Source organism: Bifidobacterium sp. ESL0790, from assembly GCF_029395435.1.
GTDB lineage: Bacteria > Actinomycetota > Actinomycetes > Actinomycetales > Bifidobacteriaceae > Bifidobacterium.
Genome location: NZ_CP113915.1, coordinates 519,043 through 980,415, shown reverse-complemented (window position 1 = coordinate 980,415; position 461,373 = coordinate 519,043). Strand labels below are relative to the sequence as shown.

Sequence of the window (461,373 nt, the reverse complement as noted above, 5' to 3'; positions counted from 1 at the left end):
AACTACGCCAACGACATCGACGCGAACCTCACCGCCGGCCAATCCGTGCTGCTGGGGCTGACGGGCACGAGGTTCGGCATCCATCCGGTCACGCGCAAACAGCGCGACCAGGCCCGAGAGGCGATGCGCTTCGTCGGCATCGACGACAAGGCGAACTACCGGCTTTCCGAACTTTCCGGCGGACTGCGGCAACGCGTCGCGATCGCCCAGGCGCTGGTGAGCGACCCGAAGCTCTTGATGCTCGACGAGCCGCTGGCCAACCTCGACCTGGCCTCCCAGCGCGAGACCGTGCAGGTGCTCGCCCGCCTCAACCGTGAGCTTGGGATGACGATCCAGGTGGTGGCCCACGACCTCAACATGCTGCTGCCCATCCTCGACGGCGCGGTCTACCTGCTCGACGGACACCCCCATTACGCGAGGATGAACGAGGTGCTCGACGCCGACCTGCTCACCCACCTCTATGGCACGACGGTGCAGGTGGTCACCACCCCGCAGGGCGACATGTTCGTCACGCCGAGCGCCGACGAGCCGGAGGAGGTGGAACCGGACACGCACCGGCCCGACGAGGTGGCCGAGTTCCACCACCATCACCATTCCCATGCCGGACCCGCCAGCGATGCCAAGCACGATATGGCAACCACCGTAGACGCGAAAGAGAATCAGGAGGCCCGCCGATGAACGCCTGGAACACCTTGTTCGATCCGGAATGGCAGTCGATCCTGACCGCGCCCTTCATGCGCAACGCCTTCATCGCGGGCCTGTGCATCGCGCTGGCCGCCGGGGTGATGGGCTACTTCACCATCGCCCGCCACTCCACCTTCGCCGCCCATGCCCTGGCCCACATCGGCCTGCCGGGCGCCACGGGGGCCGTACTGCTCGGACTGCCGGTCTCGCTGGGGCTCGGCGTCTTCGCCCTCGGCGGCGCGCTGGTCATCGGGGCGCTGGGCAAGAAGGCCTCGCAGCGCGAGATCGCCACGGGCACCGTGCTCGCCTTCGCCACCGGCCTCGGCCTCTTCTTCGCCCGCATGTCAAGCTCGGCGGCCCAACAAATGCAGTCCATCCTCTTCGGCTCGATCCTCACCATCACCGGCGACCAGGTGATCGGCTTCGCCATCTTCGACGTGCTGCTGCTGGCGGTGCTGGCGGTGGTCTACCGGCCGATGCTCTTCAGCTCGCTCGACGAGCAGGTGGCGCAGGCCAAGGGTGTGCCGATTGGGCTGATGAACGTGCTCTTCATGGCGATCATGGCCGGCGTCATCACCATCGCCGTGCCCGCAGTGGGCACGCTGCTCATCTTCGCGCTGGTAGTCACCCCGGCGGCCACGGCCAACATCCTCGCCAGCTCGCCCTTCGCCTCGATGGTGCTGGCGAGCGTCATCGGCCTGGTGTCAATCTGGGGCGGCCTGGTGCTTTCGGCGATGTTCGCCGCTCCCCCGAGCTTCATCATCGTCACCATCTCCACGCTCTTCTGGGCCATCGCCAAGGGCGTCGAGGCGGTTCGCTCGCGCTAAAACCGAAATCGAATACACGACGAATATATAACCATGTCGTATAGCAATGCGGCCCCACCGGTGAAAGGCGGGGCCGCATTCTTAACGATATGAAAGGACGAATCTACTTCTTCTTTTTCTTCTTGTCGTCCTTGTTCTCGGCGTCGAGACGGGCCAGCGTCTGGCTGGCGGGCTCCTCGGGCGCCTTGGTATGGTGCTTGGCGTCCTCAGGGGTCGCGTCCGCATAGCCAAGGTTCACGTCGAGCAGGTGCTGCGCCTCCTCTTCCTCGATCTTCTCCGACAAGGAGATCTCCGAGGTGAGGATGTTGCGAGCGCGGATGAGCATGCGCTTCTCACCGGCGGAAAGACCGTGCTCGTCGACGTCGCGCTGCGCCAGGTCGCGCACCACCTCGGCGATCTTGTTGACCTCGCCGGTGGCGATCTTCTCGACGTTGAGCTTGTAGCGCCGCGACCAGTTCATCTTCTCGTTGTCGACGATCGGGGTGCGCAGGATCTCGAAGACCTTGGCGACCTCCTTGCCGTCGACGATGTTGCGGATGCCGACCTTCTTGGCGTTCTCCACCGGCACGTCGATGACCAGGCCGTCGCTGGAAAGCACGGAAAGCTGCAGGTAGTCGCGGGTGACGCCCTTGACGGTACGTTTCGTGTATGCCACCACCCTCGCAGCACCGTGACGCGGATAGACGACAACATCGCCGACTTTATACCCCATGAAACCTCCGAGAACAGGCGAACTCTCACAATTGACTAGGCATAGTCTCCCATGCGGCGCGGACGTTTCGCCGACCGTCAAAAGCCGAAAAGCCCACCAATATATGCCCCCTCGCGGCCCATTGGGTGCGCCACCACCTATAATTGGTGTTTTGCTGCAAAGTTTTCAAGAGGTGGAGGACACATGCTCAACGCTTCGGCACATCAGAAGACGCCACGCACCATTTTGGTGGTCGAGGACGAACCCGACCTGGCGACGGCCATCGCCCAGCGTATCACAGCCAACGGCTGGAGCGCGCGCGTGGCATCAGATGGCGCCAGTGCCGTGCGGGCCGCCAACCAGCTCAAGCCCGACCTGGTGATCATGGACATCATGCTGCCGGTGATGGATGGCATCGAGGCCACCAAGCGCATCATCGCCGAGCGCCCCGTGCCCGTCCTTATGCTCACCGCCCGCGATTCCGAGGCCGACAAGGTGATGGGCCTCTCGGCCGGCGCCGACGACTACATGACCAAGCCCTTCTCCCCCCGCGAGCTCATTGCCCGCTGCGAGGCCCTGCTGCGCCGTGTGGAGCGCGCCGCGATCATCGCCAAGAACAACGAGAACGAGAAGGTGCTCGACTTCGGCTCGCTCATCATCGACCCGCGCCAGCGCATCGTCACCCAGAACGGCAAGCAGGTGCACCTGACCCCCACCGAGTTCGATCTGCTGGCCACCTTGGCCCGCAAGCCCAAGTCCGTCTTCAAGCGCGAGAAGCTGCTCGAGGAGGTGTGGGATTGGCCCGACGCCTCGGGCACCCGCACCGTCGACTCCCACGTCAAGGCGCTGCGCCACAAGCTGGGCAGCGACATGATCCGCACCGCCCATGGCGTCGGCTACGCCTTCGAGCCGCCGGAGGAGCCCGGCGCGCCCGCCCAGGCGTGACGATGCAGCCATGACAATTCAAGCGTAAGAAGGATCCGGGCCTGGTGAGACCAGGCGTGGGTCCTTTTTGCATACCAATCCGAACGCTGGTCGATAGCGCCAGCCAATCCGCGCCGACATCGGCATCAGCGCCAGTACCGGCAACAGGGCCATGAAGAAGGAAGCATCTTGGACAACTCGAAGAAAGATCCGAAGAAACTGCTGAAAAGCGAGCGGCCGATAGGGCTGTTCTCCTCGTTGAAGATGGAGCTGAGCGTCATCATCGTGGTGGCCACCGCCATCGCCTTCGTCATGGCGTGGTTCCTGCTCAAGGTGGGCCTGAGCGGATGGATCGCGATGCCGCTGACCCTGGTGGTGGCGCTCGGCATCACCTACTTCTTCTCCCGCGGGCTGACCACCCCCCTGCGCCAGATGCGCGACGCCGCCGAGGCGATGGCCGAGGGCGACTACACGGTGCGCGTCAAAACCGACGACACCAGCAACGACGAGGTGGGCCAGCTGGCGCTCTCGTTCAACGAGATGGCCGAGGAGCTGCAGCACGCCGACCAGATGCGCCGCGACATGGTGGCCAACGTCAGCCATGAGCTGCGCACCCCCGTCTCGGCCCTGCAGGCCATGCTCGAGAACCTCGCCGACGGTGTGGTGGAGCCCACCCCCGCCAACCTCGAGAGCATTCTGAACCAGACGCACCGGCTCTCCGACCTCATCGCCTTCCTGCTCGACCTCTCGCGCATGGAGGCGGGCGCGGCGAGCCTCGACATCGAGCAGTTCAACTTCGCCGAGTTCATCGACGAAACGCTGGAGCCGTTGGAGATCGCGGACGCGGGCCACGCCCACGACGTGGAGGTGCGCGTGCCGAAATCCATCACCTTGGAGGGCGACCAGGACCGTCTGCGCCAGCTGTTCACCAACATCATCTCCAACGCGTTCAAGCATTCGGCCGACAACACCACCGTGCTCATTGAGGCACACGAGGACAAGCAGCACGGCACCGTGGTGACCAACGTGGTCAACTTCGGCTCGCAGATCCCGCGCGAGAAGCGCGCCGACATCTTCCGCCGCTTCGTCAAGGGCAAGACGGGGCCGGGCACCGAGTCGGGCGGCACCGGGCTCGGGCTGTCGATCGCCCGCTGGGCCGCGCAGCTGCACGGGGGCAACGTGAAGGTGGTCGACGACAGCCGTGGCGCCAATTTCGAGATCTCGCTGCCCAAATACCATATCGCCACGCCGTCCGAGGCCGACGAGGCCGCGCGATACGCCGACGAGTCGTCCGAGCCTTCGGAATCTGCCGAGTCCTCCAAATCTTCCGAGACCGCCGAAGCCTGATATTCCAACGGTTCTCCGTCTTGTCGTGAGCCTCCTTCATACTGGAAATCGAACAAATGTTCGAATAGATGGGAGGCAGACGATGCAGCAGACTCAGATGGCCGCCATGGCCGAAGACGACGCGCGGGATTGCACGGTGACGCGAATCTTCCGCTCGACGCTGGCGCCGATACCCGTGCCCGCCGCGCTGGAGTCGGTGCACGCCGGCTTCCCGTCGGTCGCCCAGGATTATTTCGCCGGCGATTTCAGCTTCGACGAGCATGTCATCCAGCATCCCGACACCACCTTCATCATCACCGTGGCCGGCGATTCCATGGAGGGCGCGGGCATCTGGGACGGCGACCTGCTGGTGGTCGACCGCTCGCTGGAGCCTCAGGCCGGCGACGTGGTGGTGGCCATCCTCGACGACGAGCTGACCGTCAAGCGCCTGATTATGCGCGGCTCCACGCCGGTGCTGCACGCCGAGAACCCGCGCTACCCCGATTTCATGTCGTCCGACGCCGCCGAACTGGTGGTCTGGGGCGTGGTGGTGGGCAACTTCCACCCGCAGAGCCGGCCGCACCGCTTCAGCGAGCCGATGGACGGCGTCACCCGCCCGGGCATGCAGGCCCCACGCGGCGGCCAAGCCACCAGCCATGCCCCACAGGGATCGGCGGCCTCCCCCGGCGCGCCACGAGGGGCCGCACCCGGGCGGCAGAGGGCCACGGTCTACCACTTCCCCGACCGCCACGCCCAACAGGGCTGAGGCCAGCCATGGCGAAGCGACTCATGGTGCTGGCCGACGCCAACAACTTCTTCGCCTCCTGCGAGCGCGTCTTCGACCCGAGGCTCGAGGGCAGGCCCGTGGTCGTCCTGTCGAACAACGACGGCTGCGTGGTGGCCCGCAGCGCCGAGGCGAAAGCGCTGGGCATCAAGGAGGGCACACCCTGGTTCTCCATACGCGAGCAGGCCAAGCGCGAGGGCGTGGTGGCCCGCAGCTCCAACTACGAGCTCTACGCCAGCCTTTCCACACGTATGATGTCGCTGATGAGCACGTTCCTGCCCGGCCAGGAGGTCTACTCGATCGACGAGTGCTTCTTCTCCCCCGCCGACGACGGGCAAAGACTGGCCGCCACCGCCAAACGCATGCGCAGGGCGGTGCTCGCCGGCGTGGGCATCCCCGTGAGCGTGGGCATCGCGCCCACCAAGACACTGGCCAAGGTGACCAACCATTGGGCCAAGCGCCACCCGGAGTCGGGAGGCGTGGCCGTGTGGAGCGAGATCGAGGGCCAGTATGGCGACAGGATTCTCGCCGAAGTGCCTGTGGGCGACGTGTGGGGCGTGGGCCGCAGGATGACGCGCAAGTTGCAGGGCCTTGGCATCACCACCGCCCTCGACCTGAAGAACCACGACCATGTCGACATCCGCCACCGGTTCTCCATCCTCATGGAGCGCACGGTGCTCGAGCTCAACGGCGTGCCCTGCGTGCCCGACGACGCCAGCGCCAACGACGGTAGGCGCAAGGGCGAGATCCTCTGCTCGCGCATGTTCTCCTCGCCCATCACCAATTTCGCCGAGATGAGCCAGGCGTTGAGCGTCTATTCGCAAAAAGCGTGCCGTAGGCTACGCAAGCAGGGCAGCCTATGCTCGCTGGTCTCGGTCTTCTGCTCGACCAGCCCCTTCGGCCCCTCGGGCAGCTACCAGACGATCCGTGGAGCCACCACGCTCGACGACCCGAGCGACGACCCGCTGGTGATCAGCAAGGCCGCCTGCCAGGCCGTGCGCGGACGCTTCGACCCGCATGCCCGCTACATCCGCGCCGGGGTGCTGCTTCTGGGGCTGCGCGACGCTGGGCGGTTCACCACGTTGTCGGGTCTGGAGGCCAGGCAGGACACACATCATCTGGGCTCGGTGCTCGACGAGGCCGCCAGGAAATTCGGCCCGGCGCGCGTCGGCATCGGCTATGGCGGCATACGCGGTGCGGGGCGGGGCGATGAGGACACCGGGGCCTCGTGGACGATGAGACGGGAGATGCTCTCGCCGCGCGCGACCACACGGTGGAGCGAGATGGCCGTGGCGCACGCGGACTGAACCTTGAATCGCTCGCCGCAACCGCAACCCACGTCATCAGGTTCTCAGCGCCGCACCGGCGTGCACGCCAAGGCCAGGCCGACCACATGCCGCGCACCGGCCGCGCGCAAGGCGGTGACGCACTGACCCATCGTCGTGCCCGTGGTGACGATGTCGTCCATGATGACCACCAGCGCGGATTCGTCGTCGATGGCGCCCACGGCCCTCACATGCCCTTGGATCCTCTTCGAACGGGCGAGCGAGCCGCTGGTCTGCACCGACCTACCCCGCACACCTTCGAGTCGCAAGATGGGACATACCCGGGTACGCACGCCGGAATCGTTGAGCATCCTGGCCGTCCTTTTGGCCAGAGGGGCCATCTGCCAGCGCCCACGCCTACGCATCGAGGCCGGTGACGATGGCGCGGGCACCAGCAACACATCGCGCATGCCGCGTATATCGGGCATACCGGCAATTTGCGGCATGGCTTGAACGTCGTCAATTGCCGTCTGATTCGTATCAATAACTTTGATGACCTTCAGGGCCAAGCGCGCCAAGCAGCAGGCGAACGCGCCATCGCATTCCTCGTCGCCGTGGTCCTTCCACGCGAGGATGGCCCGGCGCGACGCGCCCTCATAGCGCGCGCAGGCATAGCAACACGTCTTGCCTTTGACCGGCAGGCTGCGTATATGCGCTCCGTCGAAACGCGCCACGCATCGCGGGCACAGCACCTCGTCCGGAGCGTCGCACCCGGCGCAGCCCCGTGGCAATAGCAAATCCCGGAAGCCCAGCGCCAGTGTTCGCAGCGTCCGGGCCATCGTCGGGATAATCCCCATATCAAACATGTTCATGCCACAACACCGTACCGGCCGACGACGGTCCGGCGCGGGAAAACAGGCCACTGTGGACGAATACTCGGGGCCTATTCACACGTCCGGGAGTGTCGCGCGAATAACCGCAGATAGATAGTCGTGACTAGCTACAGAAAATCACGTATAACCTCAAAAACTCAAGCTAGGCAAACCTCAGGCCAACCCCTCGATAAGCCTGTCGCACACCTCAAGGGTCTCGTCGGGCCCGCTGACGCGAATCGGGAACGTGCCCATCACCGCGGCGGGGTAATCGTTGCCGTCCGAGTCCATCCGGTCGCCCACGAAGATCACCTGGCCGACCTCGATGTCGAGCGCCTCGCACAGGCGTCGCACGGCGTAGGCCTTGTCGATGCCGCGCGCGGAGACGTCGACGCTGGTCGCGCCGCCGGAACGCACGACGAGACTGGGCAGGTCGGCGGCCACGGCGTCGGCGAGCCGGTTCTTCTTCTCGTTGGTCGGGTCCCACGCCTCCTTGGCCTCCACCGGAGCCTGCTGGCCCAGGGCGGAGAAGGTGACCTGGCTGCCACGGTCCTCGATGCGCGGCCCCCATGCGCGCCCGGTCCACAGGCCCTGCAGCCTGGCGTGCCGCTCAAGCGAGGCCATCGCGCGGTCGCGGTCATCGGCGGGCAGATCCATCGTGTAGATGCAATCCCAGCCGTCATGCCCCCACCGGTAATAGCGTGTGCCGCTGGTCGGCATCACATGGATTCCGGCGCGGCGCGCGTCGTCCGGCAACACGTCGAGCACCTGCGTGCGCACCAGGGAGAACCTGCCGCCGGTGATGATGGCCACGTCGATCAGCTGGCTCAGCCGCGCCAGGCGGGCGGCCATGTCGGCGTGCATCGGCTTCTTGGAGCGCGCCAGGGTGTTGTCGAGGTCGAAGGCGACCAGCCTCGCCTTGCGGGCCACGTCGGCGAAATCGAGGCCACGCCAGGCCCCCAGAACCCCTTGATCTTCAGCCATCACCACTCCATTTCTCGCCAGTCGGGCCGCGCTCCCGCCTTCCGGCCGCGCGGGCCCGGGATGCCCGTGCCTAGTCTTAAAGTAAAGGCATGTTGAGACCACCTTGGCAAGCCCATATCTACCGCAACCGTCACGGGCGCGGCGTGCGCACGCCCACGTTCGGGCGCAGGCTGCCGCGATACCGCACCAACGGGGGCATGTTCGACGACATGGTGGTCTCCCAGCTGCGCCGGCTCTCGCAGGCGTGGCCGAACCTCGTGGGCCCGGTGCAGTTCGCCGTCGAGGATGTGCCGCCCTCCGACCCGGTGCCGTGGCAGGCGCACGCCCGCGTCACCTCGCAGTGCTTCCCCGCGGCCCATGGCATTCCGGCTCGTATCGTGCTCTACCGCATGCCGATGCAGATGCACCATCCCGACAGGCTGAGCCTGCAATGGGCCATCCGCGACGCGCTGGCCGCCCGCCTGGGCGACCTCTATGGACGTCGTCCCGAGGAAATCGACCCGGACTGGACCGGCACCGAGTTCTGAGCTTGGAATACCAAATCCCGAAATCTCGAAAACCCAGAATCTCAAAGTTTTAAAAGCCTGAAACCAAACTTTCGAATACTTAAATATCCGAATCCCCGTAACTCCACAAAAAGGCGAAATCACGGGGATTCGCATTCAATCAGCGCACGATCGACCTGTCGGCCTTCGCCCACACCTGCGCGCTCTGCGGCTCGAGCGACGACGGCGAGATGTAGGCCACGCCCGCCAGCCCGGCACCCGAAACGTCAGATTGGGTCACACGCATGCCCCAGGCGATGTGCTGGGCATGGTCGAGGGTGATCAGCGCGGCCTTGTCGCTCACGTCGCCGACCGCCACACGGATGCCGCCACGCGCCGGCACGCTGATCTGCTTGCTGCCGGCCTCACTGCCCTCGCCATCGTAGGCGCGAATGGTGGTGGTGGCCGCCTCGTCGGAATCGTTGAGCAATGTCAGCTCACCACTGGTCTTGTCGGGCAGGGCGATGGCCGAATGCGCGGCGGGCTTCACCGGCGAGACGAAGGCGAAATCGACGTGGCCGCCGTCGCTGGACTGGGTCACGTTGGCCTCGGCGTTGAGCTTCGCGCTGCCTGACACGCGTATTCCCGCGATGTCCTGCGGGGCGGCGCCCAGGTCGACCACCGCCACCTTGCCGGCCTCGACGTGCTGCTGCTTGGCCTGGTCGGCCGAGCCCTTGGAATTGACCCACGAGATGGTGGCGTCGCTGGCCGTCTCGGCGTGCAGCAGCAGCCTGACCTGGTCACCCTCGTTGATGCCCGGCAGATAGACGTCATTGGACGGCTCGCCCACCGGTGTGACAAAATCGGAGCCCTTGGCGTCCAGGCCGTCCATGCTCACGCTGCGCACCACGGCCGAGACGGGCGTCTCGCCGCTGTCGATCGACACGAACAACCCGTCGGCGCCCGGCACGGCGGAGGAAAGCTCCATGGTGGACTCGCCGTTGGCCCCCACATTGAGCGTGCTGCCCGTGGAGAGCTGGAGCTGCTGGTTGTGCTTGGTGTCCCAGACCTTCACCTGCAGCGAGGTGGCCTTGGACGAGGGGTTGGCGACGACGAGCTGCTGGGTGGAGCCCGTCTTGGTGCCGGTGAGCAGGAAGTCCTGACGCAGCGCGGGCACCTGGCAGGCAGTGGCGGCCACACCCTGCAGGTCTCCCGTGGTGGCCCACGAGGCGATGGAGGCGGTGGCCCCCGTGCCAGATTTCGCGGCCAGAAGATGCGTGTCGAAGGCGCGCGAGCCCTGGTCGAGCGAGCCGCCCAGCGTCTTGACGGACGCGCCGTCGATGCTGTTCGGCCCCTTCAGGATCTCGTCGCTGGCCTCGCTGCCGTTGGTCAGCGGCCCCACGGTGGCGCGGTAGACCGATCCGAAGGCGCCGTAGCGGGCCGATGAGGCCATGTCGCCGTCATTGGCCTGGAATTGGCTGTCACCGTATTTGCCGGTGTCGGAAAGCGCCATCTTCGAGGGGCAATAATAGGTCAGCTGGGTCTGGTGGACCTGGCGGGAGCCGCCGGAGCCGTTGCCGCCGGGCTGGTCGACGAGCCAGCCGGGCCATGGGGCGAAGAGCAGGGCGACGACCACCAGGGCCAGCACCACGAACGTCAGCACGGCCAGCAGGGCGCGATAGACACGGTTTCCGGATTTCGGCCGCGAGGCACCGCTCCCCTGGTTGCCGTTGTCGCTCACATTGTCGCTCATGCCTGCTCCTTACCATACCTGCGGCCCTTGGGCAAGGCCACCAACACGTAGATGACCAGCACCAACGCGGAGGCGATCATCCACACATACCGCCACGCGCTCGAGGTGACGCCACGCTGCCGGTCCAGCGAAATGCCATGGCCGGCCTGCTCGGCCCCGGTGAGCCGATAATACGTGCCGTTCTGCCCGCTGACCAATGATTGCGCGCCGTCGCTGGCGTTGATGTTGCCGATGAGCCGGTGCGAGGCGGCCTTGGCCGTGGATTTGTTGTCGTCGACCACGTAGATGCCGCCGAAGCCGAGCTTGGTGATCTGCTCGATGGCGTGGGTGTCCTCGTTGGCGATCAGGCTCGCGCTCGAGTTGGCGAGCACGTCCTGGGCCGAGTCCACGCTGCCGGAGACCTCCTGGGCCCGCCACGAGGGCGAGGCATCCATCAGGTCGCCCCTTCTGGAGCGCATGACGGTGAAGTCGATCACGTTCTCGCTTTCCGCCTTCAACGCGAGCACACGATGGCTCGGGTCACGTGCGAGGTAATCGACGGCCACCATCGGCAGCCCGGCGTCGGACGATTCAACGGTGTTGGCGCGGCGCAGGGTCCCGAAGGCCGACCACAGGCAGGTGACGGCCACCAGGACGATGACCAGGATTACGCGGCCGGTGCGGCTGGCGACGCGTTTGGCCTTCTCCCCACGCTGGGAGTCGTCGGCCTGTTCCGCGGCGCTGGCGGAGGTGCGCAGAGGCTCATAGTGTTTGACGGCGTTGCCCGCCACCATGCACACGCACGAGAGGAAGGCGAGCATCGCCAGCACGACGCCCGGCAACACCGATGCGCCGACCGCGTGCTCCAGGCCCGGGGCGACGGCGATGCGTACGGCGACCATCGAAAGCGCCAGGCCCGCGATGGCCACGCCCCACATCATCCTGGAGGCGCGCAAGATGAACGGAATGAACAAGGCTGCCACGGCCAAGACGAGCACGACCACGAGCACCGCGGCCACACCGATGAACTCGGGTGTGTAGGTGGCGCGATCGAGCAGGCCCGCGTTGAGCCGCAGGCCGAAGGCGTCGGCCAGTATCTGCACCAGATTGGCGGAGGACGGGGCCGCACCGCCATCGACGGGCACCGAGACGTCGGCGAATATCTGCCGCCACGCACCATCCATCAGATGCCGCACCACGTTGACCAGCGTCGGCGCGAGCGCGAACAGCGAGGGTATGGGGATGAGCAGCAGCATGGTGCGGTGCGAGCGCACGGTGGCGAAGAAAAAGATGAAGACCAGCACCAGCGGCAGGATCAGCTGCGGTTCGGCGCAGACCACGGCGATGAAGCACAGGGACGCGCACGCCGCCGCCTGCACGGAGGAATGCGGCCTGACCGGCTCCTCGGTGTGGTACATGCCCACGGCCCGGAAGACGAACGCGAACGCGGCGGGCAGGAAGACCATCACGGTGAGCATCGGCAGGTTGGCCGAGCCGAAAAGCCCGAACGCCAGGCCGAGCGCGACCCAGAGCAACCCGGAGACCACGCGCACGGAGTCGGAGCGGGTGAAGATGCCGGCCAGGGCCCAGAACGAGAGGGCGGCCAGAGGCGCGGCGAGGAAGAAGATGAGCGACAGCGCCACGGCCGGATGGCCCAACGTGACCACCGAGGCGAGCAGCCACACCAGGAGCCACGGCGCGGGCGGGGCGGCCACGCCAACGCCCACACCGAAGGCCCACGAGGAGGTAGCGGCCGAAAAGAGCTGACCAAAGCTGGCGCCGCTCGGCAACAGCGCGGAGGAGTAGGGGCTCGCCCCGGAGAACATGGCGCGGAAGACGCTCCAGTCCATCCACACCACGACGGCGAAGGCGAGCAGGGCCATCAGGACGGCTCCACTCCAGCGACGAATGCGACGTCGGCGCAGATGGGCCTGGGCCAGGGGGCTCAGCAGCACGGTGCCACGCTGGTTGGCGAACGCCTCGCTGCGACGTCTCCAGAGCCGCACCTGCCCGCGGTCGGCCGAAAGCAGGGAGAGCTGGGCGGCGCTGATACGGCGATGCCGGGCGGCCCGGTGGCGTGCGCCAATCATCGAGGGCAGCGCGCCCAAAGCTTTCCACGGCATGCACAGCTCGCACCACGCGTGGTACGGCTGTTTGGCCAGAAGCTGACGGCAGGCCAGCCCGAGCGCGCGGAACAGTCCGAGGATCCACAGCACCGGCCAGAGCAGGGGCCGCACGTCGGTCCAGTAGTAACGTTGCCCGGCGTCGAGCCTGGCCATGGTGGTGTCGATGGGCGGCTGCTCGTCGTCGACGGGCTCCCCGCCCCTGGTGCGCACACCCTCCATCCTGGCCTTGCGATGGGCCATGCGGGCCTGCGGCACGACAATCACACGTCCGCCCTGCAGGCAGATGCGACGGCAGAAGTCGGCCGACTCCATATAAGAGGTGAACCACGGGTCGGGCTCGCCGATGTCGTGCAACGTCTGCAACGGCAACAGCGCCCCAGCCAGCGAGACGGCGAAGACATCATTTCTGGCGTCGTATTGCTCCTGGTCCGGCTCGCCCTCCACGACGAGGCTTTCCAGGCGGTGACGGCCGGCGTAGCTGCCCACGTCATGCAGGTTCTTACCGCTCCAGTCGAGCTGCTTGGCACCCAGAAGCGAGACGGTGGGAGTGTTGTGCCATGCTTCGACGAGCCGTTCGAGGCACTTGTCGTCGGCCGGGCGCGAGTCGTCGTGCAACAGCCACAGCGCCTTGACCGTGCCGGGCAGCTTGGCGTAGCGCATGGCCTCGCGCACCGCCCCGTAGAACGACCTGGCCCCGGTGGCGCGCGCCAGCCGCACCTCCACATGCTGCGGCGGCTCGGGCACCGCGACCTCGGCCAAGCGACTCGAGGTTTTGCCGGAATCGATGGAGAAGCCGGTTTTCATCGGCTGGGTGGTGGCCCCGGTGCAGTCGGCGACCACGATCACGCCAGGCAATACGCGCTGCGCCAAAACGGCCCTCAACGTCGTGGGGAAAAAGCGGGCGTCATGCTCAACGGTGATCACCGCCGCCACGCTCCGGTCGACACTTTGGCCGGCCACCGGGGAGCGTTGCCCCATTGCCTCCGCAACAATCCGTTGGACATCGACACTCGCGTTGGAACTCATGACTCCCCAGTGTACGCGAGGGTCTCTCTTGGGGCCGTTGCGTTTTCAGGAATCTTTGTGGTTGGTGCTGTATTGATGGTGTATCGCCGGGCGAGCACGCGCCATGCGTCGGTTTCCGTAGGGCATGATGGTCGTCATCAAGACGAAAATCCTACCGTTCGGCTTACAATTGTCGGCAGACTGCACCAAAGACTCCTCAATCAGCCCACGGCATGCCGTGCGGCGAGAAAGAAGGCGGAAACGTGGCATCCCACCGTTTGGACGAGAAGAGCGTTCCCAACATCAATGGCTGGCACCAGGTCAAACCACGCCATGGCACCATGTATATGGTCCGCCATCGCCTTCGCCGCGCCATCGCCATGGTGGTCGTCGCCGCCCTTGGTTTCGTGGGCAGCGCCGCCGGCGCCATGGCCGTGAACCTGCTGCTCGCCCCGAACGACGTCAAGTTCATCGCCCAGAAGAAGGTGCGCGACGAGGGGCCGATCGACCCCAACGCGCACAAGCCCATCGACCTGCTCCTGCTCGGGCAAGACACGAGGGACGGCGGCGACAACTCCGCGCTCGGCGGCTCCGATTCCGCCTACGACGATGACGCCGACGAGCACAACGCCGACACCGCGATGGTCATGCAAATCAGCGCCGACCGCTCCTACATCAACATGGTCTCGATTCCGCGCGACTCGCTGGTCGACGTGCCCAGCTGCAACACCTCGCGGGGCACCATGCCCGCCCAATACGGCGTGATGTTCAATTCCATATTCGCCAACGCCTACCAGACCGGCGGCGACCTGGCCAGCGCCGCGAGCTGCACGGTCAACGCCGTCAACTCGCTGACCGGCCTCAACATCCAGAACTTCATCGTCGTCGACTTCCAGGGTCTCAAGAACATGATCGACGCGATCGGCGGGGTCAACATCTGCATCCCCACCGACATGCGCGACGACTACACCGACCTCGATGTCAAGCGTGGCCTGCAGCACCTCGACGGCACCCAGGCCACGCAATACGCCCGCATGCGCCACGGCACGGGCACCGACGGCTCCGACATCATGCGCACCACGCGCCAGCAATACCTCATCAAGGAGCTGGTGAACCAGGCCCTATCGAAGAACTTCATGACCCACAGCAACGAGCTCTACAAGCTCTCCCAGGCGGCGTTGCAGTCACTGAGCGTCTCCTCCGGACTCGACAAACCCACCATCCTGGCGGGCCTGGCATACAGCCTGAGGAACTTCAAGGTCGACCACCTCTATTCGCAGACCATCTCGGTGGTGCCCGCGCCCAACGACTCGAACCGCGTGGTGTGGAGCGACAACGCCGACTCCATCTGGCAGAAGCTGCGCGACAACCAGCCGCTCACCGAGGCCGGCGACACCTCCAGCGACGCCTCGCAGCAGCAGTCGCAATCCGGCTCCGACCAGAGCGGCGCGGCCCAGCAGGGCACCGACCAGAGCGCCCAGGGCCAGCCCTCCACCACCAGCCAGGGCACGCTCGACCCCAAGACCGGTCTGATCACCAGGCCCGACGGCACGCTCGTCGACCCGGCCACCGGCGGCATCGTCGACCCGGACGACGGCTCGATCCGCGACCCGCAGACCAACCAGTACATCGGCATCGCCTACCAGTATCTGAACGTGACAGTATGTGCGGTTCCTGCGCAGAAGTGAGCGGTGAAGCACCCCAAACGAAGGTATGACGAGTAATAGTAGAACAGTTGTATTTTCGGGGAGGGACCATGGTCAGAGAAACAGGCGGATCTGGAGCAGCGGGGAATCCACCGAGTTTCATACCGACCGGCAGCCGCAAGCACACCCCCACGCCTAAGAACCCGGCCGCACAGAGCCCGGTTCCGCCCACGTTCTCGCCGCCTTCGGCACGCAGGCGCGGCAATGGAAGGTCCTCCGCGGCCCCCGCTTCCCCGAGCCCCGCAAGATCATCGGCACGGCAATCGGCGGGAGCGCAGCCGGCCTCCATCGCGCCGGCCGGCCAGCGCCGCCGTTCCGCCGGTTCCTCGCGCAACGCGACCGTCAGGCGCGCCTCGGCCCGCCAGGCCATGCCCGCGGCCATGCCTCCCGCCTCCTCCGGTGGGTTCGGCTCCGGCAACATCCCCGGCGGCCCTGGCAGCCCCATCGCCGCTGCCGTCAAGCCGCCGCGCAAGCACCATCACCGCATCCTCATCACCTTCATCATCCTCATCCTCGCCATCGCGCTGACCATCTTCGGCTGCTGGAACTGGGTCAACGGCCAGCTCGACAAGTCCAACTGGCTCACTGACAAAGGCGACACCGCCGGCACCTCATGGCTCATCCTGGGCTCCGACGAGCGCGACGCCTCGGGCATCGGCGGCAGCGAGAGCGACGCCCCCGGCTTCCGCACCGACACCATCCTCGTGCTCACCAAACCCGCCCACGGCAACTCCTCGCTCGTCTCCATCCCGAGGGATTCGCTGGTCAAGCGCGACGGCGACTACATGAAGATCAACGCGGTCTCCGAGCTCTACAGCAAGCAGGCCATGGTCGGCGAGGTGGAGGACATCACCGGCCAGAAAATTGACCATGTCGCGCAGATCAAGTTCGAGGGCCTCACCAACGTGGTCAACGCGCTTGGCGGCGTGAACCTGTGCTACAACGAGGACGTGGACGACCCCTACTCCGGCATGAAATGGCAGTCCGGCTGCCACACCGTCGACGGCCCCTCCGCGCTGGCCTTCTCCCGCATGCGCTATTCGGACCCGCAGGGCGATTTCGGCCGCGCCACACGTCAGCGCCAGGTCATCAGCGCGATCATGTCGAAGGCGTTAGCCTCATCCACACTCACCAGCCCAAGCAAGGTGCAGGGCCTGGCGAAGGCCGCCCTCTCGGCGGTGCAGGTGGACCAGAAGACCAACCCCGCCACGCTCGTCAGCATGGCCATGGCGTTCAAGTCGGCCACAGGCAAGCAGGGCATCACCGGCTCCGTCTATTGGACCGACCCCGAATACTACGTCGACGGCGTCGGCTCCACCGTGCTGCTTGACGACGCGCGCAACCAGGCGCTGTTCGACGACCTCGCCAACGGCACCCACAAGCCCGGCACGGTCGGCACGGCGGCCGAGGACGTGACGCAGTAAGGCGGTAGCAAGCCGTTAATAAGTTCGGCAATAAGTTCAGTAGCGAGCCGGCAATATATTCAAGACATGTCCAGCGGGACTTGCGAGCTTCGTAAGTTGCGTTGGACATTTTTTTATTGGAATTCATTATTACTATGCTGTATACGAAAGTCTTCGAAACCCAACCGGCACAAGGCTTCTGACGCTGTTGCGACACGGTTATCCACATCGGCCAACCGTTCGACCACAGTGGTCCGTTTGGCTTGCCACCGCCACCTGAGCCCGCGAACAATGGAGGTATGAGCAGAAGGAAACGCGACGCGACCACCGAAGAGGCGGATGGTTCGGATAAGGCGAACGGGGCCAAGAAGTCAGGCAAAGCCGCCAAGGCGCGCAAACGCAAGCGTCGCCGCCTGACACCCAGGGCGATGACGCGCATACGGACGATGGCCTACGCCTCGCCGTTCATCTCGCAGGCCGTCATGCTCGCGGTCATGCTCATCAGCCGCCAGTGGCTCTTCGTCGCGATCCTGCTGCCGAACCTGCTGGCCACCTTCGCCTCATTCCTGCTCTTCACCACCGAAAGCGCCGGAGTTCAGGACGATGACGATCAGACAACGCGATCCGAGTCGAATTCGACCGGCGACGAGGAAGGACGGGATGACTTCGAGGCGTTGCCCTGCGTGACCTTCGAAGCGTTGCAGATGTTGAAAAACAGTGGTCAAGATGAACATCCGAACGACACAGAAACGTCGTCACAATCACCAGATCGCGGCGTATCAACCGCATCAACACCGTCTCCCTTATCATGGCGCCATATCGTCCGGCGCTGGCTCGGCCCACCCACGCTGAAATCACGAATCGGCGTGGGCAAAAACGGCGTCTTCACCATCGACCTCAAGCGCCAGGGGCCGCACGCGCTCGTGGCCGGCACCACCGGCTCGGGCAAATCCGTGTTCCTGCAAAGCTGGTGCATGGCGATGGCGCTGAGCAACCCGCCCAGCCGCCTCAATTTCGTGTTCATGGACTTCAAGGGCGGTTCGGCGTTCAGCCGGCTCGAGGCCCTGCCCCACACCGTCGGCAACGTCTGTGATCTGAACCTCAAGCATGCCGTACGGGCGCTGCTGGCGCTGGAGGCCGAGCTCAAACGCCGCGAGCAGATGGTCGCCGACGCCTCCACGGCCGACATCGCGGGCTTGGCCGAGCCTCCCCCGCTGCTAGTCATCGTCATCGACGAGTTCCACGCTTTGAAGGACCAGCTGCCCGACTACATGGACCGGCTTATGTCCATCGCCTCGCTGGGCCGGTCGCTCGGCATGCACTTGGTCGCCTGCACGCAGAACCCGCTGGGGCAGGTCACCGACGGCATGAAGGCCAACATGAGCCTCGACATCTGTCTGAGGGTGCGCGACAGCATGCAGTCCCATGAGCTGCTGGGCGGCCCGCAGGCCTCGCGGATCAGCCCGAAGGCGCCCGGCTGCGCCTACCGCAACGACGGTGAGAGCGTCGAGCCGTTCCGTTGCGCTCCGATCGCCGGCATCGACGCGCTGGTGGCGCAGATACGCCTCGCCTCGAGGTTCATGGAGGAGCCCGACGCCGCCACGCTCTTCACCTCTCCCCTGCCTAAGCTGGCCTTGGGTAAAAGCGCCACGTCCGATTCCGAATCACCATCCGGTTCAAATCCAAATCATCATCCGGATTATGATCCCAACCTCGATCCCGATTCCATTCCGTTCGGTCTGGCCGACGACGGGTTCACGCTCTCCACGGGCTTCCTGCCCCTCAATCACGGCAACATCGCCGTCATCGGCGGCCCAGGCAACGGCAAGACCACCCTGCTCAGCCTGCTCGCCAAGCGTCTGTGCCACGTCCCTGGCATCATGCTCCGGAGAACCCACAAAGAGGCCACGGGCTTCAAGACCCGCACGATCCACACGCACACGCGCACGCGTCATGGGCCAGGCGACCGAAACCTCAAGGAGAACAAACCTCCGCTCGAGCGCGCCTATCGCCCACGCCACAAATCCTCGAAACCAGCGCTTCCGGAAACCAGCCACACCGCACCAACGCGCATCCGTCACGCCGCTCCTCCCCGCTTTCCGCGCCTGGTGTGGCTTGTCGACGACGCCGACGCGCTCATCGACCCGCTGGCGATGGATGCCGAGGCGCAGGCGTTTCGTGAGGCCCTGTCGGACGCCAACAGCGTCGTGGTCTTCGCCGTGGAGACCTCGCGGCATGTGCGCGTGCCCGAGCAGTGCGTCACGCGTCTCGTCTTCCCCACCGGCGAGCGCTCGGCCGACCTCATGGACGGTGTGCCATCCGCGCTCCTATCCACCCTCGACCACGATGATTTCAGCACCCCGGGCAGGGCCGTGCTCATCGAGGGCGCCAAGGTCCGCCTCGTCCAGTGTTTTCAGGACTAACGAATTAGCTTGTGTCGCAAAAATAAATTACTTTATATTTTCCGACGAAAACCCTTGAAAATCGGATGGTTTCGTGCTTATCTAATAAAGGAACATACAGATGACGGCATCGTGGGCAACACCGAAATCCTCGGATCACGGCGCAAACCACCAACGGAAACGCCGCGAAAGCCACTTGGGCCGGGCCGCTTCACCTGCAAAGGTATAGGAAGGTATTTGATCTATGAGCAATGCGTTTGATTGGCGTGCGAAGGCCGCCTGCCGCGACAAGGATCCCGAGCTCTTCTTCCCGGTGGGCAACACCGGCGCCGCCTACCAGCAGATCGAGGAGGCCAAGGCCATCTGCCGCACCTGCAAGGTGATCGACGCGTGCCTCAAGTGCGCGCTCGACACCAACCAGGATTACGGCGTCTGGGGCGGCCTGAGCGAGGACGAGCGCCGCGCCCTCAAGCGCCGAGCCATGCGTGCCCGCCGTTCGCAGAACATGCAGATGCAGGTCTGAGCCAAGTCCCACCAGCATCGCGACATAGTTGGAAGACAACCGCGATATAACGCTTATATAGGAAACACCTTGCGATTCCGATTGCTTGTCAATCAGGTCGCGAGGCGTTTTTGTATTTTCACACACGCTCGCATACGCACATACCCGTATACGTCCGCATAAGCACACGCACACATACGCATCCCCATATACGCATTTACAAACGAATCCACACGTACGCCCACATCCAAACACGCATCCACGCATATAAAAACATCGCCGCCACCCCAGCCGTTGAAAACGTCAAGGTGACGGCGACATCGTTTCATATCAGTACGATCGACAAATCAGCAAACCGCCCGCATGCCGCACGCCCGACTCAGTATTCGTCGTCATCGTCCTGTGCCGCGCGCAGCTTCATGTCGAGCACCACGCGCGTGCCGCCGCCACGCCGGTCCTCCCAGCGCACGGTGCCGCCGAAGTCGTTGGTGACGAACGTGTTGATGATCTGCGTGCCCAGCCCTGAGCCGGACGAGCGCGCCATGCCGTTGTTCTCCTCGGTGGCCAGCCCCGAGCCGTCGTCCTCCACCACCACGTTGAGGTTGTTGCCGCTGCGCCCCACGGAGATGGTGATGTTGCCCTCCATGCGCCCCTCGAAGCCGTGCTCGACGGCGTTGGTGATGAGCTCGGTCAGGACCAGCGAGAGCGGCGTGGCGTCCTGCGCGGGCATCATGCCGAACTTGCCGACGTAGCGGATGTGGATGTGCTGGTCCTTCATGGTCGCCAGGTCCACGCTCATCTTCAGGAGGTTGGAGATCACGGCGTCGTAGTCCACGATCTCGTCGACGGTCTGGCTCAGGCCCTCGTGCACGGTAGCGATGGTCTGCACGCGCCGCTGCGCCTCCTTGAGCTCCTGCTTGACCTCCTCGTTCTTGGTCTTGCGCGCCTGGAGGCGGAGCAGGGCCGAGACGGTCTGCAGGTTGTTCTTCACGCGGTGGTGGATCTCGGAGATCGTGGCGTCCTTGGTCTGCAGCTCCTGCTCCCGACGCCGCAGCTCGGTGACGTCGCGGCAGAGCACGATGGCGCCAACGCGCTTGTTGGTGTCGTAAAGCGGCAGCGAGCGCATGGAGACGATGGAGTTGTTGGCCGCCAGCTCGCAGTCCACGGCCGCCTTGCCGCTCAAAACCAGCGGCAGGGTTTCGGGCACTGGGTCGCTCGGGTGCAGCAGCTGGGTGCCGATCTCGCTCAAGTAATGCCCTTCCATCTGGGCGAGCGTGCCGAGGCGGCGGAAGCAGCTGATGGCGTTGGGGGCCGCGTAGCGCACGATGCCGTCGGCGTTCAGGACGATGAAGCCATCGGAGACGCGGGCGTTGTGCCGCTGGCTCATCATCGCGTCGTGGTAAGGGAACTGGCCCTGCGTAATCATCGAATAGAGCTGCTTGCCGGCGTTGATGCTCTCGGACTCGTAGCGGCCGTTGGATTCGCGCGTCGACATGTTGGTCTCGCGCACCACCAGGCCGAGCACCTTGTTGCCGCAGCGCACGGGCGCGTAGACGTTGCACACCGTGGCCTTGTCGACCTTGCGCAGCGTGGTGGAGTGGAAGACGCTGTTGGAGGCCATCGCGGTCTTGATCTCGGAGACCACGTCGTCGGGCACCTCCTTGCCCACGGCGTCGTCGCTGCGCAGCGTCATGACCGTGGAGGGCCTGCACTGCTCGGCAATCACGTATTTGCCGTCGTCGCGCTGGATGACCAGCAGCAGGTCGGCGAAACTCAGGTCCGCCACCACCTGCCAGTCGGCCACGAGCAGGTGGAGCCATTCGCGGTCGCCCGCGTCGAAATCGGATTGGGTCTCGAGTATCTCATCAAAATCTGCCATGTCCTCCATTCTAGCTTGCGCTCGGGAATCACGCTGTGGACGGATGATGGCTTTTGTCACAAACAGAGGTTACGATAGCGTAAGTTACGTTCCCGTAGTCAATAATGCGGATATTACCGATATTGCCGATAATCCCATCACCGCTTGGAGGCTCGATGCCAGACGAAGACGAAGCCCGTCGCACGCGGGAGGCCATGACCCAGGCCCGCAAGCAGGCGCTCGACGCCAAGGCCGACAAGATTCGCGCCACCGCTCACGATCGCGCCGACGCCATCCGCCGCCGCGCCGAATGGAGGGCCTCGTCGATCATCGCCAAGGGTGAGGTGCGCGCCGCCAAGGTGGAGGGCATCGTCCCGGCGGAGATCGAGCGCAAGACCCGCCTCGACGTGCATGGCCGCCCCAAGCCGCTGCTGCGCGGTTGGATCCACGCCGTGGCCGCCCCGCTCGCCCTGGCCGCAGGCATCGTGCTCATCTGTCTGGCCCACGGCGCCGCGCTGAAATGGGCCTGCGCCGTGTTCATGACCTGCTCGCTGGTGCTCTTCACCAATTCCGCCTGCTATCATCTGGGCGACTGGTCGCCGCGCGTCACCGACATCCTGCGCCGCATCGACCACATGAACATCTTCCTGTTAATTGCGGGCACCTACACCCCCGTCTCGTTCGCCCTCGAGCCGCGCTGGCGCGACATCATCATCGCGAGCATGTGGGTGTGTACCCTGGCGGCGCTGGTCATCCACGTCATCTGGATCAACGCCCCGCGCTGGCTCTACACGGTGGTCTACATCATCTTCGGCGTCTCCGGCATCGCCTACATGGGCCTCTTCTGGGTCTCCCCCGTGGCCGGCCCCGTGGTGGTGGCCCTGCTCATCGCAGGCGGCGCGTGCTATATCGCCGGCGCGATCGTCTACGCGCTGCGCAAGCCCGACCCGTGGCCGCGCGTCTTCGGCTTCCACGAGATCTTCCACCTGGGCACCGTCGCCGGCTACGCCTGCCACGTGGTCGCCATCTACATGGTCGTCATCAACCTCTGGTGAGTCAACCTGGACAATTACCAGAGAAAATACGACAAAGGTCCGGCCTCGTCATCAGACGAAACCGAACCTTTAGAAACCGAACCTTTAACGATGAAAACTCAGCGCCAACGCCTCACTTCAGCGGCTTGGAGTCCTTGATGGTCACCGAGATGTCGCGGCCGTTGGGGGCCTTGTAACTCACCTTGTCGCCGGTCTTGGCGCCCATGATGGCCGCGCCGATGGGCGATTCGGGGCTGATGACGTCGTAGTCGGTGGCCACGGCGATGTCGCGCGAGCCGAGCACATAGGTCATCTCACGCCCCGCCAGCTCGACGGTGACCAGCGAGCCGTTGCCCACGGTGCCGGCCGGCGGCGCCTTCAGGATCTTGGTGTTGCGCAGCTTGACGATGAGCTCGTTGATGCGCCCCTCGTTCTTGCCCTGCTCCTCGCGCGCGGCCTGGTAGCCGCCGTTCTCGGAAAGGTCGCCCTCGGCGCGCGCGGTGGCGATGCGCTTCGTGATCTCGTCACGATAGTCGCCCTGGCGCCACGCGAGCTCCTTCTGGAGCTTGTCGAAGGCCTCCTGCGTGAGCAATACGGTCTTTTCTTCCTCTGCCATGGATACCCCTTACCCTTCGTTGATGTATGGGTTTGCCTCGATGTTACGTGAAATATTACGCTTATTACGCCGAAATTCAGCGCTTCGAGATGATGTCGATGACGAAGACGAGCGTGTCGTCGCCACCGATGCCCGCCTGCGGCACGCCGGCACGGCCATAACCGTATTCCGGCGGAATGGAGACCATGAGGCGCGAGCCGACGTTGTGGCCGGGCACGGTGCGGTCCCAACCCTGAATGACCTGCCCCACGCCGATGCCGAAGCTGGCCGGCTGGTGGCGGTCGAAGCTCGAGTCGAACGGATCGCTCTGGCCCCACACCACGCCGTGGTAGTTGACGGTCACCGTGTCTCCGGCGCGCACCATCGGGCCGTCGCCCTCCACGAGCTCGACGGACTTGAGCCCCGCTGGAGCCGGCCCCTCCGGGAAATCGATCTTCGGGGCGGCGCCGAACTCGGCGTTCACTTCGGGCATGTTGGTAGCCATCTGGGCCTCCTTCTCACGTTTACAATGACATTCAGGTTAGCACCACCACCAACTTGACGGCGTTCCGAAACCAAAATGTACGCACAACCGTGACACCACTTCGTGCGTTTCACTGCGATTACACCACGATTCTCTCACACGCGCATACGCGGCGAAAACCGCCTCAGCACTCCACGACGTTGACCGCGAGCCCGCCCTTGGAAGTCTCCTTGTATTCGCTCATCATGTCGGCGCCAGTGTCCTTCATCGTCTTGATGGCCTGGTCGAGGCTGACCATGTGCGAGCCGTCACCCAGAAGCGAGACACGCACGGCGTTGACGGCGGTGTTGGCGGCCATCGCGTTGCGCTCGATGCAGGGGATCTGCACCAGCCCGCCCACCGGGTCGCAAGTGAGGCCCAGATGGTGCTCGATGCCGATCTCGGCGGCGTTCTCCACCTGCGCCGGCGTGCCGCCCATCACCTCGCACAGCCCCGCGGCGGCCATGGAGCAGGCCGAGCCGACCTCGCCCTGGCAGCCCACCTCGGCCCCGGAAATCGAGGCGTTGCGCTTGAAGAGATAGCCCACGGCGCCGGCGGCGAGCAGGAAACGGATGACGCCGTCCTCGTCGGCCGAGCCGGCGAAATGCCAGTAATACTCGAGCACGGCGGGGATGATGCCCGCGGAGCCGTTGGTGGGGGCGGTGACGATGCGCCCTCCCCCGGCGTTCTCCTCGTTGACGGCCATCGCGAACAAGTCGACCCACGTGCATTCGGAGGATTCCATCGCCACGTCGGGCCTGCGCACATCGCGCTTGAGGATGTCGGCGTTGCCCGCCAGTCGCTGATATATCTTGGGGGCGCGTCTGGGCACGTCGAGGCCGCCGGGCAGCGTCTTCTGCGCGCTCGTGCACCCGGCGTAGACGCAGTCGCTCATGCTCTGCCAGACGTGCAGCAGGTCGGCGCGCACGTCCTCAGCCGGCCGCACCGCCGTCTCGTTGGCCCACACGATCTCGGAGACGCTTTTGCCCTCGCGCTCGCACAGCGCCACGAGCTCGTCGCCGGAATGGAAGTGGTAGGGCGCCTCGGGCGCGAAGTCATCGTCGGAGTCCGCGGCCTCGTCGGAGAAGGTGGAACCTTCCGGAGGCGTGTCGTGGATGCCGATGAGCAGGTCGTCGGGGTGGCCCTGGCGCACGAACCCGCCGCCGATGGAATACCACACCTGTTCGTCGAGCTTGCCGCCCTGGGCGTCGAAGACCTCGAAACGCATGCCGTTGGGGTGGGGCGCCAGGCGCTCCCATTTCTCGAAGATGACGTCCCTGTCGTAGTCGAAGGCGATCTCGTGCTTGCCGGCGAGCAGCAGCGTGCCGGCTTGGTCGCAGTCGTTCTTGATGTTGAGCAGGTGCTCGGTGTCGACGGTGGCGGGCAGGCTGCCCTCGAGCCCGGCCACCACGGCGCGGTCGGTGCCGTGCCCCAGGCCGGTCAACGAGAGCGATCCGTAGAGGGTGACGTGCACGCGGGCGACCTGTTCGAGCAGTTTCGTCCGCTCCAGCGACGTGACGAAATGCGAGGCCGCGATCATGGGCCCGACGGTGTGCGAGGAACTCGGCCCCACGCCGATCTTGAACATATCGAGAATACTGAACATCCTGCCTATTCTAGTCAGTCCTCACCCCACCGTGCGCCCACAGCCCAACGTGTCGCAGGAAGCCTGGCGACGCGCGGCAAGACGATGGTTCAGTAACGATTATCGAAGGCTATTCAAACGGCATTATCACAAGCACGCAAAAGGCACGGCCCCGCTGGAATACCAACGAAACCGCGCCTTTGAATTTGGTATGCACACATTCATTCAGCGGTTAGGTTTATCAAGTATCAATCCGCTGCTACCAAAACGCGAATCTCATTACCTGTGATCTGGCCTAACCGCCAAACCTCACGCCTTCTTGGGCACCTTGACCAGCAGCACCACCAGCGCGCAGGCCACGCCCGCCGCCGCGAGGAAGAGGAACGCGGTGGTGAAGGAGCCACCGGAGGCCTTGATGAGCTGGCCGATGATCATCGGCGAGAGGAAGCCGCCGAGGGTGCCGCCGGTGTTGATCACGCCGATGGACGAGCCGATGATCTCGGCCCTCATGATCTTATGCGGCCAGGTGAAGATGCCCGTGAACGCCAGCGTGGAGACCATGCTGATGAGGATGAGCAGGATCAGGGAAAGCACGAGGTTGTGCGACATCACGAACGCGACGATCAGCACGGCCACCACGACGCAGGAGCCGCCGACGGCCAGCTTCTCACGCCCCAGGAAGAGCTTGGAGAGCAGGGAGCCCGCGAAAATGGTGGCCACGGTGCCGAACACGGAGTTGAGCGCGAGCAGCCAGCTGGCCTGGTTGATGGTCAGCCCGAAGGTCTTGGTGATGTAGGAGGGCAGCCACGACATGTTGCCGTAGAGCACCAGGTTCAGGAGCAGCATGGCCACGAAGAGCACGAGCACGTTGGGGTTGGTGATGACGTCCTTGAAGCCGACCTTGGGCGCGTCGGCCTCGGCGGCCGTCGTGTTGCCAGCTTTTGCCTCAGCCTTGGCCTTGGCGGCACGCGCGGCCTCGCCCTTGTGGGAGGGCACGAAGATGGCGATCAACACGAAGGCGATCAGGTAGAAGACACCGAGCACGTCGTAGGCCATCCTCCAGTTGGCGGTGACCATGTGCGCGCCGAGCGTGTAGGCTAGGATGCCGCCGATGCCGGAGGTCGAGAGGATGAGCGACTGCACGAAGGTGCGCCGCTTCTGCGGGAAGTTCTCGGCCACGGACTTGGTGCAGCTCGGGGGGTAGCCGCCATGGCCCATGCCCGCGAAGAAGCGCATCACCATGAAGAGGATGAGCCCACTCATCGCCCCGAAGAGGAAGGCGAAGGCCGCGATGACGAGCACGGAGACCATGAGCACCCGCTTGGCCCCGAACTTGTCGGCCAGCCAGCCGCCGGGAATCTGCATAAGCGAGTAGCCGAGGAAGAAGGCCGACATGATCAGGCCCGTCTGCCCCGAGTCAAGGTGGAAATGCTGCGAGATGGGGATGATGGCCGTCGAGATCATGCTCTTGTCCATGTAGACCACCGAATAGCCGGCCATGAGCGCGACGATGAGCATCACGCCGCCTTGTTTGGCCGTTTTGCCGCCTGTGGTTGCCGTTGTTGCCTCGGCCATATCTGTCCACCTTTGCTGGGAATTGATAGGTTGGGCAAAGTATACGGCGGCAAATGTTACCGGGGTCACAGACTGACCAGTTAGTGAGATATCAAGCGAATCGAAAGTGAGACTTATTACCGCCTTGTCATTGCTTTTTGTTGCCTTGTTATCATCATGTATCGTTGCGTACGTCAACGATTGACGTCGACTTTCAAAGGCTTGATGACCATCGACACGCCGTAATGCATTTCTGTCACGATGGTATTTAGACAGACGCAATCCCCTTAAATCCGATGTTTCTCAGGATTTCGCAGTAAAAAAACATACGATTTGACGCCTTATGTCGTCAAAAGTCATATAATATTGTTTTGTACTGATTTTGCGGTGGCGGCCCATTCAAACGGCCCCACGGGAAGGAAAAACAGGTCATGAAGGCACGGAACAGGCTCGCCGCAACTGTGGCGACCCTCCTGGCAAGCTCCCTTCTCGTGGCCCTCCCTGTGACGTCAGAGGCATCGAAAATCACCCCCCCCCGCAAAAACAGATAACTTCCAGCACAACAGGTAAATCCCCGCTCTCATCCAGTTCCAGCGCAACATCCAGCAAATCCGAACCACATTCCTCGACCTCCACTTCACAGGCAACCTCACGAAAAAGCCGCACATCGCAACCCCAAGTGGGCCCACAATCCGCATCCTGCAACAATCCGGGTGAACACACATGGGGATCTCTGAACTGGAACGAGCACGTCGACGGTGACGACTGCGTCCTCGAACTCGAAAACGGGACGATACCCAATATTACTGGCTACACAATGCCATGGTACAGGGATTCCAGTGTGACTAAAATCGTCGTTAGTGGGTTGGTCTCCACTTCATCATTACTCAAGCACGCATTTGAACAGTTGAATAATCTAAAAACAGCGGATGTAGATAATATAAAGATGTCTAACGCGACCAATATTAGGGACATGTTCTATGGCGATTCTGCATTGGAATCAATAACGGGTTTGGATAGTTGGGATGTCTCCCATGTCACTACGGCGTCTGACTTTTTCTGCCAGGATAGTTCCTTGACCGATGTCGGAGATATTTCACAATGGAACGTTTCTAATTTTTTGGATACTGGCGCAATGTTTTGGGGAACAGCACTAACCTCCATAGACCTCTCAGGATGGCATTTACCGGCATCGAACGAATATAGCGACATGTTCTATGGCACTAGTCAATTGCAGTTCATTCGTTTAGCAGACGGAGAGCACATTCCGGGAGGCGCGTTTACGAATGCCCCATGGAACAGCAATGCGTCTTGGACTTCTGAAGACGGCAATTGGGCCGGTAACCCAAATTCACAAGGTCTGGGTTCAGGACATACCACAGTTCCGATGTGGTATGCGAAGGCAGATGCTTCTATAGCTTTTGACAGCAATGGTGGATCAGGTGATTTGCCCGACTCGTTGGGTGTTCACATCGGTCTTTGGCCGGACGGGTATCAGGAGCCGGCACCATACAACCGCACGATTCCCAGCACTCCGAATCTCAAGCGCAATCATTACCGTCTGCTCGGCTGGGCCAAAACCAGCAACGCCACCACACCCGACTATTCTGCGGGCGATACCGTTAGCCTCCCGTTAGACGGCGTAGCGCAGGCCAAGCTCTACGCCGTATGGGGTGCGGTTCCTCCACCCACTTTTACCGCGGCCACGCCCAAGTCCGACGGCACGCACATCAAGGGAACCATACTCGGCGGCGGCATGGCCGGAGACCTGGTCACCATCACCGACGGGACCAACACCGCCACCGCCACACCAACAGTCGACGCCACCGGTAGTTGGGAGGTCATACTTCCCACGCCTACCGACCTCGTTGGCAACGGCGGCGCCAACAGCTACACGGGAACCTTGAAACAGGCCGACGGCATCACCTCCGAGGACTCCGACCCATACGGTCCCGTCGGCATCGACGTCGTCGCACCCGGACTCGAACACATCATCCCCAGCGGACGCACCATTCACGGCATCGCCTACACCAGCGGCAATGAGACCACCCAACCGAACCGCACCACCGAGCAGGGCGACACCATCACCGTCACCTGGCCCGACAATTCCACCACCACAGCCACCAGCGACGCCGACGGCAAATTCACCATCGCCATCCCCTCCAGCGTCAGCCTCAGCTCCACCGTCCACCTCAAGGTCGCCGACACGGCCGGCGCCCACGGCTACGACGGCCACAACAACGAGTCCACCACCTACGAAGTCCGCCTCACGCCCCCAGTCACCGCACTCCCCCTCACCGGCGGCACACCCAGGAAGCTCGCCCTCCTGCTCCTCGCCGCAGGTGCCGCCCTCATCACCGCCACCGCCCGCCGCCACCTGGTCGGCGTCCACATCAACTAACCCCGCCACCTCCACAAGCCACACCACCACCGGCCGCCTCCCACACCTTGGGCGGCCAACCCCACCACCACAGCAAACGCCACACCACCCCGTCCGACTCCCACACCCCAGACGACCGACGATGCGAACATGAAGCCCCCATCCAACACCGCGCCATCGGACGGGCGAAAGCCTTAGCGCGACATGCAGCTAATTGAAAATTTCCTGGCCATTAAAGCCGGCCTTTTTAATTTCTTGAATCTACTTTATCTGGGATCGAAAGGTTTGGGATGCCTGCAACACGCCGTAATACGGTTTTGATTTGATGTGTTTAGATACCGTGGATTGGCTTAAATCCGATGTTTCGCACGATTTTGGAGAGAAAAACATACGTTTTGACGTTTAATGTCGTCAAAAGTCATATAATATTGTTTTGTATTGATTTTGCTGTGGCGGCCCATGCAGAGGGGCTCCACAAGGAAGGAAACGCTGTCATGAAGGCACGTAACAGGCTCGCCGCGGCAACGGCGACCCTTCTGGCAAGCTCGCTTCTCACGGCCCTTCCCGTGACGTCAGAGGCATCGAAAGCCACCCCCCCCCGCAGGATTCGCTAACTTCTAGCACATCTCACCAATCTACCTTCTCCTCCAGTTCCAGCACAACAGGACCATCGTCCACGCCATCCAGTCCCACTCCCCAAGAAACGCAGAGCTCTGCCCCTCCGGTGAGGGGATTTGTGGGCCCGCAATCAACGTGCACCCCGGCGTCCGGCCATTGGTTGGGCTCGGACCACGGCGGTCCGGCAGGCGACTACATCGACTGGACGTTCGACGCGACTTGCCATTTTAAAGTCACCAACGCCTATATCAACCACAATTACAGCGATGCCGCTACCCCCAGCGAAGCCGCCCTTCCATGGCGACAACACGATGAGAAGGAGCACGCCAATTGGGTCACATTCGAAAACTGGAACAATGGCCCCAATCTGACCAGCTTGGAAGGCTGGTTCGGCCAGATGCACGCCAAAAGGCTCGACGGCCTTGAGCATATCGACACCAGCCACGTCACCAGTGTGAAAAACACGTTCAACGCCGACTACCCCAGAGGTTCGAGTTATCAGGTCATTTCCGGCGTCGGGAGCTGGCACATATCACCAACTGACATGAATTCGGCGTTTGCTTGGAATTCGGATTTGCTCGCGCTGGACCTGTCCGGCTGGGACTTTTCACATACCACGGATACGGGCTACTGGGGTTTGGAAGCGGCGAGAATGCTCAGGCTCGGCAGCGGCCAACGGTTGTCCAACAGCGGTCAAGCCTCCAATAACGGTAAAAGCGAGGACGGGGATTCTAGCGATGATAATTGCACGGGCTCCTCGTCATCGACGAAGACGATGTGGTGGGGAAAGCCTGGAGCGGTTGTCAACTTTAACCGAAACGGTGGAGACGGATCGCCTGCCGCATTGTCCGCTCCCGATGAGTGGCCCGATACCATACCTCTGCCGCAGAAGTCACTGCCTGACGGGACGAGCGTGAGCCGCACGGGCTACAGATTTGCAGGCTGGAATACGGAATCGGACGGCAACGGCATCGCGTACGAGCCGAACCAATCGGTCACCCTGCCTCTTGATGGGGTCTACTGGAACGCGACCTTGTATGCGCAGTGGCGGTCGGTTCCGACTCCCACCATCACGAATGTCGAGGCGAAAACCGATGGCATCCATGTCAAGGGCACGGTCGACGGCGGCACACGGACCGGAGACAAGATTACCGTGACAGCTTCGGACGGCTCTCATCAGACAATCGAGCCCGCGGTCTCGACCACGGGCGCCTGGGAGACCACGTTCCCCTCGTCGCTGTATCAGGACCTGGTCGGCGATGGCGCGACACGTTCGTTCACCACGAAACTAAAACAGGCGGACAATGTGGAGTCGGCGACATCCGATCCTCCTTTCGAGCAGAAGCTCGACGTGGTCGCGCCCGGCCTCGAACACATCATCCCCAGCGGACACACACTCCACGGGGTCGCCTACACCAGCGGCGACGCCAGCACCCAACCCAACCGCACCACCGAGGAAGGCGACACCATCACGGTCACCTGGCCCGACAACTCCACCACCACTGCCACCAGCGACGCCAACGGCAAATTCACCATCGCCATCCCACCCAGCGTCAGCCTCAGCTCCGTCGTCCACCTCAAGGTCAGCGACACCGCAGGAACAAACGGCTACAACGACCACAACAACGAATCTGACACCTACCACGTCAGACTCACACCACCCGTCAGTGCTCTACCCTTCACCGGTGGCACACCACGGCTCATCGCCACCCTACTGGCCGTCGCCATCACCACCCTGGGCGCCGACCTCACCCGCCGCCACCTCCTCACCCGCCACACCCACTGACCGGCAAACCATTGTGGGCCACCCTCCACACCTTGAGTGACCCACAATACAGTCGTACATAATAACTACGAACCATCCATCCACCATTCCACAGGATGGTCGAAAACCTCTGGCAAGACATCACACCTTAAACAACCTACTTACACACATCAGTAGAACTCTTCGTTTTTCACGCCTCAGGCGAACCCCGCATCAAACGCTTCGCAGCACGAGAAGATGATTGGATGACGTCTTTACTCACCGCATCATTAACAGCTAACAGCGCGAAACTAACACAGCTTATCGCCCTTCCCGGAGCAGCCAGCCGACAATACAAGTCATTTCATCCCAGAAATAATCGGCAAATTCAACAGCTAGCACAATAAACATTAATTATCTCCACAATCACCTACCCCCCCCAATAGACGTCTTTCTATCAAATTCTAAAAGAAGACACTGGCAATTATGAAACATATAAGAGAACGCACCATAGATAACACTTCGATTTAATTCTCGTTTCTAAAGAATCAGTATTGCAGCTCAAGTCCTTAGCTATCGCAATAAAACACAATTACACCACTTTCTTTGCGGATTTATCGCACTTTTTACCCTCATCAGCTCCACCCGTTTTTTGATCAGATTCGACTTTGTCTTCCTCTTTGATTTCTCCCAGCTCATTTTCTTTCACAGATACAGATAAAAAGCTATCGAGAATCAAAAAAATAAGCGATAGAAATATCCCGAAAACAACCACGTAGGAACCCAAAATTGAACATGTATGAAGAATTGCATTATTCTTCCACATAGCAGAAAGAGCCGCAGCCAAAAATACCAGAGGAAATGAAATACCTACCATAAAAGCATTAACCGAAATTGCCCGATTCGTTTTTAAATGCGTATAGTTTTCCTCAGTATCCTTCAGTTCTTGAAAGGCGGCAGACTTGTAATCATCCTGCAATTTCGCCGCTAAAAGTGATTTCGGAAAATCATTTTCGACAATGCTTTTTATCCATAATTTGCGTAAAGCCAAACAAATACATATTCCCACTCCGAAGAATATCAAAAACATCAGCAAAAGAAACGGGGCTGCCTGCTGATTATAAGATTGTCCGGGTGCACTCTTTGTATATACCACAACATAATAAAGAAAAATAAACGCAAAGGAAATTCCTCCTGTGAAACCTACCGACAACCAATTCAGAAAGCGTATGGGACCGCGCTCTCTTAACTTAAGTTGGTTATCACAACCTTCTTTGTCGGATAGTTTAGGCGGTAAATGATCGTAAATATACTTAGTAAATTGTCTGTGTAACGCCTTACCTCGTATACGATTCGCAACTTCCTGTTGCTCATTTTTTAAAACCTGATCTTGACCAGGGCTGTTATCCAACAAAGTATTCCAGGTATTTAACTCATTTATATCTGCACGTTCGGTTTTATCTTTATAAACAGTCCATCCGAAAGAAGCAAAAGATACCAAAAAAGCTAAAACAGACACAATGACCGAGATATCAGCAACTGACATACTATCATCTCCTATATTGAACAATATTATATTGTTTGTATAGATACAATATTTTATCGCATATGATAGTATCCGATAGTTTGTATAAATTGAGTTTAAGATTTTTTTTGGGGGGGGGTAGGGCCATGCCTTTCCAACTCAAAGCCCACGACCTGAAATGCGCAAACTACCTGACACCACCAAATACCTAATAATGCTGCCCTTTGCCCAAATTGCCGATAAAACAGGATAGTAGTTCCCTGCGGTTTCTCAACATCGAGTTCATCAATTGGGGCTTCATGACCCATATCCGGACAGATCAGTCATCCGACGATTTTCCACGTTAAAAACAGCGATATAAAACACTTATACCCGTAAGACCAAACCAGTATTATAACCAACTTTTTGGACTATAGACCGACTATTTGAGTCCATTTCATAGCCCCCGCCGGATTGACTCTCGGCGAGGGCATTTCTCAGTTAACGCAGAAATATTATGCAGCAGACAACAATGACCACAATGATCAACACAGCAACTGCAATGATAACGTTACGACGCACCTTCTTGCCATGCTCATAATTAGTCAGCTCATCAGCAGGCACTAAAGCTTTAGCTTGTTCGAAAGTTTGCAGCGCCATATCCATTGCAGCCGTATCATTTTTAACGGCCTCAGATTCGGCTGCGGCCTCATCAATATCGGCTGTGTCATTTCGGACGGCGGCAATTTGCTGTTGTAAGGTTTCAAGCTTCCGTGTGTGGTCTTCAAAAACACCAGACATGTTCGCCGCGGCACGAACGATCGCATCGGCAAAATCGCGAGCTTGTTTCTCTTTATCGGGATTGCACTGAATCGTCAAAGCGTTCGAGGACGTTCGTAAGGTAATGAAAAGGTTTCTACTATCATGCACGGAGTTTTTCGTGTCGACCTTATTCTTCTTTCCCGCAGCAACAGCGCCAATAGGCCCCGCAATCAGTCCTCCGACAACCGCACCAGTCACGCTGACGCCAACCTTGCCTTTTGTGGCGGCAGTGGAATAGACATTACCGGAAGAATTAACTTCCACTGTCATCCCATCTTCCAACGCAAGAGAGGATTTCCCTTCTTGAACATGATCCCAATATAATTTCGCGCTGCCAATTGTCTCTATCGGTTTGTCCAGACGCGTTTTCTCCGTATTCAGCAACGATTCAGCGGAACTGACTGCCTTGTCGTGAGCACGTTGGGCTTTTGACACCGCACGATCAGCCAAGGCAACCGCTTGCTCATATTCGTTTTTCACCTGCTTATGAGCTTTCTTCGCCTCTTCCATCGCTAACAGCGCCTGGGACTTCTCCTTTGACATTACCTTCCCTTTTCTATCTCAACCACACATTATCGTGCAGCCACACTTTATAATTCGACCAAGTACCGCCGCTGAAATGGCAACAACTCAGCGAGCAACGACGGTAATACTGGACAATCTGGGCCGTCACGTCCAGCTCATTAGCAATTTTATACACGTCTTCGCCGTATATGCTCTCAAAGTTCTTGTATTCAACCGAATCGATGAGATGCAAAGCGGTTTCGCGACAGGTGTACCTCTCGACGTCCTTGTCCACGATTTCGCATCCACTGTCGTGATGCTCAGCATGGACAAGCTCATGGACGAGTAGGCAGTGTTTTGCAGACAAATCTAGTCAGTCGTTCAAGTCTTCTTTCCTGTCACCAATTCGCTTATCAGACTTTTCAGAATCATCGATGATTCTCTGAATCTTCTCGATTGACGGCATATCCGGCTTAAGGACCTCGCGCTGCCGCTGAGCTTCCATAAGGAGAATGCGGAAACGCTCTTCCTTACTCTTGCCCTCACGGATAAGCACACTGCTCAACGCCTCGATATTCTGCAGGATGACCAATTCGGAAGCAGGCGCATAGTCACGCATGTTCCCCTTCCATCCCTCATGATCCTTCCTCCACGAGGACGCCTTCTGCCCGAACACGGCAAGATTAATGACATCAGCTTCAGAAGCATACGCAAGGCGCTCACGGAAGCCAGACATACCGCTTTCTTCGATCATGCCCTTCACCGAATCGGTATGAAGCCGGTAGTTGGTCTTGGCCAGCTCGCGCCGCGCATGCCATTCAACCCCCAGACGTTCCTTCTCAGCGGTCTTGAGACGCTCGTAGTCCTTGATGACGAAGAGATGGAATTCAGGACTTATCCATGAGGCGAACGCGAACGCGATATCTGTATGAGCGTAGGTTCCACCGTTTCTTCCTTTTGAAGAACGAATTCCTATTGCGTTCGTCTTGCTGATCCACTCTCCGGCAGAAAGACTGAATACGTTCTTCCCGGCCTGTCCTCTAATGCTTTCTGCCGCATCTTTATCAAACAACGGGTTTGCAAGACTCTCCCAAGCTGAAAGGAAGTCTATGGTGTCCGCCAATCGCAGCCAGCGACGAATTACGTCACCCGGCGACGCACCAAGGTGACGGGCCATGTCAGTAAGAGAGATGAAATCCTGACCAGACACGGTATGAATTGTAATGTCCACATCTTCGGCGTGAATTCTAGAAGACTTATCCACCGTCATTCCCCTTCTCCTAACTCAAAACTGACTTATACACATCTAAATATGTACGAATTCGGTTATTTTTATTTTTCAAAAAAAGGTGTATAATATGCACTTTGATCGCGAGGAATCTCGCTTTCATCTTCCTTAGCATGATTATTATCCATAATTGTCAAGATACCGACCTTTTTTATAAGTTGCAATGTTCATTGTGGACGCGTCGTCCTGGATATTTCCAATTTATGCAGTTTACGAACCGTATGAAGACAATCCAGCGCTCAACATGTCCCGCGAACTCAAGCGGAATGCCTATCGAAAAGTCAAAGCTACCGAGACCTCAGGTAGCCAAGACCCGAGCAACATTCGGATACAGACTGAAACATCAGAGGTGGGAAAACCGTTAGGTTCCAACGGATTAATAAATTCATGAAAAAGTACCCCCGGTGGGACTCGAACCCACAAGCCAATGGCGGCTGATTTTAAGTCAGCTGCGTCTACCAATTCCGCCACGGGGGCACATCGGCCTAAAACCGACAAGTATCAATTATGCCATATCCTCTCTACTGTCTAGCGGCAGCCGAGCCGCGAGACGAGAGCTGGTATAGCCCGCATTTCAGCCTTTTAGCGACGATCTAACGACAGTCCAAGTGCAAAGTGAGACTGGACATGACGCACGCGTTTCAGCCTTTCAGCAACGCAATAAACGTGCCCTTCGGCACCCTTCAGCGCCGATCCAGCAGCCTCATGCCGTAGTCGAGCACAATGCCATCAAGCAGACCGTGGTCGCTGGAGACGAACGAGTCGATGCCCTCGCCATGGTCGGCGAGCGCGGCCTCGGAAATGCGGGCGAGCACGCGGTTCCAGATCAGCGCTCCCCCGCCCACCACGTCGATGCGGCCGGGGTGGATGGTCTTGTAGGTGGAGCGCTCGGCGCGGGTCATGTTGAGGAACTTGTCGTCGATGGCGAAGACGTCCTGGTCGCGCACACGCACGCCGTCGACCATGCTGTGGTCGTATTCCTTCAGGCCCAGCACAAGCGCGGTCATGGTGGTCACCGTGCCCGACACTCCGATGATGGTGCGCGCCTTGCCCGCCGGCACATGCTCGAACGTCTCGTCGATGTGCTCGTCGATGTCGGCGGTGGCCTCGGCGATCTCCTCGGCGGTGGGCGGGTCGTGGCGCAGGTGGCGCTCGGTCATGCGCACCGAGCCGATGTTCATCGAGAAGGCCTGCTGCACCTTCGTGGCGGGCGCGGACTTGCCGTCGCCGCCCAGCACCATCTCGGTGGAGCCGCCGCCCAGGTCGACTACCAGATAGGGCGCGGTGAGCCCGTCGCGCGGCACGACGCTGGTGGCGCCAAGGAAGCTCAGGGCGGCCTCCTCCGTGCCCGGGATGACCTCGGGGCGCACGCCGAGAATGGACTCGATGCCATCCTCGAACTCCTTGCGGTTGGCGGCGTCGCGCGTGGCGGATGTGGCCACGAAGCGCAGGCCATCCACGGGGTGGCGGCCCAGCACCTCGGCGAACTCGTGGGCGGCGGTGTAGGCGCGCTGCAGGGCGGCCTCGGAGAAGCGGTGGTTCTTGTCGACGTCCTCGCCCAGGCGGATGACGCGCAGGAGCCTCGGCACGATGTCCTTGGTGGTGCCGTCGGGGCGCACCTCGGAGATCTTGAGCCTGATCGAGTTGGTGCCGCAGTCGATGCCCGCCACCGTCACCGGGGCCTCCGCAGAAATATCCGCGCCGTTATCCATCCTTGGTTCCTCCGCATTTCTAGCGCCGTGACGCGCTGTGACCTCGCGTGTTGACTCCACCCAGCTTATCTGGTGGCCGTCACCGTCGTTTGATGATTTGGTTTGCTGATTTGGTTGTGGCTACTTGCCCGCGGGCTCGTCGAGCGTCGTGGTGCACCGGCAGACCTTGGGGTCGAAATCCGCAGCTATGCGCTCCATGACGATGTCGCCGATGGGATTGGCCCCCTCGCCCATCACCAGCGTCTGGGCCAGCAGGGCGTGCAGGCATTTGACGCGCACCGGCATGCCACCGGCGCTCGTGCCGGCGATGTGCTCCTCGCTGTCGCCCAGGCGCACGGCCAGCTCGTGGCGGAAGACGAGGTAGAGCTGGTGGGCCCGCTCATAGCGCTCGTGGATCGCCTCGTCGTGCTGCACCAAGTCGGTGTAGTGCTGCATCGACCCGTCGGCCTCGACGTGCGAGGCGGCCTTCACGGCCTCGGGGCTGGTGAGGTAGCAGGTGGTCGGGAACGGCGTGCCGTCGGGCAGCTGCGGGCGGGTGATCACGGCCAGGGGTCTGCCGCACACGCATCGGGCGCCCACGGCCACCATGCCGCGCGGGAAACGCCCGAGCTGCTTGGTCACCAGGGCGATGTCGTCCTCCGTGGCCGGGTCGGCCATCACCCGGTCGACCAGCGCCTTGGCCTCTTGCTCAATGGCCTGCTGGTCGGCGAGGACGCGCTGAGCGTCCGCTTCCGGTGTCTGACGCTCCACGTTCCGCTGACCCTGGGCGTCGGGAGCCTGTTGCGCGATCGAAGCCCGCTGGACGTCCGAATCGCCAGATGCTGGTTGCGCTTGTGCTTGCCGCTGTTCCAAAACCGTTGTGTCCTCCTCGTGCCACGCATCCGGCGATCGCCGAATCCGTTGGCCGCGTTTGTCTATCTGGTTAGTCTGTCTGGTTTTTCGTATTGTCTGTTTCGTCTGGCCATCTAACATCCATAGCGTATATGACGCCGAATGTCACTGCGCTGTTCCAAGACCATTGCTTATGGAATCAGTAAAGCCCGAAGCCATCCATTATCGCACCGGCCCCGAAATCAGTGCCCTGGGCCCGACGTGGTCTTCTGCGAACCCGACTTGGATTGCCCGTTACCGGAATCCGGCTGGTCCTTCGCGTCCTGCTTCTGGCCGCTTTTCGCCTTGTCGCCCTGCTGGTCCGGCGCCGTCACCGTGCCCTTCTGCTGGCTCGGCAGCGGCTCGTCTGCCTTCTTGAAGCCATACGCCAGCTCGCTGTACCACGGCAGGGTGCGCGAGCTCTGGTCGGTGCTGGTCGTCTTGGTGTCGTTCTTGGGCTTCACGCCGGTGACCGCCTCGGGGTGCTCCACGTGAATCGACTGCTCGCCGGGGAAGACGAAGCCGAGCCGCTGCCTGGCCTGGGCGGTGACGTAGGCCTTGTCGTTCCAGCGCGAGATGTCGTTCTCCAGGTTCGCCTTCTTGGCGATGAGCTGCGATTCCTGGCGTTTGAGCCCGTTGAGTTCGGTGAGGCTCTGGCTGTAGCTATAGATCGTGGTGGCCAGCTGGATGACGCCCAGCACCACGACGATCACGACAACGAACAGCGCCAAGGGCCCGAAGTCGCGCTTGGAGGACGCCGACTTCGACTTCGATTTGGTCTTCGTCTTGGCGGTCCCGCGCCCGGTGGCGCGCTTGCGACTCGATGTGCTCATATTACAAAAAATTACCCGTCGCATTCGACTTGCTGCGGATGCGACGGGCAACGTCACGAAAAGCCGTGGCCGGGCGTGCGCCTTGTGCGCCAACCCGGCCGAAAAGGCTACTTCACGTACTTCTTGCAGGCCTTGAAGGCGGAATAGCCGGCGTACTCGGCGGTGGAGCCAAGCTCCTCCTCGATCTCGAGCAGGCGGTTGTACTTCGCGATGCGCTCGCCACGGGCCGGGGCGCCGGTCTTGATCTGGCGGGTGTTCTTCGCGACGGCCAGGTCGGCGATCGTGGTGTCGGAGGTCTCGCCGGAACGGTGGGAGACCATGGAGGTGAAGCCGTTGGCAGTGGCGAGCTCGATGGCGTCGAGCGTCTCGGTGACGGTGCCGATCTGGTTAAGCTTGACCAGCAGGCTGTTGGCGGCCTTGAGGTCGATGCCCTTCTGCAGACGCTTCGGGTTGGTCACGAGCAGGTCGTCGCCGACGAACTGGAGCTCATCGCCCATGGCGGCGGTGATCTTCTGCCAGGCGCCCCAATCCTCCTCGGCGAATGGATCCTCGATGGAGACCAGCGGGTACTTGGAGACGAGCTCCTTGTAGTAATCCAGCATGTAGTCGGCATCGCGGTCGGCGCCGTCGAAGTGGTACTTGTCGATGTCCTTCTTGTAGAACTCGGAGGACGCGACGTCGAGGCACAGACCAATCTGCTTGCCGGGCTCATAGCCGGCGGCCTCGATGGCCTTCACGATGTACTTGAGGGAGTCCTCGTTGGTCTTCATCTTCGGGGCGAAGCCGCCCTCGTCGCCGAGACCGGTCTCGTGGCCGTCCTTCTTGAGGATGCCCTTGAGGGTGTGGTAGACCTCGACGCCGGCACGCAGCGCGTCGCTGTATGTGTCGAAGCCGTAGGGGGAGATCATGTACTCCTGGATGTCGGTGGCGAAGTCGGCGTGCGCCCCGCCGTTCATGATGTTCATGTTCGGCACCGGCAGGATGTGGCCGTTGGTGCCGCCGATGTAGCGGTAGAGCGGCAGGTCGGCGGAGTCGGCGGCGGCGTACATCGCGGCCAGGGAGACGCCGAGGATGGCGTTGGCGCCCAGCTTGCCCTTGTTGGGGGTGCCGTCGAGCTCGATCATGGTCTCGTCGAGGGCGCGCTGGTCGGTGGCGTCCATGCCGATGACCTTGGGGGCGATGACCTCGTTGACGGCCTTCACCGCGTCGAGGACACCCTTGCCCTGGTAACGGGACTTGTCGCCATCGCGACGCTCCCAAGCCTCAGCCTCGCCGGTCGAAGCGCCGGAGGGAACCAGGCCCAAGCCTTGAGAGCCATCGACGCAGTCGAGAACGACCTCGACGGTCGGGTTTCCGCGGGAATCAAGAATTTCGCGTGCATAAACGCTTTCAATAGCTGCCACAACTGCTCCTTACAGTTTGACTTACATTAACAGTTCCAAGATTAGTGCGTTTGTTGGACGTAGACCGCCAAAATCCGCCAATAATTGTGAACGCTCACATTGCTATAATCCCTGTAATATCAATGCAAAGCAGCGGTGGGCCAGCAAGCACTATTGTTACGAAATATAAAAACGCACGCCAACGGAACAGCAGGCCAACGCAGGTGCCGAAATGGCAAAAACGCTCGTGAACCGAACAGGCACGAGGCATGGCTGTTCAGGTTCACGAGCGTGACGGTGCCGCTTGAAGGCGAGCATGAGCGATTGCCTTGCAACCGACTGCTTGGCGATCTACCTACTTCGGGACCCACTTCCCCACTTTCTTGGGACCTTTCCTACTTCGCGGTTCCGGGCTTCCAGGCGAGGTCGTCGAGCAGCTGGTCGGCCCAGCCCATCACCTCGGGGCTGGTCATCGGCTTGCCGCCGAGCGAGCCGCCGAACGGGGCGGGAATGAGCAAGGTGTGGGTCACGGGGCGGTATTGCGAGCCCTTGTAGATCCGCGAGAGGCGCATCTGCATCGACTCCGGCGGGTCTATCTTGGCCACCCGGACGCGGCTGCCTTGGGTGACGATCTCGGTGATGCCGAGTTCGCGGGCCTTGCGGCGCAGGCGGGCCACGTCGAAGAGGGTGTCGAATTCCTCGGGCAGCGGGCCGTAACGGTCGGTGAGCTCTTCGCGCAGCTCGGTGAGGTCCTTCTCGCTGCGGGCGCCGGCCAGCTTGCGGTAGGCCTCGAGGCGCAGCTTGTCGGAGTCGATGTAGTCGACCGGGATCGACGCCTCGATGGGCAGGTCGATGGTGACGGCGACGGACTCCTTGCGTTCCGGCTCCTTGTATTTCTCGACGGCGTCGGAGACCATGCGCACGTAGAGGTCGAAGCCGACGCCCTCGATGTGGCCGCTCTGCTCGCCGCCCAGGAGGTTGCCGGTGCCGCGCAGCTCGAGGTCCTTCATCGCCACGTCGAAGCCGGAGCCGAGGGCCGTGTTCTGGGCGATGGTGGCCAGGCGATCGTGGGATTGCTGGGTCATCGGCTTGCTCGGGTCGTAGAGGAAGTAGGCGTAGGCGCGTTCGCGGCCACGGCCCACGCGGCCTCGCAGCTGGTGCAGCTGGCTGAGGCCGAAGCGGTCGGCGTGGTCGACGATCAAAGTGTTGGCGTTGCTGATATCAAGCCCTGTCTCGATGATCGTGGTGCACACCAGCACGTCGATGTCTCGGTGCCAGAAGTCCTGGATGATGTTGTCGAGCTGTTTCTCCCCCATCTTGCCGTGCGCGATGCCGATGCGGGCCTCGGGCACCAGGTCGTGGATCTTGGCGGCGATCTTGTCGATGTCGTTGACGCGGTTGTGCACGTAGAAGACCTGGCCGCCGCGCAGCAGCTCGCGCCGGACGGCGGCGGTGACCTGCGCGTCCTCGTAGGCGCCCACATAAGTGAGCACGGGCAGGCGGTCCTCGGGAGGCGTGGCCAGCGTGGACATCTCGCGGATGCCGGTGACCGCCATCTCCAGCGTCCTCGGGATTGGCGTGGCCGAAAGCGAGAGCACGTCGATGTTGGTGCGCAGCGCCTTCAGCGTCTCCTTGTGCTCGACGCCGAAACGCTGCTCCTCGTCGATGATCAGCAGGCCCAGGTCCTTGAACTTGATCTTGGGATTGAGGAGCTTATGGGTGCCGATCACCACGTCGACCTCGCCGGATTCCAGGCCTTCGAGCGTCTTGCCGATCTCCTTCTTGGTCTGGAAGCGGCTCATGGCGGCCACGTCGACCGGGAAGCCCTCGTAGCGCTCGGTGAACGTCTCATAATGCTGCTGCACCAGAAGCGTGGTGGGCGCGAGGATGGCCACCTGCTTGCCGTCCTGCACGGCCTTGAACGCGGCGCGCACGGCGATCTCGGTCTTGCCGAAGCCCACGTCGCCGCAGATGAGGCGGTCCATGGGCACGGGGCGCTCCATGTCGGCCTTCACCTCGTCGATGGCGGTGAGCTGGTCGGCGGTCTCCTGGTAAGGGAAGGCGTCCTCGAGCTCCTTCTGCCATGGGGTGTCGGGGCTGAAGGCGAAGCCCTTGGCCTGCTGGCGGGCAGAATAGAGCTTGACCAGGTCGTCGGCGATCTCGTGGACGTGCTTGCGGGCCTTGGCCTTGGTCTGCGCCCAGTCGGAGCCGCCGAGTTTGTTGAGTTTGGGCTTGTCGGCGCCGATGTACTTGGAGACCAGGTCGAGCTGGTCGGTGGGGATGAAGAGCTTGTCGGGCGGGGCGTTGCGCTTGGAGGGCGCGTATTGGATGACCAGGTATTCGCGGGTGGCGCGGTTGGCGCCCACACCGGTGGTGCGCTGGCGCATCTCGACGAACTGGCCGATGCCGTGCTGCTCGTGCACCACGTAGTCGCCGGCCTTGAGCTCCATGAGGTCGATGGCCTTGTGGCGACGGCGCGAGGTCTTGCGTTGGGCCACGGCGCTCGTCCGGCCGGTCAGGTCACGTTCGGTCAAGATGGCGAGCTTGGCGGCCATGTCGACGAAGCCGTCGAGGGCCTGCGAGGCGATGGTGTCGAAGCGCGTGACGCCCGTCTCACCCAAGGCGCGGCGCAGGCGGGCGAGCGTGGACTGCGAGGCGGCGGTGATCTTCACCTCAAAGCCGTCGTCGATCAGGCCTTCGACGCCGGATGTGGCGCGTTTTTCGTCGCCACGGTATTCCTCGGGCACCTTGGCGTCGAGTTCGATATGGCCGGGCCTGGTGGCGTCGACGCCGAAGCTGGTGAGCTGCCAGACCTCGTGGTTCGAATATTCCAGGGACGATATGGTCTCGTCGAAATCGAGGAAGCTGGCTTGGTCGAAGCTGATGGGCGCGCCGGCGCCGTGACCGCTCGCGGCGACGTGCCAGCTGGCGGCGAGGAACTCGTTGGCGGTCTTGGCCAGATCGGCGGCCGCGCGGCGCAGTTTCTCGGGGTCGGAGAGCATCACCACGGCGTCGGCGGGCAGCATCCCGGCCACCGGCTGCATGTCGTCGATGAGCGCGGGGATGAGCGATTCCATGCCCTCCAGCGGGATGGCGTCGGCGATGGATTGCAGCATGTCGTCGGCGTTGGGAATCTTGCCAATCAGCGATTTGGCGCGAGAGCGGACCTTGTCGGTCAGCTGGAGCTCGCGGCAGGGCGTGGCCCATATGGTCTGGATGTCGTCGCCGTAGGTGCGCTGGTCGGAGGCGTGGAACTGGCGGATGGTGTCGATCTCGTCGCCGAAGAACTCGATGCGCACCGGGTGCGGCAGCGTGGGCGGGAAGACGTCGAGAATGCCGCCGCGCACCGCGAACTCGCCACGGTTGACCACCAGGTCGACGCGCGTGTAGGCGTTCTCCACCAGCCTTGAGACGGCCTCGTCCAAGGGCAGCTCGTGCCCGATGGTGAAAACCAGCGGCTCCACATCGCCCAGGCCGGCCACCACCGGCTGGATGAGCGAGCGGACCGGCATCACCAAGACTCGAATCGGGCCGAACATCTCGCTGCCGTCCTGCGGATGGCAGAGCCTGCGGAAGACGGCCATGCGGCTGGCCACGGTGTCGGCGCGGGGCGAGAGGCGCTCGTGTGGCAGGGTCTCCCACGCCTCGAGCTGGCAGACCTCGCCCGGATCGCCCCCATACCACGAGCGGATGGCGTTGACGGTCTCCTCGGCCTCGCGGCTCGACGAGACGACGAGCACGACGGGCGCGTATTGGGCCTTGGCCGCAGCGAGTGCCGGACGGATGCCATTGGGCGCGCCGACGATGATCGCCTGGTCGCCGGCGCCTTCGGGGGCCTCCACGTCGCCGGAAAGCAGGTCGCGGAAGGCCTCGTCGTCTTCCAAGCGCTCCAGGAACGCCGAAAGCGAGCCGTTCATGTTCACGGCCGCGCGTTCGCCGCCATTACTGTTTGCGGTACCTTTGGCCGTGGCCTCGGCCGTCGTTTTGCTTGCCTTGTCTGAGTCGCTTACCTTATTTGCCCTATCCGTCGTGTTGGCCTTGTCTATGTTCGTTTCCTTCGTGTCGTCTCCGTTTTCGTTTTTAGTTTTCGCCGGCCGCTTCGCCTCACCGGCCATTGAAGCGCTCCTGGGCCTGGTTCATGCCCTCGAACATGATGGTCTCGGCGGCGTCCGCGCCGTCGGCCAGGAACTCGGGCAGCTCCTTGCGCTGCTGGCCCGAGAACCCACCGAGCACCCAGTTGACGGTGTTCTCGTGGGCGTGCGGGCCACGGGCGGCGTGGCCGGTGCCCATGCGCACACGCGCGTACTGGTTGGTGCCGAGCGACTTGTCGATGGAGCGGATACCGTTGTGGCCGCCGGCTGAGCCGCCCGCCTTCACCTTGATGCGCCCGAAGTCGAGGTCCATGTCGTCGTGGATCACCACCACGTGGTCCGGCTCGATGTTGTAGTAGTTGCAGATCGACGAGACGGCGTCGCCCGAATCGTTCATGTAGGTCAGCGGTTTGGCCAGGAAGAACTTCATCGTCCGACCGTCGAGGCTCATAATGCCTTTGCCAAGGTCGGCCAACCCCTTGTGGTCGCTCAGCGTCACGGACCAGCGTTCGGCGAGCACGTCAGCGGTCATGAAGCCCATGTTGTGCCGTGTGCCCTCGTACTTCTTGCCGGGGTTGCCCAGCCCCGCGACCAGCCAAAAATCAGATGCCATTGCCTCGTGTGTTCCTTTTCGAATCCGCCGTCAGGTGGGGCGGTGACGCCATCCACCTTATTTCCGCCTGTATTCGGGCATGACAAAAGTCGCCGAATACGACGATGAACGTCTTCATACTACCGGCTGCAACCGACCCGCGCACCCGCGCTCGGCATAAGCGAACAAGCCTGCAATGGAATCGAAGGGCAAATATTTAAGGGAACTCAGCGCCATTGCCGAGTTCCCTATGCCAATCGCGCCAATCCCCTAGCGCAGGTCCTTGTACCAGTAGTTCACGTCGAGGTAGCCCTTGCCGTCCCAGCTCGCCTGCGGCAACAGGCCGAAGCGGGTGAAGCCGTATTTGCGCATGAGCGCGTTCGACCCGTCGTTGATGGCGAAGATCAACGCCACGGCCATGTGGGCGCCGAGCTGCCTGGCGCGGGAGACGAGCCACTCCACCATGGCCGAGCCGTAGCCCTGCCGCCGCACCGAGCCGGCGATGTAGTAGCTCAGCTCGAGCACACCATCGTAGCCCTCGCGGTAGTTGTAGCGCGACAACGAGCCAAAACCCACCACTTTGCCGCTCTCGTCGGTGATGACGACCACGGGGTACTCCTCGCGGGGGCTGTGGCTTTCGACCCACGCACGACGTTGCTCGGGGGTCTGCGGCTTGAGGTCGGCAGTCGAGGTGAAGGTCACCACGGCCTCGTTGTAGATGTCGGTGATGGCTTGGATGTCACCATCGTCCGCGTCCCTGATTCTCGCCTTCAACGGCTCCACGTTTTCCGCAGTCATTGCCTTGCTCGCTCCCCTATCTCCTCATATCGATATCGTTCGAACAGCTTTCGACCATCCCGCGAATGCTGTTCGACTATCTCTCAATCATTATGAACATTATGAATAATGGCATGGAATGCGAACGCATCATCATTCCATGCCATCATCCGGCCTCAGACCTTGGGGCTATGCGTGCCCTATTTCTGCCCTTCGAGCTGCATGGCGCGGTTGAGCTGGTCGTTGAGCTCCTGCTGGGCCTTGCCGTAGCCCGCCCAGTCGCCACGCTTCATCGCGGCGTCGGAGTCCTTCATGGCCTGCCCCGCCTTGCTCAGCGCGTCCTTCAGGTCGGCGTTCGAGGAGGACGAGCCGGACTGCCCGGATTTCGCCGCGTCCTTGCCCTGCTTGGAGGTGTCGGCCTGCGGGGCCGACGAGGCCGCCGAGCCGTTGGTGTTCTCCGCGTCGCCCGCGGAGGCGCCGGAGTCGCCGCCGAAGACCTGGTCGAGCGCCTCGTCAAGGGTGTCGGCGAAACCGACCTGGTCGCCGAAGGCGACCAAGACCTTCTTCAAGAGCGGGAAGCTGGTCGGGCCGTTGGACTGCACGTAGACCGGCTCAATGTAGACCAGGCCACCACCCAACGGCAGCGTCAGCAGGTTGCCGCGCCGCACCTTGGTGGAGCCCTGTTCCAGAAGGTTGAGCTCCTTGGAGACGTCGGCGTTGGAGTTGAAGTTGTTCTGCGCCTGGCCCGGGCCCGGCACGTTCGAATCCTTGGGCAGCTCCTGCAATCGTATGGTGCCGTAGTTCGGCCCGACCTTGCCTGGCGTCGACCCGGCGTCGGAGTCCACGGAAAGGAACCCGGTGAGGATCTCACGGGTGGAGGTGCCGGCGGGGATGTAGGTGGAGGTCAGCGAGAAGAGCGGTTCCTTGGACCCGCCCGTCTTGAGCGTCAGATAGTACGGCGGCTGCAGCACATGCCTTTTCTGCTCTTCCGGCAGCTGTGTGGGGTCGACTGGCGTCTGCCAGAAGTCCTCGCCGGAGAAGAACTGGCCGGCGCTGGTCACATGGTATTTGGCCAAAAGCTGGCGCTGCACCTTGAAGAGGCTTTCCGGGTAGCGCAAGTGGCTCATCAACTGGCCGGAGATCTGCGAGAGCGGATGGTATTGGCCGGGGAAGATCTTCTGCCAGGCCTTGATCACCGGGTCCTGCTGGTCCCAGACGTAGAGGTCCACCGACCCGTCGTAGGCGTCGACCGTGGCCTTGACCGAATTGCGGATGTAGTTGGCCGGCTGCGAGTTGAGCCCCTGGATGGTCTTGGAGGCCACCGTGGTGGAGTCCTGCGTGGCCACGCCGAGATCGGTGGTCTGCGAATACGGGTAGGCGTTGGAGGTCGTGTAGCCGTCGACGATCCACTTCACGCGGCCATTGACCACGGCCGGGTATACACGGCCATCAAGCGTGAGATAAGGCGCCACCTTGGCCACGCGGTCGCGCGGGCTGCGGTCGTAGAGGATCTGCGAATCGGGGGTGACGCGGTCGGAGAAGAAGATCTGGTCGCTGCCGAAGCGGATGGCGTAGAGCAGGCGCGTGAAGAGGTTGTTGACCTTCGGCCCGCCGTTGCCCTCGAACGTGTTGGAGGCGCCGGTGGAGCCCTGCGGGTAATCGAACTCCCAGGGCTTGCTGCCCTTGGGCGAGCCGACCACGGAGTAGTCGGGCGAGTTCGGCGAGAAGTAGATGCGCGGCTCGTAATGCTGGCTCTTGGTGAGCTTGCCTTGGGTGGGGATGCCGGATTCGAAGAACTCGGGGTTGCCGTCGCTGGTCACCTTGTTGCCATAGGCCGCCACGACGCCGTAGCCGTGGGTGAAAACGGTGTGGTCGTTGACCCAGTTGCGGTTGTCGTTGCCCTTGACATTGAGCTCGCGGGCGGCGATCACGGTATCCTGGCTCTTGCCGTCGATGTCGTATTTGTCGACCGCAAGGGAATCGGCGAACATGTAGTACTGCTTGGACTGCTGCAGCTGCTTGAACGTGGGCGAGATGACCTCGGGGTCGAGCAGACGGATCTGCGCGGTGGTTTCGGGGTCGCTGGCCAGAGCGCCGGAGTGGCCCTGGGTGGTGGCTTGGTACTGGTCCACCTTCACCTTGTCGAGCCCGTAGGCCTGTTGCGTGGCCTTGATGTTGCGCGAGATATAGGACGATTCCATCTCCTGCTCGTTCGGGTTGACCTGGAAGCGCTGCAAGAGCATCGGCCAGACCACGCCGAGCAGAAGCGCGACCACCACCACGACGGCGATCGAGACGACCGGCACGCGCCAGGCTCTGAGCGCCTTGCCCACCGGGGCCGAGGTGGCCGCGGGCTTGTCGAAGGCGTGCGAGGCAAAGAGCCAGACGCCGAGTATCACGCCCAGCACGGCCGTGAGGCCGGCGAGGATGAAGGTGACAGGGATGCCCACATGCACGGTGGTGTAGTCCGCGCCGGTGAACCGGGTGCCCTGTTCGGTGAGGTTGTCGAAGGCGCCCACCGCCTGGCGGACGGCCCAGACGAGCATGTTGAGCGTGAACCAGATGGAGATCTGGTGGCGTGCGTGCTTGGTCATGGAGAGGATGCCACGGCCGTTGACCGGCATGGTCACGCGGATGCCACCCATGGCGAAATGCGTGATGACGGAGAAGATGAGGCCGAAGAGCAGCAGCATCGTCAGCGCCGAGAGCACGAGCTTCAAGCCCGGCAGCACGAAGACGTAGAAGCCGTTGTCGATGCCGAACTGCGGGTCCTTCACGCCGAAGGATTGGGCGTTGAACATCAGGAGCACTTCGGACCAGTTGGAGTTGAACTGGGAGCCGAAGAGCAGGCCGACGATCAGCGAGATGACCACGGCCACGCGGCGGGCCGTCTTGGAGCTCACGGATTTGCCGATCTCGACCACGTCGCCCTTGATGCGGATGGTGGAGCCGTCGGCCGAATCGGGGCGTGTGCGGATCGCCATGGTGGCGGCCAGGTAGCTGACCAGCGCCATGAGCACGGCGTAGGCCACCCACAGGCCGATCTTGGTCCACAGCTGGGTCCAGACCACCGACTGGAAGCCGAGCTGGCCGTACCACATCAGGTCGGTGATGAAGCGGTCGAGCCCGAAGACGAGCGCCAGCACGACGACCAGCGCGATGACGACGCCGATGAAGATCTTGGTGCCCCTTGACATGCCGGGGCGTGGAGCTTTCGAGCGCGTGCGGGTCAGGCGCGGGCCACCCTGCCTCGGCGGCCAGTTGCGCCCGCCGTGGGCGTGGGACGAATGGGCGTCGTCGCCGTTGGTCTCGACGTTGAGGATCGTCGGATCGTCATCGTCGTCCGATTCGTTGTGTCGATAGCCGCCAAAACCGTTTCGCGGGTCGGGGAACCCGCCTAAGAAGTCAAAGAAGGACATGACCCCCATGGTAGCGAAAGGTGTGGCCTCACCCACAGTTTCGTCCGCTGCGAGCTCAGGCCTTCGTCAGGTAATGATATGGCGGAGATACCGGGCCGCCGAAATGGCAGGAAATCAGGCGAAGATGGTCTGTACCAGGACCATATACAGTATCGTTCCCACGAAGATGGCGAGCAGACTGTTCTTGCGCCAACGGTAGACGAGGACGAGGGCCAGCACCGCGATGGCCTCGGGGATGCCGTGGTTGCCGGAGAAGGGCGTGACGTCCTTGAGCGAATAGACCACGAGCATGCCGGTGATAGCCAGGGGCAGCACGTCGCCCAGGTAGCGGATGAACTTCGGCGGGGTCTTCGACTCGGGGAAGAGCACGAACATCGCGAATCGCGTGAAGATCGTCGTCAGGCTCACGATGGCGATGATGATGACGGATTGCTGCACGGTCATGGTCATCATCGCACCACCTCCTTCGTCGTCGCCGTTTCCGTAGTGGTTTCCTTATTATCCGGATTGGTTGAATTATCGGTATTTCCTGGATTTTTTGTACTGTCTGTATTGCCCGTTTTATCCGTACTATCCGCGCTATTCGTACTCTCGCTCATGCCGATATCCGTACTATTGCCTGTATCTGTGCCGTCAAGAGAGCCCTCATCGTGCGGCTTCTCCAGATAAGGCCGCAGCAGCTCGAAAATCACCAACATGGCCACGAGCGCCGGCAACATGAAGCGTTGCGGGCCGAAGATCGCCAGGGCGATCACGGAGGTCGCCAGGCCCACCAGCACGGGGATGTGCCCGCGGAACGTGTGCGGCGAGGCCTTCCACTGGTCGAGCAGGATCGAGACGAACATGGCGACCATGGCGAACCCGACGCCCTTGGTGCTGAAGGGTAGGATGCCGCCGATGAGCCAGCCGAGCATGGCGCCGGTGACCCAATAGGAGTAGTCGAACATCGACACCCACAGGTAGGCCCAGCCTCGGTCGATGTCTTTGGGCACCTTCATCGAGGAGTTGATGGCGAAGGTCTCGTCGCACATCCAGAAGATGAGGAACGGCTTCTTCCAGCCCATGTTGCGGTAGGGGCCGAGCATCGAAAGCCCGTAGAAGAAGTGGCGGCCGTTGACCATCAAAGTCAGGATGAAGGCCGCGAACGGGTTGAAGGCGCTGACCAAGAGGTCGACCAGCACGAACTCCATTGAGCCGGCGAAGATCGAGGCGGCCATGAGCGCCGGATAGATGAACGGGAACCCCTTGGAATACATCAGCAGGCCATAGGACATGGCGGTGAACATGAAGCTCACGCAGATCGGGAGGGTTTTGGGGAAGACGAACTTCAACGCCTTGAGCCGCATGCCCTTCCCTGCCGCCATCAGCAATACCTCCATTTACCCCAAGATTGCAATCATCACGCCATGATTGCGAACAACAGACAGTTTAGCGTATCCCCGTCTTGCGACTGACGAATATCTCACATCCGGCCGCCGCCCGGAACGTTGGCAAGGGCCGCGCCGACTGACTATAGTGGAGTGGTCATGTGACGCTATGGCCCGGGCACGCGGGCCGATACAGGAACCAAGGAACAGCGGACGAAAGGAACTCGACGATGACGGAAAGCTCGCCTTCCACACAGGCCACGCAAGACAAGCGGGCCGACGGAGTAACTATGGAACACGAGCCAGGACAGCAGGGCCCCGCCTCCACGAAGCCGACAAAATCGACACAGCCCACGACGCTGACGAAACCCGCAACGCCGACAAAGCCGGCAAAGCTGCCCACCAGCAAGCGCCTCGTCGTCGCCTTCACCTTCTTCTCGATGTTCTTCGGCGCGGGCAACCTCATCTTCCCGCCGCTGATGGGCGCGCAGGCCCAATCCGCCGCGCTGCCCGCCACCATCGGCTTCATCGTCTCGGCCGTGGGCCTGCCAATTCTCGGCGTGCTGGCGGTCGCCTCGGCGGGCGGCTTCGAGCACCTCGCCTCGCGCGTCTCCCCCAAGTTCGCCGCCATCCTGGCCTTCGTCATCATCATGGCCATCGGCCCCTGCTTCGCCATCCCCCGCACCGCGACGACTTCCTACGAGATGGCGATCACCCCGTTCGCCGGCGAGAACAACCGGATGGCGCTGCTCATCTATTCGGTGGTCTTCTTCGTCCTCTCGTTCATCCTGAGCCAGCACCCCGAGAAGCTCTCCAAATCGCTGGGCCGCTTCATGGGCCCGCTGCTGCTGGTGCTCATCGTCGTCATGTTCGTCGCCTGCATCTTCATCAGCCACGCCCCGCTGGGCAAGCCGTTCGGCGACTACGCGCACGGCTCCTTGATCTACGGGTTCATCAACGGCTACCAGACCATGGATTTGCTGGCCGCGCTCTACTTCGGCATCGTCATCTCCGCCAACATCTCGCAGATGGGCGTCACCGACGAGAAGGCGAACCGCCACGAGACCGGCATCGCGGGCACGGGCGCGGGCATCCTGCTCATCCTCATCTACGCGGCCCTCTCCTTCATCGGCGCGGTGAGCGGCTCGATCAAGCCGGCCAACGGCAAAAGCGACACCGGCGCCACCGTGCTCACCAACCTCACCACCTCGGCCTTCGGCTCCATCGGCACCGCCTTCGTCGGCCTGATCTTCGTGCTCGCCTGCTTCAACGTGTGCACCGGGCTGATCTCGACCTGCGCCACCTATTTCGAGGAGACCTTCCCCACCGTCCTCGGCCATCCGGTGAAATACCGTGCCTGGAGCGTGGTCTTCGCCGTCTTCAGCTTCATCGTCTCGAACGCCGGGCTGAGCGCGATCATCACCGTCTCGCTGCCGGTGCTCGGCGCCCTCTACCCCATCGCCATCGTGCTGGTGCTGCTGAACCTCGTCGAAAAGCCGTTCTCGTCGCGTTTCCCGCGCGTCTATTTCTGGACGGTGCTGCTGGTGGCCGTCTTCAGCATCTTCGACTGCATCGTCAACCTGCTCGACGTCTTCGGCCTGCCGATTCATTTCCTGAGCCTCGCGCTGGCGTCGTTGCCGCTCTACAGCGCGCAGCTGACGTGGCTCATCCCGGCGGCCGCGGGCCTGGTGATCGGCGTGGTCGACAGTTTGGTTCGACGTCGCCGCTGATCGGCTGCGGAAATACGGTTATATCTAAAAAATACCTGTATATAAAGTTGTGGAGTCTGACCAAATGGCCGGGCTCCACAACTTTTTCAATACTGGCAATTACTTATTACATATGTAGCTAATTACCTAACTATCTAACTTTCTGACTATCGCCGCGAAACCACTCACGCCTTGGTGACGTGGCCGCCGAACTGCTTGCGCATGGCGGTCACCGCACGCAAAATGTCGTCGGAGCCGCCGCGCGAGGCTTGGCGGGTGAACAAGCCGGCGCTGATCGCGGGAGTGGGCACGCCGAGCTCGGTGGCCGCCTCGATCGTCCACTTCGCCTCGCCGGTCTCGTCGGCCACGGGCGGCATGCTCTTGAGGTCCGGGTCCTCCTTCATCGCGCGCACCACCAGGTCGAGCAGCCACGAGGCCACCACGCTGCCGGAGCGCCATGAGGCCATCACCTTGGTGGGGTCGTCGATGTATTCGCTGCGCTCCATGATGGCGAAGCCCTCGCCGAAGGCCTGCATCATGCCGTATTCGATGCCGTTGTGCACCATCTTGGCGAAGTGGCCGCCGCCCACGGGCCCGGCGTGCACCAGGCCGTCCTTGCCCTCGGGCTTGAGCGCCTCGAAGATCGGCAGGGCGCGCTGGTATTCCTCGTCGGTGCCGCCCACCATCAGGGCGTAGCCGCGTTCCTCGCCCCATACGCCGCCGGAGACGCCGCAGTCGATGTAGCTGATGCCCTTGGCGGCGAGCTTCTTGGCGTTGAGCTGGTCGTCGGTGTAGCGGCAGTTGCCGCCGTTGATCACCATGTCGCCGGGTTCCAGCAGGCCCATGAGCCCGTCGAGCGTCTCGTCGGTCGCCTTGCCCGAAGGCACCATGATCCACACGATGCGCGTCGCGTCCAGCTTGGAGACCAGCTCCTCCAGGCTCGACACATCGCGGCCGGACTCCGGGCTCAGGTCGTAGCCGATGACCTCATGGCCCGCCTCGCGGATGCGCTTGACCATATTGCCGCCCATGCGGCCCAATCCAACCATGCCTAACTGCATAATGCCTCCTCAGTGAAAACGCTGATACCACAGAGAGCATATCATACCGATTTCATTGAATACTATTAGATTAAAAAGGATTACTTTTACGCTTAAGGTTATTATTTTAAACTTCTATGGTATTTTTTATACCGCCTTTGATACTCTTAATCGTATGAGTAAGTCATCTTCTTCCAGAACCACGACGACCAGGCGCAGGCCCAGGTCGCGAAAACTCAGGCATGTCATGCCTTCCGGCGATCGCCTGAACGCCCTCACCAACCCATTGATGCCGAACCTCAACGTCCCCATCGCGCCCTCGAGCCTGACGGAGACGAGCACCACCGTGCTCCACTCGGCCATCGCCGAGGAGCTGGCGGTCGACATCATCGAGGGGCGCTGGAAGCCCGGCGACAGCACGACGCTCAACGACATCCAGGACCGTTTCAAGATCTCGAGGACGGTGGCGCGAGAGACCGCGCATTCATTGGAGTCGGCGCACGCCATCATCATCAAGAAGCGCGTGGGCCTCATCGCCCAGCCCCTGAGCGAATGGCTTTCGCTCGACACCAAGGTGATCACTTGGAAGCTGCACTCCAACCAGCGCAAGCAGGAGCTCGTCGCGCTCACCGAGCTGAGGCTGGCCGTGGAGCCCTTCGCCGCCGCCCAGGCCGCGCTGCGCGCACCCGTCGAGACGCGCGCCCTCATGCCGGTGCTCGCCATGGAGATGCACAAGAACAGCGACGCGGGCAACCTCGACGAATTCCAGCAACTCGACCTGCGCTTCCATAACGAGATTCTGCAGCACAGCGGCAACGACCTCTTCTCCTCGCTCTCCTCGCTGGTCGACATCATCATCACTGGCAGGTCCGAGAAGGGCGGCGACCAGGTGCAGCCCACCAAGGAGCTGCTGCTGGCGCACGAGGATGTGGCCGAGGCGATCTGGGAGAGCAACCCGGATGTGGCCCGCAAGGCCATGACCGAGATCGTCACCGAGGTCAGCACCCCCACGGACGACGAGGGTGACAACGGCGACAACGCTGATGAAAACGGGAAATAAGAAACAGCAAGAATAGGAAAACAGGCCGCATTAATAAAGGCCTGAAACCCTACAACAAACCGGCCGGCCGAATAAGCGGAAGCCGTTCGACCGGCCGGTTTTATGATGCTTGAATTTTTTAAGGCATGCCGGTTAAGCCTATGAGCCCTACTCGGCCTTGCGCTCCTTGAGATAGCGTTCGACGGCCTCGATGGCCTGGCGCTCGATCTCATCGGGCGTGCCGTCGATGGATACCTCCACCCCGCACTCGCCGGGCTGGAGCGGCTGCAGGTCGGCGAACTGGCTGGGCAGCAGCGAGGTGGGCATGTAGTGGCCGGTGCGCTTGGCCATGCGCGAGCCGATCAAGTCCTCGGAGCCGACCAGATGGACGAAGAGCACGTCGAGGTTCCGGCGCAGCACGTCGCGGTAGGCTTTCTTGAGCGCGGAACACGAGATGACCGTCGACTTGCCCTGCCTGTCCTGCCCGACCATCCACTCGTTGATGGTCTTGAGCCAGGGCCAGCGGTCGTCGTCGTTGAGCGGGATGCCGTGGCTCATCTTCTCCACGTTGGCCTTGGGGTGGAAGTCGTCGCCCTCGGCCATCACGAAGCCGAGCCGCTTGGCCACCGCCTGCGCGACGGTGGTCTTGCCGCAACCCGAAACACCCATGATGACGACGTGAACACTCATTGACTTCCCCTTCGGACGCGCTGTTGGCCTGTTGACAACACAGACTATATCGCGGCGATTCCCCAGGTGTCAAAGGGATTACGACATCGCGAAAAGGTATTATTTTCTAGGATTTTAGGATTCCCTAAGTCCTACTTATCGCTTGATTGCGGGAAATTACGACCTATTGTTTTGCGGCATTTCGTCGATTTGGCCATCACGCTGTAAGATTCACCCACTCCCCTGCGCACACGCCGCCATCAATCCCTGAAACCGCAATCACGCGCAAAGCAACGATCGGCCACCCCGCGCCTGTGCTGACGCGCGTGGTGGCCGATTGCCGCCGGTGAAGGCAAAATCCGGCATCTTTGTTGCTTGGTTATCGGTTCGGGCGCCGAATGTTAGGCAACGCCCGACCTGGCTCACTTGCCTTCGGACTCGCTGGGCTCGGGCTTCTTCAGTCCGTCATCGTCCTTGGCGATGGCTCCGGTGGCGCGGCCGATGGCGCGCAGGCCATGGTACATGACCAGGACCGCGACGGTGCCGATGGCGATGCCGTTGAACTTGACGCCGCTGATGGCGAAACCGAAGTCGGCGATGCCGATGATCATGGTGACCGCGGCGGTCATGTTGTTGAGGGGCTTGCCGAAGTCGACCTGGTTGTCGACCCAGATGCGCACGCCGACCATGCCGATCATGCCGTAGAGCAGGGTAGTCACGCCGCCCAGCACGCCGGCCGGGATGGTGTTGATGACCGCGCCGAACTTCGGGCAGAGGCTGAGGATGAGGGCGAAGGCGGCCGCGCACCAGTAGGCGGCGGTGGAGTAGACGCGGGTGGCGGCCATCACGCCGATGTTCTCGCCGTAGGTGGTGGTGCCGGAGCCGCCGCCGAAGCCGGCGATCGTGGTGCCGAGGCCGTCGGCGAAGAGCGCGGTGCCGATGTGGTCGTCGTAGTTGCGGCCGGTCATCTGCGCGACCGACTTGACGTGGCCGACGTTTTCGGCGATGAGGACCATGACCACCGGGATGAACATGGGCAGCACGGAGAAGTCGACCTGGGGCAGGTGGAATTGCGGGATGCCGACCCACTGGGCCCTGCCAACGGCGGCGAAGTCGACCTGGCCGCGCAGGCAGGCGTAGGCGTAGCCGACCAGCACACCGAGCAGGATGTTGAGGCGGCCGATGAGGCCCTTGAAGAGCACGGCGATGAGCAGGACGGCGACCAGGGTGACGACGGCGGTGTCGGGCGCCTTCTGGAAATTGTTCCACACCGAGGGGGCGAGGTTGAAGCCGATGATGGCGACGATGGCGCCGTTGACCACCGGCGGCATGATGATGTCGATCCACTTGGCACCGGCGAAGTGCACCAGAAGGCCGACCAGCGCCAGGAGCATACCGGTGACCATGATGCCGAAGCTCGCCACCGCCAGGCCCTTGTGCGCGGTGCTCACCGCGACGATCGGGGCTATAAAACCAAATGAGCTACCCAGATAACTGGGTAGCTCATTTTTGTTGATCAACAGGAACAACGCCGTCGACATCGCCGTGAAGAACAATGTCGTGGACGGGTCGAACCCCGTCAGTATCGGCACCAGGAACGTCGCGCCGAACATCGCGATCACGTGTTGGGCGCCAATGCCCGCCGTTCGGCCCCACGTCATGCGCTCGTCGGGGTCGACCACCTCACCAGGATTCAGGGTCTTGCCGTCGCCATGCAGTTTCCAGGTGAATATGTTGCTCATCCTTCGCTCTCCTTTTGGGCATACTTCGTCCACTAATTGAAAATAGGGGATTCACCGCGCGGCCTTCACTTCGTCGCGCGCCTTGAATGATTTTAGCGGCGGCGTGGACAACACGGCGTGTCGGCAATGAACAAGGCGTGGCCACTTTTTTGAGGATTTTAAAAAGTGGCCACGAAACTGTGCGATTTTGTTACTTTTCGGGGTGAAAACGCCCCTTTTCGTGGACACTTTTTAAAGGCTCCCAAAAAGTGTCCACGCGAATCTCTACAGATGCGGGTCGACCGCCTGCACCACGTCGACCAAGTCGCCGTTGGAGAGGATGGGCCGCTGGAATTCGCGCCAGGGCCGGACCTCCACCTCCCACTTGCCGGTGGCCTTGTCGAGCACGGGACGGGCGGTCTGCTCCCAACGCACGCGCTCGTCGGTGCGCCCGGTGTGGGGATCGCGCCGTGAATAATGCAGGCAGGTGCAGTTGGTGATCGTCCATTCCTCGCTGTCGGAACGGCGCAGGAACTCCTCGTCGGAGAGGTCCTCGAGCGTCAGCATCAGCGAGAGCATGAAATCGCCGTGGCTCACCGCGATGACCGACTGCGCCTCGGCACGGCGGTTGAGCGAGGTGAGCAGATTGTGCGCGCGGTTCTCGGCCACGTCGGCGATGGACTCGCCGGCCGGCGGACGCCAGTAGAGCGGGTCGGTCTTCTTGAAGATCCAGTTGCGCGCGTAATTGGTCTTGAACTCCTTCTGCGTCACCGTGCTGATCTCGCCCCACGAGCGCTCGCGCAGCACGCGGGTCTCCTCCCATTTGGCCTTGGGTAGGGCCATCGTGGCGGCCGTCTCGCGCGTGCGCACATACGGCGAGACGAGGTAGCGGTCGAAGAGCTGCTGCTGCGAGACGAGCCAGCGGCCGATGCAATAGGCCTGCTTGCGGCCCGTGGCCGTCAGACGCCACGAGCGGTCGGGCACGGTCACATTGTCTTGCTTGAAGAGGGAATCGTCGCCCTTCTCCCCCGCCTTGACGATGACGTTCGCCTCAGACTCGCCATGTCGTATCACATAGAGATCCAGTGGCATTCCCATATATATCCAACCTCGTATTCCTGATATCCTCGTCGACCGCGGCCGCGCACCCGATACATCCAAAACATGCGTCAAAATCACGACGCCGGCACCGCGCACCGCCCCATATGCCCTCATCATAGCCCATAATGGCGGCATGGTGCCGATAAGACGTCATAGGCAACGTCGATAGCCCTGCGTTCACTCTTCGCTTAAGACGCTATCGGTTCGGCGTATGACAGACGTTTGTTCCGATAGTGTTGAAAGAACGCAGTAAATGGTCGCGCCAAACCCACGTGACCCAACGAGAAGAGGTCGTCGCATGTCCGCACGAAAAACCGTCAAAGCCGCCCTCGCGGGCCTGGCGCTCACACTCAGCGTCGCCTTGGTCGTCAGCGGCTGCGGAGCGTCCAACGGGAGCGGCGGATCATCCGCGTCGGGCCAATCCGACCAGCCGATCATGGTCAACAACGTGGAACCGGCCTCGGGCCTCATCCCCTCCGACACCAACGACACCGCCGGCTGGAAGGTGGTCACGCAGATCTTCGAGGGGCTGGTGACCTTCGGCAAGGGCGGCAAGGTGGTCGACGCCGGGGCGCAATCCATCACGCCGAACGACGACGCCTCGCAATACACCATCAAGCTGCGTCCGGGCCTCAAATTCTCCAACGGCGAGCGCATCACCGCCGACACCTACGCGAAATCGTGGTCGTTCGCGGCCAACGCGGCCAACGGGATGATGGGCGCCTCGATCTTCTCCACCATCGCCGGCTACGACGCGCTGCAGAACGAGAAGGGCGACCCGCACGCCCAGCTTTCGGGCCTGCACGCCCTCGACGACAACACGCTGCAGGTCGACATCAACGGCCACGACTCGTCCTTCGGCTACAAGGTGGGCGACGTGGCGTTCCTGCCCATGCCCTCGAGCGCCTATGGCGACATCAAGGCGTTCGGTGAGCACCCGGTGGGCAACGGACCCTACAAGCTGGCCGGCTGGACCCACGACCGCGAGATCAGGCTCACCCCGAACCCGAGCTACAACGGCCCGCGCAAGCCCGCGAACAAGGGCGTGACCTTCAAGCTCTACACCAACGTCGACACGGCCTACGCCGATCTGGAGGGCGGCAACCTCGACGTGCTCGACGCCATCCCCAACTCGGCGCTCACCAGCTTCCGCACCGACAACGCCATCAAGGCCTACGACGAGCCAGGCCCGGCGTTCAAGTCGTTCACAATCCCGCAGAACCTCAAGCATTTCACCGGCGAGGAGGGGCGCTTGCGCCGCGAGGCCATCTCGTTGTCGATCGACCGCAAAGACATCACCACCAAGGTGCTGCACGGCACCGCCAGCGTGGCCACCGATTTCACCGCGCCCACCATCACCGGGCACACCAAGTCGCTCAAGGGCGCCTCGGCCATCGGCTACGACCCGCAACGCGCCAAGGAACTATGGGAGCAGGCGGACGCGATCGCGCCATTCGATGGCAGCTTCCGCCTGGCCTACAGCGCCGACAGCGGGTTCAAGCCGTGGGTGGAGGCCGTGGTCAACTCGATCAAGAACACGCTTTCGATCAACGCCTCGGCCTATGCGATGCCCACGCAGAAGGAGTTCAGCGGGGCCATCCACAACCGCACCATCAACGCGGCGTTCGTCCAGGGGCTGCAATCCGACTATCCGCACCCCGAAGGCTACCTGGTGCAGGCCTACGACTCGTCGGCGGCCGACGGCAAGGGGCTCAACAACGGCGATTACAAGAGCCAGGAGTTCGACGCGCTCATCGACCAGGCCGCGGCCCAGCCCTCGCTCAAGACCTCGGTGGCCACCTACCACCAGGCCGAGGAGACGCTGCTGCGCGATCTGCCCGTGATTCCGCTGTGGTACGCCAATGTGGCGGCAGGCAGCGCCAAGGGCGTCGGGCATGTCTCGTTCAACTACATGGGTCTGCCGGAGTATGAGAAGCTCACGAAGTAAGTTTTTCTGGCGAAAGTTGGCGGAGTGCGAGCAGCTGACGGATGAAGTTCCTCTAATAGAAGTTGGCAGAGACTACTAAGGACTGAGCTGCAATGACTAAAACGCAAATCGGCACTGATGGCAAACGAAGACCACTTCGGTTCAGCGGAACTACTCTGAATCGAGGGAATCCGTAGAATCGCCCGGAATCGCCAAAAGCTGCAATGGATAGCTAGCGGCCATAGGGAGCGCTAGCTATCTGGAATCATCTCACAACCGAACTACTTAAAACGCTAGTCGCAAACTATTGAAAACTACCAGGACCGCGAAAACCCTGCCGTGCCAGACATGCCAGACGATAATGGACGACATATCTGGGTCAAACCAAATCAAAAAACGCCATCGCGTCGGTCGCTACGAATCCGGGCACTTCCCCTTTGTACCCTTGCTCGTAACGGCCGGCGCGATGGCGTTCACTCACAGCCACGTATATCGTGCGATGGCCCACCTTCAATGAATCAGAAGTTCGGTCTTGGCCGACCTAATCTGAGAGTTCGGCCTGGGTCGGGCAGTTGGATTACGGAATCACTACCCGACTCGGGTCTTTATCGAATATCAGCCTGAAATCAGACCAGCGAACCAGCCCTATCAGCCTTCGATGGCGATCTGGTGCTTGGCCTCGACCTTGGGCTGCGGCTGAACCTTGGCAATCTCCAGGCTCAGCGTGCCATCCTTATAGGCCGCGTGAATGTCGGATTCCTTGACCTCGTCGCCGACGTAGAAGCTACGCGAGCAGGTGCCGGCGTAACGTTCGCGGCGCAGCCACTTGCCCTCATCGTTCTTCTCGTCATGGTTCTCGTCGCGCTCGGCGGAGACGGTCAGATAGCCGTCGTGCAGCTCGAGGGCGATGTCGTCCTTGTTGAAACCAGGCATGTCGATGGAGACGTCGTAGGCCTTGTCGGTCTCGCGAACGTCGGTCTTCATCATGTTGGCCGAAGAGATCGGGTTGCCCATGCGGCTGCTGGAATCGCCCCAGCCCGCGAAGAACGGATCGTCGAACATATCAGAGAACGCATCATGCATCAAAGCCGGAAACATAGCCATAATCAATACTCCTTGACTAAGGAGGAAAGCCCTCGCGTTGGCGGCGGCCATCTGGTCGCCTTGACGCCCCGGGCTCGGGAACCTTGCGGCTCCAAGTCTTTATCTTGTCACTTAGTTCAACCGTTATTCCCGCCCGCGCTTCCCGAATTTTACCCACGGAGAACAAAACTTGAGTCTTCTCGACTCAACTTTTGAAGCAACAGCGACTCCATCAGACAAAATTCCGCTTACCTGAATGATTTTCAGCATCTTGATTCGCCCATGCAGAAAAACAATCACTACCGGCTGCCAAATGAACGGTCTCCAGCATCCCGAAAGCCTCGTGCCGAAAAACGGTCAATACGAGATTCTTAATGAACGCTTTCGCGCATCCCCTTTGATCCGTGCTGAAAACGGATTCCAAAGCCAACTATTCCAGACTACCCGCTACAGATAAAGAAACGAGCCCATCGTTATTGATGAACGACGACCCGTTTCTGCAACTTGCAATAAACCTGCCACTCTACTCGCCTTTGTAGGGGTAGTTGCGGCGATGCTTGGCCTCGAAATCGCGGAAGCGCTTGATCTTGTTCTGGCGATTGAATTCCACGACTGAGACCCCGTCGGCGTCGTGCGCCTCGCCGCCGTCCAGCTGGCCGCAGAACGTCCAGGAAACGGTGATCGATGGCTGGCCCTCGCGGCCGCGCGCGTGTGTGAAGTTGAGCGCCTTCCAGTTGAGCACGGAGAGGTGGTCCAGCTCGTCCTCGACCCACAGATGAATCTGGTTGCGGTTCTCGTAGATGTGGCCGGTGCACTGCTCATAGACGCAATCGGGCGCGAAATACGAGTCCAACCGGTCGAAATCGCGCGTGACCCACATGCGGAAATAATCGGAGATGGCACGCTCACGCCGCCGTGCCCGCGGGATCGATAACGTCACTGTTGCCATACGTCCATCATACTCCATCAAAAGGTATCTATGTGGCGTAACCGCCATTTTTTGACGTCAACAATCCGGTATTTTTTGACCTTTGACGGACGACCTGACTGTCGCGCGAGCGCATGGATTCAGCGACGCAGATGCCCCCGCATATAGTCGCGCAGCACCACGGCCTGGTTGTGCTCGGGGTCCTTGGCGCCATAAAGGAACGTGACGCGTGGATTGCCGAGGCAGATATCGGCGAGCTGATCGACCACCGTCTGGTTGGCCTCGAGCTCCTTGCGGTAGCGCTCGGCGAACTCATCGAATTTCGCGGGATCGTGACCGAACCACTTGCGCAGCTCCGTGCTGGGGCCGACATCCTTGAGCCACAAATCGAGCTTGGCCTTCGCCTTCGAGATGCCGCGCGGCCAGAGGCGATCGACCAGCACGCGATAGCCGTCCGAATCACTTGCCGCCTCATACACCCGTTTCAACGCGATTTCCATACGCCGCTCCTTTGAGTCCTACGGTTCAGCCTAGCGCGCCGGGCCCGGGAATGACAGGGGTGACACGAAATCAAAAATATACGAAAACGCCATAGCCAGCCAATCAATGAAAGCCATGACGTTCAAACCACGACATGCCGCCACCTCGAAGTCTGTGTCACGTCGCGTCGCGTCACTGCACCGCCGCGAAACAGCACCACTCCCCCACCGCGACACAGCGCGGCGTCAGTTCATCAGGAAATCGAGGACGTTCATGCCGGCGTCGGTCTCGGCGCGGTAGAGCTCGGTGTAGCCGCATTGTGCGCAGCTGATGGTGATGAACTTCTTGTTCTGCACGTTGAAGAGCTTGGCGAACTCGCCGCCGGTGGCCTGGAACTGGTCGGAGGTGTAGCGCTGGCAACCGCACTTCTCGCACACGTACTGTTTCTGTTGCATCACTGGCCTTTCGCGTAATTTGGGCATCTCTTGGTAATCCATCTAACCACACGGCGTTGGCAGGGCGGCGTTTGAGATTGGCTCTGAATTATCATCGAGTCGAAAGTTGACTGGCGAATTCCAATACGAATTGACCAGCAAAATCAGCGAGACAAAACCGAAGCCAAACCGGCATAAAAAATCACTGTCCCCAACGGACGATGCCATCAGGAACAGTGACATCAAAAGCTACAGTCGACGTTCACCTCAGCGAACGCACCCAGCCGACACTCACATGAGCGCCTCATCGATCGGCGTCTGGCCGTCGTAGAAGGCGATGGTCTTGCGCTTGACCACGTCGGCGCCCAACACGCGGGCGATGACGGCCGCGACGTTGCCACGCGAGGTGGCGCGCTGCTCCGCGGTGGCCGGCTTGCCGTCGATCATCGTGTGGTCGTCGCTCAACACGATCTTGTCGGTCTCAGGCTCGAGCGTGAGCAGGCCGGGGCCGAGAATCGTATAGTCCAGCGAGCTTTCGCGCAGGTGGGCGTCGGCGTCGTGCTTGGCCTGGGCGTAGGGCACGAACGACTCGGGCCAGCCCATCGACTTCGGGTCGCGGCTGGCGGTGTCGTAGGAGACCATCACGAAGCGGCGCACACCGGCCTTCTCGGCGGCGTCCATCGCGTTGACGGCGGCCTGGTAGTCCACGGCGTGGGTGCGCACAGCGTCATCGCCACCGGCCCCGGCGGAGAACACGACGGCCACGGCGCCCTCGAAAAGCCCCACGAAGGAATCGACGTTGGCGTGCTCCATGTCGAAGACGACCGGATTCGCGCCGGCCTTGCGCACATCCTCGGACTGCCCGGGATTGCGAATCACAGCGTCGACGTCGAAGCCCGCGTCCACCAGTTTCGGCTCGGCCAGCAGCGCCACCTTGCCATGCCCGCCCAGAATCACCACTCGTCGCTGATCTACCATATCGATTCCTTTCGCAAAATACTCATCGCTCCGTCCATCGTTGCTGACGAAACGTACATACTCATTATGCTGCCAAAACCGCGATTACGCGAATAGACTCAACCCCGCGAGCCTAGCTATCATTGTTTTCGGCAATTTCTCTATTGCTTCGTATCGTTTTCTATTATTCTTTATCGTTTCCACAAACGTTCCAGCTCATCCAACGTCCGCCCGAACCGCGACTCCATCACCGCGACAGAACGACTGTCGATCTGCCGGAGCCGTGCCCTAGGCGCAGCCTGCTTGACCACGGATTGCAGCGTTTTCAAATAATCGTCAGCATCCGCTTCGGCAACATCGAACAATTCCAATGATTCGGAATCCATCAACGCGGCAACGTCTACGTGGCCGTCGCCAAACAAAGCGAGTTGATGCCGATCGTCCTCCGCGTTTTGATACGGCTCAGGATTAAGATCAAAGGCCGGCGAAAGCTCCCAACCCTTGACCGAGCGCAGGAATCCATGATTGCGCAGATGATCGTCCAGATTGCCAATGGCCGCGCCGAACATGGCGCGGCGCCAAAGCTCATGAACGTTAATGCCGCATCCACGTGCGAACTCGACCAAATCCAGCCAATCCCCACCATCGCCGTCCTTCGCGTCCAACGCCGTCATGGCAGAAATATAGGGAATACGCCGTAAGATTTCGGCGGAACCGCCTTCTCCCCTGTCAAAACGCTTCGTCAGCAGTACGCTACGTTGACGGCCGTCAACATCCTTGATCTTGATGACCCGATGCTCGGGCACGTCGATTTCAGCCTGCGCGGCCAACTCCAGAGTAACCGCCTCCCAACCGATGACGTCCCAATCGTCGCCGTTCGGCTTGGGGAACTTCGCCAGCCACAACGCATTGCGATCGAACACGGACGCCTTGGGACGGGCGCCACCCAAGGAACCCGTCGCGCGGTAGAGCCTGCGCAAGGCGGTATCGTCAATCTCGCGACGCTCCTCCACGGCATCCGCGGTGTTCAGCAGCTCCGCCAAATCCGTCAGCGCCGGCACACCTTCATCGCCTGCGAGCGCCGTTCCATCGGTAAAAAACCTGACCACGCCCTGGCGTGTGACATCGTTGACGCCCAGTAGATACTCGGATTCAGGCAAATTACGTCGTTTCAGATTCCGCTCGAGCAGCTTTCGGCCCCAGCGGTCGGGCGCCGAGTCGGAAAACGGGCCAAGACCATCAAAGACGAACGGCGAAAGCGATCGGGGCAACGTGGGGGCGAGATCGAACGAGTCAGGAGCATTGACATATTCGGACGTATATCTAAAGGTGGAGCTCGGGCCGTTAAAATACAGGGTCCCGGCAATCCGCTCTTGGCCGTCGCCGACCGTGATGCGGACCTCGACCTGTTGTTGACTCATGGCTTTCACCTCCCGTTCTCGTTTTGCGTCACTTCTTTTGCGTTATTCCGTCGTCTCGCCATTCTAGCTACTTGTTTAGCTTGGCAACGAGACCACCACCAGTCTAGTAGACAAATTGCCTCGATTCGGAACATGGATTGCGGGGCTATCTCACCCGCTTGGGCAGGATCTGGGCGGCGCGAACCATGCCCAGGTCGTGCGAATACGGGTCGGCGGCCTTGACCATGTAATCGGCGAGTTGAAGCACCCGCGCCACGGTAATCAACGCATCGGAGCGCACTGGTCGGCCGTGCTCGAGATTGGTCACCGTGGTCTCGCTAATCCCCGCTCGCTTCGCCACGTCGCTGACCCTCAACCCGAGCAACTTGCGTTGCGCCGCAAAATGCTCCCCAATAATCCGCAAGTCCCGTTTCGTGGTAGTAGGGGTGTATTTCATCGTTCACCAACCAATTTAAGCATTAGTTTTCTACTGTTTAAGTCAATTATACTACAGAAAACTAATGCTTAAATCAAAAACACCTCTCCATAAAACAACACAGAGACATGTCTTACTTAGGCTGAAACCAACTCTCCGTGCGGGTCATATTCATAGGAGTGATCGTATAGGTAAATCGGAGAAATATCGACGGTGCCGTTCTGCCACATCGGGATGCCATGCACAACCTTGGCGTCTTCAAACACTTTCTCATCGCGCAACGGCTCAAAAGCGGGAACCTTATCAAACAGCTCCGTGAAATCGCATAGCCTCGTTTCCCCAGTGGAAAAGACGACGAGCATGATGTGGTCATCAGTCACGCGCACGGACTCGACCTTCAGCTCCTTGGTAGGAGCATCCGCATACACAACGCCATTTACTTCAAACATCTGGAACCTCCTTATGAGAGGGGCTTAATCCGTTCAAACGGATGCCCGGCCGCCGCTTTGTTCCACGCTTCATACAACTCATCTTCATGCAATACTAGCCAAGCTGTCACCAACTTATACTGTTTGGCGGGCAGAGAACCAGCCAAAAGCCGCCCATCGAGGGCAATAGATGCTTCAAAATCACCATAATAGACATGGACATGCGGACGATGGTGCTCTTTTTCATCCTGATACATCATTCGTATCACGATTCCGAAAAACCTACTCACCTCTGGCATCTAATCACCTCTTTTTTAGCCTTGCTCTAACTCTCATTGTAAAGGAAAGCTATAGCCTTGAAGAAATCTTTGCCTGTATTTTTCTATACTCGAAGAGTCACTATGAATCATACGGTTTCAGAATACAGTCTCGATTCGGCGCGTCAATAAGGAAAGCAAATATGGCAACTCAGCACAACGCCTCTCCCCTAATGACCATTAAGGGACGCGCCGATTTGCTCTACCGGATGGGACGCACCTTTGACGGGCTCAATACCTCGCGCATGGCGACTGAGGATTTTCTGCGTACTGGGAATCCCAAGGTTGTGGGATCACGCAACGATTATGCGCTGCTGTGTGACTTGAAAGACGCCTCGTCGTATGTCATTGAATACGATTACTCAACTCGTCCTATGAATCTTGACTGGCTCACCGGTATCAACGCGAAGATGACTCGCACGGCCGCGATAGAACCCGGGGTGCTGAGAACTGCGGAAAACGTCATTGTCTCCACTCGTCGAGGCACTTATACACCGCCTGTGCCGTCTACAGCCGCTATCGAACAAGAGCTGAATCAGGTCACGAATTTCGGCAACAAGTCTTCACAGGACGCGGCCGATTCAGCAATTTCCGCGCAATCTGTACAACCCCTTAACCGTGCTGCGCATTTGTTCTCGACCTTGGCCAAAATGCAACCATTCGGCGACGGGAACAAGCGCACCGCCCTGCTCGCCGCCAATGGCTTGTTGCTCAAACTAGGCTCATCCGACGTGCTCGCCGTTCCAGTGGAACCACCCGATCGAGAAACGTTTAACAACAAATTAAGCGCTTGGTATCTGGATAATGACCCATCTGTCATCGGCTGGCTTGCGGATTGGAATCAAAAATATCTAATCGAATAATTGATACCGATACCTTACGCTCCTCTAAACGGTTCTCAATGAAGGACAAAGATTTCCAATACTCAGTTCAACGCATTAGTTTTCAGCACCTATCAACTCTAGAAGTTAAGTAAACTTCTCTTGACATCGACTTAATTGCCGTTGTACCCAAAATCGCGGCTCGCTAATACATCTTTCCACCAATTTTCTCTTTTATAAATATTTTCATCTGGCTCGCGCTGATTAAAATTCTCCAAAAGCGTGTACTGGAAATATTGAGGTATGTAATCTTTACCTTTTTCTTTGATAAGCTTTTTGAGTCCTACGTCACCACCATGTAATGTGTCGACATAATCAGTCCACCGCTTCAACAGCATGCCTTTTTCAGATGTAGCGGAACCCACATATAATTTTCCGGTATTCAGATCAGTGATGACATAAACACCTTTTTGATTAGCTAAAGCATTAAACCAATCATCCAAATGACAATCAACAATACGTTTCAATTTTGAATACGTCAACGAAATATGGTCATAACCAGGGAAATGGTCATCTTCGAATATATCAGGAAGAATCTGCTCAACCGTAATACCATCTAGTCTATTGATTCCATTTCTAACGCCATTTAAAATCAAGTACTGATTTTTCCTATGATAATGAACAATGACACGACCATAATACTGGACGTATTTTGACCATTCTTCGCCCTCATAGCCAACACCATTCAACACACCAAGATCTTTGGTAATAGTTTTTACTGTTGTCAACAGCCATCGATCCGGATCATCAGCTAGTCTGCAAAGCCCAATGGTTATATTGCCTGGATGATACATCTCATATTTTGTAAATCGCCAAAGTACCCAACCTATCGCAACATTATCTGGATTTTCTTTGAATGCTTCTATCGGATCATTTGCTTTGTTAACAGTTGGTGGCGAACAAAGTCTAATTTTGACCTCACGAAGTTCCTCATCAGAAAACTTCAAAATATCACTCAATTTAATACTCTTGTGATTCATCGTCTCGGCAGTCACATCAAAGCCTTCCTCGAAACAATCCTAAACAACATAGACGAATAATTTTTAAAATCAGCTATAGCACTTAATAGGCAGTTAATTAAAGAACTATAAAATTGAAATCTGCGAATCTGATTTAACTTTGTCTTGTTATATCCACATTCTCAATTTAATGGACTCAATCGCTGCTCAAAAATCGTCGTCCAATCACTATTAGCTATACCTAAATCACAAAGCAGAGCCAATTCTTGCCCAGCATGAGTCATGGGAAAATCTTCAATAAATTGCATATCGGAATCACGCTTTGATCTAAAATGATTCCAACATCCATTAGCAAAATAATCTATGCCTTCTTTAGGAACTGTATATCTACTTTCAATTGACGGATAAATGATATCGGCTTCTTGCAAAATCGTTTCTGAGTATTCAGGAAGCTCTTCTACCAGATGTCCACTCAAGAAAACAACACAATCCCAATTGTCTGGAATTTGCCGAAGCCTAATGCAGTGAGAACAAAAATCTTCAAATATTTCTGCTTCCTCTACAGATAAATTATCAAGTACTGTTAAAGTTCTTTTCGAAAGAGAATTTGGAGATTCTAATTCACCATTGATTACTTTTGCCAGCAATAACTGTTTTGCCTTCGTATTAGTACGTTCAGCTATCTCTCTGAATTTGTCCAACCAATCGGGGTCTATTTCGTCAGGATCACAATAAGAAGAATCATTACTCGGGATTGTAGCAAATATTTCAAAAACAGTTTTAAGATTCTCTCCCTTATGCAATTGATTCTGATATTCTGAAAACAGTCTAGACTTTAGCGATTCCGGTAAATTACGCTTTTCAAGTTCTTCCCATGCATTAATGCTATCCTTTAAATCTCGTTTAGCTGCATGGGCTTGCCGATAATGCTCAATACCAAAGGTTTCAGCTAAACGATCAATCGCCTTGGCTCTTGATTCATCACCTCTCCCCGCAGCTTCTAGTCCTTCACCAATTCCCTTTGCAATGCCGCCGATACTATCATTAATATCCATGTCTACATGATATAAAGAACATTAGCTAAGACAAAACATTGATAACATAAATAAGCTTTCTCTTCAGTAATTCAGAAAATATTTAACCGCATAAGGAAGCTTAGAAAAAAGAAATTTTCGATCCAAAAAAATAAAACATTCATAAATTTAAAATCCTATACAAAGGCGGTTCATTGCCCGAATGCAATGAACCGCCTTGAAGATATAACTACGAACCGCAACAACCTCACACGTTGAACTTGAAGTCTACGATGTCGCCGTCCTGCATCACGTAGTCGCGGCCTTCCTGGCGGAGCTTGCCCTCCTCCTTGATCTCGTTCATGCTGCCCTTGGCGGCGACGAAATCATCGTAGGAGACGATGTCGGCCTTGATGAAGCCACGCTCGAAATCGCTGTGGATGACGCCAGCGGCCTGCGGGGCGGTCCAGCCTTGATGAATCTGCCAGGCGCGCACCTCCTTGACGCCGGCGGTGAGGAAGGTCTGCAGACCGAGCACGTCGAAACCGACGCGGGCCAGCTGGTCGAGGCCAGATTCCTTCAACCCGGCGTCGGCGAGCATCTCGCGGGCGTCATCCTCGTCGAGTTCGGTGAGGTCCGACTCGAACTGCGCGTTGAGGAAGATCGACTGTGCGGGCGCAACGGAGGCGGCGAGCCGCTTCTGCAGGTCCTTGTCGCCCAGCTCGTCGTCGTCGACGTTGAATACGTAGATGAACGGCTTGGCGGTCATCAGGTGCAGGTCGTAGACGTCGGCCTTGTCGATCTTGCCGGCGGACGCGGCGTGGTCGATGGTCTCCCCCGCCTCGAGAATCGACTGCGCCTTCTTGACCGCGTTGAGGTATTCCTGCGTGATCTTCTTGCCGCGCAGGTCCTTCTCGAGCCTCGGCAGCGCGTTCTCGATGGTCTGCAGATCGGCGAGCATGAGCTCGGTGTTGATGGTCTCGACGTCGTCGGACGGGTCGACCTTGCCGTTGACGTGGACGATGTCGTCGTCCTTGAAGGCGCGCACGACCTCGCAGATCGCGTCGGCCTCGCGGATGTTGGCCAGGAACTTGTTGCCCAGGCCCTCGCCCTCGGAGGCGCCCTTGACGATGCCGGCGATGTCGACGAAGGTGACAGTGGCGGGCACGATCTTCTCGGTGTGCACGAGGTCGGCGAGCACGGGCAGGCGCTTGTCGGGCAGCGGCACGATGCCGGTGTTGGGCTCGATGGTGGCGAACGGGTAGTTCTCCGCAAGCACGTTGTTGCGGGTAAGGGCATTGAACATGGTGGACTTGCCGACATTCGGCAGACCGACGATTCCGATAGTTAGAGACATACCTCAAGTCTAAGGGCAAGCTGGACGAAGCACGGCGCGGGATTCGGCCCGCGATTCCACCCCATTGAACAGTTATCACGGCAAGCTGGTTCATTCCTATAACATCCATTCATCGTGGTCCACCCCGACGGCTCCGCGCGCTCCGAAACATTGCATATGCGACGCTTATCTGACACGTATCGTCACATATGCAATGAGTGGCACGGCAAACGTGAGACCCATACGACAATCACCATCGCAAAAACAATATCGACATCGCCACATCCCCACGAACACAACGCCGAACCCAGCCCCGAAAACGCACATGCAAAGTATGCAACTGTGACCCGGACCACAAAACGTAAAATTTTATCCCATCGCAATTCCTATGCAATTTCTCACTGTATATGCAACAAAATACTGCATAGACAAAACGCCGCGCCCCGTCGGCGTCACATATGCAACACAGTCCCGCGACGCAACACGCGCTATACGAATATGCAGGAGTTCGTATATTTTGTCCCCAAAATCACCTATAGTGTCACGTATCCAATAATCACAGAAGAGGTCGCTGGGCCTACGAGTAGGCCGCGTGAGACGGGATTGCGTCTTTGATCGCGGAGGAAAAGATGTCCAGCCGAAATTGTTGGCGCCGTTCCGCGTTGATGGTTGGGTCCGGGCTCAATAGGCACGGAACTGTCACGGCCGCGGCCGTGAAGCGCTATTGATGAAATATCGTTGGTGGAATCTTCGCGAGGATGCGTCATCAGGCACCAGACGACTGATGTGTTCCCGCGAAAGGTTCGACCGTATACCTCTTTAAACGAGAGAGGAATGGTATGTCGGCACCAACCGCACATACGGATGAGGCCCCCTCCCCTGCAGGAGGAGCGCAAGGCGCCAAGGAAGCGCCGAAAAGAAACAAGGGCGACAACGGAGTCCAGCGCAACCTGAAGACGCGCCATGTCTCCATGATCGCCTTGGGTGGCTGCATCGGCACAGGCCTGTTCATGACCTCCGGCTCCACCATCTCCAAGGCCGGCCCCGGCGGCGGCCTCGTGGCCTACATCGCCATGGGCATCATGGTCTACTTCCTGATGACCAGCCTCGGCGAGCTGGCGACCAACCAGCCGGTCTCGGGCTCCTTCGCCACCTACAACGCCAAGTACGTCGACCCCGCGCTCGGCTTCGCGATGGGTTGGAACTACTGGCTCAACTGGGCCATCACCATCGCCGTCGACATCTCCACGGCCGCCATCCTCATGCAATACTGGCTGCCGAACGTACCCGGCTGGGTCTGGAGCGTGGCGGTCCTCGCCTTCATTCTGGTCATCAACGCGCTGACCGTCTCCGCGTTCGGCGAGACGGAATACTGGCTCTCGCTGATCAAGATCATCACCGTCGTGGTCTTCCTGATCCTCGGTTTCTGCATGATTTTCGGCATCATGTTCAAGCCCGCCGTCGGATTCAGCAACTTCACGTATAAGGACGCCCCGTTCGTCGGCGGCATCCCGGCCATCCTGAGCGTCTTCCTCATCGCCGGCTTCTCGTTCCAGGGCACCGAGCTCGTGGGCGTGACCGCGGGCGAGTCCGAGGACCCGGAGCACGCGGTGCCGAAGGCGATCAACAGCGTCTTCTGGCGAATCCTGATCTTCTACATGCTCTCGATCTTCGTCATCGCGGCGCTGATCCCCTATACCAGCCCGAACCTGCTTTCCGCGGCCGACGGCAACATCGCCATGTCGCCCTTCACCCTGGTCTTCAAGCGCGCGGGCCTCGCCTTCGCCGCCAGCCTGATGAACGCGGTGGTGCTCACCGCCGTGATCTCCTCGGCGAACTCCGGCATGTACGCCTCCACCAGGATGCTCTACTCGCTGGCCGAGGAACACTACGCGCCGAAGATCTTCTCGAGGACCACCAAGCACGGCATCCCGCTGGCTTCGCTGGCCGTCACCACGATCATCGCGCTGCTCGCCTTCTCGACCTCCATCTACGGGCAGAAGATCTACATGTGGCTGGTCGCCGCCTCCGGCCTGACCGGCTTCATCGCATGGGTCGGCATCGCGCTGAGCCACTTCCGCTTCCGCAGGGCCTTCATCAAGCAGGGCCACAAGCTCTCGGAGCTCAAGTACCACGCCAAGCTCTTCCCGCTCGGGCCGATCCTCGCGCTCGTGCTATGCATCGCCATCATCTGCGGGCAGAACATCGACGCCATCGTCCACTTCGATTGGCAGCAGATCGGCATCACCTACCTGAGCGTGCCGCTGGTGCTCATCCTCTACTTCGGCTACAAGATCAAGAACCACACCCACATCATTCCGTTGGAGGATATCGACGTGAGCCCGCACCGTCCGTGATTGCTTCGTGATTACTTCGTGGTTGCGAGGGGGGGGGAATAGTTGGTTCGGTCCCTTCGAATGGCCCGTCTGGTTGCTCAATTCAGAGCTGCCGGGCGGGCCATTTGTTTTGTCTATGTGGCTTTATGATTCTTCGAGCCAATGCCTGAATCTAGTCAGGGATATGACTTTGGCATATTGCTTATACGCTATTGCAGGTATTAGGAATTATTGGTATAAACAACTAGCGCGATATGTAAGCAAATCTATAGCTTTCAGGATTACAGAACGACGACAGAAACTGCTTGTCCCCTGTCCTAGACCTCGCTGGGAATATGAACGCCGCCGTCCTCGGTGTCGATGACGATGGCGTGGTCGTCGTCGAGCAGGTGAAGGCGCAAGGTGTCGCCGAAACGGCGGGCGATCTCCTTGGCGGCCTTGCCCATGGTCGACTCGCCGAGATGAGGAACGATATGGAAATCGACCAGATGCAAGCCCTTGGTGCTGCGCAGTTGCGAGGCGGCCGTGCGGTCGTCCATCGGCGCGATATAGCTGATGTCGGGGGCGATGACCACCGCCCCGGCGGAGACGCCGATATAGAGCTTGCCATCGTCGACCGCTTTGACGAGCAGCCTGTCGGCGCCGGTGCGTCTCAGCTCCTGCAGAAGGAAGAAACTGTTGCCGCCGCCGACGTAGATGGCGTCGCAATGGCCGAGTATCCACTCGGTCTCCCGCCGGCTGGCGCTGGAGATATCGAGCTGATGGACGCGGAAACCGGCCTGGCGCAAGAGGAAACGGACGAAGGGGCGGATGACCTTGGAATAGTGGTGGTTGTCGGCGGTGGGGATGTAGGCGAGCTTGAGGCCGGAGACATGGATGCGATTGCGCACGATCGCGGCCACCGCGCCGCTTGGGCTCGACGCCAACACCAATCTCGGCATACGCTTTCCATTCCTTTCCGTCCTCGCGCCACGACGTCCGTCGGTTCCCGCCCATCTGCTCTGACAGGCAGGAACCGGCAGACTGCCGGCAAACTTACGAACCCACGAACCTGCGAATCCACAAATATCGCGTTCACCGTTGCATACCGAAAATTATAGGCAGCCAACCTGAACGCCGGGATGGCGCGCTGAGCCTATGACCTTCAATACGTTTGAATGATATCCTCAGCCGTTCTGGATGGCGTCGACCCCGGAGATCACCGCGCCGCGGAAGCCCTGCTTCTCCAGCTCGGTGACGCCCTTGATGGTGGTGCCGCCGGGCGAGCAGACGGCGTCCTTCATCGCGCCGGGATTGGTGCCAGTGGCCATGTAAAGCGCGCCGACGCCCTCGGTCATCTTGGCGGCAAGGCGGTAGGCGGTCTCACGCTTCAGCCCGTATTTCACGCCGGCGTCGGCGAGCGCCTCGATATAGATGGCGGTGAAGGCGGGAGCACAGCCGGCCACCGACGAGCCGATATCCATCAACGGGGTGTCCACGCGCTCGATCAACGCGATCGGCGAAAACAGAGCCTCGAAAACGGCACGCTGGGTGTCGGTGAGCGTGTTGGCGTTTTCGGTGACGAGGATGCCCTGGCCCACCTCGATGGGCGTGTTGGGAATGACGCACTGCACATGGGCCTTGCCGCCAAGAAGGCTTTGGTAGTAGTCGAGATTGCGACCGGCGGCGATGGAGACGACGAGCTTGGCATCGTCGGCCAGCGCCTCGGTGACCTCGGCGAGCGCGGTCTCGATCTGGTTGGGCTTGACGGCGATGACCACCACATCGGCGGCATCGACGGTCTCTTGGGCGTCGTGGGTGGCACGGGCGCCAATCTGCCCCGCGGCTTTCTGGGCCTTGTCGAAGTGGCCGGAGTTGGCGACGATGTGCGCGCCGTCGAGCACTCCCCCGTTGACCAGGCCCTTGGCGATGCCCTGTGCCATGTTGCCGAATCCGATGAATCCGACGGTCACGTTCTTGATATCAGTGTCTTGTGTCATGAAAACTCCTTGTTGGAATCACTATCTTACGGCAAACCTCGGTTACAAAACCCGAAGATACGAAATCGAAAACGTTGGAATTGCAACAAACGCCCTCTCCTATCGTCGACTTTTGTAACTCGGGTTTTAGAACAGCCCCTCCAAATCGCCCCTGTCGAGCGCCTCGCGGTAGAGGTGGCCGAAGACCTTGTCGCCGTGCAGGCCGTCATGCTCGAACTCGTTGGTGGTCCAATAGTGCGAGTTGCCGACGCGCGAGAGGGTGTCGAGCTGCATGCCCGAGTCGACGTACATGTCGTCGAAGTAGACGCCGGCCTGGAGCGGGACCTCGTTGCGCGCCAGCTGCTCGGCGTCGTAGACCTTGTCGAATCTCGTGTCGGCCATGAGCACGTCCATGGCTGCGCGGAAGGGGCGCAAGGCCTTCTCCTGCTGGAACATCCAGGGGAACATCGCCTCGCCGGTGAACATGAGCGGGCGCTGGCCGGCACCGAACTCGGGGTGGGTGTCGCACACGCGCTGCGCCGCCCAAGCGATCGGCTTGTCGAGCTCGCCGTCGGCGTAGATGAACTCCTGGAGCGGCCAGTAGAGCGGGTTCGAGGCGGTGGCGTTCATCACCGAGGCGAGGAACGAGTCGGCGAGCGGGGACTTGGCGCTGGCCGAGCCGTCACCATCAGCGAAGGCCGAGTCCATGATCCAGTGCACGCGCTCGAAGCTGGGTTTCATGCCGAAATCGCCGCCAAGGGTCTGCAGGCGCTCGACGGTCAGCGGGTCGCCATTGGGCAGGGTGGGAATGCCGGAGGCCGCCGCGTTGCCATTCGTTGCTTTGCCACCTTCGTAATCCTGCAAATCAGCGGCTTTCGGCAGTTTGTCGGCGACCATGGCGACGCGCGCGACGTCCTGGGGATAGCGCTGGTAATACTGATCCGTCTTCTTGACCATACGCGGGAAGGTGTGCTCATAAACCTCGGTGGCATCGGCCGGAACGTGCGGGATGCCGCCGGTGGTGAAACTCGCGGCGACGCCTTCGGGGAAGATGGAAAGATAGGCCAGCGTAAGGAAGCCGCCGTAGCTCTGGCCCATGGTCACCCAGCGGCGGCCGCCGAACTCGGTGCGGCGCAGGTGCTCGAAGTCGCGCACGATCGACCCGGCGAGGAAGCGCTTGAGATAGTCGGCCTGGGCCTGCGCGCCTTCGATGCGCGCCATCGTATTGGAATCGACGCACGAGGAGCGGCCGGTGCCTCGCTGGTCGGGCAGGACGACGCGGAAATGCTTGATGGCCTCGGCGATCCAGCCGTCGCTCGACGGGTTCAACGGACGCGGGCCGGCGCCACCAGGGCCACCTTGTAGGAAGATAAGCAGCGGCAGGTCGTCGTGGACGTGTTCGGGGGCCGCGACGACGCGGTAAAAGAGGCTCAGTGACTCGCCCGCGAACCCTTCGCCCGGCTTGTGGCCGCGCCAGTCGAGCGGCACCTGGATCGAATGGTCCTCCACCGCGAGGCCCGGCACATAGTATTTCGCGAGTAACGTCATCGCTCTCCCCTTCGTATGTCTTGCTTTGCCGTATATATCGTCTAACCCACTCTAGCAACGCCGACACACTTCCCTTCATCCCGAAACACAACCGCAAGATTCATCCCCAAGCACGATGACACTTCGACCGGCTTCGCGCTAGCCTTGGGGTATGGGCAGACTCGCGCAAACGACAGCATGGCTACGGCACCATCCCGTGGTCGGCGACGCGCTGCTCGCGGCCCTCACCCTTTATTTCGCTTTTCTCTCGTGGGGTTATGAGCCAGGGCTCTTGATCGGCTACAGCCGGCAGTGGCAGTTCGCGTGGTCTTGCGCGCTGGTCATCCCGCTGATATTCCGTCGGACCTTCCCACGCGCCTCAACGCTCGGCTTCGCGGCGCTGGTGGTACTGCAACTGCTAACGGGACCGGTGTTCGCGCTGCCCGACGTGATGGCCGTGGTGATGCTCTATTCCGTCATCGTCTATGGCGAGCCGAAGCAGAGCCGCCTGTTCATCCTGCTCGCGCTGGTGATCGCCGTGGCGGCGGCGCCAATCATCGCCTGGGGGCTGGAGATCGGGCCGCTGCTCGGCTCGCATGTCAGCCTCGGCATGGACCAGGCAAGCAGCACATACCAGGCCTGCCAAGTCGTTTATAAATCCGGGATGAGCGTCAATTGCGGCTGGAAGTTCGCCGGGGCGACGATGGTCGTGATGGTTCCCATCCTCATCGCGTTGCTCGCCGCCTGCTTCATCGCCTATTGGACACGGGCGCGGCACGCCACGGCACGGCTGTTGCGCGAACGCAACCAAGCCATCGCCGCCCGCGAGGAAGAGGAACGGCGCATCGCCCGCACGGCCGAGCGCGCCCGGATCGCGCGTGACATGCACGACGTGGTGGCGCATACGCTCTCCACCGTCATCGTGCAGTCCGACGGCGGGCGCTATGCCGGGGCGCATGATCCTGAGGTCGCGCGCAAGACCATGATGACCATTCGGCACGAATCGCGGCGGGCGCTGGACGATATGAACGATCTGCTCGACGTGTTCGTCTCGGCTTCGGATGGAGGACGCCCGGGATACCGCGATATTGCCGCGCTTGTCTCACAGGCCGACACCACCGCACGGCAAGAGGGTGGAGACGTTACGAGGCAAGTGACGGGCGAGGCACGGCCGGATGGGCTCGGTGAGCAGACTGGTTTCGCGGTCTATCGCGCGGTTCAGGAGGCGTTGACCAACAGCCGCAAGTATGCGGGGCCGGGCGCGCACGTCTCGGTTGACGAACGTTGGACGGACGACGAACTTCATGTTGCTATACGCGACGACGGACGTGGGGCCACGGCCGCAGCGGATGGCCATCGCGGCAGATATGGCCTGATTGGCATGCACGAGCGGATCGAGGCGGCTGGAGGTCATCTCGCTTATGGGCCAAGGAGCTTGGGAACTGGTTTTGAGGTCGCGTTCGACGTGCCGCTGGAGATGGCACAAGACGCTGCCGCCAAATCCTCCAATACCGCGAAATCATCCAAACCTGTTTTGGATAGCGAATCAACGCGGAATGGCGAAGATTTGAATGATAGGGAGCACACAGAAGTTTCTTCATCGTCGGCGCCCGATTCTCAACCAGCGGCAGCGTCAAATCCCGATCTCACCGAACTGCCTTCGATCTCACCCATCACGCGAGTCAAAGGCCTGATGTTCTCGCTGCTCGGCAAAGCGCAACATGTCTGGAGCATCTGGCGACGGCGGAACAATGCGCTGAAACGGGACACCACAGAGAACGCCAATACCGCAAACGGGACTGGCAACTCGAACAGTGACAACGACGATGCCGGCAACTCCCCCGTCTCCGCCGTCACGTCTTCAACCACCTATCCCGCCGTCTCGGAAACGAATTGGGTGGAACGCACCTCGAACTGGTTCGAACGCCATTATCTGCTGGTCGATGTCGTCACCACGCTCATCCTGCTGCTTATCGGCAGCCCACTGGTCGCGTTCGTGGGCCACTTCAAATCCACGAACCTGGAGATCTCGGCCGAATATGTTCAGCCTACCCTTTCAGCAAGCTATATCGGCTTCGCCATCGTGACGCTGCTGTTCATCGTGCCATTGGCCTTCCGGAGAAAGTTCCCCAGAGCGAGCGCGCTGTGTGTCGCCTTTGGCGCGACCGTCAGCTGCCTGTTGCTCACCAACATCCCGCTCGCCACGCTCTTTGCGCTGATTTCCCTGTATTCTGTCTGCCTCTATGGCAAAGGCCTGGCACCGCTGTGGGCGTCGCTGCTGGCGCTCATCGACTCGTCGCTCTTTACATGGAAAGTGATTTGTCTCTTCCTGGGCTTCGAAACGCCCATCCGCTGGCTGCTTGGCATCCGCTCATTCCCCGCGACATGGGACAAGCAAATCAACTACGCGATTGTGGCGTTGATGGTGGGCGGCATGGCTTTGACTTCGTGCGTGATCGTGATCGCGGCGGCGCTGTGGACACGGGCCAACGGCACCAACGCGCTGGTGCTGCGTACCCGGCAGGAGGCGCTGCAGGCCGAAGCGGAGAAGCAGAACGTGATGGCGGCGAATCTCGAGCGCGAGCGCATCGGCTCGCAGATGCAGGGTGAGGTGAGCGCGACGCTCAACACCGTCATCGCGGAGGCCGACGCGGGGCTGGCGCTGCTGGATGAGGCAGAACGCGAGGGCGCGGAGCCGAAGCCCGAGGAAATCGTCAAGGCGTTCGAGGCAATTGGAGCGCAAGGGCGCGAGGCGCTGCACCATATGCGCCAGCTGCTGCGGGTGCTGCGCGAGACCGGCGATAGCGACGACAGGCAGGGCGTCCAACAACCGCTGCTGCATCCTGTCGGAAGCATGAACGATGATAATAGATAGTATTTTATGATTAATATCAGTATGCAACGTTATCGTCACTTGCCAGGCAAAAATCAAATCGTTAGTACTATCAAACTCACGATTGCGCCTTTGGAAACCGGCTTGCCGCCGCGTGTTGTTAGAGTGGAACCATGAGTGAAACGCAGCCGATCACAGTCCTTATCGCCGACGATCAGGAGCTGGTGAGGGCCGGGTTCGCCATGGTCATCGACTCGCAGCCCGACATGGAGGTGATTGGTCAGGCGGCCAATGGCGACCAGGCGGTGTCGCTGAGCCTCGACCTGCACCCCGACGTGGTGCTGATGGATGTGCGTATGCCCGGCATGGACGGCATCGAGGCGACCAAACGCATCACCGACGCCGAGGCCTTCCTCGAGAAAAACCGCGACGGAAACGGCTCCACAATGCACAAAACGCGCGTCATCATCCTCACGACCTTCGACCTCGACGAGTACGTGATGAGCGCCATCAACGCCGGGGCTTCCGGGTTCCTCTTGAAGGACACGGAGCCTGAGACGCTGCTCTCCTCGATTCGCACGGTGCACCAGGGCAACGCGATCATCGCGCCCACGGCCACGAAGCGACTCATCGAGAAGATGGTGGAGGACGGATTCACCAAGTCCGGGCAGGCTGCGTCTGGAAATAGTGACGGCAAAGGCAATGGCGCAAATCGCATGGGTGCCGCGAATGGCTCCGCTGGTGCCGGTTCACAACCAACTACCTCGGCGAGCGCGAACGATGGGAATGCTTCATCCGACGATTTAGCAGCGGCCAACGCCACTGTTTATCACGACCCTGAGTTGGATGAGCTGACCGACCGCGAGCGCGAGGTGCTCATCGAGGTGGCGCACGGGCTCTCTAACCAGGAAATCGCCGACAAGCTGTTCATCAGCCTGCCGACCGTCAAGACGCATGTGGCCCACATACTCGCCAAAATCCACGCCCGCGACCGCGTGCAGGCCGTCGTCTTCGCCTATGACAACCAGCTCGTGTGACCCCGCCTATCACGGATTCCACGTCGCAGAAATCGCATCGCTTTCGTCTACGACAACCAGCCCGTGTGACTCGTCTATCACGGATTCCACATCATGGAAGTCGCATCACTTCCATATACGACAACAAGCTGGTATGACTCACTTATCACGGATTCCGCATCATAATAGTCACGGCTTGTTCGTCTACGACAACCAGCCCGTGTGACTCGTCTATCACAGGTTCCACGTCGCAGAAGTCGCGTCATTTTCGTCGATGGCAACCAGCTGGCGTAACCGCTACAGCACGGAAGACATCATTCCTAGAAATAAAGTTTCCGTGCTGTTGCGATCGCAAACTCCACATTACAGAAAGCCGGAGTTCCGCCATTCCTTCTATTTGATTGGATTGAAATCGAAGCACGGAATGTCTGTTCAACCACTAAATCCGGTTCAGTGCTACGCAAACACAGCACTCACACACCAATCCGACGATATTTACCCTTTCGTGCTGCACCCGCATATTTTGGCAATATCAGTCCATAACTCTTCTCCGTGAAAAAATGGTCCGTCCGACACCGGCATTACCGGTATTGAACGGACCACAGTTGTGCCGAAGCGGATATCACTTAAATCCGCTGGATTCCTACGCCTCGGCGAGCGCCTCGACCGGCGAGGTCCGCACCGCGCGCCGGGCCGGGAAGACACTGGCGAGCAGGGCGGCCACGGCGGCGATGAGCAGCACCGCGCCGTTGAACTTCCAGTCGAACGAATAGACAGGGGTTCCGATGAGGCTGCAGTACATGTACGATCCCAACCAGCCGAACCCGGTGCCGAGCGCCACGCCGACCACACCGCTGACCAACGAGATCAGCAACGCCTCGCAGGCCAACGAGCGGCGCAGCTGCCCACGCGTCATGCCGATGGCGCGCAACGTGGCCGATTCACGGGTGCGTTCGATCACCGAGAGGCTGAGAGTGTTGGCCACGCCGATGAGCGCGATGAGCACCGCGACGGCGAGCAGACCAACCAGCAGCTTCATCAGCTGGTCGACGAGATTGTTCCACTGCACGCGCTGGGCGATCGGGCCGGTGATGGTGACGCCTTGCTCGCCGCCGAGCGCCGCTTGCACGTCGCCGAAAATCTGGCCCAGCGAGGACGAGGACGTGTCGAGCTTGACCAGCAGGATATGCCCGTTGGGCTTGACCTGGGCGCTGTCGAGCCGGGCCTGGTCGACGAAGACGACCATCGAGTACGCACCCGTGAGCTGTCGGTAATCGACCTGCGAGGTCTTGAGTGGCAGGGAGACGTGACGCTGCGAACCGTCCGCGCCGACGTTGTCGAAATCGGCTTGGTTGTTGGCGAAGTCGAGCTTCTTATTGCTGTCCTGCCCGTTGAGCTTCGGGGCCAACGCGTGGTCTCCGCTGATTGGCGCGGCAGAGATATCGGTGCGCATCACCTTCTGCAAAGCCTTTTGCGAGGGCACGCCCACCAGCAACGCGGTCAACTTCTTGCCGTCGTTTTTGGTATTGCCGTCGTTCCCGTTCGCATTGACCTCGGCGGTGGCGGTGGACAGGTAGAGCGAATCCTGCACGCCGTCAACCTTGGCGACTTTCCGCGCCTGCCGCTGCGTGAGGTCGCCGCCTTGGGCCACCAAGTCGACGCTGTAGTGCGCGTCGAGTGTGGCGCTCATGGTCTGCTTGGCGGAGGCGGCCCCGGTGGCGATGGTCGAGACGAGGGTCACGCCGATCAGGAGCGCGACGCCGGTGGCGGCCACACGACGCGGATTCTTCTGGATGTTCGCGTCGGCGATCTTGGCCGCGGGCCCGATATGCGCGACCAGCGCGCCGACACCCCGCATCAGCACCGGCATCCAGAAGACGGCGGTCAACGCCAAACCGAGGAACGCGAAGGCGCATCCGCCAACCGCGGCGAACAGCGCGAAAACGTACCTGCTGTCACTGCCATCGGTGATGTTGCGGGAGAGGACCCCGGGCATCTGGCTGGCGCCGAAGACGCACAACGCCAGACCGACGACCAACAGCAGCACACCGATCACCGCGCGCACCACGCTGGCCTTGCGGTTGTCACTGACCTCCATGGGACGCAGCGCCTCGAGCGGGGTCACCGAAGTGGCCGAACGAGCCGAGGAAATAGAGGCGAGTACCGTCATCACGATGCCGAAGGCGAGCGGGACAGCGATCACCGGCCGGGTGATGATGACGTGCATCGCCTGTCCGTTGATGCTTCCAGCCTTCGTGGCGCCCAGCAGCGCCATCAGTCCGATAGCCACGAGGATGCCGAGCAGCGAGGAGACCAGGCCCAGCACACTGGCCTCGAAAAGCACCGAACGGTAGAGCTGGCCCTTCGTGGCGCCGATGGTGCGCAGCAGGGCCAGGGTGCGGCGGCGCTGGGCGACCATGACCTGGAAGGTGTTGGCGATGACGAGGGCCGCGACGAACATCGCGAGGATGCCGAAGGCCATCAGGAAGGTCTTGACCGGCGTGGTGCCGCCAGCGCTCAGGTCTTTCATGGATTCGTCGGCGATATGCTGGCGGGTGTCGACGCTGAAGCGGTGGCCGAGGATCCGCTTGACCTGCGGCACGGCCTGGCCCGCCTTCGCCGAATCCACGTTCATCAACAGCGTGATGGCCGTCACCTGGTCGGGCGAGCTCGCGCCCACGATCTTGGCGAGCACCGGCTTGGAGACCAGCGTCATGCCGTCGTACGTCGCGTACGCACCGGTGTCGTCCTTGGTCAGGCCCACCAGTTTCGCCTTGGTCGTCAGCGTCGACCCGGAATCGGAGGACGAGACCTTGATCGTCTCCCCCACCTTCGCGTGGATCCTGGAGGCGAGCGCCTCCGGAATCGCGGTCTCCTCGCCGTTGGCCGACGGCAGGTGCCCGGAGGTCACGCGCACGCTCTGCAACTTGGTGTCGGTGGTGCCCAATCCGAAGAAAGTGGCGGCGGACTGCCCGCCCTTGCCGACGTGGCCCTCCTCGTTGACGATGACCTGGGTGCCGGTCACACCATCGACGTCGCGCACTTGGTCGAGTTTCATGTCCGCGATGGTGGTGGGCTCGCCGTTGCCGTTGTTGCTATACGCGCCCTCCATCTGGGCGACGTAGTCGGCGCTCCCGTATTCGGCCGTGAGCTGGGTGCGCAGGGCGCTGTCCATGGAGTTGCCGAAGAGGAAGGTCGCGGCGATGAAGGCCGTGCCGATAAGGATGGCGATGCCGGCGGGAATGAGCATCTTCCCGCTCTTTTTCATAAGTTTCAGTGTTATCGAGAACATCTTGGTTCCTTTTCCTATATCCTGCGGCCGGTTCAGCGCGAGGCCCGCGCGTGCTGGGGATTGGCCGCCATCAGCTGGTCCATGCTCGGCATCTGCGCCGCCTGGCGCGCGGCCCGCTCGCTCTCCCGCATCAACAGTTCGCTCATCTGCTCGGCCTTGGGCTCGCTCACGTCGGAGACGATGCGGCCATCGGCGAAGACGATGGCGCGGTCGGCGTAGGAGGCGGCAACCGCGTCGTGAGTGACCATCACCACCGTCTGCCCCAGCTCGCGCACCGAGTCACGCAGGAAGCCCAGCACCTCGGCGCTGGAGACCGAATCGAGGTTGCCGGTGGGCTCGTCGGCGAAGACGACCTGCGGCTTGGTGATGAGCGCGCGGGCGATGGCGACGCGCTGTTGCTGGCCGCCGGAGAGCTCGGTGGGCCGGTGCCTCAACCTGTCGCCGAGCCCGAGGGTGCCGACCAGCATGTCGAACCATTGCCGGTCGGCCTTCTGCCCGGCCAGCGTCAAGGGCATGAGGATGTTCTGCTCGGCGGTGAACATCGGCAGGAGGTTGAAGCTCTGGAAAATGAAGCCGATCTTGTGGCGGCGCAGCATCGTCAGCTGGTTGTCGTTCATCGCGGTGACGTCCTCGCCGCCGAGCATGATGTGGCCGCCGGTCGCCGAATCCAGGCCGGCGAGCGTGTGCATCAACGTGGATTTGCCGGAGCCGGATGGGCCCATGATGGCGGTGAAACGGCCCTGTTCGAAGCCTACGTTGACGTCGCGCAAAGCGTGCACGGCGTTCTCGCCCTTGCCATAGTCCTTGACGAGGTTGATGGCCTCGACTGCGAGGGGCTGGCGCGTCTGCTGGCCTACGACAGGTTGGGCCATGGCCGAGGCCATAGCCGGCTGTCGATTGCCGTCGGAGGGAATGAAAGCCGGCGCGCCCGGCGCAATGCCAAACCCAGTGTCGGGGCTTGTGCCCGTGCCACTTCCGGGGTTGATGATGGCGTTGAAATCATTGGGGTGGGTGAGGTTCATCTGGACTCCTTTGTTGAGGTCGGTACCCTTGGGATGCCTCTTAATATATGGCCCGGAATCACGCCTTTCCATCGTGCTTGGGGACGAATTATCACCTTCGCCGCGCGGCCTGAGCCCGCCATGTCATCCTCGGGGATGATTCACGCCATAGACATTGACAAAACGGATAGAATGGTTTGACAAACGCATACACAATGACGGTGAAAAGAGAGAAATGCCCGAGGAATACGGACTCCACATCACGACCCATCTTGGCTACGGGGTGACCGAAGAGACGTTGAAAGATTCCGAAGGCCTGGATCAGATCGACGACAGCGGACTGGGTAGGCTTCGGAATCTGCAAAAGCTCCTGCAACTCGTCTGCGACCAATATGGCGCGCGGCTGTGGGTCGACAAGGGGTGCAAGGACGTGGTCTACCTCCACGTCCCCGGCGTCGAAGACCACGAATATCCCCAAGACGCCCCATGGCTCAAAGGTATCGTATGTTGGAGGCAGCAAGATGCGCACTTCGGCTTCGTGGCTACACGCGGCGGCTATTCCGTATATTCCAACGTCCTCGACCGCAGCTATGTGCTCGAATTTAAGGCGCGCCTCTCCACCCCGCAGGAGGCGGCGCTGTGGCTCGCCCAGGAATTCGACGAGACCAGCCGGCTATTGGGTGCGCGATACCGATTCTCGTCCGAACGCAACAGGGAGCTTGATGATCTCTATGACTTCTGCACCGAGGACCCAGGCTACCGGGGATACGGCCAGCCTTGGCAACTGCCGGTAATCATCACCCGCAACGTGAGTCCCTCGCTCTATAGCGTGGGCCGGCGGGTGCGGGGCAAGGTGAGCGTCTTCCGGAAAGGCGGCGGCTACACCTTGGAATATGTCGCGCCTCACGGCAAGGCGTATCGCCGGCATGAAGACGATTACCGCAGGGCGATCTGGTGGTTCGTGCAGGGGGTATGGCGTCTGCAGGCGGCACAGAACCACATCTGGAAATTGGGACTTGATCCCGAGGCCATCGACGACCGGGTGCTGCTGGGCATCATGTTTTATCACGCCGAGCATCTCCTGCTCGAGCGCGACAAAAGACGCTGACGGGCAACCTATCCGCATACCAATGCTCGTGACCATCTTTTGCGCAACCGGAACCGTACCGCGATTGCGCCATAAACAAGCCGCTGACGCATGCCTAGTGGCCTAAATATGGCGGGAAATTTAAGTTGCACCATAAATAAGCCACTGAACAGCCGTCAACGGCTCAAAAATGGCGGGAAAATTCAATCTCGCCATAAATGGGCCTGTGAGACTTACTCAGTGGCTTATTTATAGCGCAATTACGAAGGATGGCGGCTGACGAGGCTGGTCCCCTTCAGCCGGACATGTTACTTGGCGAGGCCGGAGGCGCGCAGGGCCTCGAAACTGCCCTTCAGGTCGTCCAGGATGTCGTCGATATATTCGGTGCCGATCGACAGACGGATGGTGCCCTGGTGGATGCCCTGGCTTTCCAGCTCCTCACGGGTCTCCTGGGCGTGGGTGGTGGAGGCCGGGTGGACGACGAGGCTCTTCACGTCCGCGACATTGGCGAGCAGGCTGAAGAGGTGCAGGTTGTTGATGAACACGCGCGCCGCGTCCTTGCCGCCCTTGATGTCGAAGGTGAAGATCGAGCCGGCGCCGTTCGGGAAGTACTTCTCGTAGAGGTCATGGTCGATGCGGCCAGGAATCGAAGGGTGCGAGACGGACTCGACCTCGGGCACGGTCTGCAGGTATTCGACCACCTTGAGCGCGTTCTGGACGTGGCGCTCGACGCGCAGCGACAGGGTTTCGGTGCCTTGCAGGAGCAGCCACGCGGCGAAGGGGCTGATGCAGGCACCGGTGTCGCGCAGGAAGATGGCGCGGGCGCGGGTGACGAAGGCCGTCTCGCCCAGCGCCTCGTAGAAGTTCATGCCGTGGTAGGACGGATCCGGCTCGGTCAGGGTCGGGAACTTGCCCGGCACCGCGGCCCAGTTGAAGTGGCCACCTTCGACGATGATGCCGCCGAGCGTCGTGCCGTGGCCGCCGATGAACTTGGTGGCCGATTCCACGACAATGTCCGCACCATTTTCCAGCGGACGGAAGAGATACGGGGTGGCGAAGGTGTTGTCGACGAACACCGGCAGGTTGTGCTTGTGCGCAATCTTCGAGATGGCCTCGAAATCGGGCAGGTCGGCGTTCGGGTTGCCGAAGGTCTCGAAGTAGACGAGCTTCGTGTTCTCCTGAATCGCGTCTTCGAAGTTCTGCGGGTCAGCGGGATCGACGAACGTGGTGGTGATGCCGTCGCGCGGCAGGGTATGGCGCATCAGGTTGAAGGTGCCACCGTAGATGTGCGAGGAGGAAACGATGTGGTCGCCGGTCTGGGTGATGTTACGCAACGCTGCTTCGACCGCCGCCGCGCCGCTGGCCAGAGCGAGCGCCGCGGTGCCACCTTCGAGCGCGGCCATGCGCCTTTCGAAGACGTCCTCGGTCGAGTTGGTCAGACGGCCATAGATGTTGCCCGGATCCTGCAGGGCAAAACGCGCTTCGGCATGGTCGAAGTCATGGAAGACGTAGCTGGTGGTGGCGTAGATCGGCACGGCACGCGCGTCGGTGGCGGGGTCGGCCTCCTCCTGGCCCACATGCAGCTGCAGGGTCTCGAAATGGTATGGTTTGTGCTCGTTCTCGGTCATTGCCGGCTCCTTCGGTGGAAAATGGACGTTCGTTTTTAGCTCCCTCCGAGCTTAAATCCGCGATGAATCCACCCGCAAGCCGCACGCTATCGAGGTTAGCTATAACGGATTGCAAACCGTTGGCGCCACAAGGAATTAGACAGCTCGCGCGCTTTGCCCAAAATCCCGAAAACGCGACCACTGCGTGACGTTTCGGGCGGTTTGCCCAGCCAATGGGTCTAGAGTCGAGTCAGCGACGTCCCCGCCAGCCAGGCGGGAAGGCGGACGCGACAATATAGGATTCATAGACTTTCTGAAAGGTCATGAAATGCAAGAAGATACGACGCTCTATGAGCGCGACCCCAAATACATCCCCCGCGTTGCGGCAGTGCACGACATGTGCGGCTACGGCAAATGCTCGCTGACCGCCGCGATCCCGATTCTTTCGGCGTGCGGCTGCGACGTGTGCCCGGTGCCCACCGCGTTGTTCAGCGCGCACACGAAGTTCCCCGTCTACACCTTCCACGACACCACCGATATCCTCTCCGGCTATCTCGACGCGTGGCAGAAGATCGACGTCGACCTCGACGGCATCTATTCCGGCTTCCTTGGCTCGGCCGAGCAGGTGGACATCATCAAGCGCATGTACCGCGAATACCCGAAGGCGCTGCGGCTGGTCGACCCGGTGATGGGCGATGGCGGGCAGATGTACCCGACCTATTCCCAGGAGATGTGCGACGCGGTCAAGACACTGGTGGACGGCGCGGACGTGCTGATGCCGAACCTCACCGAGGCGAGCATCCTCACTGGGCGTGACTACCCGGGCCAGAACCTGAGCGATGAGGAAGCGACCGACTGGGTCGGCGCGCTGCTCGATCTCGGGGCCAAGAACGTCGTGTTGAAGGGCATCGACCGCAATGACGGCAAACTGCGCAACTTCGTGGGCAGCGCCTCCACCGGGGCCGCCGCGCGTCGCGAGCTGGTGCACGACAAGCTGCCCTACATGATTCATGGCACCGGCGACGCGTTCGCTTCGGCGCTGTGTGGCGCGGTGATGGCCGGCAAGACGCTCGGCGAGTCGGCGCAGGTGGCCGGCGAATTCGTGCGTCACGCGATGGAGAGCACCCGCAACCAGCCCCACTTCGAGGATCGTGGCGTGAGCTTTGAGCTCAACCTGGGCGAACTGACCGGGTTGGCCGGCTAGTTTCGGGCCTTTTGATTGATAGGCCTTTTGATTGATGGATTGTGCACGCTGGCTTGGTGATGTGTCCAGTTGGCGCGCATGATTCTTTCGCGAGGGTTAGCTGGTTGATTGAAGGTTTTATCAACCCCTCAAACCTCGGATTAAACCGTTGGGAAACGCAAATGGCAGTAGCGTTCCCCAACGGTTTTCTTTATCTGATTCGTCTTTATCCAGCATTGCTTTCCCGTTCTGCTATACAACGCTATTTTCCACAGCGTTGTTCACATTTTGTATTACTTGATATCAAGTTATCCACAGACACGCCCGAAAAACGCGTTTTGGCCAACCACTTATCCACACCACCTGAGAATCGCCTTCTGAAACAGATAATCGTGCTGTACTCGAAGCATGAGCACAAACACGACAAGCAGGGCGGCATACGCCCACACGAACTATTTCGGCGGCCATACCGACGATTCCGACGAGCCCGACGAAGCAATCGACGTCAACGAGTCGAACGAGCTTATTGACGCCGAGGAACCGCTGCGAAACGAAAGTGGCACACCTCCGGAAACGGAATACCGGAACTCCCCTGATGATTCGGATGAGAACGCCGAAGCCAACGAGGCCGAACCCTACGAGGAGGTCGGAGCCACCACCGAAACCGAGAACCGTGAGGATTTCGAACCCGATGATTCCTTCGAACCGCCGACCGACGATGATCTGGCCGAGATGGAGGCCCTGCTCACGTCCCCCGAGCTGAGTTCCAAGCAGCTGGGCGTCGCCGGCGAGTGCTACGCGGCGCTCTGGCTGGCACGCCTGGGGTGGAGGCCGTTGGCGACGAACTGGAACACCCGGTTCGGCGAGCTCGACATCATCATGTTCACTCCCGAGCGGATCGTCGTCTTCGTGGAGGTGAAGACCCGGCGCACCCAACGCTACGGGGTGCCCCAGGCGGCCATCACCCCGCACAAGCAGGCGAACCTGCACCACGCCGCCGCGCTGTGGCTGGCGGGGCCAGGCAAGTCGGTGCCGCGCACAGGCATCCGCTTCGACGCCCTCTCCATCCTCGTGCAGGGCGGAGCGCCCCACGTCAAGCACATACCGGGGGCGTTCTGATGACCATCGGCAGCGCGCTTTCCGTCGGCCTGATCGGGCTTCGAGCCTTCGCCATCCAGATGCAGGCCTTCATCTCGCCCGGCCTACCCTATTTCTCCATCATCGGTCTGCCCGACGCGTCGTTGAGCGAGGCGCGCGAGCGGGTGAAATCGGCGTGCCAGGCCAGCGGCTACAAATGGCCCGAGACACGCGTGACGGTGAACCTCTCCCCCGCCTCGATGCCCAAACGCGGCTCGTCGCACGACCTGGCCATCGCGGCGAGCGTCTTGAGCGCGGGCAACCACATACCCCACGATTGTTTGGCCGACGCCATCGTGCTTGGCGAGCTCAACCTTGACGGCTCCGTGTTGCCGGTCAACGGTGTGTTGCCCATCGGCCTCTACGCCCGCGAGCATGGCATCGAGCGGATGATCGTGCCGCAGGCCAACGTGGAGGAGGCCAAGCTCGTCGAAGGCCTGCATATCACCGGCGTGCGGCACCTGGGCGAGCTCATCGAACTGATGGGCGGCAAGGCCAAATACCATCTGAACGACACCCGCGCGCCAGCCTCCCCGAGCGAGGAAGGCGGCGAGGCTCACCTGCCCGCCATCGGCGACATGGCCGAGGTCCTGGGCCAGGAGCGCACGAAATGGGCGCTGGAAGTGGCGGCCGCCGGCGGGCACCACCTGCTGATGACCGGGCCTCCCGGATCGGGCAAGACGATGCTGGCCTCGCGCATGCCCGGCATCATGTGTCCGCTTGACGAGCGCGAGCAGCTTGAGGTGGCCTCGATCCGCTCGCTGTGCGGCACATTGCCCGCCTATGGCATCAGCGACGTGCCGCCGTTCGAGGCCCCGCACCACACCGCGTCCACGGCCTCGCTGGTCGGTGGTGGCTCCGGGGTGGCCAAGCCCGGCGCCATCACACGCGCCCACCGCGGGGTGCTTTTCATGGACGAGGCCCCTGAATTCTCGCCACGCGCCTTGCAGACCCTGCGCGAACCGTTGGAATCCGGCTATATCTCCCTCTCCCGCGCCAAGGGCACCACTTATTATCCTGCGCGCTTCCAGCTGGTGATGGCCGCCAACCCCTGCCCGTGCGGCTACGGTTACGGCGACGGCGAGCGCTGCACTTGCCGGGAGAAAGACCGAATCCGTTATTTCTCAAGGCTTTCGGGCCCCATCCTCGACCGCATCGATATCCAGGTGGAGGTGCCGCCAATCGAGCACATTATCCAAGGGCCGAGCGCCCACCAGACCACCAGCGCCGAGATGAGGGCCAAGGTCATCAACGCCCGCAAAGTGGCACGCAACCGTTACGCGGCCCAGCAGTGGACTTGCAACGCCGAGGCCAGCGGATCGTGGATGCGTGCCAACACCTCGAAATCCGCGCTTCAGCTCATCGACCTGGCGCTTGAGGACTCAAGACTGAGTTTGCGAGGCGCGGACCGGGCCATGCGACTGGCGTGGACGTTGGCCGACCTCAATGGCAAGACCTCGCCGGGCCACGACGAGATGATGCAGGGCATCGCCTTGAGAACAAGGGAGGCATGATGGATATCACCCAGAACACCATTGACGGCACTGGCAACAGCGGGACCGGCAACATGGGAATCGGCGAAACCCGCGACGTCGTAAACAACAACGGCGACATCGGAGAAACCGCGCACGACGGCACTGGGACATTCCACCCCGAATTGGATGACGAGACCCTCGCCCGCGCCATCCTCACCTTCTGCATCGATGGGGCCGACGCCCTGCTCTTCGCCACCATCAAAGGCGCGGGAAGCGCCGTCGAGGCCCTGCGGCTCATCATCGCGGGCAGCCAGACGGCCAAGGCCCGCAACCGGCTCGACGAGGCGTTCGCCACCGGCACGGCCAAATGGGGACGTTCGGTCAACGCCCGGGGCATGGACGCCTTCCACCATGCGCTCGACCGTTGGCGCAGCCGTCTCGCGCAGCTGCCCTCACGCGATCCGAACGAGTTGAGGGCGTGGATCACGATGAACGGCTCACAATGGATCATCGGTCCCACCAGCCCGTATTGGCCCAGGCAGCTCGACGACCTGTCAATCCGCAAGGATTGGGCCTCGCCGCTATGCATCTGGGGCATCGGCGAGCCGCAGGCGCTGGTCAGCTGCGAAAGCCCCATCGCGGTGGTCGGCTCGCGCGGCATCGACGAGTATGGGCGATACGTGGCCCGCACCGTCGCCAAGAAAGCCTCGGAGCAAGGGCATCTGGTGGTCTCGGGAGGCGCGTTCGGCGCGGACGCCGCGGCCCACTGGGGCGCCCTGGACACCATGTCGATGCTGGGGCCCGAGGAGAGCGGACGAACGGTGGCGGTGTTCGCGGGAGGGCTCAACCACATCGGCCCGGAGCGCAACCGCAAGCTCTTCGAACGCATCGTCGCCAACCATGGCGCGCTCATCAGCGAACTGTGCCCCGACACCATCCCCGAAGCGCGGCGCTTCCTGTTGCGCAACCGCATCATCGCGGCCTTGGCCTCCACCGTCGTGGTCGCCCAGGCCCGCAGCCGCTCCGGGGCGCTCAACACCGCCAATTGGGCCGCCGACCTCGGCCGCGAGGTCTACGCCGCACCGGGCAACATCAACCGGCCAAGCAACACCGGCTGCAACTGGCTCATCCGCGACCATCGCGCCTCCATCCTCTACTCGGTCAACGCCATCGAGGAGATCTGCCATGCCCCGCATCCACCGACCACCGAAACCACAGAAGTCGGGAAGGCCGGAACGACCAACGATGAGGCTGCCTTGGCAAACAACGCCGATAACGACGGCTCAAACAGTCAGGAGAACACAGGAAAACAAGCCACCCAGATGACCATCGCCCTGCCACGACGCCGGAATACCTATGGTTCGGCGAACGACAGTCGACAACATGCAGACCGTACTCACGACATAAGCCACGCCAGTAACCCAGACCGTGCTTACACGACGATGTGCCGAAGCAATCTGGCAACTCATAGCAAAAGCAAGGTTTTCAAGACCAGTCCGCCAACCGCCTCACCACCACAACGCGAGGTGCTCACGGCGATACGACGCTGCCGCCGACGGGGCATTCCCGCCTCGCACGACGCCATCCTCGCCATGCTCCATGAGACGGCTCCTGCTTTGTCACCAGTGTCGGCAACGACATCAGCGTCAACAGCACCTCAACCATCGGACTCTGCGCCAACATCGGGCTCGGCGTCAATGACGAACAACCATCAGCCAAGCGCGGAAGCGTGGGACATCACCAGACTGGAGGGCACGCTGGGTGAGATGGAACTCATGGGCATGGTGCGCCTGAGATCGGGGGTGGTCAGCATTGCCACTGGCAGCGCTTGAGGTCGACGACCCAGCCCTCGTCCCCGGCGTTGTCGTGGTGGGGCGCGGGCGGGATGAAACGCACACCCTCGTCCTCAAGCAAGGCACGCTGCTCATCGGGGCCACCGAAGGCGAAACCCGGGGCGAGCGAGCCGTCGCGGAAGACGACGCGATGGCAGGGAATCACGCCCGGCTCGGGGTTCACATGCAGCGCGTAGCCCACGAACCTCGCGTTGCGCGGGGCGCCGGCGAGCGCCGCCACCTGCCCGTAGGTGGCCACCTTGCCTTCGGGGATGCACTTGACGACCTCATAGACCTTCGCGTTGAATGTTCCACTCATAGCCACCATTATGGCCCGGCCGACGAACCACCTTGCGTGGAACACGGGCCATGAGCTCTTTCACCCCCTGTGCAAGAATCGGGGGTATGGGTTCTGAGTGTGAGCAAATGTACGATGCGGTCATCATCGGCGCGGGCGCGGCCGGGCTTTCGGCGGCGCTGGGAATCGTGAGAAGCGACGAGTTCAAGGCTCTGAAAGAGCAGGGGCAAGCACCCAAGCTTCTGGTGGTCTCGAAGCTGCAACCGTTGCGCAGCCACACCGGTTCGGCCGAGGGCGGCATCGCCGCGAGCCTCGGCAATGTGGAGCACGACGACTGGCATTGGCACTATTACGACACGGTCAAGGGTGGCGATTGGCTGGTCGACCAGGACGCGGCGAAGATTCTCGCCGAATACGCCCCACAGACCGTGGTGAATCTGGAACGCAGTGGCGTCGCCTTCTCGCGCACCGAGGACGGGCATATCGCCCAGCGCAAGTTCGGCGGCCACACGGCCGATTACGGCAAGGCCCCGGTGCGGCGCGCCGCCTACGCCGCCGACCGCATCGGCCATCAGATCCTCTACGCGCTCTGGCAGCAGTGCGTGGCCGAGGGCGTGAAGTTCGCGGAGGAATGGTACGTCACCGATCTGGTGGTCGCACCCTCATCCCAAGACGAATCCGACAATGGCACAAGCGACGAGACCAATGCCCCGCGCAAGGCCTATGGCATCGTGGCGTTCGACACCCACACCGGCAAGACCCACGCGATAGGGGCCCGCAACGTGCTCATCGCCACCGGTGGCGCGGGCCGTCTCTTCCACACCACCTCCAACAGCCACGACCTGACCGGCGACGGCATGGCCCTGGCGCTCAAGGCCGGCCTGCAGCTCGAGGACTGCGAGTTCGTGCAGTTCCACCCCACCGGCCTGGCCCACACCGGCATCCTGCTTTCGGAGGCCTCCCGCGGCGAGGGCGGCGTGCTGCGCAACGCGGAGGGCGAGCCCTTCATGGAGCGCTACGCCCCGGAGCACAAGGACCTGGCCGCCCGTGACGTGGTCAGTCGCTCGATCATGGCCGAAGTGGACGCGGGGCGCGGCGTCGCCGATCCGAAGGACCCGGATGGCCCCAAGGACTGCGTGTGGCTCGACATGACCGGCATCGACAAGGCACGTATGGATGAGGCGCTGCCCCAGGTGGTGGAGACCATTCGCGACTACGCGGGGCTCGACCCCTCGAAGGATTGGGTGCCCGTCAAACCCACAGCGCACTACACGATGGGCGGCATCCCCATCACCACCGATGGCCAGGTCTACCAGTGGCGCGACGGCGAGCAGGAGTTGGTCGACGGGCTTTTCGCGGCCGGTGAATGCTCGTGCGTCGGCGTGCATGGGGCCAACAGGCTCGGTGGCAACAGCCTGCTCGACGCCTGCCTCTTCGGCAATCGCGCGGGCGAGTCCATCGCAAAGCGCTTAGGCGATACAGTCTCAACGCCCAATCAAGCAGCCGATGACGCTCAACAGGATTCCGAAAGTCACGCCGACGGCCTCCCCGAAGGATATGAGCCGGTCAAGCAGGCCGCCGACGAGCGCAAGCGCAACGTCTCCGCCCTGCTTGCCGACGCTCCAGACGGCCCCGCCAATCCCGCGGAAACCAACGAAAACGACGAAGACAATCAAATCCAGCAACCCGACGACAACCCCTACCAGCTGCTCGCCGAATTGGGCGTGACCATGGAGCGCGCGGTGGCGGTGCGCTGCGATGCCGAGAGCATCGGCAAGGCGCTCAAGACCATCAAGGAGACGCTGCTTCCCCGTGCCCAGGCGCTGCGCCCACATTCCGCCACTCCGGCCTTCAACCAGGAGTTGACGGCCATCTGGGAGGTCAACAACCTGCTGGAGCTGGGCATGGCGGTGCTCGAGGCGTCCGACGCACGCCACGAGTCGCGAGGCTCCTTCGCCCGCACCGATTTCCCCAAGCGCGACGATGGGCGGTTCCTGGTCCATTCGATGAGTGACGCCGCCGGCGAGGTCTCCTGGCAGCCTGTCCATATCATGGATATGCCGCCCCAGTCCCGCGACTACTGACGGGCACGGCTGGTGGCAGACTGGCTGAGGGAAGATTTGCAAGCGCGAAGCGACAACAGAGGCGACGAGGGCGATGACCATGAGCAATCTTGACGGCAAGGCCACGACGGTGACCATACGGGTGCATAGGTTCACGGCGAAACCGGACCGCGCGCCCCGTGGCTCGTCAAGCCCATTCAAACGGCACGGTTCCAGTCCGTTCGCCGCGTCATCGTCCGCCCCCACGGCCCGTCGTCGCGCCCGCGGCAAGCGCTGGACGCAGGACTACACCGTCGCCGTGCACACCGGCGACACCGTGCTCGACTGCCTGCTGACCATCAAACGCACCATCGACCCGACGCTGGCCTTCCGCTATTCGTGCGGCCATGGCGTCTGCGGCTCCGATGCGGTGGCCATCAACGGCACCCCAACCCTGCTGTGCACGGCCAAGGTCGAGCAATACGCGAAACCCGGGCAGTCAGACGATGTCCAAGCCGAAACCAGCGCGGGATTCAGGCACACCGGTTCGCCAGACCAAGCCGCTGATGCCAACACCGATAGTGACACCAATGTCGACGCCACCATTGATTCCACAGCAACAGCTCCTCCGAACGCTTCCGAAACCGGCTCACCCAATGCAACCCCAGCGCCAACTCACCTCGGCGTCATCGAGCTGGCCCCGCTCCCCGGCTTCCCCGTCCAGCGCGACCTCATCGCCGACATCGACCAGATGATGGCCCAGATCAAAAAACTCGCGCCCTACCTCAAGGCCGACGGCAAGCTGGCCACGACCAGCGACGGCAAGATCGACATGTTCGAATACCTGCAAAGCCCGCAGCAGCTCAAACGCTATGAGCTCCTGAGCAACTGCATCTCCTGCGGGGTGTGCGAGGGCAGCTGCCCGGTCTACGCGGGCGGCGAGGCGTTCGTCGGCCCGGCCGCGCTCATCGCCCAGGCCCGGTTCATCAACGATTCGCGCGACACCGCCACCGGCGAGCGCCTGGACGCCATCGCCACGGAGGACGGCATCACCGCCTGCCAGTCGGTGCGCGCCTGCTCGCGCCAATGCCCACGCGGCATCGACGTGGGCGAGGAGATGTGGCAGCTGACCACCAAGGTCGGCGAAAAGTAACCCTTCATCACCAGGCTGCGAATATATGCCAGCAACCCCGAAAACAAGCCATTACCGCAGTGATAGTACAGTAGGGAACCATGGATAACACTACATACACCGATATGGCCAAGGCCTGGCAGCTCGCCGAGGCGCATGCCCTCGAGCTCGAAGGCGACACGCTTGCGAAGGCCCGCGATGAGGCGGAGCGTTCGGGGCTCAGGCAGGGTTCGGCGGCCCAGGCGCGTCTGTTGCGCTACCTGGTGCGCACGCAGAAGGCCGATTCGATCATCAGCATCGGCACCGGCGCGATCGTCGAGGCGCTGCAGCTGGTCTCGGGCCTCGATGGGGCTGGCCAGCTCACCGCCGTGGATTCCTCGGCTCGCGGCATCACCATCATCCGCCGCCTCTTCGCCGACATCTCCGACCAGGAAAGCTCACGCACCACGCTGCGTGCGGTCAACACCTCTCCCGCCACGTTCCTGCCGCGCCTCAACGCGGAGAGCTACGACCTCATCGTCGTCTCCGGCATCACGTCCAACTACGAGCCGACCTTCGCGCAGGCCCATCATCTGCTGAAGCAAGGCGGCCGCATCGTCATGGCCGACATGGCGGGCCTGGCGTCCGGCGAGAAGGGCAAGCCCGAGGCCATGCGGGCGCTGATCGCCGAGGTGGAGGACGACGAGCGTTTCGAGACCATCCTCACCTCCGTCGGCACCGGCCTGATGGTCGCGTGCAAACGCTGATCCTGAACCGATAATCAGGAACGGCACTAATACCAATACAACATTCAACGCGAAACGCTATCTTGGTGACAGCTTTCTTGCCATGTCACTGAGATGGCGTTTCGCGTTGAGTCGGTCTGAGCTACGTTCCCGCCCAATTTGCTTATTTGACCATTCCCTCGATGGCGATGCGCACGGCCTCGTCCGGGTCGTCGACGAAATGGATGCGGTCGATGTCGGCCTGGACGATGAGCCCACGTTCGCGCACGGTGCTGGAAAGCCAGTCGAACAGCCCCTTCCAATACGCCGTGTCGTAGAGCACGACGGGCTTGGGCGAGGTCTTGTTGGTCTGCACGAGGGTGAGGATCTCGAACATCTCGTCGAGCGTGCCGAAGCCGCCGGGGCAGATGATGACGGCCGAGGAGTATTTCACGAACATCATCTTGCGCACGAAGAAGTAGCGGAAGTTCATCCCGAGGTTGACCCACTTGTTGAGCCCCTCCTCATGCGGCAGCTCGATGCCGAGGCCCACCGAGGTGCCGCCGGCCGACGACGCACCGCGATTGGCCGCCTCCATGATGCCGGGCCCGCCGCCGGTGATGACGGTGACGCCCGCCCTCGCCGCGGCCTCGCCCATACGCATCGCCGCGTGGTACTCGGGTTCCTCGGGTTGCACACGCGCCGAGCCGAAGACGCTCAGCGCCGTGCCCAGCCCCGCCAGGGCGTCGAAGCCCTCCACGAACTCAGACTGGATGCGCAGCACGCGCCACGGGTCGCCATGCCGCCAGGCCGGGTCGCGCAGCCCGGTCCTCCCCGAGCCGCCAGCCTGGCCCTCGGTGTCGACGGTTCCATTCGCGCCACTATCGCAAGCACCCTCACCGTCACCATCGGCGGCACGGTCCATATCGGTGCCCAGCAGGTTTCTGTCGGCGGTGTGGCGTGGAATCATCGAGCCGCGCATGAGCACGGACCCGCTGCGGTGGGTCTCCCATTCCGGAGCCTCCCCATGCGTGTCCGGCCCCGAGACCATCGCCGTCTCGTCCGTTTCGGCGTCCACACTCATATTCACGTTTTCGTCCATGGTCCCATCACCATTTCCGCTCATCGTATCGCCCTCGTTTCCATTCATACCTTTCATTCTCCCTTCCCGCTCGCGTCTTCGCCATGCAACCCTCGCATCGCAAGATTATCACCCGCCGATATCCACCTTCATCGCATCGGCGAGCGCCCACATCAAACGCAAACCGACCGTCAAAAGGCCACGAACCGCCATCCGACGCCCCGTCAAAGTTTTACGCGTGATTCCGGCCACATGGTATCGTCCTAATCAGAGACATCGGCAAGGCCGTCAATGTCACCACTGTCATTGAAGCAGGGAGGGATGCCAAATTGCAGAAGAACAACGCATGGCCGCAACAGGACCCCAACATTCCGCCGATGCCTTCCGGCGCATCCGACCTGCCAATCCCCGACGCGGTGCCCCTGCCCTCGTCCAATAACGGCGGAACCCCCGGAAACCGCAAGAAGACGACCACGATCATCATCGCCGCGATCGCCGCGGTGGCCCTGGTGGCGGTCTGCGGCGGCGTCGGCTTCCACCTTTACACGCAAAACTCGCACTCATATGCCATCTCGCAATACCAGAAGGCCTCCCACCGCCTCGACGGCGCCAGGAACGACCTCGACGCGTCAATCAGCAAGGCGAAATCGGTGGCCGGCAACATCGACGAGAGCCAGGTGGAGGACGCCAGGCTCATCGACGACTACACCTCCACGCTCGCCAAGACCAAGAAACTGACGAACGCCAAGCCGTCGGTGAATGTCAAGGACACCAGCGCGGCCAGTGCCTCCGAGCTGAGGAACGCGACGCAGTCGGCGAACGACCTCGCCACGGACTGCGAGAACAGCGCGGCGAACCTCACCAAGGCCGCGCAGAACGTCGTCGACTCCAAAACCGCGGCTGACGAGGCCCTGCAGCCCACCGAGGACGCGGTCTCCGCCGCCGAGGAGCAGAAGAAGTCGAACGACCGCGAGGCCGCACGCAACGGCGTTGACGTCAGCGACATCTCCGAAAGCCGTTATTCCAGCCTCGACGGCACCTGGACCAACCCCAACGGCGCGTGGATACGCATCTCGCATGGCATCCTGACCCCGGAATACGCGGTGCAGGGCAGCACTCCCCCATACCGTCTGAGCCAGTGCTACGGCGGTCTCGACGAGGGTTGCCTCGAGGAGGGCGAACTGCCCAGCAACCAAATCCAGCTGGTGCAGACCGGCGCGGTGGAACGGCATGACGAGACCCCCGACATCCAATTCAGCATCGTCGTGGTGCCCAGGAACGTCAGCCTTTACAACGTCTCGTACTCCTCGCATGAGCTGAGCGGCGACCCCACCGACTCCTCACGCGACCGCATCATCGTCTCGGGTGGACCCGTCATCGACCAAGGCCAGGCGCCATTATGCACCGACTACACCACGGGAGACCCGAACCCGACATCCTGCGCCTACTACCGCGACGGCGGCACGGTCTCCGACGCCTCCCAGCAGCGGCTCAACGACAAGGTGGACAAAGCCAACAAGAGCATCGCCACGCTCGACAAGAAGTGGCAGCAGAAGGCCAAGGCCAACTTCCAGTGCCGCATCAGCGTGGTCACCGGCGCGCAATCCTCCTGCCCCGCCACGAGCGACGACAACTGACGCCTCGAATGGCGGTTTCTCACCAATCCTCTTACGCTACGAATGTTAGTATTACATTCGTAGCGTAGCCATTCAATGTCGAAAGAGGAAAATTGGCAGACGACGAGAGGCAAGAGAAGGCCAAAGACACGCAGACCACGGCGAAGCGGGACAATCACACCGATACGGCCAATCAGGTAGATAAAGCCAATACAGCCAAACGACCCAATAAACCCGAACAGGCTCACCAAGCCGGCAAGGCCGACAAGACCAAGCGGACAGCCAAGGCCAAGAAATCCAAGAAGGCCGATAAGTCGAAGCAAACTCGCCAAGCCGACAAGGCTAACCAGACCGAGCAAGCAGCTACAGCCAAACAGGTTGATAAGTCCGACAAGACCGATACAGCCGAAGAAACCGACAAATCTGATCAGACCAAACCGGTACCGCCGACGAAAGACGATTCCGCGCAAGACGATTCCACGCAAGACGCCGCGCCCACCATCACGGTCGCGCTGCCTCCCAGGCCAAGCGACAAGCCCGCCGATACCGCCTCGGCCACAGGCAACCAAGACAATCCGGACGACCAAGACCAGCCGGCCAAATCCAAGAAGAACATCATCCGGGCCGCCATCATCGCGGCTGTGGCCCTGATCGTCATCGCCGCCATCGGCGCGTTCGGCTACCACTACTACACCACGCATTCCCGCTCCTACGCCATCTCCCGCTACGAGAAGGCCACCCAGCGCCTCAAGGACTCGCAAAAGCAGCTCGACGCCACGATTGCCAAAACCGACAAGACGGCCGGCTCCGTCAACGAAAGCGACGTCAAACGGCCGACGGTCGTCACCACCTACACGACGACGGTGCGCGAGAGCCGGAAAACCGTCAAGGTGAGGACGCTGACCAAAACCCAACTTCAGTCCCTCGATGTGGAACAAATCAACAAGATCTGCAACGAACTCGAACAGGCGGCGGCCCACTATTCCGCCTCGAGCGGCAAGGTGAACGATTCCGCCCAGCAGGTCATGGACGCCAAGGCCGACGCGGACAAGGCGCTCTCCCCGGTGGAGCACGCGATCGCGGCGGCCGAGCAGCAGAAGAAGCAGAACGATGCGGAAGCCAAGAAGAACGGCCTCGATCTCAAGGCCATCGCCAGCGGCGACTATTCCAGCCTCAACGGCACATGGACGAATCCCGATGGCGCGTGGATGAAGATCTCCAATGGCAACCTGACCCCGCAGAATCCGGTGCAGGGCACCACACCGCCCTACCGTCTCAAGGAGCCCACCGCCAACAACACCCTCTTCAACCCCGAGCATCTCAGCGAGATTCCCAAGACCCAGCACACCCTGCTGCAGGACGGGGCGCGGGTGGATCGCCCCAGCGAGGCGCCCGACATCTACTTCCTCGTCACCGTGCAGCGCGGCGCCAAGCTCTACAACGCCTCCCCGAGCTTCTCCCCGCAGTCCTACGTCGGCGACGACCCCACCGACTCGAGCCGAGACCGCATCATCCCGGCCAACGCCTCGGCGAACCAAGGCCAGACGCCGTTCTGCGCCAGCGCCTCATGCGCCTACTATCGTGACGGCGGCAGCGTGTCAGCGGCCTCGCAGCAGAAGCTCAAAGACAAGGTGGACCAGGCCAACAAGCTCATGGCCGGGCTCGACCAGAAGTGGCAGCAAGGTGCCAAGACGAACTTCCAATGCCGCATCGACGTGGTCAACGGGGCCAACAAGACCTGCGAGAGCACCAGCGGCTCCTCGGGCCATGACGGCACCGCCAACGTCGAGCAGCTGCGGCGTGGCGATTTCTCGTCGATCTCCGGCCAGTGGTGCACATCCGGCAATGACTGCGTGACCATCGGCAAGGACGGCTCCTACAGCAACGGAGACGGCGGCGCGACGCAGGCCAAGCTCGCCATCGCCACGGAGAACAATTGGGTCACCGGCGGCGTGGGCGGCACGGGCATCGTGGAGCTGATGGACACCCGCGGGCCCATCTGCGTCGACCCGAACGTCACCTATCCCAACTGCACCATGGCCGAAGTCATGTGGCCCACCGATTTCGTCTACTATCCCAAGAACGTCCCTGTCTGCCCCAACGCCGACATCTGCACCAAGGCCTACGAGGGCACCGAGAACGACCCCGACGACATCGACATCTCCCGTCCCCACATGGAACTCATGGCACGCCACATGAACCCGCGGCCGACCATGGCGGATACTTACTACTTCGTGGGCGGCGACCAAGGCAAGAAGTCCTCGAAGAGCAGCAAAGGCATGAACATCAAGCAGATCGGCCAGAACGATTGCTCCTCGATCGCCGGCCACTGGGTCAACGCCGACGGGACGTCGATCGATCTCCATGATTCCTGCCCCTCCGGCAGCTATACCGACGGATCCGGGCACCCCACGCAATGGCAGCGCCCCGTGCTGCACGATGGCTACGCCGAGCAGGCCAACACCAGTGACACCTCGGGTGGCGCGGAAGACAGGGTGTTCGTTCCGGCCGGGCAATCCATGCCCGCCTTCGCGCTCAGGAACTTCCAAGCCTCATCGGACGACAGCGACACCAGCAAGGACAGAATATTCACCATCGCCCACGGCATCGGCGCCCAGACCCCACGCGATCCGGCCGAATGGGCCTTCTACAAGCAGTAGGCCAGCGAAGATGCACTATTGACTCTATCCAATCGCCGACACTCGATATGTTCCATACCGCAATGTCGGCGATTGGATAAAGCTCACTGTTTTACATCATTTCAGCCAAATACGATACTGGTTAAAGAAATACAAGCTGTTTTGAAGAAAATAAAAAAACCAGAATTAATTAGAAATAAAAATTAAAAGAAGAAGGAAAGTGCGCCCGGCAGGATTCGAACCTGTAACCTGCTGATCCGTAGTCAGCTGCTCTAATCCATTGGGCTACGGGCGCAATCGTCAAGAACATGCGTTCCTGACAACTCGTCTAATATAACCCAATCCGCAGGAACGCGCAACCGTGGCGTGTCGCATTAAGTTATGGCAGTCGCCAGCGGCACAAGCCCGCGCAGAGCCTAAGCGTTGGCGACCTTGCGGCGACCGAGCACGGCGCGACGACCCTCGGAAGCCACCAGCTTGGGCGTACCCTCTCCGTTGACGGCGGCCTTGTCGACGATGACCTGGTCCACGTCGTCCATCTCGGGCAGGTGGAACATGGTCTCCTCGAGGGTACGCTCGATGATGGCGCGCAGCCCCCTGGCGCCGGTCCCCTCGCTCATGGAGATGGCGGCGATGGCGGCGATGGCCTCTTCGGTGAACGAGAGCTTCACCCCGTCGACGGCGAAGAGCTTGCGGTATTGCTTGACCAGCGCGTTGGCCGGGCGCACGAGGATCTCGCGCAGGTCGGCCTCAGTGAGCTCGTCGAGCACGCTGATGACGGGCAGACGGCCGATGAACTCCGGCAGCAGCCCGAACTCCTCCAAATCATCCCCGTCAACGCGCCTCAGGACCTCCTGTGGCGCCGTTTCCCGCTCACGCTGCCAAGAGGCCGCGAATCCGCTCTCGTGGGCTCCCAGGCGCTTCTCGACGATCTTGTCGAGCCCGACGAACGCGCCGCCGCAGATGAAGAGGATGTCGCGCGTGTCCATCTTGACGGTGTTCTGGTCGCGGTGCTTGCGCGTGCCCTCGCCCTCCAGCGGCACGGAGGCGATGGTGCCCTCGAGAATCTTCAGCAGCGCCTGCTGCACACCCTCTCCGCTCACGTCGCGGGTGATGGAGGAGCTCTCGCCGCTTTTGCGCGCGATCTTGTCGATCTCGTCGATGTAGACGATGCCGTGCTGGGCGCGCGCCACATCGCCGTCGGCGGCCTGCAGGAGCCGCTGCAAAACGGATTCCACATCGTCGCCGATATAGCCAGCCTCGGTCAGCGTGGTGGCGTCGACGATGACGAACGGCACGTTCATCACTTTCGCCAGCGTCTGCGCCAGGTAGGTCTTGCCTACGCCCGTGGGACCCAAAAGCAGGATGTTCGATTTGGCCACCTGCACGTCGTCGAACGGGTCGGCGCGCCGCTTGGCCTTCGTGGTGCCCTTGGCCTTGCCTTTGGTGGTCTTCGCGGCCTGGGGTTTGAGCCCGCCGGCGGACTCGTTGAGCTCCATGTTGACGCGCTTGTAGTGGTTGTAGACGGCCACGGAGAGGGTGCGCTTGGCCCGCGCCTGCCCCACCACGTAGCGGTCGAGGTAGGTGTAGATCTCGGAGGGCTTGGGCAGCTTGAGCACGTTCGCCTCGGCGTCGTGCTCGCGCTCGTCGGAGATGATGTCGACGCACAGCTCGATGCACTCGTCGCAGATCGCGGCGGCCTGCCCGGTCACTAGTTTGTGGACCTGACGCTCCGACTTGCCGCAGAACGTGCAACGTGGGATGCCCTCACCGTAGCTGACCACGTCTGGCATACCGCCTCCTCTTCACTCGTTCGTTTCCTGTTACGACGATACCCCTCACGCGCGAACGAAAGGGGTATCTTGGCAAATCAATGTGCCTGAAGGCGACTACTTGCGGTTGGCGAGCACCTCGTCGACCATGCCGTAGTCCTTGGCCTCCTCGGCCGTCAGGAAGGTGTCGACCTCGATGTCCTTGCGGACGCGCTCGACCGACTGGCCGGTGTGCTTGGAGAGCGTCTCTTCGAGCCATTCGCGCATGCGCAGCATCTCCTTGGCCTGGATCTCGATCTCGGTGGCCTTGCCGAAGCCCTGGTCGATGGCCGGCTGATGAATCAGCACGCGGGCGTTCGGGAGCATGAGGCGCTTGCCCTTGGTGCCGGCGGCGAGGATCACCGCGGCGGCCGAGGCGGCCTGGCCGAGGCAGACGGTCTGCACGTCGGGCTTGATGTATTGCATCGTGTCGTAGATGGCGGTCATGGCGGTCATGGAGCCACCGGGCGAGTTGATGTACATCATCACGTCGCGGTTCGGATCCTGGCTTTCGAGCACGAGCAGCTGGGCCATAATGTCGTCGGCGGAGGTGTCGTCCACCTGCACGCCCATGAAGATGATGCGGTCCTCGAACAGACGGCTGTAGGCGTCCTGCGTCTTGATGCCGTAAGGCGTCTTCTCGCTAAACTGCGGCATCACGTAACGGTTCTGGGGCGCAAAACCGGCCACGCCGCGCGGACCTGCGAGACGCTCGGCGCGAGCTACAAACTTCGCTTCTTCACTTGCCATGTTCACTCCCCGTCCTTCTTGGTGCTCATAGTGCCCGGCGTGGTCACGATCTTATCGAAGAAACCGTATTCCAGCGCCTGCTGCGCGGTGAACCAATGGTCGTACTCGTTGTCGCGGTAGATCTCCTCGATCGTGTGCCCGGTCTGTTCGGCCGTGAGCTGCGAGAGGGTCTGCTTCATGTCCATGATCAGCTCGGCGTTGATGCGCACGTCGGTGGCGGTGCCGCCGATGCCTCCGGAGGGCTGGTGCATCAGGATACGCGCGTGGGAAGTGGCGAAACGCTTGCCCTTGGTGCCGCTGGAAAGCAGGAACTGGCCCATGGAGGCCGCCATGCCGACCGCGACGGTGGCCACGTCGGGCTCGATGAGCTGCATGGTGTCGTAGATCGCCATGCCCGCGGTGATGGAGCCGCCGGGCGAGTTGATGTAGAGCCAGATGTCTTTCTTCGGATCCTCGGCCGCGAGCATGAGCATCTGCGCGCAGATGACGTTCGCGTTGGCGTCCTTGACCTCGTCGCCGAGCCAGATGATGCGCTCCTTGAGGAGCCTGTTGAAAATCGGATCCGTGATGGTGGGGGCCGAATCCTCCCCCTCATCCATCGACGGCGTTGATGTCAGCAATCCTGCCACCATATCTCCTTGCATTCACGATAGTTACAGCTTGTAATTCTACCCCGTCTTATACGACAGGCCCGGCGCTTTTGCGCTCAGAACGAGAAACAAGAACGTTGAAACCGCGCGAAACCAGCGCCGACACGGCCACGCCGACGCCGACCGGCACGAAGAAGGCCATCGGGGCGCCCGTCAGCTCCATCACCAGGCACATCGCCATCAGCGGCGCCTGCTGCGAGGCGGCGAGCAGGGCGGAGGCCCCGACCAGCGCGCATGCGGTGACGGTGTCGCCGGGGCTGACGATGACCCATGCGAAGCCGAGCAGCGCGCCAACCGTCGCACCGATCGAGATGCCAGGTTGGAGCACGCCGCCGGAAGCGCCGGAACGGATGGTGCCGAGCGTCAGCACGACCTTGGCCACCAGCAGAGCCAGCAGCACCGGCACCAGGGCATGGGCCTCGCGGGCAGTGGAGGAGAAGGCGTATTGCGCCACGGAACGGCCGTTGCCCATGACCTGTGGCAGCCATATCGCCACGACGCCGGTCGCCAGCGCCGCCAGCGGCATCATCCAGAGGATGCCCGCGCCTTTGGGCTTGTTGCCTTCGGCCCATTGCGAACCTTTGCGGAACAGCGCGCCTGAGACGCCGCAGATGATGCCAGCGAGGATGGCGAACAACGTGAGGCTCAGCGTCGGAATCGCAGAGTTGCCCATGGCGGCCATGCCATAGAAGGTTCCGCGCCCGCGGATCATCGAAGCGATATACGCCGATACCGCCGAGGTGCCGAGCGCCATGGTAACGGTTTCCATGCTGATGTCGGCCAGCAGGATCTCGAGGGCGAAGAACGTGCCGGCGAGCGGGGCGTTGTAGACGCCGGCAAGACCTGCCGCCGCGGCCACGGCGACCACGGTTCTGCGGTCTTTTTCGTCGTTTAAGCGGAACAGCTGCGAGAAGCGCTGGCCCAGCATCGCGCCGAACTCGCGCGGGGCCACCTCGCGGCCGATGGACGAGCCGGAACCCACGATGAAAATCTGCAGCAGCACGTGGACGGTGGTCTGCCAGACCGGCATGCGCTCCCCCGCCACGGCAATCTTCACCGACGGCACCTTGGTGGTTTTGGTGCGAAGCAGCCACCACACGACGGCCGCGAACACGGAACCACCGACAATCGATGCGATACGCCGCCACGCCGCCACCTTATAGGGGCTCGGGTCCTGCGGATTCTCCACATAGCCCAGCATCAGCCGTTCGACACCGCTCAGCATCAGGCCGAGCAGCCCGGAGCTCACGCCGACGACCCCGCCAAGCAGGAATATGACGGCGGCGATGACGCCCCATCGCTTCCATCCGCTATCGTTCTTATCTCGCACCAGCGTTTCCGGCTTTCCATGACAATCCATGCGGTTCCAGGAACGTCCCGGCGCTCCCGACACCATCTCTGAGACCAATATAACCGCGCCGGCGAAAAACCACCTCATGTCGCCCGACGTCAGGGACGGAACGGGTCGATTCCACCGATTCGCGTGGAAACCGTCAACGCACCTGCGGCGATGCATGCCGGCGCAAACAGTAACGAGAGAACGAGACATGCGCCATGAACCCATGCCATGCAAAACAAAAGGGAGCCGAGGCGAACCCCGTGCTCCCTTTTGACGTTCAGTCAGTAATCAATTCCTGACCGGAAGATCACTTGTCCTCTTCGGACTTGGAGACCTCGTCGGCGACGGCGGCAGCGGCGGAGGCCGCCTCCACGCTCTCGCTCTCCTCGGCCTCTTCAACGGCCTCGTCATCGCCGAGGAAGGCGCTCAGGTCGAGCTCCTTGCCATCGCAGGTGAACTTGACGGCGCGCATGCCGGCGAGCAGGCCCTTGGAACGGCCCACCTCCTGCACGGCGGAGCCGAGCTGGCCGTTGTTGACGATCGCGTTGATGAAGGCGCTCGGGTCCATGCCGTACTGCTGGGCGATGGAGGCGAGGAAGTTGGTGACGTCCATCTGGGAGACCTTGACGTCGAGCTGCTCGGCCAGGGTGTCGAGCACGATCTGGTCGCGCAGTTCCTTCTCGGCGGCCTCGCCGGCTTCCTTCTTCTGGTCCTTGGTGGCCTTCTCGGGATCGGCGGTGACCTGCTTCAGGCGCTCGTTGGTCAACTCGTCCAGCACGCCCTTGGGCAGCGGGATATCGACGCCGTCCTCGAGCTTGGCGATGAACGCGTCGCGCGCGTCGTTGGCCTGGCGACCCTCGCCGTCCTTCTCGCAAGCCTTGCGGATATCGGCCTTGAGCTCGTCAAGCGTGTCGAACTCGGAGGCTTCCTGGGCGAAATCATCGTCGAGCTTCGGCAGGTCCTCGGCCTTGACGGAGTTGACCTTGACCTTGATCTGGGCCTTCTCGCCCTCGTGCTCGCCGCTCTCGAGGGTGCCCTCGAAGGTGGTCTCCTCGCCGGCGGAGAGGCTGTCGAGCGCCTCGTCGATGCCGTCGAGCAGCTTGCCGCTGCCGAGCTCGTAGCTCACGCCTTCCTGGGAATCGACGGACTCGCCGTCAATCTCGGCGTCAAGGTCGATGTTGACGAAGTCGCCCTTCTTGGCGGGGCGGTCGACGCCGACCAGGGTGCCGAAACGCTGGCGCAGGTTCTCGAGGCGCTTGTCGACGTCCTCATCGGTGACCTCGGCCTTCGGCACGTCGAGCTCCATGCCCTCCAAGGCCGGCAGCTCGATGTCGGGGCGACGCTCGACGGTGGCGATGAACTTCACCTTGGTGTCGTCCTTGGCGCTTTCCGGAAGCTCCTTGACGTCCAGCTCGGGCTGGCCCATCGGGCGGATCTTCTTCTCTTCCAAAGCCTGGGAATAGAGGGCCGGCACGCCACGGTTGGCGGCCTCGCCCGCCACGGCGCCGAAACCGACGCGCTGGTCGATGATCGGGCCGGGCACGTGGCCCTTGCGGAAGCCCGGGACGCTGATCTGCTTGGCGATATCCTTGCGGGCCTCGTCAAGATAGGGGTCGAACTCTTCCGGGTCGACAGTGACGGTGAGCTTCACCTTGGTGGGCTCGAGATTCCTCACGCTGATTTTCACGCTAGTGCTCCTGACGGTTATTTCGACTACTTCTGCCCTTAAGGCAACCGTTATATGATAACTCGACTTACGGACTCTGCGACAAGGGCTATCTGCCATTCGCGGGCCCCTTGTTCGCGCAGGAAAGCGGGTATGTCGATGGCCTCGGGGTCGTCGCGCCAGCACAGGTTGCGGATGATCTGCGGCCTGATGATGATGTCGGGAGGCGTCCTGGTGTCGGACGCGATGGAGGCGATCGCCTCACGCACGCGTTTGAGCCTGGCGAAGCGGTCGGGATGGTGCTGCACCCAGTATTTCATCGAACGCGGGGCGTTGGCGGTTGGCTCCTGCCGAGGCGCTTGGGGCTCGGGCCATTGGCTCGGCTTGAGCGCGAGGGCCCGCTGGATGGTCTCTTTCCACACCTTCGGCTTCACGCTGCGTTGGATGGGCGCGTAGCGTTCGAACATCTTGTCCTGCTCGCTGCCGGTGTGGATGCGCACACGCTCGTTGAGGCTTCGTATGGCACGGAATTCACGGGCGTTGTGCGGCTTTTTGCGCGCCGCCTCGATGATCGCGGCGTCGGAGAGCAGCAGGCTCGGGGCGATGTCATCTTTACGCGCCAGCTCGTCGCGCTTCTCCCAGAGGGCCTTGGCGACGGCCTGCCCCCGGCGGTCATGGCCCAGCACGGTGAAATGCGAGATGCGCATCCACGGGGTGGGGTGCACGGGTTGCGGGCCGGTGCCTTTGGCGAGCGCGTGGGCGAACTCCTCGTCGGCCCATGCGCTTTTACCTTGGGCTTTCAGCTCCGAGCGCATTTTCTGCTCAAGCTCAATCAGCAGCTCCACGTCGAGCGCGGCGTAGTTGCGCCAGTCGCGGGGCAAGGGACGATACGACCAATCCGCTGCGGAATGCTCCTTGGCCAGCGTGATACCCAGATAATGCGCAGTGACGGCGGCGAGGCCGAAGCGCCTCAGGCCGAGCAAACGAGCGGCGATTTCGGTGTCGAACAGGCGTTGCGGCGTCATGCCGATATCGGTGAATCCGGGCAGGTCCTGCAGCGAATCGTGGATGATCCAGGTGGCGTCGCCCACCGCCCGGTTGAACTCGCCCCAGTCGGCCCCGGCCCTGCCGAGCGCGATCGGGTCGAGCAGCACGATGCCGGAACCGGTACGCTTGAACTGCACGAGCCAGTCCTCATGACCATAGCGGTATCCGGAGGCACGCTCGGCGTCGGCGGCCAGCGAGCCCGTGCCCTGCGCGAGCCGTTCGCACGCCTCGTGGAAGCCCTCGAGCGTATCGGTGACCTCGGGGACCCCTCCCCTCGGTTCTGACTGCAACCTAGGCTCGTCGCTCAACCGCACGCTCCCGTTTCATCATGATGTTCACACACGCCGCCAGGCCGCCTCCCGATATTGGGGAATCGCGCGAACGCGCGTACGACGGCCCGCCCTGTGGCGCTCCTACAAAATACGGCGTCCACCATACTCCAAGCCTTGGGCAGGGCCAATCCCGGAATGGTGGACGCCGTTGATAAGAACTATGCAAAGACGCCGAAGACGCCTTAGCAGACCTCGCTTTAGTAGACCACGAAGCCGTGGGCCTTGAACTGGTCGCGCACGCGCTTCTTGAGCTCCTTGCTCGGCCCCTCCTTCTTCTCCAGCGGATAGGGGATGTTGAGCTCGTGCCACTTCGGGCGGCCCAGCTGGTGGAAGGGCAGCACGTCGATATGCTCCACGGCGTCGCCGAAGCTCTCGACGATCTTGGCGACGTTCTCCACGTTCTCCACGCTGTCGGTAAGCCCAGGGACGAGGACGAAACGCACCCAGATCTTCTTGCCGGCCTTGGCCAGGCGCTGGCCGAACTCGATGGTGGGGGCCAACGTGGCGCCGGTGACCTCACGGTAGGTCTTCTCGTCGCCGGATTTGACGTCGAGCAGGCACAGGTCGATGTCGTCGATCATCTCGTCGGTCCAGTCCTTGTTGAGGAACCCGGAGGTGTCGAGGCAGGTCTGGATGCCCTCCTTGCGCACGGCGTGGAAGACGCGGGAGACGAATTTGCCCTGCATCATCGACTCGCCGCCGGAGAAGGTGACTCCCCCGCCGGTGTTCTGGAAGACGTCCTTGTAACGGGTCACGCGCTCGATCATGTCGTCGAGGTAGACCGGCTGGCCGTCACGCATCTTCCAGGTGTCGGGATTCTGGCAGAACTGGCAGCGCAGGGGGCATCCACTCATGAACACGGTCATCCTGGTGCCCGGCCCGTCCACCGAGGTGTTGATGTCCCAGGAGTGCACGAAGCCGATGTCGCCGGTGCGCAGCGCGTCGATGCGGTCGTGCCGGTCGAGCCCGATTGGGGATTGGAATCCTGAAAGACCGCCCATCAGCGTGTGCTTGGCATATACCTTCGACTCCTTGAGCATGTGCTGTGTCGTGGTTCTGAATTGAGTGGTGTCGGACATCCTTGCCCTCCTTTGGATAAGCTCGTCGTGCTCTGGCTTCATTCTACCGTCTTTGGGGTCTCACCCCGTCGATCCGCTGCGACCCAGGCGCGAGCCCGTTTGATGGCCAGACTGATTTCATCAAACGGGAAACGCAATGAATCGAGGGGATGGAACTTCACGCTCCACCCCCTCGTTTTCATTCGTCTACCGCCTCACGCGGGACCGCACCTTACTCGGTGACGGCACCCTGGTGGAACGTACGCGAGATCACATCGAGCTGCTGCTCGCGGGTCAGCTTGACAAAGTTCACCGCGTAGCCCGAGACACGCACGGTGAGGTGCGGGTACTTCTCGGGATGCGCGACGGCGTCCTCAAGCTGCTCCTTGCGCAGCACGTTGATGTTGGCGTGATAGAGGCCATGGCCGTTGCCGGCGTCGAGGATGCCGACCAGGTTGCCGATACGCTCCTCCTCGTCGCGGCCGAGGCCGTCGGGGGTGATCGTGTTGGTGAGGCTGATGCCGTCGAGCGCGTCGTTGTAGTCGATCTTGCCGACCGAGAACATCGAGGGCAGCATGCCGTGCGAATCCATGCCGTTCTCCGGGTTGGCACCGGGGGCGTAAGGCTCGCCCTTCTTGTGTCCGCTCGGGAAGGAGCCGGTCGCCTTGCCATAGACCACGTTGGAGGTGATGGTCAGGATGGACTGCGTCGGAACCGCGTTGCGGTAGATCGGCAGGGCCTTGATCTGCGACATCACGGTGGAGACGGTCCACTTGGCGAGGTCGTCGGCGCGATCGTCGTCGTTGCCATAGATCGGGAAGTCGCCAACGGTGCGATAGCCGACCACCAGGTCGTCATCAGCGCCTTCGACGTACTCGTCCTCATGGCCTTCGAGGTTCTTCGCGTCCTTGTTGTAGACCGGGTAGACCTTGGCATACTTCAGCGCGCTCAGGGAGTCGGCCGCGATCGACAGGCCGGACATGCCGCAACCGAGGGTGCGGTAGACTTCCTTGTCGTGCAGGGCCATCTCGATGGACTCATACGCATACTTGTCATGCATGTAATGGATGATGTTCAGCGCTTCGACGTAGGTCTCCGAGAGCCACTCAAGGGCCTTCTCGTAGTTGTCCTTGACCTTCTGATAGTCAAGCGTGCCGTCGGCCTCGGGCTTGATCGGATCGATGACGCCCTTGTCGATGACCTGCATGCCGGTCATCTCGTCGCGGCCGCCGTTGATCGCGTAGAGCAGCGCCTTGGCGGAGTTCACACGGGCGCCGAAGAACTGCATCTGCTTGCCCACGCGCATCGGGGAGACGCAGCAGGCGATGGCGGCGTCGTCGCCCCAGTGGTTGCGGATGTCGCGATCGGACTCATACTGGATGGCCGAGGTGTCGATGGAGATGCGGGCGCAGAAGCGCTTGTAGCCCTCAGGCAGCTTGGAATCCCAGAAGATCGTGATGTTCGGCTCAGGCCCGGGCCCAAGGTGGTCAAGGGTCAGGGTGGCGAGCAGACGGAACGAGGTCTTGGTGACCATATGGCGTCCATCATCGCCGAAGCCCGCGTCGGACCAGGTGGCCCAGTACGGATCGCCGGAGAAGATGTTGTCGTAGTCCTTGGTACGCAGGAAGCGGACGATACGCAGCTTCATGACGAGCTGGTCGATGATCTCCTGGGCACCGGTCTCGTCGAGCGTGCCGTTCTTCAGATCACGCTCGAAGTAGGAGTCGAAGAACGCGGAGACACGGCCGAAGCTCATGGCGGCGCCGTCCTGGCTCTTGACGCTGGCGAGGTAGCCCATGTAGGTCCACTGCACGGCTTCCTGCGCGTTCTGCGCCGGGCGGGAGAGGTCGAGGCCGTACTCGTTGCCGAGCTGGATGAGCTCCTTCAGGGCCTTGATCTGGTCGGCGTGCTCCTCACGGAAGCGGATCCAATGCTCGATCTCGGCCTCGGTGAAGTCGTTGCGATAAGGAATCGAATCCTTGTCTTCCTTCTTCTTGGCGATCAGGTAGTTAACGCCATAAAGCGCGACACGGCGATAGTCGCCGATGATGCGGCCACGGCCGTAGGCATCGGGCAGGCCGGTGAGGATCTTGTTGTGGCGGGCGAGCTTGATCTGCTTGGTGTAGACGCCGAACACGCCATCGTTGTGGGTCTTGCGGTACTTCGTGAAGATCGTCTTGATGTTGGGGTCGACCTCTTTGCCGGCCTCCTGGATGGCCTGCTCGACCATACGCCAGCCGCCGTTCGGCATCATGGCGCGCTTGCAGGGCTCGTCGGTCTGCAGGCCGACGATCACGTTGTCATGTTCCTTGTCCATGATGTAGCCGGGGCCGAAGTTGGTGATGCCAGCGGGGGTGTGGGTGTCCACATCATAGACGCGCTGCTTGCGCTCAACGGCGAGCTGGTTCTCGTCAAGGTACTTCCACATTTCCTTGGTCTTGTCGGTGGCCTTGGCGAGGAAGGACTCATCACCATCGTAGGGGGTGTAGTTCTTCTGGATGAAATCACGGACATCAATCTCTTCTTGCCAGTTCCCACCAACGAAGCCCTTCCAGGCCTTGGCCTGAAGTTCTTCCTCGGAGAGAGCGGTCTTCTCAACTGCTGTCATATATCACTCCTTTTTGTGGAGCAACGCTTCTTCACGTTGCGTTCCCTTCCATTGTAGAGTGTGATATCTCACAAACCCGCTGAAAAAATGTGACCTACGTCACTTTTATCGCCATTCGATATCTGGCATTTGTGACATATTGTCATCATCTATGCAATATTTCCGGCAAAAAAGGCAAAATAATCTAACTTTATATAACAAAAACACGGAATCGGATACTTTTGCGCGACGACAGCGAAATGAGGGATTGGTCACTATATCGTCGTGCCGGCGAGAGGGTGGTGAAGCGTTTTATCATTACGTAAAAAAACGCGGTCGCCACATGCCTGCGTGAACACAAGGCACGTGGCGACCGCGTTTCATTTCATCGGGATATTCGGCCGGCGGATTCAACGGCCGGCCAACGCGCGATCACTTCCTGCCGGCGCCCCAGTCGTTCCACTTGCGGTTCTCCTCATCCCAGATGAGGTTGCGCTCCTTGGCGATCTTCCAGGCGTCCTCGGCCTCCTTGCGGGACTTGTAGGGGCCGCTGCGTTGGTTGACGGGCGAGAGCTTGCCCAGCTCCGGCTCGCCCGTGGAGGTGTTGAAATACCACTCGTTCTGGTTCTGGTCCTGCTCGCGCTGTTCGTTGTCGGCCATCGCACTCCCCTTTTCTGGTTCAAAACCCTTCAATCGTAACCGATATTGTCATGCGCCCGCACGCACTTGCCGTATAGCGAAGACGATCGGGCCGCGAATCAATCACGGCCCGTCATCGCTTGCATCACCGCTTTATTCGCGGAAGGCGCTGGTGACCGGCAGGCGGCGGTCGCGGCCGAAGGCCAGGGCGGTGACCTTGGGGCCGAGCGGGTATTGGCGGCGCTTCCATTCGGCGCGGTCGACCAAGCGCATCACCGTGTCCACCGTCTTCTCGTCGAAGCCATCGGCCAAGAGGTCGGCGCGGCCGTGGGCCTTCTCGATATAGGCCTCGAGGACCTTGTCGAGCAACTCATACTCGGGCAGGGAATCGGAATCCTTCTGACCGGGGCGCAGCTCGGCGCTGGGGGCCTTCTCGATGCTGGCGACGGGGATCATCACGCCGTCTTTGAGCGGCACTCCCGGTCCCCCGTTCTCGTTGCCGACGATCTTGAGACCGCCGACGCCCATGCCTTCGGCCGCGGCCTTGTTGCGCCAGCGGGACAGCTCCCAGACCCGGGTCTTGAGCAAATCCTTGATTGGCGCGTAGCCGCCCACGGCGTCGCCGTAGATGGTGGAGTAGCCGCAGGCGAGTTCGGACTTGTTGCCGGTGGCGAGCGCCAGCAGGTTCTTGGAGTTGGAGTAGGCCATGACGATGACGCCGCGGATGCGGGCCTGCAGGTTCTCGGCGGCCACACCGTCGAGGCCGAGCTGGCCCTGGAAGGCCTTGAAGAGCGGCTCGATGGGCTGGACGTCGTAGTGCGCGCCGATGTTCGCGGCCAGATCGGCCGCGTCGTCCTTGGAGCCGTCGGAGGAATACATGCTGGGCATCGAGACGCCTTGCACGTTCCCACCGCCGACCGCGTCGGCCGCCATCGCCGCCACCAGCGCGGAATCGATGCCGCCGGAGAGGCCGAGCACGACGCCGCGGAAATGGTTCTTGGCCATATAATCCTTGAGTCCCAGCACGCAGGCGGTGTAGACCTCCTCGTCCGGGTCGCGCAGGTCGGCCAGCGTGCCGACGGCCTGCTTGTCCGCTTGCGAATCGAAATCGAAATAGCTCAGGTCCTCCATGAACATCGGCGAACGCTCGATGAGGGTGCCGTCGCGGTCGACCACGAAGCTGCCGCCGTCGAAGATAAGGTCGTCCTGACCGCCGACCTGATTGACGTAAATCAGCGGGGCGTCAACCTCATGCGCGCGGCGAACGGCCAAATCAAGCCGCGTATGGGTCTTGCCTTCCTCATACGGGGAGCCGTTGATCGTCAGCAAGACGTCGATGCCTTGCGAAGCCAACTCCGCGACGGGGCCACCGTCCTGCCAGATGTCCTCGCAGATGGCCACGCCGACCTTCACGCCGTCGATGTCGAGCACCACGGCCTGCTGGCCAGGCTCGAAGATGCGGAACTCGTCGAAGACGCCATAGTTGGGCAGGAAATGCTTGTCGTAGGTGGACCACACCGCTCCGCCGTGCAGCACGACCAGGCGGTTGGTGGGCTTGGCGTCGTCGACGCCGCCGAGCGTGGAGCCGACCGTGCCGACCACCACGTAGAGCTCGCCCAGCCCTTCTTTTTCCAACGTCTGCGCCAACTGGTCGGCCTTGGCCGCGGCGGCCTTGCGGAACGTGGCGCGCAGGGCCAGGTCCTCGATGGGGTAGCCGGTGAGCGTCATCTCGGGGAAGACGACCACCTGGGCGTGGTTGAGGGCCGCCATGCGCGTGAATTGCAGGGCGGTGGCGGCGTTGCCATCCAAGTCCCCCACGCAGGTGTCGATCTGGGCCAATGCGAAACGAAGTTGAGTCATGTCTCCATCATAACCGCAGGCGGCGCGCGCGGACTCCCGAATCCACAGCGCGCCGGGCGGGTATGTCGGCTATCTCACATGCAGGTAAAAACAATCGTCCCTCGACACCGCGCGTCCGCCACATGCGGCAGGACATCACGGAATCGAAGGACGATCTTGCAAAAGGACGAAACTAACGAACTATTGCCCCAGCTCGTCGGCCACGCGCAACGCGGCGTTGACGTAGAACTCGGCGGTGGGCTCGATGGCCCCGTCCAGCGCCACGAACTCCGGGGAGTGCAGGTTGTGGTGGCCGGGCTCGCCGTTGGAGCCAATGAACGAGAAGACCATCGGGGCCAGGGTGGTGTAGTTGTAGAAGTCCTCGCCGCCCATCGACGGGTGGATCGGCTGCAAGTCGGCGTAGCCCGGCACGTCCTTGGCCACGACCTGCGCCAGATGCTTGTCGCTGACCAGCGGGCCGGCCACGGTGTCGTAGTCGATGTCGGCGGTGATGCCGTAGGCCGCGGCGGTGGATTCGACCACCTCGCGGAAGCGGCGCTTGACCAGCTTGCCGTCGTCCTCGTAGAAGTAGCGCACCGTGCCGGTGAACCCGGCGTGGGCGGGCACCACGTTCCACACGTCGCCGCCGTGGATCTCGGTGACGGAGAGCACCACCGGACGGAAGGGCGCGATGTTGCGGCTGACGATGGTCTGCAGGGAGAGAATGGAGGAGGAGAGCGCCTCGATGGGGCCGGTGCCGGCCTCGGGATAGGCGCCGTGGGTGCCATCGGCGTTGAAGGTGACGTGGAAGCGCACGCAGCCGGCCATCATGGGGGTCTCGCCGACGGCGATCTGCCCGGGCTTGTAGTCGGGGTTGTTGTGGGTGCCGATGATGGCGTCGATCTTGCCGAGCGCGCCGACGCGGATGACGTACTGGGCGCCCTCGCTGGTCTCCTCGGAAGGTTGGAAGAGGATGACCACGGAGCCGTGGATGCGGTCGCGGTGGTTGGCCAGCCAGTACGCCGCCGCCAGCAGGCCGCTGGCATGCACGTCGTGGCCGCAGCCCATCATCACGCCTTCGTTCTTGGAGGTGTAGGGCGAGCCGGTGGCCTCCACGATCGGCAGGCCGTCGATGTCGGCGCGCACCGCGACGCGCGGACCGGGATGCTCACCCTTGATCTCGGCGACCAATCCGGTCTTCAGGTCGGTGTCGAGCACCTCGATGCCATGGTCGGTCAGCAGGCCGCGCAGGTACTTTGTGGTCTCGAACTCCTTGAAACCCAGCTCCGGGTACTGGTGCAGGTGGCGGCGCACGGCGAGGATGTCGTCGCCGATCTCGATATGCACTGGTTCGATATGGTTCTCACTCATATAGATGACTCACTTTCTGCTTGCGGCTCGCGCCGCCCAAACCTATGCTCTCCTCGCGCCGAACGCCGGACACCGCGAAGGCTCCGCGATGGCGCCGTCTGCCGAACCGGTCGCCTATCCCTGGCGCTTGAGGATGTGCTTGGCGAAGGCGTTGGCGATGGCCTGCACCACCTGCACCAGCACGATCATGATGATCACGGCGGTCCAGGTGACGGTCGGATCGAACTTCTGGTAGCCGTAGGAGATGGCGAAATTACCGAGGCCGCCACCGCCGATGTAGCCGGCCATGGCCGACATGTCGAGGATCGAGATGAACAGGAACGCGTAGGCCAGGATGAGCGGGCCGAGTGCCTCGGGGATGAGCACCGTGCGGATGATGGTGAGCTTGGAGGCGCCCATCGCCCGCGCCGCCTCAATCACGCCCGAGTCGACGGGCACGAGGTTCTGCTCGACCAGGCGCGAGGTGGCGAAAGTGGCCATGATGACCATGGGGAAGATCGCGGCCATGGTGCCGATGGAGGTGCCGACCACCTTCATGGTCAGCGGCTGGATGGCCGCCAGGAAGATGATGAACGGGATGGGGCGCACGATGTTGACGATGATGTCGAGCACGCGGTAGACCACCGAGTTCTCGAAGAGGTTGCCCGGGCGCGTGCCGTAGAGCACCACGCCGAGCACGAGGCCCAGGATGCCGCCGACGACGAGGGTGACGAAGACCATCTCGAGGGTCTGGGCGATGGATTGGAAGAGCATCGGCTTCAACACCGACCAGTCCTGGTTGGACGCCAGGGTGACGACGCCGTTGCGGCCGGCCGCGGCCGCGCCTGTAATCACATCAATGCCGTTCATCGGCTCTCCCCTCGCTTCTCGTCTTCGCTCCCGCCGTTCGTGGAATCGACGCCTTCACTCGCACTCGCCTTCCCGGATCCGCCGCCCAGCGGATGGGCCACGGCGTCGCCGTATTCGCGAGGCGCCTGCGCGGTGCCGAAGTCAAATACGTCGCTGTTCAACGCGAGCTCCTTCAAAAACGCGTCAACGTCGCCCGCGCCGTCGGTCAGCTCATAGGTCATGGCCCCGATGGCCGAGCCCGCGACCGTGTCGATGCCGCCGTAGAGCAGGCTGGTGGAGACGCCGTGTTTGGCGATGAGCTCCGAGATGTTCTGCCCCGAGGACGAGGTGAGCATGCCGTTGCGCGAGTCTTTGGCGTCCTTTTGCCTGATAAGCACCGTGACCACGCGCCCGGCCCACTGACGGTGCATGTCGGCGACGCGGTCGGCGTCGGGCAGCCCCGAGATGGCCGTGGCGATGAAGCGCTTGGTGACCTCCTGGCGGGGCGCGGCGAAGACGCTGTAGGCGTCGCCGCTCTCCACCACGCGCCCCTCGCTCATCACGGCGACGCGGTTGGCGATCTGCTGGACCACGTTCATCTGGTGGGTGATCAGGACGATGGTGACGCCGAGCTGCTTGTTGACCTGCTCCAACAGGTCGAGCACCTCGCCGGTGGTCTCCGGGTCGAGCGCGCTGGTGGCCTCGTCGGCCAGCAGGATCTGCGGGTTGGTGGCCAGGGCGCGGGCGATGCCCACACGCTGCTTCTGGCCGCCGGAAAGCTGGGATGGGTATTTGCCGGCGTGCTCCTCGAGCCCCACGAATTTCAAAAGCTGGGCGACGCGCTTGTCCTGGTAGTCCTTGCGCCAATGGTCGAGCATCAACGGATAGGCGATGTTCTGGGCCACCGTCTTGGTGGAGAAGAGGTTGAACTGCTGGAAGATCATGCCGATCTTCTGGCGCACCGGGCGCAGCTTGGATTCGCTGAGGTTGGTGATGTCCTCGCCAAGCACGCGCACGGAGCCCGAGGTGGGGCGTTCCAGCGCGTTGATCATGCGCACCAACGTCGATTTGCCGGCCCCGGAGTAGCCGATGATGCCATAGATGTCGCCTTTCTCGATCGAAAGGGTCACATCGTCGACCGCGCGCACGCCCCTCCCCTCGGCTGAGCGTGACTTGAACTCCTTGACCACGTGGTCGAGTTCGATGATCGGCGTTGCCATCCGGTCACCCACCTTTCCTTGCTGTGTCTCGTTGCCTTTGCCGGCCCTACGAACGCGGGGGCCCGAAGGCCCCGTCCATTATGCGCCATGGCCTACCTATGCGCCGTGACCCGCTTTCCATCGGCGGGGCACGGCGCATAGGCGGGCCTTTTCATGCCGCCCCAAGAACGCGGGCGGCCGGGAATCTCACTTCTTCGAGGAGGCCTTCTCCTGAGCCTGCACCTGGCGCATGATCTTCTGCAGGTCGGCGGCGGTGTAGTGGTTGGCCAGCGAGGCGGAGTTGTCGGAGATCTTCATCAGCTGGTCGAAGATCGGCTGGGTCTGGTAGATCTTGACGAGCTTCTGGTAGACCGGGTTGTTGACGTCGGCCTTGCGCACCACGAAGATGTTGATGTAGGGCCTGGATTCCTTCTTGGTGGCGTCGTCCTTGTAGATGGCGTCGGAGGCCTTGAGCCCGGCGTCGCGCACATAGTGCGTGTTCATCACGCCGGCGCCCACCTGCGGGTCCTTGAGGCTGTTGGCCACCTGCTCGGCCTTCAGCGGCGTCACCTTGACCTTGGAGGTCTCGGTGTCGATGTCGCTGGGATCGGTGAACGGCGTCCAGGGGTGCTTGAGTTTGATCAGGCCGGCCTGGTCGAGCACGCCGATGGCGCGCGCCTGGTTGGTCTCGTCGTTGGGAATCGGCACCTCGGAGCCGGCGGGCACGTCCTTGACGCTCTTGGCCTTGGTGGAGTAGACGCCCAGCGGATAGAGGGCCACGCCGCCGATGGGCTGCAGGTCCTTGTGGTTCTTCAGGTTGTAGTCGGCCAGGTAGAGGATGTGCTGGAACTCGTTCATGTCGAGGTCGCCGGCGTCCAGAGCCGGGTTCTCGGAGGTGTAGTCCTGGAAATCGACCAGGTCGACATAGATGCCCTGCTTCTGCGCGGCGGCCTTGAAGATCGGCCATTCCGGGCTGGTCTTGCCGACCACGCCGATCTTGACCGAGTTCTCCTTGGACCCCTTGGCGGCGGCGGTCTGCTTGCCGGCGAAGCCACGGTAGCCGAAGAACGCGATCACCGCCACCAGGGCCACCACCACGACGGTGATGACGATGTTGCGTGCGGTGTGGTTGACCCGCACCGGCTCCTGCGGGCCGTTGAGGTCCAACGGCGCGGAGCCTTTGCCGGGGGTGCCGGGCTGCTGGTTCGATTCTGTGGATGCCATTCTTCTCCCTTTTCTCGTGACTGACGTGATCATTGACATGGTTGTCGTGCTCTGGCAACCATACCTACTTTCGGCCCCACGACACGGTGCGCGGGCCCGAAAATCCTATCGGCGTTCGTTATAGCGGGTACGAGAATGGCCAGATTCCAACGATTTGTCGCATTCTTTGGCGCGCCTCGTCCGAACAAAGTGGGAGCATATTAACCATGACCAAAGTAATCATGCACACCACAGAGGGCGACATCGCCCTGAACCTCTTCGACGACAAGACCCCGGAGACCGTCAAGAACTTCATCGGACTCGCCACCGGCGAGAAGGAGTGGACGAACCCGGAGACCGGCGAGAAATCGCACGACCCCTTCTACGACGGCCTGACCTTCCACCGCATCATCAAGGACTTCATGATCCAAGGTGGCTGCCCGCTGGGCAACGGCACCGGCGGCCCGGGCTACAACTTCGACGACGAGATCGTCTCTGGCCTGACCTTCGAGGAGCCCTTCAAGCTCGCGATGGCCAACGCCGGCGTACGCCGCGGCCCCGACGGCAAGGTCCACGGCACCAACGGCTCGCAGTTCTTCATCACCACCGTGCCCACCCCGTGGCTCAACGGCCACCACACGATCTTCGGCGAGGTGGCGGACGACGCCTCCAAGGCCGTGGTCAAGAAGCTCGAGGCCCTGCCCACCGACGGCAGCGACATGCCGCTCGAGCCCGCGGGTATCGTCTCCGTGGAGGTCGTGAAGTAAGGCTTCGATAGTCTGAATGATTTAGGAATCACAAGGGCCATCACCAACGCTGGAAAGCGAATGGTGATGGCCCTTTTGGTTTGCCTTGATGACTTATGAAGGCTTGTGACGACTTGTTCTGGCTTGTTCTAGCTCACATCTTGCGCATGCGCGGCTCGGCGGAATCCTTCGCGCCGGTGATGCGGTAGACGTCGAAGACGCCGTCGATCTTGCGCACCGCGTTGAGCAGCGTGTTCATATGCTGCGGGTCGGCCATCTCGAACTCGAACTGGCTGATCGCCACGCGGTCGGAGCCGGTGGAGACGGTGGCGTTGATGATGTTGACCCCGTGGTCGGAGAGCACCTGGGTGACGTCGCTCAGCAGGTGCGGGCGGTCGAGCGCCTCCACCTGGATCTTGACCATGAAGAGGCCCTTGGCGCTGGTCCATTCCACCTCGACGACGCGGTCGGCCTGGTGCTTCTCGAGGTCGAGCATGTTCTGGCAATCGGCGCGGTGCACGGAGACGCCCTGGTTGCGGGTGATGAAGCCGACGATCTTGTCGCCGGGCACCGGGGTGCAGCAGCGCGCGAGCTTGACCCACACGTCGCCCACGCCCTTGACGGAGACGCCGAGCTTGCTGGTCTTCTTGGTCTTGCGCTCGATGCGCTTGAGCGGCAGCTCCTCCTGCTCCACGTCGGCGGCCACCTCGTCGGTGCCGGCGTCCTTGACCAGCCGGGAGATGACGTTCTGTGTGGAGACCCTTCCGTCGCCGATGGCGGCGAACACGGCGTCGGCGTTGTCGAAGTTGAGCTCGTCGGCGATGCCGACCAGGGCCTGTGGCGTCAGGAGCGAGGCGATGGGCAGGCTGCGCTTGCGCATGGCGCGGGTGAGCTCGTCCTTGCCTTCGTCGATGGCCTCGCTGCGGCGCTCTTTGCTGAACCACTGGCGTATCTTGTTGCGCGCCTTGGGGCTTTTGACGAAGCTCAGCCAGTCGCGCGAGGGGCCGGCGGTCTCGGATTTGGAGGTGAGCACCTCCACGGTGTCGCCGCTTTCGAGCACGGTGTCGAGCGGCACAAGACGGCCGTTGACGCGCGCGCCCATGGTGCGATGGCCCACCTCGGTGTGCACCGCGTAGGCGAAGTCGATGGGCGTGGCCTTGGCCGGCAGCGAGATGATCTTGCCCTTGGGCGTGAACACATAGACCTCGGCCGAGCCCAGGTCCTCCTTGAGCGAGCCGAGGAACTCGTCGGAGTCGGGGGTCTCGCTGGTCCAGTCGGCCAGCCGCTGGATCCATTTGAGGTTGTCGGCTTCGCTGAGCTCCTTGCCCTCGTTGGCCTCGTCGGCCTCTCGCTGGCGGTCCTGCTTGTCGGGGGCGCTCAACTTGCGCCCGGCCTGGCCGTTCTCCTTGTATTTCCAGTGGGCGGCGATGCCGAACTCGCTGCGCCGGTGCATGTCCCAGGTGCGGATCTGAATCTCGACGGGCTTGCCGCCGGGACCCACCACGGTGGTGTGCAGGCTCTGGTACATGTTCATCTTCGGCATGGCGATGTAGTCCTTGAACCGCCCCGGCACCGGGCTCCAGCGGGCGTGCACGGCGCCGAGCACCGCGTAGCAGTCCTGGATGGTGTCGACGATGATGCGCACGCCGATCAGGTCGTAGATATTGGAGAAATCGTGGCCGCGCACGATCATCTTCTGGTAAATCGAGAAATAGTCCTTTGGCCTGCCGGTGACGGTGGCCTTGATGTGCTGGTCGGCGAGGTCCTCGTTGATCTCACTGACAATTTGCTTGAGATACACGTCGCGCTGGCCGGCGCGGCGGTTGACCAGGACGACGATTTCGTTATAAATCTTGGGATAGAGGACCTTGAAGCTCAGCTCCTCAAGCTCGGTCTTGATGGCGTTCATGCCCAGCCTGTTGGCCAGGGGCGCGTAGACGTCGAGGGTCTCGCGGGCCTTGCGCTGGGCGTTCGAGGGCTTGACGTAACGCCAGGTGCGAGCGTTGTGCAGACGGTCGGCCAGCTTGACGACGAGCACGCGCACGTCGCGGCTCATGGCCACCACCATCTTGCGGATGGTCTCGGCCTGCGCCGAATCGCCGACGTCCATCTTGGTGAGCTTGGTGACCCCGTCGACCAGGCCGGCCACGGTGTCGCCGAACTCCTCGCGGCACTGGTCGAGCGTGTAGTCCGTGTCCTCCACCGTGTCGTGCAAGAGGCCCGCGGCCACGACCTTCGGCCCCATGCCGAGGTCGGCCAGGATCTGGGCGACGGCCAGCGGGTGGATGATGTAGGGCTCGCCCGAGCGGCGGCGCTGGTTGCGGTGCTGGTAGACCGCGCGGCGGTAGGCTTGTTCGAGCACGTCGAGGTTGGCGTCCGGGTAATGGCCGCGGCAGACCCTCACGATCGGCTCAAGCGGGTCGAGGGCGTCGTCGCTGACCTCGCAACCCAGCACGCGAGACGAATAGTTGTCTGCTTCCTTCTCGGCCATCCCGCCCCCTCCTTGGTTCAAGCCCATTGTAACCGCTCACCGGTGCCCTTGGCCGCATGAATGTCGGCGTTTCGCCGAACATAGCGACGGGCGTGGCATGAGCGTGGCACGCGCACTTCGATTCTAACGCCGCTGGCCCACGCCGGTGGACCCGAATCCGTTCTCCGACCTGTCGGAGCCGGGCAGCGTGGCGGCCGGCACGAACCTGGCCTCGACGTAGCGCTGGATGACCAGCTGGGCGATGCGGTCGCCCGGGTGGAACATGACGCTTTGCTCGGGGTCGAGGTTGATGAGCGGCACTTTGATCTCGCCGCGATAGCCCGCGTCGATGGTCCCGGGGGCGTTCAGCACCGTGACACCTTTTTTAACCGCCAACCCGCTTCGTGGATGCACCAGGCCCACATAGCCGTTGGGCAGCGCGATCGACACCCCGGTGGGCACCAGCGCGCGCTCGAAGGGCTTGAGCGTCACCTCGACGGTGGTGCACAGGTCCGCGCCGGCGTCTCCGGCGTGGGCGTAGCGTAACTCGGGGGCCTCGCCGTCGGGACCGACCTTGACCAGCACCTCGGTGTTTTCGGGTTCGTCGTAAGACTCGTCGTAGGCCATCAGGCGGCGCACTCCTTGCAGACCGGCTGGCCATCGGCGTTGACGTGGTCGAGCTGGCTGCGGTGCTTGACGAGGAAGCATTCGGCGCAGATGAACTCGTCGCCCTGCATCGGGATGACGGTCACCGAGGCGTCCTCGTTGCTGAGGTCGGCGCCGGGCAGCTCGTAGTCCTCGGCGATGGCGTTCTCGTCATCGTCGATGTCGGCCTCGGCGTTGCGGCTGCTTTTGCTCAGTGCCTGCAGCGACTCCTCGTCCTCGTCCTTGTCTTTGCTGCGGGGCGAATCATAATCTTGAGCCATCGGGCAATTCCTTTCGACTATCAATCGGTAATACAGACAAAAATAGAATTTATCGTCTTTTACGGGCTACAGGATACACGATTTGTCGCGTTCGTAAAGTACGACACGAGGAACACCATGGAATAAGCTGGGATTCTATAGACTGTTGTGTAAGACGGAAAGTGGTGCGTATGCCGATGGATTCGTATGAGAAGGCGCAACTCGACCATGTCGACGGCGACGGCGATCTGGTGTTTCGCGCCGGTGGAATCAGGTTCAAGGTCACGCTCGACGACGCGCTCGAAAGGGCGCTGCTCGAGGCGCGCCAGATTCGCAGCGAGGCGGGCCTGGCCACGAGTCCGGGAATGGCGCAAACCCTACCAATTTCAAGCATTCAGGGACTTATCCGCGCGGGTGTGGAACCCAAAAAAGTGGCTGAGAAATACGGGCTCAACGAGGCGTTGGTGCGGCGTTTTTCCTCGGCGGTGCAGACCGAGAAGCAGTATGCCATCGAGCAGTTTCTGAGCGTGCCGGCGCCAAAGGAGAGCCAGGTGCATTCGGTGCAGGACCTCATCGCCCGCACACTGGCCGCCGCGCGCATCAGCATGGAATCCGTCGCCTGGAGCGCGACACGCCGAAGCCGCGAGCCGTGGAGGATCACCGCCACATTCCGCACCGCGCGCAATCGTGTTCGCGCCGAGTGGACGTGGAACATGCACGACAACACCGTGGAGTGCCAGAACGTGGCCGCGCAAATCCTCTTCGGCGAGGTAGGCGCGGCCCAGAGCGGCGCCGGAGCGGCCCAGACAACGGACTCGCGTTCGGGCGAGGCGAACGAACCGGCCATCGGCGCCGGCACGAATACGGCTTCGCGCGAGACCAGCGGCCAGGACGCGCCGCTGTCGCGCCGTATCGAGCAGGAGAGTTCGTCTTGGCAGGAGCGGGCCTCGTATGCCGGGCATTCGTCGCGAGATGAATCGTTCCGCTCCCCCAACCCATCCCGCTCCTCAGGCGCCTCCGCCGCCCTTGCCGACCCGCAGGCGAGCATCTTCGGCCCGCAGGACCCGGTGCCGGTCGACGCCTTGTCGGCGTTGCCGCTGCCGGATCGCGTCGAGACCCAGACCATGACCCCGGTCACGGCCATGCCGCAATCGCAGGCGGCCTCCACACCGTTGGTGCCGCAACCGCAGCCGCAACTCAACATCGGCCAAAACGACGGCGATGACGGCAACTCGGACGCTGACCAGGCGGAGGATGACGCCGAGGCCAAGGGTCAGAAACGGCCCCGCAAGGCCAAGAGCAGGAGCAAGGGCCGCGGCACCCGCAAGTCGAAGCGTTCGGCGGTGCCGAGCTGGGACGAGATTCTCTTCGGCGAATAAGGCGAATAGGGTCTAAAAATCCGGAAAAACTTGGAACACGGCCGATAATCCGATAATCAGATTGTCGCGCCCAAATCACGCCATATCGATAAGACAAGGAATGTCGGATTCCATGTGTGTCAACGAACCGTGAACGCTGGGCAAGCGCGTGGCAGGATCGCTTTGCGTGCGGGTATCGACGATGGTGACGCTCTGCGCGGCCGAGACCAGCACTTCGCCCAGCATCGGCTCGACACGGGCGTCGACGGGCCCGAACATGCCCAATTCTTCCGCCTCGTCCCGCGTGCGGACCTGCGCCCACTCCCCCAGGAAATCGCGCCAGCGCTCGGCGATGGCCTGCGGGTCCTCGTCAGGCTCGGCATAGAGCATCACCGATCGTGGCTCACCGCCCACCAACGCAACGCCTTGGCTCAGTTCCGCATGTTCGGCGATATCGATGCGCTGCTCGGGGTCGGTCTGGATCATGCCGTGGTCGGCGGTGATGACGATCAAGGTGCCTTTCGGGGCGAAACGGCGCAGCAGGGCCAGCTGCGCGTCGATGGATTCGAAGGCCGCCACCCAGCGCTCGGAATGCCAGCCGTAGTTGTGGCCGGTCTTGTCGGCGTCGCGGATGTAAAGATAAGTCAGGCCCGGTTCCTCGGCGGCCTTGCAGGCGTTGAGCACGCGCTGGCGGGGCGAGCCACCGCTGATGTAGTGCGTGCCGCGCAGTGCGGCCTGGGTCAGGGGCGAGAACGCGAATTTCGGCAGACCGGAGCTGGTGACGCGCACGCCCCGCTCGGCCAACGCTTCGAACACCGTGGGCTCGCGCTGCAGGTCAAGCGGCTCGAGCGCGTCGCGGAACTGGATGAGTTGGGAAAGCGCGCCGGTCTGCGGATTGCGCTCGGTGTAGCCTGCCATGCCGGTCATGCCGGGGCAGGTGCCGGTGCCGAACGTGGCCATCGCGGCGACCGTGGTGCTGGGGGCGCAGGTGGCGATGGGGCGCTGGTTCTCCTCGTGGCCCATCAGCGAGCGGAGATACGGCGAGTGGCCGCGGCGCAGGTTGAGGTTCCAGTAGCCCATGCCGTCCACCAGGACGACGATGGCCGAGCGTGCCTGCGGGAATCCCAAGGCCTGGCGCAACGCCTCCGGCTCACGGTGGACCCTCGTGGCAACGGGTGAGCCAATCGAAGCGCTCAACGCCGGCAGTATCGACGAAAGGTGCAGCGCTCCGCCACGTTGTGATTGCTGTCCAGCAAGAGGTTGATGTGCCTCGTCTTCGCCGTCGGAAGCCACCGAATCCACCGGCTTGGCTTTCATTCCCACGTGATCGCCATAGGTCGCGGGGACCGTCATTCCCAGCAATTCCGTCTCATCAGGCACTTCGACACTCATACGCTCATTCAATCACCGCGAGGCGAGAAACACGTGGATATCCCGGAAATTCCCCGAATACGTATATCCATCAAATGGATTATTTTAAACGCCGAAACCAAGGTTTTTCATGAACGTGAATAGCCATGAATTACCTACCAACCCACCTCCGCGCCACGGCCACTTTCCAGCTCACGCCGCCAAGCGCCACACCGACGAGACCAACCATTACACTGAAACGGATTGTCTTTTAGCAAGGGAGTTCGCAGCAGCATGGCTCAACGTCGCAAACCGACCAAACCGGCCTATGACCCGCACACGGTCAAGGAGAACATCGTCGAGACGCCGCTCGACGAGGAGATGAGCAAGTCATTCCTCGAATACGCGTATTCGGTGATCTACGCCAGGGCGTTGCCCGACGCGAGGGACGGCATGAAGCCGGTGCAGCGGCGCATCATCTACCAGATGGGCCAGATGAACCTCACCCCCGACAAGGCCTATATGAAATCCGCCCGCGCCGTCGGCGAGGTGATGGGCAAGCTGCACCCGCACGGCGACTCCTCCATCTACGAGGCCATGGTGCGCCTCGCCCAGCCCTTCGCGATGCGCCTGCCACTGGTCGACGGGCACGGCAACTTCGGTTCGCTTGACGACGGACCAGCGGCCTCGCGTTACACCGAGGCGAGGCTCGCCCCCGCGGCGCTCGGCATGAACGCGAACATCGACGAGGACACGGTCGACTTCTCCCCCAACTACGACAACAAGTTGAAGGAACCCGACGTGCTGCCGGCGGCCATCCCGAACCTGTTGGTCAACGGTGCCTCGGGCATCGCGGTGGGCATGGCCACCAACATGGCCACCCACAACCTCGGCGAGGTGATCGCGGCGGCCAAATACCTGATGAAGCACCCCGACGCCACGCTCGAGGAGCTCATGCGCTACGTGCCCGGACCGGACTGGCCGGGCGGCGGCATCATCATCGGCCGCGACGGCATCCGCGAGGCCTATGAGACCGGCCGTGGAACGCTCACCACGCGCTCGGCCACCCATATCGAGAACGTCACCGCCCGCAAGAAGGCCATCGTGGTCACCGAGCTGCCGTTCATGGTGGGCCCGGAACGCGTGCTGGAGCGCATCTCGGAGGGCGTGAAGAACCACAAGATCGAGGGCGTCTCGGGCGCGATCGACCTGACCGACCGCCACAACGGCACCCGCATCGTCATCGAGATCAAAACCGGCTTCGACCCCAACGCCGTGCTCGCCCAGCTTTTCAAGCACACCCCGCTTGAGGACAACTTCACCATGAACAACGTGGCGCTGGTGCATGGCCGGCCGCACACCATGGGCCTCAAGGAGATGCTCGAGGTGTGGGTGGAGCACCGTCGCAACGTGATCCACCGGCGCAGCGAATACCGGCTCAAGAAGGCCGAGGAGCGGCTGCATCTGGTGGAGGGCATGCTGCTGGCGATGGTCGACATCGACGAGGTGATCCAGGTCATCCGCACCTCCGACAACGCCGACGCCGCCAAGACCCGCCTGATGGCCGTCTTCGACCTCGACGAGATCCAGGCGCAGTACATCCTCGACCTGCGGCTGCGCAGGCTCACCAAGATGAGCCGCATCGAGCTCGAGGCCGAGCAGGACGATTTGAAGAGGCGCATCGAAGGGCTCAATGCCATTCTCTCATCGACGGAACGCCTCGACGAGGTCGTGGTCGCCGAGATGGACAAGGCGGTGGAGAAGTGGGGCGACCCGCGGCGCACCGTGCTGCTCGACAAGGACGAGGACGGCAGGCTTACTCCCGTCACCTCGCTGGCGTCGCAGGGCGCCGAAGGCGGTGTGGCCAACGGCAACCCCGATTCCTCCGCGATCGCGGCCATCCACGTGGCCAACACCATCTCATCCGCGGCGGCTGACGTAGCCGCGGCGACGAAGGCCAAGAAGGCCGGTAACAACGAGGAGGCCGCTAAGGCGCTGCGCTTGGACGACGAACCGTGCACGGTCGCGTTGAGCGCCACCGGACTCATCGCGCGCATGACGCCGAGCGCCATGGATGTCTGGCAGACGCGCGCCGCCGGCGACGAACGTGGAACCGACGACCAGATCGTCTCCATCTTCAGAGCGACCACGCTTTCGAAGTACGCGCTCATCACCTCCGCCGGACGACTGGTGCTGGCGCAGGTGGCTGATCTGCCTTCGCTGCCGGTGGCCGCGACGCTGAACCTCACCGGAGGCGTGCGGGCCGACGAGCTGCTTGGCATGACCGAGAGCACCGACCCGGTGCCGGGCGAGCATGTGGTGGCGGCCATCGCCATGACGAACGCGAGCGAAAGCGGAGACGGTGAGGACGGCGGAAACGACGCCTCTTCGAGCGCTCCCCTGGCTCCGCTGGCCATCGGCACACGCCACGGCATGGTGAAACGCTGGAACCGCGAGTCGCCGAGCACCATGGATTCCTGGACGGTCATCGACCTGAAGGACGGCGACGCCGTGGTGTTCGCCGCGCCCGCCGCAGACGAGGACCGCATCGTCTTCATCTCCACCGACGCCTCGCTGCTGACCTTCGAGGCCAACGCGGTGCGTCCGCAGGGGCGCTCGGCCGCCGGCATGAACGGCATCAAACTCGCCGAAGGGCAACATGTGGCCACGTTCAACGTGGTGCCCGCCGGCAAGATCGCCTGGACCTATGACGAGGGCGAGAACGGCATGTTCTCGGCCACCGGGGCCGTCATCCTCACCGTCGCGGGCGACGACACGGCGCTGCCCGGTACCGAGACCGGCGCGGCCAAGATGACGCCGCTGGAGATGTACCCCACCAAGGGTCGTGGCACGCGTGGCGTGCGCTCACAACGCTTCCTCAAAGGGCAGAACACGCTGACCTTCGCCTGCGTGGGCACCTATCCGCTGCACGCCAGCACTTCGGCCGGCTCGCCCGTCGAGCTGCCGAAGCCCGACATGCGGCGCGATGGCTCCGGCGTGGAGCTCTCCGCCCACATCGAGTTCGCCGCCTAAGGCAAAGCTTCAAGTCTGAGCTGAGCTAAGACAAGTCAGATAATCGGGGAACGCAAGGCTTTCGGGCCAGGCGTTCCCCGCTTTCGCGTCAGCGCTGTTTCGACCAGTCATGCCCAATGATATTTCCCGGTCATAAGCCGAAAGCGCCGTTCATGACTTGAATTCTGATTGCTGGAAGTAGATGTTTCGCCTCGTTATTCTTCCTTGTTCTTCCGCAGGGGTTTAGGAACTTGTAGATGATTCCGACAGATTGCAGCATTCCGGCCAACTCGTGCCGGAACACAATCACCAAGATCCTCGTAACAAATGGTTTCCGGCATTCCGAATCGTTCATGCCGAAAAACAGTTGTTAAGAACGTCTACATGAACGGTTTTCGGCATATTCTTCAGTCCATGCCGAAAAACAATCACTTACAGTTGCCAAATGAACGATTTTCGGCATTCCGAATAGTACATGCCCAAAAACGATCCTTAAACAACGCTTTTTGGCCTATAACCCGATTAGTAGAGTTTCATGCCTTGCGGGGTAGAGGTGAAACCGGCTGAGCGCAGGATGTGGGAGGCGAAGTCCAATGCCGTGAGCGGCTTGCCGTTGATCTCCTTGAATGAGACGCTGCCACGCAACTCGCCTGATCGCTGCATGTCACGCAACCGGGCGGACAACTCGCCCGCGGCCTGTTCCAATTCGAAATTGGTGCCGTCGAAGAGGATGAGACGGTGGCTTGAAAGCATGGCGTAAAGTTTGGGCTCGCCGTTGACCAGCACCACCAGCGAACCGGCTCTGCGCGTGGGTTTCAGCGATTTAGCGGCGCGCTTCCGTTTTGGCTTGATGCTTGACGGACTTGGTGTGATGCTTGATGAATGACCGGAAGCTTCGGCTGCTGAAACTGGACCTGAAGATGTCTGGGCTGCTGACAATGTGTCGTGAGCGTTTTCGCTGTCATCGAGCGACTCCGGCCAAGGAATGGCGACACCGGCGAGATTCACCGGATCGGCGGCATCCACGGCCACCGCGGCGGAACCATCACTGACACGCCATTGGCGCAACTCGTCGACGAAATCACGCGTGGCGAACTGCGTGGCCGAAAGCCCTTGCACGAACATGCCACGCACGAGGTTGCCGTTGGCCTCCATCCGTTTGAGCAACGGGTAAAGCTGGCCGAATCCGGCCTGGCCGCCCTCGTGGTCGACCATCGCCGGGGCGACGACGCCGTAGCGATTGAGCAGGGTCTCCACATACGCCACCGAACGCTGCTCCGGATGCTCGACCATGGCATGTGGAACCAGCGCCCACAGGCCGGCCAGCGACTGCGGCACACGCGGCATCCTCACGCGTGCCCTGCCGTGGCGATAGCGAGGAACGGAACGTGACGCAGACGAGCGACCATAGCGTGCATCCCCTGCTATTAAGCCACGTACGGGAGCGAATGAGGAATTGGTGACCTCGCCCCGCCATACCAGCGACCATAGGCCACGAGCGAACACGGAATTGTCAAGGGGCGCCACGGCGATCTCGCCGGTCAACGGGTTGACGACCTCCTCGCGTGACTGGTTGTGGCACTGGGCCGCCAGTTGCTCGGCGCGGTAGGACGCGCCCGAAACCGCGAGCGCCGCCATGATGCGATGTTCCATGTCCGTCGCTGGATTCCCGGCAACAGTCACGGTTTCTTTGGCGGTGTTGACGGCATGCTCCGAGGCCGTAGGAGAAGCCTGTGCCATTGTTTCCTTCGTCGCACCAGTCGCACGACCCACCTGTTCGAAATCCGCAGAAGTTGCTTTCTCCGTTGAATTCACGAGTGCAGTAGCCTCTTCCGCCGTCTGTTCGGCAGGGGTATCATCAATAACGACATGATTATCGAAACCTACATCAAAAACCAATGAACCGGAATTCTGCGGCAGCAACGGAGAATCGGCGAGATACCAAGCGATATCACCCGGCTTGGCGCTCTCATCCGCAGCGTTTCCTTCGCCCTCGTCCGTCTTGGAACCAACCCAGACCACCTCGCCTTGGGCCAGCAGCTCGTCGAGCATGGCCGGTGTGTAATCGTGCACACGCGACGGGAACACCGCCGACTCCCAAAGCCGGGCGGGCAGCGGCAGACCTTCGAGCTGCTCGATGACGCGCAAAAGTCCGTCAGCCCCCTCGAAACCGCTGTGCTCATCACCGTTGGAAATGACACCCTGATGGTGCAACAGCCAAGATTGATAGATGCTCGGCATCACCGATTTCACGGCCTTGCGCGCCTTGGCCAGCGAGCGCGAGCGGATGCGGCGGAACACCTCGCGATGCAGGTATTGCGGCTCCGGCTTGCCCTTGACGAACGTGCCCGAAAGCAGCTCGCCCTTCGCCTTCAGATTGTCGAGCCCGTGAACCACCGCCGTGGCGCTGAGGCCCAGATCGTCCATCGCCTCGTCGGCGGTGAACGGCCCGTGCGTCTTGGAGAAACGCGTGAGCCTGCCTTCCACGTCATCCGGGTCGAGCTCGTTCCAGAACTCTCGATGGCCAAGCTCCTCCGCGACCTCCTTGATGACGTCGGCATCGAGCACATCGGCAATATGGCCACTGCCCAGCAGCTGCTCCAGCACCTCGGGGTCCATAGCCAGCAGCGAGGCCTTGCGCTCGGCCTGCGGCGAATCGTACTCGTACATCACCGAGCCCACGAAACCGAAGAGCAGGCTCTGCGCGAACGGCGAAGGGCTCTCGGTCTCGACGTCCCGCAACGCCACGCGCCCCTCGTCCATGGCCGTCATGAGTCGACGCAGCGCGGGCAGGTCGTAGACGTCCTGCAGACATTCCCGCGCGGTCTCGAGCACCAGCGGGAAATTGGGTTTGGTCTTCGCGGCGGCCAGCAATTCCGAGGCGCGAAGCCGCTGCTGCCAAAGCGGCACACGCTTGCCGGGCCTCATGCGGGGCATGAAGAGCGACCGGGCCGCGCACTCCCTGAATCGTGATGCGAAGAGCACGGAGTCGCCGACCTCCTCCTCGATGTCGCGCAACAGCTCGTCGAGGTCGAAGCGGAAAAGCGAGCCGACGTCGATGCGCCGTTCCTGCTCGGGCAGGCGCACCACGATGCCGTCGTCGGTGGCGTAGGTCTGCCCGTCGAAGCCGTATTTGCGCTTGAGCCTACCGGTGATGGCGAGCGCCCAAGGCTCGTGCACACGCCGGCCGTAGGGCGAGTGGAGCATGACGCGCCAGTCGCCCTCCTCGTCCTGGCAGCGTTCGACCACCAGCGTGGTGTCGTCGGGCACAACGCCGGTCGCGGCCCGTTGTTCGGCCAGCAGCCGGGCGAGATTGGCACGGCCGTTGTCGTCCAGGCCGTCGGCTTGCAGGCGTTTGGTGGTCACATCGTCGAAGCTAGGGCCTTGATAGCCGTTGTCTTCATTCGTAACCAGCGCATCTGACGCGGCCACCAAACCATCGGATACCTCGCGCACGAAGCTGCCCAGAATAGCGCCGAAACCGGCGTCTCGGCCGGGTCCCTCGCCGTGCCAGAACGGCAGGCGCGCGGTTCGCCCAGGCGCGGGCGTGACCACCACCCTGTCCTGCGTGATCTCCTGAATCTGCCAGGTGGAGGTGCCGAGCGTGATGACGTCGCCGACGCGCGACTCGTAGACCATCTCCTCGTCAAGCTCGCCGACGCGCTTGCGCCCGGAACCGGCGTCGGCCTCGGGCAGCACGACCGTGTAGGTGCCACGGTCGGGGATGGTGCCGCCGCTGGTGACCGCGAGCCGTTGCGCGCCGGGCCGGGCAGAGATGATACCTTCTTCCGCATTCAGCTGCAGCGGCGGCCGGAACGCCGAGAACTCCTCGGAATTGTAGGCTCCGGTGAGCATGCCAACCACGGAGTCGAACATGCCACGGTCAAGATCGCGGAACGGGGCCGAGCGCCGCACGACGCCGTACCATTCGTCGACGCGCAGATCGTCCATGGCGGCGGCCGCGACGGTCTGCTGGGCCAAGATGTCGAGCGGATTGCGCAGCACACGCAACGGCTCGATGGCGCCGTCCCTCATGCTTTCGACTACCGCCGAGGTGCCGATGAGCTCCTGACGGGTCAGTGGGTAGAAGAGCGCGTGCGACACCCCGCCGACGCGATGGTCGGCCCTGCCCACCCGTTGCAGGCCCGAGGAGACGGAAAGCGGTGGCGCGACCTGGATGACCATGTCGACCGAGCCCATGTCGATGCCGAGCTCGAGGCTGCTGGTGGCGACCACGCAGCGCAACCGCCCGTGTTTGAGGTCATTTTCGATGACCTTGCGGCGCTCCTTGGAAACGGAGCCGTGGTGGGCCATGGCGATGGTCTCCGCCTTGGGATGTGAGCCGACCAGCGCGGTGGACGAGCCGACCACGGAATCGTAATGTTGGCCGTCGCCGTAGCGTTTCTCGATCTGCTCCCCCAGCTCGGTTTCGGCGTAGAGGTCGTTGAGCCTGGCGGTGAGCCGTTCCGCAAGGCCGCGGGAGTTGACGAAGACGAGCGTGGTGTGGTGGGCCAGGATCTCGTCGAGGATGCTGCGCTCCACGGCCGGCCAGATCGAATGTGACGCCGAGGACGAGGGCGAGGAATAGTCACCTTGACGGCCAACCTCGCCATCGCCTGTGGATTCGAAATTTTGATTATTCCGAGACGGCATCGCCCCGTGAGTGGCGGCACTGTTGGCCAGCGCGCGCATGGCTGGCGTCACGCCGCTGATGCGTTGATTGCCTGAATTAGTGCCGTACGGCTTCCCTGAGCGATTTTCGCCCCCGCTGGCACCTCCGATATGGAATCCACCGTCATCACCGCCAGACGAGCCCAGAGCGCCCATATCGGCCACCGGCTCGACGATGCGCAGGTCCATGTCCGGCGGCTGCCCCGCGTCGACCACGCTCACGGGCTGCTCGCTGCCGAGGAACCTGGCTGCCTCGTCCAACGGCTTGACCGTGGCGGAAAGCCCGATGCGCTGCGGCTTGCGCGCGGTCAGCAGATCGAGACGCTCCAGGCTCAACGCCAGATGCGCCCCGCGCTTGCTGCCGGCCACGGCGTGCACCTCGTCGAGAATCACCGTCTCGACGGTTTTGAGGATGCGCCGCGCCTTGGAGGTGAGCAGCAGATAGAGCGATTCCGGCGTGGTGATGAGGATGTCCGGCGGATGGGAGACGATGCGCCGGCGATCCTTGGCCGTGGTGTCACCCGAACGGATGGCGACGTCGATATCGGGCGGTTCCAACCCCTCGGCCACGCACTCGGCGGCGATGCCCTCAAGCGGCACGCGCAGGTTGCGCTCGACGTCAACGCCCAGCGCCTTCAACGGCGAGATGTAGAGCACCTTGACGCCGTCACGGCTACGTTTCAAAGGCTTCGCGCCGCCGGAACGCTTGTGTTTTAGCGAAGCCGATCCCTCCACCGTCCAGGCCTTGCCACCAGCCACTTCGAGCTTGGTATCTGCGTCTGCGGCTTTGTTGCCATCTATTGCCTTGACATCAGCATCCGCACCCGCACCGACAGCCATGTTGCCACTCGTTGCCGTCGCAGGCTTCATCAACCCGTCGATGGCCGAAAGAAACGCCGCGAGTGTCTTGCCGGAACCGGTGGGCGCGACCACCAGCACATCGCCGCCGGCCTGTATCAACGGCCAGGCCTCACGCTGGGCCTGGGTGGGCTCCCCGAACGCATGGCCGAACCACGCCCTGGTGGCGGGCGCGAAGGAGCTCATACATTCGTACATATGTTCGATTATCGCAACGCCTCAAGACGTCGACGACCGGCCACGGCGACCGACCATCAGACGCCGATCAACCCTGCCGCGCCACCTTGCGCCGCAGCGTCTCATGCATCGCCACCATGAGCCCCAGCATCACGAGGATATACCACGGAAACAGCGACATGGAGACGTGCTGGGCGACCAGGCCGAAAAGGGGCGGCATGAGCAGCGAGCCGGAGTAGGCGGAGGCCATCTGCACGCCGACGATGGCCTGCGAGCGGTCCGCGCCGAAATAGGCGGGCGTCGCGTGGATGGTGCAGGGATAGATCGGCGCGCAACCCAACCCGACCAGCACCAGCCCGACAATCGTGGCGACGTGCCCCGGCAACGGCAGCAGCATGATGACCACGCCGACGCCCAGCACCGCCTGGCCGATACGGATCATGGTGGGGTCGTCGAATTTCATGGTCATGAACCCGCTGAGCGCGCGCCCGGCCGTGATGCCCAGATAAAACAGGCTCGCGAGGCTGGCGGCCAGCACCTTGCCGATGCCGTCGTGGCCGACCATGTAGCTCGAGGCCCACAGGCCCGCGGTGGTCTCGATGCCGCAATAGCAGAAGAACATCACCAGAATCTCTTTGGCGCCGCGGATGGCGAAGACTCCACGCAGACCCAGCGGTTTGACTGGTCCCGGCTGGGAATCGGTTTGGGTTACTGTTCCGGTATCAGCGACGGTTTCGACTTTGGCTTCGACCTCGGCGACGCCTTCGGTTTTATGTACCGGAGTCTCACTTTCATCGCCATCCAAGGATTGCCCCGCCGGCACCTCTTTGCGCCCTTTCCACAACGGCAGCGAAAGCACGATGATCGCGGTGAGCACGACCTGGATGATGGAGATGTAGCGGTAGCCCCACGACCAGCCCTGCCCGTTGGAGAGCGCGAAACCCATGATGTAGGGGCCGGCGGAGGCACCGATGCCCCACATGCAGTGCAGCCAGCTCATGTGGCGGCTGGCATAATGCACGGCGACGTAGTTGTTGAGCGCAGCGTCCACTCCCCCGGCGCCGAGACCGTAAGGAATCGCAATCAACGCCAAAATCCAGTAATTGGGCGCCACGGAGAAGCCGAAGAGCGCCACCGCGGTCGTCCCCACGGAGACGGCAGTGAGCTTGCCGGTGCCGAAACGCAGCGTCAAGCGGTCGGAGAGCAGGGCGGAGACGATGGTTCCGGCGGAGATGATCATCGAGATGCCGCCGACCCACGAGATCGGCACGCCCATCTGCGGGCGCATGCTCGGCCACGCGGCGCCGAGCAGCGAGTCGGGCAGGCCCAGCGAGATGAACGCCAGATAGATGACGGCCAGCAGCAGATTGGTCACGATAGCTCCTTTTGGCCACGATGGCCGTCACACCGAAGGCCTTGGTTTGGCAACCCCGACACGTGACGAACATAAAGAAAAAACAACGTTCCGATTCTCTCATACCGTTGAGAACACGGGCCGGAAACGAAATACGCATGTCTCACGATACGGAATATTCAGACGACAATATGGACACCTGAACAAAATCGTTTCCACCATCGCATTCGTCCGCGTCACAACGAAACCCGCCCACACCCCAATCAACAAGGCATGGACGGGCAATCGCCGAAACCGAACTCAGGTGTCGATCTTGGTGCGGTCGAAGTCGTCGGCGTTCTCCACGATGAACTCGCGGCGCGGCGGCACCTCATCGCCCATCAGCAGCATGAAGATGCCGCTGGCGTCCTCGGCCTCCTCCATCGAGATGCGGCGCAGCATGCGGGTGCGCGGGTCCATGGTGGTGTCGGCCAGCTGGTCGGCGTCCATCTCGCCCAGGCCCTTGTAGCGCTGCACATCGGGGTTGTAGTCGATGCCCTTCTTGTCGAGCTCGGCCAGCTTGCCGGCCAGCTCGTCGTCGGAATACGTGTAGATGAACTCGCCCTTGTGCTTGCCCGCCAGCGCGATGCGATGCAGCGGCGGCACGGCGGCGTAGACGTGGCCGTGCGAGATGAGCGGCCGCATGAACCGGTAGAAGAGCGTCAGCAGCAGAATACGAATATGCGCGCCGTCGACATCCGCATCGGTCATCATGATGACCTTGTTGTAGCGGGTCTGGGTGACGTCGAAGTTCGCGCCGGACCCCGCGCCGATGACCTGGATGATCGCCGAGCACTCCTTGTTGGCGAGAATCTGGGTCATGCTGGCCTTCTGCACGTTCAAGATCTTGCCACGAATCGGCAGCAGGGCCTGGAAGCCGGAGTTGCGGGCGGCCTTGGCGGTGCCCAAAGCGGAATCGCCCTCGACGATGAAGAGTTCGGCCACGTCGTCGTTGCCCGGCTGGCAATCGGAGAGCTTGGCGGGCATCGAGGCGGACTCAAGCGCGTTCTTGCGGCGGGTGACCTCCTTGGTCTTGCGCGCCTGGATGCGCGCGTGCATCTCGCCGGCGATCTTCTCGAGCACCCTGCCGGACTGCTCCTTGTAGCCGCGCTTGGAGCCGGTGATCATCTCGCCGAACTGCTTGTCGGTCATGCGGGAGACGATCGGGCGCACGGGAGCGGTGCCGAGCACGTCCTTGGTCTGGCCCTGGAACTGCGGTTCGGCGATGCGTACGGTGACCACGGCGACGAGCCCGGCAAGGATGTCGTCGCGCTCGATCTTGGTCTTGGAATCCTTGAGGTTCACCTTGAGCTTGCGCGCGTTGGCCTCCACGGCCTTGCGCACCTGCTTGGTCATACCCTGCAAAAAGCCGTCGACATGCATGCCGCCGCCGGGGGTCTCCACCACGTTGACGAAGCTGCGGATGGTGGTGTCGTAGCCGTTGACCCAGCGCAGGGCGATGTTGACCTGGCAGTTACGCTTGGTCTTCTGCGCGTGCAGGTCGCCGTTCTCGTCGACGGCCTGCGTCTCCTCGACGTAGGTGTCGTCGCCGCTGATGTGCCAAATCGACGAGACGGGCTCGCCGTGGGAGAGGAAGTCGACGAAGTCCTTCACGCCGCCGGTGTGCAGGAACTCCTCGACACGCTTGTGGGTGTATTCGGACTTCGTGTCGGTGTCGACGGCGAGCGAGGCGGAATCGGAGGCGTCAGCGCCGCTTTCGGCTTGCGTATCCGAGGCATCGCTGTCGCTGTCACTGCTGGCGTCTTCGTCACCTTGCACGTCAACAGCGTTGTCCGCAACGTCACTAACCGTGTCGCTGTCCGAAGAAGTTTCGCCAGTGGTCTCTTCAGTCTCTGTGCCGAACAGCGTGCTGGGTTCCGAATCGGACGAGCTGACGTCATGATCGATTTCGGCACCATCACCATCGCCAAGGTCCGCACCATCAGCCCTCAGCACACCTTCGCCAACGGATGCGGCGTCGACGTCGGCACCCTCAGCGGCGGGCGCGGCGGGCGCGTCGACCTCAATCATGTCGTCGACGGCCGCGTCGCCGGTCTCGGGAATGTTCTCGTCGATGACCACGATCTTGAGGCCCGGCACGAGGAAGCTGGTCTGGCGCACGCGGTCGATGAGCTGCTCGTAGCTGAAACGGGCGGTATCGTTGAAGATCTCGGGGTCGGCCCAGTAGCGGATGCGGGTGCCGGTGGTCTTGCGCGAGACCTTGCCAATCACCTCGAGCTCGGTGGGCTTGTTCTTGCGGGTCTTCTTGAACTTGTTGGCCGGCGAGCGATGCTCGGCGTCCGGGTCGTCGTAGACGCCGGGATGGCCCTGGTGGAACGCCATATGGTAGGTCTTGCCGTTGCGGTCGACCTCGACGTCCAGGCGCGAGCTCAACGCGTTGACCACGGAGGAACCGACGCCGTGCAGGCCGCCGGAGGCACCGTAGGAGGAATTGCCGAATTTCGCGCCGGCGTGCAGTTTGGTCAAGACGACCTCGACGCCGGTGAGCTTGGTCTTCTTCTCGACGTCCACCGGGATACCACGGCCGTTGTCGGCCACCTCGATGGAGCCATCAGTGTGCAGGGTGACCACGATCTTGTCGCAGGCCCCGGCAAGCGCCTCGTCGACGGAGTTGTCGATGATCTCCCAGAGGCAGTGCATGAGGCCCTGGCTGTCGGTGGTGCCGATATACATGCCCGGACGCTTGCGTACCGCGTCAAGACCTTCCAACACCGACAGGTTCTTGGCGTTGTATTCCTCAACCATTGATCGCTACCTACCTCGAATTTCGTCTATCGGCCTTCAGCCACGGATTACCAGAATACCCAACAGCCTCGCCAACACCAGCCACCTCGCGAGGCGCGGGCGCGAGCATAAGGCGCGTGGCACAGGAACGGAAAACCCGCCGTGCTAGGCGGCGGGCACCAAAAGCGTCATCACTGGTCGAGGAAGTCGCGCAACGTCTGCGAGCGCGACGGGTGGCGCAGCTTCGACATGGTCTTGGACTCGATCTGGCGGATGCGCTCACGGGTCACCCCGTAGACACGGCCGATGTCGTCCAGCGTCTTGGGCTGGCCGTCCTCGAGGCCATAACGCATCTTGATAACGCCAGCCTCACGGGGCGAAAGCGTCTCGAGCACCTGCTTGAACTGCTCCTGCAAAAGGGAGAACGCGACGGCCTCGGAAGGCGCGATGGCGTCGGTGTCCTCAATCAGGTCGCCGAACTCGGAATCGCCGTCCTCGCCGAGCGGGGTGTGCAGCGAAATCGGCTCGCGGCCGTACTTCTGGACTTCCTGCACCTTCTCGACGGGCATATCGAGCTCACGTGCCAGCTCATCAGGCGTGGGTTCACGGCCCAAGTCCTGCAGCATCTGGCGCTGAACGCGAGAAAGCTTGTTGATGACCTCGACCATGTGGACGGGCACGCGAATCGTGCGGGCCTGGTCGGCCATGGCGCGGGTGATGGCCTGGCGAATCCACCAAGTGGCGTAGGTGGAGAACTTGAAGCCCTTCTTCCAGTCGAACTTCTCGACGGCGCGGATGAGGCCCAGGTTGCCTTCCTGAATCAGATCGAGGAAGAGCATGCCGCGGCCGGTGTAGCGCTTGGCCAGCGAGACGACCAGACGAAGGTTGGCCTCCAGCAGATGGTCCTTGGCCTTCTTGCCGTCGTTCGCCGCCCACTTGAGCTCGCGCTTGCGCTTGAAGTCCATGCCATCAGAGTCGGTGTCAAGCAGGTGCTGGGCGTAGAGCCCGGCCTCGATACGCTCGGAGAGGTCGACCTCCTGCTCGGCGTTCAAGAGGTTGACACGGCCAATCTGCTTGAGATAGTCCTTGACCGGATCAGCGGTGGCGCCGGCGGCCACGACCCTGCGCTTCGGGTTGCCCGAAGGGGTCAGGTTGTCGTCGTCATCATCACGGTCGTTGACCACGAACGCGCCCTTGGCCTTCGGCAGCGCAGCGGCCTTGTGATGGTCCACGGCCTCGTCGGTCGCGTCCCTGTCACGGTCATCGTCATCGTCGCTGTCGTCGTCATCATCCTCGCGGATGGACGAGGAGTCGTCCTCGAGGTCGTCGAAATCGTCGTCCTCGTCGATGGGCTCGTTGTCCTCATCGAGGTCTTCGATATCCTCATCGTCTTTGTCGGCGGTGGGCTTGATCGATTTGGCCACCTTCTTCTTCGATTCCTTCGTGGTCTTCGTGGCCTTGCGCTTGGTGGCGGCGGTGGCCTTCTTCTTGGCGGACGCGCCCTTGGCTGTCGAACCCTTGGCCGTCGTACCTGCCTTCTTGGCCGTGGTTTTGCGTTTGCGCGTCGGGTGCGAGGCCGTCTCCTCGGCCTTCACCTCACCCTTGGCATCGGTCTTTTCCTGATCGACCTTCGACGCTGTCGCCTGTTCCTTCTTGGCCAAACTTATCCTCCTGAACGAATACCGTACTGAAGCGCTCGATATAAACACGCAAGCTCACATGATGGCAATGCCCCAACATAGGAGTAAACCATCTTGTGGCGACGATTATTCCCATTTCGCACAATTTCGCATGCCACCGCCATTCCACCCGCTATTGGAGCCATGCCGGGCACAGCCCGTCGTCGACCGCCGAACAGATGATGCGCGCCAGCACGCACGACCCGTCATGCTCCAGCGCCCGCCGCGCGAAGTCGCCGGCCTCGCCGTCGCCCAGCCACCACAAGGTGTAGGCCACCACGCACAGCGGCTGCACGCAGAAGCGCCCCGGGGAGCGCGAGGCCATGTCGAGGAGCATGTCGACGCCGGTTTTGCAGCGCCCTGAGTCGGGGCGCAGCGTCGCGTCGTTGAAAGCCCGGTCAAGCCGTCGATAAAGCATCAGCACATTGCCCGGATCATGCGGATGCGTGGCGCAACGGAGCATGGTCCTCGTCGCCTTCTCGCCCCTGAGGTCGCCGACCAGCGAGAGGATCAGCGCGTCGCGGGCGGCGAGCTCGTCGGCCATCGCCACCACCAGCTTGCACGCGCAATCATGGTCCAGCCCCTCGCGGCCGTGGGCGAGGCTCTCGTTCCATTTCGAGAACGGCTCGTCAAGCCACTCGCGCTCCGCCTCGGCGATGCCCTCCTCCATGCGACGGCGATGGAACAGTTCGGCCAGCTCCTCCAAGTCCTCGATGTCGAAATCGTCGTCGCTTTCGCCATCGTCGAATTCACCGTGGCAATCGCCGACGTGACGTTCCTCATCCTCGTCGCAGCGCAACCGCTCTTCGCCGACGCAACACTCATCGTCATCAGCAGATGGGTCCACGACTCGGATATTCCGTACCTTGCATCCGACAGGCAGGCACGACAGTCTCTCTTCCAACTCATCCAACTCATCGTCCTCCAGCTCATCATGCACATAAGGAGGAACCATGCGGCCGGAAGCATGGCGCACGCGCTCCTTGCGCCGCGCCCGGTCGCCACGAGAGGGCCGGTTCCGCCCCGCGTCACCCGGGCGTGCGCTTCCACGCCGCCTCTTCTTCGGATGTGCCTGCGTCCGTTCGGCGACGCCGCCGTTCCCCGACTTCCCTCGACGCATGTCGTCCTCGTTGGCCGCCACGTCCGACGCACCCGCACCACGCATCGCCTCGTCTCGCCGATGTTGGCTGCTTCCTTGCCTCGTTTCGCTCATGGTCATCATCCCTTTCTAGTCTCACCGCCGCGCTGGTTTTCATCACGGCGAATCATTGTTTCTCACTGGTTCCGAGTCGTTTTCAATGACCCGTCCTTGAACTATGACACACTTTCCGATTTTTCCGAAGGTTTTTCGACCACTGTGGTCGAACGGTTGTTTTCGTTGCAATATCAACGATTTGGGTGCAAGTATGTCGTTGTGGATAACCTCGAGGTATGTCAACGACTGTGGATAACTCCGCCATCGACCGGCGGATCGACGAGCTGACCCGATCCTGGATGCCGAGCCCGGCGCAAAGCAATCTGGACGAGGCGCTCGAGCCGACCATCAGCGAGCTGGTCGCCCAGGCCATGGCCGCCAACGCGGGCGGTAAACGCTTGCGCGCCCGGCTCGCGCTCACCGCCTATGAAGTGGGCACGCAGGCAACGGGCCACGGTTCGCTTTTATCTGAAACGACGACACTTTCTGGCCATCACGGCGACAACGCCGGCGACAGCAATGGCGCCGATAATGACACCGATACCAACACTTCATCCAGCCCCCAAACGCTGGACCCCCACGACGCGATGCTCGACCTCGCCTGTGCCATCGAGATCCACCAGACCAGCGCCCTCATCCACGACGACATCATCGACGACTCCCCTCTGCGCCGGGGCCGCGCGAGCTCCCACACCGCCCTGACCCAGACGACAGGCAACAAGCAAATGGGCACGGGTCTGGCGCTGATGCTCGGCAACATGCTGGCCACCGCCTCGGCCAGCATCGCGGCAAACGCCCTCACCAATCACGGCCTGGCCAATCAAAACGCCGGAATCTCGGCGTTCCTCGACATGCAGCGGGCCATCGAGATCGGCCAGTCGCTCGACCTCGCCGCCGAACGCCTCCCCTTGAGCCAGCCCGAAACACTGGCCCGCGCCTCGCTCAACGTCTTCGCTTGGAAAACCGCCAGCTACACCACCATCGCCCCGCTCATGCTCGGCCTGACCTCAGCAGGCATGGAGCCCGACAAGGCCAAGCGCACCGCGCGCGAGATCGGCCTGCCGCTTGGCGTCGCCTTCCAGCTGGCCGATGACCTCATTGACGTAATCGGCACGAGCGCGAGCACCGGCAAGCCCGTGGGCGGCGACATCCGTGAAGGCAAGCGCACCGTGCTGCTCGCCGACGCGCTCACCCACGCCAACGCAAGCGACCGCCAGACCTTGATCGATATATATGAGTCCCCGAAACGCGACGAGGAGGACGTGCGCAAGGTCCTCGATCTGTTCGCCTCCACCGGCGCCATCGACGCCTCGCGCGAGCGTATAGCACAATTGTGGCGAGACTCGAGCGAGGCCATCGACAAGGCGTTCCCCGAGGCCGCGAGCCGCAACGAGCTCAAGGAGATGTGTCGGCAGTTCATTCCCGAAAGCCTGCGATAACTAGTTAATTCCCAAATCAAAAGCCAACCAATAAACAGCAGGCCAATCCCCCGATAATCCTCCATCAGCTCTTCGCCATGCTTCCAACAACCGCCCGCCAGCTAGCCGCCAGCCATCCGCCTGCAACCCAACCCACCAACAACCCGACCGAAGGCGTCCCTACATTCCACTTCCCCGCGCCTAGTACCTCTCCACATGTAAAATGTAAAGGTCATCAACCCCCAGTCAAGGAATGTCAACCTCCCCATGAGTCAGACCGACCAAGCGCCAACCATCGAAGGCCGATACCGCGTTCTCGCCAAAATCGCCGATGGCGGCATGGCCACGGTCTACAAGGCGCTTGACCTGAGGCTCGACCGCACTGTGGCGATCAAGGTGATGCACACCCAGTTGGCGCAGGGCCCCCACCGCGACCAGTTCGTCGAACGTTTCCACCGCGAGGCCCGCAGCGCCGCGGCCATCAGCAACCCACACATCGTCCAGGTCTACGACACCGGCACCTGGCAGAACCTTGATTTTCTGGTCATGGAATACGTGCACGGCGTCAACCTTCGCCACGAGATGGAGGAGCGCGGGGCGCTGAGCGTGCGCGAGACCGTGCGCATCATCTCGCAGACCCTCGATGGCCTCTCCTCGGCCCACCAGGCCGGCGTGGTCCACCGCGACATCAAGCCCGAGAACATCCTGCTGAACGACCGCGGGCGCGTGCAGATCACCGATTTCGGCCTCGCCAAGGCGGTAAGCCAGGCCACGCTCTCGACCACCGGCATGCTGCTGGGCACGGCCGCCTACCTCGCCCCCGAGATCATCGAGCGCAACGAGGCCACACCGCAGGGCGACCTGTATTCCGTGGGCATCATGGCCTGGGAGATGCTGGCCGGCGAGGTGCCGTTCGCCTCGGGCAACCCGGTGACCATGGTCTTCAAGCACGTGCACGAGGACGTGCCGGCGATCAGCACGGTGTGCCCCGGCATCAGCCCAGCCATCGACGGCTTCATCACGGAGCTCACCCGGCGCGAGATCTCCGCCCGGCCCACCGACGCGACCGCCGCGTTGAGGGAGCTGAAGGCGCTGAGCTCGCGTTTGGATGTGAAGGCCTGGTCATATCGCCGGCCCGCGAATGGCTCCGATGACGCTGCTGACGGTTCTCAAGTGGATTCGCAGCATCCCTTCGGCGCATTGATTGACGCACGCGACGAGAACAACGCGGCGGCGAATCCCCCCGGCGATGATATCGACGTGACCGCAGACAATCGTGGATATCAAGCGGAGAGCCAGAATGATGGAAATACCAGTGATATCGATAACGCTGGCACACTCAACCCCTCAAATACCAACGACACGAACGCCTCGAACGCAACCAATGCAACAAATGGCAACGGCCAGCCGGGCAATCCATACCCTTGGATGACCCAGGCCCCGGCTCCCCCGCGTCCTGCCTCGTCGTCCGCATCCACATCGATTTTCACGCCGCTCGAATCCGACACCGCTCAATCTCAGCAGACGCCAACCGCGACGTCCCAGCCGACCACAGTGCAATACCAGCGGTCCGGCCTGAGCGCCGCGGCTCCCAACGCGGCCACACAGTCCATCAACGGACGCACGCTGGCCAACGACGGCTCGAAGGCCGTCAACGACCCGACCATCGCCATCGGCTTGATGGACGCGCCCCAGCCAGACGACGACATGAATGGCGGGAACGTCGCAAACGCCGGCGAAATCGCGCTCCCCGCCTCCCCCTCCGGCACAAAGCCCGCCAAACGCAACCATCGCAAGGCCATCACCATCGCCATCATCGCCGGGCTCCTCGTCCTCGCCGCGGCGGGTGGCGCCTGGTGGTACTTCCTGGGCCCGGGCAGCTATTGGAGCGTGCCGAAGCCCGACCAGCTGAGCTGCCCCGAGAAGACCGCGTGCAAGATCACCGACGTGCGCTGGAGCCCCTATGAGAGTACCCTCAAGGTCGCCGGCGTGCCCTACGAGGTGGAGCAGAGCTATAGCGACACCGTCAAGCGCGGCGACATCATCTCCACCAACCCCGGCACGGTCGGCTCGCACGTGAGCAAACGCCGCGACGCCAAGCTCAAGGTGGTCGTCTCGCGCGGCATCCGCCAGGTCACCGTGCCCAAAGACATCCTCGACCCGCAGACCGTCGACGGCAAGAAGCCGATCGCCACGTTGAAGAAGGCCGGATTCATCAACATCGCGCACGACGAGACCAAGGACGAGTATTCCGAGACACTCCCCCAGGGCGCGGCGACCTCCATCACCCCGAAGCCGGGCACCACGGTGCCGCACAACCGCAAGGTGACCGTCGTGCTTTCCAAGGGTCCGATGCCCGTAAGCATGCCCGACATCACCGGCCGCTCGAAGGCCGAGGCGCAGACGGCGCTCGACGACGCGAAGCTCAAGGCCAACTACACCGAGCAGTTCAGCGATTCCGTGAAGGCCGGCAACATCATCTCCCAGTCGGTGAAGGCCAACACGCAGCTGCATTGGGGCGATTCGGTGGACGTCGTGGTCTCCAAGGGCCCCGAGACGGTCACCATCCCCGACGTGCGCGGCAAATCTTCTTCCGACGCGCAAAAGACGCTTGAAGCGCTAGGACTAAAAGTTAAAATATCCGCACCTCTAGGCGATGTGTGGCATGAAGTGCGCCTGCAATCGCCCGACCCCGGCCAGCAGGTCCCGGTGCGCGACGGCAACGGCAACCCCACGGTCATCACCCTGACGGTCGTCTGAGCGCGCTAATCGTTATCCAATCGTTCACCACAATGTGAACGCAGCAAACCTTCTGGTTACTTTGCAGCCTCCACGGACTTCGCGCCCGCGCCCTCACCCTGCGCCTTCATCCGCGCCTTGACCGTCTGCGCGTACTCGTCCACATATTCCTGCCCGCTCATCTCGGCGATCCGCGCCATCAGCTCGTCGGTCAACGCGCGCAGCTGCTCATGCGTCACAGTCTCCGGGTCCTGCTTGGCCACGGGAATCGGCTTGCCATAAATCACCTTGGTGTGCCCCTTGCTCGGGATGACCTGCCCGGGCATCTGCACCGTCCTGCTGCCCACCACGGCGGCGGGCACAATCGGGCAGCCGGTCTCCAGCGCCAGTTTCGCGGCGCCGGTGTGACCGCGGTAGAGCCTGCCGTCCGGGCTTCTGGTGCCCTCGACGTGGATGCCGAAAAGATGGCCGTCCTCCAAAATCTTGCGCGCGTGCGCCAAAGCTCCCAACGATTTCGAGCCGCCGGAGCGGTCCACGGGAAAGACGCCCACGGAGCTGAACCACCATTTGATGAACCGGCCCTTGATCCCCTTGCCCTCGAAATACTCGGCCTTGCCCATGAAGTGAATCATGCGCGGGCTGGTGAGCGGCAGCAGCGCGTCGTCAATAACGGCCAGATGGTTCGCCGCGATGATGGCCCCGCCCGTCTTGGGGATGTTGTCGACCCCCACCCCGACCGGGTGCATGCGCCACCTGGCGATCGGCCCCAGTCCACGGACGAAAAACCAATACAGCATCGGCCAATCCCTTTCCTTTTCACCATGCGCGGTGCGGCGGCGAGATTGGCCGACCGACCGATTAGAGTGGTTGCTATGACTAGCCCCAAGGATACCAACAACGCTGACGAGGCGGCCGATGAGTGGAAACGCTTCGAGGCCGAGCACGCCGACGACCTGAGCGACATCAGCCAGTCGCGCAACGCCAAGCGTTTCGAGAAGCGCGCCCAACGTCAGGAGAAGGAGACCTTGCTTTCGGCCGACGACCTCACCCCCGACGCGTTCGCCGACGAGGGCCCCGCCAGCGGCCGTGGTCCGAGGGATTTCGAGGGTTCCAGCTGGCTGGACGCCGACAAGGTTATGGACGAAGGCAGCGATTTCACTCCGCCGAACCCCCACCTCGGCCATCTCGACGCGGTGAAAGTCATGTTCTGGGTACTGCTTGTCGTCGGGATACTTGGCCTCATCGCCACCGTGTTGGTGCCACGGCTTGCGGCCGTATTGGCCACAGTCTTCGGACTGTGCGCGCTGGTGGGAGCCGCGGGACTGATCACCCAGCATCGCGGCCATACAGAAACTCGCTCCGGCTATTTTGACGACGGTTCCCGCGTATGAGGTCGACGGCGTTTTGCGCTTTGACGCGTTCAATTACGTGAAGTAATTGACTTACGAAGCCCCTTGAACCGTTTGCTTTGAGGGGTTTCTGTCGTTTTACAATCCGATAATCACCAAATTATTTATCGTACCTTTTGACGTTTATTGCACGTTTAGTCATACTTAATGTTACAATTTGACCTGTTGACGCTAATTTTTAGTACAAAAATTATGGAAGGGAACGGTGTTTTTCATGGCTGGACGCAATCGGGTGGTCTGCGCTTTCACGGCCGTCTCCGCCGTCCTCGCGCTGGCGATAGCGTCGCCTTTGGCGGGCGCACAGGAAAATAGCACCGGAATCTACCCCCCCCCGCGAATCTGACCCAAAAACGCGTTGTAACAGACACGTCCGAAAACCCAGCGTCGTCGCCTTCATCTGACGCAGGAGAATCCCTCTCACAGAACTCCTCGGGAACCTCCCAGCAAAACCCCGCTTTTCCACAATCCCAGTCCGGCGTTTCATCCGGATTATCACCATTGACTAGGTCGAACTCTTCGGTCGGTCCGCAGGCCGTGTGTTCCCAAGATGGCGAGCAAACCTGGGGCACGACCGATGAGCTCCATTGGAACGAGCACGTCGACGGCGATGACTGCGTCCTGGAACTCGAATATGGCACCATCCCCGACACCGGCACCACCGGCGACAGCGCCAGCAACCCCATACCTTGGAAAGATTCAAGCGTCACCAAACTGGTCGTGGACGCGGACACCGGCAACGGGCCGGTCAGACTCACCAGCGGGTGGGGCATCTTCGACACCTACTTCCTACCCAATCTGAAGACCGCAGACGTCACCCACCTGGACACCAGCGGATCCACCCTGATGGGCTGGATGTTCCACGATCAGGCCAACCTCACCACTATCACCGGTCTGGACCAGTGGGACACCAGCCTGGTCACAGACATGAGCCACATGTTCCAGAACTGCCCCAAACTCACCGAACTCGACATCGGCGGCTGGAACACCGGCAACGTCACCACCATGCTGAGCATGTTCCAAAGCGACGCAGCACTGGTCGGTAGCCCAGACCCACCCACGGAGAAGCATTCCACACCCAACGGCAGGACTTTGAACCTCTCCGCCTGGGACACCCGCCAAGTCGCCGACATGCGCAGCATGTTCCAAAACTGCACCTCACTGGAATCCCTCGACATCAGCGGATGGGACATGCGCGGGCTCGGCACCCACGACGACATCCCCGACAAGTTCGGCCGCCACTTGCCCAACCAGACCCTCATGATCAATGGCTGCCCGAAACTCTACCGCGTCAAAATGGGCCCCAACACCGACTTTCGCCCCGGTTACCAATACCACTATTGGCTTGCCCCCGGAGGGTTCGTTGGCTTGTGGGAGAAAATCTACACCTCTCCCGTACGCCATGACTACTACGAAATAGGCACCGAACATCCCGACATGGCGACGCCAGTCTACAAGAACGTGGGACAGACCGCATGGATGTACGGTGCCAGCACCGCCAGCAACACGAACAACATGACCGTAGGCCGTTTCCCCAACCCTGAATGGATATACCTGATCAACATCCACTACTCCGGTGCCTGCGGAAACGGGGAGGCCATGCCCACCACCGTCTTGTGCCCGACGGCCAGCAACCCGGGCTACCGCCTCAACGGTTGGAAGGATGGTGGCACCGGCAAGTACAAGCCAGGAGGATTCGTGCCCTACTCAGCAGCCAGCAACATTCTCACACCGATGTGGCAGTCCCTCACCCCACCAGCTGTCAGCAAAGCCACGCCGCACGCCGAGGGCAGCCTGACTATAAGCGGCAGCATGCCCGGCGGTACTATTACCGGTGACAAGTACACTGCCACGCCATACCCATCCGCAACTGGAGGCACTGCCGGCATCAGCGCTGAGAGCGCAGCAGTGACAGGCACCACCGCCAGCGCGCCCGACGACGGCACCTGGAGCGCCGACTACACGTCCATCGGCAACCCCTACCCCGCCGACACCATCGGCAACGGAACAAGCGTCTGGTTCACGTCGAAGCTGACCCAGGCCGACAACTCCACCACCGGGGAGTCCGCGCGCAAGCAGCTCGTCATCGACACCGTCGCGCCGGGCCTGCAGTCCCACATCGGCGGGCGCACCGCCAACAGCGCCGCAGGAGTCAAGGCCACCATCAAGGGTGTGGTCCGCACCAGCGGGAACAGCACCGCCCAGCCGAACAGCACCACCGAGGCGAGCGACCGGATCACCGTCACCTGGCCCGACGGCACCACCACGGGCGCCAAGCCGGACGGGTCACCGCTGCCGGCGGGCGCCTCCGGCTCGATCGTCAGCGCGGCCGACGGGTCGTTCGCCGTCGACATCCCCAGCGGGCAGGCCTTGGATGGCAGCGAGGCGACCGTGAAGGTCTGGGACAATGCCGACGGGGACGGCACCGACCCTACGCACCCCGCCGGCATCGAAAACAAGGCCAACACCACCTCAGTCACCGTCAAGCTCGTCCAGCCGACTGTCAACAAGCTGCCGCTCACCGGCCAGCGCTGGCAGGCCAGCAACCTCATCGTGCTGACTGTGGTCGCGGCCCTCGCCATCGCCACCAGCGCCTACGCCCAATACCGGAGGGCCCGCCACTGATTCTCAAACCACTACACCGCTCACCACCGTCCCATCACTGAGAAACTCACCACCAACACCACAACTGAGTAACCCACAACAAACCTCACCACCACGCCGCACATCCGGCGGCACCCGCGTCCACCACCGCGAGAGTCGCCGCCACCATTCACAACCGAATGACCCACCACAAACTCATCACCACCGAGTTCATGAGATAAAGCCAAAGTCTCCCATCCCATAAGGTAACAAAAACGGCGGCCGAACCGGTCTGGATACTGGAATATCCAAACGGTTCGGCCACCGTCTTATCTCAGCTAATTACACTGGCTATCTGGCTAATCCAAAATCAGCCAAACTCCCTCACCAGCACTCGAACGGCACATACGTCGGCTTGTCCTCGTAGAAGCGGAAGTACTGGGTTTCGCCCCACTCCTCCGGGTCGCCGAACTCGAGCAGGCGCACGGTGCGGTTGTTGTAGGTGTGGGCGTAGAGCGCCTTGTTCTTGATGTCGTAGACCGCCGAATACTGCGTCCAGGCGAAGATCGTGTCGTCGCCCTGCTTGATGCGCAGCAGCCCCTTGGGCGTGTTCTCGCAGCCGAGCAGCTGGAAGATCTGGTTGACGGCCTCGTCGTCGTTGACCTCCACCGAGAGCAGCTTGGCGTAGGCGGCGCGCAAAAAGCGCGACTCCGGCTTGTAGTCGGTGGGGATGCCGACCAGGCCGCTGGTGGGCTCGCCGAGCGGGATCGGGTCGATCGGCTCGTCGTCGCGGTAGGTGTAGGTGCGGTAGGTGGAGCGCTCCAGATGCGTCTTGACGTTGTTCAAGTGCCAGTCGAAGGTGGGCGCGTTGGTGAAGACGCCGAGCTTGTTCTCGAAGATGCGGAACCCGTTCTCCTTTGAGGGCTCCACGACGATGGACCGGCCACTCTCATCCTGGAAGACGGCATGCTGCGGCACCGACATGCCCATCATCGGGCCCTTGTCGGTGGTGATGCCGAGGTCGGCGTTGAGGTTCTCCACGATCTCGTCCAGCGAGCCATATTGCGTCAAAATCCAGGTCACCAGCTCCTCGCCGCGCAGGGCGGTCTTGCCAGACTTGCGGATCTCGTCAGTGGGCGCGTAACGGAAGAAATGGTCGAAATAGAACGACCCGCCGCACACCCCGCGGTCGTTGATGCCGTCGAGCACCACCGGGAACTTGTGGACGTCCTGCGCCCAGACGATGCCCATCACCGCGTGCTTGGTGCTGAACGGCGTGTATGTGGATTCGATCATCGTTCCGGCGGGAATCTTGATGCCCGCGTACTCGAAGTTCTGCTCGAAATCCTGGGTCCTGCCCCAATATGGGTGGCCCTGTTTGCTGATCATCTCGATGCCAGTGCACATGCCTATCACTCCTTTGCGATGACCTCGCGTATTGCCGCGAATACATTGACTTGATATACCGAATTATTCTGACGGTCGTGTTAACCGTCGCATTTGACATTTATAACAACGCTTTTAACGACGCCTAACACCCCAAGCCATGCCGCCACCGGACCGAAACCGATGGCGGCACATCACTTGGCTAACGCTTAACTGCTAGCGACTAGCGCCTAACAGCTAGCGCTCGATGGTCTCCTCTTTCTTGGCCGAGGGGACCATGGCGATGCCAGCGCCGATGAGGGCGACCAGGGCGCCGAGGACGGTGACCATGTAGACGTGGCTGCCGAGGGCCGGCACCAAGAGGTCGATGAGCACGGAGCCGATGAGCTGGCCGGCGGTGGAGGCCAGGCCGAGCAGCAGCAGGCCGAGGCCGCGCACCAGAAGCGCCATCAGCGCGATGGAGAGCAGGCCGAGCGGGCCGCCGAGGTACATCCACCAGGTGGTGGGCAGGTGGAACTTGACGCTGCCGAGCAGGATGCGCACCACGAGCACCGCGCCGAGCACGCAGAAGCCGACGATGAAGTTCCAGGTGATGGAGACGAGCATGGAGCCGGTCTCACGGGCAACGGCGTCGTTGCCGGCGGGCTGCCAGCCGGCGAGCAGGCCTGCGAGGAACGGCAGAATGACCAGCGCGATCATCGAGGGGGCATGCCAGCTGGGGAGCACGACGAGCACGGTTGCGGCGATGGCGAGCAGCGCGCCGAGGATACGGGGGATGTTGAAGGGCTGCTTGACGTCGACGCCGATGCCGAAGCGGTCGCACAGCAGGCCGGAGATGACCATGCCGGAAATCAGCGCGGTCTGGAAGGTCGCCACGCCGAGGATGGAGGCGGTGGCGCCTTCGGAGAAGACCACCATGGCGCCGCAGCAGCCGGCCAGCCAGTTCCACCAAGGAATGTCATGGGACTTGATCTTGCCGGGGATCGAGGCGAACTGGTGGCGGGTGCTGCCGCGCGCCAGGATGATGATGGCCATGACGACCAGGCCGGAGCCGAAGGAGACGACCGCGGAGGCGTTGCCGTCGCCCAGTTCCTTGCCCACCTGCCCGTTGACCGCGGACTGCATCGGCGAGAGCATGCCGGCCAGCACCGTGGCGATGAACAGAAGCGGAACCGCTATCGCCTTCCCGCCTTTGGATTTCGACTGCTGTGTATCAGCCATGATTCTTCTTCTTTCCTTGTTGTGTTCTTCTTTTTCATGTATGAACTACGTACCACACAGATATATTGTTGAGATTCGGGGATGTATAGATTCCGGAAGTTGGTGATGTCGAGGATGAGTTCGTTGCCATATGTTGCATTGAGCGCGCGGAACCCACCGTGTCAGCTGTCAGTTGTCAGGTATCAGCCGTCAGCTGTCAGTCTTTGCCGGCCAGCCAGTTGATGCACCGGGAGAAGAACTCGCCATAATTCGACCAGTCCATAAACTCCTCAGGCGCCCAATGCGGCGCGACGTCGGACATATAGGCCAGCGAGCGCCCCGAGCCGAATTCGCCGGTGATGAGCAGCGGCGCGTCGTCGACGGTCATCAGCACATCGCTGCCTTGCTTGGGCTTCGCCTTCTGGTAGCCGAGGATCTTGGGGAACTCCCCCAGCCCGTCGGCGATGGATCCGGCGGCCACGCACTTCGGGGTGACTCCCTGGGGCGACTCCACGCGGTCGTCGTAGGGCAGGATCTCGACGGGCAGCGCCTGCTCGACGGGGGTGCCGGCGTAGTGCGCCTTGCCTTCGAAACCGCCGAAGGAGAGGTAGCCGCCGGCCATCATCAGTCCGCCGCCGCCTTTCACCCAGTCGCGCAGCAGCGCCATGCGGTTGGGCATCGCTTTGCCTTGGTCGAAGACCTGGGCGGAGAGCAGCAGCGAGTTGGAGCCGATGTCGGAGAGGAGCACGACGTCGTACTGGTCGAGCTCGTCCATCGTCGTGGGGAAATAGCGCTGCACGTCGTGCGCGAGCAGATGCGTGACCTCGTGGCCACAGCCGTGCAGAGCGTCCAGCAGCTTCTCGCAGCCGATCTCAAGCCTGGTGCTGGTAAACGAATCGAACCCCTTGTATTCCGTCGTGGACGAGATCCAGGATTCTCCAGCTAGCAATACCTTAGCCATATGTTCCCCTTCAACGGTGAATTTCTGAATATCATATATTGCGTAACGTTGCGCAACATTGCTTTTATATTATCAATATGTTTCGTAATGTCAAATCATTTCGATCACTCCGTGACCACTTGATGACCACATCGTGGCGGTACCAACACGACCGACATCGGCGCAACAGGCCGTAAACAAGGCCGTTTTGGCCCTGTCTCGTATACACTATTGATAGAAGTCAACCGCGTTCGACCCGCGAGCCATTGCCGACGTATCGCCGCCCCTGGTTCGCAAACCACGCAACGTCATGCGTGGCCGGACGGGGCCGGCGCGGACGGAACGGACAAGGAAAGACATGGTTTCTCTCTCTCAAGTGGCCAAGAAGGCGGGGGTCTCCACCTCCACGGTCTCCAGGTACCTCCACGGGCAGCTCGCGATCAAGGCCGACACCGAGGAGAAGATCGTCAACGCGGCCAACGAGCTGGGCTATGTGCGCCAGCCGTCCCGCTTCGCCGCCAACTCCCACGCTTCCAACACGGAGGTGGCGCTCATCGTCCCGGAGCTCACGAATCCCTTCTATTCCGCGCTTTCCGACGCCCTCATCACGCGAGCCCAGGCCAACAACCTCGTCCTCGAGATCATGGCCTCCAACCGGCAGGCGCGCATGGAATCGAAGCTGGTCAACACGGTGATGCAGTCCGGGCGGTTCACCGGCCTGATCTACGCGGGCATGCACCGCACCAACGCGGCGCTCAACCACCTGGTCTCCACCGACATGAAGCTCGTGCTGCTCGACGAGGACATCTCCATCCCCGACAACCCCAAGCCCAACATCGTCGCCGTCGACAACTATTCGGGCGCTTACCAGGCCACCTCATACCTCATCGGCCTGGGCCACCGGCGCATCGCCCACATCTCCGGGCCCAACAAACTCAGCACCGCCGGCGAGCGCCTGCGCGGCTACAAGGCGGCGCTCAAGGACGCCGGCATCCCCTTCGACTCGCGCCTGGTCTTCTCCGGGCCCTACACCGAGGAATACGGCGCCAACGTGCTCACCTATCTCGTTCAGCTCGACGAGCGCCCCACGGCGGTCTTCGCCGGTTCCGACATCGTGGCGATCGGGCTGATCTCGGCCTGCAAGCAGTACGCCATCTCCATCCCCCACGACCTCTCCGTGGTCGGCTGTGACGGCATCCGCATCGGCAAGTGGCTGCATCCCACGCTCACCACCCTCACCCAGCCGATCGACGACATGGCCTCCGCGGCCTTCAACCTGCTGCTGCAGAGCGACGGGTCGGACGAGCACCAGCTGGAGACCAACATCCGCCTGCCGCTGACGCTGACGATTGGCGAATCCGCCGCGAGGGTGAAGCACACCGGCTGAGGCGAGACTGGCGCATCGGCCCGTCATGGAACGGCCCCGCTCGAAGCCGCCCAAGGTGACGTGCAGCCCGGCGCAGCGGCCCGTCGCGGAACCGCCCCACAGGCCAAAACGGAGCTACCCCCAAGCCCCTACACACCCGCGAACCCCGCAGGCAGACCGTCCACGAGCCAGCACCACCCCACAAGGCCGACCGTCCACGAGCCAGCACCACCCCACAAGGCCGACCGTCCACGCGAGCCAACACCACCCCACAGGGCCAAACCACCCCGGTCATAGACCAAATATCCCGGCTCGCACCCCTTCTTCCTGCCCCTAAAAGGTAGATCCTGCCCCTAACGATACATTTTCGGGCTTTAAAATGTGCTATTAGGGGCAGGAACGACCCGTTAGGGGCAGGAACGGGCCATTCCCGGCAACTCCGCCGTCCAATGCCCAAAACAGACACTCACAGCTCACCGAATGGCCCCTTCTCGACACAAGAAAAGGTGCGGGCCAGCCGGATTATTCCAGCTGGCCCACACCTTTGATTGAAACTGTTTCAGTTATACCTGCCCGGACGCCAAATTGGCGGCCGAACCTACAACCAAGCGCGCATCACTTGGCGGCGTTCGAGACCTCGATCCAACGCTCCAGCAGGGCCTCGGCCTTGCCCGAGTCCACGGTGTCCTTGGCGATTTGGTAGGCCTTGCGGAACCGGTCGCCCAGGCTCGCGCCGGCGTCGACCTGATGGCCGTCGGCGACGATGGCGGAGGCGGCGTTCAGAAGCACCGTCTCGCGCGGCGGGATGTCCTCACCCTTCATGAACCGGCGGAAGATGGCGGCGTTCTCCTTGGGCTCGCCACCGCGCAGCGCCGAGACGTCGATCTTCTTCAGGCCCAGCTCCTCGACGGGGTCGAAATCGGTTTCGGTGACCTTGCCGTCGGCGATCTCCCAGACGGAGACGGGGCCCGTGGGCGCCATCTCGTCGAGACCTTCGGCGGAGGTGTAGACCATGCCGGTCTGGCCACGGCCCGCGTAGACGCCCGCCATCAGGGGACTCAGCAAACGGTCCGCGCAGCCAATGGCCACGTGCTTCGGGTTGGCCGGGTTGGTCAGAGGCCCCAAAACGTTGAAGACGCAAGGGATGCCGAGCGCCGAACGCACCGGGCCCACGAAGCGCATCGAAGGATGGAAGGTCTTGGCGAAGGCGAAGGTAATGCCGATCTCATCGCCGATCTCGCCGACGGCCTCCGGGTCGAGGTCGAGCGGGATGCCCAGTGCCTCGATCACATCGGCCGCGCCGCACTTCGACGAGGCCGCGCGGTTGCCGTGCTTGACGATCTTGACGCCCGAAGCCGCGGCGACCACGGAGCCCATGGTCGACAGGTTGACGGTGGCCGCGCCATCGCCACCGGTGCCGACGATGTCGGTGGTCTCGCCCGAGACCTTGAGCGGGACGGCGTGCGAGACCATGGCCTCGGCCGATCCGGCGACCTCCTGCTCGGTGAGCCCCAGCTGCTGCTGCATCGAGAGCACCGCGCCGACGGCGGCCGGGTTGGCGTTGCCCTTCATGAGCTCATCGACGTACCATCGTGATTCCTCCGCGTTCAGGTGGTCTCCTCCGACCAGCTTGGTGAGTATCGACTTCCATGTGATCTCAGCCATATCGCCCTCCTGCGACGCGAATGCGGCCGAAGCCGCACATCAAATAGTTATGGAACCCCACCGCTTATGCGATGGAAGTTATCTATTATTCTAAGACACCTCTCTCGCCTTCGCCGCCATATCCCACATGCTGGCGGGCGGCGGCCAGGCTGGTGGCGGCCACCCTTCGCTTCACCGCGTATACGAAAGACGGGCGCGCCCGAAGGCAACGCCCGCCATATCGTCATGAAACCGTATCAGCCGAACTTACTTCTTCTCAGCCTTTTCGGCCTTCTCGTTCTGGCCGTGGCACATCTTGTACTTGCGACCGGAACCGCAGGGGCACGGCGCGTTCTTGGAGGTGCCGGGGAACGTGCGACCGTCGGCCCACGGGCTCTTGAGCTCGGAGGACTTCGGGCGCTTGCTCGGCGAGACCTTGCCTTCGGCGTGGCTCAGCGGCTCGGGGCCGACGATGCCGGTGGGCTCGCTCTTCGCGGAATCGCTCTTGGACTCGGCGGCGGGCTTCTTGGCAGCGTCCTTCTTCACGGTCGTCGCCTTCTTGGCAGCCGTCTTCTTGCCGGCCTTCTCGGCCTTCTCCTCGGCAACCTCATCCTCGTCGGCGTCCTCATCCTCGGCGTCCGGGTCTCCAGGGGCGGAGGTGATCGTGCCCTTCGACTCCTCGTCCTCGGCTTCCTTGGAGGCGCTGTCGACGGCGTCCGCGGCCTCGTCGACGGCCTGGGACTCATCGCTCTGGTCGTCCGCTTCGCCTTCGGCCTCGTCGCTCTTGCCCACCTGCTCGATGTCGACGTGGAAGAGCAGCTGCACGCTCTCCTCCTTGATGGCGTCGATCATCTTGTTGTACATCTGGTAGCCTTCGCGCTGGTACTCGACCAACGGATCGCGCTGGCCCATGCCACGCAGACCGATGCCGTCCTTCAAGTAGTCCATCTCGTAGAGGTGCTCACGCCACTTCTTGTCGAGCACAGCGAGCACCACGCGGCGCTCGAGCTGGCCCAGCCCGTCCTCGCCGATCTTGTCCTTGAAGCCGTCGTACTGCTTCTTGGCGTCCTCGTAGAGCAGGTCCTGCAAGGCCTTGGTGGCCTTCTCGCCCTTGAGCCCGTCGGTGGCATCCTTGGCGTCGTCCAGCTCCACACCCACGGGGTATACGGTGTTCAGGGCCTTGAAAAGACCCTTCCAATCCCAGTCCTCGGGCTTGTCGCTCTCGTTGTTGGCGCCCTTGATATAGCTGGCGATCGTCTCGGAGATGAAGCGCAGCACGTCGTCGTGGATGTCGACGCCGCGCAGCACGGCCTGGCGCTCGGCGTAGATGACCTTGCGCTGCTTGTTCATCACGTCGTCGTATTTCAAGACGTTCTTACGCATTTCGAAGTTGCGGGATTCCACGGACTTCTGCGCGGTGCGCACGCCCTTGGAGACGCTCTTCGACTCGATTGGCTCGCCCTCAGGCAGGCCCTTCGACATCACGCGCGCCACCAGCTGGGTGTTGAACAGACGCATCAGGTCGTCCTGGAGACTCAGGTAGAAGCGGGATTCGCCCGGGTCGCCCTGTCGGCCGGAACGGCCTCGCAGCTGGTTGTCGATACGTCGGGACTCGTGGCGCTCGGTGCCCAGCACGTAGAGACCACCCAGCTCGGTGACCTCGTCGTGCTCGTCCTTGGCCTGCTCCTTCATCTCGGCCAAGGTGCCGGGCCAGCGCTTCTCATATTCCTCGGGGGTGTCGTCGGCCGAATAACCCTCGTTCTTGAGCTTCTGGTCGGCCAGGAACTCCACATTGCCGCCGAGCATGATATCGGTGCCTCGACCGGCCATGTTGGTGGCCACGGTGATGGCGCCCTTGCGTCCGGCGACCGCGACGACCGCGGCCTCCTTCTCGTGGTGCTTCGCGTTCAAAACCTGGTGGGGGATCTTCGCCACGTCGAGCAGCGAAGAGACGACCTCGGAGGACTCCACGGAGGCGGTACCGAGCAACACCGGCTGGCCCTTCTTGTAGCGGCGCGCCACATCCTTGATGATGGCAGTGAGCTTCTCCTTCTTGGTGCGGTAGATCAGGTCGTCCTTGTCCTCGCGGATCATCGGCTTGTTGGTCGGGATCGGCAGCACGCCCAGCTTGTAGGTGTTCATGAACTCGGCGGCCTCGGTCTCGGCCGTACCGGTCATGCCCGCGAGCTTGTCGTACATGCGGAAGTAGTTCTGCAGGGTAATCGTCGCGAAGGTCTGGTTCTCGGCCTTGACCTCGACGCCCTCCTTGGCCTCGATCGCCTGGTGCAGGCCCTCGTTGTAGCGACGGCCGGGCAGCACACGGCCCGTGTGCTCGTCGACGATGAGCACCTCGCCGCCGGTGACGACGTAGTCCTTGTCGCGCAGGAAGAGCTCCTTGGCCTTGATGGCGTTGTTGAGGTAGCCGATCAGCGCGGTGTTGCTGGGCTCGTAGAGGTTGTCGATGCCCAGGAAGTCCTCGACCTTGGTGATGCCCGGATCGAGGATGCCGACGACCTTCTTCTTCTCGTCGACCTCGTAATCCTCGTCGCGGGTGAGCTTGGTGACCAGCTTGGCGAACTGGCGGTACCAGCGGGTGACGCCGCCTTCGGCCGGGCCGGAGATGATCAGAGGCGTACGGGCCTCATCGATCAAAATGGAGTCGACCTCATCGACGATGGCGTAGTGGTGGCCGCGCTGCACCAGCTCGTCCTTGTCCCACGCCATGTTGTCGCGCAGGTAATCGAAACCGAACTCGTTGTTGGTGCCGTAGGTGATGTCCGCCTCATACTGCTTGCGGCGTTCGGCGGGCTTCTGGTCGGTGATGATGCAGCCGACGTCCATCTTCAGGAAGCGGAAGATACGGCCCATCAGCTCGCTCTGGTAGCTGGCGAGGTAGTCGTTGACGGTGACGATGTGCACGCCCTCGCCGCTCAGGGCGTTCAGGTATGAGGGAAGGGTGGCGACCAGAGTCTTGCCTTCGCCGGTCTTCATCTCGGCGATGTTGCCCCAGTGCAGGGCCGCGCCGCCCATGAGCTGCACGTCGAAGTGGCGCTGGCCCAGCGTGCGCTTGGAGACCTCGCGCACCGTGGCGAACGCCTCGGGCATCAGCTTGTCAAGGTCCTCGCCGTTGTCGAGACGCTCCTTGAATTTCGCCGTCTGGCCGGCGAGCTCCTCGTCGCTCAGAGCCGCGATCTCATCCTCATGCGCGTTGGTCGCTTTGGCCACGTTCTCAAGCTTCTTGAGCTGGTGGCCTTCGCCCATACGCAAGGCCTTGTCGACGATATCTACCAATTTCGCTCCCTAGTTCGTTTCCCATAAACGAGCAAGACCGAGTAACTGAACTCGGCACAGACTATCAATTATCCTACGCGACGGCACAGATTTTCGGCTTGGTTCCGCGCTTTCGCCGCCAAAACGACACCTGGCGCCACAGCGCGGCCTCAGGCGACGAAACGGGATCCGCCACTGGTTGTCAGTGACGGATCCCGATGGCTTGTGCGCCGGCGACCCGTGGCTTCTTAGATTTCCCATATTCGCCACGTCACGCCGTTGGCACACAGAGCCTTATCGACTTATTAAGGCCGCGTGGTCACATCGCGTTCTCTGGCGCGGCACCGTCGGCCTTGACGTGCTCCGGGGTGTCGATCTCGAAGACGCCGTAGCTCCAGCCGTGGCGACGGTAGACGACGGAGGGGCGGTTGGTCTCCTTGTTGACGAAGAGGAAGAAGTCGTGGCCGATGAGCTCCATCTCGTAGAGCGCCTCGTCGATGGTCATCGGCTCGGCGATGTGCAGCTTGCGGCGGATGACGATGGGGGTGTCTCCCACCTGCACCTCGACGGACTCACCCGGTCCCAGATCGGAGGAGACGGCCTCCTGCGGGCTGTCGGTCTGCGGCGGCTCCGGCTCTTCCGGCTCGGAATCCTGCATCTGCGGGGGCTCCGGGCTGATCGGCTCGCCCAGCGGCAGCACACCCTTGTCGACCACCTTGCGCGAATCGCGGCGACGACGGGTCATCTTGCGGTCCTTGGCGCGGCGCAGGCGCAGCGTCAGCTTGTCGAGGGCGATATCGAGGGCGCTGAACTCATCGGAACTCGAGGCCTCCGCGCGCACCACCGTCGCACCGTCGATGACCGTGATCTCGACTCGCTTGGCGGTGTCGGCCTGCCTCGGGTTGCCTTCGCGGCTCACCACGATCTCAGCGCGCTGGGCGCTGGGCGCGATGCCGGTGACGCGGTTCATCTTGGTATCGACAACATCACGGAATTTCTGGCTTACCTGCATATGGCGACCGGTAACGATGATATCCATGGGGACCTCCTGGTCAATCAGCGACCTTGCGGCCGCTTTCCTGTCCGACGGCCTTAACGCCATCGTTGGTTCCCAGTCTAGTCGACACGCTGTGAGAAACCTGAGTCTTGGCTGAATAATACGCCATTCGCTTCGCGCTTTCCCCTAAAGCGGAACGATTTGCTATAGTTGGAACCTTGAGACCTCTTGATGACCGCGGCCACGTTTTCGTGGCTGAGGAACTTCCGGGCTCCATAGGGCACGATGGCGGATAACATCCGCCCAGGGCGACCTGAGAGCCAGCGCAGCAGAGAACAGACCGCCCGAGCAATCGGGTAAGGGTGAAACGGCGGTGTAAGAGACCACCGGGCCTCTGGCAACAGAGACCGCATGGCAAGCCTCATCGGGAGCAAGGCCAAGCAGAAGGCGCGCCGGATGCCACATCCGGCATGGGCTGCCCGCCCAGCCTTCGGGTAGGCCGCTAGAGCCTGGCGGCGACGTCAGGTCGAGATGGATGGTCATCCGTGCGGAAACGCACGACAGAACCCGGGGTATAAGAGGTCTCACCCCACTTTTCACGCCAGCTCGGCACCGTCGCCGGCTCTGGCCGTCACAGTATGGCCGTTACAGTATAGTTGTCGCGGCAAAAATCACCAATCCCACGGCATCAAACCTAGGAGGCGATGAGTCCGAGTCGGTCGAGCGTGCGTAGCAGCCTGTCCTCCATCACCGCATTGTCAATCAACGGGTCGGACTGGCTACGCACCAAATAGTCGAACTGTTCAAGATCCTTATATTCAAATGCCGTCTGCAGATGTTGTCTGGCGGACTCGTCGAGCTCATCGTAGTAATGGTCCGCAATGAATGTGATGTCGTACAGGTCACGGATTTTGTCACGATTGAGGTATGCGCCGACCTTGAGCTCGCAAAGCCTGCTGATGGTGTAGACGCGGATGCCGTTGATCATCGTGGTCTCCGTGGCCGGCACCTGTTTACGGCGGAAACTGGCCTCGATTTTCAACGGTCTTTCGGGATTCCCGTAATCGACAAACGCCCGACGCATGGCGGGTGTATCTTTGGCCTTGCGCCATGAGTAGCCGTGCTTGCGGCAAGCCGTTTCCACCGCCCCGAAGAAACGCGATGAGGGAATGTTGGCACGCTCGCCGTCGAGATCGATATCCTCGCTGAATCGATCCAACCCATAACAGGCCATCAGCGCGGTGCCACCTTTAAGAATAAAAGGATTCGACTCAGGGGCGTTCAACGAACGCAATATATTGTCTATTGCCGCTCTATGCTCATCATGATTGACGAATACGCTCATAAGGCTCACCTCCTGTGTGACCCATCACGACGCCGCAACGGTAGCGAATCAATGTCAGATTCGGCCGAGGCAACCTCGTCCGCCTGCTCGGCTCGGTCTTTGAAATCGAGCCACTGGCCGTAGTATTCATGACCCATGAACCAGTCAATCGCAGGCCACTGTCCACGGCGGCGACGCAGCTTCCACACCTGACGCATGAACGCATCGGTGGTGGCCGGATTGTCCAGGAACTGGTCACGCGTGCCCTGCGCCGCTCCGTACATCCCCTGCTCCACCAAATCCAAGCAGGCGCGCACATGCCCGGCCAAAGGCATACGACCCATACCCGGCACCTCCCCCTCATGCACGTCCCACGAACCGAACGGCGAGGTGGCGGTATCAAGAGTCATCGGGTGCCGCCAGTCCATTGAAGAATAATGCCAATCGCCGCTCGTCACCGAGCGGTCGCCAAGATTCAGGGCATGCAATCCCGTCACATATCGAGTCATCATGCCTCCCTCTGTTTCGTTGGCACCTCAGTAATAGAACACTTCACAGCCATTTCAATTGTATGCCACAACCGTATGGAACGTCCTTTTGTTCATTCACCCATTGGCCTTTCCCATACTCCGAAGCCATGAGCTTACATATTGCTCCATATTTCAAGCGAAACGCCTTGCTGCTGGCTTCAGAACACCAAGCACGTCATTCACTCCACCGGATTGTCGAAAAGGTCGTGGGAGACTCGGCGCAAGGCCTCGGGGTCGTGGCCTTTGCGGCCTCCGGCCGACCAGAAACGGCGACGGCGCACCTGGCGGTCCATGCCCTCCGTCTTGGCGGCGACCTTGCGGCCCAGCTGCCAGACGCTGTCTTCAAAAACGCCTTGTTCACGGGCCTCGCGCACCACCTGCGAGGCCAAACGATCCTCGACACCTTTGCGCTTGAGCTCCATCTGGGCGCCGCGCGAGCCAAGCATCCTCGAGGCACACGAGCGAATGACCGAACGCGCGTAATCCTCGTCGTCGATGAGATGGATCTCGACCAGACGGTCGACCACCTGCCGCGAGACCACCGGATCGTAGCCCTTGTGGACGAGCCTCTTCGTCAAAGCGCCAGATGAGCGGGCGGCCGAATCAAGCAGAGTCAATGCGGCCTCGCGGCACGCGTCCACGTCCGCGGGATCGTCGGGAACACGACGGACCGGTTTGCCGGTGCGGTATCTCGGCCGGTAATTGTTGTGCCCACGGCCACGACGACGGTATTTCCTGCGCTGGTCGGGCTGGTCATCGACGTCGAGGCTTCCCCCGAAACCACTGGTGTAGGCGCTGACCACCGGCACCGCATGGGTATGCGAGGCGTTGGGCCTGCGCTTCTTGGCATGGCTCTGCGACCCCTTGCCATCACTTCGCCCGGATGTTGCTCTTCCCAGACCAGCAACAGCGCCTGTTGCCGATGCGGTTTCGTCGACAACGTCCAAAGCCAAACTGGAATCGTCAAGAACACTCGACGCCGATCCAGCATGGTCAAAGCTTCTCGTCGCCGATGCAGAATCCGCCAACGGTCCTTCTGAGTCATCAGACAAGTTATCGCCGAAACGAGCCGACGAGAAACCTGACCTTGACGAGACATCGCTTTGGCCCCGCTTCTTGCGCCAATCGGCAGGATCCTCCGGCCCCTCAGCCGACTTCTGAGCCCGATCGGACGTCTGGAGAGTCGAATCGTCATCCTCCCGCTCGATGGTGGGAGGATGACGATCCAGAAAGTCCTCGACGCTGATCACCGGTCAGCCTTTGTTCGAACCGGCTTCGGCATCGGCCTTGCCAGTGGTGTCGGCGGCATCGCCCGCGGAGGCCGAGACATCCGTGTCGGAAGTCTCGTTCCCATCGCCGTCGGCGGCGGAATCGTCGGGAATAAGGCCGTATTTGACCTTGACCTTGCGCTCGATCTCCTCGGTGAGGGCCGGGTTGTCTTTGAGGAACTGGCGCACGTTTTCGCGCCCCTGCCCCAGCTGGTCGCCCTCGTAGGTGAACCACGAGCCCGACTTCTTGACGACGTCGCACTGCAACGCCATGTCGAGCACGGAGCCCTCCTTGGAGATGCCCTCGCCGTAGAGGATGTCGAACTCGGCGAACTTGAAGGGCGGGGCCATCTTGTTCTTGACGACCTTCACCTTGGTGCGGTTGCCCACCGCCTCGTCACCGTTCTTGATGGTCTGGATACGCCTGATGTCGAGACGCACCGAGGCGTAGAACTTCAGCGCCTTGCCGCCGGTGGTGGTCTCCGGGCTGCCGAAGAAGACGCCGATCTTCTCACGCAGTTGGTTGATGAAAATGGCCGTGGTGCCGGACTGCGAAAGCGCGCCGGTCATCTTGCGCAGCGCCTGGCTCATGAGCCTGGCCTGCAGGCCGACGTGGCTGTCGCCCATCTCGCCCTCGATCTCGGCCTTGGGCACCAAGGCGGCTACCGAATCGATGACCACGACGTCGAGCGCGCCGGAACGCACCAGCATGTCGGCGATCTCAAGCGCTTGCTCGCCGTTGTCGGGCTGGGAGATAATCAGGGAATCGGTGTCGACCCCGAGCTTCTTGGCATAGACCGGATCGAGCGCGTGCTCGGCGTCGATATAGGCCGCCACGCCGCCGGCCTTCTGCGCGTTGGCGACGGCATGCAGCGCCAACGTGGTCTTGCCCGAGGACTCCGGGCCATAGATCTCCACGATCCTGCCGCGCGGCAGCCCCCCGATACCCAGCGCCATGTCAAGGGCGAGCGAGCCGGTGGGGATGACCTCGACGTTCTGCACGGGCTTGTCGCCAAGCCGCATGGCCGAGCCCTTGCCGAAGCTCTTCTCGACCTGCTTCAACGCGGTGTCGAGCGCCGCCTGCCTGCGCGGGTCGATGCCCTGGCCCTTGCTCTCCTCGGCCTTGAGGTTCTTCACCTTGCCATCTTTCGATGTGTTCTTCTGCGCCATTCGTTCTCCTTTAGCATTTGTTTGGCCTTACGCCCTCCACCTTACGGAAGCGAACCTCGGCCACACAAGCCAAACGGGGTTATGTGGTCGAACGGTTGGCATTTCGACACGCCGTGATTTCCAAGGCTTTTCGAACCAACAGGCCACAAGACACCGAAATTGCCTCATGTTTTCTTGACTTTATTGTAGCGCCAGATACGAACATTTGTTCGAATACGGGAGTCGCGCCACAGCAAAATGTGGATAACTTTTCATGTTGTATAGCAGCAACAAACGCTCCGTCGCTCCAAGCGCACGTCTCCCCCGAAAATCGCCGCCATCTACTTCGCGGGCAGCGGCGGGGCGTTGTGGTCCTTGCCCCAGCGTTTCGAATCGGGAATCTCAAGCTGGTCGCACAGCACGTTCCACACCACGCGCGGCTCCACGCCGGCGGCGAGCGCCTCCACCACCGTCATGTCGTCGAGCTGGGTCAGCACCTGGTCGTGGGCGATCGACCGGCCGTAGGAATGGCCGAGGACCTCGTCGAGCAATTGCCAGAATTCACGTTCACGCACGCCATCAGCATACCGAACCAGCGCGAAAAGAAACCACGAGCAAGCCCACGGAAAGCGCTACCAAGCAACCAACAAAACAGCCCACAACAAGCCCGCCCGGAAGCGACCTCGAGCACGCAAAAGGCCCCTCGCCAAACGGCGGGGAGCCTTATGCCACAGGTTCGTTATCTACGAACGGAATCAGACCTCGGAGGAATCCAGGTAGTCGGCGACCATGCGCAGCATCTGCGAGGTGCTCAGGCCCAGGGATTCGGCGATGGATGCCAGAAGCTCCGAGCTCGCCTCCTTCTGCCCGCGCTCGACCTCGGAGAGGTAGCCGAGAGACACACCGGCCTTCTCGCTGACCTCGCGCAGGGTCTTGTGGTCGCGGGTGCGCAGGTCGCGCAGCACGTGGCCGATCGCCTCGCGCAACGAGATGTCGCGGCCCTCGGCGTTCTCCTCATGCTTGCGGGCCACCGCGCGCGGCTTCGACTGCTCGTTGTCCTCTTCCTGCCACATCCGATTGAGAGCGGCCTGGCGCTCGTCCTTTGCCTTCTTCGCGGCGCGCGCCTTCAGCACCTGCTGCTGCGCGAACGCCACCGCACGCTTCTGGGCCGGGGTCAAATCCTTGTTCCGCGCGTCGCCCGGGCGCTGCGCGTCAATCGAAATCGTGTTCATCCTCATCCGTTCCTGTGTACGAGTCATTGTTTCCATTACGCCACCCTCTTTCTGCCATTACGCTGTAAGTGATTCACTATGCCTAACAGCCTTGAGCGTAAATTATTCCTAATTCAACCATGTGAGCCGCCTCACATTGGCCAATACGTTGAGGACCGTCAGGTGGCGGATGCGTTCGCGGGAGCCGGAAAGCCGCAGCTCGAAGGCGTGCGCCCGGGCCTGCCCCGCCTTGAGACTGGGCGGAATGGCGACACCGATATAGACCAGGCCGGCCGGTTTGTCACCATCGGGCCCGGGGCCAGCCACCCCCGTGGTCGACAGGCCGATGACCCGTCCGTCATATTTCGGCTGGTTGTACAATTTGGCGGTTGATTGCGCCATCTGACGCGCCACCTCGGGGTGCACCGCGCCCTCGCGCTCGAGCAGGTCGGCGTCCACGCCCAGAATCGAGGCCTTGGCGGCGATGTCATAGGTGACGGCCGAGCCCAGGAAGACGTCGGAGGCTCCAGGGATGCGCACGAAGGCGTCGGCGAGCAGTCCGCCGGTCAGCGATTCGGCGGCGGCGATCTTCACGCCGGCCTTGCGGCAATCGTCGAGGATGGCCACGGCCATGGTATCGCTGCGGTCCTTGATCTCGGCGATGTCACCCTCGTCGATGACGTCGGTGGGCTCCACTTGATCGATGGCATCCATGTTGACTCCTTACCAATGATTTGGCGTTGTCAAGCCACACATTACTCTCCACCGGCCAACGCCCGCCGCCCCGCGTTGCGAATGTTGGAATCCGTTGGACGCTTTAGTGTCAAGCGTCTATTTATTCAGGCAAATCAGGATTCTGGCAGAGGCGGTAGACGGTATTCCGCGACGGAATCCACAACGTTCGTGGGGAAGATATATATGGAGATATATAAGGACGACGCGTTCAAAAACCAAATAATGCGACGAAAAATCTAGGGAATATCGTGGGATATTCGGACAATACGCCACAACCATCACGACCCGTCACCGGAATGAATAGAGCAGCCGACAAACGAATAGAGGCACCACGCATATGGCACCTCTATATTGAACAGTATAAAACCCGGGAAACCGAAACCTCGCGAAAGTTCCGCTATCAGGCCGACTTGCGCGCGCGCCACACGTTGCGCACGTAGATGTAGCCGGAGTAGAGGCACAGCGCGAGTGCGGCGAAAAGCAGGATGTAGGTGGCCCAGTAATAGATGGTCCACCACAACGGCGCTCCGGCTCCGAGCGCGGGCAACGCGGCCGGCACCATGCGCGTGGGCGTCAGGGCCCACACCGGCATCAGCAGCATGCCCAAGCCGATGCACTGGGTGAGCGTCTTGTATTTGCCGGCCTTGGCGGCGGCGATGACCTTGCCGCCCGAGTCGATGACGAAGAAGCGCATGACGGTGATGCCGACCTCGCGCACGAGGAAGAGGCCGGTGACCCACCAGCTGATCTCCTGGAAGGCGGAGGCGACCACCAGCGCCGAGCAGATGAGCAACTTGTCGGCGATCGGGTCCATGAGCTTGCCCAGCTCGGTGACCTGGTTGTAGGTGCGAGCCATCCAGCCGTCGAGCTTGTCGGTCGAGGCGGCGACGATGAACAGGATCGCGGCGGTGAAGCGCAACCACGGCTTGCCGCTGCCCCAAGGACCTGCGGAGATGTCGGCCCACAGGAAAACCAGGACCAACACGATGCGGGTATAGGTGACCAGATTCGGCGGGCTGTTCCAACCGTCCAGCAGCGACTGATGTTCATCTCGTTCTTGCATAGGATTCACCTTAGCGCGACTGGGATACCGACACACAGCGAGCCTCGTCGTAGCTAGTCTCCATCTCCCCTTTTTCGAAGGTGAAAAACGAATATATCTTCAGCTTCCTGTTGTATATCCGATTTATGTCACAAGGATGATTCGTCAGGATTAAAAACCAAACCATTAAAGTCATAGAATCAGCAAAATTTGAACCTATGCTGGTTTTAGATCGAATCTGTCTTGCCTTCAATGAAATCTAGGACCCGATTAATATCTTGTGGCTGAACCAGCACTTCACGCGATTTTGAATCTTGTCTCGGCCCCACAACGCCACACAATTCAAGCAAATCCATCATGCGACCGGCCTTAGCGAAACCGATTTGCAATTTACGCTGGACCATCGAGGTGGAACCGAACTGTGTAGTAACTACCAGCTTCGCAGCCTCCAACAATGTATCCATATCTTCACCAATTTCATCGTTAAGATGAGATGGTTTTTGCTCGATATTCTTGTGAAGGTTTTCAAGTAACGAAACATCAACAGAGTGCCTACATGCACGTAAATCCGCTATTGAAGATTCAATTTGTTTATATAGTTCATTTCGTTCCATGACGACCTCTAAATCTCACCACTATAGAGAGGTGAATCAACCCAATCATTAGGAACAACAATTTTGGCCTCAACCCCCGCATATTCCTTTAGCAAGCTGAGCAGTCCAGAGCCATCAATGAGCTCCAAAGGTTTATTTTTCGCAAACTTATCAGATGCGGAACCATAACCACTCGTGGTCACCAAAATACCTTTTGAAGCGCCTTCGTTCATCATGGTGCCGTATAAATCACGAACTGCGGCAACTCCAACGGTGTTTTTATAGCGTTTCGCTTGAATGACGACCTTGCCTCCAAGTATCGGCCTTGAATCGTATGCTATGCAATCGACTCCCCCGTCGCGCGATGGTTGAGTAAGTTTAGTGTCCAATCCCATTTTGCTAAAGAGGTTGGTGACTAGACTTTCGAACTCCGCTGGAGTTAGTTCCATAAGGTTTGGTCGTTGGTCCAAGTCAGATAGAATATTCTCCTCAGTTACAAACCGCGAATCATTCTTGTCAAACTTGATCAATGGCCTAACCGGTACAACTTCATTGGGGTCCCTTGACACCACCGCAGACAGGTGTTTAAGACATGCCACCGGGTCCACACGTTCCAAATTAAGTTCAGAGATCTCCTTGAAATTCGCTTGTACACTAATCAAACAAGGGAAAACAGTATGCCCGGTAGATGGATCTGTTGTCAGGTACATACCGTTGAAACAAACAGTGTCAACGATATTGCTGAAATCAAGACGGAACACTTCGACAATTGCAAGCAAAGCAATTTGTGCAATCACGGAAGTATAAAGTTTTTTGGTATCTTGCTTTTTAAACAAAGTTTGCGTTATTGAGTTCCGACTTTTCACATAACGATAGGTTCTGACTTCAGGAATGATATCTCTGTTTGGAAGCTGATATTGTAAAATCAAACGCCTTGAATCGGGACTATAGACAATATCAAAATCCTCATACTCAAAGATGAATCCAAAAAGTTGCAAAGCGTAATGGAAATAACGCGACACCGCATTACCATCACCGCTTGCGACATCATGCTTGAATGACATCAGAACATTGTTACGCTCCGAGACTCGTTTTTGTTCTGCTTGCTCTGCCTTCGAACGATGCTCATTCGCAAGTTTGAGTTCATCAAGATGTTGCTTCTCTTGAATCTCATAATTTGCCATTTGCTGTCTATAAGTATGGCAGCACCTTATATATTCATCATTAATCTGTTGAACTTCTTTTTGATATCGAAGTCGATATTTTTCTTGACCCTTAGCCGTCAATGACCAATGTTTTTCGGGCGAAACGGGATATGCTCTTCTGGTGGGTGGTGTAGGCGGTTTAATCGCTTTTCTCAACCGTTCCGGGACTGCCTCAATCTGCCGCGGTGGAACTTTCATACATGAGAAAAAATCTGGGCATTCTCGACTAATACCTGACTTCAGAATATTCAACAACTCTTTAATCAGATAATCAGTCAGTTCATTCAACTGGACAGCCTTGCCTTCAGAAGCCGAAAGGTGCTCAAGCTTCATAAAAGCATGATGAATTGCATCGCCATCCAAGACATTGAACGTACTTTCAGTCTTTAAATGCTGTATTTCCTCGGACTCGTTACTGCCTGGAATTGGTTGAAATTCATCCTGCCGAGCAGCGCTATTGGCCGACAAAAGACTCCAAGAATCTACTGCTGTCGGTCTTACGCTCTGTGCCACACCGCTAACAAGTGAATTTTCGGAATCAATCATGTCCTCTGTCGATTCCTCATGTATTGATGCAGCTTCATCAAAAGCGTTACCACCAGAGAAATCAGAACCTGAATAAGCTCCCAGTCCTACATGTCCGCTTCGCAAATCCAACCCATCCTTTATCGGATGTGATACATCAACATCACAAACTTAAGATTTCTTCCAACTCGTTAAGTAATTCTACTGTTCAAAATCTTTGTTTAGCAAATTCCAGTTTTAAACCGAATCTCAGGACTCAGTAGTTGAAACGTCTGGCGCAGCGGCGTTCGGAGCGGGAGCGGCGCTGGGCTCGATGGAGCCGGTTTTGCCTTGGATGAAGTCGAGGACCTGGGTGAGGTCCTGCGGCTGGACGAGCACCTCGCGGGCCTTGGAGCCCTCGGATGGGCCGACGACGCCGCGTGATTCGAGCAGGTCCATCATGCGGCCGGCCTTGGCGAAACCAATGCGCAGCTTGCGCTGGAGCATGGAGGTGGAGCCGAACTGCGTGGTGACCACGAGTTTCGCGGCCTCCAGCAACGTGTCCATGTCGTCGCCGATCTCCTCGTCGGGATGGCTCTCCTGCTCCTCGGCCTTCTTGGCCATCTGCTCGATGTCCTCGCGATAGTGCGGCTTGCGCTGGGTGCGCACGAACTGGACGGCCTGGCGAATCTCCGACTCGCCGACCCACGATCCCTGCACACGCACGGGCTTGGCGGAGCCCATCGGCAGGAAGAGCGCGTCGCCCTGGCCGATCAACGACTCGGCGCCGGTGGTGTCGAGGATGACGCGGGAATCGGTGGCCGACGAGGTGGCGAAGGCCAGACGTGAGGGGATGTTGGCCTTGATGAGGCCGGTGATGACGTCGACCGACGGGCGCTGGGTGGCGAGCACCAGATGCACACCCGCGGCACGCGCAAGCTGGGTGATGCGCTGGATGGAGCTTTCGACGTCGTTCTTGGCCAGCATCATCAAATCGGCCATCTCGTCGACGACCACGACGATATAAGGATATGGGGCGACCTTGCGCTTGGAGCCCAGCGGCGGGTGCACCTTGCCGGCACGCACGGCCTTGTTGAAGTCCTTGATATGGCGGAACCCGAAGTATTGCAGGTCGTCGTAGCGGGCGTCCATCTCCTTGACCACCCATTCCAGCGCCTGCGCGGCCTTCTTGGGGTCGGTGATGATCGGCGTCAGCAGGTGCGGAATACCTGCGTAGGCGGAGAGTTCCACACGCTTGGGGTCGACCATGATCAGGCGCACCTCTTCGGGGGTGGCGCGCATGATGATCGAGGTGAGCATGGAATTGATGAAGCTGGACTTGCCGGAACCGGTGGCGCCCGCGACCAGCAGATGCGGCATCTTGGTGAGGTCGGCGGTGACGAAATGGCCCTCGACGTCCTTGCCGACGCCAGCGAGCATCGGGTTCGGGTCGTTCATGGCCTTGTCGCTGCGCAGCACGTCGCCCAGATGCACGATCTCGCGGTCGACGTTGGGGATCTCGATGCCGATGGCGGATTTGCCCGGGATCGGCGAGAGGATACGCACGTCGCTCGACGCCACGGCGTAGGCGATGTTGCGACGCAGGTTCGTGACCTTCTCGACCTTGACGCCCGGGCCGAGCTCCACCTCGTATTGGGTGACCGACGGGCCACGCAGGAAGCCGACGACCTTGGCGTCGACGTTGAACTGCTGGAACGTGGCGGTCAGCGCGCGGATGACGTTGTCGTTGGCCTTGGTGCGGGTGGCGTGCGGCTTGCCGTGCACGAGGATGTCGAGGCTGGGCAGGTGGTAGGGCTTGTTGGACTCGTCGTCCTCGGCATCGTCATTTCGGCCAGGCGTGTTGGCGCTGACGTTACCGCCCGCCGCGCCGCTGGGGTCGAAGGCGCTGTTGGCCACGGACGGATCGAGGTTGGCCGCTCCCCCGGCGATGCCCTTGACCAACGGCTCGGAGGCCTTGCCATCCTGGCCGATGACGGACCATGGGTCGGGGCCTGTGGAAGCGATGGGCATGGTCGTGGAAATATTGTCTTGGACTTTGGTGACCTCGCCGGTCACCGGGTCGACGACCTCATCCTGAGCTCCTGCGACGATGGGCGTCTCGTCGGTTCGCCCTTGCAACACCGCGGCTTTGTCGAAGGCGTCGTCACCGGCGTAATGGTCGAGCTTGGCGTCATCGTCACCGGCGTTGCCGGAACGGGAGAATATCTTGGAGAAGAAGCCGCGGATGCCACGCTTGCTCGCCTTGGCGTCACCAGAATCGGCATCATCGATCTCATCGTTGCCGTCGTGTGTGGGCACGCCCGCCGCGAGCGGAAGCGTCGCGCCGTCGAGCTGGACCTCGTTGGGGAACTGCGCATCCAAACCGTTTCCGGCGATATCCTGAGCTTCGGCGTCATCGTGACGCGAGAAGAGGTCGTGAATCCTGCCAGGCAGCTTGGTTACATCGAGCCTGGCGATCAGCGACAGAGAATAGAGCGCGACCAACACGAAAATAATGACCGCGAACACCGGCGAAAGTCCCCAGGCCAGAGGCGAGCCGAGCACGAAACCGAAGATGCCGCCGGCCTCGCGCAGCACGGCCATGTCGAAGTGGTGGGAGGGCGAGGCGACGATGGCGTCGATGATCGAGCAGATCGAGAACAGCAGCAGCGCGGAGCCGATGACCACGCGCAGGCTGCCCTTGTGCTTCTCCGGGTCGAGCAGCAGGCCGACCGCAGCCACCACCAGGAAGACGGGGAGCAGCACGCTCATCATGCCGAGCAGGCCGGCGGCGAAGAGGTGCAGCCAGCGACCGAGGAAGCCGTCGACGCGGAACCATTCGGAGGCGCAGAACATGATGGCGACGATGAGCAGCACGAAGAAGCCTGCGATGCGGCATTGCTTCGGGTAGCGGCGCCAGATCGGGCCATCTTGCGGCGGCATCACCTTGGTGGCGTCATCGGCCTTGCGGGCGCGACTGGAAGACCCGCCGGCCTTGCCGCCACGGGCCTTTCGGGATGTACTGCTGGATTTCGCTCTACGTACCATAACATGTGCGATTCTACGTCAAGCCCCGCCCGTGGGGCGAAAAGCGGTGGACATTGCTTGTGGACATCCTCGCCGACGCGGCGACGTTCGAAAACGCGGCTGAACGGCCCAGGCCCTAAGATAGCGATATGACCCCTGCCGAACGCGCGAGTGCCGTGGCATTCACCTACAAGAACTGCGAGTTGTCGGGATTGCGACCGAGCCAAACCATGGTCGCCGCGACGAACCACTACCAGCGTGGGGAACTGGACGTCGAAACGCTGCTTGACGTGGCCGAGCTGGGTGTGCGTCAAATCTCGAAGGCCGAAGCCGAGCGAGCGGAATCGCAGACACAAGCGTCATCGTCATCCTCATTATCATCACCATCTTCATCATCGCAGCTGCTGGCGGACCGCGTCTTCGCCCGTTCGATCCGCGCGGTGGAGCTCGGCTGGCTTGAGGACGGGAGCCTCGACGAACTCAAATCAATCCATCGCAGGATATTTGTCGGCGCGATGCCGGGCGCGGGCGAGCTCAGGAGCCGTGACGAGGCTGGCACTCCTTATTTCCCGGCGGCCTTGATCGAGACGGGCGCGGCCAACATCATCACTTCCATGGCCGAGCGACGACGCCGCATCACCGCCAGCCGGACCGCGTTCATCGAGGGTCTGGCCGGTTTCGCGGACGAGCTGACAGCATTGCGTCCGTTCGATTATGGCAATGATATGGTGCTGCGCATCTTCATCTCGCGCTTCGCCCACACCAACGGCTGGGACCTCGACTGGGGCCCGGTGCGCCGAAACGACTACCTGCGGGCCAAACACCTGAGCCTGCGCGCCGACACCAGCGGCTACCACCGCCTCTTCGACACGATCGCCCGCCCCGCCAATCTGACCCGAGTCTTCCTCATCTCCGGCTGGGACCAGGGCCCCGCCCACTAAGCCACCCCAACCTGTGGGAAAAGCACCAAAAACGACCCAAAATGGCGCTTCCCCCACTGATACTGTGAAAAGCACCATTCCAGCCCCAGTTCGGTGCTTTTCTCACTGGTTTGATGATCTACTGCGGGAAAAGCACCTTTTCAGCCCCAGTTTGGCGCTTTCCCCACTGGTCCCGTGAAAAAAGCACCTTTTCATGCCATATTTGGTGCTTTTCCCATAGGTTCCGTGGAAAAAGCGCCTTTTCGGGGCGGTTTTGGCGCTTTTCTCACTGGGTGGCGATGTCGCCTAGGTGGTGGGTCGTGGGGTGGACGTCGGCTGTGGAGTCGGCGGCGTCGTAGTCGCCGGCATCGGCGCGAGTGACGATGGCCATGGCCTGCGCCACCAAATCGTCATTGAGGGCGTTGAGCCAGTGGATGCGGGGGTCGCGGCCAAACCAGCCCATCTGTTTGCGAGCCAGGCGCTTGGTCTTCTGGGCGATGTCGGCAAAAGCCTCGTCCTCGCTCATCTCGCCGTCCAGGAACCGGCCGATCTGCTGGTATCCCAAGGCGCGGGCGGCGGTGACGCTGAGATCGCCCCGGAGCCGCCTCACCTCATCGACAAACCCCTGCTCACGCATCTGCCGGGTACGGATGTCGATGCGCTCGTCAAGTGCCTCGCGCGGCAGATCCAGCCCGATCTGCACGGAGGGAATAACGTAGCGGTAGCGCGGAAGACTTGCAGAATAAGGTCTGCCGGTGACCTCGATGACCTCAAGCGCGCGGATGGTGCGGCGCGGGTTGTGCGGGTCCATGCGCGCGGCGGCCTCCGGGTCCTTCACGACAAGCTCGTCGAACAACGCGCCGGCTCCCTCGACCTGTTCGCGCCGCTCAAGCCTCGCCCGAACATCCGGATCCGTGCCCGGAAAACTGATGTCGTCAATGGCCGCGCGGGCGTAAAGGCCGGAACCGCCGACCAAAATCGGACGAACGCCCCGCGCCTGCAACTTGCGGATCTCGGTGCGCGCGAGCTCTTGGAAACGGGCCACGCTCATCGTCTCGTCTGGCCCGATGATGTCAATCAGATGGTGCGGCACGGCGGCGCGTTCGGCGGCGCTGGCCTTGGCGGTGCCCACGTCCATGCCGCGGTACATCTGGTAGGCGTCGGCGTTGATGATCTCGGCCCGCTCGCCCCAGCCCGCGAGCGCCCGCGCCAACGCGATGCCCAGCCCCGTCTTGCCCGAGGCCGTGGGCCCGATGATGGAAACGACCTTGCGCTGGCCGCCCTCATCATCCGCCAATCCGGCGTTGTCCAATTCCGTCTTGCCCATAACCAGCGATTGTAGGAGACGGCCCGCACAGTCCGTCACGTCCCTCTGTCGAGCAACCTTGCCACGCACCCTTCCAACCAACCATTCGCCAAAACTTCCGCAACCCGTACTCCGTCACCGCACTCCCCGCTCGCCCATCACATCTCACTACATTCACTCAGGAATCATCCAGTTTGACGGCACACCCATCGCTATGATGGAATCCGTGATACTTGATCGACATGAACGAATTAACACTTCCGAGATCCAGGCAAGGCTTGAGAAAGCAACGGAAAACGGCATCGACGCCGGCCCCGGCACCCTCTTCCCCCGCGACGAGATCAGCGAATTCATCGACATGATGCAGGTCTACGAGGGCGCGATGTACGAGATCAGCACGAAGCTCGAGGTGCTCGACAGCGAGTTCCACGTCCACTTCTCGCACGACCCGATCCACCATATGGAGCGCCGCCTTAAGTCCGTCAACTCCATCCTCGGCAAGCTAGAGCGCCGCAACCTGCCGCTCTCCACCGAGGCCATCCGCGACAACCTTTTCGACGTGGCCGGCATCCGCGTGATCTGCAACTACCGCGACGACGTCTACTCCGTGGCCAACTACCTCTCCAGCCAGTCCGACATCCAGGTGCTGCGCGTCAAGGACTATATCAAGAACCCGAAGCAGAACGGCTACCGCAGTCTGCACGTCATCTACGCCGTGCCGGTATTCCTCTCCACCGGCGAGCACTACACGCCCGTCGAGGTGCAGTTCCGCACCATCGCCATGGATTATTGGGCCAGCCTCGAGCACGCCCTGCGCTACAAGTCCGACCTGCCCGACGCCAAGCTCAGCGAGCACTCCCAGACGCTGCTCGACTGCGCGCGCAGCCTGCAAAACATCGAGACGCAGATGCAGAACATCCACCGCGACATCAACGGCGCGCCCCAGCAGGAGGAGGCGCCGACCTCGCAGGCGTTCGACCCAAAGCGGTAAGGCGAGTTTCGGGATTCGGTATTGCGATTCGAGGATTTGATATTTGTGATTCGGGACTCGGAATCTGCGATTCGGATTCCAGGACTCAATATTTGCGATTCAGGATTCGAGACTCGGGACTCATCTCGGTCTCAAGAATTCGCTTCCGAAACGGGATGTGTACCCGGCTTACGAAATCCCTGATACCGGATTTACTTCGACCTCATCGACCCCGCGAAACGCACGCCGCGCACCCGGTGCTCACCATGCGAACATGGAAATATGTCATATGGCGAACGTTTGACCAAAATACGACTGTTTGCGTCCATATTTCACGGATTTCAGCGTTCGCATTCAGCCAATTGCCAGTGTCTACCGATAAACTTGAGTCACACGCAAATAGCGAGAACCAATAAAAGGAGCAGGCATGGCTTTCGGGAACAGGCCTGAAAACAACAACGGCGCGCAACAGCCTTACGGGCAGCCGGCACCATACGGGCAGGGCTACGGCCAGCCCCAGTACAACCAGAACGGCTACCAGCAGAACCAGAATCCTTACGGCAACCAGCCATACGGCCAGCCTTATGGCCAGAACTACGGCCAAAATTACGGCCAGCCGCAATACAACCAATACGGCCAGAACCAGCAGGGCATGCAATATGGCCAGCCCTACTCGCAGCCGCAGTATCCGCAGACCTACGCCGGAGCGGGCGCCGGCACCGCGGCCCCGACCATGACGATGAACGGCCAGGCCGCCTACTCCTTCGAGCACGCGCGCCACACCTCCATCACCAAGGCCTACGGCGAGATGACGCTGGGCCTGCTGCTCACCGCCGTCGTCGCCGTCATCTCCGAAGCCACCGGCGCGCTCTACGGGTTCCTGATGGCCACGGGCATGCTGGGCTGGATCGGCCTGGCCGTGGTGCAGGTGGCCATTGCCATGGTGCTCAGCTGGCGCATCGACAAGCTGAGCGTGGGCGCGGCCCGCACGATGTTCTACGTCTACGCGGCGCTCACCGGATTCACGCTCGCCTCCATCTTCGAGACCTACAGCCTGCCGTCCATCGGCGTGACGCTGGGCCTGTGCGTGGCGTTCTTCTTCGTGCTCACCATGCTGTCGCTGACCACCAAGAAAGACACGCTCAAGGCCGGCCCGATCCTCATGGTCGCGCTGGTGACGCTCCTGGTCGCCGAAATCGTGCTGATGTTCCTCTCCCCCTCCAACACCGTCCTGATGGTCACCGCCGCCATCGGCCTGGTCATCTTCGCCGGCCTGACGATGTACGACGCCCAGCAGACGCGCGTGATGTTCGACGCCGTCGAGCGCACGGGCGACACGGCGATGCTCAACCGCGTCTCGATCATCTGCGCGTTGAACCTCTACCTCGACTTCGTCAACATGTTCCTCTACCTACTCGAGCTGTTCGGGAATAGCGACAACTGAGGTTTCGCCGCACAAGTCGGTAGATAGGTTTTTGAGATTGGCTTTATATGGCCGCTCCCTAAAACCTATCTACCGACTTGTGCGGTTTTCTCCTGCCATCAGAGCATTCCCACAATCCCATCGGCGTCAATTCGTCCGTCATCCCCGCGCCACGCAACCCCTCGAGAACGTTGTTGAAGAACATATCCAGCGCCATGTCGTCATTGAACATCTCTCCCCACGCCGCGAAAACCAGCCAATTGCCCGCCGCCAACCTGTTGAGCCTCACCGAATCCGCCAGATACTGGCGCAGATGGTGTTGGCCGTTGTATTCGACCGCAACGCGATATTGCGGATAGGCGATATCCAGATATTTTGTGCCCTCCACCGGATCGTCGACCTCGAAATTGACGACGGGCTTGGGGAATCCGCGCCGCAGCATCTCGAGACGAAGCCGCGTCTCCATGGAGGAATCCGTATCGGGCTCGGCAAGATTCAACGCCCTCAGGCATGTGCTCCGGCACGTGAGATATCGCCGTGTCGTGACGAAAGAACGCAGGCGTTCCGGCGTCGTACGTTTCAGCAGCCTATCGCGTCGCATCAACCCATCGGCCAAGGTGACCAGCGGCTCGAATCGCAGAACCTGCGCCAGTTGCGCGAATGTCGCTTCCGGAGTGGTGCACCGCAAACCGGCCACTGTGGTCACACAACCTTGGTATCTCAATTGGTTCCATAGATGGCAGCGCATGCCGGCGGGAAAATGGCGCGACCTTCGGCGTTGGCAGAAGTCGACATCGACCCCGCCATCCGCACAGGCCATCGCGTCGGCGTTGACGCCCAGCAGCTGCAGAGCCGTGCCGAGCGCGAAAACGTGGTTGGCGCCCGACGCCTCGGCGAACTTACGGCATCGCGCCATGGCGTCCTGTTGCGTCCGCCAGGCCTGGTGACGCATCAGCTGGCGGGGATGTGGTTCATTCCATATTTCATACATGGCCCGAACATAACAGGATTGGCCACATCACCGCGACGATTTCGATGACTGTGGTCGAATGGTCGGGGTTATCCACAAGCTCCGGGCGTGTCGCAAAAACACAAGTCGGTAGATAGGTTTTGAGAAACGGCCGAATAAAGCCAATCCCCAAAACCTATCTACCGACTTGTGCGGCGTCAGAGCCGGTAAGTATGCGTCACCTTGGCATTGCCACCCACCGAGAAGGTGTCGTCGACCTCGATCGCCACAATTCACTGATCGAGATGCTGCACGGCATAGTCCGCTTCCTGATCGGTGAACTTATCACCCGCCGGTGAGGTAAGCTGCTCCCGTATGGCCTCAGGACTCATCTGCATGGTCTCCTCATACTGCTTGGCCGAGGCCAAGGCGTTCGCATTGTAATCGGCCTGAAGATTGTCAACGGCGTATTGCGCGGCTTCCGGGCTGAACTTATCACCGGCGGGGCTCGTCAATTGATCGTAGATCCCCTGTTTGCTCATATGCATCGTGTCGCTATACGTTTTGGCCGAAGCCAGGGCATTGGTGTATTCCACCGGCACCTTCGATTTCTGCTGCTGAGACGCTTGTGGCTTAGCCTGCTGCTGCGAGGTGGAGGAGGAAGCGTTTCGCGAGGCCGAATCCATGGCCTTTCCTGTGGCCGATTGCATGCCCAGCGTGACGACGATGGCGATGACGCTCAGCACGGTGCCTGCGATGGTGAGCCCTTTGCCGCGCTTCTTGCCACGGAACACCCCGACCAGGCCGATGACGCCGAACACCACGCCGATGACGCCCAGGATGGCGGCGGCGTTGTTGACGATGGGGATGAAGCTCAGCACCGTGCCGATGATGCCGAGCACGAGCGCGGTCACGCCGCCGGCCGACAGACGCTCCGGCCTGGCGCGCCGTGAATCCAACGGACCCATATTCCCGTTCGTGGTGGGGACAACGGGGAACGGGTCCGGCGTCATCGGCATGACGGAGTTGCCCGCGGGCTGGTTGGTGGCACCACCTTGTCCGCTGGCGGCTTGGGCGTAGACGTTCGTCTGCGAGGCGGCAGCGGGAGTGGAATCTGCCGGTGACGCGACGCCCTGGTTGGCCGGGTCGTTCTCGAACTTGTTTTGCCCGTTGATGGGCTGGGGTGAGTCTGGCATTGGTCCTCTTCTCTTTCGAACTTCCGAAACGATAATGTGGGACGCGGCAAAAACCGACGGCGATTTTCGTATGACGTCCATAGCCGATTATCGCCGAACGAACCATGCCTTTCCATTGGACCAACGGGCCGATTCCATCGCCCAAAAGGGCAAATCCCCAAGCTTTTACAGCCCAAACGTCCAATGGCGTTGACGACACCCCTCCCATAGAATGGCGCTATGACCTCTTTGAAAGACCAGCTGGGGCGCCTGCTCTCACGCGTCGGCATGCAGCCGGACGACTCGCAGATCGTGAACGTGGAGACCAAATGGTGGTGCACCGTGCCCATGGTCGTCTTCGGCTGCCTGATGTGTCTGGTGGAAACGGCGTTCCTCACCGCCGACGCCGACAAACAAGGCGGATTGGGCGCCATATACGGCGTGCTGTCGATGCTGCTCGCGTTCGTCGTCGGATTCGTCTTCCTCGCGAGGTCGAAATACCCTGAATACGTCTTCGCCATCGCCTGTCTGCTGGTGCTGGTGTGCCCGTTTGACTCGATCATCTCGACCATGGCGTTGAGCTCGCTGCTGGCAAGACGGTCGGAGCGGAAGCGCTCGACAGGCGCGATCATCATCGCGGCGGCCATCGCGGTTTTCGCCCAGGCGCGCGACACGTTCCAACCGCTGAAGAACTCGGTCTGGGCCACTCTCTTCGCCAAGCCCCGCGTCGACACCAAGCATGATCCCATCGTCCTGGCCTCCAGCGTCACCACGATGCGCGTCACGGCCATCATCGCGGGGCTTGTCAGCGTGCTCATCGCCACGTTGATCGGCCTGCATATCCGCTCGCGCGCCAATCTCAAAACCGAGACGCTCAAGGCCAACGCGGCGCAGACCCAGGCCGACAATCTGCAGACCAGCCTGAGCAACCAGCAGCTCTCCGACGCGATCGCCGCCGAGGCGCACGACACCCTGGCCCACACCCTCTCGCTGATCGCGCTCAACGCCAACGCGTTGACCATACAGACCGGGAAACTGGCGAAGCTCGCGCGCTCGACGCCTCAGACGGACGGCGATAATACCCTGGACTCCCTGAGCGAATTGATCGAGCGGACGAACCGCGAATCCGAGCAGATACGAAGCCAGGCGGCGCAGGCGGTCGACGAGGCGCACACCGTCATCGACATGCTGCGCGACCCGCAGGCTGCGGTGACCGCGCTCGCCGCCAGCGACGAGACCTCGCTGAGCCGGGCCACCTTGCAGGAGCTGCTGGACTCGTCCACCGACAGTGGCACACGCCTTTCGACGTGGATCGACATCAACCAGCTCAGCGAATTGAACGAAAGCATCGGCAAGGTGGCCTACCGCGCCATTCAGGAGGGGCTGACGAACGCCCGCAAGCACGCGCCCGGAGCGCCGGTCTCCCTAGAGGTCAGCGCACGGCCGAAGGCGGGAATCCTCGTCCATCTCATCAATCCGGTGCCGGCTGGCGCACAAGGCCAGACACAGGCCAAAGCGGGGCAACCCGGACAAACTGGGCAACCTAGCCAACCTGGGCAACCCGGCCAACCAAGCCATGGCGGAGCCGGACTCACCGGGCTCACCGAACGTGTGCGGGGCGCTGGTGGCAACTGCGCCTATGGATTCGACCAACGCGGGCAGTTCAACCTTGAGGTCTCATTGCCCTGGATCGCCAAATAAGACGAACGTTCCGAACAAAATAATGCCGTAACTGGTAACGCATGCATCCGCGGGTTATAGGCCAGAATGTGGTGCTTAAAATCGGGGTTTGGCCTTGCGGGAGTAAGCGTTTTGTGCCGTTATTTTTAACGAGGAAAAATCAGCGATGATCTGGCCTTCCCAGAAAGATTCAAAAATGGGCATGGAAGCCAAAACCAGACGCGCTGAATATCGAGAGAACCGCAGAGAATCGCCATTTCTGTCTTTTTGACGATAACGACAATGAGAAGACGCTATTCAGCACCTGAAGGCCATAGGTAAAAATACCAATTCTAAAACACCACGAAATGGCCTATAACCCGCATCCGCATCTTCATGAATCATTCATTTGATGCGCCGATCTGAATATTTTTCGCGCGTCCACCAAACGCCGAAACCGATACCAAGGCTAGCTTGCCGACGTTCGTTCGCTAGAATTGCGAGTATGAGCGAGGAAACAGCCAATAGCACCAGTATGGGTACCCAAACCGGCAGCGAAACCGGCAGCGACGCCAGCGCCGGCAAGCCGATCACCGTCAGCGTCATCGACGACGATCCACTCATCTGCCAGACCCTGGCCATGATTCTCGCCGAATCCTCCGACGGCGCGATCAAGGTGCTCTCCACGGCCACCGACGGGGTCCAGGCCTTGGAACACGTTCAACAGGAGCATCCCGACGTGGTGCTGATGGATATCGACATGCCCGGGATGGACGGCATCGAGGCGACACGGCGCATGCTCGCCCTCACCCCGCGGCCGCATGTGCTGATTCTCACGGCGCTCAGCCCTTCGAGCACGGTGCAACGCGCCATCGAGGCCGGGGCCGAGGGATTCGTCTCGAAAACCGACCCCGCCGAGAACATCGTCGAACACATCAAAGACGTCTGTCTGGGCAGCCCTCAGTTCAACACCGACAGCCAGCGCCAGCTCATGAGCGACCTCGAAAAAGACCGTTTCCGCTCACGCCGCGACGAGGCGAGAAGGCTGCTCGACTCGCTCGGCGAGCGCGAGCGCAAGGCCGCGATGCTGGCCGCGGAGGGGCTTTCGAACGCCGAAATCGCCAAAAGCATGTTCATCTCCGAACGCACGGTGAAGGCGGAACTCTCGGCGGCGTGCGCCAAGCTCGACGTCAATAGGGTATTGCTTGGCAGAATTGTGGAGCGGGCGGATTTGTGAAAGCACAAGTAGGCAGATAGGTTTTTAAGATTGGCTCTATTCCGCCATTGTTGAAAACCTATCTGCCTACTTGTGCGGGGACCTACCTCATGAGGCCACGCAAGACATACTCCAAAATCCCCCCGTTACGGTAATACTCGGCCTCGCCCGGGGTGTCGATGCGGACCGTGGCGTCGAACTCGACCGGCTTGGTCGCGGGCTTGCCGTCGGCCGCCGGCTTGGTGGCGACGACGTGAACGGTCTCAGGAATCGTACCGTTGTTGAGCGCCTCGATGCCTTGGAAATCATAGATTTCCGTACCGTCGAAGCCCAGCGACTCGGCCGATTGGCCTTCGGGGAACTGCAGGGGCAGCACGCCCATGCCGATGAGGTTAGAGCGGTGGATACGCTCGAAGCTGCAGGCGATGACGACCTTGACGCCGAGCATCAGCGTACCCTTGGCCGCCCAGTCGCGCGAGGAACCGGTGCCGTATTCAGACCCTGCTAATACGACCAACGGGGTTCCAGACTTACGGTAATCAAGCGAGGCGTCAAAAATCGTTGAAGGCTTGCCAGTATCGAAATCGTAGGTGAATCCGCCGGGGCGAATTTCCTCGCCCACCGAGGCAAGCAACTGGTTGCGCAGGCGGATATTGCCGAACGTGCCACGCACCATGACCTCGTGATTGCCACGACGCGAGCCGTAGGAATTGAAGTCCTTGGGTTGGATACCATGTTCCAGAAGATACTTGCCCGCAGGGCTCGAGGCCGGGAATGCGCCGGCCGGCGAAATGTGATCGGTGGTCACCGAATCGCCCAGCAACGCCAAGACGCGAGCGCCACGCACGTCTTCGACCGGCTGCGGTTTGGCGCTCATGCCGTCGAAGAAGATCTGTTTGCACACATAGGTCGAACCCGGATCCCAGGCGAAGCGCTCGCCCTGCGGCACGTCGAGGGACTTCCAGCGTTCGTCGCCTTCGAAGACGTCGGCGTAGTCGCGCACGAACATCTCACGGTTGACCGACGCCGAGACGACCTTGTCAATCTCCTTGTTGCTCGGCCAGATATCGCGCAGGAAAATCTCGCGGCCGGTTGTGGCGTCGGTGCCAAGCGGCTGGGTCTCGAAGTCGAAATCGAGCGTGCCGGCGATGGCGTAGGCAATCACGAGCGGCGGCGAGGCCAAGTAGTTCATCTTGACGTCGGGGCTGATGCGGCCTTCGAAGTTGCGGTTGCCGGAAAGCACCGAGACCACCGTCAGGTCATTGTCATTGACGGCCTTGGAGATCTCGGGCAGTAGCGGGCCGGAGTTGCCGATGCAGGTGGTGCAACCGAAGCCAACCAGCTCGTAGCCGAGCGCGTCCAGATCCTCCTGCAGGCCGGCCTTCTTCAGGTAGTCGGCCACGACCTGCGAACCCGGTGCCAGTGAAGTCTTCACCCACGGCTTAGGCTTCAAGCCATGCTTGCGGGCGGCGCGAGCAAGCAGACCGGCGGCAATCATCACCGAGGGGTTGGAGGTGTTGGTGCAGCTGGTGATGGAGGCGATGGCGACATCGCCGTTCGTGATCTCGAAGTCGCCGCGGAAATCGGTATGCACCGGCACCGGATTTTGGTTGGTCTTTGGCGTCTCGTAGTCCGGCAACGTCTTTTCGAACGTAGCCTTGGCCTCGTCAAGCCTGATGCGGTCCTGCGGACGCTTGGGGCCGGCGATGGACGGGACGACCGTACCGAGATCCAGTTCCATATATTCGGAATATTCAGGTTCCACGTAATCGGGGTCGCTGGTGTCGCCCCAGAGACGATTGGCTTTGGCGTAGGATTCGACCAGCGCAATCTGTTCGTCACTGCGGCCGGTCAGTCGCAGATAATCCAGCGTGACCTGATCAATCGGGAAGATGCCACAGGTCGAGCCGAATTCGGGGCTCATGTTGCCGATGGTGGCGCGGTTGGCCAGCGGCACCGAGGCGACGCCATCGCCGTAGAACTCCACGAATTTGCCGACCACACCATGCTCACGCAGCATCTGGGTGATGGTGAGCACCACGTCGGTGGCGGTGACGCCTTCAGGGATGGAACCGGTCAGCTTGAAGCCGACCACGCGCGGGACCAGCATGGAGATAGGCTGGCCGAGCATGGCCGCCTCGGCCTCGATGCCGCCAACGCCCCAGCCGAGCACGCCCAAGCCTCCGACCATCGTCGTGTGTGAATCGGTGCCGACGCAGGAGTCGAGATAGGCGAGGTCACGCCCGCGCTCCCCCGGCTTGCTCATGACGACCTTGGCCAGATATTCGATGTTGACCTGATGAATAATGCCGGTCCCCGGCGGGACCACGCGGAAGTTCTTGAACGCCTGCTGGCCCCAGCGTAGGAAGCGGTAGCGCTCCCCGTTGCGCTGGTATTCGCGGTCCATGTTGCGTTCGACGGCGTCGGCGACGCCGTAATTGTCGATTTGCACGGAGTGGTCGATGACCATATCGGCCTCGACCTGCGGGTTGATGACCTCGGGGTCGCCGCCCAAGTCCGCCACGGCGTCGCGCATGGTGGCAAGGTCGACGATGCACGGCACGCCAGTGAAATCCTGCATCAGCACACGCGAGGGTCCGAATTCAATCTCATGGCTGGGTTCGGCGTTGGGGTCCCATTTGAGCAGCTCTTTGACCTGGTCCTCAGTGACGTTGACACCATCGATGCGGCGCAGCAGATTCTCGACCAAGACCTTCAGCGAATACGGCAGATGTTCGATGCCCGGCAAATCCGCGATCCGGTAATAATCGACATCCTTGTCCCCGACCCGCAACGTGCCCAGCTGCTCGTCCCGCAATGACATTCGAACCTCCGAAAACTCGACAATGCTCCTGTCTCATTATCGGTCGGAAGAACGTCGGGAACGTTACCAAGGCCGAGTAATGGCCGGTTTCGAAGGAATCACGCCCTGGAATCGTTGGAATATCAACGAAAATCGGTATTCACTATGTGAGACTTTCACAGCGCCGGATCATTTAAAGTGTCATACATATCGTGAGCCAAGACGGCGATGCAACTTTCGGAACCGCAAGAACATGAAACCGAAATCAGCATGATACTTATGAATCGCCAATCCATAAGAACTGAAACACCTTCACTTTGGGGCGTCATTCTTGCGCAAGCAGCGGGGTTATGGAATATGCCGCCCGTTTCTCCCGCGATGAAGCGCGGCATCCGCTGGCAACAGGTCACTTTGGACGCGCAAGAAGGTTTAAGTGGGTGTCTCGACCGTTAAGTGGGTGCCTGTTTTGCCGAGATACGGAGGAAAAGCCTTGTTTTTGAGGTTTTCAACTTGGCCGGGCACCCACTTAACCTCCAAAGCACCCACTTAACAGGTTTGAAGGGTTCCGGAGAGTCCAAATATGGGTTTCGCCCCCCCCCACGGAAACGAATGCCATATCAGAAAACTCCGGCGGCGAACACCATTCATGGGCACAAGCTCTTAAATGCCAAGCTCCTGCGCCATGAACCATTCCAATCAGTGCTTGATGATCATGAAAACAATCATTAGCAATCAGTCCGCGCTCACCGACTCACTTGTTCTTTCCGCGCTTGGTGAGGCTGGAGAAGAGGCGGCCGATGAGGTCGGCGATGGATTGGATGCCCGCGTAGATGACGATGGAAAGCGCCAGCACGATGATGGTGGCCACTGCCGTCCAACCCGTCGGGAACTCGAGTTCGAAGAAGTTCGAGACGATCGGGATGAACATGCCGATCAGGCCGGCCGCCGCGAACGCCGCGACCAGCACGCCGCGCCAGGATTTCAGCGGCTGCGCCACCCGCGCCATCACCAGCACTCCCAGCACGAAGACGGTCATGGCGCAGATGTCGCGCAGCTTCAGCAGGTCGTCCGAGCGCGAGAGATTCCAGCCCATGAAGCCGGGCAGGCACCAGGCGGTGAGGAGCACGGAAAGGGCCACGGATATGCCGCCGGGCAGGGCGAAACGCACCACACGCCCCAGGAAGCCGGGGATGTAGCGGCGGTTGTTGGGCGCCAGGGCCAGGATGAAGGCCGGGATGCCGATGGTCAGCGCGCCGATGTAGGTGATGTGGCGGGGCAGGTAGGGGAACGGGATGAACGTGCAGACCACTCCCAGCGAGATGAGGGCCGAGTAGACCGTCTTGACCAGGAAGAGCGAGGCGACGCGCTCCATGTTGGCCATCACCTGGCGGCCGCGGGCCACCACGTCGGGCAGGTGCGAGAACTTCGAGTCGACGAGCACCACCTGCGCCACGGCCTTGGTGGCGGGCGCGGCGTTGCCCATCGCGATGCCCAGATCGGCCTCTTTCAAGGCCAGCGCGTCATTGACGCCGTCGCCGGTCATGGCCACCACGTGCTTGGTGACGTGCAGGGCGTCGACGATGGCCTTCTTCTGCTCGGGCAGCACGCGGCCGAGCACGTCCACGTTCTCCATGACCTTGGAGAGCTCCTTGACATCGTCGGGCAGCTCGCGGGCGTCCATCGCCACGGGCTTGCGGTCGCCGGTGAGCTTGACCTTCTCGGCGATGGCGCCTACGGTGGTGGGGCTGTCGCCGGAGATGATGCGGCAGCGCACGCCCTGCTCGCGGAACCAGGCGAGCGTCTTCTCGGCGTCGTCGCGGATGTGCTCGCTGCACAGCACCAGCGCCACGGGCACGGCGGTGGGGACCAGCTTGGGCTCGTCGGCGAACGCCTGCGCGGTGCCGGCGGAGGCGGAGAGGCCGGTGCCCGCGGCCCGGGCGAGCAGCAGCACACGCATGCCTTGGCTCGCATAGCGCGCGATGGCATCCTTCGTGGCGCCGAAGTCGCCTTGGAAGCCGGAGAGCAGCATCTCGGGAGCACCCATGTACCACACGTCGCCCCCGCGCACGATGGCGCTCCATTTGCGGGCCGAGGAGAACGGCACGCGGGCGTCGACCGGGCTGGCCACCACGCCCTTGGTGCCGAGCGCCTTGAGCACGGCCGCGCCGGTGCCGTTGGGGTTCTCCTCGTTGGAAAGATCATAGAGGGCCTGCAATGCCTGGGTCTTGAACGCCGAAGGATTGGCCGCCTGGCCCACAGAAATATTGGCTTCGACGCCGCCGTTCGACGCCGGTTCAATAGTGGCACCTACGGTGGCGGTCGGCTGCGAAACTGATGCAGGAGCGGCGAGCTGAGATTGTGATGCTCCCCCAATGGCTCCCCCGGCCGCTACCTGCGCCGGCTGGTCACCCAGCATCACCATGTCGTCGAAGACGATGCCGCCATCGGTCACGGTGCCGGTCTTGTCAAGATTCAGCGCGTCCACGCGGGCCAGCGTCTCCACACTTTCAAGCTCCTGGACCAACGTGTGCTGCCGGGCCAGACGCATCGCCGCGATGGCGAAGTTCAGCGAGGTGAGCAGCACCAGCCCCTCGGGGATCATGCCGACCACGCCAGCCACCGCCGAGACCACGGCCTCACGCCACGAGCCGGTGGAGAAGGCGACGCTCCAGCCGCCCACGGTGCGGATCTGCGAGGCGATGAGCAGGATGCACAGCGGCACGACCACCACGGTCATCACCTTGAGGATGGTGTTGATGCCCTGGCTCAGGTCGGAGACGGTCTTCTTGTAGACCTTGGCCTTGGCGGTCAGCTTGGCCGCGTAGCCCTGCTCCCCCACGGCGTCCACGCGCACGAGCGCCATGCCCGAGACGGCGGTGGATCCGGAATAGACCTCGGCGCCCTCGCCCTTGCGCACGGTGCGCGACTCACCGGTCAGCATGGATTCGTCGAGCTCAAGCCCCCAGGTGCGCACGATGGTGGCGTCGGCCGGCACCTGCTCGCCGGAGCGAATCCAGAGCAGGTCGCCCAGCACAATCTGGTCATGGTCGATCTCGACATCCTGCCCTCCGCGGCGCACCAGCGATTTCGAGGCGACGAGGATGGAGAGCTTGTCGAGCGTGTGCTTGGCCCGCATCTCGGTGAACACGCCGATGCCGGAGTTGATGATGATGACCAGGCCGAAAACGGCGTCCTTCCACTGGCCGGTCAAGAGCACGAGCACCATGGCCACAAAGATGATGGCGTTGAAGAGGGTGAAGATGTTCTCGCGGATGATCTGCCAGAGTGACCGCGAGCTCTCCTCGTCGATTCGGTTGACCTTGCCCTCCTCGGTGAGCGTGCGCACTTGATCGAGGCTCAGCCCGGGCTCGTCGATCTGCGGCAGGCGCGTGGCGGGGGCCTTCACGTTGGTGGTTGTTCCGTTATTGCTGCGTCTTGCCATTGCTTTTCACTTTCAGCGTCACGGTCATGGTCTTGGGATGCGGGTTGTCGTTGACGACCAGCGCCACGGCCTCTTCGAAGGGCCTGACGGTGTTTGAGGACGGGTCGCCATCCGTGTGTGCCGTTACGGAATCGTCTTTCGCGCCATTATCGGCATCATCATTGACATTGAGTATGACAGCGTAAAGTTTGCTGTTTTTCGGCGCGCGCACCGGATCGATGAGGATGACCGGAATGCCGGCCTCCCGCGCCTCCTGCAACGGTTTGGACCATCCGAACGCGCCTGCGAATTTCGAGGCTTTCTTGGAATCCGTGGAAGTGCCGCCCTGCCCGTTCGGCTGCGTGAGGGCCTGCTCGTCGGCGTTCATGCCGTCGACGATGATGGCGCTGACCTTGCGGTGTGTGAGGCTTGTGAAGCTCTCCTGGGCGGTCTGCACCGGCGCCTCGGCCTGGCCGGCGGGCATGTAGACGGCCTTGACGCCCGAGCTCGAGAACGATTCGATGACCTGCTGGTCCAGCGTCGCGTCGCCGGCGGCCACCACGCCCATGAGCAGGTCGGTGCGGTCGATGCTGTCGTGGGTGACGTTGGTGGATTGGTTTCTCGTGTCGCCCACGGCCGAGTTCGTAGGAGTGCAGCCCCCCAGCGCGGGCATGATGCCCACGGCCAACGCCAATGCCAGGCACGAGGCACGGCGCGCGGCACGACGACCGCCTATAAGCCCAAAGACACGGCGTCGAGGGCATGGCACGGCCCCGCGCCCGCGATTCGCCTTCATGCCCCACGCCATGATGTTTCCTAACCCTCGCGGCGCACGAAGAGGGCGATCGTCTCGACGTGATGGGTCATCGGGTAGATGTCGAAGGCCTGAATGTGCCGCAGCTCGTAGCCCAGCTTGACCAGCGTCGCGGTGTCACGGGCGAGGCTGGTGGGGTCGCAGGCCACATAAATCACGCTGCGCGCCCCGGCCTCGGCGATCTGCTTGCAGACGGCGGCTTTGGCCCCGGCGCGCGGCGGGTCGAGCACCACCACATCCGGATGGGCCAGCCCCTCGGGCACGTTGCGCAGCTTGCGCAACACGTCGCCCTGCATGGTGGTGACGTTGCCGACCTTGCCGATGTGCAGGTTGCGCTCGGCGTTGCGCACCGCGATATGCCCGCCTTCGATCGAGAGCACCCCCGCGTGGTGGAAGGTCTTGGCCAGTGGCAGCGTGAAGAGGCCGGAGCCGGAATAGAGGTCCCAGATCGTGGCGGATTGGACGCCCTGCAACTGCTCGCTGACCAGCTTCATGACGTGCTTGGCCAAGGCGAGTGGCGCCATGCGGTGCATCTGCCAGAACCCGCCGGCGTCGATGCCGAACTTGTAGCGTTTGCCGTCAACGTCCACGACCTCCTTGAGTCGCTTGGAGCCAGCGCGCACATGGCCGTCGACCACGATGGCGTAGTTGTCGCCGATGGTCTCGAGCAGGGTCTTGTTGCTCACCCGGGAGACGTGGATGTCGCGCGGCTCGGGCACCGCTATGCGAATCTTGGCGCCGGGCTTGAACTCGTCATCCCACACGCCGTTGGCGCGGGCCACGGCCAGCAGCGACCTGGTGGCCAGGGGCATGGTGTCGATGCGCACCCGGGTGTGGGTGCCGCGCTTGCGCATGGAGGCGCGGCCGGCCTCGTCGGCGATCAGCTCGATGCGCGTGCGCCAGTGCAGGCCCTTCTCGTCCACGTCGCCGCTCATGCGCGCCACCGGCACGTCCTCGAGCTCGACGTGGCCCATGCGGCGCATCTGCTCGGTGATGATGGCGGACTTCCATTTGAGCTGGCCCTCGAGGCTGACGTGGATGAGATCGGCCCCGCCGACTCCCCCGCCTTGCGCGAGCGGACCCGCCAACGGCCAGGACGGCTCGACGCGGTCGGGTGACGGCTCGACGACCTCCACCACCTCGCCGGTCCAGAAGCGGTCGTCGCGGTCGTAGGGCTCGTCCAGCGCAATCTTGACCAGCTCGCCGGGCAGGGCGAAACGTACGAACACCACGCGTCCGTCGATATGGGCGACGCAACGCCCCTGGTCGGCGTAACGTTCGATGCGGACTGTGGCTTGCATAGGATATTCCTCTTCCCCGCGGGAACTTGACCGCGGATTGGTTCGTTGCTATCGATGTCTCGCCAACGCCTGGCCGGCGAAACCACGGAAATCCAAGTCTAGCGTTGCCCGTCGTCCGACGTGCTTGCGGCCGCTACAGCTTGCGCCGTGAGCGTTTCCTACTGTTCGGATTTGGCTATGGTATCGGCGTCGTCTTTGCGGGAATCGACACCATCTTCGGCACTGTCAACGGCAACCATGTCAACGGAATCTGCCTTGTCTTCAACGTCATCCGATTCATCGTCATCCTCGTCCTCAACCACGAATTTCGGATGATGGCGTATCGGGTCGGCGATCAGCAGGTACGACACCCAGATGGCCAGCGCCCAGAATGGCAGCCCCATCAAAAGGCGGGTGGTGCCGAGCCAGGTGACGTGGTTGGTGAGGTAGAGCGGCACCTGCACCGCCAGACGCAGCGCGAAAAGGCACATCCACAGGGCCGTGACGAACACGTAGGCCTTGTAGAGCTTGCGGTCGCCGCGCCAGTCGGCCAGCCAGTCGCGAAAATGCAAAGTGGGCATGGAGCGGATGAACTCGACGAGGAACCCCACGCCGGGCACGCGGATGGCGAGGGTGAACGCGAGGGCGACCAGATAGACGCTGTTGGTGATGAACCCGTAGACGTAATAATTGCGCGCCTCGTGGGTGTTCCACGCCCACACCAGGCAGATCGCCACCGCGATGAGCCCGCTCAGCGCCCCCAGGACGGTCTGGCGTTGCAGCAGGCGGACCACCACCTCCAGCACGGCCAGCACCGCGGAGACGATGATGGTGAGCTTGAGGTCACGGCTGACGACGAACATGACCACGAAGACGAAGCCCGGCAGCATGGATTCGACCACACCGCGCACCCCGCCGATCGCGTCGATGACGGAGAAATCGTCACCCGAGCCAAGGGCGGCCAGCGAGGCCAGGCCGGTCGGTTTGTCGTTCACGCTCATATTCCCAGTTTGGTTTTCCGATTGGTTCCTGTTAATGCCGATTGATTCCCGCCGTCTGGCTCAGCGCAGCTCGGAGAACATCGGACCGCGCGAGATCGTGGTCTGCACCTCGGTCTGCTGGTCGGCCACGAACGGGCCCTTGACGCGCTTGGGGATCTTGTGCCCCTCGTCATCGCCGTCCTCGGCTGCCGCGGCGGCCTCGTCGGCCTTGCGGCGCTGCTCCGGGGAGACGGGCGGATGCATCGGAATGAAGTCGCGGGGCGCGAGCGGCTCCTCGCCGCGGTCCACCACGATTTCGGAGAAGAACTTGTTGAGCGCCTTGGTCTCGGGGCTGCTCGGCTGGGTGGCGGCGCGGCCGGAGAAGATGCCACGCAGCATCCAACGCGGGCCATCGACACCGACGATGCGGGTGGTCACGCTCTTGCCGCCCTTGACCTTGACGGGCAGCTTGACCTCCATGCCGAAGACGCCGGCATGTTCGCTCGCCTTGGAGTTGGAGGCCAGCAGGTCCTCGCGCATGTCGTCCCAGAGGCCCATGGTCTTGGGCGCGGCGAACGCCTCGATCTCAAGGCTCGAGGACTTGTACGAGATCGTGCAGCCGAGCACCTGGCCGCTGGCGCGGTTGGCCTTGACCCTCAGCTCGATCTCCTTCATGAACGGCAGGTAATAGGAGCCCATGTCGAGGTACTCGTCGTAGTCGGGCGCGTCCTCCTCGTCGATGTCCCACGGGCCGTAGATCTCGCCGCGGGCGTTGTAGTCCTCCACGGGCTCGTCGGGGAATTCGGGCTCATCGTCATCGACATCCTCATCGTCAGAAGTCTCAGTGTCATCGGTCTCATCCACCTCGTCAGTGGCGTCATCGGCCTCATCGTCGACTTTATCGGCGTCATCGACGGTCTTGTCGACGTCTTTGGCCTCGTCGTCATCGTCATCGTTCTGGTGCTTCTTCTTGCCGAAACCGAACAATCCCATGGTCCCTCATTTCGTAACGGTGTGTCCGTGCCAAGCCTATCACCCGAACATGATGGACACTTTTTCAATGAATATAAAAAGTGGCCACGCAAATGAACATCGCCAACTATCAGCAACACCTCAAAACGTTGGAAAATCAACGAATTGGATATTTGGCAGATATGGCAAAATGTTCGTTTGCTGGCCACTTTTAAAAATCACGAAAAAAGTGTCCACCTAAATGTCGTAAACGACGCTCAACGGGGCGTGGTCCGACCAGCGGGTGTCGTACGACGGCGCGCGGTCGATGTCGAAGGAGACGGCCTTTTCGGCCAACCCCTTGGTGGCCAGCTGGTAGTCAATCCTCCAGCCGACGTTGTTGTCGAAGGCGCGGCCACGCTGGCTCCACCACGTATAGGGCCCCTGCACGTCGCCGGCCAAATTTCGCATCACATCGACGAATCCGTAGTCGTCGAGCCATTTGTCGACGTAGACGCGCTCCTCGGGCAGGAAGCCGGAATGCTTCTCGTTGGCCTTGGCGTTCTTGATGTCGAGCGGGGTGTGGGCGATGTTCATGTCGCCGCACAGCAGGGCCTGGCGCCCGCCGCCGTCGGCGATCTCGCGCAGCTCGGCCATGCGCTCGAGCATGCGGTCAAGGAAGCGGAACTTCTGGTGCATCTTATTCGGGTCGTCGGTGTTGCCGGCGTGCACGTAGACGCTGGCGATCGTCAGCTCCATGCCGCTGGGGGTGGTGACGTCCGCCTCGATCCAACGGCCGGAATCCACGTCATCCTTCAGGTCCATGAGCCCGTAGCGCTTGTCGGTGACGGGCAGGGCGGAAAGCAGGCCAACGCCCGCGCGGCCCTTGATGCGGCAGACCTCGTCCATGCGCTCGAGCTGAGATTGCTCGCCGACCTTGCCGGCCTTGGCGTAGCCCTCGCCGATGGAGTCGAAGATGGGGTCGATCTCCTCCTGCGGGGCGCGGACCTCCTGCATGCACCAGACGTCGGGGGTGCGCTCCTCGGCCCAGCTGAGGACGCCCTTGCGCTTGGCCGCGCGGATGCCATTGAGATTTGAAGTGGTGACAGTTATGCTCATACGCCCGACGATACACCATCACGCCGCCGACGACGCAGGATGCCCCACCACCGGTTGGGGTGATGGGGCATCCTGGCGATTGGAAATTAGAGGCCGACGGCTCAGTCGACGCCGAGCTTCAGCTTGCCGCCGGGGATCGCGTCGAGCAGATCCTTGGTGTACTGCTGCTTCGGATGGTCGAAGACCTCGTCGGTGGTCGCGTGCTCCACGAGACGGCCCTTCTGCATCACCACCACCTCGTCGGCGATCTGACGGACCACCGCCAAATCGTGGGTGATGAACAGGTAGCTGAGCCCTCGCTCGGCCTGCAGGTCGTTGAGCAGCTGCAGCACCTGGTCCTGCACGAGCACGTCGAGCGCGGAGACGGCCTCGTCGCAGACGATGACGTCGGGGTTCAGGGCCATGGCGCGCGCGACGGCGATGCGCTGGCGCTGGCCGCCGGAGAGCTCGTTCGGATAGCGCTGCATCACCGACTGCGGCATCTTCACGAGGTCGAGCAGCTCGCGCACACGCTTCTCACGGCTCTTCTTGTCGCCAATCTTGTGGATGCGCAGCGGCTCCTCGATGGAGCGGTAGATGGAATACATCGGGTCGAGCGAACCGTACGGGTTCTGGAAGACCGGCTGCACATGGCGTCGGAAGTCGAGCAGGGACTTGCCCTTGAACCCACTGATGTCCTTGCCTTCGTAGGTCACGGTGCCGCTGGTGGGCTCGAGGAGCTTCAGGACCATGTTGGCCACGGTGGACTTGCCCGAGCCGGACTCGCCCACAATCGCCAGCGTGGTGCCGCGCTTGACGGAGAACGAGACGTCGTCGACGGCCTTGAACATCTCCTTCTTGCGGGGCAGCTTGAACTCCTTGGTCAGGTGGCTCACCGTGATGATGTGCTCGCTCTTCTCGAGCGTCTCCTCGCCCTTGACATGGTGCTCCATCAGGGCCTCGGCGTTCTCGCCGTGCGCCTTGGCGGAGATGATGCGCTGCGAAGCCAGCGACGGGGCCGCGGCCACCAGGCGCTTGGTGTAGGGGTGCTGGGGGTGCTGGAGCACCTCGAGCGACGGTCCGGATTCGACGACCTGGCCCTTGTACATCACGACGATGTGCTGGGCGCGCTCGGCGGCGAGGCCCAGGTCGTGGGTGATGAAGAGCACGGCGGTGCCGAGCTCGTTGGTCAGGGACTGCAGGTGGTCGAGGATCTTCTTCTGCACCGTGACGTCGAGGGCGCTGGTAGGCTCGTCGGCGATCAGCAGGTCGGGCCGGCAGGCCAGGCCGATGGCGATCAGCGCGCGCTGGAGCATGCCGCCGGAGAACTCGTGCGGGTATTGGCGGGCGCGGGTGGCGGCGTCGGGAAGGCCCGCCTCCTGCAGAAGCCCGGCCACACGGTCGGTCATGGTGCTGCCGAGCACGTAGGTCTTGGCGATGGTCCACGCCTTCTCGTCATTGACGCCGGCCTTGATGAGGTCGTCGGCCACGCGCCAACGGGTCTCGGAGCCAGGGATCCACTCCTCGGTGAAGTAGTCCATGACGTTCTTGGCCTTCTCGCCGGTCACGCCGGCCTCGGTCAACGCCTCTTCGGCGGCCTTGAGCAGGTCGGGCAGCTCCTTGGAGCCGATGAAGGTCTCGTCGTCGTTGTTTTGGAGGCTCACGTCATCGCCGGCCAAAGCCTGGGCGAGCTTGGAGCGCTTCTCGTGCGAGACGTCCATGTGGTTGGCCTTCAGGGCCTCCTCCACCTGGGTGCCGATGCGCCAGACGGGGTTGAGGTTGCTCATCGGGTCCTGCGGCACCAGGCCCATCTTGTCGCCGAGCAGCTGCTCATACTGTTTGCGCGAGTCGCCGGAGATCTCCTCGCCCTCGAGTTTGATGGAGCCACCGACCACGTGGCCGGTGCCGGGCAGCAGGCCCAGGACGGCCATGGCGGAGGTGGACTTACCGGAGCCCGACTCCCCCACGATTGCGACCCACTGGCCCGGGTAGACGGTGAAGGAGGCGTCGCGCACGGCGTGCACGGCCTTCTTATCACCCGTGGTGAAATCGACTTTGAGGTCCTTGACCTCGAGAATCGGCCCTTGCTCGCGCTGCATGGCGAGGAGCTTCTCATTGGTGTTGTTCATTTCGCTCATTGTGTCTGTCTCCCCTGCAATCACGCGGTACGGCTCTTCGGGTCAAGCGCGTCCTTGACCGCGTCGCCCATCATGATGAAGGCGAGGACGGTGATGGCCAGCGCGGCCGATGGATAGAAGAGGACCGACGGGTCGGTGCGCAGGATGGACTGCGCGTTGGAGATGTCGCCGCCCCAGCTGACGGTGGTCGTCGGCAGGCCAATGCCAAGGAAGCTCAGCGTGGCCTCGGAGACGATGTAGGTGCCCAGTGAGGTGGTGCCCACCACGATGATGGAGGCCAGGGAGTTGGGCATGATGTGGTTCATCAGGTTGCGCAGCGGCGTGGAGCCGAGGGCGGTGGAGGCGGTGTTGAACTCGAGGTTCTTGGTCTCCATCACCGAGCCACGGGCGATGCGGGCGGTCTGCGTCCAGCCGAAGAGGGTCAGCACTAACACGATCTTCCAGATGGATCCGGAGGAGCGGAACATCTGCAGCACCACGATGGCGCCGAGCAGGAGCGGGATGGCCATGAAGATGTCGGTGCAGCGGCTCAGCACCGCGTCGACCCAGCCGCCGAAGAAGCCGCCGAGCGCACCGATCAGCGAGCCGAAGAGCACCACGAGGATAGTGGTGAGCACGCCGACGCTCAGCGAGGTGCGGGTGCCGTAGATCGTGCGGGTGAAGACGTCGCAACCCTGGGTGTCATAGCCGAAGGGATGGCCGGGGCTGCCTCCCTCAAGGGAGTGCTCCAGCTGGCAGTAGTTCGGGTCCTGGTGGGTGAAGAGGCCCGGGAAGAGGGCCACGACGACCACGCAGATGATCAGTATCGCCGAGACGATGAAGAGCGGGTTCTTGCGCAGCGTGCGCCACGCGTCGGCCCACATGCTCGTGGCGGGGGCGGACTCGTCGATGGAGTCGACGTCCTGCAGCTTGACGGCGCTGGCCGGGGCGACGTAGCGCTCCTGGCCGGGAAGGACGGGGGAAGTGTTCATGGTTTCCTGAGATTCGTTGTCACTCATTTTCTTGTCTCCTCCCTCACTCACGCGTACCGGATGCGCGGGTCGAGCGCGGCGTAGAGCATGTCGACCAGCAGGTTGCACACCACGAAGATCAGAGTGAGCAGCGTGACGATGGAGACCACCATGTTGCTTTCGCCCTTGAGGATGCTCTGATAGGTGAGGAAGCCGATGCCGTGGACGTTGAAGATGGTCTCCGAGATCATCGCGCCGCTCATCAGGGCGCCGAGGTCCTGGCCGAGGTAGGTGACCACGGGAATCAGGGAATTGCGCAGCACGTGGCGCATGATCACCGAGCTGTTGGACATGCCCTTGGCGCGCGCGGTGCGCACGTAGTCCTCGGCGATGTTGGAGGAGACCTCGGAGCGAGTCAGGCGGATGATGTAGGCCATCGACACCGAGCCGAGCACCATGGCCGGCATCAGCAGGTCGAGGAAGCCCGGGTCGCTGCCCGCGGTGACGGGGAGTATGTGCCATTTGACGCCGAGGAAGTACTGGCCGAGGAAGCCGGTGACGAAGGTCGGCACGGAGATCAGGAGCAGGGAGACGATGAGGATGACGGAGTCATACCACTTGCCCTTCTTGAGGCCCGAGATGATGCCGAAGACGACACCGAAGACGGCCTCGAAGACGAACGCCATCAACGCCAGCTTGATGGTGACCGGGAACGCGCGCCCAATCTCCGAGATGACGGGTTGGCCGGCGAACGTGTTGCCGAAGTTCAGGGTCAGCGCGTTCTTGAGGAACAGCAGGTACTGAATGATGAACGGCTTGTCAAGGTTATATTCCGCGCGAATCTGGGCAGCGACCGCCGCGTTGATCGGTTTGTCGCCGAACATCGCCTTCACCGGGTCGCCGGGAAGCGCGAAGACGAGCGCGTAGACCAAAAGCGTCGTGCCGAGAACCACGGGGATCATCTGCAGGATACGGCGCAGAAGATACTTACCCATCGGTTAACTCCTTATTTTCCTAGGCCTCAAACCGGGATCGAAACGCAGCGAAGGCGAGGGCGATCCCCATGGCCCTTAGACATATGGTGCCAGTGTAGCGCAGACACAACCCAAGGTGCCTGCGAAAACATGAAGGCGACGGCATTGGGCGCCGTCGCCTTCATATGGTGTCGATGATGTTATCTCGCCGGAATACCGGCGGACATCACTTGTGCAGTTGGCTGTAGAGCGGCAGGTTCTCCCAATCGGCGACCAGGCCCTTGACTCCCTTGGCGGTGGCGCCGTGGGCGTTGTCGTAGTAGAGCGGGATGGCCGGCAAATCGTTCAGCAGGATCTCCTGCGACTGGGCGTAGATCTTGTTGGCGGCATCCGTGGAGGGCGCCGCGTAGGCCTGGGTCATCAGCTCGTCGAACTTCGGGTTCTGGTAGTCGCCGTCGTTGGAGCCATTGCCGTGGGCCGCGGACGAGTCGAACTCCTGGAAGAGGTAGTTCTCGGGCGACGGATAGTCGGGCTGCCAGCCGGAGCGGAAGCCGCCCTTGACCTTGCGGTCGTCAACCGAGTCACGGAACTCCTGGAAGGTCGGCATCGGGTCGGTGCCCGCGTCGATGCCCAAGGTGTTGTGGATCGAGTTGACGATGGCGTCATAGATGGCCTTGTTGCCGCCGTCAGTGTTGTAGGAGATGGTGAACTTGTCGGTGTCCTTGGAGATGGCGTCGGCCTTGGCCCACAGGTCCTTGGCCTCCTTGGCGTTGTAGACGAGGTTGTCCTTGCCCTTGAGGTCCTTGGAGAATCCGGGGGTCATCGGCGAGGTGAAGTCGACGGGCTGCATGCCGGTGCCGTTGAGCACCTTCTTGATGATGGAGCCGCGGTCGATGGCCTTGGAGATGGCCTGGCGGCGCAGCGTGCCCTCCTCGGTGCCGGAGACGAAGTGCGGAAGGTCCGAGGGAATGGTGAACATCTGCATCACGGAACCGGGCTGGTTGTAGGGCTGGATGTTCGAATCGGTCGTGAAGCTCTTGGTGTCGGCCGTGGGGATGGTGTCGATGACGTCGAGGTTGCCACCCTGCACGTCGGAGTAGGCGGAGTCGACCTTGGTGTAGATCTTGAAGGTCACGCCGTCGTTCTTGGGCTTGACGTTGCCATGGTAGGCCTTGTTGCGCACCAGGCGGATCTCGGTGTTGTGGGTCCACGACTCGAGCTTGTAGGGGCCGTTGCCGACCGGCTTGTTGCCGAAGGCCTTCGGGTTCTTGTAGAAGGACTCGGGCAGCGGGGCGAAGGCGAGGTAGCCGACCTTGATCGGGAAGGTGGCGTCCGGCTTCGACATAGTGACGGTGAAGCTGTCGTCACCGGTGACCTTGAGGCCGGAGAGCTGCTCGTCGCCCTTGAGCGTCTTGGCCTGCAGGTCGTCGTAGCCCTGGATGGTGGAGAAGAAGGAGGAGCACTTCTGCGCGTTCTTCGCGTTGGCGATGTAGCTCCAGGCCTTGGTGAAGGACTTGGCGGTCACCGGGGTGCCGTCGCTGAACTTCCAGCCCGGCTTCAGCGTGATGTTGTATTCGGTGGAGTTCGCGTTGTCCTGGATGGACTTGGCCACCTCGTTGGAGGGGTTGCCCTTGGCATCGAACGAGACGAGCTCGGCGAAGAGGAGGGTGCCCGCTCGGGCGCCGCCGGATTCGTTGGTGTTGCCCGGGATCAGCAGGTTCTGCGGCTCGGAGTTGAACGCCGTGATGACGTTCTTGTCGCTGGCGTTGGACCCGGAGGATCCGCAGCCCGAAAGCAGCATGCCCATGGAGCACACCACGGCCGCCGCCGCCAATAGTTGTTTCTTCATCTATCTGCCCTTCTTGCATGTTTTCGCATGATATGCGCTTTCCAGACTACCCTGAAAGCCCGATGAGCTGATCGGGGCACCCCGCGGCCACCTGCGCACGGACCGTGAATAGTCATTGAAGCGCATAAGCGCCACCGGTGCCCGTAAATGAACACTATGTGGACTTTTCGCGTGTTAGTGCCTAAACGCAATACAGAAAAACTTGGGAAACGAAGACTCCTCGAAAATGACTTTATGAATAACTCGAAGAAGGCAAAACGGCATGAAAAAAGGAGCGCACACCGAAGCATGCACTCCCTTTTTATCTCAAAGCGAACGGCTCCAGGGCCTCATGCCGCCCCGGAGCCATCCGCCTGACGTGTCAGGCGCGAATCCGGCCGATCACTTGTGCATCTGCACGAAGGTCGGATAGGTCTGCCAGTCGATCTGGAAGCCCTTCACGCCCTTGGCCGCGACGCCGTCGTTGGCCATGTAGTAGAGCGGGATGGCCGGCAGGTCGTTCAGAAGGACCTCCTGGGCCTGCTGGTAGAGCTGGTTCGCCTCGTCGGTGGACTTGGCGGCGTAGGCCTGCTGGAGCAGGGCGTCGAACTTCGGGTTCTTGTAGTCGCCGTCGTTGGAGCCGTTGCCATTGGCCGCGCTCGACGCGAAGTTCTGGGCCAGGAAGTTCTCGGCCGAGGGATAGTCGGGCATCCAGCCGGAGCGGAAGCCGCCCTTGATCTTGCGGTCGGTGATCGCGTCACGGAACTGCTGGAAGGTGGGCATCGGGTTGGTGGCGGCCACCTTGGAGCCCAGAGCGTTGTTGATGGAGTTGACCACGGCGTCGAAGACCGGCTTGGCGTCGCCGTCGGAGTTGTAGGCGAGGGTGAGCTGGTCGGTGTCCTTGGAGATGGCGTTGGCCTTGGCCCACAGCTCCTTGGCCTTCTTCGGGTTGTAGCTGAGGTTCTCGTTGCCCTTGATGTGGTCGGAATAGCCGGGGATCACCGGGGCGGTGAAGTCCTTGGCGGGGGCGCCGACGCCGTTGAGCACCTTCTTGACGATGCTCTGACGGTCGATGGCCATGGAGATGGCCTGGCGGCGCAGCGTGCCCTCCTCGGTGCCGACCTGGTAATGCGGCAGGTCCGAGGGGATGGTGAACTGCTGGATGGAGGAGCCGGGCTCGTTGAAGGCCTGCAGGCTCGATTCCTTCTGGAAGGTCTTGGTGTCCTCCTGCGGCACGGTGTTGATCACGTCGAGGTTGCCGGCCTGCACGTCGGCGTAGGCGGCGCTGACCTTGGTGTAGATCTTGAAGTCCACGCCGTCGTTCTTCGGCTTGTCCTTGCCCGTGTAGTGCGGGTTCTTGACGACCTTGATGTCCTGGTTGTGGTTCCACGAGGACATCTTGTAGGGGCCGTTGCCCACCGGGTTATTGCCGAAGGCCTTGACGTCCTTGTAGAACGACTCGGGCAGCGGGGCGAAGGCGGAGTAGCCCACCTTGATCGGGAAGGTGGAGTCGGGGGAATTCAGGTCGACGGTGAAGGTGTTCTCGTCGACCACCTTGAGGCCGGAAAGCTGCTCGTCGCCGTTGAGCGTCTTGGCCTGCAGGTCATCGTAGCCCTTGATGGTCTTGAAGAATGAGGAGCACTTCTGCGCGTTCTTCGCGTTGGCGATATAGCTCCAGGCCTTCGTGTAGCTCTGGGCCTCGATCGGGGTGCCGTCGCTGAACTTGAGACCGGGCTTGAGCTTGATGGTGTATTGGGTGCCATTGGCGTCGGGGGTGATGGACTGGGCCTGGTCCATGACCGGATTGCCCTTGACGTCGAAGCGGACCAGCTGCGAGAACAGGGCGCGCAGGACGATGCCGCCGCCGGTCTCGTTGGTGTTGCCGGGGATCAGCGGATTCTGGGGTTCGGTGTCGAAGACCGAAATGACGTTGCCGCCGTTGGACGATGAGCTCGACGAGGAGCCGGACGCGCCGCAGGCGCTGAGAAGCATGGCCGCCGAGCAGGCGATCGCCGCCAGGGCCAGAGCTTTCTTCTTCATAAGATTTCTCCTATTCATAGGTTTACGTGGTATGAGCCGCGTCTCAAACAAAAAAAGTTGGCTGAAATGGCCAACTTCCTTGCTGATGTTCCCATTCTCGCTCAGGGGCTTTGGTTATGCAAACCTTTTCACGGAAATCGCCCGATAGGTGGACAGTTCATTATGATTTGTCTAATTTTATCGGCAGGTCTCAGAACTGTCGTGTATCTGCGACATTTGAAGGGATAAGAAGCATTATGCGAGAACAGGTTATTGTGACCGCTATTGCCTATTCAGGCGCGCGGGAAGGCCTGGCGGTAGCGCTTCTTAATCTGCTCGATGGAGACGTGCGTATAGCGCTGGGTGGTCTTGAGCGAGGAGTGGCCGAGCATCTCCTGGACCTCGCGCAGGTCGGCTCCCCCGTCGAGCAGATGGGTGGCGGCGCTGTGGCGCAAAGCGTGCGGACCGATATCGGGCACCCCGGCCTCGGCGGCCTTGCCATGGACGACCTCGCGCACGACGCGCTGGTCGACGCGCTTGCCCCGCACGCCCAGGAAGAGCGCGTCGGCGGATTTCTTGTTCTCGAACTCCGGGCGACCCTCGCCAACCCACTGCTCTAGCGCTTCGGCGGCCGGGGCGCCAAAGGGCACGACGCGCTGCTTGTCGCCCTTGCCGGTCACGCGGATGGTGCGGTTGGACGGCTCTATGTCGGCCACGTCGAGGCCCGTGAGCTCGGCGACGCGGATGCCGGTGGCGTAGAGCAGCTCCACCATGGCGGCGTCGCGCAGGGCCAGCGCGTGGGTTTGGCGGGCTTTCGCGGCCGTCTCGGAGTTTGTGGCCTTCGGAGTGGTCGTGACTGCCTCGTTTGTCGTCTTCTTGTTTGCCCCTGATTTCGACTTGACGGGCTCGCAGTCCTCGTCGACCGTCTCCATCAATTGCTCGGCCTGGCGCTCGCTGAGCACGGTCGGCAGGTTCTCGGGGATCTTCGGGGTCATGAGCGTGGCCGCCGGATTGGCGTGGATGAGGTCGTGGTCGTGGGCCCAGGCGAAGAAATTGCGCACGGCGACGGTTTTGCGCGCCATGCTGCTGCGGGCGTGGCCGGCGGACTCGTGGGCCATCCACGAGCGCAGCATCTGCAGGGTGACGGCGTCGAGGTCGGTGACGCCGCGTGAGTCGAGCAGGCCGAGGCAGGCCTCGAGGTCGGAACGGTAGGCCTTCATGGTGTTGTCGCTCAGCCCGCGGTTCGCTTTGAGATAGGCGATGAAATCATCGATCTGGCTATCGAATCGCATGGCGCCTCCCCCCGTTGCCTTGTTGATCTCGAATGTATCTATACAATATATCCGTCATTCTACGGCCGTCATGGCACCACTATCGCGACGCCGCTTTCAAACGTGAGGACGTTTAGGATTGGGGCATTCGGATTCGCGCGATTTCGGCGAGGCGGCATAGATTGGGACGTGACCACTGAGATGACCGACAAGCGAGGAGGGTCCATGCCTTTGCCAGCGACGATTCCCCAAGGCGCGCGCCTGATGGTGCGCACGCTCGACGGTGTGGACCCACGCACCGGGCGGCAACAGTACCGCGACTACATCGGGCATGTGCGCTCGTGGGACGGCGAGACACTCGCCATCACGCGCGACCCGGCGGCCAACGGCTCCAGGCCCGCGCAGGAGGTCGAGATCACCCGCGACCACATCGTGGCGTTGAAACCGATTCCCGAGCGTCGCGGCAGGGTGGCGCGCAACAGCGAAGCGCACGGCAGCGATACCAGCGATAAAACGCTTTAGCACATATAGCAAGCATACTTTCCCGACAAATGGAAGGCAGCGAAAGACACACCTATCCAGTAATCAAGCAGCAATCATCATCCGAAAGTGGCCACATGCCTGAAAGCGCCTACAACGCCGAACGAACCTCAACCAACACCTGCCTCGGCGCGGTGAAGCGGATGATGTGCTCGCCGCGACGGGCGGACTCAAGCAACTCCCCCTGCCAACCGGCCTCATCGATATCGAGCGCAAACGGCTCGGCATCGTTCACGGCGCCCCGGCTCTTATAGTCGCGGAACGGCTGGCCCTCGGCGAAGAAGCGGGTCATGGCCTCGTCGTCGCCACGGTGCAGATCGTCGGCGAAAGCGAGTAGACGGCCCGACAGCTCACGCAGCAGGCTCTCCACGTTGCTGGCATCCTCCTCGATCATCGCGCGCGTGCGCTCCGGGTCGGTCAAGGCCACGCGGGTCATGTCGCGCCAACTGCCGGCGGCGAGCGCGGCGGCGATGTTGCGGTCGGGGCTGGCGCTCAGCTCGCCAATCAGCGCGGTGGAGACGGCGTGGGGCATGTGCGAGATCATCGCGGCGGCACGGTCGTGGGTGGCGTCGTCGAGCACGATGGCGCGGTTGCCGACCTGCTCGGTAATCAGGTTCGCGACGGCGAGGAAGCGTTGGTAATTGGTGTGTTCGTCGACGGTGATGGCCCACAGCGCGCCATCGTAGAGGCCGGGGTCGCTGGCCGAGAACCCGGAGAGCTCGGTGCCTGCCATGGGGTGTGCGCCCACGTAGCAATCCGCAAGGCCGGCGTCGGCGACCTGCGAACGCACCATGGCCTTGACGCTGCCCACGTCGCTCAACGTGGTGGCGTCGCGGTCGATGACGTCTTTCAAATCGGCAAGCACCTGCGGCATGGCCCGCAGCGGGTTGCACAGCATGATGATGTCGGGACGCTCTTGGGCGAGCTGCGCCAAGGTGTCGACGCATTCGATGCCGTCGCGCCGGGCGTCGGCGTAGGGGTGCGGCCTGTGGTTCCACGCGACGACCCTGCATCCGCGACCTACCAGGCGCCGGGCGAGCGACCCGCCGATCAGCCCCAATCCGACGATGCCAATCGTGTTCACCACAGCAGTTCCCTTTCCATATGTTGCTTTCGCGACGCCTCACCATCATCGTGTGTGGTCTCTTGCGACGCCTTGGTATCGGCGCTTTCCACAGGTTCGTCATCGGGATAGATCCGCGTGGAGCAGACTCCCCCGTGCGGCAGCATCCACGTGTTGACCGGCGGATTCGGCCGTTCGACGCGTGGGTAGACGGCCAGCGTCTTCACCCAGTCGCCCCGTTCGACGATCCAGCGCAGCAGGTCGTGGAAGTTCGGCTGCCAGGGGGCGGCGTCGAGGGTGATGACGAAGCCGTAGGTGCCGGTGTGACCTTTGATCGGGCGGGAGATGAGGCTGGTCATGTTGAGCCCCTCGTCACGTACCTTGTCAAGCAGACGGGCGACGACGCCAGGGCCAGTGCTCAGTGGGATGACGGTGAGGATGGTCTCGAACTCGCCGTCGGCATGGGTCTTGTCGGCGGAGAACATCGCCTCGGCGTCGGCGCGCGGGGCGACCACGAGGAAATCGGTGCGGGCGCCCTTGAAGTCCTGCACGCCGCGCTCAAGCGTTTCCAAACCATAGATGGAGCCGCAGATGGATGGGCCAAGCGCCACCTGACCGGCCTTCACGTCACGGCACGCGGCCGCGTTCGAGGAGGCCGGCACCGCCTCCAGCCCACGACGCCTGATGAACGCCTTGCATTGCGCGAGGCCATGCGGGTGGGCGGTGACCTCACGCAACGCCCCGCTCCCCTCGCGGGTGAAGGCGTCGAAGGCCACGTCCACGCCGACCCGGCCCACGCCGGCGGCGTCATGGGCGTCGATCAGCGCGTCGAGGTTGGGCATCACATAGCCCTCGACGTTGTTCTCCCAGGCGATGACGCCCCAGCCTCGCCCGGCCTCGACGGCCTCAATGATGGACGGCACGTCGTCGCACGGCACAAGGTCCATCGTCTCGCCATGCCGCCGCTCGGCGATGGCGTTGGCCGCCAGCACCGCGGCCTGGTGGGTGAACGAGCCTATCGGCCCCAAAAAGTAGAGCGTGCTCGCTTCGCCGTCAATATCATCTTGAGATGTCTTGTTCGTGTTGGTATTCAAGCTCATCGCCCCTCATCTCCAGCCTCGGAAGCCTTGGCATCATCCTGCCGCCGCGTATCAGGTGTCCGCACGGCACCGGTCTGCGCCGAAACCAAATCGGCATCCCTAACATTCTCGTTTTGAGTCTGGGAATCCCCACGAATCACCGAATTCCATGATCGCGCGTCATTTGCATCGCCCGAATTGCCATTATTGGCGTCAAACTCGTTGTGACGACTTGAACTCTGCTCAGGCATCCTGAACCATTGGCGCGGCAAAAAGAGGAACACCAGTTGCACAATCACCATGCCGAACAGCCACATATAACCGACATGCTCGCTGAAATATGGCACCGAGGAGCCGTCGCCGAAACCGATGGGTGTGAGCACATCGCCGCTGAAGCCCATCGCGACCAGCCACGCCGTGGCCGAGGACGCAATCAAGTGCAGCGCCAAGCCGGTCACCCCGCTGCGCGCGCGGGCCGACCACGTCGAGATCGCGACGATCAGTAGCGCCAGCACCAGGCCGTAAGGGAAGTTGTACGCGGCACCCATGCGGTGCGCCAACGTGCCGATGATGCCCACAATGATTCCGGCCACGATGCACACCAGCCACCGCACCGCAAAGTGCGGGCTGAACGACCACGGCAGGTCGGCCTTCACGGCACTGGCTGCGGCGGCAGTGGCTGCGGCGTCGCCGGTTTGGGCGGGTTCGGTTTCGACAGGGCGAGGATTCATAGTGCCAGTATGCCCCACCCGCCGGTCAACCGGTGCGGCAAACGCCTGAAATCCGCCATTATTCAAACCAACGATGGCAGAAAACAGATACAACAAGATCCAAACCCTCCGATTCGTGCCACCAAAGCAAGGTAACGGCGGAAAACGGACGCTAATCCGACGTGGCTATGTCCCGAAAACCTCCCACCGGAGATACGAGAACGCCTCCCGAACCAACGGAGGATTCGGAAGGCGTTCTCATGAAACCTAGTGAAACGGCGGCTTACTTCTTCTTGTTGTTGCCGTTCTGGCGACGCTGGCGGGCGTGCCACTTGTACCACTCGTCGCGGTCGAGGATGACCTTGCGCACGCGGATGGCCTCGGGGGTCACCTCGACGCACTCGTCCTCGTTGGCGAAGTCAAGCGCCTCCTCCAGGCTCATCTTGATGGGCGGGGTGAGGGTCTCGAGCACGTCGGCGGTGGCGGAACGCATGTTGGTCATGTGTTTGGCCAAGGTGACGTTGACGTCGAGCTCGTCGGGCTTGTTGTTGATGCCGACGACCTGGCCCTCATAGACCTGGCTCTGCGGCTCGACGAAGAAGTTGCCACGGGCCTGCAGGCGCTGCATGGCGTAAGGGGTGGCCACGCCGGCGCGGTCGGAGACCATGGAGCCGTTCTGGCGCGTGGTGATCTCGCCGGCCCACGGGGCGTAGCCCGCTGAGATGGAGCTGGAGATGCCGGTGCCTCGCGTGGAGGTGAGCAGCGCGGTGCGGAAGCCAATCAGGCCACGCGAGGGGACAGTGAACTGCATGCGCACCCAGCCGGAGCCGTGGTTGGTCATGGAGTCCATGCGGCCCTTGCGGTCGGCCATGAGCTGGGTGACGGCGCCCATGTATTCCTCGGGCACGTCGATGGTGTCGGCCTCCATAGGCTCGTTGAGCTTGCCGTCGATGGTCTTGGTGACCACCTGCGGGCGGCCGACGGTGAGCTCGTAGCCCTCACGGCGCATCTGCTCGGCGAGGATAGCCAGCGCCAGCTCGCCACGGCCCTGGACCTCCCAGGCGTCGGGGCGATCGGTGGGCAGCACCTTGATGGAGACGTTGCCGATGAGCTCGCGGTCGAGGCGGTCCTTGATCATGCGGGCGGTGAGCTTGTGGTCCTTGCCCTCGCGGCCGGCCAGCGGGGAGTCGTTGACGCCGAAGGTCATGGAGATGGCCGGGTCGTCGACGTGGATGAGCGGCAGCGGCTTGGGGTCGTTGGGATCGACGATGGTCTCGCCGATCATGATGTCGCCGACGCCCGCCACAGCGACGATGTCGCCGGGGCCGGCCTCTTCGACCGGGCTGCGGTCAAGGCCCTGCGTGCGCAGGATCTCGGTGAGCTTGAAGTTCTCGATGGTGCCGTCGACGCGGGAGAGGCCGTACTGCTTGCCCTTCTGCAGCTTGCCGTTGTAGATGCGGACCAGGCCGAGGCGGCCGAGGTAGTCGGAGGCGTCGATGTTGGTGACGTGGGCCTGCAGGGGCGCGCCCTCCGTGTATTCCGGCGCGGGGATGTTGGAGATGATGGTGTCGAACAACGGCTCGAGGTTGTCGTTGTCGGGCAGGCCGCCGTCGGCGGGCTGGTTGGTGGAGGCGTAACCGGCCTTCGCCGCGCAGTAGATGACCGGCAGGTCGAGCAGGGAGTCGAGGTCGAGGTCCACGCCCTCCTCCGTGACGTCCTGCGCCAGGCCGAGCAGCAGGTCGGTGGACTCGCTGACGACCTCGGAGATACGGGCGTCGGGGCGGTCGACCTTGTTGATGCACAGGATCACGGGCAGCTTGGCCTCGAGCGCCTTGCGCAGCACGAAGCGGGTCTGCGGCAGCGGGCCCTCGGAGGCGTCGACGAGCAGCACGACGCCGTCGACCATGGAGATGCCACGCTCCACCTCGCCGCCGAAATCGGCGTGGCCGGGGGTGTCGATGACGTTGATGGTGATACCGTCGGGCTGGCCGTACTTGGCGGCGAGCGGACCGGTGTATTGCACGGCGGTGTTCTTGGCGAGGATGGTGATGCCCTTCTCGCGCTCCAGGTCGTTGGAGTCCATCACACGGTCCGGCACCTCCTCGCGTTCGCTGAAGACGTGCGACTGCTGAAGCATCGCGTTGACCAGCGTGGTCTTGCCGTGATCGACGTGAGCCACGATCGCCACATTTCGAATATCACCACGTACCGCCATAAAAAGCCTCTCCTAATTACCTGGATGTCCTATAGTCTTGCCGCTCTATCGGTTTCGATCTCTATCGAATCTCTACTTACGCGCAAACCTTCACAATAATACCGGCCAAGCACGACAGTCAAGCCGCGTTCGTCGCCAGTGATATGAGGGGTTATGGGCGGGCCGGAGCGCGAGCCATGTCGTTTTGCATTACGCGACATGCCTATCGGCGTGATTGACGATATGACCGCGAATGCAATCACCGTTCGATGACGTCAGCCGACAACATCGCATTGGACGGCACCGGACGGCATCAACTGGTGGTGAGCGCCGAAAGCACGTCCTCCAAGGACGACGTGTGGCTGGTGGACTCCCCCATCGAATTCCCGCTCTCGTCGCCCCTGATCTTGCTCGCGGCATCGGGCGCGACCCCGGCGACGTCGGACGGCTCCTCGGGCACCAGGCCGGAGGTATGGAATTTCTCGGCGTAACGATAGACGGCGGCGGGCCGCTGGCGCCCCTCGGCCACCTTCTCGCCGGTGTCCTCCAGCTGGCCGGACGCCAGTATCTTGCGGCGGAAATTGCCCAGGTCGATGGGCCGCTTGGCGATCACCTCGTAGACGTCGTGCAGCTGGCGCAGGGTGAAGCGCGGGCCGACGAACCTGGAGGCCACGTAGGGGTAGGCGAGCTTGGAGCGCAGGCGGGAGAGCGCGAAGGCGATGATGTCGGCGTGGTCGAAGGCCAGGGGCGGCAGCTGCGACTCCGGGAACCACTTGACGTTGTCGTGCTCCTTGAAACCCTGCGCCACGGTGCCGCTCACCAGGGCCCAGTAGACGATCGAGACCATGGGCAGGCCGCCGCTCGAACGCTGGGGGTCGCCGAAGGCGTAGAGCTGTTCAAGATATCCGGGGCGCAGGCTCGTCGTGGATTCCAGGGCGCTATATGCCGACCATTCCAACGAGCGTCCGGCCTTGAGGTCGCCGCCGGGCAGGGCCCACATCCCCCTGAACGGCTCCTCGGCGCGGCGGACCAGGGGAATCCACAATTCGTTGCGTTCGCTATTGTTTGAAGCCGAAGCGGCCGATGCCGTGTTCGATGTGGAACCGGAACCCGGGCTGGGCGCGAGCGCGAAAAGGATGACGGAGACCCCGACCTCGGGAGGCCCCTGCCGGCGTTCCGTCACATTGCCCTGCCTCATCGGCCCGCTCCATATCTCGAAAGTGTATCCCGACCATCGGGTTGACGTTGCCTATCGTAACCCGGGCCGCATGACGCGGCAAGTGTTATGTTGCGGATATGCGTTGGCCGCAAGCAGAAGGATGATGCCTGGTTATCGCCCGTCGGTCAGCCGCGCGTACGAGTCCTCGAGGACCATCGAGATGCGCTCGATCTGCTCGCGGGTCAGCGGGTCGCGGAAGGTCATGCGCAGCGCGGATTGCGCGACCTCGGGCGCGATGCCCATGGCCAGCAAGGTGGGCGGCAGCTCGTGGCGTCCGACCGCGCAGGCCGAGCCGGACGAGCAGGCGATGCCGTGGGCGTCGAGGTCGACCAGCAGGGCCTCCCCGGCAATGCCAGGAAAGACGAACGAAGCGTGGCCTGGGAGGCGGCGCTCGGGGTCGCCGGTGAGCTCGACCCGCGGCACCACGCGCCGCACGGCGTCGATGAGCCTGTCACGCGAGGCGGCGAGATCGTGGTATTGCCGCCGCATGCGCTCGTTGGCGTCGCCCAGCGCGATGGCCAAACCGACGGCCCCGGCCACGTTCTGGGTGCCGGAGCGCAGGCCACGTTCCTGCCCGCCGCCGGAAAGCAGCGGCTCGATGGGCACACCACTTTGGATCAGCAAGGCGCCGAGGTTCTTGGGCGTGCCGAATTTATGGCCCGAGACGGCCAGCGCGTCCACACCCCAGTCGCGCATGCGGATGGGGATGCGCCCGGCGGCCTGCACCGCGTCGACGTGCAGCGGCACATGGTGGGCGTGGACGATGCGCACGATGTCCTCCACCGGTTCGATGGTGCCGACCTCGTTGTTGGCCAGCATCACGCTGACCAGCGTGGTCCGTTCGCCCGCCTCGCCTTCCAGCGCCTGCTCAAGCGCTTTCAGATCGATATGGGCCTGGGCGTCGACGGGAATGCGCACGATCTCAAAGCCGAGCCACGTGCCCAGCCAATCGGCGGACGCCGAGACCGCCGGATGCTCCACCGACGAGATGATGACGCGGGGGCGCTTCGTCTCCTTGACTCCGTCCTCGTCGCCGTCTTTTTCACCGTCCACCACCGGTTTAAGGCCCATGGCGCGCATGCGGGCCATGGCGATGCCCTTGATGGCGAGGTTGTCGGATTCGGTGCCGCCCGAGGTGAAGATCACGTCGTCGGGTTTGGCGCCCAGTCCCGCCGCGAAGGCGGTCCGCGCCGCGTCAAGGGCCCGCGCGGCCGTCTTGCCCGGCTGGTGGACGCTGGCGGGGTTGGCGTAGGCGTCGGTGAGGAAGGGGCGCATGGCCTCGATGACGTCCTCGCTCACCGGCTCGGTGGCCGAGGCGTCCAGGTAGAGCTCGCTTTGGTCATCATTGTCGTTGACGCCTTTGCCGGCATTGCTGGCGTTATCGGCATTGACGCCAGCACCATTATTCCCAACGCTCATGGAGCCACCACACCTTCCTTATGATCGCGCCGAATCCTGGAAATCAAGCCCGAGATCGACGCTGCGCACGCTGTGGGTGAGGGCGCCGACGGATATCACGTCCACGCCGGTCGCCGCAACCTCAGGCACTCGTTCCAGGGTCATGTTGCCGCTCGCCTCCACGATGGCCGCGCCGTCGATCGCCTCCACGCCGCGCCGGGTGTCGTCAAGCGAGAAGTTGTCGAGCATGATCGTGTCGGCCCCGCCCGCCAACACGTCGGGAATCTGGCCCAGCGCATCGACCTCCACCTCGATATGGGTGGTGTGGCCAACAGACCCACGCACATGCCTGATCGCGTCCGAAAGGCCGATGCCCTGCGCCGCCAACGCGGCCAGATGGTTGTCCTTGAGCATCACCGCGTCGGAGAGGCCGTAGCGATGGTTGTGCCCGCCGCCGCAGGTCACCGCGTATTTCTCGAAAGAGCGCAGTCCTGGTGTCGTCTTGCGCGTGTCGACGATGCGGGTTTTGGCGAAACGGCGCGGCTTGGCGACGGGAAAATCAACATCGCCCTCATATATCGCATCGACCGTATCTACGAAGGCGGCGGTCATCGTCGCGATGCCGCTCATACGCTGCGTGAAATTCAACGCCACGCGTTCGGCGGTCAGGATGTCGACGGTGGGGCCGTGAACTTCGGCGAGCGCTTGCCCGGCCTCGAAACGCTCACCATCTTTGATAAGAGGAATGACCGCTATATCGTCGTTCTGCAAGGTGAACGCCCTGGCGAAGACCGCGATACCGCTCATCACACCGGCCTCGCGGGCCACCAAACGCGCGGCACTGGTGGCGTCGGCGGGAATGGCGGACTGGCTGGTCACGTCGCCGTAAGGCGCGTCCTCGTCCAACGCGCCCAAGACCGCGGCGTCCACGGCCCTGCTGGTCAGCATCATGCTCTTCTCCTACCTATTTATGTATCCACGCTGTGCCGATACTTGCGACGGGCAGCGGTGCCATACCGCGGCACCACGCTCAACACCGCGTCAATCCAACATTTCCGCGATTCCCGACATTCTCAGGCCTGAATATAGGCCACGGAATGGGCCCACTCGTCGCGCGCCTGCGGATAGTCGTTGCGGGCGTGCGCCCCTCGCGATTCGGTCCTGTTCAGCGCGGCGTTCGCGCCCACGAAGCCGACGGTGAGCATGTTGCGGTTCTCCAAGGCCGCCACGTCCACGTCCGTGTGCGAGACGATCTGCCCGTTGGCGGCCGAAAGACCGTCACGAAGCGCGTCGATCGCGGAACCCAGACCGTCGGCGTCACGCAGCACGCCCACACCCTGCCACATCGTCTGTTGGATGCGCTCACGCTTCCACACCGCCGCACCGGCCTGCCCCGCGAACGAGGTGGACAAGGAGATCGGCGCGTCATCGAACGACTTGCCGGTCACGGAATTCATGAACGGCTCGGGCCGCCACGTCGTGTCATCGCCGTCCGCGAGCGCCGCCAGACCGGCGCGACGGCCGTAGACCAGCCCTTCGAGCAGCGAGTTGGAGGCCAATCGGTTGGAGCCCATCACACCGGTGCGCGCGCACTCCCCTGCCGCGTAAAGCCCGGGAATGCTGGCCCTGCCGTCGAGGTCGGTGCGGATGCCGCCCATGTAATAGTGCGCGGCGGGCGACACCGGAATCGGCTCCTTGCTCCAGTCGAAGCCCATGGAGCGCGTGTAGGCGTCGATGGTCGGGAAACGACGGGCGAGGAACGCCTTCAGATCGGGGTTCTCCTTGGCCATCGGCGAGACGTCGAGCATCACGGGGCGGCCACCCTGCCGTTGCATCACGCGGAAGTTCTCGCGGGCCACCACGTCGCGCGGCGCGAGTTCGGCGCGCGGATCGATGTCCTTCATATAACGGTGGCCCTGCTCGTCGAGCAGCACCGCGCCCTCGCCGCGCACCGCCTCGGAGATGAGGAAATGCTCGCCGACGGCCAGCGCGGTGGGGTGGAATTGGTAGAACTCGAGGTCGGCGACCTGCGCCCCGGCCCGCCACGCGGCGGCCACACCATCGGCGGTGGCCACCTCGGGGTTGGTGGTGTAGGGGTACATACGCCCCGCGCCGCCGGTGGCGAGGATGACCCGCGTCGCCGGAACCGTGCGCTGGGTGGCGCCGTCGGCGGAGTCGTCGTCCATCAGCAGACGGACGCCAACCACGCGTCCGTCGCGCACCACGAGGTCCTCCAAGAAGGCGTGCTCGATGATATGGATATGCGGATTGTCGCGCACCATGGCCGAGACGTCGAGCTCGAGCACCTTGCCGGTGGCGTCTCCCCCGGCGTGCACCACGCGCGCCCGGGAATGCGCCGCCTCGAGCCCACGCATCATATGGCCTTCGGCGTCGCGGTCGAAATGCACACCGGCCGCCGCGAACTGCCGCACCCGGTCCGCGCCCTCTCGCGTGAGGATCTCCACGGCCTTCGGGTCGCACAACCCATGCCCGGCGGCCATGGTGTCGGCCGCGTGCAGCTTCGGGTCGTCATCGTCGAAAATGGCCGCCGCGATGCCGCCCTGGGCGTGGTAGGTGTTCGATTCCACCAGGTCCGCCTTGGTCACCAGAGTGACGTCGTGGCCGGCCTGCGCCACCGCCAGCACCGCGGAAAGCCCCGCCACGCCGGCTCCCACGACGACGATCTCGGCGCCGTCACCGTTGCCATTGTCCATATTCGTCATTGTCAGCACTTCCCTATCGATCACTACAGGCGTCACTACGCGCGCGGACGAGCATTGAGCATGCGCTCCAGCGCCACCTTGGCCTCGCTGGCCGTCTTGTCGTCGACGGTGATGCGGTTGACCACCTTGCCCGCCACCAGATTCTCCAAAACCCAAGCGAGGTAGGCCGGGTGGATGCGGTACATGGTCGAGCAGGGGCAGACCACCGGGTCGAGGCAGAAGACGGTCTTGTCGGGGTGCTCGGCGGCCAGGCGGTTGACCATGTTGATCTCGGTGCCCACCGCGATGGTGGAGCCGGCCGGAGCCTCCTCGATGGCCTTGACGATGTAGGCGGTGGACCCCACGCCGTCGGCGGCCTCCACGACGTCCATCGGGCACTCGGGGTGCACGATCACCTTGACGCCCGGGTAGGCCTTGCGGGCGCGGTCGATCTGCTCGACGGTGAAGCGCTGGTGCACGGAGCAGAAGCCCTTCCACAGGATGATCTTCGCGGCGTCATACTTGGCCGGGTCGTCGATGCCGCCCTGCGGCTTGTACGGGTCCCACATCGGCATCTTCTCGAGCGGGATGCCCATGGCGCGCCCGGTGTTGCGCCCGAGGTGCTGGTCGGGGAAGAAGAGCACGCGCTTGCCCCGTTCAAAGGCCCACTCCAGCACGGTGCGCGCGTTGGACGAGGTGCACACGATGCCGCCGTGGCGCCCGCAGAAGGCCTTGAGCGCGGCCGACGAGTTCATATAGGTCACCGGCACGATCTGCTGTTTGCCATCGGCGTCGGGATTCGCGCCGACGATCTGCTCAAGCTGGCTCCAGCAGTCCTCCACCTGGTCGATGTTGGCCATGTCGGCCATCGAGCAGCCGGCGGAGAGGTTGGGCAGCGAGACGGCCTGCTCGGGGGTAGAGAGGATGTCGGCGGTCTCGGCCATGAAGTGCACGCCGCAGAAAACGATGTAGTCCGCGTCGGGACAGGTGGTCGCGTTCTCGGAAAGCTGGAAGGAGTCGCCCACGAAGTCGGCGTGCTTGACGATCTCGTCGCGCTGGTAGTAGTGGCCGAGAATCAGCAACCGTTTGCCGAGCTTGTTTTTCGCCTCGACGATGCGCTGTTGCAGCTCCTCGTCGGAGGCGTTGCGGTATTCGGCCGGCAGCGGCTGCTGGCGGGGCGCGTCGGCGGGCAGCCGGTCGCGCATCGAGGCGCCGGGCCCATAGCTCGGCTTGGTGGATTCGAAAGCCCACGGGTCCTTCGTCAGACCCGCGTCGCACGTGCTTGTCGCTCCCAGCCTGGCGATGATCTCGTCGACCGACGGAGCCGTGAATGTTGCTGTCATATCTTCCTCCCGGAGGTTCGCCACATCCGACCTTGGAAACCCTGTGGCCTCGTGTTCAGCATAGCATTAATAGTCATTATGACTATAACTGAAACTATATGATTTAGCAGACATTTCCAGCTCTATGAATGACCTTGCACTAAGCTGCGTGGAAGTTTGGACGTTAAGTGGGTGCCTTGGAGCTTAAGTGGGTGCCGTTTTGTCAGAATATCCCCAAAAGCACTTTATTTTTCGCGGTTTGGGCTTGGTAAGGCACCCACTTAACACTCAAGGCACCCACTTAACGCCTTACTCGCCGCGGGCAATCGCCACGACGAGGCATGATTGAGATCAGATCTCCGCGCCCACTTCGCCGGACTAGTCGCGCGCCTGATTCACCACGTCGCCCTCAGGGGGCATGAACGGCGCGAGCTGGGGCAACTGGTCGATCGATTCCAAACCCATCTTCTCGAGGAAGAGGCCGGTGGTGACCAGCAGCGCGGCGTGGGAGTCCTCATCGGTGCCGTTCTCGCGGATGAGCCCGCGCACGTTGAGCGCGCGCACCACGCCGTCGGAGTTGACCCCGCGGATGGCCGCAATCTGGGCGCGGGTGACGGGCTGCTTGTAGGCCACGATCGCCAGCGCCTCCAGGGCCGCCTGCGAAAGCCGGGCCGTCTGGCCGTCGGTGACGAAGGCGGAGACGACGGGCTCGAAGACGGCGCGATTGGCGAACTGCCAGCCACGGGCGGTGTGGCGCAGCTCGAAGCCTCTGGGCGCGACTCCCCTAGCCTCGTCGCCGTCGTAATCAGCCCTCATCTCCCCCAGCGCCGTCTCCACGTCTTGCGTGTCGAGAGCCAGCACGCGGGCCAGATCCTCGCTGGTCTGCGGCTGATCGGCGACCATCAGAATCGCCTCGAGGCACGCGCGCAGCCCACCCGGGAAGTCGTCGACGCTGAAATCGACGTATTCGGGCCGTGAGCCCGCGGCCGTCTTGCCCGCAGGCCGCATATCCTCGGCGTTATCGGTCGCCTTCTGTTCCAAAGTATTCGCCGAAACGTTCATCGTCTCATCCTCCGAGACGGAATTCACCGTCTGCTCCGTCGCCTCGCTCATGCGAAATCCCCCTCGCTGATCTCCACCATGTCATCGTCGTCATCCGCACCGTCATCGCCGGCACCGTCGCCCGGCATCCAGCGCAGGTTGAGGTCCTCGAACGGGCCCGATTGCTTGTATTGCACCACGCCCTGCTTGAAGAAGAGCAGAATCGCCAAAAAGCGCGCCACTACCTCAAGCTTGCTGGAAGTATCGGCCACCAGCTCGGCGAATGTCATCGACGAACCAGGCTCGAGCCCACGCAACCGTTGGCGCACGATCCGCGACTGCTCCTTCAAATCGACTTGGGAGACGTGCAGCTGATGCAGCGAGACCTGGTCGGCCGGCGCGTTCAAGAAGACCTCGGCCGCGATCTTCGCCAGCTCCTGCGGCCCGAGCGTCCAGGCCAGCTCCGGCAGCATCGCGGCGATGGCCTCATCGGCGAAGGCCGGATGCGGGAACCGCCCGGAATTCTCGGCCAAGCGGGCTCTGAAATCATCGGCGGCCCGTTTGAAAGCCCGGTATTGCACCAGGCGCGCGAACAGCAGGTCGCGTTCGCGCAGGGCCTCCATGCTCTGCTCGTCACGCTCGCCGTTCTCGTCGCCGGGCAGCAGCGAGGCGCTTTTCGCCTCGATCAAAACAGAGGCCACATCGAGGAAAGCGCTGATCTCATCCATGTCCCGCGCCATGTCGAGACCACGCACGTAATCGATGAATTCACCGGTGATGGCGGCCAGAGAAACTTCGGTCAGCTCGAGCCGGCGGTCGGCGATCATCGAGAGCAGCGCATCGAAAGGCCCGGAATAGACGTTCAGATTAACCGAGAAAACGCGCTTCTTCGATTCGGCGACCTCAACATTTTCGGCGCTTCCGGTCGAAGCGCCGGTGGCAGTATCGGAAGCCGTGGCATCCACGGCGACCTTCGCGCTAACGCCAGCATTGGTGTCGGCAACGGCATTGGCATTAGCAACAACCCCGACAACTCCAGCGTCCTCAGCACCCGCCGCGGCTTGCGGCGACACGACCTCAGCCATGGCACCTCATCGCCCTATTCGTTTTCTGGTCATGCCCACGCAACACCACGCACACGCCCCGGCGTCACTCCACGATGCCACGCGCGATGAGCTCGCGTGCGGTCTCGCGGTATTCCTTGGCGGTCTTGTGGTTGGGCGCGTAGATGGTGATCGGCGCGGCGGCCACGTTGGAGTCGGGCAGCTTGATGGAGCGGGAGATCACGGAATGGAAGACCTTCTCCTGGAAGGCCTCGTAGATGCGCTGCAGCACCTCCTCGCAATGCAGCGTGGGGGTGTACATCGTCACCAAAACGCCGAAGACCTCGAGGTTGGGGTTGATGCGCGAGCGCACCTTCTCGATCGACTGCATGAGCAGCGCCACGCCGCGCAGCGCGAAGAACTCGGCGGCCACGGGGATGATGACGCCGTCGGCGGCGGCCAGTGCGTTGACCGTGAGCAGGCCGAGCGAGGGCTGGCAGTCGATGATGATGACGTCGTATTCGTCGCGCACGCCTTCGAGCACGCCGGCCAGGATCCGCTCGCGGCCGACCTCGGTGACCAGCTGCACTTCGGCGGCGGAGAGGTCGATGTTGGCGGGAATCACGTCGATGTCGTCGAACTCGGTGTGCTGCACCACGTCGTGCACGTCCACGGTGGAGTCGAACAGGGCGGTGTAGATGGTGTTGTCGACGGTGTTGGCGTTGATGCCCAGGCCCACGCTGGCGGCGCCCTGCGGGTCGAAGTCGACGATGAGCACGCGGCGACCGTACTGGCTCAGCGCGCCCGCGATGTTGATGGAGCTGGTGGTCTTGCCCACACCGCCCTTCTGGTTGCACATGGCGATGATGCGCGCGGGGCCATGGTGGTCGAGCGGCATTGGTGCGGGAAAAGTCTCATACTGGCGTCCAAGAAGATCGGTAGGCATGCCTTTCATTTTATCAAGGGGCCTGTTCACCGCGTCTTCGACGGGTTTGACCTTGATCGTGCCGGGAATCGAAAGCTTGCCCTGCACCACGTGCTTGGGCTGCTCCTCACCACGCCATCTGGCCTCGCTGAACCCGCCATCACGGTATTGCCCCTTCGGCTTGTCAACACCTGACTTCTGGGGATTGTTGCCTGTACCCATACTCACCACGCTCCATCGCACGAACCTTCTGGTTCCATGGTAATAGACGCGCGCGCCATTCGTTCCGAACTGCTCACCGCGCCCTTGGATGGGCGGTGAGGTAAGTCTCGATGAGGTTCTCCGGACTCACATGCGTGTAGATCTGCGTGGTGGTCACCGAAGCGTGGCCGAGCAGCTCCTGCACCGTACGCACGTCGGCCCCGCCCTGGATCAGGTGCGTGGCGAAGGAATGGCGCAGCGTGTGCGGATGCAGCGGTTTGGCGATATGGGCGCGCTCCCCCGCGTTCTTGACGACCTCCCACACCGATTGGCGCGAGATGCGCCGGCCGCGCTTGTTGAGGAAGATCGCCCGGCGCTCCCTCGAGCCTTTCGCCTTGACCTCGAGCTCCGGACGACCTTCCTTCAAGTACCGCCGCAACGCCTTGAGCGCGTATTGGCCGAGCGGCACGAGCCGCTGCTTGGAGCCCTTGCCGGTGAGCACCACCACGCGCTCGTCGAAGTCCACATCGTTGAGATTCGCGCCCACGGCCTCGGAGACGCGGCATCCCGTGGCATACATGAACTCGAGCAGCGCCTTGTCGCGCAACACCACCGGGTCGCCGGAGCCTCCCATCGCCGCCGCGTCGAGCAGGCGCGAGACCTCGTCGACGCTCAGCACATCGGGCAGGTGGCCGCCGGCCTTGGGCGCCTTCACCCGCGCGGAGACGTCGTCGGCCACCACGCCTTGGGCGAGCGCGAACTTGTGGAACTCGTGAACGCTGGCCAGTCGCCGGGCCTTGCTGCGCCCGCTTTCCCCGGCCTGGTCGAGCGAGGCGATATAGCCCTCCACATCGTCGGTGGTCACATGATCCAGATCGGCGACGCCTTGCTCATCCAGCCAGCCGAGGTATTTGCGGATATCGGCCTGATACGCCTTCACCGTGGCCTTGGCCAGCCCGCGTTCCACGTCGATATGCGCGAGGAACTGCTCCAGCAGCGCGTCAGATCCGTTCATGGCTCCATTCTCACCTCATTGCCTGACTTCGTACGGTTTCGTGCGACTTCGCCGTGGAAAAAACCAAATAATGCCGCTTCGCCACTTCACTTCCCAGCGGCCTTGCGCGTGGCATGCCGCATCGGCCACTTACGCCGGTGCGCCACCACCAGCGCGAGCACTCCCAGCGCCAGCAGCGCGAGCGCCGTCACCGACCCGCGCAGCACCCCGTCGCCCCGCGCGTCGTCCGGGTAGGGAATCGCCTTGGGGATGGGCCGACGCTCAGCGGTGAGCACCAGGCGGTGCGAGTTGACACCATAGGGGGTGCAAGTCATGAGCGTGAGCAGGTCCTTGCCGGGCACCACCTTGTAAAGGTGCGTGTCGGTGGGCTTGACCACATGGATCGCGGTGATCTGGTAGCCAAAGGTGTGGTCGAGCGCATTGATATAGACCACATCGCCCTTGTCGAGCTGGTCAAGCCTGGTGAACAACAGCGTGTTGGGCCTGCCACGGTGCCCGGTGAGCACGCTGTTAGTCGAGGCGCCACCCACGGGCAGGCTCGTGCCGTAGAGATGCCCCGCGCCTCTGTCGAGCACCTCGTCGGACGTGCCGTGGTAGATCGGCAGTTTCAGCGAGATCTTGGGGATGCGGATGACGCCCATCACCCCGCCACCCACGTTGAGCAGGCTTTGGTATCGGACGTCGCGCTCCGATTGCGTCACGACCCGCTTATGCCCTGTGGCGCCCACACCCGGTGCGAAGGGGTCGGCGAACTCCCCCATCGAATCCTGCCGGCTGGCGGCGATGTCGGCGTTGTATCGCTGAACCTCCGCGAGCTCCTCGGCGATCTTGCCACGCGGCCATTTCTGCACGCGGTTCATCGCCGCCACGGCCTCGGCCTCCTGCTGGCGCGCGTTGACGTATTGGTTGGCCGGCAGCCACAGCACCAGGGCGATGGCGGTCACCACGCACAGGGCCATCATGGCCTTGAGGAAACTGATGAAGCGGCGTTTGCTGCGAATGACGACATAGTGCCGCTTGCCCTGCTCCAAGATCTGCGCGAACGTCGGGGGAACAAGCGGAGATACAGGTTCTGCAGTGGTTGGCGCCGTTTGCGGGAAAGACGAGATGGCGGTCTGTGGCATGTCGCCTGTGGCCTGGTTCGTTTCCAGCACGGTCACCACTCCCCTCTCGCCTATATGGCCTCAAGCCGTCATCCATCCGATATTCATTATCGCTCGACCAAGATACCGGCCGAAATACCGCTAACAATACGGCCAAAGATACCGCTATAAATTCAGTGCATCCGATATCCCCGATTGTCTTCGAGAACCCGGGAAACCAAGCGAAAGGCCCGCGCCGCCCGGCGCATCATCACAACGCGTCGGAGGGACACGGGCCTTCGCCATGTATCGACCCATTTCGGTGGGTCAGCCTAGGCAGAGTCGGCTTCGGCAAGCTGACTTCACCGGACCAGCCGTCAGGCCTCCTGGCTCAGCGACTTCTCGCTGCGGCGGGTGTAGATGTAGATCGCACCCGCGCCACCAAGCAGCGCGACGACCGCGAGGGCCACCACAATCGCTCCCGCGCCACCGGTGATCGGCAGCTGCGCGAAGGAGGTGACCTCCTGCACGGGGATGAAGTGAGTGTCGGCGTCACCGTAAGGCCAGGTGGCCTCGGTGACCAAGTGCCACACATCATAGGAGTTGGAGTACTCGGGCTGTGTGAGCGAGTTCGGCGATGCCACATCGATATGCACGGTGAAGCTGGAGGCGAACGCCTGGCCGTAGCCGGTGGGCACGGTGAGCTCGTTGACCGTGTAGGTGTTGGCGCCCACGCCGTCGATCTTGATTTGGCCTTGCGCCAGGTCATTCGGCCCTCCGAGGCCTCCGGTGGCGGAGACCACGCTGGTGAAGATGTCCGGGGCCGCCGGGGTGTCAATATCGACCTTCTTATAATTGCCGTCGCCCAGCTTCCGGAACTTCATCGGGTTGCCGGTGGTGGGGTCGATGATCTCGAATACCGCTCCGGAGAGCTTGGTGCTCGAATCGATCTTGGCTTGCACTTCCATCTGGAAGTTGTAGTAGTACGTCGGAATCTGCTCGCCAGGGCTGGTCTGGTCGATGATGGTGACGGTGCCGTTACCACCAGTGTCATCGCCGTTGTCGTTGCTCGGCTGGTGGCCGGGATCGTTGGAATAGGCAAGCTTGAAGCCGTTGCCGATGTTGGTGTGCGTGGCGTTGTTGTTGAGCTTCATGTTGTACTGCACACGGATGTACTTGCCATAGTAGTTGGATCCGATCGAGACCATGGCCGGCGAAAGGTTGAAGACCACTTCTTCTCCATCGGCCGGAGGCGTCGACGGGGTTGTAACCGTGTAATTGGCGGTCGGAATCGTGGCCACCGGAGTGGTGTCGCCCTCGTTGGTGACGATTTGCACCGACACCGTGTTCGGGACGTAGGTCAGGCCCGCGCCAGGCACATCGGTGAGCTTGTAGGTGTAGTGGGTGTAGCCAGTGGTCAGCGGCACGCTGCCGATGAGCTGGTAGGTCACCTGGTCGCCGATGGAGGCCGAGCCGTTGGCCGGGGCCACGAGCTTCTTCTTGATGGTCGGCACATTGGTCTTCATGTCCACTTGGCCAAGCGGCAGCGCCTCGTCCGCATCCTCCGAGAAGTATGTGTACTCCGTCGGAGCTGTGGACCAGAGCGTGGTGCCGGCAAGCATCGGGATGGCCGCCGGGGCCGAAGTGCCGGACACCGGGTTGGTCCCGGCCGTGTCATCGACCATGAGGTAAAGGCCTATGGGCAAATTCGTGAACGTGGCTGTGGCCGGAGTGCTGTCAGGAGTTCCGCTGGTAGGCCCAGCGGCCGTGTAACTGCTCGAATTGATCTTGCTCTGGATATCCGTCTGGTTCATCAGGCTGGTGACGAAGTCACGGAGCTGACCATTCGCGCCATGCCAACCCGTGCCAGGGATGATCGACGTCTCATCCTCGTTGGACGAACTGGAAGAGGGGAAGCCAAGCCATTGCGTCGCGACCTGCGCCATCACATTGGTGCCCTTTGAGGAGTCGATATCCACGCCACCGTTGGCAACCTTATAGGCGGCCTTCAGCGCCGTCTCCAAATCTCCTGTCGAAGAGACCGAAACCGAGGTCAGTTTCCCTCCGGCATTCGCCTGGGCATTTTGGTATGCGGCCAGTTGTATGGCTTTGAAGTGATGCCCGATCATCGTCTTGTTCGTGCCGTTGATCGTCAAAGTGGACGTGGCGGACGTGTTGACGTTGACCTGGTCGGCCATGGCCGACCCCGATGGCACCATGGCCAGAGCCAGCATGACGGCCGCGGCAGCCAAGCCGCCGACCCCACGCTTCAATCCTGTTGTGACATTCATGGTTATTTCCTTTTCTTACCTGGCGCATGGCCTCTGAACCGCTACCTTGCGCGAAGTCTTTCTTTTCTTATCGCTGTGATTGATATGCGTTATCACTCATGTCTGTGTTTCCGTCTTTCCTTCACCCGTTCGCGCGACATGACATGCGGATGGATGCCGGGCGGCGCGCAGGGCCATGGACCCCAGAGCAGCGCCGCCCTCAAGACCATGGAATTAGGGATCATCCACCGCCTTTCCGTGTTCGCTGGAACGTTCGACAACCATGGACACGCCGGTCCCGATCGCCATGAGCAGCAGGACGACTCCGGCGATGATCCAGGGCAGCTTGCTCCAGTCGCCGGTCATCGGCAGATCCTTGGCCGGCGCGGGCACGGTCAGCTCGTAATAGAGCCAGCCGGACTCGTTGGTCTCGGTGTCGTCGGCGGCGATCTTGACCTGCCCGGAGGTCGTCATGCCCGGGGGCACGTTGATGGACCAGGTGCCGTCAGTCTGCACGGTGGTGGTGCCGGTGGTCCCGTCGGGCCACACCACGAGAATCGTGACGCCGGCCTCCGGATCGCTGCCGGGCGTAAGCCTATAGGCGGTGCCGCTGATCGTCTGGTTGTTGGAGCTGGGGCTGATGGCCAGCTGCGGCGGGGTCATGTCCACCGTCACGAGCGTGGTGCCCGTGGAGAGGCCGGATTCCACACCCGAGGAGTTGACGAGCTTGGCGCGGAAGAGGTAGGTCTCGCCCTCCGCGGTCTCGGAAAGGAAGAACGAGGGGCTCACGTCGCACGACCAACCCTGCGATCCGGCCGCGGTGAGCGTCTGCGTGCATTCGCCCATCAGGTCGCTCTCGTCGGGCGGGGTGCTGGCCACGGTGGCGATGTTGGCCGCGGTGGCGTGCGAGGCGTAGACCTTGAGCGTGTCGCCGGGCAGCAGCGGGTCCGCCGTGCCGGTGATGTGCACCATGGCCCCGGGCTCGAGCTGGCCGTTCTCCGCACGCTTGGTGTGCGGCACGGTCACCGCCGGGCTGACCACCGGCGCCGCGTCGACGCCGAATTTCACGGTCTGGATGTTGGAGAATATCGAGGCGATCTCGGAGCCGGTCTCCTGTTCGGTTTGCCAGGCGTGGTAACGCACCTGGCCGTCGGTCACCGCGTTGTCGTTGTCGACGATGGACCAATTGCCATTCTCGTCGACCGTGGCCTCCCCCACATAACGCCCTCGGGTGTCGGGGTCGTCCGGATTGCCGGGCAAGATCGGCTTGCTTGGATCCTCGGCGTAGAGGTAAACGATATGACCGGGCTCACCAGTGCCGGAAATGGTCGGGTGCACGGTGGGTGAATAGGAGTTGTTGGTCGGAGTGGTGATCACGGGCGGCTCAACCACGGGCAGGGTGTACTTGTAGTAGACCGTGTCGATGGTCCAGCCGGTGTCCATGATGGAGTTGATCTCCTCGCTGGTCATGCCCTCGAGGACGCCGTTTGGATAGTCGGCCAGCGGGTTGTAGACGCTCTTGTTGGCCGCCGTGGAGCAGTCAGTGCTGTAGCCGGGTTGGTTGGTGGTTACCGGCCAGGTCACGAGCTTGAAGTAGCCGTCGAGGTTCTGGGTCTCCTTGGCTTTCTTGAAGTTGATGGAGCCATCGGCCAGCTGCGCCGGGCTTGGAGAGCCAAGCGGCCCCTGCAAGGAGATGATGTGCCGGTTAGGCAGGTCAGGTGCATTGAAAGCTCCGTTCGTGTTGACTCCCAGCAGAGGCGTCGTTGGGTCACCATTGCGGGCGACCTGCGTCACCGACTGGGCATGGGGCGTCAGATCGCTGACGGGCACCCAATCCTTGCCGTTCTTGAGCCCGAACCACTGGAAGTAGTAGCTGCTGACCCTCGAGCAGCCATAGGAGCCGGATGGGTTGTACCAGTAAGTGAAGAAGGTTTTCGGCGGGGCCCACCCATCGCCGAGCGAGAAGCTGCCGATGGCCAGCCCGTTGTCGGTGACCATGCCCCAGTTCGCCTGCCCGCTGCCGGTGAGCAGTGGTGTGGTGTTGTAGCCGACGAAGGCGCGTGGGCCGTTGCACCCGCTGGAGTCGCAGGAGCCGTTGTAGAGCTTGGCCGGGTAGTTGGCCGCGATGTTGGTGACGTAGGGCGAATCCGTCTGGTCGTTGTTGAACGCCGACTGCCCCGGCTCCTTGACCTGGGCGAAGACGTACTGCGGGGTGGTGACTCCGCCGAGCACCGTCTTGCTGGGAGTGTCGGAATAGTCGATGTTGGCTTCGATGGAGATGCTCAGGTAGTCGTAGGCGCCATTGTTCATCATCGAATGAATGGTGTATTTCTCGTCCTTGTTGTTGGCCCAAAGCGCCGCGCCGACGGCCGTGGCGAGCCCGCCCGCCTGCGTGTTGAGATAGTCCAGTTTAGTTGCCGTTTCTCCGGGCAAGGCATGGTAGTTGTACTTGATTTGCAAACCGCAGCTGCGGCCGGAGCCGGAGACCCCCGAGGCGCAATTCTCCGGGCTGTCGGGGTTGATCTGGCCGTGCGCCACGCGCAGCACGAAGTCCATGCGCAGCTGGTCGTAGTCGGTGTCGATCTGCTTGTTGTAGCCCAGCATCTTGTAGAGCTTGGGCTTGTAGTCGATGGGTTCCACGGCCTGGGTGGAGGGTTCGTCGGCGTAGGCCACGGCGGTCGTGGAGGTAGACGGGTCGCCGGCGTTCATGGAGACGAGGGCTCCGAGCATGGGGGCGAGGGCGACGCACACCGTGCAGAGGGCGGCCCATGCCGCTCTCCTCAGGTGGTCAAACCTTGACGTCCGCCTCATAATGCCACTCACCTAGATCGGGTGGGGATGATTCCCACGATGCAATCATTTCTATTTCCGAGTGTAAGGCAAAATGCGGGTATTTTTATTCATCCATAATTAATATGTTTGAAATTGAGGATATCTCAGGAAAAATGTACTAGAATAAGTAATTCAATATGTCTATCCAGTGTTTGCAGTCAAATTAACGTCAAACCACACATCAAATATCCGCTTGACGCAGGCAACACTCCCGTAAAAACTTTATTTCAACTAACAGCGTAAAACTTTGACGTGACTTAGCACACACCTTTGCATGACAGCCCCTCAGCCCTACTCGGGCATAAGAAAACCCGCTTTCGCGGGTTTAAAACGTTAGCGTTCTCACTTGGGGCCTTTCAGCCCCGACACCTCGCCAACCAGGTGTCTGCGCTCCCCTCTCATCCGACATTCGCTATCATGCGCATAGCATGACGGCGAACGAATTCGGAATCAGAGAGGGAAAGCGAGCGATCGGTTTCGCGCTCTCAGGCGGCGACCGGGGCGTTCACGTCCTTGGGCAGGGCGGCCTTCGCCTGGTCGACGATGGTCTTGAACGTGTCGGGATCGCTGACAGCCAGTTCGGCCAGCGCGCGGCGGTCGAGCTCGATGCCGGCGAGGTGCAGACCCTGCATGAAGCGGTTGTAAGTGATGCCCTGGGCGCGGACGGCGGCGTTGATGCGCTGGATCCACAGCTTGCGGAAGTCACCCTTGCGGGCCTTGCGGTCGCGGTAGTTGTAGTTAAATGAATGGAGCAGCTGTTCCTTCGCACGACGGTACGAACGGGAACGCTGGCCACGGTAGCCCGAAGCCCTCTTGAGAACGACGCGACGCTTCTTGTGGGCGTTCACTGCGCGCTTGACACGTGCCATAATATTTCCTCTAGCTTTCTATTGACGTCTAAGACTGGTGTCAGCTGCGGTCAGCGGCCGAGCAGCTTCTTCATGTTCTTGCTCTGCGCCGGGGCGAGCACCTGGTCGCGCGAAAGGTTGCGGCGCTTGCGGGCGGACTTGTGTTCCAGGTTGTGGCGCATTCCGCTGCCGGCCTGCATCAGCTTGCCCGAGCCAGTGACGCGGACGCGCTTTTTCGCGGCGGAGTTTGTTTTCATCTTTGGCATTGCTGCCCTCCTTGTATTGGGGTATCAAATCCTGTTTGATGGCCCTGCGCTCCCCGGCTTGAACCGAGGCACGCAAAGTGTTGTTTGCTGGGCCTTACTTCTTGCCCTTGGGGCTCGGAGCTTTGGGTTTGCGCTGCGGCGCGGGCTTGGCCGGCTTGCTGGCTGGCTTCGCCGGTTTCGCGGGCGTTGCGGCCTTGGGCGCGGCGCTCTTGGCGGCGGGCTTGGAGGCCTTGGGTTCGGCGCTCTTCGCGGGCTTGGCCTGGGCGGGTTTGCTGGCCTTGGGAGCGGCGGGCTTCTCGGCGTCCACCGACTTGACGGCGGCCTTGGCCTCCTTCACTTCCTTGGCCTGCTCCTGCTGCTTGGCCTCGAGGCGCGCCTTCTGGCGGGCCTGGCGCTCGGCGCGGGACTCGGCGCCACGACGGCGCTGCTCGGACTGGGTGTGCACCTTCTTGCCCTTGGGAGCCAAGGTCATGAAGATGTTGCGGCCCTCATGCTTCGGGTAGAACTCGATGGTGCCATACTCGGAGACCTCATCGGCCAGCCGCTGCAAGAGCTCCACGCCACCAATCGGGCGGGACTGCTCACGGCCGCGCAGCATGATGGTGACCTTCACCTTGTCTCCATTGGAGAGGAAACGGATGACGTGGCCCTTCTTGGTCTCGAAGTCATGCTCGTCAATCTTGAGCCTGAACCGGATCTCCTTGATCTCCGCGGAGCTCTGGTTACGACGGGCCTCACGCTGCTTGATCTTCTCGTTGTACTTGTACTTGCCGTAGTCGATGAGCTTGGCGACGGGAGGCTTCGCATTCGGCGCCACCTCGACCAAATCGAGATTCGCCTCTTTCGCCAGGTTCAATGCGACCGAGGTCGCGATGACACCCACCTGCTCGCTGTTCGGGCCGATCAGGCGTACTTGGGAGACGCGTATCTCGTCGTTAATCCGTGGTTCTGCGCTGATGATGAACTCCAATCCTTGCTCCGTTGGACGCGTCATCATCCGGAAGTCTTGCGACGCTTCACGGTTTCAACAGCCATGGCGTCAATCGCAACAATGAATTCAAAACACACATGCCGAATCATTATCGGCACGGCGGAGCCGGCGCAAAGGCCAGACTTCCGATTCCCGGCAAAAGTCAAGGAATGCCTTGAACCCGAAGCTACGACAAGCTTCCAGGTGGGGCGCACCCACTTTCTTGATTTCTCAAGCCAAAACTTAATAATACCATACCTACGGACTTAAGGTTTGTGACCGAGTTCCAAATATCCTTCGACAAGTACGGAGCGAGCACAGCCGCACCGTCTAGAATCGGGGTATGACCTTTTTGAAGCCTTGCGTCATCTTTGCGGCCGGCACCTATTACGGCAACGAGCCGCGCGGTGGCGAACTGCCGGAAAACGCCTTTGTCATCGTGGCCGACGGGGGACTGAACCATGTGCGCGGGTTGGGAATCCAACCGGATTTGGTCATCGGGGACTTTGATTCCGCGAACGTGCGGGCTCCGCAAGGGGTGGAGACCATCAAGCTGCCGCCCGAGCACGATGATCCCGACATGCTTTCGGCATTGAAGGCCGGCTGGGCGCGGGGTTTCAGGAGCTTCCGCATCTACGGCGGGCTCGGCGGCCGCATCGACCACACCATCGCCAACATTCAGATGCTCGCGCTTTTGGCTCACAACGGCGGCCACGGCATGCTCTTCGGAAGGCGCAGCGTGGTCACCTCAATCTGCAACGGGTCGCTCCACTTCCCCGCCAACGCTTTGCCGGCCGATAGCGATGCCCCGAGCCCTCATTCGACGATTTCCAACAGTCAAGATGCCGAAACTCACGTTGCGACTCCCGATACGGCTTCTTCAGCGACTGCCCAAATCAACCGCGACGCTCAAAACCCACAGAAGGACAGAACAAGCGCCAACACCACAAACCGCATGGTCTCGGTGTTCTCGCATTCCGACGTCTCGCGCGGGGTCACCGAAACGGGGCTCAAATACGAGCTCGAAAACGGCACGATGCGCAGCGACACCGTGCTCGGCGTGAGCAACGAGCTGCTTGCCGGGCGGCCGGCCTCCATCAGCGTCTCGGACGGCACCCTCATCGTCACCTTCCCCATCGAGGCGATTTTCCCGGCGTTCTCCACCACAGTCTCCCCCGCCGAGACGCTGGGCCCCTTGGCCTCCGAAGTCTCCTCCCTCCTCAATCCTTCGCGCTGATCGCCCACTCGTTCGCACACCGCCACCTCATCGCACAGCTGTGTCCACTCCAAAGCTGAACTGGGCGTATCCCTACGCTCACCAATCACCAACGAATGCATATATCCAGCTCGAAACCTGACTGGAACGATCAAGACACTCACCAATTGCCAGCGGACGCATACATCCACTCCGAACCCGGACTGGAACAATCAACACACTCACGAGGCGGCAACGCTCGGATTCATCCAGTTCGGAAGTCAACTGGAATGGAAACGACGATAAGCGATAATAGATGCCCATCACGAGCGTTTTGTCGCCCATTGCACATGAGAATTCACGATTCGCGGCATTTCGCCCTTTCAAGACACTCAGGCGGAATCTAGACTCGAAGCAACGGCGCGATGAAAGGATCTACGATGACCAACGCAGAAAAACCAACGACTTCAACCCAAGTCCCAACCCCCGACCCGGCGCAATGGGACGGCAAGGCGCTCTTCGTCTGCTACAACCACTGCACCACCTGCGCCAGAGCCCGCAAGTGGCTGGGCGAGCACAACGTGGACTTCACCGAGCGCAACATCAAAACCGACAATCCCACCGTCGAGGAGCTGCGCCGCTGGTGGAAGGCGAGTGGCCTGCCCCTCAAGCGCTTCTTCAACACCTCCGGCATGCCCTACCGCGAGCTCAAGCTCAAAGACAAGCTGCCCGGGATGAGCGAGGACGAGCAGCTCGAAACGCTGGCGAGCAACGGCATGTTGGTAAAACGCCCAATCGTTGTTAGCGCTAACACCGTTTTGGTGGGTTTTCTGCCAGAAGCATGGCAAACAGCCCTTTTTAGTACAGCTGACAGATTAAAATAAGACTCGTTGGTAAATAAAGGTCATTGGCGCGACTCCGCGCCCTGGCCGATTCCACAGGGAGAATCACATGACAGTAAAGATTGGTATTAACGGTTTCGGCCGTATCGGTCGTCTTGCGTTCCGTCGCATCTTCGAGCTGCAGGCGCGCGGCGGCGAGGCCGGTGACATCGAGGTCGCAGCAATCAACGATCTGACCACGCCTTCCATGCTCGCCTATCTGCTGAAGTACGACAGCACCCACGGCACCTTCCGTCACGATGACGGCACCCCGGTCGACGTGAAGTCCACCGATGACGCGATCGTCGTTGACGGCAAGGAATACAAGGTCTACGCCGAGAAGGACGCCCGCAACATTCCGTGGGTGAAGAACGATGGCGTCGAGTTCGTGCTCGAGTGCACCGGCTTCTACACCTCCGCCGAGAAGAGCCAGGCCCACCTGGACGCCGGCGCCAAGAAGGTCCTCATCTCCGCTCCGGCGAAGGACGAGACCACCCCGACCGTCGTCTATGGCGTCAACCAGGAGATCCTGAAGCCCACCGACAACATCGTCTCCTCCGGCTCCTGCACCACGAACTCCTTCGCGGCGCTCGTCAAGCTGCTCGACGACCAGTTCGGCATCAAGGTCGGCTTCATGACCACCATCCACGCCTACACCGGCACCCAGATGCTGCTTGACGGCCCCCGTGGTTCCAAGCCGCGCAACAACCGCGCCTCCGCGGTCAACACGATCGAGCACTCCACCGGCGCCGCCAAGGCCATCGGCAAGGTCGTCCCCTCGGTCAACGGCAAGCTGCAGGGCCACGCCCAGCGCGTGCAGGTCCCGGACGGGTCCATCACCGAGCTCTTCACCGTGCTCGACAAGGAAGTCACCGCCGACGACATCAACGCCGCCGCCAAGAAGGCTTTCGAGAACAACGACACCTTCGGCTACAACGCTGATAGCATCGTGACCTCCGACATCATCGGCGACACCCACGGTGGCGTCTTCGACCCGACGCAGACCGACGTCAACACCATCGACGGCACGACGCTGGCCCGCACGGTCGCCTTCTACGACAACGAGTACGGCTTCACCTGCAACATGATCCGCACCCTGCTCTACTTCGCCGAAATCAGCAAGTGAGCTAAACCACGCGAGGCGTTTGACGCCACGACGTGATTCATACGAAAAGGTCCCCTCCATTTGGACGGGACCTTTTTGATACTCCGGTTCATAGTGCATCATGCGGTTCGCCTTTTCTCAAGACCTCGCAACGCACTTCAGACACATCAACCGGTGAAAACGAACCGATTCTCACCCGTCCACAGATTCGGCATCCTCGATTCGATTGCGAAATTCATGATTCACGATTTGTGAGGAACACAGGCCGAAAGCTGGAAATACAAGATGGTTAGACTTGCAGGTATGAGCAAGAAGCACAAGAAAGCGGCGGGCACGGCCTCCACGCCGGCGACGCGCGAGCTGACCGAGGCGGGCATACCGTTCAAGATCTACGAGTACGAGCACTCCTCCGACCACATGAGCGAGGGGTACGGGCTCGAGGGCGCGGAGAAGCTGGGCATCGACCCGCATCAGGCGTTCAAGACGCTGATGGCCGACACGGGCTCGGAGCGCGTGATCGGCGTGGTGCCGGTGAGCGGCCATCTCGATATGAAAGATCTCGCGGCCGCCGTGGGCGCGAAGAAGGCCGCCATGGCCGACCCCAAGGTGGCGCAGCGCGAAAGCGGCTACGTGGTCGGCGGCATCTCACCGCTGGGCCAGCGCACCAAACACCAGACCGTCATCGACGAGAGCGCGATGGATTTCGATGAGATTCTGGTCTCCGGCGGCAAGCGCGGCTTCAGCGTAGGAGTCAACCCACATGACCTGGTGAAAGTGCTCGGAGCGAAGGTCGCCAAAATCGGCACCTGGTGAGGCTTTCGAGGCTCCTGAAAGTGCATGTGCAAGAGCGCTTCGGAGTGTTGAGGCTTAGCGGCGAAATTACAGGCCGAAACACGCCGGCCAACGCGAAATCCCGAGTGATGTTACGCACATACTCCCGCGTAGAATAGTGAACGATAACAACAACGTTTTCATCTCAGGAGTCGATAATGGCATCTTCCCTTCTGCCCCCTCGCTCGGGCCAGCAATACACCATCACCCACGGCGACTACACTGCGGTGGTCACCGAGCTCGGCGCCACGCTGCGCAAACTCACCTACCGCGGCAAAGACATGATCGCCTCGTGGGACCCGGACAAGACCGTGCCGTGCAGCAACGGCCAGCTGCTCGTCCCCTACCCCAACCGCATCGCCGACGGCGTCTACACCTTTGAGGGCAAGACCTACGAGCTGCCCATCGACGAGCACGAGCGCCACAACGCCATCCACGGCTACGGCTACCGCGCCTTTTGGAAGCTGGAACGCCTTGAGGAGAGCGAGGTCGCGCTCACCTGGCGCACCGGCGGCATGAAGGGTTATCCGTTCGATCTCACCGTCCGCGCCACGTTCAGCCTAGGCGACGACGGCCTGAGCCTCACCCTCACCGCGCACAACAACGACACCGTGGACGCGCCCTGGGCCATGGCCATCCACCCGTGGATCGCCAACGGCTTCGACGGCTACGGCGACGAGATCGACGGCCAGAACGCCCAGTGCAAGGTCACCATCCCCGCGCGCACGCACGTCACCGTCGACGACCGCCTGCTGCCCACCGGCACCGAGCCCGTGGACGGCACCAAATACGACCTGCGCCAGCCCACCGCTCTGACCGAGCAGCCCTTCGACGACGCCTGGACCGATGTGGAGCGCGACGCCGACGGCAACACGTTCGCGCACCTCACCCGCCCTGACGGCCTGACTGTGAGCGTCGGCGGCGACAGCACCATCACCTCGTTCCAGATGTGCACCGGCACGCATTTCGCGCCCGAGTCGCACCCGGCGGGCGTGGCCATCGAGCCGCAGACCGCCTATGCCAACGCTTTCAACAGCGGCAAGGACCTCATCGTCATCAAGCCCGGCGAGACCACCTCCACCACCCTCTATTTCAAGGCCGAGCAGCGTTGAGCCACACGAATCGTTTCGACGGATAGGTGCCGCCACTTCCACACGCGCACCTGCCGCAGCTAATCGGTACGCCTGCTGGTTTTCGTACATTCCGAACACTTCAAACGTACGAAAACCAGCGGGTCGACCGACTGATAATGTCACTCTTCCTGCCCCTAAAATGCGCTTCCTGCCCTAAATACCACATTCTTGCGTTGAAAAATGTGGTATTTAGGGCAGGAACAGACTATTAAGGGCAGGAACGAACCGTTAAGGGCAGGAAGAAGATGTTAGGGACAGGAACGACCAAGAATTTAAAGGTACGACGCGAAGTCGAAAGAGCGTGCGATAATACCTAAGGCTTATTCATTGAGTGTAAAGGAGTCCATCATGGGAATGCGCGGACGCAAGCGTAAGGCCCGCCGCAAAAAGGCGGCCAACCACGGCAAAAGGCCAAATGCCTGAGTCGTTGGTTTCGGCGTGAGAAGCGCCAGAATCGCAAACAAAACGAAAATGCCTCGCAACCGTGCGGGGCATTTCTTGTATCTGAATCGTTTGCACCTGAATCGTTTGCACCTGAGGCGTTACGTGAGTATACGAGTATATCCGAAACGCCAGGCGCGCCAGTTCAGGCGCATGAGGCCTTGGCGTCGCCGGCCTGGTCCTCCAGGCAGCAGCGGTCGAGCGTGGCCTCGAGCCTCGTGATGAGGCATTGCGGTGCGCAGGTGGGGCGCAGCAGGGCGCGCAGCTCGTTGATCAGCGCCTTCTCGCGGGCGTCGCAGCAGGTCTCGGGGTTGAAACAATCGCCGTCGCGCACGTCCACCTCGGTGACGCTCACCTGCACCGAGGCGTCGCCCGACCGCTGGCTGACCGTCACGCGGCTGCCGTGCTCAATTTGCCTTTCCATCCTCAATCCTTGCCTTCCGAATGTTCAAAGCTTCCAAGTTTTCACCGTTATATAACTCAACATTCTGCCCCATAAACAACATCCCCGAGTTCGCGGACAGTGAATATGTATTACGAACTGGCCGTTTCCGTCGCATTTTCCGCACGTTGCCGGGCACTTTTCGCGGCCTTCGCGCCCTTCGGCTCCTGTGTGGCGTTGCCCACTTTGTAGCCGCGCTGCTTGGCGTATTCGGTGAGCTCCTCCTTGAGCTGGGTCCTGGCGCGGTTGAGCCGGCTCATCACCGTGCCGATCTTGATGCCCTGCTCGGCGGCGACCTGCTTGTAGGACTTGCCGTCGATGGCCGTGTCGATGAACACCTGGCGGCGTTCGGGCGAGAGCTTGGAGAGCGCCTTCATGATCTCGGCGGGCGCGAAGCCGTCCAAGTACTCCTGCTCGGCAGACTTGAGGCCCTCCGAGGAATGGTCGGAGGCGGAGTAGATGTCCCAATCGTCGTACTCCCCCGTGGAGTCGTTGGCGCGCTGGGGGCGGCGCTTGGCCTTGGCGTACTGGTTGAAGTAGGCGTTGCGCTCGATGGTGGTCATCCACGCCTCGAAGTTGCTGCCAGGGTGGAAGCTGTCGAACGCCTTAAAGGCGCGCTCGTAGGCGTCCTGCACCAGATCCTGCGCGTCCTCGGGGTTGTTGGTGAGCTTCATCGCTTGGCGGTAGAGCGAATCGACGGCCGGCATGGCGAGCTTCTCGAAACGCTCGCGCTTCTCGGCCATGGTCTCATGCTGCTCATTGTTCGCGCCATCATTCACGTCAATCATTCTAAAGGGACGGGGGTACGCGAGCGGTGCCTCACAAGACCTGTTTCGCTTGGAAATCCAGGCATGGCGAAGCCGACACGGGAATTTGAAATCGTGCGTAAGGTCGATTGCGACAGCGCTAAATCAGACAATATATAGACAATATACAAAGAAACGTCTGTTCTGTTATACAACAATAAATTCGATGTGATTTTATCATAACCGGAAATATTCGCTCCAAGTGCAATGTCGGTTTTGGAGCGCAGAATGATGATATGACCGCAACGCAAGAAACTCTTTTGACTACCATCGACGCCGCGCCCCTGCAAGAGACCACCACCTTGCTCGGCGACTCGTGGCTGCTCGGCTTCGACACCGAGACCACCGGCACGCACGCCTCCGACGCCATCGTCTCCGCCTCGCTCGTGCTGCGAGACCCCAGCAAGGGCTACGAGGGCGACACCGTGGCCGAATGGATCATCAACCCGCATCACCCCATGAATCCGGGCGCCAGCCGCGTCAACGGCTTCACCGACGAGTTCCTCGAGGCCAACGGCGCCGAGCCCACCGAGGCCATCGAGCAGATTGGCGAGCTCATCACCGTCGCCCAACGCAAGAACATTCCGCTTCTGGCCTATAACGCCCCCTTCGACGTACGCATGATCGCCGGCGATCTCAGGCGCTGGAACCTCACCCCGCTGCCCGCCGAGCTTCTGGTGGTGGACCCGCTGGTCATCGACCGCGAGGTCTCCAATCGCAAAGGCAAGCGCACCCTGAGCTACACCACCGAGTATTACGGCGTCAACCCGCATGGTGACTTCCACGACGCCACAGCCGACACCATCGCCGCCGTCGACCTCGTAGAGCCGATGACCACGCTCTACCCACAGGTCAGCTCGCTCAAGCTCAGCGACCTGATGGGCTGGCAGCGCGAGGCGCACGAGAAGTGGCGCGTCTCCTTCAACAAGTGGCTCCAGGCACGTGGCCGCAGGCCCGTCAACGACACCTGGCTCTAGGCTTTCCAACCATCTTCTCGCCCACACCATGCGGTAGCCTTACGTGTGGCAAGAAAGGTTCGGCATGGCTTTAACTCTGACTTCCGCTGCTCGTCTGCTCGAGGCGCACCATCTGCTGCGCGAGATCATCCAGGGCGACCAGTGGTCACGCGATCCGGCACGTTTCGAAGGCGCCGATGAGCCCTATTCGGCGATCACCTACAACAGCCTCGAGGTGGGGCCGGGCGCGATCCTGTGCTGCAAGGGGCGGTTCAAGGCCTCGTATCTCGACGGCTGCGACGCCAAGGGGCTCAAGGCCTACGTCTCCGAGACGCCATTCAGCGACCACACCACGGCGCCCGGCATCATCGTCAGCGACATCCGCAAGGCCATGAGCCTGCTTTCCGCCGAATTCTATGGACGCCCGCAGGACGAGCTGACGCTGGTCGGCATCACCGGCACAAAAGGCAAGACCACCACCGTCTACTTCACCCAGGCCATCCTCAACGCCGCGAGCGGCGGCAAGGCGGCCCTCTTCTCGTCGGTCGACAACTGCCTGGACGGGCACACCTACACCGAATCGAACCTGACCACCCCGGAGTCGATGGACGCCTTCCGCATGATGCGCCAGGCCGTCGATAACGGCATGAAATACCTGGTGATGGAGGTCTCCTCGCAGGCCTACAAGGTGGACCGCGTCTACGGGCTCACCTTCGACGTCGGGGCGTTCCTCAACATCTCCCCCGACCACATCAGCCCCATCGAGCACCCGACCTTCGAGGACTATCTCTACTGCAAGCGGCAGCTGGCGTCCAACAGCCGTGCCTTCGTGCTCAACGCCGACTGCGACCACGCCGACCTCATCGCCGAGGACGCGGCGGCCGCGCATGTGCCGGTGACCACGTTCGCGCTGCACACCGGCGGCGAGAGCGTCGGCACACCGGCCGACACCGTGGCCTGGCCCGCCGACAAGCACCGGACATCGTTCCATATCAGCGTCGCGAGCGTTGCGAATAACGCTGGCGCAAATAACGGAGCTACCGCAAACGATGTCTATCACCTGCGCATGGACGGCGATTTCAACTACGCCAACGCCTCCGCCGCGCTCACCATCGCCAGCCTCGCCGGCGTCGACCTCAACGCCAATCCCGAGGCCGCCCACGCCCTCGAGCAGGTGCGCATCTCCGGCCGCCTCGAGCAGTTCCGCGACAGCCACGACGAGCGCAACGCGGCCATCATCGACTTCGCCCACAACTACGCCAGCGTCACCGCCGTCATCGACTTCGCGCTGGAACGCTACGGCGAGCACAACCCCCGGCTCACCCTGGTCACCGGCACCGCCGGCGGCAAGGCCAACGACCGCAGGCGCGAGATCGTGGAGGCCGCGCAGCATCGGGTCGCCAGGCTCATCCTGACCACCGACGACCCCGACCGCGACGACCCGGCCGACATCTGCCGCGAGATGGCCGCGAGCGCCACCGACCCGAAGCTCGATGTGAACATCGTGCTCGACCGCGGGCAGGCCATCGAGACGGCCGTGCGCGAGGCCCGCGAGCATGACGGCTTCGACGTCGTCATGGTGATTGGCAAGGGCGAGGAGCAGTGGCTCAAGGTCGATGGCAAGCACGCCCCCTATGAGGGCGACGCCCAGACCGTCCGCCGCCTGTTCGGCGTTCCCGGCGAATCCACCCAATCCGGCGTTTCCGGCGAATCCCGCAAATAAGCACACCGAGGTTTGAGACATATCATGAAGCAATTCCAACCTGTATTACTTGGCAGCGATATCAACGCCTACGGCATGGCCCGCGCCTTCCACGAGGCCTACGGCATCAGGACGCAGGCGTTCGCGCATTTCCAGCTCGCGCCCACGCGCTATAGCAGCATCATCGACGTGCACATCGTGCCAGGCCTCGACCAGCCGAAGACCTTCGTGAAGGCGCTGGTGGACTACGGCAAGCGGATGAAGGCCGACCACCCCGACACCACGCTGCTGCTCATCCCCTGCGGCGACGTCTACGCCAACCTGCTGAGCCGCGCCGAAACCGAGCTCAAGCCGTATTTCGTCTTCAACACGCTCGACCCGGCGCTCAACAGGCAGCTGAGCTACAAGAACACGTTCTACGAGACCTGCGAGCGCCATGGGCTGCCCTACCCCAAGACGAAGGTGCTCACGCGCGAGGGTGTGGCGCACGGCGAATACAAGAGCCTGCCCTTCGACTTCCCCATCGCCATGAAGCCCGCCGATTCCGCCGCATGGCTCGACATCGACTTCCCGGGGCGCAAGAAGGCGTTCGTCATCGAGACGCCCGACGAGCTCGATCTCTTGATTAATCTGGCCTACGACGCCGGCTACCAGGCCGAGATGATATTGCAGGACTTCATCCCCGGCGACGACAGCCACATGCGCGTGCTCAACGCCTACGTCGACCAGCACCACCGCGTGCGCATGATGTTCCTCGGCCATCCGCTGCTCGAGGACCCGACGCCCGAGGCCGTGGGCAACTACGCGGCCATCATCCCCGACTACAACGAGGAGATCTGCCTGAAGATCAAGGACTTCCTCGAGGACATCGGCTACCAGGGCGTCGCCAATTTCGACATGAAATATGATGAGCGCGACCACACCTACAAGCTTTTCGAGATCAACCTGCGTCAGGGGCGTTCCAGCTATTTCGTGACGCTCAACGGCTACAACCTCGCGCGCTGCTTCGTCGACGACCTTGTGGAGGACACGCCCTTCGACCGCAAGACCGTGATTGGCAAGGGCGGCAAGCTGTGGATGGAGATTCCGCGTTCGATCTTCAAGCAGTATGTGGCCGACGGGCCCGACAAGGATCGCGGCCTTGAGATGATCAAGAACGGCGACTGGGGCACGACGCTTGAGTACAAGAAGGACCGGCACTTCATGCGCTGGCTGCTCATCCGCTATATGTTCTCGATCTATAAGAAGCGTTACGCGCAGTACTTCAAGCAGAAGGGGAATCTCAAATGAGAAGGCCATTCTTCGCGGTTTTGGGCGGCATGGGCACGTTGGCCACTGAGTCGTATATCAGGCTCGTCGACAAGTTGACGGGCGCGCGGGCCGACCAGGAGTTCCTGGACTACGTGGTGTTCAACGACGCCGCGATACCCGACCGCACGGCCTTCATACTGGGGCGCAGCGACGACGACCCGTTCCCCGTGCTCGCCGACGACGTGGCGAAGGCGACGGCCATCGGCGCCAGCTTCATCACCATCCCCTGCAACACCGCGCATTTCGTGCTGCCGAGGCTGCAGAAGCTCACCGACGTGCCGTTCCTCAACATGCCACACGGCGCCGTGGAACGTATGAAGGCCACCCTGCCCGTCGCCACGCACCCGCGCGTCGGGTTCATGGGCACCGAGGGCTCGCGCCACATCGGGCTCTACCAGCGCGAAATCGAAGCGGCCGGCTATACGTTCGTCGAGCCGGATGACGAGCTACAGGCGCGCATCCACTCGCTCATCTACAACGATGTGAAGGGCGGCGGACCGCTTGATCTGGGGCGCTACCGCTCGGTGATCGACACGTTCCTCGACAAGTCCGACAGCCTCGCGGCCAAATACCGTTGCGACATCGTGGTGCTCGGCTGCACGGAGCTCTCGGTGCTCAACGAGGCCTTCCCCCTCCCCGACCTCCCCATCATCGATGCCCAAGCCGTCCTGGCCGAGGACACGGTGGCCCTAGCCAAGAGCCTGCGAGAAAAGTAGATCAACTCACATCATTTATGACATCTACCGTGGGTGGTGGGGATATGCGATGTTCGACACGCTCCGGGCCGCTCGGCCAAGTCATACGGTCGAACATCGCATATCCCCACCACCCACTCTGCATGAGGCTACTAACTGAAATTTCAGTTACTCATGTTCCAACTTCTGACTAATCACCGCCGTCACTCCATCTGATCTCATGGTCACTCCATAGAGGGCATCGGCGATGGACATCGTGCGCTGCTGGTGGGTGATGATGATGAGCTGGGCGTGCTGGCGCAGGTCGTTGAACGCGTTGATGAGGCGCGTCAGATTGATGTCGTCGAGCGCGGCCTCCACCTCGTCCATCACGTAGAACGGGCTGGGGCGCGCGGTGAAGATGGCGAAGAGCAGCGCCAGGGCAGTGAGCGAGCGTTCGCCGCCGGAGAGCAGGCTGAGCTGTTTGACGCGCTTGCCCGCCGGGCTGGCCTCCACGATGACACCCGTGGTGAGCAGGTCGTCAGGGTTCTCGAGGCGCAGCTGGCCCTTGCCACCTGGGAAGAGCGTGGCGAAAACCTTTTCGAAGGCGGCGGCCGTGTCGTCGAACGCGCTCTTGAAGACCTCCACCATCGTCTGGTCGAGGTCCTTGATGAGCTTCATCAGGTCGTCACGGCTCTTGACCACGTCGTTGCGCTGATCGTTCAGGTACTTGTTGCGGGCCTCGAGCGAGTCGTACTCCTCAGTGGCCAACGGGTTGATCTTGCCGAGGGCGGCGAGGTCGCGCTGGGCCTTCTTGAGCCGTTTTTCCTGCTCGGCGCGCACGTAGGGCACGGTCTGGTAGTGTTCGGCGAAATCAGGGTCGGTGAATGATGACGGATTGACCGGGTTCATGCCTTGCGTTTGTATGTGAGCATCGTCGGAACCAGCTGAATCAGCGGAGTCTGTCATATCCTCGTTGGCATCGACAACATTCGCATTCTCAGCGTCAGAACCGGCATAGATATCACTATCTTCATCGTCGTCCGCCACACCTTCAAGCGGCACCGGCTGCCCGTTCTCGTCGAGCACCGGCACGGGCATCGCGGGCCCGTAGGCCTCGGCCAACTCGTCGAGCCCCATGCCCAGGTCGTCGGAGACCTTCTGCTGCAACTGGCCGTATTGCGCGGCCACACGCTCGCGGGTGACGTCGAGCTCATGCTCCTTGGCCTGCAACGCCGCCACTTTCGGCTCGTCCGTGTCGCGCTGGCCGCGCAACTCCTTGAGCTGGCTGTCGTGGCTGGATGCCTGCTGGGTGAGCTCGTCGCGCTTGGCGACCACCTGGCGCAGCTCGGCGTCCACCAGTTGTGCCATACCACGGGCGTCGGCGGCTATGGCCCTGCTGTGGGTGCGCTGGCGCTCACGACGGGCGTTGAGCTCCTTCATCCGGGCGCGGCGAGCGGTGGCCTCGCGGGCGTTGTCGTGCAGCAGGCCAGCCTGGCGCGTGAGCGATTCGATCTTGCGTTTGGCGTCGTTCCAGGTGATCTTGGCGGTCGTCTCCTGCTCGCGGGCCTTATCGAGCGCCTGCTCGAGGCCGCGCACGCGCTCGTCCAGGCCTTCGGGATTGCCGTGGCCGTCGTCGGCGTCGCGCGTCTGCTCCAGCGCCGCGTCCAGATCCTTGAGCTTGAGCTGGTGGTTCTGCCCGTCCTCCTGGGCGCGCTTGATCTTGGCCTCGATGTCGTCGAGCTGGCTGGCGAACCGGGTGACGCGCTCCTTGGCGGCGAGCAGGTCCTTCTGCGTCTGCTTGGCGCGGAGCTTGGCCTGCATGCGCTTCTGCGATTCCTCGTCCACCTTGAGCCGCGCCGCGTCGCGCTTCTTGGTCGTCTTTTCGATATTCGTATTGAGTTCGTCGATCTGGGCGGCGCAATCCTCGGCCTGCTGCAATGCCGCGTCACGTCTTGCCGCCAGCGAAAGGTCGCTCTGCGGGCGGGAGGAACCGCCGATTGCACCCACACGGTTGACGATCTCGCCGTTTTTGGTGACCACATGGCCGAATTGACCGTCATGGACGAGCTTCAGCGCCTCATCCATGTCGTCCGCCGAGCCGACGTCGGTGAGCAGGTCGCGCACGGCCATCACGATGCGCGAGGCCAGTTCCTTGTCTTTGGCCTTGGGATTCGCGGTGACCAGAGCGGAGACCTTGTGGCCCTTATCATTGTGGGCATTCGAAGTGGCATCAACACCGTCATCGCCATCGCCGTCATTACCGTCGCCATCCACCGGATGTAGCACGACGGCCTTGCCGAGCCCGTCGTCCGAAGCCTTGCGCAACGCCTCGAGCATATTGGCCTCGCCGGGCACCACGATGGCGCTGGCGAACTGCTCGAGCGCGTGGGCCACGGCCTCCTCCCAGCCGGGCTCGACGTGGATGAAGTCGCTTAAACGACCGAGCGCCGCCACCTTCTTGTCCTGCCGCAGGGCGCCCGAGGCGTTGCGGCTTTCCAACGTGTCGTCAATCGCATCGGCCTTGGCCTTCGCCGCGCTCACCTTGGCGTTGAGCCCTCGCAACTGCTCCTGCATGGCATCGAGCTCGTCCTGGCACTTGCTCAGCTCTTCACGGGCCTTGTCGAGCGCGTCTCCGGCACCGTCTTCGCCGTCACGCTGGGTGTCGGCATCAAGCTTGTCACGTTGCGCCACGGCCTCGTCGCGTTGCTCGGCGATGGTGACACGTTGCGCGGTGAAATCCTTCACGCGGGTGTCCGCCAGCTCGATGGCTGACTCCTCACGGGCCTTGAGCTCGCGCAGGTTGGCGATCTGGTTGTCACGCTGTTGCGCGGCCTTGCGCAATTCGATCAACGTCTGGCGGGCGGCCGCAAGCTGTTTCTCGTTGTCGGCGCGGCGTTCGGTGGACTGGTCAAAGGTGAGGCGGGCGTCGGAGACCGTCTTCTCTCCTTCCGCCACCTGCCCGTCGAGCTCCTTGGCCCGCGCCTCAAGGATGTCCGGGTCCTCACCGAAGTTGGTGATCATCTGCCCGGCGACCGAACGCGCGCGCTCGTCAGCCAGCGACGCCAACGATTCGAAGCGTTCCTTGAGCTGGGTGAGCTCGTGCCACGTCTCGTTGACCTTGGTGATGGCCGGGTTCGACTCGCTGCTCAGCGCTTCCACCTGCTCGATGCGCATCTTCACTCTGGCCAGGCCACGCTGGGCCTCCTCCAACTGACCACGCACCTGTCCCAGCTCAGTGCGTAAGCCGGCCCGCCTGGCCATGGCCTTTTGCGAGTCCTCGGCATAAATCCTGGACTGGGCGTCACGCAACGAGACCTGGATGCTCTGCGCGCGACGGGATATCTTGGCCTGGCGTCCGAGCGGGCCCAGCTGGCGGTGAATCTCGTGCAGCAGGTCGTCGGTGCGGGCGAGATTGGCCTCGGTGTGCTTGAGTTTGCGCAGCGCGCGTTCCTTGCGCTTGCGGTGCTTGAGGATGCCGGCGGCCTCCTCGATGAAGGCGCGGTGACCACTCGGGTCCGCTTTCAGGATTTCGTCGAGCCTGCCCTGCCCGACGATGACGTGCATCTGCTGACCCAAGCCAGTGTCGCTCAGCAATTCCTGGATGTCCAAAAGCCTGCATGCGGAGCCGTTGATGGCGTACTCGCTGCCGCCGTTACGGTAGATGGTGCGGCTGATGGTCACTTCGGTGTAGTCGATGTCGAGGGTGTGGTCGGTGTTGTCGATCGTCAGGCTCACCTGCGCGCGGCCCAGCGGCGGACGCGAGGAGGTGCCGGCGAAAATGACGTCCTCCATGGAGGTGCCGCGCAGGTTCTTGACGCCCTGCTCGCCCATCACCCAGGTCAGCGCGTCGACGATGTTGGATTTTCCGGAGCCGTTGGGGCCCACCACGGCGGTGATGCCCGGCTCGAAGCGCAGTGTGGTGGCGGAGGCGAAGGACTTGAATCCCCTGAGCGTCAGTTCCTTAAGATACATGGATTATTAACTTCCTCTGTTCTTCCCTCTTGCCGTTCCCCATCACCGGGCACGCATTGCTATCCATTGCAATCATACCGGCCAGCACACCTAACCGCCCTACAAACCGCAACTCCGAGCCGGAATCCATTGCTTTTCGTCACGCCGAAACCGAGAATCAGGAAGAAAAGCACTAAAACCGCCCCAAAATAGTGCTTTTCTTCCTGATTCCAGACTCCCCTGCGACAAAAAGCACCTTTTCAGGCCCGTTTTGATGCTTTTCCCACTGATGAAGTCACAAATCAGTGAGATAAGCACCTTTTCGAGCTCATTTTGGTGCTTTTCCACAGGTTGGACCTGAATCTGTGAGATAAGCACTATTCCGAGCAGGTTTGGGTGCTTTTCCCACTGGTGGGGGCTCAGTCGCTGGGGTGGCGGTCCTTGGCGGTGGAGTGGTCGTTGTCGTGGCGACGGAGCTGGTCGGCTGTGGAGCCAGGTTCCGGTTCTCCCTCGAAGGGGACCTGCTTGACGCCGAAATCGCCGAATGCGTCGCCGAAGACCTCGGAGACGACGTCCTCCTCCGGCTTCGCGTCGTTCTGGCCCTTGGCATCCTCGCCCTTGGCGCCCGCGGCACGCTGCGCCTTGGTTAACGCCAGCTCCGGGTCCTTGCGCTCCTTGAGCAGAGTGCGCGCGTCGCCGGCGGTGACGAAACTGCCGCAGATGAGCACGCCATGGCCATAGCCCACGCCCAGCTCGTCGTCCTCGTCGACCATGTCGACCGCGCGCTGGATGGCGTCCGGCAGCTCGTCGATGCGGGTGACGCGGTCGCGCCCGAAGACGCCAACTGCGATCTTCTCAAGGTCCTCGGCGGGCATCACGCGGTCTCGCCACGAGTTCTCGGTGACGATGATATGGCTCAAAATCGGCTCGAGCGTGCCAAGGTATTCCTCGACCTGCTTGTCCTTCATCATGGCGACCACGCCGACCAACTGCTCGAAGTTGTAGTTCTCCTCGAGCGCCGCACGCAGCGATTCGGCGGCGTTGACGTTGTGACCACCGTCGACGATGATGGTCGGCGAGGTGCGCACCTGCTCGATACGGCCGGGAATCTTGACCCCGCCCAGCGCCTCGGCCACGACCTCTTGGGTGAGCTGGCCGTTGACGGGAATGACCACTTCGGCTGCCGCGAGCGCCGCGAGCGCGTTGTGCGCCTGGTGCTCGCCGAACTTGGCGACCGGAATATCCTCGTAGACACCGTTGGGTGTGCGCAGCGTGACCAGCTGTCCACCCACGGCCGGGGCGCGCGAGACGACCTCCATCTCCTCGCCGTCACGGATCATGGTGGCGTGCTCGGCCACGGCGGCCTGTTCCAGAATCGGCATGACCTCGGCCTCGTGCGGCTGCGCGCCGATGATGGCGGTGGACTCGTGCTTGATGATGCCGGCCTTCTCCGTGGCGATCTTCTCCACGGTGTCGCCCAACCACTGCATGTGGTCCATGTCGACCGGTCCGATAATCGCGGCGTCGCCGTTCAAGGCGTTGGTGGCGTCCCACTTGCCGCCCATGCCGACCTCGAAAATGGCCACGTCGACGGGCGCGTCGGCGAACTTCCAGACGGCCATCGCCGTGAGGATCTCGAAATAGCTCATCGGGGCCTTGCCGTCGGCCTCCATCTTGTGGTCCACAAGCGCCACGAAGTCCTTGATCTGCGTCCATGTGTCGATGAAATCGTCATCGGAAAGTTGCTGGCCGTCCACGGCGATGCGCTCGTTGATCTTCTCCAGATGAGGCGAGGTGTAAAGGCCGGTGCGCATGCCATACGTACGGCAGATCGCCTCGGCCATGCGGGCGGTGGAGCCCTTGCCATTGGTGCCGGTGATGTGGATGATGCGGAACGTGTCCTCCGGGTGGCCCAGCAGGTCGAGCATCAGGTTCATGACCTCGAGGTCGTGCCCCAGCTCCTCATGCGTGGTGCGCCGGCCCATGATCTCGCGCTCGACCTCACGAATGGTGACCCCGCTGGTGTTCGGATGCTCAAAAGACATAAGACCTCGTTTATCGCTGAAACGCTTAAAAATAGACGTATCTATTGTATGAAACAGTCTCGCCAGCGCTAAGCTGCGCGGCGAACCCGGCGAGGCGGCGAGACGCGAGCTGAAGGGGCCTTGTGAAAAGGCGTGGGAACGGGCCCGGAACGGTCGGCGAAGACACTAGGATGGACGGTATCTATATTCACCGATCAGGAGAGGACATGGGCGAAGTCGTGACCAGCAAAGACAAGGAATACGAGGCACAGGAGATGGCGAAGGCGCCAGGGGCGGACCAACCGATGGAAGACAGGACCAACAACCGCACGTTGCGTCCGACCACGTCGAAGAAGTTCGCCGAGTTCATGAAGACCGGCTGGGACAACCAGGAGCCCGAGATCAAGCCGCTCGAGTCCAGCAAGTTCATTCCCGCGCGTCTCGAGGCGCTGGGCAAGCGCTTCCCCGGCGAGCGCATCGTCATTCCCGCCGGCACCCCCAAGGTGCGCAACAACGACGATGACTACGCCTTCCGCCCCAACACCGAGTTCTCCTATTACACCGGGCTGGGCCAGGATTACGAGGCGGGCGCCGTGCTCGTGCTGAACCCCGTCGACCCCGAAAGCCCTGAGGCCAAGGCCGGCAAGACCCACACCCCGGAGCTCTTCGTGGCTCCCCGTGCCGACAACAGCACCGAGGCCTACTATGTCGATTCGCACTATGGCGAGTACTGGGTCGGGCCGCGCGCCGGGCTCAAGGAACTGAGTGCGATGACCGGCATCGAGACCCACGACGTGGCCTCCCTGCCTGATGCGATCGGCAAGGACGTCGGCGCCGAGGCGGGCGCCGTGCGTGTGCGCGTGGTGCGTGCCGCGGACGAGCAGATGACTGCGCAGGTCGAGGACATGCGCGAGGCCAACGGCTTCCCCGATCCGGCCGCCAACGAGAAGGCCGACGACGAGCTGCAGGAGTTCGCCTCCACGGCCCGCATGGAGAAGGATTCCTACGAGGTCGGCGAGATCCGCAAGGCCGTCGCCGCCACCAAGGACGGCTTCGACCGTATTCTCACCCGCCTGCCCGAAGCCGTGGGCAAGCCGCGCAGCGAGCGCATGCTTGAGGGCGAGTTCAACGCCGTCTCCCGCGAAGAGGGCAACACCGTCGGCTATGACACCATCATCGCCTCGGGCGAGCACGCGCCGATCCTGCACTGGATGCGCAACACCGGTGTGGTCGGCCACGGCGAGATGCTGCTGATCGACGCGGGCATCGAGGTCGACAGCCTCTACACCGCCGACATCACCCGCACCTTCCCGGTGGACGGCAAGTTCACGCCGCTGCAGAAGAAGATCTACCAGGCCGTGCTTGACTCGCAGAAGGCCGGCTTCGAGGCCGCCAAGGTGGGCGCCACTTATTCCGACATCCACCACGCCTGCATGCGCGTCATCGCTCAGAAGCTACACGACTGGGGCATCCTGAAGGTCGACGTTGAGGAATCGCTCTCCCCCGAGGGCCAGCAGCACCGCCGTTGGCTCGCCTGCGGCGTGGCCCACCACCTCGGCCTCGACGTGCACGACTGCGCGCAGGCCCGTTACGAGTCCTACCAGGGCGCGAAGATCACGCCCGGCATGGTCTTCACCATCGAGCCCGGCCTCTACTTCGCCAAGAACGACCTGCTGCTGCCTCCCGAGATGCGCGGCATCGGAGTGCGTATCGAAGACGATGTGCTGATGACTGAGAATGGGCCTGAGTGGATTTCCAAGGATATTCCTAAGGAGATCGACGACGTGGAAGCGTGGATGGCGCAGCGTGCGGCTGCCAGGAAGTAGTTCTTTCTTCGCGTAACGTTGCGATCCAATTGCTTGGGAGGCTGGGATATGCAATGTTCGGGACACTCAAGGCCGTTCGGCCAAGCCTACGCCCGAACATTGCATATCCCAGCCTCCCAAACTGCATATTGATGCTTCCGGAGAGTAATTCATCGCACACGCTTCGGGGTTTGGGGAGCGGATTGGGGATGTTTTAGGGATTCATCGGCGAAGGCCCTTCTTATGTTTTGACTTTTGAGTGTGTACTTTGGTTTAACGAGCAAGGATTTAATATGACTACACCGAGGTTTGTGGTGGAGCTGCGGGAGAAGATTGGGCACCAGTTGCTTTGGCTCAGTGGGGTTACTGGGCTCGTAGAGGATGTCGAAGGGCGGATTCTGCTCGGGCAGCGGGCCGATACCGGGGAATGGGCGATGGTGTATGGAATCAACGAGCCGGGCGAGCAGCCAGCCGACACCGTGGTGCGCGAGATCAAGGAGGAAACCGGCATCGACGCCGTCGTAACCGATTTGGTGGCCGTGGTGTCGTCCTCCAAAATCGTCGCCTACGCCAATGGCGACCGCACGCAATATATGGATCATTCGTTCCTGTGCAAGCTCAAGCCAGGCGGCAACGCCGAACCCTTCGTAGGCGATGATGAGAGCCTCAAGGTCGGCTGGTTCAGCCGCGACGCGCTCCCCCAGCCACTCGCAGCCAGCACCGTCGAACGTCTGCAGCTCTTCGACCAATACCAGCGCAACAAGTCCAGCGGCGACGCCCACGCCCTCTTCGTCACGGACGGCCGAGTTCACTGACTTAAGGCGAGGCTGGACCTGACAAAACAACCTAAACAAACAAAAGAAAGGTGTAATCCGGCTAATCAATCACATTGGAACATGATGGCCAATTACGCGAAAATCCTCTTTTAAAATCTTCTACGGGAGCTTGCTTTTTCTATTAACTCAGTTAACATATGAAGTAAGTTAATGAAAACTTTTGCATCGACGAAGATTCATTTCACCGTCAGGGCCCGAGGAGGTGTCGACATGGAACATGCCACGCAACGCGTCGCCTCCGTCACTTCCACCTCTTCGGCAACCTCCATCGCCCCCGCGATCTCTCTCATCCCGGCAACTTCCCGAATCTCGCGCACCGACGTTTCGGAGGCGAACCGCTCGCGCATCCTATGGCATCTTTATCGGCATGGGGTCTCGTCGCGGGCGCAGATCGCCAAGGCGCTGCATCTGACGCCGGCCGCCATCACGAAAATCACGGCGAAACTCATTGACGCGGGCATCGTCGTCGAGACCGGTGAAATCAAAGGCAGCAAACGTCGACGCTCCATCGGCCTGGCCATCAACGCTAGCCGCTTCCACTTCATCGGCGTGAAATTCGCGCGCAGCCTCGTGCAGATCGGCGTCTTTGATTTGGCGGGCAACCGTGTCAGCCTGGTCGATTTGCCCACCGTCGATGACAGCACTGTGAACGAGGCAGTCACGGCGATTCACCAAAATGTCGACCAGCTGCTGGCCCACGACCCCAACGTCGTTTCCATCGGCATGGCCGTGCCGGGGCCATATCTGCGCGAGACCGGACGCGCGGCGCTCGTCTCGTCGATGCCCCACTGGCGCAACATCAACTTCATCGAGGAATTCGCGCAACGCTCCCCCGTCCCCCTTTTCATCGAGCAGGACGCGCGCGCCGGGGCCCTGGCGCAACGGCTTTTCGGCGAGCCCAATGGCACCGGCAGCCTGGCCTATTACCTGCTGGGCGAAGGCATCGGCCTGGGCGTGATCGACGGCGGCGAGCTCGTCTACGGCAATCTCGGCGCGGCCACCGAGCTCGGCCACGTCTCCATCGACATCAACGGACGGCCGTGCGAATGTGGCAATGTCGGCTGCCTCGAACGCTACTGCTCGGCCGGTGCGATCCACGACGAAATCGACAAGCGCGGCATCGTCGCAGGCTCGAAAACCATGACCCACCGCGAGGCCTGCGCCCGTCTTTTCCAAGCCTCGCAGCAAGGTGACAAGGCCGCCCGCGAACTGGTGCGCGAGGTCGGTCGTTACGCGGGCTACGGCTGCGTGACCGTGTGCAACACCTTCAATCCCAGCCGCATCGTCATCGGCGACATCGGCGCGATGGGCGGCGACATCCTGCTCGAAGCCATCCGCGAGGTGGTGCGCCAACGGGTCATCCCCGAAATCGCCGACACCACCGACATCTCGCTTTCCGCCCTACCCACCGACGCCACCGTGCTCGGCGCGGCCGCGGCGGCGATCACCCGATTTTTGGACCATCCCATGCGATTTTTGGGCGACACCACGAACCACGCGGACCAAAAGACGCCGAAAAGCGCCTAACCACTAGGAAAGGACCAATCATGGCCAAACCAATCGTCGTATCCCTGGGAGAGCTGCTTTGGGACATGCTGCCCACCGGCAAACGCGCGGGCGGCGCACCGGTGAACTTCGCCTACCACGCGGCCATGAACGGCGCGGAAGGCCATGCGATCAGCGCCGTGGGCGAGGACCCGCTCGGCGACGAGCTGATCGAGGCCACCAAGAAGTCCGGCGTCGACTCGATCATCCAACGCAACGCCTGGCCCACCTCCACCGTGGAGGTGACGCTCAAGAACGGCATCCCCGAATACACCATCATCAAGGGCGTGGCCTGGGACCATATTCTCTACACGCGCGAGCTCATCGAGATGGTGGAGAAGGCCGACGCGATCTGCTACGGCACACTCGCCCTGCGCAACCACGAATCGCACGACACCATCGTGGAGCTCCTGAAGCACACCAAGCCCGGCGCGATGAAGTTCTTCGACATCAACATCCGCGGCGACCACTACTCCAAGGAGCTCATCGAGGAGCTCTTGGGCTACGCGACCGTCTTCAAGATCAACGACGCCGAGCTGCTGCTGTTGCGCGACATGTTCAACATCCGCGGCACTTCCGACGACGAGGCCTGCCGCTGGTTCATGGACCAGTACGACCTCAACTACGTCATCCTCACCGGCGGCTCGACCTTCAGCACCATCACCGCCAAGAACGGCGAGAGTTCCACGCTCGACACCCCGCGCGTGGACGTGGTCGACACCGTGGGCGCCGGCGACTCGTTCTCCGGCACGTTCACCGCCAAGATTCTCACCGGCTCGCCGCTGCTCGAGGCGCACAAGGCCGCCGTCAACACCGCCGCCTTCGTCTGCACCCAGGAGGGCGCCTGGCCCGAATACCCCGAAAACGTCCCCGACTACCTGGCCGACGCCAACGCGTGATGTTGAGCCTGAACTGGAACCTGGGCTCCGATTAAACAAACCATAATCTAAACTTCTAAACGAAAACGGCGTCACCGCGCCAAAGCATGGTGACGCCGTTTTCGCGTTTTTCGTTGGGAGATTGTCGAATTATCACGCATTTCCCCTTGAATTTTGCATTACTCTTGTATTGTCAACAACGACATAAGAGGGGAAGAACCATGGGAGCGAAGAAGCCCGACAATACCAATGACGCCACAGACGCCACAACCCAAATATTCCCCGAAGCCACCGCACAAAAGACTCTGGAACCACAACCGGAACCAGAATCAGAACCACAGCAGCCAGATCACAAAGCCAAGAAGCAATCCCACGCGTGGTGGAAAAGCGTCATCGCGGTAATCCTCGCGCTCATCGTCGGCATAGCCATGGGCGCGGCCAGCGCGAATATCGACCCAAAAGAAAGCAATGAATACAAGACGCTCAACAGTGAATATTCAAAGACCCAATCGGAGCTGAAATCCACCCGCAAGCAACTCGACAAAGCGAAGCCGAAGGCGGATAAATGGGATAAGGAACAAGCCGAGAACAAGGCCAAGCAGCAGGCCGCTGACCTGCAGAAGCAACAGCAGGAGCAGGCGCAACAACAAGCCCAGCAGCAAGCCGCCGCCCAAGCACAAGCTCAGGCACAGCAACAAGCTCAAGCCCAAGCCGAAGCACAAGCACAGCAGCAAGCCGAGCAGTCCCAAAGCGGGGGCACGGGCTTGGCACATCCCGGCGCGTTTTGCTCCGGTGCCGGGTCCACGGCCCCATCCGACCACGGCGGCATTCTTACCTGCAAATTCGCCCGCGATAACCGTCTCCGCTGGATGCACTGAAATTTCGAATAGAGGTATGCGATTATCGGCTTACAGTTAGCTGTTTTGCCCACTCCTACTCAAGTTTGCACCCAACCTTGAGGCTTTCAACGTTTTGCCACTTACTTTAAAGGAGTCGAATTCGACTCCTTTAAAATTCGGGTTGTTTAGTTGCCCCCAGACTCCCAATAATTTACTCCATATGATCTCGCAATATGTCAAACGCCACCAGAATGAGATCTGGTGGCGTTTGGCATATTCATCAATTTGGTGACCGCTATCTCGGCTTTCTGGGTGCGTGGACTGCTGGCAAGGCGAGCCCAATCGCCCTTGGCGGCTAGCGGATTTGGCGACCGGCGCACCAGACTTGGGAGACCTGCCAGGTTGAGGGGTTGCTAATCAGCAGGTCGGCGGCGTAGCCCTCGGAGAGCAGGCCTAGCGGAGCCTCGGTGACGGGGTTCGGGCGGTCGAAGCCGAACGCGCGGGCGGGCGTGAGTGTGGCGGCCTCCACCGCGTCGGCCGGCGCCATCCCCAACACGTTGACGGCGCGGGCGACGGCATGCTCCAGCAACAATGTGGAACCTGCGATGGCGCCGTTCGAAAGCAGGCGCGCGTGACCGTCTTTGACGACGACGTCCAACGCGCCGAGCTTGTAGGCCCCATCGGGGCAATCGGTGGCCGACATGGCGTCGGTGACGAACACGATGCGATGCGGCGCGAAGGCCACCCCCATCCGAAGCACCGGATTCTGCACGTGGAACCCGTCGTTGATGAGCTCGATGGTGACGCGGGGATCCTCGACGGCGGCGGGAATCGGGCCGGGCTCGCGATGTTTCAGTCCGTTCATGGCGTTGAACATATGTGTCATGATGCCGGCCCCGGCCTCGAAGCCACGCTTCGCGGTCTCGTAATCAGCGTCGCAATGCCCGACCGCGGGGACCACCCCGGCGGCCGCGAACCGCTTGATGGCGCTGATGCCGTGCGGGAGTTCCGGGGCGATGGTGATCTGGCGAATCGCGCCATCGGCGGCCTCCAGAAGCCGGTCGACCAAATCGTCCGTGGGGTCTTTCAAACATTCCGGATCGTGCGCGCCCTTGCGGGAAAGCGCGAGGAACGGGCCCTCCAGATGGGCGCCGAGCACATCCGGGCGCTTGCCCATCACGGCCTTGACGTTCCTGAGATTGTCGCACATCACGTCCATGGGATTGGTGATGAGCGAGAGCACCTGCCGCGTGGTGCCGTGGACCATGTGCCCGGCGCGGGCGGTGTCGATCCCCTCGAAACCGTCGTCGAACGACTTGCCCCATGAACCGTGCGCATGGATGTCGACATAGCCTGGCGTCAGATTCCGGCCTTGCGCGTCGATGTTCACGACCCCGGGCATCAGAGTCAACGCTGAATCCGCAGAAGCCTCAGAAACCGAGTCGGCGGAAGCCGAATCGACGATGCCCAAACCACGGCACTCCGATTCCAACGTCGCCTCACCCACACCAGTAGCCACGATGACACCATCATGCGCGACAAGCCAGAAACCATCCTGGATGCCCCGGGCGTCCACCTTACGGGCGTTGCGGACGACCAACCACGGGCACGCCGCGCCTTCCACAGCCTTGGTGACCGCATCGACCGTCGACCGCCTATCCGCTTCCATCATCATTGACCCACATCCCTTCGTCATCTCAAGCTCCACTTGCAACGTACACCGCATCCGCGTCCGACACCAGATACGGATGCGGGGCTGGCACGAACCGATCAGGCCGTGCCGCCCCAACTATTCGCCAACTAGACCTAATCCAGGCCTAATCAGATCTCCTGCCATTCGGGCTTGTGCTCGTAGGCGTAACGGTAGTAATCCTTGTGCGCGAGCTTGGATGCCGCGGCCTCGTCGACGATGATGGTGGCGTGGGGATGCATCTGCAGCGCCGAGGCGGGGCAGAACGCGCTGATCCCGCCCTCGCAGGTCTCCTTGATGGCCTCCGCCTTGCCCTCGCCGAACGCCAGAAGCACGAGATGGCGGGCCTTCATGATCGTCCCGATGCCTTGGGTGATGCAGTGGGTCGGCACCTGGTTGATGTCGCCGTCGAAGAAGCGGGCGTTGTCGATGCGGGTCTGCTCGGCCAGCGTCTTAATACGCGTGCCGCTGGCGAGCGATGAACCCGGCTCGTTGAAGCCGATATGGCCGTCGGTGCCGATGCCGAGAATCTGCACATCGACGCCACCCGCGGCCTCGATCGCCTCGTCGTATTCACGGCCGGCGTCCTTGATGGTCTCCAGCTTGCCGTTGGGCACGCGAACCTTGGCCGGGTCGAGGCCCAGGGGCTCCACCACCGTGCGGGTGATGGTGCTGCGGTAGGACTGCGGATGCGCCGGGTCGAGTCCGGCGTACTCGTCAAGCGCGAAACCACGGACCTGGCTGACGTCGATCTTGCGCGCCTTGACCTGCGCGGCCAAATGCCGATAGGCGGCCAGCGGGCTGGAACCCGTCGCCAGGCCCAGCACCGCGTCGGGCTTGCGTTCGATCAGATCGGCCACGCACTTGCCGTAGATCTCCCCCGCCTCGTCCTCGTTCTTGGTGATGATTATCTCCGCCATATCTGTTTATCTCCTTATATCTGTGATTGAAAATTCATGCACTGATACGCACAACGATTCATGCGACAGGCTCAAGTTCCATACCGACCAGCGCGGCGCCCAACGCCCCCAAGGGCAGATCCCGGGGAGCAAGCTCCAGGCGGTCGCACATGTTGAGCGACGCCACGAACGCGCTTTCCTTCTCGCGCCTGCGCAGCTCGCGTTTGATCTCGTCGAGCAACGGCGAGCCGACCTTGGTCGTCCCTCCTCCGATGACGACGATCCGCGGGTCGATGGTCATCACGAGGATGTCGAGCGCGTCGGCGATCGCCGAGACGATGACGGCGAGGCATCGCACGGCCGCGTCGTGCCGGGGGCTGGATTCGTCGCGCACGCACGAGATGATGTCGGGCATCGGCGGGTCGGCGTAGGGCCACATGCGGGCGATTGAATGCCCGCCTGCCGCCGTCTCCAGGCATCCTTTCTGCCCACAGGTGCAGTTCCAGCCATGGGGCTCCACGGGGATATGCCCCACCTCGCCGACGGCGTTGCTGAATCCGTGGTCCGGCACTCCCCCGCGCAGAATCCCGGCCGCCACGCCGGTGCCAAGATTGAGGAACGCGACGACGTCCTCGCCCTCGCTTTCCGCAGGCCGGTTCGCCTCACAGAGCATATGGTAGGCGCCGACGGCCGCGGCGTTCACATCGTTTTCCACACGCACCGGCAGCGACGTGCGCCGGTGAATCTCCCCGGCAAGCTCGAGCCTGTCGATATCGAGATTGGCGACGTCCTCGACGATGCCGTCCGCCGGATTCACCCGGCCTGGAATTCCGATGCCGACACCGGCGATGGGTGCCTCATTGCGCTGGGAGAGGGTGCTGATGACCTCGACGATGTCGTCGACGACCATGTCCACACCAGGTCTGGCGGGAATCTCCAATTGGTCGGCGACCTTTATTCGCCCGCCTTGACGGGCGTCGACCAGCACGCCACAAATCTTCGAGCCACCCACATCAACTCCGATGAAAAACGACGCCCCATCGGCGTGAGCCGAGCTTGTCTCGCACTCTTCCTTCTCTTCGACAGCACAGCTCATCTATGCTCAATCCCCTTTCTTATTGGGCATATTGCGTTGACCGGCGGCATTCGCCGAACCGGTCGACGGGTTCGACATCTCGTCTCCTCCGACGTTTTTCCAGTGGATCGAATCCACCAGCCCGTTGATGACCGCGATGGCCTGGCCCAGCAGCACCAGGTCGTCACCCTGCTCGCAGCGATGGAGGGCGACCGGCGCACGGTAATCGACGACCGTGTCCGCCTCCAGCTCTTCCCTCATCGAGCCGATGAAGGCGTCGCCGACGATCTCCGCCGGGCCCGACACGGAGATGTTGCTCAGGTCCAAGAGGCTCACCGACATCGCCAGGGTCTTGCCCAAAAGCTGCCCGGCTTCGGCGAGGATGGCCGTGCGCGACTCCGGTTCCTTCGCGATCCGTTTTTTCAGCACCGGCGCGGAAAGCACGGTCTCCAGGCATCCGCGTTTCCCGCAGACGCATTTCTTCCCCTTGGGATCGACCACCACATGCCCGATCTCGCCGGAGGAATAGGCGTTGCCTTCCACGATGCGGCCGTCGACGCACACGGCGGCGCCCACACCCTGGTCAATCTTGATGAACATCGAATCCGCCGAGCACCTGCCGAACGTGCATTCGCCCAGCAGACCCATGTTCACGTCGTTGCAGATGACGGCCGGGACATGGAGACGCTTTTCGATATGCTCTTTGAGCGCGAGATTCGTCCATTTCAGGTTGACCGAGCGGATCACCGTCCCCTCGGAGTTCACGATGCCGGGTACGGCCACGCCAAGCCCCAAAATCGGCTGGTCGCTCTCGCCAAGCAACCGGTCGCACAGCTCGTCGAGCGCCTTCAGACGGACGTTGCCCATACCCTCGCAAGGAATTTCGGCCCTGGAGACGATGTGGCCGCACATGTCGACCAACGCGCCACGAATCATGTATCGTGCCGTCAGGTCGAGGGAGACCACACGCCAACCATCCGGGTCCACGGCGAGCATCACCGAGCGTTTGCCGCGCCCCGAGCGCTCGTCCATCCCCAGCTCACGCAGCAGATGGCTCTCCAACATCTCCGAGACGACTTTGCCGATCGCCATACGCGAAAGCCCCATGCGGCGCCCCATCTCGGCCCGGGACATCTGCCCCGAGGGAAACACCAACTGGAACGCCGACCGGATGTTGCTGGCCCTCGCGTCGGAGGGATCGGCCTTCAGCACCGGGTCATTGCCAAAAGTGGCCATCGGTTCCACGGAATTCGTATGGCTCAAAATCATGTTGCATCAATCCACATATTGTCAATAATCCTCATTCATCCCCTCTATTATGTCAAGATCGTTGACATAAAGCGGGGGCATAGAGCCGTCATGTGCAAGGCGATAAGCCACAACCGACATTCCCTATACCAAACAAACGCTCCAACGTATTCCGAAGCCCGAAACCCATCGCACGCTTGCTTTCGACCGCACGAAAATCGCACGAAAACCGAACGAATGAGAACGCTACCTGGCAGGCGAATCGCCGCCCGTGCTCTGGGTATCAGCCAGACACGGGCGGCAATCGTCCCACAGGCACCAGATCAGCCCAGCGCGATCTCCATGATCTCGTAGCCATTGATCTTGGGGATGGACATCGTCAGGTAGCCGTCGGCCACGCTGTAGCGCGACGGGTCAACGACTTCGCCCGAACGCACGGCGGTGACGGATTTGACCGACGCGTCGCCGACCTTGACCTTGACCTCCTGGTCGTAGAGCGGGATCTTCTCGTCGATGGTGTAGAGGTTGACCGCCTGCTTCTTGCACGGGTAATAGAGGCAATGCAGCAGCAGCGAGTTGCGCGACTCGGACTTGCGCAGCTGCAGCTCCAGGGAGCTGGGCACGCCTTCTCCCGTCTTCTTCACCAGGCAGTCGGGCAGCAGCAGGTTGAGGGCGTCGGCGAAGATGTCCTTGACCCACAGCGGCGCGTAGTCGCGATAGATGCGGAAGAGCGGATGCGAGAAGTAGATGACCCCGCCGTTCCTCGTGGCGGCCGGGAATCCCTTCACGCCCGTGGACGGCGCGTGCTGGTGGGAGCAGAACGTCTTGCCCTCGCGGTTGAAGTAGGGCTGCACCGACTCCAGGAGCACCTGCGAGCCCTCAGGCTGCACGCGGGCGCCGCGCTCGTACATGACCAGCTCTTCCTTCGGGAAGTCCTTGCCGATCGTGTCGTTGGGCATGATGAAGTCGCGGTCCCAATAGGACTCGCCCAGCATCGAGTTGCCGTAGAGCTCGTTGGTGGCGTCGCTGCCGTTGTCAAGCGACATGTAGGTACCGATGACCTTGCCGCCCGCGTGCACGTACTCCTCCAGCTTCGAGCGGAGCTGGTCGGTGCCCACGATCTCGTCGGGCAGCACGATCAGGCGGTACTTGCCGAAGTCGGCGTCCGGGTCGATGATGTCGAACTGGCAGCCGAGCTCGGTGAGCATGCGGTTGGCGCCGATCAGCGATTCGGAGAGATGGGAGTCCATGTTCCATTCGCGCTCGGGCGTCATCACCGCCACGTCGACCAGGGCCTCGGTGCCTTGCGTCACCGGCTCGAGGTCCTCGACCTGCGAGTAGACCTTGCCGATGAGGTCGTAGGCGGCGTCGGAGAGCTTGCCCTTGGGGTGCAGCTGGTCGCCGATCGAGCAGCCGGCGCCCATGGTGAGCATCTGGAAGCACTCGTATTCGAGGGCGTTGATGTTCTTGAGCGAGTGGAAATCACCCCAATAGGTGTGGAACTTGCCGGTCATGCCAATCACGTGCTTGCCGAGGTTGCGCACGTACTTCATCACGATGGGGAAATTGTCGTAGCCCCAGGTGCCGCCGGGCAGGCTCTCGATCTCCAGATGCGAGTAGTCGCCGAGCGAGGCCTTGTTGGACGGGCCGATATGCGAGCCGTTGAAGAAGATGGTCGCACCGGGCACGCGGCGGGCCAGAAGCTCCTTGACCTCGTGCTTGAACTCGTCGAGCAGGATCGAGCAGTACGCCTCGCGCTGGCGGATGTCGGTGTGGTCCATGCCGCGGCGCTTCATCTGCACCTGGCAACGCTCGCAATCGCAGGGCACCAGGAAGAAGATGTCGAGGAAGAGGCCGTCGATGCGGTCGGGGCCGAGCGTGTCGATGATGTCGTTGATATGGTCGAGCAGGTACTCGCGGTAGTTGCTGTTGAGGCACAGCGACTCGTAGAAGTTGGGCTTGGGGACCATCGGCTGGCCGTTGATCGTGTTGCCCTCGGGGTCGCGGGCGAGCCATTCGGGGTGGCGCAGCGCGCTGTATTCATCCCACTCGACGGTGCTGTAGACCGGCACGCGGATGCCGCGCTTGTGGCAGGCGTCGATCTGCTCAATCAGCAGGTTGTGGTTGGTCAGATGCGGATGGATGATCTCCGGATGGCGCTTGGACGGATAGAACAGATAGCCGTGATGGTCACGCGCGAAGAGGGTGATCGAGTTGACGTGCGCCTTGACCAGGCGGTCGGCGAACTCGTCGGCGTCGAAATCGGCTCCCACCGCGTCGATGTACGGGCTGGTGTGGAAATCGAGATGCACTTGGCGGTCATGAGACTGCAATGTCTGAACCATAGTAACTCCTTTGTATTGTTATGTTTCCAAGTAAAACCCGCCGTGGCCACACGTCGCTTCGCGCATGGCCACGGAGAATTCGATCAGATGGTCAACTGCTTGTCGACCTTGACGTTGATCAGGTCGATCACGGCCAGCACCAGGTAGAGGACGCCACCGACGATGATGGCGAACGCCGGAGAGTCATTGCCGAACAGCTTCGCGAAGAGGGCGAAGAAGTACGGGGAGATGAGGAAGCCGATGTTGATGGTGATGACGATGATCGAGGTGCTCAGGTTCATCGAGTTGGCCGGAGAGACATCGGCCAGGCGCGAGGTGAGCGCCGGGTTGATGATGCCCCAGGCGAAGCCGGAGATGAGCACGAGGGCCATGAGCACGGGGATGCTGTGCACCATGGCGATGGCCACGTAGCAGACGCCGATGATGATCTCGAAGATGAAGACGGTGAGGCGCTTGGTGACCTTGGAGATGCGCTCGAAGAGGATGCCGGAGAAGATCGCGGCGAGGACCAGGAAGCTGAAGATTCGGGTGGCGGTGCCGGCGTCGCCGATGTGCTCGTCGACCACGTAGTTGGCGAACTTCAGGGAGATGACGTTGTAGAACAGCGAGATCAGCAGGAAGACCACGGCCAGGAAGAGGACCTTCATGTTGGTGGAGGGCTTGACCGGCTTGCTGGAGACGTGGACCGTTCCGTCCTCGTCGATGGCGTTGTTGTTGATGTCGAAGTTGTCGAATTCCTTAGGCACGAACAGAATGATGAGGATGATGGGGATCAACAGCACCAGGAAGACCAGGTAGGTGGTGTTCCAGCTGAACGTGATCAGGAAGCCTGCGATGAAGAGCATGATGGTGTCGCCAAGGTTGCTCGCGGCGTTGCGGTAGCCCAAAAGCCTGCGTTGCCGGTCGCCTTCGTAGAGGTCGGTGATGTAGGAGACGCTCAGCGGGTTGAAGATGCCCATGCCGACGCCGAAGAGGAACCTGAAGACGAGGATCGGCCAGTACTGCGGGAAGAAGGTCGGCAGGATGCCGGAGATCAGGGCGATGATGAGGCCCGAGAGCACGGTCTTCTTCTTGCCGAGGAAGTTGGAGAACACGCCCGTGAGGACCGTGCCGACCATGACGCCGGCGGTCGGGATGGTGGTCAGCAGCTCGACGTTGGCCTTAGAGATGTCGGAGAACGCTTTTTCCATACCAGGGATGGTGCCGCTGATGGCATTGCTTGCCGACAAAAGAAACGACATTGACAGTACGCCGACCATCAATCGTTTCGACGACAGTGTCTTTTTGATGTCCATGATTATTTCTTTCTCCCTTTCCGACAATGCGAGACGCATTGCCTTATAACCTGCCCCGTCATCGGCGACAGGGCAAATCGGTAATTGTCAACCATACTAACATAAAAAATTCAGTAATACACCAAAACGAACCCTAATGTTAGAAAGAGGAATAAAAATCCCTTTTAAAAGCCCGGAATTGCACAAAAATAGCAAGAAAAATATCAAAAGGTTTCAGTATCGTACAGAACAAAACTTTTGTAATTCATATTTACGAAAAATAGGATCATTCGTCATGTAACTAGTTCCGCATCGAAATCATGCGAGCGATGCCCATAAACATCGACACGACGATTCAGGCAAACGGCCATCATCATAAAAACGGCGAGCGTTTGGCAGACACATCCGAACGTTGCAAAGCTCCTGATATTACCAAGCCTCAGGACCCCCGCCGCCAGGCTTTCCGCAACAACAAAAAGGGGCACTCGGAAAAATCCGAATGCCCCCTTGACTTGTGGAGATGCGGGGAATTGAACCCCGGTCCGATGACCGAACCCTCAGTCTTCTACGTGCTTAGTCCGCTGGCCGTATGGCGATTTTTCTGCCCCCATCCGTGTCGCGGACGATGGATGGCGAGCATATCTACAGTTAGAGTCCCTGAGTCACCCTGTGGTTCAATGGCTCAAGCAAGTCCTCTAATGACGCCCAACATCCTCCCGAAGACGAAAAGGAGTGGACGGAGCCGTTGCTCACTGGTTAATCCTGGCGCGAAGCTCAGGCAGCGAGAACGTACTCAGTGCGATTAGATTTAGCACTTGTTGTTTCGTGGAGGTCATCTCGAGTGGACTCCACATTCTCGGCACGCTTCCCTGCGACGAACAGGTCACCGTCGAAACCGATCATCCCCAATCTTGAATTATCAAGCCCCGGTTTGCACCGGAATACCCTATCATAACGTCTCTTGGCGACGAAGGACATCGTGCTGGCGAGAACGTGACTGAAAGCGTAATGGCAGGCTTTGATTACGGGATATCGCGGCGTTGCCCGAATCCGCTACCGTGATTCGGAATCGAGAGCCCAGACTTCATGAAAGCAGACAGCCACCACAAAACCAAGTATTCACCGCTTCCCCACCGCCCACTACACTGGGGACCATGAGAATCGTGTTGCAGAAAGTCAGCAAGGCCGGCGTCGATGTGCTAGACGAACAGACCGGCGAGCCGGATCCCACCTTCGAGCCGCAGCATATCGGCATCGGCTACATGCTGCTGGTGGGCGTCAGCGACAGTGACGGCGACGAGCAGATCAAGTGGCTGACCCACAAGATCGCCAACCTGCGGGTCTTCGAGGACGAACAAGGCAAGATGAACCTCTCGCTCAAGGACGTGGGCGGCGCCATCCTCTCGATCTCGCAGTTCACGCTCTTCGCCAACGTACGGCGCGGCAACCGGCCGAGCTTCATCGACGCGGGCGAGCCGAAGCACGCCGAGCGGGTCTGGCATGAGTTCGACGACGCCCTGCGCGCCGAGGGCATCGAAGTCAAGGAAGGGCGTTTCGGCGCCCATATGCGGGTCAGCCTGGTCAACGACGGCCCGGTGACCATCACCTTCGACACCGATGAGCTGATGGCGAAGGGCAAGAAATAAAAGCTTGAGGCCGCAGCCGCACCCAGCTATTTGATGATGGGCCGCAACGGGGCGGAGACGTCGATCTGGTGCTTGTCGCCGATCTTGGTGGGGTCGTTGCTGATCTTGTCGACCACGGCTTTCTTGAGTTTCATATCGGACGAATCGCCCCAGATGATGACGCGGTCGCCGTTGTTGATCTCGGTGGTCACCGAATCCTGCGTCTTGGCCTCCACCTTGGTGACGCTGTGGCGCATCTGCTGGGGCATCTGGTTCAACACACGTACCGCCTGCTGCACGGCGCGGTTGCTGAGGCTTGAGCCCACATTGTTGACCTCGATGACCGGGATGCCCTGCGCCGAGACGTTGCCCACGGAGTTGAGCACACGCCCGTAGCCGTCCACGGCGGCCATGTTGCCGTTGGGGGTGCGCAGCATGGCGGCCGGCTCCTGGGCCGTGACGCTGACCTTGATGCCCTGCGGATATTGCTTCTGGACCTTGGCCTGCGAAACGCCGGGTATCGATTTGAGCTGCTTGACCACGTCGTTCGACGAGACCAGGAACAGCGACTTGCCGGATTGCTTCTTGGCGATGGAGACGATCTGCTCCTTGCCGACCCACTGGTTCTGCCCGGAGACGCTAATCTGCTTGGCGTCGAGACGGAAGACCGGCGAGAAGAACATGAACCAGACGAGCGCGGCGACGGCGGCGAGCGCCACCACGGCGGCCACCGCCTTGCGCACCACGACCATCGTCTTGGCGCGCTTGCGCTCCTTCAGGCGGGCGTTGAAATCGACCACCTTGGGGCGCGCGGCCACGCCGAGCACGTTCGTGGTCTGCGAGAGGGTTTTGGAGACGAGGTCCTCGCCCTCGAGCTTTCTGGCGTCGACGAAATCACCGGGGGCGCTGCGCGAGCGCCTCGACCCGGCCGAGGAGATCGAGCGCGGCTTGCCTTTGGGCCTGGAGCTGCGGTTGGCGGTGCGGCTCACACCGCGGTTGACGGCGCAGGCACGCCCGGCGGATTTGCGCCGGGTCGTGGATTTGCCACCGCTGGACGCGAGCGAACGGCCTGTGCCGCCGGAACGCCTGGTGCGCGAGTTCGTGGATTTCGAGCCCGAACCGGCGCGGCGGGCGACGCTCTTCCTCGCCGAAGACGAACCGGCGGCATCCTTGGCCACACGCCTGGATCCGCCACGTTTCGCACTTGACGACCCGGAGCTCACCGAACGGCGAGGCTTGCGCCTTGACGCGCCGCCTTTCGAGTCCTCCGAACCGATCACACGACGTCCGCTCACGCCCGCTCCACATCGTCGCGGGCCGCGAGCGCCTTGAGGATGACGGCGTCCATGGTGGTCACGTCGCCAGCGCCGACGGTGATGATGACGTCGCCGGAATGGGCCTGGCTTGCCAACGCCTCGGCGCCCTCACACAGGTCGGCGCATGTCGAGATCCAACCGGTTTGCGGATTGTGGTCCACGGATTGCGCGGCGTCGATGATATTGGCAGAGACGACGCCCGGGAAGTCCTCCTGCTTCTCGCGTGCCGGGTAAATCGGCGCGACGATGGCCTCGTCGGCCCCGGAGAGCGCCTCGGCGAACTGCGGGGTGAAGAACTTAGTGCGGCTGAAGAGATGCGGTTGGAAGAGCACGCGGATGGTGGCCTCGGGGTAGCGCCGGCGCGCGGCGGCGAGCAGGGCCTTAATCTCGGTGGGATGGTGGGCGTAGTCGTCGACGACGGTGACCCCGTGCTCGCTGCCATTGACCTCGAAGCGGCGGGAGGCCCCCAGGAACGTGGCAGCTGCCGAGGCGGCGACATCCGGATCCATGCCCAATAGAGTGGCGGTGACGATGGCCGCGGTCGCGTTGCGGGCGTTGTGCACGCCCGGCACACGCAATCCGACCGAAACCTTGCGCGGCTGTGTGGCACCGGTCAACCCAGCCGGCAATTCGATCACGAAACGCTCAGCGCCATCTCCGACGGACTCCTGCTCGGAGAGGATGCGCACGAGCCATGGGCCATCGTTACCCTCATCGGCCTTGTTGCTGGCAGCCGGCGCCGAATCGGTCATACCGGCGATTTCGGCGATGGTTCCGGCAGATTCGGTGGTATAGCAAATCGTGCGGCTACGGACCTCGGGAGCGAGCATACGCATGATGGCGCGCGAGCCCTCATCGTCGAGCGACATCACGATATTGCGCTTGGCGTGCCCGGCGTACTCCACGAACGCCTTGCGGTAATGCTCCACGTCGCCGTAATGGTCGAGGTGGTCGGCCTCGGCGTTGACGATGAGCGCGAAGGCGGGATGGTATTTCTCGAAGCTGCCGTCGGATTCGTCGGCCTCGGCAACCAGCACCTCGCCTTTGCCCGCGTGGCCGCCGTCCAATGCCTCGCCGTGCGGGTTCTGGATGGAGCCGCCGATGGCGTAGCTGGGATCGGCCAGCTCACCCGTTCCGGCGTTGACGAGGATATGCGAGAGCAGCGAGCTGGTGGTGGTCTTGCCATGCGCCCCGGCCACGCTCACCGACTCCTTGGAGGCCATGAGCAGCGCCAGGATGTCGCTGCGGTGCACGATGCGGGCGCCCTGCGCGGCCGCGGCCACAATCTCCGGATTGTCAGGCTTGATGGCGGTGGAGAAGACGACGATTTTCGCGCCGTCGACGTTGCCGGCCTTCTGGCCGATATAGACCTTGACGCCCAACGATTCCAAGCGCTCAGTCCTGTCGTTTTCGGCACGGTCGGAGCCGGAGACCTCCACGCCCCGCTCCTCCAGCATCTCGGCGAGCACGCTCATGCCGGCCCCGCCGATGCCGATGAAATGGGTGTGGCCGAGCCCGGAGATGGTGTCGGACGGGCCGAACGCGGCGCGCTCCGGATCCAAGACGACCGGCTGGCCCTGTTCGCGGCCCTCATTGTTGGTTGGTGTGCTCTGCGACACGTCATGCTCCTTGACAAGACCCGCCAAAACGACGAGAACGGCGGGATTCCTACTCTATTATGAACGAACCCATGGCCTTCGCCCAGGCCTTGGCCGGACTCTCACCAGGCCCTTACGCGGCCTCGCCGGCGAGGCTCAGCACGACCCGCGCCATCTGGTCGGCGGCATCGCGGATGCCGTATTTCCAAGCGGCCTGGCCCATGGCCTCGAGACGCTGGGAATCCGAGAGCAGCGAGGGGACGTTGGCGCGCACCCAATCGGCGGTGAAATCGGCGTTGCCGACCATCAGGCCGCCACCGGCGTCGACCACAGGCTGGGCGTTGAAACGCTGCTCGCCATTGCCGATGGCCAGGGGCACGTAGATGGCGGGCAGACCCACGGCGGCCAGCTCCGAGACCGAACCGGCCCCGGCACGGCATATCACCAGGTCGGCGGCGGCGAAGGCCAGATCGATGCGCTCAAGATATTCGGCGATATGGTAGTCGCCCTGGCCGGCGTGCGCGGGATCGAGGTCGGTGAGCACGTCGGCTCCGACGTTCTGGCTGACGGTCTGGCGGATCTCGTCGCTTTTGCCACGGCCGGTCAGATGGATGACTTGGCAGACCGAAAGCAGGTCGGCGGCGGCTCCCGAGATGGCTCGGTTGAGGCTCACGGCGCCCAACGATCCACCGGTAACCAAGACCAACGGACGGTTGGGATCGACGCCCAACGCGCGGGCGGCCTCGGCGCGCGTGGCGGCGCGGTCCTGAGTGACCTTCTCGCACAACTCGGCGATGGCGGGGCGCAGCGGCAGCCCCACACGGCGCATCTCGGCGTCTTTCGCGGCTTTGAGTCCGGTGCCCTCGTAGGCGGTGCCGATGAACGTGGCCCAGCGGCCGCCGAGCTTGTTGGCCATGCCGGCGCGGGCGTTCTGCTCGTGGATGATGATGGGCAGCCCCATCTTGTGCGCCACCACATAGACGGGCGCGGAGGCGTAGCCGCCGAAACCGACCACCACGTCGGCCTGGCGACGCTCGAGGATGTCGCGCACGCGACGTTGCTCATGGCGCCATTTGCCCGGGAATCGCAGAGCCTGCATGTTCAGGCGTCGGGGGAAGGGAACCTTCTCGACGGTGTCGAGCTCGAACCCGGCCTGCGGCACGAGATCATGCTCCAGGCCGACCTCGGTGCCGACCACGGAGACGGCGGCCTCGGGGTCGATCCGGCGCACGGCCGAGGCGACGCTCAGCAGAGGGTTGACGTGGCCGGCGGTGCCTCCCCCGGCCAATACAATATGCTTCATGTTCCTTCCTCCATGCTCGTCCGTCGACGCGCAACGACGGTCGACGACTTCACATTCAACAAGTCCATACGCCTATATGCCACTTGCATGACCTCGCACGAACGCAAGGCCCGAAAACGGCCTTCGCGGGTCTCACAGGCTCAACGCCAGCGCGTTCGCCTCGATCTGCGGCTGCTCCTTCATCATACTGGTGGCGACGCCCGCCGCGATCAGGCACATCACCAGGCTCGACCCTCCGGCCGAGACGAACGGCAACGGCACGCCCATCACGGGCAGCAGGTCGACGACCACCATGATGTTGACGGCGGCTTGGCCCACGATCCACACGGCGACGCACACCAGCACCATCGAGGCGTAGCGGTCCGCGCTTTTCACCGCGACGACGATCATGCACCAACCCAGCGCGATGAAGAGGATGAGCACGATGACCGCGCCAACGAACCCCGTCTCCTCACCGATGATGGCGAAGATGAAATCGTTGTGGGCCTCGGGCAGGTAGTTCCATTTCTCACGGCTGTTGCCGATGCCGACGCCGAAGAGGCCGCCGGAGGCCATCGCGTACTTGGAGTGCGTGGGCTGGTAGCAGGTCGGCTGCGAGTTGGGGTCGGCGCACAGCTGGGAGAAGGTGAGCACGCGCTTCATGCGGTTGGGGCTCGAAAGCACGAAGAAGGCCACGGCCCCGGCCATCAGCGCGGCGATGGCGAACAGCCACCTCCAGGGGAATCCGCCGGTGACGAAGGCGGCGGCTCCGATGAACAGCAGGATGATGGCGGTGCCGAGGTCGCCGCCCAACATGACGGTGCCGAGGCAGACCAGGAAGACGAAGGCCACGACCAGGTAGCCCTTGAGTCGGTCCTTGGACTCGCGTTTGGCCACGTTCGCCATCGAGGCCGGCATCCAGATGCACAGCGCCAGCTTCATGAACTCCGCGGGCTGCATGGTGAAGCCGCCGATGCCGATCCAGCCCTTGTTGCCGTTGACCTCGATGCCCAGCGGGGTCAGGGTGACCAGCTGCAGCAGGATCGAGGCGCCCACCACCCACAGGGAGAACTTGCGGTAGAGGCTCACGGGGATGTGCATGGCGCCCCAGCCGAGCAGGAGGCCGATCACGCAGTAGAGGCCTTGGGTCAGCGCCTGTTTCCAAGGCGAGAGGCCGTACGAGATCATGGTGACCGACGAGGACGAGAAGACCATCACCACGCCGAAGCAGGTCAGGGCGAGCACGGCCAGGCGGAAGCCGTAATAGCACCACAGGGGGTTCATCAGGCCGCGGATGCCGGTGTAGTCGTTGAGGTCCTCACCACCGTTGGGACCGCCGTTGCGCCCGCCGGTGGGCTTTCGGGAGTTGGCCGCGCGGGTATTGGCTGAGCGGATACCGGACGAACGCGTATTGGCTGAGCGCGCGCTGGACGAACGCGACCCGCGCGTGGACTGGCGAGGCGGCTCGGCGGCACCGCCGCGTGACTGGCGCGACCTGCCCGACCTGCCGCTCGCGCGGCGCCCTCCTGATGACCGGTCAGCCATTGGCACGCACCCATTCGCGCGAGGCCTGGGCGAATTGCGCGCCACGGTCGGCATATGACTTGAACTGGTCCATCGAGGCGCAGGCCGGGGCCATGAGAACCACGTCGCCGGGGGCGACATACTCTCCCGCGGCTTGCACGGCGCGAGCCATCACGGTGGACTTGTCTTGCGGGTCGATGACGGTGACGGGAATGTCGGGCGCGCTGGCCTTGAGCGCCTCGAGCATGGGCTGCTGGTCGACGCCGATGACCACGACGGCCTTGATATTCGGGGCCTGCTTGGCCACAAGGTCCTCGAAATGACCGCCCTTCGCCAGTCCCCCGGCGATCCAGACGACGGACTTCGGCCTGTAGCTGGAAAGCGAGGCGTTGGCGGCGTGGGCGTTGGTGGCCTTGGAATCGTCGACGAAACGGATGTCGCCGTCGTCGCGATGGGCGGCGGCGACGGTCTCGATGCGGTGCCCGCCTGGCGCGAAAAGACGCAGGGCCTCAAGGCAATGACCCGGATCAGCGCCCAAGCCCATCGCCAGGGCGAGCGCGGTGAGAGCGTCGGCCAGCAGATGTGGATAGACGGTGCCGTCGGGCTCGGTGAGATGCGCGAACTCGGTGACCTTGGCCAGGGCGTTGGCAGAGCCGTATGGGGCCCCTGAAAGCCCGCTGGCGTCCACGATCCAGCCGTCCTTGACGCCGATCTGGCCGGCCTGCGGGGCATGCAGGGTGAAACCAATCCTGCGGCAGCCCTCCCCTGTTTCGGCCCGCTCGGCCAGCTTCGTGACCCGCTCGTCGTCGGCGTTGAACACCAGTGCGCGCTGGGCGCGATGGAAGACCTTGGCCTTGTCGGCGGCGTAGTTGGCCATGCCACCATGCCAGTCGAGGTGGTCGGCGGCGATGTTGGTGATGGCGGCGCAGTCGAGCGCCAGCGAGTCGGTGAAATGCATCTGGAAGCTGCTCAGCTCCACGCACAGCGCGTCGTGGGTGGGGTCGGTGGCGGCGAGGCTCACGGATTTGCCGATGTTGCCGACGGCCGGGGCGTCCATGCCGCAATGGGTGAGCATGGCCGAGATCATCTGAGTGGTCGATGTTTTGCCATTGGTGCCGGTGATGCCGATCCATGGCGCGGGGGCGCCGGCGATCCCGTTCTTGGCCGGCACGCGCAAATCCCAGGCGAGCTCGACCTCGCTGATCACGGGGATGCCACGGCGCTGCGCCTCGCGAATGAACGGAGTGCGTGGATTGAAGACGGGCGAGGCCACCACCACGTCGATGGCGCTCCAGTCGATGTCGTCGAAGGAGTGCAGGTCGGCCTCGGGCTTGCGCTCGTCGACGCTCAGCACGCGCCCGGCGCGACCTTGCAGCGCCTCCACCGCACCCTCGCCGGAGACGCCAAGGCCCGCCACCAGGACGGTCTTGCCCTCATAGCTGGCGGTTTCGGCCTGTGCGCGTTTCGTCCTCATCATCGTTCGCTTCCTTATAGCAATTCAGTGTTTGTTCGATATCGCCGGGATATTGATTTGGTATCGGATCTGTATCATCTCAATATCAATCATTTCGGTATCAGTGCAGCAGGCCCGACAGCGAGGCCCAGTTGGTGTAGAAGATCATCACGCCGACCAGCATGAAGATGAACTCGATCATCCAGAAACGCACGACGACCTTCGCCTCGCCCCATCCGCACAGCTCGAAATGGTGGTGGATCGGCGCCATCTTGAAGACGCGCTTGTGGGTGAGCTTGAAGCAGCCGACCTGGATGACGTCGCTCATCGCCTCGATGACGTAGAGCCCGCCGATGATCACGGCGAGGAACTCGGTGTGCGTGGCGATCGAGAGCGCGGCGAAGAGGCCGCCCAGGGCCAGCGAGCCGGTGTCGCCCATGAAGATGGTGGCCGGATTGGAGTTGTACCACAGGAATCCGAAGCAGGCCACGGCGGCGCACGCGGCGATGATCGTGAGGTCCAGCGGGTCGGAGACGGCGTATTGGAATCCGGGCTTGGGACCACCCTTGACGTGGTAGCTCTCCCAGAAGGCGATGACCGTGTAGCCCGCCAGCGAGATCATCGACGAGCCCGCGGCCAAGCCGTCCAGGCCGTCAGTCAAGTTGACGGCGTTGGTCCATGCGGTCATCAGGAAGTTGACCCAGATGACGAAGATGACGATGGCGATGGCGCGGCCGGCGAAATCAAAGCTGAAGAAGGGGTGCTCGATGAAGCTCATACCCGGCTGGGCGCTGGAGAAGCCGGATTTGGTGGGCATCATCAGCGCGAGCACGGCGTAGATGGTGGCGAAGACGAACTGGCCGAAGAACTTGCCGCCCACGCTCAGCCCCGTGTTCTGCTTCTTGCGCACCTTGGCGAAATCGTCGATGAACCCAAGCAGCCCCATCGACACCATCGCGAAGAGCACCAGCACGGCCGACCACGAGATATGCTCGCCGCGCGTGAGGTAGCGGTAGGCCGCGGAGACCCCCCAACCGAGGATGACGGCCAGGTTGATGACCACGCCACCCATCGTCGCCGTGCCGCGCTTGACCAAGTGCGATTGCGGGCCGTCCTGGCGGATGTACTGGCCGTAATGCAGCCGGTGCACCAGTCGGATCATCAGTGGCGTCCCCGCCATGACTACCAGCAGCGAGACCAGGATGGCGATGATGAGGGAGATCAATGTTCCAGCTCCACTTTCCTTATTTCTTGTTCTTTTGCGTGTCGGCCCAACGATCCGCCAACGAGGAGAGGCCCGAGACGTGCGACCCTTTGAGCAGCACCACCGTCTGGCGGTGCTCCCGCGCGGAACGGCAGACCTCGCGGTCCGCCTCATCGACATTATGCACCCATCGCACCACAACGTGGGTGTCGTCTTGCTTGTTGGCCTGCTCGGCGCCTTGTGCCAAGGCCTGGGCCAGCGCGTCGAAATGTCTGCCGCCCTCGCTTCCCACGGCCACGATCTCGTCGAGGCCGAGGCCCGCCGCGTACTGGCCGATCTGGGCGTGCAGGCGTTGCTCGTCGTCGCCGAGCTCGAGCATCACGCCGAGCACCGCGATGCGGTAGGGGCGCTCCTCTTTCTCATCGGCGTCGGCGCCAGCGTTGGCGTTGGCTTCGTCGTTTTCCTCGCTGTGCCAGGCGGCCAGTCCGTCGAGGCCGGCACGCGTGGAGTCGGGGTTGGCGTTGAAGGAGTCGTCGATCAGCGTGAACGTCGCGCCGTCATGATCGACCGTGGAGATGGCCATCCGGTGCGGGCTGATGCGCCGCACATCCGCCAGCCCCTCGGCGATCGCCTCGGCGCTCATGCCGAAATAGTGGGCCACGGTGGACGCGGCGAGGGCGTTGATGACGTTGTGGGCGCCGCTGATGCCAAGCGTCACGTCGGAACGTGCGCCGTCGGGCAGGACCAGCGTGAATTCGGGATGGTCCAGATCGTCGACCTTGACGTCGGCGCAGCGCACCATGCCGGAGCCGTCGACCTTATTATCATTGCCTGCATTATCGTCGCCAAGTCCGAACCACAGCACCTTGCCGGACGCCAGACTCTGCATGGCCGCCACACGCTGGTCTCCGGCGTTGAGTACAGCCACGCCATTAGGCACCAGACCCCGTACGATCTCGCTTTTGGCCTGCGCGATGCGCTCCACGGATCCGAACTCGCCCAAGTGGGCGACGCCGACCTTGAGCACCACCGCCAGATCGGGCGGCGCGATGCGGGTGAGCCCGGCGATCTCGCCGACGTGGTTGGCGCCCATCTCGGCGATGAAGAACCTGGTGCCGGCACCCACCTTGAGGGCCGTGAGGGGCAGGCCGATGTCGTTGTTGAACGAGCCGACCGGCGCGACCGTGGGCGCGAGCTTGGAGAGCAGGGAGTTGAGAAGATCCTTGGTGGTGGTCTTGCCCACCGATCCGGTGATGCCGATGATGGAGAAATCCGAGCCGAGCGCGCGGCGCTTGTCGATGTTATGGCGGGCGAGCAAACCAAGCGCCTTGACGGTGTCGCTGACCACGATCTGCGCGATGCCATCGGCCCCGGCAACCTCATGCTCCACCAGCGCCGCCACGGCACCCTTCGCCGCGGCCCCGGCCACGAAGTCATGGCCGTCCACCCGCTCGCCGGCTATCGCCACGAACACGGAGCCTCGCGTCAGCTGGCGCGAGTCGCTGAACACGGAGGTGGCCACGGCCTCGTCCGCCGCCCCACGTCCGTCCGCGCCGGCGATCGAGCCATGCACGGCCTCGGCGATCTCGGCCACCGTCATCGGCATCATAGGAATTCCTCCATCCTTGTCGTCTCCCCGATATTGCTCGGCAAGTCCTCAAATACAAAGTCCGTCAATATCATACGGGACCATCAACCAAGCGCCATATGGTGATGTCGCCAAAACCGATAGCCAACCGACACCGAAGCCAAATCCCTCACCGCAGCTCCCTCGAGACCCGCAGCGCGTTGCGGATGTTGCCGCGCTTCACCCCGGCCGAAAGCGCCATCGCGATGCACAGCGAAAGCCGCTTCTGCGACTGCCATTCGTGGCTCGGCGAACCCTGGCTGGCAAGCCAACCGGATTCCTCGCTGCAGGTGACCAGGCCCACGCCCTGCCCGGCCGTGAACCCGTAGCGATCACGGGTCTCGTCGAAGCGGGCGGTGGCCTCGGATTTGTCGAGCTTGTCGATGGTGCCCAGCACGTCCACCGTCACGCCGTTGAGGGCGCCCGGGGCCAGGGTCTGCTCGTCGACGGCGATCACCATCGCGGCCACCCCGTCCTCCGAACTGACCGCCAGCGCATGCTGCACGTCGAAGATGCCGGCCGGATAGTCCATCTGCAGGCCGCGTTCCATCGAACTCGAGCCTGACTGGCTGATCACCCCCACCGGGTTGCCGAGCATATGCAAAAAGTCCGCCAGACGCACCACGTCGGCGTGCGTCTCGTCGGGGTCGGAACCGCACACGGCGAAAATCGCCAGGGTGTTGGAGGGTGAGCCGGCGATGCGCGCGGCCATGTTCCCCAAGGTGGCCGCATCGGGCTCGCCCAGCATCAGCGGGATGCCGATGGCCGAGGCCTCGCCTCGCAAGGCGTGGGGCACCAGCGCCGCATAAGCCCCGTTTGTGGCGGCCAGCGCCAGCGCGCCCGCGTCGACGCCGTCGTCATCTGGCACGTAAAGCGCCCCGGGACGTACGGAATCGGGGATGTCGGCCAACGAGGTGACGGTCACCGATTGGGCGAAGCGCGGCTCGAGGTCGAAGCCATAATGGCTGGCCAGATGACCCAACGTCATCCGTTGTGACATTGATTCGTCAACAGCGCTCATACCTGCATGCCCTCTCGCTCGTACTCACCACTGCACCGGAATAGCACCCTTTCGCGGTGCGGAGTTGGGAACCTCATACTTCTGCATAAGGAATTCACCGATTTGCTTGAACAGCGGGCCGCTGGTCATGCCGCCCAGGCTGCCCTGCGGGTTGCTCATCACCACGGTGACCACGAAACGTGGGTTGTCGGCCGGCAGGATGCCCGACCAATCGCTGATGATGGAGGAAAGCTTGCCGTCGCCGCCGCTGACCTCGGCGGTGCCGGACTTGGCCGCCACGCGGTAGCCGTCGACGCCCGAGAACTGCTGGTAGTGCTCGGCCGAGGACTCCATCGCGTCGAGCAGCTGCGTGTTGGCCTGGTGGTCGATCACCCGCCTGCCCGGGGTCTTGGCCGGCGCGTTCTCATGGCCGTCGGGGTCGGTGACCGTCTTGATGATGGAGGGCTTCTGATAAACGCCGTCGTCGGCCACGGTGGCGATGGCGTTGGTCAGCTGCAGCACGTTGGTCGCGTAGCCCTGGCCGAAGAGGATGGTGTCGCGCGTACGCCCGTCCCAGCTCTGCGGGCCATGCAGGGTGCCCTGCGACTCACCCGGCAGGTTGAGCCCGGTGGGCTGGCCGATGCCGAACTTGGTGAGGTAGTCGTAGCGCTCGGCGCTGGTGTATTTGTCGGAGGCCATCACCATGCCCACGTTCGAGGATTCCTGCAGGATGCCGGCCATCGTCCAGTTGGAGACGGGATGCGGCAGCACGTCCTTGAAGACCTGCCCGTTCTTGTCCATGCGGTCGGGCACCTGGAACTTGTCGGACATCTGGTGCAGGCCGGTCTGCATGAGTCCGGCCATCGAGAAGACCTTGCCGATCGAGCCGGGCTCGAAGGTCTGGCTCACCGCGCGGGAGACGTTGAGCTTGGCCTGGTCGCTGCCCGCCTCGATCTCGTCGGAATCGTCCAGGGCGACGATCTGGTGGGTGCGCGTGTCCTCGACGGCCGCGATGGCCCAGTCCGCGCCATACTTCTGCTTGCCTTCGACCAGGACCTTCTTGACGTACCAATCCACGTCCGCGTCGATGGTCAGCTTCACATCGCTGCCATCACGCGCCTGCACGGACTGTGATTGCGTGCCGGGGATCTCCACCCCGCCGTTGCCCTGCTGGTAGACCTTGTAGCCGTCCTTGCCGGCCAATTCGCCGTTCTCGAGCTGCTCCAAACCGGCCACGCCGGCGCTGCTGTCGTCGACGCCGCCCAGCAGCGCCCCCATCATCGTGCCATTGGCGTAGACCCTGTTCTGGCAGAGCTGGCCCTGCACCACGTCGCCGAGGTTGAGCTTCTCGATGGCGCGCTTGACGTTGGGTTCGACGTTGCGCTTGAGCACCGCGTAATGCCCGCCGACCGAAAGCTTGGCGCCTATCTCCATGGAGCTCATGCCGAGCACCGGGGCGAGCATGCGTCCCACGGCCGCCGCGCCCTTGACGCCCACGGGCTTGCCGTCGATCTGGTGGCAGTTGCCCTGGGTCTGCGGGGTGCAGTCGATGGGCTCGAAGCTCTGGGCGGCCTCCGGGTCGCCGATGATGGTGTAGCGCTCGACGCTCTGCGAAAGCACGGCCCCGTTGGCGTCGAGGATCTTGCCGCGCCTGGCCCCCACGGGCACCTTGAGCGTGCGCCCGGCGGTGGCGGCCTCGGCCGTGGACTTGCCGTTGAGCAGCTGGATGCTCGCCAGCTGCCCGAAGCACCAGACGAACAGCATCGCCAGCACCACGCCGATGACGACGCAGCGGAAGGCGAACTGCCTGGTCCTGACGAAATTGACAAGCCGGGGAACCATCATTGGGCCCCTTGCGAGGGTTCGTAGCCCTCAAGGTCGACGGAGACGGAACCCTGCTGCGGCACCATGCCCATCTTCTGCGCCTTGTCGGGCAGGCTGGCCTGCAGGCGGTCGAGATTGGCCTGGTCGTCCTCGATGTCCTGGTTCAACCTGACGATGTTGCTCTGCACCTGCGTCTGCTCGAAGGAGTTCTGCGCCATCAGGGTGCGGAATCCGAGCGAGACGAGCACCGAGGCCAGCAGGAAGGCGACCACGAGGATGATGTGCATGGCGGGCACCGTCCTGCCCTGCACCCACTTGGAGAAGACGCCGAACTTGGAGGAGAGGCTCTCCTCGTTCTCCCTCTCCTTGTCCGCGTCGACCAACTTGAGCTTGGGGCGCGATGGAGCGGCGTATGGCTCGTGCTCGCGGCCCGCCGGGGCCACGTTGGAACGTACCGTTCTTGCTGTTGCGGCCATCATGCCCTCCCTCTCGCGTTGTTACGTGTGATTTCGAAATTGCCTTCGTGACCCGTTCCGCGCGCCTGTTCGGCGAACGTCTTGCGCCACCGGGGCGGCACCGGCCTTTTCAGGCGGACCCCCCGCAGCCTCACCGAGGCGGAACGCGGATTGCGTTCCAGCTCCTCGTCGTCGGCCTTCACCGCCCCACGCGTCAGCTCCGCGAAGAACGGCTTGGCGTCCTCGGGCACCACCGGCAGGTCGGCGGGCGCGTCGACGCGCAGGCCCTGGGCCATGAACGTCTTGACCGTCCGGTCCTCCAGAGAATGGTAGGACTCGACCACCAGCCGGCCGTCGAGCGCCAGATGGTTGGCGATCTGCGGCAAGGTGAGGGCGAGCTTGTCCAGTTCGCCGTTGACCTCGATGCGCAGCGCCTGGAAGACGCGTTTGGCCGGATTACCTTTGGCGCGGTGGGATTTCGGCACCACCTGGTCGACCAGCTCGTTGAGCTGACGAGAGGTCGTCAGGGGTTCGGCGTCGCGCCGCTCCACGATCTCGCGGGCGATGCGGCGGGCGAAGCGCTCCTGGCCGTAATCCTTGAAGATCCTCGTCAGCGCGGCCTCGGAATAGGTGGCGAGCACGTCGGCGGCGTCAAGATCCTGGGTGGTGTCCATGCGCATATCGAGCGGGGAATCGTGGGAGTAGGAGAATCCGCGGTCGGTCTCGTCGATCTGCAGGCTCGAAAGCCCCAGGTCCATGAACGCGGCGTCGATCTTGTCGAGTCCAAGCGAGGCGAGCACGTCGTCGAATTCGTCGAACGCGGCGTGCACCGGGGTGAACCTGTCGGCCAGGCCCAGCTCGGAGACGCGCTCCCCCGCCAATCTCAGGGCCTCGGCGTCACGATCGATGCCGATGAGCCTGGCGTTCGGAGCGGCCTTGAGGAAGGCGGTGGCGTGACCGGCCAGGCCGAGGGTGCAGTCGACCACGACGCTGCCCGGCTTCTCGAGCGCGGGGGCGACAAGGGCCACGCAATCCCTCAACAGGACGGGCTGGTGGATGTTGCTCAGGTCTTCTAGTTGCGCCATCACCACTCCATCGCCGGCAATACGTCATCGGCTATGTCGGAATAGCCGTCTTCTTTCTCGGCCAGGTAGGTCTCCCAGGCCTGCCTGTTCCAGATCTCGGCGCGCGTGCCCACGCCGATCACCACGATGTCGTCGCCGAGGTTGGCGTAGTCACGCAGCATCTGCGGCACCAGCACGCGCCCCTGCTTGTCGGGGTCCTGGTCGACGGCGCCGGAGAGAAAGACACGCAGGTATTCGCGGGCCGCCTTGTTGCCCATCGAGGTGCGCTGGATCTGCATGGCGATGCGGCGGAACTCGCTTTGCGGCAGAAGGTAGACGCAACGTTCCTGGCCACGGGCCATCACCATGCCCTCGCCCAGCTGGCCGCGGAACTTGGCCGGCAGGGCCATGCGTCCCTTCTTGTCCATCTTGGGCGTGTAGGTGCCGAGCAAAAGCGGTATCACGGGGGTGTTTCGCCCGGCTTCGGCAGTGGGGTCGGCGAGGCCGCCATGCAACGTCTGGTCGTCAGACTCAGCCATGCCCACCCCCTTTGTTGTGATAGATTTCGATATCTAGTTCACCACTTTACCCCACCTCTCACCATTTTCCCCCACTAAAACACCAAAAAATCATTTTTTTGAGAAAAATCGTTCTCTTCGGCGTTTTTCTTGACGTCAAATTGTGGACATACCGCCGCATCGTCAAATAAACATGGCTCGGAAAACGCCGATTGTATGACGCCGAAAGCCTTGCACCCGCTTTCTTTTCGCCGTACTACATTTTTGATGGCCGATGGCAAATCGTGGCAAATCCAATATGTTTACGCATGTTGTGATATATGCCCTACATATCGATACCAGTTTGTCCAAAACCGCGCCCCGCATGCCTGCGAATCGCCTCTTCGAACGTGTCACGGCCCAACTGCATGACACGCTGGACACCGCGCCATGCGGGCTTATCCACCAGCACAATCCCGGCTTTCCGGTAGGGCCAAAGCGGTATATTGGTATGCCTGAAGTTTGCCAATAAAAGGGAATCACGTATGTCGAGCTACTCCTCACAAATCGCCGAAGAACAGCGGGCCGTCACCCATGCCTACAACCGGCTTGACGACCTGCGCGCCCAGACGAAACAGCGCCTGGACACGGTTCGCGCGGCGGGCGCCCACGGCTCGCCGACCATGCGCACCGAACGCGACTCCTTCGCCACCCTCTACGAGGACCGTCTCACCCAGCTGCGCGCCGTGGAGGACCGGCTGGTCTTTGGCCGCATCGACGACACGACGGGCAAGAAGCGTTACATCGGACGCGTGGGGCTTTCCAGCGCGGAGCACGAGCCGATCCTCACCGACTGGAGGGCCGAGGCTGCGCGCCCGTTCTACGAGGCGACGCCCTCGCACCACGGCGACATCGTGATGCGCCGGCACCTGACGCTGAGCTTCCGCGAGGTGGTGGGCATCGAGGATGAGGTGCTCGACGTCGACTCCGAGCAGGTGGGGGCCGCCGAGGAATCCGGAACGTTGACCGGCGAGGGCGCGCTCATCGCCTCTCTCAACTCCAAGCGCACCGGCAAGATGACCGACATCGTGGCCACCATCCAGGGCGAGCAGGACCGCATCATCCGCGCCCCGCTCGACCGCGTCACCGTGGTGCAGGGCGGGCCGGGCACCGGCAAGACCGCCGTGGCGCTGCACCGCGCCGCATACCTTCTCTACACCCACCGCCGCAAGCTGGAACGTTCGGGCGTGCTCGTCGTCGGCCCCAGCTCGGCGTTCCTGCGCTACATCGACCAGGTGCTCCCCTCGCTGGGCGAGACGGGCGTGGTCTCGCGGACCATCGGCGACCTCGTCCCCGGCTTCAACGTCACCGCCACCGACAGCCCGCACACCGCGGCGCTCAAGGGCGAGCGGCGCATGGCCGAGGCGGTGGCCAACGCCGTGGCCGCCCGCGTGCGCGTGCCCGCCAACCTGCCCCAAGTCAAGATCAACGGCATCACGGTGCCGATGCGCAAGGCCGACATCCTGCAGGCCCAGGGCGACGCCCGACGCACCCGCTTCCCGCACAACAAGGCGCGCGAGACCTTCGTCAAAAGCATGCTCTCGATCATGCGCAACCGCTACGTCGAGCAGCTTGACTACACGCCCGAGCAGTCCGAGATCAGCGACGCGGCCATGCAGCTCAAGCTCAACGACGACATCCGCCGCACCCTGAACCTCGCGTGGCTGCCAATGACCGCGCCGTGGCTGATCGACCAGATGTTCGCCAAGCCCGCGCAATTGCGGCGGTTCGCGCCATGGCTCTCCGACGACGACGTGCGCGCGCTCACCCGGCCGAAGGGCTCGCCGATGACCGTCTCGGACGTGCCGCTGCTCGACGAGGCGATGGAACTGCTGGGGCCCGACCCCAAGGAGTCCGCGCGTCTGGCGGCCGCCAAGGCCAAGCGCGCCGAGGAGGAGCAGTTCGCCAAAGACACGTTGGCGCAGGCCGGCATCGGCTCGGGCATCGTCACCTCATCGATGCTGCTCGACAACATTAACGGGGTGGACGCCGAGGACATCGCGCGGCGCGCCTCCAGCGACAGGGAGTGGACCTACGGCCATATCGTGGTCGACGAGGCGCAGGAGCTCACCGCCATGGACTGGCGCATGCTGATGCGGCGCTGCCCCTCGCGCTCCTTCACCATCGTCGGCGACGTGGCCCAGACCTCGGCTTTGGGCGGCACGCATCGTTGGGACAAGACGATGGACAGACTGTTCGGCCCCGACGGCTGGGACCTCAACGAGCTGACCATCAACTACCGCAACCCGCGCGAGGTCTCCGACCTGGCCTCCGGGTTCGCCCGCGACGAGGGACTCTATATCTCCACGACCAAGGCCGTGCGCTCCGTGCCCGATTCGGTGATCCGGCGGGAATGCGCCGACCAAGAGGAGCTCAAGGGCGCGACCGTGCGCGAGGCGCTGCGTCTGGCCGGAGAGTTCACCGGCGACGACGGCACCGGGCGTGTCGCCGTCATCGCCCCCGACGGGATGGTCGCGCCGCTGCAGGGCCTTATCGACGAGGCACTTCGGGAGGACGGCAACGAGGAGTTGGGCCAGCGGCTGGAATCGCAATCCGGGGCCGACCGGCAGCTGGGGGTCTACGACACCCAGGTCATCAAGGGCCTTGAGTACGACGCGGTCGTGGTGGTGGAGCCCGGGCTCATCATGGAAGGTGCGCCTTCGCGGCTTTCCGCGGCGGCCGACCTCTATGTCGCCATGACCCGACCCACCCAGCGTCTGGTCATCATGCAGAGCGCCGACGACCGTCGTGAGATGGAATTCTGACAGCCATCCGAAATATGGACCACGAATAAGGTCGGAGCCCTGGCTGGTTAGCGCGGGATTCCGACCTTTTCATCACAAAACACAAACCATAAGATAAAACCAAAAACACGGCATAAGGCTGTTCAGAGAAATGGCCTAGGCGTAATCCATGTACCGGCAATGCCTAGCACGGCACACAATATTGTTTCGGCCTGATGCCACTCGGATTCATATGGATGACGGCGATTGTGCGCGACGACATGCATTGCTCTGCGCTAACGCTGCGGCAACCTCATGGCCACGGCTATGCGAAGGTAAATCAATCGCGGATTACTCGCCGGCCTTGTCGCGCTTGAGATCGTCGATGGCGTGCTGGAAGTCGTCAAGCCCGTTGAAGTTCTGGTAGACACTGGCGAACCGCAGATAGGCCACCTCGTCGAGGTCTTTGAGCGGATTGAGGATCGCCTTGCCGATGTCCTCGGATTTGACTTGTGCGGCGCCCTGGCTACGCAGATCGTCCTCGACCTTCTGCCCCAGCTGCTTCAGCGCGTTCTCGTCGATCGGCCTGCCCTGGCACGCCTTGCGTACCCCGTTGATCACCTTGTCACGGTCGAACGACTCCACGCCGCCGGAACGCTTGGTGACCAGCAGCATCGTGGTCTCGATGGTGGTGAAGCGCTTGCCGCATTTCGGGCACTCGCGGCGCCTGCGGATGACATGGCCGTCCTCACCAATACGGGTGTCGACGACCTTGGTATCGGAATTCTGGCAAAAAGGACAATGCATACAACAACAATAACGTAATGCTGCGAAAATTAATTAGACACTCCGCATGTCTCGTCCGAGCCGAGCGCGAACCGCATACATTGCCCTCATCGGCTCGCGCAGATGATTACCAGAATCACGACGAACCGTCATCACCCGACGCCAAGCTAAGCCAATCCAATCAGACAACACCGAGGAGGACCAACATCATATGGGATGTCCGATTACCGACCTATCTCAGCCCTGCTCGGGGACGACGATGGTCTGCCCGGCGACGAGCTTCGTGGAGTGCATGTTGTTGAGGGTCATGAGCATATCGACCGTCTTGGAGACGTTCTTTCCCTTGGGCGTAATCGACTGGGCGCAGGACCACAACGTGTCGCCGCGTTTGACCGTGTAGCTCACCGTCGGCACGCTTTCCAAATTGGACGTGGCGTCTTGCGGCTGCGCCGACTGCCATCCACACCACATCACCAGCCCCGCCAACAGCGTGACCGCCGCCTTCATCAACGTCTTGCCCAGCGGCTGGCGGTGACGCGACTGCGCGCCGGACCTGCGAGCCACCGCCGTGGGCATTGCCTGAATCGCCGAACTTGTCATCTTCAACCCTCTTTCGAACAGATGTTCTTTCGAACGTATGTTCTAGAGTAGCACATCTGTTCGAATTTAGCGACACCACAATCGAACATCTGTTTGATTTTCTTGGCGAAAACGGTTATGCTTAAGGCAAACACGAAAGGAACTCCCGTGAGCAGCTTCATTCCCAACACGAGCGCATCGCCGTCCGAAAGCCGTCTGACCGACCGGCAGCGCAAGGTGCTCGACGCCATCCGCCATCATGTCGCCGAATTCGGCTTCGCGCCGTCGTTCCGGGAGATCGGCGAGGAGGCCGGGCTCAAGAGCCCTTCCTCGGTCAAGCACCAGCTCGAGGTCCTTGAGGAGAAGGGCTACCTGCGCATGAACGCCAACAAGGGCCGCGCCATCGAGCTTGTGGAAGAGGAATCGAATGTCGGCCAGGGCTCGGTCAGCATGATGGCCTACTCCTCCAACCGCGTCCCCGACGAGGCGATCGACGAGTCGCGAGACATCCCCCTGGTCGGCAGGATCGCCGCGGGCACGCCCATCACGGCCGAGCAGCACGTCGAGGACGTCATGCGTCTGCCCGAGCGGCTGACGGGCACCGGCACACTGTTCATGCTTGAGGTCCACGGCGATTCCATGATCGACGCGGCCATCTGCGACGGCGACTTCGTGGTCGTGCGCGAGCAGTCCGAGGCCGAGAACGGCGATATCGTCGCGGCGCTGCTCGACGGCGAGGCCACGGTGAAGACCTTCCGCAAGGAGAAGGGCCACATCTGGCTCATGCCCCACAATCCGGCCTATTCCCCCATCGATGGCACCTACGCCACGGTCATGGGCAAGGTCGTCACGGTGCTGCGCAAAATCTGAACCTAGCGGTGCACCTGGTCATGGGGTTCCGCGTCGAATCCCTCCGGCTCCAGCTGGAACGTGGTGTGCGGGATGGACACCGCGAAATGCCCGGCGAGGCAGCTGTGCAATTGCTTGAGTATCTGCGCGCCCTGCTCCATCGTCAATCCCGGCTTCACGACGACGTGGGCGGTGAGGATCGGCATGCCGGTGGCCACGGTGGAGGCGTGCACATCATGCACGGCGACCACATGCTCGACGCTTTCCATATGCCGGCGAACCTCATCCAAGTCAAGCCCCTCGGGGGTCTCCTCCAATAGCACCTTCACGGCGCCCTTCATCAGCTTGAACGACCTGGGCATGATGAGGATGGCGATGAACGCGCCGGCCACGGCGTCGAATCCGTCCCATCCGCTCACCATCATCACCACGGCGGAGACCACCACCGAGAGCGAGCCGAGTGCGTCGTTCATGGTCTCCAAAAAGGCCGCGCGCATGTTCATGTTGTCTTTGTGCTGGCCCGAAAGGATGAGGACGGAGGCCACGTTGCACAGCAAGCCGAGGATGCCGAAACCGAGCAGCATCCCGACGCTTTGCACCTCGCCGTCGGCCCGCCCCGCCAGGCGCAACACCGCCTCCACCAGCGCGTAGACGCCGACGATCATCAGCACCAGGGCGCCGAGCCCAGCGGTGATCGGCTCCAGCCGAGCCCACCCCCAGGTGCGCTCGTTGTTGGGTTTGCGCCGCATGAGCACGGCGGTGATGGTGGAGGCCGCAAGCACGGCGACATCGGTGAGCATGTGGGCGCAGTCGACCAGCAGGGCCAACGAGCCGGTGATCACCGCGCCGATGACCTCGACCAGGAAAATCGTCAGGGTGAGGCCCAGCGTGATCATAAGCCTGGTCTGATGCCCCTTCGCCTTCGAATCCCCGCTTACATCTTGCGACGTCGGATTCGGCTTTTCGGATTCCATATCCGTCCTTCCGTCTTCCCTGATTCACGAACGAACCCACCGTCATCAGGCGGCGTCCAAGCCCGCCCGGCAGCCGGTATACAATTTGTTCGCACACCCCTTGTCAACAGCCACTATACCGGCCGAAACCCAAGCGAACATTGGATTTTCCTACTCAGAGCCGAAGGCCAAGCCACTCGCACATAATTGTTCGTTTCAGCGGTTTCTTGACACTAAAACCGACAATCCTTCTCATTGTCAGCTTCGCCGGTTCACGATGGAAACCGAGGGTAAGCGGATACCTAAAAAAGACTTTGCAGATACGACGATGCCGCCAGCGACACGAAGGAAGCGGACGGCATGCCAGTCAGTCAATCAATCAGCTAGGTCAGCTAGACCAATCAAACCAATCAGCCAATCGAATAATCGGCGAACCAGCCAACCAGCAACTGATATATAAAACCAGCTCAGAACCCGAACTGCGCGACGGTGGCCTTGAGCGTCTCGGCCGAACGCCTGAGCGCGGCGAGCTCGCGGTCGGAGACCGGCGTGTTGATATGCGAGTTGACGCCGTCACGGTTCATCAGGGTTGGCACCGACATGCACACGTCGCTGATGCCGTGGAAGTCGTTGAGCCACGAGGAGACCGGCAGGATGCGGTTCGTGTCGTTCAGAATCGATTCGATGATGTCGACGCCCGACATGGCGATGGCGTAGTTGGTAGCGCCCTTGCCCTCGATGATGCGGTAGGCGGCGTTCTTCACCTCGCGGTGGATCTCCTCGCGCTTCTCGGCGTCGAGCGGCTCGTGGCCGGGCAGGGCCTTCCAGTCGCACATCGACACGCCGCCGATGGTGGCCGAGGCCCACAGCGGCACCTCGGAATCCCCATGTTCGCCGGCGATGTAGGCGTGCACGTTCTTGACGTTGACGCCGGTCTGCTGGCCGATGAGGAAGCGCAGACGCGCGGAGTCGAGGTTGGTGCCCGAGCCGAACATCTGGTTGGCGGGCATGCCCGAAAGCTTCAGGGAGACCTGCGTGACCACGTCCACCGGGTTGGTGATGAGCATGTAGATGGCGTTGGGGGCCACCTTCACCGCGCCGGGGATGATGGATTTCATGATGTCGATGGTGGCGCCGGCCAGGTCGAGCCTGGTCTGCCCCGGCTTCTGGCGCGCGCCGGCGGTGATGACCACCATGTCGGCGTCGCGGCAGATCTCGATGTCGTCGGAGCCCTGGATGGAGACGGACGGGTAGAAGCTGGAGCCGTGCTGCATGTCGAGCACCTCGGCCTCCACGCGCTCCTTGTTGACGTCCTCGAGCACAATCTCACGGGCGACGCCGCGCTGGGCGGCCGAGAAGGCGAGGGTGGAGCCGACGGCGCCGGCCCCGATAATGGCAAGTTTTGTAGGTTTGATTGTGGAATTCATCATGTTTTCATTCCCCTGTCCACACATGAACACTCGAGAAGGCATGGGGTCGCCATGTAGTCTCATCATTGTGATTCGCCGCCCCACACCGCGAATCCTAACGCGGGGAACCATTGCCGGCCGACATCCAATCTGACGAAACTTCATATCGGCGCAATGGCACGCTCGAGGGCGACATTGCTCAGCCTAACAGGAGGTCCCCATAAATGTGACGTACACCTCATATTAGGCATTGGGCGGATAAGTGTCGAGCGTTCATGGCCGATAACGGATGACGCGAAACCCAAGGAAACGGGCCGAAAACCATCTCTCATACGGGCGATTGGCGTTGACGTTGGCGTGTCGCCGATGAGCGTCTCGTTATTCCGAGAGCTGAGTTTCGAGCGAATTCACCGCGATCTCGAGCGGCCCCACACGATCACCAGCGTCTCACCAACACCTCAACGAAACCGAAACCGAGACCAAGACCCGGAGCACTCAGGCCTGGTCGATGGCGGCGTCCATCACCTGCGCGGCAAGGCGCGAGTCGACGTCGGCCTCGAGCTCGACGCCCTCGTTGCGCCAATCGACCTTGTCCACCTTGCCGTATTCCCTGACGCGGGAGAGCAGCGAGCCGGCTGAATAGGGCAGCAACGCGTGCACATGCACCTGCGGGGTCGGCAGGAACGCCTCGACAGCCTCACGCAACTCGTCGTCTCCCCTGCCGGTGGCCGCCGAGACGATATGTGATTCTGGGCGCAGCCGCTTGAGCCTGCCCAACACCGACTCATCGGTGCGGTCGGCCTTGTTGAACGCGAGAATGCGCGGGATGTCGGCGGCACCGGGGATGTCGGCGAGCACGCCGTTGACCGCGTCCACCTGCGCGAAGGGATCGGGGAACGAGGCGTCGACCACGTGCAGGATGAGGTCGGCCTGGCCCACTTCCTCGAGCGTGGATTTGAACGCCTCGACCAACTGGGTGGGCAGTCGGCGCACGAAACCGACCGTGTCGACGTAGGCGTAAAGCCTGCCGTCCTTGGCCTTGGCGCGTCGCACCGCCGTATCGAGCGTGGCGAACAGCGCGTTCTCCACCAGCTCGCCCGAGCCGGTGAGACGGTTGACCAGCGAGGATTTGCCGGCGTTCGTATAGCCCACCACAGCCACCGTGGGCAGCCCATAGCGCTTTCTGGCTCCGCGCTTGACCTCGCGGGCGGGGGCCATGGCCTTGATCTGGCGCTTGAGCCGGGCGATGCGGGTTCGAATGACGCGGCGGTCAAGCTCAATCTGCGTCTCGCCGGGGCCACGCGAGCCGATGCCGCCGTTGACGCCCGCCGCCTGGCCGCCGGCCTGGCGGGAGAGCGAGCCGCCCCAGCCACGCAGCCTGGGGAGCATGTATTCGAGTTGCGCCAACTCCACCTGCGCCTTGCCTTCGCGGCTGGTGGCGTGCTGGGCGAAGATGTCGAGAATGACGGCCGTGCGGTCGATGACCTTGACCTTGGTGACGTCCTCGAGGGCGCGGCGCTGGCTGGGCGCGAGATCGTCGTCGACGATGATGGTGTCGGCCTCGTTCTGGGCCACGATGCCGGCGATCTCCTTGGCCTTGCCACGGCCCACATAGGTGGCCGCGTCGGGCTTCGCGCGCTGCTGCAGCACGCCGTCGCACACCTCGGCGCCCGCCGTCTGGGCCAGCGCCGCCAGCTCGCGCAGCGATTCCTCGGCCTGCGCCGCCGTGGTCACCGCGCTCGACCAGACTCCCACCAGAACGACCCGTTCGAGGCGCACCTTGCGGTATTCGACGTCGCTGACGTCCTGCATCTCGCCGAGGCCGGCCACATGCTTGAGCTCGTTGCGCGACTCGCGCTCATGCCATTCCTCGGCCCCCGGAGCCTCCGCGCCATCCGCCTGCTCCTGCAGGATCTCGGAGCGTCGCCCCAGCACCTCGTTCTGCACGGATTCACGCTCATCCTCACCGTCGCGCTCGAGCCCGAGCCCGTCATCGCCCATATCGTTCGCCAATAAGCCAACCTTCCAACAAATTCAATAACATTTCGCTGCCCCACATTGTACCGGCTGCCGTCTCCCAAAAGGAAAGGTCAGGCGGTAGGCAAAATCCACAATCCGCCGCAAAAACACCGTTTGACGAGGTTGATTGCCAGTGAAATCCTGTTCCGGTCTGGAACTAGGATGGGGAGCCTGATATCGACGTGTGGCCCGGGTTGGAATTCGGGCCAGGATGAGACGAAACGGACTAGACGATATGGGCGAGAACAAGGCCGGGAGAACGCAATCGGCGCAGGCGAAACAGCCAGCACACATGCAGACAGAACGTGCGCAACCACAACAGCCACAACATTCGCACGCGGAGCAGTATTTTTCGGCGGAACCGTCCTCGCGCGACGTAAGGCGGACTCTGCATGTCTCGCTGCGTGGGCATGACGTGGACGTCGAAGTGTCAAATGGGGTGTTCTCGGCACATCGGCTCGACCTCGGCACCTCCGTGCTGCTTCGCCACGCGCCTGAGCCCCCGGAGAACGGCACGTTTCTTGACATCGGCTGCGGTTGGGGGCCAATCGCGCTGACGCTCGGACTGGAATCACCGAAGGCCAACATCTGGGCCCTCGATGTCAACGAGCGTGCGCTGGAGCTGACAAAGGCAAACGCTGAAAAACTGGGCTTGGGCGAGCGCATCCACACCGTGAAAGCCTCGGAAATCCCGGCAGGTCTCACCTTCGACCTCATCTGGTCGAACCCGCCCATCCGCGTGGGCAAAGACGAGCTGCATACCCTGCTGATGGCATGGCTGCCGCGCCTGAGCCAGGGCGGCCGCGCCTACTTGGTGGTGCAGAAGAACCTCGGCAGCGACTCGCTCATCAAGTGGCTGGCCGGTGCGCTCGGCGACGATTTCGCCGTCGCCAAATACGCGAGCTCCAAAGGCTACCGCGTCATCGAGGTCCGGCACTAGAAAACCCACACACCCAAACCGGGCCATTCAAAACAGGAACCCCGCAATTCCGGCCTTCCGTTTTTAAATGGCCCCGTTTGGGTGTGCGTACAATAGAGAAACGCATGAAATACCATTATCCTTCAGAGCTTCCGGTCAGCGCGGCGCATGACGAGATCCAGCGCGCCGTTCGCGATTCGCAGGTCGTCATCGTCTCCGGCCAGACCGGCTCCGGCAAGACCACGCAGATCCCGAAGATGCTGCTCGAGATGGGCCGCGGCACCCACGGCCACCAGATCGTGCACACCCAGCCACGCCGCCTCGCCGCACGCACCGTGGCCGAGCGCCTGTGCGACGAGATGGGTGTCAAGCTCGGCGACGAGATCGGCTTCCAAGTCCGCTTCACCGATGAGAGCTCGCCCAAGACGCGCCTGCGCATCGTCACCGACGGCATCCTGCTCGCCCAGATTCAGCGCGACCCCAAGCTTTCACGCTACGACACCATCATCATCGACGAGGCGCACGAGCGCAGCCTCAACATCGATTTCCTGCTCGGCTATCTGACGGCCCTGCTGCCCAAGCGCCGCGACCTGAAGCTCATCATCACATCGGCCACGATCGACTCGATGAAGTTCCAAGAGCATTTCGAGCACGCGCTGCACACCAAGGTGCCCGTCATCGAGGTCTCCGGGCGCACCTACCCGGTGCAGGTGGTCTATGAGCCGCTGGGCGGTATGCCCGCGCTGATGCGCCACGTCCCCGGGTTCGCCGACGGGTCGCTGCCCGACGCCAACGGCGAGATTCCGGGCATGGGTGGCTCCGGCTCCGGCAACGGCCACGCCGACCGCGCCGACAGCCAAGACATGTCCCGCGCCGTGGCCCGCGCCTGCTCCGAGCTCGTCATTCATTCCAGCCACGAACGCGGCGCCCGCGACATCCTGGTCTTCGCCTCCGGTGAGCGCGACATCCACGAATACGAGGACGCCCTGCGCCACCACTTTGGCCCCCGCGCCGCCGACATGCGCCGCCCGGACGCCATCGAGATCGTGCCGCTTTACGCCCGTCTCTCCTCCAAGGAGCAGCATCGCGTCTTCGAGCACCATTCGCACCAGCGCATCGTCATCGCCACCAACGTGGCCGAGACGTCGCTGACGGTGCCGGGCATCCGCTATGTGGTCGACCCCGGCGAGGCCCGCATCTCGCGCTATTCCAAAACCGCCAAGGTGCAGCGCCTACCCATCGAGGCCATCAGCCAGGCCAGCGCCGACCAGCGCAGCGGCCGCTGCGGCCGTATCGCCGACGGCATCGCCATCCGCCTCTATTCCAAGGACGACTACGACGCGCGCCCGCGCTTCACCGAGCCCGAGATCCTGCGCACCTCGCTGGGCGCGGTGGTGCTGCACATGCTTTCGGTCGGCGTGGCCCGCACCGCCGACGATGTCACCCACTTCGGCTTCATCGACCCGCCCGACACCCGTTCGGTCTCCGACGGCTTCAACGAGCTGACCGAGCTCAAGGCCATCGCGCGCAAGCACGGCGAGGTGCGCCTGACCCACATCGGCCGCCAGCTCTCGCGCATCCCCATCGATGTGCGCCTGGGCCGCATGATCATCGAGGCCGCGCACAAGACCATGCCCAACACGCTGGCCGCCGTGGTGGTCATCGTCGCGTTCCTGAGCCTGCAGGACCCGCGCGAGCGCCCCGACGAGATTCGCGCCGAGGCCGACCGCGTCCACAACCGCTACGCCGACGAGACCAGCGACTTCCTCACCGCCCTCAACATGTGGGACCACATCTTCGGCGCCGAGGAGGGCAAGGACGGTAACCACACCGGCAACGCCAAGCTGCGCAAGATCTGCAAGGCCGAGTATTTCAGCTTCGTGCGTCTGCGCCAGTGGCGCGATCTGGTCACCCAACTCAACGCGATGTGCCGGCAGATGCACTTCAAGGTCGGCTTCCCCAAGCCGATCTCGCGCCCGGCACCGGAGATCCTCATGCTGCCGGTCAACCAGCAGGCGGCGCACGCGCTGTGCTGCTCCTGGGATTCGCAGGGCATCCATACCTCCATGCTCTCCGGCCTGCTCTCGATGATGGGCATGCAGGTGGTGCGCGAGCCGAAGGCCTCGGACTTCTCCGGGCTCAAGGGCGCGGCCAAAGCCCGAGCGATGAAACGGGCCAAGAAGCAGTCGAAGAACGAGTACCAGGGCGCGCGCGGCACCAGGTTCGCGCTCTTCCCGGCATCCGCGGTGGCCAAGACGACCCCGCCGTGGGTCATGTCGACCGACCTGACGGAGACCTCTCGCCTGTGGGCGCGTTATTCTGCCGCCATCGATCCAGCGTGGGCCGAGCCGTTGGCGGGCAGCCTCACGCGCGTCACGTACGCCGAGCCGCATTGGTCGGGCTCACGCGGCAGCGCCATCGCCAGCTCGAAGGTGTTGCTCTACGGCTTGCCGATTGTGCAGGACCGCAAGGTGCAATGGGGGCGCATCAATCCGCCCGAGGCACGCGACTTCCTCATCCGCCAAGGCCTGGTGGAAGGCGACATCGAGCAGCGCTTCTCCTATGACGGCTTCGTGCAGGATAATCTGGACATCCTGCAGAGCGCGGTCGACGACACGAACCGCACGCGCCAGGTCTCCGATTCGGTGAGCGACGAGGATCTTTTCGACTTCTATAACGCGGTCATTCCCCAGGACGTCACCAGCGTGGCCGACCTCGGCAAGTGGGTGAAGACCATCCACGACGACCAGCCGCATCTGCTCGAGTTCGACCCCGCCAAGGTCGAACGTCTGCAATCGCACGATTCCGTGGATCTGCGCGACTATCCCGACCACTGGCACACGCTGGGCACCGATGGCACGTCCATCGACCTGCGGCTGAGCTATGTCTACGACCCGAGCGACCCGGTGGACGGCGTCACCGTTCATATCCCCATGAAGGCATTGTCGCGACTGACCCCCGAGCAGTTCACCTGGAATGTGCCAGGTCTGCTGGACGAATTAATCCTGGGCTATATCAAGTCGCTGCCCAAGTCGCTGCGCGTGCAGTTCGTGCCCGCCCCCGACACGGCCCGCACCATCCGCGCCGCCATCGACGAACGCTACCCCGACCTGCCCGGTTCGGGCTCCGAGGGCAAACCGAACCTGCCACCTGTCGACGAGGCGACCGGCATCACCCGCTGGCCGGATTTCGCGCACGTCTTCACCTACGCCGCCATCACCAGCGTCAACGCCACCATCCACCCCGAGGACTTCAACAACGACCAGCTCGCCAAGCTCTCGCCATATTTGCGCGTCACGTTCAGTGTCGAGGAGCCGCTTCCTCCGGCTGCCGGAAAAAGGCATCGTGGCGGTAAAAACAGCAATGACAGCAAACAGAAACACGCCAAAACCGACAATTCCAAACAGACCATCATCGACGACGCCACCTTCCGCGAGCGCCGTCACGGTGGCAAGCGCCGCTACAAGGTGCTCGGCACCGGCAAGTCGCTAATCGAGCTGCAACGCAGGTTCGCCCGCCAAGCGCAGGCGAGCGCCCGCAAGACCGTGGAGCGCCAGGCCAACAAGGCCAAATCGCAGGGCAAGGTGGTGGCCCAGGCCAACCTGCTCAACAAGGCGGGCGCCACCACGCTCTCCCGCGCCGAGATGCTGTGGCAGGCCGCGTTCGACAAACTCAAGCTGCCCGAGGACCGCATCTCGTCGCGCTGGCTTGGCGGCGAGGCGCTGATGCTCGCCAGCGCGCCCTACAAGTCCACCAAGCTGCTGGTCGACGACCTCGAGCTCGCGGCGGTCAAGCGTTTGCTCCCCCATATCGACAGGGCGGCGGACGACACGGCCCTGGCCGAGGCGATCAGCGGCGCGCAGCAGCCTTTCGAGGACACGGTCTACACGGTGGCGCACGACGTCATCACCATCCTCAAACGCTACGCCGAGGTCGACAAGGTGGTGGGCGGCAAGGCGGATCTGACGATGCTGGCGGTGCTGCAATCGGTGCGCGAGCATATCGCCACGCTCGTCCATCCCGGGTTTATCGGCGAGACCCCACCGGAGGCGCTGCCCAATATCGAGCGTTACTTGCACGCCGATGCGATGCGCCTGGAGAAGGCCAAAACCGACAAGAACCGTGACGTCCGCTGGGCGTGGGAGGCCGACGAAGCCAAGGAACTGGTCACCCACGCTCAAGCCAAACTCAAGGCCGAGCCGGCCGGTCCGCGCCGCGAGGAGTATGCCAAGAAGGTCGAACAGGCCCGTTGGATGCTCGAGGAGTTCTACGTCTCGCTGTGGGCGCAGGAGCTCGGCACCAAGTCCCCCGCCAGCCTCAAGCGCCTGCGCAAGCTGCTCGCGTAACCAATCCAGGTACCTAGTACGTTGTCCAGAAATTTTGGTTTTCTATCTTTATCACAAAAGAGAAAACCTAGAATATTTGTCATACTTTTTGGCGGTTTCTGCGCGTTTAGTCATACTTAATGTTACAATTTGACCTGTTGACGCTAATTTTTAGTACAAATTTTATCAAGGGGCAAGGTAGTTTTTATGACTGGACGCAATCGCATCATCTGCGCTTTCATGGCCATTTCCGCTATCCTCACGTTGGCGTTAGCGTCACCGTTGGCGGGTGCCAACGAAAATAGCACCGAAATCTACCCCCCCCCGCGGGTCTGACCCAAAAACGCGTTGTAACAGACACGTCCGAAGTTCCATCGTCGTCACCTTCGCCTGACGCAGGAGAATCGCTCTCACAGAACCCTTCCGGCACTTCCCAGCAAAACCCTTCCTTTCAGCAGTCCCAGTCGCCTATCACATCCAGATTATCACCGTTGACTAAGTCGAACCCCACGGTCGGCCCGCAGGACGCGACCTGTTCGCAGCCGGGCGAGCACACCTGGGGCACCTTGACGTGGAACGAGCACGTCGACGGCAATGACTGCGTCTTGGAATTGGAATCAGGTCAGGTACCCGACCATACCGGCACGAACGCCGACCCGGGTGTCCCATGGGCCGGTCACTCGTCGGTGACCAAAGTCGCTGTAGACAATGGAGTGAGCCTAGGGCCGACGGGCGGCCGGTACCTGTTCACCCACCTGACCAATCTGAAGGCCGCCGACGTGGGCAACCTCGACACGAGCCAGGCGACGGATTTGTTCGCCATGTTCTGGAACGACAGCCTGCTGGAGATTGTAACCAGCATCAGCAACTGGGACACCTCGAGTGTCACGAACATGAACTCCCTGTTCAACATGTGCGTCAAACTGGTCAGGGTGGATCTGAGCCCGCACGACGGCAAATGGGACACCAGTGCCGTGACCGACATGACCAACATGTTCGTCGGCGACGCCGAACTCATCAGCACCGGCGCACCCGGCCTGTCCATTCCAGCCGGAGCCACCCAGACCCACATGTTCGACTATTGTGCCAAGCTCGTGCGCTGCTCCCAGCCAGGGGACCACCCATGGAGCACGCTTACTTGGAACGAGCATATCGAAGAAGACGGCAGCACCGTGACGTGCGTCCTAGAACTCAAAGCCGGGCTTGTGCCCGACCACACCGGCACGAACGCCGCCACGACGGTCCCCTGGACCAACGACACATCAATCACCAAAGCAAAGGTCGACGCGGGCGTAAGTCTGGGGACGACTGGCGGCCGGTACCTGTTCACCCAACTGACCAACCTAAAGACCGCGGAAGTGGGCAACCTCGACACGAGCCAAACGACAGACCTGTTCGCAATGTTCTGGAACGACACCAGTCTCGAGACGGTGACCGGCATCGAAAACTGGGACACTCACCTTGTAACCAACATGAACGCCATGTTCCACTCCTGCACCAAGCTCACCAAAGTCAACCTGAACCACAACGGCAACCAGTGGGACACGGACGCAGTGACCGACATGACCAATATGTTCTGGAACGACGGCGAGCTCACCTCAATCGGCGTGCCCGGCCTCGAGATTCCCAGCGGTGCCACTCAGACCAACATGTTCTACAACTGTCTGAAGCTCGTGCGATGCTCCCAACCCGGCGACCACCCGTGGAGCACGCTCACCTGGAACGAGCACCTCGAGGATGACGGCAACGGGGGCGTCGTCTGCGTCCTGGAACTCAAGTCCGGCCGGGCGCCCGACCACACGGGCACGAACACCTCCACGACCGTGCCCTGGACCAACGACACGTCGGTCACCAAGGCCAAAGTCGACGCTGGTGTAAGCCTCGGCGCCACCGGAGGCCGCTACCTGTTCACCCACCTGACCAATCTGAAAACCGCGGACGTGGGCGACCTCGACACGAGCCAGGCCAACGACCTGTTCGCCATGTTCTGGAACGACAGCAATCTGGAGACCGTTACCGGCATCGAGAACTGGGACACCCATCTTGTCACGAACATGAACTCCCTGTTCAACATGTGCCCCAAGCTCACCAAGGTTGACCTGAGCCGGCACGGCAGCCAGTGGGACACCGACAACGTGACGGACATGACCAACATGTTCGTCGGCGACGGGGAACTCTACAGCATCGGCGTGCCCGGCCTCGAAATCCACAACACCACCACCCAAACCCACATGTTCGACTACTGCGTCAAACTCATCCACTGCGGCAAGGCCGGCGACTACGTCTGGGGCACCACCGACCCCCTGCATTGGAAAGAAACCATGACCGGCACATTCGAGGATCCCCAGTGCATCCTCGAACTCGAACACGGCACCATCCCCGACACTGGTACCGCCGGCGACAGCCCAACTAGCCCCATCCCATGGAATGACCCCGGCGTCAGCCGGCTCGTTGTCGACCCTGACACCGGCCAAGGGCCCGTCAAGCTCACCAGCGGCTGGGGCATCTTCGACGGCCACTTCCTGCCCGGCCTCAGGACCGCCGACGTCATCCACCTGGACACCAGCCAATCCACCCTCATGGGCTGGATGTTCCACGACCAGCCCCTCCTCACCACCATCGATGGCATCCAGAACTGGGACACAAGCCACGTCACCAACATGTACAAGATGTTCCTCAACTGCCCCAAACTCACCAACCTCAACCTCAAACACGACGGCGATCAATGGAACACTCACAACGTCACCAACATGGCCAGTATGTTCAACGGAGCTTCCAGCCTCACCAACCTTGACCTCTCCAACTGGGACACCAGCGCACTGACCAACATGACCGGCATCGTCACCGGCGACGCCAGCCTCGAGATACTCGACATGACCGGCTGGGACACCTCCGGTATCACCGACATGAGCAACCTGTTCCAGAATCTGCCCAAGCTCAAGACCATCAGGGGAATCGGGGGCTGGGACACGTCGCATGTCACCAACATGAACTCCATGTTTCAGGGGGACGCGGCGCTGGTGGGTGAGGCTACACCGGGCACTGACCCGCACCCCACGCCCAACGGGCGCACCCTCGACCTCTCCGCGTGGAACACCAGCCACGTCACCGACATGCGCAGCATGTTCAAAGGATGCTCCTCGCTGGAATCCCTCGACATCCACACATGGGACATGCGCACGCTCGGCTCGTACGACGAGTTCACCGACGACCACGGACGCCACCTGCTCAACCAGTCGCAGATGATCGCCAACTGCCCCCACCTCTACCGTGTCAAGGTCGGCCCCAACATCGACTTCAGTTACCACGAACAGTTCCATGGCGCCTATTCATGTGTCCCGCACCAGTGCATCTGGTACACGAACAACGCCCATGCGTCGCCTGTACTCCAGTACGGAGACGGCTCCGACTTCGCCTCCGAACCCGCCGAAGCGATCAGGGATACGCCGGTCTACAAAAACTCCAGCCAATCGGCCTGGATGTACGGCGCCAGTTACAGAAGCAACACCAACAACATGACCCTCGGCCGCTTCCCCACCCCGGAGTGGATCTACCTGATCACCACCCACTACTCCGGCGCTTGCTCCGACGGGGAGGCCATGCCCACCACCGTCATGTGCCCCACCGTGAGTAACCCGGGCTACCGGCTCACCGGATGGAAGAACGGGGAGAACGGCACGTACAAGCCGGGCTCGTACGTGCCCTATAGTGTGCCGGGTAACACGCTGACACCCGTATGGAGCCCGCTCACCCCTCCAGGAGTCAGTAAGGCCACACCACACGCCGGCGGGAGCCTGACCGTGGGCGGGGGCATGCCCGGCGGCACCCTCACCGGCGACACATACACTGCCACACCATACGCGGCCGCTTCGGGAGGCACCGCGGGCGCCAGCTCCACCAGCGCCACCGTGACCGAAGTCACCGCCAGCGCACCAAATGACGGTTCATGGACCGCAGACTATTCGGACACCACCAACCCCTACCCCGCCGACACCGTCGGGACGGGAACCAGTATGTGGTTCACGTCCAAGCTCACCCAGGCCGACAACACGACCAGCGGCGAATCCGCCAGAAAGAAGCTCACCGTCGACACCGTCGCCCCCGGACTCCAATCACACATCGGCGGGCGCACCGCCTCCAGCGGCCCGGGCGTGCAGGCGACCATCAAGGGCATGGTCCGCACCAGCGGCGACAGCGTCGCCCAGCCGGGCAACACCGTCGAGGCCGGCGACCGCATCACCATCACCTGGCCCGACGGCACCACCAGCGGAGCCAAGGCTGACGGGTCACCACTGCCTAAGGGATCCAACGGCAGCATCGTCAGCGCGGCCGACGGGTCATTCGCCATCGACATCCCCAGCGGGCAGGCGCTTGACGGAAGTGAGGCGACCGTCAAGGTGTGGGACAACGCCGACGGCGACGGCACCGACCCCAACCACCCCGCCGGCATCGAGAACAAAGCCAACATGACTTCCATCGGAGTGAAGCTCACTCCGCCGACCGTCGACAAGCTCCCCCTCACCGGCCACCACTGGCAGCACAACGGTCTCATCGCCTTCGCTGTGGCCGTTGTGCTGGCCATCACCACCGGAGCCTATGCCCAACGCAAGCGCCAACGCCACTGAACCAGATACCTCGAAAGCCGAACTGGAAACATCCGCACGCTCACTCGGCCCCAGCGAACGAATCCATCCAGTTGTCCCTTGGACCGGACACATCCATATGCTCACTCGGCACCAGCGTGCAGATGCGTCCAGTCCAATGTCGGAGTGGATATATTGCAACGCTCACCTTGTGCCAACGACCAAACCCGTCCAGTTCAGTAATGAAATGGATATATCGCAACGGACACCAGCCGCCACCGAACGAATCAATCCAGTTCGAAAGTGGAGTGGGCATATCGCAACACTCACCCAGCGTGAACGTTCGCGGCACTGAACTCACTATCAGTGAAACCTGCCCCAAAGCAAGCAACCACAAACAATAAAAAATCTCTGCCGGAAAACTTTCAGGTGCGGGCGCTACCATGGCTCACGTGACTTCTCGTTCCCGCACCCGCTCCCATTCCTCCGGCTCATTCTCGAAATCCCTCAAGCGCAAATGGCGCCTGGCCAGCACGCCCGCACGCGTGGCGGCCGTGCTCGTGGGCGTCGTGGCGGCCATCTGCGTGATGGCTCTCGTGATGGGCCTGGTGCGCGTGGTCCAGTGGCACGTCGAGGTCACCGAAGCACAGAAGCGGCAGGAACAGCTGGTTCAGCAATACGATTTCGACCCCGGTGACATCATCTCCGACTCGCAGTTCTTCAACGCCGACGCGATGAGCCAGGCCGAGGTGCAGGCGTTCATCATCAAGCACGGGCCGAACTGCACGTCGGCCAACTGCCTGCCCGTCAAGACCTTCGACACCGAGACCATGCCGGCCAACGAGCAGTGCAAGGCCTACCAGGGCGCCAAGGGCGAGCTCGCGAGCGCCATCATCTACAAGTCGGCCCAAGCCTGCGGGGTCAGCGAGAAGGTACTGCTCACCGTCATGCAGAAGGAGCAACATCTCATCGGCTCCGCCAACCCGAGCGACTTCCAATACAAGTCCGCCATGGGGCTGAGCTGCCCCGATGACGCCGACTGCGACCCGCAATACGCCGGGTTCTTCCGCCAGGTCTACGGCTCGGCGAAACGCTTCAGGTATTATCAGGCGCACGAAAGCCAGTACGGCTACCACGCCGGCACCCTCAACTACGTGCAATACCACCCGAACAAGAGCTGCGGCGGCACCCAGGTCTACATCCGCAACTCGGCCACGGCGCTGCTCTACGTCTACACGCCCTACCAGCCCAACAACGCCGCGCTGGCCGCCGGCTTCAACGAGGGCGACTCGTGCTCCAGCTACGGCAACCGCAACTTCGCCCTGATCTACGACAACTGGTTCGGCGACCCCCGCAAATAGGGCGCGACTGCCATACACACGCCACTCAGCCTCACTCAGCGACCCAAAATGGCGCAATTCGAATTTCCAGCCATTTTTGAGCCACTCAGCCCAACTCAGTGGCTTAAAAATGTCGACATTCAACAGTCTCGCCATAAACAAGCCGCTGAGAGACTCCAAGCGGCCCATTTATGGCGTAACCACATTTTCCCGCCATTTTTGGGCCGCATAGGTACACTCAGCGGCGTAATTATGGCGCAATTGCACTGTCAGAGCCTGGGCAGGTACTTCTCCAGCTCGTAGCGGGTGACCTGGCGGCGGTAGTCCTCCCACTCCTGGTGCTTGTTGCGCAGGAAGTACTCGAAGACGTGCTCGCCCAGCACCCCGGCGACGAACTCGGACTTCTCCATCACCTTCAGCGCGTCGTCGAGCGATTCCGGCAGCGGCTCGATGCCCATGGCCTTGCGCTCGGCGTCGGTGAGGTCCCACACCGCGTCGCTGGTCGGCTCGCCGAGCGTCATCTGCTGCTCGATGCCGTCGAGCCCCGCCGCGAGCAGCACGGAGAAGGCGAGATAGGGGTTGGCCACCGGGTCGAGCGCGCGGAACTCCATGCGCGCCGAGTTGCCCTTGCCCGGCTTGTATTGCGGGATGCGCAGCAGCGCGGAGCGGTTGTTGTGGCCCCAGCACACGTAGCTCGGGGCCTCCTTGCCGCCCCACAGGCGCTTGTAGGAATTGACGTATTGGTCGGTGATCGCGCAGATCTCGGCGGCGTGGTGCAGGATGCCGGCGGCGAACTGCCGGGCGATCAGCGACATGTTGAATTCCTGCCCGGCCTCGTAGAAGGCGTTCGAATCCCCGTCGAAAAGGCTCAGGTGGGTGTGCATGCCGCTGCCGGCCTCGTCGGTCAGGGGCTTGGGCATGAAGCTGGCCTGGATGCCGCGCTCCAGCGAGATCTCCTTGATGACGGTGCGGAAGGTCATGATGTTGTCGGCCGTGGCCATCGCGTCGGCGTAGCGCAGGTCGATCTCGTTCTGGCCCGGGCCCACCTCGTGGTGCGAGTATTCCACGGAGATGCCCATCTGCTCGAGCATATTGACCGCGGCGCGGCGGAAGTCCATCCCGGGGCTGCGCGGCACGTGGTCGAAGTAGGAGCCGTGGTCGATCGGCGTGGGCGGCACGCCCCAATCGTCCTGTTGCTCGAAGAGGTAGAACTCGATCTCGGGGTGCACATAGAAGGTGAACCCCTTCTCCTTGGCCTTCTCCAGCTCACGCTTCAAGATGTGGCGCGGGTCGCCGAGCGAGGGCTCGCCGTCGGGGGTGTAGATGTTGCAGAACATGCGCGCGGTGCCTTGCGGGCCGCCTCGCCATGGCAAGATCTGGAAGGTGGAGGGGTCGGGGCAGACGATCATGTCGTCCTCCGAGACACGCGTCATGCCCTCGATGGCCGAGCCGTCGAAGCCCAGACCCTCCTCGAAGGCGTCCTCAAGTTCGGCTGGCGCGATGGCCACGGACTTCAGCGTCCCCAGCACGTCGGTGAACCACAAACGAATAAATCGCACATCGCGTTCCTCGACGGTACGCAAGGCGAATTCCTGCTGTTTATCCATATCGCCATTTTCTCATTGCAATATTACGGCCAGTTAAACAGCAGGCGTGAGGTTGCTGGGTGGGGTGGGGTGGGCTTGGGAATACCGTCACCGTTATCATTTGACGGACAATTATGACCGGCAATTATGCATTGGGTAATTGTTCGCAGCGGCGTTATCGGCCACGCTTGGCGTCGCACGCGAAAACCATCCGGGATTATGCGGCAAGACCATTCGCGCGCGACCGCCCACACCAGGATTATCAGCCTACGACCTCAAGCGCCTCCTGCAGCGTGAAGGCCCCGGCGTAGAGCGACTTGCCGACGATGGCGGCGTCGACGCCGATGCCCTCGAGCCCTTTGATGGCGCAGATGTCGTCGAGGCTGGAGATGCCGCCCGAGGCGGTGACGTGGGCGTCGGTGCGTTCAGCGACCTCACGCAGCAGGGTGAGGTTCGGACCAGTCATCATGCCGTCGCGCGCCACGTCCGTGACCACGTAGCGGGTGCAGCCGGCCTTGTCGAGCATCTCCATCGTCTCGAAGAGGTCGCCGCCGTCGCGGGTCCAGCCGCGGGCGGAGAGCGTGTGCCCTTTGACGTCGAGGCCCACGGCCACGCGGTCGCCGTACTTCTTGATGATCGAGACGGTCCAATCCGGGTTCTCCAGCGCCGCGGTGCCGATGTTGACGCGTGCCGCGCCCGCCTCGAGCGCCGCGCCCAGGCTCGCGTCGTCACGCACTCCCCCGCTCATCTCGATCTTGACCTTGTCGCCCAGCTTTTGGGCGATCTCGCGCAGCTGGGCGCGGTTGTCGCCGGTGCCGAACGCGGCGTCGAGGTCGACCAAGTGGATCCATTCCGCCCCGGCGTCCACCCAGGTCTGCGCGGCCTCGAGCGGGCTGCCGTAGTCGGTCTCGGAGCCGGACTTGCCTTGGCGCAGACGCACGGCCTTGCCGTCCCTGACGTCGACGGCGGGAAGCAATGTAATCATGATCTTCTCTTTTCTCTGGTCTGTATCTCTCTGGTACTCGTTTGCTCGTTCAGTTTTTGTTTATCGCGTTTGTAGGTCTTATTCGCGGATTCGCGAATTCGTGAATTTCACCGCAGGGTTTCGGCCCAGTTCCTCAACAACGCTGAACCGGCCTCGCCGGACTTCTCGGGGTGGAACTGCGTGGCGGAAAGCGGGCCGCGCTCGTAGGCGGCGACAAAATGGCTGCGGCCGTAATCGCACCATGTCACCCGTTGCGCCACGTCGGGGGCGATCAGCGCGGATGGCCTTGGTTTTGACGCCATGCCGGCTTTCCCGTTGGAGCTAGCTTCGGGAATCTCGGCCGACGACGCGGCGTAGGAGTGCACGAAATAGAAGCGCTCGTCGCCCAGGCTCCGCAACAAAGTGGAATCAGCGGGCGCTTGGATGGTGTCCCAGCCCATATGCGGCACCACGTCGGCGTCGATCAGGTCGACGCTGCCATCGATCACGCCAAGCCCGGGCGTCACGACGCCGCTCTCGCTGCCCTGTGTGAACATGACCTGCAATCCGACGCACACGCCGAGCACCGGCCGACCCGCGGCGAGCCGTTGCAGGATGACGTCGTCCCCGCGCACGGCCCGCAGCCCCTCCATGCAGGCGGCGAACGCGCCGACGCCGGGCACCACCAGCCCGTCGGCCTCAAGCGATTGCCGGTGGTCACTGGTGAGGGTGGCGTCCAGGCCGATATGGGCGAGCGCGCGCATCATCGAGCGCACATTGCCGAAGCCATAATCAAACACGACGACCTTCGCCATCGTCACCTCCCGCTAGGAATGGGCATCAAGAGACACCTGGAGCACCTGCCAACACAATGCTTTCATCCTATGCGCCCACCCTGTGCGAGACCCCATCCGGCTCATATCGCGGGACATGACGCCAGACGGATGGTCACCTAGCCAACATCATCACGAAAGATAGGTCTGCAACGCAAACCCAAGGTTCCGCCATATTCACGCCACTGAATGCATGCCAGCGGCCCATTTATGGCGCAATCCCAGAGTTACACCATTTTCACGCCACTAAGGCAACGCTAGTGGCCCATTTATGGCGCAACCCCAGAAATACGCCATATTCACGCCACTAAGGCAACACCAACGGCCCATTTATGGCGCAATCCCATCGTTGCGCCATTTTGGGGCCGCCAAAGTGACCGGCCAGGCTCCGGATTATTGGATCTGGGGGCCTCGGCGGCCGAATTTGACGTGGTCGGCGATGATCTTCATGGCCTTCACGCGGTTGAACTCGCCGGTGTCGATGACATGCTCGCCCTGCGCCTTCAGCCCCATCACGTCCATCATGCCGAGCATGAGGTCCTCGACGAACGCGGGCGAGGAATCCAGCAGGGCCGGCGGGGCGAATTTCTGGCCCGGCTCGCCGCCGAGGTAGAGGGTGGCCTCGAGCTTGTCGGCGCGGTTGACGACCAGCACCACGGGCATGCCGTTGACCACGCGGGTGAGGTCCTTGGCCGCGGCCTCGGGCGCGTCGCCATCGAGGTTGCGCAGCACCGCCACCGCCCCGCTCTCGTCGGCCAGGCATTCGGCGGAGATGTCGGCGATCTGGCAGAACGCGGCGAGCAGGTCGGCCGAGGAGAGACGCGTGACAAGCACCGCCACCTTGGCGCGATTGCCCAAAAGCCCTTGCAGCTCGTCGTCGAAGTTCAGCGTCTCTTCGGCAGCACCGGTGACGGTTTGCGCATCGTCGTCTGAGCCATCGTTCGAGTCGTCACCGGCATCATCGTCACCATCATCGGCACTGCCAGCATCCCCGGAGTTATCCGCTTGAGCCCCAGCATCAGTACCGGCATCGCCACCAGCATCCTGGTCGGCGAACTCCTTCTCGAAACCGGCCATGGCCGCCTCGAGCTCGGCGTCGCTGAAGTGCAGGTCATCAGACTCCCCGTCGTGGTCGCCTTCGCCGAAATCCTGGCCCTTGCTGTCCTCGCCCTTGTCGTCGGCCATCACAGCGCTCCCTTGGTGCTCGGGATGATGCCGGCGATGCGCGGGTCGGGCTCGACGGCGAACCGCAGCGCACGGGCCAACGCCTTGAACTCGGCCTCGGCGATATGGTGCGGGTCACGGCCTGCGAGCACCGTCATGTGCAGGCAGAGGTCGGCGTGGAAGGCGATGGATTCCATGACGTGGCGGACCAGCGAACCGGTGAAATGCCCGCCGATCATCGCGTATTGGAAGCCTTCGGGCTCCCCGGTGCACACGGCGTACGGGCGGCCGGAGATATCGACCACGGCGCGCGCCAGGGCCTCGTCGAGCGGCACGGTGGCGTCGGCGAACCGGCGGATGCCGCGCTTGTCGCCCAGCGCCTGCTTCAACGCCTCGCCGAAGACGATTGCCGTGTCCTCCACGGTGTGGTGCACGTCGATGTCGGTGTCGCCGGTGGCGCGAATCTTCAGGTCGATCAGCGAATGCTTGCCCAGCGCGTTCATCATGTGGTTGTAAAACGGCACCGAGGTCTCGATGTCGGTTTTGCCGGTGCCGTCCAGATTCAGGCTCAGCTCCACCTTGGATTCGCTGGTCTCGCGCACTATCGTCGCCGTTCTTGCCATGTCCGCTCCTTTTCACTGGTTCCCACACATTTCAAGGCTTTCACCATCATAATTCATCGCGAAGCCAACCGGGAACGCCTCGCCCGGCCCACGGCCATAACGCGACGTTTCCGAGCCGCGCGGATATTCTCAGCCGACCATTCCCCATCGGCGCAACCGACTCGCGATTATTCCAAATCCCGCACACGCGATCACACGCCAGGCCACGCCGCGCAGTCACGCCCACATGGCCAACCCATGCCGATCAACACACAGCAACCAGCAAACAGGCCGGATGCGATTGAAGCCACGAAACGCATCCGCGCCGCGAACAGCCCACAACGCCTATTCGTGTTCGAGCTGCGCCAGCACCTCGGTCAACGCCTCACGGAAGCGCGCCATCTCTTCGTCGATGCCCATGCACACGCGCAGCCAGCCCTCGGGCCCGACCACGCGGATGAGCACACCGCGCTTCAGCAGCTCGTCGAAAATGCGGTCGCGGTCGTCGAACGAGCCGCCGAAGAGCAGGAAGTTGGACTGGGAATCGGCCACCTTGAGCGGCTGGCCATGCCAAGTCTGGTGCTTAAGCCAGTCGGCGGTGGCCTCGCGGGTCTCGCGCAGGTGGCTCACCTGGGCCAGCTGCTCGTCGGTGTGCTCCAGGGCGGCGAGCGCCGTGGCCTGCGTGACGGCGGAAAGATGGTAGGGCATGCGCACGATGCGCACGCAGTCGATGATGCCGGGTGAGGCGGCGAGATAGCCCACGCGCGCCCCGGCGAAGGCGAAGGCCTTGCTCATGGTGCGGCTCACGGCGAGGTTCGGATAGCGGCCGAGCAGCTCCAGGGCCGTGGGCATGCCCGGGTCGCGGAACTCGATATAGGCCTCGTCGACCACGACCACTGGATGCACGCCGTCCTTGGCGCCGGCCACGCCGATCTCGGCCGAGGCCTTGAGCACCGCCTCGAGGTCATCCATCGGCAGGATGGTGCCGGTCGGGTTGTTGGGGCTGGTGAGCAGCACGATCGCCGGCTTCTCGCGCCCCATGGCCCGCAGCAGCGCGTCGAGGTCGAGCGTGAAGTCGTCGCGGCGCGGCACGGTGAGCCACTGGGTGAAGGTGTCGCGGGCGTATTCGGGATACATCGAATAGGTGGGGTCGGCGCCCAGCGCCTTGCGCCCCGGACCGCCGAAGGCCTGGAAGACCTGCAGCATGATCTCGTTGGAGCCGTTGGCGCCCCAGATCTGCCCGACGTCGAGCCACACGCCAGACTCGCGCTTGAGGTAGCGGGCGAACGCCTCGCGCAGGGCGGTGTGCTCGCGGTCGGGATAACGGTTGAGGGTCGGGGCCACCTGCCGCACACGCTCGGCAATCTCGTCCACGACGGCCGGCTCGGGCTGGTACGGGTTCTCGTTGACGTTCAGGCACACCGGCACGTCGAGCTGCGGTGCGCCGTAGGGGACCTCCCCGATGAGGTCGTTGCGCAACGGCAGGTCCTGCGGAATCGTATTGGTCATCTTGCTCTTCCCTTCGTTTCGACAGTGTCCGTTTTCTGGCATCCGGCACAAGCCATGCCAGAAAACGGCCACTGAGTCATCCCAAACGACCATTTTCCGGCATCTTACCTACCTCATGCCAGAAAACGGACACTCACAGACTCTAAACGACCACTTTCCAGCATCCAACGCAGCCCGTGCTGGAAAGCGGCCACTGAACCTCTCTCAACAATCACTTTTCTGCATCTTACCGACTCCATGCATAAAAACAGTCACTGAACAGCTGCAAATGAACGTTTTTCTGCATCTCACCACAACCATGCCGAAAAACAGTCACCGAGAACAATTTAGTGATCGGTTTTCGGCATCCTGAAAACAACATGCCAGAAACCGATCACTACGTGTTCTTAACCGTCCCGTTCCCACGAGTGCTCTACTGACGATTTTGCAACATAGAACCATACCAGAGTATGGCCATACACTACTTGCGCAGGCCGGCCTTGCGCTCCTGGTCCTTCAACGTGGCCTTGTCGTACGGGTCGTCGATGAAGCGGCTCAGCACGCACTCGCCGTGGGCAGGCAGGTCTTCGGAAACCGCGAAGGCATTGATGAGCGACGCCAGCGGCTTCAGGCCCTGCTCGTCGTATTCGATGACCTCGACCGGCTTCATGAAGGTGTGCACGCCGAGACCACAGGCGAAGCGGGCGGTGCCGCCGGTGGGCAGCACGTGGTTCGAGCCGGACATGTAGTCGCCCAGCGGGACCGGCGAATACGGCCCGCGGAAGATGGCGCCGGCGTTCTTGATGCGCGGCACGACCTCGTCCGGGTTTTCGGTCTGGATCTCCAAGTGCTCGGCGGCGTAGGCGTTGGCGGCGTCGACCGACTGATCGAGCCCGTCGGTCAAAATGATGCCGGACTGACGGCCGGTCAGCGACGTGGCGACGCGCTTGTGCGACATGGTGCGCGGCACGCGATAGTCAAGGCTTTCCTGGGTCTTCTTGGCCAGCTCCTCGCTGTCGGTGATCAGGACGGAACCGGCGAGCTCGTCGTGCTCCGCTTGGCCGATGAGATCGGCGGCCACCCAGCTCGGGTTGGCGGTCTTGTCGGCCAGAATCGCGATTTCGGTGGGTCCGGCGACCGCGTCGATGCCGACGATGCCGGAGACCATGCCCTTGGCCGTGGCCACGAAGATGTTGCCCGGACCGGTGATTTTGTCGACCGGCTCGCAGAGCACCTCGCCGTCCTGCGGCTCGGAACCGTTGGCGCCGTAGGCGAACATGGCGACGGCTTGTGCCCCGCCGACCGCGTAGACCTCGTCGACGCCGAGGATGGCGCAGGTGGCGAGAATGGTCTTGTTGGGCAGGCCGCCGTTCTCGGCGCTCGGAGGCGTGGCGATGGCGAGCGAAGAGACGCCCGCGACTTGGGCCGGCACGGCGTTCATGATCACGGAAGTCGGATAGACGGCCTTGCCGCCGGGCACGTACAGGCCGACGCGCTCGACCGGAATCCAGCGTTCGGCGACGCGGGCTCCTTCGGCCAAGTCGGTATAAAAGTCTTTCGGCACCTGCGAGGCGCAGACCTTGCGGATGCGGCGCACCGACTCCTCGATGGCGGCGCGGACTTCCGGGTCCAGCTCCTCAAGCGCGCTTTGCATCGCCTCGACGGGCACACGCAGATCATGCGGGCGAATATGGTCGAACTTCTCCTCGAAATCACGCAGAGCCGCGGCTCCACGGGCTTTGACATCGTCGAGGATCGGGCGCACGGCGCTGCTGGCCTCGTTCGTGCCCATTTCGGCACGGGGCATGGCCTCCAGCATCTGGGCTCGGGTGAGGCGCTTTCCGCGCAGGTCAATGATTCGCATGGTGTTATCGCTCATAGCTGTTTATCGTATCCACTGTGAGTTATCCCACTTTGCAATCAGCCACATGCTGAGACCAATACCCGCCGATAACATCAATTGCCCAAGCAAACCGGCCCGCCAATTCCCATGCATAACGCGAACCGGCCCGCCCAATTCCTTGGGACAGGCCGGCTCGAAACCCTCTCGCGCTCCCCTATCAGGTATCAGGCGGCGGGCAGGCAGCTGGGCCCGAACAGCGTCTTGATCTCGCCGAACAGCGAGGCGTCACGCTTGACGCGGAACCGGTCGCCGAAGGTGAGCACCTGCGCGTTGCCCTTGCCGTCCATGATCGCCAGCCGCACCTCGCAGTAGCCGGGATGGCTGGTGAGCACCCTCCCGAGCTGCATGACATGCCTACGGTCGAGCGCGATCTGCGGCAGCGTGAGCACCAACGGCCGCTCGTCCTCGGCCTCGAGGGTGGGCACGACCATGTCGTTGGCGCGCATGCTCACCGTCTCGTCGCGTTCCTCGATCTGCCCGCGAATCTGCACCACCTCGTCGATGGCCATGTCCTCGGCACAGCGGGTATAGGCCTTGCCGAAGAAGAGGCACTGGATGGAGCTCTCCATGTCCTCGATGGTGACGATGGCCCAGGGATTGCCGCGCTTGGAGACCCTGCGGTCCACGTTGGTGATGAGCCCGGCGATGGTGATCTGCGCGCGCTCGTCGATGTCCTTGGCACTGTTGATCAGGTGCGCGATCGACATGTCGCGCAGGCCCGAAAGCACCGCGGTCATGCCGGAGAGCGGATGGTCGGAGACGTAGAGGCCGAGCATCTCACGCTCGAAGTTGAGCCTCGTCTTCTTGTCCCAATCCTCGATGTCGGGCACGTTGACCTGGGCGTCGCCCATCGCGTCCTCACCCTGCCCGTCGTCATCACCGTCAAGGTCGCTGAAGAGGTCGAACTGCCCCTCGGCCTGCTTGCGCTTGAGGCTCAGCACCGAGTCGATGGCGGTCTCGTGGATCTGGAAGAGGGCGCGGCGGTTGGGGTCGATCGAGTCGAAGGCGCCGGCCTTGATCAGTGATTCCACGGAGCGCTTGTTGAGCGCCTCGAGCGAGACACGCCGGATGAAGTCCATGAAGCTGACAAACTTGCCGCGCTTGCTCTCGCGCTCGGTGATGATGTCCTGCACCGCCTTGTCGCCCACGTTGCGGATGGCGCCGAGGCCGAAACGGATGATGTCGCCCACAGGGGCGTACTCCAGGCGCGACTCGTTGACGTCCGGCGGCAGCACCTTGATGCCCATGCGCCTCGCCTCGCCCAGATAGAGCGCGGTCTTGTCCTTGTTGTTGCGTTCGGCCTGCAGCAGGGCGGCCATGAACTCGACCGGATAGTGGGTCTTCAGGTAGGCGGTCCAATAGGAGATCATGCCGTAGGCGGCGGAATGCGCCTTATTGAACGCGTAGCCGGAGAAGGGCACGAGGATGTCCCAGACGTCCTGCGCGGCCTTCTCGGAGTAGCCGTGCTCCTTCATGCCCTCGAAGAACGGCCCCTGCTCCTTGGCCAGCACCTCGGGCTTCTTCTTGCCCATGGCTCGGCGCAGCACGTCCGCTCGGCCCAGCGAGTAGCCGGCCAGGATTCGCGCCGCGGACTGCACCTGCTCCTGGTAGACGATCAGGCCGTAGGTCTCGTCGAGCACCGGGGCGAGCGCCTCGGCCACCTCGTCGTTGATCGGGGTGATGGGCTGCAGACCGTTCTTGCGCTTGGCGTAGTTGTTGTGCGAGTCCATATCCATCGGGCCCGGGCGGTAGAGCGCGATCAACGCGGAGATATCGTTGAAGTTATCGGGTTTGAGGCTTTTGAGCAGCGCGCGCATGCCGTCGCCATCGAGCTGGAAGACGCCGAGGGTGTCGCCCCGGGTCAGCAGCTGGTAGGTCTCCTTGTCGTCCAGCGGGATCTTGGTGTAGTCGATTGGCTCCTTGCCGTTGATCTCGATGTTCTTCAGGGTGTCGCGGATGACGGTCAAGTTGGAGAGGCCGAGGAAGTCGTTCTTCACCAGGCCGAGCGTCTCGCAGGTATGATATTCGAAGGTCGTGGTCACCGTGCCGTCGGTGCGTTCCAGCAGCGGCGAGGTGTCGGTGATCGGCGTGGCCGACATGATGGTGGCGCAGGCGTGCACACCGGTCTGGCGGATCAGGCCCTCGATGCCCTTGGCCTGGTCGGTGATGCGCTTGGCGTCGGGATCGGCGTCGTAGAGCTCGCGGAACTCGCGCGCCTCGGCGTACTTCTTGGAGTTCGGGTCGAACATGTCCTTGAGGCTGGCGTCCTTGCCGTTCTTGCTCGGCGGCAGCGCCTTGACGAGCTTGTCGCCCACGGAAAACTCGTAGCCCATGATGCGCGCGGAGTCCTTCAGGGCCTGCTTGGTCTTGATGGTGCCGTAGATGACGCACTGGGCCACCTTGTCGTGCCCGTATTTGTCGCCGACGTAGTCCAGCACCTTCTGGCGGCCCTCGGGGTCGAAATCGATATCGATATCAGGCAGCGAGACGCGCTCGGGGTTGAGGAATCGCTCGAAGATCAGGCCGTGCTTCAGCGGGTCGAGCTCGGTGATGCCCATGGCGTAGGCCACCATGGAGCCTGCCGCCGAGCCACGCCCGGGGCCCACCATCACGCCGTGCTCCTTGGCCCAGTTGATGTAGTCGGAGACGACCAGGAAGTAGCCGCAGAACTGCATCTGGCAGATCACGCCGCACTCGTAGTCGGCCTGCTTGCGCACGTCCTCGGGCACGTTGTGGTCGTAGCGTTTCTCGAGGCCCTGCTGCACGTCGTGCAAAAAGAGCGAGGTCTCGTCCCAGCCCTCGGGACAGTCGAAGTTGGGCATGAACGCGCCGTCCTCGTGGTCGTCGAACATCACGTTGCAGCGTTCGGCCACCTCGAGGGTGTTGTCGCAGGCCTCGGGCAGGTCCTTGAAGAGGGCGCGCATCTCCTCGGCCGACTTGATGTAATAGCCGGAGCCGTCGAACTTGAAGCGGTTCGGGTCGTCCAGGTGGGAGCCGGAGTTGATGCAAAGCATCGCGTCCTGCGAGCCGCGGTCGGCTTCGTGGACGTAGTGGGAATCGTTGGTGGCGATGATGGGAGCGCCCAGGTCCTTGGCGATCTTGAGCAGGTCGGCGGAGACGCGCTTCTCGATCTCGAGGTTGTGGTCCATCAGCTCGACGTAGAAGTTGTCTTTGCCGAAGATGTCCTGCAGCTGGTGGGCGGCGCGCAGGGCCTCCTTGTATTGGCCCAGGCGCAGCCTGGTCTGGACGATGCCGGACGGGCATCCGGTGGTGCCGATGACGCCTTTGTGGTAGGTCTGCAGCACGTCGTAGTCCATACGCGGCCACTTGCCGACGCGGCCTTCGAGGTTGGCCACGGAAGAGGCCTTCATCAGGTTGACCAAACCCTCGTCGTTCTCGGCCCAGAGGGTCATGTGGGTGATGAAGCCGCCGCCGGAGACGTCGTCGCTGCGCTGGGCCTCGGTGCCCCAGTGCACACGCGATTTGTCGGTGCGGGAGGTCTCCGGGGTGAGGTAGGCCTCGATGCCGATGATCGGCTTGATTCCGGCGCTCACGGCGTTGCTCCACATCTCGTAGGCGCCGTGCATGTTGCCGTGGTCGGTGATGCCGACGGCCGGCATGTTGAGCTCTTTGGCGCGCGCGACCAGGTCGGGAATCTTGGAGGCGCCGTCCAAAAGCGAATAGTGCGTGTGGTTATGCAATTGCACGAAATTTCCCGATTGAGCCATAGCTTCTAGGGTAGCGATTGAAGCCGACTCTCGTGAAGCCCGCAGCAAACATCTGCCACGTGGCAGTCCCCCACCCGGAGTGTCGCATCGATGATGATTCCGCGACACCAGTCGATCGCAAACTCGCATCTTTCTGATGCCCCTCGTTCATACATTAAACTCCACAGTAAGGCAGAATCCAAAAGTGAGTGAAACATGAGTTTCTAGCGCGACACGCCCGGGCGATCTGAATATCCCGACCAGTTATTCACATTGGCCCGTCCACCTTGCCCATTCCCCGATTATCCGCAAGACTGGAATGTATCAATATCTCGTTGAATGACCAGTTGTCCCAAGGAGGAGAGGAAATGACCGAGAGCCGACCGCCCTGCGATTCCATGGCGCCAGGGCCCGCTGAAACCGCCGGGAACGCTGGGAATGCTGGGAATGCTGGGAATGCACAAGACGCTCCCCTATCGCCAATGCCGACCTACCAGTCACAGACGGCCGGCAACGAATACCAAGTCCCCATGTTCGATTCCAAAGTTTCGGGTTCTGGCGAAAGGCCACCGATTTCGGACGCTCAACCACAAGTTCCGGCTGGGGATTTCCAAACTTCGACGCATGGCCCACAGGTTCCTGCCGACGGCTTTCGGATTGCGGGCGGCGAGCGCCCCGTCGCCTTCCCATACGGTCCGGAAGGGGCCGCTGACAGCCATGCCTGGCGGAACGGACATGGAGCCAACGCTCCCATGTCCAAAAGCTGCGTCACGGCGTTTATTCTGGGCATCGTCGACATCGCGCTGGTCCTGGTGGCGTTGGCATTGGACCGCTACTTGACGCGCGGCACCTACAATCCGCTCGATGTGCTGGTATTCCTCGCCCAAGAAGTGGCCTTCGTGGTGTGCCTTCCGTTCAGTCTCGCCACGGTTATCGTCGCGGTCGCGGCGTTGGTGCAAATCCGTCACCCCGACCCGATGACAGGCTTGAAGCCACGGGGCAAATCCCTCGCGTTGGTGGGATTGGTACTCGGTGCTCTGCCGTTGATCGCCGAAGCAGTGTTGCTCGTTCTCCCATAGCTCCCGTGCCGGGCAACAGGCAAACAGGATTGGGAATCGGCGAGAAATCCCCGATGATAACGACGTTTCGCACAACCAAGACGGTTCGCACGACCAAGACAATTCGTGGAACGAAACGACGACTGGCACTGCGCTGCCTACCGAGCGAACCCGGTACCTGCTGAACCGCAAGAAGACCGATCAGCAAGCCGAACGAACGCTACCGCTCGTCTCCGGGCTCACCCATTTTCTCGTCCTTCTCGTCACGCAGCAACTGTAAGGCGTTGTGCAAATCCATTGGATAGTGCGATTTCACCGTGGTCCACACCCGGGTGCGCGGGTGCTTGAACTCCAGCTGCATGGCGTGCAGCCACTGCCGGTCGAGCCCGAGACGCTTGGCAAGCACCGGGTTGCCGCCATACATCGGGTCGCCGACCAGCGGGTGGCCGATGGACGAGAAGTGCACGCGGATCTGGTGGGTGCGGCCCGTCTCGAGGTTCACGCTGACCAGCGTGGCCTCGCCGAAGCGCTCGAGCACATCCCAGTGGGTGACGGCCGGTTTGCCCGCGGCGGTGACGGTGAAGCGGAAATCCGAGACCTTGGCCCGGCCGATGGGCGCCTCGATGGTGGCCTTGTCGTCCTTGAGATTGCCCTGCACCAGGGCGTGGTAGGTCTTGACGACCTCGTGCGCGGCGAATTGATGGCGCATCTCCTTGTAGGCGAGATCGGACTTGCAGACGAGCATGAGCCCGCTGGTACCCACGTCGAGTCTGCTGACGATGCCCTGGCGCCCCGGCGCTCCCAGCGAGGTGATATGCGTGCCACGTGCCAGCAGGCTGCCGAGCACGGTGGGCCCGGTCCAACCGGCGGAGGCGTGTGCCGCCACGCCGACGGGCTTGTCGACCACCACCACGTCGTCGTCCTCGTAGGCCACGGCCATGCCGGAGGCGATGGGTTCGGGCTCCTCGCGCTCCTCGGCGATGTCGAATTCCACGGTGTCGGTGTCGGCCAAAGTGCCGGATTTCGAGATGTCGCGGCCGAGCACACCCACCTGGCCGGTCTCGATGAGCTGGGCCGCCTTCGAGCGCGATACACCGAGCATCTTGGAGACGGCGACGTCGAAGCGTCTGCCCACCAGGTTCTCGGGAGCCGGCGAGAGCTTCGACATCACACCACTCCCCCGGTGTGCACGTCTGATTCGGCGGCGGCGATATTGGAGTTATCAGCGGCGTTCAAGTCATCAGCGACGTTCGCGGCATCGGAAATATTCGTGTTATCGGCGGCATCAGCATCATGCGGCGCCGAACCGTCCTCGACGTCATGTCTGCTGAAAGGCACCTGCGCGAGGATCAGCACGATGATGATGGCGGCCGCGACCATCAGGATGATGTCGGCCACGTTGCCCACGGACCATCCGTAATTGAGAAAATCGACCACCCGGCCGTTCACAAAGCCGTCGGCGTAGATCACACGGTCGATGAGGTTGCCCATCGCCCCCGCGAAGCCGAGCCCAAGCCCGACGGTCCACCACAGCGAGACGGTGGTCAGGGCGAAATAGGCCATCACCAGGCACGCCACAAACGCCACGCATGAGATCAGCCAGGTCACCGACGAGCCGAGGCCCAGCGAGGCCCCAGGGTTGTGCACCAAGGTGAGCGACAGCAGCCGTGGAATGACGACGATGGTCCTGCCGTCGCCGAGGGCGTGGGCGGCCCAGATCTTGGTGACCCTGTCGACGAGGAGCGCGAGCAGCGCTACGGCAAGGAAAACGGCCACGCGAACGCGCAGCCGTTTTGCATCGTTAGCCTTCATCAACGTAGCGACTCAGTCCTTGTTGGCCGAGTCCAATTTGTTGTAGGTGCTCGTGTCGGAGACCTGGGAGACAAGCTGGCCCAGGAACTCGGTGAGGCGGGTGCGATACTCGGTCTCGAACTGCTTGAGGTTCTGGATGTTGCCTTCCATGACCTTGGACTGGGACTCGAGGTTGTCGCGCACCTGCTGGGCGTAGGTCTCGGCGGCGGAACGCGTCTTCTGGTCGTAGTCGGCCGCGCGCTTCTGCACCTCGGACTCGTACTTGTCGGCCTCGGCGTGCTTCTCCTTGGAGTAGCCGTCAGCGGCGGAACGGGTCTTCTGCGAGTAGGCGTCGGCCTCGTTGCGCGTGCGCTTGCTATAGTCGTCGGACTCGCTGCGGGTGCGGGAGGAATAATCGTTGGCCTTGTTGACCAGCTCCTGGTACTTGACCTGGCTGGCGTCGGTGATCTCCTTGGCCTTCGCCTTGCCCTTGTCGACGTACTGGTCGTGCAGCTGCATGGCCAGGGTCAGCATGGCGGTGGCGCGCTCGGGCTCGCTGGACGCGCCGGAAGCGGCGCCCGCGATCTTCTGGAGGCTGCCGGTCTGCGTGTCGGGCTCGACCTTGGAGACCTGCGCGCGCAGCTGGTTCTCACGCTGCTTGGACTCCTCAAGCTGCTTGGAGACCTCTTGGAGCTGCTTGGACTGCTCGTCGGCCTTCTCGACCTGCTGGCGGGCCTGCTGGAGCTGGCGGGAAAGGTTCTCGTTGTTGGAGCGGAACTCGTCGCGCTCGCGCTGCACGGCGACGAGCTGGTCGCCGAGGTCCTGCTTGCCCTGCGTCTTGGCGGCCTGGGCGGTGAGCTGGTCGATCTGGGCGTTGAGCCGGTCGACCTGGTCCTTGAGCTGCTTGTTCTGGTCCTGGAGGGCACGGTTGCTCTCCTCGGCCTCGGAAAGCTTGGAGGAGGCGAGCTTGGCTTCCTGCGTCGCCTGGGCGATCTGCGCGGCCTGCGCAGTGTTGTCTCCGGACTTGGCGGAGGCAGCCTTGAGCGACTCGTTCTCGCGGGTCAGGGATTGCACCTGGCCGGTCAGGTCAGAGATCTTGGTATTGAGATTGCTGACATCCGGGCCCAGCGACTGCGTGGACTGGCCGCCCTGCATGGCCTGCTTGCCAAGAGCCTCCACGGTCTCGGTGACCTGATCGAGGAAGTCATCGACCTCCTCGACGTCGTAGCCTTCTTTGAAACGGACAGTCTGGAAGGCATGTTCCCTGATATCCTTCGGCGTTAACAGTGCCATAAACCTTTACACCTCACTTTGGGCTTGATGCCTCTTACGTTGATATCTCTTTGCGATAGTACACCACACAGTATACCCCGACGTCTTGCACCACTACGTCAAGGAAACTCGGAGCGGATGAGGCGAAGGCGTCAACCGATAACCGCGGAAGAACCCCCAGCCGTCAAACCCGCCCGGGCCAACGGGCAACGGAACTCTTTAGATAAACCCGATGAGCACCTGCACCACGGCCAAGACGAACCACAGGACCACGGGAGTGAAATCGATACCACCGTTGCCCAGGCGCATGATGGGGATGAACCGGCGCAACCAGCGCAGCGGCGGATCGGTGAGCACATAGAAGACGTTGAAGATGGCCAAAATCACACGATTCGGGCGCCAACGGGGCAACAGGTAGGCCACCCAGTCGATGATGACACGGATGAACAGCACCGTCATATAGAGGCCGATGAGCCAGAGCAGCAGGGCTTTGATGATGAAAAGCAGCATCAGGCCTCAGAAGAGATCGCTGTCGGCGTCTTTGGCGTCCTCGACCTTGATCTTCACCTGGGAGGGGCTCAGGAGGAAGACCCTCGGGGTCACACGTTCGATGGAACCGCGCACACCGAAGACCACGCCGGCGGAGAAATCGACGATGCGATAGGCCACGGACTCGGCCAGGCCGGTGAGGTTGAGGACCACGGGGATGCCGTCGCGCACGGCACGCCCGACCTTCTGCGCGTCGTCGTAGGACTTCGGGCAGATGGTGGCGATGCGGCTGAGCCTGCCGGCCGGGAAGGTCCTGGAGCCGTGGCTCGGCGCGGCCTGGGCCGTCGACGCGCTCGTGGACTGCTGGAGCACGGGAGCCACGGTGGCGTCGGAGTCGAAATCGGTGGAGTCCGGCTCGTCGTCCACCAACTCGTCATCGTCATCGACCACGTCCGTCATGCCCAGATACGACATCGCCTTTTTCATATACCCAGCCATACCAAAGTCCTTTCACTCTTCTTCATCGACGTTTATCAGCGCAGAAAATCGGGAATGTCCAAATCGCCGGGATCCTCGGACGAGGAGCCCTGCGAGTCATCCGGGAAGTCGTTGGAGATGGGCTCCTCCGGGGTGTGGGAGATCATGGGGGCGTCGAGATCCGGCAGCGTGCTGGAGCCGGATTCGCCGGCGTCGTGCCGCGCGAAATCGTTCTGACCAAGCTGCGCGGTCTCACCAGCGGCCGGGAGCGCGGAGGCGTCGTCGCTCTTCTTCGACTCCGAATCGAAGCCCGCGGCGATGACGGTGACACGCACCTCGTCGCCATAGGAATCGTCGAGCGCGAGGCCCCAGATGATCTGGGCCTCGGGGTGGATGGCCTTGCGCACCAGCTCGGTGGCGTCGCTGGCCTCCTGCAGCTTGAGATCCGTCGGACCCGCGATGTTGATGAGCGCACCATGAGCGCCCTCGATGCTCTCCTCCAGAAGCGGCGAGCTGATGGCGATCTCGGCGGCCTGGGTGGCGCGGTCCTCGCCACGTGCCGAGCCGATGCCGAAGAGGGCGGTGCCCGCGCCGCGCAGAATCGCGGTGACGTCGGAGAAGTCGACGTGAATATAGGAGTTCATCGTGATCAGGTCGGTGATGCCCTGCACGCCGGCGAGCAACGCGGTGTCGGCGGTCTTGAAGGCGTCGACGATGCCGATGGTCTTGTCGGAAAGCTCCAGGAGACGGTCGTTGGGAATGACGATGAGCGCGTCGACTTCCTTGCGCAGGTTCTCGATGCCCAGCTTGGCGGAGGCCGCGCGCTGCGGTCCCTCGAAGGCGAACGGACGGGTGACCACAGCGATAGTCAGCGCACCCTGCTGGTGAGCCGCACGCGCGACGATAGGGCTTGCGCCAGTTCCAGTGCCGCCGCCCTCGCCGCAGGTGACGAAGACCATATCGGCGCCCTTAAGCGCCTCCTCGATGTCGGACTGGTGGTCCTGCGCGGCCTTCGCGCCTTTCTCGGGGTCGGCCCCGGCGCCCAGCCCTCGGCTGGAATGGTCGCTCAGCGAGATCTTCACATCCGCGTCGCTGCGAAGCAGATCCTTCGCATCGGTATTGATCGCTACAAATTCAACGTTCTGCAAGCCTTCGGCGATCATGCGATTGACGGCGTTACCACCGGCACCGCCGACACCGACCACCTTGATGCTCGTCTTATCGTTGAAATTGTCATTCTGGGCAATCTCGCTCACCATAGTCTCCTGTCACTTCACGGTTATGCCAATTATTCTATCGCAGAACCCGCCTAGAGTAAGACTATTTCCCGGTATGTACCACAAACCCTGCCGATATATTCGCCGATGCCCGACAAATCAGTAGCTGGCGTCCATCGGATCGTCGCCGAAGAGCTGTTCGCGCTCCTCGTGGGTGGTGGTCCTCGAATCGAACCAGCCATACGGCACGTGAACCTTTTTCGCATAGCGCACGCGGCCGCGGGGCTTGTCGACCACACGCTCCGGATAGGTGATCGACGGGTCGAGCCGGTCCATCACCGCCTGCACGTCGGCCAGCGTCTCGGACTCCATGAACTCGCGTCTGGTGGAGCCACCCACCGGGAAGCCCTTGAGATACCAGGCGATATGCTTGCGCAGGTCGTGCACGGCCATGCGCTCGTCGCCGTCATAGAAGCGCACCAGCAGCTGGCCGTGGGCCATGATGATCTTGAAGACCCCGCCCAGCGTCGGGTTGAACCGCTCGTCGGAGCCGGTGAAGGCATGCTTGATGTCGGAGAAGATCCACGGGCGACCCTGGCAGCCGCGGCCGATGGCGACACCGGCGCAACCGGTCTGCCGCACCATCTCCAAGGCGTCCTCGGCACCCCAGATGTCGCCGTTGCCAAACACGGGGATGTCGACGGCATCCACCAGCTCGGCGATGCGTTCCCAGTCGGAGTGGCCTCCATAATATTCGGCGGTGGTGCGCGCGTGCAGCGTGACGGCGGCGCACCCCTCGTCCTCGGCGATGCGGGCGGCGTCGAGGAAGGTGGTATGGTCCGCGTCGATGCCCACGCGGATCTTGGCGGTCACCGGAATATTGGCATCGTTGCACACCTCGACCACACGGTGGATGAGCTCGCGGAAGAGGTCGGTCTTCCACGGCAGCGCGGAGCCTCCCCCACGGCGCGTGACCTTGGGCACCGGGCAGCCGAAGTTGAGGTCGACGTGGTCGGCCAGATTGCCGTCGACCACCATGCGCGCGGCCTGCGCGGTGATGTTGGGGTCGACGCCGTAAAGCTGCAGCGAGCGGGGCTGCTCGGTGGGCGCGAAGCGGCAGAGCCTGAACGCCTTGGGATTGCGGGCCACGAGGGCTCGCGAGGTGATCATCTCGGCCACGTAGAGCCCGTCGGGGCCGTACGCGCGGCAGATTGAGCGGAACGGCCAGTTGGTAACGCCCGCCATGGGAGAAAGGACCACCGGCGTCTCGATATGCAACGGGCCCAGCTCCACCGGCGCGATCTTCGGCACCGGCTTGCCATCATCGGCGGCCTCATATTCCCCGGCCTGCGCGCTGGTATCCCCCGCATCGGTCCCAGGCAGCCCCTCAAGCACCTGGTCCCATCCGTCATCAAACTTCTGCCGAGCCTCGGAATAATCCACCCTCTTCAGCCACTCCTCAAAGTCCTTCACCTATTCATTTCCTCCGCTTATTCGCTTATTTCCGCTTAAAAAATTCGATTCGCCAACCAATATATTTCAACTGACGTGCTTGGGACTGGGATATACGATGTCCGACACGCTCCGGGCCGCTCGGCCAAGTCATACGGTCTGACATCGCATATCCCAGCCCCAAGCACTCAACGGTATCTAAACCGCACACAGTATTACGATGAGCAAACTCAAATCATACATTAATTGATTGAGACCGCGGAATATGCTGTGTTCGGGCGTAGGCTTGGCCGAACGGCCTTGAGTGTCCCGAACACAGCATATTCCGCGGTCTCCGCACAGTTAGAAACCGTTATTCAACCGAAAGCGGTTTAGTAGAGACCGCCGGCCTCGGCTACCTTGACGGGGGCGGACTCGTCGATGCCGGACTCCTTGGCGAAGTCCACGGCTCCGTCGGCCGCGGTGGTGCCGACGATGGAGGCCGGGCCTTCGGGGTAGCGCACGCGCTTCTCGCCGATGCGGTCGGCGACGTACTTGGCCACGTTGTCGAGGTCGACGCGCTCCTGCTTCATCGAGTCACGCTCGCGGATGGTGACCGCGTGGTCGTCGGCGGTGTCGAAGTCGACGGTGATGCACAGCGGGGTGCCGATCTCGTCCTGACGGCGGTAGCGGCGGCCGATGGCGCCGGACTCGTCGTAGTCGATCATCCAGTCGTGCTGGCGCAGCTCAGCGGCCAGATCGTGGGCGATGCCCTGCAGCGGCGCCTTCTTGCTCAACGGGAAGACAGCGGCCTTGACCGGCGAAAGGCGCGGGTCGAGGCGCAGCACGGTGCGGCGGTCGACGCCGCCCTTGGTGTTCGGCGCCTCGTCGACGGCGTAGGCGTCCACAAGGAAGGCCATGAGCGAACGGGTCAGGCCTGCGGCCGGCTCGATGACGTAAGGGATGTACTTCTTGCCGCTGGCCTGGTCGAAGAAGGCCAGATCTTCGCCGGAATGCTCCTGATGCGCGGAAAGGTCGAAGTCGGTGCGGTTGGCCACGCCTTCGAGCTCGCCCCAGTCGGAGCCCTTGAAGCCGAACTTGTATTCGATGTCGACAGTGCGCTTGGAATAGTGTGCGAGCTTCTCCTTGGGATGCTCGTAGTGGCGCAGGTTCTCCGGGTTGATGCCCAGATCGGTGTACCAGCGGGTGCGGGTGTCGATCCAGTACTGGTGCCATTCCTCGTCGGTGCCAGGCTCGACGAAGAACTCCATCTCCATCTGCTCGAACTCGCGGGTGCGGAAGATGAAGTTGCCAGGCGTGATCTCGTTGCGGAACGACTTGCCCATGTTGGCGATGCCGAACGGCGGCTTCGAACGCGAAGAGGTCATCACGTTCTTGAAGTCCACAAAGATGCCCTGGGCTGTTTCCGGACGCAGATAGTGCAACGAGTTCTCGTCGTCGACGGGGCCGAGGTGGGTGCGCAGCATCATGTTGAAATCACGCGGTTCCGTCCACTGGCCACGAGTGCCGCAGTCGGGGCAGACAATCGACTTGAGGCCGTCTTCCGGCATCTTGTCGCCATGCTTCTCGGCGTAGGATTCCTCAAGCTTGTCGGCGCGCTGACGCTTATGGCAGTTGAGGCATTCGATCAGCGGGTCGTTGAAGACCTTGACGTGGCCGGAAGCCTCCCAGACGGCGGAAGGCAGAATAATAGAAGTGTCGACGCCGACGACATCGCCGCGGGTGACCACCATCGAGCGCCACCATTCGCGCTTGATATTGTCTTTCAGCGCGACGCCGAGCGGGCCGTAATCCCATGCGGAACGCGTGCCGCCGTAAATCTCCCCCGCAGGGAACACGAAACCACGACGCTTGGCCAGCGATACGACTTCATCAAGTTTGGATTGAGCCACGACACACCTTCCGATTATTGGTTGAAGAGATCAGAGACAATATGAGGCCGATTTTATCGACAGAGCATGACACCTCAGCCGCGCGGCGAAGCCGATTGGCGGGCCTGCGCGGGCGCGCCCGATTGTCGCATATGGCTTCTAGCGTTCACAGCGTAAGCAGGGGAACCCGGGCAGGCGGGTTGAGAGTGGCGCGAGCGCCAGACCCTTGGAACCTGGATGGCCAAGACCCAGCGTAGGGAGCGATGATGGACGATGCACCATAGGCGGCGCGGCCCCGGATTATCACTTTGCAATAACTTCGTCAAAAATCACGGCAAAAGGGTCAAATTAGACAAAACGATATAAACCCGCGAATTAAAACGTGAAGACGTATCCATGGTTTTTTAACGTATATACAGCAAATGAAAGGAACCGAAATGGCACAGCAAACGTCAGGCGAGATCGACAGAAACGCAGAGAAACAGGAAGTGCCGATTGACGCGAAAACCGGCAAGCCCTATATCAACACGGTGGCGGCGCTGGCCGTCGCCCCAAGCGGTGTGGGAGCGGAGCTGAGCCAACACGTGGCGCGGGTGGTCGACGTGATCCGCAAGTCCGGGCTGCCTTGCGAGACCAACGCGATGTTCACCAACATCGAGGGCGACCTCGACCAGGTGCTCGCCGTGGTGCGCGACGCGTCGATGACGCTGGCCGGCCAGGGATACCGCACCGAAGTGACGTTAAAGCTTGATATTCGACCCGGTTTCAAAGGGCAGATAAACGAAAAGCAGCAATTGGTTGACCAAATTCTGCGTCAAACGGAGTAAACCCCGCTTTGCGCTTGATGGCGGCCATACAGACAAATCACGTCATAAAGTTTAACTAGTCTGTAAAAGGGTATATGTTTGAAGTTATGATAACAATGAAAAACGTCGCTGAAAAGGCGGGAGTCTCCATCTCCACCGTTTCGCTCGTGCTCAACAACAGAGACGCCGGCCGCGTCAAAGCGAAGATTGCGGCAAATGTACGGCAAATCGCGGACGAGCTTGGATATAAGCCCAATCCGATGGCTCGGTCACTGAGGACCAGCAAAACCGGCATCCTCGGCTTCGTCGCCGAACAAATCCACGACATCCCCTACACCTCGCAGACGCTGCAGGGTGCGCAGGACGCCGCCAGCCAACTGGGCTACATCATCCTTCTGGTCGACACCGACGGCTCGGTGAGCCAGTCCGAGCAGACCTCGGCGCTGCAGCGCTACGGCATGGACGGCTTCCTCTACGCCAAGCCCTCCAGCCAGGTCACCGAGGTGCCCGAGGACCTGGTGCACTCCCCGCTGGTGCTCATCTCCACCAACACGGTCGACAACCGCTTCCCCATCGTGGAGCCCAACGAGTTCCTCATCGGCTATGACGCCACCAAGAGGCTGCTCGAAAGCGGCGCCAAGAAGATCGCCTATATCGGCAACGCGGAGCCGACCATCGCCCAGGCCACCAGGCTCGAGGGCTATCGCCGCGCGTTGAAGGAGAGCGGCACGCCCTTCGACAAGAACCTCGTGACCAACGTGACCACCAACGATGAGGCGCTCAAGGCCGTTTCGAACCTCTTCGAGACCGAGAAGCCCGACGCCTTCTTCTGCTATGACGACGGCCGTTGCTGGTACGTCTACGAGTGCGCGGCCCGCCGCGGGCTCACCGTGGGCAAGGACCTTTCGGTGATTGGTGTGGGCGACACCCCCATCATCACCAGCACCTTCACCCCGAAGCTCACCACCATCGCGATGCCGTATTACGAGATGGGCTATTGGGCGGTGTGCAAGCTCGTCTCGCTCATCGAGAAGCGTTCGCTGGGCGAGCATCCGTTCCCGGAGCACCTCAACAACCTGCCGCCGGTGGACGCTCCGATCCCCGCGCAGGTGCACTGCAAGCTCATCGAGAACAGCTCGGTGATCGGGTCAGGCGAGTAAAGACCTCACTGCGCCCGCCAAACGGGCACGAGTCAGGCACGTTTTCAATGTTGTAGCGGTTGTGGCTGGCGAGTCAATGGATGATTCGCCAGCCACAACTGTTTTCCATACCGTTTTACATTCGGATTATCGGTTTGGGGTGTTAGCGAAGCACAGAGCCTCGCACTCTCTCTCCCGCTACTTCTTTGGTTTCACGCCTCCGAAACGACGGTCGCGGTGCACGTAGTGGTCGATCGAGCGCCACAGCGCCTCGCGGCCATAGTCCGGGAAGAGCTCGGGCGCGAAGTCGAGCTCGGCGTAGGCGGCCTCCCACGGCAGGAAGTTCGAGGTGCGCTGCTCGCCCGAGGTGCGGATGACCAGGTCGCAATCGGGGATGTCGGGGTTGTAGAGGTGCTCGGAGAGCATCTTCTCGGTGACGCGGTCGCCGCTGATGCGTCCGTCGCGCACCTCCTGGGCGATCCGCGCGGCGGCGTCGGCGATCTCGGCCCGGCCGCCGTAGTTGATGCAGAAGACTACGTCGATCGTCTTGTTGTGCTTGGTGCGCTCCATGGCGACCTCGAGCTCGTCGATCACAGATTTCCAGAGCTTCGGGCGACGGCCGGACCAGCGCACGCGCACGCCCCAATCGTCCATCTGGGCGACGCGGCGGTGGATGATGTCGCGCGAGAAGCCCATGAGGAAGCGGACCTCCTGCGGGCTGCGCTTCCAGTTCTCGGTGGAGAAGGTGTAGAGGCTCAGATAGCGCACGCCGGCCTCGATGGCACCGGCGATGGTGTCGAAGACGACGGGCTCGGCGGCCTGGTGGCCATCGGTGCGGATCAGGCCGCGCTGCTGGGCCCAACGGCCGTTGCCGTCCATGATCACGCCGATGTGGCGGGGCACCTTCGCCTTGGGGAAGTCCGGGATGATCGCGGGGTCGGAGAACGGCGCGGCCGGGACTTCAAGGGACGTGTAGTCCATTTGTTCAAAAGCCATACTACGAATCTAACAACCTCATCGAACGAATGGGGCGTTCCAGGTAATATTCTCCCCATTCTTCAACAAGTCGGCGTGTGTCGCCGTTGAGCGGTGTGCTATCGAGCACGCTCCAGTCGCCTTCGACCAGCGCCTCGAGCTGCTCGCGCACGTTGATGTCGACGCGCTTGGCGTCTGGCGTGTGGTCGGAGGCGCACATCACGCCGCCGGAGGCTATGGAGAAGTAGACCAGGTCGTCACGTGTGCCGCACACCACGCAGGACGACAGGCGCGGGCTCCAACCGGCCAGGGAAAGCGAGCGCATGAGGAACGAGTCGCCGATGGCCTCGGCCGGGTGCTTGGCTCGTGCCAGGGCGGCCAGGGCGCCGATGAGGAGCAAATATTGGCGTTGGGCGGGCTCGTGCTCGGTGGAGACGATCTTGTCGGCGGTCTCGACCATCACGTTGGCGGCGGTGTAGGCCGCGTAATCGCCGCAGATCGGGGCGGCGTAGGCGGCGAGCGAGGCGGCCTGGGAGACGACGTCGAGCGAACGGCCCTCGGCGATGAGCAGGTCGCAGCGCATGAAGGGCTCGAGCCGGCCGCCGAAGCGGGATTTGGTGCGACGCACGCCCTTGGCCACGGCGCGCACCTTGCCGTGTCGGCGGGTGAGCAGGGTGATGATGCGGTCGGCCTCGCCGAGTTTCACGGTTTTGAGCACAACGCCCTCGTCGCGGTACAACGCCATGCCCTCACCTCGATCCTGATTCCGTCAACACCATACAACGCGCCCCGGCTCTATGCCAGTCCGTCATGCCTGACCAGCCAAACAGGTCTAGTAGATGAAGAAGCCCCAGAAGGCGAAGACCAGCAGCACGCCGAACATCGCGGCGGCGGTGACCCAGAAATAGACGCGGCCGAAACGGCTGGAGGCCAAAACGGGCTCGCGACCGCTCACCAAGTCGCGGATGGCGTCCTTGCGCGGCGGCAGCTGCGTGATGCCACGGCTCTGCGCCACCTCGATGAGCCGGGCCAGCACGCGCGACCACGCCCAGACGACCAGGGTGGAGACCACCTGGATGACCGGCCAGCTCCAATACATCATGCCCGGGTCCTCCACGGGTGCGCCGCCCCAACCGAGCCTCACCACGGCCATGATCACCTGGCCCAGGCCCGAGGCGAACAGTACCAGCGTGGCCAGAGTGGTCACGGCGATGCCGAGCAGCTCGCCGCCGAAGCCGTGCAAGAAGCCGAACACCTTGGCGTCGCGATGGCGCAGGAATCGCACGATTTTCAGCACCAGCGCGGCCAGGGCCATCAGCAGCGAGACGAAAAGCAGCAGCACCATGGCGATGTGGATGATGGCGCCGTAGACGGTGAGCTGGCGGTTGGCGCGCAGCTCGGTGGGCACGGCGATCGACTGGTGGATGGTCACGCCCGCCACCGGCTCGCTGGTCTGCCGCAAGCCCGCCACCGTGCCCGTGGCCCACGAGGTGAGGTCGTTGATGTAGTCGTCGGCCAGCGGCGTGCCCTCGTCGGCCTCATCGCCCAGGCGCAGCACGTGGTTGGCCACGGAGTAGCTACGCACGGTGACGTTGCGGTTGCCGGCCTTGTGAGCCGAGTCCATGATGTGCTCGATGCCCTCCACCTGCGCGGTCATCACGTCCTTGGAGCCATAGACCGCGAGCGTCGGGATGGCGTAGGCGCCCGGCAGGTCGACCCTGACGTCGAAGTTTGAGCCCGGCTTGCCGAGGTCGGCGTGGAAGAGCCGGCGGACGATGGACTGGTAGCCATTGTTGGCCCCGACCAGCGAGAAGTCCTGGGTGACGAAGAAGCCGAGCGACTGCCGTGGCGAATAGACCATGGGGCTCAGCAGCACCTGGAAGGCGATGCGTTTGTCGCGTTGGAGCAGGTAGGGCGAGATCCACGTGCTTTCGGAGGTGGCGTAGATGCCGATCTTGTCGGGGTTGACCGAACTTATGCCACGCAGGTATTGGACTACCTGGTCGTAGGCCACGGCGCTGCCCGGGTAGTCGCGGGTGAGGTCGTTGGTCGACCAGACCGGCTTGTCTAGCACGGCGGTGACGAATCCGGCGGAGGCGAGGTCGTTGGCCACGTCGCCGAAGGAGTTGTCGCAGGTGCCGTAGCCCGCGCCGTGCATGAAGACGACGCCGGGTTGGCCCGCGGGGGCGTTGAGCGGCTGGCGGATGAGCACGCGGATACGCTGCACCTCGCCGGTGGAGGGGCGCTTGGCGTCGATGGTGACATGGCGCAACGCGACCGCGTAGGTGCCCTTGCCCGGCAACGCGAGGCCTTGCGGATTGTCGAAGGAGACGGCGGTGCTGGCGGAAAGGGTCTCGAGGCTCTGCCCGGTGGGTTCCCTGTTCCATGGCACGCTGGTCAGGCTGGAGACTGTGACCAACAGGCCCAAAAGCATGATGAAAATGGGGACTGTGACCAGCACGCGCTTGCCAAGTCCCCAACCGGTATTGCCCTCTCCCCGCTCAGGCGCCACCACGGCGGTCGATGCTGAACTCATCACACCGGCTTCACGGACGCCAGGCGGGAAAGAAGATGGAAATCACTGCCCGTTGACGTCATTGCCCTGCTTCGAGTCGAATGAGTTGAGCGAGATATCGGGAATGCCCATGTCGTCGCCGGAGGCGGAGGCGGGTTTGGCGCCGTTGGCCTGGGAGCCAGCGCCGTCGGAGGCCAGCGGGGGCATCTGCGGGCTGAAACTGGCCGGCTGCTCGGGAGCGGCGGTCTGAGAGGTCTGGGCCATGTTCGCCAGAGCCGCCAGCGAGGAGCTGCTGCCCTGGGCGTCGCCTGCGGTGGCACCGGCCGTCGGGACGTTGCTGGCCGAAGCTGCCTCATTCGGCAGCGACGGCACGACCGGAGAAGCGGGGGTCGGCACGGCCGAAGTGGCACCGTTCTGCGCGGGGGTGGGAGCGAAAATCTTCTGCTCCTCCTCGTGCACGTCGTTGAACGTCGCACCCTGCGCACCGGCCGGGGCAGTCGCGGAGGTGGCGGCCGCGGAAGCCTGCTCGGTGAAGAGCGGCGTGACCACGGAGGTCTCCTGCTGAGCGGAAACCGACTGCGGCACGTTCATCGCGGCCTGGTTGGCCTCACCCGCCGAACGATTCGCCAAAGGCTCCTGGGCTCCCCCATTCGCGGCCTCGTACTTGGTGAGGCGCTCGTAGGACTCGATGCGGCTGAGCAGCTGCACGCAGGAATCGAGGTAGTAATCGACCTGACGCTCGTCATAGCCCTTCTTGCCCTTGCGCTGCACGAAGATGGCGTTGGAGACGGTGCTGGAATTGAAACCGGCGAGATCCTTCGCCTCACTCGGCGTCATGGTCTTCACGCCCAGGTCGTCGGAAGTGCGCACCACAACCTCGTCGATGAGGTTGTCGACCTGCTTGATGTCGTAGGAGGGATGCTTGGAGAGGGCGCGGGCGAAGCGCTCCTTCTGGGCGCGCGAGGCGTGCTCGCGGACCACCTGGTAGAGGCGGTCGGTCTCGGCCTTCCACGCCACACGGCCGTTGTTGGAGATCTGACGGGCGGTCTGGCGATCGACCACCGCGTGCTCGAGCCTGGCCAGCGCGGCGTCGACCTCGGCGATCACATAGCCGCCTTTGCTGAAAGCGAACGCGGCGCTCTGGATATCCTGCTGGGTCAGCTCGTCGTCGTCACGGTCGTAAAGCTCGTGGGCGTTCTCGAGGAAGGCGTCGACCTGACGGGGGTCATAACCCCACTTGCGTTTGCTGGTGTATTCGATTCCGTTCGAATTCTGATTGTTGGTCGTGTTGTCAGCCATCGAACCTGCCTCCTGAAAAAGAATTCTCAATAGTTTTAGTTTACGTGGTCGTTTCGACTCTGACATAAAGATATCAAAACAGATGTCCTTTTCATCACCATTCGATGTGCAACGTTTCATCAAAGGCCACGAATCACTCCCCCAGCAACCCCTCCATTGTTGGTTATATACAACAATATATTCTTCATTGTCGCGTTATTGGGCATATCCACAAGAAAATAAACAAAATTCCTTTACATTCTCAATCTTCGACACTGAAAAATAATCGTTCCAGATTCGCACATGAAGTGGCACACCGTCCATTGATTTAACAGATTCACCGCTCACCAGCGGCCGCATGGCTATAGCCGGAACCGCCCGACGACGAAGCCTGAGCAGTATGGAACGCCTTGGCACCACGCAAGGCTACCGAAGAGTGGCCAATCCTCGCCGGCTTATCATCCCCGTCCCGTTCGGGCTCGGGGCCGCGGCGACCTTCGGGGCCGAGCTCCTGAAGCCATGCCAACTCCGGAGCCATCAGGGCACGCGCCCGACGGCGGGCGAACGGCCATATGTGGCCTATTCTCCGCCACCACACGGCATGGCGATAGCGACGCCGGGCGAGCTTGATGCGCCATGCCAACCGGAAACACGCACGCCATGCGCGAAGCCGGCCACCCAGGCACGAGACCGGTATGAACACACCGGTGCAATCCCAATTGGGGCGGGGAGATTTAGCCATGCTGGAGAATATCTCCCAAACCAACGAATCACGCCTCACATCATGCATCCCCGCGTAGAGAAAGCCGCGGGCCACCACCGGACGACGCATGAAAGCGTAGGCCGAGCGTATCAAGCCACCATCATCCGTGACCTCCTCGCCCCCCAACGGGCCCAATGACATTGAAAGAACCGCAGACTCATACTCCACAATCTCTCTCTTCGCCACACGCCTCCCGTGATACCGGAAAAACCTGACAGCCTGCGCCTTCGCCGTTGTCAACGGCGGACGGACCAGACACCACACCCCATACAACCACAAACCGATAAGACCTAGGCAAGAAAGAACACCCATGAAACCAAGAGAACCCAAATCGGCGGACCTCAAATGATCAACAAGTATTCCGGAACACACATAAGCATACGCAAAGCCAAAAACGACCAATACAAAACCAATCTTCCGCGTAGAACCATCATCCTCCGCGTGGTAGATATCCTTGAACCCCTCATAATCCACACGGAAACGGAACGGACCCAGCCAGGGAGTCGAATCACCTTGCGACACATGCGCGTTCATATCACTGTGCTTTTCTTGCGGCGACACGACTTCGGCGTCATGGGAAATTTGCGGATCCTGCGATGGACTCATCGACATCGACCTTTCCACAGTTTGGCTGGCTGGTCACGCGGCCATGGCAACCACACGAAGGTGACTTCGACCCTCAAAAAATTCGACAAAACTAACTTCAGTATAATATAATTTCGCAATATCGATTTACTCAAACCGCATTCCGAATCACCCGATTCAAGGTTCCGGCTCTTCGTCTTTTCTCGTACTATGCCGCGAGAGTCACGCGGCGGACCAGGCCGGGGAGGCGTCGAGGTAGGCGTGGTCGGCGTAGAGCCAGGACCAGAAACGGCGCAGCCAATAGCGCGGGTCCGACTTCGGGCGCGCCACCGCGGCGTCGGCGATGCAGGCGCGGCACCAGGCCACGAAACCGTCCACATCCGGCAGCACCGAACGGTCCACCATCACGCAATTGGTGAGATCGGCGAATTTCACGTCCGGGACCGCCGGGATGATATCCACCCCGGATTTGCCGGCCGCCGAGGGCGACAAGACGACATCGTGCTCCGTCAGACGCACGCAGGCCAGATCCGACCACGCCACGCGCACCTCGCGATCCTCGCCTTCGCCACCGTTCATACTGGCGCGATGCCACAGCCAATCCACGCCATCCCCGTCCACGAGCAGGCGGCAAGGCGTGTTCCAGCGCCCGTCGAAATTGCCGTCGCGCCAGGCCGAGACGGTCTCCTGCGCGCGCCTGGTGTTGAGCTCCGGCACGGGGAACCAGGCCGGCGCCGACCACAGCGTGATGCGCATCACCAGCCAGGACGAATACGACCTCGTGAACGCCAACAACCCCACACCGCCGATAAACGCAAACACCAGCAGGTCGCCCATATCAAGGTCTTCATGAATACCCATGAACAGTATTACGAAACCGACGAAGGCGCAGAGCGCTCCAAGCACGCGCACCCCGCGTCCATAGGCGTTCGAGGCCTGTGCGAACTCACACCACATCGGGCCGGTCAACGTGAAATCGAACGTGCCGGAGCCGTCCGGCGACAGGCCAGCGACGGGACCCTGGTTGGCCGTGGCGCTTAAGGAGACATTCGCAACCGCGTCCAAACCGTCTTCGGCGTCAAGCCCATGCTCTCCGGCCTCGCCACCGGGCACGACCTCATCCGCCACCGCCATCACCAACGCTTCCTCATCTTCGTCACTGTCGCTGTCGCCGTCACTGTCACTGTTGCTGTCACCGGGCCGGATCCGCAACCGCCGTGGAGCGGTCGATGGTCTTGCGCCCACCCCACTCGGCGGCCGGCACGCCGGAAAGACGCTCCAAGACGCTCCCGCCGGCCACGAACTCGATGTCCATATACGAATACTGCGTACGGTGCTCGTCCCACACCGAAAGGTCCGGGTCGGGGTTCGGCACATACACCGAGCGCATGATCACGCCCACCTCGGGCACCACGAACGAGAACACCCACGGCTGCGGGCCCACACGCAGGTCACGCGCCTGGTCCATGCCCTCCAGCTTGGTCTGCCGGTAGTCCACGCCCTGCATCGGAATCACCTGGTAGCGCTCCCGGTCGATGCCATCGGCCACGTCGGCCAGCATGGCCTGCATGGAGGGATCAAGGCCATGCGCCTCGGCCAGCGCCTCGGCGGCGTCCACGCTGCCACCTCTGAGCCCGGCGAGCATCCCTTTCTCATCGTCGTTCCGGCAACGCACATACAGCGGCGTGCCCGCCAAACGGAACATGGAACCCAGGCCCGAGGCCTGCGCGAACGCGCCCTCCCAGCCCTGCGGGCCGCCCAAACCATACAGGTTGAACGTGTCTCCGCCCAACAACCGCGACGAGGAGCGAGCCAAAGTGGCGGTATCGGCCCCGAAATACGTGACGAACGAGCGCTCCTCGCTCTGGTCCTCGTCAAGGTCCGGCATCAGCCCATCGGCCACCGCGAACGCGCAGTCGCGCACCGGGGCCATCAACGACGCCAAAGCCGGGCACGGATTGCCGTTGGCGTCCACCGCGCCTTCCCTTTGCAGCGAGAACGCCATGCGCTGGCGCATCCGGTTGATCGTCCTCGGCTCGCCCACATTCGAGAACGGCACCAAGCGCTCCGGCACCATGAAACGCAAGTAATCCGGCCCGCCATTGAGCACGTACAACTGGTCCGGCTTGAACGCCACCGTACCCAACGCCGCCACGGTCGGCCCTTGGGCGAAACCGCCAGTCACTTCCTCAGCCATCATTGGCCTCCTTCGTTAATCCTCATATACAACTAAACCGATAAATCAATCGACAAACCAACCCGGAACCACCCGAATCAACCCGGCAACGACGTCAGAGATCAGACATCATCGTCGAACCACACGGCCGACCACGCCGGCGGGCTATCCAAGAACTCCTTGTCGCCATAAAGCCACACCCAGAACGAATGCAACCGGCGACGCAGGCCCGACGATGGCTGCGGTTCGGCGGCGTCGGCGATATGCCCGCGGCACCAGTCCACGAACCCGTCCACATCCGGCAGCACCGAGCGGTCCACCATCACGCTGCCGTCCACATCGGCGAACCTCACGTCCGCAACCGCGGGAATGATGTCGACGCCCGCCTTGCCGCCAGCCGACGGCGAAAGCACCACCGCGCGCGGCGTCAGGCGCACGCAATCCAAATCGGACCAACCAACCCGCACGTGAGAGTCCTTGCCGTGCACATGCACCATCAGTTCGACGCCATCGCCATCCACCAACAGCCGGCAGGGCGTCTCCCAATGACTGTCGAAATCCGCGCCATCCCACTGCTCACGAACACGAATCTGCTCCTTTGTGCTTACGCTCAGCACGTTGAACCAGCCTTCCGCGGAACGGAGCATCACTTTCAGCACCAGCAACGAGTCGAACTTGCCCCAAAAGAGCAACAGAGAAAAAGCTGTAAAGAAGAGAAACACGACGAGCGTCACCAACATATCTCGATCGCCAAAAATCGAGAGTCCCATCTTTCCGATAATCAACAAGCTAAAAAAGCCAAAGAACACCAGGAACGGCAAACCGATGCGGCGCATCCCGCGACCGTAGGCGTTCGCCGCCTCCACGAACTCGCCCCACATCGGGGCCGTCAGCGTGAAATCGAACGACGCGCCGTCGTCCAGGGAGGAATTGGGAACGATCTCGGTTTCAACGGCGAGATCCGCGCCGTCATCAACGACAGCATTACCACCAAGTCCAGCGCCGACACCGGTGCCAGCGCCAGCACTGATTTGCGCGTCTCCCCCATCAGCCATCGACATCGACTTCCAGCCTTATCCACACCGTCGCGCAGCGAACCCGCCCACGTGGGAGCGGCACGAACCCGAACAAACGTTTGACAACATTACATTTCTAGCAACATGATAGCGTATCATCTATCCACATTAACCAACCCCGATCTTGTAAGACAATCGGTTGCTGTTGGCACGTGACAAGGGTCGTACCACATCCAACGAAAGACCAAATCCAACCCGAAACCGCCCCTAGAACACCAGACCGTTAAGCCAGTTTTTCGGCGGCCCGTCCAGGAACTCGTCATCGCCGTACAGCCAGCGACGGAACCGACCCCACAACGCAGACAACCGGCCAAGCCCACGAACCCGCGAACCAGGCCTACGAACCCGCGAACGGCCCGAGCTATGGCGGGCTTCATACCCGGCTTCACGCTCAGGCTGACGTGCGGCACCACGCGCGGCAGCCTTCACACGCTCCCGGCACCACGCCACGAACCCATCCAGATCGGGCACCACCGAACGGTCCACCATCACGCAACCAGCCAGGTCCATGAACTGCACATCCGGCACCGCGGGGATGATATCCATCGAGGCCTTCCCTCCAGCCGACGGCGAAAACACCACCGCATGCTCCGTGAGCCGCACGCAATCCAGGTCTGACCAACGCACGCTTGTGGATCGGTCGTCACCCTCCACGGTCCACATCCACATCAGGCCGTCAGAATCCACCACCAGCCGGGACGGCGTCGACCAACGATCGTCGAAATTACCGTCCTTCCACTCATACACCGCGCTGCGCATCTCCGCGCCACTCGTGCTCCGTATCGGAAACCAGACCGACACCCACCCCGCCGCCTGATTCATCATCAGACGACGAGGCAGCACACCGCCACAAAGCGACCAGCAGACACCAGTCAGGACCAGACAGAAAATCAGCGTCCATAGATCGTCACGAGTGGTTATCGGTATGTCAAGAAGAATCAGGCTAATCACAGTGCAAAATATCGCCCCAGGCACGAAGATCTTCCTCACCCCACGCCCGTAGGCGTTCGATGCTATCGCGAACTCCCACCACATCGGGCCGTTCAGCGTGAAATCGAACGACCTCTGGCCATCGAACGGCGAATCAACCGTGCCTGAACCGACGTTCCCGATATCAGTCGGCGACACACCGCCATCCGAACCTGCCGCCTGTCCTCCAACATGATTCTCACCCGCAGCAGGAACAAAAGCATCAAAACCCGACATCACATGCCACCTTCGACGTAAACTTCGTCCGATCCGGATTGAACGCCACGGAACCCAACGCACCCACCGTCCACACCTGACGGGGACCACCGGCCATCACCAACCCCTTTCACCGGAAACCACAACAAAAAGAAACACGACAGACAGCGACACCGTCACCACCCACGGGTCATGCCCTTCGGCGGGCCGTCCAAAAACTCGTCGTCCCCATACAGCCAACGCCGGAAACGGTACAACCGCAACCGCCAGCCCGACTCCGGCCACGGGGACGCCCCAGCGATACGCTCCCGGCACCAGCGCGCGAAGCCTTCCGCATCAGGCAGCACCGACCGGTCCACCAGCACACACCCGTCCAGATCCGCGAAACCGAATTCGGGCACCGCAGGGATGATGTCCATCGATGCCTTCCCGCCGGCCGAGGGCGAAAGCACCACCGCGTGATCGGTCACCCGCACACAATCAAGATCCGACCAACGCGCACGCACCACACGGCGCCGGCCCGCCGACCCCTCACGCGCATGCGCGCCACGCACCCAACGCTCCAACACCACGCCGTTCACGTCGACCGTCAGACGGCACGGCGTCGACCAGCCGGAGCTGAAGAAACCATCGCTGCGCTGCCCCAGTATCCGCCAGATATCAATCGTGCTCGTGCTCCGCACCGGAAACCACTCCGACACGAACGGCGCCAGCTTGTTCGCCACGCCCCAACGAGCCAACCAACCACCACAGCACATCCAACTTAAGACCGTCAAAATGAGCATGACAACCACAACCCATAGATCGTCACTACTGGTTATCGGTATATCAAGAAGAATCAGGCTAATCACAGTGCAGAATATTGCAAAAGGCACGAAAATCTTCCTCACCCCACGCCCGTAGGCGTTCGACGCCATCGCGAACTCCCACCACATCGGGCCGTTCAACGTGAAGTCGAACGTTACGCCATCATCCAGAGACGAATTGGAGACGGCGGCCGAACCGGGGACGGTGACGCCATCGCTATTGGGGACACCATTGCCGACGGCGGTACCATCGCTAACGGCGACACCATCGCCAACACCGCCACCGATTTGCGGCTCTTCCCCATCAACCATCGACATCGACCTTCGCCTCTTCTACTCGCATCGCCGCGCAACGGACTCGCTCACACGGGCGCAGCCCAACTCCCACAAACGTTTAACGACATTGGTTCTCTGCCACTATGATAGCGAACCAGCTATCCACATTCACCAGCTTTGATTTCGTCAGACAATTGATTGTCTCCGTCGCCTTCGGCACGTTGCAGGATCGGCGCAATCACACCACCGAAACTTCACTCCACGAAGTGGCCAGTTTCGGTGTGCGTGGGAGCCGCCACGAAGCGACCTGCCGAGCGCCCCGCCGCACCATGCCAGTGACCAACCTTCGCGCTAGAGTGTTCAATTGTCCGAAGGGCGATTAGCTCAGCTGGTTAGAGCGCCACCTTTACACGGTGGATGTCGGGGGTTCGAATCCCTCATCGCCCACCTTTGCAAGATCTTGGCCGCCCGGTCATTTTCGGGTTCCGGTTCCGGGCCTTTGAACCTTTTACATTCGAAGGTGTCCGAAAAGTGACACATCAAGTCACATATCGGCTTGGAAATATCGCGGCGGAAAAACCTCAAAAAGACGTTATGTATGACTATTCAAACACCTGTGAATGGGCGTGTCGTCCGCGAAATTCGCGGAAAATACTGGGTTAATTGGGCAATTTCGCGTTTTCGTCGGTTAAATGTTGTAATATCTTGAGCATATTGAGTTAGCGCGTTGTGTTGCATCGCAGCGAGTCATGAAGTTAGGTCAGACCATTCAACCATTGGCGTTTGACTCGACCCGAAAGGTCCGCGGCCTCGTGATTCTGATGCGGTGCCGGCGGCGCGCGGTTGGAGAATTTGGTGTTAAGGGGTTTGGTTCGATGTTGAAGATGGTCGTGTCCGCGCTCGCGTGCGCCGCGATGCTCGCGCCGTTCACGGGCAACCTATCGAATGTGGACAACCAAAAAAGCACCGAGATCGACCCCCCCCCGCAGTCCTAACGACCAATTCTTATCACAACTCACCAACCCAAACTAATCACTTCTCACCTTTATCTTCAAAGTCACTTTCATCGTTGTTGGAACTTGGCAACCCGTCACACCCGTCCACAAAGTCAGGTCACAACCGTAAGACCGATTCGAAGCATCGCAGCTCCATTTCCAATTCAGTCCACGCGGCCTCGCTCACGCGCTTCTCTGGAAAGAGTCAGGCCAGCAGGCCACCAGCCGTGGCCCACCATGCAACCTCCACTGAGCAACCGCAGGTGGGCCCGCAGAGCTCATGCACGCCGACGACGGCGACATGGCAGGGCAGTGCCCACGGCGGTCCTACCGCCGACCACATCGACTGGACCATCGACGCCAACTGCAATATGACGATAACCGGCGGAATACTCAACTATGACTATCCTTATTACACTTCACCTTTCCCCTGGTCTGTTTACCGGTATCAAATCACCTCGCTGACCATCAGCAGTTCGCTGCAACTCTCAAGCGGAGTGACCACAATGAATTTCTGGTTCTCTAACATGACTGAGCTGGAGTCTTTTTCGGCGCCTGGTTTGAACGTCTCGGGCATATCCAACATGGAAGGCATCTTCGAGGATTGCCCGAAACTGGAAGATCTCAATCTGAGCGGCTGGGACAGCAGAAACCTGCAAAACACACAGTATATGTTCTCCCGCTGTTCCGCACTAGTCTCGGTAAATCTCAGCGGTTGGGACACCAGCAAAATCACTACAATGTACGCAATGTTCCAGAATGCTTCCTCGCTCGTCAGCCTCGATCTGAGCGGCTGGGACACCAGCAACGTGACCAACACCACAAGCATGTTCGGCTACACGCATCTCAAACGACTGAGATTAGGAGCGGGCACCTCCACACTGGCTTCTGCGGTGCAGTCGGGAGCGTTCCCGGCCTACCCCGGGGAGACAGTCTACGTCGAAGGTGCCTTTGAGGCTACCACGCTGCCGGACGGCTCGACCATCTACAAGCAGAAGCATTTTCAATCAAACACCACGCCCGCAGGAGCTTACTCCACTGCGGTGACCCGGCCCACGTGGTTCGGCACCGCGAAAGGAGGCATCGAGTACGCGCACGCCGACGGCACCGTCGGCGACTACCCCCACCCGTGCCTCGCCTGGACCGACACCGATACCTGCACCGTGGCCGGATCCACGGGGCTGACCGGCTCGCCGAGCCGGCGCCTCAGCTGGATTGACGGCTCCAATGGCGCCCATATCCCCGGAGACACCCTCACCCCGGACGGTCTGTTGACCGTCACACCCCAGTGGAACCCCATGCCCGTGCCCACTGTCACCACGGTCACCTGGCCACACGACCTCGGCGGCGAATCCACAAGCATCCGCGCCACCGGCACCGCCGCGGACCTGCGCCGCGACGACACCATGATCGTGCGCTACACGTGGACCGACGCAACAGGAACCGAACAGCACAAGGACACCACCGGCACCATCGACGGCAGTGACTGGACGGCCGACCTCACCGACGCGCCCAGCCTCGCCAGCATGGCGGCCGCCGACCTGATAGGCACGGGCACGAAAGTCACCGTGACCGCGCAAGTCAAAGATGCCGGCGGCCCGCTCGGCCAATGGTCCACCGGCAAGGACGGCTACCCCGACATGGTCGCACCCGGCATCAGCGACTCATACGCCACGTCCAGCAGCGCGGGCGGCGTCGCCATGAGCTCTGACCGATCTCAGGCCGTCGCCGAGCCCGGAGACACGGTCACCATCAGCTGGCTCGACAACACCGACACCCCCATCAGCTGGCCCGACGGCGGCGGCACCACCACGACCCTCACCGTCGCCACCGGCCCCGGAGGCCACTTCAGCGCCACCAAACCAATCGCCGTCACCGGCGCCAAGAAAATCCAATACGTGCTGAGCGACGGCATCAACACCAGCGAGCCCTACACCAAGAAGATCACCGACCCCATCACCGCCATCCCACTGACCGGTGGCCAAGCCCAACTGTGGTCCAAGCTCCTGCTCACCCTCCTAGCGGTGATGCTCATCGGAGCCACCACCACCCTGCGCAACCGCCGCAACCACGCCCTCCGCCTGGTCACCCCCACCGGCCGCACCACACCAATCCCCCACGGCTTCACCACCAACTGCCACACAGCGAACCACCGCACAACCAACCGTCAAACCAATGGCCACCGCACCGCGGCCATGCGAGCCAACACCTCGCCGGCGTCCGACGGGCCGTCACACGCGAAGCTCCACCACACCGCCAAGCACACCACCCACGGCCCCCGCCACACCAAATAAGCCCGCAAGCCACACTCACCACCACACCACAACTCACCGCCGCACAGGCAATCACCACATCGCCAAGCACACCAGCCACAGCCCTCACCGCACGGTCAAACCCACCACGCCACAACCCACCGCGCCCCACAACTCACCGATAGAAAACGTCCACCCACAACGAAAAACTATCGCTGGCGAGCGCTCAGCAACAGAAAATATATATCAATGGACAAAAACTATCAGTGACGGTTACCTCAGCGATAGGAAATTCATACGCAGGGCAGCGCGATGGCCGCGGGCTTCCATCCCTGATGCCCCCAACCACGCCGGGGCTGCGATAACAATCACGTCCATAAACAGGGCGTGCGGCGCGCATTTCGTAATCCTTCTGGCATAATGGTTGGCATGTGGTGGCAAGGCCAAACGCCATCCGCCGCACGAACCAGCCGACCATACGCCCCAACTCGGGCAACCAACGGATGCGAATCCGCCGCCGGCTGGCGACCAACGAATAAAGCAACGAGTATAAAAGGAGTCTGAAATGGCTGAACAATACCAAACCGACACATCCAACCCAGCGGTTGTGCAGAGCTCGTCGGACATGTTCAACGCACCCATCGCACAAGCGGACCCCGAAATCTCGTCGCTCATCAATGACGAGCTCAAGCGTCAGCAGAACGGCCTTGAGATGATCGCCTCCGAAAACTTCGTGCCCCGCGCCGTGCTTGACGCGCAAGGCTCCGTGCTGACCAACAAGTACGCCGAGGGCTACCCCGGGCGCCGCTACTACGGCGGCTGCGAGTTCGTGGACGGCGTGGAGACGCTGGCCCGCAACCGCGCCAAGGAGCTCTTCGGCGCCGAGTTCGCCAACGTGCAGCCCCATTCGGGCGCGCAGGCCAACGCCGCCGTCTACCAGGCGCTCATCAAGCCGGGCGACACCGTGCTGGGCCTCGCGCTCGACCATGGCGGCCACCTGACCCACGGCACCAAGATGAACTTCTCGGGCAAGTTCTACCATGCCGAGTCCTACGGCGTGAACCCCGACACCTTCCTGATCGATCCCGAGATCATCCGCCAGCGCGCGCTCGAGACCCACCCGCAGCTCATCGTGGGCGGCTGGAGCGCCTACCCGCGCATCGAGGACTTCGCGGCGTTGAAGGAGATCGCCGACGAGGTCGGGGCGAAGCTGTGGGTCGACATGGCCCACTTCGCCGGCATGGTGGCGGCCAAGCTGCACCCGAGCCCCGTACCTTACGCCGACGTGGTCTCCTCCACCGCGCACAAGACGCTCGGCGGGCCGCGTTCCGGCTTCATCCTGGCCAAGAAGGAATACGGCAAGAAGATCAACTCCGCCGTCTTCCCCGGCCAGCAGGGCGGGCCGCTCATGCACATCATCGCCGCCAAGGCCGTGGCCTTCAAGGTCGCCGGCACCGAGGCGTTCAAACATCGCATGGAGCGCACGCTCGAGGGCGCGAAGATCCTGGCCGACCGCCTCAACGCCGACGATGTGAAAGCGCAGGGCATCACCGTTCTGACCGGCGGCACCGACGTGCACCTGGTGATGGTCGACCTACGCAACAGCGAGATGGACGGGCAGCAGGGCGAGAACCTGCTGGCGGAATGCGGCATCACCGTCAACCGCAACACCGTGCCCTTCGACCCGCGCCCGGCCTCCGTGGCCTCGGGCCTGCGCATCGGCACCTCGGCGCTGGCCACGCGTGGCTTCGCGGCCCCGCAGTACGAGGAGGTGGCCGACATCATCGGCACCGCTCTGGCCGGCGGAAAGGACGCCGACGTGGAAGCGCTGCGTGCCCGCGTCACCAAGCTCACCGAGGACTTCCCCCTCTACCCCGGCCTGTGACAGGCTGCCGCTCGCCTAAGCACAGATGAAAAATTGGCGTTCATGGAATCAGTAATCCATGAACGCCAATTTCTGTAATCGGTTACTTATATTTCATATTCTCTGTTACTCAGAGATGGGTTGGTCGAATATCCTATTCGCCCGTCAATAGATAATTCAGGCTATCTATTCGTTGCAAAGCAAACATCTCATCGAGAGAAAGAATGTTACGTTTCTCTTTGGAACGGAGTTTTGCTTCACCACCAAAAGGACTGGCTGTTTCCTGAATTTTCTGTCGAATCTGACTTTCAGAAAGCATGATCGGCTTCTTCGACATACGGTTCAGACACGAAGATGCCATAATCGTCCCCATTCAATGAAACTTTTCGTGACACCGGTGACATTAAAACCGATACCACGAAAATCTTATTGATTAGACAAGCCTTGGAAGGCTTACTTGCCTTTGCCGAAGGCGCGCAGGTGGATGCCGTTCCAGTCCTCGGAGACCGTGAGCGGGGTGGCCGCGTTCATGCCGGCGGTCTTCGCCGCGGACTGCACGGTGACCGAGCTGGCGGCTCCCGGGCGGCCAGGCTTGGGGGTGAGCACCCACAGGGGGCCGTCCTCACCAAGCACACTATGGGCGTCCACGATGGTGTCGGACAACGCGTCCTCGTCGTCGCCATCACGCCACCAAATAATGACACCGTCGACCGCGGAGCCATAGTCCTCGTCGACAAGATCCTCTCCAGTCAGCGTCATGATTTTCTGTCGAATCGACTCACTCACGTCGTCATCCCACAGCCATTCCTGCACGATGTCCCCAGCGTGGAAACCGAATTCCTCAGCGTTTTTCGATGCCGTTTCATTCACAGTTTCAATATAGCAAATACGTGCGAACAGTAGCCCGGACGTGACCAAAACGCCAGCGGTAATTAGACAGAATGAGAAGTAAAGAATAACAAAGTATGCATTACAAAAAGAAACACTCGAAGCCACGGCATGTCGCGAACGTGGCGACCACCGCCGCTCCCCTGAAACCACAGCGCTTCAAGGCTCCGGCGAGCGCCGGCCGATGACCAACACAAGCCGAGTGGGCCCGATGGAACGAGCCGCCCAACCGCGCGAAACGCTCCCCCTAGCCGACGGTGCAGTGCGGCAACGAATCGCCGTGCCCGCTGCCGATGGCCTTCACAGCCTTGTAGGCGTCATCCAGCGTGGAGACCTTCACGTCGCGCAGCCCGCCGGGCACATGCCCCACGACCTCGTCGCAATTGGAGGCTGGCGACAGGAACCAGGTGGCTCCGTCGCGCTTGGCGCCCAACATCTTGAGCCTGACGCTGCCGATCTTGCCGACCTTGCCGGATTTGGAGATGGTGCCCGTGCCCGCGATGACCTTGCCGCCCGTCTCGTCGGCGGGGGTGAGCTTGTTGATGACCCCGAGCGCGTACATCATGCCGGCCGAGGGGCCGCCGATGTCGTCGACGTGCATGCTCACCTTCGCGCCGGCCGTATCGATGCCGTGCTTCTTGGCGAAGTCGAGCGCGGCGACGCTGGCCGAATCCTGCGAGCCGGTCATCTCCTTGCCAGAGTCCTTCTCATAGTCCTGCTCGGACTGGCCCACGGGGAACACGGCCTCGCTGGGTAGGACCTCCTCATGCGGGTCAATCCAGGCCACGAGGGTCTGCCAGCCCGCGGCCGGGGAGCCGGGCACGCCCTGCACGTTGGCGGTGAGCATCAGGAGCTTGCCGCGGGTCTTGTAGGTCTTGACGCCCGTGACCTTGATGACCGGCTTGCCGTCGACGCTGGTGAGCACGTCCTGGGTGGGGCCGGGCGACTCGATGACGTAGGGGCTCGGCAGCACCAGCACGGCCAGGCAGAGCACCACGCAGATGAGGCCGGCGAAATACCGCAGGGAATGGCGGGTGAAATAACGCTTGAAGGATTGCCACTGACCACGACGCGCGGCCTGGTCGGTGGCTTGGCTGGCGACCGGGCTGACGGCCTCGGCCATGGGGGCCTGCCCCACCGTCGTTTCGGTCTGGGAATCTGTGGATTCTTGCGCGTTTTGCCGCCGATTTCGTGCCATACCCATAAGTATGCCCACGCGCCCAGACTCGCCTATTCGAGCGTCGTCGGAGGCCGCTTTCGGCACGGGCCTGCGCAAATGCCGGGAATAGGCCGTCAGACACTACCACCGGCCTGTTTTAGACATATGGTGGTACGGATGCGTGAAACGGACCGATTGGGTACTACCAGCGGCCTGTTTTAGGCACGGTTAAGCACAGATGCCTAAAACGGATCAATTACATGTCGCCAGTGGTCTGTTTTGTGCATTGACGAATGTGGATGCCGGAAACGTTCACTTTCATGCCATCGTTATAGTTTTATCGAGCGAATATCGACGCGATTATCGACATAATCATCAACCTTTGCACATGCGCATCAGAGCGCGACACGACCGGCGGACCGCCAATCTCATTACCAGCGTAAGAGGGCGCGGGTAAGACCACACGAACCAATATCATGGAATTACCAAACGGCCGCAACAGTATGGCCCGACGAAGCCAACACAAAGGAAGCAACGGTATGGACGAGAACGCGATTCACCAATGGCTGATCGAATGCTTTGGCCAGGTGCAAGGCGACATGGCCTTCAACCAGCTCAACGCCCTGCCCGACGCGGTCAAGGAGCAGCTGTTCGGCCAGGACCTCTCGCGTCTGCCGAAGCCCCAGGAGGTGCAGGCGCTCATGCAGGCGTTCACCTCGAGCGGGCTCAACACCGTCGGTGACATGCAGCGCACGGCCGAGCAGGGGCCGATCAACGTGCAGCTCGCCTCGTCCATCGCGCTGACCCAGGCCAACGACGAATCGAGCGAGAAGACCGTGAGCGCCGAGAACGGCGAGGCGGTGCGCCGGGCCATGACCGAGGCGAACCTGTGGCTCGACACGGCCTGTGAGCTGGACCCCGCGCCGGGCACGCCCCAGGCCTTCACCCGCGCCGACTGGGTCAACGCCACCATCGACTCGTGGGCGAAGTTCGCCAGCCCGGTGGAGCAGTCGATGAGCGACGCGCTCTCCGCGGTGATCTCCGAACGTTTCGGCGACAGCTTCGGCGAGGGCAGCATCGCGGGCGTTTTCGCGGGGCCGATCCCCATCCAGATCCCCGACAGCATGAAGGACCCGGCGCAGATCATGCGCATGGTGGGCAACATGGCCTATTCGATGCAGCTCGGGCACGCCGCCGGCAACCTCTCGCACGAGGTGCGCGGCAGCTTCGACCAGGGCATCGCGCTGCAGAAGAACCCGGCCGGCGCGCTCATCGCGCAGAACGCCGTGGAATACGCGAAATCGTTGCAGATCGACCAGGCCGAGGTGCTCGCCTTTTTGGCCCTCGAGGAAGTGGCACACGCCAGGCTCTTCGCGCATGTGCCGTGGCTCATGCCGCGTTTCGAGGCGCTGATCGGCAAGTACGCGCGTGGCGTCAACATCGACCTTGACGCGGTGGAGGAGCAGCTGCGCGAGGCCACCTCGATGGACCCCGAGTCGATCTCCGGGGCCGTGGACCTCACCAAGGTCGGCATCCCCGACACCCCCGAGCAGAAGGAGGCCATGGAGAGCCTCGAGACGCTGCTGGCGCTGGTGGAGGGCTGGGTGGATTGCGTCACCTGGCGGGCCGGCATGGCCCACTTGCCGCATATCGACCAGCTGCGCGAGATGGTGCGCCGCGAGCGCGCGGTGGGCGGCCCGGCCGAGCAGACCTTCGAGAACCTGCTGGGCCTGCAGCTGCGCCCCAAGCGCATGCGCGAGGCGGCCTCCGTTTGGGAGAAGATCACCGCCGAGCAGGGCGACGTGGCGCGCGATGAGATGTGGTCGCACCCCGACCTGTTGCCGAAGCTGCCCGACCCCGACCGTGACGGCGCGATCGCCGGTGGTGCTGAGGCGGCAGGCGTTGGCGAGGACGCGGATTCGAAGGCCGACGAGGCCACGACGAACGGAACTGGCGAATCCACGGCCAACGGCGCGGATTCGGGCTCCGGCAAATCAGGCTCGCATATCGATTGGGACGCGGAGCTCAGCAAGCTGCTGGACGACGAGAACAACGCCCATCATGACGATGACGCCGACTCGACCGACGGCGATGATTTGAACGATGGCAGCAACTCGGCTGATGGCAAGCCTGACGACGGCGGCGATTCCGGTTCCGACGACGGCGGCGATTCCAGCAATCCCAGCGCCGATGCCGACTCCGACGGCGACAAGCCAGCCGAAAGCTGAGCCGTCCCGTTAGACGTCAGATAAATATGTAAATACGATTTAGGCGGTACCCAGACACCATCTGGATACCGCCTAAATATTGCCTCGATACTCTATCGACACCAACGAGACGTATACGTCTCTGGCTATTAGATGAACCGGCTCGGGGTGCGGGCGAAGGTGGAGGCCGGGTCCTTGCTGCGCGCGTACGAGATGTGCAACGAGTCCTCGGCGCGGGTGACGCCGACGTACATCAGCCGCCGCTCCTCCTCAAGGTCGGGCCCCGGGGCCGGCGAGCCATATGGCAGCAGCCCTTCGGAGCAGCCGATCAGAAAGACATGCTTGAACTCGAGGCCTTTGGCCGCGTGGATGGTCGAGATGGTGACCCCCGGCTCGGCCCGCAGATTGAGCGCCTCCAACGCGTCGCGCTTGGCCTGGTCGGTCTCCCCCAACGCCGACTGCCGCCAGCCGGCGTCACGCCTGGTGCGGTAGGGCAGGTCCTGCCCCTTCAACGCACGCCCGACCACCTGCTGCTGGGCATTCAGCCGCGTGAGCACCGCGCAATCCGAAGGTTTGGCCCCGTCGGCGACGAAGCGGGCGATGCGTTGCGCCACGCCACGCGCCTCCTCGTCGTCATCGTCGTAGACCGTCTTCACCACGCGCATGCCCTTGCCGCGCGGCGAGACGAGGCGCAGGTAATCCTCACGGTTGGGCGCCGAGGCCAGCACGCGGTTGGCGCAGGAGACGACCTGCGGGGTGGAGCGGTAATCGGTGTTCAAATCGATGTCGGCGCTCAGCGGGCCGAACTCGTCGGCGAAATGCAGCAGGCCATAGCTCGAGGCCCCCGCGAAGGAATAGATGGTCTGGGCCGGGTCGCCCACCACGCACACGTTGCGGTTGCCCTTGAGCCACAGTTGCATGAGCCGGTGCTGCAGGGGCGAGACGTCCTGGTACTCGTCGACGGTGAGCCAGCCGACGGAGCGGCGGATCTGCGCGGCCTGCTCGTCGAAGGCGTCGAGCACGTGGCAATCCAAGAGCAAAATGTCGTTGAAGTCCATCTCCCCACGAGCCGTCTTCTCCTGCTCGTAGGCCACGTAGATCTCGGCGAACCGCTCGGGGTCGAGGCCGGCGGGAGGTGTGCGGTGGGTGGCGGCGCAGACACGCGCGTAATCGTCGGGCGCGATGAGCGAGACCTTGGCCCAGTTGATCTCGGCGAGCAGGTTGCGGTTGGTCATCTCGTCGAACTGGTCGGAGTCGGTGGCGCGCGTCACCGCCCGGTTGATGATGTCTTTGGTGTCGGTGGCGACGCGCGGGAAGGGCGCCTCGGTGATCTCCGTCCACACCTGACGCAGCTGGTGCAGCGCGGCGGAATGGAAGGTGGCGGCGGTGACCTCGCCACCCACACCCAACGTGGCCAGGCGCTTCTTCATCTCGTTGGCGGCCCTGATTGAGAAGGTGACCGCCAGCGTACGGCCGGCCTCCCACTTGCCGCTTTTGCACGCATAGGCGATGCGGCGGGTGACCGTGCGGGTCTTGCCCGCCCCCGCGCCCGCGATGATGCGCACCGGGCCGCCGAGCGCCGTGGCCGCCGCCAGCTGCGCCTCATCGAGGCCCTCGAGCATCTCCCCCGCTTGTTCCGTCATGGCCTCCATTGTGCCAGCGGGGCTGGTCCCACCCCGGCGAAACCCAAGCCACAGCGGGTCTCAAGGGGCCTTAAGGACATACGATGTATTAGTCTTAATGTGTGACTTTACCGAAGAACTTCAAGCTGGCGGCGCTCGCCTCCGCCGCCATGCCCAGCGTCGCCGTGGCCGGCGTGCGCGAAAGCGGGCAGGACAGCGCCACGGACGATCGCATGGGCATCACCCACGCCGTGGTGCAGGATGCCTCGGGCCGTTGCTATGACGTTTTCGCCTCCGACGAGGATGCCGGACGCAAGCGCCTCCGCCAGCGCGCCAAGGCCGCGCGAACCCTCGAGCGCTCACGTGAGGTGGGCGGGCTCGGCTTCGCGCTCGACCGCGCTCTGGCCTTCCGCGACGCGGGCGAGAAAAGCCCGACCGGCGACTACGCCGTGTTGGTGACCCCGTATGCCGAGGGCGAGGCACGACAGCTCGATCTGCTGACCCTCGAGGACGCCTCGAGCGTGGGCACCGCCATCGGCGCCATCCACCGCCAGCGTTCCAGTTTCCTGACCGAGAACCACTACTCGGCCTTCACCACCGGGCAGATCCGCGCGCAGTTGACTGGCTGGATCCAGCGTCTGCAGCAGGCCGGGCACATCCCGCCCGCCATCACCTCGAGCTGGGCGCAGGTCATCGAGACGGAGGGGCTGTGGTCCTTCTCCACCTGCCTGGTGCACGGCGGATTCCAGGATGGCGATTTCATCTTCTCCGGCTCCTCGATCACCGAGGTGAGCAACTGGCAGAACATGCAGATCAACGACCCGGCGCGCGACCTGGCGTGGATGTTCGCCAAGATGGACGAGCCGCACCGCAGCGCGCTCATGGGCTCCTACGGGCGCATGATGGGCTCGCGCATCGACGACCTCATCATGCTGCGCGCCAACCTGTGGCTGCAGATGGAGCAGGTCGGCGAGTTCATCGAGGCCCTGAACCAGGCCGACAACACCAAGATCATGCGTTTCAAGGCGCAGGTGGAGCATCTGGCCCACCAGCTCACCGTCGTGACCAACCGCGCCACCTCGGCCTCGAGCGCCACCATCGCCGCCACCGTGGCCCATCAGAACGCGGCCGCGAATTCCAACGACGAGAACGACGACACCAACGCCTCGAACCCGCTTGGTTCCAGCGATTCCGGCGAACTGTTCGCCGATGACGCGACCGGCGAGACCGACCGCACCGGTTCGGCCGAGGTGCTGCGTAACCAGCCTTCGGATTCCACCGAGAGCCACCCGGTCGCCGCTTCCAGCGCCAAAGCGTCACGCCCCTACCCCGACATGCCCTCCCCCTCCTCGAGCGCCACCATGGTGCTCACCCAGGCCGGCAAGGATTCCATCAACGACGCCTCGAGCGATTCGTCTTCCGAGCTTGGCGGGCAAGGCCACGATGAGAAGGAGCACGCTGATAGCGCCGCCCCGACCATGCTCATCCCACTGCTCGAGCGCCAGGAGCGTGCGTTGCACGACGCGCAGATCGGGCTTGAGGAATACGAGGAGCATGAGCACGAGCAGGCCGAGCATCATGATGATCTCGATTCCAAGGCCGATGCCGAAGCCAGCGACGAGGCCTTGGAGGATTCGACGGGCGAGGCCGAGGTGGCCGTGCAGATGAGCATGGCGATTCCCGAGACCGATGACGAAGGCGACGCTGACGACGCCACCAACGACGGCTTGGGCGATGACGCCAGTGACAGTGACTCCGAAGGCAATACGCTGAAGGATGAAACCGCTCGCGACGGCGATGCTACCGCTGACGAATCCGACGGCACCATTGACGATGACTCTTCGGAAGATATCGACGAAGCGGAATCGAAAATTGACGACACTTCTGACGACGATGACAGCGACGCCGACGCGGAAGACGACGGCAAGAAGCAGTCTTCGGCATCCGACCAATCGTGAGGACATGAAGCTATGTCGCCGCTCGATGCGCATGATATGGCGGACTGAGCGGCGATAATCAGGACTTCGTCAATCCCATAATCGTCCACCCCGCTCTCCCGACCACGGACAAACCGGCGGCGACCTCGCCACCAGCGAAATGGCGCGGCGACGGGCACAATGAACCTATACAACAACACCAAACAGAAAGAGGCAATCCATGGACGTCGAATTCGGCATTCAGAATGTGGCCCGCCCGGTCAATTTCACCACCGACGACAGCGCCGAGAAGGTGGGCGACGCCGTGCGCCAGGCCGTCACGAAGGGCGAGCCGATCGACCTGGTCGACGACAAGGGCCGCCACATCATCGTGCCCGCCGGCGCCCTTGGCTACGCCATGATCGGCTCCGAGACCAAGCATGCGGTCGGCTTCGGCGCCCTCTGATAGGCAACTAATATCTAACGCCCAGACCGTCACGCTCCACATCGGCGCGATGACGGCAATTGTGTGAAACAAACGTTATGAATGTGGGGCGCGCAACCTGAATGAACGGGTTGCGCGCCCCACATTGTCGTAATTCCACCACCTCATGCCCAAAACAGGCCACTGACACGGCCCAATAGTCCGGTTTCCAGCACCCACATTCCGATATACACAAAACCGGCCATTAGCAACGTCTCACTGGCCGGTTTCCAGCATCGCCGACAGCCCATGCCTAAAAACGGTCTCCGGCAGGGCAGCGATGAACGGAATCAGAAACCAACCGGTCAACTGGCTTCCATCGGATTGGGCGGCCGACCCAGCCAAACCAGCCGTCTCAGCACGGTTCCTCAGCCCGGCCTCTCAGCCCGACCTTCAGCCCACCAGTGGAATCGCGCCACGGCGGACGATCTCGGCGACGGTGGCGTCGTCGGTGAGGTTCTCCCCCAACAGGTTCGGCTTGCCGGCGCCGTGCCAGTCCGAGCCCCCAGTGACCAAAAGACCCAGCTCGTCGGCGAGGCCGAGCAGACGGCGGCGCTGCTCCTCGTCGTTGCCGCGATGCCAGACCTCGAGCCCGCCAAGACCCTCGGCCGCGAGGTCCCTGATCTGCCTGTCGCTGAGCAGCACACGGTTGCGGGCGCGATCGCCGGGGTGCGCGATGACGCTCACGCCACCGGCCTCGCGCACCGTGCGCACCACCTCGTGGGTGCTGGGAGAAGGCGTCGGAATGTAATACTTGCTCGTCCCCGAAATGGCGCCGGCGAACGCGTCCGAACGGGTGGCGTAGACCCCGGCGGCCACAAGCGCGTCGGCCATATGCGGCCGGCCGACGGTGGTCTTCTTGCCTTGCTTCGCCTGGGCGGTCACGCTCTCCCAGCTGATCGGGAAATCCTCGGCGAGCCTGGCGACCATGCGCTTGGCACGTTCGACGCGGGCGAGCCTGGTGGCGCGGAACAGCTCGGTGATGGCTTCGTTTTTGGGGTCGTATTGGTAAGCGAGCATGTGCACGGAGACGGCCCCGTCCTCGGCGGTGATCTCGGTGCCACGCAGCAGCGGCAATCCCACGGCCTCGGCCTGTCTGGCCGCGTCCGCCCAACCGGCGGTGGTGTCGTGGTCGGTGATGGCCACTCCATGCAGTCCAAGGTCGTGAGCAAGAGTTATCAATTCTGCAGGGGTTTTGGTACCATCGGAATAAACTGTATGGCAGTGCAAATCCCAACCGTTGGCGCAATTGCGATCGTGAGGCGGAACGTGTCGAGTCATGTTCCCCATCGTAAGCCAAGAATCTGGGAGATATTTGAAGATGAGTAGAAAGTCGGAGATATAGCATGTCGAACAAACACAGTGTCGATGCCGTTAAGAACCTGCAGACGCAGGTGCCGCAAGACCAGATACCGACACAGGCGCAGGGGGCCGGAATGCCCATGGGCGTGCAGCAGCAGCTCACGCAACGCAAGAAGCCGACCGGTTTCTTCCATGGCAATATATGGAACTATCTGATCATGCTCATCGCCGCGGCCGTCGGCCTTTTCGCCTCGCTGATGCTGGCCGCCGACACCCTGAAGCTCGCGCGTAACCCCAACAAGGCGTTGGGTTGCGACGTCAACTCCGTGCTCTCCTGCTCCACCGTGGCCGAATCGTGGCAAGCCGAGATCATCAAGTTCGGCGGCCTGAGCTTCCCGAACGCCTTCTTCGGCATCGCCGCCTACAGCGTCTTCATCACCATCGCGGTGATCGGGCTCACCGGCAGCAAGCTGCCCCACTGGTTCAACCTGTGCACCTGGCTCGGCAGCGTGGCGGCGCTGTGCTACGCCTACTGGCTCTTCACCCAGTCGATGTTCGTCATCCGCGCCCTGTGCCCGTGGTGCATGACCATGATGTTCGCCACGACCTTCATGTTCATGGCGACCTCGCACGCCACGGTGACCGTGCAGCATATCCCGCGCAACGCCAAGGCGCTCAACACCTACTACCGCATGCGTTACGACCTGATGGTGGACGTGGTCTGGATCCTCGCCATCATCGCGCTTATCTTCGTCAACGAGGGCGCGGCCATCTTCGCCTGATCGCCTTCACGTCCACGGCGACGTGGATGGAAACGTAGAAACGGCACCATACCAGGGTTTTACTTGGTATGGTGCCGTTTTTGTCTTGCTTGTTCTCGTCTCGTCTATACGTTTATGCGTTCAGGAAAATTCTCGGAAACCTTGCGAAAAACCTCGCGAAAACCATAACGACGGGGCTACTTGACCTGAAAGCTGAAATTATCGGCCAAACGGCCTGAATCCTGGACCAAGCGGTCGGAATCGAGCGTCAAACGACCGAATCACCGGTCGAGCAGCTCGACTTTCGCCACGATGGTCGCCGAGCCGGTCAGACGCACGTCGTCGTCGCTCACGTCGACGCGCAGCAGGCCGCCGCGCACGCGGATGTCCCAATGGTCGACGCCGGTTTTGGCGCGCAGGGTGATGGCCGTGGCGCACAGGCCCGTGCCGCAGGAGAGCGTCTCGCCGCAGCCGCGCTCGTTGACACGCATGGTGGCCTTGCCGTGGTTCGCCGCCTCATCGCGGCTTTCGACGCGCACGAACTCGGCGTTCTGGTCCGATTCGAGCGCGGGCTCGACCACAGGCTTGGTGACCAGGTCCAGTTCCTCGACCGCCGGCAGCGTGGCCTCGCCATCCTCGAGCACGGAGACGACGTGAGGGTTGCCCATGTCGACGAACGTGCCCTTGGCTTGGCCCGGCGTGCCCGGAATGGTGACGGTGTAGGCGTCGATGTCACCGCGGCTCCACTGGCCGAGGCTCACCTGGAAGACGTCGCGGCCGTAAGGCTCGAGGTTCCCCAATGATGTCAAGGTCTTGACGCCCGCCCTGGTGCCAAGGACGAACGGCTCGCCGCCGGCGGGAGCGGCCAGTCCGGCGCGCTGGGCGAGCAGGGTGATGGCGCGCGTGCCGTTGCCGCACATCTCCGCCAAGCTGCCGTCGGCGTTGCGGTAATCCATGAACCATTGCGCTCCCCCGGCCTCGCATTCGGCGACTTGGGCCTCGCTCAGGTCGCTGACGTCGCGCGGGTGGGCCAGCCTGATGACCCCGTCGCCGCCGATGCCGAAATGGCGGTCGCAGATCCGACGCACCTCATCGGCGCCGGGCTCGCGGTCGCCCGAGCGGTCGATGTAGGTGATGAAATCGTTGCCGGTGGCGTGGGCTTTATAGATGGTTCGTGGCAAAGTCATGACCACAAGTCTAGCCACGGATGCGGAATCGCCACGGGTTTCCATTCGGCCAGCGGATTGCCGCGCGAAGAGCGGGCGTGACGGGACCAGAAAGAACGCGATTCAACCACCATTCCAGCTAATAGCGGCTATACCAAGCCAATGCCGAGCAATGACGGCGATACTTTGGCGACACCTTGAAGACATCGCCATGCGCAGGCAACCCACGTCCCGGGGTTTGCGCCTCTTGTGGACGTTCGCCACAAGCCATGCCGTCGACGTGGTCAGAGGAGTATCCTAGTGCTGGTTTACGGCCCAACGCCCCGCGCCACGCTCGGAAGAAGGAGAACACGACATGACATCCAATGCCCCCATCGGCGTCTTCGATTCCGGACTTGGCGGCATCTCGGTCGTGCGCGAACTGCGCCAGCAACTTCCCAACGAGCGGGTCATCTATTTCGGCGACTCCGCCAACGCGCCCTACGGCGTCAAGCCCACCGAGGAGGTGCGCCGCCTCTCCTTCGACATCGTCGACAAATTCGCCAAGGAGGGCGCCAAGGCCGTCGTGATCGCCTGCAACACCGCTTCCTCCGCCGCGAGCAAGCAGCTGCGCGAGGACTACAGCCTGCCGATCGTCGGCATGGAACCAGCGCTCAAACCGGCCTGCGACAGGGGCGACGGCAAGCCGCAGCACGTCATCGTGGCCGCCACACCGCTGACCCTACGCGAAAAGAAGTTCACCGAGCTGATGGACCGCTTCAACGCCACCAACGTCATCTATCGCCAGCCGTGCCCCGACCTGGTGGAGATCATGGAGCAGGGCCATATCGGCGATCACGACCTGGTGATGACCACGCTGCACCGCTATTTCGACGACTACGACCTCTCCACCATCGACTCGGTGGTGCTCGGCTGCACGCATTTCGTCTTCTACCGCGACTATTTCCGCGAGCTCTTGCCCGAGTCGACCGCGATCATCGACGGCAACGAGGGCACCATCCACCACCTGCGCGACCTGCTCGCGGCCAACGACGCGCTGGCCGATGACGGAGCCAAGGGCGGCGTCGAGTTGCGCAATTCCGACACCAGCCCCGAGATGGCCGAGCGCGCCGAACGCTTCCTGAGCGAGTGAATCGAGTGAGTCGGGTGAATGTCGAATACCGTGAACGGCCGGGCGTCTCAATAATCCAATAGACAGCCGAATGGCCGAACGTCCAAACCGCGCGGCCTCCCGCTTTCGCTACCCTCCACTACCAAATCCCCGCCTTTCTCACCTACCGCTTATCCGTCCACAATGTCGGCGAACGCGGCGTAAGCTCCTAATTAGGCAAATCTCAAGGCGAGAGCAGGCACCAGTTCAAGCGCGAACACAACCGCTTAGCTCAGAAACAAACGAACGAAAGAGGCAACATGGCAAAGACCGCATTGATCGACGTGGGCGGCGGCTTCCGCTCCATCTACGGGGCGGGCGTCATGGACCGCCTGCTGGAGCTGGGCATCGATTTCGACAAGTGCTACGGTGTGTCGGCCGGCAGCGCCAACATGTTCACCTACATCGCCCACCAGCCCAAGCGCACCCACAAGTTCTACACCGAATATGCCTTCCGCAAGGAGTACGCGAGCGCCTCCAACTTCTTCAAGATCCACAATTTTGTGGACCTGGACTACGTCTACGGCACGCTTTCGAACCACGACGGCGAATACCCGGTGGACTACGAGGCGTTCAAGGCGAACCCGACCGACTTCACGGTGGTGGCGTGCGACGCGCGCGACGGGCACGCGAAGTACTTCAGCAAGGACGACGTGGCCCAGGATGATTACGACGTTTTGAAGGCCTCGAGCGCCGTGCCCGTGGCCTGCGAGCCCTACATGGTCAATGGCGTGCCCTATTTCGACGGTGGCATCGCCGACCCGATCCCCGTGCAGCTGGCGGCGGACGAGGGCTACGACCGCATCGTGCTCATCCTCACCCACCAGCGCGATTTCGTGCGCGAGGCGAAGAAGGACGTGCTGCCTTCCAAGATCCTGCGCCGCACCTACCCCGCCGCGGCCGAACGGCTCAAGAACCGCTACCGCACCTACAACGAAGAGATGAAGGTGGCCGAGCGCATGGCCTCCGAGGGGCGCCTGCTCATCCTCGCGCCCGACGACCTGTGCGGGCTCGACACGTTGACGAAGAACGCCGAAGGGCTCGAGAAGATGTACCAGAAGGGCATCAGCGCCGCGGACGCGATCCCCGAGTTCATCGAAAGCTGACCGGCATCGCGGTGCTACGCGACTTCTAAAAAACCGAGTGGCCTGAACGTTCGGTGGGGATAATACCCGCCGCCGTTTAGACCACTCGGTTTTCGTTTGTGTATCGACCGATCAGGTCTATTGGCCTACCGGTCTAATTGCCACTTACCCTCGAAAGCTCACTTGCTCTCGTTGGCGGTGACCATCGCCTTGGTGATCTCGTTGAAGAGCTGCTCGTAGCCGCCGGGCGTGGAGGCGGGCAGCACGACGGTCTTGGCGTTGCCGGATTCGCTCAGCGAGCGCATGACGTCGAGGTACTGGTTGAAGAGCACAACGTTGTTGACCTCGCTGATGTTCATGCCCACCCCCTGCAGGCTCTTGATCTGGTCGACGATGCCGTTGGCGATCTCACGGCGGTAGTTGGCCTGGCCCTGGCCCTGCAGACGGGTCTTCTCGGCGTCGGCGGTGGCCTGCGTCTCGATCTGGATGCGCTGGGCCTCGGCGCGCTGGCGGGTGGCCTCCTTCTCGCGCTGGGCGGCGTTGATGGAGTCCATAGCGGTCTTCATCGCGGGGCTCGGGTCGATGGCGGTGATCAGCGTCTTGACGACGGTGAAGCCGAACTTCGCCATCTCGCCGCCAACCGTCTTCTGCACGTCGGCGGCGATGTCGTCCTTCTTGGCGAAGGCGTCGTCGAGCGAGAGGGCGGGGATGGCGCTACGCAGCGCGTCCTCGACGTAGCTGCGCAGCTGGCCGGCCGGGTCGCGCAGCTCGTAGTAGGCCGTGGCCACATTGTTGGGGTCGACGCGGAACTGGGTGGAGGCCACCACGGTGACGAAGACGTTGTCGAGCGTCTTGGTCTCCAGCTTCACGTTGAGCTGGTTGACTCGCATGTTGGTCTTCGTGGCGATGCGGTCGACAAAGGGGATCTTCAGATGGATGCCCGCGAACTGCACCTGGAGGAACTTGCCGAACCGCTCGACGACGTACGCCTGCTGCTGCGGGACGACGAACAGCCCCGAGATCACCAGCGCGACGATGATGACGATGAGGATTATCAAAAGAATCAAGCCCATGTGCTCTTATTCTCCTACTTGTCTCTGTTTGTTTCACGTCCCCGTGCCCGACACGTGGCGGATTGGGGCCGTTCCATCATCGCCCAACCTCGCGCGGCGGCCTCCGAGGGCCTTGCGGTTTCGATACTACCAGCCGCGAAGCGGATAATACGACATGGATGGTTAAACGTGGATATTTCCGCCAGTTCGCTGCGGACGTTTGACAAGGTATTTTGTATTTTCTCGGATGGATGTTCCGTAATAGATATTCAGTACTGGATAATGATATTGAATATTCACTTTGAATATTGCAACCGCCTCCGAACGAACACCACCAAACCCGGCCGAAAGACAAGCGGGGCTCAACGCAACGCGAGCAGCCCCACCATGATGGCGGCGAAGCTCACCAGCGCCATGCCCAGCGTATGGACGGCGGTTTGCCAAATTTTGCCTTGGTTGACCAGCTTGGCGCCCTCGAGACTGGCGGTGCCGAAGGTCGAATAACCGCCGAGCAAGCCGGAGGCGAGCAGATAGCGCAGGGTCTCCAGGCCGGCGTGCGCGCCGCACCAGCCGGCCATCAGGCCCATCAGCAGGCAGGCGGTGACGTTGACGACGATGGTGCCGCAGGGGAATGGCAGATGGACGTGGTTGTTGGTCCAGGCGTCGATGAGGTAGCGCATGAACGCGCCGCAACCGCCGAGCAGCGAGGCGAGCAGGAGCAGCCCGAGGGCCGCGCCGTGGCGGAAACGCGCGTTGACGCCGATGGCCAGCACCATCACAAGGACGGCGAGGAGCGCGGCGACCTGCGTCACCGGCCCCCAGTTCGGCGCGCGGCGGGGCGCGGCATCGCCACCGGTGGCGCGGTCGGGGTGGAAATCGATGCGGCCGGCGTGCCAACGGCCGAGCCTTGAGCCCAAGGCCAGCCCCAGCATCGCGCACAGCAGTCCGAACACGATGCTCGCCGCCAGATAGCCCATGGCGAGGCCCGCTTTGCCGGCCGTCACACGCTGGGCGGCCTCAAGCATGAAGGTGCTGTAAGTCGTGTAGCCGCCAACCATCCCGGTGCCCAGGGAGAGACGGACCACCCGCCATTCACCGATGTCGGGGCCGATCGCGGCCATATAGGCGGTCAGGCAGCCGAGCAGCACGGCGCCGGTGAGGTTGATCGCCATCGTCATCCACGGCCATGCTACGTCGGGAGACTGCAGGGCGCTCAGGGCCAGGCGTATCAACGAGCCGCACGCGCCTCCCGCCACGAGGCCCACGGCGACCACGAAGCTGGGTTCAGAGCTACGATGCGGCTTCGGGCGCGACTCTGGATTCGGATTCGGATTCGGACATTGCTCTGAATCCGCCATATCCGCCTTCGCGTTCATGTTCGCGCTCATCACTCGCACCTTCCCCCTCACGCGTCGTCCAAACGTGGCGCGGCGCCTCCAAATGTATACCCGTGCCGGCCCGCATCACCACAACGGTTCGTCACGTTTACGCATGCTTCGCAAAAGCTGGCCGCCGGCACGCGGAATGTCTGGATTTGGGCACAATCGGACAGGAAGTCAATCTGCCAGGAACAGGCTTTGATTCCTCGTCTATACGCTCTTCCCGAGCATCCCTCTTAAATCCCTCTTGCATACACCTCAGAACATCGAAACCACACAAGGCCGGAATGGCGATGTCAAACGCGCGCCCCGCCGGGCGGATAACCCCAGTAGACAACGATGCGAGCATCAGCGACGGCAAAGCATATCAAACGGATAGCGCTTGCCCATGCTCCCGTCAGGTGAAAGGATGGAAGGAATGGGCCCACACCACTCAATTTGTCATACAAATAGGCGATACCCAAGGCATCCCGAAGGTCGCAATCAGCCGACCCAACGCGGTGTCTCGCTTACTTAAAACGTTTGACAAAACGGAAGGATAATGCTCTTGCCGTCGGTAGTCTTCTGTACTATTAAACCTTTAGGAATAGTATTCCGCACTCGCGAGAATATCTGGGAACAAGTCATGGAGGATTTTATGACCACAGTGGCAGTCATCGGTTGCACGCACGCCGGCACGTTCGCGACCACCTCGATTCTTCAGGAGCATCCCGACTGGACGATCGACGTCTTCGAAAAGAACGACAACATCTCCTTCCTCTCGTGCGGCATCGCGCTGTGGGCGGGCAAACACGTCAGCGACCCGCAACGCATGTTCTACTCCTCGCCACAAAAGCTCGAGGAGGCCGGCGCGACCATGCACATGCGCACCGAGGTCAACGACGTCGACGTGCAGGGCAAGTCCCTGCGGGCCACCGACCTCGAGACCGGCAAGATCAGCACCTATCATTTCGACAAACTGGTGATCACCACCGGCTCCTCCCCCGCCAAGCCCTCCATCCAAGGGCTCAACGAGGAGCTGAAGGAAGGCCGGGCGACGCTGTGCAAAGACTTCGCCGACGCGCAGCACATCGTCAAAGCCACCGAGAACATCAAGTCCGTGATCGTGGTGGGCGCCGGATACATCGGCTCCGAGCTCGCCGAGCAGCTGAGCACGAGGGGCATCAAGACCACGCTCATCGACGCGCTGCCGCATGTGCTCGACAACAACTTCGACTCCAGCGTCACCGACCAGGCCGAGCAGACCTTCCGCGACCACGACGTCACCCTGGCGATGAACCAGAAGGTCGTCGCGTTCCGCTCCGACGTGGGCAGTGACGGCGTGGACGGCCATGGCATCACCGTGGTCACCGAGCTCGGCGAATACACCGCCGACCTGGCGATCATCGGCGTCGGGTTCGTCCCGCAAACCAGCCTGGTCTCCGCGCAGGTGCGCACCCTGGGCTACGGCGCCATCATCGTCGACGAATACATGCGCGCCTCCACACCCGACAACGACGTGCTCGACTACGTCTTCGCCGCGGGCGACAGCGCCACGGTGCACTTCAACCCCACTGACTCCGACGAATACCGCCCGCTCGCCAGCAACGCGATCCGCGAGGCGATGCTCATCGGCAAGAACATCGAGGAGCCGACGGTGGCCTACGCCGGCACGCAGGCGACCAGCGGCGTGCAGCTCTACGACCTGTCGATGGCCTCCAGCGGCATCACCTTGGATCTCGCGCAGCGCCGCCACATCGAGGCCGATTCCGCCACCATCACGGAGGACTACCGCCCCGACTTCATGCTCACGACCACGCCGGTGACCGCCACGCTCATCTGGGACAAGAAGACGAATCGGATCCTCGGCGCGCAGTTCGCTGCCAAGCACGACATCTCCATGGCCGCCAACCTCATCTCCGTGGCCATCCAGGCGAAGTTCACCATCGACGACCTCGCCGGCACGGACATGTTCTTCCAGCCGAACTTCACGCAGCCGATCAACTTCGTCAGCTCGCTGGCCATGACCGCCGTCGCCAAGCGTGACGCCGCGGAGGGCAACGAGTGAGCCTTGTGGCCGAGCAACGACTGACGTGAGTTTAAGTCGTCATTGCGGCGCTGTGGTTTGACGATGAGACCATGGCGCTGATAAAGCTAATAAAAAGGCCTGTCTTCCATTCCCGATTTCGATTTTTCGGGAAGGAAGGCAGGTCTTTTGCGTTAGTGAATAATATTTTAGGGGCAGCTTAGGCAACAGCGACCTACGACGCCCGAAACAACGCCCGGCACACAGACGGCAAGCGCGATTAATAAGCACCCTCGATGGCGAGATCCAAATCCGCGATGAGGTCCTCCGAGCGCTCCAGACCTATCGAAAGCCTGAGCAACTGGTCGTCCACGCCGGCGGCTCGGCGATAGCTCCCCGGCACCTCTCGGTGGGTGATGCGGGCCGGATTGACGATCAGCGAATGGGTGTCGCCGATGTTGGGCACGTAGGAGAAGACCTTGACCGAGTCGACCACGCGGTTGACATGCGATTCGTCGCCCTCGAGCCGGAAGGAGAGGACGGGGCCCAGGCCGTTGGGCAGGTAGCGCGAGGCCAGCGCGAAGTCCGGGCTCGATTCCAAGGCGGAGTAATTGACCTGGGTGACGTGCGGCACTCCTTGCAAGTGGCGGGCGATGGCGAGGGCCGTGTCGCTCTCCTGGCGGAAGCGCTGGGGCAGGGTCTCCAGGCCGATGAGCTGGAGGTAGGCGTTGGCCGGCGACATCACCGCGCCGAGGTTGTGCAGGTATTTGGTGCGCACGCGGCCGGCGAACGCCTCGGGCCCATAGGCCTGCGCAAAGCTCTTCCAGATGCCGCGGCGCTCGTCGCTGACCACCAGCTCGGGGCGTGTGAACTGCGGGAAGCGGCCGTTGGCCCAATCAAACCGGCCGGAATCGACCACCACTCCCCCGAGCGCGTTGCCGTGGCCGCTGATGCCTTTGGTGGTGGAATGGACTACGACGTCGGCGCCGAATTCGATGGGGCGGAAGAGGTAGGGCGTGGGCACGGTGTTGTCGACGATCAGGGCGACGCCGTGGCGATGGAGCATCGCGGCGAGCGGCTCGATGTCGGTGACGCGGGTGGAGGGGTTGGCCACGGATTCGGCGAAGACGGCGCGGGTCTCGGGTGTGATTTTCGATTCCACCTCGTCGATGTCGTTGACGTCGTTGACGAAATCGGTGTGGATGCCGAACTGCGGGAAGAACGATTCCATGGCGTCCACGGAGGCGCCGTAGAGGTCGGTCGGGGCGATGAGCCGGCCGCCGCCCTCGGCCGCGCAGAGCAGGGCGAACGAGACCGCCGCCATGCCCGAGGCCAGCGCCACCGCCGAAGCGCCACCTTCGAGGTCGGCGATGCGGCGTTCCAGCGCATCCACCGTGGGATTGCCGCAGCGCGAATAGGAGAACCCCTCGATCTCGCCGGACGAAAGACCGTCGCCGCGCACGGCGTCGTGCATGGCGAAGGCCGCGCTCTGGTAGATGGGCACGCTCACGGAACCGTTGTGCTCGTAGGGATCGTAGCCGGCATGCACGGCACGGGTCTCGAAGCCCAGGCTGTCGTTATGCGCCGGGTCGCTGTCTTTGTTCCTATTGCTGGCTGTCTGATTTGTCGACTCACTGGAAGCGCTGACTACGGGACCGCCAGCAGCGGTTTGGCTTGTCGGATTATTGGCCTGTTCGTCTTGTCGGCCCTGTTCGTCTTGGCTGGTTCGCCCGCCCGGCGACAAACTTCCCGTCGTCTTACGGAACTTGTCGTCACAGTCATGCGACTCGCGCTTCGACTCGCCCATCACGCCTCCCATGTAATACCCGATACCAGATTTGGGTACCACATTATCGTGCCGAACCAGCGCCGCCACGCGCCCCGCCATATCAAAAATCTATAGACGGCTCAACGCTTCCCGCTCGGCGACATTTCCAAGCGCAGACTCGTCAAACCAAAAACAGGGAGCAAGTCACAGACAGCAAAAAAGTTCCCATCGCCAGCCCATAACTCGACGATGGGAAAAGAAGCAGCCACGCACCTTTTCTATCGCTGACTCACCACTCAGCGATAGAAAAGGTTATGGGTGGTAGCTGGGATTTACTCGGTACGCAACGCCGTCGCCGGGTCCTGCTTGGCGGCCTTGCGCGACGGGATGAGGCCACCGATAAGCGTCAGTACCACCGACAGCACGATCAATATGATCGCGCCGGAGAGTGGCAGCGCGGCGTTGACGCGGTTGGTGCCCATGAAGTGGTGCATCACCGCGTTGCCGGGCACGATCAGTATCAGCGTCACCAGGATGCCGATGACGCCGGCACACAGCCCGATGATGCCCGTCTCGGCGTTGAAGACCGTGGAGACGTTGTGCTTCGAGGCGCCCATCGCGCGCAGGATGCCAATCTCCTTGGTGCGTTCGAGCACGGAGATGTAGGTGATGATGCCAATCATGATCGACGAGACCACCAGCGAGACGCCCACGAAGGCAATCAGCACGTAGGTGATGACGTTGATGATGGTGGTCACCGAGTTCATCATCAGGCCCGCGTAATCGGTGTAGACGATGCGGTCCTTCTTCTTGGCGCCGTCGTTGTATTGCTTGATGGCGTCCTCGATCTTGTTCTTCGCGTCGAAACTGTCGGCGTAGATCTTGATGGAGCTCGGGGCGTCGCGGCCGATGACGCCGAAATCGGCGAGGTTGCCGTTGTAGGTGCCGGTGGAGACGTACTGGTTGTAAATCGAGACCAGCACGTTCTCAGGGGCCGTGGCGAGGTAGTTGCTGAAGGCCTGCGCCACCTGTTGCTCGCCCATGCCGGAGATCGCTTCCTGCGGGTTGCTGGCGACGGCGGAGTTGCCCGCGGCGGCCGCGGCGGCGTTGCGTTGCGCGGTGACGTCGGCAGACTGGTTGGAGCTCGCCGCGCCCATGCCTCCGGGAGCCTGGGTCATGAGGCTCTTGGCCATGTTCGCCTGGTCGGAGACGGGCAGCGAGGCCACGTAGGCCTTGGCGTTGGCGGCCTTGGTGGCGTCGTCGCTAGGCGCGAAGGTCATGCCGTTCAGGATGTTATGGCTCGGGTCGGCCTTCTGCGCGGCCACGATCTCGCTGGATTTCGCGTGATCGATGAGGGTGTTGGTGAGCATGCGCGTATAGCCCACGCCCGGGGCCAACGGCGTGGTCTTGGCGCCGGCGTTCGCCCGGATGACACCCACGACATGTAGCTTCACGGCGGACGGCGAGTCCATGAGCTTGCCCACCTGATCGGCGTCGTTGCCCACGTATTTGTAGTGCCCGTCATCGCCCTTGACGTATTGGTCGGCGGCCGGCAACAGGGTGAGCGGCTGGTCCATGGCCTTGGAATAGTCGATGCGCGAGGTGTCGGTCTTGACCTTCTCGCCGCTGTTGAGCTTGTTCATCATGTCGTTGTAGTCGGCGCTGGGCAGCAGGCCGAGCTCATAGACCTGGGTGAGCGGAATCTCGTTGTTCTTGTCGAGCACGAGCACCACCTGGTCGCTGGACTTGGGCCAATGCCCCTTGACCATCTGGTAGTTGTCGGTAATCACCGAGCTGATCGGCTGCTTGTCGGCGTGCTCGCCGGGCATGATCTCGGAGAAGGCGGACGGGGCCTTGTTGTTGTCGGTTTTGCCCGTGAGCTTGGAGATCTGCAGGGATTGCAGGCCACTCAGATCGTTCGAGGAGGAGTTGAGCCCGGCGAACGTGCTGGCGGCGGACTCTGTGGCGGCTGAGCTTCCGCCCACCTTCACGCCGTCCACATCGACCAGCGTGCCCTTGGCGTCGTGGGTGAACACGGAGAACTTGGGCGAATACGAATATTGGATGCCGACGTCGCCGACGTATTTGCGCACGTCGTTGCCCGGCTTGTCGAGGTACTGCTTGAAGGGGCTCAGGTTGTTGCTGGTGATGCCGCTGGTCACCGACGCGGCGCCCTTGACGCTGGAATCGTCGGGGTAGATGCCGTTGCGCGGCTTGGCCTTCTCCTTGGAATCGGCCGTGGCCTGGGCGGTGTCCATGATCTTGTTCATATCGAAGGTCTGCTCGTTGATCTCGATGGGGTACGAGGTCAACGTCTCCTTCTGGATGTCGGCGATATAGCGGTTCACACCGGTCGAAACCGAAAGAATCAGGGCAATGCCGATGATGCCGATGGAGCCGGCGAACGAGGTGAGGATGGTGCGGGCCTTCTTGCTGCGCAGGTTGTTGAAGCTCAGCGCGACGGCCGTGGCGAACGACATCGAGGCCTTGCCCATGGTGCGATGCACGGCGGGCTTCTCGTCCTTGGTCTCCTCGGGCTCGACGGGCTGGGAGTCGCCGCGGATCACGCCGTCCTTGAGTTCGACGATGCGGGTGGCGTATTCGTGGGCCAAGTCGGGGTTATGGGTGACCATGACGACCAGACGGTCTTTGGCCACCTCTTTGAGCAGGTCCATGATCTGCACGGAGGTTTCGGAATCGAGCGCGCCCGTGGGCTCGTCGGCCAGCACGATGCTCGGGTCGTTGACCAGCGCGCGGGCGATGGCGACGCGCTGCATCTGGCCGCCGGAAAGCTGGTTCGGCTTCTTGTTGATATGCTCGCCCAGGCCGACCTTCTTCAGCGCCTCTTCAGCGCGCTTACGGCGGTCGGCGCGCGAGACGCCGGAAATCGTGAGTGCCAGCTCGACGTTGGAGAGGATGGTCTGGTGTGGGATAAGGTTGTAACTCTGGAAGACGAAGCCGACCGTGTGGTTGCGGTAGGAATCCCAGTCGCGGTCCTTGTATTTTCTGGTCGAGGTGCCGTTGATGATGAGGTCGCCGTCATCATAGCGGTCGAGCCCGCCGATGATGTTGAGTAACGTGGTCTTGCCCGAGCCGGACGGGCCCAGAATGGCGACGAACTCGTTGTCGCGCAGGGTGAGGCTCACATGGTCCAGCGCCTTCTGGACGAAATCACCTGTCTTGTATTCCTTGCTGATGTCTTTGATTTCTAGCACGAATTCCCTCGCTGCCTGTCTTGCGTCGTTGTCGCGTCACATCGCGCTTCGTCCTGCCACTCTACCCCAACGCACACCCGTCCAGCTCCGCCCATCTACCCAGTGAGAAAAGCGCCAAAATCGACCCAAAAAGGTGCTTATTCCACAGATTCAGCAGCCCACTGTGGAAAAAGCACCTTTTCGGGCCTGTTTTGGTGCTTTCCCCACTGATTAGGGCGCTCACTGCGGGAATAAGCACCTTTTGGGGCCTGTTTTGGTGCTTTTTCCACTGGTGCGGGCTAGCGCATGGCGCGCTGGTAGGAGGTGCCCCAGGTGCGCATGGCGTCGATGACGGTTTTGAGGCTGCGGCCGGTCGGAGTGAGCGAGTATTCGACGCGGGGCGGAACCTCGGCGTAGACCTTGCGGTTGACCAGCCCGTCGGCCTCCATCTCGCGCAGGTTGGAGGTGAGCACCTTCTGCGAGACGTTGCCCACCGAACGGCGCAGCTCGCTGAAACGCTTGGTGCCCTGCAGCAGGTCGCGCACGATGAGCACCGTCCATTTGTTGCCGATCAGCGTCATCGTCGTCTCGACCGGGCAGGCCGGCAGCGATTTGCCAGCAGCGCCCTTGGCGCCTTTCATCGCCTTGACGTTCTTCGCGGTCACCTCGTCCACCACGCTTGCGGAATCCTTCGTTCCTTGCACGCTCCGCCTTCCTTTCCGTTTTTATCCATCGCGTTCATCCTCGCACCGCCTCTCATCATCGTTCGACATGACGTATTCATGGTTCACGTTGCGCCCGAACGAGTCTAAGACGATTGGCTCAATTCATGCTGGATCAATTCATGGTTACTTTTTGAAACTAACAGTACCTTTGGACGTTATACTCCTTTTCTACCGTTCCTCTCATAGCGTATCTTAATTATTTTCATCGCGAACCATCGTTGGAACGGCGCAAAAGTTACTTTTAAGTATCTATACTTCCAAAATGTAACTACCAACTTGAAACGCTGTTCTCTGCTACAGTTACTCATAGATCGCACGCCACGAATCCACATGATATCAGCTTGGATTCAAAGCTACGAGGCAAAGGCAAAACGCAACAAGGTAGAAGGAGCGCATCATGGCAAGCATCACCGTTTTCGGATCAGGCAACATCGGCTCGGCGGTCGCCGGCATCGGCGTCAAGGCGGGGGCCGACGTGCAGGTCATCGACCGCGACAAGAGCAAGGCCGCCGCGGTCTCCGGCGTCACCCCGGCGGTTTGGGGCGAGCCCATCACCGGCGACATCGTCATTTTGGCGCTGCCCTACCCCGCCGAGGCCAGCGTGGTCGCGGATTATGGCGCGCAGCTCGCCGACAAGGTGGTCGTCGACCCCAGCAATCCCGTCGATTTCGGCACGATGGATCTCGCGCTGCCGCAAGGTGTGCATTCGGCCGCGGAGGAACTGGCGGGCAAGCTGCCCGACTCCAAGGTGGTCAAGGCGTTCAACACCGATTTCGCCGCGACTTTGGCCAGCGGCGTGAACGACGGCGCACCGACCACGGTGATGGCGGCATCCGACAGCGAGGACGCCAGGCAGGCGCTGCAAGCCGTCGTCGAGGCGGCTGGCCTGCGCTTCGTGGACGCGGGCGCGCTCAAGCGGGCCTCGTACATGGAGGCGTTCGGCGCGCTGCAGATGGTGCTGGCGATGAGCGGCGCCACCCAGTGGACCAGTGGTTTCAAGGTCGTCAAGTAGACTCGACACCTAAGTAAACCGGACCAGCGTCATCCCAGATTGTCGATTTCGACCTTACGAACAGCGATAATCTGGAATGACGACGACAGATAGCGTCACAGCATCCTCCGCCTCAGACGCGAAACAGCCATAAGGCGGAATCGTTGGATAACGCGAGATCCGCCAAAATACATAGCCGATCGCATCGGCTCAACAAACAACCTGACATCCAATCAAGCAATAACAAATATGGAAAGAACGATAATATGAGCAAGAACATCGCAGTCGTGGCGGCCAACGGCAAGGCCGGAAGGCTAATCGTTGAGGAGGCCGTCAACCGCGGCATGGACGTCACCGCCATTGTGCGAGGCGAAAACAAGACCAAGGCGCAGCACGCCATCATCAAGGACCTATACGACCTTACCGCCGACGACCTCACCGGCTTCGACGCGGTGGTGGACGCCTTCGGCATCTTCGACCCGGCCAAGCTCGACGAGCACAGCACCTCGCTCAAGCACCTGGCCGACGCCCTGTCCGGAAGCAACACCCGCCTGCTGGTGGTCGGTGGCGCGGGCAGCCTCTACACCGACGAGGCCCACACCAAGCAGCTTTCCGACTCGTTCCCCGACAACATCAAGGGCGTGCCGCTGGCGATGGGCAAGGCGCTCGACGCGCTGCGCAAACGTGACGACGTGCACTGGACCTACGTGAGCCCCGCCGGCGACTTCCAGGCCGACGGCCCACGCACCGGCAAGTACGTTTTGACCGGCGAGGAATACACCACCGACGCGGACGGCAAGAGCGCCATCAGCTACGCCGATTACGCGGTGGCCATGGTCGACGAAATCGCCGCGGACCAGCCGCACGACCGCGAGCGCATCTCCGTGCGCTGGTAATTCGCCCGCACACCAACCCAGACGCGGCTTATACCGCTGACGAACCCGCAACCTATCGGATATCGAGTATCGCTCCGGTAAGTTGCGGGTTTTCGTTTGTTCAAGTTCCCGTTTTCGGGTTCCCTAAGACAGACCCGCCCGCCACTAAAACCGAATCTTGAACATCTCAATTTTGGCCCATAGCTTGGCCTGTTATCGAAGACCTGCGGAACATTCCGATGCCGAAATATTGGATACCTTCACCATGAAAGATTCCCGACAACCACGCTGGCGTGAGGAACGCATCTTCGACCAGACGCCGATAATGCGACAGCAGCGAAGTTCATGCATAACACTCAGGCCTTGTCCAATGAAGCGCATAGCGTCTTGAGCTGTAAGTGCAGGGGAACCTGCGGCCCGCCTCGGTGGGCGCGCGAGTTGAGACGAGCGGACGCTCGACCCTTGGAACCTGTTGGTTAATACCATCGTAGGGAGACGCGAATATGGTCAATGACGCATACTCATTTGCAAACAGCAATCTCAATAATCCGAGCGATTTGGCTTCGGACGATCCGGTGCGCGCGAACGTTCTTGACGCGGCGCAAAAGGTGCGCGACACCACGCCACTGGCGCAATCCTTCACCAATTTCGTCACCATCAACCTCGTGGCCAACGCGCAGCTGGCGGCGGGCGGCACGGCGGCGATGAGCTTTTTGCCCGACGACATCGCGGGCGGCGAGGCGGCGAGCGGAGCCAGCTACATCAACGTCGGCACGCTGCTGCCCTTCTACAAGGACGCGCTCAAGGAGATCGCCGAGAAGTTCCAGGCCGACCACCACCGCTGGGTGCTCGACCCGGTGGCGGCGGGCCTGGGGACCACGCGCACCGCGATTCTGAAGTCGTTCAAGGCGGCGCCGCCCACCATCATCCGTGGCAACGCCTCCGAGATCATCAAGCTGCGGGAGATGTGGGAACTGCCGTTGGACGAGGGCGATTCCACTTCCGATTCCGCCTCAGCCAAACAGTCCAGCGGACCTGTGGGCGTCGAGTCGGCCGACGACGTCGAGGCCGCCGAGGCCGCCGCACGTACCCTCGCGCGATACATCGCCAGGTTCGACGCGCAGGGGCAGGGCGCCGTGGCCGTTTCGGGCGAGACCGACCTCGTCACCGACGGCGAGCGCACCTATCGCCTGCCCGGCGGCAGCGCGATGATGACCAAGATCACCGGAGCCGGCTGCTCCCTAGGCGGTGTGACCGCCACCTATCTGGCCGTCGCCGACCCGCTCACCGCCGCCCTCGCCGCCAGCGCGCTCTACAACCGCGCCAGCGAGACCGGAGAAGCCAATTCCCACGGCCCGGGGTCGTTCCAGGTCGCGTTCCTCGACGGCCTGTGGTCCACCACTCCCGAGCAGATCGCCGCTTCACCCATCCTTGGCTGAATCATTTCGTGATTGACTCGAGCACGATGCTCATGCTCGCGCTCGAGTCAATCACGAAATCTCTTTCAGAGCCGCTTACGTTTCATAGTCCTTTATAGAATCGAGCTAATCTTGACTACATCTCATTGCGCACCACTCGCCTCCATGCGTGACCACTTCGACCTGAGCTCCTACCTGGTGCTCGGCCCGGCCGACACCAAGTCGTGGCCCGTCGCCGACATCGTGCGAGAGGCGCTGGCTGGTGGCATCACCTTCGTGCAAATTCGCGTGAAGCCCGGTGACGCCAAAACCATCACCGAGCTGGCCCGTCAAGCCGCCGACGTCATAGCCGAGGCCGGCAAATCCGACACCGTGCCGCTGGTAATCGACGACCGTGTGGACGTGGCGTGGCAGTGCCGCGACATGGGCATCAAGGTGGACGGCGTGCATATCGGCCAGGACGACATGAATCCCGTGGAGGTGCGCAAGCTGCTGGGCCCCGACGCCATCATCGGCCTGAGCTGCAAGGTCCTCGATGAGGTGAAAGCCGCCAACGCCCTGCCCGCCGGCACCATCGACTATATCGGCGCCGGGCCGCTGCACCCGAGCACCACCAAGCCCGACTGCATCGTCATCGGCGCCGACCACAAGCGCCACACGCAAGACACCGAATCCATCAACGCGCTGTGCACCGAGTCCCGCTACCCCATCGTCGTGGGCGGCGGCGTGAAGCTCGAGGATTTGCCGGATCTGGCGCAGACGGAGGCCGCAGGCTGGTTCGTGGTCTCGGCCATCGCAGGCGCCGACGACCCGCAGGCCACCACCAAGGCCATGGTCGATTCGTGGGCCGCGGCTCGTGCACAGCGAGGTTGAAATCGTAATTTCCACTAGCGCCGCCTACATTACATCTCAATTCCGCATCATTGTCTTGATGGAACAACCAGCCACTTCGCAACATGCCAGGCAGCATAGATGGAACGCCAATATCGATTCCGTCATAGACAACCGACTGGTGAATCAGCCGCGGCATCCCATCGATACAAGCCAGCAAGAAACGAGCTTTCACATATGACAGCTGACAATCAGCCTTCAACGTATTCGACCGAGGGCACGACCGTTCATCCATACCGGCTGCCGGCCGTACTGTCGATCGCGGGAAGCGACTCGTCTGGCGGGGCGGGCATTCAGGCCGATCTCAAGACGATGATGGCGTGTGGGCTTTACGGCATGACCGCGATCACCTCACTGACCGCGCAAAACACCACTGGCGTGCGGGCTTCAGCCGCCACCACGCCCGATATGTTGGCCGCGCAGATTGATGCGGTGTTCAAGGACATCCGGCCGGATGCGGTCAAGATCGGCATGGTGCCCACCGCCGAACTTATCGAGATTATCGCCCAGCGGCTCAAGTATTATTGCGCCAACAATATCGTGGTCGATCCGGTGATGATCGCCTCGAGCGGCGACCGGCTCGCCAGCACCGCAGCGGTCGACGCGCTCACTGGCCATCTGCTGCCGCTGGCGACATTGGTGACTCCAAATATTCCGGAAGCCGAGACACTGGCCGGCCTTAGACACGGCGCCATACACGATGATGATTCCAGGATCGACGCGGCTCGGCGAATCAGCGAACGGTGCAACGGTTGCGCGGTGCTTATCAAAGGCGGGCACGGCCATAACGGAGCGAACGATCTGTTGCTCGCCAACGATACGACCACTTGGTTCCGTCATCGCCGCATCGTCAACCCCAACACCCACGGCACCGGCTGCACGCTCTCCAGCGCCATCGCCGCCGAACTCGCCAAAGGCGCGGACCTCGTTACAGCCGTACAGAACGCCAAAGATTATCTCACCGGATGCATCGCCGCTGGACTCGACCTCGGGGCGGGCTCCGGGCCTATGGACCACGCCTGGCAGTGGCGTCGAGACGAAGACACACAGCCGATGGAGAAAGAACCTTCCGATGACTGATATCAACAACTCCAATAATGCCAACGATTCCGCAGCCCCAAAATCATCTAAGACCACCGACGAAATGACTATGACTACCAACATGAACACTGACCCTGATACCGCCAACATCATCAACACCAACACCAACGGCGAAGCCACACAGGCCATCGCCAAACTACTCAACATGCAGCAGCGCTACGACCATGACCTCAAACACGTGAAACCCTCACGTCTGCGTGTGCTTTCCATCGAGGGCTCCGACCCGATTGGCGGGGCGGGCACGATGGCCGATATGAAGGCGTTCACCGCGCAGGGCGTCTTCGGCTACGCGGCGATGACCAGCGTGCTGGCCCAGAACACGCAAGGCGTCACCGACATCGTCAATGTGGAGCCGTCGTTCCTGCTGGCCCAGCTCAAGGCGGTCAGCGACGACGCGGACATCGACGCGATGAAGATCGGCATGCTCGGCACCCCCGAATTGGTGCAGGTCGTACGCGAATGGCTCGTCGGATTGTTCAAGGATTATGAGGCGAACGGCAAGCCGCGCCCGACCGTCGTGCTCGACCCGGTGATGTACGCGAAATCCGGCGACAGGCTGCTCACCGACGAGGCCGAACAGGCACTGGCCACGCTGGTGCCTTTGGCGGACATCATCACACCCAACGCGATGGAATTGGCGGCGCTCGATGAGATGGGCAATACAGCAGAATCAGCTGGTGGCGCCACAAACGCAGGAAACACTGAAAACAAACCTGTGAGCAACATTCCGTCATCCGACGAGTACAACGAAACCAGTCACGCAAATCCGCAGGCCCCACATTCCTATGAGGAAATGGAGCGCTTGACGACATCCGTGGCCGCTCGTTTCGGTGTCGCCGTGTACGCAAAAGGCGGCGCTTTGGCGCTCAACGGTAGTGATGAATGCACCGATATTCTGGCTGTTCCATCAGATACAGACGGCAACGCCGCAAACAACGCATTCGGCGCACTGAGCGCAACCACTCAATCAAACACGTCAAACGCCGCCGAAAACAAAGCACGAATAACGGTCACCCGCATCGAGGGCGCCGCCGTGCCAACGCAAAACGTGCATGGCACCGGCGACACCCTTTCAAGCACGCTCGCGGCCCTGCGACCGCAGTGCGCCGATTGGGTGGAGACAGCCAAGCGCGCCAAGGTATGGATGACGGGAGCCATCGCCGCCGCCGATAATCTGCATATCGGCCACGGCCACGGCCCCATCGATTTCACCTGGCAGCACTCCCCCACCGGTCTGAGTTTCACCGAGGATTATTGGCGTCGCACCGCCGATATCCGCGAGCGCATCGCCACGATGCCGTTCCTCGAACGCATGCTCGACGGCTCGCTGCCGCTGGACGATTTCTCCTATTACCTGCACCAGGACGACCTGTATCTCACCGATTACACCTCGCTGCTGGCGTTGGCGAGCAGCCGCGCCGCCGACCCGCACGAGCGCGCGTTCTTCGCCGATGCCGCCTCGTTCGGACTTGAGGAGGGGCTCACGTTCCACAAGCAGTGGTACCGAGAGCACGGCTTCACCGTCGGCCGCGAACCGATGAGCGAGACGACCGCCGCCTATCTCGGCCACGAGCACCGCTTCACCGACACCGGCTCCTACTCCGCGCTGGTCGCCGTGGTCATGCCGTGCTATTGGGTCTATTCCGTCGTCGGGCAGGAGATGGAGCGGCAGATCCGCGAGCGCCACATCGATCTCGCCGCCCATCCCTACGGCCTGTGGATCGGCATGTACGCCGACCCTGGTTTCGCCTCACGCACGCTCGAAGAGCTGCGCATCTGCGACAAGCTCGCGGACGCGGCCAGTATAGACGAATACGACCAGATGATGGACGCCGCCCTGGGCTCCACCGAGCACGAATATCGGTTCTTCAATCAGGCCCTGACCCGGTAGAGCCCTAAACCTGGGTTACAAAAGTGGAAGATACAAAACCCAAAATGGCGGAATTCCAACAAAACGCCTCGGCTATCTTCCATTTTTGTAACCCGACTTTTCGATAAAACCTCTTAATCGACCGACTTCAAGGCCTCAAGCATGTCGATGTGCTTCAACTTGGAGTTGACGAACCAGCCGAGCGCGGCGGTGATGAGCCCGACCACGACCAACGGCACCACGAAGGCGAGCCAAGTGATCGTCGGGTCGAACATCACGTCGTCCGGCGGCACGGCGGTGATGATGTAGCGGTGCAGCCACGCGCCGAAACCGTAGCCCACCACGATGCCGAGCACCGAAAGCAGAATCGTCTCGCGATAGATGTACATCGTGGTCTCGCGATTGTAGAAGCCGAGCACCTTGATGGTGGAGAGCTCGCGGATGCGCTCGGAGACGTTGAGATTGGTGAGGTTGTAGAGAATCACCACGCCGAGCAGGGTCGCCACGACGATGAGCACCCACATGATCTGGTTGAGCGCCTTCACCACCACGTCGATCTGGTGCATGAGCGTCGTGTTCTGCACCACGCCCTGGATGCCGCCCAGCCGCATGAACGAGGCCGCCTGCCGCTTGGTGTTGGCCACGCTGCCGTCGCGGAGCGTCACCATGTAGGCGTTGGTCGCGTAGCGTTGCCCGAACGCGGCGCGATAGGCGGACGGGCTCATCACCATGAAGTGGCCGAGGTACATCTCGCAGATACCCGAGACCTTGACCCGGTAGGTCTTGCCCGCACCGTTCTGGAAGTCGATGGTGTCTCCGACCTTGGCGTGCACCAGGTTCGCGAAACGCTCCGAAATCACGGCGCCGTTGGAATCCAGCGAAATCGGATGGTGCCCCTGGCGCGTGTTGAGCTTGATATAGTCGTCGAAACTCGAGGTGTCACGCGGCACGAGCATGGTGACAGACTGCTTGTCGCCGTTGCGACCGGCGACCTTGCTCACCGCCTCATAGTGCACCGGCAGCGAGCGCTTGATGTCGGATTTCTTGAGCCGCTCGGTGATGGCTTTTTGCTGCGAGTCGGTGACGTGCGCGTTCTCGGCGGCGATGAGGTTATAGTGCATCACCCCGCCGAACTGGTGCTCGTTGATGCCCGAGATCGAGCCCTGCACCGCGAACCCGGCGGTCAAGAGCGCCACGGAGCCGCAGACGCCGAAGATGGTCATGAACATGCGCTGCTTGTAGCGGAAGATGTTGCGCGCGGTCACCTTGTGGGTGAAGTTCAGATGATTCCAAATGAACGGTATGCGTTCCAGCAGAATCTTGGAGCCGGCGCTCGGCGGCTTGGGCAGCATGAGCGCGGCGGGCCGTTCCTTGAGCTCACGGGCCGCGCTCCACACCGCCGGCACCACGGCGCTGAGCATCGCGAGCACGATGGCGAGCAGCGTGACCTGCCAATGGAAGCCGAGGTGGATGACCGGCACGTTGAAGCCGACCTTGTAGGCGTTGTAGACGATGATCGGCAGCAGCGTGTGACCGGTGAAGATGCCGATTATCGCGCCGAGGATCGAGGCGGCGAAGCCGTAGACCACGAACTTCTTCATCACGTCGCGGTCGGAATAGCCCAGCGCCTTGAGCGTGCCGGCGTTGATGCGCTCCTCGTCGACGAAGCGGGTCATGGTGGTGAAGGTGACCAGCGCCGCCACCAGGTACATGAAGTAGGGGAAAATGTGCGAGAGCGAGTCGACGATCACCGACACGGAGTCGTAGACCTTGTAGCCGTCGGAGCCGGGCGTCTCGCGCTTGGAATCGACGGAATAGACCGGATCCTCCACGGCGTTCAGCATGGCGGTGGCATCGTCGAGCTTGCGTTCGGCGGCCTTGATCTTCTTTTTCGCACCCGGCTCGGCCTGGTCGAACTGCGCCTTCTTGCTGTTGTATTCGTCGGTTTTCTGGGCGAACTCGGCCTGCGCGGCGTCGATCTGGGCTTGGGCCTGCTGTTGTTTGGTGGCGAGCTGCTGCTTCTTCTGCGCAAGTTGGGCGTTGGCGGCGTCGGCTTGAGACCGTTTGGCATTAAGTTGCGTTTGTGCCGCCTGGATTTGGGCGACTCCCGGATTATAGGTTCCATTAATAAAGTTGTTACGTCCAGCGGTGGCTTGAGCCAATCCATTGGCAATTATCGGTTTTTGCGCATTCAACGTGGTGAGTTGAGACGCAAGCTGTGTACGCTCTGCACTTAAGCTCGCATAATCAGCTGGCGAAGCGCTGAGAAGTAACGTGTCAATCTGGGCAATCCGCGCGGTCGCCGCGTCAATCCCCTGCTGGTTGGCCGTTTGAGCCACAGTCAACTGCGTTACAGCGTCATCGGCCTGTTTCTTGCCCGCCGCCAGTTGATCCGAGTTAGCATCAATCTGCGATTGCGAGGCGTTCAGCTGTGCGTAAGCGTCATTGATTTGTTGCGACGCTGAGGCAATCTGATTTTGTGCTGAAACAACTTGAGTGGCCAGCTGTTGCTTGGAATCAATCAGCTGTTGATTGCCATCGTCGAGTTGTTTCTTGCCGTCGGCCAGTTGCTGCCGCGCACTGTCCAGCTGCTGCTGGGCCGAAGCCACCTGCTGCCGTCCGGTCTCGATCTGCGGTTTGACCTGCTTTTCGATGCCCTGCCGCCGAGCCTTGGGCCGATTGGCCAGAATCCGGTCGAGCGCCTTCTTGTGCGCTTGCAGCCTGTCGTTGTATTTCGCGGAATAGTGGTCGCGCATCTGGTCGAGGTCGGTGTAGGTCAGCCGCGCGATCATATAGTCGTCGGATTTGAAAGCGCCGGGCGTCACCACCGCGTATCCGTCCAGCGAACCGGAGCCGGAGGTCGAAGGCCCCATGTTCACCGAGCTCAGGATCTCGGTGGAATCGACGACGCCCACCACCTTGAAGCTGTCTTGCCGCAGCACCTTGCGCCCCAGCGCGTCCGGCTTCTCCGTGAGTTTAAGCGTGGAGCCGATGGGATACTTGCCCTTATGCGCCGAATCGATGGCCGTCTCGTGTGGCGTCTTCGGCATGCGCCCGGCCACGAGATGATAGGTCGAGACGTCCTTGGGCGCGGAGAGCACGCGAACGCTTTCGTCGCTGCCCCGCACCACGACGTCCTTCAGATACCCGTATTCGATGCGCGAGGCGCCGGGGGCCTTGTCGATCTGCTGCCGGTCGGCCTTGTCGAGCCCGTAACTGGAGATGACGCTCAGATCGGCGAGGTGGTGCTGGGCGAAGTAGGTGTTGCCGGTGTCGCGCATATCCGGTCCGGAGACGGTGAGCCCGACGAGCGCGAACGAGCCGAGCGCCACGAGGCAGACGATGGAGAAGAACCGGCCTTTGGATTTGGCGAACGCCTGGCGGATGTCGCGCCAGAGCATGCGTTTCGAGGCCTTCGACGTTCCGCGCGTCTCGGGTTGCGTCGGCCCGCTAGTTTCGGCTTCGTTCATCGTGTTCATGCCGCTCACGTTGCTCAACCGACTCACCATTCGATGTCGGCGATGTCGGCGGGCGTCTCGTGCCGCTCGACGGATTGCACGCGGGCGTCGCGCATGTGGATCACCCGGTCGGCGATGGGCGCGATGGCGGCGTTATGGGTGACGATGATGACGGTGGAACCGAACTTGCGCGACTGGTCCTGCAGGATGCGCAACACCTGTTTGCCGGTGTTGTAGTCGAGCGCGCCGGTCGGCTCGTCGCACAGCAAAATCTTCGGTTTCTTGGCCACGGCGCGGGCGATGGCCACGCGCTGCTGCTCGCCTCCGGAAAGCTGGGCCGGGAAGTTGTCGAGACGATTCTCGAGTCCCACGTCGATGAGCGTCTGGGTCGGGTCAGCGGCGTGCGGCACGATCTCGGCGGAAAGCTCGACATTCTCGCGCGCGGTGAGGTTGGATACGAGGTTGTAGAACTGGAAGACGAAGCCGACGTCGTAGCGCCGGTAGGTGGTCAGGGCACGTGCGTTGTATTGGGCGATGTCCTCGCCGTCGATGATGACTTGACCTTCGTCGCAGGTGTCCATACCACCCAGGATGTTGAGCAGGGTCGATTTGCCCGCGCCCGAAGCGCCCAGGATAACCACCAGCTCGCCGCGTTCGATGTCGAAGTTCACGTCGCGGTTGGCGTAGATGACGGTGTCGCCGGTCTGGTAGCGCTTCGTCTCGCCCCGCACCTCGATATAGCCCATCGCAGCACTCCCCTTTTCGTCGTCCTGCAAGTCGCGCGAACATCTTCACACCGGGCCAGCCGCGCCCCAAAACGCAACCACCCGTCTCCACCATGATAATGTCGTATTCCGATTACGCGTCCCGCCCAATCACCACCTGAAATCTGTTTTTCGCAGCGTTGGTTGTAAATCGTCGCGTTTGTTTGCATTCATTTTTGTTACTGGATTTTGCGACGTCAAAACTTGATCATTCATGTCAAAATTCAAAAAAATTACTTTAACAAGTCCCTTGAATTCCAACATTGCGATATAAAAGTATGACATATTTGCAACACATTCGAGTGTTTTGTCAAACAAAATGCTAAACTGTTGACCTGTAATTAGGCAAACCGTGAAAAATTTTCGAACGTTTTGGTCAAATTTTTACAGAAGGATAGGTGGGAAGTCCGATGGGTCTCAAGCACACGCTCGCGGCGTTTTCCGCGACCGTTGTCGCCTCCGCCGCGCTCATCGCTCCAGCCACAGCGGGTGCATTACAAAAACAAGCATCGATCACCCCCCCCGCGATTGGTGACGAAATCACAAACTTCCAGTAATCCCGACTCACCCGATTTATCGCAATCCTCACCATATCAAAACACGTCACGTCCCAGCGTGGCAAAACAAAGTTCTTCCATTCTTAGTCAAAACGAACAACAATCCCAATTCACCACCAAACTCGGAAGCCCAGCAACACCCTCAGCCCAATCTGACCCTGAACCCACCGTCGGACCGCAGGACGAGCCCACGTGCACTGCCGAGCCTGCAGGTCATTGGCGAGGAGTAACCGGCGACACCGTTGACTACACCATGACCACCGACTGCCACTACACCGTCACCAGCGCCTACTTTAACCATGACCATGGCTACGGGTATCCAGGTGCCGATTACCTCCCCTGGCAGCTGTATACCGACCCACGCAACCCAATCCGGCATCTCACTTTCCAACACGTCACCATGGGGCCCAATATCCACAGCATAGACTTGTGGTTTTATGCCGGCTATCCGTCTTCTGGAGAGAAAGGCCTGATTAACGTGGAAACCATCGACGGGCTGGAAAATATTGACACCAGCGGCATCACCAGCATGCACGGACTGTTCACCTATTCCTCCTTTCGAATGGTCTCGGGACTCGAGAACTGGAACGTCAGCAGAGTCACCGATTTCAGCAGCGCATTCACTCACTCTCAAAGTCCACAGCCACTCAAACTCGACCTGTCGGGCTGGGATATATCGTCAGACGCCAACACAACCGACATGTTCGGAGGAGATTTAAATTCTACTTTCACTTTCCTTCGTCTGAAAGCCCATGTCCATATCAAAGCCGACGCGTTTCCCAAAGCTTTCTGGGCATACACGGCTCATTATCCAACCGTCCAAACATGGAAGCAGAAGGACGGCACCGGGTCATGGACAGGCGTTCCTCATAACGATGGGGTTGGCAACACCGCCACCACCGAGGCGACATGGTACGGCTGGCCACACACAGAAATCTTGTTCTACGGGAACGGTGGCAGCGGCACCCCACCACCCAATCTAGTTGCCGATGACATTTGGTTCGGCGACAGCACCACCAAGACCATACCCGGCCAGGGCGGCCTGCTGCGGAACAAGTTCCGGTTCTCGGGATGGAATCTCAATTCCGACGGCAAAGGCACCCACTACAAGGAAGGCGATACCATCAACCTGCCTGAACAAACCGCACTGAACTACGACCATCAAAGCATGTTCGCCACTCTCTATGCGGAGTGGAAGTCGACGACACCAACAATCACTGGTGCGGCGCCGAAGGCGGACGGGGTGCATGTCAAAGGTACGGAGCCTGCCGGCATCCAAATCGGCGACACGTTCACCGTCACCGACGACAAGGGCCATTCGGCCACCACCACGGCCGCCACCGCCAACGACCCGGCCGGCAAATGGGAGGCCACCATCAGCCTGCCCGGCAGCGACACCATCGGACAAGGCACCATCACCAAATACACCGCCGTACTCAACCAGCACGAGGGCGGCAGCTCGGCCGACTCCACGGCCTACGAGGTCAGCGTCGATCAGGTCGCGCCCGCGCTCGAGAACATCCGGGCCAACACGCCCGCCCACCAGATCACCGGCGTGGCCTGGTCCAGCGGGAACACCACCGCGCAGCCCGGCCGCGTCAAGGAGGGCGGCGACACCATCACCGCCACCTGGCCCGGACTCGGCACGACCACCACCACGACCACCAGCAGCGCCGCCGGCCACGAGGGCGAGTTCACCCTGCCCATCCCCAACGGCGTCACCATGCCCGGCGACGCGGTCCTCACCGTCAGCGACACGGCAGGCGAGCACGGCCTCAACGGCGTGAGCAACAAGTCCGGCGAGTACACCGCCAGACTCACCCCGCCCATCACCGTCCTGCCGTTCACCGGCGGCCGGACACCGGCCACATGGGCGCTCACCATCGCCATATCCGCCATCCTCACCCTCGCCACCGGAACCATCCTCACCAAGCGCGCCTACGCCCACACCCGTCCGCGCCACTGACCACCCCACGCGGCGCCGCCACCCCACCACCACATCCGGCGGCACCGCAACCACCACCCCCACCACAGCAACCACTCCACACCACCACAGGCCCGGTTACACCACAGTCACACTCACCACCACATCAATCACAGTTCCGGCTACCGCGAATCCGCATATCAGTTGAAGTGAAACAATGCCTGATATACTCTGTTTAAAGTCATATAGACTGACAAACGACTTCAATAAGGCAAAGGTGGACATCATGGCACAGGTATCGGCGAACCAGACGCGGATCCAGATCCGCACCAGCAAGACGCTCAAGGAGCAAGCCACGGAGGTCTTCGCTGACATGGGCATCGATCTGACGGCGGCGATCAACATGTTCCTTTCGCAGGCTGTGAAGGAGGGCGGCATGCCGTTCAAACCGATGGCGTTCACCCCTCTTGAGAAGGCCGTGCGCAAGGCGGAAAACAGCGGGTTCGTCTACGCGGGCGACGCCGACGCGGCGCAGAGGATGATCGAGCATGTATGAGCTCTCGTTCTCCAAGGAGTTCCTGCGCGACGCCAAGAAGCTCAAGAAGAAACACTACGACATGGGCAAGCTCTACGAGGTGTTCCACGTCCTCGAACGCGGCGACGCCGAAACGCTCCGCCGCAAATACCGTGACCACCAGCTCAAGGGCGACCTCAAGGCATACCGCGAACTGCATGTCGAGGCGGATTGGCTGCTCATCTACCGCGTCGAGGAAAACATTCTCCTTATCACGCTGATGCGGACGGGAAGCCACGACCAACTGCTGCGCTGACCATTAACTCTCCGTAAAACGACCACTTACGCTGCTAACCGGTCGACCGTGCTGGTTTTCGTATGTTTCCTGACCTGAAAACGTACGTTTTCCAGCAGAATTGACCGGTTGCAGCGGATGTGGGCGAAATCGGGGACCTTGCTCCATTTGACGGTGTAGCCGGCGCCGTGGGCGCAGAAGACGGAGTCTGGGGTGTTCTCCAGGTCGGTCTCTGGGTCGTAGGCGGTTTGTTTGATGATTTCGGCGGCGTCGTGGCAAGGCTGGTAGCCGGCGTAGACGCAGGTGAGCGAGCCTCGGCCATGGGTGTAGGCGTTGACCTCCATCGAGTAGTCGCGCATTTCGGAGACGGGCGCCTCGCCCTTGAGCTCCGCGTAATCACCATCGGATTCCGGAGCGTCGAACGTGCCGCTCATGCGCTGGATGTCGGCCATCGCGCGGCCCAGCATCTCCTGCGGCACCTCCAGACGGAAGCTGTACCACGGCTCCAAAAGCCGGCACCCACCACGCTCCTTGAGCTCCATCAGGCCTTGCCGCACGGCGCGATAGGTGGCCTCACGGAAGTCGCCGCCCTCGGTGTGCTTCTCGTGGCCACGGCCCGCGACGAGCGAAATGGTCATATCGGTGATGGGCGAACCGGTGAGGACGCCCAGATGTTCCTTCTCACGCAAATGCGTCAAGATTGCACGCTGCCAGTTGCGATCAAGGTCGTCCAGACTGCAACGCGACTCGAAATGTAGGCCACTCCCCGGCTCACCGGGTTCAAGCAGCAGATGGACTTCGGCATAGTGGCGCAACGGCTCGAAATGGCCAATGCCCTCGACGGGCGCGGTGATGGTCTCGCGGTAGAGGATGCCGCCGGGGCCGAAATGCACGTCGATGCCGAAACGGTCGCGCATCATCTGGGTGATGATCTCGACCTGCACCACGCCCATGAGCTGCACATGAATCTCGCCGAGCCGGGCCACCCAACGCACGTGCAACGCCGGGTCCTCGTCCTCGAGCGTTCGCAGCGCCACGAGAATCTTGTGCAACTCCGGCGTGACCTCGGCGGGTTTGGTGGGCGTTTGGTTTGGAGCAGAATCGTCGGTCTGGTCCTTGTCAGGGCCATTTTTCGTTTCGGTATCCACGGGCGCGACCTCTTCATCGGCCGCCTTGCCCGGCAGCACGGTATAGGTGAGCACAGGTTGAAGCACGGCATCGCCCGCATCGGCTTCATAACCCAAACCTTCACCCGGGAATGTTTTCGTCAACCCGGTCACCGCGCAAACCTCACCAGCCGCGACCTCGTCGGCCAACTCGAATTTCGCGCCTGAATACCGACGGATCTGGTCGACCTTCTCCTGCCAGATCTCGGTGCCAGCATCGGCGGAATTAGCAGTATCAGCAGTCCCGGCGGAAGCATTGTCGCCATCATCGTGCGCGTTCGTCAACGTCGCCTTGACCTTGAGCGAGCCACCAGTAACCTTGAGCCAAGTAAGCCGGTTGCCCTGCGCGTCGTGCGAGACCTTATAGACGCGAGCGCCGAACGCATCCAGGTAATCCCGCTTCTTCGTAAACCGTTCAAGCCCCGCCAAAAACTCATCGACACCCTCGAGCTTCAGCGCCGACCCGGAATAGCAAGGAAACAGCTGACGCGAGGCAATCATCGAACGCAAGGTGTCGTCCGAGATACCGCCGCCGTCCAGCAGCTCGTCCATCGCGGTGCCGCTATCGTCTAGCAGCGCGACCTCCTCCTGCTCGCCAGGCTCGGTGTCACCGCCGAAGTCGATGCAGCCTTCCGAGAACCTCTGCCGCATTTGCCCGAGCAGAGCGGCTTTATCGGCCCCGGCGGAGTCCATTTTGTTGATAAAGATAAAGGTCGGCACGTGGTAGCGCGCCAGCAGCCGCCACAACGTCTCGGTATAGCCCTGCAGCCCATCGTTGGCACCGACGACGAGAATCGCGTAATCCAGCACCGTGAGCGTCCGCTCCATCTCGGCGGAGAAGTCGACGTGCCCAGGCGTATCAAGCAGCGTGAACTCAAGCTCGCCCTGCCGCAATATAGCCTGTTTCGAAAAGATGGTGATGCCGCGCCGCTTCTCCATGGCATCGGTGTCGAGAAACGCGTCGCCGTGGTCCACGCGTCCGAGCTTGCGAATCTCGCCGGAGCGATACAACAACGCCTCGCACAACGTGGTCTTCCCCGCGTCCACATGCGCCGCGATCCCCACCACCGCTCGTCTCATCCGCCACGCTCCCCTGAAATCGCAATAACCAACATTCATTGAACAATCATAGGGTAAACCGCCATCCGCCATCCGCCATCCGCGACAGCAAAACACCAAAGGCACCGCCGTTGGATGAAAGCGAACACTGATACCCAGCGGAACCCGAGGATGACAAGAACAATAAGGACAGAGTCGCTTCTGCAGCATCGTAAAGAATATGGCACGCTGCCATCGATAATCCGTTGACGGCAACACATCACAGGACATAGCACCGCAGGCAGCAAAAGAGAGGCGGCGCGTGAACACCAGTCCACGCGCCGCCTCCCGGAATTTTCAGGTGATGCGTTTCGGTTATACGAAATCACGCAATACTTGCGCGACCCTCACGTAGCGACCACGCAACCCTCACGCGACGCAACACCTACGCGACCGCCGTCATTCGGCCTCGACCACCTTGTCCTCGAGCGCGGCGATGAGCAGCGGATCGGCGTTGGGCATGCGCAGGCGGTGCAGCGTGCCGCCCAGCGCCTCGATCTCGCCCTTCAGCTCGATGTCCACGTCGTCCAGGATCTCGAGGTTGTCGACGATGAAGCCGAGCGAGCCCGAGATGATGGTCTTGATGCCCTGGTTTTGGATGAGGTCCTTGGCGGTCTCCTTGAAATCGGGGCCGATCCACTCCTCGCCCGTGCGCCCGGCGCTCTGCCAGGCGATGACGAACTGGTCGTCACGCAGCCCTGCCAGCTTGGCCACGGCCTTCGAGTTGCCCACGACCTCGTCGTAATAGGGGTCGCCGGCCTTGATGGCGCGCATCGGCAGGCTGTGGGCGCTCAGGATGACCTTCGTGTCGTCGCGGTCGGTCAGGTCCTTCATCGCCACGATCTGGTCGGCCCAGAACTTCATGAGGTTCTTGTCGGCCCACCAGCTGCGGATGGGATGGTAGGTGACGCCGGGGTGCTTCTCCAGCGCCTTGAGGGCCTGCTCGTGGTCCTTCTCGGCGGTGTAGACCGAGTATTGCGGAGCCATCGGGATGCCGTAGATCTCGTTGACTCCGGCGTCCACCAGCTCGTCGACGGCCTCGCCGATAAACGGGGCGATGTATTTGAAGCCCGTGCGCACCACGTATTCGCCGGAGTAGTCGCGGTCGAGCGCGGCCTGCAGGCCCGAGACCTGGTCGGCGGTGAGCTTGGCGAGCGGCGAGGTGCCGCCGATCTCCTTGTAGCGCCTGGCGAGGTCGTTGTAGAGCGCCTCGGAGGGCTTGTGGCCGTGGCGGATGTTGGTGTAGTACTCCATGATGTCCTCGGTCTTGTACGGGGTGCCGTAGGCCATGAGGAGCACCGCCTTCTTGGGGGCGTTCGCGGAGCTTGCGCTGGTTGCGCTGGTTGCGTTGTCGGTATTGGTTTCACTGGTCATGATCAAAGTTTCCTTTGTTGAAGGGGATGAATAGGGTCAGCACGATGCACACCACCGCGACGATGAGCGCGACGAGGAACATGGCGCGGAAGGAGGTCAGCGTCGGATTGCCGTTGACGCTGCCGACGAGCATCGCCGAGGCGAAGACGAGCGGGGCGATGGTCATGCCGATCTTCTTGCACGCCGAGACGCCACCGATGGCCTGCATGCGCTGGTCGGGAGCCGCCAAGCGACCCGCGATGACCTGCAATGGAGAGGACATGAACGCGCCCAGGCCCAGGCCGAAAAGCGTCGAGAAGACGAAGAACGCCGGCAGGCTGTGGGAGGTCAGGAGAATGGCTATCATCGAGACCGCGTTGATGCAGCTCGAGACGATCAGGGCCTTCTTGTTGCCCAGCTTGTCGACGAAGATGCCGCCGACGTATGAGCCGACCATGCTGCCCAGGCCGGTGCCCATCATCGTCATGCCCGCCATCGCCTTGGGCAGGTGGAAGATGACATGGACGTAGGTGGGGATGTAGACGAACAGCGAGAAGAGGCTGCCGCCGACCATCGCGAGCAAAAGCACCAGCACGTAGGAGCGGTTGCGGAAGAGGCTGATCGGCAGGAACGGCATGGTGCCTTTGCCGATCTTCCGCTCGCCATAGAGGAAGATCAGGAAGGCGATGACTGCCACGACCAGCAGCGCCACAACGACGACCCAGTATTGCTTGAAGTGCTGGCTTAAGGTGATGGCGAGCATCAGCGTCATCAGCGCCACGGAGAAGGAGCACAGGCCGGCGTAATCCGTCTTGGAGGCGCCGCCCGCCAGCTGGTTGTCGAGCACGAACCAGGCGATGATGAAGAGGATGACCAGCACCGGCAGCATGCCGTAATAGAAGACGTGCCAGTTCTTGGCCATGCCGATGGCCATGCCCGCCAGCACCGGGCCGGCCATGGCGGAAAGCCCAGCGACCACGCCGACGAAGGAGACCCTGCGGCCCTGGTGGTTCTTGCGGGCGACCATCATCAGCTCGCTCATCGCCAGCACCATGATGCCGCTGTCGCCGATGGCCTGGATGAACCGGCCGACCAGCGCGAGCGGGTAGAGCGGCGCGACCGCGGTGATCAGGCAGCCGACGAACCAGAAGCCGAGCTCCCAGAGGAAGACCTTTTTGGTGCCGTGGGTGTCGGAGAGGTTGGCCATGATCGGCGTGCCGACCACCAGGCCCAGCGTGTAGATGCCGGCGAACCACGAGGAGCCCATGGTCGTCAGGTTGAAGCTCTTGGTGACCGAGGAGAGCAGGGTGCCCGCCGAGCCGCTGTCGAGCTGGGTGATGAAGACGACCAGCGCATAGAACCAGATCGGGGGCTTGCGCGCCGCGCGGCCGATGGTTTTCGCGGCGTTGGCGGCGGCTGCGGTTGCTTGGGAAGCGGCCTTGGAGGCGGCGTCACTCATGATGGCTCGCCTCGGCGGAGTGAGACGGCTCTGAGGCCACAGGCTCGTCGTGGCCGGCGGGGATGATCTCGCCTTCCAGCGTGTGGCGAGCGCCGGGCTTGGACTTGCTCACCTCCCAGCCGTCGAGGAAGAAGTGATCGACGTCTTCCGGGGCGAGGTAGGTGCCCGTGATGAAGTAGGGGAAGTCGCCGTAGATCGAGCTGGCCTCGGCGTAGCGCATGGCCTCGATGATCTTCTTGAAGACCAGCGGGTCGTCGGCCAGCAGCAGGACGCCCCACTCGTGGTCGTCAAGCCCCATCGCGCCGGTGATGAACGGCAGCACGCGGCCGCCGAACGACCGGCCGATCTTGCCGTGGTCCTTCATATAGGCCTGGCGCTGCTCGAAGGGCAGCGTGTACCAGTTGGCGCCCGGGTTGCGGGTCTTCGACATCGGGTAGAAGCAGACGTAGGGTTTCTTCGGCAGCTTTGGCTTGACCGCGCGCTCCACATAGCTCCAGCCGCGGTCGCTCTTGGGCTTGCCGGAATATGTGCCCGCCTCGCCGATCGAGACGAACGAGCCGGCCTTGGTCATGTAGGCCGCCAGGGGCAGCTTCGCCAGGCGGTTCTCGATCTCGTTGAGCTCGTCCAGGGTCTCGCGGTAAAGAATCAGGCCGAGGTCGCCTTTGTGCCCGCTGACGTCGAAGAGGTACCAGCTGCCTTTGCCGGCCTCCTCGTTGGCCACGAACTCGTCAAGCATCCGTTTGAACTGCGCCACCTCGCTGCGTTGCGCCTCAGGGCTCTGCTTCTGGAACGACGGCCAGTCCACCTTCCACCACAGCTCCAGGCAATACCAACCATCCAACGTCCCCACTGGTTCCTGCATGACTTCGTCTCTCCTTGCGTTTTCACCGCCCGCGACGATGCCCGACCATGCTGCCGGCGGCGCCATCGAACGGCATCTTCTACTCAACTCGGCACAGCCGTTGGAACAACCTGGCATTCACACTTCTTCGTCGGTCAGCCAGCCACCATGCTTTTAACCGTCTTCGTTAAACCTTCTATGTGTAACGTGTTGTTTGGCCGAAGCCAGGGGAGCCCGGCCAAACAACAGCAATACATATCAATACCAATAAGGCAAAAACCGCTGAGAAGAAAGGAAAAGTGACGGTTCTTACTACTCATTGCGCAGCGATGGCCCATTAACGCATGATTTATTGAACCACTGCTACCATGACTATTAGAAGGTTTTAACTTCATCGGCCACAAGGCCATATATTACTCGTTTGCAAAGAGTTTTGAGACAAGTTTTCTGTTTTTAGTCTCAAAACTTGCGATTCCGCCGTTCTTTCGGCGTGTCGCCCCTCTGGTCACGGCGTGACCGCCACACATATCCCCACATTCTGGCCCACAAACCCGCACTCGGTCACGACCCCATCGTCGCGGCGCGCTCATATCTTAGGCGACTCCCATTTCGGGCAATAGCCGTCTCGGGCAATGTCGAATTCGAACGACGCAGCACCTCAGCTCAGTCGTAGCGATTTGATTTCTCGATCTTCCTCAGAAACCGATCCACATCCTCCACGGTGCGCAACACGTGCCCCTGGCTGGCGGGATCCGCCGCGAGGCGCTCGAGATAATCCCCCAGATACCGCTCAAGTCGCGCGTTGAGCTCACCGCTCGCCAGGCTCGCCCGCCTGCTCGCCCTCGCGTAAGCATCGGCGTCCACGCGAAGATTCAGGACGATCGTGTTGTCATCCATGTCTCGCTCCTTTGCCATCCATGGTCGACGATTAGTCGTTATTCCCATTATTCCACAGGCCTTCGCCGAATACCTGTTTCCAACAGCACAATCGTCTTTGCACATCATCGTTGAATCAACCGCATTGTTCTTATCCCTCATCCATAGTTAATGAACGGGCTCATATCGAAGCCATTCGCCGACGAATACCAAGAATGGTTTTGATGAGCTGCTTAGATGCCGCCGATGTCGAGCTTGTTAGAGTCTGTTGGAACGACATTTCGCAGCTGAGATTTACGGTTGGCCGTTGTGGCGAAATGCTATGGAGACTGCCGACATCGTATAGCCCCAGCCCTCGGTCCAATCCTGCAAGAAAGAGACGGGGGCAGGCAGCAAATCTTTAAAAATCAGCCAATGCCACAAGCACCAGTAACAGGATCGCACCCATTACCCAAAGGCTTTTGGTTCTCGAGCATTGATTGCCACGCTGATCCACCACTTGATGGTGCCGAGGGCGCGGGCACGTACCAGTTGTGGCCGCCACCCGTGTAACCACCACCGGAATAGCCACTAGACTGCGACGGAGCCTGCGCCTGCTGCTGGGCCTGGCTGTCAGTCGACTGCTTCGCCTGCACACTCGCGTTCACCCCATTGATCGCGTCATCCAACGCCTTCGAGGCGTTCTGGAGATCCGCGAGCTTGGGGTTCTTGCTGGACAAGAGCTCGTTAGCGTTGTCGATCGCCTGCGACAGCGCGCTGCGAGTAGCGTCATCAGCGACATTCCCCGCGGACGACTCCAGCAGCTGCTTGGCCTGGTCAATCTTCGCCTTCAACGCCGCCTCGGCGTCCTTGGCGGCCTTCGCGTCACGCGATTTGAGCACGGCACGAGCGTCCGACTCGACACTCCCCCGCGCCTTATCCAACGCGCGCCACTGGGACTCGGCCGTGCGCTCCTGGTCCTTCGCCCCCGACAGCGACGACGCCTCGCAGCCCGGCAACGGGCCACGCTCCAAACGCAGCAAAGTCTTCTCGTCACGCTGCAACACGTTCCAAGTCTTCACATCGGCGACATCCGACTTCTGCACTTTCAACGCGTCGGTGACCTTCGCGCTCGTGGGCTTGCCGGAAAGCGTCTTAATCTGACGCGAATACGACACGCAACCCGCCTGCGCGCTGTTACGTGCGTGCGCGGACCAAGCCACGCCACCACCAACGCAAACGCACACTGCTACTCCAGCCGCAACCCACGGCCACACGCGATGCCACCACGGTTTGTTCTCCCCACCGGCCTCGCTGCCGGCAGGCTCCACGTCACTCACGCTCTCCAGACCAGTGGCTTCAAGTTCCGTTAAGTCAGTCTTCTCATCTTTCATATCCATATTCCCTCATTTTACGGAAACATGTCCATAACACTACATGCCTATACGTTTACAGCCCTGTGGTTCCTCGTCCTATAAGCCTTAAGCCACGGCCTTGCGAGGTGTGATCTGCAGCTCCCATCCGAGCTCGCGAATGGCACTGAGGATGGTGCGGAACGAGGGGTTGGCGTCCTTGCTGAGCGAATGGTAGAGGCTGGAGCGCCCCACGTCGGCCCGGCGGGCGATGTCGCTCATCTTGCGCTCGGCGGTGGCGGCGTCCCGAAGCACCGCGAGCATGGTGCTGGCGGCCTCCTGGTCGTCGTCGATGGCGCTGGCCTCGGCGAAGCTGTCGTTGATATAGTCCGCTATCTCCTGCTTGCTCCGGAGATGGTCGGAGATGTCGTATTCCTTGAATTCAGTCATGGTGTGTGGGTCCTTTTCAACCGTATCTTTTTGCCATATGGACTTTCCGTCGATTCGCGTAGACGTGGCCCGATCATTTTTTCGGAGCCGCCCGCGCCTTCCATTCCCGGCACATCTTTTTGGCGCGGGCGATGTCACGGCGCTGGGACCCCTTGTCGCCGCCGGCGAGCAAAAGGATTAGCTCCCGGCCTGAGAACATATAGTAGACCCGGTAGCCAGGACCCTTGTGAAAACGGCGCTCATGCACCCCGTCCTTGAGGTCCTTGCAATCCCCGGTCACTTTCCCTGTGGCCTTTATCCGCTCGATCCAGAAGTTGACGCTATTCCTGGCATGGGCGTCGGGCAGGGTGTCAATCCACCCCTCGAACTCGTCGGATGCCAAAACTCTCATATAAAAAGTGTATCATATATAAGACATTCTGCCCATCGGTCAGTACCGTAGGGGACCGATTCAGAAGGCGGCCTCCTAGATGCTGTAGATATGCAGACGTCCACAACCCCACATATCTACAGGAATCATCCCGTGCTGGCGGGAAGCTCAGTTGTATGCTTGAACTTAATAGGACGGTCTTCGGCTCTGAATAGGGACATGGATCGTCCTATCTGATCCTCATGACGAGAATCATCCCCTCGCCGGTGGGGAGCACAGTTGCAAAAGTCAACAATAACGACGAAACAAAAAGACCAGAAACTTGGTTTCATTCAGTTTGGCTCAAAAAATTGGAGTTTTCGCCCAATAATCAAGCCAAGAGAACTACAACAAATCTCCGGTCTTCAAAATCTCAACTAGACTGATTCGCAGCCTCAGGCGACGTACTTGGCGGGGTCGGCGGCGAAGGACTTGGCGCAGTTGTCGCTGCAGAAGTAGTAGGTCTTGCCGTTGTAGTCCTGGCTGCCGGCGGCGGTCTTCGGGTCGATCATCATGCCGCAGACCGGGTCCTTGACGGTGCTGGCGTCGCCGTTCATGTTCATATCCATAGTGGTTCCTTCTTTCGCTTTTGCGGATTGGCTGTTCATTTGCGGCGCATCCGAAGACGCGTCAACAGATTTCTGTCCAGATTTCTTTTCCGGGACTTCGACATCTTTCGTAGCACCTTTGAGTTCGACGTGACGTTCACGCAACTTGAAGGTGAAATGGCGCGGCTTGACCGTAGCCGGGTTGAACGAACGCAGGCGATTAGCGTTCAACACCACAGAGAGCGACGAGAACGCCATCGCGGCACCGGCGATCATTGGGTTCAGCATGATATGCCAGAGCGGGTAGAGGATGCCGGCGGCGATGGGGATGCCGATGCCGTTGTAGCCGAAGGCGAAACCGAGGTTCTGCTTGATGTTGCGCATGGCCGCGCGCGACAGGTCGATGGCGGTCACCAAACCGGTGAGGCTTCCTGAGACCAGCGTGATGTCCGAGGACTCGATGGCCACGTCGGTGCCGGTGCCGATGGCGAAGCCGACATCGGCGGCCGCGAGCGCCGGGGCGTCATTAATGCCATCGCCGACCATGCCAACCATGTGGCCCTCGTTCTGCAAGCGTACGATCTCCTCGGCTTTGCGTTCGGGGCGTACGCCTGCGATGATGCGATCAACACCGACTTCATTAGCCATGGCGGTCGCGGTCGTCTTGTTGTCGCCAGTGAGCATGACCACTTGCAGGCCACGCTCACGAAGGGCTGCGATAGCCTTCGCCGAATCCGGTTTGACGGTATCCGCTACAGCCAGCACGGCGACCAACTTGCCATCGACGGCTGCCAGAATCGGGGTCTTGCCTTTCTGCGCATACTCAGCAAACAGCTTTTCGACATGGCTGGATTGTGAATGACCAGTATGCCCGGAGTCGGTTTTGCTGTGATCTGATACCTTCGTCTTTTTACCGTTTTCGGCAGTAGCAAGACTTTCGTTGTCACCATTTGCAGATGATGAAGCGGGAATACTGATGCCGCGGCCTTTCATCAGTCCGACATTGCCGACGATGACATCGTGGCCAGAGACTTTGGCCACCACCCCGCTGCCCGGCACGGCTTCGAAAGAATCAGCCTCGGGTACGCTCAATTTGCGCTGTTCAGCACCTTTGACGATAGCCTGCGCCAGCGGATGCTCGGAAACCTGCTCGGCCCCGGCAATCAGGGAGAGCAGATTGTCCCGCTGCTTTTGCGTATTGGATTTGTCATTATCATCTTTAGCCGCAGTGTCACCAACCCAACCGATGTCGGTCAGCTCCGGCTTGCCACGAGTGATGGTGCCGGTTTTGTCGAGCACGACGGTATCGACGTCACGCGCGGTCTGCAGCGCTTCGGCGGAACGGATAAGCACGCCATAACGCGCTGCCTTGCCAGTGGAAATCGTCACGGAAAGCGGGGTGGCAATACCTAATGCGCACGGGCAAGCGATGACCAAGACGGCCACGGCTGAGACCAGTCCGTAAAGCCCCTGCGGCGCTGGGCCGAAAACCCACCAAATGACGAACGTCCAGATGGCGATAAGAATGACGCCCGGCACGAAGTAACCGGAGATCTTATCGGCAAGCTTTTGAATCGGAGCCTTCGAGGTCTGGGCCGTGCGTACCAGCTTGATGATCTGCGCAAGTACCGTGTCCCGCCCAACTTTGGTGGCTCGATATCGCAGCGTGCCGTTGCAGTTGATGGTCGCGCCGGTTACGTTGTCGCCCTCGCCCTTGGCGACCGGGATGGACTCGCCCGTAATCATGGACTCATCGATGGAGGTCTGGCCGGAAATCACCTTGCCGTCGACCGGCAGCTGCTCCCCCGGCTTGATGACGACGATATCGCCCACCTCGACCTGGTCGGCATTGATGTCGAGCTCCTTGCCGTCACGCACGACATGGGCGGTTTTCGGCGTCAAATTAATCAGCGCACGAATCGATTCGCCAGTGCCAAGACGAGCGTGGGCTTCGAGCAGCTGTCCCAGTAACATCAGCGTGATAATCGTGCCGACAGATTCGTAATACGGTTCGCGAGCGCTCGGCGGCAGAATGCCCGGCACGACAGTGACCACAACACTATACGTATAGGACGCGGCGGTTCCCAGCGCCACCAGCGAGTTCATTTCGGGGGCACGATGCGCGAGCGCCAGCCAGCCGGTGCGGTGAATCGGCCAGCCGGAATAGAACATGACCGGCGTGATGAACACGAACTCCACCCACGGATTAGTGAAGAAATCGATGACTCCCATCGGCACGAACGCCTGCAACCACATGTGGAACATGGCGAAGACGAACACCGGAATCGTCAGCACGGCGGCGACGATAAGCCTGCGATCGAGCGCCTTGATCTCGCTTTTGCGCACGGCGTCCGGGTCGTCGTCCTGGGCTCCCCCAGTGGTTGCGACGGGTTGTGCGGCCACTTGCTTGCTGACTTGACTCATCACTTGCTCCGTTTCTTTTCTCGCGCTGCTCGTCATTTCCGATTTGCCTATTTCAGGCTTGGTGCGTGCCGATTTCGTTTAGCACGCCTTCATTGCTATATATCCGCAGAATCTGAACTCAGCCCTTGTCTTTCGAACCTTTCGGCAGCACATGCACCACGCCGTGCAGCATGTTCATACCGCAGGCATACGGCAGGTCGCCGGGCTTGGTCGGGGTGAACTCGACATCGGTGGTCTTGAACGGCGGCAGCGTCTGGTCGATGCCGAGGTCGCTGAAGACGACATGCGACGAGCATTCGCCATCCTCCTGCCGGTCGAATTGCAGACGGACCGGCGAACCGGCCTCCACGTCGATTTCGGCGGGTGTATACCCACCTTTGACCACGATATGGGCGGTCTGCAACGCGCCTTCACGGCTCGCCTGGGCCGCCTTGCGGGGCGCGAAGAAGTACCAGATGATGGCCGCGCTCACTATCAGCGCGACCAGAACCACCGCGATGTTGCCAACCATGTTCCCCCCACATTCCGCCACCAAGACCGCTCCCGGCAGCTTCGATGTTCGTATTCGCCGTAACTGAAACTCACCATACCCCCCTAGGGTATATAATGTCAATAATTCAGCTCACATCGCAATAAACACGACAAGACGGCGACACTTGCCCGGCGGGAAGGAAATGACAATGGCAGCACACACGCCAAACAGCAGCGAAAATGCCTCCAAACCGGAAGGCGACGGCGCGACCTGCGAGAACTGCGCCCACGTCGGCTACGTGCACGACAAGAAGAAGCTGGTCACCCGCCTGCGTCGCATCGAAGGCCAGGTGCGGGCCATCACCTCGATGGTGGAGAACGACACCTATTGCATCGACATCCTCACCCAGATCGCCGCGTCGAACAGCGCCCTGAAATCCGTCGCTCTTTTGCTCTTGAGCGACCACCTCAACAGTTGCGTTGCCACGGCCGCGGCCAAGGGCGGCCCGGTGGCCGACGAGAAGATGGACGAGGCCATCGCCGCCATCACCCGTCTGGTGAAATCCTGATCCACGAAAGCCGACAACATCGATAGCCGGCCTCCATATTGAGACCGAATATATAAAGCCACCGTTCATACAAAGTCTTTATACATAAAGCCTTCGCATATACAAACGTGTCCCGATTCCCCAACAACAAACAGGGAATCGGGACACATTTTTGATGATATCAAACCGGCGCTTACCGGCTTATGTCAACGCTCCAGGAGAACGCGCAGCTCACTTCTCGCTGTCGGCGCGGGAGTGGCTGTAGATCATCTTCATGGAGCAGATGAAGAGCACCAGCGCGGCGAGGATGATCACGCCGCCGATGATGAACACGTTGGCGTACGAGGACGCCGCGCCCGCCGCGGTGCCGGCGATGCTGCCGCCACCCATGGAGGTCTGCGCCATCATCTGGCCGAAGAGCGCCACACCGATGGAGCCGGTGATGGCCTGGATCAGGTCGTTGAAGCCGAGCGCACGTCCGGACTCCTCGGGCTTCACGGTCAGCGTCGCCGTGTCGACGATCGGCTGGTAGAAGAACGAGGTGCCGAAGTAGTAGAGGCACGGCGCCACGGCGAGGGCCCAGACCGGGCCGGCGGGGATCAGGAACGCGATGGCGATCAGGCCGCCGCCCATGCAGGCGAGGGCGAGGATGACCGAGGCCTTGCGGCCGATGCGCTGGATGATCGGGCCCGCGGCGAAGCCCATGATGGCGGCGAGGATAATCGACCACACCAGCAGGTTGGAGACCTTGGAGGAGTCGATGCCGTAGACGTTCAGGCCGATGTTGTTGACGCCGGCATTGAGCGTGTAGCTGAAGAAGTAGCCGATGAAGATGATCGTCATGGTCACGGCGAAGGCCGGGTTGGTGAGCATCTTCGGGGTGATGAAGGGGTTCTTGGCCTTGTTGATGTAGACCACGAAGGCCACGAGCGTGACGATGCAGGCGATGCCCCAGCCCCAGTTCATATCGGTGAAGAACATGGTGACCGCACCGGCGAACAGGCCGATGAGCGTGAAGCCGACGCCGTCGATATGGGCGCCCTTGGCGTGCTGGTCAGGAAGGTTCTTGGCCAGGGCGGGCAGGAAGAAGATCGCGAGCACGCCGATGCCGAAGAGCCAGCGCCAATCGATCAGGGTCATGTAGCCGGCCAGGAAAACACCCAGCGCGGCGGCGACGCGGAAGACCGCGACGAAGACGCCGTACCACAGCACGCGCTTGCGCTTCTCGACGTACTTGGAGACCAGCACCAGGAAGATGGAGCCGGTGACCTGCCAGCCGATCGACTGCAGCACGCGGGCCGCCACGACGATCCAGATGCCGAAGGTGCCGAAGCAGCCCAGCACGGAGCCGACGACGAAGACGATGGTGCCGTAGATGACCATCTTCTTGAGCGACACGAAGTCACCCAGCGAGCCGTAGATGACGCACACGATGCCCAGCACGATGCCCGGGATCGAGGTGATCAGCGGCGCGAGGCCGGTCTGGCCCAGCTGCTTGCCGATGTTCACGTAGATCATGCCGAACGCCTGCTGCTGCAGCACGCCCAGGGTGTAGATGGCGAGGATGATCGGGATGGCGACCTTGGCCATCTTGTTCATCTTCTCGAACTCCGGGGTCCCCTCCTCAGGAACGGGCGTCCCGTTGCTCTGGTCCTTGACTGCTGTTTCAGTCATTCACTTTCCTTTCCCTAGAAAAGTATGTTGTTATTTCTGTTCACGCTCAACGGATGCGATCCGCTCAACGAAACGCTTACGGAACCGATCGACGTCGACGTCCACGCAGACGGTGACGTTGTGGTCGTCGCTGATGATGCCGTCGTAGTCGACCACGGTGGCGCCAAGGGTCAGGGGGCTGGAGATCTCCACGTCCACGAACGCCTCGCGCATGGTGAACATATCGGGCTCGACCATCGCCAGCGCGGCGGACGGATCGTACATCTTGATGCCGTTCTCGATGTGGCCGCCGTCGTAGGAGCGGAAGAGCGCGCCGATCATGACGCCCACCTCGCCGGTCTCCTCCATGCGCTCGAGGTCGTCGACGACCAGGTGCGCCTTGCGGCCGATGTCGAGGCCGACCATGGTGATGGGCAGGCCGGAGCGGAAGACCATCTTGGCGGCCTCGGGGTCGACGGAGATGTTGAACTCGCCGTAGACGCCGATGTTGCCGCGGGCGGTGGAGCCGCCCATCATCACGATGCGCTCGACATGCTCCTTGACCTCGGGGAACGTGGCGAAGAGCAGCGCGATGTTGGTCAGCGGGCCCAAGGTAAGCAGGGTGACCGGCTCCTCGCTCTCCATGAGCACACGGCGCTCCTCCAGGACCGCGTTGTTGACGGTCAGCAGGGAGGTGTCAGGCTCCGGGAAGTCGAACATGCCCATGCCGCCCTTGCCGTGGGCCTCGGTGGCGAAGCGGTTCTCGCGCATCAGGGGTGCCGCGGCGCCTTTGGCGACGGGAATCCTGCGCCCGAGGAAGGTCAGGAGCTTCAGGGCGTTGTTGGTCGTATGGCCAACGCCGACGTTGCCCGAGACCGAGGCGATGAGCTTGATATCGACGCTGGGTTCATCAACCAAAAGGGTGATGGCGGCGGCGTCGTCGATGCCGGGATCGGTGTCGATGATCAATGGTTTTCTGGTGTTCATTTGTTATTCCTCCATATCGACAATTAGTGATAATTGAGAATATTTGCCTTTCCGGAGCATGGATTTCCCACCATGTGCCTGGATTCGGTTTTTGGGTTGTGGTTTGTGGTTTGAGTTGTAGTTTTCGGTGTGATTTACGGTTTATCTTTGTGACGGTTGTTTGGCGCCACTCTCACAGGCGTTCTCGAGCGCGTCGACGAAGCGCGGAACGGTGAAGATGGTCTCCTTGAGCCCCGCGCCTTGGGCCACCCTGGTGATCGGCGGCGGCGTGACGTAGGACCTGCGCAACACGTCGGCATGTGAGAAGACCTCTTCAGGAGTGCCGTCGATGAGCACCTCGCCTTGGCACATCACGATGACACGGTCGAAGTTGGCGACCACGAATTTCATATCGTGGCTGATGGCGATGCACATCTTGCCTTGACGCTTCAGCTCGCCGATCAGATCGTGCAGCCGCGCGTCCCCCGCGTAATCCTGCCCGCAGGTCGGCTCGTCGAAGACCACCGCATCGGGGTCCATCATCACCACCGCCCCGATGCCGCAGAACTTCTTCTCCGTGGGGCTCAGATCGGCGGGATGGACGTCCAGCTTGTCTTGCAAACCGGTCAATGCCGCGACTTCGGCGATACGACGCTCGATGGTGGCCTCGTCCATGCCGATGTTCCTCGGGCCGAACGCGAACTCCTCACGCACGGTCTCCAGGAAAAGCTGGTCGTCGGGATTCTGGAAGACGTAGCCCACCCGCTTGGACCACTCCGCGGTCGTGCGCTCGGAGATCTCGATCCCGTCAATCTGTAACGAACCCTGCGTCGGTCGCAGTATCCCGTTGAGCTGCTTGGCGAGCGTCGTCTTGCCCGCGCCGTTCTGCCCGATGATGGCCACGGATTGGTCGCCTTCGAAGCGGAGGTTGACGTCGTGGAGGGCCTGACGGCCGGCCTGGTAGCTGTAGCCCACATCGTTCAATTCGATCTTCATCGCCCAAGCACCTCCTTGGCCATCGCCACACTCTCGTCGTAGGTGATCGCGAGTTTCCCGTCGCCGAGACCGCGCTGGTTGAGACCTTGCGAAAGCCTGACGTAATCGGGAGCGTCGATGCCGTAACGGTTGAGATCAGGGGTGGAGAATACTTCCTGCGGGCTTCCGGAGAGCCTGACCCGGCCGTGGTCCATCACCACGACGGTATCGGCGTACTGCGCCACCCGTTCCATGTCGTGATCGACCATGATGACGGTGACCCCGGAGGCGTTGAGCTGCTTGACGATGTCGAAGATCTCGGAGGCGCCGAGCGGGTCGAGCTGTGTGGTGCACTCGTCGAGCACGAGGATGTTGGGCTCCAGAATGAACGTGGAACCGAACGCGACGCGCTGCACCTGCCCACCTGAAAGCTCCAGCGGGTCGCGGTCGAGCAGGTCCTCGATGTGCATGAGCTGCGCGACTAGCTTCACCCGGCGGCGCATCTCCTCGCGCGAGACGCCCCGATTGCCCAAACCGTAGGCGAGTTCCTCGGCGACGGTTCCCGAAGCGTAGGTGAGCTGGTTGAACGGATTCTGGAACACCAAGCCGATATAGTTCGACAGATCGGCCACGCTGGCCTCGGCCGTATTCGCGCCGTTGACGCGAACGCCGCCCTCGCTGTTGCCGTTGAAATAATGCGGGATAAGCCCGACCAACGCATTGCACAGCGTGGTCTTGCCCGCGCCGTTGGCACCGACGACGCACAGGAACTCCCCCTCACGCACGGTGAGGCTCACATCCTCGATCGCCGGGGCCTCGGCATCCTGATAGGTGAACGAATACCGTTCGACCTCAACGACTGGATTCATCGCGCACCTCCCCACGGATAGGTCACCAGAAGCGTTCCGGTGCGGTCGAGGACCGAAAGGACGAGGACCACGGCGAAGGCCGCGACCAGCGACCACAGCGCCACGGCGTCCTTGGACGACCAGGGAACCTCGACATAGTTGGTGCGGCGCACGCCCTTGACCCCGAAACCGCGGGTCTCCAGCGTCATGCCACGCTCTTGGGCGTCGGTCAGCGATGACATGACCACCGGGCCCATCAGCGGCAGGAACGCCTTGAAACGTGAAACCAGGCCACCGCCTGTGGCGAGTCCGCGCGCGCTTTGCGCCTGGCGGATCACAGTGGTCTTGCGCTGCATCTGCGGCACCACATTCAGCGAGGCGAAAATCAGATAACCGACCTTGCTCGGGCAGCCGATCCGGTTCAATGCGGCCACCAGCGAGCCGATATAGGTCGTCTTGTTGGCGATATAGAAACTGCCAAGGAAAACCAGCACCGTGACCACGATCTTCGCGGCGTAGAGCACGCCCTGCAGCCCGAGCTGGGCGAAACCGAAATCGGCGATGACGGTGGTGTTCTTGGGGCTATACAGGCCTTGGATGAACACCAGCATGACGGCCATCGGAATACCAAACCCGAACATCATCTTGGAGAACGGCTTCAGGCAGCCAATCCGCCATGCCAGGACGAACAGCAGGACCACGAGGACAAGCCCCAGCGAGAAATCAGGCCAGACCAGCGCGACGAGGCCCAGCACGAAGACGCCAAGGAACTTGACCAGCGGATTGGCCTTGCCCATCGCCCCCGGCGCATCGTGCACCGCGTCGGCCTTGCGCAGGCGCTCGTCCATCTGCGCATCGCTCGGCAGAGCGTTGAGATTAGTGTTGCCGTCCCTGCCCTTCCGCACATCGGCGAGGAGGGATTCGAGGTCATAGCCGTGGGCCGCCACGTCGGCTTTGATCGGTTTGAAATCGGTGGTCTTGATATTGCCCGAGGCATACTGGCTCATGAAGCGGCGCGGAATCTTGCGCACCACCATGGTGACGATGACCAGCGTGATGCCCTTGTCGACCAGGTTCTCCAGCATCGAGGAGGAGAAGACCGAGACGAGGATGTCCTTCCATGCCACGGTGAGCGCCGCGGTGAGCACGGAGGTGCCGTTGACGCCCGTGGCGCCGCCGTAGACGAACACGGTGATCGTGGAGGCGGTGACGGTGTTGACCGCGGAGCAGGCCAGCCAGATCAGGACGGCGCCCCAGAACTTCCTGAGCAGCCCGGCCTTGACCATGTAGCCGATCACGAGGCCGCACAGCACGCTCGAGAGCGCGTAGGGAAGGTAGACGGGGTTGGCCACGATGGCCAGGAAGACGTTGGTCAGCAGGCCGCAGAGCGCGGCGACCCAAGGCCCGCTCAGGCAGGCGATCACCATGGTGCCGATCATGTCCATGAACAACGGCAGCTTCAGCGTCGAGCACAAGGTTCCGCCGATGAGGTTGATGCCGACGGCGATAGGAATCAACACAAGGGATTTCGTTGAGAATTGCGAGGCCATGCTATGAAGCGCTTTATCCCACAACGTTGCTTTCATACCACCTTTACCAATCTTTCATGACCGGCACAGCATCATTGCCCGCAGCTATACCTGTTGAGAGACGATTTTCCTGAAAAATTCCTTCTTGATTAAAACCGATAAACCCCAAATGTCGCGATAATTAGTCAACCGTTTTCCAACTGACCGAAACACGACAAGAGGTTGATAGTAAACTACCGGCTACAGGAACGCAACCTGTCTAGTTTTTCTCACCGATAGCTGATTGCCTTCCATTGATCCGGCTTTTCTGATAGCCGCCGGCAAACGAGGTTCGAAACGCCGCGAAACCTGGGATTCCCGCCACAACGCACGATGCCCGCCACGGCCTTTCGACCATGACGGGCATCGCGAATCCTGTGAGAAATCTCTCGGTGTGTCCGGCTATTTCACGCTATTTCAACCTATTCCAAGCTACTCCAACTCGAGCTTGCCGGTGTAGAGCTGGTAGTACTCACCGTGCTGGGCGATGAGCTCGTCGTGGGTGCCGCGCTCGATGATGTTGCCATGGTCGAGCACCATGATGACGTCGGAGTTGCGCACGGTGGAGAGGCGGTGGGCGATGACGAAGACGGTGCGGCCGTTCATCAGCGCGTCCATGCCCTGCTCCACGACCTCCTCGGTGCGGGTGTCGATGGAGCTGGTGGCCTCGTCGAGGATCATGGCGGGCGGGTCGGCCACGGCGGCGCGCGCGATGGAGATCAGCTGGCGCTGGCCTTGCGAGAGGCCGGAGCCGTCGCCCTGCAGCACGGTGTCGTAACCCTGCGGCAGCATGCGGATGAATCCGTCGGCGTTGGTGCGTTTGGCGGCGGCGACGCACTCCTCGTCGGTGGCGTCGAGCTTGCCGTAGCGGATGTTGTCGAGCACGGAGCCGGTGAAGAGGTTGACGTCCTGCAAGACGATGCCCAGCGAGCGGCGCAGGTCGGCCTTCTTGATGTTCTTCACATCGATGCCGTCGTAGAGGATCTGGCCGTGCTGGATGTCGTAGAAGCGGTTGATGAGGTTGGTGATGGTGGTCTTGCCCGCGCCGGTGGCGCCGACGAGCGCGACCTTCTGGCCCGGCTTGGCGAACCAGGTGATGTCGTGCAGCACGGTCTTGTCGGGGTTGTAACCGAAGGAGACGTTGGTGAAGCGCACGTCGCCGCGCAGCAGCGTCAGCCGTCCGTCGGGCGAGGTGATGGCCTTCTCGTGGGCCTTCATCGCCACCTCGCGGGCCGAGCCCTTGAGCTTCTTGGCGGCCTCGAGCGAGCGGGTGCCGTCGTCGTCCGCGGCGCGCTTCCATGCCCAGTGGCCGGTCTCGTGGTCCACTTCCGCCATGGTGCGACCGTCCTCGCCGAGCTCCACGCTCACCAGGCGCACGGTGCCGTTGTCGGATTCGGCGGGCTCGTCGATGAGGTTGAAGATTCGGGCGGCGCCGGCGAGCGCCATCATGATCATGTTGATCTGCGAGGAGATCTGGCTGACCGGGTTGATCAGCGCCTTGGAGAGCGTGAGGAACGAGACGATCATGCCCAGCGTCAGCGGCCCCCTGTTGCCGATGCCGAAGTTGAACCAGCCGTTGATGCCGGCGACGCCGCCGACGATGGCGAGCAGCACGTAGAGCACGTTGCCCATGTTGCCGATCACCGGCATGGTGATGTTGGCGTAGAAGTTGGCCTGCGAGGAGGCGTGGAAGAGCTCCTCGTTCTTCTTGTCGAAGCGGGCCTGGGTGGCGTTCTCGTGGTTGAAGACCTTGATGACCTTCTGGCCGTTGACGGATTCCTCCACGAAGGCGTTGACGTCGCCGATGGTCTCCTGCTGACGCACGAAGTAGCGTCCGGAACGGCTGACGATCACACGGACCACCAGGAGCATCAGGATCACGAAGACGATGGTGAAGACGGTGAACGGCACGGAGAGCCACAGCATCGCGCAGAGGGCGGCGACCACGGAGGCCCCGGAGATCAGCAGCTGCGGCAACGACTGCGAGACCATCTGGCGCAGGGTGTCGGTGTCGTTGGTGTAGCGGCTCATCATGTCGCCGTGCTCGTGGGTGTCGAAGTAGCGGATCGGCAGCTTCTGCTGGTGCTCGAACATCTCGTCGCGCACCGTCTTCAAGACGCCTTGCTCGATGCCGACGACGGTGTAGTTCCAGATGAGCGAGCAGACCATGCCGAGCGCGTAGATGGAGCCGACGATGATGGTCATGTGGATGAGCGGGCCCCAGTCGGGGGTCTGCGCGTGGATGAAGGGCATGATGCAGTTGTCAATCAGCGGCTGCAGCACGAAGGAGGGCAGTGACTGGGTGCAGGCGCACACCAGGATGCCGATGATCACCACGGTGCACTGCCAGCGGTAGTGGAAGATGTATTTGAGCAACCGCTTGATGGTGCCCTTCGGGGCCTTGCGTGAAGGCGGCATGCCCTGCTTGCCCTGCACGGCCTGCTTGTTCCGCTGGTTCTGCTGGTTCTGCGCGACCTGCTTCGCCTGCGCAGCCTGGGTAGTCTGAGCAATCTGCGTGTCTTGTGTCGTCTGCGTCGCCTCTGTCGTGTTCACGGTTTCCGTATTCTCACTCATCGTCGTCATCCCCCTTGCCCTGGTTCTTGGTCTGGGATTCGTAAATCGAACGGTATTCCTCGCACGTCTCCAACAGCTCGTCGTGGGTGCCGTGGTCGAGGATATGGCCCTCGTCCATGACGATGATCTCGTCGGACTCCTCGACGGAGGCCACACGCTGGGCGATGATGATCTTCGTGGTGTCGGGGATCTCGGTGGCGAAGGCGTGGCGGATGAGCTGGTCGGTCTTGGTGTCCACCGCGCTGGTGGAGTCGTCGAGGATGAGGATCTTCGGCTTCTTGAGCAGGGCGCGCGCGATGCACAGGCGCTGGCGCTGGCCGCCGGAGACGTTGGAGCCGCCCTCCTCGATATAGGTGTCGTAGCCCTTGGGGAACTCGTTGATGAACCCGTCGGCCTGGGCGAGCTTGCAGACGCGCCGCACATCCTCGTCGGTGGCGTCGGGATTGCCCCAGCGGATGTTCTCGGCGATGGTGCCGGTGAAGAGCACGTTCTTCTGCAGCACCATGGCCACCGCGTCGCGCAGAGCGACCAGGTCGTAGTCGCGCACGTCGTGGCCGCCGACCTTCAGCGAGCCGGAGCTGACGTCGTAAAGCCGCGGGATGAGCTGCACCAGGCTGGATTTCGAGGAGCCGGTGCCGCCGACGATGCCGATGGTCTTGCCGCTGGCGATGTCGAGGTTGATGTCGTCCAAGACGGGTTTCTCGGAACCTTCGGAATAACGGAAGGTGACGTGGTCGAAGTCGATGGACCCGTCGGGCACCACGTCGATCGGATGGCTGTTGTCGCGCACGGTGCTCACTTCGTTGAGCACCTGGCAGATACGCTCGGCGTCGGCGCGCGAGATGACGACCATGACCACGATCATCGAGACCATGTTCAACGACATCAGGATCTGCATGGCGTAGGTGACCAGCGCAGTCAGATCGCCGGTCGTCAGGCCCAGCGCCGGATTGTTGTGCGAGGCGACGATCTGCTTGGTGCCCATCCACGAGATGATGAGCATCGCGCCGTAGATGCAGGTGTTGAGGATCGGCCAGTTGAAGGCCATCACGTGCTCGGCCTTGCAGTAGAGCGTGAAGATGCGCTGCGAGACGCGGCCGAACTTATGGTCCTCGTGCTCCTCGCGGTCGTAGGACTTGACCACGCGGATACCCTGCAGGTTCTCGTCGACGATGTTGTTGAGGTGGTCGTAGGTATGGAAGACCTTCTCGAAGATCGGGTGCACCGAAAGCGCCAGGGCCGTGAGCCCCACACCCAGAATCGGGATGATGATCAAAAAGACCATCGAGATCGAGTGGCTGATGCGGAAGGAGAAGAACCATGCGACGACCACCATGATCGGGGCTCGCACCGCCACGCGGATGATCAGCTGGAAGGCGAACTGGATGTTGGTCACATCGGTGGTGAGCCTGGTGATGATGGAGCCGGTGGAGAACCGGTCGATGTTGGTGAAGCTGAAGGACTGCACCTTCTCGAAGAGGTCGTGGCGCAGGTTCTTGGCGAAACCGGACGAGGCGATGGCGGCATAACGGCCCGACATGAACCCGGCGAAGAGCGAGAGCACCGCGCAGCCCAGCAGGATCATGCCGAACTTCCAGATCGCGGGCATCGAACCGCCGGCCACGCCCTGGTCGATCATCTGGGCCATGATGGTGGGAATCAGAATCTCCAAGATGCTTTCGATGGCCACGAAACCGGGCGCCAGCCAGCTCTCGCGCTTGTATTCGCGCAGGCTGTGCATCAGGGTCCGTATCAGGTGCTTCGGGCGCTCCGGCGCCTGCGTGGCCAATTCCTTACCTTGGGGAGCATCAAGTGTCTTGCTCATCCATCCCTCTTTCATCTTTCGCTCTCAAAACCGCTGGCTCTCCCCTTGACTTGCGTCCCGCTCCGGAGGTGGAAAAACACCGCTCACGATGCCGCCAAAACACCCGAAACGAGGGACGATAGAACCCGGCTGACTATCGACTAGGCTATTACATCCCGGCTACAACAACGTGGTCGAAATCACTTGCGCCACGCCGATATTCGACACCCCCGCCCCTGTCACTTAAACGATGATTTTCCGCTCTGAGCGAATAATCAAAAAACCGCGAAATCCCGTTTTCGTTGTTCCGCAAGGTAAAAATCCACGCGAATCCCCGGCAATGATTTGCATCACACCGGATTTACGTCATCGCATTCAACAAAAATTGGTAAAATACCTACCAGCCGGACGGTAACCATGACGTTACCGATGAATCCAAGGAGGACTGCATGGCTGCAGAAATATATGTGACACCAGCAAACCTGGCGCCCGACACCCAAAAACCGCTTGAGCACAAGATCCGCTTCGCCACCGGTTTCGCGCTGGTCTCCATCCTGTGGGCCATCCCCTTCTCCATGGGCTCGGGCGTGCTGCTGCCGCAGGTCTTCTCCGGCATCAAGGGCATCAGGCCCGAGGACGCGCTGGGCACCATGAACGCGGTGAGCTCGATCTTCGCCCTGGTCTCCAACATCGTCTTCGGCACCTTCTCCGACATCTCGAAGTTCAAAATCGGCAAGCGCACCCCCTGGATCGTCGCGGGCGGCGTCATCGGCGCGGCCGGCTACTTCCTCACCGCCCACTCCACCTCGCTGGTCTGGATGGTCATCGGCTGGTGCATCGTCCAGGTCGGCATCAACTGCCTGATCGCCCCCGCCGTCGCGGTGCTCTCCGACCGCATCCCCGAGGACGTGCGCGGCACCTTCTCCGCCCTCTACGGCGCCGGCCAGATCGTCGGCATGCAGGTCGGCAACTTCGTCGGCAGCTTCTTCCTCACCAAGCTCAACACCGGCCTGACCATCGGCACCTGCATCTTCCTGTTCTCCGGCCTCATCACCGTGCTCATCTGGCCGCGCGAGAAGTCCGCCGAGAACAACACCAAGGCCACCTCGGTCTCCGAGATCCTCAAGTCCTTCATTCCCCCGACCAGCAACTGCCGCGACTTCTATCTCGCCCTGTTCGGCCGTCTCGCCTTCGTCATCGGCACGTTCATGATCTCCGGCTACCTGCTGCTAATCCTCGAGCGCTACGTCAACCTGTCCGTCAATGACGCCGGCAAGGCCATGCAGATCATGTCGATCATCACGCTGGTCACCACCATCCTCGCCTCGATGGTCTCCGGCCCGCTCTCCGACTTCCTGCACCGCCGCAAGTTCATCGTCGCCCTCGCCTGCGTCATCATCGCGCTCGGCATGCTCGTGGCCTGGCTCGTCCCGACGACCACCGGCATCTATGTCTACGCCGCCCTCGCCGGTCTCGGCAACGGCTGCTACATGTCCGTCGACCAGGCGCTGAACGTCGACGTCCTGCCCAACCCGCAGGAGGCCGGCAAGGACCTCGGCATCCTGAACCTCGCCAACACCATCGGCCAGGCCCTCGCCCCGGCGTTCACCTCGCTGTTCATCCGCATCTGCGGTGGCTACAAGGGCGTCTTCCCCGTCGCCGTCGCCTTCCTGCTGGTGGGCACCATCTTCATCATGATGATCCGCAAGGTGAAGTAAGCGGAGATGGCATAACGCCTCTCCAAACCCCACGAATCCATGACAGGGCCCCGCAAGTCAGCACGACCGAAGCGGGGCCTTTCCATACCGCCACGAACCCGTCAGCCAAGCCGATTCCGTCTACCTTGCGGGGCACAATCAGAGTTGGATACCGGCGGAACCATCGTTATATAAAGGAAGAACCAGAAGAGATGCTGCACCTTCATCGTCGCACGTCAACGCCAACCGGCACGGGCAAAGGGGCCGACAGTCGCGCCGCGATCCTCGAGGCCGCCGTGATCTCCTTCGGCCAGCGCGGCTATTACGGCACCTCGCTGCAGAAGATCGCGAACACGGTGGGCATGACCAAAGCCGGGGTGCTCCACCACGTCGGCAACAAGGAGGGCCTGCTCAACATCGTGCTCGACGAGGTCTACGACCCGGGCACCGAGAAGATCATGGAGCATTTCAGGATGACCGACCGGCCTAATGTGGCGCGCATGTGGCGCGAGGTGGTGGCGATCAACGCCGAGCGGCCCGAGCAGGTGCACATGTTCTCCACCCTCGACGCGGAGGCCATCGACCCCAGGCACCCGGCGCACGAGTACTTCACCAACCGCGACAAGAACCTGCTCGAGGAGATGATGGAGATTCCGTGGGTTGTGCCGGAGGGCACCAACATCGAGCACCTGCTGCAAGCGGGCTTCAGCATGATGGACGGCATCCAGCTGCGGTGGCTGCGCGCCCCGCAACGCGACCTCAACGAGATGTGGGCCGAATGCGAGGGCGAATTGATGCCCATGCCGATGTGGAAAGGATATCGGTAGGCCGACCCCGGCTCACATTTTTTAGGACGCTTGGAAAAATGAGAGCCGAAACCGAACATTCGCTGCCGGCATAATCGTTGAAACCCTTACGCGCCAAGGGTTTTCAGCAATCGCCCGATTTCCCCAATGTTCATTTGGCTCCCATTTTTTCTTGGGCGTTAAAAAATGTGAGTCACTGTTGAAAGACCTCGGGATGCGCGGGGTCCCCGGGCACGTTCTCGAGGGCGTCGCCCACACCGAGCGCCTCGCGCCACTCGTCCATCGATTTGCCGTATGGCTTCGCGGCCATGCCGAGCGCCTGCAGCTCGTTCTTGGCCACCGTCACATCGATCTCGCGGATGCCGTCGAAGAAGTCCTTCCAATGGTCGAAGCGCGCGTCATCGTAGAAGATGCCGCCAACGGTGGCGGTCAGCAGTTCCGCGCGCTCGATCGGCAGCGAATCCCAATGACGAATCTCGACGAAGTTCTTGAGCCTCACGTCGTTGAAATGCGTGGAGAGCAGGTGGCCGACCTCGTGGGCGTTGAGCTCGCGGTCGGGGTAGACGTCGGCCGCGTTGTCGTGAAAGGCGGCGCGCTGCCGCTGTGATTCGGGCAGATCGGCGGCCTCCGGGGTGCCGGTGAGGTCGACGAACATCATCGGCGTGGCCAGCACGTCGACGGCGTAGTCCTCCCAGCCGAACCTCGGGTCGAAAAGACCTAGGGTGATGCCGGCGCGCTGGGTGTCGAGCCTGTCCCAGATGTGCTGGCGCAGCAGCGGGAAGGGATTGGGCCGACCCTCGAAATACGGGGTGTTGCGGAAGAGCAGTGAAAGCACCGGGCCCAAGGCGGTGCCCACGCGCATCTTGGCGATGGCGTCGGCCTCGTCGCTGTAGTCGATGCTCACCTGGGTGGAGGCCGAGGCGCGCATCATGCAAGGGCCGAACTGCCCCACACGGCCGAGGTAGTCGTTCATCGCCGCGTAACGCAGCTTGGGGTTGAGCGAGATGTCGGCGTAGCTGGAGACCGGCTGGTAGCCGTAGTTGATAAGCCTGAAGCCCAGGTCCTCGGCGATCGGATCCGTCTCGGCGCGGAAGCGCGCGTAAAGTTTCGTGAGTTCCTCGGGGCTGTGGAGCACGCCAATCGAGGTCTCCACCTGGCCGCCCGGCTCGAGCGAGATGGCGATGCCGTCGCGCGCCAGGCCGAGCAGATGGCCGTTCTCGCTGAACTCGCGGTCGGCGTCGTAATAGCGGCGCATGCGTTGCAGCAGCTGCTCGATGCCGTTGTGGTCGGCGTAGCACACGGCGGTGTCGTCGCCGTTGCGCACCGGCAGATGCTCGATCTCGACGCCATAGCCGTCGTCGCGCTCCGGTTTCGCGCCGGACTCGAAGAAGCGCACCAGACTCGCCACATGCTTGCTGTTGACTTTGGCGTTGAGGTGCGCGTAGCTCACCCGTGGAGTAATGTTCATGATTCCATGATATGCCCAGCCCGAGGCCTCCGCCGGGGATTACGCGGGCTGCACATCCGAGCCATGAAACCCTATTCTGTTGCGAGACATCGCGCCCTCCCCATGGCTCCCGCTGTCGTCAAAGCGAGACGCGCGGCGCGCCATATACTTGAGGCAACGCAGGATTTGACCAACTGTTTTTAAGGAGCACCAGATGACCACGGATAATCACAGCACCTTGTTCTCGCCACTCACCATTGCCGCGCCGGATGGCCCGGGGCTGACGCTGCGCAACCGGACCATCCTCTCGCCGATGTGCCAATACGCGGTCACCAAGCACGATGGCGTCGCCACCGACTGGCACCTGCAACACTACGGGGCGATGGCCGCGGGCGGCTTTGGCATGCTGACCATCGAGTCGACCGGTGTCAACCCGGTTGGACGCATCTCGCCGAACGACCTCGGAATGTATAGCGACGAACAGGTGGATGCGCACCGCCGTCTGGTCTCGTTCGCGCACGCGCAGGGCGCCGCGGTCGCCGTGCAGCTCAACCACGCGGGCGGCCGCGCCTCGGGCAACCCCTGGCTGGCTGATTCGCATGGCGGCTCGGCACCAATCGAGGACGGCGGCTGGCAGACGGTCGGCATGACCGACCAGTCCATCGCCAAGGGCTATCGCCCGACCACAAAACTGGACAAAGCCGGTCTGGCCGAGATTGTGCAAGACTTCGCCGACGCCGCGCGACAGGCTGATGAGGCGGGCTACGACGCCATCCAGATCCACGCCGCCCACGGCTATCTGCTGCACCAATCGCTCTCGCCCCTGACCAACACGCGTACCGACGAGTATGGCGGCAGCGAGGAGAACCGGTTCCGCCTGACGCGCGAGGTTGTCGACGCGGTGCGTGCCGCCTGGCCCGCCACGAAGCCGCTCGGCATCCGCATCTCCGCCACCGATTGGGTCGAAGGCGGACTCGACATCGACGTGACCGCACGCCTGATGCGCGACCTGGTCAGGCACCATGGCATCAACTGGGTCGACGTGTCCTCCGGCGGCCTAGTCAACACGCCGCTGCAGCCTTCCGGTCCCGGTTTCCATGCGATTCTGGGTGCTCAGATGAAACGGGCGCTGGCTGATACCGACGCGACCGTCAGCGTGGTGGGCGGCATATCCAGCCCCGAGCAGGCCGAGACGATGCTGCGCACCAAGCAGGTGGATGCGGTGTCGATCGGACGCGCCGCGATGCGCAACCCGCACTGGCCCGCGATAGCCGCCGCCCGCCTGGGTGTGCCGCGCGAGAATATCCCCGCCGCCCCGCAATATTGGCGCGCCGAGTGGTGAGACGATGATCCACCCAACCAAATAAAAACGCATAAACCAAAGGTCGGGCGGTACCTGTTCGTAGGTATCGCCCGACCTTGGTATTCACACCGTTAATCGGCCAATCACGGCCTGTCGAATCAGGCGGCCTTGGTCAGCTTTTGGTCGTTCAGCTTCTGGTCGGCCTTCTTGGCGGCCGCGATCATCAGCTTGATGCGGTTGAGCTGATTGGCGGCGGAAGCACCGGGATCATAATCGATCGAGACGATGTTGGCCTCGGGGTGCAAACGACGAATCTTACCGAACATACCGCGCCCAGTGACGTGGTTGGGCAGGCAGGCGAACGGCTGGGCGCACACGACGTTCGGGCAGCCGGACTTGATGAGCTCCAAAATCTCGCCGGTCAAGAGCCATCCTTCACCAGCCTGCACACCGATCGAGGTGACTGTCGAAGCGAGCTTGACGAGTTCGGGCATCGGAGTGTCCTGGCTGAACTTGCCATGCGACAGATCGATGGCGCGGCGCACCGGGTTCAGAATCCGGTCGAGGCCCCAACGCATCACAGCGTAAGCCTTCTTGTTACCGCCCATGCCGGTATTGTGCTCGTTCCAGTCGGTGATATAGGGACGCGTGGTCATGAATTCCATAATGCCGGGCACCACGGCCTCGCAACCCTGTTTCTCAATCTGGTCGACCAGATGGTTGTTGGCGTCCGGGTGGTACTTCACCAGAATCTCGCCGACCACGCCGACGCGCGGCTTGCGCGGAATGTTGCGCAGCGGCAGGGCGTCGAAGCTCTTGACGATCTCCTTGAGCAACGTCTGATACGGCAGATACCCCTTGCCGATCTTGGCTTTGGCGGTCGCGGAATGGCCGTGGTGCTCAATGGTCTCGCGGACGATCTTATCCCACATCTCGTAAAGCTGGTTGGCGCTGCCCTTCACCTTTTCGTACGGACGAACACGATAATGGCATTTCATCAGCAGATCGCCGATAACCAGTGCCTTGACCGCGCGCCACAGCAGCGTCGGGGTCGCGGTGAAGCCGGGGTTGTCTTCGATGCCTTGGGTGGAAAGGGCGATGACCGGCACCTGCGGATAGCCGGCGTCGACCAAAGCCTTGCGAATCAGGCCGTAATAGTTGGTCGCGCGGCACATGCCGCCGGTCTGGGTGATGGCGAGGCAGACCTTGTCGGGGTCGTATTTGCCTTTGATGATCGAATCGACCAGCTGGCCGACGACCATGATGGCCGGGTAGCAGGCGTCGTTGTTGACGTACTTGAGGCCGGTCTCCACGTCCTGCTGGTCGGCCATCTTGAGCACGTCGAACTTGTAGCCACCGGAACGGATGACGGACTCGACCAGACTCATATGCACCGGGCTCATCTGCGGGGCGACGATAGTGTAGTCCTTGCGCATGTCCTTCTGGAAGCGCATCTTGTGGGCGTAGGCGGAAAGCGTGCCCTTGCTACGCTTCTTGGCCTTGCCGTCGGTGGACTTGGCGGTGCTTGCGATGACGTTGGCCTTGTCGGTCTTCGCGCTATCCGCGGCGACGGGTTCGCCGTTGGCGCGGCGCGAGACATCCTTCATCGCCTCGGTGAGCTTTGGGTTCGCCTTCATCACGCTGTCGAGCAACACCTGGCGGCCCGGAGTGGGCGCCTTGGAACCGGTTTTGCGGAAGTCGCCCCGCTTGTCGGCGGGGACTTCCTCGGCGTCAGAGCTATCAACAGTATCCTCGGCGACTGCGGCGTCGGCGTCGGCATTCTGTTTGGCGTCTTGCGCCTTGTTCTGCGCGGCGTCGACAGCGGCCTGCGCGGCGGCCAATTGCGCCTTGGCCTCCTCCAACTTGCTCTCGGCGTCCTTGAGCTCGGCTGCGCGCTTGGCGGCGGCCTCCTGACGGACCTTCGCCTCTGCGGCCTTCTTGGCCTCGTCCTGCGCGGAAACCTTGGTGGATCCCATGGCGTCTCCCTCGCCCGCGGCGCTGACCGCGGCCTTCGCCTCAAGCTCCGCCTTCTCGGCGGATTTCTTGAGCTTCGCCTTGTTGTTCTCGCGCTCCTCGATAGCCGCCTTGAGCGAGCGCAGACGAATCTTCGCCGCGCCGAGGTTGCTGACCTCGTCGATCTTCAGGAGCGTGTAGACATCGGCCTTGTCGGCGAGGATCTCGCTGACCTGGTCGGTGGTGATGGCGTCGATGCCGCAGCCGAAAGAGTTGAGCTGCACCAGCTCGAGCCCCGGGTAGGACGCGACGAAATTCGCCGCCGAATACAGCCTAGAATGGTAGGCCCACTGGTTGGCCACACGCAACGGCATGTTGATGACCTTGCGGTCGCCGACCTCGCGGAACCCGCCTTCGTCTTTGGCGCGCGGGTCCTTCTCCCCCTTGCTCAGGTATTCGCTCAGATGCAGCTTCTCGCCGGGCTGCAGCTCGCAGATGGAGTCCTCGGACAGCACCGCCATGCCCAGCGAGCAGATGGTCTCAGGGATGCCGTGGTTGATTTCCGGGTCGATATGGTAGGGACGGCCGGCGAGCACGATGCCGCGGCAATTGTGTTCCTTTATATAGGCGAGCGCGCGCAGGCCTTCCTGCTGCACGTCGTGCTTGAAGATCTTGTCCTCGGCGTACGCGGCCTTGACGGCTTTCTCGGCCTCTTCGCGCGTCACGTTGGTCCACGCGAATTCCTCGACGATGCGGTCGACCATCAGCTCGTGGTCGGCAAGGTTGAAGTAGGGGCGCATGTAACGGATGCCCGGCTCGCGCAGCTCGGCCATGTTCGCCTCGATGACCACCGGGTAGTTGGCGACAATCGGGCAGTTGTAGTGGTTGTCGGTGTCGCCTTCGACCAAATTCTCCTCGTACGAAACGCAGGGGTAGAAAATGGTCTTGACGCCGCGGTCGAGCAGCCACTTGATGTGCCCGTGCACCATCTTCGCCGGGTAGCAGATGTTCTCGGAGGCGATGGATTCGATGCCGGACTGGAAGAGCTCATGGCTGCTTCGACCCGAAAGCCGCACTTTGAAGCCCAGGTTGGTCAGCAGTGTGAACCAGAACGGATAGTTCTCGTACATGTTGAGCGCGCGCGGAATGCCGATTTCGCCACGGTAGGCCTTCTTATCGGTCAGGCGACGGTAGGCGAAGACACGCTTGTACTTGTAGTCGTAGAGGTTCGGACGGTCGCTGCGTTCAGCCTTCGCGTCGGCACCACGTTCGCAGCGGTTGCCGGTGACATAACGCGAACCATCCTGGAAGGTCGTGATGGTGAGTTTGCAGCGGTTCTGGCACCGCTTACAGACGTCACGCTCGGAGGTCATCGACAGATGGTCGAGCTCCTCCCCCTGCACGATGGACGAGGTGGTGTGCTCCGCCGTTTCATCGGTATCGTGCGCGTCCTCATAGTGCATACGGGCGGTCAGGGCCGCGCCGAATGCGCCCATAAGGCCGGCGATATTCGGCCTGGTGACCTCTTTACCGGTCAACAGCTCGAAGGCGCGCAGCACGGCGTCGTTGAGGAATGTGCCGCCCTGCACCTCGATGGTGTCGCCGAGCTGGCCGGCGTCGCGCAGCTTGATGACCTTGTAGAGCGCGTTACGCACCACGGAATAGCATAGACCCGCCGCGATGTTCTCGACGGTGGCGCCTTCCTTCTGCGCCTGCTTGACCGACGAGTTCATGAACACGGTGCAACGCGAGCCCAGGTCGACCGGGTGGTCGGACCTCAACGCGGCCTGCGTGAACTCCTCGATGGTCAGGCCCATGGAATACGCGAAGGTCTGCAGGAACGAGCCGCAGCCCGACGAGCATGCCTCGTTGACGGAAATCGAATCGATGACGCCGTCAGCGATGGCGAGGTACTTCATGTCCTGCCCGCCGATGTCGATGACGGCCGTGACGCCCGGGCTCACCATTTCGGCGCCGCGATAATGCGCCATGGTCTCCACCACGCCTTCGTCCAAGTGCAGGCCGGTGGTGATCAGGCCTTCGCCGTAACCGGTGGAGCAGCTGCGGGCAATCCAAGCCTCGGCCGGAAGCTCGTTCTCGATCTTGCGCACGATTTCAACGGCCGCGTCGAGCGGACTACCGTCGTTGGTGCCGTAGGACGACCACACGATCTCGCGGTCGTCGTTGATGAGCGTCGCCTTGATTGTCGTCGAACCTGCATCGATACCAAGGAAATGCGGGCCTTTCGCGCCTTCGAGCGTACCGACCTTGACCTGCTCCTTGCCGTGACGCTCGTTGAACTTGCGGCGGTCCTCCTCGGTCGGGAAAAGCGGAGGCATCGTAGCGGTGTCAACCGGCTTGTTCTTGAGGGCTTCGAGGTCGTCGATGATCTCCTGGCAGCTGTGGGGCTCGAAATGCTGGCCGGCGTCGAGCTCGTTGTCGTCGCCGCACATCAGCGCGGCGCCGTAGGCGACGTACAGGTGGGCGTTCTCGGGGACGATGAACTTGTCGACCTTGCCCTCGAGCGCGCGGGCGAAGGCCTCACGCAGCTCGGAAAGGAAGAAGAGCGGTCCACCCAGGAAAATCACATTGCCGTGGATTGGGCGGCCGGAAGCGAGGCCAGCGATGGTCTGCGTGGCGACCGCCGAGAAGATGGAAGCGGCCAGGTCGGGCTTGTCCGCGCCGTCGTTGATGAGCGGCTGCAAATCGGATTTGGCGAACACGCCGCAGCGCGAGGCGATGGGATACAGCAGCTTGTAATCCTTGGCCATATCGTTGAGGCCGCTGGCATCGGTGTCCAGCAACGTCGCCATCTGGTCGATGAACGCGCCGGTGCCGCCCGCGCACGAGCCGTTCATACGCTGCTCGGGAGTCGGCTTCAAATACGTGATCTTCGCGTCCTCGCCGCCGAGCTCGATGATGACGTCGGCTTCGGGGTAGACCTCGTCGATGGCCTTGGTCTCGGCGATGACCTCCTGGACGAACGGGACGTTCATGTCGTCGGCCAGGCCCAGGCCGCCGGAACCGGTGATGGCGAGGTTGATCGGCTGGGAGCCGCGTCCCTCCTCCTCGAGCTGCTTCTTGATGTCACGCAGCAGCCCGGCCACCGTGGCGCGCACGTTGGCGTTGTGCCTGCGATAGTCGGAGAACAGCACGTCCTTCAGGTCGTTGCTTGTGTCGAGCACCACGGCTTTGACCGTCGTCGATCCGATGTCAAGACCGACCCTCAATGACCCGGTGGCGTCCGTGGCTTTCACTGTGTCAACCATGCATCAACCTCTTCATCATCCTTGTCAAGACCCCCCGGCGTCATAACGCTGTGAGTTTGCACACATATAACTTACAAGGTTAGTCGATATACCCACCAGAACACCATAGCCCGGGAGTGATTAAGCTTACAGTTACAAGCAATGTGAAGTACATCTCTTGACAAAACTTTCAGATTTGTTTAGTTATCCGACCGTTTCCCAAGCGACCACCATCGTCAGACAATTCGAGACCAAGTCAATGAAGCCAACGAGACCAACAAGACCATCGCGGCCAACGACAGAGACAATCAGCTGGCGGCGCCCTCGCCTGCGGAGCGGTCCTTGCCGTAGACCTCGGGGATGAAGCGGACCTGGTCGTGCAGCTTCGACCAGATCACCGGCGTGGTCGCACCGGCTTCGTCATGCGCGCGCAGCGAGGCGGGCACGTCGATGATGCGCTGGTTTCTGGAGCCGCGGAACTGCAGGAGCGCGTCGTGCTGGTCCTTCATGTAGCGACCGTCCACGAGCACGTCGACGTAGCTCAAAAGCTCGAGCTTGTCGTCGCTTTCGCCGGCGCGCATGAGTTCCTCCCACGTGTAGCCCGTCCAGCACCAGATGTCTTTGCCATGGCCGAATTCCTTGCGGATTCGCTTGGCGAGTTTCAGCAACACGCCCGTGTTGAGCAGCGGCTCGCCGCCGAGGAAGGTGATGCCCTGCACCACGCCTTGCGAAAGGTCACGGATGACCTTGTCCTCGAAACCTTGCGTGTAGGGGTGGCCGGCCTGGAAGTCCCAGATGGATTCGTTGAAGCATTCGACGCAGTGGAAGGGGCAGCCGGAAACGTAGACGGAGCAGCGGATGCCCTCGCCGTCGGTCATCACCAAGGGCTTGTAGTCGGCGATCATGTCGTGGCTCAGCCTCTCGCTGGTCCACTGCCCCGCCTTCGGATTGTTGGCGTAGGCCGTGGGAATCCAAGGCCCGCGGTTCGCCTCGTCCGCCGCGAAATCATGCAGCTTGCCGCCTGCCAGCTTTCCCATTCTTCTCTCTTTTCCTTACTCAATTCACGAATCTATGTCACGGCCACAGCCGCACCTATCAGTACTTTCGGGCAAAGCAAAGGCGGCCACCGAACGATGAACCGCCTTCACTTTTACGCAGCGTTACGCAACGCTACAAAGTCGCCAAATCACTTGGCCTCTTCGTACCATTCGCGCTCCGTGCCGTCCTTCAACACCACATGTCCGGTCTCGCCGCTCATGTGCTTGGCGCGATGCGTGATCTCCTCGTGGCGGCCGTGCACCATCGGGCGCTGCACCGGGTTGCCGAGGTAGCCGCAGGTGCGCTTGGTGACGTTGCACTTGTCGGGGTCGGAGTTGCCGCACTCGGGGCACTTGAAGCCCTCTTCGGTCGGCGCGAAGTCGCCCTCGAAGCCGCAGACGTAGCAGTGGTCGATCGGGGTGTTGGTGCCGAGGTAGCCGATGCCGATGTTGTGGGCGTAATCCCACACGGCCTCGAGCGCCTTCGGGTTGGTCTGCAGGGTCGGGAACTCGCAGTAGTTGATGAACCCGCCGGAAGCGTAGTACGGGAAGTCCTTCTCGTAGTCGAGCTTCTCCATCGGGGTCGGCGAGAGCCAGACCGGATAGTGGAAGGAGTTGGTGTAGAAGTCGTGGTCCGTGACGCCCGGCACACGGCCGAACTTCTCGCGGTCCATGCGGTTGAAGCGGTCGGTGAGCGACTCGGCGGGCGTGGAGTAGAGGGAATAGTGATAGCCCTCCTCCTTGGCCCACTGAGCGCACAGCGCGTTCATCTTCTTGACAATCGAAAGCGCGAACTCCTTGCCTTCCGGGTCCCAGCTGTGGTCCTTCATCCAGTCCTTGCCGTAGAAGACGCTAGTCGCCTCATAGAGGCCGATATAGCCCAGCGAGACGGTGGCGCGGTCGCGGTTGAAGAGCTGGTCGACGTTGTCGTTGGGGTCGAGGCGGCCGAAGGCGCCGTAGCGATAGAGTGTCGGGGCGTTGATCGGCTTGGCCTGCTTGCAGCGCATGATGCGGAACTGCAGGGCCTCGTGGGCGACCTGCATACGCTCGTCGAAGATCTTCCAGAACCGGTCCTTGTCGCCGCGCGATTCCAGCGCGATGCGCGGGATGTTGACGGTGACGACGCCCAAGTTGAGGCGACCCTCCTCCTCGTCCTTGCCAGTGTCGGGGTTGGTCCAGGCGGGCAGGAAGGAACGGCAGCCCATCGGCGCCTTGAAGGAGCCGGTGATCTTGACGAGGTTCTCATAGAAAAGGATGTCGGGGTACATACGCTTGGTGGAGCACTCGAGCGCGAGCTGCTTCAGGTCGTAGTTCGGGTCGCCGGGCTCGGAGTTGATGCCGTGCTTGATGGCGTAGGTGAGCTTCGGGAAGATCGCGGTGTGATGGTCGCGACCGAGGCCGAGGATGCGCACCAGGAAGATGCAGCGGGTGATCTCGCGGGAGAACCACGAGGTGCCGAGGCCGAAGCCAACGGTGACGAACGGAGTCTGGCCGTTGGAGACACGGTTGGAGTTGATCTGGTATTCCATGGTCTGCATGGCGTCGTAGATGGCCTTGCGGGTCATGATCTTGGCGTAGATCTCGCGAATCTGCTCAAGACGCAGCGCGTCGGCATGGAACGGCGTGTCCTGCGGAATCGGCTTGCGGCTGGCATCGAAATGCAGCGTGTTGGGCTCGTTGGCCTTCAGGCCGTCGATGATCTCCTGGGCCACGTCCTCCGGCATGGAGTCGGGAATCATGGTGTGGGCCTGCTCGAGGAACTTGGCGTAGTCCTTGCGGGCGTACTCGTCGAGCATCTCGTCGGCGCGGTTGACGGTCTGGCCGCCGTACTGGTCGCCCGCGATGTCCTTGATGATCTGCGTGATCTGCGTGGCGGCGGTGCCGATGGACTTCGGGGTGTCCATCATCGCGTTGCCCAGCTCGAAACCGTTGTGCAGCATGTCGCCGAAGTTGGGCAGGCTGCAGTTGGTCTCGGCGGTGAACGGCGAATAGTCGGCGTCATGGAAGTGGATGTCGCCCTTCATATGGGCGTTGGCGACGCGTTTCGGGAGCATCGAGAAGGCAGAGGCCTTGGAGACGGCGCCGGCCAGCAGGTCGCGCTGCGTGGCATAGACGTTGGAGTCCTTGTTGGCGTTCTCGCGCACCAGAGTCTCGTCCTTGTTGATCAGGCGGTCGACGGCGGCGTTGATGTCGGTGGCCTTGGCGCGGTCGATGTCCTTGTTAAGACGATAGTTCGTATAGTTGCGAGCGACGTCATAAAGGTGGTTCTCCACCAGGCCATGCTCCACGAGATTCTGGATGTCCTCGATCTTGGCGGGGCCGGCGTAGCGCTCCTTGACCTCACCCTCGATGCCGTTGGCGAGATTGCGAATCATCTGCTCCTCTTCGGGGCCGACCTCCTTGTCGAGATCCTCGAAAGCCGACTTCACGGCGGCGATGATGTTCATCGGATCGAAATCAACGATACGCCCGTCACGCTTCTCCACCAACACGGTCTTCGTCGCCGCGGTCGGCTTTGTGGGCGCGTCCAGAACCTGAGCCTGCATCACAATTCCTTCCTCATACTTCTATACTGCTAAAGAGTCTGGCACGGAGATCACAAATCACATGGATGAAATCACACGCGTGTAACTTCTGTGCACTACATCACTATACGACTTTCTGGATACTATATTTAGGGGTTCGACCGGCGTTTCATACCCAGATATAGTAACAATGGCGGAATAGTGCGGAAATTCATGCTTAAAAAAATTCCAAAGTTTCGTCCTACGGTGTGTCGCAATGTATCACGCGCGCGACTTGTCCACCCGCCTTATACGAAAATTGCGATACATAGGTTCCCGACACCCACCCTTGTCCTTCACGAAGAGGATTCTGGAACCATGGCATTCAATACGAGATATGGGTACGCCGCACCCAACCAGGACGCGGCGCCGGGGCAGGGCTCTGGCGGGCTTGAGCAGGGCCCGAAACCGCTTGACCAGCTGCCCAGGCTGGCGCGCGACACCACCGCGGAGAACCCGTGGCCGGTGAGCGTGGTGAGCCAGAAATACCATGACGCCGTGCGCCGTTGGCCCGGATCGTGGGTCGAGGGGCAGATCGTCGAGATCAACATGCGCCGCGCCAGCTCCGGCTACATCACCCTGCGCGACAATTTCGAGGACATCTCCATCTCCGTGATGGGCTTCCGCAACTTCGTGGCCATGGCCCGCGATTTCCGCCAGGGCGACCGGGTGGTCATCCACGGCAAGCCGGACGTGTGGGTGAAGGCCACGCGCCTGAGCTTCGTGGCCGACGACATCAGGCGCATCGGCGCCGGAGACCTCAAGGCCCAGATCGACGAGCTGCGCAAGAAGCTCAAGGGCGAGGGGCTTTTCGACCAGGAGAACAAGGTGGAGCTGCCCGAGTTCCCCAAGCGCATCGGCCTCATCTGCGCCCCGCAGGCCCGTGCGGAGGGCGACGTGATCACCAACGTCAACCTGCGCTGGCCGGCCGTCAACTTCAAGGTCGTGCACGCGCACGTGCAGGGCACGCAATGCCCGCCCGAGGTCATCGCCGCCATCCAGAAGCTCGACGCCGACCCGGACGTGGACGTCATCATCGTCGCGCGTGGCGGCGGCAGCTTCGAGGACTTGATCGGCTTCTCCGACGAGGGCGTGGTGCGGGCGACGGCCGCATGCGAGACCCCTATCATCTCGGCCGTGGGCCACGAGGACGATTGGACACTCATCGACCTGGCGGCCGACCTGCGCGCCTCCACCCCCACCGACGCGGCGAAGAAGGTGGTGCCCGACGTGCGCGAGCAGTGGCAGCTGATCGCCAACGCGCGCGCCCAGATCGGCATGCGCATCAACGCCATGGTCGACAACGAGACGCGGCTGATCGACGGCTACGCCACCCGGCCGAGCCTCACCCACCCCGAGACGATGATCGAGCCGCACCAACGCTTCGTCGACGACTCCGTGCAGCGCATGCGCCTCGGGCTGACGCGCATCGCCGACGACGCCAGCCTGACCATCGAGAAGCTGAACGCCAGCCTCAACGCGCTGAGCCCGCAATCCACGCTCGACCGCGGCTACGCGGTGGTGCAGAGCAAGGACGGCCACGTGCTCGATGACGCGGGCAAGGTTCGTCCCGGCGACGAGCTGACGCTCACCTTGAAGCGCGGAGAGATTCTGGCCGAGGCCACCGCCGTCAATCCAAGCTAACAATCCAGGCCTATATATTGCGCCCGTTGCCAAGCGGAACGCGATGACCTTCAGCAATCACAATTCACAATCGAAAATCCAAGCAAAACCCATAAGGAGCGACACGATGACGACAAGCACGAAATCCGACGACACCAGCAAGAGCGATGACGAGGAGAAGACGACCGAGACCACTCCGGCCTCGACGCTGACCCAGAAGGAGCACGACCAGATCGCCGCCATGCCCTACGAGCAGGCACGTGACAACCTCATCAAGGCGGTGCAGGCCCTGGAGGCCGGCGGGTTGAGCCTCGACCAGTCGATGCGCCAGTGGGAGATCGGCGAGGCGCTGGCCAAGCGCGCCCAGAGCCTGCTCAATGACGTGCGGGCCAAGCTCGAAAGCGCCGAGGCCGAGCAGAAGTCGACCGCCGCCACAGCTGGTACACAATCGAACCTTGAATAATACAAGGTTCGATTCTGTCTTCGCGCGCGTCGGGCGCGCTCACTTCACCTACGCAGAGCCCACAGGGCTCTGCGCTTAACGGTTCAGCAGTCTAATTTGGAATAAGTCAATACTTTGCGCTCGAGAATCGCGCTCACCAAAACTACGGAGAGTCTACAAGACTCTCCGCTTAACGTTTTGGCCAGTACCTACGCAGAACCCACAGGACTCTCCATTTAACGCCTCGGCAATCTAATCTCGAAAAACCTACAAATACAAAAGCAGGGTTCCTCCGAAGATATGAACGGAGGAACCCTGCTTTTATAGTTTTGAAGCGATACAAAAACTCGGCATTTCGCGCTCGAGCATCGCGCTCACATCGGCTACGCAGAGCCCACAGGGTTCTGCGATTAACGCCTCAGCCTTAGATGTTGAGCAAATCCTTGGCGACCGTGGCCACGGTGTCGCCGCTAAGCTCCGCGGCATCGCTGTCCACCTGCAGGAGACGGCTCAACAACGCGTCAGCCTGCTCAAAAGTCAAGTCCTTGCCCGCCTTCTTGGCGACATCCACCACACCGCTGACGGTAGTGACGGAGGAAAGTTTCTCGACCAATGTCTTCTCATCCATGAGCACTCCTTGATTCGTTCATTGGGTAGTTATCTACCGCCATCAAGCTTAGTCGTTTCCCCGCACAATGTGGCACACGACACGTTTGATCCTCCATGCCTGCCCCGCGCAACCGAACAATCTCGGCCGCCCGACATTTCACCCCACGGATATGGTGGCCAGCAATGCCGCGTGGTCCGAGCCCGCGACCGGCACCGCACTGACCTGCCCGGCGGTGATGCCCTTGTCGACCACCACATGGTCGATGCCGACCAGATGCGGCACGCCGGCGATGTCGCCCGGCCAGGTGAAGACGGGCCCGTGCCCCGACTGCTGGGCGGCGTCGCTGAACCTCGAGCCGAGGAAGTTGCGGAAGGCGGTGTGGTCGGTGGTGGCGTTGAAATCACCCATGAACACATAACGATCGTTCTGGTGCGAGCGCATCAGGGCGAGCTCGTCCAACGTCTTGCTCCACTCGTTCCAATACCCGGGCTTGGGCGAGGTGGTGTGCACGGAGACGAAGCGCACCTCGCTGTTGCCGTCGCCGAAGCTCACCGTCCCGCCCGGCATGAACGAGGCGGAGGAATCGACATCGTCGTCCGCCGGAGAATCCAGCGGCGTGGCCGACCACAGGCCGTTGCCGTATTTCCCGTCGGACGAGGCCACCTGCGAATAGGGCAGGTATTCGCCGATGCCCGCGGCCTCCAACGCCCTGACGAACGGACGCGTGGTCTCCTGCATCGCCAGCACCTCCACGCGCTGGTCACGCACCAGATCGACGATCGCCTGCGGGTCGGCCCGACCTTTGTAGACGTTGAGCGTCATCACCCGGGCATAGGAGTCCCCGGAATCCGGATGAGCGCGGTCGACCGCCGTCACCGCCTCCGAGGGTAATGGCGAGATCTTGAAATAGGGAACCTGGTACCAGGCTTGCAGGCAGAGGCACAGCACCGACAACAAAGCGGCCCACCAGCGTCTGCCGGCCAACGCGAGCACGAGGGCGAGCACGCCGAGCAACAGGAACCAAGGGGTGAGCGACACCAGCGCGGGGATATAAGGCAACGCCTGCAATTCCTCGGGCAGCTCGCGGGCGACGGCGCTGATGATGGTGGCCAGAAGCACGAGCCAGGCCAGCACAGCCAGGAAGCCACGGACGAATCCGCCCTGCTTCTTGGTTCCCTTGCTTCGCTTGGTTCCCTTGGCTTTTCTGGCTTTCTTGGGCACCCCGGCGACCGCCGAGGAGCCCTTACGCCGCGTTCCCGCCATTGACTGCCCTCCTGGGTGCCGCCGAAGACCATCCGATATCCCGGCCATCGTATTTCACGGCCCGGAAATCCCCATCTCACCACGCCTTGCTCCTCCGCCCGACGCCCTGACGGGCATCTCGAGCGCCCGTGACCCCCTGCGGCGTACCATGGCAGACGGAATCCCTTATCAAGGCGCGTCGCCGAGGCGCGGCCCAGATACCACGATTATCGAAAGGAACGGCAATCATGCCAACAACCACTCCGCCACCAGTCAAGTCGCTCACCGTGGAAAGCGGCGACGATATCCTGCTCGTCATCCACGGCGGTGCGGGAAGCCGCGGCAAGCACAGCACCCCGGAACGCCAGGCCCAGGTGGAGAAGGACCTGCAGCGCGCGCTCGACGCCGGCTATGCCAAGCTCGAGGCCGGAGCCAGCGCGGAGGACGCGGTGGTGGCGGCCATCCATGTGATGGAGGACGCCCCCGAATTCAACGCCGGGCACGGCGCCGCCCTGACCAGCGACGGCATCGCCCAGATGGACGCCTGCCTGATGGGCGGGGACGGCGAGGTTGGCGCGGTGGCCAGCGTCCACACCATCAAGAACCCAATCGATGCCGCCAAGGCCGTCAAGGAGCAGACCAAGCACGTGCTCTTCGCCGACCCGCGCGACCAGGAGATCGCCGAATGGGGCGTCGAGACCCGCGACCCGAGCTATTTCATCACCGAGCAGCGCAAGCAATCGCTCGTCGAGGCGCAGACCAACGGCGACGAGTGGGAGAAGCACGGCACGATTGGCGCCGTGGCCCGTGACGCGCGCGGCCACCTCGCCGCGGCCACCTCCACCGGCGGCATCACCAACCAAATGCACGGCCGCGTGGGCGACACTCCCCTGCCGGGATGCGGCACCTACGCCAACGACGCGAGCGTGGCGGCTTCAGGCACTGGCATCGGCGAGGCGTTCATGCGTACCGTGGCCTGCCACCAGGTCTCCGACCGTGTGGAGTTCGCCAAGCAGACCCCGCTCGAGGCGGCCAGCGCCACCCTCGACGACATCGACGCGCGCCACGGCGACGGCGGCCTGATTGTGGTGCCCGCCCATGGCGACGGCGTCATCGCCTACAACAGCGAGATGATGAACTGCGGCTACAAGTCCCCCACCGCCGACTACGTGCAGGGCTGATATAACGCACATATAAGGCATACGAAAAAGAGGGCCGCCCCGGAAATCAATCCGGTGGCGGCCCTCTTCTCGACCTTGTTGACTTTGCTGACCCGACCGGCTTTCACCGGCCTCGGTCAGCTGTCAGTCCAAGAGGCGCGAGGCCTACTTGGTGATGGTGTTGTAGGTGGGCAGGTTCGTGTAGTCGAAGTGCACGTTGCTCACCTTGGTGGAAGCGGCGGCGGCCACATCCTCATTCCACAGCGGGATGGCGGGCAGATCCTCAAGCAGGATGTCCTGGGCGCTGCGGAAGTCGGCGGTGCGCTTGGAGACGTCGGTCTGCGCGAGCGCCTGGGCCAGAGCCTTGTCGAACGCCGGATTCTTGTAGTCGCCATCGTTGGAGCCCTTGCCGTCCGCCGAAGAGGAGGCGTAGAGCGGGGTCAGGTAATCCTCGGCCGTCGGGTAATCGAGCATCCAGCCGGAGCGGAACGCCGTCTTGATCGAACGGTTGGTCACCTGGTTGCGGATGTCGCTGAAGGTCGGGTAGGCGTCGCCCGAGGCGTCGATGCCCAGCGTGTTCTTCAAGCTGTTGCTCACCGCTTCGACCCATGCCTTGTGGTTCGCGTCGGCGTTGTAGGCGATCTTGAAGGTGCCACTGAACTTGGAGATGGCGTCGGCCTGCTTCCAGAGTTCCTTGGCCTTCTTGGGGTTGTACTTCAGGTTGCCGGAGTTCTCGAGCTTGGTGGAGTGCTCAGGCACCAGCGGCGAGGTGAAATCGGTCGCCGGGGTCTTGGTGTTGTAATAGATCTTGCTGACGATCTCCTTGCGGTTGATCGACATCGAGATCGCCTGGCGACGCAGGTTGCCTTCCTTGCCGGGCGCGAAGTGCGGCAGGTTCTCGGGAATCACGAAGCCCTGGTAGGAGGAGCCGGGCTGCACGAAGGCCTTGACGGAGGAATCGTTGCGGAAGGTCTTCAGGGCCGACTGTGGCACCTCGACCATCACGTCGAGGTTGCCGGACTGCAGGTCGGAGTAGGCGGCGTCCTCGCTGGTGTAGACGCGGAAGTCGATGCCGCCGTTGGCCACCTTGCGGCTGCCCTTGTAGTCAGTGTTCTTGACGACCTGGATGTCGGTGTTGGGCTGCCAGGACTTGAACTTGTAGGGGCCGTTGCCGATAGGCGACTTGCCGAAGGCCTTCATGTCCTTGTAGGCCGCGCTCGGAAGCGGGAAGAAGGACTGGTGGGCCACCTGGATCGGGAAGACCGAATCCGGCTTGTTGAGGTTGACCACGAGGGTCAGCGGATCCTTGACCTCAAGGCCGGAGAGCTTGGCGTCGGCAGCGACGCCCGGGTCCTGCAGCTCGTCGTAGCCCTTGATGATTGACATACGGCTGGACTGCTTCTGCGCGTTCTTGACGTTGGCGTCATAGCTCCACGCGTCGGCGAAGGAGGAGGCGGTGACGGGCTCGCCGTTGGTGAACTTCCAACCGTCGTTGAGTTTGATGGTGTACTGGCTGGCATCGGCGTTGGGGGTGATCGACTTGGCGACCTCCATGTGCTGCTTGCCCTTGGCGTCATAGCTCACCAGGCCCTCGAAGAGATAGCGGATGACCCTGCCACCGCCCATCTCGTTGGTGTTCGACGGCACGAGCGGGCTCTGCGGCTCGGTGTTGTCGACCTTGATCATCTGGTCGGTCGAGGCCTTCGTGTTCTTCTGGTCGCTGCTGTTATTTGAGCCTCCGCAGCCGGCGACCGACACCAGTGCGGCACCCGCGGCGAGCGCGGCGACGATCCGTACGCTCCATTTTCTCAAAGCCATGGTTCTCCCTTTCGTTAATCCTTCACTGTGCTTTCTCATATAATGCATATATTCATGAAATCTATATACCTATACGTGTGACCACGTTTGGATTATATGCCACCACAATGTTTCGGCTTGATGAAGAACGATTAAATTGAGACAAAGCCGCCGAGGCGGGTTACAGGAAAAACTTATACCCCGCGTCAAAACCCTGTTATCACAGCGTCAATGCAGCCTTTGTGATACACCGCATACCGAGAAAACGCCGTTCAAAACATGGAAAGCGAACCGGCTCGTGATGGTTGGAGCGGGAGAATTCGTGCCCGGAATCAGATTCGAACTGACGACACCCGCTTTAGGAGAGCGGTGCTCTATCCCCTGAGCTACCCGGGCAACATATAGGATTATACACTGGCGCATGGTCCGCCCGCCACGCCTTGCAAGCCGTGCACGGGAACCCGCTTACGCACTGATAAAACGGATTCGGCCATCTTGGAGAACGCTATAGGGAATATTTCCATAGGCATGAAAAATCTCCGGCCCACCGAACCTCGCCGAGGCGAAATCCAAGTGGACCGGAGACTCAAAGCGACATCACACGCTGGAAAGCAACGTGCGACGCGGGGCCTGATGCTCATCGAAGAACGAGACCATCGAGTCGAGGCACTCCACGCTTTCCGGCAGCCATGGCATGCCGACCATGAAGTTGTGCGGCAGGGACTGGTTGCGTCGCGCACGGCAGTCGATCAGTTGGTGATCGACGTCGTTGTCGCGCAGCATCATCCCCAGTTCCAGGCTGCTGGACTCCAGAAAGTCGTCGGTGCTCGTGGCCATCCACACCGGCGGGATGCCCATGCCGGCGACCAATCCCCTGGTCGTCGAATACGCGGTGCCGTCCAGACGAGTTTGAAGACGCTCGTAGAACGGGCGAATCCCGTCAACAAGCCCGCCGGTATCGGTGGCGGACCGGTCGAAGACGTTGTCGAGGTTGGTCATCGCCGACTTGAGCCCGAGGGCCTTGAAACGGGCCCCGTGCCCCGCCACGCCGATGAGCTTGGCGAAGTCCGGGTTGTGCTCGATGGCCACCAGATAGAGGACGTCGATGGCGCCGGCGGAATCCCCAGTGGCGAACATCTGGTCGACATCTAGCAGATAGCGCGCCCCCTCGGCCTGGACCCATTCGACGACCTTGGCAAGGTCCTCCATCTCGTCGATGAAGTCGCCGCCCGGGTAGAGCGTGTAGTTCGGGCTGACCACCGCGTAGCCCTTGCGGGCGAGCGCGATGGCGTGGCTGCGGTTGATCTCCTTGAACCCATAGATGAACGCGCCACCATGGACCTCGAGCACGACGGGTATCGGGCATCCGCGGTAGAGGGCGTCCTTGGGAATACTGACGTCGAGCAGGTGCGCCCGCTTGCCGTCACCGATATAGGGGATGTCCTTATAGATGACCACGTCGTCGGGCTCGTCATGCTTGAGGTCGTAACGCGGCAAATCGTTGTGCGAATAGGCCACGCGGCGGCTCAACACATAATCCGACACAGCCGGATCGACACCCTGCAGGTCGTCATCGAAATTGGACCATATCGAGGCGACGCCTTTCTGTTCGGCGGTCAATCCGTCGTTGCGCTCGAACAGAAAAGCGTTGCCCTCGTTGGAGTGAGGCGACTCCATCAGATGTCCGCCTTCATGTTCTCAAGCTCCACACCATTGGTCTCCGGCAGCTTCTTGGCGATGAACCAGTAGCCGAGCAGGGCCATGACGGCGTAGAAGACAAACGTCCAGGTCAGGCCGATGCTGCCACGCAGCATGGGGAAGGTCTGGGTGATCAGGAAGTTGCCGACCCAGTTGGCCGCGCTGGCGAGCGCGACGCCGAGGGCGCGGATGTTGTTCGGGAAGATCTCGCCGATGACCACCCACATGGCTACACCCCAGGTGGCGCAGTAGGCCAGGAAGAAGATGTTGGCGGCGGCGATGGTCAGCACGGCCCAGCCGAAGCTCAGGTTGATCTGGCCCTGCGCGTCGAAGGTGGCCTGGCTGAATCCGATGGCGACGACCGCGAGCAGCACCGCCATGATGATGGAGCCGATCTTGAGCATCGCGCGACGGCCGACCTTGTCGATGATGACCATGCCGAGCACGGTGACCACGGCGGCCAGGACGGCGCGGATGATGGAGACCAACATCGAGTTCTGCTCGCTCAGGCCGATGGTCGCCCACAGGCTGGAGTCGTAGAAGAGGATGACGTTGGCGCCGGAAAGCTGCTGGAAGAGCGCCACACCGATGCCGATCCAGACCACGCTCTTCAGGCCGAAGGTCTTGCCGCGAAGGTCACGCAGACGGGGCTTGGCCTCGCCGGAGAGGGACTTCTTGATCTCGGAGATCGTGTTGTCGGGATCCTTGTCGGCGACCACGTCGACGAGGACCTTCTTGGCCTGCGCGTCCTTGCCCTTCATGACGAGGTAACGCGGGGACTCAGGCAGGGCGAAGCTGACGATGAACATGATGAGGCCGGGGATGGCGGTGGTCATGAGCATCCAACGCCAGGAAGGCATGCCCATCCACATCACCTGTTCGGCGCCGCCGGAGGCGATGATATAGGAGTCGTTGACGACCAGGGACGCCACGATGCCCAACGCGATGGCCATCTGCTGGAATCCGGTCAGGAAGCCTCGCCTGGAGGCCGGGGAGATCTCGGAAATATAGGCCGGCCCAACCGTGGAGGTGAAGCCCACCGCCAAGCCGCCGATGATACGGAAGGTGATGAAGATGCCGATATTCGCGGCGGTGCCGGTCAGAATCGCGCTGAAGACGAACAGGATGCCCGCGATCTCCATAACGTGCACACGGCCCAAGGCGTCGGAAAGCTGGCCTGCGAACCATGCGCCGAACACGCAGCCGATCAGGGCGCTGGAAACGGCCAGGCCGGTCATGCCAGCGTTCAGGCCGAAGCCCGCCTTGCTGCCGGTGATGGCGTCGACCGCGCCATTCATCACCGAGGTGTCATAACCGAAGAGGAAACCTCCGATGGCACCCATGGCGACGACGATGATAAGTCTCGCATGTAATTTATCGGGAACATTGCCGAGCACGGCACTCCCACTTTTCTCTTTGTCCATTTTCTCTCCTTTGCAACAATGAACACTCTCACTCTATTTGCGGATTTGCCGTGAATTGATGAAATTGTGACGTTAAAGACCGCAAAATGTGACGGACTTGCTATTCCTTTGACGTGTTTGCCTGATTTCTCGCAATTTTACGAGATACGATGAACTGGAGAGAGTTCGGATTTTCAAACACTGCCGTTGCAAAACGATGTTCAACATGATGAGAATGATGAGATGGAAAAGGAGAGGAGCAATCGATGGATGCACGCCAAGATACGCCCCGCGCCCATAAGATCATCACATCGGATTATCTCGAGGAAAAGGTCTATCCGGAGGAATATCCGGCACTGGTCATCGTCCACAACAACAGCCATCGAGAGGTGCCCACCCACTGGCACCGCGGCATGGAGATAGCCCACGCCATCAGCGGCAACCTGCTGTTCACGGTGGGAGCCAAAAAGCACACCGTGAGGGCCGGCGAGACCTTGCTGATCAGCCCCTACGACATTCATGGAGCCGTGATCAGGGACCCGTACAAAGGCATATCGATCACCTTCAACGCCGATATCGTCAACCGGCTCTATCCGTTCGCCGACAGGTATCTCTTCGATATCGACGCGCCCAAAGCCAGCGACGACGACAGGGAGAGGCTCAACGAGCTGATCACGACCGTGACGGAGCAAGCCACATCGAAAAAGCACGACAGCGGTTTTCTGCTCAACGCCGCACTCTACGAAATGCTGGCGCTGCTCTACCGGAACTTCGCCTACGACGTCCGCCGGCCCGAGGAGATCCGCCGCGGACGCAATATCATCCAGGCGATCATCGGCTACCTCAACGCCCACTACACCGAGCCACTCAACGAGAATTTCGTGGCCGAGCAGTTCGGCTACAGCCGCGAGCACTTCAGCCGTCTGTTCAAGAAGGCGACGGGGAACAGCTTCAAGGAATACCTCACGGAACTGCGCCTGCAGGACGCCTATGCCAAGGTCCTCACCTCCACCATCCCCCTCGCGGACATATCCGATTCCTCGGGGTTCCCGAACAAGGCGAGCCTGAACTATGCCTTCCAACGGCGCTACGACTTCACACCCAAGGAGCTGCGTCAGCTCGGACGAAGGCAATCAGACGATTCCGGAGAACCGGACAAGAAGGAACGCGAGCATTCGGCATAGCGCGCGCCGCGATGGAGCGGCGATGGAGAGGTGGTGGGCGGCAATCGAACGGCAATCGAACGGCAATCGAGCGGCAATCGAGCGGTGATGGACAAGAACCGGAACAATCCAGACGCTTCCGCTAGACTGGGCGCAATATCTGGAATATCCGATTGACGAACCGGTCGCTTTGCCGCCGGATCGAAGGAGGGTCGACGATGACTGTTGCACATTGCGGTTCCGTGTCCGCGCCCGGATTGGGGCTGCCCGCCTCCTGCGCGATCGCGGAGGCGAAAGGCACGTTGCCCAAGCAGATGTTCTACGCGAGGGGCGCCGTCTCCTCCAGGCTCAAGCAGCGGTTCATCAACGACATCGAAAGCATCACGATGCTGGCCCTGCTGCGGCCCGAGACGATCCATGTGGAGGCCGGGGCGAAGGTCCGCGAGATCCTGGTCATCGGGCTGCGCCAGCTGTGCGCCGAAGCGCCGGTGGAGGTCATGGAGCATATCGCCAGGCTTCGCTCGGCGTCCAATATTCTGTTCGTGTGCGTACGCGACGGGGACGGGAAGGGCGCCGCGAAGACCGATGCGAGCGCAAACCCGACCGCGGGTTCGGGAGTCGAAGGCCAGCAATGCCTCTTCGCGCTCCAGCACGCGGCTCCCGCCAAAGCCGGCCGTCAGGAACAGGCGCAGGCCACCACGTTCACCAGCCCGTGGATGCCGACGGCGAGCGCACGGCTCACGGTCAATGGTTCCAGCCTCGACGAGGTGTGGCAAAGCCTGAGCGCACAGGTGATTCTTGGCGACGAGGACGGCGAGAACCTCGACGAGAGAATCGCGACGCAAGCTCGGGCCGCCCAACTCAGCGCACAGATCGAGAAGCTGGAAGGCGACCATCAGCGCGCCAAGACCCCGGCCAAGCGCAACGAGATCTACGCGAAACTGCACAAAGCCCGCACCGAGCTCGAGAATCTGCAAAAGGCGCGCGGTTAGCCTGCTCCTTATCTCCAAAATCGTAAAGTGGGTGCTTTGAAGGTTAAGTGGGTGCCCAGCGAAGCCTAAATTGCCCAAAACAAGGATTTTCTCTTCGAATTCCAGCGCAACAGGTACCCACTTAACGCTTGAGGCACCTACTTAAACTCCTGCAATCCAGCTTGACTCGCTTGGTAATAACGGTAGATTCGATCAACCGACAGGACGTTCAACCCTTGCGAGCCATATAAGTACTGTATTGGCTAACGCGTTAACGGGCTTGAATCAAACTTCCACCTCTTCGTCATCCTTGTCGCCGTAAGCGACTTTACCCACGTCTGCATTCTTCTCGTCGCCGATAGACAAGGCATTTCCGCGACCACCCTCGTCACTATCCTCGCCGACGATCCGGCGATAGAGCTTCTCGAGCGTCTCGTCGCGCCTGGCCTTGGACAGCTCGCATTCCCAGACGACGATGACGCGCCACCCCTGCGACTCAAGCTCCGCCTTCTGCGTGATGTCTCGGCTGTGGTTGCGTAGCAGCTTGGCGGTCCAGAACTCCACATTCGACTTCGGCAGACGGTATTTCGAGCAGCCCTCGTGCATGTGCCAGAAGCAGCCGTTGACGAACACCATCGCGCGCCATTTGGGCAGCACCACGTCGGGATGGCCCGGGTAGCGCTTGTCGTTCTTGCGGAAGCGCAGCCCCCGCGCGAAGAGATACTTGCGCACCAGGACCTCGATTTTCGTGTCTTTGCCGCGGATGTGCGACATGGCGTAACTGCGCGTGCCCCGCTCGTATTTCTCGGTTTTCTTCGGGGTTTTGGGCTTGGCTTTGGCTTTGGCTTTCGGTTTGGATTTAGTTTTCGGTTTGGATTTAGACTTGGTTTTCGAAGCCGACTTCTTTTGGGGTTTCGACTCCGCTTTCGATTCCGAAATTGAAACCGAAGCCGAACGACGCGACGGTGTTTTACGAGGTTTTGACGAGCCCTTCGCCTTTGATGGACTTTCCTCAGTCCCAGTCCCAGTCTCAGATTTTCTCGGATGAGCTTCTGACCCCTTGTTTTCCGCGTTATCCGACGTTATCCGTCCGTCGTTTTCCCAACCCACCATTCGTCCTGCCACTCCCCCATTTCACGACCAATCAACGACAATGAAACCAACAGCAATCAAGGCGGCTATACAACATCGCAAACAGTCTCGCCCGCAAAGAAAGCGTTTTACACAATTCCAAGCTCGCACGGTACACCTCTTCATACACTGGATATATAGAATTTCAACACCGTGCAAGGAGGCAACAATGAGTGAGATGAACGGCAGGCGCGCCGAGGCGCAACGTGGCGGACGCAAGGTCAACGTGGCGATTCTGGGCGCCGGGCGCATCGCGCATTCCATGGCGGAGACGCTGACGGGAATGGCCAAGGACCCGAATTATCAGAACTTGGTGGCGCCTTACGCCGTGGCCTCGCGCAACGGCGAGCGCGCCGCAGCCTTCGCCACGCAGTATGGATTCCCGGTTTCATACGGTTCCTACGACGAGCTGCTCGCGGATCCCAAGGTTGATCTTGTCTATATCGCCACGCCCCACAGCCTTCACGCCGAGCAGGGCATCGCGTGCCTCAAGGCCGGCAAGAACGTCCTGGTCGAGAAGTCGTTCACCGCAAACACCGCGCAAGCCGAATCGCTGCTTAAGGTCGCCGACGAGACCGGACTGCTGTGCACCGAGGCGATCTGGACTCGCTACATGCCCTCACGCGGTCTGATTGACGATCTCATTACCAGTGGCGCCATCGGCGAGGTGAAGTCCGCCTCCGCCAACCTCTGCTACCCCGTCTACCGCAAGCCGCGCATGATCGACCCGGCCCTCGCCGGTGGCGCGCTACTGGACGTCGGCGTCTACCCGCTGAACTTCCTCGATATGGCGCTCGGCGCCGACACCAGCTCCCGCAAGATCACGCGCGTCGAGAGCTCGATGGTGCCTTACGAGACGGGAGTAGATGCGCAGGAATCGACCACGCTCTACTACGACGACGGCGTGATGGCGATCGCCGCAAGCTCGATGCTCGCCTCCGGAGACCGCCTTGGCTCGATTTGGGGCACCGAGGGCTATATCCTCTGCCAGAACATCAACAACGTGGAGGCCATCGACGTCTACAACAACGACCACGAGGTGACGCGCCACATCGACGTCCCACCTCAGATCACCGGCTACGAGTACGAGGTCGCGAGCGCCGCCAACGCCATCCTCGACGGCAAGACCGAATGTACCGAGATGCCCCACTCCGACACCCTGCGCATCATGAAGCTCATGGACCAGATCCGCAACATCTGGGGCCTCAAGTACCCGTTTGAGTAACACGGCTGAAGGTTTCAGTACCCCAGCAAGTTAAAAAGTATTTTTCAACTCACCTCATTTCCACCATAAGTTGAAAAGTATTTTTTAACTTGCTCGATTTTTATAAGAAGTTGAAAAATACTTTTTAACTTTTGCAATAGAGCAATCACGATTGACAAACCGCAAAATCATACTGCACGCATACGGTCAGCACTCTCAGTGAGCCAGACTTTGATAATGGCCTGACGGCTGATGCCGACACGAGCTGCTTCACAATCCAAAACCTCAACAAGCCATTCTGGGATCTGCAAGCTTAATGCCTTCTGCTCATCCTTGTCTTTGTTGGGTTTGTGCAACGTGCTCATATCGGCATAGTCAAGGATACTTTCGTCACCCTTGTCAAAAATTTGGTCAAGTTCGGCAGCTTCTTTAGACATTATTAATCCTTAGAATTTAAACTCATACTCAATCAGCCAACAAACATTCAGAATATACATACCTATACGTCTAATACTAATTTAGAACTAACGTCAGTTGGCACTCCTCCACGAAACTAGATGTAATATTTTCTTATGAAAAAAATTAAGCAAGGTGCTACTTATGATGATGCTGATTCAGACAGCATCCTAAAGCACGCTAGGAGAATCCAGGATCAATCACTTAGATCCATTCTTGAAATTCCCCAAGACTTTAAGCCCAAAGGCTCTGGAACAAGAAGCAAGGGGAAAATGGGTGATAATGTCGAAGAATATTATTTCGACATCAGAAATAACAACAAGCAAGAACCTGATTTCCCTAAAGTCAATCTCGAGTTAAAAACAACCGGACTTATTTACACCGGTCCAGACCATAAAAGACAAGCCAAAGAGCGACTTGCCATTACTTCAATTGACTGGATGAGTATCTTAGATAAGCCTTTTTGCGATAGTTATTTATATCATAAGATGCAAAAAATACTTCTTATGGCATACGATTATGATAAATCACAAAAAAATGTATTCGACATGATTTTTCGCGTAATTGGTATTTGGAAAATTCCGGATTCCGATATCCCGAAATTAAAACGGGACTGGAACACTATTCTCAAAGAAGTTAAAGAAGGGAAAGCACACGAAATCAGCAGCCGAGATACCAAATATCTAGAAGCTGCGACAACAGGCAAAGGCCATGGAGAAACTCGTCCTCAACCCAATTCAGCAATTGAAGCAAAGCCGCGACGTTGGGCATTGAAATCTTCATACGTTACCACCATGATTGCTGAGCTTGCTAACCAACAAGCTTACGAGCAAATCGCGAAGGATGAAAATGAAGAAAACCTACCCATAGAAGACCTTGTTCAAAAACGTTTTGCCCCTTATTTTGGTAAAACTAAAGAAGAACTTAAAGATATTTTGCATATTAATTGCAGCATGCGCGCAAAACAATTTTACGCAGAACTGACTAAAAAAATATTGGGAATCAATACAGATAAACGTATTGACGAGTTTGAAAAAGCAAATATTGTTGTGCGTACAATCAGGCAGAACAAAAATGGAACGGTAAGAGAACATGTTTCTTTCCCTGCTATTAACTACAAACTTATAGTTAATACCAATTGGGCAGATAGTAGCTTGTACCGATACATGACATCTCTCTTCCTTTTTGTCGTCTTCCAAGAAAATCAGGACAACCAGTATTTACTTTCAAAACTTGTGTGGTGGTACCCTACAAACAGCGACATGAAAGAGGCCAGAAAAGTATTTTACGCCACCAAAAATCTAGTAAAGAACAATGATTATAAACACTTTCCAAAGGTAAGCGGTTTCGATGGCAAAGGGTCTCATATACACGTACGCCCTCACGGAACTAAAAAAGAGGTGGGAGCAACCCCTCAAGGGACTTTCGAACCTAAAAAAAGTTTTTGGTTAACAAATAAATACGTCAAATCAATAATTGATAAAGTATAAAAAACAATAACGGTTGTTCCCCCAAAATTTAAACGAAAAACCGTTATGAAATTATTGGTAGGGGGTCCTTGGACTGGCAGCATAACCAGTCCAAGGAAACGCCCCCCCCTACCAATAAATCTTCTAGACTGTTAGTCTTACCTTTAAAATAATTCTAAAAACATCTGTTTAAGATGAGGTTTGTAGAAGAATGAGCTTGTCAACGACTGTCAGTCGTTGACAAGCTCACGGAAATATAACCCTAACCACCTGAGAAATTACAAAGTTCTAAAGATAGACTGACAACAATGCAATCATGCAGACACGCATCTCCATTGCTCAAACTTCGCTGATTACTCAGATTAGTTTGGCTAAGCTACTGTACCTGCAAAAATCTTACCTATATAACGTCGGTCAAGCCAGAAACTCTGCTTCGGAATTATCTCCCTGTTAGGAAGCTGTACTGTATCCGCAGCGTTCCGACCATGAGGACGAAAATGGAAAACCTTATTGAAATTCTGCCCAGGCAGCTTATTCTTTTCGTCTTTCTTGTCGTAGCACACCGACGCCCCAGCAAGAAGCAGGTTATGGACCTCACGCCAGACCGGATAGACATACTTTTCGATGTCCTTCTCAGGCATATTCCACAACACACATTCCTTGAAGACATCAGTAAGTCGGCCGCTATCTTTGCGACTATTGCCCGAAGCCTCAAAAACCATCATGAGGAACTTGTTGGTTTCAAAGAACTGGTAGATGAAAGAATCATGCCAGGTAACAGAAGAATCTCCCAATTCTTTCCATTGGCCCTCAGTAAGCGCTTTAAACGACATACTCTCTTGAGGCATCTGATTCTTGTACAAAACAACGGTTTTTAGCTGGCTGACATTGGCTGCTGCCAACTGATCGACATGGCGTATGCTCTTTTCCGATGTGCCAAGCATTCTCAGAGCAAGAATGGAATTAGCGTTCTTAGCGGTCGTATCCGGCAAACCAAGCATTTGGGTAATCTCACCAACAGTTTTCCCAATGTATTTGCCAGTCTTTTCCTGAATATATTCATTAAGAGACTGGTTCGCAGCCATCGAGAGACGGCTTACCCCTTTATCCCGGCCAAGAATCCTATTGGCGACCCGCGTCATATACGACTGTTTATAGCTAAACGCACGCTGCTTGGCCGGTACTGTCGATTCAAGAGACCCCGCTGGAGCAGGTGAAGGACGCAACGACTTTGCGGCGTTTTGTCCTTTTGTGCATGCTGCTAAGTACGAAGTATCTGATTCACTCAATAGATTGGCATAGCCATTCGTAACTTTGTCATGGATGAACTGCCAATCCTCACGAATGGTCGCTAAATCATTTTCTTCATATTCAAAAGAGAAAGCCCCTAATACCTTGCAATCGAGCCTTGATTGATGCTTCCGATCAGTTCTGTCGTCATAGTAGTAAACGACAATCATCCTTCGCGCCTTTTCCCAGAAGGTAGAGCCATCGAAATCTTCAGCAGGCAATTTCAAGTAGTTAATGATATCGATAACCAAACGCTCTTTCGCGGAAATCTTCTTACCTGTTTTACCACGATGAATCAGAGGCGTAACCTTTAGTTCATAACGCTTGTCGCCAACAAGAATGTCAGCTTCTCTATCGGAATTCACTGGATAATGAAGAACCGATTCCTCAATGATGTTGCCCAGAGAACCTTTATTCCCCGCAGAGTCACCGCGACCTGTCTCATCAAGTTCACGAAAAGTCTTACCCCTAGCCGCAAGCAGCAACTTGGTGACTTCTTCGAGAGTGGTATAGCTGCGTTCTTCGTTCAGTTCCATCTACCCAACCTTTAAAGCATCTTTGTTTGCCTTAAAAGTTAATAGGCAGTCGAGACGAACTAAGTAGCAGTTTTAGTTACTCTCCTTTTATTTGTTCTATATCCTCTGCAATCACCTGCCCAATCCGATGAGGGATTCCGACGACCAGGGCGTTGCCCATACAGAAGGCACGGTGGCCGTCACTCATACCGTCATTGGTCCAGCCTTTGGGGAACATCTGCAGTTGGTCGAGCTCATCAGGGACCAAGCGCCTCAGGCTTCCGTTTTCAGCCATCACCACATGCTTCATGCGGCTTGGCCCAGAACCGCCTTCACTGGTAAGAATCGTCCTGGAAGGCTTGTCCAAATCATCCGGAAAGCCCATCGAGCCTTCGGAATAATTGTATTTGAAACCTTTGGACGTGACCCGTTCCTCATGCTTGGCACCCTTGAGATATTGCCACTTGGCGATGGAGCCAGAATCAATGTAGTAGCTTTCAGGAACTTCCTTATCGGGAACCAAAATTTCCCTCAGCGTTGTCCGGTGACCATGGAAGTCAGGTTGAACCTTGCAAGTCACGACACGGTCATCTTGCATGGCACCAGCGTTTTCGAAGAACGATATCTTGTCACCAACACCAAAATGCTCGCTAACTTCGAGCGTATCCTCCGAAATGGTCCTCTCATCGAATTGCAAATCATCGTCAGCGGTAATCGGGAACGCCCTGCGCATCACACCCGAAGTTGAAATCCGAGATTGCAAATCCCATTTTTCGTCGAGCGCTTCGGCATAGATATAGGTACGGCGGCGCTTTTGCGGCATGCCATAATCGGCAGCGTTGATGACTCGCCACTCGACCGAATAACCAAGAGCGGTAAAGCATGAAAGGATGATTGCAAAGTCCCGCCCACGCTGCGACGCCGGAGACTTCAAAAGCCGGTCAACATTCTCCAAAAGAACGTATTTGGGGTGCTTTAGTTGCAGCATGCGCCGAATCTGCCACCAAAGGACACCTTTCTTACCCTCGATGCCACCCGCTTGAGAGAGCGTTCTGGCCACGGAATAATCCTGGCAAGGAAATCCGCCAACAAGCATATCGAAATCAGGTATCTTACGATTTCCCGCCTCTACTTCGTCGAGTACCTTAGTAATGTCTTCATTGATGCAGCTTCCCTCACCAAAGCGATGCTCATAGCATCGCCAAGCGAATTGCTTTGCGGGTGAGCCCATAGGCTCCCATTGGTTGGCCCAAATGGTCTTGAAAGGCCCCGCCGGGTCAAGTTGAAATTCCTTATGTTCCGGGTCGTCATAACCATCAAGCCCAAGCCTGAATCCACCGACACCCGCGAACATCTCGGCGACCTTAATTTCCTTGGCCATGGCACCCTTTCGATCCGAACATTTGTTCTACTATATGCCTGTGATTATATAACAATCCCGGCAAAAGATCAACTTTACCCAGAGACAGGCCCGACACTCCGAATCAGCGAGGGCCAACTTTTACATCACAAGAATTAGTTATGTGCGGATATAATAAAAATTACTCCTTTCATTAAATTTGACGACAGCCCAACAATGAACGTTTACCCTAGAAAGGAACGAACTAATTAATGAAGAAAACCATCGATAACCACAAAGACCTGAACCCCGGCGAGAACAAACCGTTACGCAAAAAGAACTACCGCATCACCGTGGAGCCAGATGGACAATATTGGTTCATCAGAATTCCCGCATTGGACGAAATTGGTTTCACCCAAGCCCGCACACTCGATGAAGTCGACACGATGGCACATGACCTTATTGAAATTGTCACCGGGAATCACAATTTCAATATCGAACAAACCGTGAAAGCTGAATCCTAATAAATACGAACGAATCCAAGAAAGAGAAGACCTATTACTATGTTGGCAATGTTATTTCGATCAGTGGCGTACACCCTGATCACAATCTTGATGACAACGGAAAAGAATTGAACGTCGTCATCTCAACTTTGCACCTGAACAAGCCCGTTGACCCCGAGCTGTTCAGACATCTGACCGGTAAATCGGCTTTATAGGCGTCAAATATTTCAAATACATCCAAAACCATTGGAAAACGGAAAATATCAAATTGAGTCCGCTCCGTCGAACGCCATCACACAGAACATTCCTCCTCGAATCCCAAATCGAAGGGGCGCACAAAAACCGGCAAACAGACGATTAAAAACTGAAAAACGAAAGTGCATAACCAAACCGGAAGTTATCGCTAAATCTTGACGACGAACTAGAGCAGGAACCAGTACACCTCGCTTTTGTATCGAATCCACTCAAGAAAATCATAAAAGATAAAATTTACAATACGAAAAATGTCGCAAAATGTATTATTTTTGTTTCTAAAACGTCGCAGAGGAAGTATAAAATGATGCTTAAAACGTCGCAAGAAAGGATGTGAGGCCCGATGCTCCAACGATTCGTAGAAACACAAATTGAACAATGGCACAGCAATCCGCATCATCGCGCACTACTTATCGATGGCGCTCGGCAGGTCGGCAAAACCTATCTGATTCGTCAGTTCGCCAAAACGCATTACGACACGGTCTTGGAAATCAACTTCGTCTCGACCCCAAGCGCCATATCGGCTTTCGACGGCGATCTCGACGCCGACACCATCATCGCGAATCTATCCGTGTATGCGAATAAGCCTTTGAAACCGGGACGCACCCTCATTTTTCTCGACGAAATACAGGAATGCCCGCGTGCACGCACCGCGATCAAGTTTCTAGTGGAGGACGGAAGATTCGACTACATCGAATCAGGATCGATGCTCGGCGTCTCCTACAAACAAGTCCCGTCATATCCTGTCGGCTATGAACAGCAGATAACGATGTATCCGCTGACCTTGCAGGAATTTCTCTGGGCGAATGGTATTCAGGAATCCGTCATTCGCTCCGTAAGGGAAAATTACGCCAACCTCCTCGCCACCCCCTCGGTCATTCACGATCGTTTTATGAAACTGTTCCGCTACTATATGTGCGTTGGCGGGATGCCGGACGCGGTGGAGACATTCGTCAGCACCCATGACCTGCGTGCGGTACGCGACATACAAACGGGAATCCTCAAGCTCTATCGTCAGGACATCGCGAAATACGCTGGTAACGTCACACACGTCCAATCCATCTTCGACCAGATCCCCTCGCAGCTTGATAAGAAGAACAAGCGATTCTTCCTGTCCGACATCGCCAAAAGCGCGCGAATGCAACGATACGCCAGCGATTTCATGTGGCTTGCGGACGCAGGGGTGGCTTTGCCGTGCCGCAACGTGACGCAACCGGTGACACCGCTGAAAATCAACGAGCAGCATAATCTAATGAAAGTGTTCCTGTGCGACGTAGGCTTGCTCGCGGCCTCAAGCTTGGGCGCGGCACAACAAAAAATCCTCACAGGAGACCTGAGCGTCAACTGGGGCAGTTTTCTGGAAAATTTCATCGCCCAGGAACTTACCGCGCACGGCTTCGATTTATATTATTACGACAAAGCCCGAATCGGCGAAATCGATTTCCTTCTGCAATGCGATGACGGGGTCTTGCCGATCGAAGCCAAATCAGGCAAGAACTACACCACCCACGCCGCCCTCGATAAGCTCATGTCAGAAAAGGAGTGGAGTCTGCCAAAGGCTCTGGTGCTTTGCGGCGGCAACACTTCAGTCGAATATGCAACCGAACGGAAAGTCATCGCGGACATACCCTGGTATATGACCATGTTCATCACGAGTGACGGCTCCAACCGGCTCGGCTAATAGGATTTTAATCGGCATTATCACAAGACAGTTGAGGCCAACTCATCGACGTTGAGGAGTTGGCCTGGACCTTAAACTGTAAGTTGCGCCTGTGTTATTCCGGCACAACTTACGGCAAAGCGGTAGGATTACCGCTCGCTTACATCAGAACTCAGTGATGACGGAGCGGATGACTTCGCCCTTCTTCAGCTGGACATAGGCCTCATCAATCTGGCTCAGGTTGATGTGCTGAGTGACGATGTCGTGCATGTTCAGGCGGCCGTCGACGGCGAGGTCGGCGTACATCGGGATGTCGTGCTTGATGTTGGTCGAACCCATCCAGACGCCCTTGAAACCACGCTGGTGAACCAGCAGGTCGGCCGGGTTGATCTCGAGGTTAATGGTCGCGTCGGGCTTGGCAAGGCCGATGCAGTACGCGGTGCCGTCAACGCCGAGCATATCCCAGCACTGCTTCATCGTGGACTCGAAGCCGATGGCCTCGAACGCCTCGTCAACGCCGCCGTTGGTGAGCTCGCGTACCTTGGCGACAGGGTCCTCGTTCTTGGAGTTGATGACGTCGGTGGCGCCGAACTTCTTCGCGAACTCGAGCTTGTTGTCGAGCAGATCGATGGCGATGATCTTCTTGGCACCGCAGATGCGCGCGCCGGAGATGATGTTCAGGCCGATGCCGCCCGTGCCGACGACGGCGACGGTATCGCCAGGACGGACGTGCGCGGTGTTGATCGCGGCGCCGGCGCCGGTGATGGTGGCGCAGCCGATGCAGGCGGCCTCGTCCCACTTCACCTCGTTGTTGACCACGGCAAGCTGATTCTCATGAATCAGCGCCTTCTCGGCGAAACCGCCGGTGCCGAAGGCCTGGGTGATCGGACGGCCGTCCGGGAAGGACAGACGCGGCTTCTCACCGGGCTTGCGCACGCACTCCTGCTGCTGCGAGCAGGACTGCGGATGGCCGTTGAGGCAGTTGGCGCAATGGCCGCACACCTGTTCGAGCGAGGCGACGACGTGGTCGCCCACCTTGATGCCCTGAACTTCCGGGCCGACGGCCTCGACGATGCCGGCGACCTCATGGCCGATGACGGCCGGGAACGGGAAGAACTGATCGTCGTCCTCCACCAAATGCAGATCGGAATGGCACAGGCCGGACGCCTGAACGTCCACCAGCACCTCGGCGCCGATGGGGTCGTCGATAACAATCTCCTCAGGCTGCGAGAATCCCTTGCCGACTCCATACGCGATTGAAGCCTTAATCTTTTGCGGCATCATTGCTCCTTTTGTCTATTATTAACGTGACGTACATCACATTACAAAAGGCGTTGGCGTTGCACAAGCAATCACGGAACGTCGCGTGTCCATCAAAAATCAAACGTTTCCTTACATGGAAACGAACGGATACTCACGTTGATTTGTAAGTTATCTGTTATCAATTGTTCGTTAATCTAACATTTCAACTACATCGACTCAAACTTCTCATCGACACAGCGCTGTGGATAACTTCGCCACGACACGCCGAAATGTGGATAACCCCAACCGTTCGACCACAGTAACCGAAAATCACTCGCCACAAACAAAATCTCCTCTAGTCTGCGAATACAAGACAAAGAAAAAGCGAGAAAGGTTACCTGAAAATGCTCGCCCGCTCAGTTTGTCAAGTGCGGGCTTTCATTTTCTGTCTAGACTGGGGTTTACTATATGGTACAACGCAAGTGGCTTATCAAAAAGATACGCGAACAGGCAAAGAGGCAGGGGCTGGAATTTTACAGTCGACAGGGAGGCAACCACGAGATTTTCTACCTGGATGGCGAGACGATTCCGATTCCTCGGCACAACGAAATCGAGCAGCCGATCGTCTGGCAGATCAAGAAGGAAGTCGCGCAGAAACTCGGAAAGGATTGGATGAAATGAGACTGAGGAAGAATCCCAGAGGCATCGACGCCTACGGCAAGCCAACCGTGCACCAAGCGAGCTACCACGTCGTTGTGCAGCCCGGCGAGAAATACTGGGTGCTGACCATCCCCTCCCTCGGAGATGTTGCCATCACCCAGGCCCGTACGCTCAGCGAGGTAGACACCATGGCCCGCGACCTCATCGAGATCATCACCGGCGACTACGACTTCGTGTTGACGCAGGAGATGAAGTTCCCCGAGGAGGTCGAGGCGCATCTGGAGGCGATGAAACGCTACCGCGAGCAGTCGAAAGAAGCCAACGCCGCGGCGGCGAGGGAATCCCGGAAAGCCGCCCGGGGACTTCACCAGATCGGCCTCACGCTGAGGCAAATCGGTCAAGCCCTGGGCATCTCGTATCAGCGAGCCGGGCAGCTTGTCAAGGAATAGGCAGCGGCCCTCACTGGATGGCGCAAGACTTTGCAGCTAGCCAATGAGAGCCGTAATCATGAGAGCCGCGACCACACGCCTTACAGCGAGCGCGCGGACTTCATCACCAGCTTCTCGGCGCTGAAGACGAGCAGTCCGTCGCGCCCCAACTCATTGCCATAGCCGGAGGTCTTCACGCCGCCGAACGGCAGCTCGGGCATGCTGCTGGTGGTGTTGTTGACATAGACCGAGCCGGTGTCGATCTGGGCGGCGACGCGAGCGCCGTGGTCCGGATCGGCCGACCAGACGGATCCACCGAGGCCGTAGGGGCTGTCGTTGGCGAGCTCGATGGCCTCCTCCTCGCTGTGCACCTTGAAAACAAGGGCGACCGGGCCGAAAATCTCGTTGTCGTAGGCCGGGTTGCCGGGCTTGACGTCGGTGAGGATGATCGGGCGGACGAACTGGCCCGGCAGGTCAATTTCGGGATACTGATAGGCGACGGTGGCGCCGGCCTTGATGGCCTCGTCAATCTGGCCAAGCACCTTCTCCTTGGCTGCCTTGGTGCAAAGCGGGGCGAACGTGGTGCTCGGGTCGAGCGGGTCGCCAGGCTTCACCTTGCTGAAGTAGTCGATCAGCGAGTCCATGAACTCGTCGTAGACGCTGTCCATGACGATAAAGCGCTTCGCGGCGATGCAAATCTGGCCGGCGTTCTGCAGACGGGCGTCGGGGGCCACCTTGTTGACGTCGTCCATGTTCGCGTCGGCGAGCACGACGAACGGGTCCATGCCGCCGAGCTCCAGGGTGCTGGGTTTGATGGCCTTGCCGGCCTCAGCGGCGACGATAGCGCCGGCGGACGCGGAACCGGTGAGGGTGACGCCACGCACGCGCGGGTCGTTGATGGCCTTGTTGACCTGGTCATAGGTAAGGAACATGTTGGTCAGCGAGCCTTCGGGCACCCCGGCCTCGTTGATGACGTCGCACAGCATTTGGGCCGTGCCGGGGGTGTTGGAGGCGTGCTTCAGAATCATGGTGTTGCCGAGCATGAAGGCCGGCGCGAACGGACGCATGACCTGGTAGAACGGCGCATTCCACGGCTCGACGGCCATCACGATGCCCATCGCCTGGTGTAGCACCTCGGCCTCGCCCGGGAACGAGGTCTTGACCGGAGTCGGTTTGAGCAGCTCCTCGGCGTTGTCCGCATACCAATCGGCGATCATCGCGGTGATCTCGAGCTCGCCCTTGGCCTCGCCGACCTTCTTGCCCATCTCGGTGGAGCACATCCGCACCAGCTCGTCGCCATGCTTGCGGATGTTGGCCGCGACGGCGTGCAGAATCTTGCCACGCTCGGCAATCGGCTGCTTCTTCGCGTTCTCGAACGCCTGGTGCGCCTTGTTGAGCGTCGCCTCAAGCTCGTCGTCGGTGGCGAACGGATAGGTCTTGATCAGCTCGTTGGTATATGGATTGATGGTTTGATATGTCATTGTTATTACCTCCTCGTAATCCAATCAATGATACGCCCGAAACCTCGCGAAATCCGGGCGTTCAGCGAATTAAATCAGTCTAAAATATCACATCGGAGCAATGACATGAAAATGGACAAATCAGGCCTGTTTTAGCTACTTTGGACGTCATTCATGGCAATTTTGGCAAGTTTGCCTTCAGTCAAGAAAAAATATTGGACATTTTTGGGTTACGTCTAGTTGCCATTTGTATGGGACATCAACAAGTTTAAGTGTCTCGAAAATGTCAGAAAAAGTGAATTATTCAGCGGAAACAAACATCAAAAAGAACATTTTATTTGAGTAAATGTCAACAATATCCACTAACAAAACGACGTGAAATGTCAAATTATTTGACCTTTAATTAGACAAATTATTAAAGAAATCCTCAACTTTACGAATATGACTCGCTATAATATGTTGCTTTTTTATAAAATTGTGCCATGAAAAATTACACTTCAACACAACGGACAACATTCCGTATCGGCGTGGTCGACGAGGACCCGTGCGCCATGCACTACGTCAGCAGCCTTGTGCAGCACTTGCAAAATCTCAACGGTTGCAGGCTTGACATTTGGCAAACGACCAAACCGCAGAAGGCGCTGCACAACTGCCAGTTCGGCACGCACCCCACCGACGTGGTGCTGCTCGACATGCGTCTGCGCGAAATCGCCGAGGACATCAAGGAAAGCAACCCCGAGATCGCCATCATCGGCATGTCCATGCACGTCGAACCCACCTTGAAGTTCCTGGAGGACCCGGAGGATTTCTACACCGTGGCCGACAAATCCAACATTCGGCAGGAACTTACCAAAGCCCTGCACACCATCTACCAAGACAGGACGCTGCAGGCCAAACGCAGTCCGGCGCCACCGCCGGCGAACACCAGAAGGCATTCTACCTCCCACAGAAGCAACTACTTGCAGCGCCTCAGGGCCGTGCCCGCCGAATCGCAGGTGGCAAGAAACCTCCCGAATTCGACGGCAGCCGACAACGAAGTCGCCATCACCTTGCCGAAAAGCGGAGCAATGCCCGACGACGGAGAACCTGTTCCCGTGTTAAGACGCGACTTCAGAAGCCAGGGGCCACAACGCGTCAATCTAAAACGAACCACATTACGTACGGTTCCGCTCTCCCCCAGTGAAAAACGAATCATGACCATGAGCCTCGCTGACAAGACTCCCACCGAAATCGCCAAAGAACTCGAGCTCTCCAATAGCACGGTTTATTCGCACCGCCATTCCATCAGGCTCAAGCTCCACGCAGAAACCTGGGAGCAGGCCGAAACCCTGTACCGCAAGCAGCTCTATGGAACGGGATGAAACACTAGAAGATGCAAGCACTAGACGAAACGGCATGAGGCCATGGTCTTATAATCCACAACCTCGCGAAATAGCAACGAACATAATCGTTCTGCGCTTACCAAGCAGCCGAAACCCCGGAAATTCCAAATGGGGAATCTGAAGCAACCATCAATTCCAGTTAATCTCGGCTCACGCGAGCTTAAAACCAAGCTCCTTCGCGGCGACCGTGGGCACCGGGTCCTCGCACCAATAGTCCTCGAGGTTCTCGTCGGTGGAGAGGGAGCGAATCTCGGCCTGGTCGATGTAGACCTCGCCGCTCAGATGGTCCGTCTCGTGCTGGAAGATACGCGCGGGCCAGCCATGCAGGTGTTCCTCATGCTTCTTGCCGTCCTCGTCCTGCCAGCGGGCGGTGATGTCGAGCCAACGACGGCGCACGGCCTGGTATCCGGCGAAACTCAGGCAGCCCTCGTAGAAGCTGCGCTGTTCGGTGCCAATCGGCTCATACGTGGGGTTGATGATGGCGTGGAACGGGAACTCGGCGATCTCACGGGGGTCGTTGTTGTCGTCGATCGCATCGCTTTCATCCTCGCCGTCAATGCGCACATGGTCCTCGACCACCGCGATGCGCAGCCCTAGGCCGATCTGCGGCCCTGCCAAGCCGACGCCGGGAGCCTCGAGCATGGTGACGCGCATGGTCTCGATGAGCTTGTGCAGCGTCTTCTTGCTGAGCTGGCCGTCGTAGGGCGCGGCGTCCTGGCGCAGCACCGGCTCCCCCATCTGCACGATGGGCAGAATCTGCTCCTTGCCGCCGGTTTTGATGAGCTTCTCAACGGCGCGGTTGAGCTCGGTGTCAACTTTCGTGTTGCTGTGACCGAACATCAGATCGCCAGCTCCTCGGCGACCACGGAGGCCAGACGCTGGCAGACCTCATCGGCCTGCTGCTGCGTCTCCGCCTCAACCATCACACGAACCAGCGGCTCGGTACCGCTCGGACGCAGCAAAACGCGGCCGGTCGTGCCGAGCAGCTTCTCCTCGCGCGCCACGGCGTCCTGCACCTTGGCGTTGGTGGGCGCGGCCTTCTTGTCGACCTTGGGCACGTTGATAAGCTGCTGCGGCAGCTGCGGGAAGTCGGCGGCCAGCTCCTTCAACGATTTGCCGGACTTGACGACCTCGTTGCACAGCGTCAGCGCGGTGAGAGTGCCGTCACCGGTGGTGGCGAACTCGCGGTTGATGACGTGGCCGGACTGCTCGCCACCGAGCGAATAATCGCCCTTGAGCATTTCCTCGAGCACGTAGCGGTCGCCGACGTTGGTCTGCACCGTGGCGATACCCATGTCTTTGAGCGCCAGCTTCAGGCCGAGGTTGCTCATCACGGTGACCACGAGCGTGTCGTGGTTGAGCTTGCCCTCACGCTTCTTGGCGCGGGCGAGGATGCCCATCACCTGGTCGCCGTTGACCATGTTGCCGTCCTCGTCCACCGCCAGGCAGCGGTCGGCGTCGCCGTCGAACGCCACCCCCAGCGCGGCTCCGGAGGCCTTGACCATGGCCTGCAGCTGCTCGGGGTGGGTGGAGCCGGCCTTCTTGTTGATGTTGTAGCCGTCGGGCGAGGCGTTGATCACCAATACCTCGGCCCCGGCGCGACGCAACGCCTCGGGTGCAACCACCGAAGTGGCGCCGTTAGCGCAGTCGGCCACGATCTTCAGGCCCTTGAGTGGCTTGGGCTGGGTCTTGTCGGGCGCGATCGGCGCGATGGTGGAGACCAAGTGGTCGATGTACATATTGGTGGCGGTGCTGGTGTCGTGGCTCACGCGGCCGACACCTGCGCCGGTCGGGCGGTCCCAATCCTGGCCGAGCACAGCCTCGATCTCGTCTTCCTTGGTGTCGGGCAGCTTGAAGCCGCCGCGCGCGAAGAACTTGATGCCGTTGTCGGGCATGGGGTTGTGTGAGGCGGAAATCACGGCGCCCATCTCGACGTTGAGCACGCTGGTCAGGTAGGCCACGCCGGGGGTCGGGATGATGCCCGCGTCAATGACGTCGAACCCGCCGGCGCTCATGCCAGCGGCGAGCGCGGAGGCGAGGAAATCTCCGGAAACTCGGGTGTCGCGGCCGATCAGCGCGCGGCGACGGCCCTCGCGATGCTCGCTCTGCGTCCCGGAGGAATCGCCCAGCACACGCACCGCGGCGTCGCCCAGGTCAAGCGCCAGCTTCGCGGTCAAATCCCTGTTCGCCAGTCCGCGAACACCGTCTGTTCCAAACATATTGGGCATGCTAATAGAGCCTCCGTTTGCATGAATGTTACTACGCCCAATCTTACTCAGCGGCATTCACGAACGCAGCCCCGCGCCCAACACTGCCCCATTTCAACGCATTTGGCCGACGCGAATTTCCAGATGGAGTTCATTCAATAACTAGACAAACATATAGTATTCATATATTTAATGCCTATAAAAACCATTATCCTGCATAGTAGCTATACAAGAAACACCTATTTCTTGCAACGTAGCTATACAAGATTTAGGTAAATCTTGCAATCTGTCGTGGCAAGATTTATAGATTTCTTGCAACGACAGATTGCAAGGGTGTGGCTCATCATGATTGCGCAAAGGGGGTTGACGACGAACGCCAACCCCCTTTATCGCTCAGAACCTGTCAGAAACCTACCAGCAGTTAGGCCAACCAGCCTTTACAGGCTGGCGTTGTAGGCGCTGACCTTGAGGGCGCGGCGGGAGGACTCGACGTTGCCGATCACGATGTTGCGCAGGGCACGGGCGGCGTCCTGGTGCGCATTGAGCCACGTGTCGCCCAGCTTCACCAGCTCGGCCGGGTCGGCGTTGGACGGGTAGAGGTCGTTGAGCAGCGTCTCGGCCATATGGAAGGTGCGGTTCTCCCAAATCCAGTCGACGGTGTCGAAGTACTTCGCGGCGTAGGGCTCGGCCAGCTTGCCCTCGAGGTTCGACGAGAAGCCGAACGCGGCGGCGTCAAGCTGCGAGTTGGTGAGGCTGAGGTCGTGGATCGAGGCGTCCCATGCCCAGGCCTTGGCCTCGGCGGTCGGCACGGAGGCGCGGGCGCCGTAGGCGAACTCGCGGTTACCGGTGGTGTCGTTGGCCTTGAGCTCCGCGTCGATGGCGGCGTCGCCCATCTCGCCGACGGCGGCGAGCGCCTTGACGAGCGCCCAACGCATGTTGTTGTCGATCTCGAGGCCCTTGAGCTTGAGCGCGCCGGAGAGCAGTCCCTTGACGTTGGAGATGAACGGAGCGTCGCCCTGCTCGCCGTAGCCCAGGTAGGCGCTGACCAGCTGGAACTGCTCGTCGCTGCCGGCCTCGGCCGCGTTGGCCAGGTCCCACAGCCCTTCGGCCACATGCTTGGCGACGGCCTCGCGGCGCGCGGGCGCGACATAATGCGTCGCGGTGGTCTTCAGGGTGTTCAGCGCGTAACGGAACGTGGTGGACTCGTGCTCGGTGGAGAGCATCTTGAGGCTCAGGTCAACGAAGCGCTCGGCCGGGAACTCGGCGTCGCGGGTCATGTCCCAGAAGGCCAGCCACACCACGGCGCGGGCCAGAGCGTCGTCGAACTCGAAGAGGTGCTCGGCGGCGAATTCGCGCGACTTGTCGTCGAAGCGCAGCTTGGTGTAGGTCAGGTCGTCGTCGTTGAGCAGGATGAAATCGGGGCGCTTCTTGCCCGCGGCCTCGGTGGCCACGGTGGTCTCGCCAGTGACGTCGAACTCGATCTGGTCGACGCGGGTGACCTTGCCGGTGGCGGCGTCACGGTTGTAGAAACCGATGGCCATGCGGTGCGCACGCAGCACGGGGTGCTCGGCCGGCGCGGTTTGCGTCAATGTCAGCGACTTGATGGTGCCGTCGCCGGCTTCCTCGATGGAAGCGGAAATCATATTGATGCCGGCTTCCTCGAGCCACTGCTTGCTCCAGGTCTTGAGGTCGCGGCCGCTCGCCGCCTCGAGCTCCACCAGCAGGTCGTTCAGCGTGGCATTGTCGTACTGGTGCTTGTTCAAGTAGCTGTTGATGCCCTTGAAGAACTTGTCGCGCCCAACGTAGGCCACGAGCTGCTTCAAGACGGAGCCGCCCTTGGCGTAGGTGATGCCGTCGAAGTTCACTTCGGTGTCATGCAAGTCGTTGATCGGCGCGGTGATGGGGTGGGTGGTCGGCAGCTGGTCCTGGTTCAAGGCCCAGCTTTTCTCGCCGGAGGTGAACGTGGCCCAGGAATCCTTCCATTCCGTGGCTTCGGCGGTCGACAGACTCGACATGAACTCGGCGAACGATTCGTTGAGCCACAGGTCATTCCACCACTTCATCGTCACCAGGTCGCCGAACCACATGTGGGCAAGCTCATGGAGCACGGTGACCACGCGGCGCTCGGCCAGCGCGTCGGTGACCTTGGAGCCGAAGACGTAGGAATCGCGGATGGTGACCATGCCGATGTTCTCCATCGCGCCGGCGTTGTATTCGGGCACGTAGATCTGGTCGTACTTGGCGTAGGGATAGGGCACGCCCCAGGTCTTGGCGTAGAAGGCGAAGCCCTTCTTGGTGATGTCGAAGAGGTAGTCGACGTCCTTGGCGAAGTCGTCCTTAAGCGACTGGCGGCAATACTGCGCCATGGTGACGGTGCGGCCGTCCTCGTTGGCGTAGTCGGTGTGCCATTCGGCGTACGGACCGGCGCAGATGGCGGTGAGGTAGGAGCTCATCTTCGGGGTCGTCTCGAAGACCCAGCGCTTGGTGGTCTCGGCAGGGTGGGTTCCCAAAGTGCCCTCGGCCGCCATTTCGTCGAGGTCTTCGGTCGACTTAATCGGCATGTTCGAGGTGACGATCCAGGATTCGGGCGCGGTGACCTCGAAATCGAACGTGGCCTTGATGTCGGGCTGGTCGAACACGGCGTAGACGCGGCGGGCGTCCGGCACCTCGAACTGGGAATACAGATAGATATTGCCATCGGAGGGGTCGACGCTGCGGTGCAGACCCTCGCCGGTGGTCGAGTATTGGCAGGAGGAGACGACCTTCAGCGTGTTGTGCGCCTGGAGGTTCGGCAGCTCGACGCGGTTGTCGACGAAGTATTTCGCCGGGTCGAGGCTCTCGCCGTTGAGCTCAATCTCGCTCACCTCGTCGGCAATGAGGTCGGCGAAGCTCGAGGCGCCGGGCTTGGCGTCGAAAGTGATCGTCGCGACCGACGGGAAGTTCTTCGACCCCTTCGTCAGATCCAAATCGACATGATAGCTGACCGGCCCGGTGATGACCGACTTGCGCTCCTCGGCTTCCACGCGGGTGAGATTCGCTCCTGGCATTTCGCTCCTTTTATTCATTTCGTGCATACGGCGGCGACAGCTTGCGCCGCGGAATCAAGAGATAACCTCCATTATGGCAACGGGGCACGTCAGCACCACGCCGACAGCGCACATGGCAATTGAGCGCGGCGAATAAGTCGGATATTTGATACGGTTCGGTCAAAGTCAAAGCAAGCGCGAAAACCGACAGATGCGAAACAAAGCCTGTAAAACATTCCCGTTAACTCTTTTACGCCTGTCAATTATCACCATCAAATATTTCATATTTTCCGTAAATAAAAGGCATACTTTTGTACTCATGAAACGATATGATTTAAAGCAATATGTCAGACAATTAGAGCCAGCTTACCGGTCTGGAGAAAAAGGACGACGATGCGGCACGGGGGATTTACGCGCAAAGTAGCAGTTTCGCTCTGCACACTCTCACTTTGCTTTGCCCTTGCGCCCAGCGCCAATGCAGTAGAATTGGGCGACTCGCAGCCCTCAGGATATACCGAAAGCTCCTCAAGCTCCACAGATTCCACCCCTCCCCAGACACCGACACCGACACCGACACCGACACCGACACAAAATCCCACAGCGCCAGACACTGAGCAGCCCTCAGAACACCACTCCACGCTCTCTCCCGACCAATCCCCTACCACGACATCCGAGCCCAAACAACCTGATTCCGAACCCACGACACCCAGTACCGTAGGACCACAGGATGGCACTTGCACCAATCCCGGCACACACCAATGGCCTGATACCCCGAGTGCCGTTGACCCACTGACATGGACCGAAACCCCCGATTCCACCGGCTGCGTGCTGACACTCCTGTCGGGAACGGTACCAGAGAATCCGAGTAACAGCACTACCAGCACCAATGTCCCTTGGTCCAATGACAGCATCACCAAAATCACAGTTAACGCGGGAGTAAGGCTATCCAACACCGGCGGACGCGCCCTATTCAGTTGTCTGCCAAACCTCACCGAAGCAGACGTGTCCAACCTCGACACCAGTAACGCCAAAGACCTCTGGGCCATATTCTGGAACGACCCCGTCCTCACCAAAATCGACGGCCTCGACCAATGGCATACCGGCCAAGTCACAAGCACACGTAGCATGTTCGACAGCTCAGGAGTTCTCAGCCTTGACCTGTCGAACTGGGACACCTCCCAAGTAGCTGACATGGGTTACATGTTCTACAATGCGAGCGGACTCAAGACCCTTGGCAACCCTGGACTCGACATACCTGCCACAGCCGACGTGGACCACATGTTCACGGGAGCGACAAGCCTACCATGCAAAGACAAAACCGGACGCCATCGGTGGGTTAGCGGCACCAACACTCTCAAATGGAACGAACACACCGACGGAGCCACATGCATCCTCACACTGGAAAGTGGTATTGTGCCAGAGAATCCAAGTAACGGCCCCACTAACACCGGTGTCCCTTGGACCAATGACAACATCACCAAGATTGAGGTGAACACGGGAGTCAAGCTGTCCCACACCGGTGGACGCGCCCTGTTCGGTTCTCTACCGAATCTCACCGAAGCGGATGTAACCAACCTCAACACCAACGACGCCACAGACTTCTGGGCCATGTTCTGGAACGACCCCGTCCTCGCCAAGATAGACGGCCTCGACCAATGGCATACCGGCCAAGTCACAAGCACACGTAGCATGTTCCAAGACTGCGGGATTCCCGCACTTGACCTGTCGAACTGGGACACCTCCCGGGTAGCCGACATGGGTTACATGTTCTGTAGTGCAAGCAATCTCAAGACCCTTGGTAATCCCGGGCTTGACATACCGGCCGCAGCCAATCTTGAAAACATGTATATCGGATCCGGACTTCCATGCGCCCAAACTGGTCGCCATTGGTGGACACAGGGCGGCAATAGCCTTCGCTGGAACGAACACACCGACGATGACATGGTTGGCTGCGTCCTTGAGCTGGAAAGCGGAGTAGGTCCAGACGAAGGAGGCGGAGACGCCAGCACTAACATACCGTGGAAAAATGGGGAGAATGTTACAAAGCTTGTAGTTCGTCATCATGCCGGCACGCCAGGTGACCCTCGGGTCAAACTCCTCAACGCGTTCGGCTTTTTCAATCAATCTCGCTTACCAAAACTAAAAACAGTCGACGTAGCCACACTAGACACCACTTCCACGCAAAATGTCTGTTCCATGTTTGGATATCAGCCCAATATCACCACTCTCGACATTACCGGCTGGGACATTCATAATGCGACTGCAACAATAAATATGTTGCCAGCTGGACTGCAAGCGTTAAAACTCGGTCCACATACCCAACTTCCAGCCGATACTTTCCATTCCGTTCCCACTTCGCTAGCATGGGTCCAGACTTCAGGCTTGGAAAACTCCACCGTCATTGGAACGATTGGTGGTACCAACGCTCTCATTACACGGGCAGGATCCAGCAACCCTGAAGGCACCTATATAACTCGTGGATACCTAGCGCGCCTCAATGCAGTTACCAAGTTGCCACTCACAGGCGGAGACTGGCAGACCATAGCGAAATGGCTGGCCGCATTAGTGGCGGGGATTCTCTTCAGCGTCATCGCTTGTGAACGCAGCCAGCGGAAGTCCCAGAGCCGCTAAAGCTACCTGTGGTGACGGCGCCAAACGGCAATTAACCTGAAATGCAATGTAAATCTTCGGATTGCCAATGAATGCTTTGACGAATAACAAGACGTATTGATATTGATTGCGAGTTTCTGGCAGATTGTGATATGTTCATTGTGTCGGTGGAGTCGTCCACTTCGGGTTAAAGTCTGAGTGTTTACAACTTTTCGTCCCGTTGATCTTCACCGATAGGGCGTTTTACCATTGCCTCCTTAATTCATGGCTGATTTGCACGGGCCGTTGGCTACAGTTGATGGCCCGAGCAAGTTTTTAGCCAGTAAACACGACGAATACCCAACATGCCAATGAAGGCAATTAAGAAGGCTGAGCTATAGCCAAAAGTTGGCTGTAAACCCAAGTCTGACCTACAACCCTAAAACTTGAAAATGAGGAACCCCGGAGTTTCATGATGTTTCGCATGAGTGACTTACCGGGGCATTCATTTACATTGTAAAAATATCAATCATCAAAGTCAACCGACAACGCTGGGTTATGGGCCAGAATACTGGCGGCAACACCTGAAATGTCGCAACACGATTTATGCTGAAAATGAGTTTGGGAAACAAGTCAGGTCGTGATGTGGTGAACGTGGAGTATGAGCGGTCGGGGTGCAAGCAGTTCTTCAAGAAGCATCGCGACGACGAGCGGGCGATCAAGTCCCGCATCGAGGCGGCCCTCGCCACGCAGATGGAGACGGGGATGTCGAAGGTGAAGCGGGCCGTCTCCTCACGTGTCGGCGGGCGCTGTGTCTATGAGTTCCGCGTCAACCTGGGGCGCACCGGTTCCGCGCGCGTCGCGTTCTGCGTCGACGGCGAGAGCGCGACGGTGCTCTTCATCTCGCAGACCCTGCAGAAAGACGAGTTCACGCGCCTGCTCGAGCACGACCTGAAGGAGGCCGGGCTATGCGACTGATTCCCGTCAAGCAGGCGCTGAGCATGATGGAGGGCGCGACGCCGGCGAAGTCGCAGTACCGCAAGATCACGTTCCTGACCGCGAAGAAGGACCGCTCGTTGAGCCTCGAACACGGTTCGGATGGCCTGGTGTTGCGCGAGCAGGGCTACCGCGACGAGTGCACGGCCTTCGGCGCCGAGGCGAAGAGCGCGCACGAGTGCAGGCACGCCATCAAGCAGGCGTTCAAGCGCGAGTTCCCCCGCAGCCACAAGGTCTACGTGAGCACGGCGAAATAATCGGCATCACCCCCCCAACATGCCGCCGTTGTTAAGTTCCGCCATAAATCAGCCACTGAGCGTGAGTCAGCGGCCCAAATATGGCAGAAATAATTTTTACCGCCATATTTAAGCCGATGAGAACCTAGCAGCGGCCCTTTTATGGCGCAAACCCTAAAATCTGCCTGGCTGCAATGGAACGCATGCCGGACCTCAAGGGAACCATCATCACCCTGCGCGAGAGGGGACGCTTGGAGACCGGACTCGCCGACCGCGAGATCGAGGTCGTGCCGGCCTGGCAGTGGGCGCCGCAAGGCTGAGTGGGCGCAGACCATCGACGCTTCGTCTCGTTGGACTTCGCCGACAAAGCGACCATTCCTAGTCCATGTTCGATTTGTTTCGTATGAGGCTCAAGTTTCCGCCAGCGACCCAAATATGACGCAAACGAAAAATTTCACCATATACAAGCCTCCGACACAACCTCAACAGGCTAAATATGACGCAAACGAAAAATCCGGCGGCACAATTATCATAGAATTATTCTGCGAATCGCGTACAACAAGCAGATCAGCAGGATCGCCGCGGCCAAGGGCGGACTTACCTTTGGCGCGATCGCGAGCAACACCGTTGCCACGAGCCAGCAAAGCCCGGACTTCCCGGGCTTTTTACTTTTATCAGATAGTATGAAAACCCTCGGGTTATAGGTCCAAAATACGCCGAACGAATGGGTTGAAACGACACGCGGACACAGGTTCTTAGGTCATACGAATCGGCAGGATTCGGCGGTTTCGTCCGACGAATCATCACTCAAACGCAAGATTAATTAGACTGTGGTCACTCGGACGTTATATTATTGTCACATCTTCGGCAATGCGATACGTCCGCGCGCGGCCCCTTTTGGGTTGCGCCCGCAGGCGTGGCCGCAGGGCCGGTAATGGTGTCTTGAAGGGGTTATCCGATGTTGAACGTGGTGGTGTCCGTCCTCGCGTGCGCGGCGATGCTCGCGCCCTGTACTGGCAACCTATCGAATGTAGACAACCAAAAAAGCACCGAGATCGCCCCCCCCCCGCAGTCCTAACGACCAATTCTTATCACAACTCACCAACCAAAACCAATCACCTCTCACCAATTTCCTTACCGTCACTGTCGTCATTATTGAAACATGACAACTCGTCACGTCCGTCCGTAAAGCCAAGTTCCGATCACAAAACCGATTCGAAGCGGCACCGCTCCACACCTTCAGATTCCCGTGGTTCCACACGTTCCAATCGTCAAGACACACGTTCGGGCTCAATCCACAAAACCTCGTCCATACAGCCTTCCGGAAAACTCCAGGCCGGCAAGACCCCGTCCTTGATTCACCAGGCGGACCCGGCCGAACAGCAGGTCGGCCCGCAGAGCGCGTGCACGCCGACGACGGCGACATGGCAGGGCAGCGCGCACGGCGGCTCCTCAGCCGACCACATCGACTGGACCATCGACGGCGACTGCAACATGACCGTCGCCGGCGGCTCCCTCAGCCAGAACTACGGTTACGGGTATCTTCCTTGGCAGGAAAACGGCTACCAAACCAAAGTCACTTCGCTGACCATCAGCAATTCGCTGCAACTCAAAAGCGGAGTAGACTCAATGTACTACTGGTTCTACGGTATGAGTGCGCTGAAGTCCTTTTCGGCGCCTGATTTGAATGTCTCGGGCATATCCAGCATGCAACGCCTATTCAACTACTGCAATGCACTGGAGAATATCGATCTCCATACCTGGGACACAAGAAACCTGCAGGACGTAGTGTATATGTTCAGCGACTGCTCGGCGCTGGTCTCAGTAAACCTCAGCGGTTGGGATACACGCAACATCACCAACACGTTCTGCATGTTCCAGGAAGACGGATCGCTCACCAGCCTCGACATGAGTGGCTGGGACACCAGAAACGTGACCTACATGCGCGGCATGTTCATAGGCACCTCGATCACCAGCCTCAACCTAAGCGGATGGAACACCAGCAAAGTGACCAACATGCACAACATGTTCCGAGGCTCCTCGATCACCAGCCTCGATCTGAGCGGATGGGACACCAGCAACGTGACCGACGCGTCGGGCATATTTGGCTACACGCATCTCAAGCGCCTGCGCCTGGGCGCGGGCACCGCCACGCTGGCGTCGGCGGTGCAGGAGGGCGCGTTCCCCACCAGCTCCTATCAGACCGTCTACGTGGAGGGCGCGGAGCAATCGGCGACATTCCCCGACGGCTCCGTCACCTATAGCCTGCGCCACTTCCAATCGAACGCCCCGCCCGCGGGAGTGTATTCGGTGACCAAGCCCACCTGGTTCGGCAACGCCAAACGAAGCATCCAGTACAACCACGACGACGGAACCGTGGGCGACTACCCCCGCCCCTGCCTCGACTGGGACGGCACCGGCACCTGCACCATCGCCGGAGACACCGGGCTGACCGGATCGGCGACCCGGCGCCTCAACTGGATCGACACCGACAGCAACGCCTACATCCCCGGCGACACCCTCACCCAGGACGGGTTGCTGACCGTCACTCCACAATGGAATCCCATACCCGTCCCCGACGTCACCGACGTGACCTGGCCGCACGACCTCGGCGGCGGATCCAGAAGCATCAGGGCCACCGGCACCGCCGACCTTCTGCGCCACGACGACACCATCCCCGTGCGCTACACCTGGACCGACGCGACAGGCATGGAACAGCACAAGGACGTGGTCGCCACCATCGACGGCGGCGACTGGACAGCCGACCTGACCGACGCGGCCAGTCTGGCGAGCATCGAGGCCGCCGACCTGAAAGGCGCGGGCACGAAGGTGACCGTGACCGCGCAGGTCAAGGATGCCGGCGGTCCCACCGGCCTCTGGTCGAACGGCAAGGAGGGTAACGCCGACATGGTCGCACCCGCCGTCACCGACGTGTACGCCACGGGCGACAGCACGGGCGGCGTCGCCATGAGCTCCGACCGGTCGCAGGCCATAATCGAGCCGAGCGACACCATCACCATCAGCTGGCTCGACAACACCGGTAACCCGATCAGTTGGCCCGACGGAGGCGGCACCACCACAACACTCACCGTTACCGCCGGCCCCGGAGGGCATTTCAGCGCCACCAAGCCCCTCGCCGTCACCGGCGCCAAGAAAGTCCAATACACGCTCAGCGACGGCATCAACACCAGCGAGACATTCACCAAGAAAATCACTGACCCCATCACCGCCATCCCATTGACCGGCGGAGCGAACCAACTGTGGTCCAAGCTCCTGCTCATCCTCACAGCGGTAATGCTCATCGGAGCCACCACCACCCTGCGCAACCGCCGCAACCACAGCCTCCGCCTGGTCACCACCAACGGCCACACCACACCAATCCCCCACGGCTTCACCACCAGTAATCATCACCACGCCGCGAACCGCCACACCATGGCAACACGAACCACTCCCCCGTCACCCTCCACAGCTCCATCGCACACCAAACTCCACCACACCGCCAAGCACACAGTCCACAGCCCCCGCCACACCAAGTAACCACCACGCCGCAAAGCCGCACCACAACACTCCAACCCACCACGCCACAAGTCCGCAACGGCTTTCAGACATGAAAAATCCGGCGGCACGGTCACCGCCGGATCATCCCGCCATGCCGGCTTTCACGTCAGCATGGTGCCGGCACTACTCCATCCGGCCAATCGCATACAACAAGCAAATCAGCAGGATCGCCGCGGCCAAAGGCGGACTTACCTTCGGCGCGATCGCGAGCAACACTGTTGCCACGAGCCAGCAGAGCCCGGAGTTCCCGGGCTTTTTACTCTGATTGGATGGCATGAGAGCCCTCCTTAACTATAATTTCAGCCGGCCTTATGGTCCAAGCCGACCGCACGCACGTTTCGGCCTTCCGGTTCAGGGATGGCCCACCGCATGCGCGCGGCACAACAAACACTATCGGTTTGTATAAGAAAAGCCAAATGAAAACCTAAAGATTCAATATGATTGGACATTTCTTTAGGATATCCCTTTAGGATATTTGAATATTTTCAATCAATATGATAAGTTCAGATTGTCGGTCTAGGCCGGTTCACTTCGAGACAGTTGCCGGGTCATTTAACGCTTTGTCTCGCTGGGCCTCACCGATAGGGCGACTACTCTTACGTCCTAACTATAATTGTTTCGTGGGGTCACTGGTTTCGGCCGGTGGCCCCACGGGATTCTCATTCGAATTTAGCGAGCAATCAGCTCGCCACTACCGCACAAACTTCAACGGGCCAGATACTCGGCGGGATAATGCTGCGCCAGCTGCTTAAGCAACAGGTGACGCGCCAGCCACAGGGCGAGCAGCGGCAGGGCGAAGCCGACGGTGACGTCGGAAAGGAAATGGGCGCCCTGCATCATGCGGCTGACCATCACGACCAGCGCGTAGATGAGCGCGACCGCGTAGACCACGCTCTCCTTGCTCCTCCAACGCGGGCTGACCAACGCGAGCAGGCAGAGCGAAAGGGTGGAGCCGGCGAAGAACGCGTGGCCGGAGGGGAATGATTTGATGTCGTCGGCCACGGCGACGGCGGAGAGATAATGTTTGCCGTTGGGGTGGTACCACGGGGTGAACAGGCCGAAATCACCCTGCATCGCACGGAAACGGACGCGGCCCCACACCATCTTGGCGACCTCGAGCACGCACATCGAGCACAGGAACACGGCCACGATGGCGATGCCGGCCCAACGGTAGCGCCGCCGCAAGTCGTCGGGAATCTTGCGGACGATGCAGGCGATGAGCACCGCGGCCACCAGCCCGTAGACCACGCCGAACCAGTGGCAGTATTTGAAGCACAACGCCAGCGCGACGAGCGTGGAGCCGACGTAGACCAGCCCCGCAACCACCAACTTGCCCAGCCGTTCCTTCGCGAACTCGTAGGTCCAGAAGACGAGCGCGGCACCGATCATCAGCACCGTGGCGCCGATGGCGGGCGCGAGCAGCTCGAAGAGGCGGGAGAAGCCGTTGTGGGGCATGCAGAGCGCCTGGTCGATGCGCAGGTCGGCGAACGTGCCGACGATCAACAGCAGCAGCGCGCCTATCGCCGTGGCGGGAAACATCTTTTTCATATGCTCATTCCTTGTGATGTGGAGACTTGCGGGTCGACAGCTTGACGGTTTGGTGATTACAGACGACCGTCACGCCGCACCCTTCACCGTTTGTGCCTCGCGGCAATCTCGACAATATGACCGAGTGACTGGCCCATGCCAAATTCAACAGTCTATTCCACCGAACGCTTCTGGCGACAGCGAACAGCAAGAGTTCGGGAAAAGTTCACATAGTAACGTATGGCAACATATGGCAATTTCCCCACATAGCAATTTCCTCACATAGCAAATTTCTCATATGCCAAATCCCCCCCCATAGCAAAATCCCCGGCAGGTGCGAAACCTACCGGGGAAATTGCTCACGGTCTTTAAATCAGCGACCGGACGGGGTGCCGTCGATCACATCGTGGGCGATGTCGGCCACGACGGGCACAATCATCGGCTTGCGGTGCAGCTGACGGGAGACCCAACCGCCGATGGTGCGGCGCATGATCTGCTGGAGCTTGTGGGTGTCGTGGGTGCCCTGCATCATCGCGTCCTCAAGCTGCTGGACGATCTGGTGGCGCACCTTCTCGAACTCGCTCTCGTCCTCGGGCATCGCGTTGAGGTAGACCTTCGGGCCGGAGATGACGTTCTTGGCGTCGGTGTCGACCACGGCGAAAGCGGAGACGAAGCCCTCGGTGCCGAGGATCTTGCGCTTCTCGAGCTCATCGTCGGTGAGCTCGCCGACCGTGTCGCCATCGACGTAGACATAACCGCACGGCACGGAGCCGACGACCGCGGCCTTGCCATGGTAGAGGTCGACCACGTCGCCATCCTCGGCGAGCACGACGTTGTTGGGGTCGACGCCGGTCTTGACGGCCACGAGGCCGTTGGCGACCAGGTGGCGGTTCTCGCCGTGGATCGGCATGACGCACTTGGGCTTCAGGATGTTGTAGAAGTAGGTGAGCTCGCCCTCGTTGGAGTGGCCGGAGACGTGGATCTTCGCGTTGTCGCGGTTCACCACGCGGGCGCCCTTCTGCACGAGTTTGTTGATCATGCCATAGACCTCGTTCTCGTTGCCGGGAATCAGGGAGCTAGCCATCACGACGGTGTCGAACTCGTTGATGGTGATGTCGCGGTGGGTGCCGTCGGCGATGCGGCCGAGCGCGGCCATCGGCTCGCCCTGCGAACCGGTGCACATGTAGACCAGCTTGTTGTCCTGGATGTCCTTGGCCTTCTTCAGGTCGACGACGGTGCCTTCGGGGATGTGCAGGTAGCCGAGATCGGCGGCGATGGACATGTTGCGCACCATCGAACGGCCGACGAAGACGACCTTGCGGCCGACCTTGTGCGCAGCGTCAACCACCTGCTGGACGCGATGGACGTGGCTGGAGAAGGAGGCGACGATGATCTTGCGGGTGGCCTCGCTGAAGGCGCGCTCGAGCTCGGGGCCGATGGTGCTTTCGGGGCGAACGAAGCCGGGGACCTCGGCGTTGGTGGAATCGACCATCACCAGGTCGACGCCCTTCTCGCCGAGCTTGCCGAACTCCACCAGATCGGTGATGCGGTGGTCGATGGGCAGCTGGTCGAGCTTGAAGTCGCCGGTGTCGATGACGGTGCCAGCAGGAGTACTGATGCACACGGCCAGCGCGTCGGGGATCGAGTGGGTGACGGCCACGAATTCGAGGTTGAATGGGCCGACCTTGAGCTTGTCGCGGCCGCTGACCTCGACGCAGCGCGGGTTCTGATGATGCTCCTCGCACTTGGCCTTGACGAAGGCGAGCGTGAGCTTCGAGCCGATCAGCGGGATGTCCGGGCGCAGATTCAGCAGGTAGGGCACGCCGCCGATGTGGTCCTCGTGGCCGTGGGTGAGGACGAGGGCCTCGATGTCGTCGAGACGGTCCTTGATGTAGTTGAAATCGGGGAGGATGAGGTCGACGCCGGGTTGCTCCTCATCGGGGAAGAGCACGCCGCAATCGACCAGCAGCAAGTGGCCGTTGTACTCGATCACGTTCATGTTGCGGCCGATCTCGCCCAGGCCGCCGAGCGGCACGATGCGCATGGAGCCCTTGCGGTACTTCGGCGGGGCGATCAGCACGGCGTCCTGGTTGGGCGAGGTGCCCGGGGTGCGGCTGGCGCGCGGGTTGCGGCGCTGGCCGCCGGAGCGGGAGCCGCCACGGTTGTTGTTGCCGCGACTGGAATTGCTGGAACGACGGGAGCCGCCGGAACGACCGGTGGACTTGGCGCCGCTGCGCTTGGTGCCACGGCTGGCCGTGGTCTCCTCGCTTTTGCGGGCGCGGGATTTGCTGGCGCTGCCACGACGACGCGTGGTGGCTGTTGTTTTTTCTTCTGTATCTGTCATATTGTCTTGTTGATTTCTGTTATTTGTTGTCCGCGCCTATGCGCGGACGAGGAATGGAACGGCGGGCGAACACCGATGGGCGCAATACGCCCCGGTGACCGACCCGCTCGGTGAATCTCTCCGGCTTCCCGCCGGAATGACGCGACCTGTCGTCGCCTCACGCTTCCAGAATGCCGGCATCGACCATGCCCTGGTGGGCACGCTGGTATTCCGCGTCCCCCGGCCCGACGTTCGGCAGGCGCATGGTGGTCTCGTCGAGCCACCCACGCTCGTGCAACGCGGCCTTGGCCAGCACGCCTTGGAACCCGGTGCCGTTGACGGCGTCGACCAGCGGGGCCAGACGCAACGCGATGCGCTGGGCCTCGTGGATGTCGCCGCGATCGAAGGCGCTGGCGAGCTGGCGCATCGGCGAGCTCGCGACATGCGCGATCACCGAGATGACGCCCACCGCGCCGATCGAAAGGAACGGCAGGAAGAGCGCGTCGTCGCCGGAGTACCAGGTCAGGCCCGTCTCCAAGCGCTTGCGCACCGCGCCGGCGATGTCGCCCGTGGCGTCCTTGACGGCCTTGATATGGTCGAGCCCGGCCAAACGGCAATACGTGTCAAGCGAAAGGTGCACGCCGGTGCGGCCCGGCACGTCGTAGACGATGATGGGCTTCTCGGCGGATTCGTTGACGGCCTTGTAGTGCTGGAAAATACCCTCTTGCGAAGGACGCGAGTAATAGGGAGCGACCACCAGGACCGCGTCGGCCCCGGCCTCCTGGGTCTGCTCGACCATGCGCACGGTGTGGGCGGTGTCGTTGGAGCCCGCCCCGGAGATGACCGGCACGCTGACGGCCTGCTTGACCACACGCACCAGCTTGACCTTCTCGTCCATGTGGGTGACCGGCGACTCACCGGTGGTGCCGTTGACCAAGAGGCCATCCGCGCCGTCGGCGACAAGATGCTTGGCCAGGCTCACGGCGGTCTCGTAATCAATGGAACCATCATGATGCATCGGCGTCACCATGGCGGGCAGAACCCTCCCGAATGGCGCTGGGTCAAGAAGATGCATGGAAGACTCACTCATAGTTGCTACGCTACTTCGCGGGCGGGACGCTAAACAGCATTCCTCGACAATTCCTCGCCTAGCGTTCACGAGGCGGCCGCCACCCGCTTCGCCCCGGCTTTCGCGGGCTTGCGCAGACCCACGCCCCACCACAGGTAGCGCCTGAGCAACGGGACGAGAACGGCGATCAGCAGCATCGCGGCCAGCGAAAGCGCGACGCCGAGCATATCCTGCCAGAATATCGGCAGCGCGGTCACCGGCGTCTTGACGAGAGCGGCGAACACCTGCTCGCAGATGTTCACCATGGGATTGTTGAGGCCGTAATAGATCAGCGTGGCCCCGCCCACGAACCTCAGCGGACGCCATGCGGGGATAATCCGGGCGAACCCGAGGAGCATAGAGATGCCGAAGAGCGAGGCCGGGATGGTCACCAGATCGGTGAACCACCAAGGTTTTCCGGGGGTGAGCGCGAAATAGGCCCAGGCCAGCGCCGCGAACACCGCCCCGCATCCCGCGAACAGGCCCGCGCCCCACGCACGGCTGAGACGGCGCAACTGGGAACGGAAGGCGTAGCCCAGGGCCAGGTAGGCCGTCGAGCTGAGCACGCGGTTGAGAAAGAAGGGCAGCGGCACCACGATGACATGCCTCACCGCCGCGTCGGCGACCAGCAGGGCCAACGAGATGGGCACAAGGAAACGGCCGTGGCAGGCCTTGAGGATGCACCATAGGAGCAATGACGCGGTGAACAACGACCAAAGGAACCACAGGCCATCGGTGGTGTTGAACAGCACGGGAACCTGCGCCTTGAGCAACGCTTTGAACGACGAGGATGCCTCGGCGCCGGTGCCATGCCGCAGCCATGAGAAGAGAATCTGCAAGGCCTTCTTGAGGAAGACGATCACGGCGAAGAAATAATAGGGCTCCAGCAGCTGGTAGGCGCGGTGCTTGGCCAGGGAGAGGAACGGGCGGTCGGCGGAGAAGAAGATGCCGCTGAGCAGGAAGAACGCGGGCATGTGGAAGAGGTAGATGACGCCGATGGAGACGCCGGGGCCGGGAAGCCAGTTTGTGTTGATGTGGCCGTAGACCACCAGGAACATCGTGATGGCCTTGGCGACGTCAATCCAGGCGACGCGTTGGCGCGGGGTGGGTGCGGAATATGCGGAAGCCGTGTCTTCGGGCCTCGCGCCGCTCACCTCGGCCTTGCCATCCTCGTAATCCACGTCATCTCCACAGAAGTTCAGTAATCCGCATCACTTGTTAACCGACAGCACCAGCATAATGCATCAACGGCACCACAAGCCTTCGATTCCTATCATTCACGTTGGCATCGCGCTTCCAGATAATATAGGTTCTCAAGCTACGGAACTACTTGCGGCCCCAGCGCTGCGGACCGGGCAGGCCGACGGCCCACCACAGGTAGCGCTTCAGCAACGGCACGAGCAACCCCACCAGCGCCATGGCGAACAAGGTGACAAGAAGCCCCTCGGCGAACTGGCCGAAGGCGGGCAGCGCGGCCGAGGCCACCGGAGACAGCTTGAAGACCACGAGCTTGCAGGCCTTGAGCACGATGTCGTTGAGCGAATAATAGATCAGCGTCGCACGCCCGACGAACGTGACCGGCCGCAGCGCCGG

Annotated in this window: 340 protein-coding genes, 4 tRNA genes, 2 other RNA genes, 4 pseudogenes and 2 riboswitches (2 of these 352 cut by a window edge); of the genes and pseudogenes, 115 read left to right on the top strand and 235 right to left on the bottom strand. The window is 61.6% G+C overall.

Going from position 1 to position 461,373, the window contains the following annotated elements; genetic code table 11:
* Together OZY47_RS03550 and OZY47_RS03545 are read left to right on the top strand one after the other, a co-directional pair.
* On the top strand, nucleotides 1-678 hold the 3' portion of the coding sequence (locus OZY47_RS03550; RefSeq protein WP_277178807.1) for an ABC transporter ATP-binding protein. It extends 372 nt beyond the left edge of the window; the window shows 678 of its 1,050 coding nt (coding positions 373-1,050); its start codon lies beyond the left edge, outside the window; the stop codon is at nucleotides 676-678.
* Complete coding sequence (locus OZY47_RS03545; protein ID WP_277178805.1) at nucleotides 675-1,511, top strand: metal ABC transporter permease; 837 nt, start codon at nucleotides 675-677, stop codon at nucleotides 1,509-1,511. The genes OZY47_RS03550 and OZY47_RS03545 overlap by 4 nt, the downstream gene beginning before the upstream one ends.
* Before the next feature lie 103 nt (nucleotides 1,512-1,614).
* On the opposite strand, the gene OZY47_RS03540 is transcribed toward OZY47_RS03545, so the two are convergent.
* On the bottom strand, nucleotides 1,615-2,223 hold the full coding sequence (locus OZY47_RS03540; protein WP_277178803.1) for a CarD family transcriptional regulator: 609 nt from the start codon (nucleotides 2,221-2,223) through the stop codon (nucleotides 1,615-1,617).
* A gap of 183 nt (nucleotides 2,224-2,406) precedes the next feature.
* Here OZY47_RS03540 and OZY47_RS03535 point away from each other — a divergent pair, with 183 nt between their 5' ends.
* The 4 genes from OZY47_RS03535 (at nucleotide 2,407) to OZY47_RS03520 (ending at nucleotide 6,543) form a co-directional block, all read left to right on the top strand.
* Nucleotides 2,407-3,147, top strand: a complete 741-nt coding sequence (locus OZY47_RS03535) for a response regulator transcription factor (RefSeq protein ID WP_277178801.1) — start codon at nucleotides 2,407-2,409, stop codon at nucleotides 3,145-3,147.
* A 243-nt stretch (nucleotides 3,148-3,390) separates the two neighbouring features.
* Nucleotides 3,391-4,473, top strand: coding sequence for a HAMP domain-containing sensor histidine kinase (locus tag OZY47_RS03530; RefSeq protein WP_277179127.1), 1,083 nt, complete (start codon nucleotides 3,391-3,393; stop codon nucleotides 4,471-4,473).
* A gap of 82 nt (nucleotides 4,474-4,555) precedes the next feature.
* A complete protein-coding gene (locus OZY47_RS03525; protein ID WP_277178799.1) occupies nucleotides 4,556-5,218 on the top strand; it encodes a S24 family peptidase in 663 nt (220 codons plus the stop codon).
* Nucleotides 5,219-5,226: 8 nt separating this feature from the next.
* Nucleotides 5,227-6,543 (top strand): Y-family DNA polymerase, encoded by a 1,317-nt coding sequence (locus OZY47_RS03520; RefSeq protein WP_277178797.1) that lies wholly within the window; start codon nucleotides 5,227-5,229, stop codon nucleotides 6,541-6,543.
* 44 nt (nucleotides 6,544-6,587) lie between these two features.
* Here the strand turns inward: OZY47_RS03520 and OZY47_RS03515 are convergent, their stop codons facing one another.
* Nucleotides 6,588-7,373 (bottom strand): phosphoribosyltransferase family protein, encoded by a 786-nt coding sequence (locus OZY47_RS03515; RefSeq protein WP_277178795.1) that lies wholly within the window; start codon nucleotides 7,371-7,373, stop codon nucleotides 6,588-6,590.
* Nucleotides 7,374-7,547: 174 nt separating this feature from the next.
* Entirely contained in the window at nucleotides 7,548-8,357 is an 810-nt protein-coding gene (locus OZY47_RS03510; protein WP_348519394.1) for an HAD-IIB family hydrolase, read from the bottom strand.
* Between the two features lie 89 nt (nucleotides 8,358-8,446).
* Here OZY47_RS03510 and OZY47_RS03505 point away from each other — a divergent pair, with 89 nt between their 5' ends.
* Complete coding sequence (locus OZY47_RS03505; RefSeq protein WP_277178793.1) at nucleotides 8,447-8,884, top strand: metallopeptidase family protein; 438 nt, start codon at nucleotides 8,447-8,449, stop codon at nucleotides 8,882-8,884.
* 139 nt (nucleotides 8,885-9,023) lie between these two features.
* On the opposite strand, the gene OZY47_RS03500 is transcribed toward OZY47_RS03505, so the two are convergent.
* Both OZY47_RS03500 and OZY47_RS03495 read right to left on the bottom strand, forming a co-directional pair.
* The gene (locus OZY47_RS03500) at nucleotides 9,024-10,595 is read right to left on the bottom strand and encodes a DUF5719 family protein (protein WP_277178791.1); all 1,572 of its coding nucleotides are present in this window, start codon (nucleotides 10,593-10,595) and stop codon (nucleotides 9,024-9,026) included.
* The gene (locus OZY47_RS03495; protein ID WP_277178789.1) at nucleotides 10,592-13,726 is read right to left on the bottom strand and encodes a glycosyltransferase family 2 protein; all 3,135 of its coding nucleotides are present in this window, start codon (nucleotides 13,724-13,726) and stop codon (nucleotides 10,592-10,594) included. The genes OZY47_RS03500 and OZY47_RS03495 overlap by 4 nt, the downstream gene beginning before the upstream one ends.
* Before the next feature lie 242 nt (nucleotides 13,727-13,968).
* Between OZY47_RS03495 and OZY47_RS03490 the strand changes: the two genes are divergently transcribed.
* From OZY47_RS03490 to OZY47_RS03475, 4 genes are all read left to right on the top strand, one after another.
* Nucleotides 13,969-15,393: an LCP family protein gene (locus tag OZY47_RS03490; protein ID WP_277178787.1), complete on the top strand. Its 1,425-nt coding sequence runs from the start codon at nucleotides 13,969-13,971 to the stop codon at nucleotides 15,391-15,393.
* Nucleotides 15,394-15,461: 68 nt separating this feature from the next.
* On the top strand, nucleotides 15,462-16,835 hold the full coding sequence (locus tag OZY47_RS03485) for an LCP family protein (RefSeq protein ID WP_277178785.1): 1,374 nt from the start codon (nucleotides 15,462-15,464) through the stop codon (nucleotides 16,833-16,835).
* Between the two features lie 278 nt (nucleotides 16,836-17,113).
* A complete protein-coding gene (locus tag OZY47_RS03480; protein ID WP_277178783.1) occupies nucleotides 17,114-19,237 on the top strand; it encodes an FtsK/SpoIIIE domain-containing protein in 2,124 nt (707 codons plus the stop codon).
* Between the two features lie 223 nt (nucleotides 19,238-19,460).
* Nucleotides 19,461-19,739 carry a WhiB family transcriptional regulator gene (locus OZY47_RS03475; protein WP_277144447.1) on the top strand — a complete coding sequence of 93 codons (279 nt, stop codon included), beginning with the start codon at nucleotides 19,461-19,463 and terminating at the stop codon, nucleotides 19,737-19,739.
* 358 nt (nucleotides 19,740-20,097) lie between these two features.
* Here the strand turns inward: OZY47_RS03475 and OZY47_RS03470 are convergent, their stop codons facing one another.
* Nucleotides 20,098-21,597, bottom strand: coding sequence for a PAS domain-containing sensor histidine kinase (locus OZY47_RS03470; RefSeq protein ID WP_277178781.1), 1,500 nt, complete (start codon nucleotides 21,595-21,597; stop codon nucleotides 20,098-20,100).
* A gap of 155 nt (nucleotides 21,598-21,752) precedes the next feature.
* Here OZY47_RS03470 and OZY47_RS03465 point away from each other — a divergent pair, with 155 nt between their 5' ends.
* Entirely contained in the window at nucleotides 21,753-22,631 is an 879-nt protein-coding gene (locus OZY47_RS03465) for a hemolysin III family protein (RefSeq protein ID WP_277178779.1), read from the top strand.
* Between the two features lie 112 nt (nucleotides 22,632-22,743).
* On the opposite strand, the gene greA is transcribed toward OZY47_RS03465, so the two are convergent.
* From greA to OZY47_RS03445, 4 genes are all read right to left on the bottom strand, one after another.
* A complete protein-coding gene (gene greA, locus OZY47_RS03460) occupies nucleotides 22,744-23,226 on the bottom strand; it encodes a transcription elongation factor GreA (RefSeq protein ID WP_277178777.1) in 483 nt (160 codons plus the stop codon).
* A 76-nt stretch (nucleotides 23,227-23,302) separates the two neighbouring features.
* Nucleotides 23,303-23,710, bottom strand: coding sequence for an FKBP-type peptidyl-prolyl cis-trans isomerase (locus OZY47_RS03455; protein WP_277178775.1), 408 nt, complete (start codon nucleotides 23,708-23,710; stop codon nucleotides 23,303-23,305).
* Between the two features lie 163 nt (nucleotides 23,711-23,873).
* Entirely contained in the window at nucleotides 23,874-25,334 is a 1,461-nt protein-coding gene (locus OZY47_RS03450; RefSeq protein WP_277178773.1) for an L-serine ammonia-lyase, read from the bottom strand.
* Nucleotides 25,335-25,622: 288 nt separating this feature from the next.
* Nucleotides 25,623-26,888, bottom strand: a complete 1,266-nt coding sequence (locus OZY47_RS03445) for an MFS transporter (RefSeq protein WP_277178771.1) — start codon at nucleotides 26,886-26,888, stop codon at nucleotides 25,623-25,625.
* 1,426 nt (nucleotides 26,889-28,314) lie between these two features.
* Here OZY47_RS03445 and OZY47_RS03440 point away from each other — a divergent pair.
* The gene (locus OZY47_RS03440) at nucleotides 28,315-29,268 is read left to right on the top strand and encodes a hypothetical protein (RefSeq protein ID WP_277178769.1); all 954 of its coding nucleotides are present in this window, start codon (nucleotides 28,315-28,317) and stop codon (nucleotides 29,266-29,268) included.
* Nucleotides 29,269-29,983: 715 nt separating this feature from the next.
* Complete coding sequence (locus OZY47_RS03435; RefSeq protein WP_277178767.1) at nucleotides 29,984-31,651, top strand: InlB B-repeat-containing protein; 1,668 nt, start codon at nucleotides 29,984-29,986, stop codon at nucleotides 31,649-31,651.
* A 550-nt stretch (nucleotides 31,652-32,201) separates the two neighbouring features.
* Here OZY47_RS03435 and OZY47_RS03430 read toward each other — a convergent pair.
* From OZY47_RS03430 to OZY47_RS03365, 14 genes are all read right to left on the bottom strand, one after another.
* Nucleotides 32,202-33,155, bottom strand: a complete 954-nt coding sequence (locus OZY47_RS03430; protein WP_277178765.1) for a hypothetical protein — start codon at nucleotides 33,153-33,155, stop codon at nucleotides 32,202-32,204.
* Between the two features lie 459 nt (nucleotides 33,156-33,614).
* The gene (locus tag OZY47_RS03425) at nucleotides 33,615-34,478 is read right to left on the bottom strand and encodes a hypothetical protein (RefSeq protein ID WP_277178763.1); all 864 of its coding nucleotides are present in this window, start codon (nucleotides 34,476-34,478) and stop codon (nucleotides 33,615-33,617) included.
* A gap of 334 nt (nucleotides 34,479-34,812) precedes the next feature.
* Nucleotides 34,813-35,709 carry a KilA-N domain-containing protein gene (locus tag OZY47_RS03420; protein ID WP_277178761.1) on the bottom strand — a complete coding sequence of 299 codons (897 nt, stop codon included), beginning with the start codon at nucleotides 35,707-35,709 and terminating at the stop codon, nucleotides 34,813-34,815.
* Between the two features lie 414 nt (nucleotides 35,710-36,123).
* Nucleotides 36,124-36,204, bottom strand: a tRNA-Leu gene (locus OZY47_RS03415).
* Between the two features lie 206 nt (nucleotides 36,205-36,410).
* Nucleotides 36,411-37,439, bottom strand: coding sequence for a Ppx/GppA family phosphatase (locus tag OZY47_RS03410; RefSeq protein WP_277178759.1), 1,029 nt, complete (start codon nucleotides 37,437-37,439; stop codon nucleotides 36,411-36,413).
* Between the two features lie 120 nt (nucleotides 37,440-37,559).
* Complete coding sequence (locus OZY47_RS03405) at nucleotides 37,560-38,096, bottom strand: DUF501 domain-containing protein (protein ID WP_277179123.1); 537 nt, start codon at nucleotides 38,094-38,096, stop codon at nucleotides 37,560-37,562.
* Between the two features lie 416 nt (nucleotides 38,097-38,512).
* Complete coding sequence (locus tag OZY47_RS03400; protein ID WP_277178757.1) at nucleotides 38,513-39,142, bottom strand: septum formation initiator family protein; 630 nt, start codon at nucleotides 39,140-39,142, stop codon at nucleotides 38,513-38,515.
* Between the two features lie 107 nt (nucleotides 39,143-39,249).
* Nucleotides 39,250-40,545: a phosphopyruvate hydratase gene (gene eno, locus OZY47_RS03395; protein WP_277178755.1), complete on the bottom strand. Its 1,296-nt coding sequence runs from the start codon at nucleotides 40,543-40,545 to the stop codon at nucleotides 39,250-39,252.
* Nucleotides 40,546-40,919: 374 nt separating this feature from the next.
* A complete protein-coding gene (mfd, locus tag OZY47_RS03390; protein ID WP_277179121.1) occupies nucleotides 40,920-44,441 on the bottom strand; it encodes a transcription-repair coupling factor in 3,522 nt (1,173 codons plus the stop codon).
* A 187-nt stretch (nucleotides 44,442-44,628) separates the two neighbouring features.
* The gene (pth, locus tag OZY47_RS03385) at nucleotides 44,629-45,228 is read right to left on the bottom strand and encodes an aminoacyl-tRNA hydrolase (protein WP_277178753.1); all 600 of its coding nucleotides are present in this window, start codon (nucleotides 45,226-45,228) and stop codon (nucleotides 44,629-44,631) included.
* Nucleotides 45,229-45,477: 249 nt separating this feature from the next.
* Nucleotides 45,478-46,005, bottom strand: a complete 528-nt coding sequence (locus tag OZY47_RS03380) for a GNAT family N-acetyltransferase (protein WP_277178750.1) — start codon at nucleotides 46,003-46,005, stop codon at nucleotides 45,478-45,480.
* Between the two features lie 179 nt (nucleotides 46,006-46,184).
* Nucleotides 46,185-49,403, bottom strand: a complete 3,219-nt coding sequence (locus tag OZY47_RS03375) for a UPF0182 family protein (RefSeq protein ID WP_277178748.1) — start codon at nucleotides 49,401-49,403, stop codon at nucleotides 46,185-46,187.
* A 114-nt stretch (nucleotides 49,404-49,517) separates the two neighbouring features.
* Nucleotides 49,518-49,853, bottom strand: coding sequence for an AzlD domain-containing protein (locus OZY47_RS03370; RefSeq protein WP_277179118.1), 336 nt, complete (start codon nucleotides 49,851-49,853; stop codon nucleotides 49,518-49,520).
* The gene (locus tag OZY47_RS03365; protein ID WP_277178746.1) at nucleotides 49,853-50,767 is read right to left on the bottom strand and encodes an AzlC family ABC transporter permease; all 915 of its coding nucleotides are present in this window, start codon (nucleotides 50,765-50,767) and stop codon (nucleotides 49,853-49,855) included. The genes OZY47_RS03370 and OZY47_RS03365 overlap by 1 nt, the downstream gene beginning before the upstream one ends.
* Nucleotides 50,768-51,210: 443 nt before the next feature.
* Here OZY47_RS03365 and brnQ point away from each other — a divergent pair, with 443 nt between their 5' ends.
* Nucleotides 51,211-52,500, top strand: a complete 1,290-nt coding sequence (brnQ, locus tag OZY47_RS03360; protein WP_277179116.1) for a branched-chain amino acid transport system II carrier protein — start codon at nucleotides 51,211-51,213, stop codon at nucleotides 52,498-52,500.
* Nucleotides 52,501-52,664: 164 nt separating this feature from the next.
* Here the strand turns inward: brnQ and gnd are convergent, their stop codons facing one another.
* Nucleotides 52,665-53,540 (bottom strand): phosphogluconate dehydrogenase (NAD(+)-dependent, decarboxylating), encoded by an 876-nt coding sequence (gnd, locus tag OZY47_RS03355; protein WP_277178744.1) that lies wholly within the window; start codon nucleotides 53,538-53,540, stop codon nucleotides 52,665-52,667.
* Between the two features lie 226 nt (nucleotides 53,541-53,766).
* On the opposite strand from gnd, the gene OZY47_RS03350 reads away from it, so the two are divergent.
* Entirely contained in the window at nucleotides 53,767-54,579 is an 813-nt protein-coding gene (locus OZY47_RS03350) for an FCD domain-containing protein (RefSeq protein ID WP_277178742.1), read from the top strand.
* A 147-nt stretch (nucleotides 54,580-54,726) separates the two neighbouring features.
* Here the strand turns inward: OZY47_RS03350 and OZY47_RS03345 are convergent, their stop codons facing one another.
* From OZY47_RS03345 to OZY47_RS03335, 3 genes are all read right to left on the bottom strand, one after another.
* A complete protein-coding gene (locus OZY47_RS03345; RefSeq protein WP_277178740.1) occupies nucleotides 54,727-55,248 on the bottom strand; it encodes a gluconokinase in 522 nt (173 codons plus the stop codon).
* A 401-nt stretch (nucleotides 55,249-55,649) separates the two neighbouring features.
* On the bottom strand, nucleotides 55,650-56,969 hold the full coding sequence (locus tag OZY47_RS03340) for a solute carrier family 23 protein (RefSeq protein WP_277178738.1): 1,320 nt from the start codon (nucleotides 56,967-56,969) through the stop codon (nucleotides 55,650-55,652).
* Nucleotides 56,970-57,233: 264 nt separating this feature from the next.
* A complete protein-coding gene (locus OZY47_RS03335) occupies nucleotides 57,234-58,046 on the bottom strand; it encodes a histidine phosphatase family protein (protein WP_277178735.1) in 813 nt (270 codons plus the stop codon).
* Between the two features lie 301 nt (nucleotides 58,047-58,347).
* Between OZY47_RS03335 and OZY47_RS03330 the strand changes: the two genes are divergently transcribed.
* The gene (locus tag OZY47_RS03330; RefSeq protein ID WP_277178733.1) at nucleotides 58,348-59,997 is read left to right on the top strand and encodes an ABC transporter substrate-binding protein; all 1,650 of its coding nucleotides are present in this window, start codon (nucleotides 58,348-58,350) and stop codon (nucleotides 59,995-59,997) included.
* Nucleotides 59,998-60,624: 627 nt separating this feature from the next.
* Here OZY47_RS03330 and OZY47_RS03325 read toward each other — a convergent pair.
* The 9 genes from OZY47_RS03325 to OZY47_RS03285 all read right to left on the bottom strand — a co-directional run bounded on the left by OZY47_RS03325 (nucleotide 60,625) and on the right by OZY47_RS03285 (nucleotide 66,382).
* The gene (locus OZY47_RS03325) at nucleotides 60,625-61,080 is read right to left on the bottom strand and encodes an Hsp20/alpha crystallin family protein (protein WP_277178731.1); all 456 of its coding nucleotides are present in this window, start codon (nucleotides 61,078-61,080) and stop codon (nucleotides 60,625-60,627) included.
* Nucleotides 61,081-61,582: 502 nt separating this feature from the next.
* Nucleotides 61,583-62,008, bottom strand: coding sequence for a nuclear transport factor 2 family protein (locus OZY47_RS03320; protein WP_277178729.1), 426 nt, complete (start codon nucleotides 62,006-62,008; stop codon nucleotides 61,583-61,585).
* A 119-nt stretch (nucleotides 62,009-62,127) separates the two neighbouring features.
* Entirely contained in the window at nucleotides 62,128-62,487 is a 360-nt protein-coding gene (locus OZY47_RS03315; protein ID WP_277178727.1) for a DUF488 domain-containing protein, read from the bottom strand.
* Nucleotides 62,488-62,712: 225 nt separating this feature from the next.
* Nucleotides 62,713-62,922, bottom strand: a complete 210-nt coding sequence (locus OZY47_RS03310; protein ID WP_277178725.1) for a zinc ribbon domain-containing protein — start codon at nucleotides 62,920-62,922, stop codon at nucleotides 62,713-62,715.
* 270 nt (nucleotides 62,923-63,192) lie between these two features.
* Entirely contained in the window at nucleotides 63,193-63,879 is a 687-nt protein-coding gene (locus OZY47_RS03305; RefSeq protein ID WP_277178723.1) for an SDR family oxidoreductase, read from the bottom strand.
* Between the two features lie 170 nt (nucleotides 63,880-64,049).
* Nucleotides 64,050-65,279, bottom strand: coding sequence for a type II toxin-antitoxin system HipA family toxin (locus OZY47_RS03300; protein ID WP_277178720.1), 1,230 nt, complete (start codon nucleotides 65,277-65,279; stop codon nucleotides 64,050-64,052).
* Between the two features lie 145 nt (nucleotides 65,280-65,424).
* Nucleotides 65,425-65,619, bottom strand: coding sequence for a hypothetical protein (locus OZY47_RS03295; RefSeq protein ID WP_277178718.1), 195 nt, complete (start codon nucleotides 65,617-65,619; stop codon nucleotides 65,425-65,427).
* A 212-nt stretch (nucleotides 65,620-65,831) separates the two neighbouring features.
* Complete coding sequence (locus OZY47_RS03290) at nucleotides 65,832-66,143, bottom strand: DUF2442 domain-containing protein (RefSeq protein ID WP_277178716.1); 312 nt, start codon at nucleotides 66,141-66,143, stop codon at nucleotides 65,832-65,834.
* Nucleotides 66,144-66,154: 11 nt separating this feature from the next.
* Entirely contained in the window at nucleotides 66,155-66,382 is a 228-nt protein-coding gene (locus OZY47_RS03285) for a DUF4160 domain-containing protein (RefSeq protein ID WP_277178714.1), read from the bottom strand.
* A gap of 200 nt (nucleotides 66,383-66,582) precedes the next feature.
* On the opposite strand from OZY47_RS03285, the gene OZY47_RS03280 reads away from it, so the two are divergent.
* The gene (locus OZY47_RS03280) at nucleotides 66,583-67,302 is read left to right on the top strand and encodes a Fic family protein (RefSeq protein WP_277178712.1); all 720 of its coding nucleotides are present in this window, start codon (nucleotides 66,583-66,585) and stop codon (nucleotides 67,300-67,302) included.
* Between the two features lie 131 nt (nucleotides 67,303-67,433).
* Here OZY47_RS03280 and OZY47_RS03275 read toward each other — a convergent pair whose 3' ends face one another.
* The 3 genes from OZY47_RS03275 to ychF form a co-directional block, all read right to left on the bottom strand.
* The gene (locus OZY47_RS03275; RefSeq protein ID WP_277178710.1) at nucleotides 67,434-68,315 is read right to left on the bottom strand and encodes a GIY-YIG nuclease family protein; all 882 of its coding nucleotides are present in this window, start codon (nucleotides 68,313-68,315) and stop codon (nucleotides 67,434-67,436) included.
* 146 nt (nucleotides 68,316-68,461) lie between these two features.
* Nucleotides 68,462-69,334, bottom strand: coding sequence for a DUF2806 domain-containing protein (locus OZY47_RS03270; protein ID WP_277178708.1), 873 nt, complete (start codon nucleotides 69,332-69,334; stop codon nucleotides 68,462-68,464).
* A 226-nt stretch (nucleotides 69,335-69,560) separates the two neighbouring features.
* Nucleotides 69,561-70,649, bottom strand: a complete 1,089-nt coding sequence (gene ychF / locus OZY47_RS03265; RefSeq protein ID WP_277178706.1) for a redox-regulated ATPase YchF — start codon at nucleotides 70,647-70,649, stop codon at nucleotides 69,561-69,563.
* A gap of 533 nt (nucleotides 70,650-71,182) precedes the next feature.
* A riboswitch (Lysine riboswitch) is annotated at nucleotides 71,183-71,360 on the top strand.
* A 107-nt stretch (nucleotides 71,361-71,467) separates the two neighbouring features.
* Between ychF and OZY47_RS03260 the strand changes: the two genes are divergently transcribed.
* Complete coding sequence (locus OZY47_RS03260; protein WP_277178704.1) at nucleotides 71,468-72,985, top strand: amino acid permease; 1,518 nt, start codon at nucleotides 71,468-71,470, stop codon at nucleotides 72,983-72,985.
* Between the two features lie 296 nt (nucleotides 72,986-73,281).
* Here OZY47_RS03260 and OZY47_RS03255 read toward each other — a convergent pair whose 3' ends face one another.
* From OZY47_RS03255 to OZY47_RS03245, 3 genes are all read right to left on the bottom strand, one after another.
* Nucleotides 73,282-73,905, bottom strand: a complete 624-nt coding sequence (locus OZY47_RS03255) for a Type 1 glutamine amidotransferase-like domain-containing protein (protein WP_277178702.1) — start codon at nucleotides 73,903-73,905, stop codon at nucleotides 73,282-73,284.
* Between the two features lie 225 nt (nucleotides 73,906-74,130).
* On the bottom strand, nucleotides 74,131-74,943 hold the full coding sequence (proC, locus tag OZY47_RS03250) for a pyrroline-5-carboxylate reductase (protein ID WP_277178699.1): 813 nt from the start codon (nucleotides 74,941-74,943) through the stop codon (nucleotides 74,131-74,133).
* 126 nt (nucleotides 74,944-75,069) lie between these two features.
* Nucleotides 75,070-76,470 carry an alpha/beta fold hydrolase gene (locus OZY47_RS03245; RefSeq protein ID WP_277178697.1) on the bottom strand — a complete coding sequence of 467 codons (1,401 nt, stop codon included), beginning with the start codon at nucleotides 76,468-76,470 and terminating at the stop codon, nucleotides 75,070-75,072.
* 151 nt (nucleotides 76,471-76,621) lie between these two features.
* Here OZY47_RS03245 and OZY47_RS03240 point away from each other — a divergent pair, with 151 nt between their 5' ends.
* Both OZY47_RS03240 and OZY47_RS03235 read left to right on the top strand, forming a co-directional pair.
* Nucleotides 76,622-79,324 (top strand): histidine kinase, encoded by a 2,703-nt coding sequence (locus OZY47_RS03240; RefSeq protein ID WP_277178695.1) that lies wholly within the window; start codon nucleotides 76,622-76,624, stop codon nucleotides 79,322-79,324.
* A gap of 131 nt (nucleotides 79,325-79,455) precedes the next feature.
* Nucleotides 79,456-80,319: a response regulator transcription factor gene (locus OZY47_RS03235; protein WP_277178693.1), complete on the top strand. Its 864-nt coding sequence runs from the start codon at nucleotides 79,456-79,458 to the stop codon at nucleotides 80,317-80,319.
* A 622-nt stretch (nucleotides 80,320-80,941) separates the two neighbouring features.
* Here the strand turns inward: OZY47_RS03235 and OZY47_RS03230 are convergent.
* Both OZY47_RS03230 and OZY47_RS03225 read right to left on the bottom strand, forming a co-directional pair.
* Nucleotides 80,942-83,590 (bottom strand): FtsX-like permease family protein, encoded by a 2,649-nt coding sequence (locus tag OZY47_RS03230; protein ID WP_277178691.1) that lies wholly within the window; start codon nucleotides 83,588-83,590, stop codon nucleotides 80,942-80,944.
* 32 nt (nucleotides 83,591-83,622) lie between these two features.
* Complete coding sequence (locus OZY47_RS03225; protein ID WP_277179114.1) at nucleotides 83,623-84,462, bottom strand: ABC transporter ATP-binding protein; 840 nt, start codon at nucleotides 84,460-84,462, stop codon at nucleotides 83,623-83,625.
* Between the two features lie 427 nt (nucleotides 84,463-84,889).
* On the opposite strand from OZY47_RS03225, the gene OZY47_RS03220 reads away from it, so the two are divergent.
* A complete protein-coding gene (locus OZY47_RS03220; RefSeq protein WP_277178689.1) occupies nucleotides 84,890-85,699 on the top strand; it encodes a hypothetical protein in 810 nt (269 codons plus the stop codon).
* A 287-nt stretch (nucleotides 85,700-85,986) separates the two neighbouring features.
* Here the strand turns inward: OZY47_RS03220 and OZY47_RS03215 are convergent, their stop codons facing one another.
* Nucleotides 85,987-87,306 (bottom strand): O-acetylhomoserine aminocarboxypropyltransferase/cysteine synthase family protein, encoded by a 1,320-nt coding sequence (locus OZY47_RS03215; protein ID WP_277178687.1) that lies wholly within the window; start codon nucleotides 87,304-87,306, stop codon nucleotides 85,987-85,989.
* A gap of 307 nt (nucleotides 87,307-87,613) precedes the next feature.
* On the opposite strand from OZY47_RS03215, the gene OZY47_RS03210 reads away from it, so the two are divergent.
* The 4 genes from OZY47_RS03210 to OZY47_RS03195 all read left to right on the top strand — a co-directional run bounded on the left by OZY47_RS03210 (nucleotide 87,614) and on the right by OZY47_RS03195 (nucleotide 92,912).
* Entirely contained in the window at nucleotides 87,614-88,489 is an 876-nt protein-coding gene (locus OZY47_RS03210; protein WP_277178685.1) for a pyridoxamine kinase, read from the top strand.
* A 387-nt stretch (nucleotides 88,490-88,876) separates the two neighbouring features.
* Entirely contained in the window at nucleotides 88,877-89,587 is a 711-nt protein-coding gene (locus OZY47_RS03205) for a YraN family protein (protein ID WP_277178683.1), read from the top strand.
* Nucleotides 89,587-91,119, top strand: coding sequence for a YifB family Mg chelatase-like AAA ATPase (locus OZY47_RS03200; protein ID WP_277178680.1), 1,533 nt, complete (start codon nucleotides 89,587-89,589; stop codon nucleotides 91,117-91,119). The genes OZY47_RS03205 and OZY47_RS03200 overlap by 1 nt, the downstream gene beginning before the upstream one ends.
* Nucleotides 91,116-92,912: a DNA-processing protein DprA gene (locus OZY47_RS03195; protein WP_277178678.1), complete on the top strand. Its 1,797-nt coding sequence runs from the start codon at nucleotides 91,116-91,118 to the stop codon at nucleotides 92,910-92,912. Before OZY47_RS03200 ends, OZY47_RS03195 begins: the two co-directional genes overlap by 4 nt.
* On the opposite strand, the gene OZY47_RS03190 is transcribed toward OZY47_RS03195, so the two are convergent.
* Nucleotides 92,887-93,231: an MGMT family protein gene (locus OZY47_RS03190; protein ID WP_277178676.1), complete on the bottom strand. Its 345-nt coding sequence runs from the start codon at nucleotides 93,229-93,231 to the stop codon at nucleotides 92,887-92,889. The two genes, OZY47_RS03195 and OZY47_RS03190, sit on opposite strands and share 26 nt — an antisense overlap.
* Before the next feature lie 107 nt (nucleotides 93,232-93,338).
* Between OZY47_RS03190 and OZY47_RS03185 the strand changes: the two genes are divergently transcribed.
* The 3 genes from OZY47_RS03185 to OZY47_RS03175 all read left to right on the top strand — a co-directional run bounded on the left by OZY47_RS03185 (nucleotide 93,339) and on the right by OZY47_RS03175 (nucleotide 97,130).
* Nucleotides 93,339-95,294, top strand: a complete 1,956-nt coding sequence (locus OZY47_RS03185) for an FAD-binding protein (protein ID WP_277179112.1) — start codon at nucleotides 93,339-93,341, stop codon at nucleotides 95,292-95,294.
* Nucleotides 95,295-95,373: 79 nt separating this feature from the next.
* Complete coding sequence (locus OZY47_RS03180) at nucleotides 95,374-96,405, top strand: 2Fe-2S iron-sulfur cluster-binding protein (RefSeq protein WP_277178674.1); 1,032 nt, start codon at nucleotides 95,374-95,376, stop codon at nucleotides 96,403-96,405.
* A gap of 80 nt (nucleotides 96,406-96,485) precedes the next feature.
* A complete protein-coding gene (locus tag OZY47_RS03175) occupies nucleotides 96,486-97,130 on the top strand; it encodes a methyltransferase (protein ID WP_277178672.1) in 645 nt (214 codons plus the stop codon).
* Between the two features lie 142 nt (nucleotides 97,131-97,272).
* Here the strand turns inward: OZY47_RS03175 and OZY47_RS03170 are convergent, their stop codons facing one another.
* Complete coding sequence (locus OZY47_RS03170) at nucleotides 97,273-98,139, bottom strand: TIGR00730 family Rossman fold protein (RefSeq protein ID WP_277179110.1); 867 nt, start codon at nucleotides 98,137-98,139, stop codon at nucleotides 97,273-97,275.
* Nucleotides 98,140-98,498: 359 nt separating this feature from the next.
* Here OZY47_RS03170 and OZY47_RS03165 point away from each other — a divergent pair, with 359 nt between their 5' ends.
* Both OZY47_RS03165 and OZY47_RS03160 read left to right on the top strand, forming a co-directional pair.
* Nucleotides 98,499-99,806: a hypothetical protein gene (locus OZY47_RS03165; RefSeq protein WP_277178670.1), complete on the top strand. Its 1,308-nt coding sequence runs from the start codon at nucleotides 98,499-98,501 to the stop codon at nucleotides 99,804-99,806.
* A 92-nt stretch (nucleotides 99,807-99,898) separates the two neighbouring features.
* Entirely contained in the window at nucleotides 99,899-102,445 is a 2,547-nt protein-coding gene (locus tag OZY47_RS03160) for a DUF6287 domain-containing protein (protein ID WP_277178668.1), read from the top strand.
* A gap of 200 nt (nucleotides 102,446-102,645) precedes the next feature.
* Here OZY47_RS03160 and OZY47_RS03155 read toward each other — a convergent pair.
* The 15 genes from OZY47_RS03155 to OZY47_RS03085 all read right to left on the bottom strand — a co-directional run bounded on the left by OZY47_RS03155 (nucleotide 102,646) and on the right by OZY47_RS03085 (nucleotide 120,764).
* Nucleotides 102,646-102,719 (bottom strand) — tRNA-Arg (locus OZY47_RS03155).
* A 121-nt stretch (nucleotides 102,720-102,840) separates the two neighbouring features.
* Nucleotides 102,841-104,217: an ATP-dependent Clp protease ATP-binding subunit ClpX gene (clpX, locus tag OZY47_RS03150; protein WP_277178665.1), complete on the bottom strand. Its 1,377-nt coding sequence runs from the start codon at nucleotides 104,215-104,217 to the stop codon at nucleotides 102,841-102,843.
* A gap of 96 nt (nucleotides 104,218-104,313) precedes the next feature.
* Nucleotides 104,314-104,985, bottom strand: coding sequence for an ATP-dependent Clp protease proteolytic subunit (locus OZY47_RS03145; RefSeq protein ID WP_277178663.1), 672 nt, complete (start codon nucleotides 104,983-104,985; stop codon nucleotides 104,314-104,316).
* A gap of 2 nt (nucleotides 104,986-104,987) precedes the next feature.
* Nucleotides 104,988-105,614, bottom strand: coding sequence for an ATP-dependent Clp protease proteolytic subunit (locus OZY47_RS03140; RefSeq protein ID WP_277179108.1), 627 nt, complete (start codon nucleotides 105,612-105,614; stop codon nucleotides 104,988-104,990).
* 49 nt (nucleotides 105,615-105,663) lie between these two features.
* Entirely contained in the window at nucleotides 105,664-106,995 is a 1,332-nt protein-coding gene (locus OZY47_RS03135; protein WP_277178661.1) for a chloride channel protein, read from the bottom strand.
* A gap of 286 nt (nucleotides 106,996-107,281) precedes the next feature.
* Nucleotides 107,282-108,661: a trigger factor gene (tig, locus tag OZY47_RS03130; protein ID WP_277178659.1), complete on the bottom strand. Its 1,380-nt coding sequence runs from the start codon at nucleotides 108,659-108,661 to the stop codon at nucleotides 107,282-107,284.
* Nucleotides 108,662-108,711: 50 nt separating this feature from the next.
* Nucleotides 108,712-109,995: an HRDC domain-containing protein gene (locus OZY47_RS03125; RefSeq protein ID WP_277178657.1), complete on the bottom strand. Its 1,284-nt coding sequence runs from the start codon at nucleotides 109,993-109,995 to the stop codon at nucleotides 108,712-108,714.
* Nucleotides 109,996-110,216: 221 nt separating this feature from the next.
* Nucleotides 110,217-111,098, bottom strand: a complete 882-nt coding sequence (pflA, locus tag OZY47_RS03120) for a pyruvate formate-lyase-activating protein (RefSeq protein WP_277178655.1) — start codon at nucleotides 111,096-111,098, stop codon at nucleotides 110,217-110,219.
* 211 nt (nucleotides 111,099-111,309) lie between these two features.
* Complete coding sequence (pflB, locus tag OZY47_RS03115; protein WP_277178652.1) at nucleotides 111,310-113,685, bottom strand: formate C-acetyltransferase; 2,376 nt, start codon at nucleotides 113,683-113,685, stop codon at nucleotides 111,310-111,312.
* 411 nt (nucleotides 113,686-114,096) lie between these two features.
* Nucleotides 114,097-114,324 (bottom strand): hypothetical protein, encoded by a 228-nt coding sequence (locus OZY47_RS03110; protein WP_277178650.1) that lies wholly within the window; start codon nucleotides 114,322-114,324, stop codon nucleotides 114,097-114,099.
* Nucleotides 114,325-114,456: 132 nt separating this feature from the next.
* A complete protein-coding gene (locus OZY47_RS03105; protein ID WP_277178648.1) occupies nucleotides 114,457-116,163 on the bottom strand; it encodes an NAD+ synthase in 1,707 nt (568 codons plus the stop codon).
* A gap of 180 nt (nucleotides 116,164-116,343) precedes the next feature.
* Nucleotides 116,344-117,513, bottom strand: coding sequence for an amidohydrolase (locus OZY47_RS03100; protein WP_277178646.1), 1,170 nt, complete (start codon nucleotides 117,511-117,513; stop codon nucleotides 116,344-116,346).
* A 114-nt stretch (nucleotides 117,514-117,627) separates the two neighbouring features.
* Nucleotides 117,628-118,362, bottom strand: coding sequence for a methionine ABC transporter permease (locus OZY47_RS03095; protein ID WP_277178644.1), 735 nt, complete (start codon nucleotides 118,360-118,362; stop codon nucleotides 117,628-117,630).
* Nucleotides 118,359-119,561: a methionine ABC transporter ATP-binding protein gene (locus OZY47_RS03090; RefSeq protein WP_277178642.1), complete on the bottom strand. Its 1,203-nt coding sequence runs from the start codon at nucleotides 119,559-119,561 to the stop codon at nucleotides 118,359-118,361. Before OZY47_RS03090 ends, OZY47_RS03095 begins: the two co-directional genes overlap by 4 nt.
* Nucleotides 119,562-119,747: 186 nt before the next feature.
* Nucleotides 119,748-120,764 (bottom strand): MetQ/NlpA family ABC transporter substrate-binding protein, encoded by a 1,017-nt coding sequence (locus OZY47_RS03085; RefSeq protein ID WP_277178640.1) that lies wholly within the window; start codon nucleotides 120,762-120,764, stop codon nucleotides 119,748-119,750.
* A 206-nt stretch (nucleotides 120,765-120,970) separates the two neighbouring features.
* Here OZY47_RS03085 and OZY47_RS03080 point away from each other — a divergent pair, with 206 nt between their 5' ends.
* Nucleotides 120,971-121,510, top strand: a complete 540-nt coding sequence (locus OZY47_RS03080) for a peptidylprolyl isomerase (RefSeq protein ID WP_277178638.1) — start codon at nucleotides 120,971-120,973, stop codon at nucleotides 121,508-121,510.
* Between the two features lie 133 nt (nucleotides 121,511-121,643).
* On the opposite strand, the gene OZY47_RS03075 is transcribed toward OZY47_RS03080, so the two are convergent.
* The 3 genes from OZY47_RS03075 to OZY47_RS03065 all read right to left on the bottom strand — a co-directional run bounded on the left by OZY47_RS03075 (nucleotide 121,644) and on the right by OZY47_RS03065 (nucleotide 124,885).
* Nucleotides 121,644-123,980: a bifunctional (p)ppGpp synthetase/guanosine-3',5'-bis(diphosphate) 3'-pyrophosphohydrolase gene (locus OZY47_RS03075; RefSeq protein WP_277178636.1), complete on the bottom strand. Its 2,337-nt coding sequence runs from the start codon at nucleotides 123,978-123,980 to the stop codon at nucleotides 121,644-121,646.
* A 123-nt stretch (nucleotides 123,981-124,103) separates the two neighbouring features.
* Nucleotides 124,104-124,586, bottom strand: a complete 483-nt coding sequence (dut, locus tag OZY47_RS03070) for a dUTP diphosphatase (protein ID WP_277178634.1) — start codon at nucleotides 124,584-124,586, stop codon at nucleotides 124,104-124,106.
* Nucleotides 124,586-124,885 (bottom strand): DUF4193 domain-containing protein, encoded by a 300-nt coding sequence (locus tag OZY47_RS03065; RefSeq protein ID WP_277178632.1) that lies wholly within the window; start codon nucleotides 124,883-124,885, stop codon nucleotides 124,586-124,588. Before OZY47_RS03065 ends, dut begins: the two co-directional genes overlap by 1 nt.
* Nucleotides 124,886-125,055: 170 nt before the next feature.
* On the opposite strand from OZY47_RS03065, the gene sepH reads away from it, so the two are divergent.
* The gene (gene sepH / locus OZY47_RS03060; RefSeq protein WP_277178630.1) at nucleotides 125,056-126,243 is read left to right on the top strand and encodes a septation protein SepH; all 1,188 of its coding nucleotides are present in this window, start codon (nucleotides 125,056-125,058) and stop codon (nucleotides 126,241-126,243) included.
* A 75-nt stretch (nucleotides 126,244-126,318) separates the two neighbouring features.
* On the opposite strand, the gene OZY47_RS03055 is transcribed toward sepH, so the two are convergent.
* Complete coding sequence (locus tag OZY47_RS03055; protein ID WP_277178628.1) at nucleotides 126,319-127,614, bottom strand: alkaline phosphatase family protein; 1,296 nt, start codon at nucleotides 127,612-127,614, stop codon at nucleotides 126,319-126,321.
* 252 nt (nucleotides 127,615-127,866) lie between these two features.
* On the opposite strand from OZY47_RS03055, the gene OZY47_RS03050 reads away from it, so the two are divergent.
* Nucleotides 127,867-130,605 (top strand): DNA topoisomerase IV subunit A, encoded by a 2,739-nt coding sequence (locus OZY47_RS03050; protein ID WP_277178626.1) that lies wholly within the window; start codon nucleotides 127,867-127,869, stop codon nucleotides 130,603-130,605.
* A gap of 501 nt (nucleotides 130,606-131,106) precedes the next feature.
* On the opposite strand, the gene OZY47_RS03045 is transcribed toward OZY47_RS03050, so the two are convergent.
* The 5 genes from OZY47_RS03045 to OZY47_RS03025 all read right to left on the bottom strand — a co-directional run bounded on the left by OZY47_RS03045 (nucleotide 131,107) and on the right by OZY47_RS03025 (nucleotide 143,320).
* Nucleotides 131,107-136,311, bottom strand: coding sequence for a DEAD/DEAH box helicase (locus tag OZY47_RS03045; protein WP_277178624.1), 5,205 nt, complete (start codon nucleotides 136,309-136,311; stop codon nucleotides 131,107-131,109).
* Between the two features lie 67 nt (nucleotides 136,312-136,378).
* Nucleotides 136,379-137,665, bottom strand: a complete 1,287-nt coding sequence (locus OZY47_RS03040; RefSeq protein WP_277178622.1) for an MFS transporter — start codon at nucleotides 137,663-137,665, stop codon at nucleotides 136,379-136,381.
* Between the two features lie 279 nt (nucleotides 137,666-137,944).
* Nucleotides 137,945-140,449, bottom strand: coding sequence for a DNA topoisomerase IV subunit B (locus tag OZY47_RS03035; RefSeq protein WP_277178620.1), 2,505 nt, complete (start codon nucleotides 140,447-140,449; stop codon nucleotides 137,945-137,947).
* A gap of 170 nt (nucleotides 140,450-140,619) precedes the next feature.
* On the bottom strand, nucleotides 140,620-142,089 hold the full coding sequence (locus OZY47_RS03030; RefSeq protein WP_277178618.1) for an RNA polymerase sigma factor: 1,470 nt from the start codon (nucleotides 142,087-142,089) through the stop codon (nucleotides 140,620-140,622).
* 151 nt (nucleotides 142,090-142,240) lie between these two features.
* Nucleotides 142,241-143,320 (bottom strand): hypothetical protein, encoded by a 1,080-nt coding sequence (locus tag OZY47_RS03025; protein WP_277178616.1) that lies wholly within the window; start codon nucleotides 143,318-143,320, stop codon nucleotides 142,241-142,243.
* 218 nt (nucleotides 143,321-143,538) lie between these two features.
* Here OZY47_RS03025 and OZY47_RS03020 point away from each other — a divergent pair, with 218 nt between their 5' ends.
* Entirely contained in the window at nucleotides 143,539-144,741 is a 1,203-nt protein-coding gene (locus tag OZY47_RS03020) for a polyprenyl synthetase family protein (protein ID WP_277178613.1), read from the top strand.
* Nucleotides 144,742-144,987: 246 nt separating this feature from the next.
* Nucleotides 144,988-147,480 carry a PASTA domain-containing protein gene (locus OZY47_RS03015; RefSeq protein ID WP_277178612.1) on the top strand — a complete coding sequence of 831 codons (2,493 nt, stop codon included), beginning with the start codon at nucleotides 144,988-144,990 and terminating at the stop codon, nucleotides 147,478-147,480.
* 56 nt (nucleotides 147,481-147,536) lie between these two features.
* Here the strand turns inward: OZY47_RS03015 and OZY47_RS03010 are convergent, their stop codons facing one another.
* Nucleotides 147,537-148,256 carry a lysophospholipid acyltransferase family protein gene (locus OZY47_RS03010; protein ID WP_277178610.1) on the bottom strand — a complete coding sequence of 240 codons (720 nt, stop codon included), beginning with the start codon at nucleotides 148,254-148,256 and terminating at the stop codon, nucleotides 147,537-147,539.
* A 75-nt stretch (nucleotides 148,257-148,331) separates the two neighbouring features.
* Here OZY47_RS03010 and OZY47_RS03005 point away from each other — a divergent pair, with 75 nt between their 5' ends.
* Together OZY47_RS03005 and OZY47_RS03000 are read left to right on the top strand one after the other, a co-directional pair.
* The gene (locus OZY47_RS03005) at nucleotides 148,332-148,850 is read left to right on the top strand and encodes a hypothetical protein (protein ID WP_277178608.1); all 519 of its coding nucleotides are present in this window, start codon (nucleotides 148,332-148,334) and stop codon (nucleotides 148,848-148,850) included.
* Between the two features lie 516 nt (nucleotides 148,851-149,366).
* Nucleotides 149,367-151,490 carry a BspA family leucine-rich repeat surface protein gene (locus OZY47_RS03000; RefSeq protein ID WP_277178605.1) on the top strand — a complete coding sequence of 708 codons (2,124 nt, stop codon included), beginning with the start codon at nucleotides 149,367-149,369 and terminating at the stop codon, nucleotides 151,488-151,490.
* A 342-nt stretch (nucleotides 151,491-151,832) separates the two neighbouring features.
* Here OZY47_RS03000 and OZY47_RS02995 read toward each other — a convergent pair whose 3' ends face one another.
* From OZY47_RS02995 to OZY47_RS02985, 3 genes are all read right to left on the bottom strand, one after another.
* Entirely contained in the window at nucleotides 151,833-152,855 is a 1,023-nt protein-coding gene (locus tag OZY47_RS02995) for a linear amide C-N hydrolase (protein WP_277178603.1), read from the bottom strand.
* Nucleotides 152,856-153,071: 216 nt separating this feature from the next.
* Nucleotides 153,072-154,055, bottom strand: coding sequence for a DMT family transporter (locus OZY47_RS02990; RefSeq protein WP_277178601.1), 984 nt, complete (start codon nucleotides 154,053-154,055; stop codon nucleotides 153,072-153,074).
* A 196-nt stretch (nucleotides 154,056-154,251) separates the two neighbouring features.
* The gene (locus OZY47_RS02985) at nucleotides 154,252-154,995 is read right to left on the bottom strand and encodes a glutamine amidotransferase (protein ID WP_277178599.1); all 744 of its coding nucleotides are present in this window, start codon (nucleotides 154,993-154,995) and stop codon (nucleotides 154,252-154,254) included.
* Nucleotides 154,996-155,332: 337 nt separating this feature from the next.
* Between OZY47_RS02985 and OZY47_RS02980 the strand changes: the two genes are divergently transcribed.
* A complete protein-coding gene (locus OZY47_RS02980; protein ID WP_277178597.1) occupies nucleotides 155,333-156,361 on the top strand; it encodes a LacI family DNA-binding transcriptional regulator in 1,029 nt (342 codons plus the stop codon).
* A 594-nt stretch (nucleotides 156,362-156,955) separates the two neighbouring features.
* Here the strand turns inward: OZY47_RS02980 and trpD are convergent.
* The 3 genes from trpD to raiA form a co-directional block, all read right to left on the bottom strand.
* Nucleotides 156,956-158,005, bottom strand: a complete 1,050-nt coding sequence (gene trpD, locus OZY47_RS02975) for an anthranilate phosphoribosyltransferase (protein ID WP_277178595.1) — start codon at nucleotides 158,003-158,005, stop codon at nucleotides 156,956-156,958.
* Nucleotides 158,006-158,251: 246 nt separating this feature from the next.
* Nucleotides 158,252-161,275 (bottom strand): preprotein translocase subunit SecA, encoded by a 3,024-nt coding sequence (secA, locus tag OZY47_RS02970; protein WP_277178593.1) that lies wholly within the window; start codon nucleotides 161,273-161,275, stop codon nucleotides 158,252-158,254.
* A gap of 298 nt (nucleotides 161,276-161,573) precedes the next feature.
* Nucleotides 161,574-162,293, bottom strand: a complete 720-nt coding sequence (gene raiA / locus OZY47_RS02965; protein ID WP_277178591.1) for a ribosome-associated translation inhibitor RaiA — start codon at nucleotides 162,291-162,293, stop codon at nucleotides 161,574-161,576.
* Between the two features lie 177 nt (nucleotides 162,294-162,470).
* Here raiA and rnpB point away from each other — a divergent pair.
* Nucleotides 162,471-162,842, top strand: an RNA gene (gene rnpB, locus OZY47_RS02960) — RNase P RNA component class A.
* Nucleotides 162,843-162,945: 103 nt separating this feature from the next.
* Here the strand turns inward: rnpB and OZY47_RS02955 are convergent.
* The 11 genes and pseudogenes from OZY47_RS02955 to OZY47_RS02905 all read right to left on the bottom strand — a co-directional run bounded on the left by OZY47_RS02955 (nucleotide 162,946) and on the right by OZY47_RS02905 (nucleotide 174,860).
* Nucleotides 162,946-163,596 (bottom strand): nucleotidyl transferase AbiEii/AbiGii toxin family protein, encoded by a 651-nt coding sequence (locus tag OZY47_RS02955; protein ID WP_277178589.1) that lies wholly within the window; start codon nucleotides 163,594-163,596, stop codon nucleotides 162,946-162,948.
* A gap of 5 nt (nucleotides 163,597-163,601) precedes the next feature.
* Entirely contained in the window at nucleotides 163,602-163,985 is a 384-nt protein-coding gene (locus OZY47_RS02950) for a hypothetical protein (RefSeq protein ID WP_277178587.1), read from the bottom strand.
* Between the two features lie 299 nt (nucleotides 163,986-164,284).
* Nucleotides 164,285-165,058: a regulatory protein RecX gene (locus tag OZY47_RS02945; protein WP_277178585.1), complete on the bottom strand. Its 774-nt coding sequence runs from the start codon at nucleotides 165,056-165,058 to the stop codon at nucleotides 164,285-164,287.
* 300 nt (nucleotides 165,059-165,358) lie between these two features.
* Entirely contained in the window at nucleotides 165,359-166,543 is a 1,185-nt protein-coding gene (gene recA / locus OZY47_RS02940) for a recombinase RecA (protein WP_277178583.1), read from the bottom strand.
* 320 nt (nucleotides 166,544-166,863) lie between these two features.
* Nucleotides 166,864-167,097: a DUF3046 domain-containing protein gene (locus OZY47_RS02935; protein ID WP_277178581.1), complete on the bottom strand. Its 234-nt coding sequence runs from the start codon at nucleotides 167,095-167,097 to the stop codon at nucleotides 166,864-166,866.
* 180 nt (nucleotides 167,098-167,277) lie between these two features.
* Nucleotides 167,278-167,790, bottom strand: coding sequence for a helix-turn-helix transcriptional regulator (locus OZY47_RS02930; RefSeq protein WP_277178579.1), 513 nt, complete (start codon nucleotides 167,788-167,790; stop codon nucleotides 167,278-167,280).
* Nucleotides 167,791-167,862: 72 nt separating this feature from the next.
* Nucleotides 167,863-168,366, bottom strand: a complete 504-nt coding sequence (locus tag OZY47_RS02925) for a nicotinamide-nucleotide amidohydrolase family protein (RefSeq protein WP_277179106.1) — start codon at nucleotides 168,364-168,366, stop codon at nucleotides 167,863-167,865.
* 502 nt (nucleotides 168,367-168,868) lie between these two features.
* A complete protein-coding gene (gene pgsA, locus OZY47_RS02920; protein ID WP_277178576.1) occupies nucleotides 168,869-169,531 on the bottom strand; it encodes a CDP-diacylglycerol--glycerol-3-phosphate 3-phosphatidyltransferase in 663 nt (220 codons plus the stop codon).
* A 206-nt stretch (nucleotides 169,532-169,737) separates the two neighbouring features.
* A pseudogene (locus tag OZY47_RS02915) lies at nucleotides 169,738-169,995 on the bottom strand (DNA translocase FtsK); the annotation flags it as partial.
* A 137-nt stretch (nucleotides 169,996-170,132) separates the two neighbouring features.
* Complete coding sequence (locus OZY47_RS02910) at nucleotides 170,133-171,965, bottom strand: restriction endonuclease (protein ID WP_277178574.1); 1,833 nt, start codon at nucleotides 171,963-171,965, stop codon at nucleotides 170,133-170,135.
* A gap of 117 nt (nucleotides 171,966-172,082) precedes the next feature.
* A complete protein-coding gene (locus tag OZY47_RS02905) occupies nucleotides 172,083-174,860 on the bottom strand; it encodes a DNA translocase FtsK (RefSeq protein WP_277178572.1) in 2,778 nt (925 codons plus the stop codon).
* A 128-nt stretch (nucleotides 174,861-174,988) separates the two neighbouring features.
* Between OZY47_RS02905 and OZY47_RS02900 the strand changes: the two genes are divergently transcribed.
* Entirely contained in the window at nucleotides 174,989-175,780 is a 792-nt protein-coding gene (locus OZY47_RS02900) for a Fic family protein (RefSeq protein WP_277178570.1), read from the top strand.
* Between the two features lie 265 nt (nucleotides 175,781-176,045).
* Here OZY47_RS02900 and miaA read toward each other — a convergent pair whose 3' ends face one another.
* Nucleotides 176,046-177,086 carry a tRNA (adenosine(37)-N6)-dimethylallyltransferase MiaA gene (gene miaA / locus OZY47_RS02895; RefSeq protein WP_277178568.1) on the bottom strand — a complete coding sequence of 347 codons (1,041 nt, stop codon included), beginning with the start codon at nucleotides 177,084-177,086 and terminating at the stop codon, nucleotides 176,046-176,048.
* 196 nt (nucleotides 177,087-177,282) lie between these two features.
* Between miaA and OZY47_RS02890 the strand changes: the two genes are divergently transcribed.
* Together OZY47_RS02890 and OZY47_RS02885 are read left to right on the top strand one after the other, a co-directional pair.
* On the top strand, nucleotides 177,283-178,056 hold the full coding sequence (locus OZY47_RS02890) for a GTP pyrophosphokinase family protein (protein ID WP_277179104.1): 774 nt from the start codon (nucleotides 177,283-177,285) through the stop codon (nucleotides 178,054-178,056).
* Between the two features lie 406 nt (nucleotides 178,057-178,462).
* Nucleotides 178,463-179,479, top strand: a complete 1,017-nt coding sequence (locus OZY47_RS02885) for a Bax inhibitor-1/YccA family protein (protein ID WP_277178566.1) — start codon at nucleotides 178,463-178,465, stop codon at nucleotides 179,477-179,479.
* 58 nt (nucleotides 179,480-179,537) lie between these two features.
* Here OZY47_RS02885 and OZY47_RS02880 read toward each other — a convergent pair whose 3' ends face one another.
* Together OZY47_RS02880 and OZY47_RS02875 are read right to left on the bottom strand one after the other, a co-directional pair.
* Nucleotides 179,538-180,410, bottom strand: a complete 873-nt coding sequence (locus OZY47_RS02880) for a DUF559 domain-containing protein (RefSeq protein ID WP_277178564.1) — start codon at nucleotides 180,408-180,410, stop codon at nucleotides 179,538-179,540.
* A 290-nt stretch (nucleotides 180,411-180,700) separates the two neighbouring features.
* Nucleotides 180,701-181,603 (bottom strand): Ltp family lipoprotein, encoded by a 903-nt coding sequence (locus OZY47_RS02875; protein ID WP_277178562.1) that lies wholly within the window; start codon nucleotides 181,601-181,603, stop codon nucleotides 180,701-180,703.
* A 219-nt stretch (nucleotides 181,604-181,822) separates the two neighbouring features.
* On the opposite strand from OZY47_RS02875, the gene OZY47_RS02870 reads away from it, so the two are divergent.
* A complete protein-coding gene (locus tag OZY47_RS02870) occupies nucleotides 181,823-183,283 on the top strand; it encodes a sensor histidine kinase (RefSeq protein ID WP_277178560.1) in 1,461 nt (486 codons plus the stop codon).
* Between the two features lie 493 nt (nucleotides 183,284-183,776).
* On the top strand, nucleotides 183,777-184,478 hold the full coding sequence (locus OZY47_RS02865) for a response regulator transcription factor (RefSeq protein ID WP_277179102.1): 702 nt from the start codon (nucleotides 183,777-183,779) through the stop codon (nucleotides 184,476-184,478).
* An 82-nt stretch (nucleotides 184,479-184,560) separates the two neighbouring features.
* Here OZY47_RS02865 and acnA read toward each other — a convergent pair whose 3' ends face one another.
* Nucleotides 184,561-187,281 carry an aconitate hydratase AcnA gene (gene acnA, locus OZY47_RS02860; RefSeq protein ID WP_277178558.1) on the bottom strand — a complete coding sequence of 907 codons (2,721 nt, stop codon included), beginning with the start codon at nucleotides 187,279-187,281 and terminating at the stop codon, nucleotides 184,561-184,563.
* Nucleotides 187,282-187,488: 207 nt separating this feature from the next.
* Between acnA and OZY47_RS02855 the strand changes: the two genes are divergently transcribed.
* Nucleotides 187,489-187,713 carry a hypothetical protein gene (locus OZY47_RS02855; protein WP_277178555.1) on the top strand — a complete coding sequence of 75 codons (225 nt, stop codon included), beginning with the start codon at nucleotides 187,489-187,491 and terminating at the stop codon, nucleotides 187,711-187,713.
* A gap of 298 nt (nucleotides 187,714-188,011) precedes the next feature.
* Here the strand turns inward: OZY47_RS02855 and OZY47_RS02850 are convergent, their stop codons facing one another.
* From OZY47_RS02850 to OZY47_RS02795, 12 genes are all read right to left on the bottom strand, one after another.
* Nucleotides 188,012-190,702 carry an HAD-IC family P-type ATPase gene (locus OZY47_RS02850; RefSeq protein ID WP_277178553.1) on the bottom strand — a complete coding sequence of 897 codons (2,691 nt, stop codon included), beginning with the start codon at nucleotides 190,700-190,702 and terminating at the stop codon, nucleotides 188,012-188,014.
* Nucleotides 190,683-191,477, bottom strand: a complete 795-nt coding sequence (locus OZY47_RS02845) for a hypothetical protein (protein WP_277178551.1) — start codon at nucleotides 191,475-191,477, stop codon at nucleotides 190,683-190,685. The genes OZY47_RS02850 and OZY47_RS02845 overlap by 20 nt, the downstream gene beginning before the upstream one ends.
* Before the next feature lie 20 nt (nucleotides 191,478-191,497).
* A complete protein-coding gene (locus OZY47_RS02840; RefSeq protein WP_277178548.1) occupies nucleotides 191,498-192,796 on the bottom strand; it encodes a TRAM domain-containing protein in 1,299 nt (432 codons plus the stop codon).
* 158 nt (nucleotides 192,797-192,954) lie between these two features.
* The gene (locus OZY47_RS02835) at nucleotides 192,955-193,776 is read right to left on the bottom strand and encodes a DUF3159 domain-containing protein (RefSeq protein WP_277178546.1); all 822 of its coding nucleotides are present in this window, start codon (nucleotides 193,774-193,776) and stop codon (nucleotides 192,955-192,957) included.
* 60 nt (nucleotides 193,777-193,836) lie between these two features.
* Nucleotides 193,837-194,748 carry a DUF3710 domain-containing protein gene (locus OZY47_RS02830; RefSeq protein ID WP_277178544.1) on the bottom strand — a complete coding sequence of 304 codons (912 nt, stop codon included), beginning with the start codon at nucleotides 194,746-194,748 and terminating at the stop codon, nucleotides 193,837-193,839.
* Between the two features lie 216 nt (nucleotides 194,749-194,964).
* The gene (locus tag OZY47_RS02825; protein ID WP_277178542.1) at nucleotides 194,965-195,825 is read right to left on the bottom strand and encodes an exodeoxyribonuclease III; all 861 of its coding nucleotides are present in this window, start codon (nucleotides 195,823-195,825) and stop codon (nucleotides 194,965-194,967) included.
* Nucleotides 195,826-195,926: 101 nt separating this feature from the next.
* On the bottom strand, nucleotides 195,927-197,942 hold the full coding sequence (locus OZY47_RS02820; RefSeq protein WP_277178540.1) for an ABC transporter ATP-binding protein: 2,016 nt from the start codon (nucleotides 197,940-197,942) through the stop codon (nucleotides 195,927-195,929).
* Nucleotides 197,943-197,962: 20 nt separating this feature from the next.
* The gene (locus OZY47_RS02815) at nucleotides 197,963-198,940 is read right to left on the bottom strand and encodes an ABC transporter permease (RefSeq protein WP_277178538.1); all 978 of its coding nucleotides are present in this window, start codon (nucleotides 198,938-198,940) and stop codon (nucleotides 197,963-197,965) included.
* A gap of 20 nt (nucleotides 198,941-198,960) precedes the next feature.
* Nucleotides 198,961-199,887 (bottom strand): ABC transporter permease, encoded by a 927-nt coding sequence (locus OZY47_RS02810; protein WP_277178535.1) that lies wholly within the window; start codon nucleotides 199,885-199,887, stop codon nucleotides 198,961-198,963.
* A gap of 205 nt (nucleotides 199,888-200,092) precedes the next feature.
* Nucleotides 200,093-201,715, bottom strand: a complete 1,623-nt coding sequence (locus tag OZY47_RS02805; RefSeq protein WP_277178533.1) for an ABC transporter substrate-binding protein — start codon at nucleotides 201,713-201,715, stop codon at nucleotides 200,093-200,095.
* A gap of 381 nt (nucleotides 201,716-202,096) precedes the next feature.
* On the bottom strand, nucleotides 202,097-203,734 hold the full coding sequence (locus OZY47_RS02800) for an ABC transporter substrate-binding protein (protein ID WP_277178531.1): 1,638 nt from the start codon (nucleotides 203,732-203,734) through the stop codon (nucleotides 202,097-202,099).
* A 272-nt stretch (nucleotides 203,735-204,006) separates the two neighbouring features.
* Nucleotides 204,007-205,005 carry a tyrosine recombinase XerC gene (locus OZY47_RS02795; protein ID WP_277178529.1) on the bottom strand — a complete coding sequence of 333 codons (999 nt, stop codon included), beginning with the start codon at nucleotides 205,003-205,005 and terminating at the stop codon, nucleotides 204,007-204,009.
* 204 nt (nucleotides 205,006-205,209) lie between these two features.
* Between OZY47_RS02795 and OZY47_RS02790 the strand changes: the two genes are divergently transcribed.
* Complete coding sequence (locus tag OZY47_RS02790) at nucleotides 205,210-205,506, top strand: DUF6725 family protein (RefSeq protein ID WP_277178527.1); 297 nt, start codon at nucleotides 205,210-205,212, stop codon at nucleotides 205,504-205,506.
* A gap of 109 nt (nucleotides 205,507-205,615) precedes the next feature.
* On the opposite strand, the gene OZY47_RS02785 is transcribed toward OZY47_RS02790, so the two are convergent.
* The 19 genes and pseudogenes from OZY47_RS02785 to infC all read right to left on the bottom strand — a co-directional run.
* Nucleotides 205,616-206,611 carry a prephenate dehydrogenase/arogenate dehydrogenase family protein gene (locus OZY47_RS02785; RefSeq protein ID WP_277178525.1) on the bottom strand — a complete coding sequence of 332 codons (996 nt, stop codon included), beginning with the start codon at nucleotides 206,609-206,611 and terminating at the stop codon, nucleotides 205,616-205,618.
* A complete protein-coding gene (locus OZY47_RS02780) occupies nucleotides 206,605-207,687 on the bottom strand; it encodes a prephenate dehydratase domain-containing protein (protein ID WP_277178523.1) in 1,083 nt (360 codons plus the stop codon). The genes OZY47_RS02785 and OZY47_RS02780 overlap by 7 nt, the downstream gene beginning before the upstream one ends.
* Nucleotides 207,684-208,493 (bottom strand): hypothetical protein, encoded by an 810-nt coding sequence (locus OZY47_RS02775; protein WP_277178521.1) that lies wholly within the window; start codon nucleotides 208,491-208,493, stop codon nucleotides 207,684-207,686. The genes OZY47_RS02780 and OZY47_RS02775 overlap by 4 nt, the downstream gene beginning before the upstream one ends.
* A gap of 166 nt (nucleotides 208,494-208,659) precedes the next feature.
* The gene (gene typA / locus OZY47_RS02770) at nucleotides 208,660-210,591 is read right to left on the bottom strand and encodes a translational GTPase TypA (RefSeq protein ID WP_277178519.1); all 1,932 of its coding nucleotides are present in this window, start codon (nucleotides 210,589-210,591) and stop codon (nucleotides 208,660-208,662) included.
* Between the two features lie 292 nt (nucleotides 210,592-210,883).
* On the bottom strand, nucleotides 210,884-211,768 hold the full coding sequence (locus OZY47_RS02765) for an NUDIX domain-containing protein (protein ID WP_277178517.1): 885 nt from the start codon (nucleotides 211,766-211,768) through the stop codon (nucleotides 210,884-210,886).
* A gap of 132 nt (nucleotides 211,769-211,900) precedes the next feature.
* Nucleotides 211,901-213,208 (bottom strand): cysteine desulfurase family protein, encoded by a 1,308-nt coding sequence (locus tag OZY47_RS02760; protein WP_277178515.1) that lies wholly within the window; start codon nucleotides 213,206-213,208, stop codon nucleotides 211,901-211,903.
* Nucleotides 213,209-213,226: 18 nt separating this feature from the next.
* Complete coding sequence (gene nadC, locus OZY47_RS02755; protein WP_277179100.1) at nucleotides 213,227-214,135, bottom strand: carboxylating nicotinate-nucleotide diphosphorylase; 909 nt, start codon at nucleotides 214,133-214,135, stop codon at nucleotides 213,227-213,229.
* A gap of 125 nt (nucleotides 214,136-214,260) precedes the next feature.
* Complete coding sequence (gene nadB, locus OZY47_RS02750; RefSeq protein WP_277179098.1) at nucleotides 214,261-215,901, bottom strand: L-aspartate oxidase; 1,641 nt, start codon at nucleotides 215,899-215,901, stop codon at nucleotides 214,261-214,263.
* Between the two features lie 44 nt (nucleotides 215,902-215,945).
* Entirely contained in the window at nucleotides 215,946-217,232 is a 1,287-nt protein-coding gene (gene nadA, locus OZY47_RS02745) for a quinolinate synthase NadA (protein WP_277178513.1), read from the bottom strand.
* Between the two features lie 357 nt (nucleotides 217,233-217,589).
* Nucleotides 217,590-218,219 carry an SMC-Scp complex subunit ScpB gene (gene scpB / locus OZY47_RS02740; protein WP_277179096.1) on the bottom strand — a complete coding sequence of 210 codons (630 nt, stop codon included), beginning with the start codon at nucleotides 218,217-218,219 and terminating at the stop codon, nucleotides 217,590-217,592.
* A 101-nt stretch (nucleotides 218,220-218,320) separates the two neighbouring features.
* The gene (locus tag OZY47_RS02735) at nucleotides 218,321-219,337 is read right to left on the bottom strand and encodes a segregation/condensation protein A (RefSeq protein WP_277178511.1); all 1,017 of its coding nucleotides are present in this window, start codon (nucleotides 219,335-219,337) and stop codon (nucleotides 218,321-218,323) included.
* Nucleotides 219,338-219,401: 64 nt separating this feature from the next.
* Nucleotides 219,402-220,241 carry an AAA family ATPase gene (locus OZY47_RS02730; protein ID WP_277179094.1) on the bottom strand — a complete coding sequence of 280 codons (840 nt, stop codon included), beginning with the start codon at nucleotides 220,239-220,241 and terminating at the stop codon, nucleotides 219,402-219,404.
* 274 nt (nucleotides 220,242-220,515) lie between these two features.
* Complete coding sequence (gene xerD, locus OZY47_RS02725) at nucleotides 220,516-221,436, bottom strand: site-specific tyrosine recombinase XerD (protein WP_277178509.1); 921 nt, start codon at nucleotides 221,434-221,436, stop codon at nucleotides 220,516-220,518.
* 86 nt (nucleotides 221,437-221,522) lie between these two features.
* The gene (locus OZY47_RS02720; protein ID WP_277178507.1) at nucleotides 221,523-222,590 is read right to left on the bottom strand and encodes a class C sortase; all 1,068 of its coding nucleotides are present in this window, start codon (nucleotides 222,588-222,590) and stop codon (nucleotides 221,523-221,525) included.
* Between the two features lie 305 nt (nucleotides 222,591-222,895).
* The gene (locus OZY47_RS02715; RefSeq protein WP_277178505.1) at nucleotides 222,896-224,809 is read right to left on the bottom strand and encodes an isopeptide-forming domain-containing fimbrial protein; all 1,914 of its coding nucleotides are present in this window, start codon (nucleotides 224,807-224,809) and stop codon (nucleotides 222,896-222,898) included.
* Nucleotides 224,810-225,022: 213 nt separating this feature from the next.
* Complete coding sequence (locus tag OZY47_RS02710) at nucleotides 225,023-227,599, bottom strand: hypothetical protein (RefSeq protein ID WP_277178503.1); 2,577 nt, start codon at nucleotides 227,597-227,599, stop codon at nucleotides 225,023-225,025.
* A gap of 506 nt (nucleotides 227,600-228,105) precedes the next feature.
* Nucleotides 228,106-228,489 (bottom strand): 50S ribosomal protein L20, encoded by a 384-nt coding sequence (gene rplT / locus OZY47_RS02705; protein WP_277178501.1) that lies wholly within the window; start codon nucleotides 228,487-228,489, stop codon nucleotides 228,106-228,108.
* A gap of 50 nt (nucleotides 228,490-228,539) precedes the next feature.
* Nucleotides 228,540-228,734, bottom strand: coding sequence for a 50S ribosomal protein L35 (gene rpmI, locus OZY47_RS02700; RefSeq protein WP_277178499.1), 195 nt, complete (start codon nucleotides 228,732-228,734; stop codon nucleotides 228,540-228,542).
* Between the two features lie 313 nt (nucleotides 228,735-229,047).
* Nucleotides 229,048-229,728: pseudogene (gene infC, locus OZY47_RS02695) on the bottom strand (translation initiation factor IF-3); the annotation flags it as partial.
* Nucleotides 229,729-230,047: 319 nt separating this feature from the next.
* Between infC and OZY47_RS02690 the strand changes: the two are divergent.
* The 5 genes from OZY47_RS02690 to OZY47_RS02670 all read left to right on the top strand — a co-directional run bounded on the left by OZY47_RS02690 (nucleotide 230,048) and on the right by OZY47_RS02670 (nucleotide 234,828).
* Entirely contained in the window at nucleotides 230,048-230,941 is an 894-nt protein-coding gene (locus tag OZY47_RS02690; RefSeq protein WP_277178497.1) for a thiamine diphosphokinase, read from the top strand.
* A 398-nt stretch (nucleotides 230,942-231,339) separates the two neighbouring features.
* Entirely contained in the window at nucleotides 231,340-231,783 is a 444-nt protein-coding gene (locus OZY47_RS02685; RefSeq protein WP_277178495.1) for an arsenate reductase family protein, read from the top strand.
* A 67-nt stretch (nucleotides 231,784-231,850) separates the two neighbouring features.
* Nucleotides 231,851-232,906 (top strand): type I glyceraldehyde-3-phosphate dehydrogenase, encoded by a 1,056-nt coding sequence (gap, locus tag OZY47_RS02680; RefSeq protein ID WP_277178493.1) that lies wholly within the window; start codon nucleotides 231,851-231,853, stop codon nucleotides 232,904-232,906.
* A 282-nt stretch (nucleotides 232,907-233,188) separates the two neighbouring features.
* Nucleotides 233,189-233,698, top strand: a complete 510-nt coding sequence (gene ybaK / locus OZY47_RS02675; RefSeq protein WP_277178491.1) for a Cys-tRNA(Pro) deacylase — start codon at nucleotides 233,189-233,191, stop codon at nucleotides 233,696-233,698.
* Nucleotides 233,699-233,874: 176 nt separating this feature from the next.
* Nucleotides 233,875-234,828 carry an aldose 1-epimerase family protein gene (locus OZY47_RS02670; RefSeq protein WP_277178489.1) on the top strand — a complete coding sequence of 318 codons (954 nt, stop codon included), beginning with the start codon at nucleotides 233,875-233,877 and terminating at the stop codon, nucleotides 234,826-234,828.
* Between the two features lie 607 nt (nucleotides 234,829-235,435).
* Here the strand turns inward: OZY47_RS02670 and OZY47_RS02665 are convergent.
* Nucleotides 235,436-235,714 (bottom strand): hypothetical protein, encoded by a 279-nt coding sequence (locus OZY47_RS02665; protein WP_277178487.1) that lies wholly within the window; start codon nucleotides 235,712-235,714, stop codon nucleotides 235,436-235,438.
* Between the two features lie 110 nt (nucleotides 235,715-235,824).
* Nucleotides 235,825-236,475 (bottom strand): sigma-70 family RNA polymerase sigma factor, encoded by a 651-nt coding sequence (locus tag OZY47_RS02660; protein ID WP_277179092.1) that lies wholly within the window; start codon nucleotides 236,473-236,475, stop codon nucleotides 235,825-235,827.
* 299 nt (nucleotides 236,476-236,774) lie between these two features.
* Between OZY47_RS02660 and OZY47_RS02655 the strand changes: the two genes are divergently transcribed.
* From OZY47_RS02655 to OZY47_RS02640, 4 genes are all read left to right on the top strand, one after another.
* Entirely contained in the window at nucleotides 236,775-237,515 is a 741-nt protein-coding gene (locus OZY47_RS02655) for an exonuclease domain-containing protein (protein ID WP_277178485.1), read from the top strand.
* Nucleotides 237,516-237,579: 64 nt separating this feature from the next.
* Entirely contained in the window at nucleotides 237,580-239,217 is a 1,638-nt protein-coding gene (locus OZY47_RS02650) for a UDP-N-acetylmuramoyl-L-alanyl-D-glutamate--2,6-diaminopimelate ligase (RefSeq protein ID WP_277178483.1), read from the top strand.
* Between the two features lie 24 nt (nucleotides 239,218-239,241).
* Nucleotides 239,242-240,486 (top strand): carboxylate--amine ligase, encoded by a 1,245-nt coding sequence (locus OZY47_RS02645; RefSeq protein WP_277178481.1) that lies wholly within the window; start codon nucleotides 239,242-239,244, stop codon nucleotides 240,484-240,486.
* Entirely contained in the window at nucleotides 240,483-241,223 is a 741-nt protein-coding gene (locus OZY47_RS02640) for an amino acid racemase (RefSeq protein ID WP_277178478.1), read from the top strand. Before OZY47_RS02645 ends, OZY47_RS02640 begins: the two co-directional genes overlap by 4 nt.
* A 147-nt stretch (nucleotides 241,224-241,370) precedes the next feature.
* On the opposite strand, the gene OZY47_RS02635 is transcribed toward OZY47_RS02640, so the two are convergent.
* Nucleotides 241,371-245,156: an AAA family ATPase gene (locus OZY47_RS02635; protein ID WP_277178476.1), complete on the bottom strand. Its 3,786-nt coding sequence runs from the start codon at nucleotides 245,154-245,156 to the stop codon at nucleotides 241,371-241,373.
* A 398-nt stretch (nucleotides 245,157-245,554) separates the two neighbouring features.
* Entirely contained in the window at nucleotides 245,555-247,180 is a 1,626-nt protein-coding gene (locus OZY47_RS02630; protein ID WP_277178474.1) for a folylpolyglutamate synthase/dihydrofolate synthase family protein, read from the bottom strand.
* A gap of 206 nt (nucleotides 247,181-247,386) precedes the next feature.
* Between OZY47_RS02630 and OZY47_RS02625 the strand changes: the two genes are divergently transcribed.
* From OZY47_RS02625 to OZY47_RS02605, 5 genes are all read left to right on the top strand, one after another.
* A complete protein-coding gene (locus tag OZY47_RS02625; protein ID WP_277178472.1) occupies nucleotides 247,387-248,985 on the top strand; it encodes an aminopeptidase P family protein in 1,599 nt (532 codons plus the stop codon).
* A gap of 272 nt (nucleotides 248,986-249,257) precedes the next feature.
* Nucleotides 249,258-249,779: an NUDIX domain-containing protein gene (locus OZY47_RS02620; protein WP_277178470.1), complete on the top strand. Its 522-nt coding sequence runs from the start codon at nucleotides 249,258-249,260 to the stop codon at nucleotides 249,777-249,779.
* 231 nt (nucleotides 249,780-250,010) lie between these two features.
* Nucleotides 250,011-251,327 carry an ROK family transcriptional regulator gene (locus tag OZY47_RS02615; protein WP_277178468.1) on the top strand — a complete coding sequence of 439 codons (1,317 nt, stop codon included), beginning with the start codon at nucleotides 250,011-250,013 and terminating at the stop codon, nucleotides 251,325-251,327.
* A 20-nt stretch (nucleotides 251,328-251,347) separates the two neighbouring features.
* Complete coding sequence (locus tag OZY47_RS02610; RefSeq protein ID WP_277178466.1) at nucleotides 251,348-252,244, top strand: carbohydrate kinase; 897 nt, start codon at nucleotides 251,348-251,350, stop codon at nucleotides 252,242-252,244.
* Nucleotides 252,245-252,444: 200 nt separating this feature from the next.
* A complete protein-coding gene (locus OZY47_RS02605) occupies nucleotides 252,445-253,101 on the top strand; it encodes a hypothetical protein (RefSeq protein WP_277178464.1) in 657 nt (218 codons plus the stop codon).
* 316 nt (nucleotides 253,102-253,417) lie between these two features.
* On the opposite strand, the gene nagA is transcribed toward OZY47_RS02605, so the two are convergent.
* From nagA to OZY47_RS02575, 6 genes are all read right to left on the bottom strand, one after another.
* Nucleotides 253,418-254,731 (bottom strand): N-acetylglucosamine-6-phosphate deacetylase, encoded by a 1,314-nt coding sequence (nagA, locus tag OZY47_RS02600; protein WP_277179091.1) that lies wholly within the window; start codon nucleotides 254,729-254,731, stop codon nucleotides 253,418-253,420.
* A 152-nt stretch (nucleotides 254,732-254,883) separates the two neighbouring features.
* A complete protein-coding gene (gene nagB, locus OZY47_RS02595) occupies nucleotides 254,884-255,672 on the bottom strand; it encodes a glucosamine-6-phosphate deaminase (protein WP_277178462.1) in 789 nt (262 codons plus the stop codon).
* 58 nt (nucleotides 255,673-255,730) lie between these two features.
* Nucleotides 255,731-256,747 carry an ROK family protein gene (locus OZY47_RS02590; protein WP_277178459.1) on the bottom strand — a complete coding sequence of 339 codons (1,017 nt, stop codon included), beginning with the start codon at nucleotides 256,745-256,747 and terminating at the stop codon, nucleotides 255,731-255,733.
* A gap of 6 nt (nucleotides 256,748-256,753) precedes the next feature.
* Nucleotides 256,754-257,962 carry an ROK family protein gene (locus tag OZY47_RS02585; protein ID WP_277178456.1) on the bottom strand — a complete coding sequence of 403 codons (1,209 nt, stop codon included), beginning with the start codon at nucleotides 257,960-257,962 and terminating at the stop codon, nucleotides 256,754-256,756.
* 335 nt (nucleotides 257,963-258,297) lie between these two features.
* Entirely contained in the window at nucleotides 258,298-260,319 is a 2,022-nt protein-coding gene (locus OZY47_RS02580; RefSeq protein ID WP_277178454.1) for a beta-galactosidase trimerization domain-containing protein, read from the bottom strand.
* Between the two features lie 83 nt (nucleotides 260,320-260,402).
* Nucleotides 260,403-261,578: an MFS transporter gene (locus OZY47_RS02575; RefSeq protein WP_277179089.1), complete on the bottom strand. Its 1,176-nt coding sequence runs from the start codon at nucleotides 261,576-261,578 to the stop codon at nucleotides 260,403-260,405.
* Here OZY47_RS02575 and OZY47_RS02570 point away from each other — a divergent pair.
* A complete protein-coding gene (locus tag OZY47_RS02570; RefSeq protein WP_277179272.1) occupies nucleotides 261,517-261,663 on the top strand; it encodes a hypothetical protein in 147 nt (48 codons plus the stop codon). The two genes, OZY47_RS02575 and OZY47_RS02570, sit on opposite strands and share 62 nt — an antisense overlap.
* Before the next feature lie 442 nt (nucleotides 261,664-262,105).
* On the opposite strand, the gene ssrA is transcribed toward OZY47_RS02570, so the two are convergent.
* Nucleotides 262,106-262,500: a transfer-messenger RNA gene (gene ssrA, locus OZY47_RS02565) on the bottom strand.
* Nucleotides 262,501-262,747: 247 nt separating this feature from the next.
* Here ssrA and dtd point away from each other — a divergent pair.
* Nucleotides 262,748-263,239 carry a D-aminoacyl-tRNA deacylase gene (dtd, locus tag OZY47_RS02560; protein ID WP_277178452.1) on the top strand — a complete coding sequence of 164 codons (492 nt, stop codon included), beginning with the start codon at nucleotides 262,748-262,750 and terminating at the stop codon, nucleotides 263,237-263,239.
* A 26-nt stretch (nucleotides 263,240-263,265) separates the two neighbouring features.
* On the opposite strand, the gene OZY47_RS02555 is transcribed toward dtd, so the two are convergent.
* From OZY47_RS02555 to mraZ, 12 genes are all read right to left on the bottom strand, one after another.
* A complete protein-coding gene (locus tag OZY47_RS02555) occupies nucleotides 263,266-264,513 on the bottom strand; it encodes an FtsQ-type POTRA domain-containing protein (RefSeq protein WP_277178450.1) in 1,248 nt (415 codons plus the stop codon).
* Nucleotides 264,510-266,009: a Mur ligase domain-containing protein gene (locus OZY47_RS02550; RefSeq protein WP_277179087.1), complete on the bottom strand. Its 1,500-nt coding sequence runs from the start codon at nucleotides 266,007-266,009 to the stop codon at nucleotides 264,510-264,512. The genes OZY47_RS02555 and OZY47_RS02550 overlap by 4 nt, the downstream gene beginning before the upstream one ends.
* A 256-nt stretch (nucleotides 266,010-266,265) precedes the next feature.
* A complete protein-coding gene (locus OZY47_RS02545; RefSeq protein WP_277178448.1) occupies nucleotides 266,266-267,435 on the bottom strand; it encodes a UDP-N-acetylglucosamine--N-acetylmuramyl-(pentapeptide) pyrophosphoryl-undecaprenol N-acetylglucosamine transferase in 1,170 nt (389 codons plus the stop codon).
* A gap of 132 nt (nucleotides 267,436-267,567) precedes the next feature.
* Nucleotides 267,568-268,959 (bottom strand): putative lipid II flippase FtsW, encoded by a 1,392-nt coding sequence (ftsW, locus tag OZY47_RS02540; RefSeq protein WP_277178446.1) that lies wholly within the window; start codon nucleotides 268,957-268,959, stop codon nucleotides 267,568-267,570.
* Complete coding sequence (gene murD, locus OZY47_RS02535) at nucleotides 268,952-270,412, bottom strand: UDP-N-acetylmuramoyl-L-alanine--D-glutamate ligase (RefSeq protein WP_277179086.1); 1,461 nt, start codon at nucleotides 270,410-270,412, stop codon at nucleotides 268,952-268,954. The genes ftsW and murD overlap by 8 nt, the downstream gene beginning before the upstream one ends.
* A gap of 100 nt (nucleotides 270,413-270,512) precedes the next feature.
* Nucleotides 270,513-271,616 carry a phospho-N-acetylmuramoyl-pentapeptide-transferase gene (gene mraY / locus OZY47_RS02530; RefSeq protein ID WP_277178444.1) on the bottom strand — a complete coding sequence of 368 codons (1,104 nt, stop codon included), beginning with the start codon at nucleotides 271,614-271,616 and terminating at the stop codon, nucleotides 270,513-270,515.
* A 19-nt stretch (nucleotides 271,617-271,635) separates the two neighbouring features.
* Nucleotides 271,636-273,204: a UDP-N-acetylmuramoyl-tripeptide--D-alanyl-D-alanine ligase gene (murF, locus tag OZY47_RS02525; RefSeq protein ID WP_277178442.1), complete on the bottom strand. Its 1,569-nt coding sequence runs from the start codon at nucleotides 273,202-273,204 to the stop codon at nucleotides 271,636-271,638.
* Nucleotides 273,205-273,352: 148 nt separating this feature from the next.
* Complete coding sequence (locus OZY47_RS02520) at nucleotides 273,353-274,210, bottom strand: UDP-N-acetylmuramyl peptide synthase (protein WP_277178440.1); 858 nt, start codon at nucleotides 274,208-274,210, stop codon at nucleotides 273,353-273,355.
* A 57-nt stretch (nucleotides 274,211-274,267) separates the two neighbouring features.
* On the bottom strand, nucleotides 274,268-276,064 hold the full coding sequence (locus OZY47_RS02515; protein WP_277179084.1) for a penicillin-binding protein 2: 1,797 nt from the start codon (nucleotides 276,062-276,064) through the stop codon (nucleotides 274,268-274,270).
* Nucleotides 276,064-276,525, bottom strand: a complete 462-nt coding sequence (locus tag OZY47_RS02510) for a hypothetical protein (protein WP_277178438.1) — start codon at nucleotides 276,523-276,525, stop codon at nucleotides 276,064-276,066. Before OZY47_RS02510 ends, OZY47_RS02515 begins: the two co-directional genes overlap by 1 nt.
* Nucleotides 276,522-277,586, bottom strand: coding sequence for a 16S rRNA (cytosine(1402)-N(4))-methyltransferase RsmH (rsmH, locus tag OZY47_RS02505; RefSeq protein WP_277178436.1), 1,065 nt, complete (start codon nucleotides 277,584-277,586; stop codon nucleotides 276,522-276,524). Before rsmH ends, OZY47_RS02510 begins: the two co-directional genes overlap by 4 nt.
* The gene (mraZ, locus tag OZY47_RS02500; protein ID WP_277178434.1) at nucleotides 277,586-278,104 is read right to left on the bottom strand and encodes a division/cell wall cluster transcriptional repressor MraZ; all 519 of its coding nucleotides are present in this window, start codon (nucleotides 278,102-278,104) and stop codon (nucleotides 277,586-277,588) included. The genes rsmH and mraZ overlap by 1 nt, the downstream gene beginning before the upstream one ends.
* 503 nt (nucleotides 278,105-278,607) lie before the next feature.
* Between mraZ and OZY47_RS02495 the strand changes: the two genes are divergently transcribed.
* Complete coding sequence (locus OZY47_RS02495) at nucleotides 278,608-280,887, top strand: AAA family ATPase (protein ID WP_277178432.1); 2,280 nt, start codon at nucleotides 278,608-278,610, stop codon at nucleotides 280,885-280,887.
* Between the two features lie 309 nt (nucleotides 280,888-281,196).
* Here the strand turns inward: OZY47_RS02495 and nrdR are convergent, their stop codons facing one another.
* Both nrdR and OZY47_RS02485 read right to left on the bottom strand, forming a co-directional pair.
* Nucleotides 281,197-281,652, bottom strand: coding sequence for a transcriptional regulator NrdR (gene nrdR, locus OZY47_RS02490; RefSeq protein WP_277178430.1), 456 nt, complete (start codon nucleotides 281,650-281,652; stop codon nucleotides 281,197-281,199).
* Nucleotides 281,653-281,868: 216 nt separating this feature from the next.
* Nucleotides 281,869-282,231 (bottom strand): LysM peptidoglycan-binding domain-containing protein, encoded by a 363-nt coding sequence (locus tag OZY47_RS02485; protein ID WP_277178428.1) that lies wholly within the window; start codon nucleotides 282,229-282,231, stop codon nucleotides 281,869-281,871.
* A 147-nt stretch (nucleotides 282,232-282,378) separates the two neighbouring features.
* Between OZY47_RS02485 and lexA the strand changes: the two genes are divergently transcribed.
* Nucleotides 282,379-283,080, top strand: coding sequence for a transcriptional repressor LexA (gene lexA / locus OZY47_RS02480; RefSeq protein ID WP_277178426.1), 702 nt, complete (start codon nucleotides 282,379-282,381; stop codon nucleotides 283,078-283,080).
* A gap of 2 nt (nucleotides 283,081-283,082) precedes the next feature.
* On the opposite strand, the gene OZY47_RS02475 is transcribed toward lexA, so the two are convergent.
* The 3 genes from OZY47_RS02475 to hflX form a co-directional block, all read right to left on the bottom strand.
* Nucleotides 283,083-283,955 carry a cation diffusion facilitator family transporter gene (locus OZY47_RS02475; protein ID WP_277179082.1) on the bottom strand — a complete coding sequence of 291 codons (873 nt, stop codon included), beginning with the start codon at nucleotides 283,953-283,955 and terminating at the stop codon, nucleotides 283,083-283,085.
* Nucleotides 283,956-284,479: 524 nt separating this feature from the next.
* Complete coding sequence (locus OZY47_RS02470) at nucleotides 284,480-285,442, bottom strand: L-lactate dehydrogenase (RefSeq protein ID WP_277178424.1); 963 nt, start codon at nucleotides 285,440-285,442, stop codon at nucleotides 284,480-284,482.
* A gap of 474 nt (nucleotides 285,443-285,916) precedes the next feature.
* Nucleotides 285,917-287,422 carry a GTPase HflX gene (hflX, locus tag OZY47_RS02465; RefSeq protein WP_277179080.1) on the bottom strand — a complete coding sequence of 502 codons (1,506 nt, stop codon included), beginning with the start codon at nucleotides 287,420-287,422 and terminating at the stop codon, nucleotides 285,917-285,919.
* Nucleotides 287,423-287,732: 310 nt separating this feature from the next.
* On the opposite strand from hflX, the gene OZY47_RS02460 reads away from it, so the two are divergent.
* From OZY47_RS02460 to OZY47_RS02445, 4 genes are all read left to right on the top strand, one after another.
* Nucleotides 287,733-288,380 (top strand): methyltransferase, encoded by a 648-nt coding sequence (locus tag OZY47_RS02460; protein ID WP_277178422.1) that lies wholly within the window; start codon nucleotides 287,733-287,735, stop codon nucleotides 288,378-288,380.
* A 104-nt stretch (nucleotides 288,381-288,484) separates the two neighbouring features.
* Nucleotides 288,485-292,705 (top strand): DUF3418 domain-containing protein, encoded by a 4,221-nt coding sequence (locus OZY47_RS02455; RefSeq protein WP_277178420.1) that lies wholly within the window; start codon nucleotides 288,485-288,487, stop codon nucleotides 292,703-292,705.
* A 470-nt stretch (nucleotides 292,706-293,175) separates the two neighbouring features.
* Complete coding sequence (locus tag OZY47_RS02450) at nucleotides 293,176-297,309, top strand: BspA family leucine-rich repeat surface protein (RefSeq protein WP_277178418.1); 4,134 nt, start codon at nucleotides 293,176-293,178, stop codon at nucleotides 297,307-297,309.
* A 545-nt stretch (nucleotides 297,310-297,854) separates the two neighbouring features.
* A complete protein-coding gene (locus OZY47_RS02445; protein WP_277179078.1) occupies nucleotides 297,855-298,628 on the top strand; it encodes a hemagglutinin in 774 nt (257 codons plus the stop codon).
* A gap of 248 nt (nucleotides 298,629-298,876) precedes the next feature.
* On the opposite strand, the gene OZY47_RS02440 is transcribed toward OZY47_RS02445, so the two are convergent.
* The 8 genes from OZY47_RS02440 to dnaE form a co-directional block, all read right to left on the bottom strand.
* The gene (locus OZY47_RS02440; protein ID WP_277178416.1) at nucleotides 298,877-300,214 is read right to left on the bottom strand and encodes a glutamine synthetase family protein; all 1,338 of its coding nucleotides are present in this window, start codon (nucleotides 300,212-300,214) and stop codon (nucleotides 298,877-298,879) included.
* Nucleotides 300,215-300,455: 241 nt separating this feature from the next.
* Entirely contained in the window at nucleotides 300,456-301,181 is a 726-nt protein-coding gene (priA, locus tag OZY47_RS02435; RefSeq protein ID WP_277179076.1) for a bifunctional 1-(5-phosphoribosyl)-5-((5-phosphoribosylamino)methylideneamino)imidazole-4-carboxamide isomerase/phosphoribosylanthranilate isomerase PriA, read from the bottom strand.
* Nucleotides 301,182-301,285: 104 nt separating this feature from the next.
* Complete coding sequence (gene hisH / locus OZY47_RS02430; RefSeq protein ID WP_277178414.1) at nucleotides 301,286-301,972, bottom strand: imidazole glycerol phosphate synthase subunit HisH; 687 nt, start codon at nucleotides 301,970-301,972, stop codon at nucleotides 301,286-301,288.
* 411 nt (nucleotides 301,973-302,383) lie between these two features.
* On the bottom strand, nucleotides 302,384-303,175 hold the full coding sequence (locus OZY47_RS02425) for a hypothetical protein (protein ID WP_277178412.1): 792 nt from the start codon (nucleotides 303,173-303,175) through the stop codon (nucleotides 302,384-302,386).
* Entirely contained in the window at nucleotides 303,175-303,777 is a 603-nt protein-coding gene (hisB, locus tag OZY47_RS02420) for an imidazoleglycerol-phosphate dehydratase HisB (protein WP_277178410.1), read from the bottom strand. Before hisB ends, OZY47_RS02425 begins: the two co-directional genes overlap by 1 nt.
* 324 nt (nucleotides 303,778-304,101) lie before the next feature.
* Entirely contained in the window at nucleotides 304,102-305,265 is a 1,164-nt protein-coding gene (locus tag OZY47_RS02415; RefSeq protein WP_277178408.1) for a histidinol-phosphate transaminase, read from the bottom strand.
* A gap of 460 nt (nucleotides 305,266-305,725) precedes the next feature.
* Nucleotides 305,726-307,123 (bottom strand): histidinol dehydrogenase, encoded by a 1,398-nt coding sequence (gene hisD, locus OZY47_RS02410; RefSeq protein WP_277178406.1) that lies wholly within the window; start codon nucleotides 307,121-307,123, stop codon nucleotides 305,726-305,728.
* A gap of 188 nt (nucleotides 307,124-307,311) precedes the next feature.
* Entirely contained in the window at nucleotides 307,312-310,875 is a 3,564-nt protein-coding gene (gene dnaE / locus OZY47_RS02405) for a DNA polymerase III subunit alpha (RefSeq protein ID WP_277178404.1), read from the bottom strand.
* Between the two features lie 461 nt (nucleotides 310,876-311,336).
* Between dnaE and OZY47_RS02400 the strand changes: the two genes are divergently transcribed.
* A complete protein-coding gene (locus OZY47_RS02400; RefSeq protein WP_277178402.1) occupies nucleotides 311,337-311,933 on the top strand; it encodes a DUF4190 domain-containing protein in 597 nt (198 codons plus the stop codon).
* A 199-nt stretch (nucleotides 311,934-312,132) separates the two neighbouring features.
* Here the strand turns inward: OZY47_RS02400 and OZY47_RS02395 are convergent, their stop codons facing one another.
* The 8 genes from OZY47_RS02395 to OZY47_RS02360 form a co-directional block, all read right to left on the bottom strand.
* Nucleotides 312,133-313,080: an RluA family pseudouridine synthase gene (locus OZY47_RS02395; RefSeq protein WP_277178399.1), complete on the bottom strand. Its 948-nt coding sequence runs from the start codon at nucleotides 313,078-313,080 to the stop codon at nucleotides 312,133-312,135.
* Nucleotides 313,080-313,724 carry a signal peptidase II gene (locus tag OZY47_RS02390; RefSeq protein WP_277178397.1) on the bottom strand — a complete coding sequence of 215 codons (645 nt, stop codon included), beginning with the start codon at nucleotides 313,722-313,724 and terminating at the stop codon, nucleotides 313,080-313,082. Before OZY47_RS02390 ends, OZY47_RS02395 begins: the two co-directional genes overlap by 1 nt.
* 12 nt (nucleotides 313,725-313,736) lie before the next feature.
* Nucleotides 313,737-314,996, bottom strand: coding sequence for a DivIVA domain-containing protein (locus tag OZY47_RS02385; RefSeq protein ID WP_277178395.1), 1,260 nt, complete (start codon nucleotides 314,994-314,996; stop codon nucleotides 313,737-313,739).
* Nucleotides 314,997-315,194: 198 nt separating this feature from the next.
* Nucleotides 315,195-315,485, bottom strand: a complete 291-nt coding sequence (locus OZY47_RS02380) for a YggT family protein (protein WP_277178393.1) — start codon at nucleotides 315,483-315,485, stop codon at nucleotides 315,195-315,197.
* A gap of 6 nt (nucleotides 315,486-315,491) precedes the next feature.
* Nucleotides 315,492-315,962, bottom strand: a complete 471-nt coding sequence (locus tag OZY47_RS02375; protein WP_277178391.1) for a cell division protein SepF — start codon at nucleotides 315,960-315,962, stop codon at nucleotides 315,492-315,494.
* A gap of 35 nt (nucleotides 315,963-315,997) precedes the next feature.
* Nucleotides 315,998-317,197 (bottom strand): cell division protein FtsZ, encoded by a 1,200-nt coding sequence (ftsZ, locus tag OZY47_RS02370; protein WP_277179074.1) that lies wholly within the window; start codon nucleotides 317,195-317,197, stop codon nucleotides 315,998-316,000.
* Nucleotides 317,198-317,317: 120 nt separating this feature from the next.
* Complete coding sequence (dusB, locus tag OZY47_RS02365) at nucleotides 317,318-318,469, bottom strand: tRNA dihydrouridine synthase DusB (protein WP_277179072.1); 1,152 nt, start codon at nucleotides 318,467-318,469, stop codon at nucleotides 317,318-317,320.
* A gap of 512 nt (nucleotides 318,470-318,981) precedes the next feature.
* Nucleotides 318,982-320,502: a glycine--tRNA ligase gene (locus OZY47_RS02360; protein ID WP_277178389.1), complete on the bottom strand. Its 1,521-nt coding sequence runs from the start codon at nucleotides 320,500-320,502 to the stop codon at nucleotides 318,982-318,984.
* 416 nt (nucleotides 320,503-320,918) lie between these two features.
* On the opposite strand from OZY47_RS02360, the gene OZY47_RS02355 reads away from it, so the two are divergent.
* Both OZY47_RS02355 and OZY47_RS02350 read left to right on the top strand, forming a co-directional pair.
* The gene (locus OZY47_RS02355) at nucleotides 320,919-321,308 is read left to right on the top strand and encodes a thiamine-binding protein (protein WP_277178387.1); all 390 of its coding nucleotides are present in this window, start codon (nucleotides 320,919-320,921) and stop codon (nucleotides 321,306-321,308) included.
* An 86-nt stretch (nucleotides 321,309-321,394) separates the two neighbouring features.
* A complete protein-coding gene (locus tag OZY47_RS02350) occupies nucleotides 321,395-322,447 on the top strand; it encodes a LacI family DNA-binding transcriptional regulator (protein WP_277178385.1) in 1,053 nt (350 codons plus the stop codon).
* Between the two features lie 177 nt (nucleotides 322,448-322,624).
* Here the strand turns inward: OZY47_RS02350 and OZY47_RS02345 are convergent, their stop codons facing one another.
* The 10 genes from OZY47_RS02345 to OZY47_RS02300 form a co-directional block, all read right to left on the bottom strand.
* Nucleotides 322,625-323,422, bottom strand: a complete 798-nt coding sequence (locus tag OZY47_RS02345; RefSeq protein WP_277178383.1) for an isoprenyl transferase — start codon at nucleotides 323,420-323,422, stop codon at nucleotides 322,625-322,627.
* A gap of 1 nt (nucleotide 323,423) precedes the next feature.
* Nucleotides 323,424-324,146, bottom strand: a complete 723-nt coding sequence (recO, locus tag OZY47_RS02340; protein ID WP_277178380.1) for a DNA repair protein RecO — start codon at nucleotides 324,144-324,146, stop codon at nucleotides 323,424-323,426.
* 87 nt (nucleotides 324,147-324,233) lie between these two features.
* Complete coding sequence (locus OZY47_RS02335; RefSeq protein WP_277179070.1) at nucleotides 324,234-325,835, bottom strand: alpha/beta hydrolase; 1,602 nt, start codon at nucleotides 325,833-325,835, stop codon at nucleotides 324,234-324,236.
* A gap of 144 nt (nucleotides 325,836-325,979) precedes the next feature.
* Entirely contained in the window at nucleotides 325,980-327,215 is a 1,236-nt protein-coding gene (locus OZY47_RS02330; RefSeq protein WP_277178377.1) for a DivIVA domain-containing protein, read from the bottom strand.
* A gap of 316 nt (nucleotides 327,216-327,531) precedes the next feature.
* Entirely contained in the window at nucleotides 327,532-328,563 is a 1,032-nt protein-coding gene (locus OZY47_RS02325; protein ID WP_277178374.1) for a hypothetical protein, read from the bottom strand.
* 201 nt (nucleotides 328,564-328,764) lie between these two features.
* Nucleotides 328,765-329,676, bottom strand: coding sequence for a hypothetical protein (locus tag OZY47_RS02320; RefSeq protein ID WP_277178372.1), 912 nt, complete (start codon nucleotides 329,674-329,676; stop codon nucleotides 328,765-328,767).
* A gap of 58 nt (nucleotides 329,677-329,734) precedes the next feature.
* Complete coding sequence (locus OZY47_RS02315) at nucleotides 329,735-330,742, bottom strand: hypothetical protein (RefSeq protein ID WP_277178370.1); 1,008 nt, start codon at nucleotides 330,740-330,742, stop codon at nucleotides 329,735-329,737.
* Nucleotides 330,743-330,840: 98 nt separating this feature from the next.
* Entirely contained in the window at nucleotides 330,841-331,779 is a 939-nt protein-coding gene (locus tag OZY47_RS02310) for a hypothetical protein (RefSeq protein ID WP_277178368.1), read from the bottom strand.
* Nucleotides 331,780-332,001: 222 nt separating this feature from the next.
* The gene (locus OZY47_RS02305; protein WP_277178366.1) at nucleotides 332,002-333,000 is read right to left on the bottom strand and encodes a hypothetical protein; all 999 of its coding nucleotides are present in this window, start codon (nucleotides 332,998-333,000) and stop codon (nucleotides 332,002-332,004) included.
* 155 nt (nucleotides 333,001-333,155) lie between these two features.
* Entirely contained in the window at nucleotides 333,156-334,103 is a 948-nt protein-coding gene (locus OZY47_RS02300; RefSeq protein WP_277178364.1) for a hypothetical protein, read from the bottom strand.
* A 331-nt stretch (nucleotides 334,104-334,434) separates the two neighbouring features.
* Here OZY47_RS02300 and OZY47_RS02295 point away from each other — a divergent pair.
* The 3 genes from OZY47_RS02295 to glyA all read left to right on the top strand — a co-directional run bounded on the left by OZY47_RS02295 (nucleotide 334,435) and on the right by glyA (nucleotide 339,193).
* Nucleotides 334,435-334,508, top strand: a tRNA-Val gene (locus tag OZY47_RS02295).
* Nucleotides 334,509-335,283: 775 nt separating this feature from the next.
* Nucleotides 335,284-337,350, top strand: a complete 2,067-nt coding sequence (locus OZY47_RS02290) for a BspA family leucine-rich repeat surface protein (protein ID WP_277178362.1) — start codon at nucleotides 335,284-335,286, stop codon at nucleotides 337,348-337,350.
* Nucleotides 337,351-337,933: 583 nt separating this feature from the next.
* Nucleotides 337,934-339,193, top strand: a complete 1,260-nt coding sequence (glyA, locus tag OZY47_RS02285) for a serine hydroxymethyltransferase (protein WP_348519399.1) — start codon at nucleotides 337,934-337,936, stop codon at nucleotides 339,191-339,193.
* Nucleotides 339,194-339,326: 133 nt separating this feature from the next.
* Here the strand turns inward: glyA and OZY47_RS02280 are convergent, their stop codons facing one another.
* From OZY47_RS02280 to OZY47_RS02270, 3 genes are all read right to left on the bottom strand, one after another.
* A complete protein-coding gene (locus OZY47_RS02280; RefSeq protein WP_277178358.1) occupies nucleotides 339,327-339,545 on the bottom strand; it encodes a hypothetical protein in 219 nt (72 codons plus the stop codon).
* 80 nt (nucleotides 339,546-339,625) lie between these two features.
* On the bottom strand, nucleotides 339,626-340,051 hold the full coding sequence (locus tag OZY47_RS02275) for a DUF3052 domain-containing protein (protein ID WP_277179068.1): 426 nt from the start codon (nucleotides 340,049-340,051) through the stop codon (nucleotides 339,626-339,628).
* A 256-nt stretch (nucleotides 340,052-340,307) separates the two neighbouring features.
* Nucleotides 340,308-341,258, bottom strand: coding sequence for a S16 family serine protease (locus OZY47_RS02270; RefSeq protein WP_277178356.1), 951 nt, complete (start codon nucleotides 341,256-341,258; stop codon nucleotides 340,308-340,310).
* Between the two features lie 500 nt (nucleotides 341,259-341,758).
* On the opposite strand from OZY47_RS02270, the gene OZY47_RS02265 reads away from it, so the two are divergent.
* On the top strand, nucleotides 341,759-343,447 hold the full coding sequence (locus OZY47_RS02265; protein WP_277178354.1) for a zinc-dependent metalloprotease: 1,689 nt from the start codon (nucleotides 341,759-341,761) through the stop codon (nucleotides 343,445-343,447).
* 128 nt (nucleotides 343,448-343,575) lie between these two features.
* Here OZY47_RS02265 and OZY47_RS02260 read toward each other — a convergent pair whose 3' ends face one another.
* Nucleotides 343,576-345,078 carry an ATP-dependent helicase gene (locus tag OZY47_RS02260; RefSeq protein ID WP_277178352.1) on the bottom strand — a complete coding sequence of 501 codons (1,503 nt, stop codon included), beginning with the start codon at nucleotides 345,076-345,078 and terminating at the stop codon, nucleotides 343,576-343,578.
* A gap of 92 nt (nucleotides 345,079-345,170) precedes the next feature.
* On the opposite strand from OZY47_RS02260, the gene OZY47_RS02255 reads away from it, so the two are divergent.
* Together OZY47_RS02255 and OZY47_RS02250 are read left to right on the top strand one after the other, a co-directional pair.
* Nucleotides 345,171-347,006, top strand: coding sequence for a phosphotransferase (locus OZY47_RS02255; protein ID WP_348519393.1), 1,836 nt, complete (start codon nucleotides 345,171-345,173; stop codon nucleotides 347,004-347,006).
* Nucleotides 347,007-347,205: 199 nt separating this feature from the next.
* Nucleotides 347,206-347,430, top strand: coding sequence for a DUF3107 domain-containing protein (locus tag OZY47_RS02250; RefSeq protein ID WP_277178350.1), 225 nt, complete (start codon nucleotides 347,206-347,208; stop codon nucleotides 347,428-347,430).
* A gap of 411 nt (nucleotides 347,431-347,841) precedes the next feature.
* Here OZY47_RS02250 and OZY47_RS02245 read toward each other — a convergent pair whose 3' ends face one another.
* Complete coding sequence (locus OZY47_RS02245; protein ID WP_277178348.1) at nucleotides 347,842-348,729, bottom strand: PHP domain-containing protein; 888 nt, start codon at nucleotides 348,727-348,729, stop codon at nucleotides 347,842-347,844.
* 155 nt (nucleotides 348,730-348,884) lie between these two features.
* On the opposite strand from OZY47_RS02245, the gene OZY47_RS02240 reads away from it, so the two are divergent.
* Nucleotides 348,885-349,532: a vitamin K epoxide reductase family protein gene (locus OZY47_RS02240; RefSeq protein ID WP_277179066.1), complete on the top strand. Its 648-nt coding sequence runs from the start codon at nucleotides 348,885-348,887 to the stop codon at nucleotides 349,530-349,532.
* Between the two features lie 260 nt (nucleotides 349,533-349,792).
* Here OZY47_RS02240 and dapF read toward each other — a convergent pair whose 3' ends face one another.
* Nucleotides 349,793-350,698 (bottom strand): diaminopimelate epimerase, encoded by a 906-nt coding sequence (dapF, locus tag OZY47_RS02235; RefSeq protein WP_277178346.1) that lies wholly within the window; start codon nucleotides 350,696-350,698, stop codon nucleotides 349,793-349,795.
* A 334-nt stretch (nucleotides 350,699-351,032) separates the two neighbouring features.
* Between dapF and murI the strand changes: the two genes are divergently transcribed.
* Together murI and OZY47_RS02225 are read left to right on the top strand one after the other, a co-directional pair.
* Nucleotides 351,033-351,809: a glutamate racemase gene (gene murI / locus OZY47_RS02230; RefSeq protein WP_277178344.1), complete on the top strand. Its 777-nt coding sequence runs from the start codon at nucleotides 351,033-351,035 to the stop codon at nucleotides 351,807-351,809.
* Between the two features lie 278 nt (nucleotides 351,810-352,087).
* On the top strand, nucleotides 352,088-352,933 hold the full coding sequence (locus tag OZY47_RS02225; protein ID WP_277178341.1) for a patatin family protein: 846 nt from the start codon (nucleotides 352,088-352,090) through the stop codon (nucleotides 352,931-352,933).
* A gap of 158 nt (nucleotides 352,934-353,091) precedes the next feature.
* On the opposite strand, the gene OZY47_RS02220 is transcribed toward OZY47_RS02225, so the two are convergent.
* Both OZY47_RS02220 and OZY47_RS02215 read right to left on the bottom strand, forming a co-directional pair.
* On the bottom strand, nucleotides 353,092-353,985 hold the full coding sequence (locus OZY47_RS02220; RefSeq protein ID WP_277178339.1) for an SPFH domain-containing protein: 894 nt from the start codon (nucleotides 353,983-353,985) through the stop codon (nucleotides 353,092-353,094).
* 341 nt (nucleotides 353,986-354,326) lie between these two features.
* Nucleotides 354,327-355,352, bottom strand: coding sequence for a CrcB family protein (locus OZY47_RS02215; protein WP_277178337.1), 1,026 nt, complete (start codon nucleotides 355,350-355,352; stop codon nucleotides 354,327-354,329).
* A 628-nt stretch (nucleotides 355,353-355,980) separates the two neighbouring features.
* Between OZY47_RS02215 and OZY47_RS02210 the strand changes: the two genes are divergently transcribed.
* Nucleotides 355,981-357,390, top strand: coding sequence for an FAD-dependent oxidoreductase (locus OZY47_RS02210; protein WP_277178335.1), 1,410 nt, complete (start codon nucleotides 355,981-355,983; stop codon nucleotides 357,388-357,390).
* A gap of 238 nt (nucleotides 357,391-357,628) precedes the next feature.
* Here OZY47_RS02210 and OZY47_RS02205 read toward each other — a convergent pair whose 3' ends face one another.
* The 3 genes from OZY47_RS02205 to OZY47_RS02195 form a co-directional block, all read right to left on the bottom strand.
* Nucleotides 357,629-359,236, bottom strand: coding sequence for an aminotransferase class I/II-fold pyridoxal phosphate-dependent enzyme (locus OZY47_RS02205; RefSeq protein ID WP_277178333.1), 1,608 nt, complete (start codon nucleotides 359,234-359,236; stop codon nucleotides 357,629-357,631).
* A 212-nt stretch (nucleotides 359,237-359,448) separates the two neighbouring features.
* Complete coding sequence (locus OZY47_RS02200; protein ID WP_277178331.1) at nucleotides 359,449-362,331, bottom strand: ABC transporter ATP-binding protein/permease; 2,883 nt, start codon at nucleotides 362,329-362,331, stop codon at nucleotides 359,449-359,451.
* A gap of 278 nt (nucleotides 362,332-362,609) precedes the next feature.
* A complete protein-coding gene (locus tag OZY47_RS02195; RefSeq protein ID WP_277179064.1) occupies nucleotides 362,610-362,951 on the bottom strand; it encodes a helix-turn-helix domain-containing protein in 342 nt (113 codons plus the stop codon).
* A gap of 481 nt (nucleotides 362,952-363,432) precedes the next feature.
* Between OZY47_RS02195 and OZY47_RS02190 the strand changes: the two genes are divergently transcribed.
* From OZY47_RS02190 to OZY47_RS02165, 6 genes are all read left to right on the top strand, one after another.
* Nucleotides 363,433-364,047, top strand: coding sequence for an NAD(P)-binding domain-containing protein (locus OZY47_RS02190; RefSeq protein WP_277178329.1), 615 nt, complete (start codon nucleotides 363,433-363,435; stop codon nucleotides 364,045-364,047).
* Between the two features lie 245 nt (nucleotides 364,048-364,292).
* Complete coding sequence (locus tag OZY47_RS02185) at nucleotides 364,293-364,922, top strand: NAD(P)H-binding protein (protein WP_277178327.1); 630 nt, start codon at nucleotides 364,293-364,295, stop codon at nucleotides 364,920-364,922.
* Nucleotides 364,923-365,293: 371 nt separating this feature from the next.
* Nucleotides 365,294-365,413, top strand: a riboswitch (TPP riboswitch).
* Entirely contained in the window at nucleotides 365,405-366,340 is a 936-nt protein-coding gene (locus OZY47_RS02180; protein WP_277178325.1) for a hydroxyethylthiazole kinase, read from the top strand. It overlaps the preceding riboswitch by 9 nt.
* Nucleotides 366,341-366,451: 111 nt before the next feature.
* On the top strand, nucleotides 366,452-367,192 hold the full coding sequence (gene thiE / locus OZY47_RS02175; protein WP_277178323.1) for a thiamine phosphate synthase: 741 nt from the start codon (nucleotides 366,452-366,454) through the stop codon (nucleotides 367,190-367,192).
* Between the two features lie 195 nt (nucleotides 367,193-367,387).
* Nucleotides 367,388-368,290 carry a bifunctional hydroxymethylpyrimidine kinase/phosphomethylpyrimidine kinase gene (thiD, locus tag OZY47_RS02170; RefSeq protein WP_277178321.1) on the top strand — a complete coding sequence of 301 codons (903 nt, stop codon included), beginning with the start codon at nucleotides 367,388-367,390 and terminating at the stop codon, nucleotides 368,288-368,290.
* Nucleotides 368,283-370,202, top strand: a complete 1,920-nt coding sequence (locus OZY47_RS02165) for a bifunctional hydroxymethylpyrimidine kinase/phosphomethylpyrimidine kinase (RefSeq protein WP_277178320.1) — start codon at nucleotides 368,283-368,285, stop codon at nucleotides 370,200-370,202. Before thiD ends, OZY47_RS02165 begins: the two co-directional genes overlap by 8 nt.
* 113 nt (nucleotides 370,203-370,315) lie before the next feature.
* Here the strand turns inward: OZY47_RS02165 and OZY47_RS02160 are convergent, their stop codons facing one another.
* A complete protein-coding gene (locus OZY47_RS02160) occupies nucleotides 370,316-373,669 on the bottom strand; it encodes an FtsX-like permease family protein (RefSeq protein WP_277179062.1) in 3,354 nt (1,117 codons plus the stop codon).
* Nucleotides 373,670-373,683: 14 nt separating this feature from the next.
* Nucleotides 373,684-374,385, bottom strand: coding sequence for an ABC transporter ATP-binding protein (locus OZY47_RS02155; protein WP_277179060.1), 702 nt, complete (start codon nucleotides 374,383-374,385; stop codon nucleotides 373,684-373,686).
* 428 nt (nucleotides 374,386-374,813) lie between these two features.
* Here OZY47_RS02155 and OZY47_RS02150 point away from each other — a divergent pair, with 428 nt between their 5' ends.
* The 4 genes from OZY47_RS02150 (at nucleotide 374,814) to OZY47_RS02135 (ending at nucleotide 377,714) form a co-directional block, all read left to right on the top strand.
* On the top strand, nucleotides 374,814-374,960 hold the full coding sequence (locus tag OZY47_RS02150) for a hypothetical protein (RefSeq protein WP_277178318.1): 147 nt from the start codon (nucleotides 374,814-374,816) through the stop codon (nucleotides 374,958-374,960).
* 937 nt (nucleotides 374,961-375,897) lie between these two features.
* Nucleotides 375,898-376,926 carry a hypothetical protein gene (locus OZY47_RS02145; RefSeq protein WP_277178317.1) on the top strand — a complete coding sequence of 343 codons (1,029 nt, stop codon included), beginning with the start codon at nucleotides 375,898-375,900 and terminating at the stop codon, nucleotides 376,924-376,926.
* A 244-nt stretch (nucleotides 376,927-377,170) separates the two neighbouring features.
* Complete coding sequence (locus tag OZY47_RS02140) at nucleotides 377,171-377,440, top strand: type II toxin-antitoxin system RelB/DinJ family antitoxin (protein ID WP_277178314.1); 270 nt, start codon at nucleotides 377,171-377,173, stop codon at nucleotides 377,438-377,440.
* Nucleotides 377,433-377,714: a type II toxin-antitoxin system YafQ family toxin gene (locus OZY47_RS02135; protein WP_277178312.1), complete on the top strand. Its 282-nt coding sequence runs from the start codon at nucleotides 377,433-377,435 to the stop codon at nucleotides 377,712-377,714. Before OZY47_RS02140 ends, OZY47_RS02135 begins: the two co-directional genes overlap by 8 nt.
* A gap of 116 nt (nucleotides 377,715-377,830) precedes the next feature.
* On the opposite strand, the pseudogene OZY47_RS02130 reads toward OZY47_RS02135, so the two are convergent.
* The 10 genes and pseudogenes from OZY47_RS02130 to OZY47_RS02085 all read right to left on the bottom strand — a co-directional run.
* Nucleotides 377,831-379,939, bottom strand: a pseudogene (locus OZY47_RS02130) (translation factor GTPase family protein); the annotation flags it as partial.
* Nucleotides 379,940-380,356: 417 nt separating this feature from the next.
* Nucleotides 380,357-381,331 carry a ferrochelatase gene (gene hemH, locus OZY47_RS02125; RefSeq protein WP_277178308.1) on the bottom strand — a complete coding sequence of 325 codons (975 nt, stop codon included), beginning with the start codon at nucleotides 381,329-381,331 and terminating at the stop codon, nucleotides 380,357-380,359.
* Complete coding sequence (locus OZY47_RS02120; protein WP_277178306.1) at nucleotides 381,321-382,769, bottom strand: MFS transporter; 1,449 nt, start codon at nucleotides 382,767-382,769, stop codon at nucleotides 381,321-381,323. Before OZY47_RS02120 ends, hemH begins: the two co-directional genes overlap by 11 nt.
* On the bottom strand, nucleotides 382,762-383,631 hold the full coding sequence (gene hemQ, locus OZY47_RS02115; protein WP_277178303.1) for a hydrogen peroxide-dependent heme synthase: 870 nt from the start codon (nucleotides 383,629-383,631) through the stop codon (nucleotides 382,762-382,764). Before hemQ ends, OZY47_RS02120 begins: the two co-directional genes overlap by 8 nt.
* A gap of 642 nt (nucleotides 383,632-384,273) precedes the next feature.
* Nucleotides 384,274-384,507 carry a hypothetical protein gene (locus OZY47_RS02110; protein ID WP_277178301.1) on the bottom strand — a complete coding sequence of 78 codons (234 nt, stop codon included), beginning with the start codon at nucleotides 384,505-384,507 and terminating at the stop codon, nucleotides 384,274-384,276.
* A 386-nt stretch (nucleotides 384,508-384,893) separates the two neighbouring features.
* On the bottom strand, nucleotides 384,894-385,865 hold the full coding sequence (locus OZY47_RS02105) for an FIVAR domain-containing protein (protein ID WP_277178299.1): 972 nt from the start codon (nucleotides 385,863-385,865) through the stop codon (nucleotides 384,894-384,896).
* Nucleotides 385,866-385,946: 81 nt separating this feature from the next.
* Complete coding sequence (locus OZY47_RS02100) at nucleotides 385,947-386,267, bottom strand: addiction module antidote protein (protein WP_277178298.1); 321 nt, start codon at nucleotides 386,265-386,267, stop codon at nucleotides 385,947-385,949.
* Between the two features lie 73 nt (nucleotides 386,268-386,340).
* Complete coding sequence (locus tag OZY47_RS02095; protein ID WP_277178297.1) at nucleotides 386,341-386,658, bottom strand: type II toxin-antitoxin system RelE/ParE family toxin; 318 nt, start codon at nucleotides 386,656-386,658, stop codon at nucleotides 386,341-386,343.
* 413 nt (nucleotides 386,659-387,071) lie between these two features.
* On the bottom strand, nucleotides 387,072-389,648 hold the full coding sequence (locus tag OZY47_RS02090) for a heavy metal translocating P-type ATPase (protein ID WP_277178296.1): 2,577 nt from the start codon (nucleotides 389,646-389,648) through the stop codon (nucleotides 387,072-387,074).
* 118 nt (nucleotides 389,649-389,766) lie between these two features.
* A complete protein-coding gene (locus OZY47_RS02085) occupies nucleotides 389,767-390,159 on the bottom strand; it encodes a cupredoxin domain-containing protein (protein ID WP_277178295.1) in 393 nt (130 codons plus the stop codon).
* A gap of 259 nt (nucleotides 390,160-390,418) precedes the next feature.
* Between OZY47_RS02085 and OZY47_RS02080 the strand changes: the two genes are divergently transcribed.
* The gene (locus OZY47_RS02080) at nucleotides 390,419-390,688 is read left to right on the top strand and encodes a metal-sensitive transcriptional regulator (RefSeq protein WP_277179059.1); all 270 of its coding nucleotides are present in this window, start codon (nucleotides 390,419-390,421) and stop codon (nucleotides 390,686-390,688) included.
* A 210-nt stretch (nucleotides 390,689-390,898) separates the two neighbouring features.
* Here OZY47_RS02080 and OZY47_RS02075 read toward each other — a convergent pair whose 3' ends face one another.
* The 8 genes and pseudogenes from OZY47_RS02075 to OZY47_RS02045 form a co-directional block, all read right to left on the bottom strand.
* Complete coding sequence (locus OZY47_RS02075) at nucleotides 390,899-392,341, bottom strand: MFS transporter (RefSeq protein WP_277178294.1); 1,443 nt, start codon at nucleotides 392,339-392,341, stop codon at nucleotides 390,899-390,901.
* 30 nt (nucleotides 392,342-392,371) lie between these two features.
* The gene (locus tag OZY47_RS02070) at nucleotides 392,372-393,307 is read right to left on the bottom strand and encodes a nucleoside hydrolase (RefSeq protein ID WP_277178293.1); all 936 of its coding nucleotides are present in this window, start codon (nucleotides 393,305-393,307) and stop codon (nucleotides 392,372-392,374) included.
* A gap of 141 nt (nucleotides 393,308-393,448) precedes the next feature.
* Nucleotides 393,449-394,282, bottom strand: a complete 834-nt coding sequence (locus OZY47_RS02065; protein WP_277178292.1) for an ATP-binding cassette domain-containing protein — start codon at nucleotides 394,280-394,282, stop codon at nucleotides 393,449-393,451.
* Nucleotides 394,279-395,130: an ATP-binding cassette domain-containing protein gene (locus OZY47_RS02060; RefSeq protein WP_277178291.1), complete on the bottom strand. Its 852-nt coding sequence runs from the start codon at nucleotides 395,128-395,130 to the stop codon at nucleotides 394,279-394,281. The genes OZY47_RS02065 and OZY47_RS02060 overlap by 4 nt, the downstream gene beginning before the upstream one ends.
* Nucleotides 395,127-395,906 carry an energy-coupling factor transporter transmembrane component T gene (locus tag OZY47_RS08470; RefSeq protein WP_348519398.1) on the bottom strand — a complete coding sequence of 260 codons (780 nt, stop codon included), beginning with the start codon at nucleotides 395,904-395,906 and terminating at the stop codon, nucleotides 395,127-395,129. Before OZY47_RS08470 ends, OZY47_RS02060 begins: the two co-directional genes overlap by 4 nt.
* Before the next feature lie 183 nt (nucleotides 395,907-396,089).
* Nucleotides 396,090-396,695, bottom strand: a pseudogene (locus OZY47_RS08465) (ECF transporter S component); the annotation flags it as partial.
* Nucleotides 396,696-397,109: 414 nt separating this feature from the next.
* The gene (locus OZY47_RS02050; RefSeq protein ID WP_277179057.1) at nucleotides 397,110-399,095 is read right to left on the bottom strand and encodes an ABC transporter transmembrane domain-containing protein; all 1,986 of its coding nucleotides are present in this window, start codon (nucleotides 399,093-399,095) and stop codon (nucleotides 397,110-397,112) included.
* Nucleotides 399,096-399,243: 148 nt separating this feature from the next.
* On the bottom strand, nucleotides 399,244-401,076 hold the full coding sequence (locus OZY47_RS02045; RefSeq protein WP_277178289.1) for an ABC transporter ATP-binding protein: 1,833 nt from the start codon (nucleotides 401,074-401,076) through the stop codon (nucleotides 399,244-399,246).
* A gap of 428 nt (nucleotides 401,077-401,504) precedes the next feature.
* Here OZY47_RS02045 and OZY47_RS02040 point away from each other — a divergent pair, with 428 nt between their 5' ends.
* Together OZY47_RS02040 and OZY47_RS02035 are read left to right on the top strand one after the other, a co-directional pair.
* On the top strand, nucleotides 401,505-402,773 hold the full coding sequence (locus tag OZY47_RS02040; protein ID WP_277178288.1) for an MFS transporter: 1,269 nt from the start codon (nucleotides 401,505-401,507) through the stop codon (nucleotides 402,771-402,773).
* Between the two features lie 191 nt (nucleotides 402,774-402,964).
* A complete protein-coding gene (locus tag OZY47_RS02035) occupies nucleotides 402,965-403,579 on the top strand; it encodes a TetR/AcrR family transcriptional regulator (protein ID WP_277178287.1) in 615 nt (204 codons plus the stop codon).
* A 172-nt stretch (nucleotides 403,580-403,751) separates the two neighbouring features.
* Here OZY47_RS02035 and OZY47_RS02030 read toward each other — a convergent pair whose 3' ends face one another.
* Complete coding sequence (locus tag OZY47_RS02030; protein WP_277178286.1) at nucleotides 403,752-405,026, bottom strand: glutamate-cysteine ligase family protein; 1,275 nt, start codon at nucleotides 405,024-405,026, stop codon at nucleotides 403,752-403,754.
* A 193-nt stretch (nucleotides 405,027-405,219) separates the two neighbouring features.
* Here OZY47_RS02030 and OZY47_RS02025 point away from each other — a divergent pair, with 193 nt between their 5' ends.
* Nucleotides 405,220-406,347: an NADH:flavin oxidoreductase/NADH oxidase gene (locus OZY47_RS02025; RefSeq protein ID WP_277178285.1), complete on the top strand. Its 1,128-nt coding sequence runs from the start codon at nucleotides 405,220-405,222 to the stop codon at nucleotides 406,345-406,347.
* A 119-nt stretch (nucleotides 406,348-406,466) separates the two neighbouring features.
* Here the strand turns inward: OZY47_RS02025 and OZY47_RS02020 are convergent, their stop codons facing one another.
* The 3 genes from OZY47_RS02020 to nrdD all read right to left on the bottom strand — a co-directional run bounded on the left by OZY47_RS02020 (nucleotide 406,467) and on the right by nrdD (nucleotide 415,092).
* Complete coding sequence (locus OZY47_RS02020; protein ID WP_277178284.1) at nucleotides 406,467-411,530, bottom strand: acyl-CoA dehydratase activase-related protein; 5,064 nt, start codon at nucleotides 411,528-411,530, stop codon at nucleotides 406,467-406,469.
* 287 nt (nucleotides 411,531-411,817) lie between these two features.
* On the bottom strand, nucleotides 411,818-412,537 hold the full coding sequence (gene nrdG, locus OZY47_RS02015) for an anaerobic ribonucleoside-triphosphate reductase activating protein (protein WP_277179055.1): 720 nt from the start codon (nucleotides 412,535-412,537) through the stop codon (nucleotides 411,818-411,820).
* Between the two features lie 158 nt (nucleotides 412,538-412,695).
* Nucleotides 412,696-415,092, bottom strand: coding sequence for an anaerobic ribonucleoside-triphosphate reductase (nrdD, locus tag OZY47_RS02010; RefSeq protein WP_277178283.1), 2,397 nt, complete (start codon nucleotides 415,090-415,092; stop codon nucleotides 412,696-412,698).
* 336 nt (nucleotides 415,093-415,428) lie between these two features.
* Here nrdD and xseA point away from each other — a divergent pair, with 336 nt between their 5' ends.
* Nucleotides 415,429-416,754, top strand: coding sequence for an exodeoxyribonuclease VII large subunit (gene xseA, locus OZY47_RS02005; protein ID WP_277178282.1), 1,326 nt, complete (start codon nucleotides 415,429-415,431; stop codon nucleotides 416,752-416,754).
* 106 nt (nucleotides 416,755-416,860) lie between these two features.
* Entirely contained in the window at nucleotides 416,861-417,196 is a 336-nt protein-coding gene (locus OZY47_RS02000; RefSeq protein WP_277178281.1) for an exodeoxyribonuclease VII small subunit, read from the top strand.
* A gap of 403 nt (nucleotides 417,197-417,599) precedes the next feature.
* On the opposite strand, the gene OZY47_RS01995 is transcribed toward OZY47_RS02000, so the two are convergent.
* Both OZY47_RS01995 and OZY47_RS01990 read right to left on the bottom strand, forming a co-directional pair.
* Nucleotides 417,600-417,803, bottom strand: coding sequence for a hypothetical protein (locus OZY47_RS01995; RefSeq protein ID WP_277178280.1), 204 nt, complete (start codon nucleotides 417,801-417,803; stop codon nucleotides 417,600-417,602).
* A 138-nt stretch (nucleotides 417,804-417,941) separates the two neighbouring features.
* Nucleotides 417,942-419,048, bottom strand: coding sequence for an endonuclease/exonuclease/phosphatase family protein (locus OZY47_RS01990; RefSeq protein ID WP_277178279.1), 1,107 nt, complete (start codon nucleotides 419,046-419,048; stop codon nucleotides 417,942-417,944).
* 227 nt (nucleotides 419,049-419,275) lie between these two features.
* On the opposite strand from OZY47_RS01990, the gene OZY47_RS01985 reads away from it, so the two are divergent.
* On the top strand, nucleotides 419,276-420,208 hold the full coding sequence (locus OZY47_RS01985; protein WP_277178278.1) for an isoaspartyl peptidase/L-asparaginase: 933 nt from the start codon (nucleotides 419,276-419,278) through the stop codon (nucleotides 420,206-420,208).
* Between the two features lie 144 nt (nucleotides 420,209-420,352).
* Here OZY47_RS01985 and OZY47_RS01980 read toward each other — a convergent pair whose 3' ends face one another.
* The 4 genes from OZY47_RS01980 to OZY47_RS01965 form a co-directional block, all read right to left on the bottom strand.
* Entirely contained in the window at nucleotides 420,353-422,005 is a 1,653-nt protein-coding gene (locus tag OZY47_RS01980) for an ABC transporter substrate-binding protein (protein ID WP_277178277.1), read from the bottom strand.
* Nucleotides 422,006-422,307: 302 nt separating this feature from the next.
* A tRNA-Arg gene (locus tag OZY47_RS01975) sits at nucleotides 422,308-422,380 on the bottom strand.
* Between the two features lie 201 nt (nucleotides 422,381-422,581).
* Nucleotides 422,582-423,661 (bottom strand): alpha/beta hydrolase, encoded by a 1,080-nt coding sequence (locus OZY47_RS01970; protein ID WP_277178276.1) that lies wholly within the window; start codon nucleotides 423,659-423,661, stop codon nucleotides 422,582-422,584.
* Nucleotides 423,661-425,106 carry a sugar porter family MFS transporter gene (locus OZY47_RS01965; RefSeq protein WP_277178275.1) on the bottom strand — a complete coding sequence of 482 codons (1,446 nt, stop codon included), beginning with the start codon at nucleotides 425,104-425,106 and terminating at the stop codon, nucleotides 423,661-423,663. The genes OZY47_RS01970 and OZY47_RS01965 overlap by 1 nt, the downstream gene beginning before the upstream one ends.
* A 245-nt stretch (nucleotides 425,107-425,351) precedes the next feature.
* Here OZY47_RS01965 and OZY47_RS01960 point away from each other — a divergent pair, with 245 nt between their 5' ends.
* Nucleotides 425,352-426,269 (top strand): AraC family transcriptional regulator, encoded by a 918-nt coding sequence (locus OZY47_RS01960; RefSeq protein ID WP_277178274.1) that lies wholly within the window; start codon nucleotides 425,352-425,354, stop codon nucleotides 426,267-426,269.
* Between the two features lie 197 nt (nucleotides 426,270-426,466).
* Nucleotides 426,467-427,240 (top strand): DUF4391 domain-containing protein, encoded by a 774-nt coding sequence (locus OZY47_RS01955; RefSeq protein ID WP_277178273.1) that lies wholly within the window; start codon nucleotides 426,467-426,469, stop codon nucleotides 427,238-427,240.
* Nucleotides 427,241-427,504: 264 nt separating this feature from the next.
* Here the strand turns inward: OZY47_RS01955 and OZY47_RS01950 are convergent, their stop codons facing one another.
* Nucleotides 427,505-427,993, bottom strand: a complete 489-nt coding sequence (locus OZY47_RS01950; RefSeq protein ID WP_277178272.1) for a very short patch repair endonuclease — start codon at nucleotides 427,991-427,993, stop codon at nucleotides 427,505-427,507.
* A gap of 55 nt (nucleotides 427,994-428,048) precedes the next feature.
* On the opposite strand from OZY47_RS01950, the gene OZY47_RS01945 reads away from it, so the two are divergent.
* Together OZY47_RS01945 and OZY47_RS01940 are read left to right on the top strand one after the other, a co-directional pair.
* Nucleotides 428,049-428,267: a hypothetical protein gene (locus OZY47_RS01945; RefSeq protein WP_277178271.1), complete on the top strand. Its 219-nt coding sequence runs from the start codon at nucleotides 428,049-428,051 to the stop codon at nucleotides 428,265-428,267.
* A gap of 252 nt (nucleotides 428,268-428,519) precedes the next feature.
* Nucleotides 428,520-429,575: a Gfo/Idh/MocA family oxidoreductase gene (locus OZY47_RS01940; RefSeq protein ID WP_277178270.1), complete on the top strand. Its 1,056-nt coding sequence runs from the start codon at nucleotides 428,520-428,522 to the stop codon at nucleotides 429,573-429,575.
* Nucleotides 429,576-429,742: 167 nt separating this feature from the next.
* Here OZY47_RS01940 and OZY47_RS01935 read toward each other — a convergent pair whose 3' ends face one another.
* Entirely contained in the window at nucleotides 429,743-429,991 is a 249-nt protein-coding gene (locus OZY47_RS01935; protein ID WP_277178269.1) for an antitoxin, read from the bottom strand.
* 135 nt (nucleotides 429,992-430,126) lie between these two features.
* Here OZY47_RS01935 and OZY47_RS01930 point away from each other — a divergent pair, with 135 nt between their 5' ends.
* Complete coding sequence (locus OZY47_RS01930) at nucleotides 430,127-431,500, top strand: Sau3AI family type II restriction endonuclease (RefSeq protein ID WP_277178268.1); 1,374 nt, start codon at nucleotides 430,127-430,129, stop codon at nucleotides 431,498-431,500.
* A 350-nt stretch (nucleotides 431,501-431,850) separates the two neighbouring features.
* Here OZY47_RS01930 and OZY47_RS01925 read toward each other — a convergent pair whose 3' ends face one another.
* Together OZY47_RS01925 and dcm are read right to left on the bottom strand one after the other, a co-directional pair.
* Nucleotides 431,851-433,305, bottom strand: a complete 1,455-nt coding sequence (locus OZY47_RS01925) for a Sau3AI family type II restriction endonuclease (RefSeq protein ID WP_277178267.1) — start codon at nucleotides 433,303-433,305, stop codon at nucleotides 431,851-431,853.
* 76 nt (nucleotides 433,306-433,381) lie between these two features.
* A complete protein-coding gene (dcm, locus tag OZY47_RS01920; protein ID WP_277178266.1) occupies nucleotides 433,382-434,665 on the bottom strand; it encodes a DNA (cytosine-5-)-methyltransferase in 1,284 nt (427 codons plus the stop codon).
* A 230-nt stretch (nucleotides 434,666-434,895) separates the two neighbouring features.
* Here dcm and OZY47_RS01915 point away from each other — a divergent pair, with 230 nt between their 5' ends.
* From OZY47_RS01915 to OZY47_RS01905, 3 genes are all read left to right on the top strand, one after another.
* Complete coding sequence (locus tag OZY47_RS01915; RefSeq protein ID WP_277178265.1) at nucleotides 434,896-435,147, top strand: hypothetical protein; 252 nt, start codon at nucleotides 434,896-434,898, stop codon at nucleotides 435,145-435,147.
* A complete protein-coding gene (locus OZY47_RS01910; protein WP_348519397.1) occupies nucleotides 435,141-435,341 on the top strand; it encodes a DUF3427 domain-containing protein in 201 nt (66 codons plus the stop codon). Before OZY47_RS01915 ends, OZY47_RS01910 begins: the two co-directional genes overlap by 7 nt.
* Before the next feature lie 380 nt (nucleotides 435,342-435,721).
* A complete protein-coding gene (locus OZY47_RS01905; protein ID WP_277178264.1) occupies nucleotides 435,722-437,059 on the top strand; it encodes an AAA family ATPase in 1,338 nt (445 codons plus the stop codon).
* Nucleotides 437,060-437,203: 144 nt separating this feature from the next.
* Here the strand turns inward: OZY47_RS01905 and OZY47_RS01900 are convergent, their stop codons facing one another.
* Nucleotides 437,204-438,322 carry a Zn-dependent alcohol dehydrogenase gene (locus OZY47_RS01900; protein WP_277178263.1) on the bottom strand — a complete coding sequence of 373 codons (1,119 nt, stop codon included), beginning with the start codon at nucleotides 438,320-438,322 and terminating at the stop codon, nucleotides 437,204-437,206.
* 426 nt (nucleotides 438,323-438,748) lie between these two features.
* On the opposite strand from OZY47_RS01900, the gene OZY47_RS01895 reads away from it, so the two are divergent.
* Nucleotides 438,749-438,961, top strand: a complete 213-nt coding sequence (locus tag OZY47_RS01895) for a hypothetical protein (RefSeq protein WP_277178262.1) — start codon at nucleotides 438,749-438,751, stop codon at nucleotides 438,959-438,961.
* Nucleotides 438,958-439,389 (top strand): hypothetical protein, encoded by a 432-nt coding sequence (locus OZY47_RS01890; RefSeq protein ID WP_277178261.1) that lies wholly within the window; start codon nucleotides 438,958-438,960, stop codon nucleotides 439,387-439,389. Before OZY47_RS01895 ends, OZY47_RS01890 begins: the two co-directional genes overlap by 4 nt.
* 80 nt (nucleotides 439,390-439,469) lie before the next feature.
* Here OZY47_RS01890 and OZY47_RS01885 read toward each other — a convergent pair whose 3' ends face one another.
* Nucleotides 439,470-440,849 carry an NAD-dependent succinate-semialdehyde dehydrogenase gene (locus OZY47_RS01885; RefSeq protein ID WP_277178260.1) on the bottom strand — a complete coding sequence of 460 codons (1,380 nt, stop codon included), beginning with the start codon at nucleotides 440,847-440,849 and terminating at the stop codon, nucleotides 439,470-439,472.
* 461 nt (nucleotides 440,850-441,310) lie between these two features.
* Here OZY47_RS01885 and OZY47_RS01880 point away from each other — a divergent pair, with 461 nt between their 5' ends.
* Nucleotides 441,311-442,189: a LuxR C-terminal-related transcriptional regulator gene (locus OZY47_RS01880; RefSeq protein ID WP_277178259.1), complete on the top strand. Its 879-nt coding sequence runs from the start codon at nucleotides 441,311-441,313 to the stop codon at nucleotides 442,187-442,189.
* A gap of 171 nt (nucleotides 442,190-442,360) precedes the next feature.
* On the opposite strand, the gene OZY47_RS01875 is transcribed toward OZY47_RS01880, so the two are convergent.
* The 3 genes from OZY47_RS01875 to pepN all read right to left on the bottom strand — a co-directional run bounded on the left by OZY47_RS01875 (nucleotide 442,361) and on the right by pepN (nucleotide 447,464).
* Entirely contained in the window at nucleotides 442,361-443,050 is a 690-nt protein-coding gene (locus OZY47_RS01875) for a peptide deformylase (RefSeq protein WP_277178258.1), read from the bottom strand.
* Nucleotides 443,050-444,438 (bottom strand): phosphoglucosamine mutase, encoded by a 1,389-nt coding sequence (gene glmM, locus OZY47_RS01870; RefSeq protein WP_277178257.1) that lies wholly within the window; start codon nucleotides 444,436-444,438, stop codon nucleotides 443,050-443,052. Before glmM ends, OZY47_RS01875 begins: the two co-directional genes overlap by 1 nt.
* Nucleotides 444,439-444,854: 416 nt before the next feature.
* A complete protein-coding gene (pepN, locus tag OZY47_RS01865; RefSeq protein ID WP_277178256.1) occupies nucleotides 444,855-447,464 on the bottom strand; it encodes an aminopeptidase N in 2,610 nt (869 codons plus the stop codon).
* Between the two features lie 804 nt (nucleotides 447,465-448,268).
* Here pepN and OZY47_RS01860 point away from each other — a divergent pair.
* From OZY47_RS01860 to OZY47_RS01840, 5 genes are all read left to right on the top strand, one after another.
* Complete coding sequence (locus OZY47_RS01860) at nucleotides 448,269-450,074, top strand: BspA family leucine-rich repeat surface protein (protein ID WP_277178255.1); 1,806 nt, start codon at nucleotides 448,269-448,271, stop codon at nucleotides 450,072-450,074.
* A 573-nt stretch (nucleotides 450,075-450,647) separates the two neighbouring features.
* A complete protein-coding gene (locus OZY47_RS01855) occupies nucleotides 450,648-451,010 on the top strand; it encodes a hypothetical protein (protein WP_277178254.1) in 363 nt (120 codons plus the stop codon).
* The gene (locus OZY47_RS01850; RefSeq protein WP_277178253.1) at nucleotides 451,001-451,285 is read left to right on the top strand and encodes a hypothetical protein; all 285 of its coding nucleotides are present in this window, start codon (nucleotides 451,001-451,003) and stop codon (nucleotides 451,283-451,285) included. The genes OZY47_RS01855 and OZY47_RS01850 overlap by 10 nt, the downstream gene beginning before the upstream one ends.
* A gap of 173 nt (nucleotides 451,286-451,458) precedes the next feature.
* A complete protein-coding gene (locus OZY47_RS01845) occupies nucleotides 451,459-451,584 on the top strand; it encodes a hypothetical protein (RefSeq protein WP_277178252.1) in 126 nt (41 codons plus the stop codon).
* A gap of 1,033 nt (nucleotides 451,585-452,617) precedes the next feature.
* The gene (locus OZY47_RS01840; protein WP_277178251.1) at nucleotides 452,618-454,801 is read left to right on the top strand and encodes a BspA family leucine-rich repeat surface protein; all 2,184 of its coding nucleotides are present in this window, start codon (nucleotides 452,618-452,620) and stop codon (nucleotides 454,799-454,801) included.
* Nucleotides 454,802-454,945: 144 nt separating this feature from the next.
* Here OZY47_RS01840 and OZY47_RS01835 read toward each other — a convergent pair whose 3' ends face one another.
* The 6 genes from OZY47_RS01835 to OZY47_RS01810 form a co-directional block, all read right to left on the bottom strand.
* The gene (locus OZY47_RS01835; protein WP_277178250.1) at nucleotides 454,946-455,098 is read right to left on the bottom strand and encodes a hypothetical protein; all 153 of its coding nucleotides are present in this window, start codon (nucleotides 455,096-455,098) and stop codon (nucleotides 454,946-454,948) included.
* 429 nt (nucleotides 455,099-455,527) lie between these two features.
* Entirely contained in the window at nucleotides 455,528-456,370 is an 843-nt protein-coding gene (locus OZY47_RS01830; protein ID WP_277178249.1) for a phosphatase PAP2 family protein, read from the bottom strand.
* Nucleotides 456,371-456,722: 352 nt separating this feature from the next.
* Nucleotides 456,723-458,693, bottom strand: a complete 1,971-nt coding sequence (locus OZY47_RS01825) for a ribonuclease J (RefSeq protein ID WP_277178248.1) — start codon at nucleotides 458,691-458,693, stop codon at nucleotides 456,723-456,725.
* Between the two features lie 157 nt (nucleotides 458,694-458,850).
* Nucleotides 458,851-459,762 (bottom strand): 4-hydroxy-tetrahydrodipicolinate synthase, encoded by a 912-nt coding sequence (gene dapA, locus OZY47_RS01820; protein ID WP_277178247.1) that lies wholly within the window; start codon nucleotides 459,760-459,762, stop codon nucleotides 458,851-458,853.
* Nucleotides 459,763-459,827: 65 nt separating this feature from the next.
* Nucleotides 459,828-460,961, bottom strand: coding sequence for an acyltransferase family protein (locus tag OZY47_RS01815; protein ID WP_277178246.1), 1,134 nt, complete (start codon nucleotides 460,959-460,961; stop codon nucleotides 459,828-459,830).
* Nucleotides 460,962-461,106: 145 nt separating this feature from the next.
* Nucleotides 461,107-461,373, bottom strand: the 3' end of a protein-coding gene (locus tag OZY47_RS01810) for an acyltransferase family protein (protein ID WP_277178245.1). The gene runs 882 nt beyond the window's last position; the window shows 267 of its 1,149 coding nt (coding positions 883-1,149); its start codon lies off the right edge, out of view — the gene reads right to left on this strand; the stop codon is at nucleotides 461,107-461,109.

Coding starts and splice junctions, on each gene's coding strand:
- OZY47_RS01925 (WP_277178267.1), bottom strand. CDS start 433,305: ATGGAACTGAACGAAGAACGCAGCTATACCACTCTCGAAGAAGTCACC.
- OZY47_RS02195 (WP_277179064.1), bottom strand. CDS start 362,951: ATGAAAGGCGCCAAGGGCGCTGCTGGCAAATCGCTGCCGGCCTGCCCG.
- OZY47_RS03005 (WP_277178608.1), top strand. CDS start 148,332: ATGACTAGCCCCAAGGATACCAACAACGCTGACGAGGCGGCCGATGAG.
- OZY47_RS02440 (WP_277178416.1), bottom strand. CDS start 300,214: ATGGATAAACAGCAGGAATTCGCCTTGCGTACCGTCGAGGAACGCGAT.
- hisD (WP_277178406.1), bottom strand. CDS start 307,123: ATGAGCGATAACACCATGCGAATCATTGACCTGCGCGGAAAGCGCCTC.
- OZY47_RS03370 (WP_277179118.1), bottom strand. CDS start 49,853: ATGACCATGACCGTGCAGCAATCCGTCATCATCATCGCCATCGTGAGC.
- raiA (WP_277178591.1), bottom strand. CDS start 162,293: ATGGATATCATCGTTACCGGTCGCCATATGCAGGTAAGCCAGAAATTC.
- OZY47_RS03430 (WP_277178765.1), bottom strand. CDS start 33,155: ATGTCAGTTGCTGATATCTCGGTCATTGTGTCTGTTTTAGCTTTTTTG.
- OZY47_RS03270 (WP_277178708.1), bottom strand. CDS start 69,334: ATGGATATTAATGATAGTATCGGCGGCATTGCAAAGGGAATTGGTGAA.
- pgsA (WP_277178576.1), bottom strand. CDS start 169,531: ATGCAAGAACGAGATGAACATCAGTCGCTGCTGGACGGTTGGAACAGC.
- OZY47_RS03530 (WP_277179127.1), top strand. CDS start 3,391: ATGGAGCTGAGCGTCATCATCGTGGTGGCCACCGCCATCGCCTTCGTC.
- OZY47_RS02350 (WP_277178385.1), top strand. CDS start 321,395: ATGATAACAATGAAAAACGTCGCTGAAAAGGCGGGAGTCTCCATCTCC.
- OZY47_RS03500 (WP_277178791.1), bottom strand. CDS start 10,595: ATGAGCGACAATGTGAGCGACAACGGCAACCAGGGGAGCGGTGCCTCG.
- OZY47_RS01875 (WP_277178258.1), bottom strand. CDS start 443,050: ATGTTCGGTCACAGCAACACGAAAGTTGACACCGAGCTCAACCGCGCC.
- OZY47_RS03345 (WP_277178740.1), bottom strand. CDS start 55,248: ATGAGTGTTCACGTCGTCATCATGGGTGTTTCGGGTTGCGGCAAGACC.
- OZY47_RS02415 (WP_277178408.1), bottom strand. CDS start 305,265: ATGACCAATACGATTCCGCAGGACCTGCCGTTGCGCAACGACCTCATC.
- OZY47_RS02805 (WP_277178533.1), bottom strand. CDS start 201,715: ATGAAGAAACAACTATTGGCGGCGGCGGCCGTGGTGTGCTCCATGGGC.
- OZY47_RS03480 (WP_277178783.1), top strand. CDS start 17,114: ATGAGCAGAAGGAAACGCGACGCGACCACCGAAGAGGCGGATGGTTCG.
- OZY47_RS03190 (WP_277178676.1), bottom strand. CDS start 93,231: ATGAGTGGAACATTCAACGCGAAGGTCTATGAGGTCGTCAAGTGCATC.
- OZY47_RS02715 (WP_277178505.1), bottom strand. CDS start 224,809: ATGAATGTCACAACAGGATTGAAGCGTGGGGTCGGCGGCTTGGCTGCC.
- OZY47_RS02875 (WP_277178562.1), bottom strand. CDS start 181,603: ATGCCAGACTCACCCCAGCCCATCAACGGGCAAAACAAGTTCGAGAAC.
- OZY47_RS02345 (WP_277178383.1), bottom strand. CDS start 323,422: ATGGCTTTTGAACAAATGGACTACACGTCCCTTGAAGTCCCGGCCGCG.
- OZY47_RS02190 (WP_277178329.1), top strand. CDS start 363,433: ATGGCAAGCATCACCGTTTTCGGATCAGGCAACATCGGCTCGGCGGTC.
- OZY47_RS03475 (WP_277144447.1), top strand. CDS start 19,461: ATGAGCAATGCGTTTGATTGGCGTGCGAAGGCCGCCTGCCGCGACAAG.
- OZY47_RS02330 (WP_277178377.1), bottom strand. CDS start 327,215: ATGGCTGACAACACGACCAACAATCAGAATTCGAACGGAATCGAATAC.
- OZY47_RS01950 (WP_277178272.1), bottom strand. CDS start 427,993: ATGTCGCACATCCGCGGCAAAGACACGAAAATCGAGGTCCTGGTGCGC.
- OZY47_RS03035 (WP_277178620.1), bottom strand. CDS start 140,449: ATGGTTGAGGAATACAACGCCAAGAACCTGTCGGTGTTGGAAGGTCTT.
- OZY47_RS02590 (WP_277178459.1), bottom strand. CDS start 256,747: ATGAGCTGTGCTGTCGAAGAGAAGGAAGAGTGCGAGACAAGCTCGGCT.
- OZY47_RS02585 (WP_277178456.1), bottom strand. CDS start 257,962: ATGGCCACTTTTGGCAATGACCCGGTGCTGAAGGCCGATCCCTCCGAC.
- OZY47_RS03310 (WP_277178725.1), bottom strand. CDS start 62,922: ATGCAACAGAAACAGTACGTGTGCGAGAAGTGCGGTTGCCAGCGCTAC.
- OZY47_RS02035 (WP_277178287.1), top strand. CDS start 402,965: ATGCTGCACCTTCATCGTCGCACGTCAACGCCAACCGGCACGGGCAAA.
- OZY47_RS03305 (WP_277178723.1), bottom strand. CDS start 63,879: ATGGTAGATCAGCGACGAGTGGTGATTCTGGGCGGGCATGGCAAGGTG.
- OZY47_RS02060 (WP_277178291.1), bottom strand. CDS start 395,130: ATGAATCCAGTCGTTGAGGTCGAACGGTATTCGTTCACCTATCAGGAT.
- OZY47_RS02085 (WP_277178295.1), bottom strand. CDS start 390,159: ATGGTTGGCAACATCGCGGTGGTTCTGGTCGCGCTGATAGTGAGCGCG.
- OZY47_RS02520 (WP_277178440.1), bottom strand. CDS start 274,210: ATGACGTTGGGTCATCTGGCCAGCCATTATGGCTTCGACCTCGAGCCG.
- OZY47_RS03545 (WP_277178805.1), top strand. CDS start 675: ATGAACGCCTGGAACACCTTGTTCGATCCGGAATGGCAGTCGATCCTG.
- OZY47_RS02510 (WP_277178438.1), bottom strand. CDS start 276,525: ATGATGGCCGCAACAGCAAGAACGGTACGTTCCAACGTGGCCCCGGCG.
- gap (WP_277178493.1), top strand. CDS start 231,851: ATGACAGTAAAGATTGGTATTAACGGTTTCGGCCGTATCGGTCGTCTT.
- OZY47_RS02070 (WP_277178293.1), bottom strand. CDS start 393,307: ATGAACACCAGAAAACCATTGATCATCGACACCGATCCCGGCATCGAC.
- OZY47_RS02850 (WP_277178553.1), bottom strand. CDS start 190,702: ATGGCAAGACGCAGCAATAACGGAACAACCACCAACGTGAAGGCCCCC.
- OZY47_RS02445 (WP_277179078.1), top strand. CDS start 297,855: ATGGCTCTCGTGATGGGCCTGGTGCGCGTGGTCCAGTGGCACGTCGAG.
- OZY47_RS02320 (WP_277178372.1), bottom strand. CDS start 329,676: ATGGCGGTGGCGGATGAGGTCGTGCCCGGTGGCGAGGCCGGAGAGCAT.
- OZY47_RS03230 (WP_277178691.1), bottom strand. CDS start 83,590: ATGTTCTCGATAACACTGAAACTTATGAAAAAGAGCGGGAAGATGCTC.
- dut (WP_277178634.1), bottom strand. CDS start 124,586: ATGGCCTACGACGAGTCTTACGACGAACCCGAAAACACCGAGGTGCTG.
- OZY47_RS03315 (WP_277178727.1), bottom strand. CDS start 62,487: ATGGAAATCGCGTTGAAACGGGTGTATGAGGCGGCAAGTGATTCGGAC.
- OZY47_RS02205 (WP_277178333.1), bottom strand. CDS start 359,236: ATGGCGGGGCGCGTGGCGGCGCTGGTTCGGCACGATAATGTGGTACCC.
- dcm (WP_277178266.1), bottom strand. CDS start 434,665: ATGGCCAAGGAAATTAAGGTCGCCGAGATGTTCGCGGGTGTCGGTGGA.
- OZY47_RS03535 (WP_277178801.1), top strand. CDS start 2,407: ATGCTCAACGCTTCGGCACATCAGAAGACGCCACGCACCATTTTGGTG.
- OZY47_RS02815 (WP_277178538.1), bottom strand. CDS start 198,940: ATGAGTGACAACGAATCTCAGGAAACCATGAACACTTCCCCCGTCCTT.
- OZY47_RS02825 (WP_277178542.1), bottom strand. CDS start 195,825: ATGAGCATAACTGTCACCACTTCAAATCTCAATGGCATCCGCGCGGCC.
- OZY47_RS02460 (WP_277178422.1), top strand. CDS start 287,733: ATGCAGACAGAACGTGCGCAACCACAACAGCCACAACATTCGCACGCG.
- OZY47_RS03380 (WP_277178750.1), bottom strand. CDS start 46,005: ATGACTGCGGAAAACGTGGAGCCGTTGAAGGCGAGAATCAGGGACGCG.
- dapA (WP_277178247.1), bottom strand. CDS start 459,762: ATGAGTGAGTCTTCCATGCATCTTCTTGACCCAGCGCCATTCGGGAGG.
- OZY47_RS02030 (WP_277178286.1), bottom strand. CDS start 405,026: ATGAACATTACTCCACGGGTGAGCTACGCGCACCTCAACGCCAAAGTC.
- OZY47_RS02105 (WP_277178299.1), bottom strand. CDS start 385,865: ATGGATATGAAAGATGAGAAGACTGACTTAACGGAACTTGAAGCCACT.
- OZY47_RS01835 (WP_277178250.1), bottom strand. CDS start 455,098: ATGCCATCCAATCAGAGTAAAAAGCCCGGGAACTCCGGGCTCTGCTGG.
- OZY47_RS02985 (WP_277178599.1), bottom strand. CDS start 154,995: ATGGCTAAGGTATTGCTAGCTGGAGAATCCTGGATCTCGTCCACGACG.
- OZY47_RS02225 (WP_277178341.1), top strand. CDS start 352,088: ATGGCAAAGACCGCATTGATCGACGTGGGCGGCGGCTTCCGCTCCATC.
- OZY47_RS02605 (WP_277178464.1), top strand. CDS start 252,445: ATGGGAGCGAAGAAGCCCGACAATACCAATGACGCCACAGACGCCACA.
- OZY47_RS02645 (WP_277178481.1), top strand. CDS start 239,242: ATGAAGCAATTCCAACCTGTATTACTTGGCAGCGATATCAACGCCTAC.
- OZY47_RS03105 (WP_277178648.1), bottom strand. CDS start 116,163: ATGACTCAACTTCGTTTCGCATTGGCCCAGATCGACACCTGCGTGGGG.
- OZY47_RS03010 (WP_277178610.1), bottom strand. CDS start 148,256: ATGCTGTATTGGTTTTTCGTCCGTGGACTGGGGCCGATCGCCAGGTGG.
- OZY47_RS02665 (WP_277178487.1), bottom strand. CDS start 235,714: ATGGAAAGGCAAATTGAGCACGGCAGCCGCGTGACGGTCAGCCAGCGG.
- sepH (WP_277178630.1), top strand. CDS start 125,056: ATGCCGATGGATTCGTATGAGAAGGCGCAACTCGACCATGTCGACGGC.
- hisH (WP_277178414.1), bottom strand. CDS start 301,972: ATGGCGAAGGTCGTCGTGTTTGATTATGGCTTCGGCAATGTGCGCTCG.
- OZY47_RS02515 (WP_277179084.1), bottom strand. CDS start 276,064: ATGGTTCCCCGGCTTGTCAATTTCGTCAGGACCAGGCAGTTCGCCTTC.
- OZY47_RS02245 (WP_277178348.1), bottom strand. CDS start 348,729: ATGACTCGACACGTTCCGCCTCACGATCGCAATTGCGCCAACGGTTGG.
- ftsW (WP_277178446.1), bottom strand. CDS start 268,959: ATGGCTGACCGGTCATCAGGAGGGCGCCGCGCGAGCGGCAGGTCGGGC.
- OZY47_RS03075 (WP_277178636.1), bottom strand. CDS start 123,980: ATGGCCGAGAAGGAAGCAGACAACTATTCGTCTCGCGTGCTGGGTTGC.
- brnQ (WP_277179116.1), top strand. CDS start 51,211: ATGTTCTTCGGCGCGGGCAACCTCATCTTCCCGCCGCTGATGGGCGCG.
- OZY47_RS02135 (WP_277178312.1), top strand. CDS start 377,433: ATGTATGAGCTCTCGTTCTCCAAGGAGTTCCTGCGCGACGCCAAGAAG.
- OZY47_RS02950 (WP_277178587.1), bottom strand. CDS start 163,985: ATGACTCTTGATACCGCCACCTCGCCGTTCGGTTCGTGGGACGTGCAT.
- pepN (WP_277178256.1), bottom strand. CDS start 447,464: ATGCCAGGAGCGAATCTCACCCGCGTGGAAGCCGAGGAGCGCAAGTCG.
- OZY47_RS03525 (WP_277178799.1), top strand. CDS start 4,556: ATGCAGCAGACTCAGATGGCCGCCATGGCCGAAGACGACGCGCGGGAT.
- OZY47_RS01915 (WP_277178265.1), top strand. CDS start 434,896: ATGAAGAAAACCATCGATAACCACAAAGACCTGAACCCCGGCGAGAAC.
- OZY47_RS03215 (WP_277178687.1), bottom strand. CDS start 87,306: ATGACCGAGAACGAGCACAAACCATACCATTTCGAGACCCTGCAGCTG.
- OZY47_RS02335 (WP_277179070.1), bottom strand. CDS start 325,835: ATGCTTTTGGGCCTGTTGGTCACAGTCTCCAGCCTGACCAGCGTGCCA.
- pflB (WP_277178652.1), bottom strand. CDS start 113,685: ATGACAGCAGTTGAGAAGACCGCTCTCTCCGAGGAAGAACTTCAGGCC.
- OZY47_RS02735 (WP_277178511.1), bottom strand. CDS start 219,337: ATGGCTGAGGTCGTGTCGCCGCAAGCCGCGGCGGGTGCTGAGGACGCT.
- OZY47_RS01940 (WP_277178270.1), top strand. CDS start 428,520: ATGAGTGAGATGAACGGCAGGCGCGCCGAGGCGCAACGTGGCGGACGC.
- OZY47_RS02710 (WP_277178503.1), bottom strand. CDS start 227,599: ATGAGGCGGACGTCAAGGTTTGACCACCTGAGGAGAGCGGCATGGGCC.
- OZY47_RS02075 (WP_277178294.1), bottom strand. CDS start 392,341: ATGACTGAAACAGCAGTCAAGGACCAGAGCAACGGGACGCCCGTTCCT.
- OZY47_RS03420 (WP_277178761.1), bottom strand. CDS start 35,709: ATGACGGTGGATAAGTCTTCTAGAATTCACGCCGAAGATGTGGACATT.
- OZY47_RS02215 (WP_277178337.1), bottom strand. CDS start 355,352: ATGAGCGCGAACATGAACGCGAAGGCGGATATGGCGGATTCAGAGCAA.
- pth (WP_277178753.1), bottom strand. CDS start 45,228: ATGGCATCTGATTTTTGGCTGGTCGCGGGGCTGGGCAACCCCGGCAAG.
- OZY47_RS03195 (WP_277178678.1), top strand. CDS start 91,116: ATGATGGATATCACCCAGAACACCATTGACGGCACTGGCAACAGCGGG.
- OZY47_RS02220 (WP_277178339.1), bottom strand. CDS start 353,985: ATGGGCTTGATTCTTTTGATAATCCTCATCGTCATCATCGTCGCGCTG.
- OZY47_RS03470 (WP_277178781.1), bottom strand. CDS start 21,597: ATGGCAGATTTTGATGAGATACTCGAGACCCAATCCGATTTCGACGCG.
- OZY47_RS02355 (WP_277178387.1), top strand. CDS start 320,919: ATGGCACAGCAAACGTCAGGCGAGATCGACAGAAACGCAGAGAAACAG.
- hemQ (WP_277178303.1), bottom strand. CDS start 383,631: ATGCAGGAACCAGTGGGGACGTTGGATGGTTGGTATTGCCTGGAGCTG.
- OZY47_RS03240 (WP_277178695.1), top strand. CDS start 76,622: ATGGGCAGACTCGCGCAAACGACAGCATGGCTACGGCACCATCCCGTG.
- OZY47_RS02660 (WP_277179092.1), bottom strand. CDS start 236,475: ATGGCCGAGAAGCGCGAGCGTTTCGAGAAGCTCGCCATGCCGGCCGTC.
- miaA (WP_277178568.1), bottom strand. CDS start 177,086: ATGGGCAAGACGGAATTGGACAACGCCGGATTGGCGGATGATGAGGGC.
- OZY47_RS01980 (WP_277178277.1), bottom strand. CDS start 422,005: ATGGCTTTGAGAAAATGGAGCGTACGGATCGTCGCCGCGCTCGCCGCG.
- OZY47_RS02575 (WP_277179089.1), bottom strand. CDS start 261,578: ATGGTCGGCGTACTGTCAATGTCGTTTCTTTTGTCGGCAAGCAATGCC.
- OZY47_RS02040 (WP_277178288.1), top strand. CDS start 401,505: ATGGCTGCAGAAATATATGTGACACCAGCAAACCTGGCGCCCGACACC.
- OZY47_RS03080 (WP_277178638.1), top strand. CDS start 120,971: ATGACCAAAGTAATCATGCACACCACAGAGGGCGACATCGCCCTGAAC.
- ychF (WP_277178706.1), bottom strand. CDS start 70,649: ATGTCTCTAACTATCGGAATCGTCGGTCTGCCGAATGTCGGCAAGTCC.
- OZY47_RS02280 (WP_277178358.1), bottom strand. CDS start 339,545: ATGGGGACGATTATGGCATCTTCGTGTCTGAACCGTATGTCGAAGAAG.
- OZY47_RS03445 (WP_277178771.1), bottom strand. CDS start 26,888: ATGGCCGAGGCAACAACGGCAACCACAGGCGGCAAAACGGCCAAACAA.
- murD (WP_277179086.1), bottom strand. CDS start 270,412: ATGAGGACGAAACGCGCACAGGCCGAAACCGCCAGCTATGAGGGCAAG.
- OZY47_RS02120 (WP_277178306.1), bottom strand. CDS start 382,769: ATGAGTGACGCCGCCTCCAAGGCCGCTTCCCAAGCAACCGCAGCCGCC.
- OZY47_RS02930 (WP_277178579.1), bottom strand. CDS start 167,790: ATGGAAACAATGACTCGTACACAGGAACGGATGAGGATGAACACGATT.
- OZY47_RS03110 (WP_277178650.1), bottom strand. CDS start 114,324: ATGGCCGACAACGAACAGCGCGAGCAGGACCAGAACCAGAACGAGTGG.
- OZY47_RS02020 (WP_277178284.1), bottom strand. CDS start 411,530: ATGGTTGACACAGTGAAAGCCACGGACGCCACCGGGTCATTGAGGGTC.
- OZY47_RS02880 (WP_277178564.1), bottom strand. CDS start 180,410: ATGCGTCACCAGGCCTGGCGGACGCAACAGGACGCCATGGCGCGATGC.
- OZY47_RS02900 (WP_277178570.1), top strand. CDS start 174,989: ATGACCCCTGCCGAACGCGCGAGTGCCGTGGCATTCACCTACAAGAAC.
- OZY47_RS02045 (WP_277178289.1), bottom strand. CDS start 401,076: ATGAGCAAGACACTTGATGCTCCCCAAGGTAAGGAATTGGCCACGCAG.
- OZY47_RS03300 (WP_277178720.1), bottom strand. CDS start 65,279: ATGAGTCAACAACAGGTCGAGGTCCGCATCACGGTCGGCGACGGCCAA.
- OZY47_RS03045 (WP_277178624.1), bottom strand. CDS start 136,311: ATGTACGAATGTATGAGCTCCTTCGCGCCCGCCACCAGGGCGTGGTTC.
- OZY47_RS02830 (WP_277178544.1), bottom strand. CDS start 194,748: ATGGGATTGTTCGGTTTCGGCAAGAAGAAGCACCAGAACGATGACGAT.
- OZY47_RS02250 (WP_277178350.1), top strand. CDS start 347,206: ATGGACGTCGAATTCGGCATTCAGAATGTGGCCCGCCCGGTCAATTTC.
- clpX (WP_277178665.1), bottom strand. CDS start 104,217: ATGCCAGACGTGGTCAGCTACGGTGAGGGCATCCCACGTTGCACGTTC.
- nadA (WP_277178513.1), bottom strand. CDS start 217,232: ATGACAGCAACATTCACGGCTCCGTCGGTCGACGAGATCATCGCCAGG.
- OZY47_RS01955 (WP_277178273.1), top strand. CDS start 426,467: ATGACTGTTGCACATTGCGGTTCCGTGTCCGCGCCCGGATTGGGGCTG.
- OZY47_RS02265 (WP_277178354.1), top strand. CDS start 341,759: ATGGACGAGAACGCGATTCACCAATGGCTGATCGAATGCTTTGGCCAG.
- murI (WP_277178344.1), top strand. CDS start 351,033: ATGACATCCAATGCCCCCATCGGCGTCTTCGATTCCGGACTTGGCGGC.
- recA (WP_277178583.1), bottom strand. CDS start 166,543: ATGGCGCAGAAGAACACATCGAAAGATGGCAAGGTGAAGAACCTCAAG.
- OZY47_RS02840 (WP_277178548.1), bottom strand. CDS start 192,796: ATGCAAGCCACAGTCCGCATCGAACGTTACGCCGACCAGGGGCGTTGC.
- OZY47_RS03375 (WP_277178748.1), bottom strand. CDS start 49,403: ATGTCCTTCTTTGACTTCTTAGGCGGGTTCCCCGACCCGCGAAACGGT.
- OZY47_RS01825 (WP_277178248.1), bottom strand. CDS start 458,693: ATGACAGATACAGAAGAAAAAACAACAGCCACCACGCGTCGTCGTGGC.
- murF (WP_277178442.1), bottom strand. CDS start 273,204: ATGATGCCGATGACGGTGGCCGAGATCGCCGAGGCCGTGCATGGCTCG.
- OZY47_RS02630 (WP_277178474.1), bottom strand. CDS start 247,180: ATGTCTTTTGAGCATCCGAACACCAGCGGGGTCACCATTCGTGAGGTC.
- nrdR (WP_277178430.1), bottom strand. CDS start 281,652: ATGCATTGTCCTTTTTGCCAGAATTCCGATACCAAGGTCGTCGACACC.
- OZY47_RS02090 (WP_277178296.1), bottom strand. CDS start 389,648: ATGAGTCAAGTCAGCAAGCAAGTGGCCGCACAACCCGTCGCAACCACT.
- OZY47_RS03465 (WP_277178779.1), top strand. CDS start 21,753: ATGCCAGACGAAGACGAAGCCCGTCGCACGCGGGAGGCCATGACCCAG.
- OZY47_RS02270 (WP_277178356.1), bottom strand. CDS start 341,258: ATGGCACGAAATCGGCGGCAAAACGCGCAAGAATCCACAGATTCCCAG.
- scpB (WP_277179096.1), bottom strand. CDS start 218,219: ATGCGGCCTGCGGGCAAGACGGCCGCGGGCTCACGGCCCGAATACGTC.
- OZY47_RS01845 (WP_277178252.1), top strand. CDS start 451,459: ATGGAACGCATGCCGGACCTCAAGGGAACCATCATCACCCTGCGCGAG.
- OZY47_RS02655 (WP_277178485.1), top strand. CDS start 236,775: ATGACCGCAACGCAAGAAACTCTTTTGACTACCATCGACGCCGCGCCC.
- OZY47_RS03485 (WP_277178785.1), top strand. CDS start 15,462: ATGGTCAGAGAAACAGGCGGATCTGGAGCAGCGGGGAATCCACCGAGT.
- OZY47_RS02260 (WP_277178352.1), bottom strand. CDS start 345,078: ATGGAGGCCATGACGGAACAAGCGGGGGAGATGCTCGAGGGCCTCGAT.
- OZY47_RS02870 (WP_277178560.1), top strand. CDS start 181,823: ATGACCTCTTTGAAAGACCAGCTGGGGCGCCTGCTCTCACGCGTCGGC.
- trpD (WP_277178595.1), bottom strand. CDS start 158,005: ATGGCTGAGATCACATGGAAGTCGATACTCACCAAGCTGGTCGGAGGA.
- OZY47_RS02865 (WP_277179102.1), top strand. CDS start 183,777: ATGGGTACCCAAACCGGCAGCGAAACCGGCAGCGACGCCAGCGCCGGC.
- nrdD (WP_277178283.1), bottom strand. CDS start 415,092: ATGCAGGCTCAGGTTCTGGACGCGCCCACAAAGCCGACCGCGGCGACG.
- OZY47_RS01895 (WP_277178262.1), top strand. CDS start 438,749: ATGGTACAACGCAAGTGGCTTATCAAAAAGATACGCGAACAGGCAAAG.
- OZY47_RS02855 (WP_277178555.1), top strand. CDS start 187,489: ATGCAACTTTCGGAACCGCAAGAACATGAAACCGAAATCAGCATGATA.
- OZY47_RS02810 (WP_277178535.1), bottom strand. CDS start 199,887: ATGGGTAAGTATCTTCTGCGCCGTATCCTGCAGATGATCCCCGTGGTT.
- OZY47_RS03100 (WP_277178646.1), bottom strand. CDS start 117,513: ATGAGTGAGAACCATATCGAACCAGTGCATATCGAGATCGGCGACGAC.
- OZY47_RS03325 (WP_277178731.1), bottom strand. CDS start 61,080: ATGGCTATGTTTCCGGCTTTGATGCATGATGCGTTCTCTGATATGTTC.
- OZY47_RS03285 (WP_277178714.1), bottom strand. CDS start 66,382: ATGATGTATCAGGATGAAAAAGAGCACCATCGTCCGCATGTCCATGTC.
- rpmI (WP_277178499.1), bottom strand. CDS start 228,734: ATGCCAAAGATGAAAACAAACTCCGCCGCGAAAAAGCGCGTCCGCGTC.
- OZY47_RS03260 (WP_277178704.1), top strand. CDS start 71,468: ATGTCGGCACCAACCGCACATACGGATGAGGCCCCCTCCCCTGCAGGA.
- OZY47_RS02730 (WP_277179094.1), bottom strand. CDS start 220,241: ATGCCTACCGATCTTCTTGGACGCCAGTATGAGACTTTTCCCGCACCA.
- OZY47_RS03365 (WP_277178746.1), bottom strand. CDS start 50,767: ATGGCGGCAGGGAAGGGCATGCGGCTCAAGGCGTTGAAGTTCGTCTTC.
- OZY47_RS02050 (WP_277179057.1), bottom strand. CDS start 399,095: ATGCCGCCTTCACGCAAGGCCCCGAAGGGCACCATCAAGCGGTTGCTC.
- OZY47_RS02925 (WP_277179106.1), bottom strand. CDS start 168,366: ATGGCCGTGGCCATCCTCGACGATTGCCGCAAGGCCGGCGTGAAGATC.
- OZY47_RS02095 (WP_277178297.1), bottom strand. CDS start 386,658: ATGAGAGTTTTGGCATCCGACGAGTTCGAGGGGTGGATTGACACCCTG.
- OZY47_RS01830 (WP_277178249.1), bottom strand. CDS start 456,370: ATGAAAAAGATGTTTCCCGCCACGGCGATAGGCGCGCTGCTGCTGTTG.
- mraZ (WP_277178434.1), bottom strand. CDS start 278,104: ATGGCTGAGTCTGACGACCAGACGTTGCATGGCGGCCTCGCCGACCCC.
- gnd (WP_277178744.1), bottom strand. CDS start 53,540: ATGCAGTTAGGCATGGTTGGATTGGGCCGCATGGGCGGCAATATGGTC.
- greA (WP_277178777.1), bottom strand. CDS start 23,226: ATGGCAGAGGAAGAAAAGACCGTATTGCTCACGCAGGAGGCCTTCGAC.
- OZY47_RS02835 (WP_277178546.1), bottom strand. CDS start 193,776: ATGAGCGTGAACGACAAACCGACCGGCCTGGCCTCGCTGGCCGCCCTT.
- OZY47_RS01970 (WP_277178276.1), bottom strand. CDS start 423,661: ATGGAGTCGCCTCACTCCAACGAGGGCAACGCTTTTCTGTTCGAGCGC.
- OZY47_RS01965 (WP_277178275.1), bottom strand. CDS start 425,106: ATGGACAAAGAGAAAAGTGGGAGTGCCGTGCTCGGCAATGTTCCCGAT.
- OZY47_RS03410 (WP_277178759.1), bottom strand. CDS start 37,439: ATGGATAACGGCGCGGATATTTCTGCGGAGGCCCCGGTGACGGTGGCG.
- OZY47_RS02685 (WP_277178495.1), top strand. CDS start 231,340: ATGACCAACGCAGAAAAACCAACGACTTCAACCCAAGTCCCAACCCCC.
- OZY47_RS02305 (WP_277178366.1), bottom strand. CDS start 333,000: ATGTCGGGTTTTGATGCTTTTGTTCCTGCTGCGGGTGAGAATCATGTT.
- OZY47_RS02065 (WP_277178292.1), bottom strand. CDS start 394,282: ATGAAGATCGAATTGAACGATGTGGGCTACAGCTACCAGGCCGGCCGT.
- OZY47_RS02495 (WP_277178432.1), top strand. CDS start 278,608: ATGTCGAGCTACTCCTCACAAATCGCCGAAGAACAGCGGGCCGTCACC.
- OZY47_RS03520 (WP_277178797.1), top strand. CDS start 5,227: ATGGCGAAGCGACTCATGGTGCTGGCCGACGCCAACAACTTCTTCGCC.
- typA (WP_277178519.1), bottom strand. CDS start 210,591: ATGGCGGTACGTGGTGATATTCGAAATGTGGCGATCGTGGCTCACGTC.
- OZY47_RS02845 (WP_277178551.1), bottom strand. CDS start 191,477: ATGAAGGCGAATCGCGGGCGCGGGGCCGTGCCATGCCCTCGACGCCGT.
- OZY47_RS03185 (WP_277179112.1), top strand. CDS start 93,339: ATGTACGATGCGGTCATCATCGGCGCGGGCGCGGCCGGGCTTTCGGCG.
- nadC (WP_277179100.1), bottom strand. CDS start 214,135: ATGCTGACCAGCAGGGCCGTGGACGCCGCGGTCTTGGGCGCGTTGGAC.
- OZY47_RS03515 (WP_277178795.1), bottom strand. CDS start 7,373: ATGAACATGTTTGATATGGGGATTATCCCGACGATGGCCCGGACGCTG.
- hemH (WP_277178308.1), bottom strand. CDS start 381,331: ATGACCAGTGAAACCAATACCGACAACGCAACCAGCGCAACCAGCGCA.
- OZY47_RS03015 (WP_277178612.1), top strand. CDS start 144,988: ATGAGTCAGACCGACCAAGCGCCAACCATCGAAGGCCGATACCGCGTT.
- OZY47_RS02110 (WP_277178301.1), bottom strand. CDS start 384,507: ATGGATGACAACACGATCGTCCTGAATCTTCGCGTGGACGCCGATGCT.
- nadB (WP_277179098.1), bottom strand. CDS start 215,901: ATGGACAATGGCAACGGTGACGGCGCCGAGATCGTCGTCGTGGGAGCC.
- OZY47_RS03025 (WP_277178616.1), bottom strand. CDS start 143,320: ATGAGCGAAACGAGGCAAGGAAGCAGCCAACATCGGCGAGACGAGGCG.
- OZY47_RS03290 (WP_277178716.1), bottom strand. CDS start 66,143: ATGTTTGAAGTAAATGGCGTTGTGTATGCGGATGCTCCTACCAAGGAG.
- OZY47_RS02315 (WP_277178370.1), bottom strand. CDS start 330,742: ATGATGGCTGAGGAAGTGACTGGCGGTTTCGCCCAAGGGCCGACCGTG.
- hisB (WP_277178410.1), bottom strand. CDS start 303,777: ATGGCAAGAACGGCGACGATAGTGCGCGAGACCAGCGAATCCAAGGTG.
- OZY47_RS01960 (WP_277178274.1), top strand. CDS start 425,352: ATGGATGCACGCCAAGATACGCCCCGCGCCCATAAGATCATCACATCG.
- OZY47_RS03170 (WP_277179110.1), bottom strand. CDS start 98,139: ATGGTCTCGGGGCCGGACACGCATGGGGAGGCTCCGGAATGGGAGACC.
- OZY47_RS02570 (WP_277179272.1), top strand. CDS start 261,517: ATGGTGCCGCTGATGGCATTGCTTGCCGACAAAAGAAACGACATTGAC.
- OZY47_RS03335 (WP_277178735.1), bottom strand. CDS start 58,046: ATGGGAATGCCACTGGATCTCTATGTGATACGACATGGCGAGTCTGAG.
- OZY47_RS02485 (WP_277178428.1), bottom strand. CDS start 282,231: ATGACAAGTTCGGCGATTCAGGCAATGCCCACGGCGGTGGCTCGCAGG.
- OZY47_RS03200 (WP_277178680.1), top strand. CDS start 89,587: ATGACCATCGGCAGCGCGCTTTCCGTCGGCCTGATCGGGCTTCGAGCC.
- OZY47_RS03505 (WP_277178793.1), top strand. CDS start 8,447: ATGTTGAGACCACCTTGGCAAGCCCATATCTACCGCAACCGTCACGGG.
- OZY47_RS02955 (WP_277178589.1), bottom strand. CDS start 163,596: ATGAGCGTATTCGTCAATCATGATGAGCATAGAGCGGCAATAGACAAT.
- OZY47_RS01885 (WP_277178260.1), bottom strand. CDS start 440,849: ATGACATATCAAACCATCAATCCATATACCAACGAGCTGATCAAGACC.
- OZY47_RS03175 (WP_277178672.1), top strand. CDS start 96,486: ATGGATAACACTACATACACCGATATGGCCAAGGCCTGGCAGCTCGCC.
- OZY47_RS02165 (WP_277178320.1), top strand. CDS start 368,283: ATGACTGATATCAACAACTCCAATAATGCCAACGATTCCGCAGCCCCA.
- OZY47_RS03055 (WP_277178628.1), bottom strand. CDS start 127,614: ATGAGTGTCGAAGTGCCTGATGAGACGGAATTGCTGGGAATGACGGTC.
- OZY47_RS01900 (WP_277178263.1), bottom strand. CDS start 438,322: ATGATGCCGCAAAAGATTAAGGCTTCAATCGCGTATGGAGTCGGCAAG.
- OZY47_RS02905 (WP_277178572.1), bottom strand. CDS start 174,860: ATGGTACGTAGAGCGAAATCCAGCAGTACATCCCGAAAGGCCCGTGGC.
- OZY47_RS03180 (WP_277178674.1), top strand. CDS start 95,374: ATGAGCAATCTTGACGGCAAGGCCACGACGGTGACCATACGGGTGCAT.
- OZY47_RS02995 (WP_277178603.1), bottom strand. CDS start 152,855: ATGTGCACTGGCATCGAGATGATCAGCAAACAGGGCCACCCATATTGG.
- xseA (WP_277178282.1), top strand. CDS start 415,429: ATGGCATTCAATACGAGATATGGGTACGCCGCACCCAACCAGGACGCG.
- thiD (WP_277178321.1), top strand. CDS start 367,388: ATGACAGCTGACAATCAGCCTTCAACGTATTCGACCGAGGGCACGACC.
- OZY47_RS02615 (WP_277178468.1), top strand. CDS start 250,011: ATGGAACATGCCACGCAACGCGTCGCCTCCGTCACTTCCACCTCTTCG.
- OZY47_RS02210 (WP_277178335.1), top strand. CDS start 355,981: ATGACCACAGTGGCAGTCATCGGTTGCACGCACGCCGGCACGTTCGCG.
- OZY47_RS02390 (WP_277178397.1), bottom strand. CDS start 313,724: ATGAAGGCTAACGATGCAAAACGGCTGCGCGTTCGCGTGGCCGTTTTC.
- OZY47_RS02400 (WP_277178402.1), top strand. CDS start 311,337: ATGCCGACCTACCAGTCACAGACGGCCGGCAACGAATACCAAGTCCCC.
- OZY47_RS01985 (WP_277178278.1), top strand. CDS start 419,276: ATGCCAACAACCACTCCGCCACCAGTCAAGTCGCTCACCGTGGAAAGC.
- OZY47_RS01855 (WP_277178254.1), top strand. CDS start 450,648: ATGAGTTTGGGAAACAAGTCAGGTCGTGATGTGGTGAACGTGGAGTAT.
- OZY47_RS03320 (WP_277178729.1), bottom strand. CDS start 62,008: ATGGCAACAGTGACGTTATCGATCCCGCGGGCACGGCGGCGTGAGCGT.
- OZY47_RS03095 (WP_277178644.1), bottom strand. CDS start 118,362: ATGAACGGCATTGATGTGATTACAGGCGCGGCCGCGGCCGGCCGCAAC.
- OZY47_RS02790 (WP_277178527.1), top strand. CDS start 205,210: ATGCCTTTGCCAGCGACGATTCCCCAAGGCGCGCGCCTGATGGTGCGC.
- OZY47_RS02425 (WP_277178412.1), bottom strand. CDS start 303,175: ATGGCCGACGACAAGGGCGAGGACAGCAAGGGCCAGGATTTCGGCGAA.
- OZY47_RS02690 (WP_277178497.1), top strand. CDS start 230,048: ATGACCTTTTTGAAGCCTTGCGTCATCTTTGCGGCCGGCACCTATTAC.
- OZY47_RS03495 (WP_277178789.1), bottom strand. CDS start 13,726: ATGAGTTCCAACGCGAGTGTCGATGTCCAACGGATTGTTGCGGAGGCA.
- OZY47_RS02800 (WP_277178531.1), bottom strand. CDS start 203,734: ATGAAGAAGAAAGCTCTGGCCCTGGCGGCGATCGCCTGCTCGGCGGCC.
- hflX (WP_277179080.1), bottom strand. CDS start 287,422: ATGGGCGATGACGGGCTCGGGCTCGAGCGCGACGGTGAGGATGAGCGT.
- OZY47_RS02470 (WP_277178424.1), bottom strand. CDS start 285,442: ATGATGAATTCCACAATCAAACCTACAAAACTTGCCATTATCGGGGCC.
- OZY47_RS02580 (WP_277178454.1), bottom strand. CDS start 260,319: ATGGTTCAGACATTGCAGTCTCATGACCGCCAAGTGCATCTCGATTTC.
- nagA (WP_277179091.1), bottom strand. CDS start 254,731: ATGGAAGCGGATAGGCGGTCGACGGTCGATGCGGTCACCAAGGCTGTG.
- OZY47_RS02385 (WP_277178395.1), bottom strand. CDS start 314,996: ATGGCACTGTTAACGCCGAAGGATATCAGGGAACATGCCTTCCAGACT.
- OZY47_RS03255 (WP_277178702.1), bottom strand. CDS start 73,905: ATGCCGAGATTGGTGTTGGCGTCGAGCCCAAGCGGCGCGGTGGCCGCG.
- OZY47_RS03350 (WP_277178742.1), top strand. CDS start 53,767: ATGCCTTCCGGCGATCGCCTGAACGCCCTCACCAACCCATTGATGCCG.
- OZY47_RS01880 (WP_277178259.1), top strand. CDS start 441,311: ATGAAAAATTACACTTCAACACAACGGACAACATTCCGTATCGGCGTG.
- OZY47_RS03450 (WP_277178773.1), bottom strand. CDS start 25,334: ATGTTCAGTATTCTCGATATGTTCAAGATCGGCGTGGGGCCGAGTTCC.
- OZY47_RS02240 (WP_277179066.1), top strand. CDS start 348,885: ATGCCCATGGGCGTGCAGCAGCAGCTCACGCAACGCAAGAAGCCGACC.
- OZY47_RS02640 (WP_277178478.1), top strand. CDS start 240,483: ATGAGAAGGCCATTCTTCGCGGTTTTGGGCGGCATGGGCACGTTGGCC.
- OZY47_RS02545 (WP_277178448.1), bottom strand. CDS start 267,435: ATGAAGCATATTGTATTGGCCGGGGGAGGCACCGCCGGCCACGTCAAC.
- OZY47_RS02185 (WP_277178327.1), top strand. CDS start 364,293: ATGAGCAAGAACATCGCAGTCGTGGCGGCCAACGGCAAGGCCGGAAGG.
- OZY47_RS03245 (WP_277178697.1), bottom strand. CDS start 76,470: ATGACGTTACTCGCGAAATACTATGTGCCGGGCCTCGCGGTGGAGGAC.
- OZY47_RS03340 (WP_277178738.1), bottom strand. CDS start 56,969: ATGAGCAACATATTCACCTGGAAACTGCATGGCGACGGCAAGACCCTG.
- OZY47_RS02610 (WP_277178466.1), top strand. CDS start 251,348: ATGGCCAAACCAATCGTCGTATCCCTGGGAGAGCTGCTTTGGGACATG.
- OZY47_RS01905 (WP_277178264.1), top strand. CDS start 435,722: ATGCTCCAACGATTCGTAGAAACACAAATTGAACAATGGCACAGCAAT.
- glmM (WP_277178257.1), bottom strand. CDS start 444,438: ATGCCCAATATGTTTGGAACAGACGGTGTTCGCGGACTGGCGAACAGG.
- OZY47_RS03540 (WP_277178803.1), bottom strand. CDS start 2,223: ATGGGGTATAAAGTCGGCGATGTTGTCGTCTATCCGCGTCACGGTGCT.
- OZY47_RS01990 (WP_277178279.1), bottom strand. CDS start 419,048: ATGGCGGGAACGCGGCGTAAGGGCTCCTCGGCGGTCGCCGGGGTGCCC.
- rplT (WP_277178501.1), bottom strand. CDS start 228,489: ATGGCACGTGTCAAGCGCGCAGTGAACGCCCACAAGAAGCGTCGCGTC.
- recO (WP_277178380.1), bottom strand. CDS start 324,146: ATGGCGTTGTACCGCGACGAGGGCGTTGTGCTCAAAACCGTGAAACTC.
- OZY47_RS02155 (WP_277179060.1), bottom strand. CDS start 374,385: ATGGGCTATATCGAGGTGCGGGGCGAGACGAAGCGCTACCAGACCGGC.
- OZY47_RS02650 (WP_277178483.1), top strand. CDS start 237,580: ATGGCTTTAACTCTGACTTCCGCTGCTCGTCTGCTCGAGGCGCACCAT.
- OZY47_RS02380 (WP_277178393.1), bottom strand. CDS start 315,485: ATGCTGCTTTTCATCATCAAAGCCCTGCTGCTCTGGCTCATCGGCCTC.
- OZY47_RS02765 (WP_277178517.1), bottom strand. CDS start 211,768: ATGAGGCAGGGCAATGTGACGGAACGCCGGCAGGGGCCTCCCGAGGTC.
- nagB (WP_277178462.1), bottom strand. CDS start 255,672: ATGGCGGAGATAATCATCACCAAGAACGAGGACGAGGCGGGGGAGATC.
- OZY47_RS02025 (WP_277178285.1), top strand. CDS start 405,220: ATGACCACGGATAATCACAGCACCTTGTTCTCGCCACTCACCATTGCC.
- OZY47_RS03210 (WP_277178685.1), top strand. CDS start 87,614: ATGCAAGAAGATACGACGCTCTATGAGCGCGACCCCAAATACATCCCC.
- dtd (WP_277178452.1), top strand. CDS start 262,748: ATGAGAATCGTGTTGCAGAAAGTCAGCAAGGCCGGCGTCGATGTGCTA.
- OZY47_RS02475 (WP_277179082.1), bottom strand. CDS start 283,955: ATGATCACGCTGGGCCTCACCCTGACGATTTTCCTGGTCGAGGTCATC.
- xerD (WP_277178509.1), bottom strand. CDS start 221,436: ATGAACGGATCTGACGCGCTGCTGGAGCAGTTCCTCGCGCATATCGAC.
- OZY47_RS02625 (WP_277178472.1), top strand. CDS start 247,387: ATGGGCGAAGTCGTGACCAGCAAAGACAAGGAATACGAGGCACAGGAG.
- OZY47_RS02140 (WP_277178314.1), top strand. CDS start 377,171: ATGGCACAGGTATCGGCGAACCAGACGCGGATCCAGATCCGCACCAGC.
- OZY47_RS03145 (WP_277178663.1), bottom strand. CDS start 104,985: ATGGCAAGTGAAGAAGCGAAGTTTGTAGCTCGCGCCGAGCGTCTCGCA.
- OZY47_RS02550 (WP_277179087.1), bottom strand. CDS start 266,009: ATGAGCGTGCTCGCCGAGATGCTGGAGGAGCGGGGCGTGGAGGTCTCC.
- OZY47_RS01850 (WP_277178253.1), top strand. CDS start 451,001: ATGCGACTGATTCCCGTCAAGCAGGCGCTGAGCATGATGGAGGGCGCG.
- OZY47_RS02100 (WP_277178298.1), bottom strand. CDS start 386,267: ATGACTGAATTCAAGGAATACGACATCTCCGACCATCTCCGGAGCAAG.
- OZY47_RS02670 (WP_277178489.1), top strand. CDS start 233,875: ATGGCATCTTCCCTTCTGCCCCCTCGCTCGGGCCAGCAATACACCATC.
- OZY47_RS02310 (WP_277178368.1), bottom strand. CDS start 331,779: ATGTCGATGGCTGATGGGGGAGACGCGCAAATCAGTGCTGGCGCTGGC.
- OZY47_RS02395 (WP_277178399.1), bottom strand. CDS start 313,080: ATGTCGAAGCTCTCGCCGGCTCCCGAGAACCTGGTGGGCAGACGCTTC.
- OZY47_RS01995 (WP_277178280.1), bottom strand. CDS start 417,803: ATGGATGAGAAGACATTGGTCGAGAAACTTTCCTCCGTCACTACCGTC.
- OZY47_RS03425 (WP_277178763.1), bottom strand. CDS start 34,478: ATGTCAAAGGAGAAGTCCCAGGCGCTGTTAGCGATGGAAGAGGCGAAG.
- OZY47_RS08470 (WP_348519398.1), bottom strand. CDS start 395,906: ATGGGCAAGGCCAATCCGCTGGTCAAGTTCCTTGGCGTCTTCGTGCTG.
- OZY47_RS02150 (WP_277178318.1), top strand. CDS start 374,814: ATGGGTCTCAAGCACACGCTCGCGGCGTTTTCCGCGACCGTTGTCGCC.
- OZY47_RS03455 (WP_277178775.1), bottom strand. CDS start 23,710: ATGGCTACCAACATGCCCGAAGTGAACGCCGAGTTCGGCGCCGCCCCG.
- OZY47_RS03405 (WP_277179123.1), bottom strand. CDS start 38,096: ATGGCCGACCCGGCCACGGAGGACGACATCGCCCTGGTGACCAAGCAG.
- OZY47_RS03330 (WP_277178733.1), top strand. CDS start 58,348: ATGTCCGCACGAAAAACCGTCAAAGCCGCCCTCGCGGGCCTGGCGCTC.
- OZY47_RS03050 (WP_277178626.1), top strand. CDS start 127,867: ATGGCTCAACGTCGCAAACCGACCAAACCGGCCTATGACCCGCACACG.
- OZY47_RS03205 (WP_277178683.1), top strand. CDS start 88,877: ATGAGCACAAACACGACAAGCAGGGCGGCATACGCCCACACGAACTAT.
- OZY47_RS03235 (WP_277178693.1), top strand. CDS start 79,456: ATGAGTGAAACGCAGCCGATCACAGTCCTTATCGCCGACGATCAGGAG.
- OZY47_RS03020 (WP_277178613.1), top strand. CDS start 143,539: ATGTCAACGACTGTGGATAACTCCGCCATCGACCGGCGGATCGACGAG.
- OZY47_RS02635 (WP_277178476.1), bottom strand. CDS start 245,156: ATGTATCTTAAGGAACTGACGCTCAGGGGATTCAAGTCCTTCGCCTCC.
- rsmH (WP_277178436.1), bottom strand. CDS start 277,586: ATGGCGCAACTAGAAGACCTGAGCAACATCCACCAGCCCGTCCTGTTG.
- acnA (WP_277178558.1), bottom strand. CDS start 187,281: ATGTCATTGCGGGACGAGCAGCTGGGCACGTTGCGGGTCGGGGACAAG.
- OZY47_RS02620 (WP_277178470.1), top strand. CDS start 249,258: ATGACTACACCGAGGTTTGTGGTGGAGCTGCGGGAGAAGATTGGGCAC.
- OZY47_RS02000 (WP_277178281.1), top strand. CDS start 416,861: ATGACGACAAGCACGAAATCCGACGACACCAGCAAGAGCGATGACGAG.
- OZY47_RS02885 (WP_277178566.1), top strand. CDS start 178,463: ATGGCTTTCGGGAACAGGCCTGAAAACAACAACGGCGCGCAACAGCCT.
- OZY47_RS02760 (WP_277178515.1), bottom strand. CDS start 213,208: ATGAGCGTTGGGAATAATGGTGCTGGCGTCAATGCCGATAACGCCAGC.
- OZY47_RS02820 (WP_277178540.1), bottom strand. CDS start 197,942: ATGAGCGAAATGAACAACACCAATGAGAAGCTCCTCGCCATGCAGCGC.
- OZY47_RS02375 (WP_277178391.1), bottom strand. CDS start 315,962: ATGGCTGGGTATATGAAAAAGGCGATGTCGTATCTGGGCATGACGGAC.
- OZY47_RS03225 (WP_277179114.1), bottom strand. CDS start 84,462: ATGGCCCAACCTGTCGTAGGCCAGCAGACGCGCCAGCCCCTCGCAGTC.
- OZY47_RS02980 (WP_277178597.1), top strand. CDS start 155,333: ATGGTTTCTCTCTCTCAAGTGGCCAAGAAGGCGGGGGTCTCCACCTCC.
- OZY47_RS02780 (WP_277178523.1), bottom strand. CDS start 207,687: ATGAGCTTGAATACCAACACGAACAAGACATCTCAAGATGATATTGAC.
- OZY47_RS02990 (WP_277178601.1), bottom strand. CDS start 154,055: ATGGCTGATACACAGCAGTCGAAATCCAAAGGCGGGAAGGCGATAGCG.
- OZY47_RS03085 (WP_277178640.1), bottom strand. CDS start 120,764: ATGGCATCCACAGAATCGAACCAGCAGCCCGGCACCCCCGGCAAAGGC.
- glyA (WP_348519399.1), top strand. CDS start 337,934: ATGTTCAACGCACCCATCGCACAAGCGGACCCCGAAATCTCGTCGCTC.
- OZY47_RS02795 (WP_277178529.1), bottom strand. CDS start 205,005: ATGCGATTCGATAGCCAGATCGATGATTTCATCGCCTATCTCAAAGCG.
- OZY47_RS01930 (WP_277178268.1), top strand. CDS start 430,127: ATGAAAAAAATTAAGCAAGGTGCTACTTATGATGATGCTGATTCAGAC.
- OZY47_RS02455 (WP_277178420.1), top strand. CDS start 288,485: ATGAAATACCATTATCCTTCAGAGCTTCCGGTCAGCGCGGCGCATGAC.
- OZY47_RS03510 (WP_348519394.1), bottom strand. CDS start 8,357: ATGGCTGAAGATCAAGGGGTTCTGGGGGCCTGGCGTGGCCTCGATTTC.
- OZY47_RS03090 (WP_277178642.1), bottom strand. CDS start 119,561: ATGGCAACGCCGATCATCGAACTCGACCACGTGGTCAAGGAGTTCAAG.
- OZY47_RS03280 (WP_277178712.1), top strand. CDS start 66,583: ATGGCAACTCAGCACAACGCCTCTCCCCTAATGACCATTAAGGGACGC.
- OZY47_RS03135 (WP_277178661.1), bottom strand. CDS start 106,995: ATGGATTGTCATGGAAAGCCGGAAACGCTGGTGCGAGATAAGAACGAT.
- OZY47_RS03400 (WP_277178757.1), bottom strand. CDS start 39,142: ATGAGCACATCGAGTCGCAAGCGCGCCACCGGGCGCGGGACCGCCAAG.
- OZY47_RS02890 (WP_277179104.1), top strand. CDS start 177,283: ATGGAATCCGTGATACTTGATCGACATGAACGAATTAACACTTCCGAG.
- ybaK (WP_277178491.1), top strand. CDS start 233,189: ATGAGCAAGAAGCACAAGAAAGCGGCGGGCACGGCCTCCACGCCGGCG.
- OZY47_RS01890 (WP_277178261.1), top strand. CDS start 438,958: ATGAGACTGAGGAAGAATCCCAGAGGCATCGACGCCTACGGCAAGCCA.
- pflA (WP_277178655.1), bottom strand. CDS start 111,098: ATGTCCGACACCACTCAATTCAGAACCACGACACAGCACATGCTCAAG.
- OZY47_RS02180 (WP_277178325.1), top strand. CDS start 365,405: ATGGTCAATGACGCATACTCATTTGCAAACAGCAATCTCAATAATCCG.
- mfd (WP_277179121.1), bottom strand. CDS start 44,441: ATGAACGGCTCGCTTTCGGCGTTCCTGGAGCGCTTGGAAGACGACGAG.
- dnaE (WP_277178404.1), bottom strand. CDS start 310,875: ATGGCTCAATCGGGAAATTTCGTGCAATTGCATAACCACACGCACTAT.
- OZY47_RS02300 (WP_277178364.1), bottom strand. CDS start 334,103: ATGTCGATGGTTGATGGGGAAGAGCCGCAAATCGGTGGCGGTGTTGGC.
- dapF (WP_277178346.1), bottom strand. CDS start 350,698: ATGACTTTGCCACGAACCATCTATAAAGCCCACGCCACCGGCAACGAT.
- OZY47_RS01935 (WP_277178269.1), bottom strand. CDS start 429,991: ATGTCTAAAGAAGCTGCCGAACTTGACCAAATTTTTGACAAGGGTGAC.
- OZY47_RS03065 (WP_277178632.1), bottom strand. CDS start 124,885: ATGGCTCAAGATTATGATTCGCCCCGCAGCAAAGACAAGGACGAGGAC.
- OZY47_RS02325 (WP_277178374.1), bottom strand. CDS start 328,563: ATGAGTCCATCGCAGGATCCGCAAATTTCCCATGACGCCGAAGTCGTG.
- proC (WP_277178699.1), bottom strand. CDS start 74,943: ATGACACAAGACACTGATATCAAGAACGTGACCGTCGGATTCATCGGA.